The organism is Litoreibacter arenae DSM 19593 (genome assembly GCF_000442275.2).
In the GTDB taxonomy this organism is placed as follows: Bacteria; Pseudomonadota; Alphaproteobacteria; order Rhodobacterales; family Rhodobacteraceae; genus Litoreibacter; species Litoreibacter arenae.
This window is the reverse complement of sequence record NZ_KE557306.1, coordinates 1,126,354-1,489,049: the sequence shown is the minus strand read 5'-3', so window position 1 is coordinate 1,489,049 and position 362,696 is coordinate 1,126,354. Positions and strand designations below refer to the sequence as shown.

General features: G+C 60.0%; 326 protein-coding genes, 2 tRNA genes and 2 pseudogenes (1 of these 330 running past the window's edge). 165 read left to right on the top strand and 165 right to left on the bottom strand.

Annotated features, from left to right (window positions below):
* Positions 1 to 210: 210 nt before the first annotated feature.
* A complete protein-coding gene (locus THALAR_RS07230) occupies positions 211 to 894 on the bottom strand; it encodes an MOSC domain-containing protein (RefSeq protein WP_021100860.1) in 684 nt (227 codons plus the stop codon).
* Positions 891 to 1,433, bottom strand: coding sequence for a MarR family winged helix-turn-helix transcriptional regulator (locus THALAR_RS07225; RefSeq protein WP_040817383.1), 543 nt, complete (start codon positions 1,431 to 1,433; stop codon positions 891 to 893). Before THALAR_RS07225 ends, THALAR_RS07230 begins: the two co-directional genes overlap by 4 nt.
* 89 nt (positions 1,434 to 1,522) lie before the next feature.
* Between THALAR_RS07225 and THALAR_RS07220 the strand changes: the two genes are divergently transcribed.
* From THALAR_RS07220 to THALAR_RS07185, 8 genes are all read left to right on the top strand, one after another.
* Complete coding sequence (locus tag THALAR_RS07220; protein ID WP_021100858.1) at positions 1,523 to 2,272, top strand: hypothetical protein; 750 nt, start codon at positions 1,523 to 1,525, stop codon at positions 2,270 to 2,272.
* 54 nt (positions 2,273 to 2,326) lie between these two features.
* Entirely contained in the window at positions 2,327 to 2,575 is a 249-nt protein-coding gene (locus THALAR_RS07215) for a hexameric tyrosine-coordinated heme protein (RefSeq protein WP_021100857.1), read from the top strand.
* A 195-nt stretch (positions 2,576 to 2,770) separates the two neighbouring features.
* Positions 2,771 to 4,567 (top strand): autotransporter assembly complex protein TamA, encoded by a 1,797-nt coding sequence (locus THALAR_RS07210; protein WP_169788522.1) that lies wholly within the window; start codon positions 2,771 to 2,773, stop codon positions 4,565 to 4,567.
* Positions 4,568 to 4,593: 26 nt separating this feature from the next.
* Complete coding sequence (locus tag THALAR_RS07205) at positions 4,594 to 8,298, top strand: translocation/assembly module TamB domain-containing protein (protein ID WP_021100855.1); 3,705 nt, start codon at positions 4,594 to 4,596, stop codon at positions 8,296 to 8,298.
* A 172-nt stretch (positions 8,299 to 8,470) separates the two neighbouring features.
* On the top strand, positions 8,471 to 9,781 hold the full coding sequence (gene ugpB / locus THALAR_RS07200) for a sn-glycerol-3-phosphate ABC transporter substrate-binding protein UgpB (RefSeq protein ID WP_021100854.1): 1,311 nt from the start codon (positions 8,471 to 8,473) through the stop codon (positions 9,779 to 9,781).
* Positions 9,782 to 9,851: 70 nt separating this feature from the next.
* Entirely contained in the window at positions 9,852 to 10,733 is an 882-nt protein-coding gene (ugpA, locus tag THALAR_RS07195; protein WP_021100853.1) for a sn-glycerol-3-phosphate ABC transporter permease UgpA, read from the top strand.
* 23 nt (positions 10,734 to 10,756) lie between these two features.
* Positions 10,757 to 11,593: a sn-glycerol-3-phosphate ABC transporter permease UgpE gene (gene ugpE / locus THALAR_RS07190; RefSeq protein WP_040817890.1), complete on the top strand. Its 837-nt coding sequence runs from the start codon at positions 10,757 to 10,759 to the stop codon at positions 11,591 to 11,593.
* On the top strand, positions 11,594 to 12,607 hold the full coding sequence (locus tag THALAR_RS07185) for an ABC transporter ATP-binding protein (protein WP_021100851.1): 1,014 nt from the start codon (positions 11,594 to 11,596) through the stop codon (positions 12,605 to 12,607).
* 46 nt (positions 12,608 to 12,653) lie between these two features.
* Here the strand turns inward: THALAR_RS07185 and THALAR_RS07180 are convergent, their stop codons facing one another.
* Together THALAR_RS07180 and THALAR_RS07175 are read right to left on the bottom strand one after the other, a co-directional pair.
* Positions 12,654 to 12,995 (bottom strand): phage holin family protein, encoded by a 342-nt coding sequence (locus THALAR_RS07180; protein WP_051153603.1) that lies wholly within the window; start codon positions 12,993 to 12,995, stop codon positions 12,654 to 12,656.
* A gap of 3 nt (positions 12,996 to 12,998) precedes the next feature.
* Positions 12,999 to 13,328: a DUF883 family protein gene (locus THALAR_RS07175; RefSeq protein ID WP_021100849.1), complete on the bottom strand. Its 330-nt coding sequence runs from the start codon at positions 13,326 to 13,328 to the stop codon at positions 12,999 to 13,001.
* Between the two features lie 157 nt (positions 13,329 to 13,485).
* Here THALAR_RS07175 and THALAR_RS18060 point away from each other — a divergent pair, with 157 nt between their 5' ends.
* Positions 13,486 to 13,650: a DUF1328 domain-containing protein gene (locus tag THALAR_RS18060; RefSeq protein ID WP_021100848.1), complete on the top strand. Its 165-nt coding sequence runs from the start codon at positions 13,486 to 13,488 to the stop codon at positions 13,648 to 13,650.
* 47 nt (positions 13,651 to 13,697) lie between these two features.
* Here the strand turns inward: THALAR_RS18060 and THALAR_RS07170 are convergent, their stop codons facing one another.
* A complete protein-coding gene (locus THALAR_RS07170) occupies positions 13,698 to 14,489 on the bottom strand; it encodes a response regulator (RefSeq protein ID WP_021100847.1) in 792 nt (263 codons plus the stop codon).
* Positions 14,490 to 14,611: 122 nt separating this feature from the next.
* Between THALAR_RS07170 and THALAR_RS18370 the strand changes: the two genes are divergently transcribed.
* Genes THALAR_RS18370 through THALAR_RS07155 form a run of 4 tightly spaced genes read left to right on the top strand, consistent with a single transcriptional unit; the run spans position 14,612 to position 18,586 of the window.
* On the top strand, positions 14,612 to 14,776 hold the full coding sequence (locus tag THALAR_RS18370; RefSeq protein ID WP_021100846.1) for a NepR family anti-sigma factor: 165 nt from the start codon (positions 14,612 to 14,614) through the stop codon (positions 14,774 to 14,776).
* Positions 14,773 to 15,330: an RNA polymerase sigma factor gene (locus THALAR_RS07165; protein WP_040817376.1), complete on the top strand. Its 558-nt coding sequence runs from the start codon at positions 14,773 to 14,775 to the stop codon at positions 15,328 to 15,330. Before THALAR_RS18370 ends, THALAR_RS07165 begins: the two co-directional genes overlap by 4 nt.
* Positions 15,331 to 15,356: 26 nt before the next feature.
* Positions 15,357 to 17,048 carry a sensor histidine kinase gene (locus THALAR_RS07160; protein ID WP_021100844.1) on the top strand — a complete coding sequence of 564 codons (1,692 nt, stop codon included), beginning with the start codon at positions 15,357 to 15,359 and terminating at the stop codon, positions 17,046 to 17,048.
* The gene (locus tag THALAR_RS07155; RefSeq protein WP_040817372.1) at positions 17,048 to 18,586 is read left to right on the top strand and encodes a phospholipase D-like domain-containing protein; all 1,539 of its coding nucleotides are present in this window, start codon (positions 17,048 to 17,050) and stop codon (positions 18,584 to 18,586) included. Before THALAR_RS07160 ends, THALAR_RS07155 begins: the two co-directional genes overlap by 1 nt.
* Here THALAR_RS07155 and THALAR_RS07150 read toward each other — a convergent pair.
* Together THALAR_RS07150 and THALAR_RS07145 are read right to left on the bottom strand one after the other, a co-directional pair.
* Positions 18,520 to 19,575, bottom strand: a complete 1,056-nt coding sequence (locus THALAR_RS07150) for an AI-2E family transporter (RefSeq protein ID WP_021100842.1) — start codon at positions 19,573 to 19,575, stop codon at positions 18,520 to 18,522. The genes THALAR_RS07155 and THALAR_RS07150 overlap by 67 nt on opposite strands.
* Before the next feature lie 57 nt (positions 19,576 to 19,632).
* Positions 19,633 to 20,313, bottom strand: coding sequence for a D-lyxose/D-mannose family sugar isomerase (locus THALAR_RS07145; RefSeq protein ID WP_021100841.1), 681 nt, complete (start codon positions 20,311 to 20,313; stop codon positions 19,633 to 19,635).
* Between the two features lie 231 nt (positions 20,314 to 20,544).
* On the opposite strand from THALAR_RS07145, the gene THALAR_RS07140 reads away from it, so the two are divergent.
* Together THALAR_RS07140 and preA are read left to right on the top strand one after the other, a co-directional pair.
* The gene (locus THALAR_RS07140) at positions 20,545 to 21,888 is read left to right on the top strand and encodes an NAD(P)-dependent oxidoreductase (RefSeq protein ID WP_021100840.1); all 1,344 of its coding nucleotides are present in this window, start codon (positions 20,545 to 20,547) and stop codon (positions 21,886 to 21,888) included.
* A 1-nt stretch (position 21,889) separates the two neighbouring features.
* Positions 21,890 to 23,194: an NAD-dependent dihydropyrimidine dehydrogenase subunit PreA gene (gene preA / locus THALAR_RS07135; RefSeq protein WP_021100839.1), complete on the top strand. Its 1,305-nt coding sequence runs from the start codon at positions 21,890 to 21,892 to the stop codon at positions 23,192 to 23,194.
* On the opposite strand, the gene THALAR_RS07130 is transcribed toward preA, so the two are convergent.
* Together THALAR_RS07130 and THALAR_RS07125 are read right to left on the bottom strand one after the other, a co-directional pair.
* Positions 23,195 to 23,866 carry an FAD-binding oxidoreductase gene (locus THALAR_RS07130; protein ID WP_021100838.1) on the bottom strand — a complete coding sequence of 224 codons (672 nt, stop codon included), beginning with the start codon at positions 23,864 to 23,866 and terminating at the stop codon, positions 23,195 to 23,197.
* Between the two features lie 50 nt (positions 23,867 to 23,916).
* Positions 23,917 to 24,537 (bottom strand): TetR family transcriptional regulator C-terminal domain-containing protein, encoded by a 621-nt coding sequence (locus THALAR_RS07125; RefSeq protein ID WP_021100837.1) that lies wholly within the window; start codon positions 24,535 to 24,537, stop codon positions 23,917 to 23,919.
* Positions 24,538 to 24,661: 124 nt separating this feature from the next.
* On the opposite strand from THALAR_RS07125, the gene THALAR_RS07120 reads away from it, so the two are divergent.
* The 8 genes from THALAR_RS07120 to THALAR_RS07085 all read left to right on the top strand — a co-directional run bounded on the left by THALAR_RS07120 (position 24,662) and on the right by THALAR_RS07085 (position 32,269).
* Positions 24,662 to 25,912 carry a Zn-dependent hydrolase gene (locus tag THALAR_RS07120; RefSeq protein ID WP_021100836.1) on the top strand — a complete coding sequence of 417 codons (1,251 nt, stop codon included), beginning with the start codon at positions 24,662 to 24,664 and terminating at the stop codon, positions 25,910 to 25,912.
* Positions 25,909 to 26,601 (top strand): hypothetical protein, encoded by a 693-nt coding sequence (locus THALAR_RS07115; RefSeq protein WP_021100835.1) that lies wholly within the window; start codon positions 25,909 to 25,911, stop codon positions 26,599 to 26,601. Before THALAR_RS07120 ends, THALAR_RS07115 begins: the two co-directional genes overlap by 4 nt.
* Positions 26,602 to 26,643: 42 nt before the next feature.
* A complete protein-coding gene (gene hydA, locus THALAR_RS07110) occupies positions 26,644 to 28,107 on the top strand; it encodes a dihydropyrimidinase (RefSeq protein WP_021100834.1) in 1,464 nt (487 codons plus the stop codon).
* Between the two features lie 111 nt (positions 28,108 to 28,218).
* Positions 28,219 to 28,413, top strand: a complete 195-nt coding sequence (locus tag THALAR_RS07105) for a hypothetical protein (protein ID WP_021100833.1) — start codon at positions 28,219 to 28,221, stop codon at positions 28,411 to 28,413.
* Between the two features lie 23 nt (positions 28,414 to 28,436).
* The gene (locus tag THALAR_RS07100; protein WP_021100832.1) at positions 28,437 to 29,228 is read left to right on the top strand and encodes an ABC transporter ATP-binding protein; all 792 of its coding nucleotides are present in this window, start codon (positions 28,437 to 28,439) and stop codon (positions 29,226 to 29,228) included.
* A gap of 269 nt (positions 29,229 to 29,497) precedes the next feature.
* Positions 29,498 to 30,412, top strand: a complete 915-nt coding sequence (locus tag THALAR_RS07095; protein ID WP_021100831.1) for an ABC transporter permease — start codon at positions 29,498 to 29,500, stop codon at positions 30,410 to 30,412.
* Entirely contained in the window at positions 30,409 to 31,254 is an 846-nt protein-coding gene (locus tag THALAR_RS07090) for an ABC transporter permease (protein WP_021100830.1), read from the top strand. The genes THALAR_RS07095 and THALAR_RS07090 overlap by 4 nt, the downstream gene beginning before the upstream one ends.
* Positions 31,255 to 31,288: 34 nt before the next feature.
* Entirely contained in the window at positions 31,289 to 32,269 is a 981-nt protein-coding gene (locus THALAR_RS07085; RefSeq protein ID WP_021100829.1) for an ABC transporter substrate-binding protein, read from the top strand.
* A gap of 37 nt (positions 32,270 to 32,306) precedes the next feature.
* Here the strand turns inward: THALAR_RS07085 and THALAR_RS07080 are convergent, their stop codons facing one another.
* Together THALAR_RS07080 and ppk2 are read right to left on the bottom strand one after the other, a co-directional pair.
* Positions 32,307 to 33,359 carry a hypothetical protein gene (locus THALAR_RS07080; protein WP_021100828.1) on the bottom strand — a complete coding sequence of 351 codons (1,053 nt, stop codon included), beginning with the start codon at positions 33,357 to 33,359 and terminating at the stop codon, positions 32,307 to 32,309.
* A gap of 111 nt (positions 33,360 to 33,470) precedes the next feature.
* The gene (gene ppk2, locus THALAR_RS07075; protein WP_021100827.1) at positions 33,471 to 34,361 is read right to left on the bottom strand and encodes a polyphosphate kinase 2; all 891 of its coding nucleotides are present in this window, start codon (positions 34,359 to 34,361) and stop codon (positions 33,471 to 33,473) included.
* Between the two features lie 145 nt (positions 34,362 to 34,506).
* Between ppk2 and THALAR_RS07070 the strand changes: the two genes are divergently transcribed.
* The 5 genes from THALAR_RS07070 (at position 34,507) to ccmI (ending at position 39,613) form a co-directional block, all read left to right on the top strand.
* Positions 34,507 to 35,355, top strand: coding sequence for a DMT family transporter (locus THALAR_RS07070; protein ID WP_021100826.1), 849 nt, complete (start codon positions 34,507 to 34,509; stop codon positions 35,353 to 35,355).
* Between the two features lie 113 nt (positions 35,356 to 35,468).
* Positions 35,469 to 37,454 (top strand): heme lyase CcmF/NrfE family subunit, encoded by a 1,986-nt coding sequence (locus tag THALAR_RS07065; protein WP_021100825.1) that lies wholly within the window; start codon positions 35,469 to 35,471, stop codon positions 37,452 to 37,454.
* Positions 37,455 to 37,458: 4 nt separating this feature from the next.
* The gene (locus THALAR_RS07060; protein WP_021100824.1) at positions 37,459 to 38,001 is read left to right on the top strand and encodes a DsbE family thiol:disulfide interchange protein; all 543 of its coding nucleotides are present in this window, start codon (positions 37,459 to 37,461) and stop codon (positions 37,999 to 38,001) included.
* Positions 37,998 to 38,465 (top strand): cytochrome c-type biogenesis protein, encoded by a 468-nt coding sequence (locus tag THALAR_RS07055; protein ID WP_021100823.1) that lies wholly within the window; start codon positions 37,998 to 38,000, stop codon positions 38,463 to 38,465. Before THALAR_RS07060 ends, THALAR_RS07055 begins: the two co-directional genes overlap by 4 nt.
* Positions 38,462 to 39,613 (top strand): c-type cytochrome biogenesis protein CcmI, encoded by a 1,152-nt coding sequence (gene ccmI, locus THALAR_RS07050; RefSeq protein ID WP_021100822.1) that lies wholly within the window; start codon positions 38,462 to 38,464, stop codon positions 39,611 to 39,613. Before THALAR_RS07055 ends, ccmI begins: the two co-directional genes overlap by 4 nt.
* Here ccmI and THALAR_RS07045 read toward each other — a convergent pair.
* Positions 39,610 to 41,643: a protein-disulfide reductase DsbD family protein gene (locus THALAR_RS07045; RefSeq protein WP_021100821.1), complete on the bottom strand. Its 2,034-nt coding sequence runs from the start codon at positions 41,641 to 41,643 to the stop codon at positions 39,610 to 39,612. The two genes, ccmI and THALAR_RS07045, sit on opposite strands and share 4 nt — an antisense overlap.
* Before the next feature lie 142 nt (positions 41,644 to 41,785).
* Between THALAR_RS07045 and THALAR_RS07040 the strand changes: the two genes are divergently transcribed.
* The 3 genes from THALAR_RS07040 to THALAR_RS07030 all read left to right on the top strand — a co-directional run bounded on the left by THALAR_RS07040 (position 41,786) and on the right by THALAR_RS07030 (position 44,248).
* A complete protein-coding gene (locus tag THALAR_RS07040; RefSeq protein WP_021100820.1) occupies positions 41,786 to 42,511 on the top strand; it encodes a DsbA family protein in 726 nt (241 codons plus the stop codon).
* A gap of 91 nt (positions 42,512 to 42,602) precedes the next feature.
* Positions 42,603 to 43,589 carry a type I glyceraldehyde-3-phosphate dehydrogenase gene (locus tag THALAR_RS07035; RefSeq protein ID WP_021100819.1) on the top strand — a complete coding sequence of 329 codons (987 nt, stop codon included), beginning with the start codon at positions 42,603 to 42,605 and terminating at the stop codon, positions 43,587 to 43,589.
* A gap of 65 nt (positions 43,590 to 43,654) precedes the next feature.
* Positions 43,655 to 44,248: a L,D-transpeptidase gene (locus THALAR_RS07030; RefSeq protein WP_021100818.1), complete on the top strand. Its 594-nt coding sequence runs from the start codon at positions 43,655 to 43,657 to the stop codon at positions 44,246 to 44,248.
* Between the two features lie 30 nt (positions 44,249 to 44,278).
* Here THALAR_RS07030 and THALAR_RS07025 read toward each other — a convergent pair whose 3' ends face one another.
* Both THALAR_RS07025 and puuE read right to left on the bottom strand, forming a co-directional pair.
* Entirely contained in the window at positions 44,279 to 45,640 is a 1,362-nt protein-coding gene (locus THALAR_RS07025; RefSeq protein WP_021100817.1) for a phosphohexomutase domain-containing protein, read from the bottom strand.
* Between the two features lie 73 nt (positions 45,641 to 45,713).
* On the bottom strand, positions 45,714 to 47,111 hold the full coding sequence (gene puuE, locus THALAR_RS07020; protein WP_021100816.1) for an allantoinase PuuE: 1,398 nt from the start codon (positions 47,109 to 47,111) through the stop codon (positions 45,714 to 45,716).
* Between the two features lie 128 nt (positions 47,112 to 47,239).
* Between puuE and THALAR_RS07015 the strand changes: the two genes are divergently transcribed.
* Positions 47,240 to 48,019 (top strand): DUF2189 domain-containing protein, encoded by a 780-nt coding sequence (locus tag THALAR_RS07015; RefSeq protein ID WP_021100815.1) that lies wholly within the window; start codon positions 47,240 to 47,242, stop codon positions 48,017 to 48,019.
* Here the strand turns inward: THALAR_RS07015 and THALAR_RS07010 are convergent.
* Positions 48,004 to 48,618, bottom strand: a complete 615-nt coding sequence (locus THALAR_RS07010) for a TetR/AcrR family transcriptional regulator (RefSeq protein WP_021100814.1) — start codon at positions 48,616 to 48,618, stop codon at positions 48,004 to 48,006. The genes THALAR_RS07015 and THALAR_RS07010 overlap by 16 nt on opposite strands.
* Before the next feature lie 130 nt (positions 48,619 to 48,748).
* Here THALAR_RS07010 and THALAR_RS07005 point away from each other — a divergent pair, with 130 nt between their 5' ends.
* From THALAR_RS07005 to THALAR_RS06985, 5 genes are all read left to right on the top strand, one after another.
* Positions 48,749 to 49,228, top strand: coding sequence for an anthrone oxygenase family protein (locus THALAR_RS07005; protein ID WP_021100813.1), 480 nt, complete (start codon positions 48,749 to 48,751; stop codon positions 49,226 to 49,228).
* 147 nt (positions 49,229 to 49,375) lie between these two features.
* Entirely contained in the window at positions 49,376 to 49,885 is a 510-nt protein-coding gene (locus THALAR_RS07000) for a CoxG family protein (RefSeq protein WP_021100812.1), read from the top strand.
* A 43-nt stretch (positions 49,886 to 49,928) separates the two neighbouring features.
* A complete protein-coding gene (locus THALAR_RS06995) occupies positions 49,929 to 50,414 on the top strand; it encodes a (2Fe-2S)-binding protein (RefSeq protein ID WP_021100811.1) in 486 nt (161 codons plus the stop codon).
* Positions 50,415 to 50,465: 51 nt separating this feature from the next.
* On the top strand, positions 50,466 to 52,829 hold the full coding sequence (locus THALAR_RS06990; RefSeq protein ID WP_021100810.1) for a xanthine dehydrogenase family protein molybdopterin-binding subunit: 2,364 nt from the start codon (positions 50,466 to 50,468) through the stop codon (positions 52,827 to 52,829).
* A gap of 20 nt (positions 52,830 to 52,849) precedes the next feature.
* Complete coding sequence (locus tag THALAR_RS06985; protein ID WP_021100809.1) at positions 52,850 to 53,635, top strand: FAD binding domain-containing protein; 786 nt, start codon at positions 52,850 to 52,852, stop codon at positions 53,633 to 53,635.
* 40 nt (positions 53,636 to 53,675) lie between these two features.
* Here THALAR_RS06985 and THALAR_RS06980 read toward each other — a convergent pair whose 3' ends face one another.
* From THALAR_RS06980 to THALAR_RS06960, 5 genes are all read right to left on the bottom strand, one after another.
* Positions 53,676 to 54,497, bottom strand: coding sequence for a metal ABC transporter permease (locus THALAR_RS06980; protein ID WP_021100808.1), 822 nt, complete (start codon positions 54,495 to 54,497; stop codon positions 53,676 to 53,678).
* Positions 54,497 to 55,345, bottom strand: coding sequence for a metal ABC transporter permease (locus THALAR_RS06975; RefSeq protein ID WP_021100807.1), 849 nt, complete (start codon positions 55,343 to 55,345; stop codon positions 54,497 to 54,499). The genes THALAR_RS06980 and THALAR_RS06975 overlap by 1 nt, the downstream gene beginning before the upstream one ends.
* A complete protein-coding gene (locus THALAR_RS06970) occupies positions 55,342 to 56,190 on the bottom strand; it encodes a manganese/iron ABC transporter ATP-binding protein (RefSeq protein WP_051153673.1) in 849 nt (282 codons plus the stop codon). Before THALAR_RS06970 ends, THALAR_RS06975 begins: the two co-directional genes overlap by 4 nt.
* 32 nt (positions 56,191 to 56,222) lie before the next feature.
* A complete protein-coding gene (locus THALAR_RS06965) occupies positions 56,223 to 57,104 on the bottom strand; it encodes a metal ABC transporter substrate-binding protein (protein ID WP_021100805.1) in 882 nt (293 codons plus the stop codon).
* 96 nt (positions 57,105 to 57,200) lie between these two features.
* Positions 57,201 to 57,749 carry a DUF4329 domain-containing protein gene (locus THALAR_RS06960; RefSeq protein WP_051153602.1) on the bottom strand — a complete coding sequence of 183 codons (549 nt, stop codon included), beginning with the start codon at positions 57,747 to 57,749 and terminating at the stop codon, positions 57,201 to 57,203.
* 92 nt (positions 57,750 to 57,841) lie between these two features.
* Here THALAR_RS06960 and THALAR_RS06955 point away from each other — a divergent pair, with 92 nt between their 5' ends.
* From THALAR_RS06955 to THALAR_RS06945, 3 genes are all read left to right on the top strand, one after another.
* Positions 57,842 to 58,528, top strand: coding sequence for a fumarylacetoacetate hydrolase family protein (locus THALAR_RS06955; protein ID WP_021100803.1), 687 nt, complete (start codon positions 57,842 to 57,844; stop codon positions 58,526 to 58,528).
* Between the two features lie 344 nt (positions 58,529 to 58,872).
* Complete coding sequence (locus THALAR_RS06950) at positions 58,873 to 71,550, top strand: beta strand repeat-containing protein (RefSeq protein ID WP_021100802.1); 12,678 nt, start codon at positions 58,873 to 58,875, stop codon at positions 71,548 to 71,550.
* Positions 71,547 to 75,110, top strand: coding sequence for a hypothetical protein (locus tag THALAR_RS06945; protein WP_021100801.1), 3,564 nt, complete (start codon positions 71,547 to 71,549; stop codon positions 75,108 to 75,110). Before THALAR_RS06950 ends, THALAR_RS06945 begins: the two co-directional genes overlap by 4 nt.
* Positions 75,111 to 75,162: 52 nt before the next feature.
* On the opposite strand, the gene cls is transcribed toward THALAR_RS06945, so the two are convergent.
* The 9 genes from cls to THALAR_RS06905 form a co-directional block, all read right to left on the bottom strand.
* Positions 75,163 to 76,602, bottom strand: a complete 1,440-nt coding sequence (cls, locus tag THALAR_RS06940) for a cardiolipin synthase (protein WP_021100800.1) — start codon at positions 76,600 to 76,602, stop codon at positions 75,163 to 75,165.
* The gene (locus THALAR_RS06935; RefSeq protein WP_021100799.1) at positions 76,599 to 77,285 is read right to left on the bottom strand and encodes an endonuclease/exonuclease/phosphatase family protein; all 687 of its coding nucleotides are present in this window, start codon (positions 77,283 to 77,285) and stop codon (positions 76,599 to 76,601) included. Before THALAR_RS06935 ends, cls begins: the two co-directional genes overlap by 4 nt.
* Complete coding sequence (locus THALAR_RS06930) at positions 77,285 to 78,820, bottom strand: phospholipase D family protein (RefSeq protein WP_021100798.1); 1,536 nt, start codon at positions 78,818 to 78,820, stop codon at positions 77,285 to 77,287. Before THALAR_RS06930 ends, THALAR_RS06935 begins: the two co-directional genes overlap by 1 nt.
* Before the next feature lie 269 nt (positions 78,821 to 79,089).
* A complete protein-coding gene (locus THALAR_RS18365; RefSeq protein WP_154666754.1) occupies positions 79,090 to 79,335 on the bottom strand; it encodes a hypothetical protein in 246 nt (81 codons plus the stop codon).
* Between the two features lies 1 nt (position 79,336).
* Positions 79,337 to 80,041 (bottom strand): GntR family transcriptional regulator, encoded by a 705-nt coding sequence (locus THALAR_RS06925; protein ID WP_021100796.1) that lies wholly within the window; start codon positions 80,039 to 80,041, stop codon positions 79,337 to 79,339.
* 15 nt (positions 80,042 to 80,056) lie between these two features.
* A complete protein-coding gene (locus THALAR_RS06920) occupies positions 80,057 to 80,809 on the bottom strand; it encodes an aspartate/glutamate racemase family protein (RefSeq protein ID WP_021100795.1) in 753 nt (250 codons plus the stop codon).
* Positions 80,810 to 80,829: 20 nt separating this feature from the next.
* On the bottom strand, positions 80,830 to 82,110 hold the full coding sequence (locus THALAR_RS06915) for a TRAP transporter large permease (RefSeq protein ID WP_021100794.1): 1,281 nt from the start codon (positions 82,108 to 82,110) through the stop codon (positions 80,830 to 80,832).
* Positions 82,107 to 82,646: a TRAP transporter small permease gene (locus THALAR_RS06910; RefSeq protein WP_040817356.1), complete on the bottom strand. Its 540-nt coding sequence runs from the start codon at positions 82,644 to 82,646 to the stop codon at positions 82,107 to 82,109. The genes THALAR_RS06915 and THALAR_RS06910 overlap by 4 nt, the downstream gene beginning before the upstream one ends.
* Positions 82,643 to 83,632, bottom strand: coding sequence for a TRAP transporter substrate-binding protein (locus THALAR_RS06905; RefSeq protein WP_021100792.1), 990 nt, complete (start codon positions 83,630 to 83,632; stop codon positions 82,643 to 82,645). The genes THALAR_RS06910 and THALAR_RS06905 overlap by 4 nt, the downstream gene beginning before the upstream one ends.
* 186 nt (positions 83,633 to 83,818) lie before the next feature.
* Here THALAR_RS06905 and THALAR_RS18055 point away from each other — a divergent pair.
* A pseudogene (locus THALAR_RS18055) lies at positions 83,819 to 84,205 on the top strand (DUF3830 family protein); the annotation flags it as partial.
* 44 nt (positions 84,206 to 84,249) lie between these two features.
* On the opposite strand, the gene THALAR_RS06900 reads toward THALAR_RS18055, so the two are convergent.
* From THALAR_RS06900 to THALAR_RS06855, 10 genes are all read right to left on the bottom strand, one after another.
* Positions 84,250 to 85,299, bottom strand: a complete 1,050-nt coding sequence (locus THALAR_RS06900) for an adenosine deaminase family protein (RefSeq protein WP_021100791.1) — start codon at positions 85,297 to 85,299, stop codon at positions 84,250 to 84,252.
* A 15-nt stretch (positions 85,300 to 85,314) separates the two neighbouring features.
* The gene (locus tag THALAR_RS06895) at positions 85,315 to 86,226 is read right to left on the bottom strand and encodes a nucleoside hydrolase (RefSeq protein ID WP_021100790.1); all 912 of its coding nucleotides are present in this window, start codon (positions 86,224 to 86,226) and stop codon (positions 85,315 to 85,317) included.
* A complete protein-coding gene (locus tag THALAR_RS06890) occupies positions 86,226 to 87,182 on the bottom strand; it encodes an ABC transporter ATP-binding protein (protein ID WP_021100789.1) in 957 nt (318 codons plus the stop codon). The genes THALAR_RS06895 and THALAR_RS06890 overlap by 1 nt, the downstream gene beginning before the upstream one ends.
* Positions 87,175 to 87,957, bottom strand: coding sequence for an ABC transporter permease (locus tag THALAR_RS06885; RefSeq protein ID WP_021100788.1), 783 nt, complete (start codon positions 87,955 to 87,957; stop codon positions 87,175 to 87,177). The genes THALAR_RS06890 and THALAR_RS06885 overlap by 8 nt, the downstream gene beginning before the upstream one ends.
* Entirely contained in the window at positions 87,954 to 88,820 is an 867-nt protein-coding gene (locus tag THALAR_RS06880) for an ABC transporter permease (protein WP_021100787.1), read from the bottom strand. The genes THALAR_RS06885 and THALAR_RS06880 overlap by 4 nt, the downstream gene beginning before the upstream one ends.
* Positions 88,821 to 88,842: 22 nt before the next feature.
* Positions 88,843 to 89,877 carry an ABC transporter substrate-binding protein gene (locus THALAR_RS06875; protein ID WP_021100786.1) on the bottom strand — a complete coding sequence of 345 codons (1,035 nt, stop codon included), beginning with the start codon at positions 89,875 to 89,877 and terminating at the stop codon, positions 88,843 to 88,845.
* Positions 89,874 to 90,839, bottom strand: coding sequence for a LacI family DNA-binding transcriptional regulator (locus tag THALAR_RS06870; RefSeq protein ID WP_021100785.1), 966 nt, complete (start codon positions 90,837 to 90,839; stop codon positions 89,874 to 89,876). Before THALAR_RS06870 ends, THALAR_RS06875 begins: the two co-directional genes overlap by 4 nt.
* Positions 90,840 to 90,920: 81 nt before the next feature.
* Positions 90,921 to 92,210, bottom strand: a complete 1,290-nt coding sequence (locus tag THALAR_RS06865) for an amidohydrolase (protein WP_021100784.1) — start codon at positions 92,208 to 92,210, stop codon at positions 90,921 to 90,923.
* 161 nt (positions 92,211 to 92,371) lie between these two features.
* Positions 92,372 to 93,040: a flavin reductase family protein gene (locus THALAR_RS06860; RefSeq protein WP_021100783.1), complete on the bottom strand. Its 669-nt coding sequence runs from the start codon at positions 93,038 to 93,040 to the stop codon at positions 92,372 to 92,374.
* A gap of 46 nt (positions 93,041 to 93,086) precedes the next feature.
* Positions 93,087 to 93,749 (bottom strand): GntR family transcriptional regulator, encoded by a 663-nt coding sequence (locus THALAR_RS06855; RefSeq protein ID WP_211264786.1) that lies wholly within the window; start codon positions 93,747 to 93,749, stop codon positions 93,087 to 93,089.
* 283 nt (positions 93,750 to 94,032) lie between these two features.
* Between THALAR_RS06855 and THALAR_RS06850 the strand changes: the two genes are divergently transcribed.
* The 7 genes from THALAR_RS06850 (at position 94,033) to THALAR_RS06820 (ending at position 102,242) form a co-directional block, all read left to right on the top strand.
* Positions 94,033 to 95,604, top strand: coding sequence for an ABC transporter substrate-binding protein (locus THALAR_RS06850; protein WP_021100781.1), 1,572 nt, complete (start codon positions 94,033 to 94,035; stop codon positions 95,602 to 95,604).
* A 67-nt stretch (positions 95,605 to 95,671) separates the two neighbouring features.
* A complete protein-coding gene (locus tag THALAR_RS06845) occupies positions 95,672 to 96,643 on the top strand; it encodes an ABC transporter permease (RefSeq protein WP_021100780.1) in 972 nt (323 codons plus the stop codon).
* Entirely contained in the window at positions 96,640 to 97,578 is a 939-nt protein-coding gene (locus THALAR_RS06840; RefSeq protein ID WP_021100779.1) for an ABC transporter permease, read from the top strand. Before THALAR_RS06845 ends, THALAR_RS06840 begins: the two co-directional genes overlap by 4 nt.
* 12 nt (positions 97,579 to 97,590) lie before the next feature.
* A complete protein-coding gene (locus tag THALAR_RS06835) occupies positions 97,591 to 98,787 on the top strand; it encodes an amidohydrolase family protein (protein WP_021100778.1) in 1,197 nt (398 codons plus the stop codon).
* On the top strand, positions 98,784 to 100,259 hold the full coding sequence (locus THALAR_RS06830) for an amidohydrolase family protein (protein ID WP_021100777.1): 1,476 nt from the start codon (positions 98,784 to 98,786) through the stop codon (positions 100,257 to 100,259). The genes THALAR_RS06835 and THALAR_RS06830 overlap by 4 nt, the downstream gene beginning before the upstream one ends.
* 40 nt (positions 100,260 to 100,299) lie before the next feature.
* Positions 100,300 to 101,274 (top strand): ABC transporter ATP-binding protein, encoded by a 975-nt coding sequence (locus THALAR_RS06825; protein ID WP_040817870.1) that lies wholly within the window; start codon positions 100,300 to 100,302, stop codon positions 101,272 to 101,274.
* Entirely contained in the window at positions 101,271 to 102,242 is a 972-nt protein-coding gene (locus tag THALAR_RS06820; protein ID WP_021100775.1) for an ABC transporter ATP-binding protein, read from the top strand. The genes THALAR_RS06825 and THALAR_RS06820 overlap by 4 nt, the downstream gene beginning before the upstream one ends.
* Positions 102,243 to 102,414: 172 nt before the next feature.
* Here THALAR_RS06820 and THALAR_RS06815 read toward each other — a convergent pair whose 3' ends face one another.
* The 6 genes from THALAR_RS06815 to THALAR_RS06790 all read right to left on the bottom strand — a co-directional run bounded on the left by THALAR_RS06815 (position 102,415) and on the right by THALAR_RS06790 (position 108,896).
* Entirely contained in the window at positions 102,415 to 103,377 is a 963-nt protein-coding gene (locus THALAR_RS06815; RefSeq protein WP_021100774.1) for an ABC transporter ATP-binding protein, read from the bottom strand.
* Complete coding sequence (locus THALAR_RS06810; RefSeq protein WP_021100773.1) at positions 103,374 to 104,360, bottom strand: ABC transporter ATP-binding protein; 987 nt, start codon at positions 104,358 to 104,360, stop codon at positions 103,374 to 103,376. Before THALAR_RS06810 ends, THALAR_RS06815 begins: the two co-directional genes overlap by 4 nt.
* Complete coding sequence (locus THALAR_RS06805; RefSeq protein ID WP_021100772.1) at positions 104,357 to 105,229, bottom strand: ABC transporter permease; 873 nt, start codon at positions 105,227 to 105,229, stop codon at positions 104,357 to 104,359. The genes THALAR_RS06810 and THALAR_RS06805 overlap by 4 nt, the downstream gene beginning before the upstream one ends.
* Positions 105,226 to 106,191 carry an ABC transporter permease gene (locus tag THALAR_RS06800; RefSeq protein WP_021100771.1) on the bottom strand — a complete coding sequence of 322 codons (966 nt, stop codon included), beginning with the start codon at positions 106,189 to 106,191 and terminating at the stop codon, positions 105,226 to 105,228. Before THALAR_RS06800 ends, THALAR_RS06805 begins: the two co-directional genes overlap by 4 nt.
* Before the next feature lie 75 nt (positions 106,192 to 106,266).
* Complete coding sequence (locus THALAR_RS06795; protein ID WP_021100770.1) at positions 106,267 to 107,844, bottom strand: ABC transporter substrate-binding protein; 1,578 nt, start codon at positions 107,842 to 107,844, stop codon at positions 106,267 to 106,269.
* Between the two features lie 119 nt (positions 107,845 to 107,963).
* Positions 107,964 to 108,896, bottom strand: coding sequence for a LysR family transcriptional regulator (locus tag THALAR_RS06790; RefSeq protein WP_021100769.1), 933 nt, complete (start codon positions 108,894 to 108,896; stop codon positions 107,964 to 107,966).
* A gap of 110 nt (positions 108,897 to 109,006) precedes the next feature.
* On the opposite strand from THALAR_RS06790, the gene THALAR_RS06785 reads away from it, so the two are divergent.
* Entirely contained in the window at positions 109,007 to 110,644 is a 1,638-nt protein-coding gene (locus THALAR_RS06785) for an amidohydrolase (protein ID WP_021100768.1), read from the top strand.
* Complete coding sequence (locus THALAR_RS06780) at positions 110,641 to 111,498, top strand: CobW family GTP-binding protein (protein ID WP_021100767.1); 858 nt, start codon at positions 110,641 to 110,643, stop codon at positions 111,496 to 111,498. Before THALAR_RS06785 ends, THALAR_RS06780 begins: the two co-directional genes overlap by 4 nt.
* A 357-nt stretch (positions 111,499 to 111,855) precedes the next feature.
* Here THALAR_RS06780 and cuyA read toward each other — a convergent pair whose 3' ends face one another.
* Positions 111,856 to 112,878, bottom strand: coding sequence for a D-cysteate sulfo-lyase (gene cuyA / locus THALAR_RS06775; protein WP_021100766.1), 1,023 nt, complete (start codon positions 112,876 to 112,878; stop codon positions 111,856 to 111,858).
* Positions 112,879 to 112,985: 107 nt separating this feature from the next.
* On the opposite strand from cuyA, the gene THALAR_RS06770 reads away from it, so the two are divergent.
* On the top strand, positions 112,986 to 113,885 hold the full coding sequence (locus tag THALAR_RS06770) for a LysR family transcriptional regulator (protein ID WP_021100765.1): 900 nt from the start codon (positions 112,986 to 112,988) through the stop codon (positions 113,883 to 113,885).
* On the opposite strand, the gene THALAR_RS06765 is transcribed toward THALAR_RS06770, so the two are convergent.
* A complete protein-coding gene (locus THALAR_RS06765; protein WP_021100764.1) occupies positions 113,880 to 114,764 on the bottom strand; it encodes a LysR family transcriptional regulator in 885 nt (294 codons plus the stop codon). The two genes, THALAR_RS06770 and THALAR_RS06765, sit on opposite strands and share 6 nt — an antisense overlap.
* A gap of 204 nt (positions 114,765 to 114,968) precedes the next feature.
* On the opposite strand from THALAR_RS06765, the gene dctP reads away from it, so the two are divergent.
* The 4 genes from dctP to THALAR_RS06745 all read left to right on the top strand — a co-directional run bounded on the left by dctP (position 114,969) and on the right by THALAR_RS06745 (position 118,613).
* Positions 114,969 to 115,949 carry a TRAP transporter substrate-binding protein DctP gene (dctP, locus tag THALAR_RS06760; protein ID WP_021100763.1) on the top strand — a complete coding sequence of 327 codons (981 nt, stop codon included), beginning with the start codon at positions 114,969 to 114,971 and terminating at the stop codon, positions 115,947 to 115,949.
* A 71-nt stretch (positions 115,950 to 116,020) separates the two neighbouring features.
* Complete coding sequence (locus THALAR_RS06755) at positions 116,021 to 116,518, top strand: TRAP transporter small permease (protein WP_021100762.1); 498 nt, start codon at positions 116,021 to 116,023, stop codon at positions 116,516 to 116,518.
* A gap of 11 nt (positions 116,519 to 116,529) precedes the next feature.
* Positions 116,530 to 117,831, top strand: coding sequence for a TRAP transporter large permease (locus THALAR_RS06750; RefSeq protein WP_021100761.1), 1,302 nt, complete (start codon positions 116,530 to 116,532; stop codon positions 117,829 to 117,831).
* On the top strand, positions 117,831 to 118,613 hold the full coding sequence (locus THALAR_RS06745; protein WP_021100760.1) for an alpha/beta fold hydrolase: 783 nt from the start codon (positions 117,831 to 117,833) through the stop codon (positions 118,611 to 118,613). The genes THALAR_RS06750 and THALAR_RS06745 overlap by 1 nt, the downstream gene beginning before the upstream one ends.
* Positions 118,614 to 119,511: 898 nt before the next feature.
* On the opposite strand, the gene THALAR_RS06740 is transcribed toward THALAR_RS06745, so the two are convergent.
* From THALAR_RS06740 to THALAR_RS06715, 6 genes are all read right to left on the bottom strand, one after another.
* Positions 119,512 to 120,093: a hypothetical protein gene (locus tag THALAR_RS06740; protein ID WP_040817344.1), complete on the bottom strand. Its 582-nt coding sequence runs from the start codon at positions 120,091 to 120,093 to the stop codon at positions 119,512 to 119,514.
* A 206-nt stretch (positions 120,094 to 120,299) separates the two neighbouring features.
* Positions 120,300 to 121,193, bottom strand: coding sequence for a hypothetical protein (locus tag THALAR_RS06735; protein WP_040817342.1), 894 nt, complete (start codon positions 121,191 to 121,193; stop codon positions 120,300 to 120,302).
* Between the two features lies 1 nt (position 121,194).
* A complete protein-coding gene (locus THALAR_RS06730) occupies positions 121,195 to 122,655 on the bottom strand; it encodes a hypothetical protein (protein WP_021100756.1) in 1,461 nt (486 codons plus the stop codon).
* Entirely contained in the window at positions 122,652 to 124,622 is a 1,971-nt protein-coding gene (locus THALAR_RS06725) for a tyrosine-type recombinase/integrase (RefSeq protein ID WP_021100755.1), read from the bottom strand. The genes THALAR_RS06730 and THALAR_RS06725 overlap by 4 nt, the downstream gene beginning before the upstream one ends.
* A 124-nt stretch (positions 124,623 to 124,746) precedes the next feature.
* Positions 124,747 to 125,475 carry a hypothetical protein gene (locus tag THALAR_RS06720; protein WP_021100754.1) on the bottom strand — a complete coding sequence of 243 codons (729 nt, stop codon included), beginning with the start codon at positions 125,473 to 125,475 and terminating at the stop codon, positions 124,747 to 124,749.
* Positions 125,476 to 125,936: 461 nt separating this feature from the next.
* Positions 125,937 to 126,830 carry a LysR family transcriptional regulator gene (locus THALAR_RS06715; protein ID WP_040817338.1) on the bottom strand — a complete coding sequence of 298 codons (894 nt, stop codon included), beginning with the start codon at positions 126,828 to 126,830 and terminating at the stop codon, positions 125,937 to 125,939.
* Positions 126,831 to 126,947: 117 nt separating this feature from the next.
* Between THALAR_RS06715 and THALAR_RS06710 the strand changes: the two genes are divergently transcribed.
* The 11 genes from THALAR_RS06710 (at position 126,948) to THALAR_RS06660 (ending at position 135,454) form a co-directional block, all read left to right on the top strand.
* Positions 126,948 to 127,742: an ABC transporter ATP-binding protein gene (locus tag THALAR_RS06710; RefSeq protein ID WP_021100752.1), complete on the top strand. Its 795-nt coding sequence runs from the start codon at positions 126,948 to 126,950 to the stop codon at positions 127,740 to 127,742.
* 53 nt (positions 127,743 to 127,795) lie between these two features.
* Positions 127,796 to 128,566, top strand: a complete 771-nt coding sequence (locus THALAR_RS06705) for a transporter substrate-binding domain-containing protein (protein ID WP_021100751.1) — start codon at positions 127,796 to 127,798, stop codon at positions 128,564 to 128,566.
* Between the two features lie 76 nt (positions 128,567 to 128,642).
* Entirely contained in the window at positions 128,643 to 129,332 is a 690-nt protein-coding gene (locus THALAR_RS06700) for an ABC transporter permease (RefSeq protein ID WP_021100750.1), read from the top strand.
* Positions 129,333 to 129,335: 3 nt separating this feature from the next.
* A complete protein-coding gene (locus THALAR_RS06695; protein WP_021100749.1) occupies positions 129,336 to 130,121 on the top strand; it encodes an ABC transporter permease in 786 nt (261 codons plus the stop codon).
* Positions 130,122 to 130,182: 61 nt separating this feature from the next.
* Entirely contained in the window at positions 130,183 to 130,818 is a 636-nt protein-coding gene (locus THALAR_RS06690) for a cysteine hydrolase family protein (RefSeq protein WP_021100748.1), read from the top strand.
* Positions 130,808 to 131,716, top strand: a complete 909-nt coding sequence (locus tag THALAR_RS06685) for a DMT family transporter (protein ID WP_021100747.1) — start codon at positions 130,808 to 130,810, stop codon at positions 131,714 to 131,716. The genes THALAR_RS06690 and THALAR_RS06685 overlap by 11 nt, the downstream gene beginning before the upstream one ends.
* Positions 131,697 to 132,746, top strand: coding sequence for an ornithine cyclodeaminase (locus tag THALAR_RS06680; RefSeq protein WP_021100746.1), 1,050 nt, complete (start codon positions 131,697 to 131,699; stop codon positions 132,744 to 132,746). The genes THALAR_RS06685 and THALAR_RS06680 overlap by 20 nt, the downstream gene beginning before the upstream one ends.
* 24 nt (positions 132,747 to 132,770) lie before the next feature.
* Entirely contained in the window at positions 132,771 to 133,091 is a 321-nt protein-coding gene (gene sugE / locus THALAR_RS06675) for a quaternary ammonium compound efflux SMR transporter SugE (RefSeq protein ID WP_021100745.1), read from the top strand.
* A gap of 20 nt (positions 133,092 to 133,111) precedes the next feature.
* Positions 133,112 to 133,465 (top strand): RidA family protein, encoded by a 354-nt coding sequence (locus tag THALAR_RS06670; protein WP_021100744.1) that lies wholly within the window; start codon positions 133,112 to 133,114, stop codon positions 133,463 to 133,465.
* The gene (locus THALAR_RS06665) at positions 133,465 to 134,400 is read left to right on the top strand and encodes an ornithine cyclodeaminase family protein (protein WP_021100743.1); all 936 of its coding nucleotides are present in this window, start codon (positions 133,465 to 133,467) and stop codon (positions 134,398 to 134,400) included. Before THALAR_RS06670 ends, THALAR_RS06665 begins: the two co-directional genes overlap by 1 nt.
* Before the next feature lie 166 nt (positions 134,401 to 134,566).
* Positions 134,567 to 135,454: a DMT family transporter gene (locus THALAR_RS06660; protein ID WP_021100742.1), complete on the top strand. Its 888-nt coding sequence runs from the start codon at positions 134,567 to 134,569 to the stop codon at positions 135,452 to 135,454.
* A 111-nt stretch (positions 135,455 to 135,565) separates the two neighbouring features.
* Here THALAR_RS06660 and THALAR_RS06655 read toward each other — a convergent pair whose 3' ends face one another.
* The gene (locus THALAR_RS06655) at positions 135,566 to 136,090 is read right to left on the bottom strand and encodes a TetR/AcrR family transcriptional regulator (protein WP_021100741.1); all 525 of its coding nucleotides are present in this window, start codon (positions 136,088 to 136,090) and stop codon (positions 135,566 to 135,568) included.
* A 70-nt stretch (positions 136,091 to 136,160) separates the two neighbouring features.
* Between THALAR_RS06655 and THALAR_RS06650 the strand changes: the two genes are divergently transcribed.
* Positions 136,161 to 137,231, top strand: coding sequence for an alcohol dehydrogenase family protein (locus tag THALAR_RS06650; RefSeq protein WP_021100740.1), 1,071 nt, complete (start codon positions 136,161 to 136,163; stop codon positions 137,229 to 137,231).
* Between the two features lie 273 nt (positions 137,232 to 137,504).
* Here THALAR_RS06650 and THALAR_RS06645 read toward each other — a convergent pair whose 3' ends face one another.
* Entirely contained in the window at positions 137,505 to 139,694 is a 2,190-nt protein-coding gene (locus THALAR_RS06645) for a xanthine dehydrogenase family protein molybdopterin-binding subunit (RefSeq protein WP_021100739.1), read from the bottom strand.
* 3 nt (positions 139,695 to 139,697) lie between these two features.
* Positions 139,698 to 140,162: a (2Fe-2S)-binding protein gene (locus THALAR_RS06640; RefSeq protein WP_021100738.1), complete on the bottom strand. Its 465-nt coding sequence runs from the start codon at positions 140,160 to 140,162 to the stop codon at positions 139,698 to 139,700.
* Between the two features lie 143 nt (positions 140,163 to 140,305).
* Between THALAR_RS06640 and THALAR_RS06635 the strand changes: the two genes are divergently transcribed.
* Positions 140,306 to 140,908, top strand: a complete 603-nt coding sequence (locus THALAR_RS06635; protein ID WP_021100737.1) for a TetR/AcrR family transcriptional regulator — start codon at positions 140,306 to 140,308, stop codon at positions 140,906 to 140,908.
* Between the two features lie 287 nt (positions 140,909 to 141,195).
* On the opposite strand, the gene THALAR_RS18810 is transcribed toward THALAR_RS06635, so the two are convergent.
* Positions 141,196 to 141,630, bottom strand: coding sequence for a hypothetical protein (locus THALAR_RS18810; protein ID WP_245622362.1), 435 nt, complete (start codon positions 141,628 to 141,630; stop codon positions 141,196 to 141,198).
* 27 nt (positions 141,631 to 141,657) lie between these two features.
* Positions 141,658 to 142,020, bottom strand: a complete 363-nt coding sequence (locus THALAR_RS18805; RefSeq protein ID WP_245622360.1) for an alpha/beta fold hydrolase — start codon at positions 142,018 to 142,020, stop codon at positions 141,658 to 141,660.
* A gap of 125 nt (positions 142,021 to 142,145) precedes the next feature.
* Here THALAR_RS18805 and THALAR_RS06625 point away from each other — a divergent pair, with 125 nt between their 5' ends.
* The 3 genes from THALAR_RS06625 to THALAR_RS06615 all read left to right on the top strand — a co-directional run bounded on the left by THALAR_RS06625 (position 142,146) and on the right by THALAR_RS06615 (position 144,277).
* Positions 142,146 to 142,754: a TetR/AcrR family transcriptional regulator gene (locus THALAR_RS06625; protein WP_021100733.1), complete on the top strand. Its 609-nt coding sequence runs from the start codon at positions 142,146 to 142,148 to the stop codon at positions 142,752 to 142,754.
* On the top strand, positions 142,754 to 143,320 hold the full coding sequence (locus THALAR_RS06620; RefSeq protein WP_021100732.1) for a 3'-5' exonuclease: 567 nt from the start codon (positions 142,754 to 142,756) through the stop codon (positions 143,318 to 143,320). The genes THALAR_RS06625 and THALAR_RS06620 overlap by 1 nt, the downstream gene beginning before the upstream one ends.
* Positions 143,321 to 143,695: 375 nt before the next feature.
* Positions 143,696 to 144,277, top strand: coding sequence for a hemerythrin domain-containing protein (locus THALAR_RS06615; protein ID WP_169788520.1), 582 nt, complete (start codon positions 143,696 to 143,698; stop codon positions 144,275 to 144,277).
* Between the two features lie 219 nt (positions 144,278 to 144,496).
* On the opposite strand, the gene THALAR_RS06610 is transcribed toward THALAR_RS06615, so the two are convergent.
* The 3 genes from THALAR_RS06610 to THALAR_RS06600 all read right to left on the bottom strand — a co-directional run bounded on the left by THALAR_RS06610 (position 144,497) and on the right by THALAR_RS06600 (position 146,730).
* Positions 144,497 to 145,702, bottom strand: coding sequence for an oxidoreductase (locus THALAR_RS06610; protein WP_021100729.1), 1,206 nt, complete (start codon positions 145,700 to 145,702; stop codon positions 144,497 to 144,499).
* An 80-nt stretch (positions 145,703 to 145,782) separates the two neighbouring features.
* On the bottom strand, positions 145,783 to 146,091 hold the full coding sequence (locus THALAR_RS06605) for an ArsR/SmtB family transcription factor (protein WP_021100728.1): 309 nt from the start codon (positions 146,089 to 146,091) through the stop codon (positions 145,783 to 145,785).
* 399 nt (positions 146,092 to 146,490) lie between these two features.
* Positions 146,491 to 146,730: a hypothetical protein gene (locus tag THALAR_RS06600; RefSeq protein WP_021100726.1), complete on the bottom strand. Its 240-nt coding sequence runs from the start codon at positions 146,728 to 146,730 to the stop codon at positions 146,491 to 146,493.
* A 506-nt stretch (positions 146,731 to 147,236) separates the two neighbouring features.
* Between THALAR_RS06600 and THALAR_RS06595 the strand changes: the two genes are divergently transcribed.
* From THALAR_RS06595 to THALAR_RS06575, 5 genes are all read left to right on the top strand, one after another.
* Entirely contained in the window at positions 147,237 to 149,987 is a 2,751-nt protein-coding gene (locus THALAR_RS06595; protein WP_021100725.1) for a class I SAM-dependent DNA methyltransferase, read from the top strand.
* Complete coding sequence (locus THALAR_RS06590; protein ID WP_021100724.1) at positions 149,984 to 151,300, top strand: PDDEXK-like family protein; 1,317 nt, start codon at positions 149,984 to 149,986, stop codon at positions 151,298 to 151,300. Before THALAR_RS06595 ends, THALAR_RS06590 begins: the two co-directional genes overlap by 4 nt.
* A gap of 103 nt (positions 151,301 to 151,403) precedes the next feature.
* Positions 151,404 to 152,165, top strand: a complete 762-nt coding sequence (locus tag THALAR_RS06585) for a hypothetical protein (protein WP_051153599.1) — start codon at positions 151,404 to 151,406, stop codon at positions 152,163 to 152,165.
* A gap of 8 nt (positions 152,166 to 152,173) precedes the next feature.
* Positions 152,174 to 154,219 (top strand): DEAD/DEAH box helicase, encoded by a 2,046-nt coding sequence (locus THALAR_RS06580; protein ID WP_021100723.1) that lies wholly within the window; start codon positions 152,174 to 152,176, stop codon positions 154,217 to 154,219.
* Complete coding sequence (locus tag THALAR_RS06575) at positions 154,209 to 155,396, top strand: GIY-YIG nuclease family protein (protein WP_021100722.1); 1,188 nt, start codon at positions 154,209 to 154,211, stop codon at positions 155,394 to 155,396. Before THALAR_RS06580 ends, THALAR_RS06575 begins: the two co-directional genes overlap by 11 nt.
* A gap of 1,275 nt (positions 155,397 to 156,671) precedes the next feature.
* On the opposite strand, the gene THALAR_RS06570 is transcribed toward THALAR_RS06575, so the two are convergent.
* Positions 156,672 to 157,154 (bottom strand): DUF433 domain-containing protein, encoded by a 483-nt coding sequence (locus tag THALAR_RS06570; protein WP_211264785.1) that lies wholly within the window; start codon positions 157,152 to 157,154, stop codon positions 156,672 to 156,674.
* A gap of 376 nt (positions 157,155 to 157,530) precedes the next feature.
* Entirely contained in the window at positions 157,531 to 158,070 is a 540-nt protein-coding gene (locus THALAR_RS06565) for a hypothetical protein (protein ID WP_154666752.1), read from the bottom strand.
* 303 nt (positions 158,071 to 158,373) lie between these two features.
* Between THALAR_RS06565 and THALAR_RS06560 the strand changes: the two genes are divergently transcribed.
* Positions 158,374 to 158,646, top strand: a complete 273-nt coding sequence (locus THALAR_RS06560; protein WP_021100717.1) for a helix-turn-helix domain-containing protein — start codon at positions 158,374 to 158,376, stop codon at positions 158,644 to 158,646.
* 62 nt (positions 158,647 to 158,708) lie between these two features.
* Here THALAR_RS06560 and THALAR_RS06555 read toward each other — a convergent pair whose 3' ends face one another.
* Together THALAR_RS06555 and THALAR_RS06550 are read right to left on the bottom strand one after the other, a co-directional pair.
* Positions 158,709 to 158,969: a pyocin activator PrtN family protein gene (locus THALAR_RS06555; RefSeq protein WP_021100716.1), complete on the bottom strand. Its 261-nt coding sequence runs from the start codon at positions 158,967 to 158,969 to the stop codon at positions 158,709 to 158,711.
* 144 nt (positions 158,970 to 159,113) lie between these two features.
* Positions 159,114 to 160,424, bottom strand: coding sequence for a site-specific integrase (locus THALAR_RS06550; RefSeq protein ID WP_021100715.1), 1,311 nt, complete (start codon positions 160,422 to 160,424; stop codon positions 159,114 to 159,116).
* A 681-nt stretch (positions 160,425 to 161,105) separates the two neighbouring features.
* Between THALAR_RS06550 and THALAR_RS06545 the strand changes: the two genes are divergently transcribed.
* On the top strand, positions 161,106 to 165,713 hold the full coding sequence (locus tag THALAR_RS06545; RefSeq protein ID WP_021100714.1) for an Ig-like domain-containing protein: 4,608 nt from the start codon (positions 161,106 to 161,108) through the stop codon (positions 165,711 to 165,713).
* Between the two features lie 155 nt (positions 165,714 to 165,868).
* Here THALAR_RS06545 and THALAR_RS06540 read toward each other — a convergent pair whose 3' ends face one another.
* The 25 genes from THALAR_RS06540 to THALAR_RS06425 form a co-directional block, all read right to left on the bottom strand.
* Positions 165,869 to 166,141 carry a DUF2274 domain-containing protein gene (locus THALAR_RS06540; RefSeq protein ID WP_021100713.1) on the bottom strand — a complete coding sequence of 91 codons (273 nt, stop codon included), beginning with the start codon at positions 166,139 to 166,141 and terminating at the stop codon, positions 165,869 to 165,871.
* Positions 166,138 to 167,337: a TrbI/VirB10 family protein gene (locus THALAR_RS06535; protein ID WP_021100712.1), complete on the bottom strand. Its 1,200-nt coding sequence runs from the start codon at positions 167,335 to 167,337 to the stop codon at positions 166,138 to 166,140. Before THALAR_RS06535 ends, THALAR_RS06540 begins: the two co-directional genes overlap by 4 nt.
* Entirely contained in the window at positions 167,334 to 168,314 is a 981-nt protein-coding gene (gene trbG, locus THALAR_RS06530) for a P-type conjugative transfer protein TrbG (protein WP_021100711.1), read from the bottom strand. Before trbG ends, THALAR_RS06535 begins: the two co-directional genes overlap by 4 nt.
* On the bottom strand, positions 168,311 to 168,994 hold the full coding sequence (trbF, locus tag THALAR_RS06525) for a conjugal transfer protein TrbF (RefSeq protein ID WP_021100710.1): 684 nt from the start codon (positions 168,992 to 168,994) through the stop codon (positions 168,311 to 168,313). Before trbF ends, trbG begins: the two co-directional genes overlap by 4 nt.
* A complete protein-coding gene (trbL, locus tag THALAR_RS06520; protein WP_021100709.1) occupies positions 168,994 to 170,280 on the bottom strand; it encodes a P-type conjugative transfer protein TrbL in 1,287 nt (428 codons plus the stop codon). The genes trbF and trbL overlap by 1 nt, the downstream gene beginning before the upstream one ends.
* Before the next feature lie 4 nt (positions 170,281 to 170,284).
* On the bottom strand, positions 170,285 to 170,554 hold the full coding sequence (gene trbK-alt / locus THALAR_RS06515; protein WP_021100708.1) for a putative entry exclusion protein TrbK-alt: 270 nt from the start codon (positions 170,552 to 170,554) through the stop codon (positions 170,285 to 170,287).
* 4 nt (positions 170,555 to 170,558) lie between these two features.
* On the bottom strand, positions 170,559 to 171,341 hold the full coding sequence (gene trbJ / locus THALAR_RS06510; RefSeq protein ID WP_021100707.1) for a P-type conjugative transfer protein TrbJ: 783 nt from the start codon (positions 171,339 to 171,341) through the stop codon (positions 170,559 to 170,561).
* Positions 171,325 to 173,805, bottom strand: coding sequence for a conjugal transfer protein TrbE (gene trbE / locus THALAR_RS06505; protein ID WP_021100706.1), 2,481 nt, complete (start codon positions 173,803 to 173,805; stop codon positions 171,325 to 171,327). Before trbE ends, trbJ begins: the two co-directional genes overlap by 17 nt.
* A gap of 4 nt (positions 173,806 to 173,809) precedes the next feature.
* Positions 173,810 to 174,079, bottom strand: a complete 270-nt coding sequence (locus tag THALAR_RS06500) for a VirB3 family type IV secretion system protein (protein ID WP_021100705.1) — start codon at positions 174,077 to 174,079, stop codon at positions 173,810 to 173,812.
* A complete protein-coding gene (locus THALAR_RS06495; protein WP_021100704.1) occupies positions 174,079 to 174,405 on the bottom strand; it encodes a TrbC/VirB2 family protein in 327 nt (108 codons plus the stop codon). Before THALAR_RS06495 ends, THALAR_RS06500 begins: the two co-directional genes overlap by 1 nt.
* Positions 174,402 to 175,337, bottom strand: coding sequence for a P-type conjugative transfer ATPase TrbB (gene trbB, locus THALAR_RS06490; RefSeq protein WP_456085427.1), 936 nt, complete (start codon positions 175,335 to 175,337; stop codon positions 174,402 to 174,404). The genes THALAR_RS06495 and trbB overlap by 4 nt, the downstream gene beginning before the upstream one ends.
* A 282-nt stretch (positions 175,338 to 175,619) precedes the next feature.
* Entirely contained in the window at positions 175,620 to 176,912 is a 1,293-nt protein-coding gene (locus THALAR_RS06485; RefSeq protein ID WP_021100702.1) for an MBL fold metallo-hydrolase, read from the bottom strand.
* On the bottom strand, positions 176,909 to 178,627 hold the full coding sequence (locus THALAR_RS06480; RefSeq protein WP_021100701.1) for a restriction endonuclease subunit S: 1,719 nt from the start codon (positions 178,625 to 178,627) through the stop codon (positions 176,909 to 176,911). Before THALAR_RS06480 ends, THALAR_RS06485 begins: the two co-directional genes overlap by 4 nt.
* On the bottom strand, positions 178,624 to 180,072 hold the full coding sequence (locus THALAR_RS06475) for a class I SAM-dependent DNA methyltransferase (protein ID WP_021100700.1): 1,449 nt from the start codon (positions 180,070 to 180,072) through the stop codon (positions 178,624 to 178,626). Before THALAR_RS06475 ends, THALAR_RS06480 begins: the two co-directional genes overlap by 4 nt.
* 3 nt (positions 180,073 to 180,075) lie before the next feature.
* Positions 180,076 to 182,538, bottom strand: a complete 2,463-nt coding sequence (hsdR, locus tag THALAR_RS06470) for an EcoAI/FtnUII family type I restriction enzme subunit R (RefSeq protein ID WP_040817846.1) — start codon at positions 182,536 to 182,538, stop codon at positions 180,076 to 180,078.
* Positions 182,539 to 182,900: 362 nt separating this feature from the next.
* Positions 182,901 to 183,329, bottom strand: a complete 429-nt coding sequence (locus THALAR_RS06465; RefSeq protein WP_021100698.1) for a ribbon-helix-helix protein, CopG family — start codon at positions 183,327 to 183,329, stop codon at positions 182,901 to 182,903.
* A gap of 9 nt (positions 183,330 to 183,338) precedes the next feature.
* Complete coding sequence (locus THALAR_RS06460; RefSeq protein WP_021100697.1) at positions 183,339 to 185,333, bottom strand: conjugal transfer protein TraG; 1,995 nt, start codon at positions 185,331 to 185,333, stop codon at positions 183,339 to 183,341.
* Between the two features lie 17 nt (positions 185,334 to 185,350).
* Positions 185,351 to 187,108 (bottom strand): relaxase/mobilization nuclease domain-containing protein, encoded by a 1,758-nt coding sequence (locus THALAR_RS06455; protein ID WP_021100696.1) that lies wholly within the window; start codon positions 187,106 to 187,108, stop codon positions 185,351 to 185,353.
* A gap of 247 nt (positions 187,109 to 187,355) precedes the next feature.
* The gene (locus THALAR_RS18050) at positions 187,356 to 188,060 is read right to left on the bottom strand and encodes a lytic transglycosylase domain-containing protein (protein WP_021100695.1); all 705 of its coding nucleotides are present in this window, start codon (positions 188,058 to 188,060) and stop codon (positions 187,356 to 187,358) included.
* Complete coding sequence (locus THALAR_RS06445) at positions 188,053 to 188,601, bottom strand: S26 family signal peptidase (RefSeq protein ID WP_245622354.1); 549 nt, start codon at positions 188,599 to 188,601, stop codon at positions 188,053 to 188,055. Before THALAR_RS06445 ends, THALAR_RS18050 begins: the two co-directional genes overlap by 8 nt.
* Positions 188,571 to 189,029 (bottom strand): DUF2840 domain-containing protein, encoded by a 459-nt coding sequence (locus THALAR_RS06440; protein WP_021100693.1) that lies wholly within the window; start codon positions 189,027 to 189,029, stop codon positions 188,571 to 188,573. The genes THALAR_RS06445 and THALAR_RS06440 overlap by 31 nt, the downstream gene beginning before the upstream one ends.
* A gap of 4 nt (positions 189,030 to 189,033) precedes the next feature.
* On the bottom strand, positions 189,034 to 189,315 hold the full coding sequence (locus THALAR_RS06435) for a helix-turn-helix transcriptional regulator (protein WP_021100692.1): 282 nt from the start codon (positions 189,313 to 189,315) through the stop codon (positions 189,034 to 189,036).
* Positions 189,316 to 189,491: 176 nt separating this feature from the next.
* Positions 189,492 to 190,037 (bottom strand): DUF2285 domain-containing protein, encoded by a 546-nt coding sequence (locus THALAR_RS06430; RefSeq protein WP_051153592.1) that lies wholly within the window; start codon positions 190,035 to 190,037, stop codon positions 189,492 to 189,494.
* 28 nt (positions 190,038 to 190,065) lie between these two features.
* On the bottom strand, positions 190,066 to 190,236 hold the full coding sequence (locus tag THALAR_RS18355) for a transcriptional regulator domain-containing protein (protein ID WP_021100690.1): 171 nt from the start codon (positions 190,234 to 190,236) through the stop codon (positions 190,066 to 190,068).
* Positions 190,237 to 190,367: 131 nt separating this feature from the next.
* Positions 190,368 to 190,640 (bottom strand): DNA -binding domain-containing protein, encoded by a 273-nt coding sequence (locus THALAR_RS06425; protein WP_021100689.1) that lies wholly within the window; start codon positions 190,638 to 190,640, stop codon positions 190,368 to 190,370.
* A gap of 140 nt (positions 190,641 to 190,780) precedes the next feature.
* Between THALAR_RS06425 and THALAR_RS06420 the strand changes: the two genes are divergently transcribed.
* Entirely contained in the window at positions 190,781 to 191,002 is a 222-nt protein-coding gene (locus THALAR_RS06420) for a helix-turn-helix domain-containing protein (protein WP_021100688.1), read from the top strand.
* A 10-nt stretch (positions 191,003 to 191,012) separates the two neighbouring features.
* Here the strand turns inward: THALAR_RS06420 and THALAR_RS18675 are convergent, their stop codons facing one another.
* A complete protein-coding gene (locus THALAR_RS18675) occupies positions 191,013 to 191,321 on the bottom strand; it encodes a type II toxin-antitoxin system RelE/ParE family toxin (RefSeq protein WP_040817314.1) in 309 nt (102 codons plus the stop codon).
* Positions 191,322 to 191,419: 98 nt separating this feature from the next.
* Positions 191,420 to 191,689 carry a hypothetical protein gene (locus THALAR_RS06410; RefSeq protein WP_021100687.1) on the bottom strand — a complete coding sequence of 90 codons (270 nt, stop codon included), beginning with the start codon at positions 191,687 to 191,689 and terminating at the stop codon, positions 191,420 to 191,422.
* Positions 191,690 to 191,837: 148 nt separating this feature from the next.
* Here THALAR_RS06410 and THALAR_RS06405 point away from each other — a divergent pair, with 148 nt between their 5' ends.
* From THALAR_RS06405 to THALAR_RS06385, 6 genes are all read left to right on the top strand, one after another.
* Complete coding sequence (locus THALAR_RS06405) at positions 191,838 to 193,220, top strand: IS1182 family transposase (protein WP_021100686.1); 1,383 nt, start codon at positions 191,838 to 191,840, stop codon at positions 193,218 to 193,220.
* Between the two features lie 471 nt (positions 193,221 to 193,691).
* Positions 193,692 to 194,795 carry a DUF4123 domain-containing protein gene (locus THALAR_RS06400; RefSeq protein WP_154666751.1) on the top strand — a complete coding sequence of 368 codons (1,104 nt, stop codon included), beginning with the start codon at positions 193,692 to 193,694 and terminating at the stop codon, positions 194,793 to 194,795.
* Positions 194,792 to 196,567: a hypothetical protein gene (locus THALAR_RS06395; RefSeq protein WP_021100684.1), complete on the top strand. Its 1,776-nt coding sequence runs from the start codon at positions 194,792 to 194,794 to the stop codon at positions 196,565 to 196,567. Before THALAR_RS06400 ends, THALAR_RS06395 begins: the two co-directional genes overlap by 4 nt.
* Complete coding sequence (locus tag THALAR_RS18350) at positions 196,564 to 196,884, top strand: hypothetical protein (protein WP_154666750.1); 321 nt, start codon at positions 196,564 to 196,566, stop codon at positions 196,882 to 196,884. The genes THALAR_RS06395 and THALAR_RS18350 overlap by 4 nt, the downstream gene beginning before the upstream one ends.
* A gap of 164 nt (positions 196,885 to 197,048) precedes the next feature.
* The gene (locus tag THALAR_RS06390) at positions 197,049 to 197,354 is read left to right on the top strand and encodes a hypothetical protein (protein WP_154666749.1); all 306 of its coding nucleotides are present in this window, start codon (positions 197,049 to 197,051) and stop codon (positions 197,352 to 197,354) included.
* Between the two features lie 186 nt (positions 197,355 to 197,540).
* A complete protein-coding gene (locus tag THALAR_RS06385; RefSeq protein ID WP_021100682.1) occupies positions 197,541 to 201,392 on the top strand; it encodes an SIR2 family protein in 3,852 nt (1,283 codons plus the stop codon).
* Between the two features lie 219 nt (positions 201,393 to 201,611).
* On the opposite strand, the gene THALAR_RS06380 is transcribed toward THALAR_RS06385, so the two are convergent.
* The 5 genes from THALAR_RS06380 to THALAR_RS06360 form a co-directional block, all read right to left on the bottom strand.
* A complete protein-coding gene (locus THALAR_RS06380; protein ID WP_021100681.1) occupies positions 201,612 to 201,950 on the bottom strand; it encodes a DUF736 domain-containing protein in 339 nt (112 codons plus the stop codon).
* A gap of 661 nt (positions 201,951 to 202,611) precedes the next feature.
* Positions 202,612 to 203,064 carry a hypothetical protein gene (locus THALAR_RS06375; RefSeq protein ID WP_021100680.1) on the bottom strand — a complete coding sequence of 151 codons (453 nt, stop codon included), beginning with the start codon at positions 203,062 to 203,064 and terminating at the stop codon, positions 202,612 to 202,614.
* A 118-nt stretch (positions 203,065 to 203,182) separates the two neighbouring features.
* Entirely contained in the window at positions 203,183 to 204,109 is a 927-nt protein-coding gene (locus THALAR_RS06370; RefSeq protein ID WP_021100679.1) for a DUF2493 domain-containing protein, read from the bottom strand.
* Positions 204,110 to 204,360: 251 nt separating this feature from the next.
* Positions 204,361 to 205,404: a DUF7146 domain-containing protein gene (locus THALAR_RS06365; RefSeq protein WP_021100678.1), complete on the bottom strand. Its 1,044-nt coding sequence runs from the start codon at positions 205,402 to 205,404 to the stop codon at positions 204,361 to 204,363.
* Positions 205,405 to 205,504: 100 nt separating this feature from the next.
* On the bottom strand, positions 205,505 to 207,634 hold the full coding sequence (locus tag THALAR_RS06360) for a ParB/RepB/Spo0J family partition protein (RefSeq protein ID WP_021100677.1): 2,130 nt from the start codon (positions 207,632 to 207,634) through the stop codon (positions 205,505 to 205,507).
* 170 nt (positions 207,635 to 207,804) lie between these two features.
* On the opposite strand from THALAR_RS06360, the gene THALAR_RS06355 reads away from it, so the two are divergent.
* Positions 207,805 to 208,194: an antitoxin Xre-like helix-turn-helix domain-containing protein gene (locus THALAR_RS06355; protein ID WP_021100676.1), complete on the top strand. Its 390-nt coding sequence runs from the start codon at positions 207,805 to 207,807 to the stop codon at positions 208,192 to 208,194.
* Complete coding sequence (locus tag THALAR_RS06350) at positions 208,191 to 208,880, top strand: RES family NAD+ phosphorylase (RefSeq protein ID WP_021100675.1); 690 nt, start codon at positions 208,191 to 208,193, stop codon at positions 208,878 to 208,880. The genes THALAR_RS06355 and THALAR_RS06350 overlap by 4 nt, the downstream gene beginning before the upstream one ends.
* Before the next feature lie 74 nt (positions 208,881 to 208,954).
* Here the strand turns inward: THALAR_RS06350 and THALAR_RS06345 are convergent, their stop codons facing one another.
* Both THALAR_RS06345 and THALAR_RS06340 read right to left on the bottom strand, forming a co-directional pair.
* Positions 208,955 to 210,145 (bottom strand): hypothetical protein, encoded by a 1,191-nt coding sequence (locus THALAR_RS06345; RefSeq protein ID WP_021100674.1) that lies wholly within the window; start codon positions 210,143 to 210,145, stop codon positions 208,955 to 208,957.
* A gap of 89 nt (positions 210,146 to 210,234) precedes the next feature.
* The gene (locus THALAR_RS06340; RefSeq protein WP_021100673.1) at positions 210,235 to 211,323 is read right to left on the bottom strand and encodes a site-specific integrase; all 1,089 of its coding nucleotides are present in this window, start codon (positions 211,321 to 211,323) and stop codon (positions 210,235 to 210,237) included.
* A 113-nt stretch (positions 211,324 to 211,436) separates the two neighbouring features.
* Here THALAR_RS06340 and dusA point away from each other — a divergent pair, with 113 nt between their 5' ends.
* Together dusA and THALAR_RS06330 are read left to right on the top strand one after the other, a co-directional pair.
* Positions 211,437 to 212,426: a tRNA dihydrouridine(20/20a) synthase DusA gene (gene dusA, locus THALAR_RS06335; protein WP_040817311.1), complete on the top strand. Its 990-nt coding sequence runs from the start codon at positions 211,437 to 211,439 to the stop codon at positions 212,424 to 212,426.
* Positions 212,423 to 213,190, top strand: coding sequence for a hypothetical protein (locus THALAR_RS06330; RefSeq protein WP_021100671.1), 768 nt, complete (start codon positions 212,423 to 212,425; stop codon positions 213,188 to 213,190). Before dusA ends, THALAR_RS06330 begins: the two co-directional genes overlap by 4 nt.
* Before the next feature lie 19 nt (positions 213,191 to 213,209).
* Here the strand turns inward: THALAR_RS06330 and THALAR_RS06325 are convergent, their stop codons facing one another.
* From THALAR_RS06325 to ruvX, 3 genes are read right to left on the bottom strand one after another with little or no spacing between them, the layout of a single operon-like run.
* Complete coding sequence (locus tag THALAR_RS06325) at positions 213,210 to 214,313, bottom strand: THUMP domain-containing class I SAM-dependent RNA methyltransferase (RefSeq protein ID WP_021100670.1); 1,104 nt, start codon at positions 214,311 to 214,313, stop codon at positions 213,210 to 213,212.
* Positions 214,314 to 214,346: 33 nt separating this feature from the next.
* The gene (locus tag THALAR_RS06320; protein ID WP_021100669.1) at positions 214,347 to 214,574 is read right to left on the bottom strand and encodes a DUF1289 domain-containing protein; all 228 of its coding nucleotides are present in this window, start codon (positions 214,572 to 214,574) and stop codon (positions 214,347 to 214,349) included.
* The gene (ruvX, locus tag THALAR_RS06315) at positions 214,571 to 215,053 is read right to left on the bottom strand and encodes a Holliday junction resolvase RuvX (protein WP_021100668.1); all 483 of its coding nucleotides are present in this window, start codon (positions 215,051 to 215,053) and stop codon (positions 214,571 to 214,573) included. Before ruvX ends, THALAR_RS06320 begins: the two co-directional genes overlap by 4 nt.
* Positions 215,054 to 215,243: 190 nt before the next feature.
* Between ruvX and THALAR_RS06310 the strand changes: the two genes are divergently transcribed.
* The 16 genes and pseudogenes from THALAR_RS06310 to mdoH form a co-directional block, all read left to right on the top strand.
* Positions 215,244 to 216,488, top strand: a complete 1,245-nt coding sequence (locus THALAR_RS06310; RefSeq protein WP_021100667.1) for a sarcosine oxidase subunit beta family protein — start codon at positions 215,244 to 215,246, stop codon at positions 216,486 to 216,488.
* Between the two features lie 93 nt (positions 216,489 to 216,581).
* The gene (locus THALAR_RS06305) at positions 216,582 to 216,830 is read left to right on the top strand and encodes a hypothetical protein (protein ID WP_021100666.1); all 249 of its coding nucleotides are present in this window, start codon (positions 216,582 to 216,584) and stop codon (positions 216,828 to 216,830) included.
* Positions 216,831 to 217,037: 207 nt separating this feature from the next.
* Complete coding sequence (locus tag THALAR_RS06300; RefSeq protein ID WP_021100665.1) at positions 217,038 to 217,262, top strand: hypothetical protein; 225 nt, start codon at positions 217,038 to 217,040, stop codon at positions 217,260 to 217,262.
* 84 nt (positions 217,263 to 217,346) lie between these two features.
* Positions 217,347 to 217,685: a sarcosine oxidase subunit delta gene (locus THALAR_RS06295; protein WP_021100664.1), complete on the top strand. Its 339-nt coding sequence runs from the start codon at positions 217,347 to 217,349 to the stop codon at positions 217,683 to 217,685.
* Between the two features lie 70 nt (positions 217,686 to 217,755).
* Positions 217,756 to 220,770 carry a sarcosine oxidase subunit alpha family protein gene (locus THALAR_RS06290; protein WP_021100663.1) on the top strand — a complete coding sequence of 1,005 codons (3,015 nt, stop codon included), beginning with the start codon at positions 217,756 to 217,758 and terminating at the stop codon, positions 220,768 to 220,770.
* Complete coding sequence (locus tag THALAR_RS06285) at positions 220,763 to 221,329, top strand: sarcosine oxidase subunit gamma (RefSeq protein WP_021100662.1); 567 nt, start codon at positions 220,763 to 220,765, stop codon at positions 221,327 to 221,329. The genes THALAR_RS06290 and THALAR_RS06285 overlap by 8 nt, the downstream gene beginning before the upstream one ends.
* A 136-nt stretch (positions 221,330 to 221,465) precedes the next feature.
* Positions 221,466 to 222,065 carry a superoxide dismutase gene (locus THALAR_RS06280; RefSeq protein ID WP_021100661.1) on the top strand — a complete coding sequence of 200 codons (600 nt, stop codon included), beginning with the start codon at positions 221,466 to 221,468 and terminating at the stop codon, positions 222,063 to 222,065.
* A 125-nt stretch (positions 222,066 to 222,190) separates the two neighbouring features.
* Positions 222,191 to 222,391, top strand: a complete 201-nt coding sequence (locus THALAR_RS06275; RefSeq protein ID WP_021100660.1) for a hypothetical protein — start codon at positions 222,191 to 222,193, stop codon at positions 222,389 to 222,391.
* Positions 222,388 to 222,840 (top strand): host attachment family protein, encoded by a 453-nt coding sequence (locus THALAR_RS06270; RefSeq protein ID WP_040817308.1) that lies wholly within the window; start codon positions 222,388 to 222,390, stop codon positions 222,838 to 222,840. Before THALAR_RS06275 ends, THALAR_RS06270 begins: the two co-directional genes overlap by 4 nt.
* A gap of 175 nt (positions 222,841 to 223,015) precedes the next feature.
* On the top strand, positions 223,016 to 223,477 hold the full coding sequence (locus THALAR_RS06265; RefSeq protein WP_021100658.1) for a DUF302 domain-containing protein: 462 nt from the start codon (positions 223,016 to 223,018) through the stop codon (positions 223,475 to 223,477).
* Between the two features lie 33 nt (positions 223,478 to 223,510).
* On the top strand, positions 223,511 to 225,124 hold the full coding sequence (locus THALAR_RS06260) for a thiamine pyrophosphate-binding protein (protein ID WP_021100657.1): 1,614 nt from the start codon (positions 223,511 to 223,513) through the stop codon (positions 225,122 to 225,124).
* A 50-nt stretch (positions 225,125 to 225,174) separates the two neighbouring features.
* Complete coding sequence (locus tag THALAR_RS06255) at positions 225,175 to 226,356, top strand: CaiB/BaiF CoA transferase family protein (RefSeq protein ID WP_021100656.1); 1,182 nt, start codon at positions 225,175 to 225,177, stop codon at positions 226,354 to 226,356.
* Positions 226,357 to 226,546: 190 nt separating this feature from the next.
* A complete protein-coding gene (locus tag THALAR_RS06250) occupies positions 226,547 to 227,920 on the top strand; it encodes a tetratricopeptide repeat protein (RefSeq protein WP_021100655.1) in 1,374 nt (457 codons plus the stop codon).
* 35 nt (positions 227,921 to 227,955) lie between these two features.
* Positions 227,956 to 229,272, top strand: coding sequence for an OpgC family protein (locus THALAR_RS06245; protein ID WP_021100654.1), 1,317 nt, complete (start codon positions 227,956 to 227,958; stop codon positions 229,270 to 229,272).
* Positions 229,269 to 230,828, top strand: a complete 1,560-nt coding sequence (locus THALAR_RS06240) for a glucan biosynthesis protein (protein WP_021100653.1) — start codon at positions 229,269 to 229,271, stop codon at positions 230,826 to 230,828. The genes THALAR_RS06245 and THALAR_RS06240 overlap by 4 nt, the downstream gene beginning before the upstream one ends.
* A 731-nt stretch (positions 230,829 to 231,559) precedes the next feature.
* Positions 231,560 to 232,945 (top strand): annotated as a pseudogene (gene mdoH / locus THALAR_RS06235) (glucans biosynthesis glucosyltransferase MdoH); the annotation flags it as partial.
* 71 nt (positions 232,946 to 233,016) lie between these two features.
* Here mdoH and THALAR_RS06230 read toward each other — a convergent pair.
* The 6 genes from THALAR_RS06230 to THALAR_RS06205 form a co-directional block, all read right to left on the bottom strand.
* On the bottom strand, positions 233,017 to 233,826 hold the full coding sequence (locus THALAR_RS06230; protein WP_040817305.1) for an alpha/beta hydrolase family esterase: 810 nt from the start codon (positions 233,824 to 233,826) through the stop codon (positions 233,017 to 233,019).
* Positions 233,823 to 234,287 carry a rhodanese-like domain-containing protein gene (locus tag THALAR_RS06225; RefSeq protein ID WP_021100650.1) on the bottom strand — a complete coding sequence of 155 codons (465 nt, stop codon included), beginning with the start codon at positions 234,285 to 234,287 and terminating at the stop codon, positions 233,823 to 233,825. The genes THALAR_RS06230 and THALAR_RS06225 overlap by 4 nt, the downstream gene beginning before the upstream one ends.
* Positions 234,287 to 234,847: an SCO family protein gene (locus THALAR_RS06220; RefSeq protein WP_021100649.1), complete on the bottom strand. Its 561-nt coding sequence runs from the start codon at positions 234,845 to 234,847 to the stop codon at positions 234,287 to 234,289. The genes THALAR_RS06225 and THALAR_RS06220 overlap by 1 nt, the downstream gene beginning before the upstream one ends.
* Entirely contained in the window at positions 234,844 to 235,419 is a 576-nt protein-coding gene (locus THALAR_RS06215) for a hypothetical protein (RefSeq protein ID WP_021100648.1), read from the bottom strand. The genes THALAR_RS06220 and THALAR_RS06215 overlap by 4 nt, the downstream gene beginning before the upstream one ends.
* Complete coding sequence (locus tag THALAR_RS06210; protein ID WP_021100647.1) at positions 235,416 to 235,871, bottom strand: hypothetical protein; 456 nt, start codon at positions 235,869 to 235,871, stop codon at positions 235,416 to 235,418. The genes THALAR_RS06215 and THALAR_RS06210 overlap by 4 nt, the downstream gene beginning before the upstream one ends.
* Before the next feature lie 129 nt (positions 235,872 to 236,000).
* Entirely contained in the window at positions 236,001 to 236,555 is a 555-nt protein-coding gene (locus THALAR_RS06205; protein ID WP_021100646.1) for an LOG family protein, read from the bottom strand.
* 100 nt (positions 236,556 to 236,655) lie between these two features.
* Here THALAR_RS06205 and THALAR_RS06200 point away from each other — a divergent pair, with 100 nt between their 5' ends.
* The gene (locus THALAR_RS06200) at positions 236,656 to 237,789 is read left to right on the top strand and encodes a LysM peptidoglycan-binding domain-containing protein (RefSeq protein ID WP_021100645.1); all 1,134 of its coding nucleotides are present in this window, start codon (positions 236,656 to 236,658) and stop codon (positions 237,787 to 237,789) included.
* A gap of 13 nt (positions 237,790 to 237,802) precedes the next feature.
* On the opposite strand, the gene THALAR_RS06195 is transcribed toward THALAR_RS06200, so the two are convergent.
* On the bottom strand, positions 237,803 to 238,900 hold the full coding sequence (locus tag THALAR_RS06195) for an HPP family protein (protein WP_021100644.1): 1,098 nt from the start codon (positions 238,898 to 238,900) through the stop codon (positions 237,803 to 237,805).
* A gap of 250 nt (positions 238,901 to 239,150) precedes the next feature.
* Between THALAR_RS06195 and THALAR_RS06190 the strand changes: the two genes are divergently transcribed.
* The gene (locus tag THALAR_RS06190; RefSeq protein ID WP_407638133.1) at positions 239,151 to 240,950 is read left to right on the top strand and encodes an ABCB family ABC transporter ATP-binding protein/permease; all 1,800 of its coding nucleotides are present in this window, start codon (positions 239,151 to 239,153) and stop codon (positions 240,948 to 240,950) included.
* A gap of 63 nt (positions 240,951 to 241,013) precedes the next feature.
* Here THALAR_RS06190 and THALAR_RS06185 read toward each other — a convergent pair whose 3' ends face one another.
* Together THALAR_RS06185 and THALAR_RS06180 are read right to left on the bottom strand one after the other, a co-directional pair.
* On the bottom strand, positions 241,014 to 241,304 hold the full coding sequence (locus THALAR_RS06185) for a PAAR domain-containing protein (RefSeq protein ID WP_021100642.1): 291 nt from the start codon (positions 241,302 to 241,304) through the stop codon (positions 241,014 to 241,016).
* A gap of 12 nt (positions 241,305 to 241,316) precedes the next feature.
* A complete protein-coding gene (locus tag THALAR_RS06180) occupies positions 241,317 to 241,757 on the bottom strand; it encodes a hypothetical protein (RefSeq protein WP_021100641.1) in 441 nt (146 codons plus the stop codon).
* A gap of 173 nt (positions 241,758 to 241,930) precedes the next feature.
* Between THALAR_RS06180 and THALAR_RS06175 the strand changes: the two genes are divergently transcribed.
* Complete coding sequence (locus tag THALAR_RS06175) at positions 241,931 to 242,305, top strand: GFA family protein (protein ID WP_040817301.1); 375 nt, start codon at positions 241,931 to 241,933, stop codon at positions 242,303 to 242,305.
* A 9-nt stretch (positions 242,306 to 242,314) separates the two neighbouring features.
* On the opposite strand, the gene THALAR_RS06170 is transcribed toward THALAR_RS06175, so the two are convergent.
* Both THALAR_RS06170 and THALAR_RS06165 read right to left on the bottom strand, forming a co-directional pair.
* Positions 242,315 to 243,133, bottom strand: coding sequence for a trypsin-like serine peptidase (locus THALAR_RS06170; RefSeq protein ID WP_021100639.1), 819 nt, complete (start codon positions 243,131 to 243,133; stop codon positions 242,315 to 242,317).
* Positions 243,134 to 243,174: 41 nt separating this feature from the next.
* Positions 243,175 to 243,879: an SDR family NAD(P)-dependent oxidoreductase gene (locus tag THALAR_RS06165; protein ID WP_021100638.1), complete on the bottom strand. Its 705-nt coding sequence runs from the start codon at positions 243,877 to 243,879 to the stop codon at positions 243,175 to 243,177.
* A gap of 64 nt (positions 243,880 to 243,943) precedes the next feature.
* On the opposite strand from THALAR_RS06165, the gene THALAR_RS06160 reads away from it, so the two are divergent.
* Positions 243,944 to 244,516, top strand: coding sequence for a biotin transporter BioY (locus THALAR_RS06160; RefSeq protein ID WP_021100637.1), 573 nt, complete (start codon positions 243,944 to 243,946; stop codon positions 244,514 to 244,516).
* Positions 244,517 to 244,861: 345 nt separating this feature from the next.
* On the opposite strand, the gene THALAR_RS06155 is transcribed toward THALAR_RS06160, so the two are convergent.
* Positions 244,862 to 245,155, bottom strand: coding sequence for a hypothetical protein (locus tag THALAR_RS06155; protein ID WP_021100636.1), 294 nt, complete (start codon positions 245,153 to 245,155; stop codon positions 244,862 to 244,864).
* A gap of 146 nt (positions 245,156 to 245,301) precedes the next feature.
* Complete coding sequence (gene purF, locus THALAR_RS06150) at positions 245,302 to 246,792, bottom strand: amidophosphoribosyltransferase (protein ID WP_021100635.1); 1,491 nt, start codon at positions 246,790 to 246,792, stop codon at positions 245,302 to 245,304.
* Positions 246,793 to 246,908: 116 nt separating this feature from the next.
* Here purF and THALAR_RS06145 point away from each other — a divergent pair, with 116 nt between their 5' ends.
* Both THALAR_RS06145 and THALAR_RS06140 read left to right on the top strand, forming a co-directional pair.
* The gene (locus THALAR_RS06145) at positions 246,909 to 247,445 is read left to right on the top strand and encodes a pseudouridine synthase (protein ID WP_021100634.1); all 537 of its coding nucleotides are present in this window, start codon (positions 246,909 to 246,911) and stop codon (positions 247,443 to 247,445) included.
* Complete coding sequence (locus tag THALAR_RS06140; protein ID WP_021100633.1) at positions 247,438 to 248,139, top strand: SGNH/GDSL hydrolase family protein; 702 nt, start codon at positions 247,438 to 247,440, stop codon at positions 248,137 to 248,139. The genes THALAR_RS06145 and THALAR_RS06140 overlap by 8 nt, the downstream gene beginning before the upstream one ends.
* A gap of 1 nt (position 248,140) precedes the next feature.
* Here the strand turns inward: THALAR_RS06140 and THALAR_RS06135 are convergent, their stop codons facing one another.
* The 9 genes from THALAR_RS06135 to THALAR_RS06095 all read right to left on the bottom strand — a co-directional run bounded on the left by THALAR_RS06135 (position 248,141) and on the right by THALAR_RS06095 (position 259,347).
* Entirely contained in the window at positions 248,141 to 249,193 is a 1,053-nt protein-coding gene (locus THALAR_RS06135) for a fatty acid desaturase (protein WP_021100632.1), read from the bottom strand.
* A gap of 87 nt (positions 249,194 to 249,280) precedes the next feature.
* A complete protein-coding gene (locus tag THALAR_RS06130; RefSeq protein ID WP_021100631.1) occupies positions 249,281 to 249,850 on the bottom strand; it encodes a CvpA family protein in 570 nt (189 codons plus the stop codon).
* 13 nt (positions 249,851 to 249,863) lie between these two features.
* Complete coding sequence (gene radA, locus THALAR_RS06125) at positions 249,864 to 251,237, bottom strand: DNA repair protein RadA (RefSeq protein WP_021100630.1); 1,374 nt, start codon at positions 251,235 to 251,237, stop codon at positions 249,864 to 249,866.
* A gap of 46 nt (positions 251,238 to 251,283) precedes the next feature.
* Complete coding sequence (locus THALAR_RS06120) at positions 251,284 to 251,712, bottom strand: paraquat-inducible protein A (RefSeq protein ID WP_040817821.1); 429 nt, start codon at positions 251,710 to 251,712, stop codon at positions 251,284 to 251,286.
* A gap of 126 nt (positions 251,713 to 251,838) precedes the next feature.
* Positions 251,839 to 252,585 carry an ABC transporter ATP-binding protein gene (locus THALAR_RS06115; RefSeq protein WP_021100628.1) on the bottom strand — a complete coding sequence of 249 codons (747 nt, stop codon included), beginning with the start codon at positions 252,583 to 252,585 and terminating at the stop codon, positions 251,839 to 251,841.
* A complete protein-coding gene (locus THALAR_RS06110) occupies positions 252,582 to 253,355 on the bottom strand; it encodes an MlaE family ABC transporter permease (RefSeq protein WP_040817819.1) in 774 nt (257 codons plus the stop codon). The genes THALAR_RS06115 and THALAR_RS06110 overlap by 4 nt, the downstream gene beginning before the upstream one ends.
* 8 nt (positions 253,356 to 253,363) lie before the next feature.
* Positions 253,364 to 254,383, bottom strand: coding sequence for an alanine racemase (gene alr / locus THALAR_RS06105; protein ID WP_021100626.1), 1,020 nt, complete (start codon positions 254,381 to 254,383; stop codon positions 253,364 to 253,366).
* Positions 254,384 to 254,449: 66 nt separating this feature from the next.
* Complete coding sequence (locus THALAR_RS06100; protein WP_021100625.1) at positions 254,450 to 258,106, bottom strand: efflux RND transporter permease subunit; 3,657 nt, start codon at positions 258,104 to 258,106, stop codon at positions 254,450 to 254,452.
* A complete protein-coding gene (locus tag THALAR_RS06095; protein ID WP_021100624.1) occupies positions 258,103 to 259,347 on the bottom strand; it encodes an efflux RND transporter periplasmic adaptor subunit in 1,245 nt (414 codons plus the stop codon). The genes THALAR_RS06100 and THALAR_RS06095 overlap by 4 nt, the downstream gene beginning before the upstream one ends.
* 259 nt (positions 259,348 to 259,606) lie before the next feature.
* On the opposite strand from THALAR_RS06095, the gene THALAR_RS06090 reads away from it, so the two are divergent.
* The 3 genes from THALAR_RS06090 (at position 259,607) to der (ending at position 263,215) form a co-directional block, all read left to right on the top strand.
* The gene (locus THALAR_RS06090) at positions 259,607 to 260,257 is read left to right on the top strand and encodes a hypothetical protein (RefSeq protein ID WP_021100623.1); all 651 of its coding nucleotides are present in this window, start codon (positions 259,607 to 259,609) and stop codon (positions 260,255 to 260,257) included.
* 88 nt (positions 260,258 to 260,345) lie between these two features.
* Positions 260,346 to 261,689: an outer membrane protein assembly factor BamB family protein gene (locus tag THALAR_RS06085; RefSeq protein WP_021100622.1), complete on the top strand. Its 1,344-nt coding sequence runs from the start codon at positions 260,346 to 260,348 to the stop codon at positions 261,687 to 261,689.
* 50 nt (positions 261,690 to 261,739) lie between these two features.
* Positions 261,740 to 263,215: a ribosome biogenesis GTPase Der gene (gene der / locus THALAR_RS06080; protein WP_021100621.1), complete on the top strand. Its 1,476-nt coding sequence runs from the start codon at positions 261,740 to 261,742 to the stop codon at positions 263,213 to 263,215.
* A 148-nt stretch (positions 263,216 to 263,363) separates the two neighbouring features.
* On the opposite strand, the gene THALAR_RS06075 is transcribed toward der, so the two are convergent.
* The 3 genes from THALAR_RS06075 to pyrC all read right to left on the bottom strand — a co-directional run bounded on the left by THALAR_RS06075 (position 263,364) and on the right by pyrC (position 266,878).
* Positions 263,364 to 264,878, bottom strand: coding sequence for a replicative DNA helicase (locus tag THALAR_RS06075; RefSeq protein ID WP_021100620.1), 1,515 nt, complete (start codon positions 264,876 to 264,878; stop codon positions 263,364 to 263,366).
* 247 nt (positions 264,879 to 265,125) lie between these two features.
* Positions 265,126 to 265,800: an orotate phosphoribosyltransferase gene (locus THALAR_RS06070; protein WP_021100619.1), complete on the bottom strand. Its 675-nt coding sequence runs from the start codon at positions 265,798 to 265,800 to the stop codon at positions 265,126 to 265,128.
* Between the two features lie 43 nt (positions 265,801 to 265,843).
* Positions 265,844 to 266,878, bottom strand: coding sequence for a dihydroorotase (gene pyrC, locus THALAR_RS06065; RefSeq protein ID WP_021100618.1), 1,035 nt, complete (start codon positions 266,876 to 266,878; stop codon positions 265,844 to 265,846).
* Between the two features lie 195 nt (positions 266,879 to 267,073).
* Here pyrC and THALAR_RS06060 point away from each other — a divergent pair, with 195 nt between their 5' ends.
* On the top strand, positions 267,074 to 267,364 hold the full coding sequence (locus THALAR_RS06060) for a hypothetical protein (protein ID WP_021100617.1): 291 nt from the start codon (positions 267,074 to 267,076) through the stop codon (positions 267,362 to 267,364).
* A 115-nt stretch (positions 267,365 to 267,479) separates the two neighbouring features.
* Positions 267,480 to 267,701 (top strand): hypothetical protein, encoded by a 222-nt coding sequence (locus tag THALAR_RS06055; protein ID WP_021100616.1) that lies wholly within the window; start codon positions 267,480 to 267,482, stop codon positions 267,699 to 267,701.
* Between the two features lie 90 nt (positions 267,702 to 267,791).
* On the opposite strand, the gene THALAR_RS06050 is transcribed toward THALAR_RS06055, so the two are convergent.
* The 4 genes from THALAR_RS06050 to THALAR_RS18795 are packed head-to-tail and all read right to left on the bottom strand — an operon-like array spanning position 267,792 to position 273,216.
* Positions 267,792 to 269,687, bottom strand: a complete 1,896-nt coding sequence (locus tag THALAR_RS06050; protein WP_021100615.1) for a hypothetical protein — start codon at positions 269,685 to 269,687, stop codon at positions 267,792 to 267,794.
* Positions 269,688 to 269,714: 27 nt separating this feature from the next.
* Positions 269,715 to 270,677, bottom strand: a complete 963-nt coding sequence (locus THALAR_RS06045) for a hypothetical protein (RefSeq protein WP_021100614.1) — start codon at positions 270,675 to 270,677, stop codon at positions 269,715 to 269,717.
* The gene (locus THALAR_RS06040; protein WP_021100613.1) at positions 270,674 to 271,684 is read right to left on the bottom strand and encodes a glycosyltransferase family 2 protein; all 1,011 of its coding nucleotides are present in this window, start codon (positions 271,682 to 271,684) and stop codon (positions 270,674 to 270,676) included. The genes THALAR_RS06045 and THALAR_RS06040 overlap by 4 nt, the downstream gene beginning before the upstream one ends.
* Positions 271,681 to 273,216, bottom strand: coding sequence for a class I SAM-dependent methyltransferase (locus tag THALAR_RS18795; RefSeq protein WP_021100612.1), 1,536 nt, complete (start codon positions 273,214 to 273,216; stop codon positions 271,681 to 271,683). The genes THALAR_RS06040 and THALAR_RS18795 overlap by 4 nt, the downstream gene beginning before the upstream one ends.
* Positions 273,217 to 273,354: 138 nt before the next feature.
* On the opposite strand from THALAR_RS18795, the gene THALAR_RS06030 reads away from it, so the two are divergent.
* From THALAR_RS06030 to THALAR_RS06020, 3 genes are all read left to right on the top strand, one after another.
* Positions 273,355 to 274,386 carry a glycosyltransferase family 2 protein gene (locus THALAR_RS06030; protein ID WP_021100611.1) on the top strand — a complete coding sequence of 344 codons (1,032 nt, stop codon included), beginning with the start codon at positions 273,355 to 273,357 and terminating at the stop codon, positions 274,384 to 274,386.
* Between the two features lie 1,168 nt (positions 274,387 to 275,554).
* Complete coding sequence (locus THALAR_RS19010) at positions 275,555 to 276,646, top strand: glycosyltransferase family 2 protein (RefSeq protein ID WP_407638132.1); 1,092 nt, start codon at positions 275,555 to 275,557, stop codon at positions 276,644 to 276,646.
* A 95-nt stretch (positions 276,647 to 276,741) separates the two neighbouring features.
* On the top strand, positions 276,742 to 278,358 hold the full coding sequence (locus THALAR_RS06020) for an ABC transporter permease (protein WP_407638131.1): 1,617 nt from the start codon (positions 276,742 to 276,744) through the stop codon (positions 278,356 to 278,358).
* Positions 278,359 to 278,430: 72 nt separating this feature from the next.
* On the opposite strand, the gene THALAR_RS06015 is transcribed toward THALAR_RS06020, so the two are convergent.
* Together THALAR_RS06015 and THALAR_RS06010 are read right to left on the bottom strand one after the other, a co-directional pair.
* Complete coding sequence (locus THALAR_RS06015; protein WP_021100608.1) at positions 278,431 to 279,453, bottom strand: Fe(3+) ABC transporter substrate-binding protein; 1,023 nt, start codon at positions 279,451 to 279,453, stop codon at positions 278,431 to 278,433.
* Between the two features lie 170 nt (positions 279,454 to 279,623).
* Positions 279,624 to 280,844, bottom strand: a complete 1,221-nt coding sequence (locus THALAR_RS06010) for an acyl-CoA dehydrogenase (RefSeq protein WP_021100607.1) — start codon at positions 280,842 to 280,844, stop codon at positions 279,624 to 279,626.
* A 113-nt stretch (positions 280,845 to 280,957) separates the two neighbouring features.
* On the opposite strand from THALAR_RS06010, the gene THALAR_RS06005 reads away from it, so the two are divergent.
* The 7 genes from THALAR_RS06005 to THALAR_RS05975 all read left to right on the top strand — a co-directional run bounded on the left by THALAR_RS06005 (position 280,958) and on the right by THALAR_RS05975 (position 288,372).
* Positions 280,958 to 281,869 (top strand): AAA family ATPase, encoded by a 912-nt coding sequence (locus tag THALAR_RS06005; RefSeq protein ID WP_021100606.1) that lies wholly within the window; start codon positions 280,958 to 280,960, stop codon positions 281,867 to 281,869.
* Between the two features lie 58 nt (positions 281,870 to 281,927).
* Positions 281,928 to 282,614, top strand: coding sequence for a hypothetical protein (locus THALAR_RS06000; protein WP_021100605.1), 687 nt, complete (start codon positions 281,928 to 281,930; stop codon positions 282,612 to 282,614).
* 8 nt (positions 282,615 to 282,622) lie between these two features.
* Complete coding sequence (locus THALAR_RS05995) at positions 282,623 to 283,879, top strand: vWA domain-containing protein (protein WP_021100604.1); 1,257 nt, start codon at positions 282,623 to 282,625, stop codon at positions 283,877 to 283,879.
* Between the two features lie 78 nt (positions 283,880 to 283,957).
* Positions 283,958 to 285,814: an OmpA family protein gene (locus THALAR_RS05990; protein ID WP_021100603.1), complete on the top strand. Its 1,857-nt coding sequence runs from the start codon at positions 283,958 to 283,960 to the stop codon at positions 285,812 to 285,814.
* A 134-nt stretch (positions 285,815 to 285,948) separates the two neighbouring features.
* Positions 285,949 to 286,413: a DUF1203 domain-containing protein gene (locus tag THALAR_RS05985; RefSeq protein WP_021100602.1), complete on the top strand. Its 465-nt coding sequence runs from the start codon at positions 285,949 to 285,951 to the stop codon at positions 286,411 to 286,413.
* Positions 286,403 to 287,377: an XdhC family protein gene (locus tag THALAR_RS05980; RefSeq protein ID WP_021100601.1), complete on the top strand. Its 975-nt coding sequence runs from the start codon at positions 286,403 to 286,405 to the stop codon at positions 287,375 to 287,377. Before THALAR_RS05985 ends, THALAR_RS05980 begins: the two co-directional genes overlap by 11 nt.
* Positions 287,377 to 288,372: a molybdopterin-binding protein gene (locus tag THALAR_RS05975; RefSeq protein ID WP_021100600.1), complete on the top strand. Its 996-nt coding sequence runs from the start codon at positions 287,377 to 287,379 to the stop codon at positions 288,370 to 288,372. The genes THALAR_RS05980 and THALAR_RS05975 overlap by 1 nt, the downstream gene beginning before the upstream one ends.
* A gap of 165 nt (positions 288,373 to 288,537) precedes the next feature.
* Here the strand turns inward: THALAR_RS05975 and infC are convergent, their stop codons facing one another.
* On the bottom strand, positions 288,538 to 289,053 hold the full coding sequence (gene infC, locus THALAR_RS05970; protein ID WP_021100599.1) for a translation initiation factor IF-3: 516 nt from the start codon (positions 289,051 to 289,053) through the stop codon (positions 288,538 to 288,540).
* A 230-nt stretch (positions 289,054 to 289,283) separates the two neighbouring features.
* On the opposite strand from infC, the gene THALAR_RS05965 reads away from it, so the two are divergent.
* Positions 289,284 to 290,069: a hypothetical protein gene (locus THALAR_RS05965; protein ID WP_021100598.1), complete on the top strand. Its 786-nt coding sequence runs from the start codon at positions 289,284 to 289,286 to the stop codon at positions 290,067 to 290,069.
* A 99-nt stretch (positions 290,070 to 290,168) separates the two neighbouring features.
* On the opposite strand, the gene THALAR_RS05960 is transcribed toward THALAR_RS05965, so the two are convergent.
* The 6 genes from THALAR_RS05960 to cysG form a co-directional block, all read right to left on the bottom strand.
* On the bottom strand, positions 290,169 to 291,014 hold the full coding sequence (locus THALAR_RS05960) for a ferredoxin--NADP reductase (protein ID WP_040817290.1): 846 nt from the start codon (positions 291,012 to 291,014) through the stop codon (positions 290,169 to 290,171).
* A 73-nt stretch (positions 291,015 to 291,087) separates the two neighbouring features.
* On the bottom strand, positions 291,088 to 291,501 hold the full coding sequence (locus tag THALAR_RS05955) for a DUF934 domain-containing protein (RefSeq protein ID WP_021100596.1): 414 nt from the start codon (positions 291,499 to 291,501) through the stop codon (positions 291,088 to 291,090).
* On the bottom strand, positions 291,498 to 292,238 hold the full coding sequence (locus tag THALAR_RS05950) for a phosphoadenylyl-sulfate reductase (protein ID WP_021100595.1): 741 nt from the start codon (positions 292,236 to 292,238) through the stop codon (positions 291,498 to 291,500). The genes THALAR_RS05955 and THALAR_RS05950 overlap by 4 nt, the downstream gene beginning before the upstream one ends.
* Complete coding sequence (locus THALAR_RS05945) at positions 292,228 to 293,892, bottom strand: nitrite/sulfite reductase (protein WP_021100594.1); 1,665 nt, start codon at positions 293,890 to 293,892, stop codon at positions 292,228 to 292,230. The genes THALAR_RS05950 and THALAR_RS05945 overlap by 11 nt, the downstream gene beginning before the upstream one ends.
* A complete protein-coding gene (locus THALAR_RS05940) occupies positions 293,892 to 294,191 on the bottom strand; it encodes a DUF2849 domain-containing protein (protein ID WP_021100593.1) in 300 nt (99 codons plus the stop codon). Before THALAR_RS05940 ends, THALAR_RS05945 begins: the two co-directional genes overlap by 1 nt.
* Positions 294,188 to 295,567 (bottom strand): siroheme synthase CysG, encoded by a 1,380-nt coding sequence (gene cysG / locus THALAR_RS05935; protein WP_021100592.1) that lies wholly within the window; start codon positions 295,565 to 295,567, stop codon positions 294,188 to 294,190. The genes THALAR_RS05940 and cysG overlap by 4 nt, the downstream gene beginning before the upstream one ends.
* Positions 295,568 to 295,705: 138 nt before the next feature.
* Between cysG and THALAR_RS05930 the strand changes: the two genes are divergently transcribed.
* Positions 295,706 to 296,167, top strand: coding sequence for an Lrp/AsnC family transcriptional regulator (locus THALAR_RS05930; protein WP_021100591.1), 462 nt, complete (start codon positions 295,706 to 295,708; stop codon positions 296,165 to 296,167).
* Between the two features lie 539 nt (positions 296,168 to 296,706).
* Here THALAR_RS05930 and THALAR_RS05920 read toward each other — a convergent pair.
* Positions 296,707 to 298,080 carry a M20/M25/M40 family metallo-hydrolase gene (locus tag THALAR_RS05920; protein ID WP_021100590.1) on the bottom strand — a complete coding sequence of 458 codons (1,374 nt, stop codon included), beginning with the start codon at positions 298,078 to 298,080 and terminating at the stop codon, positions 296,707 to 296,709.
* Positions 298,081 to 298,257: 177 nt separating this feature from the next.
* Here THALAR_RS05920 and THALAR_RS05915 point away from each other — a divergent pair, with 177 nt between their 5' ends.
* The 5 genes from THALAR_RS05915 to THALAR_RS05895 all read left to right on the top strand — a co-directional run bounded on the left by THALAR_RS05915 (position 298,258) and on the right by THALAR_RS05895 (position 303,189).
* Complete coding sequence (locus THALAR_RS05915) at positions 298,258 to 298,845, top strand: 5-aminolevulic acid synthase (protein ID WP_154666748.1); 588 nt, start codon at positions 298,258 to 298,260, stop codon at positions 298,843 to 298,845.
* Positions 298,846 to 298,972: 127 nt separating this feature from the next.
* Entirely contained in the window at positions 298,973 to 300,196 is a 1,224-nt protein-coding gene (gene hemA / locus THALAR_RS05910) for a 5-aminolevulinate synthase (RefSeq protein WP_021100588.1), read from the top strand.
* Between the two features lie 115 nt (positions 300,197 to 300,311).
* Entirely contained in the window at positions 300,312 to 301,520 is a 1,209-nt protein-coding gene (locus THALAR_RS05905) for a helix-turn-helix domain-containing protein (RefSeq protein ID WP_021100587.1), read from the top strand.
* A 92-nt stretch (positions 301,521 to 301,612) separates the two neighbouring features.
* The gene (gene ispG / locus THALAR_RS05900; protein WP_021100586.1) at positions 301,613 to 302,740 is read left to right on the top strand and encodes a flavodoxin-dependent (E)-4-hydroxy-3-methylbut-2-enyl-diphosphate synthase; all 1,128 of its coding nucleotides are present in this window, start codon (positions 301,613 to 301,615) and stop codon (positions 302,738 to 302,740) included.
* The gene (locus THALAR_RS05895; protein WP_021100585.1) at positions 302,740 to 303,189 is read left to right on the top strand and encodes a DUF1499 domain-containing protein; all 450 of its coding nucleotides are present in this window, start codon (positions 302,740 to 302,742) and stop codon (positions 303,187 to 303,189) included. Before ispG ends, THALAR_RS05895 begins: the two co-directional genes overlap by 1 nt.
* Here the strand turns inward: THALAR_RS05895 and THALAR_RS05890 are convergent.
* Positions 303,186 to 303,419, bottom strand: a complete 234-nt coding sequence (locus THALAR_RS05890; RefSeq protein ID WP_021100584.1) for a hypothetical protein — start codon at positions 303,417 to 303,419, stop codon at positions 303,186 to 303,188. The two genes, THALAR_RS05895 and THALAR_RS05890, sit on opposite strands and share 4 nt — an antisense overlap.
* Positions 303,420 to 303,473: 54 nt before the next feature.
* Between THALAR_RS05890 and prfA the strand changes: the two genes are divergently transcribed.
* The 3 genes from prfA (at position 303,474) to THALAR_RS05875 (ending at position 306,168) form a co-directional block, all read left to right on the top strand.
* Positions 303,474 to 304,526, top strand: a complete 1,053-nt coding sequence (gene prfA, locus THALAR_RS05885; protein ID WP_021100583.1) for a peptide chain release factor 1 — start codon at positions 303,474 to 303,476, stop codon at positions 304,524 to 304,526.
* A complete protein-coding gene (gene prmC / locus THALAR_RS05880; RefSeq protein ID WP_021100582.1) occupies positions 304,523 to 305,299 on the top strand; it encodes a peptide chain release factor N(5)-glutamine methyltransferase in 777 nt (258 codons plus the stop codon). Before prfA ends, prmC begins: the two co-directional genes overlap by 4 nt.
* Before the next feature lie 221 nt (positions 305,300 to 305,520).
* Positions 305,521 to 306,168 carry a DUF4167 domain-containing protein gene (locus tag THALAR_RS05875; RefSeq protein ID WP_021100581.1) on the top strand — a complete coding sequence of 216 codons (648 nt, stop codon included), beginning with the start codon at positions 305,521 to 305,523 and terminating at the stop codon, positions 306,166 to 306,168.
* On the opposite strand, the gene rsmA is transcribed toward THALAR_RS05875, so the two are convergent.
* From rsmA to lptF, 6 genes are read right to left on the bottom strand one after another with little or no spacing between them, the layout of a single operon-like run.
* Complete coding sequence (rsmA, locus tag THALAR_RS05870; RefSeq protein WP_021100580.1) at positions 306,169 to 307,011, bottom strand: 16S rRNA (adenine(1518)-N(6)/adenine(1519)-N(6))-dimethyltransferase RsmA; 843 nt, start codon at positions 307,009 to 307,011, stop codon at positions 306,169 to 306,171. It lies immediately after the preceding gene.
* Between the two features lie 3 nt (positions 307,012 to 307,014).
* A complete protein-coding gene (gene pdxA, locus THALAR_RS05865; protein ID WP_021100579.1) occupies positions 307,015 to 307,980 on the bottom strand; it encodes a 4-hydroxythreonine-4-phosphate dehydrogenase PdxA in 966 nt (321 codons plus the stop codon).
* A complete protein-coding gene (locus THALAR_RS05860) occupies positions 307,977 to 309,230 on the bottom strand; it encodes a peptidylprolyl isomerase (protein WP_021100578.1) in 1,254 nt (417 codons plus the stop codon). The genes pdxA and THALAR_RS05860 overlap by 4 nt, the downstream gene beginning before the upstream one ends.
* 16 nt (positions 309,231 to 309,246) lie before the next feature.
* Entirely contained in the window at positions 309,247 to 311,424 is a 2,178-nt protein-coding gene (locus tag THALAR_RS05855) for an LPS-assembly protein LptD (protein WP_083483394.1), read from the bottom strand.
* Complete coding sequence (gene lptG / locus THALAR_RS05850) at positions 311,417 to 312,514, bottom strand: LPS export ABC transporter permease LptG (RefSeq protein WP_021100576.1); 1,098 nt, start codon at positions 312,512 to 312,514, stop codon at positions 311,417 to 311,419. The genes THALAR_RS05855 and lptG overlap by 8 nt, the downstream gene beginning before the upstream one ends.
* Complete coding sequence (gene lptF, locus THALAR_RS05845) at positions 312,511 to 313,638, bottom strand: LPS export ABC transporter permease LptF (RefSeq protein ID WP_021100575.1); 1,128 nt, start codon at positions 313,636 to 313,638, stop codon at positions 312,511 to 312,513. The genes lptG and lptF overlap by 4 nt, the downstream gene beginning before the upstream one ends.
* A 124-nt stretch (positions 313,639 to 313,762) precedes the next feature.
* On the opposite strand from lptF, the gene THALAR_RS05840 reads away from it, so the two are divergent.
* Positions 313,763 to 315,235 (top strand): leucyl aminopeptidase, encoded by a 1,473-nt coding sequence (locus THALAR_RS05840; protein WP_021100574.1) that lies wholly within the window; start codon positions 313,763 to 313,765, stop codon positions 315,233 to 315,235.
* A 3-nt stretch (positions 315,236 to 315,238) separates the two neighbouring features.
* Positions 315,239 to 315,691: a DNA polymerase III subunit chi gene (locus tag THALAR_RS05835; RefSeq protein ID WP_021100573.1), complete on the top strand. Its 453-nt coding sequence runs from the start codon at positions 315,239 to 315,241 to the stop codon at positions 315,689 to 315,691.
* Here the strand turns inward: THALAR_RS05835 and THALAR_RS05830 are convergent.
* The 3 genes from THALAR_RS05830 to THALAR_RS05820 are packed head-to-tail and all read right to left on the bottom strand — an operon-like array spanning position 315,688 to position 318,760.
* Positions 315,688 to 316,266: a retropepsin-like aspartic protease family protein gene (locus tag THALAR_RS05830; RefSeq protein WP_021100572.1), complete on the bottom strand. Its 579-nt coding sequence runs from the start codon at positions 316,264 to 316,266 to the stop codon at positions 315,688 to 315,690. The two genes, THALAR_RS05835 and THALAR_RS05830, sit on opposite strands and share 4 nt — an antisense overlap.
* A 22-nt stretch (positions 316,267 to 316,288) precedes the next feature.
* A complete protein-coding gene (locus THALAR_RS05825) occupies positions 316,289 to 316,915 on the bottom strand; it encodes a MarC family protein (protein ID WP_021100571.1) in 627 nt (208 codons plus the stop codon).
* Positions 316,916 to 316,918: 3 nt separating this feature from the next.
* Positions 316,919 to 318,760: an ABC-F family ATP-binding cassette domain-containing protein gene (locus THALAR_RS05820; protein WP_021100570.1), complete on the bottom strand. Its 1,842-nt coding sequence runs from the start codon at positions 318,758 to 318,760 to the stop codon at positions 316,919 to 316,921.
* A gap of 107 nt (positions 318,761 to 318,867) precedes the next feature.
* Here THALAR_RS05820 and ndk point away from each other — a divergent pair, with 107 nt between their 5' ends.
* From ndk to THALAR_RS05795, 5 genes are all read left to right on the top strand, one after another.
* Positions 318,868 to 319,290, top strand: coding sequence for a nucleoside-diphosphate kinase (gene ndk / locus THALAR_RS05815; RefSeq protein ID WP_021100569.1), 423 nt, complete (start codon positions 318,868 to 318,870; stop codon positions 319,288 to 319,290).
* Between the two features lie 480 nt (positions 319,291 to 319,770).
* Entirely contained in the window at positions 319,771 to 320,181 is a 411-nt protein-coding gene (speD, locus tag THALAR_RS05810) for an adenosylmethionine decarboxylase (RefSeq protein ID WP_021100568.1), read from the top strand.
* Positions 320,182 to 320,198: 17 nt separating this feature from the next.
* Entirely contained in the window at positions 320,199 to 321,473 is a 1,275-nt protein-coding gene (locus THALAR_RS05805) for a rhomboid family intramembrane serine protease (RefSeq protein ID WP_169788518.1), read from the top strand.
* Positions 321,474 to 321,519: 46 nt separating this feature from the next.
* The gene (locus THALAR_RS05800) at positions 321,520 to 322,107 is read left to right on the top strand and encodes a hypothetical protein (RefSeq protein WP_021100566.1); all 588 of its coding nucleotides are present in this window, start codon (positions 321,520 to 321,522) and stop codon (positions 322,105 to 322,107) included.
* Positions 322,108 to 322,194: 87 nt separating this feature from the next.
* Positions 322,195 to 323,742: a polyamine aminopropyltransferase gene (locus THALAR_RS05795; protein WP_021100565.1), complete on the top strand. Its 1,548-nt coding sequence runs from the start codon at positions 322,195 to 322,197 to the stop codon at positions 323,740 to 323,742.
* Positions 323,743 to 323,764: 22 nt separating this feature from the next.
* On the opposite strand, the gene uxaC is transcribed toward THALAR_RS05795, so the two are convergent.
* From uxaC to THALAR_RS05780, 3 genes are all read right to left on the bottom strand, one after another.
* Entirely contained in the window at positions 323,765 to 325,165 is a 1,401-nt protein-coding gene (gene uxaC, locus THALAR_RS05790; protein WP_040817285.1) for a glucuronate isomerase, read from the bottom strand.
* 334 nt (positions 325,166 to 325,499) lie between these two features.
* Positions 325,500 to 325,574, bottom strand: a tRNA-Asn gene (locus tag THALAR_RS05785).
* A 52-nt stretch (positions 325,575 to 325,626) separates the two neighbouring features.
* Positions 325,627 to 326,547 (bottom strand): MBL fold metallo-hydrolase, encoded by a 921-nt coding sequence (locus THALAR_RS05780; RefSeq protein WP_021100563.1) that lies wholly within the window; start codon positions 326,545 to 326,547, stop codon positions 325,627 to 325,629.
* A 41-nt stretch (positions 326,548 to 326,588) separates the two neighbouring features.
* Between THALAR_RS05780 and THALAR_RS05775 the strand changes: the two genes are divergently transcribed.
* Positions 326,589 to 327,908: an ATP-binding protein gene (locus THALAR_RS05775; protein WP_021100562.1), complete on the top strand. Its 1,320-nt coding sequence runs from the start codon at positions 326,589 to 326,591 to the stop codon at positions 327,906 to 327,908.
* A gap of 9 nt (positions 327,909 to 327,917) precedes the next feature.
* On the opposite strand, the gene THALAR_RS05770 is transcribed toward THALAR_RS05775, so the two are convergent.
* Positions 327,918 to 327,994: transfer RNA gene (locus tag THALAR_RS05770), tRNA-Ile, on the bottom strand.
* Positions 327,995 to 328,118: 124 nt separating this feature from the next.
* Here THALAR_RS05770 and THALAR_RS05765 point away from each other — a divergent pair.
* The 4 genes from THALAR_RS05765 (at position 328,119) to rnd (ending at position 331,533) form a co-directional block, all read left to right on the top strand.
* On the top strand, positions 328,119 to 328,559 hold the full coding sequence (locus THALAR_RS05765; protein ID WP_169788517.1) for an ABZJ_00895 family protein: 441 nt from the start codon (positions 328,119 to 328,121) through the stop codon (positions 328,557 to 328,559).
* A gap of 60 nt (positions 328,560 to 328,619) precedes the next feature.
* On the top strand, positions 328,620 to 329,672 hold the full coding sequence (gene purM, locus THALAR_RS05760; RefSeq protein ID WP_021100560.1) for a phosphoribosylformylglycinamidine cyclo-ligase: 1,053 nt from the start codon (positions 328,620 to 328,622) through the stop codon (positions 329,670 to 329,672).
* Positions 329,669 to 330,259, top strand: coding sequence for a phosphoribosylglycinamide formyltransferase (purN, locus tag THALAR_RS05755; protein ID WP_040817281.1), 591 nt, complete (start codon positions 329,669 to 329,671; stop codon positions 330,257 to 330,259). Before purM ends, purN begins: the two co-directional genes overlap by 4 nt.
* 113 nt (positions 330,260 to 330,372) lie before the next feature.
* Positions 330,373 to 331,533: a ribonuclease D gene (rnd, locus tag THALAR_RS05750; RefSeq protein ID WP_040817779.1), complete on the top strand. Its 1,161-nt coding sequence runs from the start codon at positions 330,373 to 330,375 to the stop codon at positions 331,531 to 331,533.
* A gap of 9 nt (positions 331,534 to 331,542) precedes the next feature.
* Here rnd and THALAR_RS05745 read toward each other — a convergent pair whose 3' ends face one another.
* A complete protein-coding gene (locus THALAR_RS05745; protein WP_021100557.1) occupies positions 331,543 to 332,001 on the bottom strand; it encodes a hypothetical protein in 459 nt (152 codons plus the stop codon).
* Between the two features lie 137 nt (positions 332,002 to 332,138).
* Between THALAR_RS05745 and THALAR_RS05740 the strand changes: the two genes are divergently transcribed.
* Entirely contained in the window at positions 332,139 to 332,546 is a 408-nt protein-coding gene (locus THALAR_RS05740) for a SufE family protein (protein ID WP_021100556.1), read from the top strand.
* A 51-nt stretch (positions 332,547 to 332,597) separates the two neighbouring features.
* Here THALAR_RS05740 and THALAR_RS05735 read toward each other — a convergent pair whose 3' ends face one another.
* From THALAR_RS05735 to THALAR_RS05725, 3 genes are all read right to left on the bottom strand, one after another.
* Positions 332,598 to 333,230 (bottom strand): DUF1638 domain-containing protein, encoded by a 633-nt coding sequence (locus THALAR_RS05735; RefSeq protein ID WP_021100555.1) that lies wholly within the window; start codon positions 333,228 to 333,230, stop codon positions 332,598 to 332,600.
* On the bottom strand, positions 333,217 to 333,408 hold the full coding sequence (locus tag THALAR_RS05730; RefSeq protein ID WP_154666747.1) for a hypothetical protein: 192 nt from the start codon (positions 333,406 to 333,408) through the stop codon (positions 333,217 to 333,219). Before THALAR_RS05730 ends, THALAR_RS05735 begins: the two co-directional genes overlap by 14 nt.
* 92 nt (positions 333,409 to 333,500) lie before the next feature.
* Positions 333,501 to 334,205, bottom strand: coding sequence for a corrinoid protein (locus tag THALAR_RS05725; RefSeq protein WP_021100553.1), 705 nt, complete (start codon positions 334,203 to 334,205; stop codon positions 333,501 to 333,503).
* Positions 334,206 to 334,362: 157 nt separating this feature from the next.
* Here THALAR_RS05725 and THALAR_RS05720 point away from each other — a divergent pair, with 157 nt between their 5' ends.
* The gene (locus THALAR_RS05720) at positions 334,363 to 335,466 is read left to right on the top strand and encodes a PA0069 family radical SAM protein (RefSeq protein WP_021100551.1); all 1,104 of its coding nucleotides are present in this window, start codon (positions 334,363 to 334,365) and stop codon (positions 335,464 to 335,466) included.
* Positions 335,467 to 335,476: 10 nt separating this feature from the next.
* Here the strand turns inward: THALAR_RS05720 and bmt are convergent, their stop codons facing one another.
* Both bmt and THALAR_RS05710 read right to left on the bottom strand, forming a co-directional pair.
* The gene (bmt, locus tag THALAR_RS05715) at positions 335,477 to 336,490 is read right to left on the bottom strand and encodes a betaine--homocysteine S-methyltransferase (RefSeq protein WP_021100550.1); all 1,014 of its coding nucleotides are present in this window, start codon (positions 336,488 to 336,490) and stop codon (positions 335,477 to 335,479) included.
* A 167-nt stretch (positions 336,491 to 336,657) separates the two neighbouring features.
* On the bottom strand, positions 336,658 to 336,972 hold the full coding sequence (locus THALAR_RS05710; protein WP_040817776.1) for a DUF1476 domain-containing protein: 315 nt from the start codon (positions 336,970 to 336,972) through the stop codon (positions 336,658 to 336,660).
* 183 nt (positions 336,973 to 337,155) lie between these two features.
* Between THALAR_RS05710 and purC the strand changes: the two genes are divergently transcribed.
* The 12 genes from purC to prfB all read left to right on the top strand — a co-directional run bounded on the left by purC (position 337,156) and on the right by prfB (position 353,283).
* A complete protein-coding gene (purC, locus tag THALAR_RS05705) occupies positions 337,156 to 337,917 on the top strand; it encodes a phosphoribosylaminoimidazolesuccinocarboxamide synthase (RefSeq protein WP_021100548.1) in 762 nt (253 codons plus the stop codon).
* 13 nt (positions 337,918 to 337,930) lie between these two features.
* Positions 337,931 to 338,305: a ribonuclease E inhibitor RraB gene (locus tag THALAR_RS05700; protein WP_021100547.1), complete on the top strand. Its 375-nt coding sequence runs from the start codon at positions 337,931 to 337,933 to the stop codon at positions 338,303 to 338,305.
* Positions 338,306 to 338,318: 13 nt separating this feature from the next.
* A complete protein-coding gene (purS, locus tag THALAR_RS05695; RefSeq protein WP_021100546.1) occupies positions 338,319 to 338,549 on the top strand; it encodes a phosphoribosylformylglycinamidine synthase subunit PurS in 231 nt (76 codons plus the stop codon).
* Positions 338,549 to 339,586: a zinc-dependent alcohol dehydrogenase family protein gene (locus tag THALAR_RS05690; protein WP_021100545.1), complete on the top strand. Its 1,038-nt coding sequence runs from the start codon at positions 338,549 to 338,551 to the stop codon at positions 339,584 to 339,586. Before purS ends, THALAR_RS05690 begins: the two co-directional genes overlap by 1 nt.
* 13 nt (positions 339,587 to 339,599) lie before the next feature.
* Positions 339,600 to 340,268 (top strand): phosphoribosylformylglycinamidine synthase subunit PurQ, encoded by a 669-nt coding sequence (gene purQ / locus THALAR_RS05685; protein WP_021100544.1) that lies wholly within the window; start codon positions 339,600 to 339,602, stop codon positions 340,266 to 340,268.
* A 104-nt stretch (positions 340,269 to 340,372) separates the two neighbouring features.
* Positions 340,373 to 342,163: a sensor histidine kinase gene (locus THALAR_RS05680; protein ID WP_051153665.1), complete on the top strand. Its 1,791-nt coding sequence runs from the start codon at positions 340,373 to 340,375 to the stop codon at positions 342,161 to 342,163.
* Between the two features lie 27 nt (positions 342,164 to 342,190).
* Positions 342,191 to 343,525: a sigma-54-dependent transcriptional regulator gene (locus THALAR_RS05675; protein ID WP_021100542.1), complete on the top strand. Its 1,335-nt coding sequence runs from the start codon at positions 342,191 to 342,193 to the stop codon at positions 343,523 to 343,525.
* A 454-nt stretch (positions 343,526 to 343,979) separates the two neighbouring features.
* Entirely contained in the window at positions 343,980 to 346,730 is a 2,751-nt protein-coding gene (locus THALAR_RS05670) for an Rne/Rng family ribonuclease (protein ID WP_040817771.1), read from the top strand.
* 268 nt (positions 346,731 to 346,998) lie between these two features.
* Complete coding sequence (locus THALAR_RS05665) at positions 346,999 to 348,135, top strand: pyridoxal phosphate-dependent aminotransferase (RefSeq protein ID WP_021100540.1); 1,137 nt, start codon at positions 346,999 to 347,001, stop codon at positions 348,133 to 348,135.
* A 61-nt stretch (positions 348,136 to 348,196) separates the two neighbouring features.
* Positions 348,197 to 349,405 carry an N-acetylmuramoyl-L-alanine amidase gene (locus THALAR_RS05660; RefSeq protein ID WP_021100539.1) on the top strand — a complete coding sequence of 403 codons (1,209 nt, stop codon included), beginning with the start codon at positions 348,197 to 348,199 and terminating at the stop codon, positions 349,403 to 349,405.
* Between the two features lie 118 nt (positions 349,406 to 349,523).
* Positions 349,524 to 352,046 carry a penicillin-binding protein 1A gene (locus THALAR_RS05655; RefSeq protein ID WP_021100538.1) on the top strand — a complete coding sequence of 841 codons (2,523 nt, stop codon included), beginning with the start codon at positions 349,524 to 349,526 and terminating at the stop codon, positions 352,044 to 352,046.
* A gap of 109 nt (positions 352,047 to 352,155) precedes the next feature.
* A complete protein-coding gene (gene prfB, locus THALAR_RS05650; RefSeq protein ID WP_021100537.1) occupies positions 352,156 to 353,283 on the top strand; it encodes a peptide chain release factor 2 in 1,128 nt (375 codons plus the stop codon).
* Here the strand turns inward: prfB and THALAR_RS05645 are convergent.
* The 4 genes from THALAR_RS05645 to bcp form a co-directional block, all read right to left on the bottom strand.
* Positions 353,280 to 354,755 carry an MFS transporter gene (locus THALAR_RS05645; RefSeq protein WP_021100536.1) on the bottom strand — a complete coding sequence of 492 codons (1,476 nt, stop codon included), beginning with the start codon at positions 354,753 to 354,755 and terminating at the stop codon, positions 353,280 to 353,282. The two genes, prfB and THALAR_RS05645, sit on opposite strands and share 4 nt — an antisense overlap.
* A gap of 6 nt (positions 354,756 to 354,761) precedes the next feature.
* Positions 354,762 to 355,298, bottom strand: a complete 537-nt coding sequence (locus THALAR_RS05640; protein WP_021100535.1) for a bactofilin family protein — start codon at positions 355,296 to 355,298, stop codon at positions 354,762 to 354,764.
* The gene (locus THALAR_RS05635) at positions 355,288 to 356,634 is read right to left on the bottom strand and encodes a M23 family metallopeptidase (RefSeq protein WP_021100534.1); all 1,347 of its coding nucleotides are present in this window, start codon (positions 356,632 to 356,634) and stop codon (positions 355,288 to 355,290) included. Before THALAR_RS05635 ends, THALAR_RS05640 begins: the two co-directional genes overlap by 11 nt.
* A 298-nt stretch (positions 356,635 to 356,932) precedes the next feature.
* Entirely contained in the window at positions 356,933 to 357,394 is a 462-nt protein-coding gene (bcp, locus tag THALAR_RS05630; RefSeq protein ID WP_021100533.1) for a thioredoxin-dependent thiol peroxidase, read from the bottom strand.
* Positions 357,395 to 357,505: 111 nt separating this feature from the next.
* On the opposite strand from bcp, the gene THALAR_RS05625 reads away from it, so the two are divergent.
* The 3 genes from THALAR_RS05625 to THALAR_RS05615 all read left to right on the top strand — a co-directional run.
* Positions 357,506 to 360,868 carry a YhdP family protein gene (locus tag THALAR_RS05625; RefSeq protein ID WP_021100532.1) on the top strand — a complete coding sequence of 1,121 codons (3,363 nt, stop codon included), beginning with the start codon at positions 357,506 to 357,508 and terminating at the stop codon, positions 360,866 to 360,868.
* A gap of 9 nt (positions 360,869 to 360,877) precedes the next feature.
* On the top strand, positions 360,878 to 361,915 hold the full coding sequence (queA, locus tag THALAR_RS05620) for a tRNA preQ1(34) S-adenosylmethionine ribosyltransferase-isomerase QueA (RefSeq protein WP_021100531.1): 1,038 nt from the start codon (positions 360,878 to 360,880) through the stop codon (positions 361,913 to 361,915).
* 110 nt (positions 361,916 to 362,025) lie between these two features.
* Positions 362,026 to 362,696, top strand: partial view of an MFS transporter gene (locus THALAR_RS05615; RefSeq protein ID WP_021100530.1) — the 5' portion only. 613 nt of this gene lie beyond the right edge of the window; the window shows 671 of its 1,284 coding nt (coding positions 1-671); it begins with the start codon at positions 362,026 to 362,028; its stop codon lies off the right edge, out of view.

The window sequence follows — 362,696 nt, the reverse complement described above, 5'->3', positions numbered from 1 at the left end:
AGTAGCAACGCAAGTGTCCCGCAGGTCCGCCCAGGTTACAAAATTCATCGAATGTTGCAGTATAAACGAATTGGGAAGATAATTTGCTCTCCCATCTCCTTTTTGGCCCAGCATTTATGAGCGGTACGCTCGCATACTTTCCGCTACCCATTCAATGATCGGAATCGCGAGAGTCGGTTAATTGATGTGGCTGCTACAAGTCTTCAATCGCTAGGGCGTTTGCAATCTTGAGCGCGTGTCTTCGTTCAGCACCTCGTTTGCCATCTTTTCAAACGCGTTTCGCCAGCGTCGGGGCAGTTCAGGCAAGTTGGCCAGGGTCGCTGCATCGGCGGGGCTCACTTTGCCGGTCAGACGCGCGGCGGTGACCCGTGCCACGCTCCAGTCGGGGTGGGGCCGATCAGTCAATGTCATAACGTCATCCGGCCCAATCGTTCCCGTCGAGAGCACCCTGTAATACCACCCTGTCCTACCGGTTTTCTGGAACAGATAGGCCATCTGCTCTTCGCCGGTATGGGCATTGAGCTTCCAGCAAGGCTGTCGGCCCTGACTGACTTGTAATCTGACCGAGCCAAGGCTGAAGATGTCGCCGATACAGACGGTTTTCTCGGTCAGGCCGGTTGTTGAGAGATTTTCCCCGAAGGACCCCGGACCGAGATCGTCTCGGCTGAGTTCCTTCCGCCAGATCGCATAGTGTTCTCCCGGGTAGTGATGCAGCGCCTTGTCCGGTCCACCGTGTACGTTCAAATCAGCTTGGGCATCCACCGTGATACCAAGTTCGGCGACCTTGATGCGCCCTGAAACAGGGTGCTTCGCGATGGCCGATGGCGGTTTTCCGGGCCAACGCTCCTCGACCGCGCCGGCGAAAACACTCTCGATTGCGACTGAGACTGTCATGCGGCCACCTGTTCATGGCAAATTTGTTCGGGTTCGTCTGGCAAAAGTGGCAGCGAGAGAAGGGCGCAATACGGGCCATCTTCCGTGACGCGGTGATATGTGCAAGCCCGGCACACGCCAAACGCACGGCTACCGTTTTTGACGATCTGGTGTTCAAGTACGCTGGACAGGCTTTCGTCGAGATATGACTGCTCCGCATCCGTCAGAGCATCAATTGCATTGACCAGATCACCCTGACGCGCAGCCAAAGCGCGGCCGGTACTGGTCAGATCGTAAGAGATCGAGCGCTTGTCGAGCTCGGATCTGCGCTCGCTGACATAGCCTTTGCGCATAAGCGCTTTCAGCGTTTGCGACATAGTTCCGCGCGTTGTGCCCAGATACTCAGCCACATGGGATGGTGCGCGCGAAAAGCGGTTCGCCCGCCCCAAATATTCGAGCGCACCAATTTGTGCGGGGTTGAGAGTTCCATCCCGGGTTTCAGCAGCATCGAGACGTGCAAGGCGATTGATAAGCGCGCGGATATGATCAGGTTTCGTCATGCCCAACTGATAGCGACTCAATATCATTATTGCAATGGGTTTGGAAATTTGATATCGAGTCGCTATTAAACATCAAAATGGAGCCTGATATGACCCGATCCCTTCTCACCTCTGCCTGCGCGCTACTGCTTGCCGGCACCGCCTTCGCAAATGAAAATCATGCCATTCATCAACAGGGCGCGATCACATCGGACGCGGACCCTTCAAAGGCGGCCGCCTTCGACATACTTGCGGCCCACGCCCACCGGGACGGCCGCCTTGTGACCTTTCACATGACAACAAACGGGGAAGCGGGCGCAGACCAACCTAGTCCGACGGGTGCGCTCGGCGGTGCGTCTGTGTTTTCCTACGTCTGGCCAACTTCACTGAACCCGGCCACGGTGGGGTTCGAGGGCGACACGGGCATCCTTGCGCTTGCGGCCACCAGCCATCCGGATTTCGATGATACGCCATTGTTCGATGAAAATAACGACGGTGATCCGGCCAATGACGGTTTGTTGTGGCACAGCCACTGGGTCGTCCTGACGCCGACGGAAGATTGTGGCGAGGGCGCGCTTGGGGTGCGCGATATTCCCGAAGGGACGACGCCCGCCATGCCATTGACTTGGCCGGGCCTGCCGATCTTCATCGACAGCCCGGGCTATGCGCCAACATTCGACGGACCGGAAATCTCTGTCACCGTTCCTTTCGACGACCCAAGTGCCGTCGAAGGTGCAAGTTACGACGGTGTCACCTCTGCTCTGCGTGTGAATGCGAACATTCACGCGCCGCTTCTTTGTGTGACGGATATCTTCGATATCGCCTCCGGCGATCTCAGCTTGCCTGGCGCATTGAATTGACCATATTGGATCGTGCCAATTCAGGCGCGATCCAATCTAAAACAGGAGGCCAGGATGTCGGACACATGGTTGCCAACACTAATCACGGACACCCCGCAGGAGGGCTACGAGCTTGCAGTGAAACTGGCCCGGGTCGCGGTCAAGATGACTCAGGCCGACCCGGCGATCCGCGATGACCTGCGGGCGGTTTATGCAAAAGATGCCGATGCGTTGATCGCGGTGTCATCCGTTGTCGCCACGCATTTTCAAACGGTCGCGGCTGCCAATTCCTATTGGCAGGATTTGCAGGTCGCCAAGCAGTAGCGCAAACACCATCACGGCGTCACCGATACCGGGTCGCGTATGGAACCAAGTCCACGTCAATGCGTTGGGTGCGGATGCATGTTGCGACACAGACTTCCGCTTTCGTTCACCTTATATTTAAGGCAGTAAATCGCTTATGCGATGGTCGAGCTAGGATCGCTTCGATAGGCTCGGTGAATGGATAGGATGTGGAAGATGAAGCCAGTCGGATTTGCACTTTCATTTGTCGGGTTAGTGCTATGGGGCGGAGCAGCATTGGCCTTGGACTCGGTGCAGGTGCGCTTCAAAGGGTATGGTGACGCCGAGTTGCTCCGCAGCATCAACGCGGCGTCGACACTGAAAACTTTGGTAGGCAATGCAGATACCACCGGCGGCGACGTTGTCGCGGCAGCACGATCCGATTACGCGAATATCGTCGAGGTAATGTATGCCAACGCCTACTATAGTTCGGTCGTCAGCATTTTGATCGACGGGCGGGAAGCCGCATTGATCGACCCGTTCAGAGAGCCTGCGAACATAAGCTCTGTGCAAATTATCGTGCAACCGGGGAAGGCATTTCGGTTCGGCGGCACCCGTATCGGGCCGTTGGTTGATCGCACACCGCTGGACAACGGATTTCAGACCGGAGCGCCAGCCTTGGCCGATGTCGTTCGCGACGCAACCAAAGATGCGGTCGATGACTGGCGGGGCGTTGGGTTCGCGAAGGCGAAAGTCGCAAACCAGTCGGTGTTGGCGCGTCACGCGGCGGCGCAGCTTGACGTGGACGTTGACATCTCGACCGGGCCACGCGTCAAATTCGGGAACACGCGTGTGACCGGTGAAACGACGGTGCGCGAAAAGCGGATACGCAAGATTGCGGGACTGCCGACCGGGCAAGTCTATGACCCGAAGGCTGTTGCCGATGCTGCCAGCCGACTGCGAAAGACCGGGACTTTCAAATCGGTGCAGGTGACCGAGGCTGAGGAGGTGGCACCCGACGGCTCCATGGATATGCAGATAAGCGTTGTCGACAGAAAACCCCGGCGAATTGGTGGTGGCGTCGAATTCTCCAGCCTCGATGGCCTGACACTGTCCGGCTACTGGCTGCATCGCAACCTGCTGGGCGGCGCCGAAGAGTTTCGTGTCGACGGTGAGGTCGCGCAGATTGCCGGAGACGCCAGCGGCGTTGACTACTCATTGTCGTTCCGCTTCGAAAAACCCGCAGCCTACGGGCCTGACACATTGCTTTTCGCGAAGGGGGGTCTCTTCTACCTGGATGAGCCCGACTTCGAAGAGAAGAAACTGGAATTCGTCGTCGGCCTGTCGCGGGAGATCGGCGACAATCTGACCGCGGAACTGGGCTTGGGATACGGATATTCACGCATCACCGACCTGTATACCGGCACTCCTACAAAGCGGGAGGTGCAGTTGGTCAGCGTCCCGTTTGCGTTGACCTACGACACCCGCGATGATCGCCTTGACGCCAAAGACGGCGTTTATCTGAAGGGCGAAGTCACCCCCTTCTACGAGACCATCCGCAGCCAAACCGGTGCGCACCTTTCCTTCGACGCCCGCGCATACCGTGCGCTCGGGGGTGAAGATCGCACAGTGTTGGCCGGAAGGCTCCAGTTGGGCTCGCTGCTTGGACTTGATGTTCAGGACGCACCTCCGGCGTTTCTGTTCTACTCCGGCGGGGGGGGCACCGTGCGCGGGCAGCCATATCAGTCGCTTGGTGTGCCGGTGGTCGGGGGCAGCTTTGGCGGGGGTGCTTTTGCGGCGCTGTCCGGTGAGGTGCGCCATTCGCTAAATGACACGTTTGGCCTCGTTGCGTTTGTCGATGCAGGCTACATCGGCGCGTCAGGCTTCGGCGATGGCGACTGGCATGCAGGCGCCGGCGTCGGGCTGCGTTACAAAACACCGGTTGGCCCGATCCGTCTGGATGTGGCCGCACCGGTGGCAGGCGACACGGGGAGCGGTGTGCAGCTCTATGTCGGGATCGGGCAGGCTTTCTGATGCGTATAGTATTGATCTGTCTGCTAATGATGATTTCCCCGCTCGCGGCGCTTGCGCAGGGCGAGGAAAGCGACCGAGGGTTCATTCAGGGACTTCTGGAAGATGCGCTCTCGACGCCAGGCAGCACCGTGCGGCTGGAGGGCTTCGAGGGGGCGCTAAGTTCCAAAGCGACCGCTGACAGGGTGACCGTCACCGATCCGGAGGGGGTCTGGTTCAGTGCCACCGATATATCGCTGGTCTGGAATCGCTCTGCCCTGTTGCGGGGACGGATAGAGATTGACGAAATCTCCATCGGCAGCATCGACTTGCCCCGTCCGCCGGTGGTCGAAGAACCGGCCATGCCAAGCCCTGAAGCCCGTGGCGCCTTCACTTTGCCCGACCTCCCGGTTGCCGTGAAGGTCGAAAGCATGAGCGTGGGAGAAATCCAGATCGGCGCGCCGCTGTTCGGCGAGGCCGCGACTATATCTTTGTCTGGCAACGCAAATCTGGCGGGCGGGGCAGGCGATGCCGTCCTGGAAATCAAGCGGCTGGACCAAGACGGTCAATTCAATCTGTCTGCCGCGTTTGACAATACCACAAGAGAACTCCTGCTGGACTTAAGTCTGGAGGAACCCGCCGACGGGATTGCCGCCAATCTGTTGAATTTGCCGGGTCGACCGTCGGTTTCCCTTACGGTGCAGGGCGATGACCCGATTGACGACTTCGAAGCGCGCATAAGTCTCGCCACCGACGGACGGGAGCGTTTGAAGGGCTTGGCCACGATTGCGTCGCAGCCTGAGGGCGCGACTAGTTTTGCTTTGGAAGTCGACGGCGATGTCGCGCCTGTCTTTGTGCCGGACTTCGCGGATTTTCTGGGCGATGACGTCCAGCTAAGCACGCGGGGCAGCTTACAGGCGGCGGGCGGTTTGATACTTGAAGAACTCAGGATGCAAACGGCCGCGTTGTTCCTGACGGGCTCCGCCGAGATCGGCGCATCAGGCTGGCCGCAAAACCTTAACCTGAAAGCCGAAGTGATACCGCCTGACGGTGACAGTGTCGTATTGCCGCTATCCGGCCCCTCTACCTCGGTCGAACGAGTCGAGTTGACCGCAAGTTTCGATGCGGATGCGGGTGAGGCGTGGAAAATAGAAGGGTTCGCAAGGGGTTTGACGCAAGAGTCTTTGCAGCTCGATCTAGCGCGATTTGCCGCTTCTGGCGCGATCCAACCGGCGGAGGAACGGGTCACCGGCAAGATCAACCTCAGCGCCGAAGGCATTGCACCGCAGAACGCCGCATTGGCGCGGGCTATCGGTCGGCAGGTAGCAGGCGCGCTCAACTTCGATTGGACGCGCGGTGCGCCATTGCTGTTGCAAGAGATCGACATTGCAGGCGCCGACTATGGCCTGACGGGCGAGATCGCGGTGAACGACCTCCAATCTGTCGAAGACATCAAGATAGTGCCGGATCTGGCGCTGGCTGCGCAGGATCTTGCGCGGTTCTCCGGTTTGGCAGGGTTGGATTTGGGCGGCGAAGCCACGCTTGATATTACAGGCTTTGTAGAGCCTCTGACAGGCGTTCTGGCGTTTGATTTCGACGGTGCCACCCGACAGCTTGCCACGGGGATAGCGCAACTGGACCCGCTACTGACAGGGGATGGTACCGTTAAAATCGGGGTGTCGCGCAACGAAAGCGGGCTCGAGATTGATCCGGTCCGCATTGCCACAGACCACGCCAACATCGACGCAACCGCCAGCCTGCGCACCGACGCCAGCAGAATCGAACTCAGCGCCAAGGTGCCGGAGCTCGGTCGCGCGCTTCCTGATCTAGCGGAGGCAGCCGAGCTGTCACTCGACGCCCGGCAGAACGGCGACGTCTGGTCGGTCGAAGCCGATGCTGCGCTGCCCGGAGGTGCGAAGGCGCAATACAAGGGAACGCTTCGAGGATTGGCGGAGGCCAAACCTGTCGTTGACGGCGTGCTGACAGCCGAGATCGCACGGCTGGCGGCGTTCTCGGGCCTTGCAGGTCGTTCGTTGTCGGGCGCGGCGTCCGTATCCGCAGAGGGCAAGGTCGACATCAACGCAGGCAGTTTCGATGTGACCGCAAACGGGCAGGGCACGGCTCTGGGATTCGGCGCACCGGCCGTCGAGCCGTTGTTTCGGGGCACGACACGCTTCGATGTCGCGGCGTCCCGCGGGGAAGACGGGCAGGTCGAGATTTCCACTTTGACCTTGCGCGGCTCCGGCCTTGACGCGGATGTAAGTGGCAGCTTCGGCCCCGATAATGGAAGCGTGACGTATCGCGCATCTATCGGCAATCTGGAACTTGTCGTGCCCGGTTTCCCCGGCGCTGCCAGTGTATCTGGCACCGCAGTAAAGGACCAATCCGCTTGGATCATCGACGCCTCGGGGCAAGGTCCGGGCGGCGTCTCCGTCGCGGCGAACGGACGGGTGGCAGAGGATGCGTCCACGGTAAACCTGTCACTGAACGGTGCCGCGCCGCTTGGCCTGCTCAACTCACGGCTCGATGGTCAGAATTTGACCGGTCTTGTCAGGTATAACCTGGTGGTGAATGGCCCACCCGCCCTGAGATCTGTCTCCGGTCAAATGTCAGTCGCGGACGCCCGCCTGTCATCGCCCGCGCTTGCGACATCTCTCGACGCCATAAACGGCTCGGTCCAATTGTCTGGCGGGCAGGCTCAGGTATCCCTCAGGAGCAACGTGTCGAGTGGCGGCACGTTATCTCTGAGTGGCCCGGTGTCCTTGACGGCCCCGTTCAACGCACAGCTGACCGGCGACCTGATAAACGTGACGCTGCGCAAGGCATCCTTGTTCGAGGCGCAGCTTGGCGGGCGTCTTGGTGTGGCCGGACCGCTTGCGGGCGGTGCGAAGATCACAGGCGTGATCAACGTCGAAACTGCGGAGCTTCGCATTCCCCAAATCGGGCCGTCCTACTCGGTGCTCGATGGTTTGCGACATCTGAACCCGCCGCGCGACGTCCAGCGCACGCTGCGGTTTGCGGGGCTGGATGAACCTGAAACGGCCGGTGCGCAGTTCGTGGGCTATCCCATTGACCTGACGATCCAGAGCCCGAACCGCGTGTTCGTGCGGGGCCGCGGTCTGGACGCGGAGCTTGGCGGCACCTTGCGCCTGACCGGCACGACCAATGACCTCATCCCCGTCGGTGGGTTCGATCTGATACGCGGGCGGCTGGACCTACTGGGGCGGCGCCTTGAATTGACCGACGGCTCTGTCCGGCTGCGGGGCAGCTTTGATCCGGTAATCCGCTTTGCCGCAAGTTCTCAGGTAGAGGACGTCACGGTTGGTTTGCAACTGGAAGGGCCGGCTTCGGCACCCGACCTGAACGTGACCTCCGTTCCGACGCTGCCGGAGGAGGAGGCGCTTTCCTTCCTGTTGTTCGGGCGCGACGTCACGCAGATTTCGGCGTTTCAAGCGGTGCAACTGGCGCTTGCCGTCCAAACCTTGTCCGGACGCGGTGGCCCCGGCCTTACCGAGCGCGTTCGGGAAAACCTGGGGGTCGACGATCTTGATTTCGGCACTGACGCAGAGGGCAATACGCAGGCGAGTGTGGGTAAATACATCTCTGACAACATATACACGGACGTCACGGTGAAAAGCACCGGAGAGACCCAGATCAACCTCAACCTTGAGGTGACACCGAATGTGAAAGTCCGTGGGCGCTTGGGCAGCGATGGCAATACCGGCGTCGGACTATTCTACGAACGTGACTACTGAGGACGACGCAAGAAAAACGGCCACGATCAGTGACTGGACGCTGACGGTGACCTGATCGGGCAGGGAGCCTAAGCGTCGCAAAACATTCACGGTTGCGCCCTTGCAAGTGGAGCGCGCCTGTCGCTAAGCTGGCGTCATCGAATATAGCTCACTTCTTGTCTGGGAGGACATCATGAAGATCAGAACACTTCTTGGCGCGTTCGCGTCAACCATTGCGCTGTCGTCAAACGCCTATGCTGCAACGGAAATTCAGTGGTGGCATGCGTTCACTGGCCGGTTGGGCGAGTTGCTTGCCGAACAGATCGAAGAGTTCAACGCCAGCCAGTCCGACTACGTTGTCGTGGGCAGCCACAAAGGCAACTACTCGGAAACGCTGAACGCAGGTATCGCCGCATTTCGCGCGGGTGAGCAGCCGCACATCTTGATGGTGTTCGAGGTCGGCACCGCTACGATGATGTCCGCGAAAGGTGCGATCAAGCCAGTCTACGAGGTGATGGCCGAAGGCGGGGCACCGTTCGATGCCGACGCCTATATGGGCGCGGTCAAAGGCTACTACACCACGACCGAAGGGGACATGCTGTCCTTGCCCTACAACTCCTCCACGCCGGTTCTCTATGTGAACCGCGACGCTTTCACGGCAGCCGGGCTGGACCCGGACATGGACCTGTCCACATGGCAGAAAGTCGGCGACGCGCTGGACGCGCTGAAAGAAGGGGGCGAGGATTGCCCGCTGGTCACCGCATGGCAAAGCTGGGTGCATCTGGAGAACCTGTCGGCATGGCATAACGTGCCGTTCGCCTCCAAGGAAAACGGCTTTGCGGGCGTTGATACAGAGCTGATGATGAACGGCCCCGTGCAAGTCGCGCATATCGAAGCGATGGGCCAATGGGCCAAGGATGGCAAGTTCATCTACACAGGCCGCCGCAACGAAGGTGGCGCCAACTTCCGTGGTGGCGAATGCGCGCTGTTTACTGAAAGCTCAGCCGGTTATGCGGGCGTGAAAGCGGAAGCGGAGTTCGAATTCGATATCCGCACGCTGCCCTACTGGGAAGGCGTGGAAGGCGCTCCGCAAAACACCATCATCGGCGGGTCCTCCCTTTGGGTGATGGCGGGTCATGAGCCCGAAGACTACGCAGGCGTGGCAGAGTTCCTCGCGTTCCTGTCCAGCGCTGACGTGCAGGCGAAATGGCACCAGAACACGGGCTATCTGCCAATCACCAACGCCGCCGCAGAGCAGACCAAGGCGGAAGGCTTCTACGAAGAAAACCCCGGCACTGAGATCGCGGGTCAGCAGATGACCGGCAAAGAGCCGACAGCCAATTCCAAGGGCATCCGCCTCGGCTCCTTCGACCAGATCCGCGGGATTATCGACGAGGAACTGGAAGCGGTCTGGGCTGGCGACAAGGACGCGCAAACCGCCCTCGATAGCGCCAAGGAACGCGGTGACGCGTTGCTGCGCCGCTTCGAGCAAGCCAACCGCTAAGCCACCAACGGACGAGGCGTCGGTTCGACGCCTCGTCCACACGACGGGCCAAAGGGGGCGAGAAATCTGAATGGAAAAGCGCGTCACCTTTAAGGGCTGGCTCCTGCCGATGTGTCTGCTTATGCCGCAGATCATCATCACGGCGGTGTTTTTCTTCTATCCGGCGGGGCAAGCGATCTATCAGTCGCTGTTCATCCCCGACCCGTTCGGCCTGTCCATGCAGTGGGTGGGCCTAGGGAATTTCGAATATCTCTTGGGCGATTCCTACTACCGCGCATCCTTTGTGACTACCGCGGTATTCTCTATTCTGGTGACGGTAACCTCCATGGGCTTTGCGCTGTATCTGGCGGTGCTGGCGGATCGGCTCATCAAGGGCTCCGGCATCTACCGCACCTTGCTAATCTGGCCCTACGCCGTGGCCCCGGCTGTTGCCGGTGTGTTGTGGCTTTTCATGTTCAACACCCGCGTGGGCGTGGTGTCGTGGTATCTGGGCCTCTTGGGCTATGATTGGAACCACGTGCTGAACGAGGCTGAGGCCATGGGCCTTGTCGTGGTCGCCTCCAGTTGGGGTCGGGTAAGCTATAACTTCCTGTTCTTCCTTGCTGGGCTGCAAGCAATCCCCAAATCGGTGATCGAGGCCGCCGCCATCGACGGTGCGCGGTTCTGGACGCGGTTCCGCACCATCGTGTTCCCGCTGCTCAGCCCGACCACGTTTTTCCTGCTGGTGGTCAACATCGTCTACGCCTTCTTCGAGACCTTCGGGGTGATCCACACCATCACCTCCGGCGGGCCGCAACAGGCGACAACCATTCTGGTCTATAAGGTCTTCTCGGACGGGTTCGTGAGCCAGGACCTTGGCTCCTCCGCCGCGCAATCGGTGATCTTGCTGGTGATCGTGGGGGCGCTGACCATCGTGCAGTTCAAGTTTATCGAACGCAGGGTGCACTACTGATGGCGCGTATTCCGGACGAGGGCATGGTCGAGAAACGTGGCATCGGCCACTACTTCACCCATGTGGGGCTGATTTTCGGCGTGCTGATCATCTTCTTCCCGATCTGGCTGGCCTTTGTTGCCTCTACTGTGACCCAGTCCGATATCATCCGGCCGCCCATGCCACTTTGGCCCGGGGATCAATTCCTGACCAACTATTCCAAGGCGCTGACCTCCGGCATCAATGCGCCGGTGGCGTTGATGCTGATGAACTCGCTCATCATGGCGATGGGCATCGCGCTTGGAAAAATCCTGATCTCGCTGCTGTCGGCTTTCGCCATCGTCTATTTCAAATTCCCCGGCCGGCGGCTGTTCTTCTGGCTGATCTTCCTGACCCTGATGCTGCCCGTAGAGGTGCGGATCGTGCCGACCTACGAGGTCGTGGCGGGCTTCGGCATGCTCAACAGCTATAGCGGGCTGATCTTCCCTCTGATCGCGTCCGCCACGGCGACCTTCCTGTTCCGCCAGTTCTTCATGACCGTGCCGGACGAGTTGGCCGAGGCCGCCCGCGTCGATGGTGCGCGACCGATGCGGTTCTTCTGGGACATCCTGCTGCCGATGAGCCGCACCAACATCGCCGCGCTGTTCGTGATCCTGTTTATCTATGGCTGGAACCAATACCTGTGGCCGCTGCTGATCACCACGGACCCGTCGATGAACACGATCGTCATGGGCATCAAGCAGATGTTTCCCAGTGGCGACGATTTTGCGGACTGGCCGGTGATCATGGCGACCTCCATTCTGGCGATGCTGCCGCCGGTGGTCGTCGTGGTCTCCATGCAGCGACTTTTCATACGCGGACTTGTGGATAGCGAGAAATAAATGGCAACGATCAAGCTCGACAATATCAAGAAATCCTTCGGCAAGACCGACGTTATTCACGGCGTGGATATCGACATCGAGGACGGCGAGTTCATCGTCATCGTCGGCCCGTCTGGCTGCGGCAAGTCCACGCTTCTGCGCATGGTGGCGGGGCTTGAGACCGTGACCTCTGGAGAGATCCTGATCGACGGGGTGCAAGTCAACGGGGTTGAGCCGATGGACCGCGACATTGCGATGGTGTTCCAGAATTACGCGCTCTACCCGCATATGTCGGTCGAGGAAAACATGGCCTACGGCCTGAAGATCGCGAAGACACCCAAGGCGGAGATCACGGAGAGGGTGGCCGAGGCCGCGCGGATGTTGCAACTGGAACCCTACCTCAAACGCAAGCCGCGCGAGCTGTCCGGCGGGCAGCGTCAGCGGGTTGCCATGGGGCGGGCGATTGTGCGCAAGCCCAAGGTGTTTTTGTTCGACGAGCCGCTGTCCAACCTTGATGCCAAGCTGCGGGTTCAAATGCGGCTGGAGATCAAGGAACTGCAATCGCGCCTTGGCATCACTGCGCTATACGTAACCCACGATCAGGTCGAGGCGATGACGCTCGCCGACCGCATGGTGGTGATGAATGCCGGCGAGGCCGACCAGATCGGCGCGCCTTTGGAGGTTTATTCAAATCCGCAAACGGAATTCGTCGCGGGGTTCATCGGCTCTCCTGCGACGAATTTCTTGGACGCATCTACAATCCCGAACGCTCCTGCGTCGGCGGCGCGTATCGGTATCAGACCGGAGCACATCACGCTCGCACCGGCAGGGCAGGGGCGATTGTCAGGGGAGGTTATCTTTACAGAAGCTCTGGGTGCCGAGACTTTGGTTCATTTGCGTCTTTCAGGTGGCACGGAGACATTCACCATACGCCAAGACGGTGCATTGCCGCTCCCGGCACCGGGTGACGCGGTCGCGGTAGACTGGGAAGATGACGCTATGATGGCGTTTTCCGAGGGCGGCAGACGCGTCTGAGAATTGAAAAAGGGCCGCACGACGGCGCCCCTATCCCAAGCTTATGTCAGCGCTTGTTTGACCAACTTGAACCAGCCTCCATCCCGTAGATGAAGGCCTGCATGAGAGGTGGTTGTTTCGGGTTCACATGCGACCCACTGCGCGGTTCCGCTTCTGGCTCAGGTACCGGCGGCTTGGAACTCTGGGCGAAACCGATCAGGACCAACCCCAACCCCAGATATGCCGCCCCAAGGACTACAGCCGCCGTCAGCGCGTCACTCACCGACACCAGAAACAGCCAAGCTGCAACGGTGAGAAATGCCACGCCCACGCACGACACAAGAAGGCCGCCCGTCCACAAACCTGCGGACCGGGCAGCCCCCTTTAACTTCGCTTTCAAGAAAGCCATCGCCTATTTCCGCGCGCTCAGAAAGCCCACGAGAAATCCCAAGCCGGCCGCGATACCAATAGCAGCGCCGGGTTGGTTCTGGATCATGTCTTGCGCTTGCGCTTGAACGTTCAGGGCCTGATCCTTCATAGCCTTCGCGCGGGCGTCTGCTTCCTCGCGCAGGGCTTCAAGTTGATCCTTGGCCTTGTTGGACATCTCCGCGCCCTTTGCTTTGCCGAGGTTACCGATGATGTTGGTCAACTCGCTCAGATCAGCGCGGAGTGTCGCGATTTGATCTGAAAGCTCTTGTGCCGAAATCTCGGCGTCGCGGGCGGCGGATTTTGATTGTGCCATTTGTTAAGTCTCCGATGAGTGAGTGCATTTTGAAGCAAACGCACAGTTTGATGGAAGTGTTCCTGACTCTGTCAAAAATAAACAGAGGAACTCAGGAAGTCAGGAGGTGTTGGTAATCAGACACCGAATGCAACCAATAACTGAAAAGGATATCACCATGCTTTACTGGGCCCTTATATTCTTCGTCGTAGCGTTGATAGCCGCTGTCTTCGGCTTCTCTGGCATAGCCAGCGCATCGGCAGGCATCGCGCAAATACTGTTCTTCGTTTTCCTTGTGCTTTTCGTCGCCACTTTGATTGTGCGGCTGGTACGGAAGACATGACGGCAAAACCGGTAAGGCGCACCTGAGGCAGGTGCGCCTCTGGGTTATCAGGACTTGAGCGTCTCCGTCGACGCAAAGAACATCGCTTGGCTCACGGCTGAGCGCACTTGTTCCTCACGGTAAGGCTTGGAGATCAAGAATGCAGGTTCCGGTCGCTCTCCAGTCAAGAGTCGCTCTGGGAATGCGGTTATGAAGATGACAGGAACGTTGCCGAACACGGCCAGCAAGTCGTTGACCGCGTCGATTCCGGATGAGTTATCGGCAAGCTGAATATCAGCCAAAATCAGGTCGGGCTTGCGTTTCGCGCCCTTGGTCATCGCTTCATCCCGCGTCCGCGCGACGTCTATGACGCTATGACCTTGCAACTCGACAATGCCGGTCAGGTCAGCAGATATGATCGCTTCGTCTTCGATGATCAGTATGTTTCCGGTCACCTTGTCAGCCATCTCCCGTTGAGCAATCTCCAACAAGGATCTCACTTCACCGACATCCGTGCTCATGATCTCCGCGATATCGGACAGCGAGAAGTCTTCGATTGTGCGCAGCAACAGGACTTCGCGCGAGTTGGGGGTCAGGCGGCTCAGCAGATCATGTGCACGAGCGCGGCTGGGCGACACGTCTTCGTCCAGCGCGGCACCGGAGCTGCCCCAGATGCTATGAAAACACTTGAACAATCCGCTCTTGACCGAATTCGCCTCTTCAAGAACTGTGCGGTCCTCAAGGATCGCTTCGAGCGTTGCGGCCGCATAGTTGTCACCGGCGGTTTGATTCCCGGTCAGCGCACGTGCATAGCGACGCAAATACGGTAGAGCGGCGCCAACTTGTTCTGAAAAATTCATGTCTTCATTCCCTATCGACATTCAAAGTGCCTCTTTTTACGTTTTTTCGGAACCTAACGCGTGCCAGTATGGTTAGGTTCCGAGGACGATGTGAATAATACTATAGGTATGCAGGTACACTTATGAAACCAGAGGATGACGAGGCAAGCCGCCGGATAGAAGCGCTGATCGACGACAATCTCAAGCGCGTATATTCGGATCTTGTGCAAGAAGAGCTGCCGGATCGCTTCAAGGACTTGCTCTCCAAGTTGAAAGAGCAAGACGACGAGAAGAGTTGTAAAAAATGAAGTCTCCTGATCCTCGAGACGAGCTTGTCACGCATCTGCCTGCGATGCGTGCCTTCGCCCTCAGTCTGACCCGAAACAGTGCGACAGCGGACGATATGGTGCAGGACACCGTCGTGAAGGCATGGACCAACATTGACAAGTTCGAGGCTGGCACGAACATGCGTGCGTGGCTGTTTACGATCCTGCGCAATACATTCTATTCGAGCCGACGGAAGCTGAACCGCGAAGTATCCGACGCGGACGGCATATTTGCCGAGACCTTGTCAGTGAAGCCGGAACACGATGGAAAGCTACAGATGACCGACTTCAAAGTCGCCTTCGAGAAGCTACCGGACGAGCAACGCGAGGCGCTCATTCTGGTCGGAGCATCCGGATTTACCTACGAAGAGGCAGCCGAGATGTGCGGCGTCGCTATCGGCACAATCAAAAGCCGAGCCAACCGGGGCCGTGCGCGTCTGGCGGAAATCCTGGATTTTGATGATAATAGCTCGATGGAACTGACCGACCAAGCAACGCTAGCGGTCATGTCCGGCAATCGCCCAGTTTCAAGGTGAAGCGGGCGGCCGCATTCAGGGATCGCATGTCCAGCCTGCGTTTCAGGGTGGTTGCTATGCTGTCGCTCGCATTGCTGCCGATTGGGCTGATTGCTGTCATCCAGACCAAGCAGGTCGCTGACAGCAGCCGCAGAAATGCCGAACTGTTGCTTCTGACGCGCACGGAACGTGCGGCCTCCGACATCCGGTATACCATAGAGCAGGCCCGCGGTGCGGCGCGGTTTCTCGGAGCGTCGAACATCCATCAGGACACCATTGAGGAGTGCGAGCAATCACTCAGAAATTTTGTCAACTCTGATCCGCGTTTCAGCTTTGTGGGTGTGCTGCCCAGATCGGGCGACATGAAATGTTCCTCGTCAGGCGCGGAATTTGATTTCAAGAACACGCCATCCTTCCAGCAAGCTATGAGCGAGGGCAAATCTGTCGTAGGCATCAACCAATCTGCCCCTTTTAGCGGCAAATCGGTGATTATAGTGTCAGAGCCTTATTTCGACGGGCGCGAAGTAGAGGGCCTCATCTCCGTATCGATCCCGCATGAGCGGTTGAGTGTAAACGCCTCCGACGAAGCGGCTGACGGCTTGGTAAACGTCATCACCTTCAACACCAAGGGCGATATACTCACGTCAATAGGCCCGTTGGATGTCGCAAGCCTCGACTTGCCGCAAAACACCAAGCTGCCGGAACTGCTGGGACAGGGTGCCTACTCGTTTTCCGCAGTGGATGCGCAGAACTATGAGCGTATTTACGCCGTTATCCCGATCGTTGATCAAACCGTGTACACCTTGGGCGTATGGGATGCCAACGCAGCAACAGCGCGGCCTCTTCTCAGTCGCATGCCTGCATGGATTTTCCCGGTGATTATGTGGGTCGTCAGCTTGGGCGTGGCCTTGTCCACGGTGAACCGCCTTGTCGTCCGTCACGTCCGGCGCCTTGGCCGCGAGATGAGCGCCTTCGCCAGAAACCGAACTGTCCCAAGCGAGCACCGCGCGACGATGATGCCGGCCGAAATCGAGCAGATCGAAGACGACTTCAGGGATATGTCGGCCGTTATCCTGCGAGACGAAGCGGAATTGGAGAACTCTCTGCGGGACAAGAACGTGCTGCTGAAGGAAATTCATCACCGCGTCAAAAACAACCTGCAATTGATCTCTTCGATCATAAGCATGCAGATCAGAAAGGCGCGTAACGCAGAAACCCGTTACGTTCTGGGTCGTGTGCAAGACAGGGTTCTGAGCCTCGCGACGATACATCGCGATCTATACCAGACCAGCGATGCAGGGCGCATCAATGTCGGCGCTCTAATTACTGAAATCGTTGAAAAATCCTTGGAGATTGCGAAGCTGGACGACAGCAAGATTGAGTTGGACGTCGATATTCAGGACGTATTTCTCTATCCTGACCAAGCGGTCCCACTCTCGCTGATGGCATCCGAGGCGGTTACCAACGCGCTCAAGCATGTGGGCGCGGGTCTCAATGGCAGGGAATGGATACGCATTTCGCTGACATGCGCCGAGTGCAGGGATTGCAAGATGATCATGGAGAACTCGATCGGCGCACCAATGCCCGACGTCGAAAGCACCGGATTGGGGGCGCAGTTGATCCGCACCTTCGCGATGCAGCTTGGTGGCCAGATTGATGTCGAAGAAACCGACAACAGCTACAAACTCACTGTGGAGTTTCAGGTGGTCGAGTTCACATCTGACGCGGTCGACTACTGATGTCTGCGGTGTCACCTCCGGACGCTAAAATCCTTCTGACAGCAGCCGAGGCTTATCCGGAGTTCGAAGCGCAGATGCTCGACGCGCAAGACGAGGTCAATTGCGGGTTTCGGATATTCGACCCGTGGACGCAGCTTGTATCGGATCGCGCCAAGGCAATCGGGCGGGACTGGTTTGATCTGGTCACCCATACCCTGAAACGTGGCGTGTCCTTCAAACTGCTTTTGACCGACTTCGATCCGGTCGCCCGCCCCGAGATGCACCGCGATGCCTGGACCAGCTTACGGGTATTGCTGGCGGCTGGCGAAGCATCGGGCCGGCCTGACCTGCTGAAGGTCCGCGTTGCGATGCACCCGGCACGCGCAGGCCTGATGCCGCGTTTGATGCTTTGGCCGAAGATTTACAAAGAACACAAGGAAACGGTCGAAAAGCTGAACGAGCTTTCCAAAGAGGAGCGCATTCGGGCGATCACCGAGATGCCCTTCCTGCGGCCGATGGTAAAATGGCAGGAGGACAAGCTGTCGGTAAAAGCACTGTCTGTTCCGCAACTGTTTCCCGCCACGCATCACCAGAAACTGGCGGTCTTTGACCGCCGCAGGTTGTATATCGGCGGTCTCGATTTGAATGACCGTCGCTTTGACACGCTGGAACATGACCGGCCGAGCAGTGAGACTTGGCATGACGTGCAAATTCTTGTGGAGGGGCAGGCGGCCATCGACGCCCACGAGCATCTGGAAACATGCATGGCAGTCATGGACGGAAGGATGAACCCCCCGAAGTCAAGCCTGCTCCGTACCATGTCCGCCCGCCGACGTTGGGCGTTCCCGCATCTCGCGCCGCGTCTGGTTCTGTCGGAACTCTCCGATGCACATCTTCAGGCAGCGCGCCGCGCCGAAAATTTGATTTATCTCGAAACGCAGTATTTCAGGGATCGCGAGCTTGCCGACCATCTGGCTGGTCTCGCCAACAAAAAGCCCGATCTGTCCCTCATCATCATTCTGCCTGCGGCACCGGACGACGTCGCGTTTGAAAACGATATCAACGCTGATGTGGAATATGGCGAGTACTTGCAGAGTGAATGTATGAAGACTTTACGGGATGGTTTCGGGGATCGGGTCTTCCTTGGCGCTCCCGCTCAACGGCGTCGTGCCGACTCGGATGGTGATGACGTGCATTACGATGCACCGATCATATACCTTCACGCGAAGGTTTCGATCTTCGATGATCGTGAGGCCATCGTGTCATCTGCAAATCTGAACGGACGTAGCCTGAAATGGGACACGGAGATTGGCCTTCGCATGGAGCGACCCGCCGACCTTAAGGCGTTAAAGCAGCGCTGCTTCGAGCATTGGCTGGGCCAAGATGCGGCGCCCGAATTTCTCGATATCAAATCGGCCTGCGCGTCGTGGTCTTCGCGTGCCAAGCGAAACGCCGGACGCAACCCTGAAAGCCGCGAGGGGTTCATCCTGCCCTACGACATTTCCCCTTCCACGAAGCGCGGTCGCAATTTGCCCGGCGTCCCCGAAGAGATGTTCTGAGCGAACACCACCTTGGCGACGACCAGGCACCAGATAAGCAGGGGAATGGCGATAAACCCGCCCATCGGCCCCCAGAGCCAAAGCCATATCACCAGCGACAGGAAGACCAGCAACGGGCTTACTGACAGGCTTTTCCCCACAAGGGCAGGGGTGACGAACTGCCCTTCGGTCGCGTTCATGGCCAGATAAAGCACGGCCGGAACGAAGCTGTAGGCACCGTCGAAACTCACGATACCGGTAAGCGCCAGAATGACCGCCAGCAGCGCTGGGCCCAGATACAGGATGTAATTCAACAGAAACGCTGCAAGCCCCCACAGGATGGGTGACGGCATTTCCAGCAGGGTCATCACGATAGCCACCAGCACGCCGAAGCCGGAGTTGATCATCGAAATCGTCAGAAAGTAGCGCGACACTTTCTTTTCCGCGTGGATCAGATGCGTGGCGTCCAGACGGGACGACGACCTGCTGACCCACTTGTAGATGTCCGTGCGGGAAAGAAGGAAGAAATATAGCGTGCCGACGAAAACCATCAGCTGGGCCGCGTATTGTGGCGCATAATACAACGCGTCGGCGACCGTCGGGACGGCAACGCCTTCTTTGTCGGCGTCAGCTTTCTCGGGGCCGATGGCTTCGGCGACGCTTTCGCTGATCTCGTCCAAGCCGCGCAGCATCGCTTGCATCTCGCGCAGCATGTCACGCAACTCGTACCAGATGATCGGACCCTGCTCCACCGCGGAGCTCACGTAAGGCTCCAGCAAAAAGGCCATCGTGACCAAGATAGAGAGTCCGACGGCCAAAGTGGCGAAAGCGGCAAGCGCTGGCGGAACGCCGAATTTGTCCCATAGGTCGGACAAAGGGGACAGGACGATACCGAAGACCAGCGCCAACATCATCGGCGCAAACACGTTTTGAGCGTATTTCAGAACCGCGAAGATGAACACGGTTGTGATCAGCATCAGGCAGACGCGGGTGATGTCTCTTGTTTCCATGTGTGTTCCCCTCAGCGATCAACTCCATGTGAGCACTTTTGGTTCCCGCCGATCCGACTAGAGCGTGCGATAGTCGCCAACCAGTAGATGCAGCGGGTCCACGTCTTCCTCGATCTGCGGGAAGCGGCCCAGCGGTTCTCGGAAAATGTTGTCGTGATCGTCGTCATTGACCGACGAGACCTCACCGATCAGCACGTCGCCGCCTTCGCCCCAGAACGCGTGCCAGTTGCCGGGCAGCAAGGTGATACTTTCGCCCGGATCAAGGGTCAGCACGCTACCGGCCGCCAGCGTCTGCCGCACGCCGTCGGTCACCACCTCGAAGTTGGCGGTATCGTCGATGTTGCCTTGCGCATCGGATGTGAACATTTCCAGGGCCAGCTTGGCGCCGCCCCGGTTGATAATGTCTTCCGCCTTGAGGATATGCCGGTGCATCGGCGACACCTGATCGCGCCGCGAGATCATGATCTTCTCGGCGTAGCAGAACCCCTCGCCGCGCTTGAGGGCGTCCAGTGATCCGTTGCGGACGGTGAACAGGAACAACCCAAGGGTGTCGAATTGGCCTTGCCCGTAATCGGTCAAATCCCAGCCCAGTTTTCCGTCCAGAATGCCTCGGATGTCGGCCCGTTTGGCTCTGAACTCGTCAGGGCTCCAAAACGCGAAAGGCGGCAGCTTGAAGCCGAAGGATTGGATGAACTCCATTCCCTTGAGGATTTCGTCATTGATCTGGGACCGGCGCATCGGGCAAATCCTTGTAGGAGAAAATCGCAGTCTAGACCGAAAGCGAGGTTGCGAAAATGCCCATGATCGCCCCGCGCGTGCCATACGAAAAGCAGACAGATCGCAGACGCATCGCAGACCGCCAATTTCGCACCCCAAACCCGCTATCCGTGGGGTAAAAATTTTACCAGTTGATAAAATTTCAAATTGTGGCACTCTTTCAAGACAAGTTGACGCAGCCCCGGAGTCCTCATGCCCGAAGCCACGCCCCTGACCCCCGGCATCACGTCCGGCCGACTGAGTGCCGAGACCCTGTCGGAACATTTCGACGATTTGCACGAACCCTATGCGCCGCACGAAGCTGCGGTTGCTGCGGACAGGTGCTACTTTTGCCATGATGCGCCCTGTATCACGGCGTGCCCCACGGACATTGATATCCCGTTGTTTATAAGGCAAATCCAGACCGGCACGCCAGAGGCCGCAGCGAAAACTATCCTCACCCAGAACATTCTGGGTGGCATGTGCGCCCGCGTCTGCCCGACCGAGACTCTTTGTGAAGAGGCCTGCGTGCGCGAAGCCGCCGAGGGCAAACCGGTGGAAATTGGCCGTTTGCAACGCTATGCCACCGATACGCTGATGGAGAAGGGGGTGCATCCCTTCACCCGCGCGCGCTCGACCGGCAAAAGCGTCGCCGTTGTCGGCGCGGGTCCAGCGGGTCTGGCCTGCGCGCACCGTCTGGCGATGCACGGTCATGACGTTGTGCTGTTTGACGCGCGGGCCAAAGCGGGCGGGCTGAACGAGTTTGGCATCGCTGCGTATAAGTCGACCGACAACTTCGCTGCGCGGGAGGTCGACTGGTTGCTCGGGATAGGGGGCATCACCCTTCATTTGGACCAACGCCTTGGTGACGGCCTGAGCCTGAGCGAGCTGCGCGACGAATATGACGCCGTGTTTCTTGGAATTGGACTGGCAGGTGTGAACGCATTGCGTGCTTCCGGCGAGGACAAGGACGGCGTATCAGATGCGGTGTCGTTCATCGCAGAGTTGCGACAAGCCTCCGACCTGACCAAGCTGCCCGTGGGGCGCGACATCGTGGTGATTGGTGGCGGGATGACGGCCGTTGACGCAGCTGTGCAATCAAAGCTGTTGGGCGCTCAGAATGTGACAATTGCCTACCGGCGCGGGCTGGACCAGATGGGCGCGTCAAAGTTCGAGCAGGACCTGGCCGCATCGAAAGGTGTGCGCATCATTGCCAACGCTCAACCGCTCGCCGTGCATGGCAACGGCGCGGTGAGCGAGGTCGAATTTGAATACACCATCTCTGACGGCGGCGAGTTGACGGGCACGGGGGAGACCTTCCGCCTCAAGGCGGATCAGGTCTTCAAGGCCATTGGCCAAACACTGGACGGCGCACCTGACGCGCTGAAACTGGACGGCCGCAAAATCGCGGTTGATGAAAAAGGCCGCACGTCCGAGGCCAAGGTCTGGGCAGGTGGCGACTGTGCGTCCGGTGGTGACGACCTGACGGTGACCGCCGTGGCCGAAGGGCGGGATGCCGCCGAAGACATTCACGCGACACTGACGGGAGGCAAGTAACATGGCCGATCTCACGACCGAATTTCTGGGTATCAAAAGCCCCAATCCATTCTGGCTGGCCTCAGCGCCGCCTACGGACAAGGAATACAACGTGCGCCGCGCCTTCGAGGCGGGGTGGGGTGGCGTCGTCTGGAAGACGCTCGGCTCCGAAGGACCGCCCGTGGTCAACGTCAACGGCCCTCGCTATGGCGCGATTTATGGGGCGGACCGGCGCTTGCTGGGGCTCAACAACATCGAGCTCATCACCGACCGCCCGTTGCAAACCAACCTTGAAGAAATCAAGCGCGTCAAAGCCGACTATCCTGATCGTGCGATTATCGTCTCGCTTATGGTGCCCTGCGAAGAACAGGCGTGGAAAGACATCCTGCCGCTGGTCGAGGAAACCGGCGCAGACGGGATCGAGCTGAATTTCGGCTGCCCGCACGGTATGTCGGAGCGCGGCATGGGCGCGGCGGTGGGTCAAGTGCCGGAATACATCGAAATGGTCACCCGCTGGTGCAAGCAGTACTATTCGAAACCGGTGATCGTGAAGCTGACGCCGAACATCACCGACGTGCGCAAACCCGCCGAGGCCGCAAAGCGCGGCGGGGCGGATGCGGTGTCGCTGATCAACACGATCAACTCTATCACCTCGGTGAATCTGGACACGATGAGCCCGGAACCCAGCATCGACGGCAAAGGCTCTCATGGTGGGTATTGCGGGCCTGCGGTCAAACCGATCGCGATGTCTATGGTGTCGGAGATCGCTCGTAATCCGGAGACCCGCGGCCTGCCGATTTCGGGCATCGGCGGCGTGACCACATGGCGCGACGCGGCGGAATTCATGGCTTTGGGATGCGGCAACGTGCAGGTCTGCACAGCGGCGATGACCTACGGGTTCAAGGTGGTGCAGGAGATGATCTCAGGCTTGTCCGACTGGATGGACGAGAAAGGCCACAACTCGATCCAGGACTTTGTCGGGATGGCGGTGCCGAACGTGACCGACTGGCAGTATTTGAACCTCAACTACGTGGCCAAAGCCAAGATCGACCAAGATGCCTGCATCAAATGCGGTCGTTGCTATGCGGCGTGCGAGGATACCTCTCATCAGGCGATTTCCATGTCAGCGGACCGCGTGTTCGAGGTGATCGACGCCGAGTGCGTCGCGTGCAACCTGTGCGTTGATGTCTGTCCGGTGGAGGATTGCATTTCGATGGAGGCTATGAAGCCGGGCGAGGTGGACCCCCGCACCGGCAAAGTGGTCGAGAAGGAATACGCCAACTGGACGACGCACCCGAACAATCCGGGGGCGGTCGCCGCAGAGTGATTACCAGCCGTCTTCGGTGACGATATTGTCCTCGGAGACGCCGATTTCCTTCAGGGCATCGCGCACATCATCGACCATCGGGCCGGGGCCGCAGATATAGAATGCCTGATCCTTGGAGCCGATCAACTCGTCCAGCGTAGAGGCGTCCAGCTGGTCGCCGGAATGCGGGCTGTCGGGGTCGTTTGTCACGATGTAGGTCTTCTTCAACCCGTTCATTCGGTCGAACTCATCCTTCAGAATGATGTCTTTCTCCGTTGCATTCGAGAAGATCAGATGCGCCCCGTCCAAGGTGCCGTCACGATCCCGTTTGCGCAGGATGGAAATGAACGGTGTGATCCCGGCGCCGCCTGCTATGAACACGCCCGGCCCGTGATCGGTGATCGCACCAAACGGCGTCTCTACCAGTAGACCATCACCCTTTGACAGCGTCGCAACCTGCTCGGTCATGCCGTCATGGTCAGGGTAGGATTTGATCACAAAAGCCAGTTCATCGTCTTCGGGCTGTGACACCATGGTGAAAGGCCGCGCTTCGTCTCGCCAACCGTCCTTGTCGATGGCGATTTCGGTGGCCTGACCCGGTTCGAACGAAAAGCCCTCGGGGCGATCCATGGTCAGGTGATAGGTGTTGTGGGTGACGGGGGCGATGGATTTCAGCGTCAGCTTGTGCGTCATGGTGGGATCTCCTTTTCGCACATCAACGACGCCGCCCTGTGGGAAGTTCCTTAACTGTCGGGTCGCAAGAGCTTGCGGAAAAGAGTTTCCACGAAATTCGGAGCCGCGTCGAACGGGTCGGCGTCGTCCAGAATGGCACGGATCTGCACGTCGAAATCTGCATAGTGCTGGGTCAGCGCCCAGACCGAGAATATCAGATGATGCGGGTCCAGCTTGGCGATTTGCCCTGCATCCATCCAGCGTAGCAGCACGCGCACTTTGTCGTCGACCAAGTGTTTCAGCTCGCCTTGCAGATTGTCGAGCATCCTTGGCGCGCCTTGCAAAATCTCGTTGGCGAACAGGCGGCTTTCGCGGGGATAAAGCCGGCTCATCTCCAGTTTGCGGTCCACATAGGCGAGTATTTCAGCGATTGGTTCACCATCGGCATCCATTTCGCGCAACGGGTCCAGCCAAGTATCCAATAGGCCCGACATGAGGTCGGCGTGAATGGCCTCTTTCGAGGCGAAATAATACAGCAGGTTAGGCTTCGACAAGCCTGCGGCACTCGCGATCTGATCCAGCGTCGCGCCGCGGAATCCGTGGGTGGAAAATACATCCAGCGCGGCCTCAAGAATAAGGTCACGGTTGCGTCGCTGGATGCGCGTGCGCGCCTTGCCGGTTCCGTCTGGCATCGCAAATGCCTCTTTCTTTCGCATGTGCCGCGTAAGCTGGCGGATTTCCCAAGGGGAATCCTTGACAGACCCCTGACCACTGGTAGCCTTCCTTTGACCGACTGGTCAAATACTGGGGGACGAAATGGCAGCACCTGGCGAAAACCTTAAGATTGATGGCGCACGGCTGTGGGACAGCCTCATGGAAATGGCCAAGATCGGCCCCGGCGTTGCGGGCGGCAATAACCGCCAGACCCTGACCGACGAAGATGGCGAAGGGCGTGCCTTGTTTCAGTCCTGGTGCGAAGCGGCTGGCTGCACCATGGGACTGGATCAGATGGGCAATATGTTCGCGCGGCGCGAGGGGGCCGATCCCGACGCGCTTCCGGTCTATGTCGGCTCCCATCTCGATACGCAACCTACCGGCGGCAAGTACGACGGGGTGCTGGGCGTGCTGGGGGGGCTGGAGATTATCCGCTCCCTGAATGATCTGAACATAAAGACGAAGCATCCGATTGTGGTGACCAACTTTACCAATGAGGAAGGCACCCGTTATGCGCCTGCCATGCTGTCCTCAGGCGTCTTCGCCGGGGTCCACGCGCAGGACTGGGCATATGAGCGGGAGGACGCGGAGGGTAAGTCCTTCGGGGACGAGTTGAAGCGCATCGGGTGGCGCGGCGAGGAAGAAACCGGCGCGCGCAAGATGCACGCCTTCTTCGAGTTGCACATCGAGCAGGGACCCATTCTGGAGGCCGAGGGCAAGGATATCGGCGTCGTGACACATGGTCAGGGCCTCAGCTGGACGCAGGTGACGATTACCGGCAAGGACAGTCATACCGGCTCTACTCCGATGCCGATGCGCAAGAACGCAGGCTTGGGAATGGCAAAGGTGCTGGAACTGGTGGACGAGATCGCGTGGTCCCATGCGCCACACGCAGTTGGCGCGGCGGGGCATATCGACGTCTTTCCCAACTCGCGCAATGTGATCCCCGGCAAGGTTGTGTTCACGGTCGATTTCCGCTCGCCGGACTTGTCGGTGATCGAAGACATGGAAAAGCGGCTGGCTGATGGGGCAAGGAAGATTTGCGACGATATGGGGCTTGGGCTGGAGCTTGAAAAAGTCGGCGGTTTCGACCCTGTCACCTTCGATGAAGGCTGCGTAGCTGCCGTGCGCAATGCGGCGGAACGGCTGGGGTATTCTCATATGAACCTGATTTCCGGCGCGGGACATGACGCCTGCTGGATCAACCGTGTAGCCCCGACCGCGATGGTGATGTGCCCCTGCGTGGACGGTCTCAGTCATAACGAGGCCGAAGAGATCAGCCCCGAATGGGCCGAGGCGGGGGCCAATGTATTGTTCCACGCGGTTGTAGAAACAGCGGAGATCGTAGGGTGAGGTTGCTCAAGACCCTGTTCATAATGTCGGTCGTTACGTTGGCCGGTTGCGCTGGTCCGCCGTCACAGGTGAGCATTCGCCCCGGTCTTGGCTCTGACGCGGACCTTGATGCAATTCGCCCGCCTTCAGGCGCGACTTACAATTTCTTACTGACCAACGAAGGCACGCCGGTCCCGGCTGCCATGTCGATCACCTCGCGCAAGCGCAAGGGCAACCGTTATACCTATAACGGCCAGATGGTGTTGACGTTGCCGGAGGCCAACAACCTTGAAGAGGTCGCGGCAGTCATTGCCGACGCACTTGGCAAGACGACTGTGCGGGTGCGTGACAACCAGTTGTTCATTCCCGTTGGCCTTACCGTAGATAACCGATTTCGGGCCTCGCGGTCGAACATTACGTCGGACGTAACGCGCTACGCGCCGCATGATTGCTTCGGTGTGCTTGGCACCTGCCGCTACCGCGCCATTGACCGGCAGGGACGGGCGGCGTCTTTGGTAACCGAAACCACGGAAAAAGATGGCATCTGGCGCTCCAGAACAGTGCTGGACCCGAAAGCCGAAAACCCTGGTCTGATCAACGAGCCCCGCCATGCGTTCTACTCTATCGACAAGAACGCGGTGCTGCTCGACATGGTGGTCACCCGCGGTTCCGGCGCGCAGCGCACGAGTTTTGCGATCCGGAGGAATTAGCGGGCACGACGCCCGCGCTGAGCAATGCGAAGGGAGACGCATATGAGCAAAGTCATCAAAGGCGGCACGATCGTCACCGCAGATCGTCAATGGAAGGCCGACGTGCTGATCGAGGGCGAGAAAATTGCCCAGATCGGCGAGAACCTGAAAGGCGACGAGACCGTCGACGCCGAAGGCGCCTATGTCATTCCCGGCGGCATTGACCCGCACACCCATCTGGAAATGCCTTTCATGGGGACAACCGCCGCGGAAACCTTCGAGTCCGGCACCTTCGCCGCCGCCGCGGGTGGCACGACCATGCTGGTCGATTTCTGCCTGCCGGGTGAGGACGGATCACTTCTGAACGCCATTGATGACTGGGACCGCAAGTCGCGCGACCAGATCTGCACCGACATCTCGTACCACATGGCCATCACTGGCTGGAACGAGAACATTTTCAACGAGATGGAAGCCGTTGTTAAAGAGCGTGGCATCAACACCTTCAAGCACTTCATGGCCTATAAGGGCGCGTTGATGGTGGAGGATGACGAGATGTTTGCCTCCTTCAAGCGCTGCGCCGAGCTGGGCGCGCTGCCCTTGGTTCATGCAGAGAACGGCGACATCGTTCAGGAACTTCAACAGAAATATCTCGCCGAAGGCATCACCGGCCCCGAAGGCCACGCCTATTCCCGCCCGCCGGAAGTGGAGGGCGAGGCGGCCAACCGCGCGATTATGATCGCCGACGCCGCCGGTACGCCACTCTATATCGTTCATGTAAGCTGCGAGCAGGCCCACGAAGCCATCCGTCGCGCCCGCCAGAAAGGGATGCGCGTTTTTGGCGAGCCGCTGATCCAACATCTGACGCTCGACGAGACGGAGTATTTCAACAAGGACTGGCAATACGCAGCACGTCGCGTCATGTCGCCGCCGTTCCGCTCCAAGGACCATCAGGCGTCGCTTTGGGCGGGGCTCTCGTCGGGGTCGTTGCAGGTGGTCGCGACCGACCATGCGGCCTTCACCGACAAGCAAAAGCAGATGGGTCTCGACAATTTCACCACCATACCCAATGGCACCGGCGGCTTGGAAGAGCGCATGGCGATGCTCTGGACCACCGGTGTCGAGACAGGCCGGCTGACGCCAGAGGAATTTGTCGCGGCGACCTCCACCAACATTGCCAAGATCCTCAACATTTATCCGCTGAAAGGTGGGATCAATGTAGGCGGGGATGCCGATGTGGTCGTTTGGGATCCGACAATCAGCCGCGAAATAGCCGTCAGCACGCAGAAGTCCATTATCGACTACAACGTTTTCGAAGGCAGAACCGTCACGGCACAGGCCCGCTACACCTTGTCACGCGGCGAGGTGATTTGGGCCTACGGGCAAAACTCGCAGCCGCAACCCGGTCGCGGCAAATTTGTGCGGCGACCTGCCTTTGCCAGCGCGTCGCAGGCCCTCAGTAAGTGGAAGTCGCTCAACACACCGCGCAAGATCGAGCGCAACCCTCTCAATATTCCGGCAGGCGTCTGAAGTCGCACATAATGGACAATATTGAAGGAAACGCCCCGATCGTGTCACAGAATTGCCTGAATGCGTTGCAAAACCTGTTCCCAGAAACGGGACACGCAGAGGGGTATTCACATGCAAGTTCTATTTACAAAGTTTTTACTGGTGATGGCCCTTGGGCTGCTGGCCTTGGGCACTTGGATCAACGACGTAGCCATCGCCGACGCGATGTTTATCTTCGCGGCCTTCGCTATCGGAGGGGTCTGGGCGAAGTACAGTGCAGCAGCGGAAGCTCAAGACGACAAGAACTCCGAGATGCCTGCATCCTGAGACGCGTAGCGGGGCCGTTCTGAATGGCCCCTTCTGCAATCGCTCCGGTTATTTCGGCCAAGTCGCTGGATTTGACCTTCCAGACCGCCGACGCGCCTGTTCACGCGCTGAAAGACGTGTCCCTGGACATCTTGCCCGGTGATTTTGTCAGCTTTATCGGACCCTCCGGCTGCGGCAAAACAACCTTCTTGCGCTGCATCGCAGGGCTTGAGACGCCGACAGGCGGCACCCTCACCGTAAATGGTATGTCTGCCGACGAGGCCCGACGCGCCCGCGCCTATGGCTACGTATTTCAGGCGGCGGGGCTGTACCCGTGGCGTACGATTTCGGGCAACATCAAACTTCCGCTTGAGATCATGGGCTATTCCAAAGCCGACCAGAACTCCCGCGTCGCAGAGGTTCTGGAGTTGGTGGAGCTTTCCGACTTCGGCGGCAAGTTCCCGTGGCAATTGTCGGGGGGGATGCAACAACGCGCCTCTATTGCTCGGGCGTTGGCGTTTGACGCGGACATCTTGCTGATGGACGAGCCGTTCGGTGCCCTGGACGAGATCGTGCGCGATCACCTGAACGAGCAGTTGCTGGAGCTTTGGGCGAGGACTGACAAAACCATCGCTTTCGTCACCCACTCGATACCCGAGGCGGTGTATCTGTCGACCAAGATCGTAGTGATGAGCCCGCGGCCGGGCCGGATCACCGACGTGATCGACAGCCCGCTGCCAAAGGAACGCCCGCTTGATATCCGCGACACGCCGGAATTCATTGAAATTGCGCACCGTGTTCGCGAAGGCCTAAGGGCGGGGCACGCTGATGACTGAACAGCAACTTATCGTTAACGTTAACGCGCCCCGACCCAAGAGGCCGGAGCGCAGGAAACGTGACGCGAGGGCGTCCCATCACCGCTTACGGTCATCGGCTCCTCAGCCTGTTCCGCGGCTCAAAGCTACCATCCAAATTGTGAACAAACCCCTAGCATCACTGCTTCATAAATACCTAAATCGCCTCATCCCAACCTTCGCGACAGTCGAGGGTTCGGGACGCTCCGCGGGAGGTATTTTTGAAGCAATGATGGGGGAGGGCCCGCATCATGGGTAAGTGGTTGCCAGTGTTGACGGTGATCCTCGCCATTTTTGCCGGTTGGTACGCAACGGTTCCCTTCATGAATATCAAGGAAACCCTGTCGGCGCTGGAACGGGCAGGCGCGGTCGTTACCCCCGACAGCCCGATTGAGCGCCGGGATGCCCCCTCGTTCGCGTTGGTGGTCAAAAACAGCTTTGCCGTGCCAGCCACTTACGCACAAGATCGGCCACGCCTGCCAGCCCCGCATCAGGTAGCGCTGGATTTGTGGCAGACGACGGTGGAGAAGAAGATCACATCCAAGCGCTCGCTTGTCTATCATGGCTGGATAACCCTTAGCGCGACACTGTTGGGCTTTGTCATCGGCACGGGCGGGGGCATTTTGTTGGCTGTGGGTATCGTGCATAGCCGCGCCATGGATATGAGTGTGATGCCATGGGCCATTGCCTCGCAAACTATACCCATCCTCGCTATCGCGCCGATGATAATCGTGGTTCTGAACTCGGTGGGGATTCAGGGGCTGGTGCCCAAGGCAATCATATCGGCTTATCTGAGCTTCTTTCCTGTCGTTGTCGGCATGGTTAAAGGCCTGCGAGCACCGGATGCCATGCAACTGGATTTGCTCAAAACCTATCATGCGACCCAAGCACAAGTTTTCTGGAAACTGCGCCTTCCAGCCTCAATGCCGTATCTGTTTGCGTCGCTGAAAATAGGCGTGGCGGCGGCCTTGGTAGGCGCCATCGTGGCAGAGCTTCCGGCGGGTGGTGCGCGCGGACTTGGCGGGCGGATGCTTACGGGAAGCTACTACGGGCAGATGGTCCAGATATGGTCGGCGCTGGTGCTAGCGGCGGTATTGGCGGCGGTACTCGTGCTGCTGATCGGACTGGCTCAGAGGATGACTCTTAAGCGGATGGGGCTCACATGATCCTGGTCTTCCTGGCTCTTGGTCTTTGGGTTGCCATGTGGCTTCTGAACACGCGGCTTGCCAATGGTCCCTACGCGAACAAGCGCAGCGTGCGGATGCTGGTGCCTGCGATCTTCGGGCTGACCATTCTGGCAGTTTGGGAACTTCTGGTGCGTGGCCTCAACGTGCCGATGGTGATCCTGCCTGCGCCCAGTCAGGTGGCGGCTACGTTTTGGGATGAGATGCCAACGCTCTGGCTTGATTTTCAACAGACATTCATCAAAGGCGCGTTGAGCGGCTATATCATCGGTTGCGGCGCAGCCTTCCTGATGGCCATTCTGGTCGACCGCTATGACTTCCTGAAGCGCGGATTGCTACCTGTCGGCAACTTCGTGGCCGCGCTTCCCATCGTCGGGACGGCGCCCATTCTGGTGATGTGGTTCGGGTTCGACTGGCAGTCGAAGGCGGCAGTGGTCGTGGTCATGGTGTTCTTCCCAATGCTGGTGAACACGGTCGCAGGGCTGCAGGAAACCACCGCCATGCAGCGCGACCTGATGCGGACCTACGGGGCGGGCTACTGGCCGAGCCTGACCAAATTGCGTTTGCCCGCCGCCATGCCGTTTGTTTTCAACGGGCTGAAAATTTCGACGACGCTGGCGTTGATTGGCGCGATTGTGGCGGAGTTCTTCGGCTCGCCGACCATGGGGATGGGGTTCCGCATTTCTACATCTGTCGGCCAGCTGGCCCTTGATATGGTTTGGGCCGAGATCGTGGTTGCAGCGCTGGCAGGATCGGCGTTTTACGGCATCGTCGCCATGGCGGAGAAATCGCTGACGTTCTGGCACCCGTCACAAAGAAAGTAACGTATAACAAGTGTACCAACCTGGAGGAAAGACAATGAAACACTTACTAATGACAGCTGCGGCTCTGGCCATGGCGACGAGCGCCCAAGCGGCGGACGAGGTCAAGCTGCAACTCAAATGGGTCACGCAGGCGCAATTTGCAGGCTATTATGTCGCCAAGGACAAGGGCTTCTACGAAGAAGAGAACCTTGATGTAGATGTCATGGCAGGCGGGCCGGATATTGCGCCCGCGCAGGTGCTTGCGGGGGGCGGCGCGGATGTCATGCTCGACTGGCTACCTTCGGCGTTGTCGGCGCGTGAAAAGGGATTGCCGATCGTCAACATCGCGCAACCGTTCAAAACCTCCGGCTTGATGCTGACCTGCTGGAAAGACACAGGCATCACCGGCCCCGAGGACTTCAAGGGCCGCACCATTGGCGTTTGGTTCTTCGGCAATGAATATCCGTTTCTGAGCTGGATGAGCCAAGAAGGCATCTCCACCGATGGCGGTGAGGACGGCGTGACCGTTCTGAAGCAGGGCTTCAACGTCGACCCGCTGCTGCAACGTCAGGCTGACTGCATCTCGACGATGACCTACAACGAATACGGTCAGGTGTTGGATGCAGGCGTGTCGGAGGACGAGTTGGTGACCTTCAAATATGAAGACCAAGGTGTCGCGACGCTGGAAGACGGCATTTATGTCCTTGAGGAAAACCTAGAAGACCCGGCCTTCAAAGACAAGATGGTGCGCTTTGTGCGTGCCTCGATGAAGGGCTGGAAATATGCCGAGGAGAATCCTGACGAAGCTGCCGACATCGTGCTGGAGAACGATGAGTCCGGTGCGCAGACCGAAGCACATCAGCAGCGCATGATGCGCGAGATCGCCAAGCTGACCGCAGGTTCCAACGGCGCGCTGGACGAGGCGGATTATGAGCGCACGGTGGCGACATTGCTAGCGGGTGGTTCTGATCCGGTGATCACCAAAACCCCTGAAGGGGCTTGGACGTCCGAGATCACGGATGAAGCGCTGAAGTAAGAACAAGCCGGGCGGGCGCAATCAGTGCCCGCCCGACCTACCCACCGATCCCCTCGAACGTCACCGCAGCGCCCAAGGCGCTTGCCAGAATGGGCGAGACGATGGCGATGATCTTTTTGAATGCCTCCAGCGACGCGATCCGGTTGATGTCGAACCCCGCGACCTGTTCGGCGATTTCGGGATTCCCGTGTGCGGCCACCGCTTTGTGAAAGCGCTCGATCCGCACCATCAGGATCAGGCTGACGGGCATGTAATAGCTCAGGATCAGGACCGAATAGCTTACCCCGCGATAAAGCGAAATCGCGTTGACCAGTTCCGCATGACGCGCGCGCAACTCCGGGTCTGCAATCATCTGGCCGGGCCATTTCATCCATGACAAGACCAGCACCATGCCGACGCTCAGCAAAATGCCGGAGCAGTAGAGATAACGGCTGGACGTATCTTGGGCCTCCTTCAGAATGACGGCTTCGGCGGCCAACCCTTTGCTGCTTAGCAAGTAGGGTCGATGGGGGCGGGCAAGGGCCAGCACCATGCCCGCGATCACCGCAGCGGCAGCAAGCGACGTGATATGGTTGGCCTTGTCGAGCAGGACTTCCATACCATGAAACGCGCCTTCACCGTCGCAAGCCAACGACGTCTCGCACGCTCTCAGGCGGCCTTGCGACAGCGCGTCGACGAACAGCGATTTGCCCAGTAATTCGTAAGCTTCGAAGCTGCCCATCCACGCGGGTTCGATCGTGTTGAATACCATTGTAAAAGCGACGACCGCCACCAGCCCCAGCAATATACGCAGGGCCGATCTGGGGCTGTGGCGGGACCACAATTCGGAAAAGAAGATTGCGATGAAGATGACGCAGACGGCAAAGTAGAAGAACCATGCCGACAGAAAGCGGTAACGGGCGCTCAGTTCCAGCAAGGGGGCGGTTTCGACTTTGACAGAAGCTGGCAGAAGCAGGGCACTGTTGCCGAAATTGCCCAGCAGATATTCAGACGCCAATAATACAAACGCCGGCAACGCGAGGATGCCAAGATATCGGGGCGCAATCACCAAGCGGCCGCGCGGATACAAACGGGGTGGAATGATCCCCATGGGGTGGCCCCCTGTCTGGAAATGGCGCGAGAGATAACACCGACGCCGTCTGAAAAGCGATAAAACTACGTTCAGACTGCGCCCAGACAGGGTTTCACGTCAAGGCTGCCGCTAAGCCTTGCGGTTTGCCGGGTGGAGAGACGATGCCAGAATATGATCGGCGTCGTGGACCACGGTATCGGCCTGATGGTAGATTTTCGGGTCTGGCGGGGTCGCTACGCTTGTGTCCTTATTGGGGTAGTCCAGTTGCCAGAGGAAGTGCTTCATGCAGGTCAGCCGCGCACGTTTCTTGTCATTGGACCGGATCACGGTCCAAGGGGCGTCCGCTGTATCCGTATAGAAAAACATGGCCTCTTTGGCTTCGGTGTAGTCGTCCCATTTATCAAGGCTTGCACGGTCGATGGGCGACAGTTTCCAGCGTTTGAGCGGATCGGTTTCGCGAGCGGCAAAGCGTTTCTTCTGCTCCTCCTGCGTCACCGAAAACCAGTACTTGAAGAGCTTGATTCCGCTGCGGGTCAGCATACGCTCGAATTCCGGCGTCTGCCGCATGAATTCCAGATATTCGTTGGGGGCGCAAAAACCCATGACCCGCTCGACGCCCGCACGGTTGTACCAAGACCGATCATAGAGAACCATTTCGCCCGACGTTGGCAAGTGTTTCACATAGCGTTGAAAAAACCACTGGCCGCGCTCTTCGTCGGTGGGCTTGTTCAAGGCGACGACCCGCGCAGCGCGGGGGTTTAAATGCTCGGTAAAGCGTTTGATCGTGCCACCTTTGCCTGCCGCGTCACGACCCTCGAACAGCAAGACGAACTTCTGTCCGGTCTCCTGTACCCAGTGTTGGACCTTCAGCAACTCTACCTGCAAAGCCGCTTTCTCGGCTTCGTATGCGGTACGGCCCATTTTCTTGGGATAAGGGTATTCACCCTGCTCGAAACCGGTGATGGTGTCGGTGCCAGTCTTCGTTTTCGCGGGCGTGGAGTTTGCTTTTGATCCGGTCATATGTGCCTTCTGATATTGGAATGGACAGTGCTGCTCGGTCAGCGGCTGCATATTAGCCAATCAGTGTGATAATGGCCTTGACCTGCATCAACGCGATCTCGCAATAGCGCTTGCTGCTCGCCGGGTTGCCACCTAGCGTGCGAGCATGACTCCACTGGTTTTCTTCGCCGTGCTGACGGCCGCGATGTTGCATGCCGTCTGGAACGCTTTGGTGAAGGGCGGGGCGGACAAGCGGTTGAACATGGCGGGCGTGGTGATCGGACATTTGCCGCTGGCTGTGCCGATGCTGGCTTTCGTGCCCGCGCCTGATCCTGCGTCTTACCCCTACCTGATCGCGGGTATAGCACTGCACTTTGGCTACCAGATGTTTCTGCTCGGCTCTTATAATGTGGGCGACCTGACACAGGTCTATCCAATCGCCCGCGGCGTCGCGCCGTTGCTGGTGGCCGCCGTCTCTCTGGTCTTTCTGGGCGTGGACCTTTCAAGCATGGAGGTTTTGGCGGTCGTCACCATCGCCGCAGGAATCCTGAGCATAGCACTTGTGCGCGGCGCGGACGGGTTGCGCAACGGGCGGGCCACCGCGATGGCGCTGACAACCGGCTGCTTTATTGCCAGCTACTCGCTGGTGGACGGGCTGGGCGCGCGCGTCGCAGGCACCGCGCTGGGCTATTATGCGTGGCTGGGCATTGCCAACGCGGTGATCTTTACAGGTTTCATGGCCGCGACCACGCCGCAGGTCTTGCGAGACTTGCCCACCAAGGGGCTCAAGGTGTTCCTCGTTGGTGGCTCAGCATCCTTCGCGGCCTACAGTCTGGTGATGTGGGCTTTCACCCAGTCCCCCATCGCGCTTGTCACGGCATTGCGGGAGACGTCGATCATCTTCGCGCTGCTTATCGGCGTGCTGATGATGGGAGAGCGGTTGAGCCTTGGCAAAGTCGCCTCCACCATGATCACCCTTTTGGGGGTCATCTTGTTGCGCGTGACCCGATCCTAAAGCGCCAGATAGCTAGAAAGTGATCAGGCGGGTCAACGGGTCGCGCCCCCGATTGCTTGACCTTCCCCTAGGCTTGGCCCCATCTAGACCAAATCCGTTAGATAGGCTGGCCCATGATCCCTGAACTTGGACAATTCGCCCTTTCCTTGGCCCTTATCGCGGCGCTGGTGCAAAGCGTCTTGCCGATGCTGGGGGCCGCTCGTGGCAATTCCTTGTGGATGCGGTCCGCACAGGCGAGCGCACTGGCACAATTCGCGCTGATCGCGGTGGCGTTCTGGGCGTTGATGCGCAGCTATATTGTGTCGGATTTTACCGTCTTGAACGTGGTGAACAACTCTCACTCGCTCAAGCCGCTGATCTACAAGATTGCAGGCACCTGGGGCAACCACGAAGGCTCCTTACTACTCTGGGTATTCATCCTCGCCGGATTTGGCGCGGCGGTGGCTTTCTTCGGTCGCAACATCCCCGAGGCGCTCAAGGCCCGCACCCTGTCCGTGCAGGCGTGGATTTCCGTGGGGTTCATCAGCTTTATGGTCTTTACGTCGAACCCGTTCACACGGGTCTTTCCGCCGCCCTTGGACGGCAACGACCTCAACCCGCTGCTGCAAGATATCGGCCTCGCGATCCACCCCCCACTGCTCTACGTAGGCTACGTGGGGTTCTCCATCGTGTTTTCCTTCGCGGTCGCCGCCTTGATCGAGGGCCGTGTGGACCCGGCTTGGGCGCGTTGGGTGCGCCCGTGGACGCTGGCCGCGTGGACGTCGCTGACTGCCGGTATCGGGCTGGGGTCTTGGTGGGCCTATTACGAGCTTGGCTGGGGCGGCTGGTGGTTCTGGGACCCTGTTGAAAACGTCTCCTTTATGCCCTGGCTCTTGGGCACCGCACTTCTGCACTCTGCCATCGTGACCGAGAAACGTGACACGTTCAAAAGCTGGACCATCCTGCTGGCGATCCTGACGTTCTCGCTGTCGCTGCTTGGCACGTTCATCGTGCGCTCCGGCCTGCTGACATCCGTCCATGCATTCGCCGTCGACCCAGAGCGGGGGATTTACATCCTTGGCCTGCTGTTTGTCTCTATTGGCGGATCGCTGGCGCTGTTCGCGTGGCGCGCGCCGTCGATGGAAGGTGGCGGGCTGTTTGCGCCGATCTCGCGCGAAGCGGGGCTGCTTATCAACAACCTGCTGTTGGCCACGGCCACCGCAACGGTCCTGTTCGGCACGCTCTACCCGCTGTTTCTTGAGGCCATCACCGGTGACAAGATTTCCGTCGGGCCGCCCTTCTTCAATGCGGGCTTCATCCCGATCATGCTGCCACTCCTGATTGTCATGGGCATCGGACCGTTCCTGTCATGGAAACGGGCTGACTTGAGAGGCGTGCTGTCCCGTTTGAAAGTCGCGTTCGCAATCGCCGTCATTGCGGCACTGGTCGTATGGTATCTGACCACCGGCGGGCCGGTTCTGGCCGTGATCGCCATGGGTATCGCCATCTGGCTTCTGGTCGCCACGGCACAGGAATGGATCACACGTGTGAAGCTATTTCAGTCCGGTGCCTGGGCGCGCATCCGTCGCCAGCCCCGCGCTTCCCACGGGATGACCTTGGCCCATATCGGCGTCGCTGTCCTCGTGATGGGGGCGACCGGATCGTCGGCGTGGAAAGAGGACATTGTCGCGTTCGCCAGCCCCGGCACCAAGGTCGAGATTGCAGGTTTCGAGCTGACTTTCGAGAAGATCGAGCCGCAACAAGGCCCGAACTATGTGGCGCAGGTCGCGACCCTGAACGTTACCCGAGACGGTGAATTCGTCACCAAGCTCTATCCGGAGCGTCGGGTCTATCCGGTTGCGGGGTCTTCAACGACGGAAAGCGCCATTCGCCAGACCTTGGCGGGTGACCTCTACGTTTCAATAGCACAACCCGCCGCCGAAGGGGCGCAGGGGAAGTGGACCTTGCGCATCCTTTACGAGCCGCTGGTGAACTTCCTGTGGATTGGCACGGTGTTCCTTGTGCTTGGCGGCAGCTTGTCCCTATCGGACCGCAGGCTTCGTGTCGGCGCTCCGCGGAAATCGAAACCGGCGCCGGTCGGCGCGACACCGGCGGAGTAGGCTGATGAAACGCGTGCTCTTCGCGCTGCCCTTGTTGGTGGCCCTCATCATCGGCGGCTTCGCGATCTGGGGCCTGTCCGGCGGGCGCGACCCGTCGTCGATCCCCTCGGTGCTAATCTCGCAGCCGGTGCCGCAACTGGCGCTGGAGCCGATTGCAGGCGTCGACACCCCCGGCCTGACGACCGAAGATTTCAGCAAGATCGAAGGGATCAAGCTGCTCAACGTTTTCGCCTCGTGGTGCGCCCCTTGCCGCGCTGAACATCCGATCCTGACCCGCATGGCGCAGGAGGAGGGACTGACCCTCGTCGGCATCAACTACAAGGACAAGCCCGAAGCGGCGGCCAAATGGTTGGCAGAATTGGGTAATCCATACGAGGCAATCGGGTCCGATTATTCCGGGCGTGCGGGTATTGACCTAGGCATTTCCGGCGTGCCGGAGACTTTTATCATCGACGAGGATGGCATCATTCGCCACCGCTTTGCCGGTCCTGTGGTAGGCGATGGTCTCACGCGCTTCACCGAAGCGCTGGACGAGGTGCGCAAATGATCCGGTCCGCACTTTTGGCCTTAGCCTTGCTGGCTGGTCCCGCCTTTGCAGTGGAACCGGACGAGATCCTGTCGGACCCGGCACTTGAAGAACGCGCCCGTGCGATATCTGCAAACGTGCGTTGTGTCGTGTGCCAGAACGAACCGATCGACAGCTCCAACGCGGGCGTGGCCCGCGACCTTCGCGTGTTGATCCGCGAGCGGTTGGTCGCAGGTGACACCGATCAGGAAATCTATGATTTCCTAGTGCTGCGCTATGGCGACTTCGTGCTGTTCAATCCGCCTTTCAAGCCTTCGACCTACGCGCTGTGGTTGGGGCCATTTGCCATTCTGTTCATCGGTGGCATCGCCGTCGCGCTTACGTTGTCGCGCCGCTCCCGCAAGCCTGTGACCAAAGACACCCGATTGAGCACCGAGGAAGAAGCCGACCTTGCCAAGCTCATGCGAGAGGACACCACCAAATGATCTTTTTCGCCGCCGCTGCCGCGTTGGCCGTGCTGACGATGCTTGCCTTCCTGTGGCCGCTGCTGCGCGACACGGGCGATACGCTGGACCGCGCCGACAGCGCGATTGCCATTTTCCGTGACCAGTTGTCCGAGGTGGACCGCGACGCGGAACGCGGCATCATCTCGGCTGCGGAGGCGGAGTCCGCCCGCACCGAGATCAAGCGCCGCATGATCGCCGCCGACAAGGCACGCGGACCAAGCAAATCGGGTGCTGCGACGGGCCGCTCGGTACTTGTGGCCTTCGCTTTGGCGACACCCTTGGCAGGTGCCGCATTGTATTGGCAATTGGGGGCGCCCCAAATCCCGTCCGTCCCGTTTGCGGAACGGGCGGACGAGCAATCAGAGGCGCAGAATCTGCAAAAGCTGACAGCCGAACTGCGCACCAAACTCGAAAGCGATCCGAACGGTGGCGAAACCCGCGGCTGGGAGTTGCTGGCGACAACCTATGGCAACATGGGTCGCTATGACGACGCGGCCTATGCATATTCCAAGATCGTGGAACGCGAAGGTGCGACCTCCGGCACATGGTCGCAATACGCCGAGACGCTTATTGCGGCTGAGAACGGCGTGGTGACCAAACCTGCCAGCGACGCAATCGCCAAGGCAATTGAGCTGGACCCCATGAACCCTGCCGGTGCCTACTACCGCGCGGTGGAACTGGATCAGTCCGACCGCTCTGACGAGGCGCGGCAATTGCTGATAGACCGGCTGTCCCAAGAGACCGCACCTGCGCCGTGGATGGAATTCTATCTGCGCGAGATCAACCGCCTTGGTGCGTCACTGGGCCAAAAGCCTATGGAACTGCCAGACTTCCCCGACGCCCCGCGCGGCCCTTCCGCCGAAGATGTCGAAGCCGCGTCCGAGATGTCGGCAGAGGACCGTCAGGAGTTTATACGCACGATGGTCGCAAACCTCGCAGAGCGGATGAAGAACGAGCCGGACAATCTGGAAGGCTGGCTACAACTGGCGCGTGCCTATGGGGTGCTGGGCGAGAATGACAACGCGCGCGCAGCCTATGAAAGCGCAAAGGCGTTGACCGACAAGCTGCCGGAAGACGACCCGCGCCGCGTTACGGTAGAGCAAGGTTTGGCGGCGATCGACAACTAGGGCCGCGCTGTCTCCAACGCGCTCAACACCGCGTCTTTTGTCAGGAATTCGGGGAGGGCGATGCCCTCCGGTGCGCCGGGTCCATAAACCTTGTTGAACGGGATGCCGAAGCGTCCGTTGCTTTGGAGATAGGCCAAAATCGCAGGGTCGGGCTGTGTCCAGTCCCCGCGCATGGCAGTCACGCCGTCTTGCGTCAGCAGCTCTGCCACCGGATCACGGTCCAGCACGCGGGCCTTGTTGGCTTTGCAGGTCAGGCACCAAGAGGCGGTGACGTCGACGAACACGACTTCGCCCCTAGCCACCGCGGGCCCGATAGAGGCCTCGTCAAACGTTGCCCAATCGGCGCTTTGCGCAATCGCCTGCGGGGCAGGGCGCAACACCACGGGAGCGAACACCGCAGCGACGATCAGCGCTGCGGCGACCATCCGTCCGTTCTTACGTGCCAACATCGCCAGAACCGCCGCCGCGATCAGCGCGAGCAGCACCAAAACGACAACCCAACCAGCGACCGTCACCATCACAGACGCCAGCCAAAGCGCCGTCAACGCCAGCAGCGCCGCCATGACCCACTTGACCCGCACCATCCATGGCCCCGGTTTTGGCAGGGCCTGCACCAACGAAGGCCGCAGGGCCACCGCAAGATAGGGCGAGGCCAGCCCAAGGCCCAATGCGGTGAAAATTACCATAGCCTCGAACCCGCTGCCTGCCAGCGCGAAGGTCACGGCAGTGCCAAGAAACGGGGCAGAGCAGGGGGTTGCCAGCACCGCGGCCAGCGCGCCGGTGGCGAAGTCGCCGAGCAGGCCCTGCCCGTGCTCCATCCGCGCCATGGATGTGTTCAGGCGCTGCGGTAGCGTGATCTCGAACAGCCCCGCCATATTGGCTGCAAAGACCGAGATCAGGGTAATCATCAGCCCAAGAAAGACGGGGTTTTGGAACTGCACTCCCCAGCCGATCTGCCCGCCGCCCGCGCGAATGGCCAGCAACACGACAGCCAACGCCCACATAAATGTCAGGACCCCAAGCGCCGAGACGACGAAGCCCGTGCGGATGCGGGCCGCGCTTTGATCGCTGGATTTCAGCGCCGAGGCGAATTTGATCGTCAGCACAGGTAAAACGCAGGGCATGATATTCAGGATCAACCCACCCAGAAGCGCGATCACCGCGATGGACCAAAGACCTGTCGTGGTGCCTGCCGTTAGCGGCCCGTCACTGGGGGTGGCCGCGTCGAAACGCGCCGCGCGGTCTCCATCCCGCAACGTAATTTCCAAAGGCGTGTCAGCGTCCGGAACGGCCAGCACCGGCAGCCGCGCGATGATGCTCTTGCGGTCACCGGCAAGCTCGAACACTGGCGCTCCGAACGCCGCGTCTGGCCCCATATCAGGAAATACCTGCAGATCGGCACCAAAGGCCTCGCTGCTGTCGACCGCGACTTGTAGCTCGGATGCGTCGGGAGACCACCAGAAACGGGCATTGCTCATGCCCGCGTCGTCCAGCGCCGCAGGCACCTTGGCCGCCGCATCGGCTATTAACGCAGCAGAGGCCGTGTCGATCCCGCCCTCGCCCGCAAGCAGCGTCAGGGACAGATCGAACATTTCGGGAATGCACAACTCGGCGCAGACCAGCACATTTGCGGACACGTTCAGCACCGCCGTGCCGCCCGCTTGGTCCAGCGTCAGTTGAACCGGAAAGGTAACTTCCTTTTCGTAGCCGTAATTCTCGATGTCGAACGCTTCAAAGCGGGTAGGTGCGGGGAACAACAACTCCGTGTCACCGACATTGGCCGACGCGCTCCAGTCCAGTTCAGGCGGATAGCCCACAGACCCCGGCGCTTTCCAGTAGGTCTTCCAGCCGTCTGCCAGCTCGATCTGCAACCCGGCCGAAATGGTGCCCGCATCGGGCGTCACCGTGTTCTCCGCCGTAATCAGCCTCGCTGTGATCCGCTCGCTTTGATAGGCGGGCGAACTTGCGGCAAGGACGGGCGACAGCGCTGCGGACAGCCAGATGACGATCAGGGAGGCAAGAATTCTCATGGCTTCTTTGCTCCCCCGAAGGCGCGCCAAAGGCAAGGGGTTTCAGGCGTTTGTCACCGCCTCGTGATTGCCTTGTGTTTGACAATCCCTGCGCGGCATATCACGGTCGCGTCAACTTTTCCGGCCGCCAAGGAGCCTGCCCATGACCCGACTTGCTACATCGACCGCCTTGGCACTGTGCCTTGCAACTACGCCTCTGTCGGCCGAGGATATGAGCCGCGACCAGATGCAGGAGCTGGTGCTGGAAACCATCCGCGAAAATCCCGAAATTATCATGGAAGCGCTGCAAACGCTGCAAGAGCGTGAGGAAGCGGCGAAGGCAGATCAGGCTCAGGCTGTGCTGAGTGCCAACCGCGCCGCGTTGGAGCAAGACCCCAATGCCCCCGTTTTGGGCAACCCTGACGGTGACGTGACCGTGGTGGAATTCTTTGACTACAATTGCGGCTACTGTCGTCGTGTCTTCGACGACGTTCATGCGTTGATCGAGAGCGACCCCAATGTGCGCGTTGTCATGCGGGAATGGCCGATCCTTGGCGAGGAAAGCGTCTACGCCGCCCGCGCGTCGCTTGCGTCGCGTGCGCAGGGCAAATATGTCGAATTTCACAACGCCCTGATGGAAAACGAAGGCCGCGCGAACGAGGCCAGCATCATGCGCATCGCGGATGAGTTGGGGATGGATGCAGAGCAGCTGAAACGTGACATGGACGCGCCCGAGGTAGCGGCTCATATTCAAACCAGCATGCAACTGACCCGCGCCCTCAACCTGAACGGCACGCCTGCATTTGTATTCGGTGAGCAACTCGTGCCGGGGGCGATCGACCTGGAGCAGATGCAGGAACTCGTCGCTCAAGCCCGCGACGCAGGGTAATCCACCGCCATTTTGGGCCTTCCGTTCGGCTTGGGTGACGTCCTACTGTCGCGCAAATCGAATAAGAACGCCGCGCGGAAGGGGCCTTATTATGGCAAGGATAGCCATCAACGGATTGGGGCGGATCGGCCGCTCCATCTTGCGTCTTTTGACCACTACACCTGCGGGCGGCGGGTTCGAGATCGTGGCGCTGAACGACATTGCCCGCCCCGAACTGTGTGCCTATCTGCTTCGCCATGACAGTGTGTTCGGCCAGTTTCCGGGCGAGGTCACCCATGACGACCACTCCCTGACAATCAACGGCAAACGCTATCCGCTGACGGACAATCCCGACTTGTCGGAGATTGACCTCAATGGCGTGGATCTGGTGCTTGAATGCACGGGTAAATCCAATTCACGGGAGTTTGCGGAGCGGGGCTTGCGTGCGGGGGCAGGGCGTGTGCTGATCTCGGGGCCGTGCCCCACGGCGGACCAGACGGTTGTGATTGGGGCCAATGACGACATGCTGGCAGACCAGCCGATTATTTCCTGCGCCTCCTGCACAACTAACGCGCTGGCCCCACTGGCGCGGGTGATTGACGATGCGTTTGGTTTGGTGACGGCGCATATGACGACGATCCATTGCTACACAGGGTCGCAACCTACGGTCGATGCGCCACGGGGTGATCTGGTACGCTCCCGCGCTGCCGCGCTGTCGATGGTACCGACCACGACCTCCGCCGGAAAGCTGACCGATCTTGTGCTCCCCGATCTGGCGGGGCGCATCTTTGCCACGTCGGTTCGGGTTCCCACCGCGTCGGTATCGGCAATAGACATGAGCTTTCAGGCGCAAGAGCCTTTCACGGAAGAGAAAATCAACGCGACGCTCGTGTCTGCCAAGGGCAGTATCATCGGCATCACTGAGGAGGCGTTGGTCTCCTCCGACCTGCGCGCCCGGCCCGAGAGCATCGTCATGGCCCTGCCGGAAACTCACGTCACCAAATCGGGGGGCATGGCCCGTGTGTTCGGCTGGTATGATAACGAATGGGGCTTTTCCAACCGCATGATCGACCTTGCCCGACGCATGACAAAGATGTGAGTTCAGCCCGCTGATACAAACTGTTATCCCCCACTGGAGCAGCTTTGAATAACGGAGGTCAAATCATGATCGACAAACCAAACCGCCGCCTGTTTCTGGCAACCGCGACCGCAGCGCTGGCGACACCTGCATTGCTACGTGCGCAGAGCGTGACCGCTCCGCTTGAGGAGATCGGCACCCCGTCGACCGCCAAGGGCGTGCGCCGCAACGCGTCGAGCTTCCAGCAGCAGCGCTGGCAAGACCACTTCGACAGGCTGGGCGTCGCCACTGTCGTGGCAGACACGACCTCGCGCGCGCTGCATTATTGGAATTCGGATGGGTCCGACTATCGCGTGTTTGCGACGTCCGTGCCTCGCACCGACCAGTTGACCAAGCGTGGCTACACCGAGGTTGTGCGCAAGCGCGTCGGGCCGGACTGGACGCCGACGGCAAACATGAAGAAGGAAGACCCCAGCCTGCATTACATGCCGCCTGGTCCGGGCAACCCGCTTGGCACCCACGCAATGTATCTCAGCTGGCCTGCTTACCTGATCCACGGCACGCACGATACGCGCAAGATCGGGCGTCGGTCGTCATCGGGCTGTATCGGTCTGTTCAATGAGAAGATCGAGGAGCTGTTCGCGCTCTGCCCTGTCGGCACCCAAGTGCGGATCATCTAAGACAAGACGGGGGGCTGCGGCCCCCCGATTTCATTTTGCGTTCCGTATCAACGCGCTGATCTCCGCCACCTTCGCCGCCAGCAGCGCGCGGTCGCCGCGTGCCTCGACGTTCAGGCGCAACACAGGCTCGGTGTTTGACTGGCGCAGGTTTACCCGCCAGTCGCCGTAATCCAGTGACAGCCCGTCCAGACGGTCCACCGCCTTGGCGTGGGGCAGGTAAGTTGCCTCGAACGCGTCGATGGCAGGTTGCTTGTCGTCCAGCTTGAAGTTGATTTCGCCGGAGGATGGGAACCGCGCCTGCATGTCGGCGACAAGTTCGGAAAGCTTCTTGCCGGAGTTGCTCATATGCTCGACGAGCAAGATCCACGGGATCATACCGCTGTCGCAATACATGAAGTCGCGAAAATAGTGGTGCGCTGACATCTCGCCGCCATAGACCGCGTCAACCTCGCGCATCTTCGCCTTGATATGCGAATGGCCCGATTTCGAGACAACAGCCTCGCCGCCGCCCCGCTCGACCAAATCCAAGAGTGCCCAGATTACACGGGGATCATGAATGATCTTCGCGCCGTTGTGTTTTTCCAGAAATGCACCGGCCAGCAAGGCCACCACATATTCACCGTCGATGAAGGCGCCGGTTTCGTCGAAGAAAAAGCAGCGGTCGAAGTCGCCATCCCAAGCGATGCCAAGATCGGCCCCTTCGGATAATACACGCTCCGCCGTCTGGGCTCGGTTTTCCTCCAGCAACGGGTTCGGAATGCCGTTGGGAAAGCTGCCATCGGGGTCGTGATGCTGGCGGATGAACTCCACAGGCGCTTTCAATTTGTCGGCGATGACATCGAAGGCGGGGCCGGCGACGCCATTTCCTGCGTTGACGACTGCTTTCATCGGACGCCAAGTCGATACATCCGCAAAACTTGCCACCCGTTCGGCGTATGCATCGCGGGGATCGCGGTGCTCCAGAACGCCACGCTTTTTGGCCGGCCCGAAATCGCCTGCTTCAACCAACGCTTGTATCTCTCCCAGACCATCCGCAGAGGAAATCGGTCGCGAGCCTGCCCGCACCATCTTGATGCCGTTATAGTCGATGGGATTATGCGAGGCCGTGACCATCAGTCCACCGCCAGCGTCATAATGTGATGTTGCGAAGTAGACCTCTTCCGTTCCGCAAAGCCCGATGCTGATAACGTCGACGCCCTCGTCGCGCAATCCTTCGGCCAATTGGCCAGCCAGCATCTGGGATGTCGGGCGGATGTCGTAGCCGATGACGACAGAGCCCGGGTCAATCGAGCGTGCGAAGCCCCTGCCAATCCCGTAACAGATGTCTTCGTTCAGCTCGTCACCCAAGCGACCACGCACGTCGTAGCTTTTGAAACAGGTCAGGGTCGTCATGGGCGTTCCTCGCAAATACAGTTGAGCAGACATAGCGCGAAGCTGCGACGGCTCCAAGGGATGGGTTCGTAGGTTAAGGCAGAAGCTTTTTCAGGCGAAGTTGGGCGATCCTTTCCACCTGGCGGCAGGCTTCGTCGAACTCGGCGGCGCTGTCATGTCTTATCCGACGCTCCAAGGATGAGAGAACACCCTCCTCGTCAGTATCGCCTAAGGCGATGATGAAGGGAAACCCGTGCTTGGTTATGTAGTCTTCGTTCAACTCGCTTAGGGTCTGTCGCTCGTCGTCGGTCAATCCGCCGAGCCATTGCCCGGATTGCTCGGAAGTGGGCTGACTTTCGCCAGTCAGCATGCTTGCCAGATCAGGATGTGCATCAAGAACTTCGAGCCGTTGCGTCGGGCTGGCCGCGCGAAACACACGCGACATGGCGCTCCAAAGCCCTTCGGCGCTGTCATGCGCGGGGCCCAGTTCCAGATTCCACGCGCGTTCAGCCACCCATGGGGATTGCTCGAACACGTCGCCATATGTGCTTACGAAGGTGGACTTATCCATCAATGTAGGGCGCGTCGCAGGGGTTGGCGGATGCTCCGCCAGCCAGCGCTGCGCGATCTGTAGGCGGCTGGCGAACCAGACTTCGTCATGGCTTTGCACGTAACTCAAAAATCGCTTCAGCGCTTGAACCCGGCCGGGCCGCCCGATCAGGCGGCAATGCAGGCCGATGGACATCATCTTTGGCCTACCTGCGGTGCCGTCTTCATAAAGCGCGTCGAAACTGTCGCGCAGGTAGCTCTCGAACTGGTCCCCCGAATTGAACCCTTGTGTCGTGGCAAAGCGCATGTCGTTGCAGTCGAGCGTATAAGGCACAATCAGCTGGTCGCGCCCGTCGTGTCGCATGTAGTAGGGCAGGTCATCGGCATAGCTGTCGGCGATGTAATCGAACTGGCCCAGTTCCGCCGCCAGCATGACTGTGTTCGCCGAGCAACGTCCCGTGTACCACCCGCGCGGCGCTTCGCCGACAACCTCTGTGTGGAGCTTGACCGCCGCGACCATGTCTGCGCGCTCGTCCTCCTCGTCGTGATCGCGGTAGTCGATCCACTTCAACCCATGCGACGCGATTTCCCAACCGGCGTCTTTCATCGCAGCGACCTGCTCCGGAGAGCGCGCCAACGCCGTCGCAACACCGAAGACCGTGACCGGTAGATTTTCCAGCAGCCGGTGCAGCCGCCAGAAACCCGACCGCGCCCCGTATTCGTAGACCGACTCCATGTTCCAGTGGCGCTGGCCCGGCCACGGTGCCGCTCCGGTGATCTCGGAAAGAAACGCCTCAGACGCCGTGTCGCCATGCAGCACGCAATTCTCGCCACCTTCCTCGTAATTGAGAACGATCTGCACCGCGATTTTCGCTCCGCCGGGCCAGTTGGCGTTGGGCGGTTTTGCCCCGTGGCCGCGCATATCGCGTGGGTATCGTTTCATGGAACATCTCCGATCTTGCTCACCAGTTCATTTACACGGGCCTGACAGTTGAAATCCATCCTCTTGGTCGACATTCTTTTCGACATCAAACGCTTGCCCGAAGCAGGGAACCTGTGCTGTCATAAGCCATGACACAATTGATCGAACCGGCGGCATCTCCGCGTCCCGAAATCGGGACAGTCACTTTATGGGAGCTATTGCGTGCGCTGCGCGAAGGATGGCGCGATTTCACGCGGGCACCTGCCTACGGGCTGTTCTTCTCCGCGTTCTATGTCTTGTGCGGGGCGGGGCTGGTCTACTGGGGCGCAGGAACCTTCACATGGACATTGGTGCTGTCTTTGGGCTTTCCGATCTTCGCCCCGTTTGCCGCCGTCGGTCTATACGAAGTGAGCCGTCGGCTGGAGGCAGATGAGCCGCTGGGTTGGGCGTCTGTGCTGGCCGTCGTGTGGGCCGAACGTGGTCGGCAACTGCCGTGGATTGGCGCGTTGCTTGTGATTATTTTTCTGTTCTGGAGCTTCTTTGCCCATATGTCGTTCGCAATGTTCCTTGGCAATATGCAGCTGATAAACATCACGACGTCCTGGGACATGTTCATGACGCCCCATGGAATGATGCTCATCGCGTTTCAAATTGTCGTGGGCGGCGTGGTGGCGCTTTTTACCTACATGATTACCGTTGTCTCAATGCCTTTGCTGCTGGATCGGGAAATTGACTTCATGACCGCGATGGGGTTTTCCATTCGCGTCTTCATGAGAAACAAGGTTGTCCTTCTTCTGTGGGCCGCGATCATCGCCGTGTTTGTTCTCGTCGCGATGGTGCCGATGTTCTTGGGCTTGTTTCTGGCGCTGCCCGTGCTTGGGCACGCAACATGGCACATCTACCGGCGCGCGCTCTACACGCCTGTCTGATCCGTGCCGCAGAGGGAATAAAACGCAGCCAGAGTCGTTTTGGCGTGTTGGTTAATCTGGCCCCGGGTCGGTTCAGGCAGCGTGCCGATCACGCGCCGAAGCTGCAAGTCACCGATCAGAAGCTGTATGAACCAGGTCGCGGCTTGCTCGTCACTGGGCGGGGCGATTACTCCGGCTTCGCGCAGCGCGCCCATCAGCTTGACGATCTTGGGAAATACCCGTTCACGCCCGCCCTTGGCCAGCGCACCGCCCAGTTGACCACTTGCGTCGCAGGCGGCCGCACGGTTCAGAGCGACTGCGCGCTCGCCAAGCAAAAGCCGAAGCATCAGCTTCCCGATCTGTTCCAGAATATCCGCTGGCGGAAGGGGGGCCTTGAGCGCTTTGTCCAACGCCTCCTCGGCTTCCGCGGCATTCGACTTCACGATCTCCAGAAAAAGGCGCTGCTTGTCGCCATACCAGCGATACAGCGTCTCATTCGACGCCTTGGCGGCCTTGGCGATGTTGAGCATCGACGCGCCCTCGTATCCGCGCTCTCGCATGACCTCCAGCGCGACCGCTTCAATTTCGGCACGGCGCTTGTCTTTCTTTTCTGCTCGCATGGAGTCTCCTGAAATACCTTGATTATTACCGAACACAGGTATACGAAAAAGTAAAGCCGTATGAATGTGTACAGTTACTGAGAGGTATTAACCCCTGTCGCAAGTCGCTAAATTATCGGCTGTAATCTCCGTGATCTTCTCCGGGGCGATATTCGGCTTTTTCTATGCGTGGGTGTGTTCGACCATGTGGGGGCTTGATACGCTGGACCCGCGCACTGCAATCGAGGCCATGAACACGATGAATGGCTCGGTACGCAACGCGGTGTTCGCTCCTGCTTTCTTTGGGACGCCATTCGTTGCCGGATTTGCGTCATGGAGTTTGTGGCGTGCCGGATGCCGAAGCGCGGCGCGCTGGTTCGCAGCCTCCGGGATTGTTTATGCGCTATTCGGACTGCTGTTGACGATGCTGGTCAACGTCCCCATGAACGAGCAGTTGGCATTGGTTGAGGTTCCGCGATCAAGGGAGCAGGCGCAACCAATCTGGGAAGACTATTCGGCCAACTGGCAAATCTGGAACCAGATCCGCACAGCGGCAAGCGGAGTAGCACTCGCGCTTGGCGCGATGGGCCTGACGAGGCTGGGGCCCGACAGCACTCGCTTGATGGCCTGACCCATACGCCAGCCTCCGGTGCCGCAAAATTTTCCTTGAGAAACGATGGGCAATGCTCCAGCCTGATGGTGTGGAGATTGCTGCCTGACTTAATGCGTTGCCTGCGTGACTGGCGGATCTCCTGAATAGTCACACTGGGGGATGTGCATGGAACTTCAAGGCCACCGCGATATCGACGCCAGCCCGGCTGAGGTCTGGATCGCGCTTCTGGATGCGGACGTGTTGAAAGCCTGCGTGCCCGGATGTCAGGAAATGACGGGGTCCGCCGAGGAAGGGTTTGAAGCGGTCGTAGTCCAGAAGGTCGGTCCGGTGAAAGCGACCTTCAAAGGCGCTGTGCAGATCACTGACATGGTGCCGGAGAAGAGCTGCACCATCTCGGGCGAGGGCAAAGGCGGACCGGCCGGCTTCGCCAAAGGGGGCGCGGATGTAACACTGAGCCCGAACGAGGATGGTGGCACGCGTCTGTCCTATGAGGTGCAGGCGAAGGTCGGCGGCAAACTCGCCCAGTTGGGTTCGCGGATTATCGACGGGTTCGCAAAGAAGATGGCAGATCAGTTCTTCGAGCGCTTCCAGACGGCGCTCGAGGGGGAGGCGGAAGAGCCCGACGCCCCGCCGGAAGAGAAAAAGAAGGGCTGGCTAAAACGGCTTGTGAGCTGACACGCACGTGTAGCCAGACGTCACAGACATTAGGGAGGAATGAATGACCAAAGTATCCATGACCGTAAACGGCAAGGCCGTGTCGGGAGAGGTGGAAGGACGCACGCTGCTGTCTGCCTTCCTGCGCGACGATTTGCACCTGACCGGAACCCATATCGGGTGTGACACGTCGCAATGCGGCGCCTGCGTGGTCCATGTCGACGGAAAGGCGGTGAAGTCATGCACCATGTTCGCCGCCGAAGCCGATGGCGCGGAGGTCGCAACCATCGAGGGGCAGGCCAACAAGGACGGGTCGCTGAATGTCATCCAGGCGGCGTTCAAGGAGCATCACGGGTTGCAATGCGGGTTCTGTACGCCGGGGATGGTCATGTCAGCAGCAGCTTTGCTGAAGGAAAATCCCAAGCCCACCGAGGCCGAGGTGCGTGACTACCTCGAAGGCAATATCTGCCGCTGCACAGGGTATCACAACATCGTCAAAGCCATTCTGGCCGCATCGGGCCAAGACGTGCCTGCTGTCGCAGCCGAATAATTTCAATGACGTAGGGTGGGTTTCTAACCCACTGTAACGGGAGGATTTCAAATGCCTAAAGATGGCGGTATCGGCGCAAGCTCCAAGCGGCGCGAAGATCTGCGGTTCCTGACGGGCCGCGGCAAATACACAGACGACATCAACCTGCAAAACCAGACCCATGCTTATTTCGTCCGCTCGGACGTGGCACATGGCACGATCAACAGTATCGACACATCCGCTGCCGAGGCTATGCCCGGCGTGCTGCGTGTGTTCACGGCCAAGGATTTCGAGGCTGTCGGCGGCATTCCCTGCGGCTGGCAGATCACCGACCGCCATGGCGAGGTGATGCAGGAGCCCAAGCACCCCGTCCTCGCCGAGGGTAAAGTGCGTCATGTGGGCGACCCGATCGCGGTGGTTGTTGCGGAAACGCAAGCACAGGCTCGTGATGCCGGTGAGGCGCTCGATATAGACATTACCGAATTGCCCGCCGTTATTGACATGCGGGACGCGCTGAAAGACGGGGCGACCAAGGTCCATGACGACCTGACCTCCAACCTTTGCTACGACTGGGGCTTTGTGGAGGAGAACCGCGACGCGGTTGACGAGGCCATCAAAGGCGCACATCACGTCACCACGCTGGAATTGACCAATAACCGCCTTGTCGCCAACCCGATGGAGCCGCGCGTGGCGGTGGGCGATTACGACTTCTCGACCGACGAGCACACGCTCTACACCACCTCGCAAAACCCCCATGTGATCCGGCTGCTGATGGGTGCGTTCGTCCTTGGCATCCCCGAGCACAAGCTGCGCGTCGTGGCCCCCGACGTGGGTGGCGGTTTCGGCACCAAGATCTTCCACTACGCGGAAGAGGCATTCTGCACCTTCGCCGCCAAAGAGATCGGGCGTCCGGTCAAGTGGACCAGTTCGCGGTCCGAGGCGTTCATGTCCGACGCCCATGGCCGCGATCATGTAACCAAGATCGAGCTTGCGCTGGATAAGGACGGCAATTTCCTTGCCCTGCGCACGGATACGTTGGCCAATATGGGGGCCTATCTGTCCACCTTCGCGCCGTCTGTTCCAACATGGCTGCATGGCACCCTGATGGCGGGGAACTACAAGACGCCGCTGATTTACGTGAATGTGAAGGCGGTGTTTACCAACACCGTTCCGGTCGACGCCTATCGCGGTGCCGGTCGGCCCGAGGCCACGTTCCAGTTGGAGCGCGTGGTGGACAAGGCCGCCCGCGAGATGGGGATTGATCCGGTCGAACTGCGCCGCAAGAACTTCATCACCGAATTCCCCTACGCTACCCCCGTGGCTGTGGAATATGACACGGGCGACTACCACGCCACAATGGACAAGCTGTTGGAGATGTCCGACCACGCCGGCTTCGACACCCGCGCAGCGGAGAGCAAGAAGAACGGCAAGCTGCGCGGCTTCGGGATATCGCACTACATCGAGGCCTGCGGCATCGCACCGTCGAACCTTGTGGGCCAGCTAGGCGCACGGGCAGGGCTTTACGAATCCGCGACGGTTCGGGTTAACGCGACCGGCTCAATTTCGGTGATGACCGGCTCGCATAGTCACGGGCAGGGGCACGAGACGTCTTTTGCCCAAGTGGTCGCCGACATGATCGGCATCGACGAGAGCCAGATCGACATCGTTCATGGCGACACCGCGAAGACGCCGATGGGAATGGGCACCTACGGCTCCCGCTCCATCGCGGTCGGTGGCTCCGCCATGGTCAAGGCAACCGAGAAGATCATCAACAAGGCCAAGAAAATCGCGGCGCATTTGCTGGAGGCCTCCGATGCGGATATCGAATTGAAAGACGGCGCGTTCTCGGTCGCGGGAACGGATAAATCCGTGGCTTGGGGTGATGTGACGTTGGCGGCCTACGTGCCGCATAACTACCCGCTGGAGGATATCGAGCCCGGATTGGAGGAGACGGCCTTCTACGACCCTGCCAACTTCACCTACCCGTCGGGCGGCTATGGGTGCGAGGTCGAGGTGGACCCTGAGACCGGCAAAGTCACCGTGCTGGGCTTCTATGCGGCAGATGATTTCGGCAATATCGTCAATCCGATGATCGTCGAGGGGCAGGTCCATGGCGGCTTGGCCCAAGGCATCGGGCAAGCGCTGTTGGAAAACTGCGCCTATGACGCGGAGGGCCAGATCCTGTCCGGCTCCTACATGGACTATGCCATGCCCCGCGCCGATGACTTGCCGATGTTCAACGTCGATCATTCCTGCATCACGCCCTGCACACACAACCCGCTCGGGGTGAAGGGCTGCGGTGAGGCGGGGGCCATTGGCTCGCCACCTGCGCTGGTCAACGCGGTGATCGACGCGCTGCAACGCGGTGGTCACGACGTCACCCATATCGACATGCCGCTCTCGCCCGACCGGGTGTGGGCCGCGATGAACGGCTGAGCCAGAACTGGAGAGAACCCATGTATAACTTTGAGATAAACCGGCCCTCCACCATCGCGGATGCGGTGAAGGCTCTGGCCTCTGACGAGGCGCAGGCCTTGGGAGGCGGGCAGACGCTGATACCGACCCTCAAGCAACGCCTTGCCAGCCCCGAGACGCTGGTGAGCCTGACCGGCATCGACGAAATGAAGGGCATTTGTGTGGATGACGACGGCAGGCTGTGCGTCGGTGGGGCTACAATCCACGCCGATGTCGCGGCTGACGGGCGCTATCCGGCCCTGTCGGCCATGGCGTCCCATATCGGCGATCCGGCAGTGCGCAATCGCGGGACCATCGGCGGCTCCATCGCCAATAACGACCCCGCCGCCTGCTATCCGGCGGCGGTGCTGGCGTCGAATGCCACCGTGGTCACCAACACCCGCGAGATCGACGCGGACGACTATTTTCAAGGCATGTTCACCACTGCGCTGGAGGAAGGCGAAATCGTCACCGAGGTCAAATTCCCGGTGCCGGAAGTGGCAAACTACCAGAAGTTCGTCCAGCCCGCCTCTCGCTTCGCGCTAGTGGGCGTGTTCGTGGCGAAGTTCTCTGACGGTGTTCGCGTTGCCGTCACCGGCGCATCGGAGGACGGGGTGTTCCGCTGGACAGACGCGGAGGCCGCCCTTTCCGACAACTTCTCTGCCGATGCGTTGGAGGGGCTGTCCGTCAGCGCCGACGGCATGATGTCCGACTTGCACGGAAGTGCCGCGTATCGGGCGCATCTGGTGAAGGTCATGACCGGCCGCGCGGTAACTCCGGCGGCTTAGGTTAGACAAGCCCCGCTGGTCACGGCGGGGCTTTGACCAGTCACATTGTGACGCGGCGGGCCTGAACGCTGGCGCGGATGAAGGCGGCGATAAACGCGGCCGTCATCAGCAAAACGATCGTGGGGGCAGGGGCGCTGTCGAGGAAGAAGCTGGCATAGACGCCAACGAACGAACACACCGCCGCGATGGCCATGGACAGCCACAACATCACCCCGAACCGCTTGGTCAGCAGAAACGCGATGGCGCCGGGGGCGACGAGGAACGCGATGGCGAGGATGATGCCCACCGCCTGAAGCGCCGCCACAACCGTCAGCGAAATCGCCGCGAGCGTGCCGAAATGCAGCGCACGAACGTGCAGACCTTGAGCGCGGGCTTGTTGCTCGTCGAAGGATTGCAGCAGCAGGTCGCGCCAGAAGAACGCGATAAGACCTGTGACGACGACCGCAATCACGCCGGTGGTCCACATATCCTCCGGCCCGACGCCCAGCATGTTGCCGAACAGGATGTGATCCAGATGCACGTCGCTTTCAATCTTGGTATACATGACGATGCCAAGGCCAAACATGCCCGAGAACACGACGCCCATCACGGTGTCACGCTTCACGCGCGAGTTTTCGTCAATGAAGCCTGTCAGCCCCGCACAGGCCATACCGGCGGCGAACGCACCAATCCCCAACGGCAAGCCCAGAACATAGGCCAGCACCACCCCCGGCAGAACCGCGTGGCTGATCGCGTCGCCCATCAGGGACCAGCCCTTGAGGACCAGAAAGCACGACAGCAGCCCCGCAGGAATGGCCAGCATGACCGAGATGAGCATGGCGTTGACCATGAAGGGGAACTGAAAGGGAAGGGACCACTCCATCACACAGCCTCCCGTGCGCGGGCGCGGGCTGCGAGTATCCCGTGCTTGGGCGCGAAGGTGAATGCCAGCAGGAACAGCAGCGTTTGCAGGCAGACGATGACACCGCCGGTCGCCCCGTCGAGGAAATAGCTGATATAGGCCCCGAAGAACGAGGTCAGTGTTCCGATGGTCACGGCGATGACCAACAGACTGGGGAAGCGGTCGGTCAGCAAGTAGGCGGTGGCACCGGGGGTCACGACCATTGCGATGACCAGAAACGCCCCAACGGTCTGCATCGCGGCCACGGTGCTGGCCGACAGCAACGTAAAGAACAGGATCTTCAGCAATTCAGGCCGCAAACCGATGGACCGCGCGTGATTTTCGTCGAAAAACGTCACCATCAGATCGCGCCACTTCGCAAGCAACACCACCAGAGACACGCCGCCGATGATCGCCAACTGCACGATGTCGTCGGGAGAAATCGCAAGGATGTTGCCCAGAATGATCGTTTGGATATTCACGGAAGCGGGGGACAGCGAAATCATGAACAACCCCAGCCCGAAGAAGGAGGTGAAGATCAGCCCGATAATTGCGTCCTCTTTCAGCCCCGTGCGCTGGTTCAGGAACAGCATGGCGCCGCCCGCCAAACCACCTGCAAAGAAAGCGCCCAGCGAGAACGGCAGACCAAGCATGTAGGCCGCCGCGACACCCGGCACGATGGAATGGCTCAGCGCATCGCCGATCAGCGACCAGCCCTTGAGCATCAGGTAGGCTGACAAAAACGCGCAAACCGCGCCCACCAATGCCGAGACCCACATAGCGTTGAGCATGTAGTTATAGGTGAAAGGTTCCCACAGCAGGTCGATCATGACTTTTCGTCTTCTTCTTCATCTTCGTCATGGTGGTCGTAAATCACGAAGGGCCGCTCGTCGTCGGAGATCACGGTCAGACGGCGCTTGTCCTCCTCGTCGTCATGAAGATCCGCGCCTTGCATGACGAAATGGCGCAGCACGCCGCCGAAAGTCATTTCCAGATTGTCACGGGTGAAGATATCTTCCGTGGGGCCGTAAGCCAGCACGGTGCCCTTAATCAGGATCGTGCGGTCGCAGAACTCCGGCACCGAGCCGAGGTTATGGGTCGAGACCAGCATCACGCGCCCTTCTTCGCGCATCTCGCGCAGCAGGGCGATGATTGCATCCTCCGTCTGAACGTCAACGCCGGTGAACGGCTCGTCCAGCAGCACAACGCGGCTGTCTTGCGCCAGCGCGCGGGCGAGGAAAACGCGCTTTTTCTGCCCGCCGGATAACTCGCCGATTTGGCGATGGCGGAACTCAAGCATGTTGACGCGCTCCAGCGACCGCTCCACCGCTTTGTGGTCTTCGGCGCGGGGGATGCGGAAGAAACCCATATGGCCATAGCGGCCCATCATCACCACGTCCTCGACAAGGACGGGGAAGGACCAGTCCACTTCCTCTGCCTGCGGGACATAGGCGACCGTGTTCGCCCTGAGCGCATCCCGCACGGAGCCACCAAGTATGGTGATCTCTCCTGAAGAGATCGGCACGAACCCCATGATCGCCTTGAACAGGGTCGACTTACCGGACCCGTTGACGCCCACCAAGGCGGCAATCGTGCCTTTCGGCAAGCTGAACGACGCGTCGCGCAGGGCGGTGTGGCCGTTGCGGTAGGTGACCGTAACGCCGCTGGCGCTCATGCCGCTTGCATCGTTCGGGGTCGCGTCAAAGCTCACTTCTCAAGTCCTTCCGCGATGGTTTCAACCGTGACCCGGAGCAGGTCCAGATAGGTCGGGACGGGACCGTCCTCCGCGCTGAGGCTGTCCACATAGAGCACCCCGCCATAAGCCGCACCCGTTTCGCGGGAAATCTGTTCCGCAGGCGCGGCGGACACGGTGCTTTCCGAGAAGACCACGCCGATGTCATTCTTGCGTACCGCGTCGATCAACTCGCGCACCTGCTTTGGTGTTCCTTGCGCGTCGGCATTGATCGGCCACAGGTATAGCTCCCTAAGACCCAGATCACGGGCCAGATAGGAAAACGCGCCCTCCGACGTCACCAGCCAGCGCTTGTTTTCGGGCAGGGCGTTTATGCGGTCCTTCAGCGGGCCGAGCGCTGCCAGAATTTCGGCTTTGTAGCGTTCGGCATTGGCGCGGTAGGTGTCCGCGTTGTCAGGATCATGGGTGGCGAAAGCGTCAGCAATATTGTCGACGTAGATTTGCGCCGCATCGACTGACATCCAGGCATGCGGGTTCGGTTTTCCGGTGTAGGGGCCCTGAGAAATGCCCATCGGTTCCACACCGTCGGACACGACAGCAGACGGAACGTCTCGCAAGTTGCGGAAGAACTGCTCGAACCACAGCTCTAGGTTGAGGCCGTTCCAAAGCACCAGATCCGCCTCTTGAGCACGGAGGATATCGCGCGGGGTCGGCTCATAGTTGTGTATCTCGGCGCCGGGCTTGGTAATGCTTTCGACCACGGCCGCATCGCCTGCGACACGCGACGCCATATCGGCGATCACGGTAAAGGTGGTCACCGCTTTGAACTTTTCGGCGGCGACAGCGGGCAGCACGCTTATAGTGGCGGCGAAAAGGACAGAGAGGAAAACGCGCATTGGGCAGACTCCTGTGAGAAGCGGTCTCGGTCACTCCGCTCTATATGAGAATCGTTTGCAACAAGTCAAGATAGTTGCGAATGGATCGCAATAAACTCAGTAGAGTTGTCGACGCCCTTTAAGTTGACGAAGCGTGTATTTGTCGCGAATAAGCCCCCAATCGCCTTGCTGAAAGTAACGATCCTGCGGCAGGCAGCGCAGGCCGCATAACTGGCGTGACATGCCTTGCTTTGGAAGGTTTACCCATAGACGCCCCCCGGGCGTGGCGATGAACCCGATCAAGCCTTCCTCCATATCGGCGCGCAAGTCTTCGTAGGACGGCACTTCGCTGTCCGCATCGTGATCATACGCGCCATGTGTGTGAAAAGAGGCGAGCGGGACCACGCCGGGCGTACGAAACTCATGGGGCTGGCAATTGTCCGCGCTGCCCTTGCGGGGGTGGGTGGAGATGATTGCCCCGTCGGCATTGCGCCCTAGAAGCCCGCAAAACTCGCGGCCAGTGCTGAAGCTGCGGCTTTGAAGTCCTGTAAGGACCTGCTGCGCAGCGGCGCGCAACATGCGATCTTCCGAAAGGCTCAGGGTGTCGGCAAACGTTGGAAGGCAAAGCCAAAAGCTCAGCGCGAGGCTTGATAAGATCAATTTCATGTTGGGGACGCTAGCGCAGTGAATTGCGCTCTGTCCAATCAATCCTGCTGTGTCTAGATTGTCTGCGTATCGACCCTTTGGAAAGGCACCCAATGCGCTACATCATTCCACCGGCACCACAGGCTTCCGTTGCCGTGGTCGATACCTCTGATCGGTTCCCCGTGCGCCGCATCTACTGCGTCGGCCGCAACTACGCCGAGCATATCCGCGAAATGGGCAATGACGAGCGTGATCCGCCGTTCTATTTCACCAAGCCGGCTGACGCGGTCGTCGAGAGCGGAACGGAGATTGCGTACCCGCCTGCGACGTCTGACCTACATCATGAGGTTGAGTTGGTGCTGGCCATAGGCAAGGGCGGTGCCGACATTGCGCTGGAAGACGCGACCACGCATATCTGGGGCGCCGCTGTAGGCATCGACCTGACGCGACGCGATATTCAGTTAGAGGCCAAGAAGGCTGGCCGCCCTTGGGACATGGCAAAGGGGTTTGATCATTCGGCCCCGATTGGCGCTTTGGTACCTCTGGCTGACGCAGGCGACTTGACCAAGGGCAACATCTGGCTCGATGTAAACGGCGAGCGACGCCAGACCGGCGATTTATCCGAAATGATCTGGTCAGCGGCAGAATGCGTCACCCATCTGTCGACCTTGGTGACGCTGGCCCCCGGGGACTTGATCATGACCGGCACACCCTCGGGCGTTGCCGCGATCGGCAAGGGCGACAAACTCACAGCGGGAATCGACGGGCTGCCAAGCCTGTCTTTATCGGTTTCGGGTTAGAGATTCGTCCGTTTGCGGTATCAAGCGTCGGGAGTTTGATCAGGCGTAGAGCCGTTGCTTCGCCGAAACGTCCTCCGTTCGTTCGGATTCTGGCGATTTCGTCCAGATTTGGCGCTGCAGACAGGAATTCAACACATTATCTAGTCATTATCCGGTTCCACTTCTCTATTTTGAATGTATCATAGTTGGTATGCTGCATCCTTGTTGCTCAAGGTGCTCAATAGACTGCTGACCGCTGCTCTGTTTTCCCCTTGGCGCAATTTGTGCTGGCCAGATACATCTGTGCTAATTGGAGAAAAACTGACGCCAAAGCCGCAATGGACGAAAATACGGGGGTATTTTTAATGAAGGACTTGCAGCGCTGGGTTCGGGTGATTGTGTTTCAGGCGCTCGCCGTTTTTGCATTCGTCAGCTTGGCTTTAGCGCCTCCAGCGCAAGCGACGACCTTCACGACGACAGTTCCTGGAACATCTATCACATTGCCTAACGACTACCCGGAGGCAGGGGGCGTCGCCATCGTGATGGTGGGAATCAACGGGAACGTATACTACCAGTTCTCGGATCCCGAAAACGCCTTTCGCGGGTACAATAACCGCGCGAACCGCAACGAACTTGAAGGCAACCCGTTCACGGTCAACGATCCGATCCCGCTGAATTGTGGCTTCAGTTCTTGCCGCGATTACTTCGGTGGAAACCTCGCGCGCGTCTATATCCGTTTCTCGGCCTATGATGGCGACACGCAAGTGGGCGGGTTCGACGAGAACGACATCGAGCTTGTCATAAACGGCTATGATGTGGGTAACTGGTCTGGCCGCACGACTGAGCGGACAAATACGAACGGCACACGCTCACTGGGGTTCGAGAACGGGTTCGGTAACAACACGTTCAACACCGGCTGGTTCGATTCAACAAACACGGCTTTGTTTAACAGCTTGCTTAATTCGGGGCGCACGACCACGCAGGTACGTGACCGCGATCCTAATGATAACTACTGGGACTTCCAGCGCGGCCCCCGACTGAGCCGCGACGAAATCCGCACCGTCGCGCCCGGCTACACCATCGAGAAGAGCGCGCTGGTCGGCACCTACGCAGCTGTGGGTGACCCCATCATCTATACCTACGTAATCAGCAATATCGGGTCGGTCAGCATCCGAAACCTTAGGATTGAAGACGACCAAATAGATGAGACCACCAACCCGATCAATTGCGCTGGTAAGACAACGATTGATCCGCGCCCCTTCGGCGACCCGCGTGGCCCCGATCAGGCAATTTGCACAGTAACGACGCAAATCACGCAAGAGGATATCGACAACGGCACCTTGACCAACCGTGCCGTCGCCGTCGGCACGCCGGATGAAGGCGTTCTGGGAGCGGTCAGCGACGATGTTACAATCACCGGTCCTGTGGCGAATCCGTCTCTCGATATTACCAAGACATCGGTTCTGGACGCGCCCGGCCAGACGTTTGGCGCAGCGGGAACGACCGTGCCCTACGAGATCACGGCCACAAATGACGGCAACGTCACCCTGACCAACGTGCGTCTCACCGATGATCTCATACCTGCGTTCTCCTGCACGATTGCGGAGCTAGAACCCGGTGAAAGCGACAGTTGCACGGTAAGCTACACCGTGACGCAAGCGGATGTGGATGCCTACGCGGCTAACCCTGCAAACGAGCTGAGCAACACCGGACGCGGCACCGCGACTGCGGCGCGCGGGCCCAATCCTTCGGACTTCGACAATGACAATATCCCGGGCCCTGCATCTGCGCCCGATTTCACCATTGCGAAGACGGCGCTGAGCGGCACCTTCGCGGCGGTAGGCGACACGCTGCAATATAACATCGAGATCACCAATACGGGCAACCTGACGTTCCCGGATACGCCTGTGGTGACCGAGGCATTGGCAGGTGCCACGGTAAGCTGCCCGACCGGACCTGTTGCGCCGGGCGCGACTGTGACGTGTTCCGTCAGCTACGACGTTCAGCACGACGACATCAATGACGGGCAGGTAGCCAACACCGTAACCGCTGACATAACGGTCGGCGGCGTCAACGTGAACCGCTCCGCATCGGCGACAGTTACGGCGACCCGCTCGACGGGATTGACGCTCGACAAGCGGCTGGCTTCGACGTCTCGCACGAGTTTCAGTGACATCGCTCAAGTCATCGACTATGAATATGTGCTGACAAACACCGGCAATATTACTTTGCAAAACCCCAGCGTCGTTGACGACGTCATTGATGTTGCGGGTGCGGTCAGCTGCCCCGCAGGCGACATTCTTCCCGACACCTCCGTCACCTGCACTGCGAGTTACGCGACTGTGCAGGCTGACCTGAACAACGGCGAAGTGATCAACGTGGCGACGGCCTCAGCAACGACCGCCGGGGCAGGGGGAAGCGATACCGTGACTTCTGCCGATGATACGGTGACGGTCCCTGCCGTGATTGCGCCCGCGCTGACACTTGCCAAAGCGGCGCCAACGCCCGCGCCTGCCTTCACTGTGGGTGAAGAGGTCGTCTACACCTATACCGTGACCAACAGCGGCAATGTTGATCTGACCGATCCGATCACGGTGACCGACGACAAGATCGGCACATTTGCCTGCCTCCCCGGACCTTTGGCGCGGGGTCAATCTCTGAGCTGTACACAAAGCTACTTCATGGATGCGACCGACGTCGCCGCTGGCATCGTCACCAACAACGCCACCGCGACCGACGGGACAACTACATCGCCGTCGACCAGCGCCACGATCACGAATGCGGCGGAGCCGGAAGTGACTGTCGCAAAGGCCGCGCTGACCAGCCCAATCGGTGCTGCTGATACGTCAGTCACCTATCGGTTCACCATCACCAACACTGGCGACGCGCAGTTACTCAGGGCATCCTCCCCGATCACTATCAACGATGCAAAACTGCCGGGCGGGGTGCTCGATTGCTCCGCAGCGCAGCCCGATCCGTTTGATCCGGCCGGCAGCTTCATCTGTGACGGGACCTATTCCGGCATCACCCAAACGGAACGCGATGCGGGCGAGGTTATCAACACCGCCACCGCCAGCTTCCCGTTCTCGTCGGGTGGCGTGACGCAGACCATCACCTCTGACAGCGCAACGGCGACGACGCCGATTACCGAAAATTTGAGCTTCACCTTCGCCAAGGAACAAGATGGCGATGACACCTTCCTCGCTGTCGGCGATGTGCTGGATTACACCTTCACTGTCACCAATGACGGCAACGTCTCGATCAGCAGCGTCACGATTTCCGACACCCTGATCCCAAGCGTCTCATGTCCGATCACCGATCTGGCCCCGGGCGCCAGCGACACCTGTTCCGCCCAATACACAGTGCGGCAGCGTGACGTGGATGCGGGCAGCATCACCAACGTGGCGACCGCGACAGGTACCAGCGGGCAAGGCGGCCAGTTCACGCCGCCGCCTGCCACGGAGACCTCGACGCTGCTGCCCGCAGGCAACCGCACGGGGCTGGCGGTTACCAAGACCGCAAACCGCGCTGCTTTCACCGCAGTGGGCGAGACGATCACCTACACCATCGACGTCCTCAACGACGGCACTCGCACTCTGACCAATACGACTGTCACGGACATTCTTGATCCGGCCTATAGCTGCACCATTCCGACGCTTGCGCCGCAAGCAAGCTACGATCTGTGCCAGTTTACCTACACAGTCACACAGGACGACATTGATGCGGGCGTGATCGACAACACCGCGTCCGCTGTTAACGCGGCGGTGACGGATGGCCCTGACGAAAGTTCCCTGTCGCTGCCGGGGCCGACGCGGTCTGCCGCGCTCGAAATCGAGAAGGTGGCGCGGGGCGGATACACAGCCGTGGGTGACACCGTCACCTTCGATATCCGTGTGCGCAATACCGGCAACGTCACGGTCAACGGGGTAAGCGTCGAGGACGCTTCCATCTTCACTCCGGCCCAGACATGCGCTGTCGGTGACATAGCGCCCGGTTTCGATCAGGTCGTCTGCTCGCTGACTTATACCGTGGACCAGGCCGATCTGGATCGCGGTCAGGTCGACAACTCGGCCACGGTCACGGGCACAGGCGCAGATGGCGCGCCTGTCAGCGAGACAGCTACGGAAACTGCGACAGGCCCGGTAGCGAACCCGCGGGTGCAGGTCGATAAAATCCCCGCGAGACCGAACTTCACATCCGCAACCGACGGCTTCGACTTCACCTTTATCGTGACCAACACAGGCAACGTGACGCTTACGGGGCTGGAGCTTGTCGATGTCGATGCAACCGGAGAGACTTTCCGCTGCGACGTACCGGATCTGCCGCCTGCACCAGCGGCGAACTCGACCACTACCTGCGTGGGCGGGGCACCGATGCAGTTCACCAAGAGTTTCAACCAGCAGGATGTAAACTCTGGCAGCTACACGAACACCGCCACGGTAACAGGTCAAAGCCTGATCGGCGGCACTCCGGTGTCTGACAGCGATGTGGAAACCGTCACCGGACCGACCCAGACGCTGGACCTGTCTGTCGACAAGCGTGAAACCTTCGGGACGACCTTCTCTACAGTCGGCGAGGTTATTACCTACGAATACGACGTGACCAACCTGTCCAACGTGACCGTGACCGGTGCGATCAGCGTGGCGGACAGCGTGACTTCGCGGACGCCAGCCGAACCTGTGGCCGTCACATGCCCCGCAACGCCAGGTGCCGGTCTTGCCCCCGGCGCGACACTGACATGTACCGCCAGCACCAGGGTCACCCAAGCCGATATCGACAACGGCGCGGTGACGAACGAGGCGACTGCTTCCGTCTCGCAGCGCATCAACGGGGATGCGACACCGACCACGGCCACGTCGGCACCGGACAGCGAAACCGTAACGGCCAGCCAGCAGCCGACGTTCACCTTGGCAAAGGCCATCGCGGCGGGTTCCGCCACCACATTTACCAATGTGGGTGACGCGGTGACGTTTGAGTACACTGTCACCAACACCGGCAACACCACGCTGACCTCGCCAATCACGGTTGCCGACGACCAGATTGCAGGCACCACAACATGCGGGCCGGTGCCTTTGGCTCCGGGCGGTAGTGTCAGCTGCCAGTTGGTCTGGACGGCAACACAAGCGGCAATCAACGCGGGCGAGATCACGAATATCGGTACTGCCTCCAGCCCCGATGTGCCGGTAGACGCCACAGATACCTTTACGACCTCGGCTGTTCAGACACCCGGCCTCGCGGTCGATAAAACCTCGACCGGCGGCGTGTTCGAGAATGGTGAGACGATGTCTTATCAATACGAGGTCACCAATACCGGCAATACCGAAATAGACACTGCTGACCTGACGGTGAGCGACAGCCGCATCAGTAGCATTTCATGCCCTGCGGGCGGCGGCGTGCTGGAACCTCTGCGCGTGAACCCCGCCGCGTCTTATATTTGTACCGCGTCCTACACTTTGACACTGCAAGACATCGAGCTGGGTGAGGTGACCAACCTTGCCACGGTGACAGACGGCACGACCACCAGCCCGCAGGTGTCCGAGACGGTGCCAGACGGCGCAAATCCATCCCTATCCTTGGCCAAGACAGTCGTCAGCGGCGCGGACTTCACTGCCGTCGGGGATCGGGTCGTCTTCGAGTTCCGTGTTGAGAATACATCAGTGACCCCGCCGGGCGCGTCGTTCACGCGGGTGGTCGAAATCAATGACCCGGATATTGGCCCACCATTCGAGTGCTTCACTCCCGTTTTGCCGGACACGTTCGACTCCGGCGAGTTCGACACCTGCACGGCGGAGTATTTCGTCACTCAGGACGATCTCGATGCCGGTCAAATCGTCAATCAGGCGATTGCAACGACGGTGTTTGCGCCACTCAGCCCGAACCCGATTGATGTGGTGTCCGCTCCGGCAACCGCCACAGTAGCGGCAGGCGAGGATCCCGAATTGACCGTCACCAAAGACGTCACAGGTGGCCCCTCCAACCCGCAAGCGGGCCAGACAATCCAGTATACGATCCTCACTGAAAACACCGGCAACCAGACCTTGAGGCAGGTCATGGTGTCGGACGATCTGGTGCCCACGCTCAGCTGCACCGTTGCAGGAGGCGCTGCCGCACCCGCAAATGTGGTGCTTGCCCCCGGTGAAGTGCTGACCTGCGTCGGTGACTACATCGTCACGCAGGCGGATGTGGATGCCGGTCAGATCGACAACACCGCAACCGCGATGGGCAATGATCCGCGCGGCAACAATGTCCCTGCGACGGGCAGCAACACGTTGACTGCGCTCGATCCGCCATTGCCCGAACTGACCGTGGTCAAACGCGTCACGCCTGAACCCGGTGCGGGCGATCCAGCGTTCTCCGGTGTGGACGAGACGGTCACCTTCTCCGTATCGGTCGAGAACACGGGCAACATTACAGTCGACACGATTACCGTCGCTGACACCGTTGCGGCGACAAATGCCGCGACACCTGCCAGCTGTGCGGTTGGCACCCTTGCACCGGGCGAGACATTCACCGGCTGTACCTTCAGCGTGGTCATGACACAGGCCGAGATTGATGCGGGCAGTTTCGACAACACCGCCACCGCAACGGGTTCTCCACGCTCGGGCGGATCGGTCACGGGCGAGGACACGATCACGATAACCGGCCCTGACAGCGAGCCTGCATTCGCCATGTCCAAGACCGCCGACGTTTCCACATTCGACAGCGTGGGCGACGTCATCACCTACACCTACGTCGTCGGAAACGCGGGCAATATCACACTGTTCGACCAGCCGGTCATCACCGACGACAGGATCGGCACGTTTAGCTGTGGCACCATCCCGGCCTCCGGCCTCGCGCCGCTCGACACTTTGGAGTGTACGCAGACCTATACCGTAACGCAGGACGACGTGGATGCAGGTTTTGTAACCAACGTAGCGGACGTCTCTAGCCCCGAAGTCACAACGCCAGCGCAGGCAACCGAGACGGTCGACGGCGCGCGCAGCCCTGCGGTCACGCTGACAAAGGTGCCGTCCATCACGGCGGATGCAGCCGTCGGCGATGTCATCACCTACACCTACACCGCAACCAACAGCGGCAATACACGGCTGTTCGATGTGGCGGTGTCCGATACGCAAACGAGTGCAGCAGGCACGAACCCGTTGAGCGTGGGCGGCGACACCCTGAGCGCGGATAACGGTGAGACGGGCAATTCCACGGATACCACCGCCGATGGCAGTTGGGACGTGTTGGCGCCGGGCGACGTGGCGGAATTCACCGCGACCTACACTGTCACGCAGGCGGATGTCGATGCGGGCAATCCGTTGACCAATGATGCAGGCGTCAGCGCCACAGGCCCGCCCGGCACGACGCCGACTTCCGATACTGCGCAGGTCTCCGTGCCGGTCGAGGACACGACACCCGCTTTGGAGGCCGTCAAACTTGTCGCCAGTTCCACGGGGACTTCGGCAGGCGATACCGTCACCTTTTCGATCACCGTTGAGAACACCGGCAACGTGACTTTGGATGCGCCCGCGCTGACCGACACCCTGACCCGCACCGATGGCACGCCGCTTGCGCTGACCAGCGGGCCGGATTGGGACACTACCGACACCGGCGACGCGGGTGTTTTGGATGTGGGCGAAACGTGGACTTACGCGGCCACCTACGTCCTAGATCAAGCCGATATTGACGCGGGCGGTGTGTCCAATCAGGTTTTGGCGACCAGCGAAGGCCCGAACGGGGACACGGCACAAGACCGCTCCGGCAACGGGCAGCCGGGCGGGGACGACCGTCCCACGGTATTCTCGGTGCCATCCACACCCGCAATTTCGGGCGAGAAAACTGTAACCTCTACGACGGTCGAAGAAGGCGGGTTAGTCACCTTTGCTATCACTGCGACCAATGACGGCAACGTCACCCTGACCGGTGTGGGTGTCAGCAGCGATACATTGACCCGCGCAGACGGAACGGTTTTGACGCTCGCAAGCGGCCCCACATTCCAAAGCGCAAGCGATGGCTCGCCATCCGGCACGTTGATCCCCGGCGAGACGGCGACCTTCGTGGCCAGTTACCGCTTGGTTCAGGATGATCTCGACGCGGGCGGTATCGCCAACACGGCGACCGTCACTGGTACACCGCCGGTTGGTGCGCCGGTAAGCGACGTCACTGACAACGGTGATGATGGTGACGGCAACACCGAGGATGATCCAACTGTCCTCGACATACCCGCCACGCCAGCCCTGACGGTCGTCAAAGCGCTCGCCGCTGGCGAGCCGGGGAACTATGACACTCTGGATCAGGAAATCGCGTTTGACTTCACCGTGACCAACGCGGGCAACGTCACCCTGAGCGGCCCATTCACCGTCGCCGACGCGCTGATCGAGGGGCAGGGCAATGCGGTCGCTTGCCCCGCCGCAACGCTGGCTCCGGGCGAGGGCGTGGTGTGCACCGGCTCCTATTTCGTGACACAGGATGATCTGGACAACGGCTCTTTCACCAACGCGGCGACGGCATCGGACGGCACGACGACCAGCCCCGAGGAGACGGTCACGGTGCCAGCGCTACAAACCCCGTCCATGGCGGTCGAGAAAGTCGCGGAAGATGTGCCACCGACAGATTTCGACGAAGGGCTCGAGGTCGAGTACACCTATACCGTCACCAATGACGGCAACATCACCCTTGAAGACCCGATCACGGTTTCCGACAACCTGATCCCGTCGGTCACCTGCGACGCGTTGCCAGTGGGCGGTCTGTTGCCGGGCGGCACGTTGGAATGCACCGGTATCTACACCGTGACCGCCGATGACGTGACTTTGTTTACCGTCACCAATCTGGCATCGTCCAGCAGCGGCGACGTGGACAGCCCCTTGGTGTCCGAGACGATCCCCAACGACGCGGACCCGTCCATTTCTGTGGCCAAAACCGCCGCCGCAGGCTCTACCTTTGTCGAGGTTGGCGATCTGCTCACCTACACGTTCGAGGTCACCAATGACGGCACGCAGGCGTTCAGCGCCGATGTGCTGATCTTCGACGACAAAATCGCAGGTGGTGACACAGGCCTGGCCTGCCCGCTGCCAGCGGGTGATGCGACGCTGAGCACCGGTCAGACGATCAGCTGTGATTTCACCTATGCGGTGACGCAGGAGGATCTGGACGCGGGCGAGGTGGTCAACGAGGCCTATGCGCAGACCAGCTTCGGCGATCCGGCAAGCCCCACGCCGGTGACCTCCGCACCTGTGACGGAAACCGTGGCGGCGGACGTCCAACCGGCGCTGACGCTTTCAAAAACTTCCGCGCCGAACCCTGCTGGCCCTGTCGGCTCGACCGTGACCTACACCTTGGTGGCGACGAATACGGGCAACCAGACGCTGAACACCGTCGCCGTGTCCGATCCGCGCCTGCCTGCGCTGGTCTGCGAAGCTGCGACCTTGGCGCGTGGCGATGCCCTGACCTGCACCGAAGACTACACCATCACGCAGGCCGATATCGACGCGGGTGGTATCTCCAACACCGCGACCGCGACGGGGCAAACGCCGTCAGGCGCGCCTGTCGGGCCGATCACCGCGACCGAAAACACGGACGTGCCTGCCGCAGCACCGGCCTTGACCGTCGCGAAAACTGCCAGCCCGACCGTTTTGGGCGCTGTCGGCAGCGACGTGACGTTCAGCTTCGAGGTTGAAAACACAGGCACCACGACCTTGCAGAACGTATCGGTTGACGATGCGCTCGATACGGGCGCGGCTTGCGTAATACCGCGCCTGGCACCGGGCGAGGTCGATGGTGTGACCTGCTCCTACATGCTGGAAGTCACACAAGCGATGATCGACGCGGGCGAGGTGACCAACGACGTTGAGGTGACCGCCACAGACCTGCTCGGAAACCCCACCAGCGCCACCGACAGCATCACGGTCCCCGGTCCCGCGCGGACGCCTTCGCTGGAGGCCACAAAGATCGCCACCACGACCGGCCGGGCGGTGGGCGAGGTGGTTACTTACCTGCTGAGCGTCGAGAACACGGGCAACGTGACGCTAACCGACCTCGGCATCACCGATATTATGCGGCGCAACAATAACACGCCGACCGCATTGACCACGCCCTTTGTGCTCGTCTCCGGCGACACGAATAGCGACGACCGGCTCGACGTCGATGAAACATGGGTCTACAGCGCCACGCATGAGATCACCCAGAGCGATGTCAACGCAGGCGGGTTTACAAACTCCGCCACAGTAACGGCAGATGGCCCCGCAGGCACCGGATCGGTGAGCGACGTATCAGACAATGGCAATGATGCCGACGGCAACACCACCGATGATGTGACCCCGTTCGACATAACCGCCGAGCCGGAAATTACCACGGTCAAGGCCGTGACCGGCACGCCGGGCACGCAGGCAGGTGAAAGCGTCAGTTGGACCATCACCGCGCGTAACACAGGCAACGTAGATATCTCGGGCGTGGCGATCACGGACACGCTGACCCGCGCGGACGGGACGGTGCTGCCATCGCCTGCGCTGACCAACACCTCCGGCACGACCGACCTTGGCGCGGGCGAGGAAATCGTCTGGACCGCGACTCATGTGCTGACCCAAGAGGATATCGACGCAGGCGGGCTTTCCAACTCGGCCACCGTGACGGGTGAGGGGCCGGACGGCAGCGCGGTCAGCGACGTGTCCGCCAACGACGACCCGTTCGACGGCAATACCGAGGATGACCCGACCATCACGACCATCGCCGCCACGCCGGGGCTGGATGTGGTCAAGACACTGACCACGCCGGGCGTGCGGGCTGGTGACGTGATTGCGTTCGAGGTGACTGTGGAGAACATCGGCAACGTCACATTGTCCGGCGTTACTGTCAGCGACACCCTGACACGGATCGGCGGAGGCAGCCCCGTCGTGGACAGTGTGACGTTCCAGTCCGCCGATGGCGGATCGTCCGAGGGTGTGTTGAACGTCGGTGAAACGGCCACCTATGCGGTTCTCTATACCTTGGTACAGGAGGACGTGGATGCAGGCGGGGTGTCCAACTCGGCCACCGGCACCGCGACGACGCCTTTGGGGGCGACCCTGACGGATGTCTCCCGCGACGATGATCCGGGCGACGGCAACGATGTGGACGATCCCACGCTTGCGGTGATCGACGCGGCACCGACCAACACGCTGACCAAGACGGCGGGCGAGCCCGTAGTGCTGTTCCCGACGGTCTATCAGGTGACCTTCACCCTGAGCGTCGAGAACACTGGCAACATCACGCAGAGCGGCTACCAGATCGTGGACGACCTGTCCGACTTCGCCGGAACGGCGGAAGTCCTGACCGAAGCACCGTTCGGTATCACCGTTCGCACCTCCGGTTTCACCGGCGGGGCACCGAACGCAGCCTATGACGGCTCGTCTGTGACCGATACGATTACGGGCGACGCATCGCTTGCGCCGGGGGAGACCGGCGTGGTCGAAATCGACGTCACCTACCAAGTGGACGCTGGCACTGCGACGGGCGCGAACGTGGCGAATGTCACCTCTGCGGAACTGGCGACGCCAACGCCCAGCAATCCGGCCTCCGTGCCGCTCAGCGATACGGACGGCGACGGTATTCCGGACAGCCTGGAGGGCTGCTCTCCCTTGGCTGGCAATGACCGCGACGGGGACGGCATCTGCGACGCCGAGGACTTCGACCCGACGGGTTACTTCTACTGCGAGGATGACGGGCGGCTTCTGCCGGGCGGTTCTATCTCCGTCACCGGTCCCGCAGGGACGCAGACGGGTGTAGGCTTCTCCAACAACATCCGCATCGTGCAGGACGGCTCCACCGGTCAGTTCGTGTTCTTCGTCACGCGCCCCGGCACCTATGTGTTGAACGCTACCTACCCAACGCTGGGGCAGGCAAGTACCACGCGCACCACGCTTGGAAACCTTGATGCAACGACCCTGCTGCCCGCCAACCCTGCGTCGCTGGGCGGCTCCGAGGTGGGTAACACCAACGTGCTCAACGACTTCACGTCGGGCGGAAACCCGTTCTACACCAGCTTCACCTTCGAGGCAGGCGATCCGTTCATCATCAACAACAACCTTCCGGTCGAGAATTGTCAGGGCATCCCCGACATTCTGGCAACCAAACAATCGGACCGCGACAGCGCCGTATTCGGCGAGTCAATAAACTTCACGCTGAGCTTCACAAACAACACCTCCAACACGGTCACCAACATGAACCTTGTGGACTTGTTGCCAGCGGGGCTGCTCTACACGCCGAATACGGCGGCTGTGGACGGCGTGCCGCTGGAGCCGACTGTGAACGGCCTGCGGCTGACATGGGCGGGGTTGGACATCACGCCGACGCAGACGATCAATGTCACGCTGGCCGCGCGGGTAGTGGCCAATGGCAGCTATGGCGAGTTGACCAACCGCGCCTTCATGACAGACGCGGCGGGCAACCAATTATCGAACACTGCCACAGCCACCGTCCGCATTGAGCCGGAACACGTGTTCGACTGCTCGGACATCATTGGCAAAGTTTACGACGACAAGAACCAGAACGGCTATCAGGATCAGGGCGAGCCGGGAATGCCCGGCGTGCGTCTGGCGACGCTGAAAGGCCATCTGATCACGACGGATGAATACGGCCGCTACCATGTGCCGTGTGCGGAGTTGCCCAAGGCGATCGGGTCCAACTTCATCCTGAAGCTGGACACGCGCACCTTGCCGTCGGGCTACCGTGTGACGACGGAAAACCCACGGGTGATCCGGGTCACTGCGGGTAAGTTCGCCAAGCTGAACTTTGGCGTGGCCCTTTCGAATGTGGTCGATATCGACCTGACCGCGCGGGCCTTTACCCCGAGCGGGCAGCCGTCCCCTGCGCTGATCAACGGTATTGACCAGTTGATTGCCCAGATACAGGTGACGCCGTCGGTGTTGCGCCTCAGCTATATCGTGCGCGGTGAAGAGCCCAAGGTGGCACGCGCACGTCTCAAGCTGGTCGAGAAGCTGATCCGTGACAGGTGGCGGGGCGGCGGGCGATACCAGCTCAACGTCGAACGCACCATCAAACGCGCAGCCAAGGGGGCGGGCCAATGAAACTGACATCCTTGACCATAAGAGCCCTTGCCAGTGCCTCGACCTTGGCGCTCGCGTCCGCCGCGTTCGCGCAAAGCTTCGAGGTGGATTGCACCGTCACCGGCAACGCCTTGCCCGCCGATTGCGGCGTGCCCAACGCGGGCACCGTGGTAGGGGTCGATGTGGGCGCGAATACCGAGATCGACAATGACACTGCGACTTTGGGGGATTCGGGCTTCTCGATCTCGATTGACGGGGAACAGGTGTCAGGCGATGCCCGCGTCGAAGACCTGACGCGCCAGACGGACATCGCGCTGTCCAACGCGGATGTGCAGGTAAAGTTCGACGGGCTTGGCGCGACGCCGGCGCTTGACCTGGCCATTGCCGATGAGCGTGAAAGCTTCGAGGCGGGTGACACGATCACTTTCCGCTCCAAGACGAACTACCCCGCCTATCTGGCGCGGGGCGAGGTGCGGATCATCGACTATTCTGGCCGCTCCGGCCCGCGTGTCGTCGCAGTCGTGCCGGTGGCGCCCAACGGAACGGTATCGGTGACGGTGCCTGAAGGCGACGATCTGGTGGCGGTGCACCGCGTCTATGACGCAAGCGGGCGGTTCGACGAGACCGAGGCGCTTGGCCTCAACCGTGACCAGCGTGGCGACGGCGATTTCATCGACGGCGGCCTGCCGGACTTGGAGGAGGGGGCTGACCGCACCGCGATCCGGCGTATACCGGTATCCGGTGGTGCCGTGACCGTCTACGGCACTGGCGTGCGCCAAGGTGCGCAAGTGCAAACTTTGGGTGAGACGATCACTCCTGCGCCCGATGGCAGTTTCGTTGTTCAGCGCATTTTGCCCGCAGGGGAGACCGACGTTGAAGTGCGGGTAACGGGGGCAGGTGAAGACCTGTATCTGCAACGCGGCGTGACTATCCCGCGCTCCGAGTGGTTCGGGGTGGCGACAGTGGACCTGACCTTCGGCTACCGCACCGATGGGGGCAAGGACGCGGCGGGCGGCGGTTTTGATAAATACTACGACCGTGGCAGGCTGGCCTTCTACACCAAGGGCAAGACCCAAAGCGGTTGGGAGATCACCGCGAGCGCGGACACTGGCGAGGATGACCTGAGCGAGATTTTCCGCAATCTTGACAAGAAAGACCCGCGCCATCTGCTGCTGCGCCTCGACAGCGACAAGGCCTATCCGGTCTACGGCGACGACTCGACGATCGTTGAGGACGCGCCGACCTCCGGCAAGTTCTACCTTAAGGCGGAGCGGGACGGGAACTACGCGCTTTGGGGGAATTACAAGGGCAACATCACCGGCTCGCAGCTTCTGCGCAACGAACGTACACTCTACGGAGCCCAAGGCCATTATGCCACGCAGGCGCAGACCGAGAAGGGTGAGGCGCGCGTCACGGTCGACCTTTATGCGGCCCAGCCAGATAATCTGCCGGGGCGCGATACGTTTCGCGGCACCGGCGGGTCGGTCTACTTCCTGCAACGCCAAGACCTGTCCATCGGCTCCGAGACGATCAGCGTGGAAATTCGTGACCCCGATACCAATCGGGTGATCGACCGCCAGACGCTGGTCTACGGGCGCGACTATGACATCAACTACTTGCAAGGCGTGGTGACGCTCAACAGACCGCTGACGGGGGCTGTCGGCGGTGGCACGGTGGTGACCGATCCGTTGGGCGAGAACACCGTCATTTTGACGGTTAACTACGAATACACACCGACCAGCGGCTCGGTCGACGGTTACGCTTACGGCGGTCGCGTGCAGGTCTGGGCAACCGACAACCTGCGTTTCGGTGCCACCGGCATGGTCGAGCAGACGGACATCGCCGACCAGACTGCGCAAGGGGTCGATCTGCGCTACGAGCTGTCGGACAACTCCTATCTGGAACTGGAATACGCCCGTACAGAAGGCCCCGGTTTCGGGCAATCCTTCTCGGCGGATGGCGGGTTGATAGTCACCAATACCGGCCCCGTGGGCGGCACCGGCGAGGCCTATCTGGCGCGCGGCCAGTTGGAATTCGCGGACCTTAACCCTGATTTGAATGGCCGCGTCAGCTTCTACGCAGAGCAGCGGGAAGCCGGGTTCTCGACGCTGGATTACCAGACCACCAATGACGAGGACCTCTACGGCTTCGCGTTGGAATACGAGCCGACTGACAAGCTGGGCTGGCGGCTCTATTACGACGATTTCACCGACAGCGCGGGCAAGACCGTCCGCGAGGGTGGGGCGGAGCTGTCCTATAAGATTTCCGAGCGGCTGACATGGGATCTGGGCGTCGAGCATGTGCGCAAGAACACCCCCGGCGACCCTGACGAAACCGGATCGCGCACCGATGTTGCCGCACGCCTGACCGTCACCCAAAGCGAGCGGCTGGAATGGTATGCCTACGCGCAAGGCACGGTGAAGCATTCCGGCGGGCTGACGAAGAACAACCGCGTCGGCGTCGGCGGTCGCTACGAGTTCACGCCGAACTGGGCGTTCGAGGGGGAGTTGTCGGACGGCTCCACCGGCGTCGGGGCGTTGGCGTTGTTGTCCTATGAGAGTGACGACAACACATCCGCCTATTTCGGCTACACACTGGACCCGCGTCGGGAGTTCAATGGTGTCACGCTGTCGGGCAAGGACCGGGGGCAGTTCATCGCGGGTGGTCGCCGCAAGCTGGGGCGCGACGTGTCGGTCTATGCGGAAAACACCTATGATCTGTTCGGCACGCACCGCTCGCTCACCTCGACTTACGGGGTCGACTACGAGCGCAGCGAGTTCCTGACATATTCCGCTTCGGCCGAGCTTGGCCGCATCAACGATCCGTTGGGCGATTTCGACCGCACCGCGCTGTCCTTCGGGGTGCGCTACGAAAACCAGACAGGCGTGTCAGGGCGCGGGCGTTTGGAATACCGCCGCGATCGGGGCATCTTGTCGGGGTCACAACGCGACGGGGACACCATCGCGGCTTCCGCCACGCTGCGCTACAAGATCGACGAGGAGCGGCGCTTCCTGTTCAGCTTCGATGGCAGCTACACCGACACCGACGGCTCCTCCATCCCGGACGGGCGCTATGCCGAGGTGACGCTGGGCTACGCTTATCGCCCTATCGAGAACGACCGGCTGAACGTGCTGGCCAAGTACACCTATCTGCACGACCTCTATGGGCAGGAAGTTGATGGCACAAACGAGCCGGGGCCGCGTCAGAAGAGCCATGTTTTTTCGCTCGACGCGTCCTATGATCTGGACCGCCAATGGACAGTCGGCGGCAAGCTCGGCGCGCGGTTCTCCAAAAGCTCGCCCAATGCGACTGCCGCGTTTCAGAACAATGATGCGTGGCTTGCAGTCGCCAACGCCCGCTATCACGTCACACATAAATGGGATCTGCTGGTCGAGGGCCGCGTGCTCAGGGCGGAGCAGGCAGGCACTACAGAATACGGGCTGTTGGGGGCCGCCTACCGCCACATCGGCAATAACTACAAGATCGGGGTGGGCTACAACTTCGGCAAGTTCTCGGACGATCTGACCGACCTGACCTTTGACGACCGGGGCGTTTTCATCAACCTGATCGCAAAATTCTGAGGCGGGCTTTTGCCGTTGGCTCTGCACTGCGCGATCCAAGCCCTTCAGGCCTCTACAGGACCGGCCCGATCGTTGCGATTGCATTGTGCCAGATCCGCTTGTGGTAGGGCCATTTGACAACGTCCGAATGGTCGATCTGGACCGATTTTGCGATGTACTCGCTTTGACGGGTTCCGATTTTCCGCGTCGTTTCGGCATCATGCAAAAGAATGTTGTTTTCGTAGTTCAGATCGAAACTACGCAGGTCAAGGTTTGATGAGCCGATCAGACTGACCTCCCCATCCACTGTCAGTGTTTTGGCGTGTAACAAACCGCCTTCATATTCGTGGATGGTGCAACCCGCCTCCAGCAGCGTGCGATAGAAACTGCGGCTCGCGGCGGCGACGATCCAGCTGTCATTGACCTTTGGAAAGATCAATGTGACGTCCACGCCGCGATGGGCCGCGGCATTCAGCGCTTCAAGTACGATGGCGTCGGGGACGAAATAGGGCGTCGACAGCGTCACGCTATGTCTTGCGCAGCCGAACAGCGTCGCAAACAGTTGCGGGGTGGATGTTCGTCTCTCCGACGGTCCGTGACCCGTCACGAGCGCGGGAAATCCGCCCTTGTTTGCGGCTGGTGGCGGAGGCGCCGGTTCCAATACTTCACCGGTGGCGCGCATCCAGTCGCTGGCGAACAGCAACTGGTTCTGGGCCACGACCGGTCCCTGAAATCGCAGCATGATGTCGACCCAAGGCGCATATTTCGCCTTCACGCGGAACTCTGGGTCGGCAGAGTTGCGACTGCCGCAATAGGTCGTAACCCCGTCCACCACAGTGATCTTGCGATGGTTGCGCAAGTCGATCCGGCTGGTCAGCAGGGTGCGGACAGGACGGTCAAGCGGCAGCGCAATTGCAAGCTGCACGCCCGCCTCTTTCATCTGCTGCCACAGGTCCGACCTGATCAACGCGCGTGATCCCAGACCGTCTGCCATGGCGCGGCAAGTTACCCCGCGCTGCGCGGCACGCATCAAGGCTTCCGCCAATGCGATACCAGTCTCGTCGTTAAGCCAGATGTAGTAGAGCGCATGGACATGGTCTTGCGCTGAGTCGATATCGGCCACGATGCGGTCCCGGGTTTCAGTGCCGTCTGCCATCAGCTCTGCCGTATTTCCGCCCGTGGCGGGGAACCCGTTGACCGACGAGGCATAGCTGAAGGCGGGTTGGTATGTGGGGTCGAGGTCGGTTTGTAAGTATTTGTCGTAGTCAGGAGCGGGTAGGCGGCCGCTTTGGACCTGCTCCTGAATGGTCTTCTGGGCGGCGTGGGCCTGTTTGCCCACCGTGACTTCACCAAACAGAAAGTACACGAGGCTGCCCGCAAAAGGCACAAGCGTCAGGACCACGAACCATGCGAGGCGGGCAGGCGGTGACAGGTCGTCACGCAGCAGGATTCGCAGGGTGAAGGCGATCACGACCAAGGTGTGAAGCGCGAGAAGAACGCCTGCTATCGTCATCGTGGTACATCCAGATCTATCACGATGGGAAGGTGGTCGGATGCTCTGGCAGCCAGCGCCGAGCGATGCACATGGCTGGAGACATGGCCGACACCGCCTTTCAGGATGAAGCGGTCTAGCGCTGCAATGGGGCGGGAGGCGTGGAAACTGTTGCCCGGCAGGACCATTTCGTAGTCGTCGCCCAGGGCAGTGATGATGCCCGCCTCGGGGTGCCATGCGTTGAAGTCGCCCGCGACAAGCACCGGGCATTGCACGGCGTCCATGTGACGTTTCAAGGCTGCCAACTGCTTGGCGCGCGTGCGTCGCGTTAGCCCCAGATGCACGCCAATGACCTCGATCGAAGGAGCCGACAAATGCGCGCTCACGGCCCCGCGCGGCTCAAGGGTGGGAAGCTCCACCCGAATTGCGCGATCGAGTTGAATGACTTCCCGACGATACAGGATCGCATTTCCGTGCCAGCCATGGCTAAGCGCACGCTCGGATACGTCGGCCAGCTCATAGCCGAGGTTTTCCTGCAACCGCTTCAGCGGCAGTACACCCGCACGCTGCCCGACGCGCTTGTCGGATTCCTGCAACACCACCACATCGGCGTTGATTTCCTCCAACACCGATACAACGCGGTCCCCGTCGCGGCGCCAGTCCAACCCGACGGCCTTGCGAATATTGTAGCTCGCAACCCGCATTACAAAAGCCACTCCACCGGCAGCCAGCCGATTACGGTCAGGGCGAAGGATCTCAATACGCTGGACCCTGGCTCTTGGGTGCGAGTTGTGCTTCCGTCGGTCCAGCTCAGGTGGCCGCCTTCCAGCGTCACCTCCCAAGCCCTGCCGCCCAACTTCTCGTCGAAAGCCTGATGCATGCGCTCCGCCATTGTCTCGCTTTCTATCAGCAGCCCCATTTCAGTGTTGAGCGTTGTCGAGCGCGGATCGAAGTTGAACGACCCGATAAAGACCCGCTTGCCATCTACCGAAAATGTCTTTGCATGAAGGCTGGCGCCGGATGACCCGAGCGGCCCCATCTTGTCTTTGGGTGTCTTGGTGGCAGACTGGGTTTGGAGCTCAAACAACTCCACCCCTGCTTTCAACATGTTCCGACGGTGCTTTGTGTATCCGGCATGAACGGGCAGAACATCCGTCGCCTCCAGCGAATTGGTCAGCATCCGGACCGTTACGCCACTTGATTCCAGAGTGGAAAAAGCGCTCACCCCTGCCTTGCCCGGCACGAGATATGGGGTGATCCCGTCAAACCGCTTCTCGATATTGCCCACCGCCGAAAGGAGGCGGGTGGCTAGCAAATCCTCGCGCGGGACCGCGCCCAATCCCTTGATCGGGTCGTCACTGACCAAGATGACATCTGTCCACTCAAGCTCCAGATCCTCCGACAGCAACGCGGCGACGAGGTCGGACCCCTCTACGATCTCCCTGTACTCCTCAAGTTGGGGATTGCCGGAAAGGTTGGCGATGCGGTCTTCGATAGGGTCTCCCTGTGGCGCGGCACCGATGATCGGCTCGGCGGGATACACGGCCTTCGCAGCCCAGTAACGATCAAAATCAGCGGCGACTTCGGGGACGATTTTGCCGACCGCAAGAACGTCGAGATCAACGAAAAGCACGGCTGGTCCGGTGTCGAAATATTCGTCCCCGATATTACGCCCGCCAAGGATTGTGGCCATCCCGTCCACGGTGAAGGATTTGTTGTGCATGCGGCGGTTGAGGCGGAAGAAGTCAAAGCCGTAGGACAGAAGCTTGCCCGTGCGCAGGTTGAAAGGGTTATACAGCCGCACTTCCACGTTCTCATGAGCGTTTAAGGCCGCCAACGCCGGATCGAGCCCTTTGATGCCGTTGTCATCAAGCAGCAGCCGCACCCGCACTCCGCGATCTGCCGCACGTTTCAGCGCATCCAGCATGAGCGCCCCGGTGAGGTCATCATGCCAGATGTAGTATTGCGCATCTATCGACGACACCGCCGCGTCTGCCAGGATTACCCGCGCCGCAAATGCGCCTGCGCCGTCGATCAAAGGTGCCACTCCGGTCTTGTCCGGATGGTCTTTCCATTGGCGCATGATCGACGACACCAACGCGGATTTGGTCGGCGGTGGCAGGGCCGAGCTGTCGACGCGGTTTTCGATTTTGGGAAGAGGAAACAGGAGACGTGCGAGGACGATTACGACACCTGTCAGGAAGGCCATCACAGCAAGATATTTGAGGAAAGTTATCATCTAGGCGTGTTCTCCAGTCGCGGGTCGCGCGGTTTCCATCAAGGCCATGGTGTCGGTACTTTGCACCCGATGTCGATACCGCCCGGCATGGTAAATGCGACCGGACCCGCCACAGTCATATGTTGTGTCCTTAACGCCGGGTGAAGCCCGTCGGGTCCTACATTTATGCATCGTTGCGCGGAATTTCCATCGTGATGCCAATGGTCGACGGGCAATCACTGTAAGAATGCGGTTGCGGGCCCCTTGAGTTCCCTTGGCTTGGTGGATGGTTAGGCATTCAGAGACTCTAGCGTTTTCAGCGCCTTGACGCAGTCATGCGTGTCCATCGAACCCGGCAGCCTCCGGCGCAACACCTGGTCAATAACGGCCACCAGACACCCAAAACCGTTCTTGACCGGCACGAAGGTGATGTCGGTGCAGCACATTTCGTCAGGCCGGTGATCACCCTCCTCCTCAAGAGATACGGGAAGTCCAGGTGCCGGGTTACAGGCGCGATGCCGCAGGCTTTTCAGCAAGTCAGCCGGTCTGCGTCTGCGCCAGCAAGGCAATGGTCTGCTCGCCCGATGCGATCAGATGTTTGCGCCACGTGCGTCGGGCAAGGTCAGGATCGCGGGCGGCGAAGGCAGCCATCAGGTCTTCGTGTTCCTGCATTGCTTCATCCCTGCGGGCGTCCCGTTTTAGCGCAATGAAGCGCACCCGCTCGGCCTGTTGGGCCAGCAGGTTGCGCTGCATGGTCAGGATCGGGTTCTGCGCGAAGGCCACAATCTTGTCGTGAATTTTACGATTGATCGCAAAGTATTTCTCGCGGGAGGTGTCGCTTGCATGGCGTTGCATTTCCGCGTGAAGGTCGGTCAGTTCGGCAAGGTCTTGGTTGCTCATGCGCCGCGTCGCCAGCTCTGCCGCCAGCCCCTCGATTCCGGCAATCACCTCGAAGAGATTGCGCGTCTGGTCAACGGTTACTTCCGATACCGATGCCCCCCGGTTCGGGGTCAGGTCGACCAGTCCTTCGGCGGCCAGCAATTTTAGTGCCTCGCGCAGCGGCGTCAGTGATACGCCGATATCCTCGGCCAACGCGCCCACGTTGATTTTCTCTGCCGGTTCAAGCTGGCCGGTGATGATCCGGTCGCGCAGATCGTCGGCAACCCGTTCATGCAATGGCTTTCGGCTCAGGCGGACTTTGCGCACCGGCTCTGCGGCCGTCTGGGTGTTTGATACTGTCATATACGGCCCACCTTTTCAGGCTGCGTCTTCATGCGCAATACGTTTGGCCAAAGCGTCACCGAGCCCGGTCGAGCCTTTGGCTGCCGGGCGCGCAAAACTGCCGCGCGTTGCGCCGACCGGTTTCAAGGCCGCAAGCGCTGCCGCCTGAAGCAGCGCCGCCTGTGCGCAATCGACAACCGGTACCGGAATGCGGTCACGTACCTGCGGGGCAAGCCCGGCCAAAGGGGCACCGGCCAACACGATGACATCTGCGCCGTCCTCATCAATTGCGCGGTTTGCCAACTCGACCAGAAGGTCGGCCTTTTCACCCTGCACATCGGATATATCGCGAAACGTTCCGTCCAGCATTCGCACGCCGGAGCAGCGGCCCGCCAAGCCATGCCATTCGACACATTCGCGATACCATGGCCCGAGCGCCTGCGCGAAGGTCACAATCGAGAATTTGGCCCCGAGCATACATGCGCTGAGCATCCCAGCCTCGGCCAAGCCGACAACTGGGATATCATAAAGCTCACGTGCTGCGCCAAGTCCGGGGTCGCCGAAGGCCGCGACAATCGCAGCATCATAATTCCGGTGGTGCTGGGCCAGAATTTCGAGAACGGACAGGCCGCCTACTATGGCCTCAGTCCGCGTAGAGATGTAGGGCACCCCGCGCTCTGCGGTTACGCAATCAAGCGTGGTGCCAGCGGGCAGTACAGATCGCGCGGCGTCGCCGAGCAGATCGGTCAGCGCCTCTGTTGTGTTGGGGTTAATCAGTAGTATTTTCATAAGCTCAACCTTGGAATGGATCAGTAACCGAGTGCGCGTGGCAGCCAGGTGACGACGCCGGGGAATATCACGCAAAGGACCAGCACGGCGTACTGCACGGCGACGTAGGGCCAGACGTTGCGGATCAGCTCGCCCATGGAGACGCGGGTGATGCCACTCATAACAAAGAGCACCACGCCGACAGGCGGGGTCATCATTCCGATTACCAGATTGAACACGAACAGAAAGCCGAATAGCAGCGGGTCAATACCGAAACTTGCCGCAACCGGCGCGAATAATGGCACTAGCATGATGTAGGCCGCGTTGGATTCGATGAACATGCCGACGATGATCAGCATGGTCATAACCAGCACGAGAAACACCATCGGGTTCTCGGTCAGCTCTTGCAGATATTGCGCCATGCTCGCCGGGATCATGTCGATGGTGAAGATGAAGGTGACACCGGCCGCAAAAGCGATGAGGGCACCGACCATGGCTGCGCCCACAGCGGCGTTGAACAGCGCGGGCACCATGTCTGAAAGCTTCAATTCGCGCGTCACCAGAAAGCCCACAATCACCGCATAGGCCACGGCGATGCCCGCGCCTTCGGTGGGGGTGAAGACCCCGCCGACAATGCCGCCCACCACTACGATGGGCATGGCCAGCACCGGCAGCGCACGCACGGTTTCGCCCAAGGCATTGCGTATCTCGAACGGATCGCCGGTCAGCTTGAAGCCTTTGCGCCACGAAAGATAGGAGGCGACGACCATAAATCCAAGCGTAAGCAGCAGGCCGGGAATGACCCCCGCCATGAACAGGCCGCCCACCGACACGGTAGAGCCCGCCATCAGCGCGTAAACGATCATTGCGTTGGAGGGGGGCAGGATAGCTCCGAGATTGGCGGCAGAGGCGACGACGGCGCTGGAGTATCCGTCGTCGTAGGACTTGCGCATGGCCGGCACCAGCGTCGAGCCAAGCGCAGAAGCCGACGCCACAGCGGCGCCCGAGACCGCCGCCAGCATCATGCCGGCCACGATTGCCACATGCGCCAGACCGCCATGCAACCGGCCAACGATGGCGTTGGAAAAGTCGACAAGGCGCTGCATGATGCCTGCCCGCACCATCAACTCGCCTGCCAGCATAAACAGCGGGATAGCCATCAACGGAAAGCTGTCGACGGCGTGCATCATGCGTTGCGGCAGCACCGAAAGCTCGATCCCGCCAGCGAAAAGGCCCGCCAGAGACGCCAGCCCGAGTGCGAAGGCGAGCGGCATGCCCAGCAGGGCAAAAACGAAGAAAACGACGAGGACGATGGCGGTCATTGTGCGCTCTTTTCTTCCCAAGTGGAGCGTCCGCCCCAAGCCAGCAGCAAAAGGTGCAGCACGGAATGGACTGCGGCGATCAGAATGGCGATGTAGTAGACGGCAGCGGTCAGGTTGAGCGTGGGCATCAACTCCGGCCAGGTGTAGACGGTCACCTGCCAGGCATAGGCAAAGATCACTGCCATCAGGGCTGCGCCGATCAGGGCCGACAGGCGGAACAACCGGTCTTGGAGCCCTTGGGAAAAGCGTACGACCAGAGCGTCGATTCCCACATGGACGCCGCGGCGGATGCCGTGGGGAATGGCAAGAAACATCGCCCAGACAAACGCAAGGCGGGCGACTTCCTCCGCCCAGTCGATAGCCGAGTTGAAGACGTAGCGGAAGATTACCTGCCCGACGACCAGTATGGCCATCGCAGCCATGGCACCGACCACGAGGAACAGTGTCGACCGGTCAATACGGTCCACGGCAATGCGCATCCGCTGGAAGCCAGCCCCCCCGATGGGGGGCCAGTCGTCTGGTAGCAGGGTGCTCATTTGCCCGCTTCGTTCAGAACGGTGTCGATCAGGTCCGCACCGATGCGTTCCTTGAGATCGGCAATCACCGACTGGGTCTTGTCGCGCAGTTCCGCGCGAACGTTGTCGGCAATCGGGGTGAAGGTCATGCCAGCTTCGATCAGTGCCTCACGAGATGCGATATCCTCCTCGGCGGCCTTGGCACGTTGCCATGCAATGGCCCCGGCGGCAGCTTCGCGCACGGCTGCCTGATGCTCTTCTGACAACGCATCGAACTTGCGCTTGTTGGCAACCAGAACGATGTAATCAAAGAAGTGGTTGGTGTCGGACAGATGCTTCTGAACTTCGTTGAAGTTGCGGGATGCGATGATGGCGTAGGGGTTTTCCTGCCCGTCCAGCACGCCTTGTTGCAGCGCCGCGTAGACCTCGGAAATCCCCATGGAGACCGGGTTGGCACCGATTGCGCGGAAGGTGTTGAGATGGGTCTCGTTGGGTTGCATCCGCAGCTTGAGTCCTTCGAAATCCGCGACTGTCGCCAGCGGGCGGATATTGTTCGTCACGTTGCGTGACCCCAGTTCCATCCAGCCCAGCGACACGAAACCTTTTTCGGCCAGCTTCTCGTCCAGCAGGTCACCCGCCGCGCCATCAATCACGCGAAACGCGGTTTCGCGGTCGGGATATACGAAGGGCAGGGACACGGCCTCAAGCTCGGGCACGGTGCGCGACAGGTAGGCGGAGCCGATCCAGGTGCCAAAAACCACGCCGGAGCGGACCTGATCGACATTCTCCTTGGCGCCGCCCAGTTGCATTGCGGGGAAGTTGGCGATTTCCAACTCTCCATCGGTTAGCGCAGCGACGCTTTCGGCAAATTTCTCCATTGCTGCGGAGCTGGAATGTTCTACCGGAAAGTTCCCCGCAACGCGCAGGGCTTCGGCAAGGACTGGTGAGGCGGAAAGCAACGCCAGCGCGGTCGCACCGGCTGCGGCTTTGGCGAAAAACGAATTCATGATGTGTCTCCCTTACTGAGCGAATACCGGGTGGTTTCGTCATGTGACCTAGCGTCATCCGGGATATCGAAGAATACAAGATATTTTTTATAAAAAATAATATTTAAGGCAAATAATTGATTTATATGAAAAAGATATTTTTATTACTGCAATCCCCCCAGACTCACCGCGAAAGGAACGCTCTCCATGACCAATCAACTCAAGATCACCGCAGGCGCTTACCGGGTTGATGCGCGTTTTGAGAGCGACGCGGCCCCCGATACCGCCGCCGCCATCCGCAAACTGCTGCCTTATCGCGGGCAGCTTGTTCACGTCCGCTGGAACGGGGAAGGGGTCGGGGTGTCTCTCGGCGATAATGATTTCGGGGTGGGCTACGAGAACCACACCAGTCACCCGGCACCCGGTCACATGCTGTTATATCCGGGTGGGATCAGTGAAACGGAGATCATTCTGGCCTATGGTGGCCTCGATTTTTCGTCCAAGATTGGCCAGCTTGCCGGTAACCATTTCCTGACGATCACCAGCAATCACGAAGACCTGCCCAAGCTGGGCAATGACGTCCTTTGGAAAGGGGCGCAGGATCTGCTGATCGAAGCCGCCTACCGCGCGCTGGCAGGTCAGGCGACGAGATGCGCTTTCGCGTCCTCAAGGCCGCGTCGGGTGCGATCTTCCAGCGCGACGCGTGTGGCGTCATCCAGCCATGCCCCCGCGACACCGTTCCAGATCATGGCCTCGATCTGGTCGGTCGTTGCGCCGAAATCACGGTGGATCGACGTCCAGACGCGGTTGGGCGTGGTGTTGTGAAATGTCGGATCGTCGGTGTTGGGATGTAGTCGCAGCCCCGACGACAGCATCCGCCGTAGCGGATGCTTTTCGGCCCATTCGTCACGCGATAGCGTCCGCATATAGTACGAATTGGTCGGCACCACCGTGACCACGATACCGGCGTCGCGCACGCGTTCCAGCAGCGTAGGATTGTCGAGTATCGTGTAGCAGTGATCCAGCCGGTCCACCCTAAGCAGGTCCACAGCGGTCTCGATATTGCGCCAGTGGCAGCCGAATTCACCCGCATGCATAGTGGTCTTCAGCCCGCCGTCGCGCGCCATTCGGTAGGCTTTCCAGAATTTCTCGGGCGGGTTTCCGGTCTCAAGATAGTCAGATCCAATGCCTACAGCCCGGGGGTCAGAATGCGCCAAAGTGCGGGCCACGGTTGCGGCTCCGTCCTCAGGACTGGCTTCGCGGTCGATGGCATGGATCAGCCGCGCGGTGATGCCATGTGCGACCTCGGCTTCTGCCATGGCGCGGGTGATGGCGTCTTGTAACTCGGCAAAGTCAAGCGACGGATGATGCGCCAGCGTGCCGGTGGAATTCCAGAACAACTCCGCGTGAAGCACGTTTTCACGGGCCATGTCTTCCAGACATTCAGCCGTGAGCCGGTGCAGGCAGGCCGGTGTCGTGAGCACATATTCTTCCATAAAGCGGAAGGCATGAAGCACCCCGCGCGGCTTCTCGCCTCGGATGAAATAGTCTGCAACCTCGTCGCGGGTAATAGGGGCGCGGGCCTGTTGTGCCAAGTCCCATAGGGTTTCCTCGCGGATGGTGCCCAGAAGGTGGCAGTGAATGTCCACCTTGGGCAAAGCAGCGAAATAAGCATCGGAGAGGATCATCGTCGGTCTTTCCGGTCAGTCCAGCGCGAGCGGCGCAAGGCACAGTGTTCGGATGGCGTCGGCATCCAAGTCTGTGGCAAAACGTGCATTGGGCGTCTGGCTTTGAAAATCGGTCTCGGTCCGGCCCCGCGTCACGGGGTCGGTGCAGGCCATGCGGACGCGTGCGTCCTCGAAGGTGAAATTCTCGGGTGCAATCATAGCGGCGGCAGCGACCGGGTCATAAAGCGCCATACCGGGACGGCCGCGTGACAGCCCGATATCGAGATACCCCCCCAGCAACCGGTGCAGGATACGCGCGCGGGGTGTGGTGGCACCGGCGAGCGCGTCCACATCCGCAGAACCAATCTGCACCTCGCGGCAGGCGTCTAGGTCAATAACATCCGGCATCACGCCGCGGTCCAGCACGATTTGCACGGCTTCCGGGTCCGCGAAGGCATTGAACTCCGCCGAGGGCGTGTGATTTCCCCGCCCGACCGCGCCGCCCATCCAGACCAGCCGGTCAATACGTGGTAGAAGGTCGGGCCGCGCCAACGCAAGTATGGCAAGGTTTGTGAGCGGGCCGAGTGCCAGGATTTCGTGTGGGCCGTCCTCTTCCAGCCAGTCGCAGAGCGGCCCCAGAAAGTGAGGGAAATCGTAGGGGCTGTCCTTGGTGAAAACCGGCCCTTCGCCGCGGGCGGGAAGCCCATCCGCCCCCAAGATGGCTTGCGCGGTTTCCAATGGGCCAAGCACGGGCCGGTCAGCGCCGTGATACACCGGCACGTCCCAGCCCAGTTCCGTCACGCAATTTCCCGCGTTCTGCGCCACTTGAGTCAGCGGGGCATTACCCGAGACCAGCGAGATGCCGTCGACCGCGCGATGCGCCCGCATCGCCACAATCGCCAGCACGTCGTCCACGCCCATGTCGGTGTCGATCCAGAGGCGGGTCATCAACCTGCGTCCAGCGCCACCGCCTGCGCCATCGGCAGATCGAACCGGACCTTGTCGCCTTCTTTGTAGGACGGAAGATCGGCGCGGACCGCGCCCTTGATCTGTCCGCGCTCGGTGTCGATGACATAGGTGCGGTAGTCGCCTCCAAAGGACATGCCCCTGATCTGGCCCTCGAACGGGCCGTCGCCCAGCGTGATCGCGCCGGGCCGCCAGGCGCGGTCCTGCCCGTCGTCGCCGGGAAAGATGTTCTCGAACCCGAAGAAGTCCGCGGCGAAGCGGGTCCGTGGCGCGTTATACATCTCTTCGGCCGAGCCTTCCTGCACGATGACCCCGTCCTTCATCAATACGATGCGGTCTGCCAGCGCCAGTGCTTCGCTTTGGTCGTGTGTGACGAAGATCATAGTCACGCCGGTGCGTCGCTGGATGTCCTTGAGCACAAGTTGCATCTCAAGTCGCAGCCGCGCGTCGAGGTTCGACAGAGGCTCGTCAAGAAGAAGCACTTTGGGCTCGACGACCAGTGATCGCGCCAGAGACACCCGTTGTTGCTGTCCGCCCGACAGGTCGGGGGTCAGCCGGTTGGTGAAGTCGGACAGGCCGACCGAAGCGATGGCTTCCTCCACCCGTTCGCGTATGTTGGACGCCTTGCGCATCTTGAGGCCAAACGCCACGTTTTCATACACCGACAAATGCGGGAACAGCGCGTAGGATTGGAACACCAGCCCCACCTCGCGCTTGGAGGGCGCTAGATTGGTCACATCGCGCCCGTCGATATGGATGGAGCCGGATTTGGGTGCCATAAGACCCGCGATGGCTCGCATGGTTGTGGTCTTGCCGCAGCCCGAGGGGCCCAGCAGGGCGACCAACTCTCCCTTGCCGATACTGAAGCTCAGATCCGGCACCGCCACGACGTCGCCATAAGCGAGGGTGAGTTTATCGAGTTTGACGAAATCAGACATATTTTGAGAACCCCAGGAATTTTTCGGCCGCAAAGACGATACCCACGGACATCACGGCAAGCAGGCAGGCAAGCGCCGCCACCGAAGGGTCGTAGGTTGTCTCCATGTAAGCCAGCATGTCGATTGGTAGGGTGCGCACGCCAGGGCCGGACAAGAACAGCGACACCGGCACCTGATTAAAGGAGGTGACGAAGCCCAGAATGAACGCCGCAAGTATACCCCCGCGAATGTTCGGGAAGACCACGCGGAAGAAGGAGCCGAGCCGCGAACAGCCCAGTATCAGCGCGGCTTCTTCGACATCCGTGCGCAGGTTCTGCATGGACGACGTGACCACCCGCACGGCATAGGGCAGGATAAGCGCCGTATGCGCCAGAAACAGCGTGGCGAAGATGGTGAAGCCCGTGGGGATCACGAGATAGCGCAGCAAGGCAAGGCCCACGATGATCCCCGGCACGATCAACGGCGAGGACACGATAAGCTGCACGGCGCCTGCACCGGGCACCTTGTAGCGCACGATGGCATAGGCGGCGGGCACTCCGATTACCAACGCCGCCAGCGTGCCAAACACCGCCAGCACCATGGAGATCACGAAACTGTCGCGGAAGCTTTCGATGGTGAAGACCTTGATGAACCAGCGCAGAGACAGCCCTTCCGGCGGGAAGGCGAGGTTGTTGCCATTGGTCAGCGCCGCGAGGACGATGACGACGAACGGCCCGATGAGGAAAAGCAGCGTCAGGCCGATAATGACCCACGATGCGGTGCGCGACGTGTTCATGTCATGGCCTCCACTTTCTTGGTCTGGATCGCGACCTTGCGGTTTCGCGGCTTGGCCAGCCGCTTGAGCAACAGGTTCGTTACCACGGACATGGCCACAAGGATCATCGCGATAACGCTGGCGGACGCGTAGTCATTGGCCACGGTCACGCGCTGGTAGAGCAGTGTCTCGAGCATCAGCACCTTGGAGCCGCCGAGGATCGCGGGCGTGATATAGGCCGTCATCGATCCGGCAAAGACGAGGGTGCCGCCGACCACCAGGCCCTCGCGCGTGAGAGGAATAATGACGCGGAAGAACACGTTGAACCAGCTTGCGCCCAACACGCGGGCAGCGGGGATGACGTCACGTGGCATGTTCTCCATGGAGGAGATCAACGAGATGATCATCAGCGGCAGGAACAGTTGCAACAGGCCGATGAAGACCGCCGTTTCGGTGAACAGCAGCCTCAAACTGTCCTCCGACAGGCCCAGCCCGACGATCACCTGATTGACGATACCGGTGCGCCCAAGGATCACAAGCCACGCATAGGTTCGCGCCACGGGCGAAATCATCAACGGCAGGATGATCAACGCGAAAATCCGCCCTCGCGATTTCGGGGCAAGCTGTACGATGCAGAAGGCGGCCGCATAGCCGATCACCGCCGATGTAAGCATCACATAAAGCCCCAGCCGCAGCGATCGCCAGAAGACGGTCATATTGCGGTCGGACGAGAAGAAGTCGACATAAGCCCCGAAGCTGAAGCCGCCATCCGGTCCGGTGAAGGCCTCCGACAACAGTATGCCGACGGGAACAAGGAACAGCACCGCGGCGAAGATCGCCGCGGGCAGCACCAGAAGAAGGCCGGTTGTTCTGTTGTCGAACATGGGTCCGTTTCCTGTTGGTTGATTACTGGATGACGGTGTCGTTCCAGCTGTCGAGCCACTGGTCGCGGTTGTCGAGAATGACCTCCGGCGCCATGAAGTTCAGGCTGTCGATCAGTTCCGCGCCCACGGTCAGACCCTCCGCCGCCTCGGCCGACACCTCGACGGTTTTGTTCACAGGGCTGTCGATCAGGGCTTCGGCAAGCGCAAGCTGGATCTCCGGCGATAGCCAGTAGTCCATGAATTCAAGCGCGAGCTCGGCGTTCTCCGCAGGAATGCCCTTGGGCATAATCATCACGTTCATGTCGCCGAACTGGCCCTCCGCAGGCTCGGCCCATGTCATGTCCAGCCCGTTATCCTTGAACCGGCTCCAGGCAAAGCGGCCAACCGGCGCAGCCCAGACTTCGTCTTGCTGCACAAGCTGCGCCAGCTGCGAAGACCGTTGATAGAAAGTGGCGATGTCGTCCGCATTTTCGCCCACCAGTTCCATCGGGGCCTTGAGCGACATGTCCTCGTCACCAATCGCCTTGCCGATCATCCAAAGGGTGCGTGCGCCTTGGTTGGTCGTGATGTCGGGCAGCGCCACGCGGCCTTTCAGCTTGTCCTGAAAGAGGTCCTTCCAGCTTGCGATTTCGACCTTGTCAGTCCGGTAAACGATCGACGTGGCGTAAAGCGTGTAGCCCACCGCCTCGCCATTGCCGAGCGGGTCCTTGGCCACATCAAACAGGTCGCCGTGATTGCTGAGCTTGGACGTGTCGATCTTCTGCAAAAGGTCCTGACGGGACAGGGACAGCGCGTCATGTAGTGACATGACCGCCATGTCGATCACCGGATTTTCGCGGTTGGCTTCGATCTTGGACATGCGCTCGACCGAGTTGCCGGTCTCGACGACCAGATCGCAGCCGCATTTTTCCTCGAACGGCTCATAAACCAGCTCGCGGAATTCCTCTTGCGCGAACGCATACACCGAAATGGTCAGCGTTCGGTCCTGCGCCAGCGCTGGTGTGCTGGTCAGCGCTGCGGCGGCTACGGCGGCGCCTAGTGTGCTTTTGAGTTTCATGTGGTCTCTCCTCCTGACGTTAATCTTGCTACCGTTTCCCTGCTGATCAGATGCATGGGAACCGTGTGTTCTGTGATCGGGTCTGCGCCATTGATTTGCGCGTCCAACGCGTCGATTGCGCCGGTGCCGATGATGGTATCGGACGTGGCGACAGTGGTCAGGGACGGGCTGACGATCTCGCCGAAATCAAGGTTGTCGAAACCCGTGATGGATACATCTTGCGGAACCCGAAGACCTGCGGCGGCCAGATCCAGCATGACCTGAAGCGCGATCCTGTCGGAGGTCGTGGCGATGGCGGTGACCCCGTCGCGTACCGCCGCGGCGATGTCGGGCGCGTCCTCCATCCAAAGGGTGCGCCCCCCCGGTCCGCCTGCGCGCATCATGCCCTTAATGCGGGTGCGCTGTACCAGCGACGATTGGGTGTCGCCCAAATACAAGATGTCCGTATGACCATGTTCGCGCAAATGCGTGACCGCGATCTCACCACCGCCCGCATGGTCTGCCGATACAACGTTGAGCGGCGAGGTCGCGGCATCGATGACGACGATGGGTATGCTGGACTTGGCGATCTTGCTGCCCTTGCGTGGGATCACCACCAGCCCGTCCGCCCCGAGATTGACGAGTTGCTGGACTGCGCGCTCCTGCGTGGTGGTGTCGGAGAGGCTGTCGGCGACCAGTACGCCATATCCCTTCGCCTCGGCGGCGGTAATGATGGCGCGGGCCATGCGGGGGAACAGCGGGTTGGCGAAGTCGGGCAGCACAAGGCCGATGACCTGGCTGCGCCCCGTGCGCAGCGCTTTGCCCATCTGATTTGGCGCATAGCCGATGCGCGCGGCTTCGGCTTCGATCCGGTCCATCGTCTCGGTAGAAATCCGGCCTTTCCCCTTGCCCGACAAAGCCAACGACACCGTCGCGGAAGAGACGGAGAGGTTGCGGGCAATGTCACTCAGGCGGGGCTTCATCCGGCTGCCTTTCGCGGCTTGGAGAGGCGGGTTAATCGTTTAACCTTACGTGAAGGCAATTAACCGATCAACTGCTTGTTATCACTCTCCCAGCACAAGCCGCGCAATATTTTCAAACACCTGCCGCGCGGTAGTAAGAGAGGCCTCGTCAAAGTCGAACTCTTGCGCGTGATGCGGCGCGGTAATGTCAGAGCCTACAAGGAAATAAGCCGCCTTGCCGCCGCGCTCGTGCACGCGTGCGATCATCTTGGAGGCGTCGTCCCCGCCGCCGATGGGCCAGCTGTCGACCACCTCTATTCCGGGCAGGCTGCCCGCCGCTCGGTCCACAATGTCCAGCGCTTCGCGGTGGTTCGTGTTGCCGTTCAGCTGCGACACGATTCGCATGCTGTGTTCGACGTCTTGCATCTGCGCCGCCCCGTTTATCACGGCTTCCGCTCGCTTGATCATCGCTGCGTGACCTTCGGCTGTCTGCGCCCGCACCTCCACCAGCATTTCGCAGGTGTCGGCGATGATGTTGAAGGTCGTCCCAGCCATCAGCTTGCCGACGTTCACGAATGTTTCTTCACCCGCAATCCGTGTGATGCCGTGCAACGCGGTCGCGGCGGAAGCACCAGCCAAAAGCGCGTTGCGCCCGTCCTGCGGGGCCATCGCAGCATGTGAGGACCGGCCACGAAACTCCACCTCGAACTTGGTTGAATGCAGGAAGTCACATGCATCCGGCGCCACCTTTCCGGAGCCCAGAAAGCAGCCCAGATGCGCCACGAAAAGGTAGTCAACGTCGTCGAGCAGACCGGCCGCGATAATTGGCGCGGCCCCGCGTCCGCCTTCTTCCGCAGGCTGGAAGATGAAGCGCAAGGTGCCGGAAAGTGCCTCGGTCTCGGCCAATTCGCGTGCCACACTCAGCCCGATCGCCACATGTCCGTCATGACCGCAACCATGCATCCGCTCCGGGTCAGTTGAGGCAAAGCCTTGTGCGCGGGGGGCGTGATCGCTCGCATCCGCCTCTACCAATGTCAGTGCGTCCATGTCGAAACGAAACGCGAGAACCGGGCCGGGGCCGAAGGACTTTTCGCCAACCACCGCCGTCAGGCCGCCGCGCATGCGCTCGATCCAGCTTGCCACGCCACCATTGGCCAGCGCGGACGCAACGGCCTCGGCTTCCACCTCGGCGGAGGGCGGGTTCACCAGTGCAGACGCATCCATTACCTGTTTGCCAGTGCGCACCGCATAGCCCAGATCGTCCAACGTTTCGGCCACCAGAGATGCGGTCCTGTATTCAAGAAACGCTGTTTCGGGATACTTGTGCAAATCCCGCCGTATCGCGATTTCCGGGGAGTTGCTGGCCGAGAATACCTTTGAGAAAACGCTCATGGGAATCGCCTTATGAAATTGCGGGCAGTTTGTGCGCATGATGGCCTGATCCGGTATCCTTGCTCAATCCTGTAGATGTGTCAGTGCGATAAGTCGCCGGATTTCACCGCTAAACCAATATGTTGCGAGAGGTTTCGCTCAGAGCAACAAATGCATCGCGATCACTTCGTCGCTGTTGCGCGGTGTTGGCTGGCGTGCCAGTCGGCTTCGGACATGGTTGGCAGGTCGAAGGTTTCGTTTGACCTGCAATAGCCGTGCCCGCCCATGCGGCCCAATGCGTCAAGGGCCATTGGGTCCACATGGAAGCGATCATTTACCAGACCGGCGCGGGCATGCATGCCAAGCACTTCGCCCAAGATGATCTCGCGCGATTTACCGATGTTCAGCGTGACGTGTTTGCGGCATTCCAGCCTGATCGGGGCCTCTGCGATTTGTGGACATGACACGAATTCGCCGGGGATCATGGTCAATCCGGCCATCTCCAATTCGTCCACTTCAGGGCCGAAGGGCACCGCCGTTACGTTCATCGCTTCCAGGTTGTCATAGCCCACAATGTTGACCGTGAATTCCTCGGTCACGCGGATATTGCGACCGGTATCCTTGAACCGCATGTCAGCGTAGTTCTCTACCCCCAGTGCCAGAATGGCCGGGTCGGAGGACAGACAGTTGAAGAAGCTAAAGGGCGCAGCGTTTGGGCGGCCGTTTTCATCCACCGTCGTAACCCATGCGATAGGGCGGGGCACGACCGAGCCGATCAGCAGCTTGTATCGGTCGCGGGGGCTGAGTTTGCCAAAGTCAAAGCGGTCCGACTGTGCATTTATGCTGGCCATTGAATGTTCCATATTTGCGGTGGGCTTGAAGAATAGGAGCGCAAGTTCAGGCGTTCGGCGTGACATAGCGCGCAAGGATGGCGCTAACGTCGTCTTTGTCCTGATCATCGGGGTTCAACAACGCGCGGTCCTGGACGCCATCAAGATGCTGGTGCATCTGTGCCGCAGCCCGATCAGCATCACCCGCTTCGATCGCTGCGATGATTTCGCTATGCTCGTCTACCCCGCACTTGGCCGAATGGGCTTGGGCAAACCGTGCGAGGATCAGCGAGCAGCGCGATACGATTTCGTTGACGTAATTGGCCAGAATCCTCGAACCTGTCAGTTCCGCCAGCAGTATGTGAAACTCACCCGCCAACCGGATTGAGCGTGTCGTGTCGACATCCAGATACTTCTTTTCCTCGGCCAAATGCACCTTGAGGGCCTTTAGGATCGGTTTCGCATCCATTTTGCAAAGCCGCTCAATGACTTCCCGTTCAAGGCATTGTCGCATCTCGAAAATGTCATGGGCTTCTTCGATGGTGGGAACCGCGACAGAGGCCCCCCGGTTCGGCTGAAGATCAACCAACCCTTCTGCGTCAAGTCGGACCAGTGCGCTGCGGACGGTGGTGCGGCTGACGCTGAACGTCTCCCCGATAGAATCTTCCGGCAATTTCACGCCGGGCTTGAGAGCCTGCTCGATGATCGCCTGCCGAAGCGAATCGTACACAGGAAAGCTGCGGGTAGAGGATTTGTACATGCGGAACCTATGTCATGAATGGTGCGAGTTTTGGCAACAACTGCAATAATCTTATTGTATACAAAGACTGAATACAATTTACTATTATTTTTGTAGCCAAGTGAGAGAATTACTCCTAGTCTTCTGTTGTATCGGACCTGTTTTGGCAGCGAAGTGCTTCAAAAACACTTAAAATTTGCCTTCAGGCGATATCTGAGTCGGTTAATCGTATACGATAAGATTTCCATATGTATGCAATGTCAGGGAGACAGAGATGAGAATTTCTACCAAGATGAAAAGCGTGGCGTTGGCCGGCCTGTCCGCCGCGCTTTTGGCCACGACAGCGCAAGCTGAAACCGTCCGCTGGGGTGCGCCGAGAGACATCGTTTCGCTGGACCCGTATTCCTACGGCGACAGCTACACCATCAATTTCCTGAACCACATTTACGAAGGTCTCGTGCGCTACAACCGGGATCTTGAGATTGAGCCGGCCCTGGCTACCGAATGGGAAATCGTGTCGCCGACCACTTGGCGCTTTACCTTGCGCAAGGACGTCAAGTTCCATGACGGCGCCGACTTCACCGCGGAAGACGTGCTGGCCTCGCTGGAGCGTGTCAGCGATGAAACATCACCGCTGAAGGGCAACCTGCCGGCCTACAAAAGCGCCACGGTGGTGGATGACTACACCATCGACATCGAGCTGAACGGCGCCTATCCGCTGTTGCTAAACGACCTGACCAATATCCACATCTTCGACAAAGGCTGGCTCGTTGCGAACAATGCTGAAAAACCCACGGATGTCAGCGCAGGTGTCGAGGGCTTTGCGACCTTCAACACCAACGGCACCGGACCTTTTGTTCTGGAATCCCGCACGCCCGAAGCGCAAACGATACTTACGGTGAATGAAAACTGGTGGGACGAGCCGGCGCACAACCTGACGCGGATTGAATTCCAACCTATCAGCTCCGCAGCCACGCGGGTCGCGGCTCTTTTGTCGGGTGAGGTCGATTTCGTCGACAGCGCACCGGTGCAGGATCTAGGCCGCCTTGAGCAGGCGGAGAACCTGACCCTGCTGGAGCGCACGGACCTGCGCACGGTCATGCTGGGCTTCAACCGCCGTGACGAACTGGTTGCCGGCGGCGAGAACCCGATGAACGATCTGCGTGTGCGTCAGGCCATGCAGATGGCCGTGGATATGGACCTGATTCAGGACAAGGTCATGCGTGGCAAGTCGCGCAATGCCGGAACTCTGGTGGCACCGTCCATCCCGGGATACTCCGAAGAACTGGACACGCCCGCTGCCTATGACCCGGAAAAAGCGAAGGAGTTGTTGGCAGAGGCAGGGTATCCCGACGGGTTCGAATTTGACTTCGTTTGCACTAATGAGAGCTATGTGAACGAGGAACAGTTCTGTCAGGCGATTGCGTCGATGTGGTCCCGCGTGGGTCTGACGCCCAAGCTTGACATCGGGCCGACCGCCAAGCAGACGCCCAAACGTGCGAACGGCAAGGCAGATGTCTACACAATCGGCTGGGCCACGCTGCCGATGTTGGACACCTACTCGATCCTTGTGCAGATGCTGCATTCCAAAGAGGGCAACTCCGGCGTGTTCAACTGGGGTGACTGGTCCTATCCGGAGCTGGACAAGCTGACGCAATCGGCGGCTGTCGAGCTGGACCGCGACACACGGCTTCAGATGGAAACCGACGCGCTGAAAATCGCCAAGGACGAGATCATCATGATGCCGCTGCACCAGCAGCCGATGGCATGGGCCGTATCCAAGGGCTTCAGCGATTTCCCGCAGTTCCCCGATAACAAGCCGCGCATGTGGTACGTGACCAAATAATCCTCCCTGAGACTGGGGCGGCGGCGTGCCGTCGCCCCTTTTTTCCACCTGACCGGAGCTCATCGCAATGCTGGCATTCATCATCAAACGCCTCGCCAATGCCGTCTTTGTCATGCTTTCCGTCACGTTTCTCGCCTTCGTTATCTTCACCGCAGTGGGCGATCCCGTGGACCAGATGCTCAACGAACAGGCCACGCAGGCTCAACGCGACGACCTCCGCGAGCGGCTGGGTCTGGATGACCCGTTCCTCGTGCAATACGGCAAATTCGTCGTGCGCGCGGCGCAGGGCGATTTCGGCATCTCGTTTCGCAACCAGCAGGACGTCCTGACCATGATCGGGGAGCGGTTTCCCGCAACGTTCGAACTGGTGCTGGTGGCCACCTTCATTTCACTTGTCGTGGGTGTGCCCATGGGGGTGATCACCGCGATCAGGCGGCAAACCTGGTATGCGGAGGCGATGCAGTTCATCTCGATCATCGGGGTGTCTTTACCCAGTTTCGTTGTGGGGATCGGGTTGATCCTCGTCTTCTCGGTCTGGCTGGGCTGGTTCCCCGCCTTCGGGCGCGGCGAGACGGTCGATCTGGGCTGGTGGTCGACGGGTTTGTTAACCCATTCGGGGCGCATGTCGATCGTCCTCCCCGCGCTATCGCTATCCTTGTTCCAGATCACACTTGTGATGCGGCTGGTCCGTGCCGAGATGCTGGAGGTGCTGCGCTCCGACTTCATCAAGTTCGCCCGCGCCCGCGGCATCCCGGCCCGCTCGATCCACTTCCGCCACGCGCTGCGCAACTGCCTGATGCCGGTGGTGACCATGACCGCGATGCAGATCGGCGGGCTGATCGCCTTCGCGCTGGTGACCGAGACTGTGTTCCAGTGGCCGGGTATGGGGCTTCTGTTCATTCAGGCCGTGACCTTCGTGGATGTGCCGATCATGGCCGCGTATCTGTGCATCGTCGCGCTGATCTTCGTGGTGCTGAACGCCATTGTCGACATGACCTACGCCGTCATTGACCCGCGACTGAAAGGAGCTGACGCATGACCGATCAGTCCGACCCGAAAACGCCATCCCGCACAGAGCTTTTCTTTGACAGCGATCTTTGGTGGTCGTTCAAGTCGCATAAATCCGCTGTGGGCGCGGCCATCGTTCTGGGCTTCGTGATTGTGGCCGCGTTTTTGGCTCCCGTGCTGTCGCCGCAAGACCCTTACGACCTTGCCGCGCTGGAGCTGTGGAATGCAGAGCTGCCGCCGATATGGATGGAAGGCGGCCAGATGCCCTACCTTCTGGGCACCGACGTGCAAGGTCGCGACATCCTGTCGGGTATTCTCTACGGCACGCGGATTTCCATTATCATCGGCATCGCCTCCGTCGCGGTTTCGCTGGTTGTCGGTATCGGTCTGGGCCTGATGGCCGGCTATTACGGCGGCTGGATCGACAACGTGCTGATGCGGATCGGCGATGTGCTGCTCTCCATTCCTATCGTGCTGGTGGCGATCTTGGTCAGTTCTGTGGCCCAGCAATTCCTGTCGCCCGCCTGGCGCGAGGCAGGGGTGGCCGCCGTTCTGGTGCTGGCCATCGCGATGTACTCATGGGTGCAATATGCCCGCGTGGTACGCGCGCAGACGATGGTGGAGCGGCGCAAGGAATACGTGCAGGCCTCCCGTCTGGTCGGCACACCTGCACGGCGGCTGATGCTAAAGCACATCTTACCCAACACGCTGACGCCGATATTCGTTGCCGCGACGCTTAACTTCGGTCTGGCGATCCTGATCGAGGCGACACTGTCTTTCCTCGGGGTGGGTATGCCACCGAACCAGCCATCGTTGGGCACGTTGATCCGGGTTGGAAACCAGTACCTGTTCTCTGGCTCTTGGTGGATTGTGCTCTTCCCGTCGATCCAGCTTTGTATCCTCGTGGTCGCGGTCAACATGTTGGGCGACTGGCTGCGCGACGCCCTGAACCCGAAACTTCGCTAAAGGAAAAAGACCATGAGCGATCTGCTGATCAAGAATGTCCGCGTGTTGGATGGTGAGCCGTCTGAGATCCTGATCCGGAAAGGACGCATCGCCGCTATTGGCGACAATCTTGACGGGGCAGGGGCCGATGTCGAGGACGCGGGCGGGCGCATCGCGATTCCGGGTCTTACGGAGGCGCATACGCATTTGGACAAGTCGCTGTTGGGATATGACTGGTATCACAACGACGTCGGCGGCGGGAACCTGATGGCGATGATTGACAACGAACGCCAGATGAAACAGCGCCTTGGCCTTGATCCGCATGTGCAATCCATGCGCCACGCGCTACAGACCGCGGCCTACGGTGCAACGCTGATCCGCAGCCATGTGGATATCGACACGACCGGAGGCCTCAAAGCGCTCGAAGGGGTGTTGGAAACCGCCGAGAAGCTGGCAGATGTCGTGGAAATTCAAACCGTCGCCTTCCCGCAATCCGGCCTGATGATCGCGCCCGGCACTGCGGAGTTGCTGGATGAGGCGATGAAAATGGGTGCCGACCTGATGGGCGGCCTTGACCCTTGCGGCGTCGATCACGATCCAAAGGGACATTTGGACACGATATTCGATCTGGCAAGCAAACACGGCAAGGGGATCGACATCCACCTGCACGAGCGCGGCGAGTTGGGTGCGTTCTCGATGGAGCAAATCCTTGATCGGGCGGAGGCGCTGGGCATGAAGGGGCTGCTGACGGTCAGTCATGCTTTCTGTCTTGGCATGCCGGACCCGGCGCGCGTCACGCCCTTGCTGGAACGTCTGGGTGCTCTGGAAGCCAGCATTATGACAACCGCACCGGCCTCCAGCCCGGCCCCGCTGGTCAAGCAGATGGCGCAATACGGCATCCGCTTCGGCGCGGGTAATGACGGCATTCAGGACACCTGGGGGCCATATGGCAACGGCGACATGCTGGAGCGTGCCAAGTTCGTCGGGTTGCGTAGCAACCTGCGGTCGGACGCGGAGATGTATATGGCGCTGGACGTCTGCGCAGGCGGCGGTGCCGAGGCCATGGGCTTGGAGCGGCGCGAACTGAAAGTCGGCGCACCCGGCGATCTGGGGATAGTCGAAGGCGTTGCTGTCGCCCATGCCATCGTCACCCACGCGCCGCGAAAGCTGGTCGTGAAGGCCGGTCGCGTGACCGCGCGTGATGGCACAACCTTGATGGACGCGCCATGACCGATTGGCACGATCTCACGCTCGGCAAGCGCCCTCAAGGGCGATGGAGCCTGACGGCTGACTGGATCATCGCGGACACTGCGGCGGGTCGGCGGCTTGTGCAGGGCGGCGAAGTGGTCGTCGAAGGCGACCATGTCGTGTATGTGGGCACCCGTTTCGAGGGCGAGGTAGCCGCGCGTTACGACATGGGTGCCGCACTGATCGCGCCGGGTTTCGTTGATCTGGATGCGCTCAGTGATCTCGACACGACGTTGCTTGCACACGATAACTGGCCCAGCGAGCGCAAGGGCCGGGTCTGGCCGCAAAGCTACGTGGATCGCGGCCCCTACGAGATGTATTCCCCTGACGAGCTAGTCGCGCAGAAGCGCTTTGCCTTCGGGCAGTTGCTGCTGAACGGGATCACCTCTGCCGCGCCGATTGCGTCGCTGTTCTACCGCGAATGGGGCGAGACCGTCTCGGAGTTTACCGCCGCCGCCGATGCCGCTGAAGAAATGGGCCTGCGAGTCTGGCTGGGGCCTGCTTACCGCGCTGGCGGGATGGTGGTTGATGAAGGTGGTGTTACGCGGCCTGTTTTTGACGAACCACGCGGGATGGCGGGGCTGGAGGACGCGCTCGCCTTTGCCGCGGACATGCAGGGCAGGGGCCTTGTGTCGCCGATGTTGGCCCCCGACCGGGTAGAGACCTGCACCGCTGACCTGCTGAAACGCACGATGGCTGCGGCGGAAGACTTGGACTGTCCGGTGCGGCTGCACATGGCGCAAGGGCAGATGGAGCTTCAAACGGTGCGTGCGCTGCACGGCAAGACTGCACCGGAATTGCTGGACGGTCTAGGCTGCCTCACCCCGCGTCTGCTGGCTCCGCATGCGACAGTCGCGACCGACGCAGATCTGGACCGCTACGCCGCGAACGATGTTACCGTGGTGCATTGCCCGCTCGTCTCCACGCGTCACGGGGGGGCGTTGCGGTCTTTTGCCAAGCTGCGCGACATGGGGGTGAACGTAGCCATGGGCACCGACACCGCGCCACCTGACATGGTGCTGAACATGGCCGTTGGCATGATGGCTTGTCGGCTGGTCGATGGGCACGGGTCGATCACCTCCGCCGATATGTTTGACGCCGCGACGCTGAACGGCGCGCGTGCGCTCAAGCGGTCCGATATCGGTGTGCTGTGCGAGGGTGGCAAGGCCGATATCGCAGTGTTCGACATGAACGATCCGGCGATGGCGCCGCGCATCGACCCTGTGCAGACATTGATACTGGGCGCAACCGGTCGCGTCACCCGCGCCACGATTGTCGACGGACGCCTGTCGATGCGCGATGGCGAGGTGGCCGGCATCGACATGCTCGCCGCTCGTCAGCAGATGCAGGAACAGTTCGACGGCTTGGTCGCGAAATACCCCGAGCGCACACTGGGCCATCCGCCCGTTGCCGAGATATTCCCGCCGACCTATCCGCGCTTAAAAGGAGCATGAAATGATGACGCAGCCCATCTTGGCCAGCAAAGACCACGAGGTGGCAATTCCCGCGCTGGAGGTGTCGGGGTTGAGCGTCGAATTCCCCTCTCGTCGTGGAACGCTTCTGGCAATCGACCACGTCTCTATGCGCATTGCCCCCGGCGAAATTCTGGGTGTCGTGGGTGAGTCCGGCGCGGGCAAGTCCATCACCGGCTTGGCGGTCCTTGGGCTGCTGGAACACCCCGGTCGCATATCGGGCGGCGAAATCCACGTCGGTGGCAGACGCGTGGATACGTTGAGCGAGGCAGAGTTGACGAAGGTTCGCGGCCGCGAGATGGGGGCGATATTTCAAGACCCGCTGACGGCGCTGAACCCGCTCTTCACAGTGGGCAAGCAACTGGTGGAAACCATCAGGCTGCACAGCGACATGACGAAACAGGCAGCAAATGCCCGTGCGCTCGAACTGCTGCAAAGCGTTGGCATCCCCGCACCCGAAGAGCGTCTGCGCCAGTATCCGCACCAGTTCTCGGGCGGGATGCGTCAGCGCGTCGTCATCGCATTGGCCTTGGCCGCCGGGCCGCGCCTCATCATCGCAGACGAGCCGACAACCGCGCTGGATGTGTCCATTCAGGCCCAGATCACCGCGCTGCTGCGCAGACTGTGTGACGAGACGGGGGTGGGCATCATGCTGGTCACGCATGACATGGGCGTTATCGCCGAGACCGCCGACCGGGTTTGTGTGATGTATTCGGGTCGCGTGGTGGAAAGCGGGCCGGTCGAAGACGTGATCCATAATCCACAGCACCCCTATACGAAGGGGCTGATGGCCGCGATCCCAAGCTTGCACGACCGTGTAGAGACACTGGCCCAGATCGACGGCTCGATGCCCCGCCTGAACGCACGGCCGCCGGGTTGTGCGTTCCACCCGCGATGCCCGCATGCCGGGCCGAAATGCAGCGCTGCGACGCCGCCGCTGGTGTCGGTGGGAACAACCAGTGCCGCGTGCTGGCTGCAACAAGGAGGCTGCCAATGAACACTCACACTCCTGCGCTGACGGTCGAGGGGGTCAGCAAAACTTTCGATGTTTCCGCACCATGGTTGAACCGGGTGCTGGAGCGGCGGCCAAAGCTGTTCGTGAAGGCGGTGGCGGATGTCTCGTTTACCGTCGAGAAAGGCACGTGCTGTAGCATCGTCGGTGAATCCGGCTGCGGCAAATCCACCGTCGCAAGGCTGGTGACCGGGCTGTACCGGACAACCTCCGGCAATATCAGCTTTGGAACCGGCGCTGAGGGCCGCCCGATCCGTGTGCAGATGATTTTTCAGGACCCGCATTCCAGCGTAAACCCGCGCTGGCGCGTGGGCGACATCATCGCGGAACCGATCCGCGAGATGAAACTGCGTGACACCGAGGCGGAGACACTGGCGCGCGTGCGTGAATTGCTGGAAACTGTGGGTTTGGGTGCGGACGATGCCCAGAAATACCCGCACGAGTTTTCCGGCGGCCAGCGGCAACGTATCTCCATCGCACGGGCACTCGCGTCAGAGCCTGAACTGCTGGTTTGTGACGAGCCTACCTCGGCGCTGGACGTGTCGGTGCAGGCGCAAATCCTCAACCTGATGCGGCGCTTGCAGGACGAGCTGGGGCTGACATACTTGTTTATCAGCCACGATCTGAGCGTCGTGCGGCATATGTCCGACCAGATTGCGGTGATGTATCTGGGTCGCATTGTCGAACAAGCCCCGGTAGAGCAGTTGTTCACCGATCCGCAGCACCCGTATTCGCAGCTACTGCTCAAGACGATCCCCGATGTCAAAAACCCCAAGCGCAGGGTCGAGGCGCAAGCAGGAGAGCCGCCCAGCCCGTTAAACCCACCTTCCGGCTGCGCGTTTCATCCCCGCTGCCCAATTGCGATGGAAAAATGCAAAGCGATCATGCCGGAGTTGTTGCAGGCAGACGGGCAGGCTCGCGTAGCCTGCCATGCCGTTGCGCAAAAGGAATGATCGCCTCATCGACCTTTCGGAGGCCTCTATCAGGCCGACCGTCAGGAACAAGCTGGCGGGGAATTAAGTTTGGCTCACAGTTTGTCCAACGCGATTGCGCAACAATCCCCGTTCGGTGAATGCCAAAGCCGGAACGGACGTTTGCGCGTCTATTCGGCTTCTCAGCACATCTCTACGACGCCTTGATGCAGGCCACGCGATGATCGTTGCCGACCGGGTCCAGCGGGGGCTGGGCGGCGCGGCAGGCGTCTTCTACCAGCGGGCAGCGCGAGGCGAAGCGGCATCCTTTCGGCGGGTTCAGCGGATCGGGTGGATCGCCGGGGATCAGCATCCGCTCGACCTTGCGGGCGCGGTCAACCGAGGGCACCGCCGACAGCAGCGCCTTCGTGTAGGGATGTTTTGGATCGTTGAACAGCGACAGCCTGTCTGCATATTCCACGATTTTGCCCATATACATCACCGCGATATGGTCGCTCATATGTTGCACCACGCCAAGGTCGTGACTGATAAACAGATAGGTCAGCCCGAGGTCGCGTTGCAGTCGCCGCAGCAGGTTCAGGATTTGCGCCTGCACAGCGACATCAAGGGCGGAGACCGCCTCGTCGCAAATGATAAGCTCAGGGTTGGTGGACAGCGCGCGCGCAATGCCGATGCGCTGGCGCTGACCGCCGGAAAACTGGTGCGGAAACAGCTTCATCTGCTCGGGGCGCAGGCCAACTTGTTCAAACAGTTCCGCCACCCGTGCGGGGCGGTCTTCAACCGGTGCGGTGCCGATGCTGTCCATCGGCTCGCGCACGATGGCCTCGGCCCGCAGGCGCGGGTTGAGCGAGGAATAGGGATCTTGAAAGATCATCTGTATCTTGGCGCGGGCGCGGCGCAGGTCTTCGCCTTCCAGCTTCAGAAAATCTTCGCCGCCCAGAACGACATGCCCCGCTGAATTGGGAACCAGACGCGCCACGCCAAGAGCCGCTGTCGTTTTGCCAGAGCCGCTTTCGCCCACGATAGAAAGTGTCTCGCCGCGCTTGACCTCGAACGAGACGTCGTCAACAGCATAGAGCCAGGTGGACTGCCCCCAGCGGCGTTTGACAGGGAAGCGGACGGACAGGTTTTCGACGTTCAAGAGTGTAGCGGTCATACGATGTCAGCCTTCCAGCAGGCGGAGGTTTGCGGGCCGAATGCAACCTCGGGCGGGCGGGCGTTGCGGCATTGCGCATCGGCCATGTAACAGCGCGAGGCGAACAGACAGGCGTCAGCACCAAAGCTGCCGAGCGACGGCACGATGCCGGGCACTTCGGTCAGGTCGGGGCGTTCTTCGGTCAACTCGGCCAGCAGGTGCGGCACGCAGGAAATCAGCCCCTTGGTGTAGGGGTGGCGAGGGTGGGAAATCACCGGCTCGACCGGACCTTCCTCGGCCTTGCGGCCCGCATACATCACCACCATCCGGTCAGCCATTTCGGCCACGGCTCCCATGTCGTGGGTGATCAGGATCGTGGCCGTGCCGGTGTCACGCCCCAGATCGCGCAGCAGATCGAAAATTTGCGCCTGCACCGTCACATCCAGCGCGGTTGTCGGCTCGTCCGCGATCAAGATCTTGGGGGCGCAGGCCAGCGCGATTGCGATCATCACCCGCTGGCGCTGCCCGCCCGACATCTGGTGCGGGTAATCGCCAACCCGCGCCTTGGCATTGGGGATGCGCACGGCGTCCATCAGCTCGGTCGCGCGCTTCCAGGCATCGGCCTGTCCCATACCCTTGTGGCGGCGCAGCACCTCGGCAATCTGCTCGCCCACGGTGTAGACGGGGTTGAGCGAGGTCATCGGCTCCTGAAAGATCATCGAGATTTCGTTGCCGCGAATGGCACGGAGCTCGGCTGGATTCATCCGGGCCATGTCGTTGCCCTGAAACAGGATGCGCCCCCCGCCGATGGAGCCGACTTTCTCAGGCAAAAGCCCCATGATCGCCAGCGCTGTCATGGACTTGCCGCAGCCGCTCTCACCGACAAAACTGAGCGTTTCGCCTGCGTTCAACTCCAACGACAGATCGTCAATGACGGGGATCGGGCCACTGCGAAGTTTCAACTCGATCCGCAGGTTTTCAATTTTCAGAAGGGGGTCGGTCATCGCTGCCTCAGTTTCGGGTTGAGCGCGTCATTCAGGCCGTCACCGACCAGTGAAATTGCCAGCACGGTAACGAAGATTGCGACCCCGGGAACCGTAACGGCGTAGCTTGCATCGAGAATGTACTCGCGGTTTGAGCCGATGATCTGCCCCCAGCTTGCGACGTTGGGATCGGTCAGGCCCAGAAACGACAGTCCCGCCTCGAACAGGATGGCGGAGCCGACCATAAGCGCGGCTTGCACAATGATCGGTGGCAGGGCGTTGGGCAGGATTACGCTGAAGATCAGCTTGGCGTTCTTCACCCCGCCGGCGCGGGCGGCGATGACATATTCCAGCTCGCGGATACGCATGAACTCTGCGCGGGTAATGCGTGCCACGGCGGGCCAGCTTACCAGCCCGATGGCCAGCGTGATCATCGGCAGGCTTGCCCCGAAAAGGGCCACGATAACCATCGAGAACAGCAGCGTCGGCAGCACCTGAAAGAACTCGGTCACGCGCATCAGCACCTCTTCGACCCAGCCAAGGTAGAACCCGGCAAGCGCGCCGACGGTTATGCCGATTGTGACGGTCACGAGGGCGGCGGAGATGCCGACTGTCAGTGACACCTTCGCGCCGTGGATCAGCAAGGACAGGATATCGCGCCCCAAATAGTCTGTGCCCAGCAAGTAGCCCTCCTGGCCCGGCGGCGTGAACGGGGCCCAGACCATGTCGAACGGATTGCCCGGATAGACCATCGGACCGACAATCGCCACGGCGACGATAATGGCCAGCACCACCAGCCCGACAACGGCGGCATGGTTGCGGCGGAACATTTCGAACGCCTCGGAAAATGGCGAGCGGGCCTTTACGGGGATGTTTTCGATCTGGCTCATGCGCGGCCTCTTACACGGGGGTCAATGGCGCGCAGCACCATATCGGTCAGCAGGTTGCCCACTACGACGACCAGCGCCGAGAAGAACAGGATGCCAAGGATCGTTGGCGTGTCCCGGGCAAGGATCGAGGTCAGCGCAAGCTGGCCCAGGCCGGGCCAGCTGAACACCGTCTCCACCAGAACGGCCCCTGAAATGACCGCGGAAAATTGCAGGCCTGCAAGGGTCACCACCGGCGGCAGCGCGTTTTTGAGCGCGTGCTTCAGAGTGATCTCGCGCTGTGTCAGGCCTTTGGCCTTTGCGGTGCGGATATAGTCCGAGCCAAGCACCTCAAGCATGGAGGCGCGGCAGAGGCGGGAATACAGGGCCAGAAAGATGGAGCCCAGTGTGATCACCGGCAAAACCATGTGATGCGCGATGTCGACGGCCTTGGCGAAGAAATTGTCCTCGACGGTGACGTCGATCATGCCTCCGACGGGAAACAACGGGATTTTCAGCGAAAACGCGATCAGCAGCAGGATGCCCGTCCAGAAAACCGGCGCGGCGTAGCCGAACAGCGCCAAGAGGGTGACGAAGTAGTTGGCGATGCCGTTTGGGTGGCGGGCGGAAAAGACGCCCAGCAGCACGCCGACGATCAATGCCAGAAGCTGGGCGGTGATCACCAGCAACAGCGTGGCGGGCAGGCGCTCGAAGATCAGCTTGGTGACGGGTTGGTTGTAGAAGTAGGAATAGCCCAGATCGAACGTCAGGACACGACCGATATAGTTCGCCAGCTGCACCAGAAATGGCTGGTCGAGGCCGTATTCAGCGCGGATTTGCGCCATTACTTCGGCATCAGCCCCGCCCATGGACGCGGCGATGGTGTCGGCCACGTCACCGGGGGCCAGGTTCATCATGCTGAAATTCAGCACCAGTACCGCGATAAGCAGCAGCGCTGCATACGCCAAGCGCTGAAGGATCGTCATCAGTAGGGCCATGGAGGATATCTGCCTGGATCGGGAGGGGAGGCTGCCCCGCAAAGCGCGGGGCAGGGGGAGGGATTATTGCTTCAGGTACACAAGGTCGTAAGGCGAGCCGGACGCCCAGATGCCAAGTGGCGGGTTGCCGACCTCATTGGAATAGACCGTGTGGTAGGGCACCGTATTGGTCCAGTAAACCGGCAGGTCTTCGGCAAGGATTTCCTGAAACTCGTTATACATCGCGCGACGCTTTTCGGGGTCGATTTCACGGCCCGCTTCTTCCATCAGAGCGTCGATCTTTGGATTGCTGTATTGCTGCGTGTTCGACCAGATGACACCCGGTTTGATATTGTCCGAGGAGTAGGTCCGGTGGACGCCGATCACCGGGTCGCCCCAGTTGAACACGGTATCCCATGTCATGTCGAAATTGTGGTTCGAGATTTTCTGCGCCCATGTGGGGAAATCCACATAAGAGTTCACTGTCACGTCGATGCCCACCTTCGACAGTGCCGCCTTGGTGAATTCCGCCTGTGGCTTGGTGGTCGGGTTGCCGTGGTCGATGGTCAGGCTGAACCTTGTGCCATCGGCCCCGCGCTCGTATCCCGCTTCGTCCAGCAGGGCGTTGGCCTTATCCACATCCAGATCATAGCCGTTTACGTCTGGGTTATAGAGCGGCGAGCCCGGGTGGATGCCGGTTTTCGCATCCTCGCTCAGCCCCAGCATAATCGCGTTGAGAATGAAGTTCTTGTCGATCGCGTAGGCAATTGCCTGACGCACACGCTTGTCCGCTAGTGGTCCGTCGGAGCCCACGTTGAACGCCAGCCAGTTCAACGGGCCGACCGCAGCATAGCCTTCGGGGGTCACCGTCAGGTTTTCGTTCTCCGACATGCGCTTGAGATTGCGCACGGTGTTCTCGAATGTCGACATATGCAATTCGCCGTTTTCAAGGCCAATCGCCCGCGAAGATGCGTCTTTGATGATGCGGTAGACGATCTTGTCGAGATAGGGCCGCCCGTCCATGAAGAAGTCGTCGTAGCGCTCCACGATCACGTGCTGGTCAGGTTTGAACTCCACCAGCTTGAACGGGCCGGAGCCGACCACATTCTCGCTGTTGCGGGGGTGGGTTTTCACGTCTTCACCATCGCCGTAGATGTGCTTGGGGATGATGGGCAGAAGTTGAGACGACATCGCCAGCAGCAAGGCGGGGTGCGGCTGTGACAGGTTCAGAACCGCCGTGTGCTCGTCCGGCGTATCCACCGAGGTCACGGGCGCGAACATGGTCTTGAACGGGTGGTTTTCCTTCACGACCTCAACCGAGAACGCGACATCCTCGGATGTGATCGGCTCGCCGTCATGGAACGTGGCGCCTTGAACCAGCTTGAGGGTCATCTGAGTGCCGTCTTCTGACCACTCCCAGCTTTCGGCCAGATAGGGCTGCGGCGTCCAGTCTTCGTCATAGCGCAATGGCGCTGCAAATAACTGCGTCCCCGGCGCGCCCGTGGCAATGCCGGATTGGACGGCGGGGTTAAGATGGCGGGGCGTCTGCGTCATCGCGTGGATGAGCGTGCCGCCGCGCACGGGCTCTTCCGCGACCGCGCCGAAGGCAAGAAGGGTGCTGACGGCGGTCGTCACCAACATTGATTTGAAGTGTTTTGTCACGTCTCGGGCTCCCTGAGTTTCTGTATTGAACAACAGGCTAACGCTACGTCATACCTGCACAAAACAGTTTTTCTGCGCCCAATTACTACATTTAATAGAGTAACCGTCCGGTAGGCCGGTCATTCGTTGGCCCGCACACTCATACATCCGAAATGACCCTGCTGGCGCAGGGTTTCGCAATGCGCCTGAAAATCATTGACTGCCCGAGGTTGGCGCGTGCGGGCTTGCATTACCATTCCGAACATACGAGGCGGGATCGGATCGGACAACGGAACCGCGCGAAATCCGCCGCGCCCGTCCAGCACCGCAATCGGTTTGGCATTGAGAATCGTAAAGCCCAGGTTGGCGGCAACCATGGTGCGGATCATCGCAACGGAAGATGACGCATGGACGATATTTACATCAAGTTTCGCGTTGCGGAACAGGTTGGAATAGTAGTTCCGTGTAAGCGGCAGGGTCAGTTCGATCATCGGCTTCCCGCTTAGCTCTTGCAGGCTTACGCTTGCCCTCTTGGCCATCGGGTCCTGCGAACATACAAGCGCGAAATGCGGCAAATCAACGAGGGGTTGAAATATCTGGCCGTCACGGACGACCTCCTCGTAGGTGAAGGCCATATCGGCAAGCCCCTCTTCGAGATAGCTGACGACGGTATCCATGCTCCCCTCGACCATATCAAAGCGGCTGCCCGGGTATTGCTTTTGAAAGCTGACGATGGCGCGCGGCAGGAAGGTGGCTGCTGCTGCCGCGAAGCACGCCAGCCGGATCACACCGGACGAGGTGCCACCGACGGCGTCAAGCTCGGCTTCGAATTCCCGGAACGTGCCAAGAAAGTCGCTGATCAGGGCAAGGCTTTGCTTGCCCGACGGCGTGGTCATCAACCCCTTGGCCGGCACCCGTGTGAACAGGTCGAACCCCATCTCTGCCTCCAGCACGTCGATGGCTGCGGTGATCGAGCTTTGCGAGATGTTGAGCGCCGTTGCCGCGGCCGCAATGGAGCCGGTTTTTCCTGCGGCCTCGATATATCGAAGCTGCTTGATCGTGAGATTGGCCAAGTTCCGTCCCTCCATGAAATGTGGTTTCTATGGCAGTTAAATCCAGTTTTTGTGGGGAAGCAAACTCAATAACGTTAGGTCAACGCGACAGTCACAAAGGAATTCCCGCGATGATCACGATCTACAATGCCCGAAAGATTATCACGATGAACCCGGCACACGCGCATACCACCCATGTCGCAGTGCGTGACGGCAAAATTCTTGGCACCGGTTCGCTGGAAGATCTGCAAGGCTGGGGAGACTACACCCTCGACGAGCGCTTCGCCGACAAAGTGCTGATGCCCGGCCTGATCGAAGCCCATAGCCACCTGATGGAAGGCTCGCTCTGGGCGTATACATATGTTGGTTTTTTCGACCGGATGGCCCCTGATGGCCAAATGCAGCAAGGCTGCAAGAACCTTGACGACGTGTTGGCGCGGATGAAAAAGGCCGAGGCGAAGATCGAGGACCCGGATGCGCCGATGCCCGCATGGTCGCTGGACCCGATCTATTTCGGCAACGAGCGGGTGACGCGGCATGATCTGGACAAGATCTCCGCCACCCGTCCTATCGGCATCATGCATGCGTCGGGCCATATCATGAACGTGAACACCAAGGCGCTTGAGTTGGCCGGTATGCTGCGAACGGGCGTCAACCATGACGGCGTCCCCTTGGGCGCTGACGGCTTGCCGCTGGGCGAGTTGAAGGGCCCAGACGTGATGACTCCGGTGTCGCCTTTCGTTGGCTTTGATCGCGATATGCTCAACTGCGACGAGGCCGGCATGTGGAAGTTCGGCCAGCTCTGCGTGCGCGCAGGAGTGACCACGGCCACGGATCTGGCCAACAAACTGCCGCCGGATGTGGTCGATCTGATGGGCCGTGTCACCGGAAACAAGAAATACCCGGCGCGTGTCGTGTCCTTGCGGTTCCATCACGGCGTCAGCCCCGAAGACCTGATTACCCACGCCGAGGCGCTCAAGCTGAAAAGCACCGACATGATGCGGCTGGGCAAGATCAAGGTGATCGTCGACGGCTCTATTCAGGGCTTCTCCGCACGACTGCGTGAGCCGGGTTATTACAACGGCGCGCCCAACGGGTTGTGGTACATCTCGCCGGAGCATCTGGCCTATATTGTGGAGAAATCCCTTGAGAAGGGCATCCACATCAACACCCACACCAATGGCGATCAGGCCACGCAACTGGTGATCGAGACGATGACCGAGGCGTTGAAAAAGCATCCCAGCCCCGATCACCGGTTTACCCTGCAACACTGTCAGCTTGCCGACGTCGCGCAGTTCCGCAAGATCGCCAAGCTGGGCATGTGCGTGAACCTGTTTGCAAACCACCACTTCTATTGGGGCGACCAGCACTACGCCCTGACCGTCGGGCCGGAGCGGGCAGAGCGGATGAACGCCTGCGCCACGGCGCTGCGCATGGGGGTGCCGATGGCGATCCACTCGGACGCGCCGATTACGCCCTTGGCCCCTCTGTTCACCGGCTGGTGTGCAGTGAACCGCCTGACCGCATCAGGCCGCACGCTGGGCGAGGCCGAGAAGATCAGCGTGGCCGACGCGCTTTATGCAATCACACTGGGCGCGGCCTACACACTGCATCTGGATCAAGAGGTCGGCTCCATCGAGGCGGGCAAGCGTGCGGATTTCGCGGTGCTGGAAGATGACCCCGAAGAAATCGGCGGCGACAAGCTGAAAGACGTCCGCGTCTGGGGCACGGTTCAGGGCGGGCGCATTTTCGCGGTCGACGATCTGTGAGTCTGCCCGTCACAATCCTCAGCGGCTATCTTGGCGCGGGCAAGACAACTCTGGTCAACCAGATGCTACGTCACGCGCAGGGCAGACGCTTTGCGGTGATGGTCAATGAGTTTGGTGACCTGCCGATTGATGCAGACCTGATCGAGGCCGAGGGCGATGATCTGATCGCACTGGCTGGCGGCTGCGTGTGTTGTAGCTACGGCGATGATTTGATGGCAGCACTTGCGCAGATGGCCGCGATGCGGCCCGCGCCCGATCACGTCATCCTTGAAGCGAGCGGCGTAGCACTTCCCGGAGCTATCGCGGCCAGCCTTGGCCTTGTCTCAGGGATAGAGACAACAGGCGTGATCGTGCTGGCTGACGCCGCGCAAATTGAGGCGTCATTAGCCAATGACTACATCTCCGACACCGTGGCGCGGCAGTTGAAGGCTGCCGATCTGGTTGTTCTGACCAAGGGTGATCTGGCAGGTGCCGATGCCGTGGCTCAGGCGGGAACCACCGTGACCCGTCTGGCCGGTGACGCCACAGTGATACGCGCCGACCATGGGCGGGTGCCGGTGGAGATCATTCTAAACCCGCTCCGCATAGCCTTGCCCGACATTGGCGCGCCGCATGGTAGCGGGCAGGGCTTGGTGACCTCGGTGGAGGTGCCAGACAAACCGCTCGACGCAGAGACTTACGCCAAAGACCTCGCCAACCGCGCCGATGTGATCCGTGCCAAAGGCCATGTGCAGACCGCAACGGGCCTGAAAACCGTGCAGATTGTTGGTGCGCAGTGGGATGTCTCCCCGGCACCCGAAAACGCGCAGCCCGGCGTCGTGGTGATCCGCCTGCAAGATCACGTCGAAGCCTGAAGATAAGGCAACAGGCGGAAGGCCGGAATCGAGCCTTTGCTACTGCTCGGTGTTAAGAAAGATAAGCGGAACACTAAATAAGAACAGGAGGTTAACGGACGCTGGTCAAATACTGGGCACCCGTTCGGACCATTTCGTAAAGCCGCAATTTCTTGTCATGAGAGTAGACGCGACATGGCCCTGCCGGATGATCCGCGAAGGTGAAGTGGTCAGCAGATTAGCAGGCCGTTCGCGCCGTGATGGTAATGGATAATGACACCAAAAACCCCGGTAAGAGAGAGCCGGGGTTTCTGGGAGGCGCAGACGCATAGCCGGTGCCTATAAAGGCGGGTCTGTTATAATGCCTTTAGTGCGTAATCATGCGCGGTCCGTCCAACGATCCGCGAAATCGAACGCCTTGGTGTAGCCGAACAGCGCGGCCGATCCGCCGGTATGCAGGAAGATCACGCGCTCGCCCTCCTTGAAATGACCCTTGCGGATCAGGTCGATGAAACCGGCAGCGCCTTTGGCGGAATATACCGGATCGAGCAGGATGCTTTCCAGCTCTGCGAACATCTGGATCGCCTCCAGACCGCTATCGGTCGGGATGCCGTAGCCTTCGCCCACGTAATCGGTATTGGCAACCACGTCGTCACGCGCGACCACGCCGCTGCACCCCAGCTTGTCGGCGGTGGCGCAGGCCAGTTTGAACACGTTGGCCTCCTGCGCCTCTTTCGGCGCGCGTACACCGATCCCCAGAAGCGGGATTTGGGCATTCATTGCCTTGAGCCCCACGATCAGACCCGCCTGTGTGCCGGCGCTTCCGGTAGCATGCACGATATGGTCGATCTTGGTGCCACTGTTGTTGACCTGCGACAGCATCTCGAACGCGCAGTTGACGTAGCCCAATGCGCCGGTCGGGTTCGAGCCGCCACCCGGAATGGTGTAGACTTTGCGGCCATCGGCGCGCAGGCGGTCGGCGGCTTTTTCCATCTCGGCGTTCATGTCGACACCGCCGGGGCGTTTTTCGGTCGTGGCACCGTGCAGATGGTCCAGCAACACGTTGCCGTTGTTGTTGTAGTTCGCGTCGTCCGAGCCGGTGCGATCTTCAAGCAGGATATGGCAGTCCATGCCGATCTTGGCGGCGAAGGCGGCGGTTTGGCGGGCGTGGTTCGACTGCGTCGCACCTTGGGTCATGACCATGTCGGCCCCTTCAAGCTCTGCCTCGGCCATGAGGAATTCCAGCTTGCGTGTCTTGTTGCCGCCGGTGCTGAGGCCGGTGCAGTCGTCGCGTTTGATCCAGATCTCTGGCCCGCCGAGTTCCTTGGACAGGCGGTCCAGCCGTTCCAGTGGGGTGGGAAGATGGGCGATGAAGCGGCGGGGGAAGCGGGCAAGATGCATGGGACTCTCCTCAAGTTGACATGAGGGACAGTTACATCGGCTCGGAGTCAATTGATAATGCGTAATTGGAAGCGCATAATGCGTGATACGCAAGTTACGAGGTCATAATGCGGCTGGAATGGATTGAGGATATACTGGCGGTCATGGACACAGGATCGCTGGCGCGGGCGGCGGACCGGCGCTTCGTGACGCAATCGGCCTTCACCCGTCGCATCCGTATGATCGAGGACAGCATCGGCGCGGAGTTGTTCGACCGCAGCCGCAAGCCAATTGTGATTTTGCCGTCCGTTCGTGTGCTGGAGCCGGAATTACGCGAAGCTGCGACGCGATTGGCCAACTTGCGTAGGGAACTGTCCAACACATCGGCCAGCGCGGGCAGCGCGGTTGCTTTCGCCTGTCAGCACGCGATCACCGCCACCGTGTCGCCCCGCGTCGTCGCGGCGCTGACCGCGCAGGACGACGTATCGGTGCGTGTCCGGTCTGGGAACCGTGACGAGTGTTTGATGATGCTGCTGTCGGGGGAGGTCGATTTCGCGCTTATGTACGAATCCGCGGATATGCCCTCCGCCGCAATCCCCCGCGCGTTCGAGAGCGTCACATTGGATAGCGAGCGTTTGGTGCCCGTGAGCATTCCCGCTTTGCGGCAAACCACCGATGGCCCTGCCATCCCTATCGTCAGCTATCCTGCCGACGTATTTTTGGGGCGCGTCTTTTCACAAACCCTCGCACCCCGACTGCCCGCAGGCCTCGCAATGGAAAGCAAAGCAGAAACCGCACTGACACTGGCTGCCTATCGGTATGCGCTGAGCGGGATTGGCGTCGCATGGTTGCCCCAGTCTTTGGTTCAGGAAGCGCTGGACAAGGGCGAGCTGTGTTTGCTCGATGACATCTTGCCAGCGGCGCTGCTGGACCTTGTGGCGATCTGGCTGCCAGATCAGCGAGGACCACACATGCAGCGCATTCGGCAAGACGTATTGAGCCGCCTTTACCCCGACGCGGGATCATAGCGCATCCCAGACCGCCTTGCCGACACGGTCCAACCGGTCGACCGAGCAAAACAGTGAAAGCGTCAGTGTCGCCTGCCACTCGACCCCACCCACGGGCACCAGCAACCCGCGCGAAATTTCATCCGCAACGGCGCCTTCCGGCAGCCATGCGATGCCGCTGCCCGCCAAGGTGCGCCGCTTGATGGCTTCGGTCAACGCGTCCATGTAGCATAACGCCAGACGCGGCTTGCGCGCGCCGATCGTTTGATCGACCACCGTGCCAAGGAAACTGGCGGGGTCGTAGCCAAGGTAGGGCATGTCGTCACCATCGTCAGATGACAGATCCCAGCCGCCTGCCTGTGCGGCGCGGGTTTCGGCTACGGGGATCATCCGCTCGGTTCCGATATCCTTGCGCTCGAACTGCCGTTCGTCAAATACCGGCATCACATCCTTGTGGCGGTAATACAGCAGAAAATCGCAGGTGCCCTCCTGCAACAACTGGCAGCAGGTGCGCAGGTTGTCGGAATAGACGCGGACACGCAGACCGGCGATGTCGTCTTCCAGTTCCGCGATGCGGCTCGACAGGTAATTGACCGAAATAGTGTGCAGCACGGCAAAGCGTTGAAAAGCTGTCGTTCCGCGCTCTTGGGCGCGGATTGTCTGGCGCATATCGGTCAGCGCTGTGATGGTCTCGCGCGCGACGGGCAGGAACTGAAGCCCCGCATCCGACAATTGCACCGGATAGGTCGAGCGCTTGACCAGGGGTGTGCCCAGCCAGATTTCCAGCGACTTGATCCGTCGGCTAAAGGCGGATTGGGTGATGTTCCGCTCTTCGGCAGCGCGGGTGAAGTTCAGCGTGCGGCCCAAGCAGACGAAGTCCTGCAACCAGTTCATATCCATGAGAACGCCCCCTTAGACCCCCTGTATATCATGACCATACCAAAACTATTCCGAATTTGCATTATTCAATTCCATGTTTGAATTGGCAGCGCTGTCGTTCTGTCGCTTACCCTTGCGTTAAGTTGGTTGGCTCGGAGGAGGAGCCAAGGCGTTAGCGATGCCAAACGACCAACTGCATAAAAACTGAAAAAGGGAGAGAGACCGATGAAAACAACCTTCACTACAACTGCCATGGCGATGGCACTTGCCATCACCGGCGCAGCCCATGCCGAGACGAAGATCCGCTTGTCCACCTACGTAAACGAATCCGACGTGCGCTATCAGGGCTTCCAGCATTTCGCCGAACTGGTCGCCGAGAAGACCGACGGAAGCGTAACGGTCGACATCTTCCCGTCCTCGACGCTGCACGGTTGGTCCGAAGGGGTCGATGCCCTTCAGGGCGGCGTGTCCGACATCAGCTGGATCAACGCCGACAACCGTCTGCCCTGCTATGTCGTCACCTCGCTTTATCCGGCCAATGTCAATCTGGACCAGCAGCCGGCCCTGGATGCGGCCTATTCCGATCTGATCCGTGAAGAGGCCGCAAATGTCGGCCTCGTGCCGCTGCTGAACTCCAACTACTCCTACGATCAGGAATGGTGGTTCGACGGCGAAATCGAGGATCTGGGGAAACTCGACGGCAAGCTCGTGCGCTCCATAGGGCCGCTGGTCAGCATGATGATTGAAACATGGGGCGGCCAACCTGTCTTTGTGGCCCCGAAAGAGGTGTTCCAGTCCGCTGAACGTGGTGTCGTGGACGGGATCAACATGGGCGTCGCCACCTACAGTTCGTGGAAACTGTGGTCGGTCATGCCTTACATGGTCAACGCCAACCTGTTCTACGGCAACATCATCTACATGATGAACAAGGACAAATTCGACAGCCTCACCCCCGAAGAGCAAACCGCCCTGACCGAGGCCGCAGCTGAAACTGAAGCCTGGCTTCAGCCACTCTACGAGCAATGGGTCGATGAGCAGGTCGCCGCGGCGGTCGCAGAAGGCGGGACGGAGGTGACCCTGTCCGCGGAAAAAACCGCCGAGTTGATTGCGAGCGTTTCCGAGCAGTGGAAAACCGAAGTCGACAACGCATGTGGTCCTGATAGGGCCAACACGTTCCGCGAGTTGATGGCGACCCACGCCAACTAGATACGTGACTGCCCGTCTGTCGTCCCGATGGCGGGCAGCCCCCCATTTACCCCGAAAAAGCGAGGTGCGTTATGACTGACGGACTTGATCGCCTGATCTCATCAGTAGAGCGGCTTGTCATCTGGATGGCGGGTGCCGGAGCGGTCATCGTTCTGATCCAGATGCTCTGGATCTCTTACGGTGTGTTTGTGCGCTATGCTCTGGGATCCCCCGACAGGATGGTGACCGAGGCTACCGCGTTGTTGCTGTTCCCCGTGGCATTCGCGGGCCTCGCCTTCGCCATGCGCGAGGACGCCTATCCCAAAGTCACAATGGCCACCGACCTGTTGCGGCCGGGTGCGCGCAAGGTGGTTACGATCATCAACTATCTTCTGATGCTGGGCGTGGGCGCGTTCTTTTCCTACGCAGGCGTCAGCGCCACGATCCGATCTTTCAACTCCGGGGCCGCGTCCGAGATCCTGCACTGGCCGCGTTACCTCTTCTGGGCGCCGGGCGCTTTGGCGCTTCTTCTCTTCACCTTCTACGCACTCTTGCGGCTGATCAAACTGATCCGCACGCCCGCCCAATAAGGAGCAACGTCATGGAATGGTACACTGTCGGGCTGGGCCTGCTGGGCCTGCTGATGATCTTTATCGTCATCGGACTGCCGATCCCTTTTGCCCTCGCCGCCGCCTCGCTGCCCTTTCTTTGGAACATTCAGGGCTTTTCAACCTCCGTCGTGTCGTCAGAGCTGAAGCTCTGGGGCGTCTGGATCGACTACATCCTGCTGGCCGTGCCGCTATTCGTCTTTCTCGGAGAGCTCATAGGCAAATCGCAGATCGGGCCGAACCTCTATCAGTTCCTGCACCAAGGTGTGCGGATCAGGGGGTCTGCGGCTTATGGGTCTATCGGGGCCAGCGCCGGGTTCGGCGCGGTCTGCGGCTCGTCCATGGTGGGCGCGCTCACCATCGGTGGTGTCGCCTTGCCCGAGATGCTGCGCCTTGGATACGGCAAGCGTCTGTCCAGCGGTGTTTTGGCCGCGGGTGGCACGTTGTCGGTGCTGATCCCGCCCAGCCTAATCTTGCTGTTCTACGGCATTGTTGCAGACCAGAGCATCGGTGACCTGTTCATCGCAGGCGTCATTCCTGGCCTGATCCTGGTTTCCAGCTTCGTCGTCATTGTGCTGATCTGGGGCATCCTCAAGCCGCGCGACATCCCCAATCAGGAAGAGGCGCAGAAGATGCCGATGCTGATGATCCTCAGCACGGTCGGGCCGGTTGTCCTGATCGGTCTGGTGATCACCGTTGCCATCTATGCAGGCATCGCCACCCCGACCGAGGCCGCCGCAGTTGCTGCGCTTCTAACGGTGGTGCTGGCCTTCGGCGTCGGCGGGCTGACATGGCAAGGCTTCGTCGCGTCGATCTTCGCGACCATGCGCACCATGGGCTATCTGGGGCTGTTGCTGTCGGCAGGTGTTTTGTTCGGCTTCGTGCTGACCTATTACCGCGTGCCGCAACAGTTCACCGAGCTGTTCCTGTCCTACGATCTGTCGGCCTATACGGTGCTGGCCATCGTTCTGGTGTTCTACGTCATTCTGGGCATGTTCCTGGAGCCGGTGTCGATGACCTTCATCACCCTGCCGACGATCTATCCGCTGATGGACGCCGCTGGTTTCGATCTTATCTGGTTCGGTGTGGTCTACACGATCACAATGGAGATCGCGGTGCTCACGCCACCTGTCGGGCTCAATCTGTATGTCATACAGGCCATCAGTCGGGAGCAGGTGACCATCGGCGACGTCATCATGGGCTGCCTGCCCTTTATCGGCGCCATGATTCTGCTGATCGTGATCCTGATCCTTGCCCCGCAGACCGCCCTGTGGCTACCAGAGCAGATGCGCTGATGTCTGCGCTTTTGCCCCACCGCCGCGCCGGAAGCGGTCCCGTACTGGTCCTTGTCCACGGCTATCTGGGCGGGTCCGCGCAATGGGAGGCCGAGATCGACCTCTACAGCGCAAACTACGACGTGATCGCGCCGGACCTTCCCGGCTTCGGCGCGGCGGCAGACCGGCCCGGATGCGACCGGATCGAAGGCTTCGCGCAGGCCGTGATGGATCTCCTGAACCAGCTTGGCGTCGACCGCTTCACGCTGCTGGGTCATTCCATGGGCGGCATGATCGTGCAGGAAATGGCCGCAAATCACGCTGATCGGGTGGAGCGGTTGGTGCTCTACGGCACCGGCCCCCTCGGGGCCATGCCCGACCGGTTCGAACCCCTTGACGTGTCGCGTCAGCGGCTGCGGGATGATGGCGTGCCCGATACAGCCCGCCGGATCGGGGCCACATGGTTCCTCAACGGCGAAGAAGCCCCGGGCTTTCCCGCGATCCGCGATATCGGCGCACAAGCCAGCGTTCAGGCCGCCCTCGCGGCCCTCGATGCCATGGCCAGTTGGGACGGACGCCCCGCGCTGGACCGGCTGACCATGCCTACGCTGGTTCTTTGGGGCGACAGCGACCGCTCTTACCGGTGGCAGCAGGTCGAGTCGCTCTGGCGCAACCTGACGGCGGGCGAGTTGGCGGTCATCCCTGGTGCGGCCCACGCGGCGCATCTGGAGAAGCCCGAGATATTCCATGTGATCCTTAACGGTTTCTTGGCCGAATGCGCCGACAGGCCCGCGGCTTGCTAGTGCCGGAGCCTGCCGGTCGGGAAAACCGAGCTCTTCCTGCCGCAATTTGTCATAGTCGCGCCGATAGTGCCTCTTGCTTGCTTGCCTTCCATCGCTTTGCCCGCTCGGGTGAAGATCGCTGGAAGGGCGTTCCTGTGATCCATATCAAAAACCCCGAAACGCGGATGAGAGCATAGCCGGTGTTGACAGCCTTGAAGCTCGCCAATTCCCGGATGGGTCGTCTCGTCCGTCGTCGGGCCTTGGGTCGGTATTGTTCGTGGAAGCGCCACTGCGGTGAATTGAGGGTCTGCATCTCCTGTGATAGGTCATTGGCGAAATGGGCCTACATTGCTGTTCTGCAAGCCTGCATTGTTAGACCCGGTTACGAAAAACGCTCGGAAATCTGGCCGGAATTTTCAGCGATGCAGGAAGTTGTAGATGGTGCAAACACCAACGAATAAGGACATACCCAGCGTTGTTCGTTCCGCTTGCCTTTCCGTCGCGCCCATGATGGATTGGACCTACAGTTTATAAGTTGTTGTTTTTAATTGCTAAAAAAGACGCCTTTTGTCAAGTAGCAATGGAGTAGCAATAGGGCACGTTCGCACTGACCATCGAGTTGCTGGCACGATGTAGTAGCGCCGTCCGCCAGAGCGGCCATTGTAGGATCGGACAACCATTTTGCTGGATAATTCGTGTCTCGGGGAGGCAATGAGGCGGGCCCTGAAACCAAACCGACCGTCATCGATAGTCAAACCATGTCATTGCGGTTGAACTACCTTTCCTTAGCTCTCCGGAGAATGAAACTCGCAAGAGCTTGTCCCGCTCTGACTTGCTAAGATCAGCATGCTGCGCAAACTTTGGCAGCTTCTTAGGATCGCTGGTGCTGAGCTATCCTTACAGCTGCTTGGACACGGCATCAGAGAGATTGAAAGTACGAACAATCCGACCGCTCAATGGCCGTTACCAGATCGCCGATGGATTTGAGATATGTGGAAGGGGTATATGCCGCTTGATCATCTGTCCCAAGAATCTCGTTCAGGATCGCCTTTGTCCCCGTCGTATCGGTCGAAACCCCAAAAGCAAAACCCTCCATCGCACATGCGTAGTTCAATGATTTGGCGTACATCCAGCTTGCCAGTCTTTCTTCATTCTGGATCTCGCTGCGAAAGCCGCTTTTGAGGACAATTTCGCCACGGGCGATTTGAAAACCACGCCAGAAGGCTTCGCCTTTGTTCATGTTTAATTGGAGTTCTTGGCGTGAGGGCACGCCATGTAGTCGTCCGATGTGATACATGTCGGCATATTCGTCCAATGCGATAGCAAGATGCATGCCGCGAACAGCTTCGATTTCGATTTCATTGAGGCCCATGGCCGCAGATTTTGCCTTAACCTCTGACAACGCGGTGGGCACGACATGCAGGTGAAAAAGCATACCGGGGTTTTCTTTTGCCAGATCTTCGAGTTCGTTCCTGTCGTGCGTGTTTTCATGAATGCTCATGGCAGCGTAAGGTCCAAAATCAAAATGCTTCGCCCTAAGCGTATCATATTTGGCCTTATGTACAATGGTTTATGCTAAATGATCGCGCTTCAGAAGTTTAGTAATGTAAATGGCTTAGTGTCAAAAATATGGGCAGACACTCATATGAACTTTCACCGATTGCTCGGCGCCACAGCTACGGTGAGGATGACAAGAAGTGATCCGACTCATAGAACCCTTCGGGCTTTTTGCGCGTAACCATTCCATGTATTTATCGTGATGGGCTCGACTTGGTTCGCTGTGCTGTGTGACAGCTTTCCTTCGTTAATCAAGCTCAGGATGTCCCGCGGACACTTTGCGGTGAGATTGAGACGTTCAACAGTGAGCCATATCCGGTCCAAGGCATTTTGGGTCGGGCGGTCGACTTTGCCATAGATGGTTTGCAACCATCCGGGAAGTTCGGTTGAGCGGCGCTTCTGCCTATTGGTCGGGGGAAGTTTGAGATCGCCCTGAAGGAGGCCTGAGGCCCGTACTGCTGGTTTTTTCGACAGCCTAACAAGGAAAAGGAAAATTCCGCGGATTTCGGCTTCGTTTTGCTGTGTCAAGTCGGTGAGTTGTTGCTCGATCCATTTGTTGTTCAACTCTACCGGGCTCAAATCACCTTCTTTGGCAAGTGCCTTTACCCGTCCCAAAGAGGGTGATGTCTTTGCCATTTCGACGTCCGCGAGCACTTGTAAGGCTGACCAGGGGTCAAGATCGGGCCGATAAAAACCGATTGCACGCTTGAACGTGGCGATAAGGCGCATGTGATTGTTCCTGGCGTTGCCGGGGATCCGATCCCTGATCTCGTCAGGGACCTCAGACCAGTCATCCGGGAGTACCGTGCTGAAGGTTTTGACAGGGTGGTCAAGATCCCCCAAAAGGCGTTCCAAAATCCGGAAGTCTATTGCCCGGTGCTGCCAATCGGCGATGCAGGGTGTGCCGGTCCCTGCCGCGGCACTGAGCGCATTTTCAACATCGTGAAATGTCTCTACCGTTTTGGGATGACCTGAAATGGCTGAGGCGTTTTTTACAAGCTCAGGAGATTGTTTTTGTTCAATGGCTTGTGTTGCATGTTTCATGTCAAAGGAGGTCCGATATGTCATCTGGTGAAAGGTTTTCTGCGCGGGACGAAAAGGCATCTGAGGCCTTTGATGCCGAAATCTTCTTGGCGTGCTCATCGCGGTATTTGGAAAGGTGGCGGTGACCGCGGTGGCCTATGGCATTTCTTCCATAGGCAAGCCCGTGCTCGCCAAGATCGGCGAGGAAGGTTTGCAGCAATGTGCGCGCCAAATGACTTGATGATCCGATGGCTTCATCCCAAGCGCGGCCGAACCACCCGTAAGCAACGGGTTCACCGTCGTATCGCATGAATATTGGGCGCCGCTGTGCGATCGCTTGTTCGCGGATCTGCGGCAGGTAGCGCGCATCGTTATCTCCCAGAAGCAATGCATTGAAGAATATGTTGAAGCTCGGCTGAAAGCCAATTTTCAGCTCATGGCCGACCTTTGATTGGTTATAATCGAACGCATAGCTGTTCGTGTCAGCTCGATAGAAAACGCCGTTCCCCCAGAACATACGATCAACCACATCGCGAGCACGCGGCGGGCAAGCAACGGTGATGCCGAGGGCACAGGCCTTCAAACGCCGTTGGTGTCGGTTAGAAGGGTTGGCGGCGGCGCTGGCGTCTTCGAGCTGAATGCGGGCATTGGCCAGTGTAACAGGCAGGGTAGGTGCCTGAAGAGCGGTAAACATCTTGAGTGGCGTCTGTCTTTCTTCGAGCAAAGAGAAACCGCGATAGTTTCGGTCAAACCTCTCCATATCCTGAGGCGACATGCCGTGATGGGTGGCGAACCGTCTTATTTCCTCGGCTGCTCCGCGCAAGTAGGCCCAGCGAGGCTGGGCCGAATTCTGATCTTCGCCGTCCCTAATGGCCTTAGCTGTCGAACGGGCTATCAGGTCATCGTAGAAGGCGCATTCTGCTTCTGGGTTGGCCAAATCAACTGGATGGCCAACTTGGTCTGCCGACCAAGCGAACATGCCAAGCCTTTGTTCCATGCGATCAAGAATAGACAGGGCGAATGTTCGGTCACTGCGCAATTTGCGCAGGGTTTCTTGCCACGCTTCTGGAAGGTTCTCGACGGCTACTGAGACACTCCTGGTATACCTACGACGGGCACCATGATTGTGCCCCCGAAATGCACCTTGGTGTCGGAATTCCTCTCGTACCGAGTTTGCAGCCCCGATCAGATCGGCGCTGAATTCCAGCTTGCGCAGGACCTGTTCAAGAAGAACCATTTGGCTCAATTGGTCCTTGAGCCACGATTGAGTACGGCTCTCATCTGAAGGCTTGGTAGGAGTGGCCAGAGTCAGGAATGCCCGCATGTCGATGTCGGTCGGTGCCGATACCCGATGCGTTGCACAGAACTCGACAAAAGGTTCGAGGGCTTCGAGTTCTGCTGCAGTGATGCAAGAGATCGTCGGCAATTGTGCGACCCCGGCCATGTGGGGCTTTGAGAGGATGGCGCGGATACGAGGGCTCATGCGCGCGCCTTCTTTCGGAGCGTTTTTTCAGCGGTGGCCGCAGCTCTTGCCATTGCGCCCTGTGCAATCTGGGCGCTGCGATCAGGATCCAAGAACGCGTAACGCTTGCTACAGACAGCCTCGGTGTTACCAAGCATGTCTGCAATGTTGCGCATGGGTTCTCCCATCCTGACCAATATGCTGGCAAATCCGTGGCGGAACCGGTGAAATGTCATCGGCACATCGGCATCGTTGGCGGCGGATTGAAACCACGTCCGAAAGGTCGATGGATTGAGGCGACCACCGACTGTTCGAATTGCAGGGAAAAGGTAGATGCTCTTGTTCTCAGGGTCGATCAGCGGGCGAATGAATTTGAGATACCAATTCAGAACGGCTGGCCCGTGCCGATCAATGCGTGGCTTCATTTCAGGGATTTTAACACCAGCTTTCGCTTCTTCAGCTGGTATGAAGAACTCCCAGTCATTGTTAGGATTGATATTGGCCCGGCGACCACGGTGGCGCAACCAAATCGCATTTCTCAGACGCAATGGTCGACCCGTTAGAACGATCGCGCAGACAGCGGCGCATACGCCCAGTCTGATCAGACGGGCGCGATCGCTATCATCAAGGTGAGCGGGGTCGAATTTGCTTTTGCCATCAAGTGCGGTCTCCATGATCTTCTGTGCCTTTGCCTGAAAGGTACGGTGCAGATTGTGGAACCGCCGCTCCTTTTGAAGATCATTCACGAGATCCCGACACCAAGCCTGAATGTGCTCCGGCATTTCATCCCGGCCGGCATCCTTAAAGTAGTCACTCGACTTGATACGCCGCGATATTTCCGCCGCAATTTCAGAGTCGAAGGTGTCAGCGTTCCTTTCCAAGATCAGGCGGATAGTCTTGTAATAGCCCAGGGCAGAGCTGGCCTGAACCGCGGATGGCAGGTGTTCACGGTCTTCTGTCGCCCTGATCGTCGCCGAGATATGTTCCGGCGCGAATAATGCATCGATGTCGTTGATGTTCTTAAAGTCGGCCACTGGCCTGTCATACGCCGTGGCGGGATCTGGTGGGCAGTAGGGCAGGAGTTTAAGGTGATAGCGCATGGCTGCGCGATAGGTTTTTATCGTGTCTGGGGTGACCGTGTTGTGGACCTTGCTCGTATTAATATCGACCCGCGTGGCAGCGATTGAAATCAGTTCTTCAACGCGGGCCTCTATGTGGTCCGGCAGCGTATCAGACATACGTCGCGTAGGAAGGGGAGGTATGGGCTCCTCGGGTAATAGATCGCCGAAATCCACCAGCCCATTCCATTCATTGAGCATCCTGAATGCTTTTTTTGTCAGCTCCCGTTCTTGTGGGTTGATGAAGGCATCCTGGAGCGCGTCGAACATGGGCTCGATGAGCTGCCAAGGCTCCAAAGCAGCGCGGCGCGCAATATCAGCAAAAGTTTTAAGTAGGCTGAAGCTGCGTTTGTCGAGCGGGCCACCGTTCAGAGTAAGTGGTTGAAGGAGCGAAAGAACCTCTGCCCATCCGTCTTGCAGGGCATTGCGTTCGGCGCGCGCTTCGTAAGCCCCCATGCTGCCGCGAAGGGAACGCCGGACGCCCTCACGGACCTTCTTGTAGCGTGCAAGTGTTACCCCAATGTCGAGGCGAGGGTGGATGTTTTGAGCAGATTTAGGAAAGGCTGCATCGAACCAATCCAGCAGGCTTGCGTAAGCTGAAGGGGCAGGGGTACGACTGTCCGGTGCATCGCTGGAAAGCGTGAGCAGATGTGCAGGGCCATAGCCCCATTTGTCGAGGAAAACTTTGAGGTGCTGTAGGTCATGAGGCTTGTGCGTCGCAGTCCAATTTAGGACCTCTTGGAAATCGGCTGGCTGGCTGTTGCCATGGGCAAGTTTGCCGGCCGGAGATAGAGCGATAGCCGCAGTTGAGGGGGGCGTGGTGACGTTAAAAACGGCAGCGTTTGGGGTGGTCTGATCTGTGTGGGTCATAGTGTCCTTAGTGGTTGAATAGGGCGGCTTAAAAACCGCTTTTTGAGCATATTTGCCGCTTTTTGTGCAGGCGAAGCGGTACTCCAATCATTTTAGCGACGCCCCAAAGTGACGGGGGTTTCGCTTATGGCCGCGGGGTGTGCGGATCGTCTGAGGAATGTGCAGGAGGAGCGCTGAAATCGCTTTTCTCGTCGGTCGCGGCTATAGCCGCTGCAAAGACCGCGCTTGTCATTGAGGCTGGTGGAGAGGGCCTCGTGGAGGTCTGTTCACTGAGTTCTGCCGACGGGGGCTGAACAGAATCTGATGACGATCCGGTAGCCTTCGGAAGGTTCATGACGATGCCGTGCCGACGCCATAGAACGACGTCAAGCGGGCGGTACATGATGCGGTTTGGTGACAGTTCGATCGGCTGTATCGGCGGCAGGTTGATGTCCCCAGATTTCAGCTTCTTGCGAAAAGTCTCATAAGCATATCCGTATTCCGCAGCGAGATCTGAAATATGTATCAGGCCCTGATCCCAGAGCGCAGAGGCCAGATTTTCGATGCCCGAGATTTCATCGATTAGGCAGATCCGGCTGGCAGTATCATCGGTGTCGCAGGTGCCATCCCCGATGGCGCGGCTATGCGCTATTTTGAAGCTGTCCAGAGCAGTGTTTATCAACAACGGTTCCAGTCCATGGACTTGCCGAAACACATCGTATTTCCGAAATCCGTCGTCCCGTTTGGTCAGCGCAAACTTTGCTGCGATCGCAGGCACTGTATTTCGCGAGATGCCCAAATGTTCAGCCAAGGCAATGGTGGTTATACCCTCGTCAGGGTTGATCGCCAAATTTCCGCAGATTTGTTTTGCCATGTATCAGCTCCTTCTGGAGGAACTGGTGACAATGGCTGCATAGGCAAAATGCTACACCGCAAAATAGGTCGATTGTAGGAAAGCAGTTCAGCATCGAGTAAATACGGCTATCAGAGGTCCGGGATGAGCCTGAGACCTTGATAAAGGGCGGATTGCCGACATTCGCTGCAATTGCAGCTGTATGCCTTCGGTCCGGAAAAGCGGCCATTCAATATTGTAGTTTCTTCTTTCAAGGGAGCATCGCCGCTTCAACATTTGATTGATGTCACGTGGATATTCAAAAATTGAAAGCAGGGGCGTAGCATCTTGATACAAATAGAGCGCGTTCTAAGCCTTCAAAACTTTCAACGCCGCCGCTATTCATCAATTTTTGAAATTAGGCTGGTTTGATGCGATGTCTCGGCTGTTACTGGCTTTCAAAATTGAGCCTATCGTTTTTTTCCATGCAGTCCCGCAACAAATCAGGTCCGCAAATATTTAGCATGTTGCAACAACCAATTTTTGAAGAACGCCGGAGCGGACGATCCAGATGTGTTCTTGTCCAGACCAATTTCGTACCAGATACACCTTATCGCCCGTTGATCCACGGCGACAAGCTGGCCTGAAGATAACTCGCGCTCGCATAGTATATTATCTGCGAGGATAACGCCTTCACCATCTATTGCAGCATCAATCGCGAGTGAGAGGTCGGAATAAACCTTGCCAGTTTTCCAGCCAAGGCTTTGAGGCTCATGCGCCGCGTACCATTTGTGCCAGGTCTCTTTGCCATTGTCGTGAATGAGAGTTGCGCTGCTCCAGTCCACATGGGCATTTTGAGATGTGAGTTGGGCATTGAGGTAGGGAGATGCTGCGGGAAAGCCATCTATCGGAAACAGACGGTCTTTAATAATCCCGCTCCCGGGCATTCTGGTTTCGAAGTGAATAGCGATATCCGCATGCCCTTCGCCGATCTGCGCGGGGCTCCACGCTGGCCTTAAATCCACTTCGATACGCGGAAAAAGACTGCAAAACTCTGTGATCCGCTTGCGCAGCCACAAGGACGCAATCGCAGGTTCTGCGCTGACCACGACGGCCCCAGAACGGGTTTTGCGCAAAAGGGTTTCACTGGCGTCAGTAAGCGTTTGAAGGCCGCTCGCGACTTGCGGCAACAAGTCCCGCCCGTTTTCACTGAGCTCGACCCGGTTGCGATGCCTGATGAAAAGATCGGTCCCGAACCATGCCTCAAGATTTTTGATGTGCTGGCTGACAACGCTGTGGCTGACATTCAATTCACTGGCCGCTTTAGCAAAATTACAATGCCGTGCCGCAGCTTCAAAAACCCTAAGCGCATTAAGATGACGGAGCGTGTTCTTCATTAATTTAGCGTAGGTAAAACCTTCGCTGAGAGCAAGTTAAACGCGCTTTTGGTTTGAGGTTGATGGTGAGTAGCCTTCATTCAACGAATTGCTCCCTAACGCAGAACGGAAACCCGCATGGTCGCTGCCTTGTCCGCCGATAAATCCAATGTCTCGCTCAGCGTAACCGATCTGCATAAATCATTCGGGGCGCATGAGGTGCTCAAAGGTGTTTCCCTCAAGGCCTGTGAGGGCGATGTGATTTCTCTGTTAGGGTCATCCGGTTCTGGCAAAAGCACATTCCTGCGCTGCATAAATCTATTGGAAACGCCGACATCCGGTTTGATCACGGTCCATGGTGAAGACATCAAGATGTCAAAGGATCGCCAAGGCGCGTCACACCCGACCGACCCAAGGCAGGTAGAGCGGATTCGCGCCCGCCTCGCGATGGTGTTTCAGTCCTTCAATTTGTGGTCACATATGACTGTGATGGACAATGTCATCGCGGGACCAATCCATGTTCTGAAACAGTCGCGGGCCGAGGCGATTGAACACGCCAAAGAGGTGTTAGAACGCGTCGGAATGTATGAGCGCCGCGATTACTACCCATCTCATATTTCAGGCGGTCAGCAGCAACGCGCAGCCATCGCCCGTGCCTTGGCCATGAAACCCGAAGTTATGTTGTTCGATGAGCCGACCTCAGCGCTTGATCCAGAACTTGTGGGGGAAGTGCTCAAGGTTATCAGGTCGCTCGCCGAAGAAGGACGCACGATGGTTGTTGTCACCCATGAAATGGCCTTTGCGCGCGACGTCTCGTCCGAAGTGATCTTCTTGCATCAGGGGTTGATCGAGGAACAGGGGTCACCCGCACAAATGTTCAATGACCCAAAGTCCAACCGCTTCAAGGAATTCCTGTCGACTACCAGACAGTAATCCGGTGCTTAAGCATCAAACCTAAAATCAAGCCGAAACAAGGGAGTACTCACATGATTATCAAACAAACACTTCTCGCCTCCGCCGTTGGTGCATTCGCATTCATGGCCAGTACCGCCACCGCGGACACGTTGCGTATGGGTGTCGAGGGCGCTTATCCTCCGTTCTCGCAAAAGGAAGCTGATGGGTCGCTGTCCGGCTTCGACATCGAAATCGCGCTGGCCCTGTGCGAAGAGTTGAAGCGCGAATGCGAACTGGTTGAGCAGGAATGGGACGGCATGATCCCGGCACTGATCGCCCGGAAATATGACGCCATCGTCGCTTCGATGTCGATCACCGAAGATCGTAAGAAGCGCGTCGATTTTACTGAAAAATACTATGATACGCCGTCGCGGTTTATTGCCAAGGAAGATGCCGACTTTGATATGACGGCTGAGGGCAGTAAGGGTCTTAAAATCGGTGTTCTGCGCGGCACGACGTTGCAATGCCATGTTGAGAAAGCCTTTCCTGATGCGGACTTGCGTCTTTACAACACACAAGAAGACGTCTTTGCCGATCTGGTCGCCGGGCGTCTGGACCTGCAGCTTAACAATACCCTGCAAGCCATAGACGGTTTTCTGAACACCGATCAGGGTCAGGGTTTTGCTTTTTATGGTGAAAACATCGACGATCCCGAATGTCTCGGTGAGGGTACTGGCATCGCTGTGCGCAAAGGTGATGCGCTTGCCGATGAGCTGACCGCGGCGATCGCAGCGATCCGCGCCAACGGCACCTATGCCGCGATCAACGACAAGTATTTCGACGTCGACATCTACGGCAAGTAATCCTGCAGAAATCACGCGACAGGGGAGCCTTGCTGTTTCCCTGTCGCCCAACATTCCCCATTGACGGACAATGCATATGGACGTGATCTTTGAATACAAACAGATCCTGATCGAGGGTACTCTGGTCACGATTTCGCTGGCGGTTCTGTCCCTGCTTTTGTCCATTGTGTTGGGCCTGATCGGTGCCTTTGCCAAGCTTTCATCTTCTCGTGGGGTCCGGCGCGCGGGCAATATCTATACTCTTTTCGTGCGCAGCGTGCCTGACCTTGTCTTGATGATGTTGATCTTTTTTGGCGGCCAGACATTACTGAGCCAGATCGGCGGATTGACGGGCCTTTGGGATTATATTGAGATCAACCAATTTGTAGCCGGGGTGCTGACGCTTGGCTTTATTTTCGGGGCCTATATGTCTGAGACATTTCGTGGTGCGATCCTTGCCATTCCGCGCGGCCAGATCGAAGCAGCGATGGCCGTGGGCATGAAACCGGGTCAGATATTCCGGATCGTAACATGGCCGCAAATGGTAAGGTTTGCACTGCCAAGCTTTACCAACAACTGGTTGGTGCTGGTCAAATCCACCGCACTTGTATCGGTGATCGGCCTGCACGATCTGGTCTGGAACGCCTTTTCGGCCGGACGGTCTACGCACCAACTGTTCAGCTTCATGATTGCCGTCATGGTCATCTATTTAGTCATCACGGGCCTGTCTGATCTCATCCTGCGCAGGGTTGACCGGAAGTACGCCGCTGGCGTGAGAAAGGCATAGACGATGGAATCCGAACGCAGCTTTTACGAATACCTTCAAAGCTTCAGCGAGACGCGGTCCCCGATTGATTTCGTGTTAATCTACGACAACCTGCCGCGGTTCTTTGATGGTGCATTGGTCACGCTTCAACTGACATTCCTCGCTCTGCTTGTGGGTGGATTGATTGCTGTGCCACTGGCCATCGCGCGCGCCTATCGCAAGCCGTTCCTAAGCCCGGCGATCCGTGTCTATACCTATGTCTTCTGCGGCACGCCGCTCTTGGTTCAGGTCTATCTCTTCTATTTCGGCCTCGGACAATTCACCGCCGTTCAGGAAAGCTTCCTGTGGGATCCGATCCTCAGCAATCCGTGGTGGTGCGTGATCATCGCCTTCACATTAAATACCGCCGCCTATACCACCGAATTCCTGCGCGGCGCGATTGAGGCGACACCTCACGGTGAAGTCGAAGCAGCCAAGGCTTGTGGCATGTCGCCGTTTACCCGGATGCGGTTGGTGGTTTTGCCCAATGCGTTCCGCCGCGCCCTGCCGGCCTATTCCAACGAGGTCATCTTCACGCTGCATGGGTCTGTCATCGCCAGCACTGTCACCTTGCAGGATCTGTTGGGTGTGGGGCGCTGGCTGAATGGCCGTTACTATCTGGCCTATGAGGGGTTTTTGACGGCGATGGTGTTCTATATGGCAATCGTCTTCCTGATCACCTTTGTTTTCCGAATGGCCGAAAAACGCTTCCTTGGGCACTTGCGGCCCCGTGAAGCGCCCGCTCCTGGCAGCGCCAGAGTCGCGGCATGACCGGCGGTTCCCACTACTTGATCCACAAAATCTCATATCACTTCCTGTAAGAGGCAACACAATGACAATCTCAAAAAAACGAGACTTGATCGAAGGGCGCGCGGCGCTGATCGTCATCGACATCCAGAAATCCACTTTTGCGCCAATTCCCGACGACAAACGTGCCATCGCTCATATGCCGGACTATGCAGAGCGCATGTCGCGTTCCAAAGTGGCAATCGACAAGGCGCGCGAGGTCGGCATTCCGGTGGTATTCATTCAGGAAATTCACCGCGCCAACTTGATCGACATGGGCCGCGAAACCGATGGGGACGAGGACGTGCATTGCCTTGATAGCAATCCTCTGACTGCCTTTGCTGAAGAAGAGTTGGGTATGCGCCCTGATGATTATCGCATTTCCAAACGGCGCTATTCAGCATTCTACGGCACTGATCTGGAAATCCTGTTGAAAGGTCTCAAGGCGGAGACTCTGATCCTCGTGGGCGGCTTGACCGATGTGTGCGTACATTACACCTTTGTTGATGCGCATCAGGGTGACTACTTCTGCCGCGTGATCGAGGATTGCGTCGCCGGTTCAAGCCGCGAGGCGCACGATGCCTCGCTCAAAGCGGTAGAGTACCTGCAACACGGCGCAGTGCGGTCGTTGGATGAAGTGTTGGACGCGATGCAAACCAACGCGGCAACCGATGCTGCCTGATAAAACGCTGATGGCGGTCGGCCTTGCGCTGGCCGCCTCCGCGGTCCTTAGCTTCATAGACAACTTCGTTGCCCCCGTCAGCCAAGAGGCAGGCCTGTGGCAGTTTCAGGTGTTCCGTACCCTGTTCGCCGTCCCACTATTGCTGGTGGCAGCGCGGATGTCGGGGCGTGTGATACGCCCGGTCAACCTGCCTCGGCTGGCGGGCCGCAGCGTTGCGGTGTCGGTCGGGTTATTGATCTACTTTGCCGCGCTCGGAACCTTGCCTGTGTCACAAGCAGGGGCTGGTCTGTTTAGCGCGCCGCTTTGGGTGGTATTGTTGTCCGCCCTTTTGTTCCGTCACGGGATCGGCGCAATCGGGGCCTTCGCCGTCGTCATCGGTTTCATTGGCGCTTTGATGCTACTGCAGCCCGACTTTGCGAATCTGACCCCGTTGTCCGTGATGCCACTGGCCGCCGGTCTATTCTATGGCCTCGGCATGATGTTGACCCGCCATTGGTGCAGTGACGAAAGCGCAATCACGCTGGCAATCGGGATATTTGCCACCATCGGAGCGGCTGGCCTGATCATGTTGGCAGTCGTAACGATCTGGCCCGGCGATGCCTTCATCACCGCGCCCTGGACTGCCCCGAGTGCTCGCTTCCTTTGGCTCACCTTGTTCCAAGCCGTGGGTGCTGTAATCGCGGTTACATTAATTGCCCAAGCCTACCGGATCGGGAATCCCGCCGTGGTCGCCGTATTCGAATACTCGTTCCTGATTTTTGCCAGCCTCTGGGCATTTCTGCTTTGGGGCACGGCAACCAATCCACTCGCCTGGGCGGGGATCGCTGTAATCCTGCTCTCTGGCATCATGATGGCCCTCAGCCAGAAAGAAAAAGCAAATGCCCCCATCGCCGTCTGAACTCGCCTATGTGCCCTTCGTGTCCGTCGAAAACATGATGGGCCTTGTCCACCAGATTGGGATCGAAAAGGTCCTGTGTGATCTTGCCGATGCTATTGAGGCCGACTTCAAACGCTGGGAGTTATTCGACAAGACACCGCGCGTCGCCAGCCATTCTGCAGTGGGCGTTATCGAATTGATGCCGACATCTGATGGAGAGATGTACGGTTTCAAATACGTGAACGGCCACCCAAAGAACACCAAAGAGGGGTTGCAGACGGTCACCGCATTTGGCCTGCTGGCGGATGTGGACACAGGCTATCCGAAACTCCTGTCGGAAATGACCGTGCTGACCGCATTGCGCACGGCCGCTTCTTCGGCAATGGCAGCACGGCACCTTGCACCCAAAGGCGCACGTATCATGGCGATGATCGGAAATGGTGCGCAGTCGGAGTTCCAGTGCCTCGCGTTCAAGGCAATCTGCGGCATCGACACTGTGCGCCTGTATGACATCGATCGGTCTGCTACAGTGCGTTGTTCGGCCAACCTGAAACGACACGGCCTGACCATTGTGTCTTGCACCTCGGGTCAGGAAGCGATGGAGGGGGCAGAAATCATCACGACCTGTACTGCGGACAAGCAGAATGCCACGATACTGACAGATAATATGGTCGGCATCGGCGTGCATATCAACGCGATTGGCGGCGATTGCCCGGGCAAAACAGAGTTGCACCGCGATATCCTGTTGCGCTCCGAAATCTTCGTGGAATACCCGCCGCAAACCCGCATCGAAGGCGAAATTCAGCAGCTGGCGGACGACCATCCCGTGACCGAATTGTGGGAAGTGATTTCTGGCAAGGCCAAGGGTCGCACTGACGCAAAACAGATCACGCTGTTTGACAGCGTTGGCTTTGCGATCGAGGATTTCAGCGCATTGCGCTATGTGCTGTCGGCGATCAAGGGCACGCCGTGGTTCTCCAACCTTGATATGGTCGCGGATCCCGACGACCCCCGCGACCTATTCGGCATGTTCGAACGCGCGAACCAATAAGCTCTGGCAGTAAAGGATCGGTAAGTGGCTTGGTTTCTCCTTGTTCTCGCAGGCCTGTTCGAAGTGGGCTGGGCCGTCGGGTTAAAATACACCGAAGGTTTTACGCGGCCCTGGCCCACCGTGCTGACGGCGGCTTCAATGATTGTCAGCCTTGTCCTTTTGGGGCTCGCGTTGCGCAGCATCCCTCTTGGGACAGGCTATGCGATCTGGACTGGCATCGGCACCATCGGCACGGTGATTTTTGGGATCGTCTATTTTGCTGAACCAGCGACCGCTGTGCGGTTGTTCTGCGTGTTGCTCATCCTTTCGGGGATTGTCGGCCTGAAACTCGTCTCAACCACCTGACCAATAAAAAGGACTATACAATGACAACTTCGATTTCCCGAATACACACCGGCACGCGCATGTCTCAGATCGTCACGCACGGCGATACGATTTATCTGGCCGGACAGGTCGGAAACCCCGGCGACAGCGTAGAACAACAAACACGCGATTGCCTTGCGTCGGTCGAAAAACTGCTGGCAGAGGCCGGATCCGATAAAGATCACATGCTTCAGGCAACAATCTGGCTGGCGGACATGGCCGATTTCGCCGAGATGAACGCGGTCTGGGATGCGTGGGTGCCCGAGGGTCATGCCCCGACCCGCGCTTGCGGCGAGACCCGGCTTGCCACGCCGGAATACAAGGTCGAGGTCATTTTGATTGCTGCGCGTAAGTAATGCCCGCCGGTATACCCTTCATTGACGCGGCATCCCTGCCGTCCGGCTTTGGCTGGACAGATGCCGTTGACGCGATTGCAAAGGGGCACACCCGTGCCCCCGCGCAAATAACGGATCAATTCCTGAACCGTAGAGAAGACAGCTTTGTGAACCGCGCCGCATGGATTGAGGGGTTCGGCGTTGGGGTGAAATCCTTCACCGTTTTTCCCGACAATGTGCATCATCAAAGGCCATCCGTGCAGGGCGCGATGCTGATCTTTGATGATCAAACAGGCGCGCCGCTGGCCGTCGTCGACAGTGGCTTGGTAACCTATTGGAAAACGGCCGCGGATTCCGTTTACGGCGCATCTCTTTTGGCCCGCCCTGATAGTAAGACACTTTTGATTGTGGGGTCGGGCATCGTGGCGAACAGTCTGGTCGGCGCATATTCTGCACTTTTTCCGGGTTTGGAGCGCATTTTGATATGGGGACGAAACCCGGAAAAAAGCCGCGCGCTGGAAGGGCTACACGCGCATCAGAAAGCCGCCGTTGAGGCAATTGAGGATCTTGAAGCGGGCGTTAAACGGGCTGACATCATTTCAACAGCGACAATGAGCAAACAGCCCGTTCTTGACGGAAAGTGGGTCGCGCCCGGTACCCATGTCGACCTGATCGGTGCCTTCAAAGCTGACATGCGTGAAGCCAACGACGCATTGCTGACGCGTGCAGAGATCTTTGTTGATAGTTTTGAGACCACGCTTGGGCATATCGGCGAATTGCTGATCCCATTGAACGAAGGCACCATTCGCAGGTCCGATGTGCGCGGCGATCTTTATGATCTGACACAGCGCGCGACCGGCCGGAGAACACCGGACTCCGTCACCGTTTTCAAAAACGGTGGCGGTGCGCATCTTGATCTGATGATTGCCAAAGCACTGTCGAATTGGCGTTCGTAAACCCACAACCCTTAACCCGTATTTCTGGCCATCGTGGCGAATTCTTATTCATGAGAGTTTCCTGTCCAAATTAACTTCTCGATGAGACTACGCCATTGTTTCCCAAATCCTCTGCGGTGTAAGTAGCCAAAAACCATATTTCGCTCTTTGTGGCATAGGATCTCTCATGATCTCAAACATTCTAACAGGTCGTAAAGCGAACATGCTGGGTAGCATCTGGATGATCGCATCAATGGCTATTTTTGCCATAGAGGATGCTTTTGTAAAAGCCGCGTCTATCGCGTTACCCGTTGGTCAAATCCTGATTATCTTTGGCTTGGGTGGTGCGGTGATGTTTGCCAGTTTGGCCCACCTAAAAAATGAACCTTTGTTTATCAAAGACGTCGTCTCGCGGCCAATGCGCATTCGCGTGGTATTTGAGATCATTGGACGCCTGTTTTATGTTCTTGCCATTGCGGTGACGCCATTGTCATCAGCAACTGTAATTTTACAAGCGACACCCTTGGTTGTCGTGGCAGGTGCAGCCATGGTGTTTGGCGAAAGGGTTGGATGGCGCAGATGGTTTGCAATCTTTATCGGTCTGGTTGGTGTCATCATTATTATTCAGCCCGGAACCGATAGCTTTTCAATGCTATCGGTTTTGGCAATCATCGGTATGATCGGTTTTGCGGGCCGTGATCTGGCAAGCAGAGCAGCTCCAGCAACGCTCAGCACATCTATTCTTGGACTTTACGGGTTCTTGTCGATTGTGGTTGCTGGGTCGATATTCTCGATCTGGCAAGGTGCCTCATTTGTCCTTCCTGATATTTACACGTCCTTTAACTTAGTCGGTGCCATTCTGGCGGGCGTCGCTGCGTATTCTTGCCTTATGAAAGCGATGCGCACAGGCGAAGTATCTGCCGTGACCCCCTTTCGTTACACAAGGTTGCTTTTCGGGATCACACTCGGTGTTGTGCTATTTGGGGAAAGCCTAAGTTCTACGATGCTGCTTGGATCCGGGTTGATCGTCTCTTCAGGCTTGTTCATTATCTGGCGGCGCAACGCAGTCGAATAACCATTGGGTGTGTCATAGTTTGACAAAGCAGACCTCGGACGAGCTGAGATGCTGCACTTCTTTTCCAATGTCGGCTTTTAGAAAGCGACGCTGCAACATCTGACCAGTTCGTCAACGATCTGATGAAAGTAGTGAAAGACCTAATCGCTTGGCCGCATCAAGCGCGGCCACCTTATGCAGGGGCCATGCTTGCGTCAGCCCTTCGATGATCAACAACAGCGCGATATTGGCTCCCTTCAACGCGGTCGCCGCTGCGGCCTTTGCCGCGACCTCTGCCTTGTGACGTTCCAATAAAGCGCGGAGAGGCCGGCTTCTGGGTTCGGCGGCCACCGCAGCATGAAAGAGGCAGCCATGCGAGCTCTCGGTCGCCATCCAGTTCCCGACGCGGGTCAGTATCGTATCGAGCGCCTCGCTCGGGTCCTCTGGTAGGTCATCAAAAACGCGGGCGAGATAGCGCTGGTGCCGGTTCTCCAACGCAGCAAGCACCATTTCCGCCCGGGACGGCGTGTACTTGTAAAGCGTGCGGAGGCTCACGCCCGCAGCATCCCGCAGATCCTCGACGCTGGGCTCGGCGAAGCCCCGATTGGCAAAGGCACGCTCAAGCCCTGCGGATATCTTGTTCATCATATCGCTCATACTTGACGATGTAGAACGATCGCTCTACCTACGCAAGTAGAGTAATCATTCTACACCGGAGTATGCCACAATGACACTTCCTGAAACGATGAAAGCTGTAATCCTCACGGGCCATGGCGGGTTGGATAAGCTTGAATGGCGTGACGACGTTTTGGTTCCGCGACCGGAAGCTGGCGAGGTATTGATCCGTGTGGGCGCGTCGGCGGTGAACAACACGGACATCAACACCCGAACCGGCTGGTATTCGAAAGCGGTGCGGGGCGACACCGGTTCGGCTGCGACAGAGGGCTATGCAGGTGCCTCTGATGCCGACGGCGCATGGTCCGGTGCGCTCAGCTTTCCGCGCATCCAAGGTGCGGATTGCTGCGGTGAGATCGTTGCGGTTGGTGACGGTGTGGACGCTGCGCGGATCGGTCAGCGCGTGCTGGTGCGGCCTATGCATCGTCCAACCGGTGCTGGACCAGATGCGCTTGTGACCTTCGGCTCGGAGCGCAATGGCGGCTTCGCCGAATACACCACCGCGGGCGACGAACACGCATTGCGGATCGAGAGCCCCCTTTCGGATATCGAGCTCGCGTCCTTTCCTTGTGCATACTCCACCGCCGAAGGCATGATCCAACGCGCCGGTCTGGGCATCGAACGTGTGCTGATCACAGGCGCATCTGGCGGCGTCGGCTCGGCGGCGGTGCAACTGGCCAAGCGGCGCGGCGCGCATGTCACGGCGTCTACCAGCCCTGCGAAGATGGACGCGCTGAAAACCCTCGGCGCGGATGCGGTGATAGACCGCAACGAAGCTCATCCGGATGAAGCCTTCGACGTCGTGCTCGACCTTGTAGGTGGGCCGCGCTGGCCCGAACTGCTCAATGCGTTGGTGCCACGGGGGCGCTATGTGACATCGGGCGCTATTGCAGGACCGATCGTCGAGCTTGATCTGCGGACGCTTTACCTCAAAGACCTGACCCTCATCGGGAGCACCCGGCAGGACCCACGCGTGTTCACTGATTTGGTCAGCTACATTGAAGCGGACGAGATCAGGCCCGTGGTCGCCGAAACCTATCCATTGGCCGACTTGCACGCGGCGCAGAAGGCATTTCTGGAAAAGTCGCACATGGGCAAAATCGGTGTGGTGATCGGGGGCTGACAGCCACGAGGATGAGATCGGAGCCTATCACAAGAGTTAGCATCGGGGAAAAAATCCGAACCGGACCTTCGCTGCAATTGCGCTTCTATGGCAGAGCATCCTGGAAACCGCCATTGAAATACAGCCAGAAGCAGGCACTCAGTGGTGGCGCATTTATGGTTATAGCTTGAGGAGGAGTTCTGAACCGCACGGGACGCAGTGTCGCGTGCAAGGTTGTGGAGCCGGTATTGAGAGACCGCCGCACCCCTATGGCTGCGGCGGTCTATAGGTCCGTCAGGCGAATTCGACACCGTTTTCGGTCATCGGCAGGTGTGTTACCAGATCACGCCCGGAGGCTGCGATTGCGTTCGCGAGTGCTGGGCCCGCCGGCGGTGTGCCCGGTTCGCCAATGCCTGAGGGTGCTTCGTTTGTCTTGACGATATGCACCTCGATGGCCTTGATGTCGCGCATCCGCAGCGGTTCGTAGTCGGGGAAGTTTTGCTGCACTACGACGCCGCCATCCAGCGTGATCTGATCGCGCATGATGTGACCGACGCCAAAGCCGATCGCCCCTTCGACCTGGGCTTTGATGACGTCGGGGTTCACCGCCACGCCACAGTCGACGGCTGCGGTGTATTTCTCGATCTGAACATAGTCATCTTCGTCGATCGAGATTTCGCAGATCTGCGCACAGTAGGTACCAAAGGATTTGTGCACAGCCACGCCGTGGAAGTGCCCGTCGGGCAACGGCTTGCCAAACCCGGCGTTCTCGGCAGCCAGTTTCAGGACGTCAGCTTTGCGTTTTTGATCAGCTGTGTCGCCGGGCAAATACGCAAGACGGAAGCTGACGGGATCCTGACCGGCTGCTGCGGCGGCCACATCCATCATGGTTTCCATGACATAGGCGTTATGGCTGTGACCGACGGAACGCCAATAGTTAACGGTTGTTGCCGGGGCCGCGTCCGTCAAGCCGATGTGCATTCCGGGGATCGCATAGGGATTTTCTGCCGTCCCTTCCACCGAAGAAATGTCCACACCGTCTTTGACATAGAAAGCCTCGAAGGGCCCATCTTTTGCAATGGATTGACCCGCCACGCGGTGATCCCAGCCAACAATCTTGCCCGCATCGTCCAGACCAACCCGAACCTTGTGCGCATAGGCCGGGCGGTACCAGCCACCGGCAAGATCGTCTTCGCGGGACCAGACCAGCTTTACCGGGCGGGTTTGATCGGTCATCGAAAAGGCCAGTGTCGTTTCGACGATATAGTCCGCGCCTGCGTTGAAGCGACGGCCAAAGAACCCGCCTGCATAAAGGGTTTTGACCTGAATCTTGTCCATCGGGATGCCAAGGATCTGGTGCATCGTGGCGTGGTTGATGGTTGGACCCTGCGCGCCATCATACATGATCACGCCGCCGTCTTCGGTGGCCGCAATTGTGGCTGACAGGGGCTCCATCGTTGCATGGGCCAGCATCGGCAGGAAGAACTCGCGCTCCACGACTTGGGCGGCTCCCTCCAGCGCTGTGGATGCGGCACCCAATGTTGTTTCGGATGCCTGCCACTGCGGCTCAGTGTTCACAGCTGCCAGCAGTTGTTGCTTTATCTCGTCGCTGCTGCGGGTTTCGGCCTTGCTCAGATCCCACTCCACCTCGATCGCGTCACGCGCTTGAAACGCGGCCCAGGTGTTTTCGGCATAAGCCACCACACCCGCGCCGTTGGGCAGAGCCTTGGCCATGATGAAGCCCGTGACGTCCTTGGCGGCACTATCGTCGAACGAAGCGACAGTCGCACCATATTGCGGGATGCGTTTGATCGCGGCAACCATCTGGTTATCCAGTTGGATATCCATGCCATAGATGCCTTCGCCGTTGACCTTGTCATGGCTGTCGCGGCGCGCTTTTTGGGTGTTGCCGATCTGGGTCCAGTCTTCGGGGGCCTTCAGGACAGGCTCGGCCGGCACCGCGATCTGCGCAGCGGTGGCGATGAATTCACCGATCTGGCCCTCTTTGCCCGCGCCTGAAATGACGCCATTGGCAAGTGTCAGCTCAGAGACGTCCACGTCCCAATCCTTGGCCGCGGCTTGCAACAATACGTCACGCGCGGCCGCGCCTGCGGTGCGATATTGCATGAACGAATTGGCCATCGCGGTCGATCCGCCCGTGCCCTGCAGCGCGCCAAAGAACAGGTTGTTGTAAACGGCGGTATCCGAAGGGGCCATTTCGAAGGTGATATCGCTAAGCTCCATGTTCAGCTCTTCCGCGATCAGCGTGGACAGGCCCGTAGAGGTGCCTTGCCCGCCTTCAAAGTGCTTGATGACGGCTGCAACTGTACCATCGGCATAGATTTTCACGAAGGGCGTAATGGCTGTGCCTGCCTCCGACGTCGAAGCGGCAAGCGCGCCCTTGGGGTCAATGCCAACGGCCAGAACGGCAACGGCCGCACCTGCACCTTTGAGGAAACTGCGGCGGGATGTGTTGACGGTCATGGCTTAACCCTCCACGATTTCTGAGGCGCGCTGGATACCGGCGCGGATACGTTGATAGGTGGCACAGCGGCAGGCGTTGCCATCCATGTATTCGTCAATCTCTTCCAGCGTTGGCTTTGGCGTTTCTTTCAACAAACCCACCGCAGACATGATCTGACCAGACTGACAGTACCCGCATTGCACCACGTCGAGCTCTTTCCAGGCTTGCTGTACGGCAGCGCCGATCTTGTCGTCGCCAATCGCTTCGATGGTGGAAACCTCGGCGCCCTCGACGTCTTCGACATAGGTCTGGCAGGACCGCGTCGGTTCGCCGTCGACATGCACGGTGCAAGCGCCGCAAGACGCAACGCCGCAGCCGAATTTGGTGCCGGTCAGTTTTAGTTCATCCCGGATCACCCACAGCAATGGTGTGCCGGGTTCCGCTTCGACAGAGCGTTCGGCCCCGTTAATCTTTAGCTTGATAGTCATTGTCGATCTCCATCTGGCAATACGATTGGAATGCAGGTAAACTGTTAAGTGTACCTATATAACGCAAATAACCACAGGTAAACCCGCAAGTTTACCCTGTCGAAAAATTGGCAATTCCTGGACGTGATGTGTAGACTGGCAGTATGAATGAAATCGTTGAAAATTCAGTAGATAAACGTGAGGCAATCCTGCAGGGCGCGTTTGAAGAATTCTGCGAGAATGGGTTCCTTGCGGCCAGCATGGACCGTATCTCCAAGCGAGCTGGCGCGTCGAAACGCACCGTGTATCGGTATTTTGAAAGCAAGGAAGTGCTCTTCCAAACCCTGATGCTGCGCCAATGGAGGGTCATCGCGGACAACCTGAAGGTCAGCTACCAGCCCGGCATGGATATCCGAGAGCAACTGATTGAGATGGGCCGTGCGCAGGCGCGACTGTACACTTCGCCCGAAGTCATGACCGCCAACAAGATGCTGATGGGCGAGATCCTGCGGGATCCGGAACTTGTCAGGGAAATCCAGAATGAAGTCGACTATACGGCGTCCTTTGAACAGTTGTTCAAAGAGGCCGCCGCCGACGGGGTGCTGACCATCGCAAATCCCCGACAAGCGGCCGAAGAATTCATATCATTGTTGAAGGGCAAGGCGTTTTGGCCGTTCATGTTGGGGGCGCCCTTGGTCAAACCTGACGAAATGGACGCCATGATTGACCAGTCGGTTGATATGATGATGAATCAATACGGAGCCTGAGAAATCACGGCCTATGCGACCCGCCACAGCAGGAAATCGAGCATCGTACGACCTGTGACGCAAAGCGAAAATTCCGCAACGCAGTGCCGATCATAATTTTTTGAACATGCCATTGGCCCTTGTGTCATTCAGATTTTTCAAACGAACCGCTGATGATTTTGGCAAATCAGCCGCGAGAGTTGCAGCGGCAAGCTCGGCCGCCGCTGCAGGCTCATCCGAGCCATTGCCTTGAAAGCCAAATGTTGCGGCGGTCGATTGCGATCCGCGCCCGGCGCAACTGGTGGGGGTTACAGTCTGGCGTGCCAATCCCGCACGGCTACACCGATCTCATCCGGAGAGTCTTCCTGAATGAAGTGCAGGCCGGGTACCGTCACTTCGGTGATGTTCGGCCAGCTGCGCACGCGGTCGCGTACCACCCCCGTGATCAGCACGCCGGGGTCCGCATTGACGAAGAGCTTGGGAATTGATGTCTTGCCGAGCCAGTCAACATAGGCATCGACGATTTCGGTCACGTCCGCTGGCTGTCCTTCAATCGGGATCTGGCGCGGCCATGTCAATGTGGGGCGGCGATCTTCGCCCGCGTTGGCGAAGGGTCGGCGGAATTCGTTCATTTCTTCTTCGGTCAAATCCCGCAGGATGGAACCGGGAACCAGCGCTTCGACAAAGAGGTTCTTTTCGAGAACCATCTCCTCGCCAGCAGGCGAGCGTAGGGCTTGGAACATTTCGCGGGCGCGGTCGGGAAACTGGTCTCAGCTATCACGGGTTTCGACGATTGCTTCCATGAAGGCAATGCCTTTGACGGCCCCGGGATGCGTATGTGCCCAATGGAAACCCAAACCTGAACCCCAGTCATGGATGACCAGTGTGACGTTGTCGGTGACGCCCAATTGTTCAAGCAAAGCAAACAGATATTTGCGGTGTTCGACGAAGGTATAGCTGTCCGGGCCAGAATTATCGAGCTTGTCACTATCGCCCATGCCAATCAGGTCTGGCGCGATCAAGCGTCCCTTGCCTGCAAGGTGGGGCATCACATTGCGCCACAGATAAGACGACATCGGATTGCCATGCAGGAATACAATCGGATCGCCGGTCCCTTCTTCGATATAGGCCATCTGCTTACCATGGACGGTGGAAAATTTCTTTTTGTCGCGGAAAGACGTAGTCATGTGAGCACCTCGGGCTTGTGTTTGAGTCGGGGCAGATGTAGAAGAACGCCCATTCTAAAAAAAGGTGTAGAATGCCCAGAGCGAAATCCCAATCCCGCGAAAACCTTTTGGACAGTGCGCTCAGCACATTCTGGAAGATAGGCTACCACGTTGTTTCCATGGGCGATCTGGTGCGCGAAACCGGCGTGAGCCGAGCTGGAATCTACAGCGATTTTGGTGGCAAGGAAGATCTGTTCCATGCCTGTCTCGACAGGTACCAAGACACCGTCGTCACTCCCGCCTTTGCACCGGTTGAGGCCGAAGGCGCGGGAATCGAGGGCATTCAAAAGTATTTCGATAACCTTCTGGCGCGTTTCGAGGACTCGGGCGGCTTTGGTATGGGATGCCTTGTGGGCAACACACTGTCCCAGATCCCCGAAGATGCGCAGGAAACCCGCCAAAAGCTGCGCGCGCATAGCGATCGCCTGACGGCAGGCTTTCGCAAAGTGCTGACTCTTGAGAATGGCGATCATGGTCCATTGAGCGATGCCGAAATCGAGGCGCTTGCGCGCTATACCACGATCTCGGTGCAGGGCATTTGGTCCTACTCTCGTCTGACAGGAGATGTTGCGGAATTGCGCGCGGCGTCTGACATGCTCATCGCTGTGTTGAAAGCCCGGCTTCGGGGAACACCGGATTGATGCCGCCTCTGCCAGTGGGTGATTTCCGGTTCATTGCACTGGATGTCGAAACCGCCTGTGGCGACAGCGCCAGTATTTGCCAGATCGGGATCGCCTGCGTTGGCTTTGATGACAGCATTCTCACATGGTCCACCTATGTCGACCCGCTTATGCCGTTCGCGCCCTTCAATGTTGACCTGCACGGGATCGGGCCGGAGACTGTGCGCGGCGCCGGAAGCTTTGCCCAGACCTGGCCCCAAATGTGGCCGTTGCTGTCACGCCACCCGATGGTGCAGCACAGCAGGTTCGATGAACATGCGATCAACGCCGCGTGCAAAGCGCAGGGCCTTCCGCGACCACGTCTGACATGGCACGACAGCGTGACCATCGCGCGCAGGGCTTGGCCCGAATTGAAGGGCAACGGCGGCCACGGTCTGGCCAACCTGAAACAGGTGTTGAACCTTGACTTTCACCACCATGACGCAGGAGAAGACGCCCGCGCCGCTGCGATGGTAGTTCTGCGGGCGCAGGCCACGACCAAAGACCACCGGCTGTTCAAACCCGTGCAACTGTCACTCCCTTTGTAAGGGCGGCCCACCCGCCGTTTGCCTTAGCCCCAGCCAAAGCTTCCGATAATTTCGGGTCCGCCAAGGCGACGCTCAGCGGAACCGAAACCATTTGAACTACCGTCCAAGGCCAAGCTCATCACGAGCATCCGGGTGTCGGAGAGGAGATCCAGTTTAAGTGGCTACGTGGCAGCTTTGTCCCGCGTTGGGTCAGTTCGGCCCGCATCACGTTTTGCTCTTGCAGCAAAGGTCGGCAATGTGTGCTGCAACCGCCGCATCGAAGGACTGGGGCGAATGTCGCCTTTGGGCCGATGTAGCTTGCATCGGGAAGGCGATTGCCTAATTCGCAAGGTCTACGCTCTTGACTTGACGAAAGCAGAGGCTTTCATGCCGTGCATGAATGACCTCTCAAAACACTCGCTGGATGACCTAACAATTGACGAGTCCTCGCGGCCCAAAGCGCCGAAGGTTCCGGCAGCAACGGACATGCACCGCCGCCAAGGTCGACAGCTGGCGGCCATCCACCGTCACTATCTGATGGAGATGGCCCAAATTGGAGCGGTGTTGGCGCGGATTGAAGCGGGAGACGCTCCGCCCGAGAATCTGAGGCAGATCGTACTTTCACTCGATATGGCGGAGAATTTACGGGCATTCGGAAACCTTTGCGGACGCGAGTGCCAGGTGCTCAAATTCCACCACGACATTGAAGGTTCCGATATGTTCCCCCGGATCGAGGCGGCTGGTAGAGGGATGTTTCGAGAGGTTGTCGCCAAGCTGCTGTCAGAGCACGAGGTGGTCCACGAGTTGCTCATCCGCCTCGGTCGCGCTGCTGACGCGCTGATGGAAGATCCAGAAGAGGCAAACTTCGTTCGTGCGGCCACCACGTACCGAAAACTCGAAGAGGTCGTACGCTCCCATTTTGGCTATGAGGAGACGGAACTGGCGGAGGCCATCGGATATTACCTCGGATCGATCTGAAGCCGCATCCGGAACAGCTATGCATCGTCTGAAGAAAATGCAGTTTCGGAGCGCGTTCTTCCGCGCTGCAGCCGGTCAACGGTCAAAATGCTGCATGCAGTATGAATGGCAGCAATAATGGGCCGCACCGCAGCGTTGAAGCTTCGAGCGAATGTCCGCTGTGGGCCGGTAGGAGCCCTCGTTACCAACATGCTGCGGAGCGTCGAATGGCTGCTTACTTCAACTGAATCGATTGCGCCAAGTCTCACAACGTTGCGCATCCCGCGTGTCATAGGCTTCTAAGGCATCAGCAGGGCTGAGAACAAACTGCTCTTCACGGTCTTCACCAAGGGCTGTCAGGCGCATTGAGTACCATGCGGTGACACCTCCGCGCGGCGGGGCATCGAATGTTGGGAATTCAGGATCACCGCCAGCATCGCTTAACCACGTATTGGCGAGAGATGCATTCAGCACCATTGCACGGGCAAGACTGATCGCATCGGCAGACCCATCTGACAAGACTTTTGTTGCTTGATCCCTCGTCTCAAAACCGCCCGTCAGCATGATCGGAATGGACGTAATCTGCTTTGCCTGCATGGCGAAGTCGATGAAGTAGGGGTCGGAAGAAGACGTGCCTTCTGAGCTTGATGCAGCGCCGGGGAAATAGGTGCCTCCGCTGATATCGATCAGGTCCACAGATGTTTCATCGAGCAATTGAACGATCTGCAACGCTTCGTCCGTCGTCAAGCCGCCTTCAAGCTTGTCGGTCGAGTTGATCTTGATGCCAATCGGAAAAGCTGGTCCTACAGCCTGCCGAACGGCATCGATAACCTCGCCAATAACGCGAAAACGTCTTTGGACCGTGCCGCCATAAGCATCTGTCCGATGGTTGAACAGCGGTGATAGAAACTGGCTGAACAGGAACCCGTGACCGGCATGAATTTGAACGCCGCCAAATCCAGCTTTATGTGCGAGGCTCGCCGCTTGTGCGTAGGTTTGGGGCAGGCCGTGGATGTCTTCCAATGACATCCCGTCACAGCGAAGTCCTTCGACATCAAGGGGAGAGGGCCCTTTCGGGTCGCTGATCGGCCCGTGCGCCAATGCTCCTGCGTGACCGAGCTGTGGCCAGATATTTGAACCGTTGGCCGATCCGCGCCTCGCCAATGCTTTCAGTGCAGTCAGGTCTGCGTCTGGCGCCAGCACGAGATTGCCGGGTTTTTCCGGATAGTGTGGATTTGTCTGCACCTCACCGATCAGCGATAGCGCTGCACCTCCTTCGGCCCATCGCTCATACAAGCGCACTTGCACCTCGGTGGGATTGCCCGCGCCGTCACCAAGGGAGTCGGACATGGCAGACTTCACAAGACGGTTCTTCAACCGCACACCACAGGGCAGGTCCAGTGGTTGACCAAGCAGGTTCTTCGCATCGTTGCCAATCTTATTCATGTTCACTCTCCATCGGAATATTTCGATATATCGTTTCAATTTGGCAAGGCTCAACTTGAAACGGTTTCCTTACCTGCAAGCTACGTCTTTAGAAGTTCGTCTTTGACTGCCGCAAGGAACGCTTGAATGTTCTCTTCGTCTCGCCGGTAGAACGTCCACTGGCCGTGGCGTTCTGCCTTCACAAATCCCGCTTGTTTCAGCAATCCCATGTAGTTCGAGATTGTGGACTGAGACAGCTTCGCCTTCTCCTGAATGTATGCAACACAAACACCTTCAAGATCTTCGTGTCCCGGTAGCGCAGGAGGAAAGTTGGAACGGTCCTTGAGCCATTCCAGAATCCTGCGGCGCATCGGATTATTCAGGGCTGAGATTGACCTTTCAATGTCCATAAATCAGAATATCTCGATATGCCAAGCGATGTCAAGACAGCTTTCAGTTCGCCAAAGTAGGCATTCGCGCAACGGCAGCGAAAGAGCGCTGGTTCGCATTGCGGTCATCGAACCACTTAAATGCTGCGCACCTTTGGCAATGTCCGCTTCGGGGAAGCTGCACTGCGGCGTGGCGACCATTCGTCAATGGCTGGTTTGGGCCGGAAGTGACGTCGCGCCTGAGGGTGGAGTACAAGGTCATCCACTGTCACAGGGCTCGGCAGGTCATCCCACCGTTTTTGCGGGGTGCGTCCGTAGAGCTTACGGGGCATCCTCTGGCTCCATGCTGGTGTCATCCCGCCGGTGCCCATGTTAGGGGGTTCATGGATGTTGGAGCGGACCACCCGGTTGTGACCATACTCAGGCCTCTTCATTGCTCAGTTCAAGGTCGGCTGCGTAGGCTTCGTTTACCGCTTCAATCAACTCGTCAACGGTCGGGTATACATCGCCAAAATCATGCCAAAGGCCGTCAAATGCACCCACCGCAACTTCAGCACGGTTGCCGATAGCTTTGACGTCGATGCGTGTTTCTTCTTCCTGGTACATCTCGATGAGTAGGTCTTTTGCTCGATCGCGGGAAATGATGTTGCGTTTTTTCATGTTTGAAGGCTCCATTGTTCAAATTGATCGGGGTGAATTCGCGCCCACCCGACAAAAAGGAGGTAGGAACGAAATGCAGTCTGAGAAAATGGATTGCGTGAGATTCCTCAAAAAGTAGCGCAGATGTCGGTCGAGGTATTTGTAGGCGTAATATGGACGGCACAGGGAGCTACAGTTATTCACTCCCTTTCGCTTATCGTCGAATCTCAGAGCTCCTGGTGATTATCAGTGCCTGTGAACAAAATGTATTTGCCGAATTGGGCACACGATTTCGCCATCATTCCCGATTGCTAACCACCTGTTGCGCCGATACAAAAATAGCACGGTGCGGGGCAGGGGAAGCTGGCGCTCGAACAATGGTCCGAGTTCATCATGCCATTGACGCCAGCCTATCACCCGCGCCAGCCAGCCCACGACCCGTGGAAAGACAGACAGAGGTCCGGTACCGGCTCTTATGCGATCGCCATCAGCATTGAGGTGAGGCGACGTTGCGAAAGGAAGTGTGAATGAACCCCGTTGAGATCGAACAGGCCATCTCTGAGCTTGCCGAGGCCCCCTTCGACGCGGCTGAGTTCCCCTATGCCTTTCTGGAGGCCTTCGGGCGCAAAGCCACCGAGATCAAGAAGCTGCGCAAGGGCGACACGAACAAATCCGATCTGGGTGGGGTCCTGCAGCGCAATAACATCCATATCGCCACCTGCGTCCCTGGCGCGGTCTCCGACACCCTCGCGGCGCTCAAGAACAGCGCGGCTACCACCAAGTTCAAAGCCAAGTTCATCCTCGCCACCGATGGTCAGGAATTCGAGGCCGAGGACCTGATCGGTGGCGAAACCGTCGCCTGCACTTTCCAACAGTTCCCTGATCACTTCGGCCTCTTCCTGCCCCTCGCAGGCATCTCCACCGTCAAGCAAATTCGCGAGAGCGCCTTTGACATCAAGGCCACGGGCCGCCTGAACCGCCTTTATATCGAGCTGCTGAAGGACAACCCCGACTGGGGTACCGCCGAACGCCGCCATGACATGAACCACTTCATGGCGCGGCTGATCTTCTGCTTCTTCGCCGAGGATACCGACATCCTGAATGGCGAGGATCTGTTCACCGCCACCGTCGATCAGATGTCGAACCGCGATGGTTCCAACACGCACGAGGTCATCTCGGAAATCTTCCGCGCGATGAACACCGCCATCCCGAAACGCGCCGCCGCCAATTTGCCCCGCTGGGCCGATGCCTTTCCCTATGTGAACGGCGGGCTGTTTTCGGGCAGCACCGAGGTGCCGCGCTTTTCCAAGATCGCACAGCGCTACCTGAGCCATATCGGCGGGCTGGATTGGACCAAGATCAACCCCGACATCTTCGGCTCCATGATTCAGGCCGTCGCGGATGAGGATGAACGCTCTGTCCTTGGCATGCACTACACCTCTGTGCCGAACATCCTGAAGGTGCTGAACCCGCTGTTTCTGGATGACCTGAACGCAGCACTGGAGGAGGCCGGCGACAACCGCCGCAAGCTGGCCAACCTGCGCGCCCGCATTGCCAAGATCCGTGTGTTTGATCCGGCCTGCGGGTCGGGCAACTTTTTGGTCATCGCCTACAAGGAACTGCGCGCGATCGAGGCGGTGATCAATGAGCGGCGAGGGGAGGCGGACCGCAAGACCGACATCCCCCTGACCAACTACCGCGGGATTGAACTGCGCGATTTCTCGGCCGAGATTGCGCGGCTGGCGCTGATCATCGCGGAATACCAGTGTGATGTGACCTATCGCGGCCAGAAAGAGGCGCTGGCCGAGTTCCTGCCGCTGGACAGCCAGAACTGGATCACCTGCGGCAACGCCCTGCGGCTCGATTGGCTGTCGATCTGCCCGCCCACGGGGACGGGGGTAAAGTTCAAATCCGAGGACCTGTTTCAAAGCCCTCTGGATCAGGCGCAGATTGATTTCGAGAATGAGGGGGGAGAGACGTATATTTGCGGGAACCCGCCCTATTTGGGATCCACATGGCAAAGCAAAGAGCAGAAAGAGGATCTTGAACGCATATTTGGCGCAAGATCAAAAAACTGGAAGTCTCTCGACTACGTCGCGGGATGGTTCATGAAGGCCGCAGATTATGGCCTTCACACTGCGACCATATCGGCGTTTGTTTCCACTAATTCGATTTGCCAGGGTCAACAAGTTTCAATGCTTTGGCCGCTAATATATCAATCCGAACATCGCATTGCCTTTGCAAATACTTCATTTAAGTGGGCGAACTTGGCATCTCACAACGCTGGCGTCACTGTCGTGATTGTGGGCATCTCAAACATCAATATTGAAGAGAAGAAGATTTTTTCCGTCAGTGACACCGGTGAAACTGTTGCGAAGGTGGCCAATAACATCAACGCGTACCTTGTTGATGCCCCTGATATCACAGTGTCGAAAAGAGCTAAGCCTATGTCCGAGATTGCAGAAATGACTTTTGGTAGCAAACCCGTGGACGGAGGGAACCTCCTCTTGTCTTCAGAAGAGGTGGCGGATCTAAACCTGGATGTTGATGTCCAACGGCGTTTCGTGAGGCCCATTTTAGGCTCTGAAGAGTTCATATCTGGAAAGTCACGCTATTGCATCTGGGTGACGGATCAGGAAGCTGATGAAGCTAAGTCCCTACCAACAATTGCCTCACGTTTCGAAAAAGTGCGGGCAATGAGAGAAGCCAGCCCCAAAGCCGCGACGCAGAGAGGGGCGGCTTGGTCGCACCGTTTTGATGAAAGACGGCAAAGCGGCGATGAGAAGGTAATTGCGATTGCAGCAATAAGCTCGGAAAATCGCGATTACCTTCCATGCGGCCCTTTACGGGACGGTACTATCATTTCGAACAAACTCTTTGCCCTCTACGACGCCCCACTCTGGAACATGGCCTTGATCGCCTCTCGGCTGCATTGGGTCTGGATCGGCACTGTCTGCGTGCGGATGAGAACCGATTTTAGCTATTCCAACACCCTCGGCTGGAATACCTTCCCCGTCCCCAAACTCACCGAAAAGAACCGCGAGGATCTGACCCGCTGCGCCGAAGATATCCTTCTGGCCCGCGAGGCGCATTTCCCCGCAACCATCGCCGATCTTTACAACCCCGACACAATGCCCGAAAACCTCCGCGCCGCCCACGACCGCAACGACGAAACCCTCGAACGCATCTACATCGGCCGCCGCTTCAAAAACGACACCGAACGCCTCGAAAAACTGTTCGACATGTACACCAAAATGACCACGAAGGTATCGGCATGAGCCTTGATAATAACGACGCCCATTTACCGACACTGGATGATCTGGAGAGCCTGTTCGTCAACAATGCTGATCTGGACAATATCCGCGCCCACCTCAGCCGCTTTAACCCCATCAAGACCATGGGCATGGAACGGATGGAAATCCGGCACTCTGCCATCCTTGGTTGGTTGCTGAACCCTCAGGAAACCCATGGGCTGGGGGATACCTTCCTCAAGGCGTTTCTGGCCCAGGCGTTGCGCGGCGATGACAGCAAGGCACGGCCAACCGCGCTGGATGTCTCGCAAGCCGACATGATGGACGCCGAAATCAGGCGTGAGTGGCGCAACATTGATCTACTTGTTCTAAGCCCGCGCAACGGCTGGGTTTTTGTAATCGAGAACAAATTCGATAGTGGTCAGCATAGCAACCAGCTGCAACGATATATGGACGTGGTGGATGCGACCTTCATGGGTTCGGACAGCTTTCATTTGGTGCGCGGGATCTTTTTGACCCTTTGGGAGGAGGACCCGGAAGACGATCGCTATGCGCCGATCGAGTATGGTGCCATTTGCGGGTTGTTGGACCAAACCGCCTTGTCGGGTCGACTGCCGTTGGCGCCGGAAGTCCAAACATTTTTGCAGCATTATTTAGACGTTATTCGAGAGGCGACAGGCATGAGCAATGAGCAGGCCGAAATGGAGAAACTTGCACGGCAGCTCTACCGTGATCATAGACGTGCGCTTGATTTTATTGTGGAGCACGGGAAAAGTACGGATTTCTCTTTTGCTTGCGATGCTGTCTTTGGGGAGGACCTTGAAGACGAAGCGAAGATCAAAGTCGGAAAGCGTGAATTCGTTTATAACCACTCGGATGCTCATACATTCAGCTTTTTACCAAAGGCTTGGTACGATGCATTTGGGGGTGATGAATATTGGTGGCATGGGTGTGAAAACTGGTGGGCAGGCTTCCCCCTCATCACTTGGGTCCAGCTTACAAGTGATGCAAATGGGGCCAGTGGTCAGGTTCGCCTGTACGCAGAGGTTGGTCCCCTGAGCGATCATGATTTCCGGCGCGACTTGATTGCTGCCATTACGGAAGTGGCCAAAAAGAAATCACTGACAACAATTGGTTTTCAACGTGGCGCGGCCGACGAGGGCAAAAAGTATTCAAAGTTCTTCAAGAAGAACTTCTTTGCAGTTGATGACATTCATGACCACGACAAGATCGCAAATGCCATCAAGAAGGCGCTCAAGTCTTTTGAAGTAGAGGTGGATGCTGTTGCTAAGGTGCTGCCTCAGTTCTTATCGCACGGCCAGAAAGAGAATTCGGAATGATTGGGTGTTCCAACCGCGATGCGGGTCGTATCAAAAATGAGAATGGTCGGATGGTGAAGTTGTTCTACATTTACACCAAAATAGCCATTACGGTATCAGTATAATGGTTGTTCGAGACTTAAGTGCGTTCCAAGTACCTGATTATCTGCGCAGACGATGGGTCGAAGAGGCGACTTTCTTTTACGATCAAGCAAACAAGAGGCTTCTTTCGCAATTTGCGGACAGTGTTTTGAAAACTGATGCTGATGAGCACGCTCAGTTGATATACGCCAAGATGGGGCAACGTTTTGATCCAGAGCTACATGACCCTGGCTCCGATGCAGAAGACGCATACCATGAAGGTGTCGAGCTATACCGGCTTCTCTCTGAAATGAAGGACGATGTTCGCCTGTCTATGATTGCCACCATGTTTCATAATTGGGAGAAGGAGCTTCGCGAATGGTTGATGCACGAAGTACGGCACTGGCATCCTGGTGATGCAGTAAAGGATGCTATATGGAGTGTCACGCTTGATGAAATTTATAATCTTTTGAAAGTTACTGGATACTTTGATGTCCGTGGTCAGATTTTCTACAGCTCGTTAGATTCCCTCCGCCTCGTTGTTAACGTTTTCAAGCACGGTGATGGGCAATCTCTGAAGCAACTGGATTCAAAGTTTCCTCGCTTTACGGCCAGATCCCATCAAGGATTTTATTCGTCAAACTTAAGAATGAGAATCCTTAGGCACGAACACATGGTTGTAACAGACGCTGACTTTTTAGAGTTTAGTCAGGCCCTGATTTTATTCTGGGAAGGACTCCCTGATAATATCATGGTGTCGGAATTGAAATCTCTGCCGAAATGGTTTCGGGATGCAAGAAAATAGGAAAAACAATGCCCAAACCCGTTCCCTCTGTCTGTGTTTCTTATCCGGCCAATGGTAGCTCCACCACGTCCAACGAAATGGGCATGCGCACCATGCAGGAACGCGCCTACGAAAAGCGAGGAGAGCAATACCTGCTGATCAAATCGCCGCCCGCTTCGGGGAAAAGCCGCGCGCTGATGTTCATTGCGCTGGACAAGCTGCATAATCAGGGTCTCAAACAGGCGATCATCGTGGTGCCTGAGAAATCCATCGGGTCAAGCTTTGCTGATGAGCCGCTGACCAGGTTCGGCTTCTGGGCCGATTGGACCGTCGCGCCGCGTTGGAACCTCTGCAATGCCCCAGGGGGCGATGACGGTAAGGTCGGGTCGGTACGCTCTTTCCTCGACAGTGATGACCAGATCCTTGTCTGCACCCATGCCACATTCCGCTTTGCGGTCGATAAATTCGGGATTGAGGCGTTTGACGATCGGTTGATCGCGGTGGATGAATTCCACCATGTCTCTGCCAACCCTGACAACAAGCTGGGCGCGCATCTGGGGGCGATGATCGCCCGCGACAAGCTGCATGTTGTCGCCATGACCGGTTCCTATTTTCGCGGCGATACAGAGGCTGTGCTGGGGCCAGAGGACGAAGCCAAGTTTGAGACGGTCACCTATACCTATTACGAACAGCTCAGCGGCTATACCTACCTCAAGACGCTGGACATCGGGTATTTCTTCTACAGCGGGTCCTATGCGGATGACCTGCTGAAGGTCTTGGACCCTGATGAGAAGACAATCCTGCATATCCCCAATGTGAACTCGCGTGAGAGCACCAAGGACAAACATCGCGAGGTTGAGCATATCCTGGATGCTTTGGGGGAATGGCAGGGGACCGATGCTGAAACTGGGTTTCAGCTGATCAAACGGACCGATGGGCGTGTGTTACGGGTCGCGGATCTGGTGGATGATGAAGCCGCCAAGCGCGAGCGTGTCTCGGCGGCGTTGAAGGATCCAAAGCAGAAAAACAACCGCGACCACGTGGACATCATCATTGCGCTTGGGATGGCCAAGGAGGGGTTCGACTGGATTTGGTGCGAACACGCGCTAACCGTCGGCTACCGCTCCAGCCTGACCGAGATCGTGCAGATCATCGGGCGTGCAACACGGGATGCCAAAGGCAAGACCCATTCCCGTTTCACCAACCTTATCGCGGAGCCTGATGCCTCTGAGGAAGCCGTCAAGGAGGCTGTGAACGATACCCTCAAGGCCATCGCCGCCAGTCTGTTGATGGAGCAGGTGCTGACGCCGAAATTCGAGTTCAAACCCAAGGTTGCCACCAATACGGCGCAGGAGGGTTTTGACTATGGTGAAGGGGGCTTCGATCCGGAGAAATGCAATGTCGGCTTCAATGAGGACAGCGGCAAGTTCCAGATCGAGATCAAGGGCCTGACCCAACCCAAGAGCCCGGAGGCCAGCCGGATCTGCGAGAATGATCTGAATGAGGTCATCACGGCCTTCGTTCAGGACAAAACCACGATAGAGCGTGGGCTGTTTGATGAAGAGCTTGTACCGGAAGAACTCACCCAAGTCCGGATGGGCAAAATCGTGCAATCCAAATTTCCCGAACTTGATGCGGAGGATCAAGAGGCCGTGCGGCAACATGCTGTCGCGGCGCTGAATTTCACGCAACAAGCCAAGAAGACCCTGCTGGGTGATGACACAGAAGCGCAGGCCAACACGGCGTTTGTGACTGGGGTTCGGCAGTTCGCAATGAATGTCCGCGATCTGGATATCGACCTCATCGATCGCATCAACCCCTTCAGCGAAGCCTATGCGATCCTGGCTAAGACCATGAGTGAGGATAGCCTCAAACAGGTCGCTGCTGTCATTGAGGCCAAAAAGATCAAGCTTACCCCTGAGGAGGCGCGTGACCTTGCCAAGCGGGCCTTGAAGTTCAAGCAAGAGCGGGGCACCTTACCGTCCTTGACCTCTTCGGATGCATGGGAAAAGAAGATGGCTGAAGGTGTCGCATTTCTGGCGCGGATGAAGCAGGAGGCGATGAATGCCCAGTGATTTCACAGATGACGACGATGCGCTTCTTGCTGAACTCGGCGTTGAGATCGAGCAGAAGAAGCAGGTCAAAAGAACGCCGCGTGAAGAGCGCATCATCGCGGGCTTCGAGGATATCCAGAAGTTTGTCGCGGATCATGAGCGCTTGCCTGGGCATTCACCAGACGGGGATATTTTTGAACGTCTATACGCAGTCAGGTTAGACCGCCTACGCGAGTTGTCGGAGGCACGTGATCTCCTTGAACCTCTTGATCATCAAGGGCTGCTGAGCGCGCCGCCTGCTATAGACCAAAGCGACGATCTGGATGACGACGCCCTGCTCGCGGAACTCGGTGTGGACATCGCACCATCTCCGATAACCGAACTGAAACATGTTCGATCCGCAGCAGAGAAGAAGGCTGCAGAGAACGTTGCAAATCGGGAGATATGCAAGGATTTCGATGAGTTCCAGCCTTTGTTCGAAAAGGTTCAGCGTGAATTGGACAGCGGTCAAAGGGAGACCCGTCCTTTTGAGTTGAAAGCTGAAATCGAGCCTGGACGGTTCTTCATTGTACACGGGCAGAAAGCCTATGTTGCCGAAATGGGCGAGGTGACCCTCACGGACCAAGGTCGAACAGATGCCCGGCTACGGGTTGTCTTTGACAATGGCACCGAAAGTAAAATGCTCATGCGTTCTTTGCAACGGGCGTTGAACAGCGATGAAGCAGGCCGGCGCATCACAGAGCCTCTGGCTGGCCCCCTGTTCTCTGACGCCCCTGAGGAGGGGGACGATACGACCGGGGTAATCTACGTGTTGCGCAGTAGGTCAGACAATCCGACAGTCACTGCGAACCGTGATTTAGTGCACAAGATTGGCGTCACGACGATGAGTGTCGAAAAACGGATCGCGGGGGCACATTTGCAGCCAACATTCTTGATGGCACCGGTCGACATCGTGGCAACATACGAGCTTTACAACATCAACCAAACCAGGCTCGAAAACCTGATCCACCGGATATTTGACAGTGCACGGCTCGACATTCAAATCGAAGACCGATTTGGCCGCCCTGTCGTTCCACGAGAATGGTTCCTGGTGCCACTCTTCGCAATCGATGAAGCCGTTCAGAAGATCAAGGACGGTACGATCACACAGTTTGTGTATGACCCTCAGCAAGCAAAGCTTGTACTACGGCCATCTTGAGCTGATCCCTTGAAACAGTAGAGAGCATGGCCTGGGCAGCTTTGACCGAAGACCATGGTTACAGACAAAATTTCAAATTTGTCTGTAACTGAGTAGAAAACCACCCAAGTCCGTTGGTGGCAGTCCAACGCCCGATCTATTTCAGCGTTTGTTTTGCTGCCTGCTGCTGATCTTCAAAGAAATCAATCATGGCCAAACAGCCATGTGAATTCGTAGGTGTGGCAGGGGAAACCTGCATTCAGTGCGCGCCCTAAACGCTTGTTTCCCCAGGAAGCCTCCGGCCGGTTCGACTTCGCCACGATATGGGGCACGAGGCCCCGAACTCGCTTCGCCCCGAAAGGGAAAAAGCTCTCGCATTGTCGCAAAAGCGACCTTTGTGTTTTCAAGCAGGATCCCGAGTCGTCACATTGCTGCGCGCCACAATGCTTCAACTTAGAGTCCTGCCTGGCGGATGCATCTGCTGAACACAAAAGGTATATGAGGTCCTTTTCTGGAAAGGAAAAACGGCGAGCACAATTTTTATTGTGCCGCCTCTTTCTAATAGATTCATGATTCTTCTTGATTCAGGGGCTGAATAGGTATTTGAAATCATACTCTTACAGAGGGCGCGACGCAGAAATTCCCCGTTGCGACGCAGAAACTCCCCACAAAGACGCAGAAACTCCCCAGTGTGACGCAAAAACTCCCCGGTGTGACGCAAAAACTCCCCGGTATCTTTGCGTTGGAAACTTTGAAATTGTTTTAGGGTATTTTTCAATGCGGCTGTAAGGCCCTATATATCCAGATGAATGGGGGCTCGAACCGCAGCGGAACCGAGCATCATCGATCGGACAGAGGGATTTAATACGTCGGCAGTTCCCGAATCTGAGCTTTATTCATTTTTCAAGATGTTTGGTGCCTTGCCTTCGAGTGTGAGTATGCCCCGGCATGCTGCGTTCTATACTGGTATAGAGTCGAGAATACCGAAGAATACCGCGTTTGGCCGCGACCGCACCCGGCCAAACATGATGGGTTTTTCAAGACAGGGGGGAACCGCTGCCAAGCTTTGATACCGCGTGAAGACCCCATCGGCCGGCAGCTCCTGGGAGTACTGATTATTGCGCGCTGATTGTCAGGCGCTGAAGCCTGTCTGAAACGATTGGGAAACTCTGTCTTCGCATCCGTAAATCCCATTTCCATCCATAGTCCTTCGACACCATATACCTGTGAAACAAGCAAATGCACGCCAAGCCATTCACACGACGTCGGTTAAAGGGACGGAGCGGTAAGACCCGATCAGGACAATAGATTTTTGCTGATCGAGTGAGTTCTGAGGTTTGGGGGGCGCGGCCGATCGGGTCGTCCCTTGCGGCGGGGAAGTGGATGGGCACTTGCGTAGAGCTTTGCATGCTCAAGAAGCGTGCGCGTGAGGCTGGGGAACTGTTCAAGGATGTAATCGTCAGCCTCACCTTTGGAGAGGTCGGCTATTTCATAAACCCCAATTCTGGTGCCGCGTACCACCGGTAAGCCACCTCGGATCCTTGGATCAGAGACTACTTTGGATTCAGCGGTCGCCAGCGCCACCATCTTGTATACGGCTTGAGAAATCGACAACGGGAGGTCGATGCGCATCGCACCTATCTCGAAGATCTCGTTAGGCGCTCTCCCTTGTAAAATCCTGCCGATTTGTTGGATCATCCGACGCTGAATCTGGCTGCTCAGAAGCGGACCGGTGGTTGCGTCGAAATACGCCATTGGACATGCTGTAGGCTTCATCATGGGCCACGCACCTGGTGTTGAGGTGCTCCTGGACCGGTAAAATGCCGACTTTGGCAGGGTGCCAATTTTGACCAGCCGGATCATGGTTCTGCGTGATACCCCGATGATTGCCGCGACCTCATCGACCCCAAGCGGGCGGAGGATGGATTTGGGCAGGTCTGAGAAGTTTAGATATTCTGACGACATGAAGAAGCCTTTCGAACCGCCTTAATATATTGAATTCATTTCAAATGGTTGGTCGACAATCAGAACGCATCCGGATGAGCGTGATCAGGGGGGGGCGAGGGCTAAGATTCTGCGACATATCCGGAAAATTGGCAATTTAAGGCCTGAGGGTACAGAGTATCACACAGGCTTGTGTAGGTCCTGCCATCGGTCACGGATTAGAGGGGCTGTCTTCCAGTGTAAAACGCTTGTTTTGCTCCCTGAGCGCCGCCTCCCATCCGGATGCAAGCCGCGCACTGTCAGGGCCTGCACGACGCGGCTCTGCCTGTCCTGATAGCGTCTCGTCGATAATACGAAGTCCTTCATCCGAGAAGAGCTCTTTGCTGGCTTCCTCAAAAGAAGTGACTGGCTTTGTATGTGCCAAATGGACCGTTTCAAACAGTTTGGCGAGCCAGTGCTGTATGTAGTCTGGCTGATCGCATACGACTGTACGGCCGGCGATGTGCGGGATCAGTGTCAGGGCAACCTGCGTGGCTTCTGGGGCGTCTCGGAGATCCTTTACGGACAATCGGTGTGTCGCAGAATGGAAAACGTCAAAATCCTGTTTGTTCCAATGGGGCGCAGGTTTGATTAATGAGGACCAGGTATTCGGTTTGCTTTGTTCAAACCATGTAGCGCCGACTTCGATTGGCCAACTTTCGACCCACCGGCTGGACGCTTCAAAATCCAGGATCACGTAGTCGTCTAACATGTGGTTTGTCATAAGGATGCCTGCGGCGTCGAAAGTTGAGTTGAAGGTGAAAAACCTTCACCTGCGACATCATGCAAGCTTCGTTTGAAAAAGACGGTACCCCGCATCGCTTTCTCAACACGCTCCCTGCCTCCATCTTCGCTCCCTGAGGCCGTCAGAGGTAGCCTATTGGGTTGGTACCAAGAGTGTGGTGGCCATCGGACACTTGGGTGACTGAAAATGCAATTGTTCATCCTTTGCTCCCTTTTTGGGAGCAGTCGATAGCATAGGCTAAGTGGTTGTGTCTATAGCGAAAGGGGCGTCATGGCCGGGGCACAACACACCAAAGAGTATAAGGCGGTTGTGACGGCCCTTGTCGAGTTGCGGTCGGAACGGGGATTGTCACAGACAGACCTCGCCCATCTGCTGGGGCGTAACCGTTCCTTCATCGCAAAAGTGGAAATTTGTGAGCGTCGTCTCGACATTGTCGAGTTTTGTAATTGGGTGAACGCGCTTAGCTTTGACCCTGCAGAGTTTATTCGGATCCATCTTTTAGGACTGCTTAACAAGGACATTGACGGGATGCATGGTCAGTGAGGACTCGTCGCGTGACGTTGTCCTTTGCTTGAAAAGCAAGTTCCCCGGTAAATCGCCGCCGGTCACTCCTGGTCCCATTTGCTTAAGAAATTATCGCTGGCAGCGCGGTGACGCTCGTCGAGAAGCTCAGCTACGTCGCTTAACATCACAAGGCGGACAGCCTTTTGACTTGTGTCCAGACGAAAAAAGGGAAGGCGGACATCACCGGCTTCTACCTTCTTTGCCAAAGTATCAGGTTCATAGCCCCAATAGGGCGCTGCGGCTTCCAATGGGATCATTGGGATGCCGCCGAAATGTGCCAAGAGCATATCGAATGTTGTCATTTTTGCCTCCAGTTGTTTTCTTTGAAGGAGGTGGGAACATTCTTCTGCGAGCGGAAAGGCTGTCAGGGAAAAAGTTTGTCAGTGGTAAATAATTTTATTTGAGGTCGACGCGAAGATAGCGCCGACCCGAAAATATTAGTAGCCTTAGTTGGTGTTCCAGTAGGTAATCACCCAATCCAACCAGTGCCAATTTTCGAATTTGTCACCGGTTTTTTCTACGTTGACGTAGCGATCCAAGCATTGTCGCGATTGATGTCCAGATGACTTCATAACGAAGTGATCACGCTCACCTTTCTCAAACAGCAAGCTAATCCCTTCATGGCGTAGGTCATGGAACCGAAGGTCTTCAATTTTGACCAATTGCCGGTGACGACGAAATGCGGTCCCCATAGATTTCGGGTTATACGGGAAGATAAACTCTGACGTCCTCGGCATAGCCAGGATGATCTTCAATGCTTCAGAGGGCAAATTCACGCGTACGTTGTGCCGTTTCTTTTTTCGCGGATGCTTCATCTGACGAACCAGAATCGAACTCTCAGAGACGTTCAGGTCGCTCCAGCGAAGCCGGCAAATTTCGCTAAGGCGTCGACACGAATAAATTGCGAATACACTTATGGTGACTACAGGAATTTTTTGTCGCTTGTTGGCAAGAACAGCGTTAAAAATTTGATCCAGCTCATTCAGAGATGGTCTGCGTTCCCGTTCTTCTGAACGGGCAAGAATCTCATCGTCCCATAGTACTTTCATTGCCCTCATAACGACGTCATATGGCACATCGGCTTCCCGATCTGCGGCCCATTTGAGTGAAGCGGCAAGCATGGCCATGTAACTGGCAGCAGTCTGAGGAAGCATTCCTGTTTGGATAAGGTCATCCGCCATGGACATGAACCAATTTTGGTCAATGGTTGACGCAGGCACCTGACAACGATCATGTTTGATCATTGAATCCAAGTTTTGATTGGCCGAGCGCCCCAAGCGCCGACCATTTTTCCTCCTTTTCTGCAACAGATCGCACACAAGGACTTGTTTTGTTTCCTCTTCATTCTGTTTGGGGGCAAGCAACCCCAGTTGAATCTTAGCCAGTGTGTCGTCACGCCATTTCTTAGCCGCTTCAAGAGTTGAAAAGGTCTTGCTTGAGCTGACATTTCCTTGATCTTGTTTTCGGCGAATTTGTACACAGTATCTTGGTGATCCATCTTTGCCCGAGCGTTGAGAGATGAATGGTTCTTGAGAGCAATCTGTCCGCTCGGTAGAGTTCCCCGCTGGCTTTGACATCACCATTTTGCTCTGGGTGATTGAGCGTTTGGGAGACTTTTTGGATTTAGGTGGGGTCACACTTCTTGGTGCTGGACCGGTGGGTGCCGGTGACGGGAGCGCGAAAGGTGAACTCGCAGATTGATTGCGCGAGATTTTTGCAAGAAGGCTTGCGGAACTATGTTGTATAGTCTGAGACATGATACTCTTCCTTGATCAATTATGAGGAGCTGGTGTTGGTTTTTTCCGGCCGGAAACCGCATGACTGATTTTTTTCAAAGTTCAGGCCTGGAATGGGTGGGATTGTGTCTCAGGAGGGGCCCTCACTTGGGGATGCAGGCTGTGCAAAAAGCTGCTACTCAGTAGCAAGCGTTCTCGGAAAACCCACGGAAACCACCGAAAATCGGGGTGAATCACAGGAAATGCGGCAAAGTAAAGAAGCCTCGGAACTACTGTTATGTATTTGAATTCAAATGTAAAAAATGCCGCTCGGCTCAGCGTTGCACCCATGATGGATTGGACGGGTTCGTGTTTATATTCAATTGGTTAATTGGCATCGTGTGCACTATGTGTGCAACTTGAAACCGCCCTCTGGAGCGCTCTGGCGGGCGTTTGTCGGTTGTGTTGATGTGTTTAGATAGAAGCGCGGTTTTACCGGAGTAACTTAGGTAGTTTAGGGAAACCATCTGACGCAACGACTGCTACCTGAAGCTGAATCCGCAGGCTTTGGTTCTTCGCAGCACCACATTTCGTTGCTTTTGCGAAAGCACTGGCATAACTTTTGAGTTAAATTTTGGGGTATCCTTTTGAAAAGTCATTTTTTTGAGAACGCCACCAAAGGCTGGTACGCAAATTCTTTCACCAATTGCGGCGGAGTTCATCATGCCGATTTCTGAGTCTGACGCAGTGCTCGCAGGCACATTCCTTGCTAGAGCGGTGTATGGTGGGCCTTCGATTTCAGATTCTGATCAATGGCTTGATACCACTGATGACGGGAACTTACGTTACGGGGACAATTATCGCGGCTATTTGAATAGTATCAATCCGGGTTGGCAAACCCTAACAGATAGCGAACTGGGCGGCACGTTCTTTGATGGGGGGGCGCTGGGAGGGTTCACGTCAGGCGGCTTGTACGTAAGCAATGAAAACGGCTTGGAGATAAATGGGTCCGAAGCACTTTTGGCACGAACTATTATTGACGGGCAAGACACTCTTGTTTTGGCGTTCAGAGGCTCCGACGGTGCCGACGCGATAGGTCAGCTTCAGACTTTCACCCCAAGCGGCACGGCAAACTACTACCGAGGGCTGCAGCCGATAGTCGATGCTGCGCTCGACTACGTTAAGACGAACAATATACAGAACTTTGTGGTGTCTGGTCACAGTCTTGGCGGGACAATGGTCGACACATTTATGCTTGTCGATTCAAAAAGGTTTGAGGCTGTCGAAGGCCTTGACATGAGTGCGGTATCTATCGCTTCTGCTGGTGTAGATCCCTATCTAGGACAAGAATTAGCCGTCAATGAGTATGCGAATTTATTTGAAGGCGTGCTAGGACAAGAAATTTCTTCGGTTGGTTTTCCCTCGTATTACGTAAGCATTAATCACACGCAAGATCGTGTCTACTATGCGGCTGATGACGATGGTATCGTTCCTCTAATCCCCAACGACGTGCTGATAAATAATATCAACAGTCCAAGTGATTTTGATCTACAACTGCCAAATATCGACAACTCTGATGTTGGAGGTGTCAACTTTGGCGCCGAGCACAATATCGGTCTGTACTGGACAAACGTTCAGGCGTTGGTTTCCGATCCGCTTTACGATCATTATGTCGATCAAGAGATCATCATGGGTGTAGACTCGTATAGCGCCGTCCCTGATTATGGCGACGGTTTCATAAGTCTGTTCAGGGATTTCCGAGGTAGTCCACCAGATGATCTTGGTGATCGTGCCATCAATGGCACGGGCGCAGCGGATTATATCCTCGGCTTGGCAGGGAACGACCGGCTCGCTGGCGAGGCGGGCGATGACCTTATTTCTGGAGGTAGAGGGAGAGACCAGCTTTTTGGTGGCGACGATGCCGATCGACTCCATGGCGGGAGGGACGGCGATCTCCTGAGAGGAGAGGTTGGAAACGATACCCTAGATGGCGGCCAAGGTGCTGACCAAGTGTACGGCGACGAAGGCGACGACATCCTTATCGTTGGGATGAGTGACGGCGACGAATTGTATGGCGGGTCCGGCGCGGATCGTTTTGTTTTCGGACCACGTGACTTTTACCTCATTGGATCCATCGACGTCATCTTTGACTACAACCTCGGCAACACTCCAGGTGAATTCGATTTTGGCGAAGGAGATGTCATTGATGTGTCGGCCCTTACCGGGGATGCCTATGGTAGCGGAGTGCCGGGTTCCGAACTTGTACGCTTGGACCCAACTAACGTAGCACTTGGAACAGTTCGGCAAGTTCTCCAAGTCGATATCGATGGCGCAGCAGGACCGGCCGGTTGGTTGTCGATCGCTGAGTTTCAGGGTTTGCCAGCGACAAACGATGCCTTGATCGTGCACTTTGGCGACAGGGAGGGGGGGCCGACAAGTCCCACGACCATCCCGGCGAATAGTCCGGCTGGCTCCTTCCAAATTACGCCTGCTGAGGAAACCATAGTAGAGGGCAATACGTCCATAGAGTTCACTATCACCCGGCCGGATGACAGCGCTGAGCAAACGGTCTACGTTTCCACCACCGTTGACCGAGGCAGCTCGAATGGGGGCGATTACGATGGCATTCTCAACCGTGCCGTGACGTTCGCGCCGGGGGACGCCGAAGCAACCGTCGACGTTCGTATCCGGGACGATAACTCCCGCGAAGCCGTCGAAACCTTCGGCCTGATCGTGCAATCCTCACCCGATCAACCTGCGAGCCAATATCTTGCCTCGGCGTCTTTCTCGATTATCGACGATGACGCAGCGGGCGGGTCAGTAAATTTCACAAACAGCTCCAACCAAGAGTGGATTACCCCCGCTGGAGGAACCGAGAGTTTTGATGGTGAGGGGGGGACCGATCAGGTCACACTGGATCTGAGGGAATGGAGTTCCGTTTCCACCAGCACAAGCGGAGCGACGCGCAGTTTCATCGGTCCCGAGGGACGGCTGAATTTCGTCAATGTCGAGCAGTTTGTGGTGATTGGAACGCCCGGCAACGACAATATCGTCACGGGCGACGGTAACGATGTCATTCTTGGCGGGGATGGCAACGACCAGATCGATGGCGGTGCTGGCGTCGATGCGATGAGCGGCGGCGACGGGAATGACACGTTTCTAAACGTCGGGGTGCTGGACATCGTGTCCGGTGGAGAGGGGTTCGACACAGTCAGATTCAACGCTTCCTCAGAAACGCAGAATGTGACAATAGATTTAGGAACTGGACAGGGGTTGCTTGGGTCCTGGACCGGCATTGAGCAGGTATCTGGCAGCTTGGGATCCGGCAACGACAGTATTATTGCCGGGGCGCAGACGCAGAACCTAGGCGGTGGTTTGGGTGAGGACTTCCTGAGGCTGGATTACTCGAACGGTCTTGCGGGTCCCGGAGGGCGTGTAGCGGCTGCTGTAGAGCTAAATCTTCATCGAGAAACCAGTAATAGCAGCAGTAATGAGATTATCCGTATCACCGATGTCGATGGGGGGAACCTGGTCAATCAATCAATCCAGTTGAACGGCTTTGAGACCTTCGACATCACGGCGACGGACGGCAACGATGAGATCACGACTGCGGCGGGTGATGATCGGATCATTGCCTTGGGCGGCGATGACGTGATCGATGCAGGCGAAGGGGACGACACGATTGAGGCGGGCGCGGGAGATGACGTGGTTACCGGGGGCGGCGGAGACGACGTGTTTATTATGCGCCCCGGTGAGTCAGACGATATCATTACAGATTTCCAAAAGGGCATTGGTGCTGAAGATGGAGACAAGATTGATATCAGTGCCTACGGCTTCTCTTTCAGTGATATTGTTTTTGAGACAGAGGCGGGTGGGCTTCGCATTCGCCTTGGAACAGATAGCATCCTTCTTCAGGGCTCCAGTCTGCTATCGCTTGACTCAACGGACTTCGATGGACTGACATTATCCAACCTTCCGCCTTCTGCCTCCGCTATTAACGCTGGGTCTGTGTCTGAGGATGGTTCGGCTGTTGGGATTGATCTTCTGGGGGATGCCGGGGCGTCTGACAGCGACGGCGGGACGCTCGGCGTGACGGCTGTTAGCGCGCAGGATCAGAATGGCGCTGCAGTATCGTTCGAGCTGCTCGGCGCGGTTCTCAGCATTGATGCCAGCCAGTTTGCCGAGGCGCTATCGTCGGGCGAGAGCACGACGGTCACGGTGAGCTACAGCGTGACGGACGGTCAGGGTGGCGAGACGCCGAACACGGCGACGCTGATCGTCGATGGCCTCGACGGTCCCTTCACCTGGTATCTGGATGGTGATGGTGACGGCTTTGGCGTGGACGATGCGGCGACGAACCAGTCGGCCTACGCGGCGCCGGCCGGCACGTCCGGGATTGCGGGCGATGCGTTCGATGATGACGACACGATTTACCCGGGCGCGCCTGAGATCAACGACTTCAAGGACAACGACCAGGACGGTCTGACCGACGAAGACAACACCGCGCCTGTTGCGGATGCTGAAACCTTCGAGATCGCGGAGGACGGGACGCTGGTGCTGCCGGTGTCTTCGCTGCTTGATGGCGACACGGACGTCGATGGCGACACGCTGACGGTGGCGTCGGTGTCGGATGTGGTCAACGGCTCGGTTGCACTTGACGACAAGGGCGATGCGGATCCGACCAACGACGAGGTGATCTTCACGCCGGATGCGGGCTACGACGGCCCGGCGAGCTTCGACTACTCGGTGGCGGACGGCTTCGGTGGCGAGGACACAGTAACCGTCGATGTGACGGTGAATGCCGCGCCCACGACCACAACGGAGACTCGCGAGTTCGCTGATGGTCGCGTTCTTGCAACTGAGTTCGTCGACGGCATCAGAACGACGGCGACGATGACGGATGCGGCAGACGTGCGTCCTTGGACCAGTTATGTAGATACTTTTGATGAGGACGGTGACCGTAGTAGCCGTGTATTGGCGTACGACGATGGGCGGATTTCAGAGACCAGCTACGTCGATGGCGTCCGAAGCGAGATGCTTATCACGGATGCGGCGGACGAATTTGTCTGGGCGACCATTGCGCGGGAATACAATGCGTCTGGCCAACGATCCCAGCAGACGAACGTTTACGATGATGGCCGCACGCTTGAGACTGACTATACTGACGGCATCAGAACGACGGCGACGATGACGGATGCGGCAGACGTGCGTCCCTGGACCAGTTATGTAGATACGTTTGATGAGAATGGTGATCGAGTTAGCCGTATAACTACCTTTGATGATGGTACCGAAGTATCCCGGAGCTTTGCCGATGATTTTCTGTTCGGTTAACTTGATCTATCCTGTGGCGCTCCAAAGAAGCCAGCTTTCTTTGAAGCCCAAGGAGGATCGGACCGACTCCCTAGCAACCTGAGGCGGGTAGGGTGGACCGATGTGCGATCCGTGTGCAATGCGCTTCGCCAAGAGACTTACGATTTCTCAGATACTTAGCCCTGATCGGTATCCAGAGACTTCGATGGGTCTGGTTTCTTGCGGTTCGCCCTCGATCCCGTTTTCCGCGCTGCTGCGAACCCGCGGTCCGTGGCCATGAAGCGGGCAAGCATTGGGGCGACGAGGCGGGCGGGCTCAAGGTCCTGGCCGGTCTGGTGGCTCAGGACAGCCGCGTAGTCGCAGAGGTCGCGGTGCACATCGGCGGGAAGCTCCACGGTCAACTTGACCGGTTTGTCGTCATGGATCGGTCCAAGCTTCAGCTTCGTCATCTTATTTCTCCCAAAGGCTCGAGGATCAGGTCGCGGGTGACCATGACGCGAACGGGGAAGCCCGGGCGGATGGTCAGTGTCGGCGGGACGGCGAGCTGCTGCCGGACGATCTCGTCCCCGGTCCGTCCGATCGTGTCCTGCGCGGCCTCGCGGATGGCACGGGCGACGTCATCCTCGCTGTCGGCCCCGCTTTCCAGGCCGAGGTTTAGGATCGTGGCGAGGCCTGCGGCGAGAAAGACGCGACCCCAATGATAGTTGACCCGGTCCTGCAGACCGGACGCGCCTGTTCCGTCAGTGCCGGGCGCGCGTTCCAGCACAATGGAGCGACCATCCGGCAGGATGAGGCGGGTCCAGACGAGGAGCAGGCGGCTTTGCCCGGATGCGATGCGGCTGTCGTATTCTCCCAGAAGCCGAGCGCCTTGCGGGATCAGCAAGTACCGCCCTGAGGGGGTATCAAAGACATTCGACGTCACCTGAGCCGAGATCTGGCCGGGAAGGTCGGAGCGCAGGCCGGTGATCAGGGCGGCCGGGATCACCGTGCCGGCCTGCAGGATGTAGGGGCTGGGCGGCGGCACCATGCGCTGCGCACTAACGGTGTCCGTGTCTCCGGGACGGGTAAGGAACGCCTCCCGGTTTGAGACCGGATCGCTTGCCGTCGGGCTGCCCAAAGTGGAGGGAAAGAGCGCGCCGGTCGCGGGGGGCGTAGATGTGGGCTGTGCTCCGCCGCGTTGCATGGTTTGCGCCTCGGCGAAAAGGGCGCTCAGGCGGGCGGCGTCGAGTTCCTGAAGGCGGCGTTGTTCCTCCGGATCGACTGTGGGGGCCAATGGACCGGAAAGGGGCGGTGCCGGGACCGGCTGGCCGCGATCTTGCGCCCCAAGGATGGCGCGGCCCAACTCACCGGGCAAGGGTGGGCCGAGACGCGGGACATCGGCGTAATCTCGCGGTAGCGTCGACAGCCCTTCAGCCGCTTGAATGCGTTCGGTGGAAAAGAGCTCGGTCTGGGTGCCCTCCTGCCGGTTGTTCTGCAGGGCCACGATCAGGATCGCGCCCAGACCCAGACCGCCGATTGCGGTGGCAAGGGCAATGGCCCGGCGAGACAAGCGCATGACACGGGGCGGATCGGGCCTGAGGCGAAGCTCCTGGGCGATGTCTTCCTCGGTCCGTGGCGGCTCTTGGATATCAGGGTTGTGTGTCATCGCTCCGCCTCCGGCTGTGGCGCGCGCGGTGGGCTCTGAGCGCCATCTGTCCGTACGATCCGCACGACCTGCTGTTGTCTTTCGCCGAGACGCAGTTCTGCGGCCCCGAAGAGCCGGTCGACGATCAGCACGTTGCCGAGTACGCGTGTGTTGACGATCTGGCCACGTCCATCCGCGCCGATCACGAAGAGCGGGGGCATTTGGCCCTGGGCGATGCCGGGCGGGAACACGACATAGACACGGCGCCCGTCGTCGAAGACCGAGACCGGCCGCCAGGGTGGGGCGTCGCCCTGCAAGCCGTAACGGTATTGCCGCTCGGCCTCGGGTGGGATCGCGGGACGGCGGATTGTCGGGGTGCGGGGCGTGGATCGCACCTCTGGATAGGCCCATGCAACGCTGGGCATCCAGGTCTCCTCGTCGGCGTGCAACTCGATGTGATAAGTGCGCCGGTCGGTGTTGACGACGAGATTGGTGGAGATGTCGGGGCGGGTGGGTTTGACGAGGATATGGACGCGCTCGGTGCGGCCCGCACCGCTGGTGGTGTCGCCGATGATCCAGCGCGTGGTGTCGCCGGCCGCGATCGGGCCGGGGCCGGTCAGGCGTTCGCCGGGTTCGAGCGCGATATTCGTGATCTGCCCGGGTGCTGCATAGACCTGGTAGAGCGCGCCCTCGCTCCACGGAAAAACCTGTATGGCGTTGAAATAGCCCTGCTGGCGGGGTTCGACCCGGGCGGCGGCATTGGCAGCGATGATGCGCGCCTCGGGCGTATCCGCTTCCGGATCGCCGCCTCGGGAGGGCGCCCACGCTGGCGGCGTGTGGACGGGGCGGGGCGGCCCCTCGGCCGGGGGTGGCGCCGGCGGCGGAGCGAGGGCCGGAACGTGGTCGTCATAGGCGATTTCGGGCGGGCGTTGCCCCGTGCAGGCGGTCAGCGCCGTGGCCGCGAGGAGAAGAACGGGGATGGGGCGAAGTCGTCTCATTGGGCGTTCTCCCTCGACCAGTTGATGGCATGGACATAGACGCCAAGCGGGTTGGCCCGCAGGCGCTCCGCATCGCGCGGCGGCTGGATCACGACGGTCAGGATGGCGGTCCAGCGTTCGGTTGTGGCGAGCTGACCGTTTTCGTAGCGCCGCTCGATCCAGGCGATGCGGAAGCTCGTGTCCGAGGCGCGGATGACGCTTGAGACTTCTACGGAGACCTGTGTGTCGCCGACCTGCGCGAAGGGATCGTTCACCCGGGCATGGTCGTTTAGCGCGACAGCGCCGCGATCCGTGGCGAAATCGTAGGCGCGCAGCCAGTTCTGGCGCAGAACGATCGGGTCGGCCGGGACCTGCCGGACATGCTCGACGAAGCGGGCAAGATGCCAGGCGATCTGCGGATCGGTCGGGCGATACTCGGCCAGCGCCGGGGCAACGGCCTGCGCCGCACCGAGATTGTCGACCTCGACCACGTAGGGGACGACGCTGCTGCGCGTCGATTGCCAGGTGAGCGCCGCGCTGAGCCCGGCGGACAGGGCAAGGCAGCCCATCGCCATAAGGCGCCAGTTGCGGGCCTGCACACGAGCGGAGCCGATGCGCTCGTCCCAGACCTGAGCGGCCTTCTGGTAGGGGGTGACGGGCTCGGGCGTGGTACCGTAGCGGACACTGGGGCGTCGGAACATCAGGAGGACCTTTCGGAGAGGCTGACGACCGTGCCGCCCCCGCCATGATCGCCAGAGCGGACGACATGAGCGGCAGTGGAAAGGCCGTGTTGAAGGGATTGCTGGCGCTTCATCCGGCGCGCCCAGTCGGGCGGACCGTCATTGGCCGGGGAGGGCAGGGCGCCACCCGCCATGCGGCCGCCGGTAGCGGCATAGGCTGCGCGGGCACCGGACTGCGCGCCTTCCGAGATTGCGCGTCGGAGCGGGCTGAACGCGGCGACGGCACCGGTCTTGCCGATAGCGGCCACACCGCCGACAGACTTGCCCATCGCCGTGCTGCGCGAGGCGGCGCCAAGCTGGTATGCAGTGGCGGTTCCGCTGCCGACCGCACTGGCACCACGCAGGGCGGCACCGCCAGTGCCAAGGGCCATCCGGGTCCCGGCCATACCGGCGACCGCGGCTCCGCCCACGGCGATACCGGTGCCGACTGCGGCGCCTGCACCGAGCTGCGGCCCGCCCGAAACGATGCCATTGGCGATGCCGGGGCCGAAGATACCGAGGGCGAGGAGCGCCAGTGCGCCAAGGACCACCGACATGGCGTCGTTGATCGTGGGTTCACCCGCGAATCCGGCGGTGAACTCGCTGAAGATGGTCGACCCGATACCGACGATCACGGCCAGCACCAGAACCTTGACGCCCGAAGAAATGACGAGGCCCAGCACACGTTCGGCCATGAAGGCGGTCTTGTTGAAGAGGCCGAAGGGCACGAGGATGAAGCCCGCCAGCGTGGCCAGCTTGAATTCGATTAGGGTGACGAAAAGCTGGATGGCGAGGATGAAGAACGAGAGCAGAACCACCAACCATGCGAAGAACAGGATCCCGATCTGAATGAAGTTCTCGAAGACGGCGACGAACCCGGAGAGGTCGGCGATGGAGGCGAGGATCGGCTGGCCCGCCTCGAGCCCGACCTGCGCGATGCGCCCCGGCTGGAGGAGCTCCCCGGCGGAGATCGTGCCGCCGGTGGCGACCAGGCCAAGGCCCGCGAAACTGTCGAAGACGATCCGGGCCAGCGTGTTCCAGTTGCCGATGATATAGGCGAAGACCCCGACGAAGAGGGTCTTTTTCACCAGCCGTGCAATGATGTCGTCATCCGTACCCCATGCCCAGAAGAGGGCAGCCAACGTGATGTCGATGACGATCAGCGTGGTGGCGAGGAAGGCGACGTCGCCACCCAGAAGGCCGAAACCGGAATCGATATAGGAGGCGAAGACCTCTAGAAACCGGTCGATGACACTGACGCCGCCCATTGCCTCACTCCGTCCCGGCCGGCTCTGGAGCCAGATCGAAGAAGCGCTGCCGGGCCGCCTCCCAGGCGGCGCGGCATTCGGTGTCGGTGGCATAGTCTTCGGGCGTCAGGTCACGGCAATGCGCGAGGGTGCTGCGCAAGGCGTCATCCCTGACCATACGCCCGGTGTCGGTGGGCAGGATCGTCCGGGTGAGTTCCACAGCGGCGGCGAGGGCAGCGAGACCGCCGATGCCGAAGGCGATCAGGCGCAGGGTTTGCGGAGTTTTAGGGGCCATGAGCTCAATCCCCGAAGAAGCGGACGGTGCCAGGCGTGTAACCGCCGCCGTAATCGAGGAACCGGGCTAGGTTCTCGCGGCCCTGCGCCTCGGCGGAGGCGATCCGGGCGGCTTCAAGCGCTTCGGCGCGGTTCTGCGCCGCAATGGCGGCGGTCAGATCGGCAATCTGTGTCGACTGCAATGCGAGCAGCTGGTTGCCAGCCTGCGCGACCTGCAGGGCCCCAACGGCTCCTTGGCTTTCGCGGATGAGCGCGTCCATCTGCGTGCGCGCGCCGTCGATATTGCCGACGACCCCGGCCTGCACGCGCAAGCTGTCCTCGAAGCTCGCGACGGAGGTTTCCCACCGCTCGCGCGCACCGGCGATCATCGCATCGAAATCACCTTGGGCTGCGGCAGCACCGTAGTCCTGCGCGAAAGCCTGTTCGATGGTGGCGACGTCGAAGGCGAGGCTCTGGGCATCGGCCAGAAGTCGCTGGGTTTCGCCGATGGCTCCCTGCAGCTCCGCCAGCGAGGAATGCGGCAGGTTCGCAAGGTTCAGCGCATCGTTCATCAGCATTTGCGCCTGGTTCTGTATCTGGGCGATCTGGTTGTTGATCTGCTCCAGCGCGCGGGCGGCCGAGAGGATGTTTTCGGCGTGGTTCTGTGGATCGTAGACGATCCGCCCGCCGCCCCCGAAGAAGAAGGCTTGGGCCGGTGTCGTCAGGACCGGTGTCAGGACGAGGGCGCTGGCCATCAGTGCCGCTGCGAGTTTCAAGGGCCGGGCGGGGCAGTCAGGGTTGCGGGTCATATTCTGTCTCCTTCAATTCAGGGTGAGGGGGTGTCGGATCGGCTGGTGCGATGTCGGGCCCGAGCAGGTCGATGGCCCAATCAAGGCCGCGATGGCGCAGCCAGGCGGCGGCAAAGCCGTCCCGGCCATGGGTGGCGAGCAGATCGCTGATTGCGGCCTGATCGGCCTTGGAGGAGGCGGCGGTGAAGGCCAGCGCCACCTCGCCGAGCCCCAGCAAGAAGAGCCGGTTGCCCCGCCGCGACTGGCAGTAGTAGTCGCGCTTCGGTGTCGCGCGGGCGACGATGTCGATCTGACGGTCGTTCAGCCCGAAGTTCTTGTAGATTCGAGCGATTTGGGGTTCGAAGGCGCGCTCGTTGGGAAGGAAGATGCGCGTGGGGCAGCTCTCGACGATGGCGGGTGCGATGAGGGACCCGTCGATATCGGCCAGTGACTGGGTGGCGAAGATCACCGAAGCGTTCTTCTTCCGAAGCGTCTTCAGCCATTCGCGCAGCTGCCCGCCGAAATTGGCGTCATCGAGCGCAAGCCAGCCTTCGTCGATCAGGATCATCGTGGGCCGCCCGTCGAGTCGGGCTTCGATCCGATGGAAGAGATAGGCCAGGACGGCGGGGGCCGCCGCCGAGCCGATCAACCCTTCGGTCTCGAAGGCCAGCATATCGGCGCTGCCCAGTTCCTCCGTCTCGGCATCGAGCAGCCGCCCGAAAGGCCCGCCGAGGCAGAAGGGCTTGAGCGCGCGTTTGAGTTCTGTCGATTGCAGCAGGACCGAGAGGCCGGTCAGCGTGCGTTCCTGGCGTGGGGCTGAAGCGAGCGAGGTCAAAGCGGACCAGAGATGGTCCCGCGCGCCTGGGTCGATCGTCGCGCCTTCCCGTCCAAGGATTCCCGCGAGCCAGTCCTGCGCCCAGGCACGATCCGTCGCCTCTTTGATCCCGGCCAGCGGCTGCAGCTGCAACGCTGGTTCTTCGTCGGTCAGTGTATCGCCCAGGTTCTCCCAGTCCCCGCCCATGGCGAGCGTGGCGCAGCGGATCGAACCGCCGAAGTCGAAGGCGAAGACCTGCGCGGGGACATAGCGTCGGAACTGCAGCGCCATGAGTGCCAGCAACACCGATTTGCCCGCTCCGGTCGGGCCGACGATCAAGGTATGGCCGACATCGCCCACATGGGTGGAGAATCGAAACGGCGTTGTGCCGTCGGTTTCGGCGTGGAACAGCGGCGGGCCGTCGAGGTGGTCGTTCCGATCCGGCCCTGCCCAGACCGCCGAGATCGGGATCATATGGGCAAGGTTCAGCGTCGACATCGGGGGCTGACGGACATTTGCGTAGAGATGGCCGGGCAGGGAGCTGAGCCAGGCCTCGAGCGCGTTCAGAGATTCCGGGATGCAGGTGAAATCCCGTCCCTGCACAATCTTCTCGGCGGCCTTGAGCTTGGCCTCGGCGGCTGCCGCGTCCTCGTCCCAGACGGTGATCGTGGCGGTGACATAGGCAGCACCCGCGACATCGGCGCCGAGTTCCTGTAGCGCTTCATCTGCATCCGCCGCCTTGTTGGCCGCGTCGCTGTCGAGCAAGGTCGAGGCTTCGTTGGTCATCACCTCCTTCAAGATCGCGGCGACCGACTTGCGCTTGGCGAACCACTGCCGGCGGATACGGGTGAACACCCGGGCGGCATCCGTCTTGTCGAGGCAGATCGCGCGCGTGCACCAGCGATACTCGAAACCCTGCGCGTTCAACTCGTCGAGCAGCCCGGGCCATGTTGCGCTCGGCAGGCCAATGATGGTCAAGGTCTTGAGATGCGCGGCTCCGAGCCGGGGTGTCAGTCCACCCACAAGAGGATCATCGGCCAGCACAGCGTCCAGATGCATCGGTACCTCCGGCACGCGGAGGCGTTGGCGCCGGGTCGAAACGGTTGAATGCAGGTAGGTCAGGGTCTCTTCATCGGAGAGCCAGGCGATCTCCGGCATGAACCCGTCAAGCAGATCGGTCAGCCGGTGGGCGCGGCCGACAAAGCTGGAGACGAGATCCTGAGGCTTGGTGCTGCGATCCGGGGCGTTTTCGAGCAGCCAGCCTTCGGCGCGGCTCGCGTTGTCAGCGGGCGGCATCCAGACCAACGTCAGAAAATACGCGCTCTCGAAATGCGCGCCCGCTTCTTCGAATTGCGCGCACCGCTCGGCATCGACGAGGGCGGAGACAGGATCGGGAAACTCGGAGGCGGGGTAGTCCTGCGCTGGTACACGCTGCGCTTCCACGAAGACGGCCCAGCCAGAGCCAAGCCGTCGCAGCGCGCTGTTGAACCGAGCTGATGTGGCGACCAGTTCGGCGGGCGTGGCGGAATCCAGATCAGGCCCCCGAAACCGCGCGGTGCGTTGCAGGCTGCCGTCCTTGTTCAGGATGACGCCGGGCGCGACAAGCGCGGCCCAGGGCAGGAAATCGGCCAGTAAGGCGGATTTGGAGCGGTATTCGGCGAGACGCATCATCGGCTCAGACCCCGAACCAGGACGGGTAACGGAGATGCCGCCGCGCCACTTCAGCGATCTGTGCGTCTCGCTTCGCGGCCCAGACTGCGAGGAGGTGGCCGACGAGCCAGAAGAGCAGGCCAACAAGCCAGAGCCTGAGGCCAAGACCGATGGCGGCCGCCAGGGTGCCATTGGCAATGGCGATGGTTCGGGGAGCACCGGCCAGCAGGATCGGATCGATCAGGGCCCGGTGCACCGGCGCGAAATAGCCGGGAATGTCGGTGGGGTTCTCCATCAGATCAGCGCTCCGCCGCCGAAGGAGAAGAAGGAGAGAAAGAAGCTCGAGGCCGCGAAGGCGATGGACAGCCCGAAGACGATCTGCACCAGCCGCCGGAACCCGCCCGAACTGTCGCCGAAGGCCAACGTCAGCCCGGTCACGATGATGATGATCACGGCGACGATCTTGGCGACCGGGCCTTCGATCGACTCGAGGATGGTTTGCAGGGGGGCTTCCCATGGCATGCCGGACCCGGCGGCGAGCGCCGGCTCAGGCAGGGCGGAAACGACGAGGCCGAGCGCGGTTGCGCCAAGGGCTTTGCGAAAGGATGGCAGAAGGGTCATGGGTGGCTTCCTTGTGTTGGTGGGAAAAGGGGGGTGAGGGCGTAATCGCCGGAGGCGGTCAGGCCGGTGACACGCGCCAACTCGGAGAGGCGACGCTCGGCCCCCCGTCCGGACAGAACGGCGATCAGGTCGATGGTCTCTGCGATCAACGCGCGCGGGACGGTGACCACCGCTTCCTGAATCAGCTGTTCGAGCCGCCGCAGCGCGCCGATGGCGGACCCGGCGTGGATCGTGCCGATCCCGCCTGGATGGCCGGTGCCCCAGGCCTTGAGTAGGTCCAGCGCTTCGGGGCCGCGCACCTCGCCGATGGGGATGCGATCAGGCCGCAGCCGCAGCGACGCGCGAACAAGATCGGACAAGGTCGCGACCCCGTCCTTGGTGCGGAGAGCCACGAGGTTGGGGGTCAGGCATTGCAGCTCGCGCGTGTCCTCGATCAGGACAACGCGGTCTGAGGTCTTGGCGACCTCCGCCAACAGCGCATTGGTCAGGGTCGTCTTGCCGGTCGAGGTCCCGCCCGCGACGAGGATGTTGGCCCGTCTGGTGACCCCTTCGCGGAGGTGATCTGCGGCGTCCGGGGGGAAAATGCCGCCGGAGACATACTCCTCAAGGGTGAACACCGCGACGGCGGGCTTGCGAATGGCGAATGTGGGAGCAGAAACCACTGGCGGCAGCAGGCCCTCGAAGCGTTCACCGCTTCCCGGTAATTCTGCGGAGACACGCGGGGCCGCGGGATGGACTTCCGCGCCGACATGATGCGCGACAAGCCGGATGATGCGTTCGCCATCAGCATGGGACAGAACTGCGCCTGTGTCGTTCAGCCCATCGGCCAGCCGGTCAACCCAGAGCCGCCCGTCAGGGTTCAGCATCACCTCGATGACGCCGACATCCTCGAGCCAGGCGGCGATGCCAGGCCCAAGGGCGGTGCGCAGCATGCGTGCGCCGCGGGAAGACGTCTCGGTTTTGAAAGGGGTAACGGTCATGATTGGCCTCGCGATGGATCACGAGACCGATTAAGAAGACCGCTATTGGTCTACGGGCAACAGCTGTGAAGGCGTAGTAGGGGTGTGGCGCGTAAAGGCAGTGAAAAGACGAAACGCAGCCAATTCGCAATAATGGTCGACGATTGCTTCACCATCTGACCGTATCTGAAACCCGCATCGGCCGGCCCAGATACACAGAGTTCAGGACACTCCCTGCTAAATGCATCTCTCATTTCAACGCTCCAGCACCACTTGCATCCGGAAACCCGAATGCTGATCCACTTGCACGGGGCGGAACGGCCAGAAATCGCGCAACACCTCAGCATGCGGGTGGCCGTAGCTATGGCGCGGATCAGAGCTAAAGACGCTTGTTGTGGGCGCAATCAGCGCGGCAAGCCCGTCATGCCAATTTGCTCGGGCGCCATGATGCGCGACTTGAAACACGCTCGTTCGTCTTGCCCGGCGCGCATCGAGATAACTCTCCAAACTGTCCCACTTCGCGGCACTTTTCAGGTTGCCATCGCCGGTTAACAGGATCGCACCTCTCGTTTCATGTTCCTTCCAACAGCCGCAAGCGCCGATAAGTCGGTGATACAAGCATTCGCAATTGCAGATCCTCTGCCCCGTCCAAGGGCCAACTGCACCGCCATAAAGCATTAGACTGACATTGTTCATGGCCGCCCCACGACCGAAAGTCGTTTCATAGAGCGTCCGCAGGTCATCAAGAGCGCTTTGCCGTTCGTCTTCGTTGCCGTTCAGCAGCGATCCTCGATGCGACTCCACTTTTGACGCAAACCCGAATGGGTCATCAGGTTTTGTAGCGGGATCATTGTAGGGCAGAATTTCCCAAACCCCATGGATGACAATTGCCTTGCCAGAACGAAGCATCCGAATGCGATGGTCCAAGTCACCGTATGCCCCTTCTAAATCGCCATATGAAACGGGTTCGCCCGGCCCGGACGGCTTGTCGGGGTCGTCTAAGTCTTCGGGCGGTTCGGGGGCTGCGGTCGGTTCGGTCGAGAATGGCGGCCGATCATCGTTGGAGGGCAAGACGAACAGGACCTGTTCAAAACCGTCACCCGCTTCTTGGATGAAATATTGCACTGGGTCGACATAGAACAACATCTCAGGGTCTTCTGCTCTCAACCCTTGTTCAAAGCCGATCAGCAGGCGGTGCCACAAGTGTGCCCACGGCAGCATTACTGTCTTGGCACCGATCTCGTTCAGCAGTTCAACCACACCATTGATGTGGTCATTGTGGAAATGCGACAGGGTCAGGAGATCGATTTTCTCACCTTGGCAATCGCGTTTCAGTTCAGCGATCGCGTTAGTGACCAGCCGCTGAGGCGAACTAGTGCCACAGTCATAAACCCAACGGTATGGCCCGTCCGGTGCCGGAATAGACTGGCCGGGGATACTGATATTTCGTCGCCGTCTTGGCTGAGGTGGCCAGAACTCGACCGAGCCCGTAGCAAACAGACCCTGACCGACCGGGAAGAATTGATGGACCGCGCGGATTTTGGTCATGCGTTGGCTGTTTCGGCAGCAGGCTCAAGTGCCTCGTGCAGGAGGGCATTGAGGAGTTTGCTGCGGGTTTTGGCGGTGGTGGTGAGGCTGGCCTCCAGCTGATCGCAGAGGGCCATCAGGGCATCGACCTTGTCCACAATGCGGTGTTGTTCGGCGAGGGGTGGGAGGGGGATTGGCAGGCTTCTTAGAATTCCCAAATTCAAGCCTTTGTAGGCGATCCCGCGAAGGTTACTTTGGATGTGGTCCCAAAAGTATGGTGACAGCATTAGGTAAACTACAAATTGTGGGACGATTTCTTTGGCAATGGGGACAACCGCGACTTCTCGTGCAACATTGAACCCCTTAAGCTTTTCGGAAACCAATGCCACCCCGCCAAGGGTTCCTCGAATATTTATTAGGATTTCACCGCCATTGAGGCGCGTTCGCGCATATTCAGATTCAATCGTCTCATTGACTTTTCGGACGCCGGATAAATCAATGAAACCTGGTCGAACATCACTGCATCGAAGCGTTGGAACACCACCGGACTTCGGTTCGGCTCCCAGCTTGATGACGCCATACGAAATCTCACGCTCCGGATCGAGGATTTGCTGTACCACAGTCCAAACCCAGCCTTTCGGACAATCGAATGGAAAGTCGCTGTTGTCTTCTTCGTTGGATCGGCGCGCTCCCCTCTTAGCGGTCCTGTCTGACCCGGCCTCAATCCGTTTCAACAACGCTGAGGCTGGTTCGTCCGCCGCGTCCTGCGCCACCAACTTCCCGCGCACGGCGAGGTTCAGGATGGTTTGGCGGAGGGTTTTGATTTGGTCGGGGCGGGTGGTGAGGGTGGGGAGGGATTGCAAGGCAAAGCGGGCGTGGGATTGGAAGGCTGATGAGTTGGTCGCATTGCCGGACGAGAGGGCGGTTCCCACTTCTGCTGGCAATGTTTTCTCGTCCGTCTCGGGGGCGGTCAGGCGGGCGAGGGTGGCGGTGGTCAGCCGATCCCGCACCGCCTCGCGCCCCGCGCGGGCCTGTTCCAACTGATCACACAGCGCCATAAGTTCATCGACCTTGGCCACGATCCGGTGCTGCTCGGCGAGTGGGGGGACAGCAATTAGCATGGCTTGCAGTTTGCCTTTTGTGATGTGGCGAAGGCCGACCCCGCCATGTGCCTTCTCGATCATTTCATCGAGCCGACCGTTGATTGCCAACTTCAGAAAATCAGGGCGGTAGGCATCCGTCTTGAAATCACAACGGAAGATATGTTGGTTAAGAACTGCGGGGCCTCGATCCCAGATGAATGCCCCGAAAGACGTGCCAGGGGTTCCAGACCAACTAATCAGAAAGCTACCATCGTCGATCAATGATCGATCTCGTGCCAATTCGGGTGCGCAATGGTTAAATGGTGCGTCCGGCTTGTTCAGGTTTTGAATTCGAACAATCCGAAGCCCTTCGGAAATCCAATCGGTCGGCTTGAAGGCCATGCCGTTTAGGAGTTCGAGTTGGTCACCGATTGCCATCCAACGCCAATTGGATGGAAGTCGATATGGCGCTTCGTCAATTAGTGGAGCAACTCCAACTGACTGCGGGGCCTCGGAAATATCCTGCTCCACCAACTTCCCGCGCACAGCCAAATCCAGCAAAAAGTGGCGCAGCTTGGAGATTGCGCCTTCAGTGTCTGAAATGCGGTCGTAAAGCTTAAGCAGGCGGGCCGCGGAAAATGTGGCGTCCTTCATCGCGCCAGCGCCTCGGTCAGGATGGCTTTCAACTGATCGCGCAGGGCAGCTGTCTCGGCCTCTGCCGCTGTCAGATCGGCCAGCAGGGTTTCGGGGTCGCCATGATCCTCGGCCACCGTATGGGGGTTCTTGACGTCAAGGTTATAGCCGCGCGCCTTGATCTCTTCCGCCGTGACCTTCCACGCCTGCGGGCCTTCAACGCGCCCCTCGCGCGCGGCCCCGCCCCACCATGCGGCGCAGTCGTCCAGATGATCCAGCCGGATCGGCTTGGTCATGGAATAGGCTTTTTGCGTCTCGGGCACCTTGTGTTCCCAATACCAGATGTCCTGCGTCGGCGTGCCCTTTTCAAAGAACAGAAGGTTGGTGCCGATGGAAGCATAGGGTTTGAAGACCGAGTTGGGCAGCCGCACGATGGTGTGCAGGTTGCATTCCTCCATCAGGTGTTCCTTGAGCCGGGTCTTGATGCCCTCGCCGAACAGCGAGCCGTCGGGCAGCACCACGGCGGCGCGGCCACCGGGTTTGAGCAAGCGGATGATCAGGGCGAGGAACAGATCAGCGGTTTCGCGGGTCTTGAAGGTCGGGAAGTTGGATTCGATCCCGTCCTCTTCCTTGCCACCGAAGGGCGGGTTGGTCAGGACGATGTCCACACGCTCATCGCGGGTCCAGCTGACCAGCGGCCGCGCGAGGGTGTTGTCGTGGCGGACGAAGTCGGGTTCTTCGACCCCGTTCAGCAGCATGTTGGTGACGCAGAGCATGTGGGGCAGCGGTTTCTTTTCCACGGCGCGCAGGGCGTTTTGCATAAGCGCCTCATGCTCGGGGCGTTTGACGTAATGCTCGCGCATGTGGCGCATGGCGCAGGTCAGGAAGCCACCGGTGCCGCAGGCCGGATCAAACATGATCTCGCCAGGATGCGGATCGATCTGCTGCACCATAAAGGCGGTGACGGCGCGCGGGGTGTAGTATTCGCCCGCGTTGCCCGCGTTTTGCAGGTCGTTCAGGATTTGCTCGTAGATGTCGCCGAAGTGCTGGCGTTCGGTGAGGTTGTTGAAGTCGACCTCGTTGATCTTGTTGATCATCTGCCGCATCAGCTGGCCGGATTTCATGTAGTTGTAGGCGTCCTCGAACACATCGCGGACGACCTTGGCGCGGGGGCCTGCATTGGTGGGCAGGGATTTGAGTTCGGGGAACAGGGTGTTGTTCACGAAATCCAGCAGCGTGTCGCCAGTGATCCCTTCCGGGTCCGCCGCCCAGGCCCGCCATTGCAGGTTCGTCGGAATGGGCGAAGTGTAGTTCTCCTTGGTCAGTTCAAATTCCTGATCCTGATCATCGATGATCTTGAGGAAGAACATCCAACAGAGCTGGCTTATGCGCTGAGCATCGCCATCTACACCGGTGTCTTTGCGCATGATGTCTTGGATAGATTTGACGAGGGTACGGACGGACATTGGTTATGCGCTTTCTTCGTAAATGGCAGATTGCAGGTCGTGAACGGCCTGTTCGAACCCGGGTTTTCCACCGAAAGCGCGAACGAGTTCAACCACACTTCCCATGCCACTGAATGGCGCAATCTTCAGGACGCCAAGATCGTCGAGGTTCATGACGCCCTCATCGGCATATTTTTCCAGCAGGGCTTCGAGAACGGCCTTTGCCTGGGGGCCGTATTTAGTGAATACATCGCGTTTTTTGACGCTTTCGGCCCGCTCACGCCGCGTCAGGGGTTTTGCGTCAAAGGCGATGTGGCAGATCAGGTCGAATGGGTCGAGATCCTTGCCAAGTTCCGCAGCGATGACACCGAGCGGCAGGCCTTCGGCTGCCAATTCCTCGAACACGGCTTGCTTGCGACCTTCACCATTCCAGCGCTTGAGGAAATCATCAAGGCTGGCAAACTGCCGTTTCAGGGCCTTGCGAGTGTAATCGCGCAAAGACTCTGTGACCAGCTTGCCGTTCTCGTCGAGGTATTCAACGCGTTCAGCCACGATGACCGCGCCGACCCCATCGACGTAAACCTTGCGGATCGGGCCGCCGCCAGTGTTGCCACCAAGCGGGTCGAGTGGATCGATTGGGTCAATCAGCACGGTTTCATCATCATCCGGTTCCGGTGACAAGGGAGCGCCTTCATCGTCCGTCTGCGGGGCATCATCTGGTGGTGTTATCGGGTCATCAGGGCCGGGTTGGTAAATTTGAACCGGCTCCCCATCGAATTCCGGGTCAGCGAAATGGCTCGTTGAGCCTCGGAAATCCATGACTGTGAAGAACAGCTTTTGGGTGTCCTCATGCACACGGGTGCCGCGACCAACGATCTGCTTGAACTCGGTCATTGACCCAACTTCACGATCGAGGACGATCAGACGACAGGTTTGCGCATCGACACCGGTCGAGAGAAGCCGTGAAGTTGTCACGATCACCGGATAGGGCGCTTCTGGGTCGATAAAGTTACCAAGTTGGTCGAGGCCCTCTTTGTCGTTGCCGGTGATACGCATGACGTAGCGATGGTTTTGTGCTACCAGATCGGCGTTTTCATTGATGAGCGCCTGCCGCATTCGCGCCGCGTGCTCCTGATCCACACAAAAGACGATCGTCTTGGCCATCCGATCGCCGCTCTGCTTTAGAAACTCCGAAACCTTCTGCGCGACCAGCTTGGTGCGATCGTCCAAAACCAGCGTTCGGTCGAAATCCTTGATGTTGTAGATGCGGTCCTCGACCTCTTCGCCGTCTCTGTCGAGTTGCCCCTGCACGGGTCGATAGCCCTGCACGTCGCGGTCGATGTGAACTTTGATCACCTTATAGGGGGCCAGGAAGCCGTCGCGGATGCCCTGTTTCAGCGAATAGCTGTAAACGGGCGCGCCAAAATAATCGATGTTGGAGGCATACTCAGTCTCCTTCGGCGTGGCGGTCAAACCGATCTGGGTCGCTGAAGTGAAGTGGTCGAGGATTTCCCGCCAGGCGGAATCGTCAGCGGCACTGCCCCGGTGGCACTCGTCGATCACGATCAGATCGAAGAAATCCCGCGAAAACTCTTTATAGAGCTTTTGGCTTTCATCTGGACCCGTAATCGCCTGGTATAGGCCGAGGTAGATTTCGTATGAGGTATCGATCCGGCGACGCTTGTCCAAAGCTAGCGTCAAATCAGTTGACGTGCCATCCGCGCGTTCAATTGTTTTGGCTTGCGTCGACAGTTTGGCCATAGTGCCCGCGAATGGGCGGAAGTCGTTCACCATCGTTTGGTCGATCAGCACGTTGCGATCAGCCAAAAACAGGATGCGCTTTTTCTGGCCCGCCTTCCAAAGCCGCCAGATGATCTGAAAGGCCGTGTAAGTCTTGCCGGTCCCGGTGGCCATTACCAACAGAACGCGATCCTGTCCTTTTGCGATCGCCTCAATAGCAGAGTTTACAGCGTTTACCTGGTAATAGCGCGGAGTCTTGCCGCTGCCGTCGTCAAAATAATCCTGCAGGGCTACGGTAGAAGCATCGTCAGACAAGCCTTTCCACTGGCAATATCGTGCCCAGAGCTCCGCAGGCGATGGAAACTGGTCCAGCGATAGCGTGACCTCAGGAGTGGGGCTCATGCCAGTTCGGTCATGAAGGATAAAGCCGTCGCCATTCGAAGAAAAAACAAACGGAATCCCCAGCGTTTCTGCGTATTCCAAACCCTGTTGCAGCCCAGCGCTAATAGCTTGGGTATTTTCTTTCGCTTCAATTATCGCGATCGGAATATTCGGTTTAACGGAAAGGATGTAATCAGCCCGTTTTCCCTTTCCGCGGCTCACCAACTTTCCTCGAACAATTATTCGACCCTTGGTAAAGCTGACCTCTTCCCGGATTTGGTTTAATTCATCCCAGCCCGCTCGGCGAAGTGCCGGTGTTATGTACTTCGTGCAAATATCACGCTCACTGAGTGATCGTTTGTCCATTGAGATGTTTCCCGACTGCGCGAAACGCCACAAGAGCAGCAAATCGAATAAATCTTTAGTTTGCAGACCTTAGACGGGAAGTCAGGTGTTCGGCAACGGTTAACGGCCGCAATCAACGCCGCACAGGCGCATATCGGGATGAAACTTCAGGTTGACGGGATTAACTGTCAGAAGTCGATGGTGGACAGTGAGCCTGCATCCTCGCGACCACCCACGACTTTCAGCCGTGGCTTCAGCATCTCGCCCACAACCTTCACCCCGGCTCGCAGCGGCAAATCGATCTGAACGGCATCGCGTAGGGTGATCTCGATCCGAGTATGCTTCAGCAGTTCAGCTACCGATAGCGCTCCTGAAACATTAAATCAGGAGGAATGTTCATCCACCGAGCCACGCAGGTCTCGCGAAAGTTCCTTCATCAGTGTGGTGCCTTTGCCCAACCGCCGCGCCAGCGTCTCGACGAAGCCTCCATACCGCTCCTTTCCCTTCGCCTTGGCCGCTGAATAGGTGTCATCCGGCAAAGGGGGTGTCGTCGTGAGCCAGAAGCGGACGAACAGCGCCAACGCCTCGGTTGTGATTTCCTGGTCGCGTTCCAGCCGCTCGAGCGACCTTGTCAGGCGGTCGAGCCTCCGGACGATCGCGGCCTCGCTCTGTTCGGCGCTGTCGGGGGAGAGGAACGACGCCAGGGCCGCCTCGACTACTTGGGTTTTGGGGACGCGCCGCCGTGCTGCCAGTGCGTCGATTTCATCGAAGAGGGCTGCGTCGACATAGGCGGTGATCTTGGCTTTCTTCATGTCGTCACCTCACAGATCGATGCCATCATCCGGATCGAGGGCCGCTTGACGCGCCACGGTGCGGAACCGGGTCTGCATGGCGCGGGCGCGTTGGGCCTCGTCGTCAGGTTCGTCTTCGAGGGCGGCGAATTCCTCGCGCGGGAACGGCATCTCAGGCGCCACATCTTCATGTTCTGGGATTTCAGGCTCTCGTCGGATGCCGCCATCTGCATCGTCAGCGGGCTTGTTCGTGGCAGTTTCCTGAGGCCGTGCGACCGGCTGAAGACTGCTCCAATCATCGGTTCCCGCTGTGCTTATTGCTGCAGATGCTTCGACGATAGGCGGCTTTTGGATTCTCGCCAGCAATTGCGCGTCGCGAAAGTACCGCACTTTCTGCGCCCGGATCGGGGCCGCGCCCGACACGAGGATGATTTCGTCGTCGGGCGGCAGTTGCATGATCTCGCCGGGGGTCAGCAAGGCGCGGGCGGTTTCTTGGCGCGAGACCATCAGATGTCCGAGCCAGGGCGACAGACGGTGCCCGGCATAGTTCTTCATCGCGCGCAGTTCGGTTGTGGTGCCGAGGGCGTCGGACAGGCGCTTCGCCGTGCGCTCGTCATTGGTCGCGAATGCGACGCGGACATGGCAGTTGTCCAGGATGGCGTTGTTCTGGCCATAGGCCTTCTCGATCTGGTTCAGCGACTGGGCGATCAGAAACGCCTTGAGACCGTAGCCCGCCATGAAGGCCAGTTGGCTTTCAAAGAAGTCGAGGCGCCCGAGGGCGGGGAACTCGTCGAGCATGAACAGAAGGCGGTGCTTGCAGTTGGTGTTGTGCAGGTCTTCGGTCAGACGGCGGCCGATCTGGTTCAGGATCAGCCGGACCAGCGGTTTCGTGCGGGAAATGTCCGATGGGGGTACCACGAGGTAGAGGGTGAGCGGCCGATCATCCGAGACGAGATCATCGATCCGCCAGTCGCAGCGTCGGGTCACGGCGGCGATCACGGGGTCGCGGTAGAGACTGAGGAAGGACATGGCCGTGGAGAGAACACCGGAGCGTTCGTTCTCGGATTTGTTCAGCAGCTCGCGCGCGGCCTGAGCGACAACAGGATGCGGGCGATCACCGAGATGGGGCGTGCGCATCATCGCAGTCAGCGTGGCGGCGATGGGACGTCGCGGATCAGACAGGAAGGCGGCGACGCCTGCCAGTGTCTTGTCCTTCTCGGCATAGAGAACATGCAGGATCGCGCCGACCAGAAGGGAATGGCTGGTCTTCTCCCAATGGTTCCGCCGCTCGAGCTGGCCTTCGGGATCGACGAGGATATCCGCGATGTTTTGCACGTCCCGCACCTCGCGCTCGCCGCGGCGGACCTCGAGCAGCGGATTGTAGGCGGCGCTGGCCCCGTTGGTCGGATCGAAGAGCAGGACGCGCCCGAACCGCGCCCGCCATCCGGACGTCAGCTGCCAGTTCTCGCCCTTGATGTCGTGGACAATCGCGGAGCCGGGCCAGGTCAGCAGGCTTGGGATCACCAGGCCGACGCCCTTGCCGGAACGGGTGGGGGCGAAGCACAGCACGTGTTCCGGGCCGTCATGCCGGAGGTAGCGCTTGTCGAGACGGCCCAGTACGACCCCGTCTTCCGCGAACAGCCTGGCGGCGATGATATCCTTGAGGCCTGCCCATCTGGCCGAGCCATAGGTTGTCACATCGCTCGCCTCGCGCGCCCGCAGGACCGATAGCAAGATCGCAACGGCAATGGAGGCGATCCCGCCTGCGCCGGCGATCGCGGCTCCTTCCATGAAGACGCGGGGCGCGTAGGCGTCGTACCAGTACCACCAGGTGAAGACCTGCCACGGGCGATAGATCGGCAGGCCGAACAGGGCGGTGAGAGGTGCGCCAAGCTGGGGTTGGAACCCCAGACGAAACGCGACCCATTGTGTCGCCGCCCAGACGAAGAGCAGCGCCACGATGCTGACGATGATGATCTGGCCCCAGAGGATCTTGGTGGCCGATGACGTGTCCTGACGGCTCATGGTGATGTCCTTTCTGCTCAGAGGCTCAGCCCGCGCTTGCGCCCGAGGCTCCAGTCGATCCCGCCGCCGGGCGTCATCGTGCCTGTGACGGTCTGGCCGAGATGGCGTTCGAGTTGCGGGGTCCAGGGGACGAGCGAGAAGCCGAGACCATCGTCGATCATGGCGAAGCGGCCCGATGCGAGATCGAGGCGTTGGCGAAACGTCCCTGCGATGGGCTCGCCCTCGGTCGGCTTGTAACGGGGGAGGCCGGTTTGTGTGCTGAGGTCTTGAGCGATGGCGTCCAGTTCGCGGTTGCGCAGGGTGGCCAGCAGATCGCGGGCAAAGGTGACCCGTTGACCTTGCCGTCGGGCGAGGCCTTCGGCGACTAGGTGATCCGCGCGCCGCTCCAATGCTTGGCGAACCTCTGCGCCAAATCCGGCACCACTCAGCGGCGCGCGGTCCCGGGCAAGATGCAGGCGGTCGAGCCAGGTGGCGCCATCCGCCTCGATCTGGGCGGCCAGCGATAGATCGGAACGACCGACAAGCGACAGTTGTGGTTCTCGGTCGGTCTTTCCTGTCCAAAGCCGGGTTTCGACAATGCCACCTTGCGGTGTGTCGCCGGTCGCATCGAGATCCTGGAAGCGTAGGTGATGTACGCGACCGTCAACGCCGTCGATGATCGCGTAGCCGGTGCCGGCGTGGTCGTCATGAAAGCCGCGTTCCACGAGCCGCCCGAGGATTGGCGCGGTGGGCGTGCCTTCGATGGCGAAATCCACCGCCGCGCGGTGGCGCTCGGCGCCCATGGCGCGGTGCATCCGTTTGATGATGTCGCCGCGCATCCCAAGCTCTCGTAGAGTGTCTTCAGCATTCGGTTTCAACTCCCAGACGGCAGGGGCGATTTGTTCGGCCAGCCCGAGCCTCTCCAGTGTCTGGGCACGCCCGATCATCAAGCGGCGCAGCGCCGGATCGCGGGGCTCCGGCGTGCCGCGCCGCAGGTCGGCGATGCCGGCATGATCGTCCGCCAGGGATCGTAGGCCCCGGTCCAGATCAGTCCAGCGTTCCGCTGTGACCTGCGTTTCGAGCGCTTGGGAAATCTCCCGCGCGCTGCGGGGGCCCAGTTCCAGTTGTACGAGGTCTTCTGCGCGCGCTCGAAGCCCCCGGCTGATGTAGTCACGCGAGATGACGAGATCGCGGCCATCGTCGGCCTTTCCACGCACCAAAATGTGGATATGCGGATTGTCGGTGTTCCAGTGATCGACGGCGACCCAGTCGAGTGTTGTGCCGAGATCCCGTTCGGCTCGGGCCATCAGATCCCGGGTGAAGGCGTGCAGATCCTCGAGATCGCCCGCGTCTTCCGGCGAGATGATGAACCGGAAATGATGCCGGTCGTCTTCGCAGCGCGCCGCAAAGCCGCCCCGGTCGAGATCATTGCTTTCAGGCCCAAACAAGTCTGCGTCGCGCCCGTCCTGCCCGACGCCGTCGCGCTGCAGGTAGCCGAGATGTTTGGCCATGGGCGCGGAGCGAAAGCGCTTGCCCTGGTGCCGTACGATGCGAGCCTTCACGACGACGCGCCGGGACGTGCGGGTCAGACCTTTGGCGGTTCGGGCAAACCGTCCACGCCCGAAAGCGGCGTTGCCGGAGCGCGTGCTGCCCGCGCCGATACGATAGCCGGTATGTCCGGATTTCCGCGCAGCTCGCATGACCTCGTTGACGAAACGTGTCGGTTGCTTTGAGGTTCTGCCGCCGTCGCGGATACGTCCGGGCCGGATACGAAGGTCGTCGTCGCGCCGGGTCATGGCCGCACTCGCTCGCAGAACATGCTGCCGCACAAAGAATATCGCAAAATCAGTAATTTAAATGAAGTCCTGCGGCATGCAGCTTGGATGTGCCGCGCAAATCCTCGCAGAGAAACAACAGCTTGAGGTCCGCTTGCGGCACCTCTTTTATCTCGCGCTCTTTCTGTTGAGACCCTGCGCGTCGACCCTCTCCGGCACATTCCTGCGCCCGGGCATTCCGGACTTCTCCATGGTGCGATTCCGCGGATCATGGCGTTCGCCCCCGGCTGAGAGGCACGAAGATGCCGTATTGAGATGCGTCAGACGCAATCCGTTGGGTGTCATCACCCGGGGTTTGACCCGCCTCAGCCGTTGCCACGAACAGCGAGGCGTCGCGCCAGTCCTCCGTCCTGTGCGGGCGGCTGACTGCCCGCGCGACGTCGGTCCCATCGGCGATGAGTGGCGCGAGGATGGTGAGGTAATTGCGAGTTTCAAGCGGCAGGGCGCGTCCGGTATCAAGGTGGTTCTGGTACCGTGCAGGACCAGCGTTGTAGGCCGCGAGAAAACCGGGCGACCCGAACCGGTCGTACATCTGCCGTAGATAGGCGGTACCGGCCAGGATGTTATCGCGTGGATCGAAGGGGTCATCGCCAAGCCGGTGGGCTGCGCGCAATTCGGTCCAGGTGCCGGGCATGATCTGCATAAGCCCCATGGCGCCCGCGTGGCTCACCGCGCGCGGATTGCCCGCACTCTCGACCTCCATAACGGCACGGATCCAGGGCTGCGGGATGCCGAACCAGCGCGCGGCTTCTGAGATATGGATGTCGATGGTTTGCTGCTCAGATGCTGGAACACTGCGGTCCTGAGCGATCACGGCGGACGGTGCCATGGTGATCGGCGTGCAGAGGATCAGTACAAGCGCGGTCGTGACGCCCGCGTGCTGACGGCAGTGACCGCGTTCAAGACTACGCATCTGCCGCCCCTCCAAATGTCCAAAGAGGGATGGCACGCCCGAGGATCGTGTCCGCTGACAAAGGCCCGAAATAGCGTCCATCGAGGCTGTTTGCGACACCAGCAAGGAGCAGGAAAACCTCGTCCGAGCCGAGCGTGACACATCCCGTCCAACGGGGAAGCGGGCGGCCCTGTTGGTCAGCCGATGCTGCCTCGGCAAAAACGGTACCGTCGAGGGTGATATCGAGACAATCGCGACAGACGTTCATGCCGGAGACGGCCGCGATGCGTTTCAACAGCAAGGTATCCGCACCGACATAACCGCGCTCAACCACCCAGGATGACAGGTCTTCCGGCAGGCGCACGGCAACAAGATCGCCCAGCGATGGCGGGTTTGACGCTCGAACAACGTAAAGTCCGACCGGCACGCTTGCTGAGGCGTTCCAGATAAGACGCGGTGCGCGGTCGATCTGTGCGGCTGCGAGCAGACCGAGGGACAAACCGACCGCGAGGAGGGGAGGGGCCGCCGCGCTCATGTCGTCACCATGCGTCGTTTGAGCCATGCCGCATGCCGGGCAGGGGTGTAGGGACGGGGCTCCATTGCCGCGGTCAGGCGGTTGTGGACGTGCCGCCAATGATCGGGGCAGACATCTTCCGGCGCGATGCCATAGCTTTCCACGATATCGACGGACCGAAGCGCCGCCTCGACTTTGGGCCAGCCGGAGAGGCGCAGCAAAAGCTCTCCGCCTGGCGTGACACAGGGCACCGTCGAGCAGGGCTCGCCTGCATCGACGGCGCGCAGAATGTCGATCCGGCTTTCAACAGTGCCGTGGTCGTTCGACGACCAGCGGACGAGCGCGAAGATTGCGCCGGGGGCGAAGGCCACGCGCTTTTCCGTGCGCGTCAGGATGGTTTCCCCGGCCATCCGACCGAAGCGGATCCAGCGCTCGATGCGCCCTTCGATCCAGGTGAGGTGGACACGTGTCTGCATCGGCTCAGCGCCCCCGCCGCAGATAGGCCGGCGAAACGGCTGCATGGCGTTTGGCAGGCAGAACGCGATCTTCGGTCTCGTCCGAGGTGGAGGTCTTCTCGCCCCTCGTGACCCAGGCTTGCAGATCGTCGACCGCGTAGACGACACGTCCGCCGATTTTCGAATAGCGCGGGCCGGTCCCGTAGGTGCGGTGTTTCTCCAGCGTACGGCCAGACAGGCCGAGAAATCGGGCGGCTTCCGGGGTTCTGAGGTAGCGGGGCGGTAGTCCTTCATTTGGGTCGGGCATTTGAGCATCTCCGGTGGCTAGGCCTCGCGACGGCGCGTCGCGGGCTGTCGGAGGTCATCAAAACGCAGACGGGCCATGGGAAGGGATGACGAAGATCGCGGCGCGAGAACGTCACCCCCAAAGGCCAACAGGATCCGGGACTGATGAGGGTTCGATTTTCGGAGATCGCGCGGTGATCACTTGCGCGGCTTGGAGCGCCCCGTGGGTCCTTTGCCGAGAAGGAGAAAGCGATAGCCTTTGGTGGTCAGATGCGTGCCATGGGCCGACAGTCGGGTGATCTGGGCCTTGAGGGAGCTGGTCTTCCAATGCTCGCGGGACACAGCTTCTGCGCCGAACAAATGCCCCGCGATTGTCTGATAGCTGGCACGATCCCGGCGCGCGTCGAGCGTGCGCAATGCAAGCTGGATGCGCCGTCGCTGCTGCGACGTCAGCGGCGGAGGGGATCTTTTGTGATGAAGCAATTGCACGCGGAGCGACTCGAGCGAGTTGATGCGTGCCGTCCAATGGTCGTCCAGCGGCACCAGGATGCCGAGGGGCCGGTGCAGGTTCTTGGCATCCAGAACGAGCAACGCGCCTGTTGCGAGGCGCACATACATCAAGCCGTCCTGCGTTCCGATGACGGTCAGATCATCTGCATCGATGTGCGGCGCGGCGGTGTCGCCGCCGGGGACCGGCACAGCATACCCGACCGCTGCCGGGGCGATCGAAGGCGTCCAGAACACGGGTGCTTTGGGTGCGTCGATGTCCGGATCAACCGGGAAATCGCAACCCCCATGCGGCCGGTGATTTCAATCCATCCCGCATTTGCGGGTAATAGGCGCGATAGTCGGAATTGCGGCGCAAGCATTCCCAGGCCAGCCCGGACAGGTCGAGACTGTCGAAATGCTTGTAAGCCGCTTCGTCTTGCCAATCTTTGGTCATGGCGAAGCTCCGCGTCAGCTGTTTCGATGGACAATTAGTATAGCTTGGTGACGCGCCAAGACGACGGCAAGAACGGTTGCCCTGCGCAACCTGCGCGGGTGTTCGCCGATGTCTTACGGATAAGGCGAAGTTCAGCCGTTACCGCCCTCAAGCAGCTTGCGATAGCCGTGCTCCGTCATCCAACGAGCGCGGGCGAGGTGGCTGTCATACATCCTTTTGGCACGCTCTGGTTCTTTGGCGGCATCTATACCGAAAAGAATCTCACCGACTTCCTGCAGGCTGGCACCGCTTTCAGCGGCATCATACAGACGCAAATACAGCGTCATATGCGCGTGGTCGTAATCGGTCAGGTCATCGCTTTGTGGTGCGAGATCAGCGATCGGCGTGGTGCCGGTGGCAGACATGATTTCCCCTCGCCGTTGGGCGTTAAGGCTCATAACAGCACATCAGATTGCATGTGCAAGGTCGGATTGCGGTCAGTCAAACTGTAGATGAGTATTATAATACGTCGCACCAAAATACGCGATAGGTTCTTTACTCGCGGATGGACATCCGCGTTGTTTTTGCAAGGAATCTCAAGCACTACCGCCAATTGCGCGGGCTGACACAGGCCGCGTTGGCGGCGGCGATGGATGTCGACCGCGCCCATGTCAGCGCGATGGAGCGCGGCCAACAAAACGTCACACTGCAAACCCTGCAGCGGGTCGCAGCGCATCTGGATGTGACGCCAGCGAACCTGATCGAAGAACACTCGGAAATCGAATAGGGTTCCAAGATCACGAAATCCCTATCTGATTTGGGCGGCTGGATTGGACGACGGCGCTGGGCTGCTTGGTGGCACTGGTTTCGTTGGCTGCCCGAGGTGTGCATTTTCTCCCGCTTGCTTTTCTGTGCCTTATCCAGTCGGCCCCGGCATAGGTCACGGCGTGGATATGCACCTCGCGTGCATCATCGTCGATAGTGAAGGCGATCACGGCCTTGCGGCCTGCAGGAATGCCGCGCAGCCTGGGCGCAATCCCATCCCGACGGCTGCCCTTTTGGGACATTTCGGTAAGGCTAGCGATAGCTGCTTCGATCTCGTCCAACCTGCGCGCTGCCTATTGAGGGCCGACATAATCGTTCAGCCAGCGAATGATCGCGTCTAGATCCTCCGCAACCGCCGGATGGAACCGGATGCGATGGCTCACGCCTCGCGCGCGGTCTGAAGGCGGGCCCGGGCGGCGGCAAAGGCTTTCTCCGCCGAGACATAGTCGGCACGCGGCCTGTCGAGCCGCGCCCGAATTTCTTCTGCCATCGCGCCAAGGGCCAGCTCGCGTTCCTCTTCATCGCGCATCATCTGCTCCAGAGCCGCTGCCACAGCCGCGCTTTGAGAGGCGAAGTCACCTTGGCCCACCTTGTCGGTCAGGAACCGATGGTGGCGGTCGGTGAAGCTGATGGTTGTCTTGACGGTCATGCTGGGCTCCGAGGTATGACTTAGCCATATAGGCGAAGGCTTGAAGACCAACAAACTCTTCGAGGACGGCGGATTTCGTTGAAAAACTCTTCCTTGATTGCGAGGCGCATCGCTGATTCAATTCTGTTAGTGAGTGGGAGGGGTTGCGATGCTGGGACCGAAGCAGGAAGCACAGGCAGCGCTGTTCTACGAGTTCTCGCTGGAAGATCATGTCCCGCAAGATCATCTGCTGCGGTCGATTGATCGGTTCGTCGATCTGGGCAGCATCCGGGCTTACCTTGCGGACTTCTACAGCCATACTGGTCGCCCATCCATTGACCCTGAGCTGCTTATCCGAATGCTGTTGGTGGGATATTGTTTTGGCATCCGCTCGGAGCGCCGGCTGTGCGAAGAGGTTCATTTGAACCTGGCGTACAGGTGGTTTTGCCGTCTCGATCTAACGGACCGTATCCCTGATCACTCTACTTTTTCCAAGAACCGCCATGGCCGCTTTCGCGAGAGTGACCTGCTGCGCCATGTCTTCGAGACAACCGTGGCACGTTGCATGGAAGAAGGGCTTGTCGGCGGTCAGGGCTTTGCCGTGGATGCCAGCTTGATCAGCGCTGACGTACAGAAACAGAACTCCAGCAATCCCGATGATTGGGCGGCTCGAGACATTGATCCCTATGATGCACCGCGTGCAGTTCGCGAGTATCTCGACACCCTGGATGACGAGGCTTTTGGCGCTGCCACGACGGCCAAGCCAAAGTTTACGGCCCATGCCGATCCAGCGAGCCAATGGACTGCCGCAAGAAAAGGACCAGCTTTCTTTGCTTACTCAGACAATTATCTGATCGATACCGATCACGGGATTATCATGGACGTGGACGCAAGTCGCTCGAACAAAACCGCAGAGGTCGGGGCAATGCGTAAGATGATCGACCGTACACAAGAGTGCTTTGGCGTGACGCCCGATTGGATCGCTGCGGACACCGCATATGGATCAGCAGACAATTTGGTTTGGCTTGCGCTCAAGCGAAAGATCCTCCCCTTCATCCCTGTGTTTGATAAATCTGCGCGCCGTGACGGCACCTTCTCGCGATCCGATTTCACTTGGGATGCAGACAATGACAGGTATCTTTGCCCTGAAGGTGCAGAGCTGAAACGCACGCGGCAATATCATAAAGACCCGCGCAACAAACAGCCTCGAACGGGACGCCGCAAATACCGAGCCAGCAAGATGGTCTGCAGCGTTTGCCCTGCCAAGGAGAAGTGTTGTCCCAAAGTGGACGCGCGTTCTGTGACTCGTGAGCAGTTTGAGGAAGTCAGGGAATTTGCCCATCAATGCACGGCGTCAGAGTTTAACCCGACAGCGCAGAAGCGGCGCAAGAAGGTCGAGATGCTGTTCGCCCATCTCAAACGCATCCTTGGGCTGGGACGGCTACGATTACGAGGCCCATGCGGCGTCCAAGATGAATTTACTCTCGCAGCGATCGCCCAGAACCTTCGGAAATTGGCCAAGCTCAAGCCGATGGTGCCTGCCGCAGGGTAAAAAGGCGGTGCCGTCTCAGACTGCTCAACGAAATATGTATCGTGCCCATCCCCAACGCACAAAACCGAACGACTTTTTCAACGAAATCGGCGGGAACCAGACATTCGCTGCAAGTGCGAAGGCACCTGGGATCGCTCTGGAGAGCGGCCATTCGCAGTACATTTTTTTAGTGTGCAACCTCCGACCCACTACCTGTTGCTACCCGACGGAGCAAGTAATCTGAGCGATACGTTTGCCATTGCTCTTCACAGTATCTTGCCGCTCACACATAGCATCAATTGCAAATTCCGATTGAGGGATGTGCTGGAACTCTTGCGGCTTCAGAACCTTGTTCGGTTAGTCGGCATAGAAAGCCCAATATGCACAATCGAATCGAAGGCTTCTGATTTCTGGGATTGGATCAAGTAAGGAATCCCAGCCTCAAGCTTAGTGGAAATATGGGCGATACATTAGGCGTGACTGTTCGGTATTTTGAAGCAGTTGCTAAATTCAATTGATGCCACGATCCTCGGCAGTTCTTTCAAAGGTTTTACAGTGCAGGGCGACAGTGAAGATATTTGGTCGTTGGATGGTAACAATTCGCGCAGCAATGCCCCCCCGATATCGACATCAAGTGTCTTCGAGGTGATTGATGATCGAGCAACCACAGGCGACTGGCTTCCAACGACTTTGCGAGCGCTGCTTTTCCCTGACAACGCAGACCCAATGCGAACATACCTATTAGTCGATCCTACTCTTCGAACTACGGTTGTCGGGTTGTTTGATTTGGATGTTCTGGACGTACCAGTTGCCTGTCTTTTCAACGGTGATGCGGCGGAGGAACAGAAAGAGGTTGCGCCCTACTTGGTAGACTTAACCCTAAACGGAGACGTGATCCCACGCTTCCATCGCGACTTCTTCGCCAAGCACTGGGGGCAAGGGACGGGTATACTTCTCACTTCCTCGGCTACTCTGGATCAGCTCAAGCGACACTTCCGCAAGTTCACGAAGCTCAAACGCGAACGCGACGAGCGCTGGTTTCTGTTTCGGTTTTGGGATGCCACTATTGCTTCTGTGTATTTTCGGGCGACTGAGCATGATCCGCTGCGGGCCGCGCAATGGTTTGGACAAGGTCTTGTGAGGACTATTGTGGTTGAAGAGGAAGCTGGAAAGCAAGCCAGTGTATTTGATGGTGCAGCCGCAGATCGGCTGGAAAGCAATGCCGTATTGCCTCCTGTTACACTCACCGACTGGGAACTTGAACCGTTCAAGCTAAGCGCTCTAGATCGACACATCGAAGAGATGGCACACACTTTGAAGTCTGACTTTGCACCCGAACTAAGTGCTTACAGCCCTGAGGTGATCAAACGCCATGTGCGTCCGGCAATCTCGAGATTTATGAACTTCGGCTTCAAGCGCAAAGAGCATTTGCACGTGATAGCGGCTTGGGCTTTGTTTTTCGGACCTGAGTTTGACGAAAAAGACCCGGATGGACGCTTGCAGTCCATTTGCGCATCTCAAGGTCCAGAGGTCAGTCGCTTCAAAGCGCTCAAGCTCCGGATGGACGAGCTTGGAACACGGGAGGCCCAAGCATGAGCCTGAAGCCGGGAGATGTGACTGCACGCTCGGAGCATAGCGGTATGAAAAATGCAGGCGAGATGGGGTCGGAGTGTCAAATCTGCGCTCGCCCCGTTGGTGTCCGCTTCTTCTATGACGACCCCCTGAACACTCCAATTACCGACTTAGAGGTGAAGCTCACCGATATGTCCGGCGCGACGCTTGTTGAAGGACTGACCACCGAAGCGCCTGTCTCGCGCGGACTGCAAGATGCGACCTCTGGTGTCGGTGCTTTGCGCTCGGAACTTGGAGGGGTTGTGCATGGCGAAGTTCCGTTCTCGGCTGGTGCGGTAACCGCAACAACTAATCCATCTCAAGACATTAAGTCTGCCGCAGATGATGCATGGGCCATCGAGCAAGACATCGTCGGCAAGCTTTGGAACTTTGAGCAGTCGATGCTCGCTAAATTCCAACCTTATGTCGATGAGTGGGAACGTGATGGGCTACTTGGCGCTGGAGCGGACTATTATAAAGGAGTTGGGAAAGGAATTGCTAACTGGTGGAACGGAGAGAAGGACTTTTGGGGATCAGCTTGGGGAGCACTGAAGAGTTCAGCAGCAGCGGTCGAACAGTACACTAGAGCGAACCCTGAACTTTTGCTGGGCCCGTTGGGATATATGATCCATGCTCAAAAATTAGGGATGCGCGCGGGCCAATCGCTTGCAGAGTGGTTTAGTGAAAATTCTGCCAGTGTTGGTGATTTCCTCGGAAACCTCACGTCGTTGATGCGCGCATTGTTGATTGGCGATATCGATGGAGTAGTCAATGAGTTGGAAAGCCTGACAGGCTTAGAGGATATTCCCGGCGCAATCGGCGATTTTGGCAAGATGCTAAAGGATGCAATGGCCGATGGTATTGACTGGATTCGAGACATGATCGAAATGATCCGAAGGACACCGGTCTTGGGTCTCATCGCGAATACCGCAATGCGATGCATAATGCTTATGACACCAAATTACTGGGCAAAGGTAATTGGCGAAGGCGTCGGCTTTGTGATTCCAGAGGTTTTGATCTGGGTGATTACAATACTCATTGGAGCATTGAGCTCGGGAGCTGGATCAGTCATATTAGCGCAAAGATGCGCAGGGATCGCGTCGAAATTGCGATCCTTAATCAAAGGCTCACAACACGTATCAAGACTACTTTCATTTCTTGATGAGCTAAGGCCGATTGTCAATTTGATCGGAGATCTAGCTAAAAAACTGAGACAGAGCATCAACGAAATCAGAACTGGGATTGTGGATAGCACTCAGAAGCTGTTTCGTCGGACCCGATACTATAGAGGAAAGCTTGATGACCTAGCCAGACAAGGACATGGACCGCAGAGGCACGAAGGTGATGTTACCGACAAAGCTCTCTTTGACCGAGTGTATCGAGGCAAAGATCCTGCGACAGGTCGTATGCATCCAAGAGACCGAAGGGGGCGTATTCGAGGTGTCGGTAAACACTCGACTAAGTTCCATACTCCTGCCGATTACGTCCGTGCATACGAGAAAGCTCTGAAGCACCCAGACTTTAAGTCCTTTAAGGGCAATTCTGCTCTTGATCGCCAACAAGTTGAAATCCCAATGTCAGATATTTTCGGCCCTAACTTCCAAGCCCGAGTGAGAGGATTTACTCGTGCATCTGGTCGGACTGGGAGGCAACCGACTGTCGTTCGTACAGTTTTCTCGGCAAATGCCAAAGTAGTCGTGCGATTTAAGCGCGAAAATGGTATCATCAAACTTATAACAATGTATCCAGAGCCATGATCAGCGACACGTTCCCTATATCTACCCGTCTACGCACTCTTTTGGGCGCCTTTCATCCAGAAACTCTGGAGCCTGATCAAGAAGAGCCCGATGCCCACGCATATATGAACGGTTGGACAGATCGCGACAGGCGAGACGTTGAACACGAGTTACATGCTCTAGTCAGTTCGGAGAACAAGGTTGCAGAATGGTTAGGTCAGCGTATTGGTGACGATGTTCGCGATGAAATTGCCGCACGAGAATTTCTTAGGTCACTAGCACTTTTTGTTGTTGATCCGAACAAGCCGCAACCCGACGTTGGTGAAATTTTATTGTAAAAGCGTTTGGATATAACTTTCAAAGACGTTTGAAGGTTTATGACCTGCACGACAACCCTACGGTATTTGGTTTTGATGCAAAAATTGTAGCGGTATTTAGAAAAGAAGGCAGAAATGTCCGTCTTATTTCCATGTACCCCAATCCTTGATACATCGGAGCTAACATGACTTTGCATCAACCTCATTATAGTGATATTTCTTTTCTACTCGTGTACTTCAATGCAAATGTTTACGATCCCGAACAGTTGTTAGAGGATTTGGCTTCAATGCCTACTCTGGATCAAGAAAAAGCTAAAACAGATATGGCGTTCTTGTTGAGCGAACATAGGCTGGGACTGGCTGAATTTCATGCTGCAACAAGCTGTACTGCAAAGAATGGCGACGTCGCTCGTCGTTTCTTCGAGGATGTTTACAGGTTCGCGTTTGAGAATGGTGAAGAGCCTGACATTGCAAAATACTGGAATAGATAGAACCTTGGTACTGCGAGCTCGGCCTCGAAGGGCGGGATCCGGACATTCGCTGCATTTACAAAGTGAAAAGCAGCCCATGGAAAAGCGGACATGACAGCTTTGTTGTTTTCACGGAGAGCCGATCTCAATTGCAGAACGAAGCACGCTTTGATAGGCAACCTGAAAGAGAAATGGGCGGGTTGACTAGTGCAGTTCATTGAAGATGGCCCGGACATACCAGATGAATTGCTTCTGGCCCTGGATGAAGGCCGAGTCGTATTTTTCTGTGGTGCGGGTGTTTCACGGGCGAAAGCGAATCTGCCGGATTTCGGGGGCTTATCGAAAGACGTTCTGAACGCATTGCGCGTCGAAGACGACTCTCTTGCCGCGAAGGTTCTCGCCGAAATTAATAGAGTGGAAAAGCAGACCGGCGTTCCGGGTTTGATTTCAGCCGACCGCGTTTTCGGCCTACTTGAGCGCGACTTCCTCGAAAGGGACATTGTATCCGCGGTTGCGCAAGCGCTTGATCCCAAAAAGGTGAAGGATTTCGACCCTGAGAAGGGTGTGGACCTGTCGGCACATGAAATTCTGCTGGACCTTGCCACGACCAAGGATGGTGTAACGAAGCTAGTCACGACCAACTTTGACCGATTGTTTGATGATTGCGGGCGAGGATTGGAGGCGTGGCAGCCGCCAAGGCTACCCGACCCGGCAAGACCGGGGGACTTGCATGGGATCGTCTATCTGCATGGCCGTGCGACGCGTGACTACGATGGGGCTGAGGGCGATGGGTTCGTTTTGTCGAGCGCTGAATTCGGGCGTGCATACCTTGCAGAAGGTTGGGCAACCCGCTTCTTCAAAGATGTGATCGATCGCTATTCCGTGGTGTTCGTTGGCTACAACGCGGACGACCCTCCAGTACAATATCTGTTGGAGGCCCTGAACAAATCAAACGGACGGTTGGATGAGGTCTACGCCTTTCAGTCGGGTGACGCGGACGATGCGACGTCCCGCTGGGAGCACAAGGGTGTGACCGCAATCCCGTTCTCCAAGGACGACTACGCAAACTTGTGGGATACCCTTGAGGAGTGGGCTCGGCGCGCCAAAGACCCGGAAGGTTGGCAGGAAAAGACCATAGCGATGGCCCAGTACGGCCCCGAAACCCTTTCGCCCTTCGAACGCGAACAAGTCGCGCACTTGGTTTCTACGAAGGAGGGTGCGCGCAAATTCCTTGAAAGTGATCCGCCTGCGCCCGCAACTTGGCTATGTGTCTTTGATCCGGCAATTCGTTATGCAAAGCCGAAAAAAGATGAAATCGGATACGAAGCCAATCCGTTCGCTCTGTATGGGCTGGCAAGCGACATTGTGCCTGCGCCCATTCCCCCGGACGACCACTATGCAAAACGCGAAACTCCAACGACTGCGTGGGATGCGTTTGCGCTCAACCGTCGAGACCGACTGGAACTGCGGGACGAACAAATTACGCCAATGCGCGGTGGCCAGTCCCTCTACGCAGGGCAATTGCCAGATAGGATCGGTATTCTTGGGCTTTGGGTTGGAAAGGTCGCCAATCAAAATGCTGCCGTATGGTGGGGCGCACGGCAAAGCGGCCTGCACGGCGGCATTCAGCAACGGATTCGATGGAACTTGGAAAGGGCCGACGCCGATTGTGCTCCGCACATTCTCCAAGCTTGGCACTATCTTTTCGACCACTGGCGATCCGGAGCAGACGCAGACCGCCTTGATTGGTACCGCTTTGCGAATGAAACCAAAGTCGTGGACTGGAACAGTATAACGTTTCGAAAGTACGAGAAGCTTTCGCGGCCACGTATGACGGCAGGACACAACTATTTCCGCTCTTCAGTGGCACCACAGGCCGATGAAGAAACGGGCCTTGGCGATTTGATCCTTCTGGATGTGGCCTGCACAGAAGACAGCCCCGAAATCGACATACCGGATGATTGGTTACCCGATGTGGTTTCGGCCTTGAAGCGCAATCTGGACATTGGAATTCAGCTGGAGACTGAGCGTGGACACTACAGATGGCTGGACATTCCGCCAATCATGCCTTCGGACGACCCAGACATAAGCGACTACGCACGCAAGGAAGGTTTTACTGGTGCTGTGTTGTCCTATGCCGCTCTGTTCGAACGGCTTGCGGAACTGGATATTGAGCAAGCACGAAGGGAAACTTCGACATGGCCCACAGACGACGACAACGTGTTTGCCCGGTTGCGGATATGGGCAAGCCGGTTCGAAACGCTTGTTCCCAACGAAGCTTTTAATCAGTTCTTTGAATTGGTTAGCCGGGATGCGTTTTGGAACATCCGACACCAACGCGACCTGTTGCTTACTTTGCAAGAGCGTTGGGGAACATTGCCAATTCCCGTAACAAAACGGATCGAAGCGCGTATCCTAGAGGGCCGGGAACGTTGGGAAAATGAACCAGAGCACGAATTCGTGCAGCGGAAGGCTTGGAGCATTGCCGAACGCCTTCATTGGCTGCGTTCGAAGGGATGCAACCTGAACGTCAATTACGACGAAGAAATTAGACGGCTTCAAAACGCGGCCCCCGATTGGTCACCGGAACATGCCGAAAACGCTGATCGTTCGTGGGAAAGCCGTGGCGGATCGGTTCGTACCGAAACAGAGCATAGCGGTCTTCTGTCAGAGCCACTATCCAACGTACTGGCAAAAGCAAAGGAAATCGGCGGAAGAACCGGGCTGGCACTCGTTGACTACGATCCATTCGCGGGTTTGTGCGCGAGACATCCGATCATGGCGCTTTCTGCGTTGCGGCTGGAAGCCAAGCGCGGCGGGTACCCGGAATGGGCTTGGCGGCGCTTTCTGCATTCGGAGAACCGAAAAGACGACAATAGCCGCTTAAAGAACTTTATAGCCGAACTTGTCATCTCGGCGGGACACGACGAATTGAAGGATATCGTATACCCTGTGTCCGAATGGTTTCTTTCAACTTCTGAAAATCTCCCCGAAGCATGTGTGCCTATCTTTGAGCGGTTGGCTACGCGCCTGCTCGATTTCATGAGCGACAATCCAGATGCGGGCGGTTCTGGTGTTGTTCGCGGAAATCGCGATCCTGATTGGGCGACAGAAGCTCTAAACTCGCCTGCGGGAAAAATTGCCCAAGCATTGTATCACGATCCGCGCCGCCAGAGCCTTGAGCAAAACCAAGGACTACCCGCTGAATGGAGTGTAATGGTTGAGCGCGCTTTGGCGTTGCCCGGCGACAATGGCCGTTTCGCCCTGGTCTTTTTTAGCTATCACTTGAACTGGTTCCACTACGTCGATTCCAGGTGGACGCAAGAGAAGCTTCTTTCTGTCCTGAAAACAAACAACGCTGAAACCTTAGAAGCCTGGTGGACCGGCTATCTATGGGGTGCGCGCAACCTGCCAAACTTTGAATTGTTTCAAGTCTTGAAGCCGCATTTGCTTGCGAAGGCTGCTGGTCAGACCTACGAGGAGCGGAGCAACCGTGACAAGCTAGCCGGACTGGTGCTGGCAAGCTGGGGGCGCCCAGATCCAAAGACGGGCGCGGAGCGCGTTTCTGACGATGAGTTCCGCAAGGTTTTGTTCGACGCGGGGGATCGTTTTCGCTCGCGCGTATTGTGGCAGCTTGAGCGGTGGAGCAAAGAGGACGGCGAGAGTGGAGAGCATTGGAAGCCGCTCCGAGAACGTTTTCTACGCCAGGTCTGGCCCATTCAAAAAGCTGCCCGGACCCCCCACAATTCGGCGCGCCTGATCGAACTTGCGTTCTCCGATGAAGATAGTTTCATCGCAATTTCAGACGCGATATTGCCTTTGATCAGCAAGATCGAGCGCGATCAAATCATGTTGCCTTCTATCCGGCGTGGTGAAGGGAACATAGTCGACAAGTACCCAGAGCGCGTACTTGAAATCCTGCACTTGGCCCTTCCCGAAGACGCGAACATTTGGCCCTACGAGATAGACGCAACCATCGAGCGCATTGCTGTTGCGGATCCATCACTTCGAGTGGATCCTAGGTGGGTGGAGTTGAACAGGCGCTGGAATTCAAGATGACTAAGCTTTGAATGTCGGCTTCGCCGGATCACTGGCGGCACCATTACGTTGTAGCGAAAGTCCGCAATGCGGGCTGCGACTGCAGAATCATAGACTGAGGTGGAGTGGCTGGTTTGGGCCGGACCCGTTGCGGTCAAGTATAACCGCGAGTCGCTCGCGGTCAGTACAAGATGAGTAAAGGTCACCCCGCCCGGCGATCCTGGGCGGGGCGGTCTGCTGTCAGTCGCCGTTGCGGCGGGTGTTGGGGCGCGACCAGATGAGGCTGAAGGTCTCTTCGCCGCCTTCGATCACCGTGTCGTCGAAGAGGTTGGCGTAGATCGGCTGGGTGAAGCTCGGGTCGTCGAGCTTGAGGCTCAGGTAGTCGCGGCCCTCGGTCGAGCGCTTGGACCAGGCGGCGCCGATCTCGGCACGGCCGACGAAGACGCGGTGGGAGGGGGCGTTGTCGTTGGGGGTGCTGTCCTCGGGGACGATGCGGACGGCTTTCGCCTGAACGCTGAGGGTGACGATCTCTCCGACGTATTCGCTGCCGGTCTTCTTGAAGGTTCCGATGGTGGCCATTTCATATCTCCTTTTGGCTTGTCCGAGCCCGCGCCCTTCGCGGCCTCGATGGCGATCGTCAGGACCGGGACGATCCGCCGACGCAGCCACTGTGGCCCGCAGCGCCAGCGGAGGACGGCAAGGCCGGTCTTTCTTGTGCCGCGAGGAATGGCGGACCCGATACTTTTCGGGGGCGCCAGGGGAAGAAAGTCCGGACCGGCCGTTGCGGCCAAGGCGGTCGAGGCGTCAGCCGATCCCGGTCAGATCAGCCGCTGAGAGGCCCGCAAGGGACGCGTGGCGTCATGCCATGGAAGAGGGGATGACAGGCTACCTTTGGACCGCGCAAGATCCCGGCAGCATGCGTCGTCAAAAGACAGGTTCTAGCGTGCAGGCGGAAACGGTGCATGTCCCGGACGTGCCACGCTACTCCGGGATTGCCCCCTCTCGCCGTGTCTGTGTTTGTCTGCCGTGATGTTCGGTCTGCCGGCGATCCAAGTGCATGCAAGACCGGGGCCATGCGCCACAATCTGGGTTTCGGCGATCTGGCTTTGCTCAGCCGGTCCTGCCCAACCGCAACGCTACGGTGGCGGCCAGGATCGAGACCTGCTGTTGCCTCAATCGGTCGCTGGGCATGCTGACGAAGTCACTGACGGCATGCTGCTGCGCAAGCTTCACAGGGCGTTCAGTGTTCGTCGAAAGACTTGTGCGGATGCGGGTCGGACATGGCGTTGACCTCGGACCAGCCCGATACCCGCGCCCAAGCGGTCCCGCCCACGACCAGCGCGCCCAGCCAAGACAGGAAGATGATGGTCGCAGCGCCCGCGCTGCCGAATTCGGCAAGACCCTTTGCCGCATGAAACCCGGCGATCCCAGCGGGGACCGCGTAGATCAGGCCGATGGCGAGTTTGAGAGGAACGTACCGGATGCGGTCAAAGGCGAATTCCCCCAGAGCGGCGACGAAGCCGCCGATGAAGAGGCCCGCAATGATCGACAGAAAGACGCCTTGGCCCGTTTCATACAGATACATGCCGGACGTCAGGCCGATCGCGAAGGGCAGGGCGTAGACGGCCAGGTTGAACAGGATCCAGCAGAGGGCACCAAGGCCGAACAGCGTGAAGAGGGTGGAGAAAAACATGAGGCACTCCTTTCGAGAACAAGGATCGCGCCGCCACCTCCTCCATTGGCACGGGCAGATCATAGCAGAAAACGGCCCGCCCCGGGAGAGTCCGGGGCGGGCGTCGGCGGAAATCCGGTCATGCCGGTGGGGCGGTTTTCGGCCGGAAGTCGAAGAGGGGAATGCCCATCGCGCGGGCCTTGTCGGCGAGATTTTCGGTGATACCCGAGCCCGGGAAGACGATGAGCCCGATGGGCAGGGTGTCGAGTAACTGGTCGTTGCGCTTGAAGGGGGCCGACTTGCCGTGCCGCGTCCAGTCGGGCTTGAAGACGATCTGCGCCACGCTGCGATTGTCGGCCCAGGCGGCGGCGATGCGTTCGGCCCCGCGCGGTGCGCCGCCGTGCAACAGAACCATGTCGGCGTGTTTCGTGTGGACGCGGTCGAGCGCAGCCCAGATGGCAGCATGATCGTTGCAATCGAGCCCACCGGTGAATGCGATTTTTGTGCCTTGGGGCAGGAGCGGTTCCAGATCGGCCCGGCGCTTCGCAGTGAGATGATCGCGGCTGTCGATCAAAGAGGCGGTTAGGGCGCGGTGGCTCACATGGCTGCCCGTGCGCGGATGCCAGGTCTGGCCGAGATGGGTCTCGAAGCCCTCGGCGGCAAGATCGCGCATTGCCTCAAAGGCATTGCGCCGCTCGATGAGCGTGATGCCCTCCGCGATCAGGGTTTCCAGTTCGACCGAGCGGACCTCGGAGCCGTCCTGTTCGCGCTGCGCCCGTTTCTGCGCCTGTTCGTTGCTGTCGAGCTCACGGTTTATCCGCGTCGATGTGCGGTGAAACAGGTTCGTGGTGGACCAGAGCAGGTCTTCGAGGTCGGGCTCCAACCGCGTGTCGGACAGCGTCGAGACGAGCGCGTCGAAAATGTCGACGACGGCGGTGCGAATGGCGTCGGGCTCCGGCAAGGGGCGGGGATCGGGCTCGTCGGTGAAGGGGCGCCAGCCGTAGAGCTGCAGTTCCTCGAGCACAACGGCGGTGGAGGATCGGGTTTGAAGATGTGTGTCGGTCATGATGTCGTCTCCGGTTGTCGAAGACCGCGCCTCTCGCGGCCTTCCCGGGCAACGGAAAAGCGGGGGCCGGACGGGTCTGCATTCTCAGGGGTCCCCGTCGCGCCCACGCGATGGGGTGGAACCGGAGCGCAGCGGAGGACGGCCAAGGCCGTTGCGGGCCCGTCCGGGCTCTGCTCCGTTTTGCCCGCTCTCGGAGGGCCGGAAGGCGTGGCTTTGATCGCGGAGGCGCTGACCGGCTGCGCCAATCCCGGTCAATCGATGGCGTGGTCGAGGAAGGTCACGGCATCCTCGGGCGCCAGTTGCGGACGCAGATGCGCGCGCAACGCGTCGCGGCCATTGGCCCGCAGATCGTCATTGAAATCGCCGAGACAGGGGGAGAGGTGGATCGCGTCGATCCCGGCCTGTCTGGCCCGATGCGACAGATGGTCCGCGGCGGACAGGCCTGCCGGGTCGGCATCGACGGCGATGTAGAGGCTGCGAAGATCGGCGGGCAGCTGCAGGGCTGCGAGATGATTGGCGGACAGAGCCGCCACCGCAGGCAACTCCGGCAGGGCCAGATGCAGGGAGAGCATGGTCTCAAGCCCTTCGCCTGCGGCCAGCACGCTGACCGGTTTGCCGATGTGAACACCATGGCCGAGGAGATTGCCCATCGCCTTGCGCGGTGGAATGACCGGGGCCTTGTCCGCAGTGGCGGGGTCAAGCCAGGTGCGGTGCAGGCCGGTGAGCCGTCCATCGAGGTCCGTCACCTTGGCGAGCAGGGCAGGCCAAGTCTCCGGCGGGGCTGTCAGCGCATGATCCTTGCGCCAGTAAAAGCAGTTCGGGTGAAATCGGAGGCTGTCGAGATGGCCCAGCCCGGTGAGGCCGCGCCTTGCGAGATAGCGTTCTGCCAATGTGCCGGAAATCGGCCGGCCCATGGCCCAGAGCCGCCGCGCGGCCTCGGGTGAGCCGCGAGAGGTTGGCGAATTGTTGGCGCGATGCCTCTCCGTCTGCGGCAGGCTTAGAAACCTGCGCGCTTCGTCCAGCGTGTCCCTCAGCGTGGTGATACCCATGTTCAGGGCGATCAGGTCCAGAAGGTCCCCGTGCTGCCCGGTTGCGGAATCGGTCCACTTGCCAGCCGCACCAAGGCCGGAGTTCGGACCGGTCAGCCGAACGTAGAGGCTGCGGCCCGGTGTGTTCTGCACATCGCCTACGATCCAGTAGCGGCCCTGTTTGCGCCCGTTCGTAAGGTAGTGGCGGCAGACGGCCTCGGCATCTTCGGCAAGGCGGCGGGCGATGTCGGCGGCGGGGCTGTGCATGCTCTGTGCCTCCTGTCGTGGATTGAAAAAGGGGCCCGCCATTTCTGGCGAACCCCGGCTGCCGGAACTCGGGGGGAAGGAGCTCCGACCTGCTCGAAGGTCACTCGGCGGCTGTCCGGGCGAAGGCGTCACCGGCGACGGGATCATCTTCCCCGGAGTGTTCGGAATCTCCGATAGCCGGTTCGCCGCCGTCTTCCGCCGATTGCGCTTCGCCGGTCTCGGGATCGTCGTCCGAAGGTCCTCCATCGGCGGTGTCGGTGTCGTCGACCAACTCGATCTCCGGCGCGTCCTCTTCCGGCAGCGGCGGCGTGCGCAGCGGGTCGGGCAGCCACCCGGTGCCGACGAGCAGGTCCTCGGCGGCGGTCACCATCTCCGCCTTCTTCAGGCCGACGATCCGGTCAGCGGCATCTTCGCCCTTCGCATCGCGCACGGCCTCGAGGATGCGCGCCTTGGTCACGCGGCCGAGGTAGCTGTCGCCGGTCGCCGTCCAGCCCGCCTTGGCCATGTCGAGCCCGACGGTTCCGGCCAGCACATCCGCATGCGCGATGGCGCGGGGACGGCGCTGGTAGGGGTCGTGGACGGCATTTACGCTCATCGCCACGCAATGGGCGAAGAGCGCCTCGCGGCTGCAGCTGTCGAACTCGGTCAGGGCCTCCCAGAGGTCCTCGGGCGCCTTCGGCAGGTTGCGCGCCCAGGTCTCGTGGCGCTGGTCGATGGCTTGCGCATAGGCCGTGTCGCCGAGGCCCGGCACCTGCGATCCGAAGGCCGCGTTGCGCGGTTCGATCTCGACGCAGCTGTCGACGGCGTAGCGGTAGAAGAGCCGCAGGACCATCGCGTGCAGCGCCGCAAGGAAGGCGACCTGCGGGTCCTGGGCCAGCGCATTCCGCAATGCCAGCGTGCGATGGGCCGTCAGTTCCATGACGAGGCGGTCGGAAAGCGGCTTGAGGCCGTCATCCTCTTCCTCCTCGTCTTTGGTGGAAGTGACGGTATCGTCGGTGTCCTCGACCGGCGCCGCTTGCGGTGCGACCTCGTCGGCGTCCTCCACCTCCTCGACCGGCTCGTCTTCGGGCCACACATAGCCGCGTTCGACCCGCAGCCGCCCGGAACTGTCGATGCTGACGAAGGCCCCGGCCAGCGCCAGATCCTCGGCCTCGTACCGGATCGGGCGCGCCTCGAGCGCCTCTATCGCCTCCTCGATCTCGCCCAACCGGGAATCGACGTCGTCGGGCAACTCGTCGGCTTCCGCATGCTCCGCCTCAAGCGCGTCGTATTCGGCCTTCAGCGCCTGGTAGCTGGCGGCCTCCGCGTCGCTCATCGGCACCGCTTCGCCATGGATCCGGCGCATGCCGAAGGTATGGCCATAGGGGAATTCGGTATCCACCTCGACCCAATTCCAGCCCTCGGCGCGCACCGCCTCGGCCTCTTCGGTGAGCTTCTCGCGCACCATAACATCGAGCAGACTGGCATCCTGCAGCCAGCCGCCATCGTCCTGCTGGAACAGATCGCGCAGGATTTCGCCCCCGGCCTCGACGTAATCGTCCAGCCCCACGAACTGTGCCCGCTTGTCCGAGGCACGCACCGCGCCCTCGGTCAGCATGCGGCGGATCTCGTAGGGCTGCCGCGAATAATGCCGCTGCAGCGCCTCCCAGACCTGCTCCTGCCGCGCGTGGTCAGGGTTGACCGTGAAGGCCATGAGCTGGTCGAGGGTCATCTCCTCCTCGGCATAGGCGTCGAGCAGCGACGGTGCGACGGCGGCGAGCTTCAGCCGCTGTTTGACCACACTGGCCGAGACGAAGAAGGCGGCGGCGATTTCCTCCTCGGAGCGGCCCTTCTCGCGCATCGCCTGAAACGCGCGGAACTGGTCGAGCGGGTGCAGGGGTGCCCGCTGGACGTTCTCGGCCAGGCTGTCCTCTTCGGCGAGCCCGTCTGTGCGCACGATGCAGGGCACAAGTGCTGTCTTGTTCATGCGCTTCTGTTTGACGAGCAGTTCCAGCGCCCGGAACCGCCGCCCGCCGGCGGGGATCGTGTACATGCCGGTCTCGGTGCCGCTGTCGTCCAGCACCGGCCGCACGGTGATGGAGCTGAGCAGCGTCCGCCGCGCAATGTCCTCGGCCAGTTCCTCGATCGACACGCCCGCCTTGACGTGGCGCACGTTCGACTGGCTGAGCATCAGCTTGTTAAAGGGGATGTCGCGCGAGGCGCTGAGGGTGATTTTCTGTTGCTTTGTCATCGGGATATCTCCGCGACGGGTCAGCCGGGAGCCTCTCTCCCGACCTCCAAACCCGTCACGGAAAAACCGGCACCCCTCTAACTCTCGAGGCAGCACAGAGCTCATATGGACTTGCAAAGCAATCCATATGACCTTATATTATCAATCAAACTAGGAAGGAGCGCCAACACATGGAAAACGTTGTTCTGGAACGTCCTGCGCCGGATCGGCAGGGGGTCGCGCTCAAGGCCTTCACGCGGATCGCGGACGCCTGGTCGCTCACCCTGCGGGAAGCGGCGGCACTGGCGGACATGTCGGAGTCGACCTGGAAGCGGGCGAAGAAGCCTGATTTTGCGGGGGATTTGACGCGGGACCAGATGCTGCGATTGAGCGCGCTGATCGGCCTCTACAAGTCGCTTGAGCTTTACTTCAACGAGCCGATCTCGCGGGAGTGGGCGAAGCTGCCCAACCGAGGTCCCGAGTTCGACGGTGCGCGGCCCGTTGACGCGATGATCGAAGGGGGATTGCCCAAGATCCTACGCGTGCGGGGCTATGTCGACGCGCTTAGGGGCGGGGTTTGAGGATCACGTCGGTCAACGATCGCGCCCTTGTCCGGCTGATCTCCGAGACCCATCACAAGCCCCCGGTGCTGCGGGGGCTGGTCGACAGCGACGAGGAGGCGGACATCCTCGCCGAGATCGAAGGCGAGACCAGTGCTCGCCTGATCGCCGAAGCGCAGGGCAGCCCCGCGCTCGACCGTCGCGAACTGGCCTTCGCGCGGCGGTCCCATGACCTGACCCTTTACGGTCAGAGCCATATCAACGCGGCCTTCACCTACACGCGCCCCTCGGGCAACCGGTTCAACACCGGCGAGCGCGGCGCGTGGTATTGCGCCTGGGACATGCTGACGAGCGCGCAGGAAGTTGGGTTTCACCGGACCCGTGAATTGGGCTTCATCGGCCGCTACGAGGACGAGGCCCGCTACGTGGAACTGCTGGCGGATTTCATCGGGGATTTCCCGGATCTGCACGGGGAGGCGCATCCGGCGCTCGATCCGGTCCCCGAGCGGGGCTACCCGGCCGGGCAGCGCCTTGCCGCCGACTTGAGGGCAGAGGGGCATCGTGGACTGATCTACCCCTCCGTGCGCCACCCGGGCGGGCGGTGCTTCGTCGCCTTCGATCCGGGGATCATCCAGAATGTCCGCCCTGGCGCGAGCTGGAAGCTGGTCTGGCAAGGTGCACCCGAGTTCACGATCGAGGGGCTATAACGCCCCTCGAAATCTTCATTCAGTGCTTGAGTTTATCTCGTTAGGTCGTTGATCTGAATTTATATTCAACGCAATTAGGCTTTCTCCAACAACGCCTTCGCCTTCCCCTCCATGACCAGCCGCGCATCCTGCTGCGGCTTGGACCGGGCCACCGCCGTGATCCCTTGCACGAAGTCGAAGACGCTCTCGGGCGGGCGGGCTTCCTCGGCAAGGACCGTCTCGACGATCCGCCCGGTCTCCGCCTTCGAGAACCCACGCTTGCGCAGGAAGTCCTGACGGTCCTCGTCGGTGCGCGCGACGATCTTCTCACGTGCCGCACGGATGCCGTCGATGAACGGTGCGGGCGAGGACTCGGCGAAGCGGGCGAGTGCCGGGGCGGCCTCGTGGGCGAAGCGGGAGGCGGCATATTTCGAATGCCGGATCGTGATCTCCTGGAAGTCCTCGACGCCCCAGAGGTTGCGGTTCTGGCAGACCGCGCGCAGGTAGAAGCTGGCGATGCCGAGCGTCTTGGCGCCCACCTCCGAGTTCCAGCAGTAGAACCCCCGGAAATAGAGGTCAGGCGAGCCGTCGGGCAGCAGCCCCGCCTTGATCGGGTTCAGGTCATCGACGAGGAACAGGAACACGTCCCGGTCCGAGGCGTAGAGCGTCGTCGTCTCCTTCGTCACGTCCACGCGCGGGTTGTAGATGCCGGTGGACCAATCGAGCACTCCGGGGACCTTCCAGCGCGTGTCGCCGGTGCCGTTGCCTGCGATGCGCTGGACGGCGGAGACCAGTTCATGGTCGTAGATGCGGCCATAGTCGGGCCCGGTCACGGCGCGCAGTTCCGTGCGGCCATCCGCGACTTCCATGGTCTTGATCTGCTCGGCCCGGTGGTTGGTCAGCCCGTATTGCAGGTTGATCCCCGCCAGAGGCGCGGGAAGTTGCCGCAGATAGGCCGCGGGCGCGCCGACGAGGCTCGAGATCTGGCCGAAGGACCAATGGGTCGGCGCGATGGGTTCATCCGCGCCGGGCAGGACAAGGCCCAGCTTCTCCGGGTCGTCGCGATGCGCCTCGACCCGGATCGCCGCACTCTCCACCGTGCGCGTCCGGCTCCGCTCCGCCCGACCTTTGACGGACGCAAAGAGATCGTCGAGCGACAGATACCGCTCGTCATCCGGCCGCGAGAACCATTCGGACGACACGCGGTCCACATTCGTGCCGCGCGACACATCCACTTTGTAGCCGCCGCTGATGTCACGCCCGGCATCGATGATTTCGCTGTTCATTGGAAAACCTCCGCGACGGGCGGCCGAAAGCCTCTCTCTCGACCTCCAAACCCGTCACGGGCCGGGACGGCTCCCCTCTGTCTCTCCGATCACTCGGCTGCGCGGGGCTCAAGCGGGGAAGGGGCGCGCGACGCGGCGAGCCGGTGCAGCGTTTCCGGGCGGATATGGGTGTAGCGGCGCAGCATCTTCCAGTCCTTGTGGCCGGTAACCAGCGAGACTTGCTCGATGGCGAAGCCGGCCTCGAACAGGCGGCTTGTGCCCTCATGGCGCAAATCGTGGAAATGCAGGTCCTTCACGCTGACCTCGACGCAGGCGCGCCGGAAGGCGGTTCCGACCGATCTCGAGTTGTAGGGAAAAATCCGACCTCTAGCTTGCCCGAGTTCCTTGGCCTGTTCGGTGACCAACGCCCAGGCATCGAACCCCGTGGCGGCGAAGAGTGGGATCCGCTGGTCGTTCCCGGTCTTGTTGCGCGGGTCCTTTCTGTCGCGGATCATGAGCATCCGGCGCTCGACGTCGAGATCGGTCCATTCGACGCGGCAGATCTCGTCGAGCCGCATGGCGGTGGCCACCGCGAACTTCACGATCCGCGTCATCGGTGTCGTCAGGCGTTCGTTGTCATCGAAGCAACGGAAGAGGCGGTTCAACTCATCGATGGTAGGGCGACGATCCCGCTCTGTGCCCTTGCCGATCAGGCCGAGACGCTTGAGCGCGACGCGCGCCAGATCAACCGGTTCCGGAGAGATATCGAGCCCGTGCACGGCTGCCGCGTGGGTTATGATCATCTTGACCACCCCGATATCGATCCCGAGAGTCACCGGACCCGCACCTTGCTCTGCGCGCATCTTGCCGTAGTCGATCAGCTTCTGCCGGTCGAGGTGGCCGATCTTCTCCTTGCCTAGATCGCGCTTGAGCGTCGTGAGCGTGGCGGCCTTGCTGCGACGCGGCGGTTTCCCTACCTCGCACATATCGGTTATATGAAGCTCGATGAGGTCGCCAAAGGTCTGGAGGCGGGATACGGACGACTTGTTCGGCGCCAGCCCTTGATCGACCCGGGTCTCCGCCTGGCGGGCCCAACGATGGGCGTCGTCGCGGCGGAGGAACGTCTCGCTCGCGTAGCGGCCCTTTCGTCTGATCTGGACCCGGTAGGCACCGGAGGGGAGCTTGGTGATGGAGGCCATTTTCGTGTGCGCTGTGTGTGCAATGAGTCGTCGTAGAGGGGCAAATTCGGGGATATTGGGGCGTATTCCAGCGTAGCAGCATCCGCCACCAACAGTTTGAAGATACACAAAAAATGCAAATAAATCAACACGCTAGATTATCCTGTGCCCCTATGATGGACTGGACCGACCGTCACTGCCGTGTTTTCCACCGCGCTATCACAAGGCACGCGTTGCTATACACCGAGATGGTCACAGCACCCGCCCTGGTACGCGGCGGGGCGGTTCATTTGCTCGACTTCTCGCCGGTGGAGCACCCCGTGGCTGTGCAGCTTGGAGGCTCCGAGCCGGATGAGCTGGCAGACGCCGCGCGGCTCTGCGCCGAGAGGGGGTATGACGAGATTAACCTCAACGTCGGCTGCCCGTCGGACCGCGTACAATCGGGCTGCTTCGGTGCGGTGCTGATGGAGCGTCCGGCATTGGTGGCCGATTGCGTGAAGGCGATGATCGAGGCGCAGCCGGTCGAGGTCACGGTAAAGTGCCGCTTGGGCGTGGACGACCAGGACCCCGAAACCGTGCTGCCCGACTTTCTGTCGCGCGTCCGCGATGCAGGCGTCACCCGCGTGGCAATTCACGCCCGCAAGGCGTGGCTGCAAGGGCTCAGCCCGAAGGAAAACCGCGACGTCCCGCCGCTGGACTATGACATCGTGCATCGCATGAAAGAGGCGTTTCCCGACCTGCATATCTCGCTCAATGGCGGGCTGGAAACGCTGGAGGCGGGGCTGCCGCATCTGGAAACGCTCGACGGGCTGATGTATGGCCGCGCCGCCTATCATCAGCCTTGGGACGTTCTTGCGGACGTTGATGAGCTTGTCTTCGGCGACGCCCCGCAGACCAAGACCCGCGCTGATGTGGTCCACGATATGCTGCCCTATATCGAGGCGCATCTGGACGCGGGCGGCAAGCTGGCGCAGGTGACGCGCCATATGCTGGGCTTGTTTGCAGGCCAGCCCGGCGCACGCGGATGGCGGCGCATCCTGTCGGAGGGGGCGCACAAGCCGGACGCAGGCCCTGCGCTCGTGTTGCAGGCGCTGGAGGCCGTGCAGATGGCTCAGGCGGCGTGAGCTTCGCGGCCAAAGGCTGGGTGAAATTCGACCGTGACGAGGGGACGGCCGCGTGGGCCGCACATGCGCGAAAGATCGCTGTTCCCCTGACGAAAGACCCGCGCTTTGCCGGTGACTGGCTGCGCTGCGGAGGGACATGGTTCGTTGGCGTCAACCTGTTGCCCAATGACGGGCAGGGGCGGTTGCCGGATGGCCCGCCCTTGGCTGGCCCTGCGATTGACTTCTTGCGGGCCGAGGGGCTGATGACGCCGTTCGACAGCGCTCAGGTCTCGGTAATCTACGAGGGCTACCCGAAGCCGTCGGATGCCGAGACGCCCGCCGCCTTCCGGTTTCGCCGCGACCGTGACGCGGCGCATGTAGACGGGCTGAAAGCCACTGGCGTCGACAAGCGCCGCCACGTGGACGAGCCGCATGGCTTCGTGCTGGGGTTGCCGTTGAACGAGGCCAGCGCCAGCCCGATGGTGGTGTGGGAGGGCAGCCACGAGATCATGCGCGAGGCGTTCACGGCGCGGTTGCAGGACGTCCCGCCGCAAGACTGGGCTGCGCAGGACGTGACCGAGACCTACCAAGCAGCACGAAAGCAATGCTTCGAGACGTGTAAGAGAATTGAAATCAGTGCGTTACCGGGTGAAGCTTATGTGATACATCGCCTTGCGCTGCATGGGGTCGCGCCGTGGCGTGATGGCGACACGGCCCCGCCCGAAGGCCGCATGATCGCCTATTTCCGCCCCGAACTTGAAGATATCGCCGACTGGCTGGCCTGACGCGGCGCCCGCAGGCGCATCACTTCAGTGGCGGTGTCTGGAACAGCCAGACCTTCAATCCGCCATGCGGCACCGCAGGGCCTTGGGTGAAGGGCAGCCCCGCCGCCTTCGCCAGCCCGGCATCAGAGGTGACGAGCGCCACACGCCAGCCGGAAAACCGCTCTTTCAGGGTCTTGCCCAGCGTGCCGTAAAGCGCGAACAGCTGCTTCTTGTCGCCGATCCGCCCGCCATAGGGCGGGTTGACGATGACCAGACCGGCTGGCCCGTCGGGCCGTTGCAAATCCGCGACCGCATGACATTGGAACTCGCACAAGGCTGATACGCCTGCACAGTTTGCATTCGCCACCGCGCTTTTGATCGCGCCCGCGTCGCGGTCGGAGCCGAACATGCGCGCGGGGCCTTTTACCACGCTGACCGCACGGCGCATTGCCTCAAACGCCTGCGCGTCGAAGCCCGCCAGATGCTCGAACGCGAAGCTGCGGGAGCGGCCTGGTTGCAGGCCTGCGGCAATCTCCGCCGCCTCGATCACAAACGTGCCAGAGCCGCACATCGGGTCCAGCACCGGCTCGACACCGTCATAGCCTGCTTGCCTCAGGAACAACGCGGCCAGATTTTCGCGCATGGGCGCCTTGCCGACAGCTTCCTTGTGGCCGCGCTTGTGCAGGCTGTCGCCGGACGTATCCACGCTGAGGGTGACGATGTTTTGCTCGATCCGGATTTTCAGCGTCACCTCGCCATCGGCGGAGGGCTTCATACCCGCTTTGCGCAAGGCTTTCTCAACCCGCTCGGTCGCCGCACCCGCGTGGTATATTTTCGAGCGTTTGCATGACGCCTCTACCCGCACGGTGGTTCCTGAATAGAACGTGTCGGCCCACGGGAATTCGTCCGCACGGTGGTCCAGCCCTGCAAGGCTCATCGCACGGAACGTGCCGATCCGCGCCAGCACCTTCGTGGCCCCGCGCAGCTCCAGATTGAGCCGCCAGACATCCGGCCAGCCCCCTATCATGGTGACGCCGCCGGGCCCGTAGCGGGCATCCTTATAACCAAGCGCGCGGAATTCCGGCAGCAGGGCAGCCTCCAGCCCCGGCGGGGCGACAGCGAAAATCTCAAGAGTATCAGTCATGGGGACGTCCATAGGACCACGCGGGCGAAGACGCTACCCCACACGTGCCTTGCGCCCGCCACGTCGCACCTTCAGCCGTGCGCCACGGGCGGGCAACTCGTCCAGCAGCGCCGCACGCGCCTCGTTGGACATACGCGACCACGCGCCAATCTCGTCGATGGTGCGCAGGCAGCCGGTGCAGATCCGCTCCGACGGATGCACGACGCACACCTTGATGCAGGGGCTTTGCACTTCGTCGCGGTGCCAGATGTCGTCACTCATGAATTACCCTTTATGTGCCGGATACGGTCCAACGCTCCTTGCAGGATAAACCCGGCAGCGACATGATCTATGACCTCCGCGCGACGTTTTCGTGATGTATCCGCCTCCAAAAGCGCACGTTCTGCGGCCACGGTGGACAAGCGCTCGTCCCAGAAGGTGATCGGCACGTCCGTCAGGCGCGACAGGTTTCGGGCGAAGGCGCGGGTCGATTGCACGCGCGGTCCCTCTGATCCGTCCATGTTCAGCGGCAGGCCCAGCACGATCCCCGCGACCTCGCGCTTGTCCATGATCGCCAGCAAGGCCGCTGCATCGACGCCGAATTTCTTGCGCTTGATGGTCTCCAGCGGGGTCGCGACCGACAGGAAGCTGTCCGACACCGCGACGCCCAGCGTCACGGTTCCAAGATCTAGCCCGACAATGGGCCGCATGGCGGGCAGGGCGGTCGCAAACGCCGCCATATCCTCGAAGATTTCGCCCATATCGCACTCGCCCGTTGCTTGGGCCCAGATAGGAGCAGTGGCGTCAAAATGTCCACCTCGATGTCGCATTTTGGCACTGTCAAAGTCTGGCGTGTCGCAACCGGCATGTGATATGTCGAAACCCGAGGGACGCATCAGCCCGCCGTAGCCCAGAAGGGACGCGACGCTGCTGCCAGAGGGGACCACTTATATGAAGCGCTATTCGGCTTTTGCCATCGCCCGCGAAGCGGCCCGTTTCCATTCCGGTTGGGAGCGCGCATGGCGGTCGCCCGAGCCGAAGAAGAAATACAAGGCCATCGTCATCGGCGCTGGCGGCCACGGGTTGGCCACGGCCTACTACCTTGGCAAGAACCACGGCATCAAAGACGTGGCGGTGATCGAAAAGGGCTGGCTTGGCGGCGGCAACACCGGGCGTAACACCACGATTATCCGGTCGAACTACCTGCAGGACCCGTCGGCGGCGATCTACGAGAAGTCCCGCTCGCTCTACGAGACCATGAGCCAGGACCTGAACTACAACGTCATGTTCTCCCCGCGCGGGGTGCTGATGCTGGCCCAAACCCATCACGAGGTGCGCGGCTACCAGCGCACGGCGCACGCCAACGCGCTGCAAGGGGTGAAGACGGAATTCATCGGCCCGCAGCGGGTCAAGGAAATCTGCCCGATCATGAATATCGAAGGCCCGCGCTATCCGGTCCTCGGCGGTCTGTTTCAGGCCCGCGGCGGCACCGCCCGCCATGACGCGGTGGCTTGGGGCTACGCCCGCGCTTGTTCCGACATGGGCATGGATATTATCCAGCAATGCGAGGTCACCGCCATCAAGCGCGAGGGCGGCGAGGTCAAAGGCATCTCCACCACCAAGGGCGAGATCGCGTGCGACAAGCTCTGCATCGTGGTCGCGGGCAATTCCGGCCATTTGGCGGATCTTGCGGGCTTCCGGCTGCCGCTCGAATCCGTGGCGCTGCAAGCGCTGGTCTCCGAGCCGATCAAGCCCTGCATGGACATCGTGGTCATGGCCAACACGGTGCATGGCTACATGTCGCAATCCGACAAGGGCGAAATGGTCATCGGCGGCGGCACCGACGGCTACAACAACTACACCCAACGCGGCTCGTTCCAGCATATCGAGGAAACCGTGCGCGCGCTGATCGAGACCTTCCCGATGCTGTCGCGCCTGAAGATGCTGCGCCAATGGGGCGGCATCGTGGACGTCACCGGCGACCGCTCCCCGATCCTGTCGAAAACCCCGCTGGGCAACTGCTTCATCAACTGCGGCTGGGGCACGGGCGGCTTCAAGGCTATTCCCGGCTCCGGCTGGGCCATGGCCGAACTGGTCGCCAAAGGCCATTCGCCCCTGACCGCCGAATTCGGTTTGGACCGCTTCAAAGAGGGCCGGTTCATTGATGAGAGCGTGGCCGCCGGGGTGGCACATTAGAATGCCTGCGTGTCACCTTCATCTGATCGGGTGGAACCTCTCGCGGTGTAACCGTGTTGTCGTGTTGAAAACAAACACGACAGGAGCTTTGCTATGGCGCAGCCAGACAACACCGAACGCACGCACACAACCACGACAACCACCACGGGCGGAGGTGCCGGTATGGGTATCATCGTCGGCGCACTTGTCGTCGTGGTCGCAGTGCTTGCCTACATCGTATTCTCAGGCTCCGACCCTGCCGCCAACGATGATGTCAACATCACCATCGAAGGTGCCGGCTCCGCCGTGGAAGGCGCGGCTGACGCAGTCGAAGGGGCCGTATCAGGCGACGCCGCAAACTAATCTTGACCCGAACGATCTGATTTGGGGACCGGTCGCGCCTTGTCGTGGCCGGTCCTTTTGCACGGCAAATTCCCGCTCAGCACAATTCGGCGCAAGCCCATGCGCATTTCCGGCCACCTCCCGCCCAAACCGCGCGCAAACCCCAACACCCGTTGAGCCTTGCGCCCAACGCGCCATCATGGAGACCTCACCAAAGGAGGTACTCCCATGTCTGACTACACCACCCAAAACGAAGGTATCGGCACGACGGGCCTCGTGGTCGCAGCCGTTCTTATCGGATTGTTTATCATCGTCCTCGCCATGCTTGGCGCAGGCTCGGTCACCGAGGGCGAGACAATGGCCGCACCGGAATCGCTCGAAGCACCCGCGGCTACAGCGCCTGCACCAGACGCCACAGCGCCTGTCACGACGGCCCCTGCCGACGGCGGCTAAACCCCCATTTAACGATTTCCTCCCTGATTTGGGCGGGTGCCACGCGGCGCCCGCCTTTTCCGCGTTTGAAAGAAGGAGCGCCCCATGCTGATCCTTGAATGTCCCTGCTGCGGCGTCAAAGCCGAGGAAACCGAGCTGCATGGCGGCGGCGAGGCCCATATCAAACGCGAAACCGTAGGGTCCGACGACGACGCGTTCGAGCAGTACCTGTTCACCCGCGCCAACCCGCGCGGCGTGCATCTGGAACGCTGGCGGCACGCCAATGGCTGCGGCAAGTGGTTCCACGCCGCCCGCGACACCACCACGCTGGAGGTCTTCGGCACCTATAGCGCCCAGACCTACGAGCCGCCCAAAGCCATCATCGACGCGATAAAGGCCAAACGCCCCGACTGGAGCCTCAAGGACTGGCAGGGCGCGACATGACCCCATCATTGCTTCATAAATACCTCCCCCGGAGGGTCCGACCCTCCAACACAGACGAAGGCCCGATCACATGAGCACCAGACTGTCCACCGGCGGCCGCCTGCTGAACAAATCCAGGCAGGTCTCGTTCCAGTTCAACGGCAAGCAAATGCGCGGCTTCGAGGGGGATACCCTCGCCTCGGCGCTGCTGGCCAATGACCAGATGCTCATGGGCCGCTCGTTCAAATACCACCGCCCGCGCGGCGTCGTGGCCTCCGGCGCGGAAGAGCCGAACGGCCTCGTCAACCTCGGCAAGGGCGGCAAGTTCGAGCCCAACGCCCGCGTCACCACGACAGAGCTGTTCGACGGGCTGACGGCCGAAAGCCAGAACCACTGGCCGTCGCTGGAATACGACGTGGGCGTGGTCAACAACTACGCCTCGCGTTTCATGCCTGCGGGTTTCTACTACAAAACCTTCATGGCACCAGCCCCCGCATGGAAGCACGTGTTCGAGCCGTTCATCCGCCGCGCGGCGGGCCTCGGCAAAGCCCCCAAAGACCGCGACGCCGACCGCTACGAGCATTTCTACGCATTTGTGGACGTGCTCGTCGTCGGTGGCGGCATTGCGGGTCTGCAAGCCGCAAAAGCCGCAGGCGAGGCGGGGGCCAAGGTTCTGCTCATCGAACAGACCGCCCATTGGGGCGGCCGCGCACCTGTGGATGGTGTCGAAATTGATGGCCAATCGGCGGAAAATTGGATCAAAGACACCCTGCAAGTGCTTGAAAAAATGGACAACGTATCCCTCCGCACCCGCACCATGGGCGCAGGCGTCTATGACCACGGCTATGTCACCGCGTACGAGCGCCTGACCGACCATGCGCCCACTGACGAAGACCTGCCGCGCCATCGTCTCTGGCGTATCCGCGCGGGGCAGACCGTCACTGCGACAGGCGCGATCGAGCGTCCGCTGGCCTTCGCGGGCAATGATATTCCCGGCGTGATGCTGGCCTCCGCCGTGCGCGACTACGCGACCAACTGGGCCGTCAGCCCCGGCGACCGCACGGTGGTCGTCACCAACAATGACGACGCCTACCGCACCGCGATCACACTGAAGAATGCAGGGCTGGACGTCCCCGCCATCATCGACGCCCGCCCCAATGGCGGCGGCGCGCTGGCGGACGAGGCGCGAGCGCTCGGTATCCGCATCGAAAACGGCAAGGCCATCGCGCAGGTCAAAGGCGGCAAGCGCGTCACCGGCGTCGAAATCACCGCCCATGCGGGTGAGGGCAACGCCCGCGAAGCCATCGACTGTGATGCGGTCGCCATGTCCGGCGGCTGGTCGCCCGTCGTGCATCTGTGGTCCCATTGCGGCGGCAAGCTGGTCTGGGACGACGCAAAGGCCCACTTCCGCCCCAACCCCGACGCCGCCCCAAAAGGTGCAAACGGCGAGGCGTTCGTCATCACCGCAGGCACCGCCAGCGGACCGATGGACAGCACTGCCGTTCTGGCCGACGCCGACAAGGCAGGCAAGGACGCCGCCAAACGGACGGGTCACACCCCCAAGCGCAAGGCGGCCCCCAAGGCCAACACCACCGACGAGGCACCGCTCATGCCGGTGTGGAAAATGCCGCAAGGCGCGGGCTACAAGCTGCGCTCCAAGATGTGGCTGGATTACCAGAACGACGTGAAGGTCTCCGACATCCAGCTCGCCGCCCAAGAGGGCTACGAGAGCGTCGAGCACACCAAGCGCTACACCACCATCGGCATGGCGACGGATCAGGGTAAACTCAGCAATATCAACGGCTTGGCGATCCTTGCTGACAGCCTGAACAGCCCGATCCCCTCGGTCGGCACCACCACGTTCCGCCCGCCTTATGCGCCCATCTCCATGGGCTCCATCGGCGGCGAGGCCCGGGGGGAGGTGTTCCAGCCGCTCAACCGCACGCCGCTGCATGACTGGCACGAAGCGAACCACGCGTATTTCGAGCCGGTCGGCCACTGGCGCAGGCCCTATTGCTACCAGCGGCCCGGTGAGACGGTCGAACAGGCGGTGCACCGCGAGGTGAAGGCCACCCGCGACAGCCTTGGGCTGCTGGATGCCTCCACCCTGGGCAAAATCATCGTAAAAGGCCCCGATGCGGGCAAATTCCTCGACATGATGTACACGAACATGATGTCCAACCTGAAGCCGGGCAAATGCCGCTACGGTCTCATGTGCTCCGAAAACGGGTTTCTCATTGATGACGGCGTGGTCGCGCGGATCGACGAGGACACATGGCTTTGCCACACCACTACGGGGGGCGCCTCGCGCATCCACGGGCATATGGAGGAATGGCTGCAAACTGAATGGTGGGACTGGAAGGTCTACACCGTCAACGCGACCGAGCAATGGGGCCAGATCGCCGTGGTCGGCCCCAATGCCCGCAAGGTGCTGGAAAAGCTCGGCGGCATGGACCTGTCGAAGGGGGCGCTGGCCTTCATGGAGTGGAAAGAGGGCAAGATCGGCGAGTTCGACGCCCGCGTCTTCCGCATCTCCTTCTCCGGCGAGCTCAGCTACGAGGTCGCCGTGCCTGCCAGCCAGACCCGCGCCTTCTGGGATGCATTGCATGAGGCCGGGGCGGAGTTCAACGCCACCGCCTACGGCACCGAAGCACTGCACATCATGCGGGCCGAAAAGGGCTTCATCATGATCGGCGACGAGACCGACGGCACCATCATCCCGCAGGATCTGGGGCTGCACTGGGCGCTGTCGAAAAAGAAGGACGACTACCTCGGCAAACGGGCGCAGCAGCGGGTCCATATGACGGACCCCGCCCGCTGGCAGTTGGTGGGGCTGGAGACCGTGGATGGCTCGACCCTGCCGGACGGGGCTTATGCGGTCGTGGAAGGCACCAACGCAAACGGCCAGCGCAACACCGAAGGGCGCGTGACGTCGACCTACCACTCGCCCACGCTGGGCAAGGGCATCGCCATGGGGCTGGTGCTGAACGGGCCGGAGCGTATGGGCGAGGTGCTGGATTTCCCCAAAGTGGATGGCGAGGTGGTTCAGGCCAAAGTCGTCAATGCGGTGTTCTATGATCCCGAAGGGGAGAAGCAAAATGTCTAATGCAGTCAGCGCCTTGCAAGGCGCAACTTCCGACGGGATCGCCAAGGTGACGGAAGTGGGCCTGCGCGGGATGATTATCCTGCGCGGCGATCTGACCTCCGCCAAGTTGAAGAAAGCCGCCAAGGCCGCCACTGGTGTGGCGTTTCCGGACGTGCGGGAATGCCACTGCGACGGTGACAAGGGGTTGGCATGGATGTCACCCGACGAGTTGCTGGTGATGGTACCCTATGCGGATGTGGTGGACGCAACCGCCCGCATTGCAAAGGCACTGGCGGCGGATCATGCTTTGGCAGTCAACGTCTCCGACGCGCGGGCCGTGTTCAGCATTGAGGGCGCAGGCGCGCGGGAGGTGCTGGCCAAACTCGCCCCCGTCGATCTGTCCCGCAAGGCCTTCACCAAGGGCATGTTCCGCCGCACGCGGCTGGCGCAGGCCCCCGTCGCCTTCTGGGCGCGGGACGAGGATGCGTTCGACCTGATGTGCTTCCGCTCCGAAGCGAAATACGTGTTCGATCTGCTGACGATCTCGGCGAAAGCGGGCTCGCAGGTGGGGTTTCTCTAGGCGTCGAGACGAATTGGGTGGTGACGGGAACCAAACCTGCCCGCGCCACGTTGATCAAACGAGACTTGACCCGGCGCGCCTGCGCGCTCAGTTAGGTCATATTGAAATTCTCACGTCCATAAAGGGGGCCCATATAATGGCTTTTGAACTTCCTGACCTTCCTTACGCCCATGACGCACTGGCCGATAACGGCATGTCCAAGGAGACGCTGGAGTATCACCACGACAAGCACCACAACGCTTATGTGGAGAACGGCAACAAGGCGATCAAAGGCACCGAGTGGGAGGGCAAGTCCCTCGAAGAGATCATCAAGGGCACCTATGACAAGGGCGCCGTGGCGCAGAACGGGATTTTCAACAACATCTCGCAGCTGTGGAACCACAACCAGTTCTGGGAAATGATGAGCCCCGGCAAGTCTTCCATGCCCTCCGAGCTTGAGGCCGCGCTGAAGGACAGCTTCGGCTCCGTTGACAAGTTCAAGGAAGAATTCTCCGCTGCGGGCGCAGGCCAGTTCGGCTCCGGCTGGGCTTGGCTGGTGAAAGACACTGATGGCGGCCTGAAGGTCACCAAGACCGAGAACGGCGTGAACCCGCTGTGCTTCAACCAGACGGCGCTTCTGGGCTGCGACGTGTGGGAGCATTCCTACTACATCGACTTCCGCAACGCGCGTCCGAAATACCTGTCGAACTTCCTCGACAATCTGGTGAACTGGGAAAATGTCGCCTCGCGCATGTAAGTTTTGCCACCAATGAAATCGAGAAACCCCGCCAGTTGTGCGGGGTTTTTCTTTGTCCAAAGGGGAACTTGCCGCGAGGGGGCGGGTTGGTCTTGTGAACTCACTCAACACGCAGGAGGTCCCCCATGGCAGAGCGCCACAGATCCAAAGACAAGAGCCGCGATACAGACAAGATTATGGGCGAGAAAGGTGCGCCCTCCGGCCAGGGCCGCGATGGCGGCAGGCTTGCCCGCGAGATCGGGAGCACTGACGAGCTGAAACGCTCCAACGAGCGCCCGGCAGGTGCGACGCGGGTGACGAAGGAAAACGAGGAGGAGAAGGAATGACCGGACTTCCGCATAAGGCATGGGTCGTTGTGGCAGACGGCGAGAAAGCCCTGATCCTCGAAAATCTGACCGATGGCGAGAACCCCAACCTGAAAGTCGTCAGCAAGGACGAGCAGGACAACCCGAAAGACATAGAGCAATCCGCCAACCGCCCCGGCCGCATGCATGACAATGGCCAGGGTCAACGCTCCGCGCTTGATGACACGGATTGGCATGAATTGGCGAAAGAGCGGTTTGCCGCAGACTTGGCCGACATGCTGTACGAGAAGGCTCACAAAGGGAAGTTTGAGGCTTTGGTCATCGTTGCGGCTCCGAAGATATTGGGCGAGTTGCGTGATGCCTTGCATCAGGAAGTGACGAACAAGGTCATCGGCGAGATTGACAAGACGCTGACCAACCATGACGTGCGCGACATCGAGAAGATCGTGAAATCCGAGCTTGCCAAATGAGCGTGGATTGACCTGATTGAGTGCGCTGACGCGCACGCGAGATGATTTGAAAAGACCTCCCGAGCTGACGCTCGGGGGGTCTTTTGCCTGATTGCTGGCGTAGACGTGATTGGCGGCACCGGTGCGGCTCTGGCATGTGTTGGTTTGAGTATTTTTGACCAAATGGAGACATTGGATGCGCGTTGTATTGATCGTTGCCTTGAGCCTTTGGGCCGGACTGGTCCATGCCGATGTGGCGCCGCGCGCCGGCTGGGTGGTTATTGAGACCGCCAAGCCTTACGCGCAACTGGTCGAGGACGTGAAAGTCGCCGTCGGTGCAAATGGGATGGGCGTGGTGACGCAAGCGGGGCCGACGGGGGCTGCCAAGGCGCGGGGCATCACCATTCCGGGCAACCGTGTCATTGGCGTGTTCAACAACAAGTTTGCGGTGCGGATATTGGCATTGTCGACCGCCGCAATGATCGAGGCCCCGATCCGGCTCTATGTAACGGAAACCGGCGATGGCGGGACGTTGAGCTACAAGATGCCGTCCTTCGTGTTCGCCCCCTATGTGGGCGAGGCCGGGCCTGAGCTGACCGAAGCGGCAGAGGAACTTGACGCGATTTTCATGACCATTGCCGAAGAAGCCACCCGTTGATACCCATGGGCAAGCCCGGAGCAGGAGAGCCCTATGACGACTTCTAAACGAGCCGCCGACCTGCTGGCCGAGCGTCTTTACGAGGCGGGATGCCGCCACGCTTTCGGCATGCCCGGCGGCGAGGTTTTGACACTGATCGACGCGCTGGAGAAAGCGGGGATCGCGTTCGTTTTGTGCAAGCACGAGAACGCCGGCGGGTTCATGGCCGAAGGGGTGCATCACGTGAACGGAGCGCCCGCCATTCTGGTGGCGACGGTCGGCCCCGGCGCGATGAATGGCGTGAACGTGGTTGCAAACGCCCATCAGGACCGCGTGCCGATGATCGTGTTGACCGGCTGCGTCGATCCTGACGAGGCGCTGACCTATACGCATCAGGTGCTGGACCATCGGCGCGTTTTTGACGAGATCACCAAGGCAACTTTTACCCTGACGGTTGAGGGTGCCGACATCGTCGCCGACAAGGCCGTCAGCATTGCCACGGAGGGCCGCCGCGGCCCTGTGCATATCGACGTGCCGATCTCGGTGGCCGACACTGTGGCTTCGCCGAAGCTGCGTCGCCGTGCGCCTGCGGGGCTGATTGCGCCGTCAGGTGGCGATCTGGCGCTGGCGCAGACATGGCTGGACAGCGCGGAGCGGCCGGTGATCATTGCGGGGCTGGATGTGCTCTATGACGACAGCCATGCCGAGCTTGTGCAGTTTGCCGAAACTCTCGGTGCGCCGGTAATCACGACCTACAAGGCCAAGGGGGTGATCCCCGAAACGCATCCGCTGGCGCTTGGGGGCGCGGGGTTGTCGCCCTTGGCGGACAAACATCTGTTGCCGCTGGTGCGGGCCGCTGATCTGGTGATCTGCGTCGGCTATGACCCGATCGAGATGCGGCCCGGTTGGCGCGAGGTCTGGGACCCCGATCAGGTGCGCGTAATCGACATCTCCGCCACGCCCAACCACCACTACATGCATCAGGCGGGCTTGAGTTTCGTCTGCGACACAGGGGCGGCGTTGCGGGCTTTGACCGAGGGCGCGGTCACGCGGGAAAGCTGGCCGGAAGGCGAGGTTGCGGCGACAAAAGACGCCTTGGCGGATGCGTTTCCGCTGGATGACGCTTGGGGGCCGGCTGGAGTGATCGCGGAATGCCGCGCGGTGCTGCCAGACGACGCGATTGCCACGGTTGACAGCGGAGCGCACCGGATATTGCTGTCGCAAATGTGGACCTGCCACGCGCCGCGCACATTGCTGCAATCCTCGGCGCTGTGCACCATGGGTTGCGCGGTGCCAATGGCGATGGGCGCGAAATACGCGGCACCGGAGCGCTGCGTGGTGAGCTTTTCGGGTGATGCGGGGGCGTTGATGGTGGCAGGCGAGTGGGCGACGGCGAAGGAGCACGGGTTGAACACGATTTTCGTGGTCTTCGTCGACCGCTCTCTGGCGTTGATCGAGTTGAAGCAGCGCCAGCGGCAGATGGGCAATACGGGCGTGGATTTCGACGCGCACGACTTTGCCGCCATTGGCCGCGCTTTTGGCGGGGAGGGGCATACGGTCACCTCGCGGACCGAGCTGCGGGATGCCTTGACGGCGGCGATGCGGGCTGAGACGTTCACCGTGATCGCGGCTGTCATCGACCGGAAGGCCTATGACGGGCGGATTTAGATTTTAATGCCTCCGGCGGAGGTATTTATGAAGCAATGATGGGCATATAGATGGCAGGCGCGTTGGACGGAATTAGGGTGCTGGATCTCAGCCGCATATTGGCGGCACCGACATGTACGCAGCTTCTGGGCGATTTGGGGGCGGAGGTCTGGAAGATCGAGAACCCCGGCACGGATGGCGATGACACGCGCAAATGGGGGCCGCCCTTCGTGCACGACCCCGATGGGGCGCGCACCGATCTGAGTGCCTATTTCATGTGCGCCAACCGCAACAAGCTGTCGGTGGGGGTCGATATCTCGACGTCGGAGGGTCAGGCGACCATTCACGCGTTGGCCGCGCAGGCGGATGTGGTGATCGAGAATTTCAAGCCCGGTGGGCTGGACAAATACGGGCTGGATCATGCGAGCCTTCTGGCGGCACATCCGCATCTGATCTATTGCTCGGTCTCGGGGTATGGCCAGACGGGGCCGAACCGCGCCAAGCCCGGCTATGATTTAATGGCGCAGGGCTATGGCGGCATCATGTCCCTGACCGGAGAGCCGGACGGCCGCCCGATGAAGGTCGGTGTCGGCATCGCGGATGTGATGTGCGGGATGTATGCGACCGTGGGCATTCTGGCCGCCCTGCGCCACCGCGACCGCACTGGCGAGGGGCAGCATATCGACGTGGCTCTGGTCGACAGCCAGATCGCTTGGCTGATCAACGAAGGCGTGGCGCATCTGACCACCGGAAAAGAGCGCAAGAGGCAGGGCAACGAGCATGCCACCATCGTGCCCTACCAGACCTTCGAGACCGCCGACGGGCATGTGCTTGTCGCGGTGGGCAATGACAGCCAGTATGCGCGGTTTTGCGAGTATCTGGGGCGGCCCGATCTGGCGGAGGACCCGCGCTTTTCCACCAACCCCGCCCGGATCGAAAATCGCGGCAAGCTGTTGAAAATCCTCGAAGGTCTGATGGCGGAACGCGACAGCGCCGATGTGCTCGCAGGGCTGGAGGCGCGCAAGGTGCCGGTCGGGCCGGTGCACACGCTGGGGCAGGTGTTCACGTCCGATCAGGTGGCCGCCCGCGACATGAAGATCAAGATGGCCCGCGACGATGTGGCGGGCGGGGCGGTGACGCTGATCGGCAACCCGCTAAAGCTGTCCAAGACGCCCGTGACCTACCGCCACCCGCCGCCTCATTTCGGCGAGGATACGGAGGCGGTGCTGGAGTGGCTGAAGCAGCAAGGTTGACCTAACCCCGCGCAAAATAGCAAGAATTCGCGCACCCTTGCGGGATGTGCCGTATTTTTGATCACCCTCACCCCACGCGGCGTCACGTCTGCGTTATTCTGCCCGCACAGGCGTTTACCGGTGACCATCTATCGCTATCACAGATGGGCGGTCCAAATTGCCGCACCGGAATCGACAATAGGGCCAGCGCATGTATCAAGACGTATTCGGGCAGGACACCACGATAGGCTCGCGCGACGCGCTGGCGGCTTGGGACAGGACGTTGCTGGCCTTTATGGCGCATGGGGCCGAGACGCCGACCCATCTGGGCGAAACCCTGAGGTTCGACCCCGACTTCGCGCTGGGCCACGCGGTCAAAGGCATGTTCTATCTGCTGCTGGGCCGCCGCGAGTTGTCGGAAACCGCCCGCGAGGCGCTGGGGCTGGCCGAGGCTGCGGCCCTGACCCGCGCCATATCCGCCCGCGAGCAATCCTTCATCCACGCACTGCGCGAGATGTATGGCTGCGCGCCGAGCAAGGCCATCAGCCATTTCGAGGACGTGCTGGCCGTCCATCCCGGCGACACGCTGGCGATGAAGATGAGCCATGCCGTCCGGTTCATCCTGGGTGATGGCAAGGGCATGCGTAGCTCCATCGAGGCGGTCATGGGGGCTTACGGGCCGGATCACGCGGGGCGGGGCTACATGATGGGCTGTCACGCCTTCTCGCTGGAGGAAACCGGCGACTACAAGGCCGCCGAGGCCGTGGGGCGCATGGGGCTGTCCGTCAGCCCCGACGATGCGTGGGGGCTGCATGCGGTGACACATGTCTATGACATGACCTGCAACGCCGCAGGCGGGCTGGAATGGCTCGACGGGCGAGAGGCGGCATGGGCGCATTGCAACAATTTCCGCTATCACGTCTGGTGGCACAAGGCGCTGCTGCATCTCGATCTGGGGCAGACCGAGACCGTTCTGGCGCTCTATGACACGCAGATCCGGGCCGACAAGACCGATGACTACCGCGACATCTCCAACGCGACCTCGCTTCTGTCGCGGCTGGAGCTTGACGGCGTCGATGTGGGCGACCGTTGGGAAGAGCTGGCGGACCTGTCCGCCAACCGTACCGAGGACGGCTGCCTGATCTTCGCCGATTTGCATTACCTGCTGGCGCTGATCGGCGGCTCCCGCAAGCAGGCGATTGCCAAGCTGATGGGCCGGATGCACCGCGACGCGAAATCCGGTTGCTTCGAGACCGACCGGCTGATGGCCCGCCCCGGCCTGAGTGCCGCCAAGGGGCTGGAGGCGTTCGGCGAGGCGGATTACACCACCGCGTTTCTCAACCTCGCCCGTGCGCGCCCCAGTATGCAGGACGCGGGCGGATCGCACGCCCAACGCGACGTGTTCGAGCGTCTGACCATAGATGCGGGCATCCGCGCGGGCTTCCTCGACGAGGCTGAAGCAATCCTCAAGGACCGCAAACGCAAGCGGGCAGGGGCCGAGGACGGCTACGCCGCCGCCCGTTTTTCGCTCATTTCGCAGGCCCGTGACGAGACCTCTTGCGCGGCTGCCACGCCTGCACAATAAGGCGCTTTAGAATCGACGAAAAGAACCGCAATAACATGACCATGGTCTCCAGTTCTCATCTGTCACCCGCCGCTGACGCATATGCCGTCAGCGCGTCCGCCACCGGCACGTCCGGCGTGACGACGCGCGATCCACGGCTCGATTTCTACCGTGGAATCGCCATGATCATCATCCTGTTCGCCCACACCCCCGGCAACTTCTTCACCAGCTGGATTCCCGCCCGCTGGGGGTTTTCCGATGCGACCGAGATCTTCGTATTCTGCTCCGGCATGGCCTCCGCCATCGCCTTTGGCCGCACCTTCGACCGCGCGGGCTGGCTCATGGGGGCGGTGCGCGTGGGCTACCGTGTCTGGCAGGTCTACTGGGCGCATATCTGCATGTTCTTCACCATCGCCATGATGGTCGCATGGTGGGACAGCTTCGGCATTTTCGAGACCAACTACATCAATTCTCTGAACCTTCCGCCGATTTTCGAGGGCCGCACCGGCAAGGAAACCGGCATCGTCACCACCAGCGCCGATAACCTGATCGGCATTTTCACCCTGACCTATGTGCCGAACTATTTCGACATCCTGCCGATGTATATGGCGATACTGGTGATGATGCCCTTCGTCATGGCGCTCTCCCGCGTCAGCCTGTGGCTGACCGCCGCCGTTAGCATCACTGTCTGGCTGTTCGCGCAGGAAGGCCTGCTGACATGGCTGGGGGCCGAGCATCTGTGGCTGAGCCTGCCCGCAGAGCCGTGGTCGGACCGTCACTGGTTTTTCAACCCGTTCGGCTGGCAGCTTTGCTTCTTCACCGGCTTTGCCTTCATGCGCGGCTGGATTCCCGCCCCGCCGGTCAAAACATGGCTGATCGCGCTGGCGGCGGTAATCGTCATTGCCAACATTCCGCTGTCCAATGTCGGGGTGCGGGCGGTCAGCGAGGGCTGGTTTGGCGCGTTCGACGGCAACCCCGTGGTCGACTGGCGCGTGGCCAACAAGCCGTTTATCGACAAATCCTCCTTCGCGATCCTGCGCTATGTGCAATTCCTGTCGCTGGCCTATCTCGCATGGGTTGTCGCAGGCGAGGGCGGTCACCGCCTGATCGCACGCGGCGGCACCGCGCTGTCGGATGCATGGGGCAAGTTCGTCAAGATCATCATGAAGATCGGCCAGCAAAGCCTTGCAGTCTTTGTATTTTCCATGGTGTTCGCCCGCATTTCCGGCTTCGTCATGGACCAGATCGGGCGTGAAACCGGCACCGTGGTTCTTGTCAATCTCGTCGGCGTCGGCGCGTTGGTCTTGGTCGCTTATTTCGTCGCGTGGATCAAAGGCACCCCGTGGAAACCCGCGAAAGGGGCCGTCGCATGAGCCTGTCCCGTCGCGCTTTCCTCACCATGCTGGGGGCCGCCGCCATGGCTGGCCCCGCCAGCGCTCTGCCGATGTTCAAGGGCGACGCCACGCCGTTTTCACTCGACTGGCTGAAGTCCGAGGCGCAGCGTCTTGCCGGTGCGGATTACGCGCCCATGCCAGAGGTGCCGGACGCGTGGAAAAACCTGACCTATGACCAATACAAGGCGCTGGTATTCAACACCAAAAAGGCGCTCTGGTCCGACACCGACCGCGCCTTCCAGATGGATTTCTTCCCGCCCGGCCTCTATTTTCCGCGCCCGGTGGAGATCAACATCGTCGAGGGCGACACCGCCCGCACGCTGGCCTTCGATGTGTCGCTGTTCAAACGCTACGAGCAGTTCCCGAAAGAGCTGGTCGACGCCGCCATGGCCGAAGACCCGATGGACAGCACGCTGGGCTATTCCGGCCTGCGCCTGCGCCACGAGCTGCGCAAACCCGGCAAGTTCGAGGAGTTCATGGTGTTCCAGGGCGCCAGCTATTTCCGCGCCATCGGCACCGGCCAGACCTATGGCCTGTCCGCACGCGGTCTGGCGCTGAACACCGGCGAGGCAGCAGGCGAGGAGTTCCCCGAGTTTACCCGTTTCTGGGTCGAAGCGCCGTCCGAGGACGCCACCACGATCACCGTGCACGCTCTGCTCGACAGCCCGTCGACCACCGGCGTCTACAGCTTCCGCATCACGCCGGGCTTGCCGGTCCGCGTCGCGGTCGAAGCGACGCTCTACCCGCGTGTGGAGCTTCCCCATGTGGGCCTTGCGCCGCTCACGTCGATGTTCCTGTTCGACCAGACCAACCGCGCCCGCTTCGACGACTTCCGCGAGGCGGTTCATGACAGCGAAGGCCTGCTGGTCTGGAATGGCGCGGGCGAGATGCTCTGGCGTCCGCTGGCCAACCCGTCCACGCTTCAGGTTTCCAACTTCGTCGACGAAAACCCGCGCGGCTTCGGCCTGATGCAACGCGCCCGCCAGTCCGAGGATTTCGCCGATCTGGAGGCGCTCTACCACAACCGGCCCTCGCTCTGGATCACGCCGCAAGGCGACTGGGGGCAGGGTGCCGTCACCTTGGTGGAAATCCCGTCCGACAAGGAGATCTACGACAATATCGTGGCCTATTGGCGACCCCGCACGCCGCTGGCCGCCGGTCAGCCGCACAGCTTCGCCTACGACATGGCATGGGGCGGCGAGCCGGAGGACACGCGGCCCGTGTCCCATGTGCTCAACACCCGCATCGGCAAAGGCTACGACAAGGAAAAACCCTACACGATCATCGCCGTGGACTTCGCCGATCACGAGGCATTCGGCACCAAGGAAGCCGATCTCGACGACATCACCCGCTTCATCAGCACCAATCGTGGCACGGTCTCCGACGGGGTATTGCAGCGCAACGAGGGAACCGGCGGCGTCCGCCTCGCGTTCAAGTTCGAGCCGGGCGAAGAGGTCACGGCAGAGCTTAGGGTGCAACTGGTGAAAGACGGAAAATCGCTGACCGAAGTCTGGCTTTACAGGTGGACCGCATGACCGCATATGGCCCGATCACCCGCGCGCCGATGATGCCGCCGGAACGGCCTTTGGCGTTTCCGGTGCAGGACCTGTCGTCCGATTACCGCGACGGCGCGGCGCCGGAATTGCCCAACAATCCCACCACCCGGCTTTGGCGTTGGGCGACGTTTCTGCCGGCCACCTTGACCACGGTTGGGCTGATCGCCGCCTTCACCGACTGGTTTTCCGTGGGAGGTCTGTCGGTGTTCGAAGGCATCCTGATCGCCTTGATCGCCTGCACTTTCTTCTGGATTTCCCTGTCGGTCTCCACCGTCACCGTCGGGCTGGTCAACATGATGCGCCCCCGCCGCGCGACGCAGGACACGCCGATGCCCCCGCAAAACGTGGCGCTGCTCGTGCCCGCCTATAACGAGGTGCCGTGGGACGTGTTCGGCAATGCCTGCGCCATGCTCGAAGAGCTGGACCGCACGCAGCACCCCCACAGCTATACCCTGTTTATCCTCTCCGACACCCGCGACGAGGCTATCGCCGAGCAGGAGCTACGCGCCTACGCCATGCTGCGCGCCAACCTGCCCGACCACATCCCGCTCTATTATCGCCGCCGCGTCGACAACACCGACCGCAAGGTCGGCAACCTCGCCGATTGGGTGCAGCACTGGGGTGGCGGCTATGACGCCATGCTGGTGCTCGACGCCGACAGCCTGATGTCGGGGCAGGCGATCATTTCGCTGACCGACGAGATGGCCCGCGACCCGTCTGCCGNGCAGGAGCTACGCGCCTACGCCATGCTGCGCGCCAACCTGCCCGACCACATCCCGCTCTATTATCGCCGCCGCGTCGACAACACCGACCGCAAGGTCGGCAACCTCGCCGATTGGGTGCAGCACTGGGGTGGCGGCTATGACGCCATGCTGGTGCTCGACGCCGACAGCCTGATGTCGGGGCAGGCGATCATTTCGCTGACCGACGAGATGGCCCGCGACCCGTCTGCCGGCCTGATCCAGAGCTTCCCGCAACTCTTCGGGGCGGAAACCCTGTTTGGCCGCGTGCAGCAGTTCTCCAGCACGATCTACGGCGCGGCGCTGGCCGAAGGGCTGGCCCGCTGGGCGGATCACGAGGGCAACTATTGGGGCCACAACGCCATCATCCGCACCGCCGCCTTCGCCGCTTGTGCAGGTCTGCCAAGGCTCGACACGTTCCGCTCCAAGGGCGCGCTGATCCTCAGCCACGACTTCGTCGAGGCAGGGCTCTTGCGCCGCGCAGGCTGGGGCGTGCGCTTCCTGCCGCAAATCAAGGGCAGCTATGAAGAGGTCCCCGCGACCCTCATTGACTACGTGCTGCGCGACCGCCGCTGGTGTCAGGGCAACCTGCAACACCTCAACATCCTGGGCTCGAAGGGCTTCCACCCCGTTACCCGCTTCCACCTGTTCCACGGCGCGATGGGCTACCTGCTCAGCCCCGCATGGTTCGCGCTGCTGACCGTCTGGGCGCTGATCGGCAAGGGCGAGGAGGCCAACGTCATCCGCTACTTCACCGGCGAGAACCCGCAGGTGGCGTGGCCGGAAATGAGCCATGTCAGCAACCTCGCCATTCTGGTGTTCATGTATGGCATGCTGCTTGCGCCCAAATTCCTCGGTGCCGCCGCGCTCTTGCGGTCCGGCCCGTCAATGAAAGACGTGGGCGGGGCAGCGCAGTTCGCGCTGTCCTTCCTCACCGAGATCATCGTCTCGGTGCTCTACGCCCCGATCCTGATGGTGCAGCAAACCATCGCCGTGGCCCGCACATGGATCGGCTACAAGGAAAGCTGGACCCCGCAGGCCCGCCAAGGCGGGCGCTACGGGTTTGCGACCGTGCTGAAATTCCACGCGGTCGAGACCGTGACCGGCACGCTACTGGTTGCCGGTATGGTCGAGGGGATCATCACCCTCTGGCTCTTGCCCATCGCCGTGTCGCTGGCCCTCGCAGTGCCGCTGTCGATGCTCAGCGGCGCGAAGCTGACGCGGTTCAAATGGACCGCGCGCCAGCTTGGCACGGCAGAGGTCTTCAACGCGCCGCAGATCATCCAAAGCGCCAAGCGCGAACGCTCCCGCCTGCGCACAATGCTGGAAGCCACAGACAGGCTCCCTGCCGAGTAACCCGTCGTTAAGGTTAACGCGCCGCGCCCTGATTTCTTTTTTCCAAAAATACCTCCCCCGGAGGGCCCCTCTCACTCAAGCGCTTCGAACCAGTCAAGCGCAAGATCGGCCCAGCCCTTCGGAATTCCGTGCGCGCCGGGATGCAGAACAAACTCCAAAGCCCCCGCATCACAGCTCTCCCAACTCCGCCGCCAGAAATCGCCGGATGTCTCGAACCGCTCCGCCCGCATGCCCTCACACCCATTGGCCTCGCGCCAGATCTGCATGGCCTGAAACACATCACCCTGATAGATCCGCCCGCCGCCCAGCGGGCGTCCCTCCAGCGGCACTGTGGTGTCGCGCCAGCCATGGGTGTGCAGCAGCCGCACCGGCCCCTTGCACGCCTCCATCGCCGGATGGGGCCGCCAGAAGCTGCCCGCGACTGGCGCATAGGCGCGGGCCAGATCGGGCGCGTCGCAGGCCAGATAAGACGTCATCGACCCGCCGATGGAGAACCCCGCCAGCAGGATACGGTCGCGGTCGATGCCGTGATTGGCCACTGCGTCGTCGATCACCGCGCGGATGAAGGCCAGTTCGTCACGCTGCGCGGGGCGGTCGGGGTGAAACGACCAGCCGGAGCCGAAGCGGGAGTTCGGGCGCTCCAGCCCGTTCGGTCCGATCACCGCGTAGCCGCGCTCCAGAATTGGCCCGCCCATGCGCAGGATACCGGTCCCTTTGCCGCCTGCACCGTGCAGGAACACTACGGCAGGGACCGAACCATGCGCGACATCCGGCGTCTCTATGTGGTAGCTGCCCAGCGGCAGCTTGCACGGATCGTCCGCCGCGCCACAGGCCAGCGCAGGGCCGGCCAACAGGGCCATTATGGCGGCGAGCCACTTCATCGCACCACCGGCAGGCCGCGCTTCAGCCAGCCGGGACCGGCGGCGGAGCCTTGCATGCCTTCCGGCACGTCGATGATATTGGTGAACCCTGCTTTCGCCAGCCGGTTGCTCAACCTCGCTGAGCGGACCCCGCGCGCGCAGATCAATGCTACGGGCACAGCCGTCTCACCCCCCGTCAGCGCTCGCAGCGCCTCCACGAAATCCTCGCGCCGCATGTCGAGCCGCATCGCGCCTTCGCCCGCGCCGGTGCGCGACCACTCGTCAGGGCGGCGAATATCGACCAGCAGGATTTCCCCCGCGACAGCCTGCCGATGGGCCGTCGGCGCGTCGATCTGCGCCGCCTTCTTTTCTTCCGTCAACGCGCTGTAGAACAGGTTGCGCCCGCCTGCGGCGTAGATCGCGCCGCCCGCCAGCACCGCCGCGCCACCCGCGACAAAGACGCGCCGCGAGACCGCCGTCATCAGCTTTGAGGCCCGGTATATTTCGCCACGATTTGCGCCGCGGCATCCGGCGACAGCACAGGTGGCAGAAGGGTCAGCAGCTCCCCTTGGGCATCCAGCAGATAGAGAAAGCTGCCATGGGCATAGACGGGGCCGTATTCGGGGTCGAAGAACACCTCTTCGGTCTCGATCTCGTAGGCGTCATAGGCCACCTGCAACTGGGCCTCCGTGCCGGTCAGCCCGACGAAATCCTCGTGATGCTGCGCCAGTGCGGGGCCAAGCGTGGCGAGTGTGTCGCGGGCGGGATCGACAGTGATCATCACCGGCGTGACCTCGACCCCTTCAACCGCCGCCGCATCCACGACCTGCGCCATCAGCGGCAACGCGGCGGAGCAGACCTCGCGGCAATTGGCGTAGCCGAAGAACAGCAGTTGCGGATGCCCGTCGGGGTCGGCCTGCGTGCGGGTCGCGCCGGACTGGTCGGTCAGCGTGTAGGCCCCGCCCAGATCAAAGGGCAGGGGCGGCGCGTCCGCCAGCACCGGAGTGCCGAGCGCCAGCAGGGCAATGGCGGTCCGGATCACTCGAACAGCTCCTTTATCAGCTCCGCGTCTTTCTCAAGCCCCAGACCGAAATGGCCGGTCTGAGCGATATGTGCGTTGACGCGCGGGTCGCGGCGGAACCACGGTCCCTTGCCTGCGGCTTCGGGATGTTTGGCCTCCCATGCCTTGGTCCATGTATTGGCCTTGGTCCACTCCTGCGCGCCGGTCTCGCGGATTTTCTGCACCTGATAGATGTTGGCAGCGCCTTGAATATCCTCATCCTTGATCAGCAACCCGTCCACCTCCACCGTTTTGCCGCAGAAGGGCAGCAGGTCCACGGCGGCCCCTTGGAAGCCGCTTTGGGCGTTCTTGTTGGGGAACACCAGTACCCCGTCAGCCGCGCGCAGCAGTCCGATCTGGCGGCTGCCACCGCCGCAATTGTCGGTGCAATCGCCGGTGATCTCGCAAGTGATGTCAACGACTTTCGCCTCGAAAAAGGCGGGGGCTTCGGCGTAGAGGTTCCAGCTTTTGGCGGTCGAGCCTTCCGAGAAGTCGGCGGCCATGGCAGGGCTGGCAAGCAGCGCGAGGGCGAGGGATGTGGTGAGAACTCTCATGGCTTCGGCTCCGGAATGGCGAAGCCCGGCACGACGCCGTAATCCTCGTGGTTGAGATTGGTGATGCCATGATCGGTGACGACCTGCTCCACCACCAGATAGTTCAGCCCGTCGCGCTTGTAGAGCATCCCGTCGGCGGTGATCTCGTGGCTGGCAAGGTTGAGGTTGGTGTCCCCCGACGCGTTCTCGTCGTCGCCTTCGATCTTGAGGACCATGTAGACCTCGCCATCCTCGCCCAACAGCCCAACGGGGATACCACCCGCCGAGCACCACAGCGCGCAGGTGTGATGCGCTGAGCCGACCACAGCGTCCGGCCCGCCCATGACGCCGGAGAAGTAGCACCATGTGTCGATGATCTCGCCGGTGATCTGGATGCGCTCGCCCTCGGCGGCACTTGCCGGTGCAGCAAGGGCCGCGGCAAGCAGCGTGGCTGCCTGAACTGTCTGTCTCATGAATATCCTCCCGTGATTCTTGACCCAACCTAGCAAGAACGGGCGCTTGGAGGGGATCACGTCTTGGTCAAACCGGTGCGAGCGGGGGCGGGCGTTGCTCTTTGAGGTATTTATGAAGCAGTGATGGGGTTAGCCGAGCGCGTCTTCCAACTGGTGGGTCAGGGCGGGGACGGTGTCGACGGTGGTGACGAAATCCAGTAGTGTCGCTTCGGCGAAGCCCTGATCTACCACGTGGTTTGTCAGCGCCATGAGCGGGTCCCAGAAACCGTTGGTGTTGAGCAGGTAGATCGGTTTGCTATGCAGGCCAAGCTGGCGCCATGTCAGCACCTCGAAGAATTCATCGAGCGAGCCCGCGCCGCCCGGCAGCACGACGATGGCGTCGGAGTTCATATACATAACCTTTTTGCGCTCGTGCATGGTTTCGGTGACGATGAAGGCGTTGAGGTCGCGTTTGCCGATCTCACGCTCGAACAGGTGGGTCGGGATGACGCCGAAGGTCTCGCCCCCCGCCGCCTGCGTGGCCGCCGCGACCGTGCCCATCAGCCCGACATCGCCCGCGCCATAGACCAGCCGCCATTCGTGTTCCGCCAGCGCGCGGCCCAGATCAGTGGCGGCTTGTTTGAAAGCGGGGTCTGCGCCGAAGCGGGAGCCGCAATAGACGCAGACGGATTTGGTATAGGGCATGGGCGCTCCGCTGGGGATAAGTGGCTTTGCCATGTTCTATGGGGGCTGCTAGGCTGCGACAACGCCTTTTTGGAAGGGGCCGGGGAGAAGGAAGACACACATGGCCATCTGGTCGAGATTTGGCTTGAGCGGACCCGCCGCAGGTGTGGCCGTCGTCGTCGTGTTGCTGATCGTGGGCGGTGTGGTTCTGGTCACCCAGACCCGCGATGCGGAGGCACCTGAGCCGGTCGCTCAAGGCGGGCCAGCGGCCGCACCGCGAGAGGTGGCAGCGGTAGATACCGCGCCGGAACAGGTGGCGCAGCCGGAAACTCCGCCCGCGCCGGATACGGACAACGCTGCCCCATCCGCCAGCATCGAAGCCCCCGCCTTTGACGTGGTGCAGGTGCGACCCGATGGCGGCGGGGTGGTGGCCGGGCGGGCGGCACCGGGCCAGTCGGTGACCTTGATGCTCGACGGCGAGGAACTGGCGCAGGCCACAGCCGATGCGTCGGGCAAATTCGGGCTGGTGCTGGACTTCCCGTCCTCCGACGCGCCGCGCGCGTTGTCGATGGTGTCTGAGCAGCCTGACGGGACCAGCGTGCTGTCGGAAGGCACGGTGCTGATTTCACCCACGCGAGCGGCAGAAACGCCCGCCGCAGCCGACGAGGTGCCCGCTGTGGCCGAGACGGAGCAGCCGGAGGTGGACGCCCCCGCGGTGGTTCTGGCCGACGACGCGGGCGTGACGTTGTTGCAGCCCGCGCCGCAGCCCGAAGCCCCGACAACGCGCGACAACGCTCCCGTCACCGCGAATGTGGTGATCGACACGATCACCTATGACGCCGAGGGCGAGGTCGCTTTGGCAGGACGCGGGGCGTCGAACGGGTTCGTGCGGGTCTATCTGGACGGCAAGCCGGTGAAGACGACGCGCATTGCCGAGAACGGGGCGTGGGACGCGCCTTTGCCGGATGTGGATGCAGGCGTCTACCGACTGCGCATCGACGAGGTGGACGCCGATGGCAAAGTGACCAGCCGCGTCGAGACGCCTTTCCAGCGCGAGGCGCCCGAGATCGCCCTAGCCAACCCCAGAACCGCGACGGCGGTGACGGTGCAGCCGGGCTTCACGCTTTGGGCGATCGCGCGTGACCGGTTCGGCGCGGGGGAGCAATATGTGCGCGTCTACGAGGCCAACCGCGACCTGATCCGCGATCCCGACCTGATCTATCCGGGACAGGTGTTCGCGCTGCCGGACGGGTAGCAACGCGGGATCGTCAGCCGTTCCTCAATGCCGTGCGGGCAAGGGCTGCGATCATATCCGTTCGCGTTACGATCCCTGTAATGCGATCCTGCTCGAGCACAGGGACTGCGTCGACTTCACCCTCGGACATCAAAAACAGCAAGGTGGCGATTGACGTCTCGGGCGTTGCCCTGGGTCCGCTTCTATCCATAATGTCGTGTGCCTGCGCGGTCGCGTCGCGGTTATGCGCGTTCGAGATCAGGTGCATCTGGAAGATGATCCCCAAGAATTTATCGTCTGTGTCGACCACCGGTAGTGAGGTGAACCTGTGAGCCAGAAACAAGTCCGCTATTTCGGAGACGTCAACTTTCGGGCCGACAGTGACGAGGTCGCGCGACATGATGTCGGCGGCGACAAGCGGCCCGGTCTGGTGCGTTGCGGCCTGCATTTCGGCGGCGCCGATCAATCGCGCCAGATCCTCCACCCCAAGGTTCAGGGTCTGGCGGTATCTGTCCAGAATGCCGGTCAGCTCTTCCTCGGACAGGCCCAGGCGCTCGAACGGGGACGGGTCGCTGGTTCCGTGGGTGTTGTCGTCGTCAAACTGCCGAAACGGGTAGTGGCGACCGGTCAGTCTGGCGTAGATGATTGCGATCACCACGAGCAAGACGGTGCCCGCTGCAACAGGGGCCAGCGCGAAGCGGAAGCCCATTTCAGCCACGGCGTCGGGGTTCATTGCGGCGGTCATCGCGACAGCCCCCGCCGGAGGGTGCACCGCGCGGCATAGCACCATCGCGGCTATGGTGAGGGCAACAGCCAGCGCAATTCGCGGTGCGGGGTCAGGGACGCTCAGGCAGACGGCGACGCCGATGACCGCTGCGATCATGTTGCCGACGACAGCGGACCATGGTTGCGCCAGCGGGCTGTTGGGAACCGCAAAGAGCAGGACGGCGCTCGCCCCGAATGGCGCGATCAGATAGAGCCCAAGTTTCAGATCGACGGAGGGAGAGAGCACGAAAAGCCCGGCCACGCCAAGGCCGATCAGCGCCCCCAATCCCGCGCGCAGGGCCTCTACCGGTGAGGCCACGGGAATGGCAGGGCCGATCGAGCGCAGGAATTTGGACGTGGTTTTCATGGGGTATCGCAATGCCATTGAAAAGATGTGCCGTGTCTACGGTGATGCCGCAGTTAAAGAAACCCTTACAGCGCACAACAACTTGTTGAGGTTCAGGCCTATATTGCGCCGACTTGGCAGGCCGCTGAACAAATCCCGTTCACCTTTCTTTCCCCGCCCCTCTGGTCCTTCGCACGCATGGGGCCTAAGTTGAGCGGTCAATAGTCAAGAAAGCCCTCTCGCCATGGTCACCGAAGTTTCCGACGCCCGTATGCAGCAGGATCTGCGCAAGGACGGCTTTAACGTCGTGCGCAAGGTTATTCCCTACCTGTGGCCTGACGGCGAGGCCTGGGTGAAGCGGCGCGTGGTGTTTGCGCTGGCGTTTCTGATTATCTCCAAGCTGGTCGCGGTGGGCACGCCGGTGCTCTACAAGGGCGCGGTGGATGCGCTGTCGGGCGACGCCAGCGACGCGGGGTGGATGCTGGCCTTGGGGGCGGTGGGGCTGACCGTGGCTTACGGCGGCGCTCGCGTGATGAATATCGGCTTCCAGCAATTGCGCGACGTGGTGTTCGCGCTGGTGGGGCAGCGGGCGTTGCGCATGCTGGCGCTGGAGACCTTCACGCACATCCACCGCCTGTCCATGCGCTACCACATCACCCGCAAGACAGGCGGCCTGAGCCGCATCGTGGAGCGCGGGGTGAAGGGCGTCGAGTTCCTGCTGCGCTTCCTCTTGTTCTCCATCGGGCCGCTGATTCTGGAATTGCTGATGATCGCCGTGATTTTGGCTTTTGTGTTCAATATCTGGTACTTGGTCGTCGTTTTTGCCACGATTGCGCTTTACACGTGGTTCACATTCGCGGTCACCGAATGGCGGGTAAAGATCCGCAAGCAGATGAACGATCAGGACACCGACGCCAACCAGAAGGCCATCGACAGCCTGCTGAACTTCGAAACCGTCAAGTATTTCGGCGCGGAGAAGCGCGAGGCGGCCCGCTATGACGGCGCGATGGAAGGCTACGTGGCCGCGGCGCTCAAGACCTCCTATTCGCTGGCCTTCCTGAATTTCGGGCAGGCGGTTCTGATTACCGCCGGGCTGGTGACGGTCATGGTGCTGGCGGCGTTGGGCGTGCAGGACGGCTCCCTCACGGTGGGGGATTTTGTGCTGGTCAACGCTTACATGATCCAGATCACCATGCCGCTGAACTTCCTTGGCACGGTTTACCGCGAAATCCGCCAGGCGCTGGTCGATATGGCGGAGATGTTCAACCTGCTGGAGCAACCCGCCGAGGTGAACGACAAGCCCGACGCCAAGCCGTTGCAGGTAACCGACGGCGCTGTGCGGCTGGACGACGTGCATTTCGGCTATGACGCCGCGCGACCGATCCTCAAGGGCGTCTCGCTGGAGGTGCAGGCGGGGCAGACTGTGGCTATCGTCGGGCCGTCGGGCTCTGGCAAGTCGACCATCGGGCGGCTGTTGTTCCGGTTCTATGATGTGAACGGCGGCAGCCTGTCGATTGACGGGCAGGACGTTCGTGACGTCACGCAGGAAAGCCTGCATGACGCCATCGGGGTGGTGCCGCAGGACACGGTGCTGTTCAACGACACGATCCTCTACAACATCGCCTATGGCAAGGCTGACGCGACCCGCGCCGAGATTGAAGGCGCGGCGAAAGCGGCGAAGATCCATGATTTCATCATGGACCTGCCCGAGGGCTATGACACGGCGGTGGGGGAGCGGGGTCTGAAGCTGTCGGGCGGCGAGAAGCAGCGCGTCGGCATCGCGCGCACCTTGCTGAAAAACCCGCCGATCCTGCTGCTGGACGAGGCGACATCGGCGCTCGATACCGAGACCGAGGCCGACATCCAGAAGTCGCTGCAAGAGATGGCGCAGGGCCGCACCACACTGACCATCGCGCACCGGCTGTCGACGATTGCGGATGCGGATATGATCGTCGTGCTGGAAAACGGCGTGGTGGTGGAGCAGGGCACCCATGACGACTTGCTAACCCGCGACGGGCGTTATGCGTCGCTTTGGTATCGCCAGCAGGCCGAGGACGCAGAGGCGGCGTAGCCGAGTTTCGACGAAACTCTGCGGACAAATCCTCGGATGAGGATTTGCCGCACCTCAGAGAAATCAGTCGATCATCACCGTCGGAAAGCCCACGACGATCTTGCCGCCATGGGCGGTGCCGTCGCCCATGCGGGCGGCGGGTTTGTTGTTGATCATCACCTTGCTGGAGCCTTGCGTGATCGTGTCGGGCGGTCCGACGCAGACGCACATATCACCGACCGTTGCGGCTGGTGCGCCGCCGATCAACACGTTGGGGGCACCGGGGCCGGAAATGGGGCCGCCGACATGCGGTTTGGGGCCGGGATCGACCATGGGGCAGACATGGTTGTCGCCAAGACGGGCTGCGGGTGGCATATCGAATTCCCCCTAGTTGATGCGGATCATCGCGCCGCGCACAATGGTCTCGCCGTCGGAGATCAGGGTCGATTCCTCGCCGCTGGTTCCGGTGAACGTCTTGGTGGCATCCGCCTTTATGTCAGCCGCGTTCAGGCTCAGCGTCTCGCCCGCCGCCGTGGTCACGTTGCGGTCGGCCACCACAGTCACGTCGCCGCCGCTGTTGATGGTCACGCCGTCTTGGCCGGACAGGTTCAGATGGCCCATCGAGTTCACCGACAGGGACTGGCGGGCGTTGATGCGCAGGCTGTCCTCGTCCGGGGTGATCACCACATCGGGTGTTTTGGAGGGGGTCTTGGCCTCCCTCGGATCCTCGATATGCACGACCAGCCCGCCGGGTGTCGTAATGACAAGGCGTCCCTCGGTCTGGTCATAGCTGATGTCGAGCGGGGTTTTGGTGCTCAAATCGGTCATAATGCGTCTCCTACAATAAAAGCATAAGAGCAGAAAACGGGTAGAGTATAAAGGGAAATGGTAAGGGACGCTGGCGGAATTGTTTTGGGCGGACCCATCGCTTGTGCTACCCGGTTTGGCGGTAAGGGGTTCGGGTGCGCTCGGATTGATACGGATAGTCAAGGAGGCGGGAGATGAACCAATTCACTGGCGGGTGTCTGTGCGGCGACGTTCGGGTTGTGGCGTCAGGCCGCCCGTTGCGGGTTGGGATTTGCCACTGCATGGACTGCCGCAGGCATCATGGGGCGCTGTTTTACGCAGCTGCGATCTTTGCTGCGGATGCGGTAGTTATCAAGGGGGCAACCGCTAGTTATGAGGGGCGGTGTTTCTGCCCCAGATGCGGCTCTTCTGTCTTTGCCCATACGGACGATGAGATCGAGGTGCATCTGGGTGCGCTTGATGCGCCGGACCAGCTTGCGCCAAGCTATGAGGGCTGGACGATTCGCCGCGAGGCATGGTTGCCGCCGTTTCCGCTGGAGCGGTCTTACGAGCGGGATCGGAAAGATTAAGGTTACGTGCTAATTCGTGATCTGCGGAAGCCTTGTGGTGACGACTCTGGCACCGCGACCCGCCCCCTGGACTCTGATGAACTTGGACCTTGCGCCCGAGGTCTGCAACTCGCGCACCAGCCGGTCCACCGCTGGCCCCATGGGCACACCAAGCGCCACGTCGCGGGAGCCGCGTTTGCCGCCGGACGACATAACGGACGCGATTTGCGGGCCCTGATGGGTCATCACGAAGACGGGCGCGCCGGACGAGCCGAAGTCGATATCGCAGGTGTAATGCAGCACATCCGCCGCCGCGTGGGTCATCTGGCAGCCGTCCTCCAGTGACGGCGCGTCGGAGCGGCCGCGCGCGTAGGACACCACCATGACGCGGTCGTTTCTGGCGGGTTTGCGGTGCGTGCGGAAGGGCTGGATGGCGGCGTCGTTGATCGGGCGGTCCAGCTCGATCACGGCGACGTCCCTCGCGATTTCGGAATAGGAGCTTTTGCCGCCGCCATAGACATATTCGGGATGCACGGCGAAGCGTTTGCCGGTGCGGATCGCGGCGGAGCGGCCTTTGCGGTAGCCCGCGCGGAAGGTGATCTCGGTCGCGTCGCGCAGCTTTCCGGAGCGTTTGTCGTAGACGCAATGCGCCGCTGTCAGCACCAGCCGTTTGGAAATCATCGCGCCGGTGCAAAAGCCCGAACGGCCCAGATCGAGCCGACCAACGGCCTGCCACGGGCGTACCTCGGACGGGGTATCTAGCGCCTGATGCGGGGAGGCATCCTTGGCGAGAAGCGGGGCCTGCGCGGAGGCGCAGATCAACAACAGGGACAGCAATACTCGTTTCATGGACGCGAGGGATACGCGCCCAATCTGGCAGGATTAGGGCCTCAAAGCGGCAATTGATCCAGCAGTCGCGCAGCCTCGGTGTGGCAGTCGGCAAGCTTGGAGCGATCCTCGCCGGGGTAGAAACGCGCACGGGTGGCGGTGGGCATCGGGGCAGGGGTCAGCACGTGGACGGTGACGCCGGTCTTGGTCGTCTCGTCGCGCCAGATCGCGCCCATGTTCATCTGCGCGGTCTTGCTCATGCCGTAGGCGCCGTGGAACTTGTCGTCTTTTTCGGGATCGTCGAACAGCACCGCTTGACCCTTGGGGGCGGCTTTCAGCAACGGCGTCACGTTCAGGATCAGCCGCGCGGTGGCGCGGATGTTCGTCGCCAGCGTCTTGTCGAGATCCTTGGCATCCACATGCTCCATCGGCGCGAGGGGCGGGGCGTGGATGGCGGCGTGGACCAGCAGGTCCACATGACCCCAGCGGGAATGGATCGAGTGGCAGATTTGCGCCATGGCGTCGTCATCGTTGATGTCGACTGGCACCAATGTGGCGCTGCCCCCCTTGGCGGTGATGCGGTCGTCGAGCTCTTCCAGCCCGCCCACGGTGCGGGCCAGCGCGATGATATGGTAGCCACGTTCCGCCAGTGCTTCGGCCATTGCAGACCCGAGGCCGCGCGACGCGCCGGTGACCAGCGCGATTTTGGAGGATTGTTCTGTCATAGTGGCGTCTTTCTCACTGGCAGAGGCGCGGATCAAGCCCATTCGCTTGACTTTCGATGCTGCGCTGCCGAAAAAGATTGCAACGTATAACGCTGGAGGAACAGCCATGACTTTGACGCAAGCCGCTTTCGGGGCAGACACATTCACCAAGAAAACACTGCTGGTGCTGGGCGGATCGCTCTTCATCGCGCTGGCCGCGCAGGTGAGCGTGCCGTTCTTCCCCGTGCCGATGACCCTGCAAACGCTGGCGATCCTGATCGTCGGCCTGTCCTTCGGGGCGCGCCTTGGTGCGGTTACCGTGCTGGCCTATCTGGCCGAAGGGGCTGCCGGCCTGCCGGTTTTCGCGAATATGGGCGCTGGCCTGCCTTACATGATGGGTCCGACCGCAGGCTTCCTGCTGGGCTTCGTCGCGATGGCTTATGTCGCCGGTCTGGCCGCAGGTCGCGGGATGGTTGCGATGCTGGTCGCAGCATTCGTGGCCGCCGCGCTGATCTACCTGCCGGGGCTTGCATGGCCGCTGGGCGTGGCGCAGGCCACTGGCGTTGAAGCTGGCTGGGCTGGCTTGAGCTTCGACAAGGTGCTGGGTGCCTTCGCCACGCCGTTCCTGCTGGGCGATGCGGTGAAAGCGGTGCTGGCGGCTTTGGCTGTGGCTGGCGGGATGAAGTTCTTCGCGAAGTAAGCCGCGTGGCGGGGTGAACCCCGCCCTACGAGTTTGGCGCCGCTCCCGTGATACCGGGGGCGGCGTTTTTCGTTGGTCTCGGTGCTGTGAAAAAGGCGGCCGCCTTGAAACAAGGTCCGTGGCTGCGCGACGCCCCGAAAGACAGGGGCGCATCTTCACGGGGGTGTAAGGCCCGCTATGGTTCACCGGTGAGGCGCGATGGTATCGGTTGGAGTGCCGATACCGCGGTCACGTTGGTTTCTGGTGCCGCCCGGGTTTTGAAGGCCAAGCGGCGTGTTGGATCCGAGGTGGGGTTTAGGCCAGAGGCGTTAAGGCCGCGTTAGGCATGCGTGCGTTGCACCGCCCTCAAGCCGCGTCGGGCCGCTGGTTTTGTGCGCGTTGTTCCGGCATTTCCAAACGTTGGGCGGTCCCGTTGCGATTGAAAATCACCGCGCCCGTCTCGATGGCCACGATCTTGCGACCGCCAACCACATCGCCTGCTTCCACGATCTCGACCTTGCTGGAGCTGTGACGGAGCAACGCGCGGATCGTGCCGGGCGTCTCGATGGTGCCAAGAAGCGCCAGCGACGCCATGGGTAGGGTGTTTTCTTCCGTCGCGGCTTTCAGCGCCTCGATAGGGGTTTCGGTTGTCTCGGTCACGGTTTCTGTCCTTGTCGCTGAACGCGTCTAGCGACTGGCAGATAGAGGGCGGTGCGGCGGATGGAAAGCGGACTCAAACAGTGTCGGCGGGAAATTGCCGCAGCGCAGCAATGCTGGCTCGATCAATCAAATAGCGGTCTGGAGCTTTACTCTGCGGCAGCCTTGAGCTGAAATCCGTCACTGATCTGGTCGCTGGGCGCGATCGGATATTCGCCCGAGAAGCAGGCGTCGCAATATTGCGGGCTGCTATTGTCCCGGCCTTGGGCCTGCCCTACGGCGCGGTAGAGGCCGTCGAGCGAGATGAACTTGAGGCTGTCCACGCCCAGATGCTCGCGCATTTCCTCCTCGGACATGGTTGCGGCCAGCAGCTTTTCGCGCTGCGGGGTGTCGACGCCGTAGAAGCAGGGCCATGCGGTGGGCGGCGAGGCGATGCGGAAATGGACCTCCGCCGCGCCCGCGTCGAGGATCATTTCCTTGATCTTGCGGGACGTGGTGCCGCGCACCACGGAATCGTCGACGAGGATTACCCGCTTGCCCTTGATCAGCGCGCGATTGACGTTGAGCTTGAGGCGCACGCCCATGTTGCGGATCTGCTCTGTCGGCTCGATGAAGGTCCGGCCCATATACTGGTTGCGGATGATGCCCATGGCGTAGGGGATGCCGCTTTCCAGCGAGTAGCCGATGGCCGCAGGGGTGCCGCTGTCGGGCACGGGGCAAACGAGGTCGGCATCGACAGGCGCTTCTTTCGCCAGCTCGCGGCCGATATTCTCGCGGGTCTCGTAGACGGAGCGGCCACCGAGGATGCTGTCGGGGCGGGAGAAGTACACATGCTCGAAAATGCAGAACCGCGACTTGGCGGGGCGGAACGGGAAGTGGCTGGCGACGCCGTCCTTGGTGATGACGACCATCTCGCCCGGCTCGATTTCGCGGACGAATTCCGCGCCGATGATGTCGAGTGCGCAGGTCTCGGAAGACAGCGCCCAGCCGTCGCCGATCTTGCCCAGCACCAGCGGGCGCACGCCCAGCGGGTCGCGCAGACCGATCAGCTTGGTGCGGGTCATGGCGACCACGGAAAACGCGCCTTCGACCTTGCGCAGCGCCTCTTCCATGCGGTCGGGGATCGTGCGGCCCATGGAGCGGGCCATCAGGTGAATGATACATTCCGAATCGCTGGAGGACTGGAAGATCGAGCCACGCTCGACCAGTTCGCGGCGCAACGCCACGGCATTGGTGATGTTGCCGTTATGGGCAATCGCCGCGCCGCCCAGAGAGAAATCGCCATAGAAGGGCTGGACGTCGCGGATGGCGGTCTGGCCCTTGGAGCCGGCGGTCGAGTAGCGCACATGGCCGATGGCAAGCGCACCGGGCAGGGTTTCCATCACCTTATGGGAGGTGAAGTTGTCGCGCACATAGCCGAAACGGCGGGCCTGCTGGAACCCTGCCTCGGGGTCGTAGGACACGATGCCGCCCGCTTCCTGACCGCGATGCTGCAACGCATGCAGGCCAAGGGCCACGAAGCTTGACGCCTCGGCGGTGCCGATCACGCCGAAGACGCCGCATTCTTCCTTGAGTTTGTCGTCGTCGAACGGGTTGGCGAGCCAGGGCTCTGGACTTTGATCAAGGTCCGCTTGCGTCATGGGGGCAGCTCCGAATCCGCGGGTGTGGGTCGCGACAGGGATAAGGGGTTTGCCAAGGGAAGTCACGGGCGCTTTGCCCCGTTGCGAGCAGATGTGACCCGTGCCAAGATTTCGATATGTCACGCGTCATTCTCTTCAACAAGCCGCACGGGGTCCTGTCGCAATTCACCGACGGGCAGGCCCGCGCCACGTTGTCGGATTACATCGACGTGCCGGGTGTTTACGCCGCCGGGCGGCTTGACCGCGACAGCGAGGGGCTGTTGGTGCTGACCGATGACGGCAAGTTGCAGGCGCGGATTGCGCATCCGAAGTTCAAGGTGGCCAAGACTTATCTCGCGCAAGTCGAAGGTGTGCCGGACGGTGCGGCACTGGCCGCATTGCGCGACGGGGCGGTGCTGAAGGACGGGAAAACACGGCCTGCCAAGGCCGAACTGGTGGCCGAGCCGGACTGGCTCTGGCCGCGCGATCCGCCGGTGCGGGTGCGCCAGACCGTGCCCGACCGCTGGCTGCGCCTGACCATCACCGAAGGACGCAACCGGCAGGTGCGGCGCATGTGCGCCGCCGTGGGGCATCCCTGCCTGCGCCTGATCCGCGTGGCGGTGGGCGACTGGACGCTTGACGGGATCGACACGGGGGCATGGCGCGATGCGTGACGCTGCGGTGAAGCTGGCGCTGCTGCCGGTTCTGGCCGCACAGGGGTGGCGGGCGCGCAAATCCGCGCGGCTGCTGCCGGAGCCGGAAGGCCCGCGTGAAGGTGTCACGGGGGAGGGAGCGTTGCTACGGCTGCTCATCATCGGTGACAGTTCGGCTGCGGGCGTGGGCGTTGGCACGCAGGCGGACGCGATCTCCGGCAGGTTGGTGTCCGCGCTGGCGCAGACGCGGCGGGTGGATTGGCGGCTGAACGCGGTCAGTGGCGCGACCACCGCGCAGACGCTGCAAAGGCTGACGGCGGAAGAAACCGGCCCGTTCGACATGGCGGTGACCGCGCTTGGGGTCAACGACGTCACCAAAGGCGCGACGCTGCGCCGGTGGCTGGGCCACCAGCGGGAAATGTGCGACCGGCTGCGCGAGGATTTCGGCTGCGCCCATGTGTTCGTGTCTGGAATGCCGCCTATCGGCTCTTTTCCTTTGCTGCCTGATCCGCTTCGCTGGGTGCTGGCCGAACAGGGGCGTCGCTGGGACCGCGCCTTGATCGCGATGCTGGAGGATATGGAGGGTTGCCACCACGTCAAGGCGGCAGAAAGCCTGACGCCTGAGCAGATGTCGGAGGACGGGTTTCATCCCGGACCGCAAGTCTACAGGATGTGGGCAGAGGCGGTGCTAGAGGAAATGCGCCCCTATCTGTAGCCTACTTGGCCGCCAGCCGTGCGCGACGCGCCTCGCGGAAGGATAGAAGTCTGCGGCTTTTCTCGTCCCAGAGTTGCAGTCCGACGGTTTTCAGGCTTTCTCGGATCGTCAGGCGATTTGCCTCGGCCAGCTGCTCGTGATCTTTGAGCACCTCGGGCAGGCGGTAGAACGGGATGCGGGAATACAGGTGGTGGACATGGTGGATGCCGATATTGGCCGAAAACCACGCCAGAACCGGCGGCAGGATGTAGTGGGAGGAGCCGTGCAAGGCGGCCTCATGCACCTGCCAGTCCTCGCGGTGATCCCAATGCGTTTCCTCGAACTGGTGCTGCACGTAGAACAGCCAGACGCCCAGCACTGCGGCCATCATGGTCGACGGGATGAACACCAAGAGTAGCGGCATGATGCCGCCAAACCAGACGATCAGGCCTAGGGCAATGGCGATGCCGACATTGGTGCCCATGGCCGAGACCCAGTATTTCACCCCGGCGCGCATCGCGCCGACGGGCAGGCGCTGCTCAAGGAAAAAGACGAAGGCAGGGCCGATGAAGAACAGCGTCAGCGGGTTACGGTAGGCGCGGTATTTCAGGCGGCCGAACCAGTTGCGGGCCTCGTATTCGGCGACGGTCAGTGTGTCGATGTCACCGAAGCCACGGGCGTCCAGATTGCCCGCCGCGCCGTGATGGATCGCGTGGCTGCGCCGCCAGACGTCATAGGGCGTGATCGTCAGCACGCCCAAGGCGCGCCCGACCCAATCGCCAAATGTCGAATTGGAGAAGAAAGAGCCATGCCCGCAATCGTGCTGGATGCAGAAGATGCGTACCAGAAACAGCCCGTTCATCAGCGCTAGAGCCAAGGCCAGCCAGTAGCTGACCGACAGCATCGCCCACGCGGCGGCCCAAATGCCCAGAAACGGCAGAAGCGTCACTGCCAATTCGAACCCGGACCGGACAGGGTCGGGGTCACGATACTTGGCAAGATGCCGTATCCAGACCTTCGCAGGCGCGCCAGCAGGCAGGGTGAGCGCTTCCGGCGCGATGGGGTCTTGGAACATACTGCTACGTCCGTCTCTTTTGGGGCGGTTCCACGTAGCGATATAGCAACCGGGGGTTAACGCAAGTTTATTTGCAGAAATCGAACATTACGCGTCAGTTTGTCCTGTCGCGGTGCAATGGCTTATCAGGTCTTCATAGGTGCCCACGATCCAGCCCGGCGCGTCGGTCGGTATCACCTCATCCACCGAGCCCGACATTTGCGCCACCACCTTGGCCGTGCGCGAATCGTCGACCATCGGGATCGCCTGATCGGCCACCACGCGATCATAGATCACGAAGGCCACGATCACCAGCAACGCGCCGCGGGCGACCCCGAACAGGAAGCCAAGCCCTTGATCCACCCCGCCCAGCACCGAGCGCTGCACCGCCCCCGACAGGATCGGCGTAAAGATCGACATGATCACCAGCGCCACCGCAAAAACCAGCGCGAAGGCGGTGATGGTCGCAGGCTCGCAGCCTTCGATCAGGGTGTTGAGATAGGGAATTTCCTTAGCAAGTGGAACGGCTTGCGGGGCGAAGATATAGGCGACGATCGCTGCCGCGACCCAGCCGACGATAGACAGCGCCTCGCGCACCAACCCCCGCGAATAGGCGAGGATCGCCGAGATGACGATGACCCCGGCGGCGACGCCGTCAATAATCGTGAAACCTTCCATCTCGTCTCTTCTCCTAGGGCGCCGGATCGGTGCCGAATAGCTCCTGCACGAATGTTGCCAGATCGGGCATCGTGCGTAATGTCATGCCGTCGACCTTCGGCAGCTTCTTCTGCTGAGGCCCGATGGCGGAGGTAAAGCCCAGTTTGGACGCCTCTTTCAACCGGTTTTCCGCCTGCGTGACCTGCCTTAGCGCACCTGAGAGGCTGATTTCACCAAAAACCACCGATTCAGGCGGCAATGACACGTCCTCGCGGGCAGAAAGTAGCGCAGCGGCAACAGCCAGATCGGCGGCGGGTTCGTTGACGCGCATTCCGCCCGCGACGTTCAGATAGACATCCAGCCCCGCAAACGGCACCCCGCAGCGCGATTCCAGCACCGCGAGGATGGTTGCCAGACGCTGGCTGTCGAGCCCCACCACCGTGCGCCGGGCTTGCGGGTTGGGCGAGGGGGCAACCAGCGCCTGAATCTCGGTCAGCACAGGCCGCGAGCCTTCGATGCCCGAAAACACCACGGAGCCGGGCGCGGGCTTGTCGCGATCGCTCAGGAACAGCGCGGACGGGTTGGTGACCTCTGCTAGCCCCCGCCCCGTCATCTCGAACACGCCGATCTCGTCGGCGGGGCCAAAGCGGTTTTTGACCGCGCGCAGGATGCGGAACTGGTGCCCGCGCTCGCCCTCGAAATAGAGCACGGTGTCGACCATGTGCTCCACCACGCGCGGGCCAGCCAGCGCCCCTTCCTTGGTGACATGACCCACAAGGATCATCGCGGTGCCGGTGCGCTTGGCAAAACTCACCAATTCGTGGCTGGCAGCACGCACCTGAGACACCGAGCCGGGGGCACTGTCCACCTGATCGGACCACATGGTCTGGATGGAATCGATGATCACCAGCTTCGGGCGTTCCTTGTCCAGGGTCGTCAGGATGTCGCGCAGGTTGGTCTCGGAGGCCAGCCGAACGGGGCTTTCCGACAGTTTCAGCCGCGCGGCCCGCATCCGGATCTGCTCCGCCGATTCCTCGCCGGACACATAGATCACATGCATCCCGTTACGCGCGAACCGCGCCGCGGCTTGCAAAAGCAACGTGGACTTGCCGATGCCGGGGTCGCCGCCCACAAGGATGGCCGACGCCTCGACCAGCCCGCCACCCAGCACGCGGTCCAACTCCGCCACACCCGAGGGCGTGCGCGAAGGCGGGTCGTCCTTGGCGTTCAGGTCGGACAGGTCCAGCGTCTTGCCGCGCATCGCGCCAAGGGACTTCTTGCCGGGCCCGGAACTCAGCGGCGCTTCCTCGACGATGGAGTTCCATGCATTGCAAGCATCACATTGGCCCGCCCATTTGAAATGGGCCGCGCCGCATTCGGTGCATTTATGGGTCGGTTGCTTCGCCATGGCGGGGTTGTGGCTCAGGCGGCTGTGGCAGGCAAGCGGTAATGCGTCACTTGCGCGCGCTCAGGAAAGAGATGGTCAAAGAGGCCAGCACGCAGGCGGTAAACAGGTACAATCCCCATCCCGTTTCAACACGGCCCAGCCCCACGCCCTTCACCAAGACAATATAGAGGGCGATCAGAAAGATGTCCGCCATTGCCAGTTTTCCCATCACGTTAATCGCGGGCAACAAGCGCGGCGAGGCGAGGCGGAACTGGATCAGTGCCAGTCCGAGAGTCTTCAGCAAGGGCGCTACCAGTGCAAAGAACGTCACCACGAGCGCCAGAAACACGTCCTTCTCCCACAAAGCCTGAACACCGGTCAGCATCGAGATTTCGGATAAAGCGAAAAACGGCAGTAGCCCCGCTTTCAGCAAAGGGGCAACCCAGGCTATGGGAAACAGCACCAGCAGCGACAGATTGGCAATCTTCAAAAACATGTCGCCCTTGAACCCTGACGCCGCTAAAACCTCAAGACTTCTTTTTTCCGAAAATACCTCGGGGTTTGGGGCGGAGCCCCAATAAAGCATCACAGGCGCGCAGCGCTCCGTTGACCTGCCTGACCTTCAGCGTACAGCCTCAATTGGACCTTCCGCACTGCCGGAGATGAATTGCGCGACATAAGGATCGCCGGAATCGTCCATCTTGGCGACCGGCCCCGTCCACTGGATCACCCCGTCATGCAGCATCGCCACCTTGTCGGCGATAGCGCGCACCGAGGACATGTCGTGGGTGATGGTCATGGCGGTCGCGCCCATCTCTACCACGATTTCGCGGATCAACTCGTTGATGACGCCGGACATGATCGGGTCAAGGCCGGTGGTCGGTTCGTCAAAGAAAATGATCTCGGGCTCGGCGGCAATCGCCCGTGCCAGCCCGACGCGCTTTTGCATCCCCCCCGACAACTCGGCGGGGTAGCGGTCGGCGACCTCCTCCTTAAGCCCTACACGGCGCAGCTTCTCGACGGCGATGGCGCGGGCCTCCTCGGTGGGGCGCTTGAGCGAGCCGCGCAGCAGGCGGAACGCCACGTTTTGCCACACGGGCAGGCTGTCGAACAACGCGCCGCCTTGGAACAACATCCCGAAGCGGGCAAGAAAAGCGTCGTGGTCGCCCTCGGAGGCGTCCTTGCCATCGACAAAAATTGTGCCGCTGTCGGGCTTCACCAGCCCAAGCACCGATTTCAGCGCTACGGACTTACCGGTCCCGGAGCCGCCGATGATCACCATGCTCTCGCCCTTGGGAATATGCAGATTCACTCCGCGCAGGACGCGGTTGGAGCCGAAGGCTTTATGGACATTCTCAAAGCGGATCATGACGAGAAGAATATCCCCGTAAGCACAAAGTTGGCGGCAAGGATCAGCACGGCGGCAGCCTCGACCGAGCCTTTGGTGGCGCGGCCCACGCCCATCGCCCCGCGCCCGGAATTCATGCCATAGTAGCACCCCATCAGGGTTGCGATACCGCCGTTCACCGCGCCTTTTGCGAGCGACGAGATGATGTCGGAGGTCTCAAGGAAATCAGCCGTGTTCTGCAGATAGGTTGCGGAGTTGAAATCCAGCGTCCCGACCGCCACGGCCCAGCCGCCCATGATACCGATGATGTTGCCCACGGCGACCAGCATCGGCACCACGATGATGCCCGCCAGCACCCGAGGCACGGTGAGGTATTTCATCGGATGTGTAGAGAGCGTGACCAGCGCGTCCAGCTGCTCGGTCACCTTCATGGTGGCGATTTCGGCCGCGATGGAGGAGGTCACGCGGGCAGCGATCATCAGGCCGACCATGACGGGGCCAAGCTCCCGCACGATGCCGATGGCGACGATCTGGGGCACCACCGCCTCGGCGCTGAAACGTGCGCCGCCTGCGTAGATCTGCAACGCCAGTGCGCCGCCGGTAAACAAGGTCGTGAGGCCGATGACGGGCAGGGAGAAGTAGCCGACATTCATCAGTGCCGCGCCGAATTCCTTGATGTAGAACGGCGGGCGGATCATGTGGGCGAAGGTCTGGCCGGTGAAGATCGCCAGACGCCCCAACGCGGCCAGCGCCGACAGGGTCAACGCGCCGAGGGCTGCAATGGGCGACAACACGCGGCTCACGAATAGGACCGCTTGTAGCGCTGACCCAGCGAGGTCAGGATTTCATAGCCGATGGTGCTTGCCGCATTGGCCAACTGGTCGACGCTTTGATGCGGGCCGAGAATGCTCAGATGTTCCGGCACCTCGTCCAGATGGGTGACATCCACGGTAAGCAGGTCCATCGACACGCGGCCCGCCAGCGGGCAGGGGGTGTCGCCTGCGAACAGGCTGGCCTTGCCCGACATCGCGCGGATCAGACCGTCGGCATAGCCTGCCGAGACTGTGGCGATCACGCGGTCCGACTCGGCGATAAAGGCGTGGCCGTAGCCCACGGCCTCCCCCGCCTTGACGCGGCGCGTCTGCACCACGGGCAGGTCCAGTCGTGCCACCTGTTTGGCACCGCTGAAAGGCAGGCCGCCATAGAGGCCGATGCCCGGCCGGGTCATGTCGAAGTGGTATTCCGGCCCCAGCAGGATGCCGCCCGTCGCCGCCAGCGAGCGCGGGGCGAGGATGCCTGCGGTCATGTCGAGAAAGGCGCGAAGCTGGTCCTGATTGCCCTGATGCCCCGGCTCGTCCGCGCAAGCGAGATGTGACATGACCAGCGCGGCGTCCTGGCTCATTTCGGGCGACCAGTCATAGGCCTCGATCCCGAGGCGGTTCATGCCGGTGTCGATTTGCAGCCCGAACGGGTGGTCCGGCAGGTGGGTGCGGTGGCGGGCAACTTGTTCGGGCGAGTTCAGCAGCGGCACTGCACCAAGGTCCGAGAGCGCCTGCGCGTCGCCCTCCATATGGCCGGAAAAGACGTAGATCACCGGATCGGGGCCAAGACTGGCGCGAATGGCGGCGGCTTCCTCCGCAACAGCAACGAAGAACGTGCGCACCCCAGCATCCGCCAGCGCACGAGCCACGCGGCCCGCGCCCAGCCCGTAGCCGTCCGCCTTGACGACCGCACCGGTTGCGGTCGCGGACTGGCGGTCCAGCGCCCGCCAGTTTTCCACCAGCGCGTTCAAGTCGATATGGAGCGTTCCAGTTGCCATATGCCGTGGGTGAGACATGGGCGCGGGGAGGTCAAGGGCTTTTGCTGGCCCAAGACCCGCGCAGCCCTATTCCGCCGCGCTCAGCCTGTTCGGTTTCGGTGCGTCTTTGTCGTCTTCTTCGTCGGTTTTCGGGGCAAGCGCCTCCAGCTTTTGCGCGGCGGAGGCGAGCTTGGCCTTGGCGGTTTCCACGGTTTTTTGCGCATTGCTAAGGACATCCGCCGGGGTTGGCTCGGCCAGATCAGCGGGATCGGACCACAAGATTAGCGGATCGCGCACTTTGCGGGCGCTTTTGCTCAGCGCGAGGTCGCGGGCGGTTTGCGAGCCACGGCCGCCAAGGGCGCGCAGCTGTTGCAACGATGCGTAGGCGCCGAGCGATATCCAGACCCTGAGCGCCAGCATGGCCGGTGTCAGCACCAGCGTCAGCACCGTTGCCACGCCAAGGCCGAAAACGACAGCGGTCGCGAGCTGTTTCCACCACAACGACGTTGGGCTGTTGATGGAATAGCCGCCGCCGAAGAAATCAAGGCTCAGGCCGAACATCATCGGAGCCAGACCTGCCATCGTGGTGATCGTGGTCAGCAGCACTGGGCGGATACGCGCCTCGGCGGTGCGGGTGATCGCCTCCAGACGGGGCATGTAGCGGGAATATTCCTGATAGGTGTCGATCAGCACGATGTTGTTGTTCACCACAATCCCCGCGAGCGCGACGACCCCCGTGCCGGTCATGATGATGGAGAACGCCTGATCCATGACCAGCATCCCGATCAGTACGCCTGTGGTCGACAGCACCACCGCGAGCAGCACCAGCACCGAGTTGTAGAACGAGTTGAACTGCGCCAGCAGGATCACGAACATCAGCCCAAGGGCCGCAAGGAAGGCCGAGGACAGGAATGCCTGACTCTCTGCCTCCTCCTCGGTGTCGCCGGCCCACTCGAACGTGACGGAGTCGGGGAGGGGCGTGTCAGTTTCGAGCCAATTGGTCAGATAGGCGATGCGCTCGTTGGGGTTGATGATGGTGCCGTCCTCGTTTTTCAGGTCCGGAGCCACGTCGGCTTTCACATCAAAGTAGCGCTTTTGGTCGACGCGGTCGATCTGGCCCAGCTTGGCGACCGGCTTGCGGGTGATGAAGTTGGACAGCGGGATCAGTCCGTCCGGCGTGCGCACCTTGAGGTTGTCCAGTGTGGACAGCACACGGCTTTCTTCGGGAAGGCGGACGCGGATTTCAATTTCCTCGTCGGAGCTGTCGACCCGCATGGTGTCCAGCAGCAGGCCGCGGGTGACCAGTTGCACCATTGCGCCGACCGTCGCGACGTCGGCCTTGAAGCGACCGGCGGCCTCCACATCGACGTCGATCTGCCAGTCGATGCCGGGCAGGGGCAGGGTGTCCTCAATGGTAATCAGACCCTCGGTCTGCTCGAACTTCGCGCGCGCGATGCGGGTCGCCTCCTTGAGGTCGTCCCAGTTGTCGCCCTTCAGGCGCAGGTTCACCGGCTTGCCGCCAGCGGGGCCGCGATCCTGACTGAGGATTTCCGTGTAGATGCCCGGAATGGCGTCCATCTTGGCTTGCATCTCGTCGAGGATTTCAACGTCATCACGGCGCTGGCCCCATTCGGCCAGCTCGATCTGGATTTGTCCGATCGTGTCCAGCGGGCCGGTGGCCCCGCCCGTGTTGGTGTTCAAGCCGCCTTCGCCCGCAAAAGCGAAGATCGACTCGATCCCGTCGACGGAGGCGATCTGTGTTTCGACCTGCCGGACAAGCTCGTCCTTTTCTTGCAGGCTGAGGTTGCCGCGGGCGCGAACGTAAACGATGGCCTGCTCGGTCTCGGATTCGACGAAGAACTCGACGCCATTATTGTTGGCCGAGAAGGTGATGAAGGTCATCACCACGAAGGCACCCACCGCGCCGATGGCGACCAGCGGCATGACCGGATTGCCCGCGATGAATCTGGTGAAGTGGCCAAACGGCGTGCGGCGGTAGCCTGCGTTGATCCGCTTGAGGCGGCGGGGGCGGGATACTGCCCCCATGGTCGCGGATGCGAACATCGCCATCAGCGCGAAGAACACGCCGCCGAAAACCATCACCCCAAGCCCGCCTTGTCCGCGCGCGACCGGCAGCAGGTAGCCGGGGTTCAAAATCTGCATGGCGGCGGTGAACAGGCCGACAATGGCCACTGCCACCAGCACCAGTCGGATGGCGATGTGGAAGCCGCGCAAGAAGGTCGAGGCACGGTTTATCATCCGCGAGATGCGGCCCGACACGCCGCCCATCACCGGCAGGTAGATCAGCGCCACGATCAGCGAGGCCATCAGCACGAAGATCAGGGTGACGGGCAACATGCCCATGAACTCCCCCGGGACGCCCGGCCAGAACAGCATCGGCAGGAAGGCGCAAAGCGTTGTCGCAGTGGAGGACACGATGGGCCAGAACATGCGTTTGGCGGCGTCGGTATAGGCCTCCATCGGGCCCGCGCCCTCGTTGATGCGCTTGTCGGCGTATTCCACGACGACGATAGCGCCATCGACCAGCATCCCCACGGCCAGGATCAGTCCGAACATCACGATGTTGGAGATCGAGATGCCCATGATGCCCAAGAGGATAAAGCACAGCAGGAACGATGTCGGAATCGCGAAGCCGACCAGTAACGCGGAGCGGGTGCCGAGCGAGGCCAGCACCACGATCATCACCAGCGCGATGGCGGTCAGCACGGAGCCTTCAAGCTGCTGGACCATGTTGCCCACGGTCTTGGACTGGTCGAGCGTGACGTCCACGCGGATGGCCTCTTGCAGCTCCTGCGGCCATTTCGCTTGAGTTTCGGCCACGGTGTCGCGCACCAACTGGGCCGTGTCGATGATGTTGTAGCCCTTCCGCTTGACCACTTGCAGCGCCACGGTCTCGTTGCCGTTGAAGCGGGCGGTGCCGGTGCGGTCCTCGAAGGTCAGGCGAATATCGGCCAGCTCTCCCAATGTGACCACGCGGTCGCCGTTGACCTTGATCGGCAGTTCGAACACGTCCAGCGGCTCGTCGAAGGAGGCGGGGATCTTGACCGAAAACGCGCCTTGGTCGGTTTCCACCTCGCCCGCCGCGATCAGCAGGTTGTTGTTGGTGACGACGTTGATCAACTCGCCCGCCGAGACGTTGTAGGCCTCCAGCGCCAGCGGGTCGATGATGACCTCCAGCATTTCGTCGCGGTGACCGGCAAGGCCCGCTTCCAGAATGGGCGGCATGGCCTCGATGGTGTCTTGCAGGTTCTTGGCGACGCGCAGCAGGGTGCGTTCGGGCAGGTCGCCGGACAGCGATATGATGATGATGGGAAACTCGGAGAAGTTGATCTCGATCAGGTTATACTGCTCCGCGCCCTCGGGAAATTCTGCCTGCGCCTGCCCCATCTTGTCGCGCACATCGGCAAGGATCTTGGTCTTGTCCCAGCCGAATTCGAACTCCATCGCCACGCCTGCGTAGTTTTCGGCAGCGGTGCCGGACAGGGTTTTCAGCCCGTCGAGGTCTTGCAGCTTGGCCTCCATCACCTTGACCAGCAGCTTTTCGCTGTCCTCGGCGGAGATACCGGGGAAGGGGACGGAGACGAAGAGGGCGGGGATCTCGATGTCCGGCTCGCCTTCTTTTGGCAGGCCGGTATAGGCGAAGGCTCCGATCACCACCGACATCACGATGAAGGCGATGATCATGCGGGCGCGTTGGCCCGCCCAGTCGACGATACCTGTCATGACTTGCCCTCGGAGTAGGTCACGTTGATCGCAACCCCGTCGGTGACATATTCCTGACCGACGATAATGATCGCCGCCTGTTCGGGCAACCCGGTCACCCAAATGCCGTTGGTGGTGTCGCGTAGGATCGTCACAGGAGTGAAGGCTGCCTTGTCGTCAGCGGCGAGTTGGACGCCAAGTGCGCCTTCATCGTTAAGCGTCAACGCGGAGGCCGGGACAAGATGCGCTTTCTGGCCCTCGGCCCCGATGATGATTTCGGCGGTTTGTCCGTCACGCAGGGCAAGGTCATTGTTGTTGACGGTGATTTCCACGCGGAACGTGCGGGTTTCCGGATCGGATGAGCGGGAGATGAACGTCACCTTGCCCTCAACGGTCTGGCCGGCGGTGGTCCGCCCGCCCGCGCGGGCGCCAAGTTCTACCTTGGCGACGTCGGTTTCGGGCACGAAGGACACCAGTTTGATGGGGTTGAGCTGGATCACGGTCGCACAGAGCCCGCCGGGCTGCATCAGGGCACCCAGTTCGGCGGTATCGGTTTCAAGAAGGCCCGCGAAGGGGGCCTTGATCTGGAGACGGCCGATTTCGTTCCGCGCGGCTGCAATCGCGGCCTCCGCCGCTAAAATCCCCGCACGGGCGCTTTCGACGCCTGCGCGCGCGGTCTCCACTGCGGCCAGAGCGGATTGCACGGCGGCTTGCGTCCCTGCGACCCGCACCTCGGAGGCGAAGCCGCCCTCGGACAGTTGCTTGGCGGCATTGTCGTTGATTTGCGCTTCTTTCAGGCGGGCTTCGGCCTCCAGCACGCGGCCTTCGGCTTCGGGCAGGCGGGCTTTCGCCTCGGGGAGGCGAGCTTCGGCTTCCCTCAGCGCGGTTTCCCGCGTGCCCGGCGCAATCTCGCACAGGAGTTGACCGGCCTCGACCGAGGAGCCTTTGCGCAAAGGCTCCGACTTAACCAGACCGGAGGTTTCAGCGCGCACGTCCACCTGACGGGCGGCTTCCGTGCGGCCGCGCAACACCACAGCGTTATCAACGCCTTGCGCCGTAGATTTGAGGGCGACGACAGACACCACGCGGGCACCGTCCTCGGTTTCGGCTTCACTCGTCTCTGACGTGTCGGGATCGGTGTCTTGGACGGCAACGGGTTCCTCGCCATTGGAAGCGAAAGACAGCAGCCCGTCGCGCTCGAACACGATCAGGTAGAGAGCGAGGGTCACCAATACGGCGGTGACGATCGAGAAGAAGCGCATTATAATATTCCCTGAGCCGAACGCGGCCTTATATGATTGGTCGGTACTTAACATACGCTAAACCGACCAGTTCAGATTATATTTTTGTCCCTTTCGCCGCAAGAGGCGGATATTCGCGTTTATGCGCAGCGGGTGTGCATTCCAATAACCTGCGGTCTGATGGGCACTGAATTGCGCGTTTTTAGCCGCGCGCCTTTGCCCTTGGCAAGGTTCCGTCCTTCGGGGTATGCCTCGCGCAACAGATAGACGGAGTGCACTTGTGAGCCAGACCGACAGCTTCATCGAAGAGGTGACCGAAGAGGTCCGCCGCGACCGCCTGTTCGCGATGATCAAGAAGTGGGGCTGGGTGGCCGTGCTCGCCGTGCTGCTGATCGTGGGCGGGGCGGCTTACAACGAATACCGCAAGGCGACGATCAAGGCGGAGGCCGAAGCGTTCGGCGATGCCCTGCTTGCGGGGATCGAGGCTGACGATGCCGGTGCGACGCTTGCTGAGATACCAACCGTCAATCCGGAACAGGCCGCGATTGCCAACCATCTGGCCGCCGCCGACGCATTGGCGGGCGAGAACCGCGCGGCAGGTCTGGCGGCGCTGGACGAGGTTATCAGCACCGAAGGCGAGCCTGCGGTCTACACCGAACTTGCGCGTTTTAAACGCGCCTTGGCTTTACCGCCGGAGACACCGCTCGAAGAACGTCGCACAGAGTTCGAGGCTTTGGCGACCCCTGGCGCACCGTTTCAGCCGCTTGCCGAAGAGCAACTGGCGCTGATCGCGGTCGAATCCGGCAAACCGGAAGAGGCGATCACCATCCTTCAAGGCTTGCTTGACGCGGCGAATGTGACACCGGGGTTGCAACGCCGCGCGTCAGAGTTGATTGTGGCGCTGGGCGGCGAGCTGACGGACGCAGGGTAGGCCAAGGCGTGCGCCCACGGGACTATGAGATGACCACGCGCGTGATAACAGCGTGGCAGAGCAGGACGAGAGAGGGTCGGCAGGGGCTATGGGCGTGACATTTTCCAGGACTTCACTGACGGGCGTGGCGCTATGCGCATTGCTAGCACTTGGCGCATGCGGAGAAGACGAGCTGATCCTCGAAGGCGAGCGTTATGACGTTCGCGCACCGCTTCCGGGCGAGGACGGTGCATCGGGTGTCGGTGGCCGCGAGGCGAATATCGCCAAGGCGTTCCGCGCTCCTGCGCAGGTGAACCATTCCAGCTGGACCCATCGCGGCGGCAGCATCAGCCACACCGTGACCCATCCCGCGTTGAGCGCGAACCTGACATCGGTTTGGACCGCCAATATCGGCAAGGGCAACAGCCGCAAACAGCGCATCACTGCGGACCCTGTGGTTGCAGGCGGGCGCATCTTCACGATGGACAGCGCTTCTACCGTGGTAGCTACCGGGTCCAACGGGGCGACCTTGTGGAGCCGCGCTTTGATCCCCGCGACGGACAAGGACGGTGACGCCACCGGCGGCGGGCTGGCCTTTGCGGACGGCACGATCTTTGCGACCACTGGCTTTGGCGAGTTGTTCGCGATTGAAGCAACCTCGGGCGCCGTGAAGTGGCGCCAGAAACTGGACGCGCCGTTGACATCCGCGCCAACCGTCGAGGGCGGTTTGGTCTATGTGGTGAGCCGCGACAGTCAGGCTTGGGCGCTCGACACGCAGCAGGGACGTATCAAGTGGCGCCTGCCCGGCACGCCCGCGACGGCAATGATTAATGGCGGCGCTGGCCCCGCGATAACGCCGCGTCTGGTGGTGTTCCCCTTTGGCTCGGGTGAATTGGCCGGCGCTTTGAAGAAATCCGGCATTCGGGTCTGGGGCTCGTCGGTGGCAGGTCAGCGCAGAGGCGTGGCATATGCCAGCATTTCCGACGTGACCGGCGATCCGGTGATCGTGGACGGCGTGATCTATGCGGCAAATCAGGCCGGTCGCGTCGTCGCGATGAAAGCGTCGTCAGGCGAGCGGATATGGACCGCCCGCGAAGGGTCTTATTCGCCAGTCTGGCCCTCAGGGGACAGCGTGTTCCTTGTGTCCGACCGCAACGAGTTGCTGCGCCTTGACCGCGAAACCGGCGAGCGGATTTGGGGCGTGGAGCTTCCGTATTACACCGCCCGCAAGCTGCGCAAACGCGACGAAATCTACGCGCATTTCGGCCCCGTTCTGGCCGGTGGGCGTCTGGTGGTGGCTTCCAATGACGGCCAAATCCGCAGCTTTGACCCTGCGACGGGTGCTTTGATCGGCACCACGGCGCTGAAAGGCGGCGCGGCGTCGAACCCTGTAATCGTAAACGGCACACTCTACGTTATGACGACCAAAGGACAACTCGCCGCTTTCCGTTGAGCGCAATTGCCTGTAAGACGCGCCTCTGACCGATACTCGGAGCTTTTGTCATGTCCTTCACCCTCGCCATTGTGGGCCGTCCCAATGTGGGCAAATCCACGCTGTTCAACCGTCTGGTGGGCAAGCGTCTGGCGCTGGTCGACGACCAGCCCGGTGTGACACGCGACCTGCGCGAAGGGTCGGCGCGGCTGGGGGATTTGAAGTTCACCATCATCGACACTGCTGGTCTGGAAATGGCCACTGACGAGTCGCTGGAAGGCCGGATGCGGATGCTGACCGAACGTGCGGTTCAAATGGCCGATGCATGCCTGTTTCTGATTGATGCGCGATCCGGCGTTTTGCCAGCCGACGAGATTTTTGCCGACATCCTGCGCAAGAAAAACGCCCATGTGATCCTTGCGGCCAACAAGGCGGAAGGCAAGGCGGGCGAGGCGGGTTTGATGGAGGCCTATTCGCTGGGCTTGGGCGAGCCGATCGGCCTGTCCGCCGAGCATGGCGAAGGCATGTCCGACCTCGCACTTGCCCTGCGTCCGCTGATTACGCAGGCGGAGGAAGAGGCCGAGGATTACACGCCCGAAGTTGATGTGGACCTTCCCGACGACGAGGATGAAGACGGTGAGGTAGAGGTTGAATATATCCCTCCAACCCGTTCAAAACCCTTGCAAATTGCAGTTGTCGGCCGCCCCAATGCGGGCAAGTCGACATTGATCAACAAAATTCTCGGCGAGGACCGCTTGCTGACCGGCCCCGAGGCCGGGATCACCCGCGACGCGATTTCCGTGATGACGGAATGGTCCGGCACGCCGATGCGGATTTTCGACACGGCGGGCATGCGCAAGAAGGCGAAAGTGCAAGACAAGCTGGAGAAGCTGTCGGTGTCCGACGGGCTGCGTGCGGTGAAGTTTGCCGAGGTCGTCGTGGTGCTTCTGGACGTGGACATCCCGTTCGAGCAGCAGGATTTGCGCATCGCCGATCTGGCGGAGCGCGAGGGCCGCGCAGTGGTGCTGGCGGTGAACAAATGGGATCTGGAAGGCGACAAGCAGGACAAGCTGAAAAAGCTGAAAGAGCAGTTCGGCCGCCTGCTTCCGCAACTGCGCGGTGCGCCGTTGATTACGGTTTCCGCGCTGACGGGGCGGGGGCTGGAGCGGCTGCATGACGCCATCGTAGAGGCGCATCAGGTCTGGAACCGCCGCATCGGCACCTCCGCCCTGAACCGCTGGCTGGTGGGGATGCTTGAGCAGCACCCGCCCCCCGCGCCGCAAGGCAAGCGCATCAAGCTGCGCTACATCACGCAAGTGAAGGCCCGTCCACCGGGATTCGTGGTGATGGCCTCGCATCCCGATCTGCTGCCCGCGAGCTATTCGCGCTATCTGGTGAACGGCTTGCGGGAGGATTTCGACATGCCCGGCACGCCGATCCGGCTGTTCATGCGGTCGCAGAACGAAGCCAACCCGTTCAAGGGACGCAAGAAAGCGCCGCCGTCGAAGCTGCGCAAGCATTTGGATGGCCGAAAGAAACAGGGCTGAAAAAGCCAGAACCGCCACTGGGTCGTGGCGGTTCTTGGAAGCCTCTCACCTGCTTTATGTTAAGAGGGTTTTCCTGGAATTAGAGCAGGACGGACTGGCTTCTGAAACCACACATAGCACAAAATTTGCTGAGTCGCATCAACAACGTTTAAAACTCGTCACTGCCTCCGCCTGAGCCATCTTGCCAAGGTTTGATCAGGTTGCCGAAGCGGGTGAATTTGCCCTCGAAGCTGAGTTCCACCGACCCGATGGGGCCGTGACGTTGCTTGCCGATGATGACCTCGGCCTTGCCGTGACAATGAGCCATTTCATTCTGCCAGTTCGCCATTTTCTCCAACTCGTGGTCGGCGGGTTTTTCGCGCTCTTTGTAGTATTCCTCGCGGTAAACGAACATCACCACATCGGCGTCCTGCTCGATCGAGCCGGACTCGCGAAGGTCCGACAGTTGCGGGCGCTTGTCTTCGCGGCTTTCCACATTCCGCGACAGCTGCGAGAGCGCGATAACGGGAATGTCGAGTTCCTTGGCGATGGCCTTCAGGCCCTGCGTGATCTCGGAGACCTCGTTCACGCGGCTGTCTTTGGCAGTGGCGGGACGGACAAGCTGCAAATAGTCGATGATCAGCACGTCCAGACCATGCGTCCGTTTCAAGCGACGGGCGCGTGCGGCAAGCTGCGAGATGGGCAGGGCAGGCGTATCGTCGATAAACAGCGGGCAGGATTCCAGCGCCTTGGCGGCTTCGACGAAGCGGCGGAACTCGGTCTCGTTCATGTCACCGCGGCGGATTTGTTCGGACGGCACTTCGGCGGCCTCGGACAGGACACGGGCGGCCAGTTGTTCGGCGCTCATCTCAAGCGAGAAGAACCCGACGGAGCCGCCTTCGATAGCCCCTTCGGAGCCGTCATGGGTGGTGCCCTTCTTATAGGCCTTCGCCACGTTGAACGCGATGTTCGTCGCCAGCGAGGTTTTCCCCATGGAGGGGCGTCCGGCAAGAATCAGAAGGTCGGAGCGGTGCAGCCCGCCCAGTTTCTTGTCCATGTCGATCAGGCCGGTGGACACGCCCGCAAGACCGCCTTCGCGCTGATAGGCGGCGTTGGCGACTTCGACCGCATCGGTCACGGCCTTCAGGAAGCTCTGGAACCCGCTCTCGGATTGTCCGGCCTCGGCCAGCGCGTAGAGGCGCTGTTCCGCATCGACGATCTGGCTTTTCGGGTCGCTCTCGGTGTCTATCTTGCCCGCCTTCTGGGCGATTTCCTGACCCAGTTCGATCAACTCGCGGCGGATCGCGAGATCATAGATCATCTGCGCATAGTCGCGCGCGGCGAAGGCCGAGATCGACGCACCTTGCAGGCGCACCAGATAGGCGGGGCCGCCCAGTTCTTGCAGACCCTCGTCATCCTCGAAATAGGGCTTCAGGGTGACCGGCGAGACCAGCAGGTTCTTGTGAATACGCGCGGCGGCGGTCTCGTAAATGCGGCGGTGAACGGGGTCGAAGAAATGCTCCGCAGAGATGACGGAGGCCACGCGGTCGAACACGTCGTTATTGGTCAGGATCGCGCCGAGAAGCTGTTGTTCGGCTTCGATGTTGTGGGGCAATGCCCCGCCTGTATCCACATGCACAGATGCGCCTGGCCCCGTATTCGGTGCCGTACTCAGATCATTCATTACAGTCCCCTTGTCCCTGAATAAGACCCATGGAGGATCACGCGACGCGGATCAATCTGGATATCCTGTGGGTAACTTGTGAGTGACAAATCAGACCCGCATATTGCGATTTTAAGGGCTGCTTCGTCAATATGTGGTTGAAAAAACAGTGCTTGACCGAATCTGTTAACGCAACGGCAACTTTAGCGGGAGCTCGATAACCGGCATCGGTGCGCTGGCGGAAATCTGCGCGCCTTGCGTCGATTCGTCAGCTATGTGCCGCCTGCCAGCCGGTGGGATCACGAAGGAACTTTTCGACCTCGTCCAAGGTCTCAGCGTCAAAGGACTTCTGCTCTTTGGCGACTGCCAGCACATCCCACCAGGTGCACAGACAATGTAGGGTGATGCCGTGGCCATCGAGCACTTCGCGGGTGTCGGGAAAGATGTCGTAGAAGAAGATCAAAGCTGTGTGTCCGCAGGTCGCGCCTGTCTCGCGGATCGCTTCGACAAAGCTGATCTTGGAGCCGCCATCGGTCGTCATGTCCTCGACCAGGAGGACACGCTCGCCCTCTTTCATGACACCCTCGATACGGGCATTGCGGCCGTAGCCTTTCGGTTTTTTGCGAACATAAGTCATAGGCAGGCCCATACGTTCCGCCATCAGAGCGCCGAAGGGAATGCCGGCAGTTTCGCCGCCCGCGACGTTGTCGAAAGCCTCGAAGCCTACGTTGCGCATGACGGTGCAGGCGAGGAAGTCCATCAAGGTCGCGCGGATGCGTGGAAACGAGATCAGTTTGCGGCAATCCACATAGGTCGGGGCCTTCTTGCCGGATGAATGGGTGAACGGCTCCCTTGAGTTGAAATGCACCGCGCCGACTTCCAGCAACATGGAGGCGGTCAGGCGGGCGATTTCCTCGCGGGTGGGGTATGTAGTCGGGATCATGGGAGCCTCCGGCGGGAATATTTATAAAGCAATGAAGCGGCGGTTAGGTGACGCGCCAATGCAGCGGCATTTGCGGGTCGAACACGGTGACGGGGCCTTGGTCTGTGGCGATGTGGTCGGGGTAGGTGACGGGATTGCCCTTGGTCAGGGTGATCGTGTCTGCGTTTGGCTCCATGCGGTAGAACTTGGGACCGTTGAGGGAGGCGAAGCCTTCGAGTTTATCCAACGCGTCGTCTTGTTCGAAAACTTCGGCGAGAATCGACATGGTGTTGGTCGCCGTGAAGCAGCCCGCGCAACCGCAGGGCAGCAGCTTGTTGGCGTCGGTGTGGGGTGCGGAATCGGTGCCCAGAAAGAAGCTGGGGTCGCCGGAGGTGGCGGCGGCGCGCAGCGCGAGGCGGTGTTCCTCCCGTTTGGCGACGGGCAGGCAGTAGTAATGTGGCTTGATGCCACCGGCGAGGATGTGGTTGCGGTTGATGACCAAGTGGTGCGTCGTGATCGTGGCGGCCAGATCGTCGCCGCCTTCGCGGGCGTAGTCCGCACCCTGCTTGGTGGTGATATGCTCCATCACCACGCGCAAACCGGGGATGTCGCGGCGCAGCGGGTCGAGGATCGTGTCGATGAACACGGCCTCGCGGTCGAAGATGTCCACGTCGGGGTCGGTGACCTCGCCATGCACACAGAGCGGCAGGCCGATCTGGGCCATATTCTCTAACACGCGCTTGACCTTGGTGAAGTCCTTTACCCCAGAGGCGGAGTTTGTCGTCGCTCCGGCGGGGTACAGCTTGACGGCGTGGATCAACCCGATCTCGGCAGCCGCGCGCAAATCTCTGACGTCGGTCTCCTCGGTCAGATACAGCGTCATCAACGGCTGAAACTTGGAGTTGTCCGGCTTCGCTGCCATGATCCGGTCGCGGTATTCGGCGGCGTCCCTGGCGGTGACCACAGGGGGAACCAGATTGGGCATGATGATCGCGCGGCCGAAATGGCGGGCGGTTTCGGGCAGCACCGCTTTCAGCATGTCACCGTCGCGCAGGTGTAGATGCCAGTCGTCGGGTCTGGTGATGGTCAAGCTGGTCATGAAGCCCCCTTCAGCTGTTGCGCGGTGATTAGCGCGATGTGCGCTCCAAGGCCAGAGGGGGCGGTGCGATTGCGGCAAAAAGCGATGGGCGGCTTTTGGCGGGAAACGGATGGGATGCGTTTTCCGCCGTGCAGTCCGCGCGGGCTGTGCTAGATTTGGCTGATATACTCGATCAACAGAGTTAATAGGCAAAAGATGAAACGATCAGTGCTTATCGTGGCGGCTCTCGCGGCCTGCACCCCGGCGATCTACGAGGTTCCCAGCGTGACCGAGCGCAAAGCCGCAGAGGTGGCGAATTGCGAGCTTGTCGGGCGGGTGCGCGGCGTTCCGGGCGTTTATGGACCGCTGAAAGAGCTCGGGTTGAACGATGCCCGCCGCGCTGCCAAGGAAAAGGCGAGCGAAGTCGGGGGCAACACGGTCGTGTTCGATCCCGTACCAGAGGATGAAGAGGTGTATGAGTTGCGGGCGCAGGTCTACAACTGCTGACCCTTGCGTTTGCCGCAATGCGGCAATGCGCCATTGTAGGTCGTATGAAAAGCGGGCTGAGCCTATCTAGACGGTAACGCGGACGCAGAACTCCGCCAGCCGATGGAGACGTATCATGGCCTATATCAGCCAAGCCCAGCCACATAGCAGCTTTTTCCCGCGCATCAGCGACTTCTTCAGGTCGGTGCTCAAGGCGGTCGATCTGGCGGCCAGCACCAATCTGCGCATTGCGCAAATAGAAAAGTTGAATGCGAAATCTGACGCCGAGCTGAAAAAGATCGGGCTACGCCGTGAAGATATCGCACGTCACGTTTTCCGCGACCTTTACCACATCTGAGCGCCGTCGTTCCCGAAGGTTGCTTTACGTTATCGAACATAATGGGCGCAAATGCGCCATTTTTCGTATGATAGTTATTCTTAGGGCACTTTATGATGCGTTTTGCAGCCTGCGGCGCTTCTTGAAAGCGTTGGCGAAACGTTCGGCCCGTTTGTCCATTCCGCGATCGGTCAGATAGCCTTCCATCGCCTGACGGTAAAGGTAGATGTCCTTACGCGCGCGAATGGCGCGGTAGAACTCCAGCTCGGTCAGGGTACCCAGAACCGCGCCTTCCATCACGTCCTTGAGCACGTTCATACGGCTGAGAACCAGCGCCGATTTGTGGCCCAGTCCAGCGCCTTTGAGGTGGACGAGGTTGCGGCCTTTCAGCCGCTCCACATGCTTGCGGTCGCCTTCGTGGAACTGGTCGTAGATCAGATAGACCTGATCGGCTGACTTGGTCTGCTGCGCCGCGTCGGAATAGGGCAGCGTCCAATCGGCGGCGCGGCCCTTACCGAAACGGGATTCCCATGGGACCTTCTTTTCGTCCAGCGTCGTCTGGGGCGAGAAGGCGACCACCGTCGCGCCGGGGGCCAGCGAGGAGAACGTGAGCGCACCGAACGCCCCCATGGAGGTGCCCACGAAGGCCACCTTGTCAAAGCCGGTAAAGAAGCCTTCGTCGCGCAGGGTTTCCAGGTGTTCGATCAACTCGGCGTTGCGAAACCATGTGGGTTCCTGCGCGTAGATGCCCAGATGCGAGAAGTCGCGGTCGGCGCAGAATTTCTGCGCCCATGGCTCGCGGGCATAGGCGTCGTTGCCCGCTTGCGAGAGGTTGTCGAAAGAGACCACCAATTGCTCGTTTCCGCGCTCGACGAACGACGCGGCATATTCACCGTAGGAGCGGAACCAGCCGCGCTTGTCGCCGCCGGGATAGATCTCGCGATACCATGTTGGCGGAGCGAGCGCTTCCTCCAGCGCGTCATTGGCGGGGCTCGGGGCAGGGGCTTCGGCGGCCTCGGCGGCAAGCTCACGTTCTTGTTTGCGGCGGGCTTGCAGGTTGCCCATTGCGATCATCAACGCCTCTGTCGCCGCGGCACGGTCTGCAAGTTGGCTGGCAAGCTGATCTTCCGTGCTCTCGACCACCTCGTCGCCTTCCAGATCACCTGTTTGGAAGAAGTCCGTGCAGTCGGGCATGTAGCGCTTCACCAGACGCCGGTTTTCGCGGGTAACCTGTTGCATCAACCCCAAGCGCTCGGTGCGGGAAAAGACGTCGCGGGATTTGATCGTGCCGGGATGGTTCAGGGCGATCAGTTCGCGGATCACTTCGCGGGTGTTGAAATCGGTGCGCTCGCCCATCAGGGACAGAAGCTCCGACATTTCAGCGGAGAATGTTCTGTTGGAAAACCCCTCGGTGACGCGAAGATCGCCGGTGATAGGCAGATCCAGATGATGCGCAAAGTCGCGGACGACGTCGCCATCCATCAGCCATTTGGGGCCGAAAGGGCGCACCACGATGTTCTCTTCGCCAAACATCTCCGCATAGGTGTTGAAGGTGTTGAGGTAGTGCAGACGGCGCTTGGCATCGTCCAGAAAGGCTTGCCTGTCTGGCGGGATGCGGCTGTTTTTCAGCAGTTGCTTATAGAGCGCTTCAAGGTAGCTGTCCTGACGACGGATGTAGCAAATTACCTTGGTGCGCTGCTTGAATTCCTCGGGCGCTGCACCGGACAGTTTGCGGGCGGTGTGCAGGTTGAACAGCATTTCCGACGATGCCACTTGCATCATGTCGGGCGAGGCGTCGGCCTCTTTCAACATCTGCTCCATCAGCTTCGTGGCGTTGCCGGTTCTGGCGGCTGCGGCAAGCTGGTTGTGCGCGATATGCGCGCGCCCCGTCTCCATGAAGTTGAGCCGTCCGGTGTTGCGCAATACCTCTGCATTGTCGTTCAGAAAGTTCTGAAGTGACGTGGTCCCCGTTTTAGGTGACCCGATATGAAGCCATATCTTTCCCATGTACCTTGCCCGCCTTGCCTGTTTTCATCATTTGCGGCCCCCTCTTTTGCCGGGGGGCGTTATACCACGCTCTTCCAAAAGCGCGTTTGCCGCGTTCAGTTTGCGGCGGAACACCGGACCGTTGCCGGTGCTTAGAACCCGCTCTGCCAAAAAGGCGATGAGCAGGGGATGTTTGTCTTCGGGAATGCGCAGGATCAACTCGCGCAGGTAGCGGCGGAAGTCGCGCCGCGCCCGAAGCATATTGTAAAAGCTGGTGCGTGTCAGAGTGCCGTCGACGCAGGCCCCGACCACGGGCTTCAGGAGACCCATCTGGATCAGCCCCGACGCGATGCGGTGGCCCTGGAACCGGCATTTCAGCTTGGTGATGTTGTTGCCGCGAAAGAGCGCCGCGTGCATGGCATCGAGCGGCTCCAGCGGATCGTAGAGAATGAAGACGTCTTTGGCCGTGGCCACCATGTCGGGCGCATAGCCGTAGTCGTTGTTGTAGTTGCGCTTCCACGCTTTCTGGTAGCGTGTCTCCCAAGAGGCGACATCGCGGTCCAGCGTTGCCTGCGGAGAGATTGCCACGACAGTGGCCTTCGGGCAGGCGGCGGAGAAAGCGCAGGCGGCATAGGCCCCCATCGACGCGCCATAGAACACTACTGTGTCGAACTGGGCGAAAAACTTTTCCTTCTTGAGGCGGTTGAAGAAGGCGATCACGTCATCGTCGCGATACCATGTCCAGTCATGGGCCATCAGCCCGAGGATCGACCAGCCCTGCTTTTGCACGAAGTCGAAGCCCCAAGGCAGGCGGTTGCCATGCTCGAACACATGGTCGAGATTTTCAAACGTGACGATTAGCGTCTTGCCGGATTGGACGAAGAGGGCGGAGTGATCTTCGCCAAGCTCTTCGAAAAATCCGTGCTCCTCGCCCATCGCGCGCAGCTCCGCATTCCACGCGTCGCGGTCCATCTCCTCGGTGGGGGCTTTGAGGTCGATCGCTTTGCTCATGCGGCGACCCGTTTGCGCAGGCCGGGAAACAGGTCGAGCTTGGGTGAGATCGCATCGAACAAGGCGCGGCCCGTCTCGGTTTCCATGAGCAGTTGTATCTGGTCGCGGTGCCATTGGACGGCACGGTCATGCAGTCGACCCAGTTTCGGGTCGCTGATCAGGTCGTCATAGATGTCCTTCATCGCGCCCAGCTTGGGCTGGATCGTGGCGTCGTACTCCTCGTTGCGGTTCATGTCGGCCCAATAGTCCGCGCCACGCAGACCTTCGCCAAAGGCGCGGCCACGGGCGGATTTCAGCAGGAAGCTTTCACGGGTTCGGACGGCATAGTGGTTGATCTGGCCGAACTCGTAGCTGATCGTGCTGCGGTTCATGCGCCAGCTGCTTTTGTGATAGCTTTGTGGCATGCGTGTACCCGCAGGACCGGTCCAGTTGAGCGCATCCCAGTCGTCATTTGGCACGGATTTGGGCCGGTGACAGCCCACCAGTTCGACAGCGTCGGTGCGGTGAATCGACTTGATCCCCCAAGCTTGCGGGGGGCTGGGGCAGTGCTGCGGCGCCGCGCGGCGCAGGGTTTCGGTGACAAAACCGTCATGGAACGACGTCACATCGGCGCTGCCGAACAGGCGCCACGCCAATGAGATGCACCTTGCATCCGGCGCAGCAGCGGTCAAATCCGTGATCTGACCACGGCCCGCATGGATGTTGATGAATTCATCCGCGTCAATGACCGCAACCCAGTCGTGATCTTTGTAGACCTGTTCCCTGGTGGACTTGCGGAACGCCCGCACCTGATGGGAGGCACGGGCACCTTCGCGGGCCGGATTGCGGCGATGAGTGACATGCCCCATGTTTTCCAACCGACGCAGGATTTTCTCGGTGCCGTCCTCGCAGTCGTTTGTATAGACCAGAAAATGGTCGAACCCGATCGACATGTGATAGGCCACCCATTCGAGGATATACGGCCCCTCGTTCTTCATGCAGGTCAGGATCAGGTGTTTCCGGCTCATCGTTTTTGCACCACCAAGACCTGGTCGCGTTTGTCTTTGTGCCATTGGGCTTGGAAAATGAAGCAGCCGGAAATGTCGGCGCGAAAGTCGTTCAACGCTGCCTGAATGTCCGCGTCGGGATGGGCGAAGCCGCCGTCGTGCAGATAGCCCTGAAACAGAACAGCCGTGCGCGGGTAGCCGGATTTCTCCAGCGCTTTTGGCTGGAACCGCAGGTCTTCTACGATGTAGAGTCCGCCCGGTTTCAGCTTGGGAAACAGCGCCGCAAAGGCATGTTGCTGATGGTGCGACGCGTGCGATGCGTCATCAAGGACCACGTCGAACGGGTCGGATTTCGCAGTGGCGCGCTCCAGCGTTTCGACCGCGTCAAAAGACGCGCGAACGGTCTTCAGCCGCGCATCCTTCTCACCGGAATAGGCCTCCAGATCGACGCCGGTGATCTTCGCTTTCGCCAGATACTCCAGCCACATATCCACGGCGGCAGGCTCGCTGAGGCCCAGCAGCCCGAAATGGATCGCCCGCCCCCGCAGGGGGCTGAACAGCATTTGATAGAGCTCGGTAAAGCGGTGCTTGCTGCTGCCCTGGTCCAAACCGCGTTCGTCCGCCATATCGGTCAGGTTCAAGATGCCGCGCCCTTTGCGGTCGGCATTGGTCACCTCTGGGATCGCCGTGCCGGGGATCATCTTCGGCTCTTTGGGCTTATGCGGGTTCGACTTTGGCAGGGGGGCGTCGGACGGCACGATGCCATGCTTCTTGATCAACTTGCCGATCAGGCTGTCGGGATGCGGCTCGCCATTCTCACGCTCGATAATGCGCATGCGCATGCGTCGGCCCCAGAAATGGATCGAGAGCGTGTTGTCGGTGATGTAATGGCTCAGGTCGGTGTCCGGCTTCAGCATCATCCGGCGCTTCTTGAAACTGATGGGGAACAAGGCCTCAATCGGCATGGCGTATTTGTGCTCGCCGGTTTTGTGCAGGAAGTGGGTCAGGGCCTGTGGTCCCCAAACGCCCCAGGACTGCTCCCCCACATGGACCGGATCGCCCGCGTCCTTCTTGGCACGCATTTCGGCTTTCAACTCATCCGAGAACCAGTCCGGGATGGCATATTCATCCGAGGTGAAGTCGATCAATCCCGCCAGCGTGTCGCTGTCGGCGGGCAAACCGACCACGCCATTATTGATGTGGTGCGCGCTTTCCCAGCCGTGGAAATGCCCGTTCGGCGTTGTGAAACGCTTCACGCAATAGGCGTCCGTGTCGGCCCATATCTGGTCGTCGGTCTTGGCCAGCATGTTGTAGCGCCACTTGTCCGCCTGCGGGGCCGGGGAGCCTGTGCGCTTATGCGCGATCACGTTGCCGAGCGGCATGATCTCGTTGGCGTCGCAAATCTCGATTCCGTCGGGAATGTTGCCCACATCGCCATAGGTGTACATTTTGACATGATGGCCCGCATCGCGGAAGGACACGGCGCAAAGCTGCTCCATGTAGGATAAATTGCCGCCGATCCACAGCTGGGCAATTGCATAGTCTTTGGACACGTTTCTGCCTCTCGCGAGCGGGGTTAGTCCCCGTCATCTCTTTATGATTGTTTCGATTTTCGCAAAGGAGGGGTTAAAACGCAAGGAAAACTGATTCGGTTTTCCTGAAAACCGGGTCACAAGGGCAACAGGCGTCATATGAAGATCACACTCGTCACGACCATGCGCAACGAGGGGCCGCATCTGCTGGAATGGATCGCCCACCACCGCGCCGCAGGGGTGAGCGATTTTCTAATCTACACCAATGATTGCGAGGACGGGACCGAGGCGCTGCTGGACCTGCTGCCGGATGTGACCCATGTGCCGCTTGAAGACGGCAAGAAGCCCCCGCAATGGCGGGCGCTGCGGGCCGCTTGGGATCATCCTGCCGTGGCGGGAGCGGATTGGGTCGCGTGCCTGGATTGCGACGAATTTATGAATCTTGGCAGTGGGTTGTCGTCCATTCCTGAACTGATCAGGGCGGTTGATGCGGACATGATCCTGCTGCCGTGGCGGCTGTTTGGGAATTCCGGACAGGCGGGGCTATCGGATGGGTTGACGACCAAACGCTTTACCCACGCCGCGCCGGAGGATCTGCTTTATCCCGCCATTGGCAGTTACTTCAAATCCCTGTTCCGACGCGAAGGCCCGTTTCGCCAGTTGGGCGTTCATCGTCCCAAGCAGAAGAAGGCGGAGCGCCACGGGCTTCCGCGTATTGTCGACGGCTCTGGCGCGACTGTGCCGGAAAGCCTTGCCGCCAATGACGGGCAGATCATGCTTTGGGGCAAGCCCATCGCCCGCGATATGGTGCAATTGAACCATTACTCCGTTCGCTCGGCGGCGGATTTCATGCTCAAGAGGGCACGCGGGCTGCCCAACCACCAGCAAAAGCAGATCGACTTGACCTACTGGGTGGAGCGGAATTTCAACACCGTCGAAGAGCGCTCGATCGCCCATATGGTGCCCGCGACGCAGGGACAGTTGGATGAGTTGCTGGCGCTGGACGGCGTGGCAGAGGCGCAGGCTGCCTGCCGTGCGTGGCATAGCAGGCGGTTCGTGGCGCTGATGCAGCAGCCGGAGGAATTGAAGCTGTTTGGCCGCCTGTTGCTGGCAGACGGCTCGGCACAGCTTCCGGATGCGGTGGCGCTCGACCTGATCAGGCGGTATGGACAGGTTCATGGCAAAGACTGACATCTACCAAAGGCGCGACCTGAATGTTGTTGAGGGTCAAGGTCTTACGGCGCTTGATTGCATCGGCTGGGAAGACCCTGTCGGCGGCATGGGCCTGCGGGTGTTTTTCAAGTCCGGCACGTCCTACGATCCTTTTGATCCAAAGCCGCGCGAGGGCTGTGCGACGTTTTCAGAAGCACGCACGATCAATGGCGGCCCGATGTTTATCGGTCAGGCCGATCATCCCGCCGGTCATATCAAGATGGCTTTGAAAAACGGGGTGTTGTCACTGCCCGTCCAACAGCCTGAAACCGACCTGTTCGAAGACATGAACGTGTGCATGGTCGAGCGCAACGGTGAGACGATAGAAGTTATCGAGGACTGGCTGCGTTACCATATCGCGGGGCATGGGTTGGAGGCCGTGCTTATGCTGGATCGTGAAAAATCTAATTCAGATAGGGGTTTTGAGCGCAAACTTAAGGTATTGGTGGAGGAATGCGGTCTGAAACGGCTGGTGCATGTGAAATCAGCCGTGCCGCTTGGCGCTGGAGACTTGCCCGCAGCGTCGCACCCGTACAATGCACCCGATGCGCCAGGCAAGGACCGGATGGACGATCTGCCCGTTGACCCACAGACTGCTCCGCTGGCGGACCTGTCGCTTTACGAATGGGCCAAGTGGCGTTTTCTGGGACGTGCGCGGGCGGTGATGAATATTGACCTGATGGACCTGCTCGCCCCCGGCGCTGCGCCGTTCGATGCGGTGCATGACAGCTCTGTCGGGGTGATCCAACTGATCGGCCAACGTATCTACCCGTGGCGGGTGCGTCCCAAGAAGAAGCCGACATTCGGCGATCACATCTGCCGCCAGTTCGACAACCCCCGCGCCAACAGGCGCTGGTGCATCGCCCCTGCGCGGCTGGGTAGCGATAAGGTCTGGCGCTTTGTGAGGATCGTCGATGCGGAGCCGCAAGCAGATGAAACAATGGGGTTTTTGCGTGCCATGGCGATCCGGCATCCGGACTACAATGCGGCGGAACTGGTGCCGAAAACCTCGTTGATCGAGGACGAACACCTGTTGGCAATGGCGCAGGATGTCTGGGGTCACAAGCCCGTCCGGCCCCCCGAAAGCAAGATGCAGGAACCTGCGGGCAAAGCGATCGAAGGCGGGCGCACGGTGATTGTCACCTGCATGAAGAACGAGGGGCCGTTTATCCTTGAATGGATCGCCTATCATCGCGCCATCGGGGTGGATGACTTTCTGGTCTATACCAACGATTGCAACGATGGCACGGACGAGCTTCTGGACCTGTTGCAAGACCGTGGCATTCTACAGCGGCGTGACAACAAGTTCGCCGGCTCTGATCTCAAGCCCCAGCATTGGGCGCTGGACGCTGCCGACAAGGAGGAGGTTTTCCAGAACGCGGGCTGGGCGATTTCCATGGACGTGGACGAGTTTATCAACATCCATGTGGGCGAGGGCAAGCTGGACGATCTCTACAAGGCGGTGGGTGACGCGAACATGATTTCGCTGACCTGGCGGCTGTATGGCAACGCGGATGTACATGACTACAAAGACGAATTTCTGATCAACCAGTTCACCCGCTGCGCGCCGGAGTTGTGCCGCAAGCCGCATCAAGCCTGGGGCTTCAAGACGCTGTTCCGCAATATCGGTATCTACAAGAAAATGGGCGTACACCGCCCTAAGGGTCTGAAACCCGACCTGTGGGACAAGATCAAATGGGTCAACGGCTCCGGCAAGCCAATGCCCAAGAAGCTGATCCGCAACGGCTGGCGCTCGACCACGGACAGCTACGGCTACGATCTGGTGACGCTGAACCACTACGCCGTGCGCTCCGCCGAGAGCTTTCTGGTCAAGAGGGACCGTGGGCGGGTGAACCATGTGGATCGGGATCAGGGGCTAAGCTACTGGTTTCGAATGAATAACAACTGGGAAGAGAACGCGTCAGCCCAGACGAAGCTGCCGCTATTGCAAGCCGAATTCGACCGGCTCATGGCCGACCCCGAGTTGCGGGCAGCGCATGAGTACTCCGTTGGCAAGCACCGCGAGAAGATCGACGAACTCAAGTCAACCGAGAACTACGCGAACTTTTACAAAGACCTGACCGGCGAGCGAATGGAGCGGCTGTCGCGGATGCACAACCACTTCGGCGCGAATGTGTTTCTGGCAGGGCCGGACGTGATCCCCGACGAGGTTGCCTTGATGGATGACATCCCCAAGGACTTCTTCTTCACCGTCGAGCGCGCCAAGACGACGCATTAGAGCCTGAGCGTTTCCATAGGTCTTCGCTTTCCATCGCCCGCTCGCGCTTGTAGAGACAGGGGGCCATGTTGAGCCTTTCACGTTCCCGCCAGACCATCTCCGGTCCCAAAAGCCTACGCCGCGCTGCGGTTGTGCTTGCGGCTGTGTGTCTTCTTCCGATGGTCGCCGTAGCCTTGGCGGCAGTGACGGGCGGCAGTGATACGCTGGAGCATCTGGCCGACACGGTCTTGGGACGCTACACGCGGACGACCGCCTTTCTGGTCCTGCTGGTCTCGGTCGGGACGCTGATGATCGGCACCGGCGCTGCGTGGCTGGTGACCATGACGGAGTTTCCGGGGCGGAAGTTGCTGGAAATTGCGCTGGTCATCCCGCTGGCATTCCCTGCCTATGTGCTGGCTTATGCCTACACCCATATTCTGGACCATCCCGGCATCGTCCAGTCGACGCTGCGCGACGTGACGGGATGGGGGCCGCGCGACTACTGGTTTCCGGAAATCCGGTCCCTTGGCGGGGCGGCGGTGATGCTGATCCTTGTGCTCTATCCCTACGTCTACCTTCTGGCGCGGGCGGCTTTCCTTCAACAAAGCGCCACGTCGTTTCTGGCCGCACGGGCGTTGGGTAAAACGCCATGGCAGGCGTTCTTGCGTGTCTCGATCCCGATGGCGCGCCCCGCGATTGCATCGGGCGTCTTGCTGGCGGTGATGGAGACGATCGCGGATTTCGGAACCGTCGCCTATTTCGGCGTCCAAACCTTTGCCACGGGCATCTACACAAGCTGGTTTTCGCTGGGCGACAGGGCAGGGGCCGCGCAACTGGCGCTTGGGATTTTGTCGGTGGCGCTGGTGCTGGCGGTCCTTGAACGCTCGACCCGTGGACGTGCGAAATACCACGGCGGCAAGCGTCAGGAGCCGATGGCACCCATCCAGCTTACCGGCTGGGCGAAGTGGGGGGCGATGCTGCTTTGCGTCATCCCCGTGCTGTTCGGCTGGGTGCTTCCGGCGATTGCGCTGGTCATCATGGGGTTGGGTGGGGAGCAAAACCTGCTTTCGGCGCGCTACAGGGACTTTGCCCTGAACTCGGTGACGCTGGCGGGGGTCGCTGCGCTCGTCACGGTCGCAGCAGCGGTCACGCTGGGCTACCTTCAACGGCTGGATGATGGCCCGCTGTCGCGCATATCCACCTCCATTGCGCGACTTGGCTATGCGGTGCCGGGCGGGGTGATCGCCGTGGGTCTGATGGTGCCTTTCGCCAATTTCGATAACGCGCTGGATGCGTGGATGCGGGCGACGTTCGACATCTCGACCGGATTGCTGGTGACCGGCTCTATCTGGTTGCTGGTCGCGGCCTATATGATCCGCTTCCTTGCCGCCGCCTTGGGCGCGTATGAGGGCGGGCAGGTGGCGGTGAACGCGAATATGGACATGGCATCACGCGCGCTTGGGCAGACCGCGTTCGGCACCTTGCGGCGGGTGCATTTCCCGATCCTTAAACCCAGCCTTTTGACCGCGCTGCTGATCGTGTTCGTCGATGTGATGAAAGAACTGCCTGCAACGTTGATTCTGCGCCCGTTCAACTTCGACACGCTCGCCGTGCAGGCTTACCGGCTGGCATCGGATGAGCGGCTGGAGGGCGCGGCGGTGCCGTCGCTGGTGATCGTGGCTATCGGGCTGTTGCCGGTCATTCTGATCTGCCGTCAGGTGCGCCGCCGCTAACCCGCCCATGAGAAAAGGCGCGGTGGGTTGCCCATCGCGCCTTTCCCCCAGTAGCCGGGAATGTCGGGAGACTTATTCCCAACCAACTTGGTTGAAGATTTCCAAGGCCTTCGGCAGTTTCTTGGCCACAGCGGACAGGTCCACATCGTCGGCTTTGAATTCGCCAAGGCTTTGCACCGCAGAGGTCGTCTCGACGCCTTCCACGACGGGAAATTCGTCGTTACCGCCTGCAAAATACTTCTGCGCGGAGTCGGAGACGAGGTATTCGAGGAACTTGACCGCGTTTTCCTTGTTCGGTGCATTGGCCGCCACACCTCCACCCGACAGGTTCACATGCGCGCCGTTACCCTCTTGGTCGGGGAAGACCCAGCCGATCTTGTCAATATCAGCCGATACGCCATCCACATCCTGCGCCATGGCGCGGGCGAAGTAATAGGTGTTGCCGACTGCGATGGCGCATTCACCGGATACGATGCCGCGCAACTGGTCGGTATCCCCGCCTTGCGGTGCGCGGGCCATGTTGTCGACCACGCCCTGGGCCCATGCTGTCGCAGCTTCTTCACCGTCGTTTTCGATGATCGAGGCCAGCAGGGTCTGGTTGTAGGTGTTCGTGGAAGACCGGATGCAAACCTGACCTTTATAGGTAGGGTCAGCCAGCGCCGCGTAGGTTTGTGGCGGGTTTTCTACGGCGTTTTTGTCGTAGAAGATGATCCGCGCCCGCTGCGAGAATCCGAACCACTGGTTGTCGCTGTCTTGCAGGTTGGACGGCACTTTTTCTTCCAGCACATCGCTGTCGATCGATTGCAAGATACCCGCATTCTTCGCGCGCTCCAGTCGGGAGGTGTCGACGGTCAACAGCACGTCGGCAGGGGAGTTCGCCCCTTCGGCCTCGATGCGGGTGATCAGCTCGTCGCCCTTGCCTTCGATGCGGTTGATCGTGATGCCAGTGGCCTCGGTGAAGTCGGAATAGAGCTTTTCGTCGGTGTCATAGTGGCGCGAGGAATAGAGGTTTAGCTCACCTTCTGCGAGCGCGGGCAAGGCTGCGCCGAACGTGGCGGCGATCAGCAGAGAAAGCGTGAGTGGAGTTTTGGTCATAAGGTCCGTCCATCGGGTTGTTATTTCTGACTGTTTTTATTGGTTACTATATTTGTCAGAGGATGCAAGTGTTTCTGACTAAAAAGATCAGAATACGACGAGAAGCCGCCGACAAAGAAAAAGGCGGCCCCGAAAGGCCGCCAATCAGTCGTGTCTCTGGATAGCTGGGCTCAGAAGAACGCCTGAAGCCCGGTCACCGCCCGTCCCAGAATCAGGGCATGGACGTCATGCGTGCCTTCATAGGTGTTCACCGTTTCGAGGTTCACCATATGGCGCATGATCTGGTAGTCCTCCTGAATGCCGTTGCCGCCATGCATGTCCCGCGACATTCGCGCCATATCCAGCGCCTTGCCACAATTGTTGCGTTTCACGATGGAGATCATTTCCGGCGCGGCGCGTCCCTCGTCCATCAGACGGCCTACGCGCAGCGCGGCTTGCAGCCCCAGCGAAATCTCCGTCAGCATATCCGCCAGTTTCTTCTGATAAAGCTGCGTCTGCGCCAGCGGCTTGTTGAACTGCTTGCGGTCCAACCCGTATTGGCGGGCGGCCTGCATGCAGAACTCGGCCGCGCCCAGAACACCCCACGCAATACCGTAGCGGGCACGATTGAGGCAGCCGAACGGGCCTTTCAGCCCCTCGACATTCGGCAGCAGGGCGTCTTCGCCCACCGCCACATCCTTCATGACGATCTCGCCCGTGGTCGACGCCCGCAGCGACAGCTTGCCGCCGATCTTCGGCGCGGACAGTCCGTCCATGCCTTTTTCCAGCACGAAGCCGCGAATCTTGCCGCCATGTGCCTCTGACTTGGCCCAGACCACGAACACATCCGCAAAGGGCGCGTTTGAGATCCACATTTTCGACCCGTTCAGCACGTAGCCTGTGTCGGTTTTCTTGGCTGTGGTTTTCATCCCCGCAGGGTCGGAGCCTGCATCAGGCTCGGTCAAGCCGAAACAGCCGATTAGGTCGCCCGCAGCCAATCCGGGCAGGTATTTCTGCCGCTGCTCTTCGGAGCCGTAAGCGTAGATAGGATACATCACCAGCGAGGACTGCACCGACATCATCGAGCGGTAACCGGAATCCACCCGCTCGATTTCGCGCGCGACCAGCCCGTAGGTCACGTAGGACGCGCCAAGCCCGCCATATTTCTCGGGCAAAGTCAGGCCCAAAAGACCCGCTTGGCCCATCGCTTTGAAAATGCCCGGATCGACGGTTTCTTCGCGGTTGGCTTGAATGACTTTCGGCGCAAGTTCCGCATCGGCAAAACTGCGCGCCGCGTCGCGCAACATGCGCTCGTCTTCGGTCAACTGGTCTTCCAGACGGAAGGGGTCTTCCCAGTCAAAGCGGGCCATGTCGGGGGCATCTTTGGCGGATATCGGTGTGGTGACGTTCATGGGGGCATCTCCATTGGCAAAGCTTGCGCGCAGCCTATCGCCCGCTCTTGCGCGGGGCAATGCTTGACGGCGCTGCTCTCAGATGCAGCTATGTCGCATGTGAGGAGACACCCATGACCAAACTGCCCCAGTCCATCGACGATACCATCTCGCTTCTGGCAGGGCAGGACTACATCTGCGGCCGGGCGCTTGGGACAGTGGTCTTCCTCGCGCTCAAGCTGGGCCGCCCGATGTTTCTGGAAGGGGAGGCCGGGACCGGCAAGACAGAAATAGCCAAGGCCATCGCAGCAGGGCTTGGCCGCCGCCTGATCCGGCTGCAATGCTACGAAGGGCTGGACGCGGCGTCCGCAGTCTACGAGTGGAACTTCCCCGCGCAGATGGTCGCCATCCGCACCGCTGAAGCGACCGGCACCACCGACCGCGATGCCTTGCAGGCGGAGCTGTTCTCGGATGACTACCTGACCGCCCGCCCGCTGCTGGAGGCCATGCAGCCACAGGAAGGTGGCCCGCCCGTGCTGCTGATCGACGAGCTGGACCGCACCGACGCCCCGTTTGAGGCGTTCCTGATGGAGGCGCTGTCGGACTTTCAGGTCACCATCCCCGAGCTGGGCACCATCAAGGCCGCCGAGCCGCCGATCGTGATCCTGACCTCCAACCGCACGCGGGAGGTACACGATGCGCTAAAGCGCCGCTGCCTCTATCACTGGGTCGACTATCCTGACTTCGAGCGTGAGATGGCGATCCTCAGCGCCCGTGCCCCGGAGGCGAAAGAAACCCTGAGCCGAGAAATCGTAGGCTTCGTTCAAAAGCTTCGAACCGAGGATCTGTTCAAGGCCCCCGGTGTCGCGGAGACAATCGACTGGGCTAAGTGCTTGTTGGCGCTGGATGTGCTCTCCATGTCGCCGGAAGTCATCGCTGACACGCTGGGCGCGATCCTGAAATATCAGGACGACATCCAGAAAATTCAGGGCTCCGAGGCCAAGCGCATCCTCGACGAAGTCCGCGCCGAGTTAGCTGACGCGTAAAACTGGCGTGAAATCGGTATCAGGGGTAAGATAGGAACAGTTTTCAGCGGGAGGGCCCATGAATTTCGAAACCCTCGACGGCACAAAATTGATTATCTTGATGATCGCAGGAGCCGTCTTTGCTGGCGTCGGCCTCTACTTGCTTTTGCGCCCCAAACCGGAAGGTGCAGCGAAAATTGAGCTGTTCGGATTGAAGTTTGAAAGCTCCTCGGCAGGTCTGCTGGTGTTTCTGGTCGGGGCAGCGTTCCTATCGCTTCCGCTGTTTGTGAAGGAGAAAACTGCGGTGATTATGCCGATTGAGACAGCAAGGGAAGATGCCTCGTCCCGTTCCGAGCAGGATGAGCGGCGCAGCAATCCTCCGCCCCGCGCGCCGGTCACCATTCAAGAGGGTGGCGTCGTCGACGAAGACGAGCCGAATGATGATGCGAGAGTGGCGAACGCAATTTCATACGCGCAGCGCGTGAAGGGAACAGTGACAAAGGACCAACCCGACTGGTTCGTCATGGCGGTGCCGGATGAGGGGGTGGTTGGTAGTCAGCTCATGCTCAAACATGTGAATGGGTACGAGGTTCGTGTGGAGCTCTACAACACGCGGGAAGAGCATGTTGGCTGGATCAAAACGTCGAACGGGGCAAAATATTTGGACGTGACAACTGATCTTCGCGACCGGATTTATCTCAAGGTTCACACGATTTATTCTGTGGGCAACAGTAGCTACGAACTGGCAGTGGTCCCGCCGGGCTGACGCGCGTAATGGCCGAATACCTCCCCCTCGATATCCCCGAAGACGGCAAACTTGCCGACAATATCACATGGTTCGCCCGTGCGTTGCGGGCGGCAGGTATCCCTGTCGGCACGGGCCGCGTCGTCGATGCCATCCGCGCGGTCGAGGCGGTGGGGTTCACCCGAAAGCACGACTTTTACTATGTGCTGCAAGCCTGTTTCGTGTCCCGACCGGAGCACCGCGCCACATTCGCGCAGGTCTTCCGGCTGTTCTGGCGTGATCCGCGCTATCTGGAGCATATGATCGCAGCCCTCAGCCCGATGGTACGGGGGGTGAACGAGGCGCAAAAGCCCAAAGCGGCCGAGAAACGCGCGGCGGAAGCCTTGCTCGACGGGATCAACCGCGACCTCGACCTGCCCGAAGATGAAGAGCAGGGAACGGAGATCGAGATCGACGCCTCCCGCACCATGTCCAGTGAGGAGCGGCTGCGCAGTCTCGATTTCGAACAGATGAGCAATGCAGAGATGGCGGCCGCCAAGCGGATGCTGGCCAAGCTGACCCTGCCTGTGAAGCCTCTGGTGTCCCGCCGCACCCGCCTGAACCCCAACGGCACGTTGATCGACGGCCCCGCCACCTTGCGCGCGGCCATGCGGCAAGGCGGCGAGATGCAAAACTTCGCTTTGAAAGCCCGCCGTCAGCGCTGGCCCAATCTTGTCGCGCTATGCGACATTTCCGGCTCTATGTCCCAGTACTCCCGTGCGGTGCTGCACTTCCTGCACGCGGTCAGCAACGAAAAGGGCGCGGGTTGGGCAAAAATCCACGCTTTCACCTTCGGCACACGCCTGACCAACATTACCCGGCATCTGGCCACCCGCGACGTTGACGCGGCGCTGGCGGCGGCGGGGGCGCAGGCGCAGGACTGGGAGGGCGGGACCAGAATCGGCACCTGCCTGCACCAGTTCAACCGCGACTGGTCACGCAGGGTGATGGGATCGGGCGCGGTGGTTTTGCTGATAACCGATGGTTTGGACCGAGACGACCCCGAAGCGTTGGCGCATGAAATGCGCCGCCTGCGTCTGAGCGCGCGCAAGGTCATCTGGCTGAACCCGCTTCTCCGCTGGGAGGAATTCGCGCCCAAGGCGCGCGGGATCAGGGTGATGCTGCCCCATGTCGACAGCTTCCGCGCAGGTCATAACATCGCAGCACTCGAAGGGCTGGCTGAGGCAATATCGCGCCCTGATGACGCGGGCGAGAAGGACAGGCTGTTACTGGCAATAGACCGCTGATCGTCGCGGTCGGCATGGAACCCCGTCTGCTATTCGCGGGTTTGTCTACGATTCCGACCACATAAGGACTTCGAAACGATGCAACATATCGCCAAAACATCGACCGCCATGGCGCTGACTCTGGCACTCGTCACCCCGGCTTCTGCCCAGACCGGCCTGTCTGAAGAGCAGGTCTCCGAAATCTGCGCGGCCGCCAGCGCGCCTATGGTATGTGCCCAGAGCCTTCTTGATGGCGTGAGCCAAGGCACCCTTGCGCTGAACGCCGAGGGCGGAATCGAAACCCCGTTTTCGATCAACGCGGATGGGACGATCGTTCCGGAATCTCCAGCAGAGGCCGAGACGGAAGCGGAATCTGAGGCGGTAGCTGAGCCCGAACCTGAGCCCGAACCTGAGGTGGCGGCAGAATCGGAAGCCGAAGCTGAGACGGGCACCGAAACCTCGCAGCAAGAACAGCCACCTGAACCGGAAACAGCTGCCGAACCTGAAGCGGAGCCAGAAGTGACGGAGCAGGCAGAAGAGGCGCCTGAAGCTCAAGAAAACGAGCCTCAGGACGCAGCAGCCCCTGAGACGGATGCTCAGACCGATACAGCGGAGCCGACAGAGGAACCTGCACAGACCGAGACAGCAGAAACTGCTGCCGATGACCCTGAAACGGAGGCTCAACCCGAGGCCGACGCTATTACCGAGCAGCCCGACGTTGCGGCTGAGACGGAAGCGGAGGCAGAAGCAGAAGCCGAGCCAAGCGCAGAGACGGCAACATCGCCAGAGCAGCAGGAGAGCGCCACAGCTGACGGCACCGACGAAGCTGCACAAACTGACGCTGCACAAGCCGAGCAGGTCGTCCAAGAAGACACCGCCGAAAGCACGCAAGCGGCAAATGAGACGCCAGAAGTCGCCGCCACCGCAGCAGAGGGCGACGAGAGCATGGAAGAAGTCGAGGCGCAGGTCGTCACCGATGAGGACGTGCGCTCCAGTTCGGAGGATTTCGACACGTCCGCCAACGCACAGGCCGCCCCCGCTGCCACTGCCGACCAGTCTGACAGCGGCCTCAACAACTTCGAGAAGTTCGCCCTTGGTGCGGCAGGTATCGCGCTGCTGAGCCAGTTGGTCGATAACGGCGCTGATGTCGTCAGCAACTCCGGCGACCGCGTTGTGGTGCGCCGCGACAACGGCGACTATCAGGTTCTCAAGGATGATGATGTGCTGATCCGCAGGCCCGGCTCCGAGGTGCGCACCCGCACCTTTGATGACGGCTCGACCCGAACCATTGTGACGCGTCCCGATGGCTTGCAGGTGGAGACGATCCGCGCCGCTAACGGTCAGGTGCTGCGCCGAGAACGTGTTTTCCCCGATGGCCGCCGCGTGGTTCTGTTCGACGACACAACCGAGGCACAGCCTGTCGATGTATCGACCCTGCCAACACGTCGCCCTGAGCGCGCCGAGGATGCCGACTTAGACTATCTTCGCCGCGCATTGGAGGGAGAGGCGCAGCAGGACGTAGTGTTTGAGCGCCGCTTCACTCTACAACAAATCCGCCAGATCCGCGCCGTGCGCGAGCTTGTCCCCGAGATTGAGCTGTCCGCCGTGCAGTTCGATACCGGCTCTGCCGCCATTCGCGCGTCCGAGGCTGAGGAGCTACGCGATTTGGGCGTGACGATGCGTCAGCTTATCGAAGACAGCCCGAATGAGGTGTTCCTTGTGGAAGGCCACACGGATGCGGTGGGCGCGGCGGGCTACAATCTGGCATTGTCGGACCGGCGCGCGGAGTCCGTGGCGCTTGCTCTGACGGAGTATTTTGACGTCCCGCCGGAGAACATGATCGTGCAGGGCTATGGCGAGGCCAATCTGAAGGTCGTCACGCCGGAGGCCGAGCGCCAGAACCGCCGCGCGACAGTGCGCCGCATCACGCCGCTGCTGCAAAGCGCATCGCGGTAGGTTCAATCAGCAATAAGGGGCCGCGTGGCTCCCTTATTGCCGACAATTGTCATTTGCGCAAAGAGCGGGTCGCACCGCCGCTATGTACCGGGGCAAACTCTTCAAACTGTATGAACACTGTGAGGAGATCCCAAATGCACTACCATCCCTACGAACAGAGTTTTGTCGACCACGTCCGTAAAGGCGGCGCTGATGCAAACGGCCAACCTGCCGAGCGCGCAATTTCAGACGGGCAGGGTAAACCTTGCCGATCCTGCCTGAATACCATTCCAGAGGGTGCGGCCATGCTCATCCTCGCGGCGCGCCCTTTCCCCCAACCGCAGCCCTATGCCGAGACCGGCCCGATATTCCTGTGCGCCGAGCATTGCGCACCCTATGCAGGTGAAAATGTTCCGCCGGTCCTGACCTCGTCGCCGGACTACTTGATGAAGGCCTACTCCGCTGACAATCGCATCGTCGGCGGGACAGGACGGATCACACCTGCGGATGAGATCGACGCTTATGGAACAACGCTTTTCGAGCGACCGGAAGTGGCCTACATTGACGTGCGATCCGCGCGCAACAACTGCTTTCTGACAAGGATCACCCGTGACGACTGATCATTCCGACCTCAATGACATTCCGGCAATCGCCCTTGAGTGGCACCGTAACGGAACCGGTGCCGCGCTGGCAACGGTGGTCGAAACATGGGGCTCCGCGCCGCGCCCCGTCGGCTCGCAGCTGGCGATCTCGGGGCAGGGGGACATCATGGGCTCGGTCTCCGGCGGCTGCGTCGAAGGCGCCGTGGTGGTCGAGGCGATGGATGCTCTGGACGATGGCACGCCACGCCTGCTGGAATACGGCGTGTCCGATGACGAGGCCTTTGCGGTGGGGCTTGCCTGCGGAGGCACTATCCGCGTGCTGGTGGAGCCTGTGGGTAGCGCAATGCCAGAGCCGATGCTGGCAGAGCTGGTTACCGCCCGCGCCGCGTCACATCCCGTAGCGTACACGGTCGACATCCAAAGCTGGGACCGCGCCTTGAGCGGGCCAGACAGCTACCCGGACCGCTTTCGCGCCGACCGTTCTGGGTTCGAGGATAACGTCTTCGTAGCCATCCATAATCCGCCCTTGCGCATGGCGGTCATCGGGGGCGTCCACATCGCACAAAGCCTGCTACCGATGGCCCGTGCGGCTGGCTTCGCGCCAGTGCTGATCGATCCGCGCGAAGCCTTCGCAAGCGTCGCCCGCTTCCCCGACACCGACTTGGTGCATGACTGGCCCGACGCCGCACTGGATGCGTTTGCCATCGACAGTCGCACGGCGGTCGTGACGCTGACGCATGACCCCAAAATTGATGACCCTGCCATTCAGGCAGCGCTCGCATCTGATTGCTTCTATATCGGCTGCCTCGGCTCGACCCGGACCCACGCCAAACGCGTCGAACGTCTGCGAAATGCCGGTTTCAACCCCTCGCAGATTGACCGGATTCATGCACCGGTGGGGCTCGACATAGGGGCAAAATCTCCGGCTGAGATAGCGATCAGCATTATGGCGCAGATCATCCAGACCCTGCGGCAAGGCTGATGGAGTTCGGAGCCGTCCCCCTCAAGGAAGCGCTCGGCGCAATTCTGGCGCATTCCGAAGACGTGGAAGGCGGGCGCCTGCGCAAAGGCCTGGTGCTGGAACAGGTCCATCTCGACCGGCTCGCAGCCTCGGGAGTGCATGAGGTCGTCGTCGCTCGCCTTGATCCCGACGACGTACATGAAGACAAGGCGGCCGAAGCGCTTGCGCGGTCGCTGGTAGCTGATGGCGAAGAGACACGGCTGCGCCTTGGAAAAGCGGGCACAGGTCGCTGCAACATCTTCGCCGACGCCCCGGGAGTGGTCCAGATCGACGCGAATGCTATCCACGCGGTGAACTCGGTCGATCCGATGATCACCGTCTCGACGGTCCCGCCTTATCAGCGCATGACCAGCGGCGGTATGGTCGCCACGGTCAAGATCATCTCCTACGGGGTTCGGAAACAGGCACTTGAGCAGGCGCGGCAGGCAGCTCGGAACGCGTTGTGCCTCGCAACGGTGCAGTTGCAGCGCGCAAGCTTTATCGAGACCACTATTGGAGCCGTATCAGATAAGGGCGCAGCAAATATGCAAGCGAGGCTGGCGGCGCTAGGGGCGCAAATGGAAGATCCGGTCCGCTGCCCTCACGATATAGACGCACTCGCGCGGACGCTGTCCATCGTCACCGGGGATCTGATCTTGATCCTGACTGCATCCGCCACGTCGGACATTCGCGACACCGCGCCCGAGGCGCTCGGAAAGGCGGGGGGGACGGTGTCTCATTTTGGAATGCCTGTCGATCCGGGGAACCTTCTGTTTTTGGGCGAGCTGCACGGACGGCCTGTCATCGGACTTCCCGGATGTGCCCGATCGCCGGCCCTGAACGGCGCAGATTGGGTGCTTGAGCGATTGGTTTGCGGCATCCCCGTCACAGCCAGGGACATCATGGGCATGGGGGTGGGCGGTTTGCTCAAAGAGATTCCAACGCGTCCACAGCCACGCAACCCAAAGCCTGACTGACGGCTTCTTTTTTCCGGAAATACCTCCGCCGGAGGCATCCCGAGATCACAGCAATCGCAACGCTGACAGGTAGGGCTCACGCTCGCCAACCATCACCAGAATATAGCAAAGCCCCGACGGCCGTCAGGCCATCGGGGCTTTTCAATCAGGTCAGGCGCGGTGCGCTCAGGTTTTCAGCGGGCCGATCAGCATGATCATCTGGCGGCCTTCCATCTTGGGCATGTTCTCGACCTTGCCCTTGCCCTCGACATCGGCGGCTACGCGCTCAAGCAATTCGCGGCCCAAGTTCAAGTGAGCCATTTCACGGCCACGGAAGCGCAGGGTCACTTTCACCTTGTCTCCATTGTCCAGAAACTTGAACACGTTGCGCATCTTGACATCGTAATCGTTGGTGTCCGTGTTTGGGCGGAACTTGACCTCCTTGATTTCGATGATCTTCTGCTTCTTGCGTGCTTCGGCCTCTTTCTTCTGGGTCTCGTATTTGTATTTGCCGAAGTCCATGATCTTGCACACGGGCGGGTTGGCATTGGGCGAGATCTCGACAAGGTCAAGCCCGACCTCCTCGGCCATGGCCATCGCTCGGGCAGGCGTCACGACGCCTACGTTTTCACCTTCGGCGCCAATAAGGCGGATTTCATCAGCTCGGATGCGGTCGTTGACGCGCGGTCCGGTTTCACGCACGGGCGGCGCATTGTGAGGTCTGCGGGCTATGGTTGAAGTCCTTCTTATGTTTCAACTGTTTCGAGCCGTCAAAATAGAGAGACCGGACCCGTCCTACAAGTCGGTTTTCCGCCCATTTGGGGTGGAGGGGGAAAAACTATGGCAAAACTCCGTTGTAAAGCCCATTCCTTTACCATAGCTCGATGCTGGAAGCGGCATTATGTCCGCGCAATCATGGGGAATTACATATTATGCAACGTGGAATTATTGTCATTGTCGTCATCGCACTGCTCGCGGTCGGCGGTTATTTCTGGATGAATCAGAACGACGACGCCATGGACGCGGCAACTGAGGCCTCCGGCGAGGCGGCGACCTCAGTAGAGGAAGCGACCGAAACCACCGCCGAAGAGGCGTCTGAAGCCGCCGATGCCGCAGAGGCAGAGGTCGAAGCTGCCACTGAAGAGGCCAGCGACGCCGCATCCGATACAGCGGAAACGGTCGAGAGCGCCGCAGAAGAAGCTGCCGATGCTGCTTCTGACGCCGTTGCAACCGGCACCGACGCCGCGACGGACGCAGCCAACAGCTTGGCCGAAGGTGCGAGTGAAGCCGCCGACGCGACAAGCGAAGCGGCCTCCGATGCTGCAAACGCGCTGAGCGATGCGGCATCTGACGCCACCGATGCCACCACAGACGCAGCCAACGATGCAAGCGACGCAGTTTCCGACGCGGTCGATGCTACCACCGAAGCGGCCTCCGACGCAGTCGAGGCGACTACGGATGCCGCCTCCGATGCTGCTGAGGCAACTTCCGAAGCAGCGTCTGACGCAACCGACGCGGCGACCGACGCCGACGCAGCAACGCCGGAGGCGCTGACCGTGGAAGGGTTCGACTACGACAAGGTCGTCGAAATGGTTGAGAATTCCGACTTGAACCCGCTGGCAAAAACGACGCTGAAAACCAGCCTTGAGCAAGCCCGTGACAATCCCGAAAGGTTGGCCGGCATTCTCGAAGAGCTCAGAGCAGCATTGGGCCAATAAGCCCGAGGACGTCTGCCGGTTCCCCGCGGGGAACCGGCGACAAAAAAGGGCCGCGCCGGATCAACCGGCGCGGCCTTTTTTTATTTCAACGACAGGTATTTAGCCGACGAAAGCCTTCTCCACTACGTAGTGCTTGGGCTCACTGTTGGCGCCTTCTTCAAGGCCGAAACCTTCAAGAATTTCTTTCAGGTCGTTGTTCAGTCCCAATGAGCCGCATACCATCGCGCGGTCGGTCTCCGGCGTCATCGGTGGCACGCCCAGATCCTTGAATATCTCGCCGGAGCGCAGCTTGTCCGTCACGCGTCCCATTTTCGGCGACTCCTCGCGGGTGGTCGTCGGGTAGTAGACCAGCTTTTTCAGATTGTCCTCGCCAATCAATTCTCCCAGCAACTCGTCGCTGCGGATCTCTTCGATCAACTGACGGCCATATTCCAGCTCTGCCACGTCGCGGCAGGTGTGGGTGATGATGACCTCGTCGTAATCCTCGTAGGTTTGCGGGTCGCGCAATAGGGACGCGAAAGGTGCGAAGCCTGTGCCGGTGGCGAAGAACCACAACCGCTTGCCCGGAAGCAGCGCGTCATGGACGAGCGTGCCGACCGGCTTGGGCCGCAAGATGATCTGGTCGCCTACTTTGATGTGCTGCAATTTGGAGGTCAGCGGGCCGTCCTGCACCTTGATCGAGTAAAACTCCAGCTCCTCATCCCAGCTTGGCGACGCGATTGAATACGCCCGCAGCAGCGGTTTTTGCTTGCCTGTGACGGGGTCGGGGTCGCCCATCAGGCCGATCATCACGAACTCGCCCGAGCGGAACCGCAGGGATGCGGGCCGCGTCACGCGGAAGGAAAACAGACGGTCGGTCCAGTGTTTGACCTGCGTGACAGTCTGGGCGTCAGGCAGGGTCGGGACGGCTTTGACGGGTGCATTCATGTTGACTACTTCATTCATGTCGTAATTCCGGAGAGGCTTGTCACCTTTCCGGTCCTTCTAATGGGATTGCTCGGGATTTTAAATAGGACGATCAGCCGCGCAGCCGGGCCTGGTAGTTGTGGGCCTGCCAGTCGGCGCGGGCGCGCCACTGTTCTTCCGGTTGGCGGGCGGCCAGATCGTCGTCGATCTCGACCTCGTCGAAGCCACATCGACGTGCCATCGCGTATTGGTCCGCGATGACGTGACCCTTGGCCCGCAGGCGTCCGGTGAATCCCATCAGTCGCAACTGGCGCGCGATGGTGAACCCGCGACCGTCGGCGGAGCTTGGAAACGCCACGCGGATCATTTCGATGTCGCTCAGTCGGCCAGCAAGGCTGGACGGCTCGGCGTCGGACGGAAAGTCGACACAGCAGGGCGTGTCGTTTGCCGGCAGGTCCGCCAGATCGGTAAACTTGCGGTTAAATGTGTCGGGCGCGAAGCCCGTATCTGTGATGACAACGCTCATGCTGCGTCCTTCTTTCTGACGATGTTGCCATCCACGATATGGATGCCGCATTCCGATTTATCCTGTCCCCGCCAGCGACCTGCACGGGGGGCTTCGCCCGGCTGGGTCTTGGTGGTGCACGGGGCGCAGCCGATCGACGCGAACCCGCGTGCAACCAACGGGTGTCGGGGCAGGCGGTTGTTGGTGATGTAATCTTGGACGTCTTCGATGGTGAAGTGCGCCAAGGGGTTGATCTTGATGCGGTTGCTTTCGTCAGCCTCGAAGAATTCAAGCTGAGCGCGTGCGCCACCCTGAACCCGTTTACGACCGGTCACCCAAGCATCAAACCCTTGCAGGGCCATCTCCAAAGGCTCCGACTTGCGCATGGCGCAGCAGGCGTCAGGGTCGTGGCGGTAAAGCAGGGCTTCGGGATCACGCTCCAGCAGGGTCGCGCGGTCCGGTCCGGTCACGCGCACGTTCAGACCCAAGGTCGCAGCAAGCTCGGCCTGATAGGCTTTGGTTTCGGGGAACAGCATCTCCGTGTCCAGAAAGATCACGGGCACGGTGCGGTCCAGCGTGGACAGCAGATGCAACAGCACAACCGATTCCGCACCGAAAGAGCTGACCAGCGCGGTTTGGCCAACCTGAGGGTCCGTGAGCGCGTGGCGCAAGACGTCCACCGCCGCGTGTTTGCGGTAGCGGGCATTCAGTTCCGCCGCACGGTCGATTGCGGGGGCGAGAGGGGCTTCAAGCGGCATTGGCTTTTACCTCCGGATACAATTCCGCCTTGAACGGGGCCATGCCCAGCCGGCGGTAGGTGTCAATGAAGCGTTCCTCGGCGTCTGTGCGGAGGTCGAGATATGCATAGACCAGCCGCTCGACCGCGGGGACGATTTCGTCATAGGCGAAGCCCGGACCTGCGCGCTCCCCGATTGCTGCCGTCTCGGTGTGGTCGCCGCCCAGCGTGATCTGGTAGTTCTCGACGCCTGCACGGTCCAGGCCAAGGATGCCGATATGGCCCACGTGATGGTGCCCGCAGGCGTTGATGCAGCCCGAGATCTTGATCTTCAGGTCGCCGATGTCGTGCTCCAGTTTCAACTCGTCAAAGCGGGTCGCGATCTGCTGCGCCACAGGGATGGAACGGGCTGTCGCCAGTGCGCAATAGTCCATGCCGGGGCAGGCGATTATGTCGGAGATCTTGCCGATATTCGCAGTCGCCAAGCCAGCGGCCTTGAGACGTGCGTGAATTGCCGGAAGGTTCGATTTGTGTACGTGAGGCAGGATAACATTCTGCTCATGGCTGATGCGAAGTTCGTTATGTGCAAACTCGCGAGCAAGCTGTGCCATGACGCGCATCTGCTCAGACGCCGCATCCCCGGGGGTCTGGCCGTGCTTCTTGATCGAAATCGAGACGATGGAATAGTCTTCGTTCTTATGCGCGGTCAGGTTGGTATCTGCCCAAGAGCGGAACACCGGATCGGCGTGGTAGGCATCCATGAAAGCGGCGACAGAGCCGCTTTGGAAAACCGGCGGCGCAAACTGCGCTTCGATAGCTTTCAGCATCTTCTGGTCGACACCTCGGAAGAGCGGGCGCAACTCGCTGAAACGTTGCTCCACCATCTCGCGGATGGTGTCGATACCGTTCTCATGCACGGTGATCTTGATGCGTGCTTTGTACTTGTTGTCGCGGCGGCCCAGCACGTTGTAGACGCTCACGATGGCTTCGCAGTAGGGCAGCAGGTCTGCCTTTGGCAGGAAGTCCCGCAGCACTTTACCGATCATCGGCGTACGGCCCAGCCCGCCGCCAATGACGACCTCGTAGCCGGTTTCACCGTCCCGCTCGACGATACGCAGCCCGATGTCATGGGCCTTGATGACGGCGCGGTCATTGGGCGAGCCGGTCACGGCAATCTTGAACTTGCGCGGCAGGAACTGAAACTCCGGATGGTCAGTGGACCACTGGCGCAATAGCTCCGCCGTGGGGCGGGGGTCTTCGATCTCATCCCGCGCAGCACCGGCGAAATGGTCGGCGGTCACGTTTCGGATCGTGTTGCCGGAGGTCTGGATGGCGTGCATGCCGACCTCTCCCAAGGCGTCGAGCATGTCAGGCACGTCGCGCAGCTTCGGCCAATTATATTGTATGTTCTGACGGGTGGTGAAGTGGCCGTAGCCTTTGTCCCACTTGTCCGCGATGTCGGCCAGCACGTCCATCTGCTCGCCGTTCAGCGTGCCGTAGGGAATGGCCACCCGCAGCATGTAGGCGTGCAGTTGCAAATACAAACCGTTCATCAGGCGCAGCGGCTTGAATTCGTCCTCGGTCAGCGAGCCGTCGATGCGGCGTTCTACCTGTGCGCGAAACTGGGCGTTGCGTTCCGCGAGGAAGTCGCGGTCGAAGTCAGTATATTGATACATTAGATTTGCTCCTGCTTGCCATGCGCGTAGTTGGACGGCCCGCGTGTGCGAAACTCTTCGCGGAAATGGGTCGGATGGGGGATGCCGTCTTTCAAGGCGACGTCCGCCAGATAGGCGCCGACCACGACGCTGGCTTCCGACGCCCCATCAAGAAGGCGCAATGCTGCATGAGCCTCGTCTTCCAGAATTTCGGCCTCGCTCAGTTCGCGGGTCCAGCGGTCATCTGCGGCAAGATAGACGACGTCACCTTCGAGCAAGGCGTTGGCGGTGACGACTTTGGGGGTAAAGGGCTTGCTCATGACACAGCCTCCAGTTCGTGTTGTTGTGCTGCCGCCATCGCGGCACGGGGGGCGAGGCCAAGGAAGACCAGCGCGGGGCCGGACAGATTGGCGTCGGAAAGGGTTGGTTCCAGCTCTCCCAGACAGGTGGCGAGGATGCGTTGATTAGGGCGCGATGCATTTTCGATCACCGTCACGGGCGTCGCAGCGTCGACACCGTGCATCAGCAAGCGGCCTTGAATGAAACGCGCGGACTTCTTGCCCATGTAGATCGCGGCGACCTCGCCTTCACGGGCCAGCGTTTTCCAGTCGTGATCGGCGAAGCCTTTGGTGTCGTGACCCGTAATGAAGCGCACACCGGAATTGCGCCCGCGTTTGGTCAGACTTTGACCAAGGGACGCCACCGCGGCGGAGGCCGAGGTAATGCCGGGCACGATGCTCCACGCGACGCCGGAGGCTTCGCAGGCTTCGATTTCCTCGTCGAGACGCCCAAAGACGGTGGGGTCGCCGGATTTCAGCCGTACGACATGGGCACCTGCACGGGCGTGGCTGACGATCATTTCGTTGATCGCGTCCTGCGTGACCGAGGGGCCAAAGCCCTCCTTGCCTGCGGACAGCATCACAGCTTCCCGACGTGCGAGCTCCAGAATCTCAGGCGCGACGAGGCGGTCATAGATCACCACGTCGGCGGCATCCAGCGCCTTGCGGGCTTTCATCGTCAGCAAATCGGGGTCGCCGGGACCTGCACCGACCAGTTCGACATGACCTTCTTTGGCTTGTGCGTTGAGGTGTTTGCCCAAGAGTGTGTCCAGAGCCTCTTGTGCCTGCGCCTCGGTTGCGATGTCCTTGTTATAATAGTCGGCCCAGAACTCCCGACGCTTCAGTCCGAACGGAAGGGCGTCGGCCTTCGCGCGGAACGCCTTGCCGATGCGGGCCATCAGGCCAAGGCGCGGGCTTAGGCGCTCTTCGATGTCTTTTTTGATGGCGCGTGCCAGCACCGGTGCCGCGCCTTCGGTGCCGATGGCAACGACGACGGGATCGCGGTCGACCATGGCGGGCGTGATAAACTGGCTGTCTTCAAGATTGTCGACAATGTTGACCAATGCGCCATCACGATGCGCCAGATCAGCTACGCGGGCGTCTTCGGCGTCATCCTCGTTGGCCGCGTAAAACAGGCGGGCGCACAAGGCATCGCCTGCTTCCATGGAGCGATTGATCAGGGTGAGCCGCTCCTCATCGGCCCATGCCGCAATCTCGGGAGCAGCGTTTGCGGCGATGACGGTAAGGCGGGCTTCGGTCTTGAGCAGCAGCCGCAGCTTTGCAAGCGCTGCTTCGCCGCCACCGGAGACCACGACGCGGTGCCCCTCTAGGGCCATAAAAATCGGAAAGTGCTTCATCTGAGCGACCCCTCGTTTGCTTGGCTCCATATTTAGAAAAAAATCCTAATAATGCCTACCCATTCGAGAAAATAAGGAATATTGTTTTGAAAAATTAAGTAAATGGAACGCGTGTTCCGAATTGAGAGGGGAAAGCGAATGGCGGCTCAGATTGATGCAATGGATCGGAACATCCTTGCGCAGCTTCAGCAGGACGCGTCACAAAGTCTTGACGAAATTGCCCGAAAAACAGGGTCTTCCAAGACGCCTGTCTGGAACAGAATCAAGAAACTGCGGGCCGCTGGGGTGATAAAGCAGGACACCGTAGTTCTGGACCCTGAAAAGCTGGGGCTGGAGGCGTGCTTTTTTGTGCTGATCCGCACGTCCGAGCATGAAACCGACTGGCAAGACAAGTTTTTGACGACCTTGCAGGCCCGTCCTGAAGTGCTGGAAGCCCACCGTCTCGCGGGCGACATCGACTACATTCTGAAAGTGCGCGTGGCCAATGCGCGGGCTTACGACGTATTCTATCAGGCGCTGATCTCGGAGGTGCGCATCTTTAACGTGACCGCGCTTTTGTCGATGGAAGAGATCAAGTCCACCACCGCTCTACCGCTTTAACCTGCGAAGAGCCCTGCCGCCGGCGCAGGAATGACTGGAAGCACCAGTGTCGGAAGGGTGGGCGTGCATTGCTTCTCGGGGGGGGACGGGGTTGGGCCCATTGATGCTAGACAGAGCGATCTTTCCGATCAACTCCGGCGACACTGTGGGACTTACGATGCTGACCAGACTTGGCAAGAGGTCGTATAATTCGTCTATGTCTGTATCTTTCCGGTCGGTTAGAAGCACGGTCTTGACGAAGGGCGCACGCTTTTCCGCAGACAACGCCACGCTATGGGTGAGGGTGCCATTCACGCGTTCCGCCAAGATTACCAGATCGAATGCCCAAGCGCGCACATGCGCGGTGGCCATGGCCCGGCTTTCGCTGAGCACCACCTGAAAGCCGCGTTTGGACAAGCTTGCACTGAGGCGATGGTGAATAAGGGCGTCATCGGACAAGATCAGAGCTAGCATAAGAGGGCTTCCAGTGTGGCGAAGATGCCGAACACTAGAAGCCGTCCCGTTAATGCAATCCTAAAAAACGCGTAGAGTTTTAGAATTTATTTCGTCATCGCGTCCAATATCCGCACCCATGACCGGATGCCCTTATGAAAGCTCGATAGGTCATATTTCTCGTTGGGCGAGTGGATTTGATCGTCGTCCTTCGCGAAGCCGATCAACATCGCGTCCATGCCAAGAATATCCTTGAAATGTCCGGCGATGGGGATCGAGCCGCCACAGCCCACAAACGCGGCGGGGTTGGGCCATTCGTCGGACAATGCGCTGCGGGCCTGCTCGAAAGCGGGATGATCGGTGGACATCTCGGAAGCGGAGGACGCGCCGTGGCCTTTGAACCCGACGCTGCAATCCGCTGGCAGTTGCGCCTCGACAAAGGCGCGGAATGCCTGTCGCAGCTTCTGCGGGTCCTGTCCCGGGACCAATCGGAACGAGATTTTCGCGCTGGCCTGTGACGGTAGAACGGTCTTGAACCCGTCACCCTGATAGCCGCCTGCGATGCCGTTAACCTCGCAGGTGGGGCGGGACCAGATCATCTCCAGACCGGTGCGGCCATCCTCGCCGGCTGGCACCCCAAGGCCGACTTCGCCAAGGAATTCGGCGTTGTCGAAGCCCAGATCGTTCCATTGTTGCGCGATATCGGCCGGCAGCTCTTCAACACCGTCATAGAAACCCGGCACCATGATACGGCCGGAGGCGTCGTGCAGGCTGGCGATAATCTTGGCCAGCACACGGATCGGGTTGCGCGCGATGCCGCCATACATGCCGGAGTGGAGATCCTTGCTGGGGCCGGTAATTGTCACCTCCTCCCCCAGCAAACCGCGCAGGCGGGTGACGATGGCGGGGGTGGCGTCCCCGAATAGGCCGGTGTCACAGATCAGCGCGATGTCGGCTTTCAACTCGTCGGCGTTTTCCTTCAGGAACGGCACCAGCGACGGGGAGCCGCTTTCTTCCTCTCCTTCAAAGAAGAAGGAGATTTTGGCGGGCAGGGTGCCATGCACCGTTTTCCATGCCCGGCAGGCCTCTACGAAGGTCATCAACTGACCCTTGTCGTCAGACGAGCCGCGACCACGGATGACGGGGCCTTTGTCAGTTTCCTCAAGGCGGGGCTCGAAAGGCGGGTTGTCCCACAGTGACAGCGGGTCGACCGGCTGCACGTCATAGTGGCCGTAGAACATCACATGCGGACCGTCACCGTCAGAGTGGGCCACAACCATCGGATGACCGGGTGTTTGGCGTTTCGATGCCTCGAAGCCGATGCTTTCGAGTTCTTCCACCAGCCAGTCGGCGGCTGCATCACAGTCGTCCTTGTAAGCTGGATCGGTCGAGATCGACGGTATGCGTAGCAAGTCCAGTAGTCGCGCGACGGACGCTTCCAGATCGCTGTCGACCTGATCCAATACGGCGTTCAGTGTCATGTTTTTCCAGCCCCCATGCTGATGAATTTGCGCGTGAGGGTAACAGCCGCGCTGCCACTGTCCAGCAACAAGCCCGGCTTTTTCACATAAGCGAAACAATTGGTTTTCCCGCTTGAGACTGCGGAGGAATTGGCGCGTAATATGAGCAACAATGGTCTATATATTGGGGTATCTTGCATGACTTACACTCTGCGTAGCGGCTTTATCGCGCTCGGATTAGTTTTGGTGACGAATCCCCTGAGCGCTGAACCATTGAGCTTCAGGGAGGCGCAAAGCGCTCTGCCCAAAGGCGATCGCACGATCGCCGTGATGCCGCAGACCGCTTTTCTGGACGACAAGCAACGGTCCATTCTGGCGGGTCTGAGAGACACCATTCCATATTACGGCGCGCTGGCGGTTTCACCCGACGAGGGGTTGTTTGTGGAATGGCTGAACGCTGCGGGGCAGCACCATTCACGCGATGCTGCCCGGGCCGCGGCACTCAGTCATTGCGAAGCGAACCGGAAAAGCTCCTCTGCGCGATGCGTCGTTGTGTTGGAGGTGCTGCCGAAAGGGGCGAAACCGGACGCGGCCCTAAGCCTTTCAGCGCCCGCAGCGGATGCATTGCGCGACGATTACCGCAAGTTGAAAGGACCTAAGGCATTCGCAGTCTCGCCGAGTTCCGGCACCTTCGGACTCTCCGAAGGCGGCGCTCAGACGGCTTTGAATGCTTGCAAAGGCGCCGGTGGTGCGGCCCGCGATTGCGTCGTTGTCGTCGCGGATTAGGCCCGTATACGACAAGGACGAGGCCGGTTTCTTAAGGGGCGGCAAATTGTAGCCTGTTCTGGGATGCAAAAATTCGCTAAATGCGGTAGAACTGTTCTAATGCCACAGCGAAAAGGCTGCCAAACCTGTGACTTACGACTCTGCTCTCGACACCGCTCTGCAACGCTTACACGACGAAGGCCGCTACCGGACCTTCATTGACGTGGAGCGGGCGCGTGGCAATTTCCCGCACGCGGTTTGGACCAAACCCGATGGCACGACACAGGACGTAACCATATGGTGTGGCAACGACTATCTGGGTATGGGCCAGCATCCCGTCGTGCTTGCGGCGATGCACGAGGCGCTTGATGCGACCGGCGCAGGGTCCGGCGGCACACGCAACATTTCCGGCACGACCGTTTACCACAAGCGTCTGGAGGCCGAGCTTGCCGATCTGCACCGCAAGGAAGCGGCGCTTCTGTTTACCTCGGCCTACATCGCCAATGACGCAACGTTATCGACGTTGCCGAAGTTGTTTCCCGGTCTGGTTATTCTGAGCGACGACCGAAACCACGCATCGATGATCGAGGGCATACGCCGCAACGGCGGGGCAAAGCGCATCTTTAAGCATAATGATCTGCATGACCTGCGTGCGCAGCTGAAAGCTATACCGGCCAACCTGCCGAAGCTGATCGCGTTCGAGAGCATCTATTCGATGGATGGCGATTTCGGCCCGATCGAGGCTATTCTGGACATTGCAGATGAATTCAACGCGCTGACCTATATAGACGAAGTGCACGCGGTCGGCATGTACGGCCCGCGTGGGGCTGGTGTGGCAGAGCGTGATGGCCTTATGGGGCGTATCGACATCATCAACGGGACGCTGGCCAAAGCCTATGGCGTCATGGGCGGCTACATCGCAGCGTCCGCCAAAATGTGTGATGCGATAAGATCTTACGCGCCAGGCTTCATCTTTACGACTTCGCTGCCGCCTGCCGTGGCGGCTGGTGCCGCCGCATCGGTGGCGCATCTCAAGACCGACACCGGCCTGCGCAAGCAACATCAGGATGGCGCGGCCGCTTTGAAGCTACGCCTGAAGGGGCTTGGCTTGCCGCTGATTGACCATGGATCGCATATCGTTCCGGTACATGTTGGCGACCCGGTGAAATGCAAGATGATCTCGGACCGGCTGCTGGCCGATCATGGCATCTACGTCCAGCCGATCAACTTCCCAACTGTTCCGCGCGGCACTGAGCGTCTGCGCTTCACTCCGTCACCCGTTCACGGCCCTGATCAAGTTGATGCACTGGTGCACGCTATGGACGAGTTATGGTCCCATTGTGCGCTGAATCGCGCCGAGATGGCCGGATAGCGCGCATTCCTTACTGCCACACGCCAACGTGATGTGTTAGTTTGCGGCAATGCGGGCGCGTGGGGACGAATCGATCCCGCATTTAAGGATAACGGATAAAAGCGGGCAGACGCGGATGTTGGGGCGAAACAAACAGCCCAAATCGGAAAAGACCGAGGAGCCTCGGGGTTTCGACGCGTTTGAAATGCGCCTCGGCGACATGATGCGTGGTGAACGCGCCACTTTGGGTAAATCCCTGCTCGATGTGCAGCGCGAACTGAAGATCAAAGCCACCTATATCGCCGCCGTTGAAAATTCCGACCCTTCCGTATTCGAGACCCCGGGATTTATCGCTGGCTACGTGCGCTCCTACGCGCGGTATCTGAGCATGGATCCTGACTGGGCTTATCAGCGGTTCTGTCAGGAAAGCGGCTTTGCAGGGGTCGAGGGGCTTTCGGGCGCTTCGGCACGCAAAGAGGTAAAGGCGCGCGCAAAACCTGTGGGGGAGGAGGCGATCATTCGCCCCGTGGCACCCTATGCGCCATCGGGCGAAAGCGTCTGGTCGCGGATCGAGCCGGGTGCCATTGGCTCCATCGCAGTTCTATTCGGCCTGATCGGGTTGATTGGCTATGGCGGATATTCCGTCTTGCAGGAAATCCAGCGCGTGCAATTCGCGCCGGTTGACCAATCTCCCAGCCTTTCCACCGACGTGGCATCTTTGGCACCTGCCCCTAGTTCACCGGGGCAAACCGAGCTCGCAACGGGTTTTATAGCACCAGCGCCCGATGCGCTTGACCGTCTCTATCGCCCGCAGGCACTGGAGGCACCGGTGTTGACGGCGCGCGACGGGCCTATAGCGGCACTTGACCCGAACTCTATCGGTGCTCTTGTGGACGAGGCCGACCCGCGCCTTGCAACAGCTGAGTTGAGCCGGACCGCCAATGATGCACCGCAACTGGAAACACCTCAGGTTCTTGCGGCCAATGCGCCTGACGTGATGCTCTTTGCGACGCGTCCTGCGTGGGTGCGCATTTCCAATGCGGACGGCAGCGTGTTGTTCGAGAAGATCCTCGACGCCGGCGAGACCTATGTGCTGCCTCAGACCGACGAGGCACCTATGTTGCGGGCTGGGAACTCCGGCTCGTTGTTCTTCAACGTGAAGGGCGAAACCTATGGTCCCGCAGGCCCGGGCACGTCGGTTGCGAAGAACGTGGCTCTGGGGGTTGAGGCGATTACCGAGAACTACGCAGTGGCTGACACAACCGACGAACTGTTGTCAGAAACTCTGACTGCCATGGCTTCTACGCCGGTTGAAGTCGATCCAACCGTCCCTGCGACGGAGTAGCCGCGGGATTTATCCGGCGTATACGTTGCGACCCCTACCGGCGGGGGCTATATCACCAGATAACAGCAGCAGTTGAATAAGGCGCGCAGCCCATGTCCTCTCTTCATGCCATTCGCCCATGGCGTCAGATCGACCGCCGGAAGTCCCGCCAGATCATGGTGGGGAACGTCCCGGTAGGGGGCGACGCGCCAATCACTGTCCAGACAATGACCAATACAGACAGCTCCGACGTGGCCGCGACGGTGGCACAGGTTCAAGCCTGCGCGGAGGCCGGGGCGGACATCGTGCGGGTGTCCACGCCGGACGCCTCTTCGACGAAAGCCTTGCGCGAAATCGTGAAGGAAAGCCCGGTGCCAATCGTGGCCGACATCCACTTTCACTACAAACGCGCCATTGAAGCCGCCGAGGCGGGGGCTGCATGTCTGCGCATCAACCCCGGCAATATCGGCGATGCGTCGCGCGTGCGCGAGGTGATTAAAGCCGCGAAGGACCATGGTTGCTCTATCCGCATCGGGGTCAATGCGGGTTCACTCGAAAAGCACCTGCTTGATAAATATGCGGAACCTTGCCCCGAGGCGATGATTGAATCGGGCCTCGACCATATCCGTATCTTGCAAGACAACGATTTCCACGAGTTCAAGATTAGCTGCAAGGCCTCTGACGTATTTCTCGCCGCCGCTGCCTATCAAGGGCTGGCAGAAGCCACCGACGCGCCGATCCATCTTGGTATCACAGAGGCGGGCGGGTTGACCTCCGGCACGATCAAGTCGGCCATCGGTCTGGGCAATCTACTGTGGAGCGGGATCGGCGACACGATCCGCGTGTCCCTGTCCGCAGACCCCGTCGAAGAGGTGAAGGTCGGGTATGAGATTTTGAAGTCGCTGGGGCTGCGCCACCGCGGGGTGAACATTATTTCCTGCCCCTCCTGCGCGCGGCAGGGCTTCGACGTCATCAAGACGGTCGAGAAGCTGGAGAAACGTCTGGAACATATCAAGACGCCGATGAGTCTCTCCATCATCGGCTGCGTGGTCAATGGACCCGGCGAGGCGCTGATGACAGACGTCGGTTTCACCGGCGGCGGGGCTGGGTCCGGCATGGTTTATCTGGCGGGCAAGCAGAGCCACAAGCTGAACAACGACCAGATGGTTGAGCATATCGTCGAACAGGTCGAAAAACGCGCCGCCGAGATTGAGGCGACGCAGGCTGAAGCGGCCGAGTAATGCTGAAATACATCGTTCTCGGGCTGGTATTAACGGCGATCGCTTTTGCAGCTATCGTGCGCCTTCGGCCAATCACTCCGGCGACTTGGCATGTCGACCCCGAGACAATCGCCAGCAAGGGAAAAGCAGGACATTTTACCGTCACGACTGGCGGCGACATTGAACCTTACGTGGTCGAGGGCAGCCTGGTTCAAGTTGCCGAGGCTTTGCAGGAACGCATTGACGGATCATCGGGCACGACCGTGCTGGCCGGAGACCTGAGCGACGGCTTCGCCACCTATGTCACACGATCAAAGTTCTGGGGTTTCCCTGACGTCACGAATATCAAGCTGGAGCCGAAGGGCGATCAGACCAAGGTCCACATGGCCGCACGCTTGGTCTATGGCAAAGCGGATTTCGGGGTGAACGAGGCCCGCGTGCGACATTGGCTTGGGGCGGTGAAGGGCTAGCCCGTCACACAGCTTTGCCCTGTTTCGCGCCACATCGGCACGTTCAGTGACATTTCGCAGCGCGCCATGAAAACGCGGCCTCCAACACTCAGGCACCGTTGTTCCCCGAGTTCGACCCGCGCGCCTGACTTGTCGGTGCAATAGCACTCCACCGTCCTTCCGGAGGGCGAGGTCACATCGGCGCTGATCGGCAATGTCAGCGTGGTGAAGACGGCGACATATTTCCACATGAGCAATAGATTAGCACACTTGACCCCACACCGCCAAATGTCCATCAACGCGCCATGGTGTCATTGGACAGACTTCAGCAAATCACCGAACGGTTCGAGTATCTTGAGGCGCGGCTTGCCTCGGGGAACATGGATGATTTCGCAGGCCTGTCCCGTGAATATTCCGAGCTGAAACCTGTTGCCGACGAAGTCGCGTCCTATCGCCAATTGATTACGGATATCGAAGAGGCGCGGGCGATGTTGTCCGACCCTGAAATGCGAGAATTGGCGCAGGAAGAATTGCCCGCGCTGGAAGCTCGCCTGCCGGAGGCCGAGGCCTCGATCAAGCTGGCGCTTTTGCCGAAGGACGAAGCCGACGCAAGGCCCGCCATGCTTGAAATCCGACCCGGCACCGGCGGGGACGAGGCGGCGTTGTTCGCGGGGGATCTGTTGAACATGTATCGCCGCTACTCCGAGGCACGCGGTTGGACCTTTGATCTGATCGACTATCAGGAAAGCGAACTTGGCGGCGTGAAGGCGGTCACCGCCCATATCAAGGGGCAAAACGTGTTTGCCCGCCTGAAGTTCGAGAGCGGCGTCCACCGTGTCCAGCGTGTGCCGGTTACTGAAAGCGGCGGGCGGGTGCATACCTCGGCGGCGACGGTGGCCGTGCTGCCGGAGGCTGAGGAGGTCGACATCGACATCCCCGCCAGCGATCTGCGCATCGACACGATGCGCGCGTCTGGGGCAGGGGGACAACATGTCAACACCACCGATTCCGCCGTACGGATCACGCATATTCCCACGGGGATCATCGTGGTCAGCGCCGAGAAGTCGCAGCACCGCAACCGTGAGATCGCCATGCAAGTGATGCGGGCGCGGCTTTATGATCTGGAGCGGCAGAAGCTGGATGACGAACGCTCCGCCGCGCGCAAGAGTCAGGTCGGCTCCGGCGACCGTTCGGAGCGCATCCGCACGTATAACTTCCCGCAAGGGCGCATGTCGGACCATCGTATTAACCTGACGCTCTACAAGCTCGATCAGATCATGCAGGGTGATCTGGACGAGATCATCGACGCGCTGACAGCAGACGCTCAGGCCCAAATGTTGGCCGAACAAGGGCTATGAGCGACCCGTTAGCCACCGCCGTCGTACGATTGCACGAGGCCGGTATACCCGATCCGCATACCGAGGTCCGCCGTCTTGACGCTTTGGCAAGAGAGCAGGGCAAGGAGCTTGCCGATCTGGTCGCCCGCCGTGCCACGCATGAACCGTTTTCGCACATTGCAGGCCATCGCGCGTTTTGGAATCATGAATTCTTCGTCAACGCAGACGTACTCGACCCGCGCCCCGACACCGAAACACTGGTCGAGGCGGCGTTAAGCCTGCCATTCGACACTGTGCTGGACCTTGGCACCGGTTCAGGCTGCATTCTGTTTTCCATATTGGCGGAACGGCCGTCAACTACAGGCACCGGAACCGACATATCGGCTGACGCGCTGACTGTTGCGCAGCGCAACGCGGACCACATAGGCGTGGCGGATCGCATGACATTAATCAAAAGCGACTGGTTTGCCGAGGTGGAAGGTCACTTCGACCTTATCACCTCCAACCCGCCGTACATTACCGAGGCCGCCTATGCCGAGTTGCATCCCACGGTACACCGCTTCGAGCCGCGCATAGCTCTGACACCCGGCGGGGACGGGCTGAACCCGTATCGTGTGATCGCGGCTCAAGCTGCTGACTATCTGACCTCCGAAGGCTACGTCCTTGTGGAAATCGGCTTTGACCAAGGGGACAGCGTGCAAGCTATCTTCCGCGCGCAAGGATGGCGAGACGTCGCCTGTATTCCCGACCTCAATGGCAAAGACCGCGTGATCCGAGCCAAAGCGCCACAATAGTGTGATAAACAGCGCGAAAACCTGCCTTAAAGCGCAGAATCAGCTTGCAAATGACCGGTTTGGCTGTTTTTGTCTTCTTAGTAGGTCGCAGGCGTTTCAGGCGCCTCCTACGCTTAAGCCCAAAATAAGGTCTCGGTTCTAACGTCATGGGGACGCCGCCAGCTTGGAAGCGGACAGAATCGAAAACGGACCAAAGCTCAAACGGCTGGAACCCAAAACTCATGAGATCATCGAAGTCCCGCTCGCGCGGAAAGAACCGCAATAACAACAACCGCTCTGGCGTTAATGTCGTCAACCGGGTGTTTGATAGCTCCGGCCCGGAGGGCAAGGTGCGCGGAACCCCGCAGCAGATCATCGAAAAATACCAACAGTTGCATCGTGATGCGCAGCTGTCTAACGACCGTGTCGCCGCTGAAAATTTCTCTCAACATGCCGAGCATTACGCCCGTATGCTTGGTGAAGCGATGAGAGAGCAGGAGGCGCGCCGCGAAGCCCACGAGGCCCAGCAGCAAGCACAGCGCGAGCAGCAACAAAAGCGCGATCAGCAGCACGCCCAAAATCAACAACGTGACGAGCAGAAACAGCCCGATAAGCGCAATGAAGACCAAAACCAGCAGCCGGATGCGTCGACGGGTGATATGTCGCCCGCCGCGCTTGCCGCCGCGGCCGGTTCGCGCGCCAAGGGCAGCAGAAAGCAATCTGCCGATGTGATCGACCTGTCCGACGGCAATGACAGCTCTGACAGTGGTCTTGTGGAAACCGTGGAAGCCGAGCCGAAGCCCGCGCGCAAGCCGCGCACCCGCAAGCCGAAGGCGAAGCCTACGGACGATACCGATACGCCGAAGGATGAAACACCAGCGGCCGAGTGATCAGCTACGCGTCATTTCTCGCGCCAAGGCGCAAAATGCCTCCAGTGAAACCTGTTCCGCCCGCTCCGTGGGCGGGATACCTGCGGCCCGCAAGCGGTCCTCGATATCAGGGGACAACGCTTTCAGCGCGGCACGCAGCATCTTGCGGCGCTGATTGAATGCAGCACCCACCACCCGCGACAAGACCGCTGGGTCCGCCTCGAAGCGGGGCTTGTCAAGCGCCGTCAGATGGACGACCGCAGAATGAACTTTGGGGGCAGGCACGAAGGCTTCGGGCGGTAATTCCATGACGATCCGTGCATCGGCACGCCATTGCGCCAGCAGGGCGAGGCGACCGTATTTTTTCGTGCCGGGTTGCGCCACGATCCGCTCCGCCACTTCACGCTGGAACATGAGCGTCAGGCTTTGCCAGAATGGGGGCCAGTCTTTCGGCGTGAGCCAGCGCACCAGCAATTCGGTGCCGACATTATAGGGCAGGTTGGCCGCAACGCGGATTGGCGGCGTCAGGTGTTCCAGCGGGTTCACCTCCAAGGCGTCGCCTTGTATGACCTGCAACCGACCGGGGTAGGCGTCCGCGATTTCGGCCAAGGCCGGCAGGCATCGCGGATCTTTTTCCACCGCCAACACACGGCGCGCGCCTTCGGCGAGCAACCCGCGGGTCAGACCGCCGGGGCCGGGACCAACCTCCAGCACGTCGCAGCCCGAAAGGTCGCCAGCCTGTCGCGCGATTTTGGCGGTCAGGTTCAGGTCCAGCAGGAAGTTCTGCCCAAGGCTTTTCTTTGCCGACAACTGGTGAGTTCGGATCACCTCCGAAAGCGGTGGAAGGCCGTCGATCTGCGCCATCTGCTACCCTCGCTTGCCCGCCATATCCCACGCCATGCGCAATGCCGCGATTGTCGAGGTCGGGTCGGCCACGCCTTTGCCTGCGATGTCGAAGGCAGTTCCGTGGTCGGGAGACGTGCGGATGAAGGGCAGCCCCAAAGTGACATTCACCCCGCCCGCGAAATCTATCGTCTTGATCGGGATTAGCGCCTGATCGTGATACATGCACACCGCTGCATCATAGCCCGCACGGGCTTGTGCGTGAAACATCGTATCCGCACTCATCGGGCCTGAGAGGCGCATGCCGCTCTCAGACAGGCGCTCCAACAATGGCGCGATCATGGTGATCTCTTCCGTGCCCATCGCGCCGCCTTCGCCTGCGTGGGGATTTAATCCCGCGACCGCCAAACGCGGCTCTGCAATCCCGAAGTCGCGCTTCAGGGCGGCTTCCGTGATGCGCAGGGTGTCTTCCAAAAGCGCGGGCGTCAGTGCGCCCGGCACATCGGCCAAGCCGATGTGTATCGTCACCGGCACGACCCGCAATTCCGGGCAGGCGAGCATCATTACAACGCGCTCCACCCCCGCTAAGGCCGCAAGGTATTCCGTGTGGCCGGGGTAGGCGAAGTCCGCGCCGTCTTTCAGCGCCTTCTTGTGAATGGGCAGGGTGCACAGCGCCGACGCAGCGCCCGAGGTCACCAGATCAACACCGTGCGCGATGACGTCGATTACGCCTTGGGCGTTGCGCGGGTCAGGCTGGCCTGCCACTGCGTCTCCAGCGAATCTATGGTGTAGCAAAGGTAGCGCAGCTTCGTCGCCGGTTACGTCGCCTACCGAGGCCACTTCGACAACCGGTCCGCTCACATGCCGTCGATCCGCGAGCAGAACCATAGGCACTTCACCACGCAGCGCCTCAAAGGCCTTGTGGGCGATCTCCAAGCCAACCCCCGCAGGTTCGCCGCAGCTTACCACGACGGGGGCGCGGGTGGTCATTGCTCGATGATAACTGCGTCGGCCCGCAGCTCTTCAAGGAAGCTGTCAGCGAAAGAGGCGATGCGCTGGTTGAACAACTGCTCACGCACGCGGGCGCGCAGATCGATCTCTTCGCCGTTTTCATCCAGCGGCACTGCGATGGTTCGCGCACACAGCATCAGATAGACCAGAAACGCCCCGTCTTGGCGGGTAAGTGCGGTGGACACTTCGTTGCTGTCGAGTTTTGCCAGCTCCATCGCGATGTCGCCCGGCACCTCACCAGCAGGCAGGGTGGTGCGCTCGAAATATTCGGGAGGCAGCTTCTTGGCTGGGGTATAGAGGTCGTCGCATGTGTCATACTGCGTTTCGAACTTGCGAGCCTGTGCCAGCGTGTCCTCGGTGCGGCCTCCTGGGAAAAGGATCGTGACATAGTCCAGCTCTTGCGCCTCCGGCGCCTCGCCCTCTGTTTCCTCAAGACCACGCAACTGAAACAACCCGACAGCGTTGCCAAGGCCGACCGGCTCGCTCACCTCACCGGGGGCAAGGGTCAGCACTGCGGCGCGAACTTGCGGGGGCACATTCCCCAGCGGCAACCATTCCAGGCGACCGCCACTGTTGCGGGTCGGGGATGCCGAATAGCGCCGCGCTGCTGCGCTGAACGCGCCTTCGCCGCTGATTGTCTCTGACAGGCGTTGCGCCAATGCCTGATTGCGTTCGGCCACGGGTGGGGCGAGTGGCAACACGATTTCGGCCAGCAGGACGCGGGCGCCGCCGGTTGATCCTTGCAACGCCAGCGCACGGTCGACCTCTGCCTCGGTCACCTGACTGCGAGAGCCGTAACGGCCTTGCACCAGCTCGCGCCAGGCCAGCCCGGCGGCAACGAAGTCCCGAAACGTTTCTGCCGAGACGCCCGCCTGTTCGATCGCTTTGATGAATTGCTCTGCGTCCAGTTCGGCGCGGCTCGCAAACTCTTCCATGCCTTCGCGTATCTGCTCTTCGGTCGGTGCAATGCCCGCGCGGCGGGTCTCCGTCAGGCGAAGGCGGTCATCAATGAGCCCTTTGCGGGCTTCGGTCGCGGGATTTCCCGGAGCACGTAGCAACGTCAGAAAGCGCTCGCGCTGTTGTAACTCGTAGTTGGTAATCACCATATCGTTCACGGTGATAGCTGTCTGGAACAGCCCCTGCTGCTGGGCATATGCCGGAGCGGTCAGGGTCAATACCGCAAGGGTCAGGGCGAAAACTCGGGTCAGGAGCGCATGTATCGGCGTCATCTTATCTGCTCTGTTCTTATCCGTTGCACTGTCGGGCGAAGCTGGCACCGCCGATCCCGCGCGCGCCGAAGCCCGCAAGCTGAACCGACAGGTTGAGGTCCGTCGTTGGTGATACACTAGTAGAAGTCGTGAAGCGGCGCGAGACCGAAAGGTCCATTTTGGCGCATTCGTTCTGGTAGCTTATGCCGAACCCTGCCTCTGTGGTCCGATCATCGACAAAATCGTAGCGCAATTCGCTCAAAAGGGTCCAGTGACGCGACACGCGGTAGGCCCCCTCAAACGCAAACTCGGACGTGTCGATCAGGCGCCCCTCGGAAGCGTCAGCTTCCAGCCAGGCGAAGGTCGAAGCCAGTTGATAGGTGTCTGTCGTCCAGCCCAAACGCATTTCGTTCCGTGCGAAGGAGAACTCGTCGTCGAAGATTGCGCGGTTTATCAGGTCGAAGCGTTCTCCCACTTTGAGTTGCGCTGCAACCAGCCAATCCGAGGACTTCCCATCCAAACCGGAGGATGTTGCGGTCGCCGGCGCGTTGACGAACTGCCCCAAATCCTCATCGCGAAAGATGCGTCCGACGGTCAATCCAAGGGACCAACCGGCGTGCGCTTGACGTGTGTAGGTCATACCGATGTTCAGGCGGGAGCCTTGCTCGCGCCGGTCTGCGCCGGGAAAGCGGGAGAACTCGAAGATATTTGCTTCGTCAAACTCCACCAACAAGCTGTCTTCGTTGTCGATCCCGTCGCGGTTGTCCTTGGTCACCACAAGCTGGACGACCGGCTCCAGCAGATGATTGGCTTTCGCGCCTTGGCGCAGCATCGGCCAGCGCCATTCAAGCGCGGCATAGGGCGTCACCTCGACGGTGTCGTCAAACGCAAGCGCGGGGTTGGGGCGCGGTTGCCGGATCTTGTAGCCGTCAATGAATACTGCCCCCTCTGCCGCAAGAAGCATCCCGTTGTTCCAGAGCCAGTCACGACGCCATTCGGCAGACGTCGTCACCCTGACCACATCGCGCGACAGCCCTTCGTTGGTCGGGTCGGTGTCGGCGCGGCGGTAATGTCCGTGGGCTTGGGCGGTCAGCGTCGCGATGCCGCCCAGATAAGAAGGCGAAAAGCGTTTCACATAAGTCGCGTCCCCGACAATCGTTGGAAGGGTGCGGTTGTTTTCGCTGTCACGCAGCGACTTATAATGGATCACTTCCGCGCCAATATACTCGTCGCGCCGCGCCCGCTCCACCGAGATGGCACTGTCAAGACGGTCCTTGTCCGAATAGTCGTAGAGCAGCAGGTAGCCCGGGTCCGACACCAGCTCTACGTCGAATTTCCCGGTGAACCCCGCACCGACCGCGAAGGTTCCGTCCGCGAAGAGATAGCTGCGCGTATCAAGGCTGCTGGCGTTGTCGTCGGTTACCGCCCCGTTGATCTCGATCTCGCCTCTGGCGAATTTCTGGCGGTAGCGGGCTTCCAATGTTCTAGCACCTTTGGTTGTCAACCAAGGGGTAAGAGTGATATCCGCGTGATCGCCCAACGTGAAAAAATAAGGTGTGCGCAACCCGACGCCCAAGTCGCCGTTAGAGCGTAGCTCCGGCACCAGAAAGCCGTTGGCGCGTTTCACCGTCGGGTCGGGCAGCCGCAGATAGGGCGCGTAGAAAACGGGAAGCCCCATGACGCGCAACGTCGCGTTGCTAAAGTAAAGCTGCCGTTCCTTAGCATCATGCACCACCCGCTTGGACCGGATTTCCCAGAGGGGAACCGGATCGGATTCGCAGATATGGCAACTTGATACGACGGTTTTGTAGAGTTGGGTGTATCGACCTTCTGTGCGCCGCACTTCGGCGGCAGCAAGCTGGAGCTGCCGCGCATATACGACGCGCGCACTTTTCAGGACGCCATCCCGCAAATCACCGGACAGCTGGGCGAACTCGGCGGCAACGAGCGTGTTGCTCCGGTCGGTGATGTAGATCGGGCCCGTCACTACTAGAGTGTCTGTTTCGCCGTCATAGGTGATGGATTGCGCTCGCAGACGCACGCCGTCCTGCAGGATTTCCACATTGCCTGTTGCGCTTAGCTGCTGAGTGTCACTGGTGAAGACGACGTTGTCGGCCACAAGGCTGGCCGTGTCGGCGCTTTGCTGCCCGAAACCGGGAGCAGCCGCCGAAGCCGCCAGCAACAATCCAAACAGGGCCGCACGCATGTCAGCCATCCTCCGTATGCAGCAAAAGGCCAAGTGACAGGAATATCCCCGCCAGTGGCGGCGCCCATGCTGCGACCAATACCGGAATTTGCCCGTTCTGGCCAAGCACCTGTGCAAAGTTTCGCAAAAAGAAGATGCCGAACCCCATCAAGACAGCAAACAACACCATCAGTCCCGTCTTGCCAAACCGCGTGTGACGCATGGTGAAACCCGCGCCGATAAGCACCATCGCCGCGAGCAGTACCGGATTTGCCAGCTCCATATTCAGCCATACCCGGTGTTGCAATGCGGAGAACCCGGCACGATCGAGTTGTCGAATGAACTTCGGTAGCTCCCAAATTGGGATGGACGATGGCGAGCCGAAACTGTCGCGGATTTGGTCGCGCGTCAGGTCCGATGGCACGTTGAGCTGCGGATGCGTGACCGCGCCCGACTCGGGGTTTTCCAACTCGGAGAAGGACCATCGTTTGGCCTTTGACAAAATCCAGTTGCCCGGTTCCAACAATGCCTCGGCGGCCTCGATGCGGTACCGGACGGACCCATCCGCACCAAAGCCGTAGAATGTCACGCCAAAAAAGCGCGTGCCGTCGAGGTTGGATCGCTCTGCGCGGATCACGACCTGTCCCCCGGCGCTGGCCTGCCGCAGCCAAAGACCTTCCTCGGAGACCGAGCTTACAGAACTGCCGTTCGTCGCATAGCGGCCTGACACGACTTCAAACTGCTTTGAGGTCGCCGCGACAATGGGGTTGAGAACTGCAACGCCCAGAGCGCCAAACAGCAGCGCGGTGAGAACCGGTGCCGCAAGCGATCGCAGAGCAGAACGACCTGACGCCCGCGTGACGACCAATTCCGACGTGCGTGCAAGCCCCAGAAACAGCGTGATCGTCGCAAGCACAACCAGCAAGGGCAGCATACGATACATTGTGGCAGGAGCATTAAGAAGCGCCAGTTGCCCTGCCTCCATCACGCCGACCAATTCGCTGTCGAAACGGCGCATCTGCTCAACCAGATCAATCAGAAGGACGATCCCGAAAAAGACGCCAAACACTATGGTGAAGGACCAGATAAAACGGCGCGCGAAGTATATATCCAACCTCATGCCGCAACTCCTTTGGGCGTTCGCCCACGCAACCGTTTGAGCGATGTGGAGTAAAGCAGGACGGCCGCGAGCGCTGCGCCTACCGCAGGGGCCGCATATGCTAGCCAGAACAGGCTAGCATCCTTGCGGGCGGCCTCCTCCGCGACGTTGGAGACCAGTTGCACCAGAATGATGAGCACGACCGCGATGATGACCTGACGCCAGACCCCGAATCTGGAGAACCCGCCCAAAAGCAGTGTGGCAAATCCCATGAGCGGCACGACAATCGCGAGCAAGGATTTTGCGAAACGGTCATGTCCCTCAAAGAGAAAATCCGCAAGCTCGCCGGAGGCCGATGCAAGATCCGCCTCGGACGGATTCAGCAGCACAGGGGTCGACAGTTCGCGCAAATCGCGTTGCCTTGTTCGGTCGGCCCCGATCAGCGCCCCGATGTCGTAGGCGAAATCGACGAACGCAACGGTGGAAAGTCTGCCGGTCTCGGGTCGGAAGGTCTGCGCCAGCCCATTGCGCATGACAAGACGTGGGCCAGTGTCCCCGCGAACAAGGAAAGCCCGTTCCGCCGTGTAGGTCACCACAGCATCCGGATCGCGGCTGTCTTCTAGGAAAAGCTGCTCCAACTCGCCAAGATCGGTGATGCTTCGGATATAAACCGCAATATCGTCGGTGGGGTGTAGAAACTGCCCTTCTTTCAAGAATTGTGCAGTGATATCGCGCGAAATTTCTTGGCTGCGACCTGCCAACTCGCTCCGAGCGGCGGGCACAAGGATATGTGCCAACACGGCAACCAGTAAAGCGACCAAAATCCCGAAGAAAATCACCGGCCTGCCGATGCGCAGCGCCGACGCACCTGCGGTCTGAAGCACGACCATTTCCGAGTCGGAGCTGAGTCTGTTCGTCACATATACCGCCGCCACGAAGGCCGAAATGGGCAGTACGATCAGAATGACATAGGGCAGCGTAAGTAGGGTGAATTCCAGAAACACCAAGGCCGTTTGCCCGTCGCTGATCAACTGGTCAAAAAGGCCGATGGCGCGGTTGACCCAGTAGACCGACACAAGCACAAGGGAAAAGAAGCCAAACAGGACCAACAATTGCGACAGCATGTATCTGTCGAATCGTGCCAAACCCTGTCCTCCTTAGTTGTTGGCCCGCGTTCTAGCGCAAAATCTGGGACTGGAACAGGGGGTTCTGGCCTTTGCGGCATACCCGCGCTAGCTATGGGCAAACGTTACAACAACAGGCAGACACATGACCGCTTTGATCCCCGTAGACTTCGCCGCCACAGACATCGACGCCATCAAGGATATGGAGGGCCGTCTGGCAATCTTTGTCCCACCTGCGGGTACGCTTGATACAACAGCGAAGCGCGTCAACCGCCTGACCCGAGGCTCCGTCGCCCGCGCTGTGTCCAGCGAGGCCTTCGAGAAGCTCGACGATGGTGCTGCGATGGTTCTCTCATATCCGGTCAACATCCCGGCGGAGGCGGTCATCATCGTCAAGCTCGCCCGGCGTCCCAATGTCGGCGAGGCGCGCAAGGCGGGTGCAACTTTGGCGAAGCAGGCAGGGACGTCCAAAGTATTCGCCTTGTGCGGAAATCTGCGTCGCGCACATGAAGTGGCCTACGGGATGGTTCTGCGGGCCTACGACTACGCCGATCAGAAAACCGCCGAGAAGACTGTGCATGAGGGCGCAACCTTCGTCGTGAACGCGCCCGATGACGTGAAGGCCGCCTTTGACGGGCTCGACGCTCTTGCGGAAGGGGTCTTCTTCACCCGCGATCTGGTGAATATGCCCGCCAACGTGCTGACCACTACCGAATTTGCCAAGCAGTTGACCGATTTGAAAGACTTGGGCCTCAAGGTCGAGGTGCTGGAGGAGAAGGACCTTGAAAAGCTCGGCATGGGGTCGCTGCTTTGCGTGGGGCAGGGGTCCGACAGCCCGTCCAAGGTGGTCGTCATGGAGTGGCAGGGCGGTGCCAAGGGCGACAAGCCGTTTGCGTTTGTCGGCAAGGGCGTCGTGTTCGACACGGGCGGCATCTCGCTGAAACCCGCCGCGGGCATGGAAGACATGACCATGGATATGGGCGGCGCGGGCGTCGTAGCGGGTGTGATGAAGGCGATTGCGAAGCGTAAGGCGAAGGCCAACGTCGTTGGACTTGTCGGCCTGGTTGAAAACATGCCGTCCGGCAATGCGACCCGTCCCGGCGATGTCGTGAAGTCCATGAAGGGCGACACGATCGAGGTGATCAATACAGACGCTGAAGGCCGCTTGGTGCTGGCTGACGTGCTTTGGTACGCGCAGGAGCGGTTCGAGCCGATAGGCATGATCAACCTGGCCACCCTGACCGGCGCCATCATCATTGGGCTGGGCCACGAGAACGCAGGCGTATTCTCCAACAACGACGCACTGGCCAACGCGTTCTTGAAGGCTGCCAATCTGGAGGAAGAGGGCGCTTGGCGGATGCCGATGGGCAAGGCCTATGATGACCAGCTCAAGTCTCGCATTGCCGACATGAAAAACGTAGGCGGCCGCCCAGCAGGCTCCATCACCGCCGCGCAGTTCCTGCAACGTTTCGTGAAGCCCGAAACGCCGTGGATACATCTCGACATCGCGGGCGTCGCCTCGGTGAAGGAGGACACGAGTTTCGCACCCAAGGGGGCGACCGGCTGGGGCGTCCGCGCACTCAACCGTTTGATCGCGGACAATTTTGAGGGCGAATAACCCGTGGGCGCGGCTTTCTTCTACCATATGACCGCGCAACCCGTGGACGTCACCTTGCCCATGCTTTTGGGCAAGGCGCGGGCTGCGGGCTGGCGTGTGGCGGTCAGGGGACGCGACGCGGCCCGGCTGGAACATCTGGACGTGAAATTATGGGAGGCCGACGGCTTTCTTGCTCATGGTCGCGCAGGCGGGACGCATGATGCAGACCAGCCAATTTTGTTGACGGACGGGTCAGAACTGCCAAATGGCGCGAGTTGTCTGGTCAGTCTCGACGGTGCGGAGATCGCCCCCGACGAGGTCGCGGCCAGCGACCGCACGATGATCCTGTTTGACGGCAATGACGGCGACGCGGTCGCGCGGGCGCGGGAGCAGTGGAAAGCACTGACCAGTGCCGGATGCTCGGCGCAGTACTGGTCGCAGGAAAGTGGCCGTTGGGAAAAGAAGGCCGAGTCCTAGCGCTGTAAGATCAGCTTGGTGGGTGTGATATTCACACTCCCGAAACGCCGCAAATAGGACATACCCAGAAGTGAGCTGTCCAACTCGCCCTCGTTAACATAGGCCCGCACGTCGCCTTCATCCATCTCGCCCAAACGCACGTTTTCCAATGTGACCCGAGCGGTGCGCACTTCGCCATTGGCGGTGCTGGCGCGGCCGCCATAGATCAGCGTATCGGTGTCTATGCCGACCCGCTCCGCATCTCGCTTGGACAAAACCACGCTGCTGGCGCCAGTATCGACGACGAAGTCGACCGGGATGTCATCGACATGCAAGGTCAGGTGAAAGTGGCCGTCCGTGCGTACGGGCACCTCGATGCGGCCGTTCTCGAAGGCGCTCTGGCGGGGGAGCACGGTGTCGGACACGTCGCTCCACAAACCGTAGGCCACGATAGCGCCCACAAAGATGAACCCCCACAGCGCCGCCTGCCGCGCCATCTCACCCATGCGGGCGCGGTTGGAAATCAGGAAATACCCCGCGATCACGGAGCCGAGAAGCACAAGGTAGATGAGGCGGGCGGTGTCGTTGCTATCCATGTCGCTATATATAGGTGCTTGTTCAGCCGCCTGCCACCACGCCGAACTCGCGCAGCCCGTCGAGCACGAATTGAACCGACAACGCCGCCAACAACATCCCCATCAAGCGGGAGATTACCTTGATACCTGTATCACCCAGAACACGCTCCATCAGGCCCGCCATCAGGAACAACCCGAAAACAAGGCCCAACACCGCCAGCATGACGCCGTGAACGGCAACCACGAAGGTCAAATCTGCCCCGGGCGTGCTGGTCAACAGGATCATCGCCGCAAGGGCGCCGGGACCGGCGATCAAAGGTGTGGCAAGCGGGAAGACCGACGGGTCTTCGTCATGCGGGCCATCTGCCTTGTCCTCGCGTCGCTGGCTGCGGCGCTCGAACAGCATGTCCAGCGCGGTGACGAACAGCAGCACACCGCCCGAGATGCGGAAAGCCGCCATGGAAATCCCGATGAAGTCCAAGAGCGCCTCTCCGGCAATGCCGAATAGGGTCAGCAGTCCAAACGCGACTAGGCAGGATCGCACGGCGATGCGCAGCCGGTGACGAAAGTCCATGCCAGTGGTTAACGCCACGAACAATGGTGCAAGCCCGATGGGGTCGATCACCACTGCGAGGGTGACGAAAGCGGTAATGGCGACGCTTAACTCCATCGCTCAAGCCTCTGCTTTCTCAAGCTTTCCCTGCGCTTTGACCCACATGGCCTCGGCGCGGTCCATGGCTTCCATCACCTCGGAATACTTCTTCTGCCAAACGGCACGCTTGTCGGCCATGTGGTCTTCATAAACCTTCGGGTCGCCCAGACGTTTCGCCAGTTCGTCCTGCATCTCTGCCAGTTTTGCCACCCGAGCCTCACATTTGCGCACTTCGGAGCGCAACTCCAGAATATCGTCGCGGGACGCACGTTTGGGCTTCGGCTTGTCCTTTTCTGGCTTGTCCGGCGGGGCCAGCAGCAGTTTGCGGTAGCTTGGCAGGTCATCCTCGTAAGGGTTAACCCGCCCGTCTTTTACCAGCCACAACCGGTCCGCCACCAGCGACAGAAGGTGCATGTCGTGAGACACAAGAATAACGGCACCGGAATAGGCAGTGAGAGCCTGCACAAGCGCTTCGCGGCTTTCGATGTCGAGGTGGTTGGTTGGCTCGTCGAGGATCAGCAGATGCGGCGCGGGCAGGGTGGCCAGCAGCAGGGACAGACGTGCTTTCTGCCCGCCCGAAAGCCGTCCGACCGCCGTGTCGGCCTGATCGGGGCCGAGGCCGAACCCCGCAAGACGCGCCCGCAGTTTGGATTGTCCTTCGTTGGGGCGCTCCCGGATCAAATGTTCCAGCGGGGTCTCATCGATATGCAATTCGTCCACCTGATGCTGTGCGAAGAACCCGATGCGCAGCTTGCTGGACGTCGTCATATTGCCGCTCATCACTTCAAGGCGGTTCGATAACATCTTGGCAAGTGTGGATTTTCCCTCGCCGTTCCGGCCCAGAAGCGCGATGCGGTCGTCTTGGTCGATGCGCAGGTTCAGGTGGCTCAGGATGGCTTTGCCGTCATACCCGACAGAGGCGTTTTCAGTGCTGATGATCGGCGGCGAAAGCTCTTCCGGCTCGGGGAAGGTGAACACAACGCGGGCCGCATCCTCGGGCGCGGTGATTGTCTCCATCTTCTCCAGCATTTTCACGCGGGACTGGGCCTGCTTGGCTTTCGACGCCTTGGCTTTGAACCGGTCCACGAACGATTGAAGGTGCGCGCGTTGCAAATCCTGTTTCTTGGCGGCGGCAGCCTGCACCGCACGGCGCGCGGCACGTTGGCGGGCGAACTGGTCGTAATTGCCGGAATAGAAGGTCAGCTGCTTGTCTTCGAGATGCAGGATGCCGTTGACGGAGCGGTTCAGCAACTCGCGGTCGTGCGAGATGATGATGACCGTGTGCGGATAGCGGGTCAGGTAATGCTCCAGCCACAACGCGCCTTCTAGGTCGAGGTAGTTGGTCGGCTCGTCAAGCAACAACAAGTCAGGCTCGGAGAACAGCACGGCGGCCAGCGCCACACGCATCCGCCATCCGCCTGAGAAGTCGGAGCAGGGGCGGTGGGTTTCTTCAGTGGTGAAGCCCAACCCGACAAGGATCGAGGACGCACGCGCCTCAGCCGACCACGCGCCGATATCGGCCAGACGGGTCTGAATCTCGGCGATGCGGTTCGGGTCGGTCGCGGTTTCCGCCTCCGCCATCAGGCTCGCGCGCTCTACATCGGCGGCCAGAACCGTGTTGAGCAGCGAGACCTCGTTCGACGGAACCTCCTGCGCGATTCCGCCGATGCGGGCGCGGTCGGGCAGGGTGATCGTGCCGCTCTCCAGCACCAACTCCCCACGGATCAGTTTGAACAGGGTGGTTTTGCCCGTGCCGTTTCGACCCACGAGGCCGACTTTGTGGCCTGTGGGGATGTTTGCGGAGGCACCTTCGAATAAAGTGCGACCTTCGACGGCGTAGCGGAGTTCTGAGATACTTAACATGCCCTGCGTGTCGCCTATGCGGGCAGAGGTGTCAATTGGGCGCTTTTCACGCGGGGAAACCCATGCTAGGTGCGCCCCAAACTCACTTCAGTCCAAGGACCAGCACAATGGCGATCCAACGCACATTCTCGATTATCAAACCCGACGCCACCAAACGTAACCTGACAGGCAAGATCATCGCCAAGTTCGAAGAGGCAGGCCTGCGCGTCGTCGCCTCCAAGCGCATCCAGCTGACGCTGGCCCAAGCGCAGCAGTTCTATGGCGTCCACAAGGACCGCCCGTTTTTTGACGAGCTGTGCGAGTTCATGATCTCCGAGCCGATCGTGGTTCAGGTTCTGGAAGGTGACGACGCCATCGCGAAAAACCGCGAAGTGATGGGCGCGACCAATCCTGCAGAAGCCGCAGAAGGCACCATCCGCAAAGAGTTTGCGCTGTCGATCGGCGAGAACTCTGTCCACGGCTCCGACGCGCCAGAGACCGCAGCAGAAGAAATAGCGTTCTTCTTCTCGGGCCTTGAGTTGGTCGGTTAAGCCGCCAGATTCCACCGTTTTCGGTAAGGGCCGTGCAACCGCAAGTTGTGCGGCCTTTTCCTTTTCCGCAATGATGCAGTTCGGACTATAGACTGGCCCAGTCAGAGAAGCCCTCGGGCGGTGTTGGACGCGGTGATTTCGTGTCTTGCGGCTCCGGACGCGGAGTCTGCGCTGGTGCTTGATAGGCCATGACTGTGGCCTCCTATATGGTTACTCTTACTTACTAGGCTTTCAGCGCAACACCCAAGTAAGGCGACGGGGTGTCGAAAATGTGGCGAGAATATGACGGGGATTTCATGCAACATTACTCAATCGAGATTTCATCACGCGCAAACCCTAAATAATTGCGCCGGTAAGGGGGCGTGGTGACATGTGTGCAAGTGTCGAAAAATTCCGCATCTTGCCCCGTTGGAACGGTTGACGTTTCGGAATATGGTCCGCTCATTCCATGACTAACTTCTCAGATGTGAGCCCACCCGCGTGAACGATATTTCCATCAAGACCTTCCCTCCCGCCGTTTTGGGGCAACACATCATCGCGGATTTCCATGGCGCACGAAACCTTCTGGAGGCGGGGCCGTCGAGCATCGAGGCTTTGACCCAAGCGGCCGACGCGGCAGGCGCGGTGGTGTTGGACGTTCGGATGCACGATTTCGGCGACCGGGCCGGATACACGGGGGTGGCATTGCTGGCCGAGTCTCACATCTCGGTGCATACCTGGCCCGAGTACGACTACGTCGCCGTAGACATATTCATGTGCGGAGATGCCAAGCCGGAATTGAGCCTGAACCGGCTGCGTGACTTCTTTCAGCCGTCGCACGAAGAGGTCCAAACACTGCGGCGCGGTCAAGTTCCTGCGATGGCAGCGCCGGTCTCGAAGGCTCCGGCATAATCAACATCGTCAAAATGATGCCCGTCACGCTGGCGCTTTGTGCACTGGCGATCATCGGGTATCTGGGTTTCGGCGCTGCGTCGCCAGATGCGCCCCCTGACAACTTGGCGGACGCGCTGCTGGCGGTGTTCCGTCATGGCAACATTCGGCATGTCGGCTTGAACGTGGCGCTCCTGCTGATCGCCGGTCCGATAACAGAGTCCCGTCTTGGCTCCGCTTGGACATTGGTCATGGTGGCGCTATCCGCCGTGCTTGGCACTATCGCCCAATTCTATCTTGTCGGACCCGCCTTCGTCGGCCTGTCCGGCCCCGTCTACGCGATGATTGCCTGTGCCGTTCTGACTACGGTCCGTCCTGAAAACCAAATCTGGGTTGCAGTGGCGATCGCCGCAGTGCTTGGCGCGGAAATCTATTGGCTTTCCGACAAAATCGCGATTTACCCCCATCTGCTCTCAACTCTTATTGGAGGAAGTTTTGCCATGTTATCTTCGCTATTCGGCAGCAAACACCCCACGCTGAAGCCCATGCAGTATTCCCATGTGAGCCAGGTTGTGGCCATCATCAACGAGACCGATGAAGACGACGCCGCCGAGGCCGAGAACCTGCTGCTGGACGAAGGTGTCGATGGCATGTTCGTCTTGATGCACAAGGGCAGGGTAGTGGGCGTCACTGGCTATGAGCCGGACGATCAGGTGGATGATGTGTGCTGGCTGTCCTGGACCTATCTGGCGCAGGAATATCTGGGGCAGGGCTACGGTTCGCAGATGATGAACGACCTGCTGGGGAAGCTCAACAAGCAGGGCTACCGCAAGGTGTTCATCGCAACCAGCGACTACAAAGACTTCGGGCGCTCGATCTATGCGGGGGCGCACAGGATGTACGAAGATTTCGGTGCGGAGGTCGAAATGACCCTGCCTGACTATCACAATGTAGGCGAAGCCAAGATTGTCTACGGACTGGAGAACCCGGAATTCCAAGCCGGGGAGCCGCCTATGCCAAGCGAGAAAACCGGCATCGCGATTTCGGGTATAGCGCCCGAGCCTGAGACAAAGGGCGTCGTCGGGCTGATCTGGCAGGAGACCCCTGCGGGTGTCGCAGGGCTGGATCACTACCTTGAAAAAGCGCGCGGTCAACAAGCCCGCATTGCCGTTATAGCCTTGCCCAGCGACCTGTCGCGCGAGAACGCTGAGGCATTGGAGACACATGGTTTCAAAGAGGCGGGCAAATTAACGGATTACTATAGCTTGGGATTGCATCAAGTATGGTGGATGTGCTCTTTAGCGAACCAGTAGAACGCATTTACCTACGCGAACGTATCAAGAAACAGGAATCTAATTAATGCTTGGAAAAATTAAACTTATTGCAATCGTCGCCATCGTGGCTTTCGTCGGCCTCCCGATGCTTTTCGGCGACAAGTCCGAGCAGACGGCAGATCTGGGTCAGGTTCTTGACCGCACCGAATTCGCGCTGATCCGCTATGACGGCTACCTGAAAGAAAACAACATCACCGAGGTTGCTGATAACGAGATGGGCCAGTTCACCGGCTTCTTTACCGAAGTGCTGAACTCTGCACCGCCTTTCTATGACAAGACCCTTGGCCTTGAAGTGCAGAAAGACGCGACCTTCTTGGGCTTTGCTGACGAGAATGCCAACGGCGTGCAGGATGAAGGCGAGGGCAAGGTGTTTACCGTCGAGATCGACGAAGAGAACAAGCGCCTGATCGCCACCGATGTGGCCGGTAACTCGTCCGGTCTGCGTTTCTCCGGCACCGGCCTGCTGGCGGGCGTTCTGCTTGGCAATCTGCTGTCGCGCCAGCGCGGTGCAGGCGTGGCCAAGGGCAGCTTCAACAACCGCAACGTGACCCCGCGCAGCAGCTACCGTGCGCCATCCTCCGCACGCTCGGGTGGTCCGCGCGCGGGCAAGTAATTCTGCCTCAAGTCAAGCCAAGGCCCAGTTGCGTAATCCGCACTGGGCCTTTTTCATGCAAAACCTCTCGCTGCGGAGCATTCCTGCGTGTCCCAGACCAAAGATTTTGACTACACCTCCTTGCCGCGCAAGCAGGCCCTTGTCCTTCTGTGTTCAATCCTCGTCGTCGCCCTGTGTGGTATCGTCTATGAGTTGATCATCGGCACCGTCTCCAGTTATCTGCTGGGCAATTCCGTGTACCAATTCTCCCTGACTATCGGTTTCTTCATGTTTGCGATGGGAATAGGGTCCTACGTGTCGCGGTTCATTGGCGGCAATCTGATTCAGGCCTTTGTCTATATCGAGCTGATCTTGGCTCTGGTCGGTGGCTTGTGCAGCATCTCGCTGTTCATGCTCTTCCCGACCGCCCCGTGGTTCTACACCGTGGGCATGTTTGCCTTCATCTCGACCATCGGCTTCTTGGTGGGCTTGGAGATCCCGATCCTGACACGGGTACTGTCGCAACGCTCCACCACGCGGGAGTCATTGGCGGACGTGCTGTCGCTCGACTATCTGGGTGCCTTGATCGGCTCGGTCGCCTTTCCGATATTGCTGCTGCCTTCCTTGGGTCTGATCACCGCGTCCTTCGCCATTGGCCTGATCAACGCCATGGTCGCGCTGTTCAGTGTGCTCTGGCTGCGCGATCACTTCGACGCGCCGAACCGGATTCTGGCCTATGTGGTCGCTACAATCGTCGGTTTGGTGGCGCTGACCTTGCTGGCGGGAAAGATCACCGCCTTCGCGCAGGATCACCTGTATTTTGACCGTGTTGTATGGCGCAAGCAGTCAGCTTACCAGTCGTTGGTGGTGACAAATACGTGGAACAACGGCGATGTCCGGCTGTTCATCGACGGACATTTGCAGTTCGCCGAGATGGACGAATACCGCTACCACGAGGCCTTGGTGCATCCCGTCCTCAGCTGGGGAAAACCGCCCGAAAAGGTGCTGATCCTCGGCGGCGGTGATGGTCTAGCCGTGCGCGAGGTGTTGAAATACCCGAGCGTCACGCGCATTGATCTGGTCGATCTGGATCCCGAAATGACCAAGCTCGGCACCGAGTTTGCGCCCATTACCCGCCTCAACGGCAACTCGCTGGCTTCCCCCAAGGTGCATATCCACAACATGGACGCCTTCGTCTATGTGAAGGACAGCACAGAGGTCTATGACCGGATTATCATCGACTTTCCCGACCCGCATAACGAGGCGCTGGCCAAGCTCTACTCGGTGGAGTTCTACGCCATGGTCGCGGCAATCATGACCGACGACGCGAGTTTGGTCAGCCAAAGTTCCTCACCCTTCTTTGCGACCCATTCCTATTGGACCGTGGCCAAAACGCTTGAAGAGATGTTCCCGGAAATAGTCAGCTATCAGACGCCAATCCCTTCCTTCGGGATTTGGGGTTTTCACCTTGCCAGCAAGGGCGAGGGCAATTCTATGCGCCCGTTTCCCCAAGGGTTGCGATCCATGTCTTCTGACAGCTTTGCGGCCGCCCAAGTCTTTTCGTCCGATCTGATGCCCCGCAAGCCGGTGCCGGTAAATTCGATTTTCGACCCGAAGATTTACCACCTCTACGCGCAGGACCTACGGGGAATGTAAGCTAGGTCCATGCGGTAAGAGTTCAGAGTTTATAAGTCTCTCGCGCGAGGCCATTCGCCAGAAGGGGCGCCAGCGCGAAAGCCTCGTCTTCGTCAAGTCGATGGGTCGTGACAAGCTCGGCAAGATAGGCACAGTCACAGCGGCGTGCCACATCGTGGCGGGCAGGGATCGAGCATAGCGCACGGGTATCGTCATTGAAGCCTGCCGTGTTGAAAAAGCCGGCCGTCTCGGTTGTCGCTTCGCGGAAACGGCGCATCCCTTCGAAGCTGTCATGGAACCACCATGGCGGCCCGAGCCGCAGGCTCGGATATGCGCCGGCAAGCGGCGCAAGTTCCCGCGCATATGTGGACTCGTCAAGTGTGAACAGCACGAGGGTCAGTCGCGTGTCCATGCCAACGGCGTTTAATAACGGTCGCAGTTCTTCCACGAAACCGGTCCTGCGCGGTATGTCAAAACCCCGGTCGCGGCCATAGGCTCCGAAAACATGGTCATTGTGGTTGCGATGAGATCCAGCATGCAACTGCATGACCAGCCCGTCCTCGCAAGACATACGGGCAAATTCCGTCAGCATTTGCGCCCGGAACACCTCTGCATCCGCAGCAGTCGCATCGCCGGAGTTGATGCGCCTCCATAGCGTTTCCGCTTCAGAGCTGGTCAAATCCGCCGTCAGGGCGGTGGGATGTCCGTGATCGGTCGCCGTCGCACCTTTGGACAGGAAGAACTTTCGACGGGTGCGGTGCGCCTCAAGATAGCCTGTCCAGCTGCTTGTGTCGCAACCGGTAATCTCACCAAACCGGATCAGGTTTTCTGCAAACCCCTCGAACTCCGGGTCGGTCACTGCATCGGGGCGATAGGTCGGCACCACCCGCCCGCTCCAGTCGCTTTGACGCGCTTCGTCATGCCATTTCAGATCGTCCAACGCGCCGTCGGTGGTCGCGATCACCTCTATTCCGAACCGGTCATAGAGCGCACGCGGACGGTAATCATCCTGCAAAAGCTTCTCGTTGATCGCGTCGAATGTGTCGTCGGCAGTCTCGACCGACAGTCGCTGCGGGATACCAAATACGACACTTAGGGCGTGATCGACCCATAGCCGTGAAGGCGTGCCGCGGTAGAGGTGGTAGTGTTCTGCAAAGGTCCGCCAGATCTTCCGTCGGTCACGTTCCGCTCCTTTGCCGATGCCAAGCGCTTCGAAGGAAATACCCTGACTGACCATCATGCGAACCACATAGTGATCCGGGATGACAAACAGCTCGGTAGCATCTGCAAATGCAGCGTTTCCCCCCCACCACCGCGGGTCGGTGTGTCCGTGCGGAGATACAATCGGTAGATGTTCGATGGTCTTGAACAGCGCTCGGGCAATTGCAAGTGCACTGGGTTCCGAGGGGAGAAGTCGGTCAGGATACAGAAGCGTGTCACTCATGAGCCAACGTATTCATGCACCAAGCGCGCCTGCAAGGGCAAAGACGTCTGATCCGTTGACATCTGACGGCGGACCGCCTCCCGTTCGCACCTACGGCTCGTCGAGATGTCACATTTCACAGGATACGCGTGCAGAGCCTGAGTTACAGGCGCTATCAGCATAACAGAACCTGTGTCAGGACGGTTTGATGTTGGCGTCGGGGCAGAGAAGCATGAATTTCCCAGCTCAACTGCGCGCTATTTGCCATTTGCACACCAGCTCTTGCGCTCATATCGCCCTAATTCATCTAGGCTTAAATCTGAAATGCTGTGTTTTCAGAGTTTTGCGGGGAAATTGGCTCCGGCGGTAGGGATCGAACCTACGACCAATTGATTAACAGTCAACTGCTCTACCGCTGAGCTACGCCGGAACGGTGAGGCGCGTATAGCAAGCAAGATTTGGGTCGTAAAGGGCGATTTCAACTAAAATTCAGTGATCAACGAGAACACCGCTGAAGTCCCCAGTTTTCCGTCCGGTTTCACCTTTTTGCGCTCGGTCAGGTCGATGAGATGTGCGAGGACGTTCCGTTCCGCGGCGCGCAGAAGGGCGGGGTTTATGTCGGTGTAGATCCGGTCGGTCAGCGTCTTTGGCGTCAAGGGCTCGCGACGCAGGGCGTCGAGGATCTGGGTCTCGCGCATTCGGCGATGGGACAGCAGTTCTTGCAAACGTTCGACCGGGGCGGTGATTGGCTGTCCATGTCCGCTGTAATAGATCTCGTCGCCGTTCCGTGCTGCCAGCATTTCAAGCGAGATCATGAAGTCGGTCAGGTGGCCGTCCGGTGGCGACACCATGGATGTGGCCCAGCCCATCACCAGGTCGCCGGTGAAAATCGCGTCGCCCTGAGGCCAGTGAAAACACAAGTGGTTTCCCATGTGGCCCGGAGTGTGTAGCGCGGTTAAGGACCAGTCGGACCCGCTCACGCAATCCTCATGGGCCAGCGAAATATCAGGCATGAAGGTCGCGTCCACGCCTTCGCCCCCCCCGACATCCGTGAACGACGCCATCACCGGTGCGCGACCGGCCCGGCTGTCGCCAAAGCCATAAACCTTCGCCCCTGTAATCTGCGCGAGCACCATCGCCAGAGGCGAGTGGTCGATATGGGAGTGGGTTACCATGATGTGGCTTATGCGTTGATGGGCGTCGAGAGCACCAAGGATAGCCTCCAGATGTGCTTCGTCGGGGGGGCCGGGGTCGATCACGGCGATGTCGCGGGTGCCGAGGAGATAGGTGTTTGTGCCGGTATAAGTCATCGGCGACGCGTTCGGGGCAAGGATACAGCGCAGGCCGGGCGCAAGTTGCGTGATCGCGCCAGCCTTGCGGGTGTCGGGTGTGACGGTCGCCATCGCTCTTTTCCTTTGGGCAAAGGGGCTTTACGGTCCGCTTCATGACACGGTTTTCCATCAAACGCTACCTGCCGCGAAGCCTCTACGGGCGGGCGGCGTTGATCTTGCTGGTGCCGATCGTCACCATCCAGCTGGTCGTCTCCTTCGCGTTCATTCAACGCCTCTACGAAGGGGTCACCGCGCAAATGACGCAGAACATTTCCGTGGAGTTGGAGCTTTTGTTGGACATCGTTGAGGATGCCCCGGATGTAGCTTTGGCCGGGGAGCAGGTCACGGCGGCGGCCGAGGCGCTTCAAATGGACGTGGTCTTTCCTGGCACAGTGGTGGCGGAGCGGCGGCGGATATGGGACTTGTCCGGCCGCGCCATTCGCAACACGCTGGCCCAGCAATTTGACGAGTTGCGCGCCGTGGATATGGTCAGCCTTGATAAAACCGTTCAGGCCAGTTTGGACACCTCGAAAGGCGTGCTGGACGTCTCGTTCGCGCGGCGTCGGGTGGCGGCGACAAACCCGCACCAGCTTTTGGTGTTGATGCTGTTCACGGCCATTCTGATGACCATCATCTCCTACCTGTTCCTGCGCAACCAGCTTCGCCCGATCCGACGGCTGGCCCGCGCGGCGGAAGCCTTCGGCAAGGGAAGACACGAGCCGTATTATCCCAGCGGCGCGTCGGAAGTACGCTCGGCAGGCGCTGCTTTTCTCAATATGCGGGCACGGATCGAACGTCAGATCGAGCAGCGCACCCTGATGCTGTCGGGCGTCAGCCACGACCTGCGCACGCCCCTCACGCGGCTCAAGTTGGGGTTGTCGATGCAACCCGAGACTGAGGAGACGAAAGCCCTGATCGGGGATGTCGACGATATGGAACGGCTGATCGAGGCGTTTCTGGACTTTGCCAAGGCTGACGCGCTGGAAGAACTGGAGCGCACCGATCCCGTGGCAATGGTCTCTGAAGTTGTTGCTAACGCACAACGTGCGGGGCGGCGGGTCGAGTTGGTGACAGACGCCGCCACTGCGATTTCGATGAAAATCCGCCCGCTCTCGGTTCGTCGCGCGGTAGAAAACCTGATCAACAACGCGGTGCGCTATGGGACGCGGGCGCGGGTCGAGGTCGCCGTGCTGGAAACCGCATTGCGGATCAGCGTCGAGGATGACGGCCCCGGCATCCCGGAGGCTCAGCGCGAGCAGGCCGTGAAAGCCTTCTCCCGGTTGGACGCATCACGTAACCAGAATGCGGGCTCCGGCGTCGGGCTCGGGTTGGCGATTGCGGCAGATGTCGCACGGTCGCATGGGGGCAGCTTGCGCCTTGGCGACAGTGAAACCCTCGGTGGGCTGAAGGCGGAGCTGATTTTGCCAAGATAAAGGGGAGAATGGTAGGCCCGGCAGGACTTGAACCCGCAACCAAAGCGTTATGAGCGCTCTGCTCTAACCAGTTGAGCTACAGGCCCCCTGTGGCTGATGGCTACCAGACCGACGCGCCGCGTCAAGTCTCTATGGTAGTCGAAATACGCAGCTTGTAGGTTTCTGGCATTAGTATTGGCGAAAGGACTGTCCGTGGACACCGCATATCTTTTGAAACGTTACGCAGTGGTGTCGTTGATCACCATGATCGCAATCCTTGCCATTGCGTATCTTCTCCAGATTTTCGTGGGCTATGATCTGGGCTCCAGCGCCTCGATCGTATCTGCTTTGGTGCCCGCGATGGATGCGGGTCAGACCTATGCGCGGCGCACCAAGCAAAGACCGGAAAACGGATTTGCCTGGAAAATCTCTGCCGTGTTCGTGGCGATTAACGCGACATTGGGACTCGCTTTTTATCTGGTGTTCTCAATGGCGTTCGGGGGTTTGGCTGATGCCGCAGACCTGCTTGGCGCTGTTGGCGCGATGGGCTGGGTCATCATCGTTGCCGTCGCATTTGTCATCTACTGGCTTGCCAGCCGCTTCTTCTTCGCTTTCGGCGCGAAAAACGAGTTGAAGCTGCAAGAAAAGCTGGCGGCCAAGAAGCAGCCATAGACTCACAGGCGTGGGCTTGATAGGTCGGCGCAAACTTCCATTTCTGCCGGATGTGACCTCATGACCAAGACCCCGAAGAACGGTTTGACCTATGCCGATGCCGGTGTGGATATCGACGCAGGCAACGCGCTGATCGACCGGATCAAGCCAGCGGCTGCGGCCACGAAACGCTCCGGCGTTATGGAGGGGTTGGGCGGCTTTGGCGCGCTGTTCGACCTGAAAGACGCTGGGTTCAAAGACCCCATCCTCGTCTCCGCCACCGATGGCGTCGGCACCAAGCTGCGCATCGCCATTGATACCGGCCATTACGACACCATCGGGGTCGATCTGGTGGCGATGTGCGTCAATGATCTGGTCTGCCAGGGCGCGGAGCCTTTGCTGTTTCTCGACTACTTCGCCACCGGAAAGCTGGACCTCGACACCGCCACGACAATCATCAACGGGATTGCGACGGGTTGCGCTGCGTCCGGCTGTGCTTTGATTGGCGGGGAAACTGCCGAAATGCCGGGCATGTATAGCGAAGGTGATTTCGACCTCGCGGGCTTCGCGGTTGGCGCTATGGAGCGTGGTACCGCGTTGCCGGCAGGCGTGGCGGACGGCGACGTTCTGCTCGGTTTGGCATCGAGCGGAGTTCACTCCAACGGCTATTCCCTGGTGCGCAAGGTGGTCGAGGCGTCCGGCCACGGCTGGGACGACGCGGCCCCGTTTGCGGACGGCCAGTCCCTTGGGCAGGCGCTTTTGACCCCGACCCGCCTTTATGTGAAATCCGCACTCGGTGCGGTGCGGGCAGGGGGCGTGCATGCGCTGGCCCACATCACCGGCGGCGGACTGACCGAGAACCTGCCGCGCGTGCTGCCCGACGGACTTGGCGCCGAGATCGACCTTGGCACATGGGATTTGCCGGGGGTGTTCTCGTGGATGGCCAGTGTTGCGGGCATTGAAGAAGCTGAAATGCTCAAGACCTTCAACTCCGGTATCGGCATGGTGCTCGTCGTCGATCCGCGTGCCGCTGAGGCCCTGACAGCGCAGTTGCAAGACACCGGCGAGACGGTGTTCCGCATCGGTGCCGTGACCGCTGGCGACGGCGTGCGCTACTCGGGCCGCCTGCTTTGAAGAGAGTCGCCATTCTGGTTTCGGGTGGCGGGTCCAACATGATCGCGCTGTGCGACAGCATGGTGGGGGATCACCCCGCGCGACCGGTGTTTGTTTTGTCCAATGACCCTGCGGCCAAGGGTTTGGAACGCGCCGCGGCGCGTGGTATTCCAACCGCTTCGGTCGATCACCGTCCTTTCGGCAGTGACCGCGCGGCCTTCGAGGCCGAACTGGCGATGTTGCTGGATGCTGCCCGGCCCGATATTGTCTGTCTCGCGGGGTTCATGCGTGTTTTGACTGCAGGTTTCGTGGAACGCTACGCGGGCCGGATGCTCAACATCCACCCGTCACTTCTGCCAAAATACAAGGGCCTCAACACCCATGCGTGGGCGCTGGAGGCGGGCGACCGCGAGGCGGGCTGCTCGGTTCATGTGGTCACGCCGGAGCTTGACGACGGGCCAATTCTGGGCCGGGCGCGGGTGAGCATCGCATCGGGAGAGACACCAGAAACGCTTGCAGCCAAGGTTTTGATCCAGGAACATCGTCTCTACCCTGCCGTCTTGCGGCGTTTCGTTGACGGCGAAACGGGGCTGCTGGAGATGAGCTGACATCCGCGCTTCCGCCTTGATTGCCGGATGCCGTAACGTAATACTCACGAAAGCGGTCTAAAAAGAGCTAAGAACAACAAGAAACGACGCGAAGAGTCCACATGCCATCAAACATTATTACCATCACCAGCACCGAAGATCTGGCCGCCTACTGTGAACGAGCGAAGAACGCCCCGTATATAACTGTAGACACTGAATTTTTGCGCGAACGCACCTATTACGCGAAGTTGTGCCTGATCCAGTTGGCGATCCCCGGCGATGATCGAAACGACGCGGTGCTCGTCGATCCTATCGTCGGTTCTGATATGTCGCTCGATCCGCTCTACGAGCTTTTCCGCGATCCGAATGTGGTGAAGGTCTTTCACGCCGCGCGGCAGGATCTGGAGATATTTTATGTCGAGGGCGGGGTGATACCCAAGCCGCTGTTCGACACGCAAGTGGCTGCCATGGTCTGCGACTTCGGCGAGCAGGTGGGCTACGAGACGCTGGTGCGTAAGATCGCCAAGGCCTCGGTCGACAAATCGTCGCGCTTCACGGATTGGTCGCGCCGCCCCCTCAGCGATGCGCAGAAGCTATACGCGCTGGCGGACGTGACCCATCTGCGCGATATCTACGAATATCTCTCCAAGCGGCTGGAGCGTACCGGTCGCAAGGCGTGGGTGGAGGAGGAGATGGCAGTTCTGACCGCCCCTGAAACCTATGTAGTCGATCCTGACGACGCTTGGCGACGGGTCAAGGTGCGCTCGAACGCGCCCAAGTTCCTTGCGATCGTTCGGGAGCTTGCCAAGTTCCGCGAGATTTATGCCAAGGAGCGGAATATTCCACGCAGCCGCGTATACAAGGACGATGCGCTGCTGGAACTGGCGTCCACCAAGCCGAAGGATGAACGCGATCTCGGAAAATCACGGTTGCTGCTGCGCGATGCACGCAAGGGGCCGATTGCCGAGGGGATACTGAAGGCCATAGCTGATGGGGTGGCATGCCCGCCCGAGGAAATGCCGAAGCCGCCGCCCGCGCGAGACCGCTCGAACATGAATTCGGCTTTGGCCGACTTGCTTCGGGTGATGTTGAAAGCCAAGGCGGAGGAGGTCGGTATCGCGCAAAAACTGATCGCCACGGCATCGGATCTGGATGATATCGCTTTGGGCGAGCGCGACGGCTTGGCGCTCAGGGGGTGGCGTGCCGAGGTCTTCGGACAATATGCGTTGCGCCTGTGTGACGGCGAACTTGCGCTGTCCTGCACTGGAACTTCGGTAACAATTATAGAGCTTTAACGTCCGTTCTTAACGTCGGACGGCACGGCGGTTGCCTTGGCCGATTACCGTGATGGTCCGCACTTGCGTCAGTCTGCTGGACGACACCGCGCGCGCGACGAAAATCTCGCGCGAGCGTTGCGTGCCTTGGCGTGTCTGCGACAGCGGCGGCAAGACGCGGAATTCGTAAGTCAGGGTCGTGGGGTTGTCGCGGTCTACCTCGACCAGCGCCGCATTCCAATATCCTTGCAATGGCGGCAAGCCGACCGCGCGGATGATCGCACCTTCAGGTGTCGGCTCCACCTGGAGTGACAGCACCTGCGAGACGAAGGGCCGTGGGTCGCGGGCCAGGGCTTCGTCAGCGACGACCACCGTTTCGGCACGGTCGCGGCCGAACCAGTTGAACGGGTTGATGCGCGAGTCGCGGATGCGTCCGCACGCCGATACCGTCAGTGTGATCGCCAGAATTGCCAAAATGGTGCGTGTCATTGCTCGTGTCCCCGCCAACGCGTTGTTTCTCCTTGGAGTAGCGCAACCGGACCGACTTGAAAAGTGCGGCCTGCACTGGACGCTGGCAAGCCTGCGGGTTAACTCCTGCACAGGACTGGACGGAAGGGCAGACAAGCATGGCACAAGAGGCGTTCGAGGACATCGTGGAGACCTTCGAGTTTCTTGACGATTGGGAGGACCGCTACCGCCATGTCATCGACATGGGCAAGGCGATGGAGCCGCTGGACGATGCGCTGAAAGTCCCTGCCACCAAGGTTGACGGTTGTGCGAGTCAGGTGTGGCTGCATCCCCGCATCGCGGATGGAATCTTCACATTTGACGGCGACAGCGACGCCATGATCGTGCGCGGGCTGATCGCGGTGCTCAGGGGTTTGTATTCAGGTCTGCCCGTGGCCGATGTGGAAAAGGTGGACGCCGCGCACGAGCTTGGGCGTCTGGGCTTGGACGAACACTTGTCTGCGCAACGCTCGAACGGTGTGCGGGCCATGGTGGAGCGGATTCGCAACGTCGCGGCGTCAGCGTAGACGGCAATTCTTCGAGGAAGAATTGGAACCAAGTTTTCGTCGAAAACTTGACTATGCTTGAGCCGCCAGCGTGGTTTCCAGATCGCCATAGCCGGTGAAGCGGTACTCGTAGTCCAGCCCTAGGAATGCGGCGCAGGCCTTCGCCTTCTCTTCCAAGGTGGGGTCTCGACTTTGGGCCTGATAGACCAGCTTTTCGTAATTGCCGAAATAGATATCTTTCAATTCCGGATGCCGGTCCAAACCCAGCGGTTTGGTTACGAAAGCGTCGAACTGGCGGGCAAGGAAATCCGTTAGGTAGAACGCCGTCACCTCGTCACGGGTCTCGAATGCCGCGTTGCCTTCGTAGAAGCTATAGCAATGCGGGCCTTCGACCATCTCGACGCCCATCTCGTCACAGGCTGCTTTCAGCATCCCGCCGGTGCCGCAATCGGCGTAGACGACAAATATCTTGTCGAAATCCGCGCGGTGCTTGGCAACGGCGTCCCGCACCGCTGGCACGATCTTGTCAGGGGTGTTGTGCAGGATGGCGGGCAGGCAGGCGAGCGTCATGTGGTCCCAGCCGTTCTGCGCCTTCAACGCCAGAATTTCGCGGGCCAGAGCGCCACATGCCAGCAGCAGCACCCGCCCCGAACCGGAGGGCGCCAAGCCTTCATCGCGCAATGTGGCGTCGTCAGGTGTCGTCACGGTCGAGCCTCTTGTGTAGCGCGCGAATGATCAGGCCTGCGATCATCGCCACGGGTAAGATTGCCGGAATGGACTGCGCCGCCTGACCCTGCGGCTGCATTTGTGCGAACAGGAACACCGTTATCCCTGCGGCGACAAGGACATAGCACAATATTAACGCAAGGCGCGTGAGGGGCATGAACAGAACTCCGAAAACAGGGAACCACTGTTCAAAGTGGGTTGCAGGGGCAGGGAGGTCAAGCCGCAAGCCGACCTCCCGGTCCGAGCCCGCTAGCCTGCCGACATCTGGTTATGCTTGCGGGCCATGAAGTCCTTGGCGGTCTCCACGGCGACGGCAGCGTCGCGGCAATAGGCGTCTGCGCCGATGGCCTTACCGAATTCCTCGTTCAGCGGCGCGCCGCCAACCAGTACGGTGTAGTCGTCGCGAATGCCTTTCTCTACCAGCGTGTCGATCACCACCTTCATGTAGGGCATGGTCGTCGTCAGCAGAGCGGACATGCCAAGGATGTCAGGGGTCTCGGCCTCCAGCGCTTCCAGATAGCTTTCCACGGCGTTGTTGATCCCGAGGTCCACGACCTCGAAGCCCGCGCCTTCCATCATCATGCCGACGAGGTTTTTGCCGATATCGTGAATGTCGCCCTTCACGGTGCCGATCACCATCTTGCCGACCCGCGGCGCACCGGTTTCGACCAGCAACGGCTTCAGGATGGCCATACCACCTTTCATCGCGTTTGCCGCCAGCAGAACTTCCGGCACGAACAGGATGCCGTCGCGGAAGTCGTTACCCACGATGGTCATGCCGCCGACCAACGCCTTGGTGAGGATGTCATAGGGTTCCCACTTGCGCTCCAGCAGGATGTTGACGCCTTCCTCGATCTCTTCCTTGAGGCCGTCATACAGGTCGTCGAACATCTGCGCGACAAGCTCTTCATCGTCGAGTTCCGACAGGATGATATCGTCTTCTTCGTCTGACATGGGCTTAAAACTCCTCAGCACGCGCGGCTGCGACGTGATCATGCGTTGATATTGTGATGCGCTTCGAGGCCGCGAAAGGCGCGACGATTTGCGACATAGCGTCGGCTGGCACCGACTTGAGCTTGCAAATGTTCTTGTTGTGTTCCATTTTGAGGCGATGGAGAAAAATGCCGCAACTGCAAAGGGATCGGAGCGCCTGACCGGCCGGGTAAGGGGGCGTGGCGCGTCTGAAAACAAGGTGGGCCGCTTTGAGGCCGTCGCCCGCGAGGTGGTCGACGATGGCTGGGGCATCCCTGACGACGAGGTGCCGCTGCGCCGCACGCAGGTCGCTTGCGAAACGATTACCAAGGTGGTCACGCGCAACACGTCGCCGGACATATCCTTTGACCGGTCGCTCAACCCGTATCGCGGATGTGAACACGGCTGCATCTACTGCTTCGCGCGCCCCAGCCACGCCTATCTGGGGCTGTCGCCGGGCCTGGACTTCGAGACGCGACTGATTGCACGACCCAACGCGGCAGAGGCGCTGGAGCGGGAATTGCGCCGCCCGAGCTACCGCGCACAGGTGTTGGCAATCGGCACCAACACCGACGCCTACCAGCCCATCGAGAAAGACCGGCGCATCATGCGCGCTGTGTTGGCGGTGTTGCAGAGGTTTCGCCATCCAGTCGCCATCGTGACCAAAGGCAGCTTGATCGAGCGTGACATCGACATTCTGGGCGAGATGGCGGCGGCAAAGCTCGCCTCCCTCGCGGTTTCCGTGACCACACTGGACGCGAAACTGTCGCGGCAGATGGAGCCGCGTGTCCCGTCGCCCGCGCGGCGCCTCAAGACGATCGAGCGGCTGGCCGAGGCCGGTATCCCCGTGCGGGTCAGCGCCTCGCCGATGATACCGGGCCTCACCGATCATGAGTTGGAGGCCATCTTGCAGCAAGCCCGCAATGCTGGCGCGGTTGGGGCCAGCACGATCAGCCTGCGCCTGCCGCGCGAGGTGTCGGAGCTTTTTCAGGACTGGCTTGCGCGTGAAGTGCCGGGCAGTGCCGAAAAGGTGATGGGCCGTGTGAGGCAAATGCATGGCGGGCGCGACTACGACCCGCGTTTCGGCCATCGCATGCGGGGGGAGGGGGTTCATGCCGACTTGATGCGACGTCGCTTTGAGGCAGCTTGCAAGAGATTCGGACTGACAGAGCATCTTCCCAGCCTTCGGACGGATTTGTTCACGGTGCCCGCACAGGCAGGCGACCAGCTTAGCCTCTTCTGAGACGCGCGTCTTAGCTGCGCGCGCGACGGCGGGTGACCCGCGCGGCGGGGCCAGCGCCATCGGTGCCATCGCTTTCGGATGAGAAACCACCAAGCGCTTCGGTGATCTGCTCCAGCGTCGGGCGTGGCCCACGGGGGCGGGACTCCAGCGCGGCTCGCATTGTCCGCAGATGCTTTGGCGTTGTCCCGCAACACCCCCCGATAATTGTCGCGCCGCAGTCGCGGGCAAGACAGGCGTAATCGGCCATCAGTTCGGGCGTGCCGTCGTAATGGATATGTCCGTCGTGGAATTTGGGAATACCCGCGTTTCCCTTGGCGATAACGGCCAGGTCGCTGTCGCTGAACCCCAGAACAGTACGCAGCAGGTCGGACGAGCCGACCCCGCAATTAGCGCCGAACGCCAGCGGCTTTTGCGGCAAACGGTCTGCAAGTTTTGCCAGTCCGGCAGAGGTCAGGCCCATCATCGTGCGACCGGCGGTGTCGAAACTCATGGTGCCGCACCACGGCATACCCGCAAGCTTGGCGGCTTCAGAGGCTGCTTTCAATTCTTCGGGGGCGGAAATGGTCTCCGACCAGAGCACATCCGCACCGCCCGCTTTCAGGCCCTCGGCCTGTTCGTGGAACATCTCCACCGCGCTCTCGTGGGTCAGGGTGCCCATCGGGGCCATGATGTCACCTGTCGGGCCCATCGAGCCTGCGACCACGACCACGCGACCGGAGGCATCCGCCACGTCACGACCGATCTCGGCAGCGACGCGGTTTAGCTCAAACACGCGGTCTTGGGCGTTGTGGAGCTTAAGGCGGGACGCGTTGCCGCCGAATGTGTTTGTCAAAAACAAGTCTGAGCCCGCGTCGACCGCTTCGCTATACAACCGGCGGATGCGGTCGGGGTGATCCACATTCCACAACTCGGGTGGATCACCAGCACTTAGTCCCATGTTGAACAATTGCGTGCCGGTCGCCCCGTCCGCGAGAATCCAGTCACGCTCTGCGAGAAGGCGGCTGAGGGCATTGGTGTTGGTCATGGGTTATCCTGTTGTCCAGCGGAATCCGTCATCGCGCCTCTTCACACGGGCGCAGTCATGAATCAAATTGATAATCATCATAATGATCATGAGGCAGTGCGTTTGCGTACAAAAGGCCGCCGGAGGGGTTCCGACGGCCTTTCGGGTATTGAATTTGCCTTGGTGTCTTAAAGTTCCGACATCAGTTGCGCTTTGGCTTCCGTCATCAGCTCTTTCATCTTGGCGCGGATCGTCGCCTCGTCGGCCTTGTCGCCAAGATCGCCGGACACCTTGCGATAGACGTCCTCGTCGCCCGCTTCTTCGAAATCTGCGCGGATCACTTCCTTGGCGTAATCGGCCGCCTCGGCGTCGGATTTGCCCATCAGATCGGCAGCCCACAGTCCCAGCAGTTTGTTGCGGCGGGCTTCGGCCTTGAACTGCATCTCTGCATCGTGGGCGAATTTGTTTTCGAACGCATTTTCGCGGTCTTCAAAGGTGGTCATGCGGGGCTCCTGCAAATGGTTGTTACCCTTGATATGCCCATGCTTTCGGGTCGGCGCAAGGGCGGCGTGCATTTGTCCTGTCTCGCTTTGCTTGTCTGAGCCGCGCGGGTGCCGTATAGGCTCCGCTAACGAGGGGCCGCCGAGTCCCGCCCCGCGCGGGACGCCGCGCCACAGGAGATGCCCATGGCACGCCGCAAGAAGATCTACGAAGGCAAAGCGAAAACGCTGTATGAAGGCCCGGAGCCGGGAACCCTGGTGCAGTATTTCAAGGACGACGCCACCGCCAATAACGCGGAGAAGCACGGCGTTATCGAAGGCAAGGGCGTGCTGAACAACCGCCTGAGCGAGTTCTTCATGACCGGGCTCGGCCATATCGGCGTGCCGACCCATTTCATCAAGCGCCTGAACATGCGCGAGCAGTTGATCCGGGCGGTCGAGATCATTCCGCTGGAAGTGATTGTGCGCAACTACGCGGCGGGCTCCATGGCGAAACGTCTGGGGATGGAAGAGGGCACCATGCTGCCGCGCCCTATCGTCGAGTTCTCTTATAAGGACGACGCTTTGGGTGATCCCTTGGTACCAGAGGAATACATCATTGCCCTTGGCTGGGCGAGCCAGCAGGATCTGGATGACATCGTTGCACTGGCCTTGCGCGTCAACGACTTCATGTCGGGCGTCATGTATGGCGTCGGCATCAAGCTGATCGACTTCAAGATCGAGGTCGGACGCCAGTTTGACGGCGACTTCCAGCGCCTTATCGTGGCCGACGAGATTAGCCCCGACAGTTGCCGCCTATGGGACATGGAAACCGGCCAGAAGCTGGACAAGGATGTGTTCCGCCGTGATCTGGGCAACCTCGCGGACGCCTACACCGAAGTCGCACGTCGTCTGGGCGTGCTGCCAACAAACACCGCGCCCATGGGCAAGCCCACCTTGATAAACTGAGGCATAGCGCGCCGTGATCCTTCGTCTGCTCAACTCGATTGCTGCACGGTTCCGCAAGCCGTTGAAATTGGGCAGTCCCGCCGCAAACAAGCTGGTTTTGGTGGAGATTGCGGAGCAGGGGGATGATGGCTCTGAGGAGCGTCACGTGCGTCACTTCGCCTATCCGCTGCGCGGCCCGGATGCAGCTGGCAAGCACGACGCCGTGGAACTGTTTGCCGAAGCGGGGCTCGACGTCTCCGACGCACAATATCGCGGCGGTGTCATGGGCGAGCATTATGCCGCTGTCGCTGACACAGAATTTGACCAATTGACCGACAGCCTTCGTGACGAGTTCGCTCGGATTGGCTGGGAATATGACGGCTGGGAATGTGCCGTCCTGAAACGCTGAGGGAGCAAATATCATGAAAGCACGCGTCCATATCATGTTGAAGAACGGGGTGCTGGACCCGCAGGGCGAAGCGATCCGCCATGCTCTGGGAACACTGGGGTTTTCCGGTGTGAACGGCGTGCGTCAAGGCAAGGTGATCGAGCTTGAACTGGCCGATGGCACCACCGAGGCGACCGTCAAGGAGATGTGCGAGAAGCTTCTCGCCAACACCGTGATCGAAAGCTACACCATCGAGATGTCCTGATGCGCGCCGCCGTCCTTCGCGAATACAACGCCCCGCTGTCTATTGAGGATGTGCCGGAGCCGGATTGCCCGAAGGATGGCGTTATCCTGAAGGTCATGGCCTGCGGTGTGTGCCGCTCTGACTGGCACGGCTGGGTGGGCGAGCATCCCCGCGTGAAGCCGGGCCAGATTGGCGGGCATGAATATTGCGGCGAAGTCGTCGAGGCAGGGCCTTTGGCGTCGCACAAGGTCGGCGACAAGCTGATTGCGCCGTTCATTCTGGCTTGCGGCGCGTGCCCGTCCTGCCAGCAGGGTAACCAGAACACCTGCCCGAACCAGCGCCTGCCGGGATTTATCGAGCCGGGTGCCTTTGCTGAGTATGTTGCTGTTCCGTTTGACCACAACCTGACGCATTTGCCCGAAATCCTGTCCCCGACCGTGGCGGCGGGTCTTGGCTGCCGCGTCACGACCGCGTGGCACGCCCTGACCGGACGCGCAGCGCTGCAACCGGGAGAATGGCTCGCAGTGCATGGGACCGGCGGCATCGGCCTGTCCGCGCTGCTGCTGGGCGTGGCGATGGGCGCACGTGTTATCGTGGTGGATATCGTAGAGGAGAAGCTAAGCCATGCTATGGGCTTGGGAGCCGAAGCTGCGGTAAACGCCAGCGACGGTGATGTCGCAGCGCGGATCAGGGAGATCACCGGTGGCGGCGCTCATGTGTCGGTAGAGGCTCTGGGCTTGCCCGTGACCACCAACGCCTCCATCGAGTGTTTGCGCCCCTTGGGCCGCCACGTGCAGGTGGGCATGCCCGTGGGGCATACCGCCAAAATGGAGATCAACATGAGCGCCGTCTACCAAGGCAATCTGGCGGTCTACGGCACCCGTGGAATGCCGCCGTGGAAATACCCCAGTTTGTTGGCGTTGATTACCAGCGGTCGCATTGATATGTCGCCGCTGATTGCCCGCGAAATCGGGCTATCCGGCGTGTCGGACGAGCTTGCCGCCTTCAACGGGCCAACCCCTCCGGGTGTGGCCGTCATCACTGATTTTCTGAGCTAAAGGACCGTTTACCATGAAAGCTGCCGTCATCGTTTTCCCCGGGTCCAATTGCGACCGTGATCTGGCCGAAGGCTTCCGCCAAGAGGGCTTCGACGTGTCCATGGTCTGGCACAAGGACACGTCCCTGCCGCAAGGCATGGATGTGATCGGCATTCCGGGTGGGTTTTCCTTCGGGGATTACTTGCGCTGCGGTGCCATCGCCGCGCAGTCGCCGATTTGCCGCGCTGTCGTGGATTACGCCCACAAGGGTGGGCATGTGCTGGGGTTCTGCAACGGGTTCCAGGTGCTCTGCGAAACCGGCCTGCTGCCGGGTGTGCTGATGCGCAATGCGGGGCTGAAGTTCGTGTGCCGCCAACAGGTGCTGCGGGTCGAGACGGCGGACAGCCCTTTCACCAACGCCTATAGCAAAGGTGATGAGGTTACGGTGCCGATTGCACACCATGATGGGAACTTTTCCGCCGACGCCGACCTGGTCGCCCGCCTGCGCGGCGAAGACCGCGTGGCATTCAGCTATGTGGGCAACCCCAATGGCTCGACAGGCGATATTGCGGGAATTCTCAGTGAAAACCGCCGTGTTCTGGGCATGATGCCGCATCCGGAGCGTGCTTGCGAGCCGGCGCATGGCGGCACCGACGGACAAGGCGTGTTCAAATCTCTGGCCGGGATTCTGGCATTGGCATAACTCCGCCTAAGGGTGCGCTTGAGACTAAGCTGGCACTCACCTAATCTATGGGCATGAAAACGACGCCTCCCACAGGCGGGACCGCAGGTAAGACGGTGCCGCCCATGACGCAGCGGCCATCACCCAAGGTGACGTGGCTGGTGCGTGGCGTGGTTATTGGACTGATCGCCTTAGCGGTCGGTATCATCTGGATTTCCAACCTGTGGCTGACGGACCGGTTCACCGAGACGACGCGCAACCGTGGCGAAATCCGGCTGGCCTTGTATTCGAACGCTATCACGTCCGAGTTGCAGCGCAATCGTGTGGTGCCGCTGCTGCTGTCACGCGATCCGGTGATGATCTCTGCCCTGAACTCCAACGACTACTCGGCCACCTCACGCCGACTGATCTCGTTCTCCGAAGAGATTGGCGCCGCCGGGCTTCGTCTTCTGGATCAGGACGGCGTAATCGTTGCATCCTCGGACCGCAACGAGTTGGGCGCGGCCTTCCGCAATTCGCCGTATTTCGTCGACGCCTTGCGCACCAATGATACGGTGTTCAACGCCACACAACTCGAGAGTGGCGCGTATAAGTTCACCTATGCCCGCCGGATCGAGTCGGAAAAGCAGGGCATCGGCGTGATTGTGGTCGATGTAGACCTGCGACAGTTCGAGACCCGCTGGCGGTCTCCGTCAGAGGCGGTGTTGGTGACGAACTCCGAAGGCCAGATCGTTATCGCGACCGACCCCCGTTGGCGCGGGCTGGAGATCACCGAAGCGCTGGAGCAGCGCACGCCCGACAGCGCCTTGCGCCGTGCGTTCGATGCCACCGGCGGTCTGTTCGACATGGAGCAACCCGACGCCTATTTCCAAGGCGAGGCCGTTATGGAAACGGTCGGCCGGATCCCGTTCCGTGGCTGGCGGATCACCTCGTTCTCGACCTATGCCAGCGTGCGGGAGCGGGTGAATGGCGTCCTCGCCATCGAAATCATGGCTTTTGCCATCCTGCTGGCCCTGACGTTTTTCGTGCTGTCCCGTCGCGCACAGTCACAAGCTGGCTTCTTCCGTCGCGAAAGCGAAGAGTTGCGCGCGCTAAACCTACGTCTGAGCCGCGAGATTGCAGAGCGCCAGAAAGTGCAGAAAAACCTGGAAGTGGCGGAGCAATCGCTGGCTCAATCACAAAAGCTGGCCGCCTTGGGTGAAATGTCCGCTGCCGTCAGCCACGAGTTGAACCAACCGCTTGCGGCCATGAAAACCTACCTCGCGGGGGCGAAACTGCTCTTGCAACGCCGTCGTCCTGACGAGGCGCAGGCGTCGTTCCAGCGCATCGACGATCTGATCGAGCGCATGGGCGCGATCACCAAACAGCTCAAAAGCTACGCCCGAAAGGGTGGCGACGCGCTGGAGCCTGTGGACTTGCGCGATGCCGTGCGCGGTTCGCTTTCGATGATGGAGCCGCAGTTGAAGCGCGGCGATGTGCGGGTGATCTCAACCCTTCCCGACGAGCCTGTCATGGTTCTCGGCGACCGCGTGCGGCTGGAACAGGTGATCATCAACCTGTTCCGCAACGCGCTCGACGCTACCAAGAGCGTATCGAAACCGCAGGTCGAGATATTGCTGAACTCCGGCGAGACCGCCGTGTTGAGCGTGCGCGATAACGGGGAAGGGGTCAAAAGCCTCAAGGAACTGTTCGAGCCGTTCTACACCACCAAGCAACCGGGCGAGGGGGTCGGCCTTGGGCTGGCGATCTCGTCCGGCATCGTGTCCGATCTGGGCGGTCGCCTGACCGCGCGCAACGGCCAGTCGGGCGGCGCGGTCTTTGAGATGCAACTGCCGATCCTTGGACAGGACGCGATCAAAACACAACCACCGACACCATTACCCGTCTCGACCACCAAAATCGAGGCCGCCGAATAGGCGCACTACAATAAAAGGAGCCAGAGTATGGCCAACAACGCATTGAAAATCGCAATCGTCGACGACGAGCAGGACATGCGTCAGTCGATTTCCCAATGGCTTGCACTCTCGGGCTATGACACGGAAACCTTTGCCAGCGCCGAAGACGCCCTGAAAGGCATCGGCACCGACTACCCCGGCATCGTGGTCAGCGACATCAAGATGCCCGGAATGGACGGTATGCAGTTTCTCAAACGCCTGATGAGTCAGGACAGTGCGCTGCCGGTCATCATGATCACTGGTCACGGCGATGTGCCCATGGCCGTGGAAGCTATGCGCGTCGGTGCGTTCGATTTCCTCGAAAAGCCGTTTAATCCGGACCGCATGACCCAGCTTGCCAAACGCGCTACAATTTCGCGGCGTCTGACATTGGACAGCCGGGCGTTGCGTCGGGAGTTGTCCGACGGGGCGGCGCTGATGAAGAAGCTGATCGGCTCCTCGCCCGTGATGGAGCGTCTGCGTGAAGACATTCTGGATCTGGGACAAGCGGACGGCCACGTGCTGATCGACGGGGAAACCGGCTCCGGCAAGACGCTGACCGCCCACGCGCTTCACGCTGTTGGTCCGCGTGCGGGTAAGAAGTTCGTGACCCTGAGCTGCGCCGCGTTCGACGAGGCCGCTTTGTCCAAAAAGCTGTTCGACCCCGTCGTCGAAGGAGAAGAGCTGCCACTGGTCGAGCAGGCCCGTGGCGGGACGCTTGTGTTGGAAGACATCGAGGCCTTGCCTGGCACCCTGCAAGCGCGGCTTTTGCAGCTGATCAACGAGCAGGGCAGCCCCGCCGAGACGCGGATCATCGCGATCTGCAACACGCAGGAGCAGGACAAGACCTGCGAGGATTTGGTCCGCGCCGATCTTTACTATCGGCTGGCCGCAATGAAGATCACCATTCCGCCGCTGCGCCAGCGCGGCGAGGATATCCTGACGCTATTCAACCGCTTCGGCGAGCAATTCGGTGAGGAATACGGCTCCGACGCGCCGGAGGTCTCGGCCCAAGAGGCGGCGCAGCTTTTGCAAGCGCCATGGCCCGGAAATGTGCGCCAGTTGATCAACGTCGCGGAGCGTGCGGTGTTGCAAAACCGTCGCGGCTCCGGCTCCATCGCCTCGCTGCTCATGGCCGACAACTCGGATATCGGCCCTGTGGTTACGACCGAGGGCAAGCCGCTGAAAGAGTATGTCGAGGCGTTCGAGCGGATGCTGATCGACAACACGATGCGCCGCCACAAGGGCTCCATCGCATCCGTGATGGACGAGCTTTGCCTGCCGCGCCGGACGTTGAACGAAAAGATGGCGAAATACGGGTTGCAGCGCGCGGATTATGTCTGACAACGGCCCGTACTCTGCGCGACAAGGCGGGTAATCTGCGCGGTCTGCGATTGTTCATTGTAATTGGCACTCAAACAATACTATGTGTTGTGGACGGTCCGGTGCCCAAATGTGGCGCATTGGATCGGTAAGAGTTTCACTGCAGCTATGCCTGAAGGACAAAACGGGCTCAAGCACCGCAGGATTGACGGCCCCCCGGGGCCATCGCCGCTGGCTCGCAAAACGCGCCGTGGCACCATTCGTAAGGCTCGCGTCGGCAATCGATCTGAGTCGGAGACAAGACCGCGATGAGACGCGACAGGCACAGCATCGGACAGCGTGACAGGGGAAAACCCCTTGCGTCGCACGTCCGTTTGCAGCCATCCGCGTCCAGGTTCGCCCCAACAAGACATCCCTCCACATCAGCCGCGCCCCCTGGGGCGCCAATGTCGTTGGCCGGATGCAATCGGAAAACATGGCTAAGAAAATGCTTATCGACGCCACCCACGCGGAAGAAACGCGTGTCGTGGTGGCAGACGGAAACAAGGTCGACGAGTTTGACTTTGAATCGGAAAACAAGCGCCAGCTAGCTGGCAATATATATCTCGCAAAAGTTACTCGGGTCGAGCCGTCGCTTCAGGCGGCCTTCGTCGATTACGGCGGAAACCGGCATGGCTTCCTCGCCTATTCGGAAATCCACCCAGACTATTACCAGATCCCGATGGCCGACCGTCAGGCGCTGATCGAGGAAGAACTGGAATATGCCCGCCAGCAGGAGGAGGAAGACGAGAAGCCCAAGAAATCCTCGCGCTCCCGATCGCGGTCGCGTTCGCGGTCCCAGAAGGCGAAGACCGACGACGCAGTCGTGACGGAAGAAGTGCAGGAGGACGTGTCGGAAGACGCGACCGAGGGCAAGGAAGAAGGCGCGGTAGAAGCGGAAGTCACGACGACAGAGGCCGAAGTGGACGCCGCTATTCCGGGTATGGATGTGGTTGATCTGGAGGCCGATGCCGACAGTGACGATGCTGTCGACACGCCCGAAGACGATGATAACGATGATGATGACGAGCCATCGGCGACGGACAAAGACGAGAACATCGAAAGCGTCGCTCAGGAAGACCTGACTGAGGAAATCCGCGCACCGCGCAAGCCGCGTGCCAAGCGCTACAAGATTCAGGAAGTCATCAAGGTTCGCCAGATCCTGTTGGTTCAGGTGGTGAAAGAGGAGCGGGGCAACAAGGGCGCCGCGCTGACCACCTACCTGTCGCTGGCTGGCCGCTATTGTGTCCTGATGCCGAACACGGCGCGTGGTGGCGGGATTTCTCGCAAGATCACCAACGCCGCCGACCGCAAGAAACTGAAAGAGATCGCCAACGAGATCGACGTGCCTCTCGGCGCGGGTCTGATCGTGCGCACCGCAGGTGCACAGCGCACCAAGACCGAGATCAAGCGTGACTACGAGTATCTGCAACGCCAGTGGGAGCAGGTCCGCGAACTGACGCTGAAATCCATCGCTCCGGCGCAGATTTATGAGGAAGGCGACCTGATCAAACGGTCGATCCGCGATCTCTACAACAAGGATATCGACGAGGTTTTCGTCGAAGGCGAGGCGGGCTACCGCGTGGCCAAGGACTTCATGAAGATGATCATGCCGTCCCACGCCAAGAACGTGAAGCGCTACACCGACCCGATGCCGCTATTCGCCCGCCATCAGGTGGAATCCTACCTGTCGGGCATGTTCAACCCGACGGTGCAGCTGCCCTCTGGTGGCTACATCGTCATCGGTGTGACCGAGGCGCTTGTGGCCATCGACGTGAACTCCGGCCGCGCGACCAAGGAAGGCTCGATCGAGCAGACCGCGTTGAAGACCAACCTTGAGGCCGCCGCCGAGGTGGCCCGTCAGATGCGCCTGCGCGATCTGGCTGGTCTGATCGTGATCGACTTCATCGACATGGACGAGCGCCGCAACAACACCGCCGTCGAGAAGCTGCTGAAGGAAAAGCTGAAAACCGACCGTGCGCGGATTCAGGTGGGACGCATCTCGGGCTTCGGCCTGTTGGAAATGTCACGCCAGCGTCTGCGCCCCGGTATGTTGGAGGCGTCCACGCAGCCTTGCCCCGCGTGTCATGGCACCGGCCTGATCCGCTCCGACGACAGCCTTGCGTTGACGATCCTGCGCCAGCTGGAAGAAGAGGGGACGCGCAAACGCTCCAAAGAGGTGCTGCTGAAGGCGCCGATCGCGGTCATCAACTACCTGATGAACGAAAAGCGCGAGCATGTGGCCCAGATCGAGAGCCGCTACAACATGGCGGTGCGTCTGGAGGCCGACGCGCATCTGGTCAGCCCGGACTACACCATCGAAAAGTTCAAGACCGCGACGCGTGTGATCAACCCAATCGCCGCTAATGTGGTCTCCATGGATAGCATCGACATGTCCGACATCGACGAAGCCGAGGAGGAGGTTGAAGAGGCTGAAGTGGTGTCCGAAGCCGTATCCGAGGCGGTCGCCGATACACCCGAATTGGACGAGGACGGCAACCCGAAGAAGAAGAAGCGCCGCCGCCGTCGTGGTGGGCGCGGGCGTTCCAAATCTTCGTCGCAGCGGTCGGACGATGTTACATCGGACAACGACGACGCGCAGGATGATGCGAAAACCGCTGACAGCTCGACGCAGCAGGCCGAGCCGGAAGCTTCACCGGATGTCACGGAGGAGGCTGAAAAGCCAAAATCCAAGTCGCGCTCCCGTAGCCGGTCTTCGTCAAAACCGGCATCTGATGCGAAGCCGGAGAGCGATACGCCAGCGGAACCGGTAGAGGCGACGCAGGAGGTGGAAGCTGAGGCCGAGGAGAAGCCGAAGAAGTCCACCCGCTCGCGGTCCAAGAAAAAGACGGAAGACGCGGAAACCCCAGCGGCGGAGGCTGCCGAGGCTGCACCGGAAGAGAAGCCAAAGAAAGCCACCAGAAAGCCTTCTGCGTCTCGGTCGAAATCGACCAAGCCCAAGATCGAAGAGGCAGCGCCCGCGTTGGCGGTCGTTGAAAGCACGGCACAGGTTGAGGCATTGGCCGAGACTGCGCCCGCAGAAGAGCCGAAGCCGAAGAGGACCCGTACGCGCGTCTCGAAGCCAAAGGCACCGGAGGAGGTCGCCGCCGAGCCGGTAGCGGAAGCCCAGCCCGAGCGTGAAGAGACCAAGCCGAAGCGAAAAGGCTGGTGGTCACTGGGCCGATAGGTCGCGAAAGCCGAAACAGGCATGGCCGGACCAACGGCCCAGCCCTTCGCAGCAAATGATGCAACCGCCGAATATGTCTTCGGCGGTTGTTTCCTTTTGGGGGGAGAAATCCCTTCACATAGATTGTCCTTTTCGACCCCAGGCTTTTTCGTGAGCGCTGTTCCAAAGAGCGAGGCACAAAAGTTTCAAGGCATATCCGCCCCAGTGATTGACCGCGGGCGCGGGGACTGGTTTGAAGCACGAAACACCGCAACCCTGCGAGGATATCATGCGAATTTCAAACCGCGGCGACGTGGACCCGTTCATTGTCATGGATGTGATGGAGCAAGCCCGCCGTCTGGAACAAGCTGGCCGCTCTATCATTCACATGGAGGTTGGCCAGCCGGGGACGCCCGCTCCCGAAGCCGCCCGCGCCGCACTGGCCGAGGCGATGGAACGGGACGCACTTGGCTACACCGTGGCGCTTGGGTTGCCGGAGCTGCGCCAGGGGATCGCCAAGCTCTATGCCGACTGGTACGGCGTCGATCTGGACCCCGAGCGGGTTGTGATCACGGCAGGCTCGTCGGCTGCATTTGTCCTGACCTTCGCCGCTTTATTCGACGCGGGGGAGGTCGTCGGCGTGACCGAGCCGGGCTATCCATCCTACCGCCAGATTCTCAAGTCCCTAAGCCTGTCACCATATCCGATCCCGACCCACGCCGCCGACCGCCATGTCCCGAAACTGCCCAAAGCAGATTTGGCTGGGCTGATCGTGGCCTCCCCCGCAAACCCGACGGGAACGATGCTGTCAAAGGACGACCTCGGCGCATTGATTGCGGAGTGTCAGGCGAAAGGCACTGCCTTCATCTCGGACGAGATTTATCATGGCGTGCAATACGAGGGACGTGCGGTGTCGGCGCTCGAGCTGTCGGATGATGTCTATGTGATCAACTCGTTTTCCAAGTATTTCTCCATGACTGGCTGGCGTTTGGGTTGGATGGTGGTCCCCGAATCTCACATTCGCCGGATTGAGCGGCTGGCGCAAAACATGTTCATCTGCGCGCCACATGCAGCCCAGATCGCGGCGCTAGGTGCGCTCGGTGCGCGGGACGAGACGGAGGCTATGCTGGCAGTCTACCGCGAGAATCGCCGTTTGATGTTGGAGGGGCTGCCGAAAGCGGGCTTCGATAAAATAGCACCGCCGGATGGGGCGTTCTATATCTATGCCGATGTGTCCGACCTCACGCAGGACAGCCTTGCTTTCGCAGCCGAAATTCTGGAGGGAGCCGGGGTCGCCGTGACGCCGGGTCTGGATTTCGACCCAGTGCGCGGACACACGACTTTGCGGTTCTCCTACGCGCGCAGCACCGCTGATATTGCCGAGGGGCTGGATAGATTGACGCGGTTTATGGCAGGGCGGGACTAATTCGCCTCTTCGCCAGTCTTGGGAAACCTGATAGGGTGCGGGCAAAAGAACAAAGGCGGTCATGAGCAGGCTGATCTCACAAATGGCGGTGGTGTCTCTATGGTACGTAGGGATGACCCTAAGCGCGGCGTCGCAAGACCTGCGGGCCTTGGCGCGTGTCGATATGGACGCGTCGCAGGTGGGCGACAGCTATGGTGAAACGACTTTATCGCTTGTCCTGACACAGGCAGTTCCCTACCGCGTGCAGGTGTTCGACGCGCCGTGGCGCATTGCCGTGGATTTCCGTGAGGTGGCGTTCGAGCCTGATCTGAGCCGCTTGGACCAGTCTGACCGTGTGGCAGAATTACGGGCAGGTGTGATCCGCGACGGCTGGTCACGGCTGGTGCTGGAACTGGTGGAGCCGATGCTGGTCGAGAGCGCTGGCATGGTGACCGATCCGCAGGATGGTGATGCTATCATTACGGTGCGTCTGGAACCTGCTGACGAGGCGGAGTTTGCGGAGCGTGCGGCATCAGATACCGTGGGTGTCAAAACCTGGGAACAGGGCGCTGCCGCGCAGTTCGGCAACGTGCGCCCGATGGTTGTGATCGACCCGGGCCATGGTGGCGTCGACCCCGGCGCGCAGCGGTTCGGCGTCGATGAGGCGGACCTGATGCTGCAATTCGCCCGCGAGCTGCGGGAGCAGCTGCTGCGAACAGGACGCTACGATGTGATCATGACCCGCGAGGATGACAGCTTCGTATCGCTGCCTCAAAGAGTGTCGCTGGCTCGTGCCGCAGGGGCGGATGTGTTCCTGTCTCTCCATGCAGACGCGCTGGCCGAGGGGCGGGCGACGGGCACGACGATTTACACATTGTCGGACGAGGCGTCGGACGAGGCTTCTGCTAAACTGGCGGAAAGGCAGGACCGTACCGATATCGTTCAAGGCGTCGATCTGACGGCGCAGGATGACCGGATTGCCACCGTGCTGATGGATATGGCGCGGCGCGAAACGACCCCGCGCACGGAACGTCTGGCAAACGCATTGGTAGGCGGGTTGCGCAATACGCTGGGCGAGTTGCACAAACGTCCGCGACTGGAGGCGGGGTTTTCGGTGCTCAAGGCCCCCGACATTCCATCGGTGTTGATAGAGTTGGGGTTCATGTCGTCCGAGAAGGATATGAAACGACTTCAGGATCAGGTCTGGCGCAGTCAGGCTGCGGCGGGAATTGTTGACGCGTTGGACCTGTGGGCACTGGAAGATGCGGCGATCGCCGCAGGTCGGCAGTGACGTCGGGAAAACGTGATCGGATATGGCTGGATTCAGCCAGTTTTCCCCTACCCAGCGTTTTGACGTCGGGCGATGTGACGCATATATACAGAGCTGAACCCACTAGGGAGCATGGCTGATGCTGCGCGCGATTCTATCCTTTTTCGGATCAATCTTCAGTTTGATCTGCATCGCGACTTTCGCGGTGGCGTTGCTCATTGGCGCGATCTTTTTCATGTACTCCCGTGACCTGCCGGACACCGATCAGCTGGCGCAATACTCGCCACCAACGATCAGCCGCATCTATTCGGGGCAGGGTGCATTGATAGACGAGTTCGCGCAGGAACGTCGCCTGTTTGCACCTGCCAGCGAGATTCCCGATCTGGTGAAAAACGCCTTCATCTCGGCAGAAGACAAGTATTTCTATACGCATAAGGGCTATGATCCGCTTGGCATGGCGAAAGCGGCGCTTGATGCGGCGCAAGGTGGTCGGTTGCGGGGCGCCTCGACGATTACGCAGCAGGTGATGAAGAACTTCCTGCTGTCCGGCGACCGCTCCGCCGAGCGCAAGATCAAGGAGCTGATCCTTGCCTCGCGGATTGAAGGCACGCTGAGCAAGGACAAGATCCTGGAGCTGTACCTGAACGAGATTTTCCTCGGCCAGAACAGTTTTGGCGTGGCCGCGGCAGCGCAGACCTATTTCAACAAAACGCTGTCGGAGCTTGAGCTTGAGGAGGCCGCTTATCTTGCGGTGCTCCCCAAGGCCCCGTCCCGCTATCATCCCGTGCGCGAGGAAGAGCGGGCCATAGGCCGACGCAACTTCGTTCTGCGCGAGATGTTCGAGAACGGCTACATCACCGAGGACGAGTACAAGACCGCCCGAGAAAAGCCACTGGCGACGGTGCAAAGCGGGACATTCGCTGACTTCAAATCCGATCTTCCGGACCGCGATTACTTCACAGATGAAATCAGGCGTCAGTTGTCCAAGGATTTTGGAGAGGACGAATTCTTTGGTGGCGGCCTGACGATCCGCGCAACCGTGGACCGTGAGCTGCAAGAAGAGGCGGCAGCTTCGCTGCGGCGTGCGCTGGAAGGATATGATCGCGGCGGCGGGGTGTTCCATCGTGTGAAGACAAAGATCGACGCGGAATTGCTGGAAGGCGAGGCTTGGAAGTCTGCTCTGAACGATACAGTATTTCCCCGCGACATCGCCGGATGGAGCGCCGCGGTAGTGTTAGGTTTTGACGGCGGTGACGCGATCATCGGTGTTGAACAGACGAAGGAACAGGGTCGAATTTCCGGCTCGGACGTCAAGTGGGCGCGGCCCCGTCTTGCAGATGGCAAACTTGGTCGGGCCTCATCGGACGCCGACAATCTGCTCGATGTGGGTGACGTGATCCACGTGCGGGCCGAAGACGATGGCACGTGGTCGCTGCGGCAGGTGCCTCAGGTGCAGGGCGGCTTCATGGCGATGGACGTCAACACCGGACGCGTGCTGGCGATGCAGGGCGGGTTCTCCTATCAGGCATCGGTATTCAACCGCGCGACGCAAGCGACGCGCCAGCCGGGCTCCAGCTTCAAGCCGTTCGTCTATGCGGCAGCGCTGGACAGCGGGTTTTCCCCGAACACGATCATTGTGGACGCCCCGATCGAGATCAACACTCCGCAGGGACTGTGGCGTCCGAAGAATGCCTCCAACCGCTTCTACGGGCCCGCGCCTGTGCGCACCGGGATCGAGCAGTCTCGGAACCTGATGACCATTCGTCTGGCGCAGGAAATCGGTATGGATACCGTGGCGGGTTATGCCGAGCGGTTTGGCGTCTATGATGACATGAACCCGTTTTTGTCCAACGCGCTAGGCGCGCAGGAAACGACGCTAATGAAAATGGTGACGGCCTATGCCATGTTCGCCAATGGCGGCGAGAGGGTGGAGCCCACACTGGTCGACCGTGTGCAGGACCGTTGGGGTCGCACAGTTTATCGGCATGACAAGCGCGAGTGCGAGGACTGCCAGCTCGCTTCTCTGGAGCCGGATTTTGCCCCCACGATCAAGGCAAGCCGGGAGCGGGTGATGGACGCAATCACCGCCTATCAACTGACGTCGATGATGCAGGGCGTCGTTCAACGCGGAACGGCGCGAAAGACGGTGAACCTGAGTGTGCCGACCGCGGGCAAGACTGGCACCACCAACGACGCGAAAGACGTGTGGTTTGTGGGCTTCACCTCCAACATCGTGGCCGGCTGTTACATCGGCTATGACCGCCCACGCGGTCTTGGTCGCGGTGCAGGCGGGGGTGGCATGTGTGGGCCGGTGTTCAACCGGTTTATGAAAGAGGCGACGGCCAAATATGGCGGTGGCGAATTCGAGGTGCCGCCGGGCGGTTACTTCGTCAATATCGACCGTTTCACCGGTGCAGTGCTGCCTGCCAATGCGAGCGGCGACCATGTCGTCACCGAGTATTTCCGCGACGGCGAGGAGCCTGCTTACGGGCTGGGGGCGATCATCGATGGTGGCTTTGCGATGGGATCAAACCTCAATTTGTTTTCGCGGGGGGACGACGACGTGACGGCAGTCCGCGAAGTGACGACATCGACCGGCAAGAAGGCGGTGATCCCCAAACGCGCCAACTTCGGTACTTTGAGTGCTGGCGGGTTGTACTGACGATAGCTGCGCCTCCGGCGGGAATATTTGTGCCAAGATGAAGCCTGCTTGCGCGGCGGCGGGCTGTGGCATATCACGTTGATCTATTCGAATTTGCAGGACTTTCCCTATGCGCGCGGACGCCCAGAACAACGTGGATGCTATCGAGAAATCTCTGGCATTGCTGCGCCAACGGATGGACTGGGAAACTGCGCCCTACCGGCTGGAAGAGTTCAACGCGCGGGTGGAAGACCCCAACCTGTGGGACGACCCCGAAGCGGCACAAAAGCTGATGCGTGACCGCCAGACGCTGGTGGATTCCATCGACAGCTATACCGCGATGAAGCAGGAACTCGACGACAGCGTTGAGTTGATCGAGTTGGGCGAGATGGAGGATGACGCAGACGTCGTCGCCGAAGCCGAGGCGGCATTGGTTGCGCTGAAAGACCGCGTGGCGGCTGCTGAATTGGAAGCGCTGCTGAACGGCGAAGCTGACGCAAACGACACGTTTCTGGAAATCAACGCAGGCGCGGGTGGCACCGAGAGTTGCGACTGGGCCTCCATGCTGGCGCGGATGTATACCCGCTGGGCCGAGAAGCGTGGCTACAAGGTTGAGCTACAGTCCATGTCTCCAGGCGACGAGGCCGGGATCAAGTCGGCAGCTTACAAGATCAGTGGCCACAACGCCTATGGCTGGCTCAAGTCCGAGAGCGGCGTGCACCGGCTTGTGCGTATCTCGCCCTACGACAGCGCTGCTAAGCGGCACACGTCGTTTTGCTCGGTTTGGGTGTACCCGGTCGTGGATGACAATATCGACATCGAAGTGAACCCGTCGGATATTCGGATCGACACCTATCGCTCGTCAGGGGCGGGCGGACAGCATGTCAACACGACCGACTCGGCCGTTCGGATCACGCACGAGCCGACTGGTATCGTCGTCACCTCGTCGGAAAAGTCGCAGCACCAGAACCGTGACATTGCGATGAAGGCCCTGAAGTCCCGCTTGTATCAAATGGAGTTGGATCGCCGCAACGCAGCCATCAACGAGGCGCACGAGAACAAGGGGGATGCAGGCTGGGGCAACCAGATCCGCTCATATGTGTTGCAGCCCTACCAGATGGTCAAGGATCTGCGCACCAGCTATGAGACCTCCGACACCAAGGGCGTTTTGGACGGCGACTTGGATGGCTTCATGGGGGCGACACTGGCCATGGACGTATCGGGCAAGTCCCGCGCCGAGGCGCAGGCGGACGACTAGGCGCGCATTTTCGGGCGTAGAGCAAAGGCTGCCAACGCCGCGGAGATCAGACAGATTGCAGAGGCACCCCACGCGACTCTGATAAAGGCTGCGTTGCTTGCTGCCAGGTGGCCCGGGTCGCGCATGATTTCTCCGAACGAGGCCGGCCCCTGTGCCGCTCCGTAGCCGATGGCGACCACGCTTCCCATTACGGCGACGGCAAGCAAACCCGACATACGGACAACGGCGTTGTTGATCCCCGATGCCGTGCCGGTCGCATGAGAAGGAACCGAGTCCATAACCGCGGCGGACAGTGGCGCGACCACAAGGCCCATTCCCACGCCCTGCAAGCACATTGCCGGCAGAATGGCACCCCAAAAATTCTGTGTCGGAATGACGAGCGCCAAGGTGGCGTAGCCAGTTGCAAGCACCAAAGAGCCGCCTACGAGCAATGGCATCGGCCCTATCCGAGCAGCCAGTTTGCCGGAATATCTGGAAAGCAAAGCGATAAACACCGACAGGGGCGCATAAGCCGCAGAGGTCGTGATTTCGGATTCGCCCCACGCGCCGATTACCAGCATCGGCAAATACATCAGGATTGCGGAGAACGCGAAATAGATGCCGAACGCGGCGGCGTTGGCGACAGAAAAACCCGGGTTCTGGAACAATGACAAGGGCATCATTGGATACGGGCTTTTCGCTTCGATCCGAATGAAGAGCGTGATGACCGCCAGCCCGAGGAGGAATATAGCGACGGCGGAGCTATCGATCGTGTCGCCATGTTCCGCGCCGCTCACGGACCAAGCTATCAGCCCAAGTCCGACAACCGCAGTTAGCGCGCCGGGGATGTCGAGACCGCGTTCGGCTTGACTGGGGTCTTGTTCCACCTTTGCGAACAGAAAGTAGAGTGCCAGCAGCCCCAAGGGCAGATTCACCGCAAAAATCCATCGCCAGACGTCGGCCCCGCCAAAAGTCAGGGCCAGCCCGCCGATGATCGGTCCAAGAGCCGATGTAACGGCAGCAGCGGCGGCCCATGTGCCGATTGCTTTTGCGCGCTCATGTTGCGGGTAGGCGCGGCTGATGAGCGCCAGTGACCCTGGCACCATAAATGCGGCACCCAACCCCTGAACCGCCCGTGCGCCGATCAGGAATTCCGGCGTCGCTGCAAAAGCGCAGGCCATCGAAGCAATAACGAAAAGCGCGATGCCTCCACCGAAAACACGCGCCAACCCGAACCTGTCCCCGGCTGCGCCCCCAACAAGGATGAGGGCGCTGAGGGTCAGCATGTAGGCGTTCGATACCCATTGAGCTTCCACCAAGGTGGCGCCAAGGGACATGCGCATGGCGGGCAAAGCGATAGCAACAATGGAGCCGTCGATGAACCCGAGCGACGACGCAAGAATAGCCGCAATCAACAGGTAGATGCGGTTTTCGGGTTTGCAAAGAGGCAGCGTCCTTGGATGGTTTGGGCCCAAGGACGTCATAGCATCCATGCTCTGCTATGCTTTGGAGGGATCGGTTTGCGCAGCAGCAGGGGAGGGGGATGGTGTCGCAGGCGTATCTGCCTTCTTGGCACCCGTGTTCAGTGGATCGTCCTGACGTTGAACGGACCCCTCGAAATGAGCGCCGCTCTCAATGGCGATGGTCTTGTGGATAATGTCACCCTCGACACGTGCCGTGGATGTCAGACGCACTTTGAGACCGCGAACGCGACCGATCACGCGACCGTTCACAACGATATCGTCAGCGACGATTTCACCCTTGATGACGGCGGTTTCGCCGACGGTCAGCAGGTGAGCGCGAATGTCGCCCTCCACATTGCCTTCGACCTGAATATCGCCTGTCGTCTTTAGGTTGCCAGTGATCGTCAGATCAGTGGACAGCGTTGACGGCGGCGCTTTCGGGCGTGGCGCGGACGCGGTGAAGTCGGACTTCGGGGCCGCGCTGCTGGAAGAAGTCGGTGCGGGCTTTGTAGGTGCAGAGCTATCCTCAGACGGTTTTGCACTTGGGTCGTTGATTTTGCTTTTAGAAAACATCGCGTCCTGCCTTGATATAGGTCATCGGGTTGACCGGAGTTCCGTTCAGACGGACCTCATAGTGAAGATGGGTGCCGGTGACACGGCCAGTGGCTCCCATATCACTGATACGGTCCCCACGCGATACCCTTTGACCAACTTTTACACGAATATTCGAGTTATGGGCATAGCGGGTTTCAATACCAAAGGCGTGCTTGATCTTTACCAGTTTACCGTAGCCCGACTGCCATCCTGCATGTGTGACGATGCCATCTGCGGTTGCGTAGATCGCCGTGCCGCGCGATCCGGCGAAGTCCACGCCTGCATGCATGCGGCGGCCCGCCCCCTTTGGATCGCGGCGATAGCCGAATGGCGATGTGAACCGGAACGCAGCTTTCACAGGCATGGCGACAGGCGATTTGTCGGCGGCGATGCGGAACAGGTTGATCCGGTCCAGCTCTTTCAGCAGACGATTTGCGCGGGTGGAGGTCTGGTCGGTGATCGTGCCACCGCCCGAGGTCGACATCGTAGCGGGCAACAGGGGGCCGCCCTGACCGGAATAGCCGCGACGCACTTCACGCAGGATACTCTCGGTGGGCATGCCTGCCGCGCGGAACATTTTGTCCAGCGGTTCGAGCGAAACGGTTACGGCTTCTTCGAGACGCGAGAAGATCTGCTCGTTGCGATCTTCATTCATCTTGAGCGTGAAGCGCAGTTCTTCGGCGGTGTCGATGGCGGCTTGCGCGTCTTTCGCGATCTGGTCACGCTCAGCTGCGGTCTCTTCCAGTGCGGAGGTCAGGAACGACACGGACCCATCAACGGTCTTGGCGCGCGCCAGCAACGGGCTGTCTGGGTTGTCTTCGGCGTTCAGCTGCGCGGTCAGAACTTCGGTTTCCCTGCGCGCTGCGTCACGATCTTTCATGGTCTTGCGAAGGGTGGTTTGGATCACCTCGATACCGGTTTCCAACTCGTTGCGGCGATCTTCGGACGCGAGCAGGGCGGACTGCATCTCGGAGATTTGTTCCAGCGCAACGTAGAAGCGGTCATGGGCGGCTGCGGCTTCGACGGCACGGTCGTCGCGCTCGTTCGATAAAGCGTTGAGGCGCGCCTCGTAAATAGCGCGTTCGCGCTGCGCCTGCTCACGAGCATTGCCGGAGCTGATCGTATCCATGAGGAAAATTGCTGTTACCACAAACGTCCAACAGGCAATCGTGGCAGCACCCAGAATGATTCCTGCTTGCATGGTCGGCCGCAGGCGGATGAAACGGGTTCCTTCTTCCGATTTCAGAAACAGGCGTTGCTCCGGCAGTCTGCGTTCAACCGCGTGATCTAAAGCGCTGAAAAGGCGTGTCTTCACGTGTCCATATCCCGTCTTCCCCAGATATCTGCGTCAACCAAGGGTCCCCACCTAGCGGTCAACTCTCGGCTGCTTAAACACTGAGAACATATGGCGCAACATTTAAGGCCGCTCCTGTGACAACCTGCTACAGAACAGCGCTTTTTTGGCGATATTTCGCCGATTTCGCGGGGGCAGTGAGTGGTTCGTGGCCTGAGCGTCAGGCAACTAGCAAGGGGCAACTCGGCATTTGCCGACTTCTCCGCGCAAATGGGCAACTTTAGTTTATCCGGAAAACAGGGGCGCTCAACCTTCGGTGTTATTCGGATCGGACCGCTTCCAGAACCGCGTCGACATGGCCGGGCACCCGGACCTTGCGCCATTCTTGCAAGAGTTTGCCGTCGCTTCCGATCAGGAATGTTGAGCGTTCGATGCCCATGTAGGTCTTGCCATACATGCTCTTTTCCTTCCAAACGCCGTACTGCTCGCAAACATCGCTTTCCGCGTCGGACGCCAGTATGATGCCCAATTCGTGCTTGGTGCGGAACTTATCATGCTTTGCGACGGTGTCCTTTGAGACCCCGATAACCTCGCAGCCCTCGTCCCTGAAGTCTTGCAATTGCTCGGTGAACGCGATGGCCTGTTTAGTGCAGCCCGACGTGTCGTCCTTGGGGTAGAAATACAAAACCACTTTGGAAGGTCGCAGCGCGGAAAGTGTGACAGTGTCACCGCCATCGCGCGGCAGGGTGAAATCGGGGGCCATATCGCCAACTTGTATCATGACAGCGGTTCCTTGTGATGTAGATTTGAAGTGTGCCCAAGAGTAGAGCGCTATATGTAAAGTTAAAGCTCCATTCGCAACTGCGTGCATGTGCACGCCAAACGAGGTGGCATGGCAGAAGACGCCACGCAGATAGACGCCGAACCCGTGGTCGAAGCGCCGACCGATGAGGGGAAGGACGACCCGCAGCCCAAGCCTGTGAAGCGACGTCACCGCAAGCGCGGGGCGGGCGTTCTTGCCGCGTCGGTGGTGGGAACGCTTGTTACGTTCGTTTTCTTTCTCGCCATTATTGCCTTGCTGTCCGTCATGGGGCGCAGCATTGAGTTGCCGCAGTGGGCAGTTGAGCGGGTCGAGGAGCGCTTGAACGCGGAACTCGTCGGAGAAACAGTGCAGCTCTCTTCGATATCTGTGGGGCTGCGTGACGAGGCCTATCGACCTACCGTCGATTTCGCAGGGGTCGAGGTGTTCAACGAGGATGGCGCTCCTATCCTTGTACTGCCGAGTCTGCGCAGCAAGCTCGACACGTCCGAGTTGCTGATGGGGCGGGTGAAGCTGGAGACGGTCGAGCTTCAGGGCGCAATTCTGGAACTGAACCGCGACGAACGTGGACAGATTGAACTGGCATTTGGTGCCCAGCTTGGCGGCGCGCAGGTCGAGGCAGGTTCGATGGCCGAGGTTATGGAGCAGATTGACGACTGGCTGGAAGCGCCTTGGATGGTGGAGTTGGAGGAAGTCAGCGCCGAATCCCTGACCATACGTTTGTCGGACGATCGCACAGGCGATGTCACCATTGTCGAGCAAGGTGCTCTGAAGTTGACCAATGCGACCAACGTGATCGCGTTGAATATCTCGTTCGACCTGGATCAACCAAGCGGCCCGCCGGCGCGGCTTTTCTTTGCTGCCGACAAGGGCAAGGGCGGCGAAGGTGCCCGGTTGGTTGGCAAGTTCGACAATCTCAGGGCGCGGGATCTGGCCGCCCAGGTCGCGGCGTTGAACTTCCTGAGTGTGCTTGATGCACCGGCTTCGGGAGCGTTGACCGCAGAAATAGACGGCGCGGGGCAGGTTGTGGGCCTCGCGGGTACGCTGGATCTGGCAAAAGGCGCGTTGCGCCCGAATGAACAGGCGAAGCCTGTGACGTTCAACTCCGCCAAAAGCTACCTGCGCTACGAGGCTGCCACAGGACGCTTGATCTTTGACCAGATAGCGCTGGATTCGCCACAACTGAGATTGAACGCGACGGGCCATGCCGACCTGATGGATTTCGTCGCCGGTATTCCTCAGACGCTGCTTGGACAGTTTCGCTTTACTGACGTGCGCTTGGCCCCTGAAGGCATGTTCGAAGCACCTGTGACCTTTGCGAGCGGTGCTTTGGATCTGCGGTATCGCCCGACCGAACTTGAGCTGGACGTAGGCCAACTGGTCTTGCGCAATGAAGGCGCCGAACTTCTGGCAAAGGGGAGCGTCGATGCCCTGCCACAAGGCTGGGCGGTGTCGATGGATGCGGCGATTGAAGAGATCGACCACGTTCGCCTGATGGCCCTATGGCCGGAAAACGCGGTCGAAAAAACCAGAGCATGGTTGATCGAGAATATCGAGGACGGGCAGGTCAAGAACGCCCATGCATCCCTGCGGGTCCGTCCGGAAACAGCACCGGAAGCGGCCGTCAGCTTCGATATTTCAGATGCCAGAGTGAAGTTCCTGAAAACACTTCCACCTGTCGAGCAAGCGTACGGCTATGCGTCGATCTCGGGTAAAAGCTTCAACCTCGCACTCAGGTCGGGTGTTATCTCGGCGCTGGAAACAGGATCGCTGCAGGCGAGCGGGTCGGTCATGCAGATACAGGACATGACCGCCACCCCCGCGACTGCGGTATTCGATCTTGAACTGGACGGGCCGCTTTCTGCCGCGCTGGTGTTGCTGGATGAGAAACCGTTTGAATTCCTGACGAAGTCAGAATTGACACCGAACGTAGTTACCGGCACGGCGGCGATAAAGACACGCTTGACGGTGCCGCTTGCCAAAAAGGTGGAAATCCAGGATGTGGGCTACGAGGTGTCTGCCAAGGTGCGCGAGGTGGAATCGACCACATTGATCAAAGATCGCACCTTGCGATCGGACCTCATGGAAGTCACCGCCGGTGACGGAAAACTCTCGATTGGCGGCAAAGGCACGATCGACAATGTGCCGATAGATATCTTGTGGTCGCGAGACATCGGACCGGACACAGGGAAGACCAGCAACGTCACAGGAACGATTGAGCTGTCGTCCCGTATGCTGGATGCGTTCAATGTAGGGCTGCCGAAAGGCAGCGTTTCGGGGACAGGCGTTGCCGATATCAACGTGCAACTGGCTAAGGGACAAGCTCCCAAGGTCGCTTTGACATCCGACCTTCGGGGTGTCGGGCTAACGATACCGGCCTTGAGCTGGACGAAGCCAAATGCTGCGAGCGGAAGCCTGTCGTTAGCCTTGACGCTGGCCGACACCCCAAGCGTTGACGACATTCGTATCGCGGCAAGTGGGCTTGACGCGCAAGGCAGCGTCTCGTTGAAGCCGGGTGGTGGCGGTTTGGATCGAGCGATTTTCGCGCCCTTGAAAGTCGCCGGGCGTCTGAATTCCCGAGTTGAGGTCGTCGGTCGCGGGGCGAACCAGCCGCCACAGATCGTCATTCGTGGCGGCACCATCGACATCCGCAAGTTTGGTGTGACGACAGGTGGCGGCGGCACTGGCGGTCCACCTCTGGAGCTTGCTCTGGACCGTTTGGTCGTCACCGACACGATTTCGCTGGATGGCTTTCAAGGGCGGTTTCGCAATGACAGGGGTCTCGACGGCAGTTTCAAAGCCCGGCTGAACGGCAGCGCGCCGGTCTCGGGCGTGGTAATCCCGACGCAGCGGGGGCCAGCCGTTCGCATCAAGTCCGACAATGGCGGTGGGGTAATCGCCGCCTCAGGCATTTTCCGCAATGCCAGAGGCGGGGACATGACGCTGACCTTGCAGCCGAACGGACAACCGGGCCAGTTCGAGGGGGCACTGAATATCTCGAACACACGCGTCAAGAAAGCGCCCGCACTCGCGGACCTGCTGTCGGCGATCAGCGTCATCGGGCTGCTGGAGCAACTCAGCGGCGACGGCATTCTGTTCACGACGACCGAAGCCCGGTTCCTGCTAACGCCGGGTGGGGTCAACCTTCGGCGGTCGTCGGCGGTTGGGCCGTCAATGGGGATCACCATGGACGGGGTCTACAACACCGGAACGCGCCGCATGGATATGCGCGGTGTGGTTTCTCCGATCTATGCGGTGAACGGGCTGTTCGGAGCCCTGTTCTCGCCCAGAAAAGGCGAGGGGCTGTTTGGGTTCAACTACACGCTGCGCGGCTCCGCCGACGAACCAAAGGTGGGGGTCAATCCGCTCTCGGTGTTGACGCCGGGTATCTTCCGCGAAATCTTCCGGCAGCCGCCGCCTGAATTGAGAAACTGAGATAAATTCATGAAATTGAGTGATTTTGACTTCGATCTGCCAGAGCGGCTGATCGCCACCCGCCCGGCCGTGCCACGTAGCGCGTCGAGGCTACTGGTCGCCTCGCCTACGAAAATTGACGACCGGACAGTCACCGACTTGCCCGACCTGTTGCAAGATGGGGACCTGCTGGTGTTGAACGACACCAAGGTCATTCCGGCACGCCTGTTCGGCCACCGCGAACGGGATGGGAACGTCTCGAAGATTGAGGTCACGTTGCTGTCACCTACGCCCGACGGCACTTGGCGCGCGCTGGTCAAACCTCTTCGGAAGGTGCGCGATGGTGAAGCGATCACATTTGCCGCGGGGCTGGAGGCGAGTTTGCTGTCGCGTGATGACGGGCAGGCTGTGCTTTCGTTCAACCGTCAGGGCAAGGCCTTTGACGACGCTCTGGCCGAGGCGGGGCAGATGCCTTTGCCGCCCTATATTGCAGCGAAACGGGCAGCGGATGAGCAGGACAAGACCGACTACCAGACAGTTTTCGCCAAGACCACGGGGGCGGTCGCAGCCCCGACGGCTTCCCTGCATTTCGACGAGCCTCTGCTTGATAAACTGAAGGCCAAGGGTGTTCAGTTCGCGCATGTAACTCTGCATGTCGGCGCAGGCACGTTTTTGCCGGTCAAGGTGGACGACGTGAAAACCCACAAGATGCATGCCGAATGGGGGCAGGTCTCGCAGGAAGCCGCATCACAGATCAAAGCCGCCAAGGAGCAAGGCCGCCGCGTTGTTCCGGTCGGCACCACCGCGCTGCGACTGATCGAAAGCGCCGCGTCAGCGCAGGGGGAAATAGCGCCATGGGAAGGGGAGACAGACATCTTCATCTATCCCGGTTTCGAATTCAAAATCACCGACGCCTTGATGACGAATTTTCATCTGCCCAAGTCCACCCTGATGATGCTTGTTTCGGCGCTGATGGGCCAGCAGCGGGTGCGCGAAATCTACACTCATGCCATTGATAGTGACTATCGGTTTTTCTCCTACGGAGACTCCTCGCTGCTGCTGCCCTGAAGAGTGACGCAGGTTGTCCTTGTGGCGTCGGACGCAGGCAACTATAGCCCGCCCGAATGAATTAGGTCTGCGCAGGTGTGTCGCCGATAGCTCAAGGTTTGGAATGCAAAATGTTTGACGTCCTGAAGTCCTCTTGGGCCCTGTTGCTTGGAATGATGTTCCTGATGGTCGGCAACGGCCTTCAAGGCTCCCTTATGGGTGTGCGCGGCGGCATCGAGGGCTTCTCGACCTACGAGCTATCGCTGATCACGTCCGGCTACTTCCTCGGCTTTCTGGGCGGCTCACGTTTGGCACCGGGCTTTATCCAGCGCGTCGGGCATGTCCGCGTATTTGCGGCGCTCGGCTCTTTCATTTCGGCCGCGTTGATACTCTATCCGGCTGTCACCGATCCTATTGCGTGGGTCATCTTGCGCGTGATCATCGGTTTCAGTTTCTCGGGCGTTTACGTGACGGCCGAAAGCTGGCTCAACAATTCCGCTACCAATGAAACCCGCGGGCAGGCGCTGTCGCTCTATATGATCGTCCAGATGGTGGGCATCGTCACTGCGCAAGGCTTGCTCAACGTCGCGGACCCGGGCGGGTTCATCCTGTTCATCATCCCGTCGGTGCTGGTGTCGATTTCCTTCGCCCCGATTTTGCTGTCAGTGTCACCCACACCCGCCTTTGGGGCGACCCGCCAATTGAGCTTTGCGGATCTCTACAAGATCTCCCCGCTCGGCGTCGTTGGTATGCTGCTGCTGGGGGGCGTTTTTTCTGCGCAGTTCGGGATGTCGGCGGTTTA

Bases quoted from the DNA above. Each gene is read 5' to 3' on its own strand.
- THALAR_RS06995 (WP_021100811.1), top strand. From the start codon at position 49,929: ATGACCAAAGTATCCATGACCGTAAACGGCAAGGCCGTGTCGGGAGAG.
- THALAR_RS06910 (WP_040817356.1), bottom strand. From the start codon at position 82,646: ATGAGCACCCTGCTACCAGACGACTGGCCCCCCATCGGGGGGGCTGGC.
- THALAR_RS06000 (WP_021100605.1), top strand. From the start codon at position 281,928: ATGAATTTCGAAACCCTCGACGGCACAAAATTGATTATCTTGATGATC.
- THALAR_RS06290 (WP_021100663.1), top strand. From the start codon at position 217,756: ATGAGCACCAGACTGTCCACCGGCGGCCGCCTGCTGAACAAATCCAGG.
- THALAR_RS06750 (WP_021100761.1), top strand. From the start codon at position 116,530: ATGGAATGGTACACTGTCGGGCTGGGCCTGCTGGGCCTGCTGATGATC.
- THALAR_RS07040 (WP_021100820.1), top strand. From the start codon at position 41,786: ATGACCCGACTTGCTACATCGACCGCCTTGGCACTGTGCCTTGCAACT.
- THALAR_RS06580 (WP_021100723.1), top strand. From the start codon at position 152,174: ATGCCCAAACCCGTTCCCTCTGTCTGTGTTTCTTATCCGGCCAATGGT.
- ndk (WP_021100569.1), top strand. From the start codon at position 318,868: ATGGCGATCCAACGCACATTCTCGATTATCAAACCCGACGCCACCAAA.
- THALAR_RS07065 (WP_021100825.1), top strand. From the start codon at position 35,469: ATGATCCCTGAACTTGGACAATTCGCCCTTTCCTTGGCCCTTATCGCG.
- THALAR_RS05670 (WP_040817771.1), top strand. From the start codon at position 343,980: ATGGCTAAGAAAATGCTTATCGACGCCACCCACGCGGAAGAAACGCGT.
- THALAR_RS05780 (WP_021100563.1), bottom strand. From the start codon at position 326,547: ATGGCGACCGTCACACCCGACACCCGCAAGGCTGGCGCGATCACGCAA.
- THALAR_RS05985 (WP_021100602.1), top strand. From the start codon at position 285,949: ATGCACTACCATCCCTACGAACAGAGTTTTGTCGACCACGTCCGTAAA.
- THALAR_RS07035 (WP_021100819.1), top strand. From the start codon at position 42,603: ATGGCAAGGATAGCCATCAACGGATTGGGGCGGATCGGCCGCTCCATC.
- THALAR_RS06260 (WP_021100657.1), top strand. From the start codon at position 223,511: ATGACGACTTCTAAACGAGCCGCCGACCTGCTGGCCGAGCGTCTTTAC.
- trbF (WP_021100710.1), bottom strand. From the start codon at position 168,994: ATGTTCCGACGCCCCAGTGTCCGCTACGGTACCACGCCCGAGCCCGTC.
- THALAR_RS06820 (WP_021100775.1), top strand. From the start codon at position 101,271: ATGAACACTCACACTCCTGCGCTGACGGTCGAGGGGGTCAGCAAAACT.
- THALAR_RS06045 (WP_021100614.1), bottom strand. From the start codon at position 270,677: ATGAGCAAAGCGATCGACCTCAAAGCCCCCACCGAGGAGATGGACCGC.
- THALAR_RS18355 (WP_021100690.1), bottom strand. From the start codon at position 190,236: ATGACCAAAGATTGGCAAGACGAAGCGGCTTACAAGCATTTCGACAGT.
- THALAR_RS06040 (WP_021100613.1), bottom strand. From the start codon at position 271,684: ATGAGCCGGAAACACCTGATCCTGACCTGCATGAAGAACGAGGGGCCG.
- purC (WP_021100548.1), top strand. From the start codon at position 337,156: ATGGCACGCCGCAAGAAGATCTACGAAGGCAAAGCGAAAACGCTGTAT.
- THALAR_RS05840 (WP_021100574.1), top strand. From the start codon at position 313,763: ATGACCGCTTTGATCCCCGTAGACTTCGCCGCCACAGACATCGACGCC.
- der (WP_021100621.1), top strand. From the start codon at position 261,740: ATGTCCTTCACCCTCGCCATTGTGGGCCGTCCCAATGTGGGCAAATCC.
- THALAR_RS07085 (WP_021100829.1), top strand. From the start codon at position 31,289: ATGAAACACTTACTAATGACAGCTGCGGCTCTGGCCATGGCGACGAGC.
- THALAR_RS06200 (WP_021100645.1), top strand. From the start codon at position 236,656: ATGGCCATCTGGTCGAGATTTGGCTTGAGCGGACCCGCCGCAGGTGTG.
- THALAR_RS06255 (WP_021100656.1), top strand. From the start codon at position 225,175: ATGGCAGGCGCGTTGGACGGAATTAGGGTGCTGGATCTCAGCCGCATA.
- THALAR_RS06890 (WP_021100789.1), bottom strand. From the start codon at position 87,182: ATGTCTGATTTCGTCAAACTCGATAAACTCACCCTCGCTTATGGCGAC.
- THALAR_RS06950 (WP_021100802.1), top strand. From the start codon at position 58,873: ATGAAGGACTTGCAGCGCTGGGTTCGGGTGATTGTGTTTCAGGCGCTC.
- THALAR_RS06205 (WP_021100646.1), bottom strand. From the start codon at position 236,555: ATGCCCTATACCAAATCCGTCTGCGTCTATTGCGGCTCCCGCTTCGGC.
- THALAR_RS07100 (WP_021100832.1), top strand. From the start codon at position 28,437: ATGGCCCCTTCTGCAATCGCTCCGGTTATTTCGGCCAAGTCGCTGGAT.
- THALAR_RS06160 (WP_021100637.1), top strand. From the start codon at position 243,944: ATGACTTTGACGCAAGCCGCTTTCGGGGCAGACACATTCACCAAGAAA.
- THALAR_RS07030 (WP_021100818.1), top strand. From the start codon at position 43,655: ATGATCGACAAACCAAACCGCCGCCTGTTTCTGGCAACCGCGACCGCA.
- THALAR_RS18350 (WP_154666750.1), top strand. From the start codon at position 196,564: ATGATCAGCGACACGTTCCCTATATCTACCCGTCTACGCACTCTTTTG.
- THALAR_RS06930 (WP_021100798.1), bottom strand. From the start codon at position 78,820: ATGATAACTTTCCTCAAATATCTTGCTGTGATGGCCTTCCTGACAGGT.
- THALAR_RS05875 (WP_021100581.1), top strand. From the start codon at position 305,521: ATGAGATCATCGAAGTCCCGCTCGCGCGGAAAGAACCGCAATAACAAC.
- THALAR_RS07170 (WP_021100847.1), bottom strand. From the start codon at position 14,489: ATGAATTTTTCAGAACAAGTTGGCGCCGCTCTACCGTATTTGCGTCGC.
- THALAR_RS06830 (WP_021100777.1), top strand. From the start codon at position 98,784: ATGACCGATTGGCACGATCTCACGCTCGGCAAGCGCCCTCAAGGGCGA.
- THALAR_RS06370 (WP_021100679.1), bottom strand. From the start codon at position 204,109: ATGACCGACACACATCTTCAAACCCGATCCTCCACCGCCGTTGTGCTC.
- THALAR_RS07010 (WP_021100814.1), bottom strand. From the start codon at position 48,618: ATGCGAGCAGAAAAGAAAGACAAGCGCCGTGCCGAAATTGAAGCGGTC.
- THALAR_RS05820 (WP_021100570.1), bottom strand. From the start codon at position 318,760: ATGTTAAGTATCTCAGAACTCCGCTACGCCGTCGAAGGTCGCACTTTA.
- THALAR_RS07125 (WP_021100837.1), bottom strand. From the start codon at position 24,537: ATGCCAGACGGAACCGGCAAGGCGCGCACGCGCATCCAGCGACGCAAC.
- THALAR_RS06645 (WP_021100739.1), bottom strand. From the start codon at position 139,694: ATGACCGTCAACACATCCCGCCGCAGTTTCCTCAAAGGTGCAGGTGCG.
- THALAR_RS06060 (WP_021100617.1), top strand. From the start codon at position 267,074: ATGAAACGATCAGTGCTTATCGTGGCGGCTCTCGCGGCCTGCACCCCG.
- THALAR_RS05625 (WP_021100532.1), top strand. From the start codon at position 357,506: ATGGCAGAAGACGCCACGCAGATAGACGCCGAACCCGTGGTCGAAGCG.
- THALAR_RS06500 (WP_021100705.1), bottom strand. From the start codon at position 174,079: ATGGAGAACCCCACCGACATTCCCGGCTATTTCGCGCCGGTGCACCGG.
- THALAR_RS06585 (WP_051153599.1), top strand. From the start codon at position 151,404: ATGGTTGTTCGAGACTTAAGTGCGTTCCAAGTACCTGATTATCTGCGC.
- THALAR_RS06595 (WP_021100725.1), top strand. From the start codon at position 147,237: ATGAACCCCGTTGAGATCGAACAGGCCATCTCTGAGCTTGCCGAGGCC.
- THALAR_RS06475 (WP_021100700.1), bottom strand. From the start codon at position 180,072: ATGTCCGTCCGTACCCTCGTCAAATCTATCCAAGACATCATGCGCAAA.
- THALAR_RS06875 (WP_021100786.1), bottom strand. From the start codon at position 89,877: ATGAAACTCAAAAGCACACTAGGCGCCGCCGTAGCCGCCGCAGCGCTG.
- THALAR_RS05775 (WP_021100562.1), top strand. From the start codon at position 326,589: ATGACACGGTTTTCCATCAAACGCTACCTGCCGCGAAGCCTCTACGGG.
- THALAR_RS07130 (WP_021100838.1), bottom strand. From the start codon at position 23,866: ATGACGCACAAGCTGACGCTGAAATCCATCGCCCCCGTCACCCACAAC.
- THALAR_RS06725 (WP_021100755.1), bottom strand. From the start codon at position 124,622: ATGACCCACACAGATCAGACCACCCCAAACGCTGCCGTTTTTAACGTC.
- THALAR_RS06445 (WP_245622354.1), bottom strand. From the start codon at position 188,601: ATGGCTCAAACGACGCATGGTGACGACATGAGCGCGGCGGCCCCTCCC.
- THALAR_RS06165 (WP_021100638.1), bottom strand. From the start codon at position 243,879: ATGGGCTTGATCCGCGCCTCTGCCAGTGAGAAAGACGCCACTATGACA.
- THALAR_RS06700 (WP_021100750.1), top strand. From the start codon at position 128,643: ATGGACGTGATCTTTGAATACAAACAGATCCTGATCGAGGGTACTCTG.
- THALAR_RS06715 (WP_040817338.1), bottom strand. From the start codon at position 126,830: ATGAAGAACACGCTCCGTCATCTTAATGCGCTTAGGGTTTTTGAAGCT.
- THALAR_RS06480 (WP_021100701.1), bottom strand. From the start codon at position 178,627: ATGAAGGACGCCACATTTTCCGCGGCCCGCCTGCTTAAGCTTTACGAC.
- THALAR_RS06900 (WP_021100791.1), bottom strand. From the start codon at position 85,299: ATGATCCTCTCCGATGCTTATTTCGCTGCTTTGCCCAAGGTGGACATT.
- THALAR_RS06810 (WP_021100773.1), bottom strand. From the start codon at position 104,360: ATGACCGACCCCCTTCTGAAAATTGAAAACCTGCGGATCGAGTTGAAA.
- THALAR_RS05800 (WP_021100566.1), top strand. From the start codon at position 321,520: ATGCTTGGAAAAATTAAACTTATTGCAATCGTCGCCATCGTGGCTTTC.
- THALAR_RS05950 (WP_021100595.1), bottom strand. From the start codon at position 292,238: ATGCCGCTTGAAGCCCCTCTCGCCCCCGCAATCGACCGTGCGGCGGAA.
- lptG (WP_021100576.1), bottom strand. From the start codon at position 312,514: ATGAGGTTGGATATATACTTCGCGCGCCGTTTTATCTGGTCCTTCACC.
- THALAR_RS05690 (WP_021100545.1), top strand. From the start codon at position 338,549: ATGCGCGCCGCCGTCCTTCGCGAATACAACGCCCCGCTGTCTATTGAG.
- THALAR_RS06010 (WP_021100607.1), bottom strand. From the start codon at position 280,844: ATGAACGTCACCACACCGATATCCGCCAAAGATGCCCCCGACATGGCC.
- THALAR_RS06765 (WP_021100764.1), bottom strand. From the start codon at position 114,764: ATGGATATGAACTGGTTGCAGGACTTCGTCTGCTTGGGCCGCACGCTG.
- THALAR_RS06610 (WP_021100729.1), bottom strand. From the start codon at position 145,702: ATGAATAAGATTGGCAACGATGCGAAGAACCTGCTTGGTCAACCACTG.
- THALAR_RS06980 (WP_021100808.1), bottom strand. From the start codon at position 54,497: ATGGAGTGGTCCCTTCCCTTTCAGTTCCCCTTCATGGTCAACGCCATG.
- THALAR_RS06405 (WP_021100686.1), top strand. From the start codon at position 191,838: ATGCTGGGACCGAAGCAGGAAGCACAGGCAGCGCTGTTCTACGAGTTC.
- THALAR_RS05710 (WP_040817776.1), bottom strand. From the start codon at position 336,972: ATGACCACCTTTGAAGACCGCGAAAATGCGTTCGAAAACAAATTCGCC.
- THALAR_RS06620 (WP_021100732.1), top strand. From the start codon at position 142,754: ATGCCGCCTCTGCCAGTGGGTGATTTCCGGTTCATTGCACTGGATGTC.
- THALAR_RS06535 (WP_021100712.1), bottom strand. From the start codon at position 167,337: ATGACACACAACCCTGATATCCAAGAGCCGCCACGGACCGAGGAAGAC.
- trbK-alt (WP_021100708.1), bottom strand. From the start codon at position 170,554: ATGGCCCCTAAAACTCCGCAAACCCTGCGCCTGATCGCCTTCGGCATC.
- THALAR_RS06180 (WP_021100641.1), bottom strand. From the start codon at position 241,757: ATGACCGATTTGAGCACCAAAACCCCGCTCGACATCAGCTATGACCAG.
- THALAR_RS06575 (WP_021100722.1), top strand. From the start codon at position 154,209: ATGCCCAGTGATTTCACAGATGACGACGATGCGCTTCTTGCTGAACTC.
- THALAR_RS05825 (WP_021100571.1), bottom strand. From the start codon at position 316,915: ATGGAGTTAAGCGTCGCCATTACCGCTTTCGTCACCCTCGCAGTGGTG.
- THALAR_RS06190 (WP_407638133.1), top strand. From the start codon at position 239,151: ATGCAGCAGGATCTGCGCAAGGACGGCTTTAACGTCGTGCGCAAGGTT.
- THALAR_RS07230 (WP_021100860.1), bottom strand. From the start codon at position 894: ATGACAGTCTCAGTCGCAATCGAGAGTGTTTTCGCCGGCGCGGTCGAG.
- THALAR_RS18370 (WP_021100846.1), top strand. From the start codon at position 14,612: ATGAAACCAGAGGATGACGAGGCAAGCCGCCGGATAGAAGCGCTGATC.
- THALAR_RS06945 (WP_021100801.1), top strand. From the start codon at position 71,547: ATGAAACTGACATCCTTGACCATAAGAGCCCTTGCCAGTGCCTCGACC.
- THALAR_RS06265 (WP_021100658.1), top strand. From the start codon at position 223,016: ATGCGCGTTGTATTGATCGTTGCCTTGAGCCTTTGGGCCGGACTGGTC.
- THALAR_RS07080 (WP_021100828.1), bottom strand. From the start codon at position 33,359: ATGGGGATCATTCCACCCCGTTTGTATCCGCGCGGCCGCTTGGTGATT.
- THALAR_RS06805 (WP_021100772.1), bottom strand. From the start codon at position 105,229: ATGAGCCAGATCGAAAACATCCCCGTAAAGGCCCGCTCGCCATTTTCC.
- THALAR_RS06465 (WP_021100698.1), bottom strand. From the start codon at position 183,329: ATGAAGAAAGCCAAGATCACCGCCTATGTCGACGCAGCCCTCTTCGAT.
- THALAR_RS06245 (WP_021100654.1), top strand. From the start codon at position 227,956: ATGACCATGGTCTCCAGTTCTCATCTGTCACCCGCCGCTGACGCATAT.
- THALAR_RS07225 (WP_040817383.1), bottom strand. From the start codon at position 1,433: ATGACGAAACCTGATCATATCCGCGCGCTTATCAATCGCCTTGCACGT.
- THALAR_RS06625 (WP_021100733.1), top strand. From the start codon at position 142,146: ATGCCCAGAGCGAAATCCCAATCCCGCGAAAACCTTTTGGACAGTGCG.
- THALAR_RS05905 (WP_021100587.1), top strand. From the start codon at position 300,312: ATGTTGGGGCGAAACAAACAGCCCAAATCGGAAAAGACCGAGGAGCCT.
- THALAR_RS06960 (WP_051153602.1), bottom strand. From the start codon at position 57,749: ATGAAATTGATCTTATCAAGCCTCGCGCTGAGCTTTTGGCTTTGCCTT.
- THALAR_RS05920 (WP_021100590.1), bottom strand. From the start codon at position 298,080: ATGACACTGAACGCCGTATTGGATCAGGTCGACAGCGATCTGGAAGCG.
- THALAR_RS06440 (WP_021100693.1), bottom strand. From the start codon at position 189,029: ATGCAGACACGTGTCCACCTCACCTGGATCGAAGGGCGCATCGAGCGC.
- THALAR_RS06615 (WP_169788520.1), top strand. From the start codon at position 143,696: ATGAATGACCTCTCAAAACACTCGCTGGATGACCTAACAATTGACGAG.
- purM (WP_021100560.1), top strand. From the start codon at position 328,620: ATGACCAAGACCCCGAAGAACGGTTTGACCTATGCCGATGCCGGTGTG.
- THALAR_RS06735 (WP_040817342.1), bottom strand. From the start codon at position 121,193: ATGAAACATGCAACACAAGCCATTGAACAAAAACAATCTCCTGAGCTT.
- THALAR_RS06230 (WP_040817305.1), bottom strand. From the start codon at position 233,826: ATGAAGTGGCTCGCCGCCATAATGGCCCTGTTGGCCGGCCCTGCGCTG.
- THALAR_RS06565 (WP_154666752.1), bottom strand. From the start codon at position 158,070: ATGTTAGACGACTACGTGATCCTGGATTTTGAAGCGTCCAGCCGGTGG.
- bmt (WP_021100550.1), bottom strand. From the start codon at position 336,490: ATGACCAACACCAATGCCCTCAGCCGCCTTCTCGCAGAGCGTGACTGG.
- ispG (WP_021100586.1), top strand. From the start codon at position 301,613: ATGTCCTCTCTTCATGCCATTCGCCCATGGCGTCAGATCGACCGCCGG.
- THALAR_RS07090 (WP_021100830.1), top strand. From the start codon at position 30,409: ATGATCCTGGTCTTCCTGGCTCTTGGTCTTTGGGTTGCCATGTGGCTT.
- THALAR_RS05860 (WP_021100578.1), bottom strand. From the start codon at position 309,230: ATGACGCCGATACATGCGCTCCTGACCCGAGTTTTCGCCCTGACCCTT.
- THALAR_RS06275 (WP_021100660.1), top strand. From the start codon at position 222,191: ATGGCAGAGCGCCACAGATCCAAAGACAAGAGCCGCGATACAGACAAG.
- THALAR_RS06690 (WP_021100748.1), top strand. From the start codon at position 130,183: ATGACAATCTCAAAAAAACGAGACTTGATCGAAGGGCGCGCGGCGCTG.
- THALAR_RS06295 (WP_021100664.1), top strand. From the start codon at position 217,347: ATGCTGATCCTTGAATGTCCCTGCTGCGGCGTCAAAGCCGAGGAAACC.
- THALAR_RS18805 (WP_245622360.1), bottom strand. From the start codon at position 142,020: ATGGCCTATATCGAAGAAGGGACCGGCGATCCGATTGTATTCCTGCAT.
- THALAR_RS06550 (WP_021100715.1), bottom strand. From the start codon at position 160,424: ATGTCTCAGACTATACAACATAGTTCCGCAAGCCTTCTTGCAAAAATC.
- THALAR_RS06600 (WP_021100726.1), bottom strand. From the start codon at position 146,730: ATGAAAAAACGCAACATCATTTCCCGCGATCGAGCAAAAGACCTACTC.
- THALAR_RS06355 (WP_021100676.1), top strand. From the start codon at position 207,805: ATGGAAAACGTTGTTCTGGAACGTCCTGCGCCGGATCGGCAGGGGGTC.
- cls (WP_021100800.1), bottom strand. From the start codon at position 76,602: ATGACGATAGCAGGCGTTCTTCTCGCGCTTCACACCTTGGTCGTGATC.
- THALAR_RS05725 (WP_021100553.1), bottom strand. From the start codon at position 334,205: ATGTCAGACGAAGAAGACGATATCATCCTGTCGGAACTCGACGATGAA.
- trbE (WP_021100706.1), bottom strand. From the start codon at position 173,805: ATGATGCGTCTCGCCGAATACCGCTCCAAATCCGCCTTACTGGCCGAT.
- THALAR_RS06055 (WP_021100616.1), top strand. From the start codon at position 267,480: ATGGCCTATATCAGCCAAGCCCAGCCACATAGCAGCTTTTTCCCGCGC.
- puuE (WP_021100816.1), bottom strand. From the start codon at position 47,111: ATGAAACGATACCCACGCGATATGCGCGGCCACGGGGCAAAACCGCCC.
- THALAR_RS06990 (WP_021100810.1), top strand. From the start codon at position 50,466: ATGCCTAAAGATGGCGGTATCGGCGCAAGCTCCAAGCGGCGCGAAGAT.
- THALAR_RS06985 (WP_021100809.1), top strand. From the start codon at position 52,850: ATGTATAACTTTGAGATAAACCGGCCCTCCACCATCGCGGATGCGGTG.
- THALAR_RS05745 (WP_021100557.1), bottom strand. From the start codon at position 332,001: ATGACACGCACCATTTTGGCAATTCTGGCGATCACACTGACGGTATCG.
- THALAR_RS07175 (WP_021100849.1), bottom strand. From the start codon at position 13,328: ATGGCACAATCAAAATCCGCCGCCCGCGACGCCGAGATTTCGGCACAA.
- THALAR_RS06815 (WP_021100774.1), bottom strand. From the start codon at position 103,377: ATGACCGCTACACTCTTGAACGTCGAAAACCTGTCCGTCCGCTTCCCT.
- THALAR_RS19010 (WP_407638132.1), top strand. From the start codon at position 275,555: ATGAAGAACGAGGGGCCGTTTATCCTTGAATGGATCGCCTATCATCGC.
- THALAR_RS06800 (WP_021100771.1), bottom strand. From the start codon at position 106,191: ATGACGATCCTTCAGCGCTTGGCGTATGCAGCGCTGCTGCTTATCGCG.
- THALAR_RS06420 (WP_021100688.1), top strand. From the start codon at position 190,781: ATGGACATCCGCGTTGTTTTTGCAAGGAATCTCAAGCACTACCGCCAA.
- purQ (WP_021100544.1), top strand. From the start codon at position 339,600: ATGAAAGCTGCCGTCATCGTTTTCCCCGGGTCCAATTGCGACCGTGAT.
- THALAR_RS06455 (WP_021100696.1), bottom strand. From the start codon at position 187,108: ATGACCCGGCGCGACGACGACCTTCGTATCCGGCCCGGACGTATCCGC.
- THALAR_RS05720 (WP_021100551.1), top strand. From the start codon at position 334,363: ATGGAGAAAAATGCCGCAACTGCAAAGGGATCGGAGCGCCTGACCGGC.
- THALAR_RS06145 (WP_021100634.1), top strand. From the start codon at position 246,909: ATGTCACGCGTCATTCTCTTCAACAAGCCGCACGGGGTCCTGTCGCAA.
- THALAR_RS06215 (WP_021100648.1), bottom strand. From the start codon at position 235,419: ATGAGAGTTCTCACCACATCCCTCGCCCTCGCGCTGCTTGCCAGCCCT.
- trbB (WP_456085427.1), bottom strand. From the start codon at position 175,337: ATGCTGCGCACCGCCCTTGGGCCTGGCATCGCCGCCTGGCTCGAGGAT.
- THALAR_RS18060 (WP_021100848.1), top strand. From the start codon at position 13,486: ATGCTTTACTGGGCCCTTATATTCTTCGTCGTAGCGTTGATAGCCGCT.
- THALAR_RS06695 (WP_021100749.1), top strand. From the start codon at position 129,336: ATGGAATCCGAACGCAGCTTTTACGAATACCTTCAAAGCTTCAGCGAG.
- THALAR_RS05730 (WP_154666747.1), bottom strand. From the start codon at position 333,408: ATGCCCCTCACGCGCCTTGCGTTAATATTGTGCTATGTCCTTGTCGCC.
- THALAR_RS06770 (WP_021100765.1), top strand. From the start codon at position 112,986: ATGCGGCTGGAATGGATTGAGGATATACTGGCGGTCATGGACACAGGA.
- THALAR_RS06030 (WP_021100611.1), top strand. From the start codon at position 273,355: ATGAAGATCACACTCGTCACGACCATGCGCAACGAGGGGCCGCATCTG.
- THALAR_RS07105 (WP_021100833.1), top strand. From the start codon at position 28,219: ATGCAAGTTCTATTTACAAAGTTTTTACTGGTGATGGCCCTTGGGCTG.
- THALAR_RS06360 (WP_021100677.1), bottom strand. From the start codon at position 207,634: ATGACAAAGCAACAGAAAATCACCCTCAGCGCCTCGCGCGACATCCCC.
- THALAR_RS07185 (WP_021100851.1), top strand. From the start codon at position 11,594: ATGGCAACGATCAAGCTCGACAATATCAAGAAATCCTTCGGCAAGACC.
- THALAR_RS07220 (WP_021100858.1), top strand. From the start codon at position 1,523: ATGACCCGATCCCTTCTCACCTCTGCCTGCGCGCTACTGCTTGCCGGC.
- THALAR_RS06965 (WP_021100805.1), bottom strand. From the start codon at position 57,104: ATGCGCGTTTTCCTCTCTGTCCTTTTCGCCGCCACTATAAGCGTGCTG.
- cysG (WP_021100592.1), bottom strand. From the start codon at position 295,567: ATGAAGCACTTTCCGATTTTTATGGCCCTAGAGGGGCACCGCGTCGTG.
- THALAR_RS07095 (WP_021100831.1), top strand. From the start codon at position 29,498: ATGGGTAAGTGGTTGCCAGTGTTGACGGTGATCCTCGCCATTTTTGCC.
- THALAR_RS06540 (WP_021100713.1), bottom strand. From the start codon at position 166,141: ATGACGAAGCTGAAGCTTGGACCGATCCATGACGACAAACCGGTCAAG.
- THALAR_RS06070 (WP_021100619.1), bottom strand. From the start codon at position 265,800: ATGATCCCGACTACATACCCCACCCGCGAGGAAATCGCCCGCCTGACC.
- THALAR_RS06120 (WP_040817821.1), bottom strand. From the start codon at position 251,712: ATGTTTTTGAAGATTGCCAATCTGTCGCTGCTGGTGCTGTTTCCCATA.
- THALAR_RS07150 (WP_021100842.1), bottom strand. From the start codon at position 19,575: ATGGAAACAAGAGACATCACCCGCGTCTGCCTGATGCTGATCACAACC.
- THALAR_RS05805 (WP_169788518.1), top strand. From the start codon at position 320,199: ATGCCCGTCACGCTGGCGCTTTGTGCACTGGCGATCATCGGGTATCTG.
- THALAR_RS06885 (WP_021100788.1), bottom strand. From the start codon at position 87,957: ATGAACACGTCGCGCACCGCATCGTGGGTCATTATCGGCCTGACGCTG.
- THALAR_RS06435 (WP_021100692.1), bottom strand. From the start codon at position 189,315: ATGCCCGACCCAAATGAAGGACTACCGCCCCGCTACCTCAGAACCCCG.
- bcp (WP_021100533.1), bottom strand. From the start codon at position 357,394: ATGATACAAGTTGGCGATATGGCCCCCGATTTCACCCTGCCGCGCGAT.
- THALAR_RS06210 (WP_021100647.1), bottom strand. From the start codon at position 235,871: ATGAGACAGACAGTTCAGGCAGCCACGCTGCTTGCCGCGGCCCTTGCT.
- THALAR_RS05975 (WP_021100600.1), top strand. From the start codon at position 287,377: ATGGAGTTCGGAGCCGTCCCCCTCAAGGAAGCGCTCGGCGCAATTCTG.
- THALAR_RS05655 (WP_021100538.1), top strand. From the start codon at position 349,524: ATGCTGCGCGCGATTCTATCCTTTTTCGGATCAATCTTCAGTTTGATC.
- THALAR_RS06320 (WP_021100669.1), bottom strand. From the start codon at position 214,574: ATGAGTGACGACATCTGGCACCGCGACGAAGTGCAAAGCCCCTGCATC.
- THALAR_RS05675 (WP_021100542.1), top strand. From the start codon at position 342,191: ATGGCCAACAACGCATTGAAAATCGCAATCGTCGACGACGAGCAGGAC.
- THALAR_RS05660 (WP_021100539.1), top strand. From the start codon at position 348,197: ATGAGCAGGCTGATCTCACAAATGGCGGTGGTGTCTCTATGGTACGTA.
- THALAR_RS05955 (WP_021100596.1), bottom strand. From the start codon at position 291,501: ATGAGCGTTGTCATCACAGATACGGGCTTCGCGCCCGACACATTTAAC.
- THALAR_RS06130 (WP_021100631.1), bottom strand. From the start codon at position 249,850: ATGGAAGGTTTCACGATTATTGACGGCGTCGCCGCCGGGGTCATCGTC.
- dusA (WP_040817311.1), top strand. From the start codon at position 211,437: ATGCAAATAAATCAACACGCTAGATTATCCTGTGCCCCTATGATGGAC.
- THALAR_RS06570 (WP_211264785.1), bottom strand. From the start codon at position 157,154: ATGATGAAGCCTACAGCATGTCCAATGGCGTATTTCGACGCAACCACC.
- THALAR_RS06640 (WP_021100738.1), bottom strand. From the start codon at position 140,162: ATGACTATCAAGCTAAAGATTAACGGGGCCGAACGCTCTGTCGAAGCG.
- THALAR_RS07015 (WP_021100815.1), top strand. From the start codon at position 47,240: ATGACACAATTGATCGAACCGGCGGCATCTCCGCGTCCCGAAATCGGG.
- THALAR_RS06915 (WP_021100794.1), bottom strand. From the start codon at position 82,110: ATGACCGCCATCGTCCTCGTCGTTTTCTTCGTTTTTGCCCTGCTGGGC.
- THALAR_RS06670 (WP_021100744.1), top strand. From the start codon at position 133,112: ATGACAACTTCGATTTCCCGAATACACACCGGCACGCGCATGTCTCAG.
- THALAR_RS05890 (WP_021100584.1), bottom strand. From the start codon at position 303,419: ATGTGGAAATATGTCGCCGTCTTCACCACGCTGACATTGCCGATCAGC.
- THALAR_RS06745 (WP_021100760.1), top strand. From the start codon at position 117,831: ATGTCTGCGCTTTTGCCCCACCGCCGCGCCGGAAGCGGTCCCGTACTG.
- trbG (WP_021100711.1), bottom strand. From the start codon at position 168,314: ATGAGACGACTTCGCCCCATCCCCGTTCTTCTCCTCGCGGCCACGGCG.
- THALAR_RS07120 (WP_021100836.1), top strand. From the start codon at position 24,662: ATGGCAGCACCTGGCGAAAACCTTAAGATTGATGGCGCACGGCTGTGG.
- THALAR_RS05995 (WP_021100604.1), top strand. From the start codon at position 282,623: ATGGCCGAATACCTCCCCCTCGATATCCCCGAAGACGGCAAACTTGCC.
- THALAR_RS06920 (WP_021100795.1), bottom strand. From the start codon at position 80,809: ATGAAAATACTACTGATTAACCCCAACACAACAGAGGCGCTGACCGAT.
- THALAR_RS06135 (WP_021100632.1), bottom strand. From the start codon at position 249,193: ATGTTCCAAGACCCCATCGCGCCGGAAGCGCTCACCCTGCCTGCTGGC.
- uxaC (WP_040817285.1), bottom strand. From the start codon at position 325,165: ATGAGTGACACGCTTCTGTATCCTGACCGACTTCTCCCCTCGGAACCC.
- radA (WP_021100630.1), bottom strand. From the start codon at position 251,237: ATGGCGAAGCAACCGACCCATAAATGCACCGAATGCGGCGCGGCCCAT.
- THALAR_RS06460 (WP_021100697.1), bottom strand. From the start codon at position 185,333: ATGAGCCGTCAGGACACGTCATCGGCCACCAAGATCCTCTGGGGCCAG.
- THALAR_RS06340 (WP_021100673.1), bottom strand. From the start codon at position 211,323: ATGGCCTCCATCACCAAGCTCCCCTCCGGTGCCTACCGGGTCCAGATC.
- THALAR_RS06380 (WP_021100681.1), bottom strand. From the start codon at position 201,950: ATGGCCACCATCGGAACCTTCAAGAAGACCGGCAGCGAATACGTCGGA.
- alr (WP_021100626.1), bottom strand. From the start codon at position 254,383: ATGGCAACTGGAACGCTCCATATCGACTTGAACGCGCTGGTGGAAAAC.
- THALAR_RS05930 (WP_021100591.1), top strand. From the start codon at position 295,706: ATGGCGGCTCAGATTGATGCAATGGATCGGAACATCCTTGCGCAGCTT.
- THALAR_RS06605 (WP_021100728.1), bottom strand. From the start codon at position 146,091: ATGGACATTGAAAGGTCAATCTCAGCCCTGAATAATCCGATGCGCCGC.
- prfB (WP_021100537.1), top strand. From the start codon at position 352,156: ATGCGCGCGGACGCCCAGAACAACGTGGATGCTATCGAGAAATCTCTG.
- THALAR_RS06495 (WP_021100704.1), bottom strand. From the start codon at position 174,405: ATGACCCTTCTGCCATCCTTTCGCAAAGCCCTTGGCGCAACCGCGCTC.
- THALAR_RS06865 (WP_021100784.1), bottom strand. From the start codon at position 92,210: ATGAGCGTTTTCTCAAAGGTATTCTCGGCCAGCAACTCCCCGGAAATC.
- THALAR_RS06730 (WP_021100756.1), bottom strand. From the start codon at position 122,655: ATGAGCCCTCGTATCCGCGCCATCCTCTCAAAGCCCCACATGGCCGGG.
- hsdR (WP_040817846.1), bottom strand. From the start codon at position 182,538: ATGGACAAACGATCACTCAGTGAGCGTGATATTTGCACGAAGTACATA.
- THALAR_RS05640 (WP_021100535.1), bottom strand. From the start codon at position 355,298: ATGTTTTCTAAAAGCAAAATCAACGACCCAAGTGCAAAACCGTCTGAG.
- ccmI (WP_021100822.1), top strand. From the start codon at position 38,462: ATGATCTTTTTCGCCGCCGCTGCCGCGTTGGCCGTGCTGACGATGCTT.
- THALAR_RS07160 (WP_021100844.1), top strand. From the start codon at position 15,357: ATGTCCAGCCTGCGTTTCAGGGTGGTTGCTATGCTGTCGCTCGCATTG.
- THALAR_RS06845 (WP_021100780.1), top strand. From the start codon at position 95,672: ATGCTGGCATTCATCATCAAACGCCTCGCCAATGCCGTCTTTGTCATG.
- THALAR_RS06305 (WP_021100666.1), top strand. From the start codon at position 216,582: ATGGCGCAGCCAGACAACACCGAACGCACGCACACAACCACGACAACC.
- THALAR_RS05965 (WP_021100598.1), top strand. From the start codon at position 289,284: ATGCAACGTGGAATTATTGTCATTGTCGTCATCGCACTGCTCGCGGTC.
- THALAR_RS06840 (WP_021100779.1), top strand. From the start codon at position 96,640: ATGACCGATCAGTCCGACCCGAAAACGCCATCCCGCACAGAGCTTTTC.
- THALAR_RS06685 (WP_021100747.1), top strand. From the start codon at position 130,808: ATGCTGCCTGATAAAACGCTGATGGCGGTCGGCCTTGCGCTGGCCGCC.
- dctP (WP_021100763.1), top strand. From the start codon at position 114,969: ATGAAAACAACCTTCACTACAACTGCCATGGCGATGGCACTTGCCATC.
- THALAR_RS05895 (WP_021100585.1), top strand. From the start codon at position 302,740: ATGCTGAAATACATCGTTCTCGGGCTGGTATTAACGGCGATCGCTTTT.
- THALAR_RS06325 (WP_021100670.1), bottom strand. From the start codon at position 214,313: ATGACTGATACTCTTGAGATTTTCGCTGTCGCCCCGCCGGGGCTGGAG.
- THALAR_RS06185 (WP_021100642.1), bottom strand. From the start codon at position 241,304: ATGCCACCCGCAGCCCGTCTTGGCGACAACCATGTCTGCCCCATGGTC.
- THALAR_RS06175 (WP_040817301.1), top strand. From the start codon at position 241,931: ATGAACCAATTCACTGGCGGGTGTCTGTGCGGCGACGTTCGGGTTGTG.
- THALAR_RS06345 (WP_021100674.1), bottom strand. From the start codon at position 210,145: ATGAACAGCGAAATCATCGATGCCGGGCGTGACATCAGCGGCGGCTAC.
- THALAR_RS07210 (WP_169788522.1), top strand. From the start codon at position 2,771: ATGAAGCCAGTCGGATTTGCACTTTCATTTGTCGGGTTAGTGCTATGG.
- THALAR_RS06835 (WP_021100778.1), top strand. From the start codon at position 97,591: ATGAGCGATCTGCTGATCAAGAATGTCCGCGTGTTGGATGGTGAGCCG.
- THALAR_RS06075 (WP_021100620.1), bottom strand. From the start codon at position 264,878: ATGAATGATCTGAGTACGGCACCGAATACGGGGCCAGGCGCATCTGTG.
- THALAR_RS06740 (WP_040817344.1), bottom strand. From the start codon at position 120,093: ATGAGCATTCATGAAAACACGCACGACAGGAACGAACTCGAAGATCTG.
- THALAR_RS05960 (WP_040817290.1), bottom strand. From the start codon at position 291,014: ATGAATGAAGTAGTCAACATGAATGCACCCGTCAAAGCCGTCCCGACC.
- THALAR_RS06870 (WP_021100785.1), bottom strand. From the start codon at position 90,839: ATGAAGCCCCGCCTGAGTGACATTGCCCGCAACCTCTCCGTCTCTTCC.
- THALAR_RS06095 (WP_021100624.1), bottom strand. From the start codon at position 259,347: ATGCGCTTCTTCTCGATCGTCACCGCCGTATTGGTGACCCTCGCTCTC.
- THALAR_RS06655 (WP_021100741.1), bottom strand. From the start codon at position 136,090: ATGAGCGATATGATGAACAAGATATCCGCAGGGCTTGAGCGTGCCTTT.
- THALAR_RS06270 (WP_040817308.1), top strand. From the start codon at position 222,388: ATGACCGGACTTCCGCATAAGGCATGGGTCGTTGTGGCAGACGGCGAG.
- THALAR_RS06975 (WP_021100807.1), bottom strand. From the start codon at position 55,345: ATGATCGACCTGCTGTGGGAACCTTTCACCTATAACTACATGCTCAAC.
- THALAR_RS06970 (WP_051153673.1), bottom strand. From the start codon at position 56,190: ATGAGCGCCAGCGGCGTTACGGTCACCTACCGCAACGGCCACACCGCC.
- THALAR_RS07205 (WP_021100855.1), top strand. From the start codon at position 4,594: ATGATGATTTCCCCGCTCGCGGCGCTTGCGCAGGGCGAGGAAAGCGAC.
- THALAR_RS06375 (WP_021100680.1), bottom strand. From the start codon at position 203,064: ATGTTTTTCTCCACCCTCTTCACGCTGTTCGGCCTTGGTGCCCTCTGC.
- THALAR_RS06650 (WP_021100740.1), top strand. From the start codon at position 136,161: ATGACACTTCCTGAAACGATGAAAGCTGTAATCCTCACGGGCCATGGC.
- prfA (WP_021100583.1), top strand. From the start codon at position 303,474: ATGGTGTCATTGGACAGACTTCAGCAAATCACCGAACGGTTCGAGTAT.
- THALAR_RS06425 (WP_021100689.1), bottom strand. From the start codon at position 190,640: ATGTCTGCCACCGGCACCACGCCGATCGCTGATCTCGCACCACAAAGC.
- ugpA (WP_021100853.1), top strand. From the start codon at position 9,852: ATGGAAAAGCGCGTCACCTTTAAGGGCTGGCTCCTGCCGATGTGTCTG.
- THALAR_RS06720 (WP_021100754.1), bottom strand. From the start codon at position 125,475: ATGGCAAAACAAATCTGCGGAAATTTGGCGATCAACCCTGACGAGGGT.
- THALAR_RS05945 (WP_021100594.1), bottom strand. From the start codon at position 293,892: ATGTATCAATATACTGACTTCGACCGCGACTTCCTCGCGGAACGCAAC.
- THALAR_RS06880 (WP_021100787.1), bottom strand. From the start codon at position 88,820: ATGTTCGACAACAGAACAACCGGCCTTCTTCTGGTGCTGCCCGCGGCG.
- THALAR_RS06015 (WP_021100608.1), bottom strand. From the start codon at position 279,453: ATGACCAAAACTCCACTCACGCTTTCTCTGCTGATCGCCGCCACGTTC.
- ugpE (WP_040817890.1), top strand. From the start codon at position 10,757: ATGGTCGAGAAACGTGGCATCGGCCACTACTTCACCCATGTGGGGCTG.
- purF (WP_021100635.1), bottom strand. From the start codon at position 246,792: ATGACGCAAGCGGACCTTGATCAAAGTCCAGAGCCCTGGCTCGCCAAC.
- THALAR_RS06240 (WP_021100653.1), top strand. From the start codon at position 229,269: ATGAGCCTGTCCCGTCGCGCTTTCCTCACCATGCTGGGGGCCGCCGCC.
- pyrC (WP_021100618.1), bottom strand. From the start codon at position 266,878: ATGACCAGCTTGACCATCACCAGACCCGACGACTGGCATCTACACCTG.
- THALAR_RS05680 (WP_051153665.1), top strand. From the start codon at position 340,373: ATGACGCAGCGGCCATCACCCAAGGTGACGTGGCTGGTGCGTGGCGTG.
- rsmA (WP_021100580.1), bottom strand. From the start codon at position 307,011: ATGGCGCAGATCGACGGCCTTCCACCGCTTTCGGAGGTGATCCGAACT.
- ruvX (WP_021100668.1), bottom strand. From the start codon at position 215,053: ATGGGCGAAATCTTCGAGGATATGGCGGCGTTTGCGACCGCCCTGCCC.
- THALAR_RS06140 (WP_021100633.1), top strand. From the start codon at position 247,438: ATGCGTGACGCTGCGGTGAAGCTGGCGCTGCTGCCGGTTCTGGCCGCA.
- THALAR_RS06390 (WP_154666749.1), top strand. From the start codon at position 197,049: ATGACTTTGCATCAACCTCATTATAGTGATATTTCTTTTCTACTCGTG.
- THALAR_RS06225 (WP_021100650.1), bottom strand. From the start codon at position 234,287: ATGACGGCGGTCTCGCGGCGCGTCTTTGTCGCGGGTGGCGCGGCGGTG.
- THALAR_RS07060 (WP_021100824.1), top strand. From the start codon at position 37,459: ATGAAACGCGTGCTCTTCGCGCTGCCCTTGTTGGTGGCCCTCATCATC.
- THALAR_RS07070 (WP_021100826.1), top strand. From the start codon at position 34,507: ATGACTCCACTGGTTTTCTTCGCCGTGCTGACGGCCGCGATGTTGCAT.
- THALAR_RS05740 (WP_021100556.1), top strand. From the start codon at position 332,139: ATGGCACAAGAGGCGTTCGAGGACATCGTGGAGACCTTCGAGTTTCTT.
- THALAR_RS07145 (WP_021100841.1), bottom strand. From the start codon at position 20,313: ATGCGCCGGTCCCAGATCAATGACGAAATCCTCAAGGGAATGGAGTTC.
- THALAR_RS07140 (WP_021100840.1), top strand. From the start codon at position 20,545: ATGCCCGAAGCCACGCCCCTGACCCCCGGCATCACGTCCGGCCGACTG.
- THALAR_RS06195 (WP_021100644.1), bottom strand. From the start codon at position 238,900: ATGAAAACCACGTCCAAATTCCTGCGCTCGATCGGCCCTGCCATTCCC.
- THALAR_RS06050 (WP_021100615.1), bottom strand. From the start codon at position 269,687: ATGGGAAAGATATGGCTTCATATCGGGTCACCTAAAACGGGGACCACG.
- THALAR_RS06660 (WP_021100742.1), top strand. From the start codon at position 134,567: ATGATCTCAAACATTCTAACAGGTCGTAAAGCGAACATGCTGGGTAGC.
- hydA (WP_021100834.1), top strand. From the start codon at position 26,644: ATGAGCAAAGTCATCAAAGGCGGCACGATCGTCACCGCAGATCGTCAA.
- THALAR_RS06100 (WP_021100625.1), bottom strand. From the start codon at position 258,106: ATGACAGGTATCGTCGACTGGGCGGGCCAACGCGCCCGCATGATCATC.
- ugpB (WP_021100854.1), top strand. From the start codon at position 8,471: ATGAAGATCAGAACACTTCTTGGCGCGTTCGCGTCAACCATTGCGCTG.
- preA (WP_021100839.1), top strand. From the start codon at position 21,890: ATGGCCGATCTCACGACCGAATTTCTGGGTATCAAAAGCCCCAATCCA.
- THALAR_RS07180 (WP_051153603.1), bottom strand. From the start codon at position 12,995: ATGGCTTTCTTGAAAGCGAAGTTAAAGGGGGCTGCCCGGTCCGCAGGT.
- THALAR_RS06115 (WP_021100628.1), bottom strand. From the start codon at position 252,585: ATGATCCGCTTTGAGAATGTCCATAAAGCCTTCGGCTCCAACCGCGTC.
- THALAR_RS06300 (WP_021100665.1), top strand. From the start codon at position 217,038: ATGTCTGACTACACCACCCAAAACGAAGGTATCGGCACGACGGGCCTC.
- THALAR_RS05830 (WP_021100572.1), bottom strand. From the start codon at position 316,266: ATGGATAGCAACGACACCGCCCGCCTCATCTACCTTGTGCTTCTCGGC.
- THALAR_RS06680 (WP_021100746.1), top strand. From the start codon at position 131,697: ATGCCCCCATCGCCGTCTGAACTCGCCTATGTGCCCTTCGTGTCCGTC.
- THALAR_RS06250 (WP_021100655.1), top strand. From the start codon at position 226,547: ATGTATCAAGACGTATTCGGGCAGGACACCACGATAGGCTCGCGCGAC.
- THALAR_RS05855 (WP_083483394.1), bottom strand. From the start codon at position 311,424: ATGGCTGACATGCGTGCGGCCCTGTTTGGATTGTTGCTGGCGGCTTCG.
- THALAR_RS06170 (WP_021100639.1), bottom strand. From the start codon at position 243,133: ATGAAACGAGTATTGCTGTCCCTGTTGTTGATCTGCGCCTCCGCGCAG.
- THALAR_RS06895 (WP_021100790.1), bottom strand. From the start codon at position 86,226: ATGACCCGCCTCTGGATCGACACCGACATGGGCGTGGACGACGTGCTG.
- THALAR_RS05645 (WP_021100536.1), bottom strand. From the start codon at position 354,755: ATGGATGCTATGACGTCCTTGGGCCCAAACCATCCAAGGACGCTGCCT.
- ppk2 (WP_021100827.1), bottom strand. From the start codon at position 34,361: ATGACCGGATCAAAAGCAAACTCCACGCCCGCGAAAACGAAGACTGGC.
- THALAR_RS18810 (WP_245622362.1), bottom strand. From the start codon at position 141,630: ATGTTCCAAGCCCTACGCTCGCCTGCTGGCGAGGAGATGGTTCTCGAA.
- THALAR_RS06560 (WP_021100717.1), top strand. From the start codon at position 158,374: ATGGCCGGGGCACAACACACCAAAGAGTATAAGGCGGTTGTGACGGCC.
- pdxA (WP_021100579.1), bottom strand. From the start codon at position 307,980: ATGACCACCCGCGCCCCCGTCGTGGTAAGCTGCGGCGAACCTGCGGGG.
- THALAR_RS05990 (WP_021100603.1), top strand. From the start codon at position 283,958: ATGCAACATATCGCCAAAACATCGACCGCCATGGCGCTGACTCTGGCA.
- cuyA (WP_021100766.1), bottom strand. From the start codon at position 112,878: ATGCATCTTGCCCGCTTCCCCCGCCGCTTCATCGCCCATCTTCCCACC.
- THALAR_RS06925 (WP_021100796.1), bottom strand. From the start codon at position 80,041: ATGACAGTATCAAACACCCAGACGGCCGCAGAGCCGGTGCGCAAAGTC.
- THALAR_RS06710 (WP_021100752.1), top strand. From the start codon at position 126,948: ATGGTCGCTGCCTTGTCCGCCGATAAATCCAATGTCTCGCTCAGCGTA.
- THALAR_RS05915 (WP_154666748.1), top strand. From the start codon at position 298,258: ATGACTTACACTCTGCGTAGCGGCTTTATCGCGCTCGGATTAGTTTTG.
- THALAR_RS06395 (WP_021100684.1), top strand. From the start codon at position 194,792: ATGAGCCTGAAGCCGGGAGATGTGACTGCACGCTCGGAGCATAGCGGT.
- THALAR_RS06085 (WP_021100622.1), top strand. From the start codon at position 260,346: ATGGGCGTGACATTTTCCAGGACTTCACTGACGGGCGTGGCGCTATGC.
- THALAR_RS07045 (WP_021100821.1), bottom strand. From the start codon at position 41,643: ATGAGAATTCTTGCCTCCCTGATCGTCATCTGGCTGTCCGCAGCGCTG.
- THALAR_RS07215 (WP_021100857.1), top strand. From the start codon at position 2,327: ATGTCGGACACATGGTTGCCAACACTAATCACGGACACCCCGCAGGAG.
- THALAR_RS06410 (WP_021100687.1), bottom strand. From the start codon at position 191,689: ATGACCGTCAAGACAACCATCAGCTTCACCGACCGCCACCATCGGTTC.
- THALAR_RS18050 (WP_021100695.1), bottom strand. From the start codon at position 188,060: ATGCGTAGTCTTGAACGCGGTCACTGCCGTCAGCACGCGGGCGTCACG.
- trbJ (WP_021100707.1), bottom strand. From the start codon at position 171,341: ATGACCCGCAACCCTGACTGCCCCGCCCGGCCCTTGAAACTCGCAGCG.
- THALAR_RS07165 (WP_040817376.1), top strand. From the start codon at position 14,773: ATGAAGTCTCCTGATCCTCGAGACGAGCTTGTCACGCATCTGCCTGCG.
- THALAR_RS06665 (WP_021100743.1), top strand. From the start codon at position 133,465: ATGCCCGCCGGTATACCCTTCATTGACGCGGCATCCCTGCCGTCCGGC.
- THALAR_RS06280 (WP_021100661.1), top strand. From the start codon at position 221,466: ATGGCTTTTGAACTTCCTGACCTTCCTTACGCCCATGACGCACTGGCC.
- THALAR_RS06635 (WP_021100737.1), top strand. From the start codon at position 140,306: ATGAATGAAATCGTTGAAAATTCAGTAGATAAACGTGAGGCAATCCTG.
- THALAR_RS07055 (WP_021100823.1), top strand. From the start codon at position 37,998: ATGATCCGGTCCGCACTTTTGGCCTTAGCCTTGCTGGCTGGTCCCGCC.
- THALAR_RS07025 (WP_021100817.1), bottom strand. From the start codon at position 45,640: ATGACGACCCTGACCTGTTTCAAAAGCTACGACGTGCGTGGTCGCTTG.
- THALAR_RS06310 (WP_021100667.1), top strand. From the start codon at position 215,244: ATGAAGCGCTATTCGGCTTTTGCCATCGCCCGCGAAGCGGCCCGTTTC.
- THALAR_RS06590 (WP_021100724.1), top strand. From the start codon at position 149,984: ATGAGCCTTGATAATAACGACGCCCATTTACCGACACTGGATGATCTG.
- THALAR_RS07000 (WP_021100812.1), top strand. From the start codon at position 49,376: ATGGAACTTCAAGGCCACCGCGATATCGACGCCAGCCCGGCTGAGGTC.
- THALAR_RS06935 (WP_021100799.1), bottom strand. From the start codon at position 77,285: ATGCGGGTTGCGAGCTACAATATTCGCAAGGCCGTCGGGTTGGACTGG.
- THALAR_RS07155 (WP_040817372.1), top strand. From the start codon at position 17,048: ATGTCTGCGGTGTCACCTCCGGACGCTAAAATCCTTCTGACAGCAGCC.
- purS (WP_021100546.1), top strand. From the start codon at position 338,319: ATGAAAGCACGCGTCCATATCATGTTGAAGAACGGGGTGCTGGACCCG.
- THALAR_RS06860 (WP_021100783.1), bottom strand. From the start codon at position 93,040: ATGGCCAGCATAAATGCACAGTCGGACCGCTTTGACTTTGGCAAACTC.
- THALAR_RS06755 (WP_021100762.1), top strand. From the start codon at position 116,021: ATGACTGACGGACTTGATCGCCTGATCTCATCAGTAGAGCGGCTTGTC.
- THALAR_RS06705 (WP_021100751.1), top strand. From the start codon at position 127,796: ATGATTATCAAACAAACACTTCTCGCCTCCGCCGTTGGTGCATTCGCA.
- THALAR_RS06365 (WP_021100678.1), bottom strand. From the start codon at position 205,404: ATGCACAGCCCCGCCGCCGACATCGCCCGCCGCCTTGCCGAAGATGCC.
- THALAR_RS05665 (WP_021100540.1), top strand. From the start codon at position 346,999: ATGCGAATTTCAAACCGCGGCGACGTGGACCCGTTCATTGTCATGGAT.
- THALAR_RS06785 (WP_021100768.1), top strand. From the start codon at position 109,007: ATGATCACGATCTACAATGCCCGAAAGATTATCACGATGAACCCGGCA.
- prmC (WP_021100582.1), top strand. From the start codon at position 304,523: ATGAGCGACCCGTTAGCCACCGCCGTCGTACGATTGCACGAGGCCGGT.
- THALAR_RS06555 (WP_021100716.1), bottom strand. From the start codon at position 158,969: ATGACAACATTCGATATGCTCTTGGCACATTTCGGCGGCATCCCAATG.
- THALAR_RS06955 (WP_021100803.1), top strand. From the start codon at position 57,842: ATGCGCTACATCATTCCACCGGCACCACAGGCTTCCGTTGCCGTGGTC.
- THALAR_RS06905 (WP_021100792.1), bottom strand. From the start codon at position 83,632: ATGAATTCGTTTTTCGCCAAAGCCGCAGCCGGTGCGACCGCGCTGGCG.
- THALAR_RS06285 (WP_021100662.1), top strand. From the start codon at position 220,763: ATGTCTAATGCAGTCAGCGCCTTGCAAGGCGCAACTTCCGACGGGATC.
- THALAR_RS05940 (WP_021100593.1), bottom strand. From the start codon at position 294,191: ATGAGCAAGCCCTTTACCCCCAAAGTCGTCACCGCCAACGCCTTGCTC.
- trbL (WP_021100709.1), bottom strand. From the start codon at position 170,280: ATGGGCGGCGTCAGTGTCATCGACCGGTTTCTAGAGGTCTTCGCCTCC.
- THALAR_RS06850 (WP_021100781.1), top strand. From the start codon at position 94,033: ATGAGAATTTCTACCAAGATGAAAAGCGTGGCGTTGGCCGGCCTGTCC.
- THALAR_RS06545 (WP_021100714.1), top strand. From the start codon at position 161,106: ATGCCGATTTCTGAGTCTGACGCAGTGCTCGCAGGCACATTCCTTGCT.
- THALAR_RS06005 (WP_021100606.1), top strand. From the start codon at position 280,958: ATGACCAAACTGCCCCAGTCCATCGACGATACCATCTCGCTTCTGGCA.
- queA (WP_021100531.1), top strand. From the start codon at position 360,878: ATGAAATTGAGTGATTTTGACTTCGATCTGCCAGAGCGGCTGATCGCC.
- THALAR_RS06485 (WP_021100702.1), bottom strand. From the start codon at position 176,912: ATGACCAAAATCCGCGCGGTCCATCAATTCTTCCCGGTCGGTCAGGGT.